This is a genomic window from Actinocrispum wychmicini, assembly GCF_004345645.1.
GTDB lineage: Bacteria > Actinomycetota > Actinomycetes > Mycobacteriales > Pseudonocardiaceae > Kibdelosporangium > Kibdelosporangium wychmicini.
In genome coordinates this window covers 1-420,762 of the sequence record NZ_SLWS01000012.1, presented here as the reverse complement: position 1 = coordinate 420,762, position 420,762 = coordinate 1, and the positions used below count along the sequence as shown (strand labels likewise).

The window sequence follows — 420,762 nt, the reverse complement described above, 5'->3', positions numbered from 1 at the left end:
CCGCAGGAGGCACTCGACTGCGCCTGCGGGCTCTACCTCAACGACACCACCGCGTGGCTGAAACCCCCGACGAACTAACGGTCGTGACCACTAGTCGCGGGTTAGCGTCGAGGCTTCCTTGGCGAGGGCTTCGATCCGGCCGAAGTCCTTGGCCGCCACCGCGTTCTTCGGCGTCAGCCAGGAGCCGCCGACGCAGCCCACGTTCGGCAACGCCAGGTATCGGGGCGCGGTGGCGAGGCTGATCCCGCCGGTGGGACAGAACCGCAGGCCGGGCAACGGGCCGGCGACGGACTTGAGGTAGTCGACGCCGCCCGCGGCCTCCGCGGGGAAGAACTTCAACGCGGTCAGGCCGCGTTCAGCCAGCCGCATCGCCTCGGACACTGTGCCCGCGCCGGGCAGGAACGGCAGGCCGGTGGCGAAACACGCGTCCAGCACGTCTGGGGTCGTCCCAGGTGTCACCAGGAACGACGAGCCCGCTGACACGGCTTGTTCGGCCTGTTCGGGGGACGTGACGGTGCCCGCGCCCAGGACGATGTCCGGCACCGAGGCGTGGATGGCGGCGATGGCGTCCAGGGCGGCGGGCGTACGGAGGGTCACCTCGATCACCCGGATGCCGCCGGCCAGGAGAGCCTCGGCCAGCGGGGCGGCGTCCGCCACGTCCTCGATCACGACGACCGGGATGACCGGGGACAGGTCGAGCAGGTCCGAACCGGTGGTCACGCCATCTCCCAACTGCGGGTCGGCTGTACGCCGAACACGCTAGCGCCTTGCTCAGCCGGGCCGACCGCGTTGCGCAACGCGGTGAACAGTTCGCGGCCCATGCCCTGCCAAGCTGTGGGCACGTATTCGTCCACCACGGACCGGCTGGCGAATTCCTCGGGGTCCACGTGCACGTCCAGGGTGCCGCGTTCGGCGTCCAGCCGGATGACGTCACCGTCCCGCAGCCGCGCGATCGGCCCGCCGGTGACCGACTCAGGTGTGACCTGGATGGCGGCGGGCACCTTGCCGGACGCGCCGGACATCCGGCCGTCGGTGACCAGGGCGACCTTGTGGCCGTGGTCCATCAACGAGCCCAAGGCCGGTGTCAGGCCGTGCAGTTCCGGCATGCCGTTCGCGCGTGGCCCCTGGTTGCGGACCACTACGACGACGTCGTGGTTCAGTTCGCCGGCCTGGAACGCGGCGGTGAGCGCATCCTGGCTGGCGAACACCCGGGCCGGGGCCTCGACGACCCAGTTCTCGTGCTGCACCGCGCACACCTTGATCACGGCCCGGCCGAGGTTTCCGGTCAGCATCCGAAGGCCGCCGTCCGGCTCGAACGGGTCGGCCATCCCCCGCAGGACGTCCGTGTCCAGGCTGGTCACCGGCCCGTCCCGCCAGACGATCTTCCCGTCCTCGAGCACAGGTTCCTGCCGGTAGAGGTCCAGCCCGCCGCCCGCGACCGTGCGCACGTCCCGGTGCAGCAGCCCGGCGTCGAGCAGTTCGCCCACGAGGAACTGGACCCCACCGGCGGCGTGGAAGTGGTTGATGTCCGCCGAGCCGTTCGGGTACACGCGGGCCAGGAGCGGCACCACGGCCGAGATGTCGGCGAAGTCGTCCCAGGTCAGCTGGATGCCCGCGGCCGCGGCGATGGCGGGCAGGTGCATCGTGTGGTTCGTCGACCCGCCGGTGGCCAGCAGCGCGACCACGCCGTTGACGATCGACTTCTCGTCGACCACGTCCGAGATCGGGGTGTACTGGCCCCGGGTGCGGGTGAGTCGGACGACCTGCCTGCCGGCCTCCTCGGTCAGCGCGCGCCGCAGCGGGGTGTGCGGGTGGACGAAGCTGGTGCCTGGCAGGTGCAGGCCCATGACTTCGACGACCAGCTGGTTGGAGTTCGCGGTGCCGTAGAACGTGCATGTCCCGGGCCCGTGGTACGACGCGGACTCGGCCGCGAGGAGCTCCTCCCGGCTCGCCAGGCCCTCGGCGAACAGCTGCCGGATCCGGGCTTTCTCCTTGTTCGGCAGTCCCGAGGTCATCGGCCCGGCGGGAACCAGGATCGCCGGCAGGTGCCCGAACGCGAGAGCGCCCATCAGCAGGCCGGGCACGATCTTGTCGCACACGCCCAGCAGCAACGCGCCGTCGAACATCTCGTGCGTCAGTGCGATGGCCGTGGACATCGCGATGACCTCACGGCTGAACAGCGACAACTCCATGCCCGCACGACCCTGCGTGATGCCGTCGCACATGGCAGGCACGCCGCCCGCGAACTGCGCGACCCCGCCAGCTTCGCGCACGGACTCCTTGAGCCACTTCGGATACTCGTCGAGCGGCTGATGCGCGGACAGCAGGTCGTTGTACGAGGAGATGATCGCGACGCCGGGTTTGACGAGGGCGCGCACCGCGAGCCTGTCCGGCCCGTCGCATGCCGCGAAGCCGTGCGCGAGGTTGCTGCACGCCATCCCGGCTCGCGCTGGACCCTCGGTCGCCATGCCACGCACCCGATCCAGATACGCCTGCCGGCTGTCAGCGCTGCGATCGGCAATACGTTGAGTCACGTCGGCGATGACGCGGTGGAGCTTCGTGTGCACTGTTGCCTCCCGATGTGGTGATGACGGCAACGCTGTCGTCGCACACGGTGGTGACCAGGCTCAACGTACCCACCATGGTGGGTGTTTTCAAAATCGATTCAGGGGTGGTGGGGGCGGAACTGGGGTCATTGCGAGACTGCTGGCTTGACACTGAACGACGGCAGCGGTATCGATTCAGATCCGACTGGCGACGCGGAAGGGTTGGCTGAGCCCGCGTGGGTCGACCAGCAGTGCGCAACCCAGCGGTTCTGGGTCTGGGGAAGGCACCGAGGCCGCCGGCGACAATGTCCAGGACCGCGGGTGATGACGGATTTCGGCTCACGGTCCGCCGACACCAAGCCGATGCTGGGCACGGTCGAGGGCTGGTGTGCACCTGCGAGGCATCGGAAACCCGGACGCTCTGGCCGCCGAGACCCGGGCCGTGGAGTTGGCGGTCTTTCGCTACGGCACCAGGCGTGGGGCGAGTCGAGTTCGGTTACGCCCGTTTCTCTTCGCTTGGTAGAGCGCTTTGTCCGCGGCGTCGAGGAGTTGGTCGAGATCCTGTCCCTGGGTGGGGAAGGCGGCTGCGCCGATCGATACCGACAGCCCGTCGATGGTCTGCTGGTCGTCGCCGATTCTCGGGCGCACCACCAGTTGCTCGATGCCTCGGCGGATCCGTTCGGCGATCAGCATCATCTGGCCGATCGTGGTTTCGGGCAGCAGCACCACGAACTCCTCGCCGCCGAAGCGGCCCACCGCGTCCATTGACCGCACTCCGTGCTGGAACGACTCGGCGGCGTCCCGGAGCACCTCGTCACCGGCGAGGTGGCCGTAGGTGTCGTTGACCTTCTTGAACAGGTCCAGATCCATCAGCAGGACGCCGACGACCTCGCCGCGCCGGGTCGCGGCGGCGAGCCGTTCCCTGGCCAGGTCGGTCCACGCGGTCGCGTTCAGCAGGCCGGTCTTGGTGTCCCTGCGGGCGAGCTCTTCCAGTTGGTGGATCAGTTCGTTGCGGTGCAGCACCAGGATCAGCGGCAGGCCGATGAGCACCAGCAGCGCGTTGTAGTGCATGGCCATCGCCACGAACACCGCCAGGCACAGGGTGACGGCTTCCAGGGCGTTGTCTGCGGGTGTGCCCAGGCCTGTCTTGAATGGACGGTCGGCGAGGCGTGCGGTGGCGAGCCACGCGGTCAGCAGGCCGACGTTGACTGCGGAGTACGCCGCCGCGGCGACCAGAGCGGTGACCGCTCCGGGGATCGTGGCGAGCGCGCCGGGTCCGGCGAGTCCGAAGACTGCCTGGGCGGCGGCTGTGGCGAGGATGTACATGGCGACGTTGAACACGCGCTGAAAGGTCGGGGTGCGTTGGACGCGCAGCCACACGTGCAGGTAGATGACCACGATCATCGCCGCGGCGAGTGGCAGCGGCAGCACCAGGGCCGCCGCGAACGTCCAGGTCGAGTTCAGGTCGACGTGCGCGACAGCTTTCTGACGGCGACGGATCCGTTCGACGTTCCGCGCCGCTTCCGCGTGCAGCATCGCGACAGCTGTCAGGAGGATCGTTTGCCCTAGTTGGTATCCGCTTACCGGGCTGATGGACGTCCAGACAGCGGCCACCGCGGCCGCCAGCGCGCACCCGAAGTACGCGGCGCCGACCGGCCTGACGTCCCGCAAACGTTTTGCCCGCTGTTGGCTGTTCTCCGGCATTCCCCCGCCACCCCCTGGGCCCCCCGACCCACAGCCCCACGCTACGCGCGTCGACGTTCCTGCCTGGTTACGAACAGTCACCTTCACTCGAACAGACGAATCGGACTCCTAGGTGAGAGATCCGCCACAGAAATCGATTCACCGCGGGGTGCTGCGGTGTTGGCCCAGTCACAGCGCCGATCATGTCGTGTGGTACTTGTCACAAGGTCACCGGCGGGGCACAGTCGGCGGCAAGACGCCCGTTCACCAGCGATGGAGCGGCGTCACCACCACAGGCTTGCGACGGTGAAGGAGCCGGGTATGTCCACGACTGAGGTAGCGGCGCTACAGCGCGCGATCGGGCAGGTCAAACAGTGTGTCGGTGACCTGCGCGCCCGGTATGGCGACATCCCCGCGGTGCGCCGCCTGGTGAACGACGTGGAGCGGATGGACATCGACATTTCGGACTTCCGAGGGGAGCCGGAGGCACCCGCGCCCCGGCAGCCGGCCGTGTCGGAGCATGAGGTAGTTGTCGTGCCGGACACACCTTATGACCGTGAGATGTGGCGTGGCGCCGACGACGAGTACGTCAGGCACGACGACTAGACAACGAAGTCAAATACCGAACTGAGGACAGATGACCGCAGGAATCAGCGCGCCTGGCCGGGCCCGGATCCCGGAGCGCACGCTGCGCACCGACCGGTGGTGGATGCAGCCGCTGCTCACCACGCTCGGCCTCGCGACGTTCGTCGGGTACGCCACCATCCGGGCGTTCTCGGGTGTGTCGTACTGGGTGAACGACTACCACTACCTGTCGCCGTTCTTCTCCCCGTGCGTCAGCACGTCCTGCGCACCGGGCTCGACGCATTTCGGCGCGTGGTTCGGCGAACTGCCGGGCTGGATCCCGATGGGGTTCCTGGCCCTGCCGTTCCTGCTGGGGTTCCGGCTCACCTGTTACTACTACCGCAAGGCGTACTACCGGTCGATCTGGCAGTCGCCGACGGCCTGCGCGGTCGCCGAGCCGCACGGCAAGTACTCGGGTGAGACGAAGTTCCCGCTGATCCTGCAGAACGTCCACCGCTACTTCTTCTACGTGGCGGCCCTCGTCTCGGTGGTCAACACGATCGACGCCATCCTCGCGTTCCACGCGCCGTCCGGCGGCTTCGGCTTCGGCCTGGGCAACGTGATCCTGCTCGGCAACGTGATCCTGCTGTGGGCGTACACGCTGTCCTGCCACTCGTGCCGGCACATCGCCGGTGGCCGGCTCAAGCACTTCTCCGCCCACCCGGTCCGGTACCGGGCGTGGACGTTCGTGTCCAAGCTGAACGTCCGCCACCAGCAGCTGGCGTGGACCACGCTCGGCACTTTGGTGCTGACCGACCTGTACGTGATGCTTGTCGCCAGCGGGGCAATTTCCGACCTGCGCTTCGTGTGAGAAAGAGGAATTCATGACCCAGGTCGAGCGGCACACGTACGACGTCGTCGTGATCGGGGCCGGCGGCGCCGGCCTGCGAGCCGCCATCGAGGCCCGGCAGCACGGTCTGCGCACCGCCGTGGTCTGCAAGTCCCTGTTCGGCAAGGCCCACACCGTGATGGCCGAGGGCGGCATCGCCGCCTCGATGGGCAACGTGAACAGCAACGACAACTGGCAGGTGCACTTCCGCGACACCATGCGCGGCGGGAAGTTCCTGAACAACTGGCGGATGGCCGAGCTGCACGCCAAGGAGGCCCCGGACCGGGTCTGGGAGCTGGAGACCTACGGCGCGCTCTTCGACCGCACCAAGGACGGCCGGATCAGCCAGCGCAACTTCGGCGGCCACGAGTACCCGCGGCTGGCGCACGTCGGTGACCGGACCGGCCTCGAGCTGATCCGCACGCTGCAGCAGAAGATCGTGTCGCTGCAGCAGGAGGACAAGGCCGAGACCGGCGACTTCGAGGCGAAGATCAAGGTGTTCGCCGAGTGCACGGTCACCGAGCTGCTCAAGGACGGCGACCGGATCGCCGGCGCGTTCGGCTACTGGCGGGAGTCCGGCCGGTTCATCCAGTTCGACGCACCCGCCGTGGTGCTGGCGACCGGCGGCATCGGCAAGTCGTTCAAGGTCACGTCGAACTCCTGGGAGTACACAGGGGACGGTCACGCGCTCGCGCTGCGCGCCGGGGCGACGCTGATCAACATGGAGTTCATCCAGTTCCACCCGACCGGCATGGTCTGGCCGCCGAGCGTCAAGGGGATCCTGGTCACCGAAGGCGTCCGCGGCGACGGCGGCGTGCTGCGCAACTCCGACGGCAAGCGCTTCATGTTCGAGTACATCCCCGAGGTGTTCAAGGACAAGTACGCCGACAACGAGGACGAGGCCGACCGCTGGTACACCGACCCGGACGGCAACCGCCGCACCCCGGACCTGCTGCCCCGCGACGAGGTCGCCCGCGCGATCAACTCGGAGGTCAAGGCGGGCCGTGGATCCCCGCACGGCGGTGTGTTCCTGGACGTCTCCAGCCGGCTGCCGGCCGAGGAGATCCGCCGCCGGCTGCCGTCCATGCACCACCAGTTCAAGGAACTGGCCGATGTGGACATCACGGCTGAGCCGATGGAGGTCGGCCCCACCTGCCACTACGTGATGGGTGGCGTGGAGGTCGAGCCGGACACCGCGGCGGCGCGGGTGCCCGGCCTGTTCGCGGCCGGTGAGGTCGCCGGCGGCATGCACGGCTCGAACCGGCTAGGCGGCAACTCACTGTCCGACCTGCTGGTGTTCGGCCGGCGCGCCGGCCTGGGCGCGGCGAAGTACGTCGACGGTCTCGACAAGCGGCCGGCGGCGGCGCAGTCCGATGTGGACGCCGCGGCGGAGCGGGCGGTACGGCCGTTCGACCCGCGGGGCGGGGGAGTCGAGGAGAACCCGTACACCCTGCACTCCGAGCTGCAGCAGTCGATGAACGATCTGGTCGGCATCATCCGGAAGGCCGGCGAGATCCGTCAGGCGCTGGCGAAGATCGAGGAGATCAAGGGCCGGATCCCGAGCGTCGCGGTCGAGGGCCACCGGCAGTTCAACCCGGGCTGGCACCTGGCGATCGACCTGTACAACATGATCCTGGTCAGCGAGTGCGTGGCCAGGGCCGCGCTGCTGCGCGAGGAGAGCCGCGGCGGGCACACCCGCGACGACCATCCGGGCATGGCCGCGAACTGGCGCAACCGGCTGCTGGTGTGTTCGACTGACGGCAACGAAGTGTCCGTCGACGAACAGCCGCAGATCGCGATGCGCGAGGACTTGTTCGAGCTCTTCGAGATCGGTGAGCTGGAGAAGTACTACACCGACGACGAGCTCGCCGCGCACCCGGGAAGGAAAGCCTGAGATGGCGTACAAAGCACAGTTCCGGGTGTGGCGCGGGGACGACGAGTCCGGTGAGCTGCGGGACTACACCATCGAGGTGAACGAGGGCGAGGTCGTCCTCGACATCATCCACCGCCTGCAGGCCACCCAGGCGCCGGACCTGGCGGTTCGGTGGAACTGCAAGGCGGGCAAGTGCGGGTCCTGCTCGGCGGAGATCAACGGCCGGCCCCGCCTGCTCTGCATGACCCGGATGTCCACGTTCACCGAGGACGAGGTCATCACGGTGACGCCGATGCGGACCTTCCCGGTGATCCGGGACCTGGTGACGGACGTGTCGTTCAACTACACCAAGGCGCGTGAGGTCCAGTCGTTCACCCCGCCGGAAGGGCTGAAGCCGGGCGAGTACCGGATGCAGCAGGTGGACGTGGAACGGTCGCAGGAGTTCCGCAAGTGCATCGAGTGCTTCCTGTGCCAGAACACGTGTCACGTGATCCGCGACCACGAGGAGAACAAGGAGGCCTTCGCCGGCCCACGGTTCCTCATGCGGGTGGCCGAGCTGGAGATGCACCCGCTCGACACGGCCGACCGGCGTGACGTGGCACAGGAGGAGCACGGCCTGGGCTACTGCAACATCACGAAGTGCTGCACGGAAGTGTGCCCGGAGCACATCAAGATCACGGACAACGCGCTCATCCCGATGAAGGAGCGGGTCGCCGACCGGAAGTACGACCCGGTCGTGTGGCTGGGCAACAAGTTGTTCAAGCGCAACAAGGCATGACCGCGGTGCGGGGGATCGACACAGGTCGGTCCCCCGCGTTCCGCCGATCGAGGGACTCTCCAGACGCGCGGTAACGCGCCGGCCCGGTTCGCGAAATGCCCATCGCGAACGGGCAAGGGAGAGACCGTTGACGAAGATCGGATACGCCGTCGTCGACACCGAGACGACCGGCCTGCTCACCGCCTACCGGCATCGGATCGTGGAGATCGCGATCATCCAGCTCGATTCCGCCGGGCGGGTGACGGACGAGTGGACAACGCTGGTCAACCCGGACCGCGATCTCGGACCGCAGGCCATTCATGGCATCCGCGCCGCCGAGATCCGTCGGGCACCCTCGTTCGCCCAGATCGCGGGGGACGTGGTCGAACGCCTGCGTGGCCGGGTCGTGGTCGCTCACAACTGGTCGTTCGACGCCATGCACCTGCGCGCCGAGTTCGAGCGCATGGGCATGGAGACGCCGCTGTGGGCCGATGCGGGCCTGTGCACGATGCGCGCCGCCAGCAGAGTCATCCCCAGCGCCAGCCGGTCGCTTGTGGACTGTTGCACGGCGATCGGCCTCACCGGATTGGCTTGGCACACGGCGCGTGACGACGCGATGGCGGCCGCGGCTCTGCTGAGCCACATGTTGGCGTTCAGTCCAGCCGCGGTCCGGATCACCGCGGAACACAAGAAAGCGGCCGGTTGGGCGTGGCCTCAGATGGTCCGTGCGGCGGTGCCGCCCGTGCGCCGTCTGCCGGCTGATCACGTGGAGCCGCATTTCCTGGCACGCATGGTGGAACGCCTGCCCCGCGACGAAGAACCTGTCGTGGACGCCTACTTCGCGGTTCTGGACCAGGTCCTGCTCGACCGGCAGATCTCGGTCACCGAAGCCGACAGTCTGATCAAGGTGGCTGAGCAGTTCGGTCTCGGCCGAACCGACGCGATCGGCGTGCACCACACCTATCTGCGCGAGCTGGCGCGGGCCGCGTGGGTGGATGACGTTGTGACCGCGGAAGAACGTGCCGACATCGACGCCGTGGCCGCCCTCCTGGGCATCGAGGCCGACACCGCCCGACACACCATCGACGAGGCGCGGGCCGCGCGGTCACCCGCCCGCGTCACGGTCGGCGGCTTGGTGCTTCGGCCCGGCGACAAGATCGTGCTGACAGGCACGATGCATCGCGACCGTGAGGACATCCAACAACAGGCCGCGGCGGCGGGCCTGCGGGTGACTTCCGCGGTCAGCAGGAGGACGACCGTGGTGGTCGCGGCGGACCCGGACTCGTTGTCCGGCAAGGCGAAGGACGCTCGCACGCTGGGCGTGCCCGTCGTCGGCGAGGATGCGTTCCTGAGGGTACTCAGTGCGATGTGACGGCAGGGTGTTTCGTTGCCGGACGAACGCGACCGCCGGTGGACGTGGCGGGCCCGCAGCCTGGGGCACCCGCGGCGGGGGAGGTACTCGGCTCGGAGGGCCGGAGCGGCCTGTGGCTTGAGGCCGCCTGTGGCTGGGAGTGGCCTGCGGGGCCAGAAGTGCCCGGAGCGCGCCTGGGCGCAGGGATGGGTCCGCCGCGAGTGCGGCGATGGCGGCGGCGAGCTTGCTCACGTCGCCGGGCGGACACAGGAACCGCTGACGCCCTGGCGGTGGGGGCCAGTGCCCAGTGCCCTGCGGCCTGGAGGCGGCGGCTTTGGAGTGCCCGTGGCTGGATGCGACCTGCGGCGCGGAGTGGTCTGCAGGCCCCTCAGCGCCCGCGGCCTGCAATGCTCGTGCCTCGGAGGCCGAGGGTGCCCACGGCGTGAAGCGGCCCGTGCCGAGAGCGCTGGAGGCCCGGGAAGCTGGAGGCCCGGAGGCCCGGAGGCCCGGACGGCCTGCGGGTCGGTGCTTTGTCGGGCCGGTCGGAATGTGCGTGACAGACCACCTTCCGGGAGTTCTCGGGCAGCATGGTGAACACCGGGGCAGCCCAGCGGAGCGCTCCCGGTCCATTCGTTCTTCTGTTTGGTCGAGCGGCTGCATGGCGACGCCCCGCGTGGTCGCCCACAGGTGCATCCGCTGCCAGACCCGGCCTGCCTGGATGCGTTGCAATGGATCCAACGGGTCTCGCACCGCCAGAGTTCCCATCGCCGCCGCTGTGGGCAACTGGATGTCTTTGGTGGCTTGGTGCCAAGTGTCGTTGGTCAGGTTGTGGGATGCCGGCAGGATTTTCGCCACCGAACGAATCACTGGGGGCTGGCCCGAACTGTCCACTGTGATTCCGTCCTTCTTGGACTGGAGGGTGCTCCAGTCGCCGCGGTACCAGGAGAAGTCGTCCGTGGTCCGGGGTTCGCCGTGGCCCAGATGGACGACCGCGCCGTCGAGGGCCGGTTCCACTCGAGGTTCAGGCCGCGGTGCTGGGCGGCCAGGGTCAGGTTCTCCAGAGCGCAGCCGACGGAGATGTGCATCTCCCTGCGCAACGGGTCCATCGCACCGATGTTCCGCGTCGTGTCGGCGATCAATGAGACGCCAACGGCCGTCGAACTCCTGGGCGTACCTGGCGAACAGCGCGCGGATGATCGCCCGCTTGTCCTTGTCGTGGTAATGCAGGTTTCCTGGGCTGATCCCGGCCGCGGCTTAGAGCAGAAGCTCCAAACTTCGGCTACCGGGTCGCGGTCAGCACCGCGAAACTCGGGCTCACCCGCAGTTGGGCCCAGAACTCCTCGCCGTACGAGGCCACGGCGTCCTCGGGCACGACGGTCGGGTGTCTGGTGACGTTCGTCAGGCCGGCCCGCGACAGGGCCAGGTCGACCACGCCGGGCGGCCAGAAGAACGAGTCGAACGAGAACTCCGACTCGCCCAGCACGTGCACCACGACTCCTTGGCGGCCCAGCGAGGGTTCGCCCCTGCTCATGTAGTAGCCGTACTTCTGATAGTCCTCCAGGAGGTCGAAGTCCGCGTCCGGGTTGGGGAACAGCACCGCGAGCGTCCCACCCGGGGCGACGTTGGCGACCAGGTTGCCGACCATGGCGTCGAGCGCGGCCTCGCCTTCCGCGTAGCCCAGCAGCCACACCGCGGTCACCACGTCGAAGCTGCCCAACAGAGGCAACGTGACGGCGTCGTACTGCGCGTAGACGATGCCCTGCTGGTCGCGTTTCTCGACGTACTGGGCGTACGACACCATTTCCTGCGAGGAGTCCACGCCGACCACGCGCTCGGCACCGAGCGACACGAACTGCCGTGGGTAGAACCCCGTGCCGCAGGCGACGTCCAGGACCGACTTGCCGGTGAGGTCAGGCAGGGCGGACAGGAACGTGGCGCGCTCGCACAGGCCTGTGGGGATGTATTTGACGCGTTCGTATTCCTTGCCGAGCGCGTCGTACTGTTCGTCGGACTCCGCCATGATCGGACATTATGGCGGCCAGGACATTGATGGGTGTTTACGCCCACCCGGACGACGAGTCCACGTGCGCTGGTGGCGTGTTCGCGCACTACGCGGACCAAGGTGTGCGCGTCATCGTCGTCACGTGCACCAACGGCGAGTTCGGCGACGGCCCGAACGGCATCAAGCCTGGTCAGGATGGGCACGACATCGACGTGGTCGTCGCGACCCGTGCCGCCGAACTGGACGCCGCGTGCCGTCGGCTCGGGGTGTCCGTTGTCGAGCGGCTCGGGTATCACGACTCGGGCATGCCTGGCTGGGAGCGGCATGCACGCGGTGAGGTGTTCTCGACGGTCCCCGTCCAAGCGGTCGCGGCTCGGATCGTCGACCTGCTGAACCAGCATCGGCCGGATGTGGTCCTGACTCACAACGCGACCGCCGACCATGAGCACCGCGACCACAGGCACGCCGCGCGAGCCACGGCGCTGGCTGTCGCGGGCAGTGGGGCGAAGCTTTACTTCAGCGCGCACGGAGCCGCGCACTGGCAGCGACTGAGGCAGGCGCTGCCGCAGTTGGCTCGACCGAAGTCACAAAAACAGTGTGCGCTTGACCTGATCGACGCCCGGATCACCACTCGAATCGACATCCGGCACGTCGTGGCCAGGAAGCGGGCGGCCCTGTTCGAGCACGTCAGCCAACTCGGCAGCAGCTTGGCCGGGGAGCTCTCCCTCGACCAGTATGAAGCTGTTTTCGGGGTCGAGTCCTTTATTCGAGTCGATGGGGACACGACTGGCAACGATCTGTTTGACGGATGACCGGACACGCGCGGCCGAACTGTTGTATCTTCTTGTCGGTGCCGCGCTCCCGGTGACCCCCAGGCTGGTTGAGCGCGGCGCCGCTATGTTCGGACCACTTCGAGGAGCGGCGTGCCCCAGCCCTGGGCAGTGCGTGCCCGGCGCGTCTTCGACGGGGAGACCTTCTTCGACCAGCCGGGTCTCGTGGTCGTCCAGGACGGGACGGTCACGGCGGTGGACTTCGGCACCGGCCTGCCGTCGGCCGACCTGCCCGTGGTCGACCTTGGCGACGTGACGCTGCTGCCCGGCCTGGTCGACGCGCACACCCACCTGGTGTTCGACCCGCCCGCGAACGTCGCCGAGCAGATGGCGTCGGAGGACGACGACACGCTGCTGGGGCGCGCCCGGGAACACGCCCAGCAGGCCCTCCGGGCGGGGATCACCACTGTCCGGGACCTCGGTGACCGGAACTACCTGAGCCTCGCCGTACGGGCCGAGACGGCCGTTGATCCGCGGTCCGGCCCGGAGCTGCTCGTCGCCGGGCCGCCGATCACGTCCGTCGGCGGCCACTGCTGGTTCCTCGGCGGCGAGGCCGAAGGGGCCGGCGATCTGCGGGCCGCGGTCGCCGAACGGGCGCGTCGCGGGGTGGATGTGATCAAAGTCATGGCGACCGGCGGCAATGTGACGCCCGGCAGCGACATGCGGGACTCCCAGTACGACTTCGACGAGTTGCGCGTCGTCGTAGCGGCCGCGCACGAGGCGGGGCTGCGCGTCACCGCGCACGCACATGGGGGCAAGGGCATCGCGGACGCGGTACGCGCCGGGATCGACGGTATCGAGCACGGCACGTTCTTGACGCCCACAGGAGCCGAGCCGGACTGGGCGACCGTGCGCGCCCTCGGGGAGGCCGGCACGTACCTCGGGGTGACCGTCGGCGGGGCCACCTTGACACCGCGGCTGGCGGCCATCCGCCGGGGATACGCGCGGATGCGTCGCGAAGGCGTGCGCATGGTGTGCGCGTCGGACGCTGGTGTCGTGGCCCAGAAGCCGCACGACTGTCTGCCGCGGGTTCTCCCGGAGTTCGTGAGCTTCAGCGAGGCGACCACGATCGACGGGTTGCGTGCCGTGACGAGCCTCGCGGCACGGTCATGTGGCGTCGCGGACCGGAAAGGCCGGATCGCGCCTGGGTACGACGCGGACCTCCTCGCGGTGGCCGGTAACCCCGTGGACAGCCTTGCCGCCCTCAGCGACGTTCAGGCGGTGTTCCGACGCGGTCAGCGCGTCACGACGTGAGCTCGGGCGCCTTGACGTCGATCATGGCCGCGCACCTGGCCACCACCGGTGATGTCCACGACTTGGCGACCGCGGTCAGCCAGCACAGCTCGGTCTCGGTGTCCACGCCGCCCTGACCAGCGAGGTCGATCGGCTTGGCGACCCGCTCGACTCCGTTCGCGCGGACTCGCAGCGCGACCCGAACCCAGCAGGCCGTCACGGCGGCGTCCCGGTTCGGCAGGCGCTCGGCGGCGAGCGCCGCGACGATCCGGTCGTGGGTCGCTGGCGTGATCCACTCCCGCATGATCAGCAGGCCGTCACGGATCTCCACGAGCCGCCTGTGCAGCTGGTGCCGGTTGTCGCGCAGCGTCAGCGCGTCCCGCCACCGGCTCCGCGGCGGGGTCAGCGCGATGTGCGGCGACGCGTCGCACAGCGCCCGCCAGAGCGGGTAGAGCCGGTTCCGCCGCCACCAGCTGGCCACGCCTTGGCTCAACGGCAGGATGATCGCGAGCGAACACCCGACCGTGACGCTGATCGAGTAGATCGACGACACGTAGACCCCGAACGCCGGCAGCTGTGGCGACGCGGAGAACAGGGACGCCACACGGGTGCCGAGGAACACCAGGAACGTGGTCGTGCCCAGCGCCAGGGCCAGCAGCGCGAACTTCAGCACCTTGGCCGCGACGCGCCGGATCTGGCGCCAGAACAGCGACGTCGTCCACACGCTCACCACGATCATGTACGTCAGGTAGGCGATCCAGTAGACCGTGTGCGCGCTGAACTCGCCGATGACGGGCAGGAACCGGTCCCTGGTGGGGATGTGCCGCACGGTGACCACCGTGAACGTCGTCACCATGACGACCGCGGTGGCGCCGCAGTAGAGCGCCATCCGGCGGCTCCAGCGTGCGGACACCGTGTCGGACGACGAGATCCGCAGCGCGACCATCAACAGCAGCACCGCGACGACCGAGGCGAGCAGGCTCGAAATCAGGCTTTCGATTCGAGGGACCCCGGTCGTCCGCTGAATGCCGAGCATCACCGGGGTCTGCAGCACGGTCAGGCCAAGACCCTGCATCACCAACGTGAACCAGAGGAGACGCTGGTCCGCGACCCGGACCGCGGCGACCCGCAGCAGCACGACCGGCCAGCACAGACACAGCAGGACGACCCTGATCAGGTCGGGGTTCACTCGCCGAATCCCAGCGCCTTGCCGAGCCGGCGTTCGGACTCGCTCAGGCCGTTGATCTGCCTGCCGCGTTCCCGGATCAGCGTGGCTACCAGTTCTGCTTCACGTTCCTGCACGGTGTTGTAGCTGGCCCTGGTCAGCGCCTGCCGGACGATTTCGCCGGTGTCGTCCGACCCGACCGCGGCCGGGTCGAATCCGTCGCCGAGGCTCGCGATCGTATGCCCGCAGATCATGTGCCCGAGTTCGTGCAGAATGATGTGTTCCTGGTGGAAAGTGCTCGTCTGCTGTTCGAAGAAGACGTGGTCGGCCACGTCGGTGGCGACCCACATTCCGCACGGCATGTCGACCACGCCGTCCGGCTTGTCCAGCGGGTGCAGGTACAGCTTTCGGCCGCGTTGCGCGGCGATCGAGTCGCACAGGGCGGAAACGGAGAAGGGATCCGGAAGGCACAGCCGGCGGACCATGGCCGTGCAGCGCTTGCGTAGCCGGCTCGCGGGTCGCGGAACCACGCCACAGTCCTCAGAATCGTTCGGGTCTACCGGGGGGCACGAGGGAAAAACTAGTCGTCTTCCGCGGGGGCGTCCAGACGATCATTAACCGGAGAATCAATCCGTTCTATCTCCCTGGCCCGGTCGATCATGTCCAGAATGGCCTTCTGACTCTTTTCCGACAGGTCAGCGGACCGCAGCGCGATCGCGCGCACTCCCTTGTCGCGCAGAGCGACCGCGAGATTCATGTCGTCGGTGCTCGCCTCATGGTCCAGAAAATAGGCCATTGGCCGGCCGAAGAACGCGGCCAGCGCCTCCAGTCGGGAACCGGTGGGCACCTCGGTCTGGCCGGTGCGGAGTTTGTGCAGGGTTCCGGTGGAGATCCGAAAACCCGTCTGTTCCCGAATTTCCTTCGCGATCGCCGCGGTGCCCGGAACTTTGCGGCCGGCGTAGTGCTCCTGAATCAGCGCGTCGAGTTTCGCCGACAGCGCATCACGGCCGATCATCGGGCCATTACTCACTCCTGCCCCCTCAGGTCGGAGTATCCGTCTTACGTTCACCAATCTGAACGGAAGGGTGTCACCGTGTCCAGTCCTGTTCCCAGTGGGGGGTCATCTTACTTGACATCCGTGGGTCGGGACGAAAGAGTGGAGTCGTTCAAAAAGGTGAACAGTCGGGTCGGGAACCGGTGCGAGCTGGGCCCGCGTTGCAGGGGTGTGGCGTGGGCCGGCTCGCACATCACGACGCGCCGGGCCGGCGGGGTAGGTCAGCCGGTCACTGGGGGTGCCGATGTGCTCCCGCCGCCCGGATCGGCGTCCTTCATGACAGGAACACGCCTTGGGCCCGCCTTGCCGGGACAAGGCGGGCCAAAGCAGTTGTGACGGAGAAGAACGGCCTAACCATCAGCCCGGCCGGTGTCCGCGTCCGTACCGATGTGGACCAGGACGGGTTCGATCTTGTCCGCCTTGACGCCCCGCGCCGGCCGGTTTCGCCGGCGGGACAGGCGCCGTTCCATCGCGGATGCCAGCGTGGAGAGCAGCAGGTTCATCAGGATGTACAGGATGGCCACCACGATCAAGGTCGGGATGGTGTTGGCGAAGTTGCCGGTGATGCCGCCGGACGTCCTGATCAACTCCGTGTAGCCCACGGTGAGCTGGCCGGCGAGGGCAGTGTCTTTCAACGCCACCACGAGCTGGCTGACGATTGCCGGCAGCATCAGCGTGACCGCCTGCGGCAGCAACACACTGACCATGACCTGTGTCTTGCGCATGCCCAGCGCGTGTGCGGCTTCGGTCTGTCCCGTGGGCAGCGCGTTGATGCCTGCCCGGAACACCTCGGCCAGCACGGAGGCGTTGTACAGGACCAGTCCGGTGACAGCGGCGAACAGCGGCCGGACGTCCGCGTCGATGTCGGTGTAGATCGAGTACAGCTCGGCCCCGAACACCATCATCAGCAGGACCGGGATGGCCCGGAAGAACTCCACGACCGCGCCTGCCGGGATCCGCACCCATGGGTGCCGCGACAGCCGTCCGACGCCGAGCAGCGCGCCGACAGGCAGCGCGATCACGATCGAGATCGCGGCCGCCTTGAGCGTGTTCAGCAGGCCGGGAATCAGGAACTGGTCCCATGTGGACCACGTGATGAACGGCTTCCACAGCGCGCCCGCCCACTGCCCCTTCTCGTCGAATCCACTGTAGACGAGATAGACGACGTACAGCAGCAGGACGACGAACAGCGTGGTGATGACCGCGTTGCGCCTCTTCGCCCTTGGCCCTGGCGCGTCGTACAGCAGCGTCGTTGCGGCGCTCATCGCTTGACCTCGAGTTTCTTGGCGACCCGGCCGAGGAACAGGCCGAGGGGCAGGGTCAGGATCACGAACCCGACGGCGAAGACCAGGAACACCAGCAACAGGCTGTCGGACTCGTTCTCCACCATCTTGGACATCAGCAGGGCGGCTTCGGGGACGCCGATGACGGCCGCGACCGTAGTGTTCTTGATCAGGGCGATGAGCACGCTTGTCAGCGGAGCGAGTACCGAACGGAACGCCTGCGGCAGCACGATGATCCGCAGCACCTGGTTGAACGAAAGGCCCAGCGCGCGGGCCGCCTCGGCCTGGCCGGTCGGCACCGCGTTGATGCCCGAACGCATCGACTCGCAGACGAACGTCGACGTGTAGGCGATGAAGCCCATAAGCGCCAGCCGGAAGGAGTTGTCCGCCAACGACGTCGGTGAGTCCGGCGCGGACAGCTGCACGCCCAGCGTGTACGAGAGGCCGACGGATGTGAACAACAGCAGCACGGTCAGCGGGGTGTTGCGGAAGATGTTGACGTAGACCGTGCCGAAGCCGCGCATGATTGGGATGGGGCTGACCCGCATGGCGGCCAAGATCGTTCCCCAGATCAACGAGCCGATGGCCGAGTAGAAGACCAGCTTGATCGTGGTCCAGAACGCTCCGAGCAAGTCGTAGTTGCTGAGAAAGTCCACCCGAGCTCCTTTGCCGGCGAAGACGACCGGGGGCACCCGTGGGTGCCCCCGGGATCGGGTTACGGCACGTCTACGACTTCTCGGTGATCTCCGGCGGCGACGGGATCTTGTACGACGTTCCCATGGCGGCCTCGAGCGCCTTCTTCCACTCGCCGCTGGACTGCATGTCGGTGATCGCCTTGTTGATGGCGGCCTGGCCCTCGGTGTCGCCCTTCTTCAGGCCGATGCCGTACTTTTCGTCGGTGAAACCCTTGCCCACCAGCTTGAGCTGGCCGGAGTGCTGGGCGGCGTAGCCGGCGAGGATGATGTCGTCGGTGGTCATGGCGTCAAGGGCGCCGTTGAGCAGCGGGGTGATGCAGTCGGAGTACTTGCCGAACTCCTGCAGCTGCACCTTGTTGGCGTACTTGGTCTGGACGTTCTGGGCGGGCGTCGAGCCCTTGACCGAGCAGAGCTTCTTGTTGTTGTTCAGCGACTCCGGACCGGTGATGTCGTTGTTGGACGACTTCACCAGCAGGTCCTGGTGTGCCACGTAGTATGGGCCGGCGAAGCTCACGTCGTTCTTGCGCTTGTCGGTGATCGAGTAGGTGGCGACGATGAAGTCGACCTCGCCCTTCTTGATCAGGTTCTCGCGCTCCGCGGACTGCGCCTCTTTCCAGGTGATGTTGGCCGCGTCCACGCCGAGCTGCTTGGCCACATACGTGGCCACGTCGACGTCGAACCCGGTGTACTTGCCGTCCGGCGTCTTCAGGCCGAGGCCGGGCTGGTCGAACTTGATCCCGACGACCAGCTTCTTGTCGTTCTTGGCCTTGGCGACCAGGCCGGAACCACCGCTGGTCGTGCCACTGGTGCCTGAGCCTGTTCCGGTGTCGTTCTTCTTCCCGCCGCAGGCGGTGACGGCGAGAGCCAGCGCCGTCACCACGACGCCGGCACGCACAGTGCGACTGAATCGCATCAAACGTTCCTTCCAATTTCACGTACGGGAGCACACCACAGTGCGGGGAGCTCAGTGGGTGAGGATCTTGCCAAGGAAGTCTTTTGCCCGGTTGGATTTCGGCGCGGTGAAGAAGGCGTCCGGAGTGGAGTCCTCCACGACCTCGCCGTCGGACATGAAAATCACCCGATCGGCTGCCCGGCGCGCGAAACCCATCTCATGGGTCACGACGAGCATGGTCATGCCCTCCTTGGCGAGGTTGGTCATCACGTCCAGTACTTCCTGGACCATTTCGGGGTCCAAAGCGGACGTCGGCTCGTCGAACAGCATCACTTTGGGGCGCATCGCGAGCGCCCGGGCGATCGCGGCGCGCTGCTGCTGCCCGCCGGACAGCTGCGCCGGGTACTTCTCCGCCTGGTTGGCGATGCCGACGCGTTCCAGCAGTTCCATGCCGGTCCGGCGGGCCTCGTCCTTCGCCACCCTGCGCACCTTGACCGGCGCGAGCAGCACGTTCTCCACGATGGTCTTGTGCGCGAAGAGGTTGAACGACTGGAACACCATGCCCACGTCCGCGCGCAGCCGGGCAAGGTCCTTGCCCTCGGCGGGCAGCGGCCGGCCGTCGATCTCGATCACCCCGTTGTCGATCGGTTCGAGTCGGTTGATGGACCGGCACAGGGTCGACTTGCCGGATCCGGACGGGCCGAGCACGACGACGACTTCGCCCCTGGGGACCTCCAGCGTGACGTCCTTCAGGACGTGCAACGGCCCGAAGTGCTTGTTGACCGCGTGCATCCGGATCATCGGCACGACGGTGGCGGCTTCGGTCATGAATCCTCCCAGAAGGGACACGTGCGTTGGCGGAAACCTAGGGGGCTCGCCTGGCGACAGTCCAGCGACCTTGAGCAACACTTAGGGTCTCAACTCTGTCACATGGTCACGACATATGCGGAGGGACACGCGTGCGGGTGCTCCTTGTGGAGGACGACGACCGGGTGGCGCACGCGCTGGTCCCGGCCCTGGTCAAGCGCGGTCTGGCGGTCCGGCGGCTGGCCGCCGGACGCGGGGTGCTCGACCTCGTCGGGGAGGTCGACGTCATCCTGTTGGACCTGGGTCTGCCCGACATCGACGGGATGACGCTGTGTCGTCAGATCCGTGCGGTGAGCGACGTGGCGGTGATCGTCGTGTCCGCCCGCGGCGAGGTGGACGACCGGATCCAGGCCCTGCAGGCCGGCGCGGACGACTACCTGGTCAAGCCGTACGACGTCGGCGAGCTGGTGGCCCGGGTGCACGCGGTCCGCCGGCGCAGCGGCGACAAGGGCACGCAGGGCGAGCCGGTCACGTTCCGGGGCGTGACCCTGGACATCGGCCGGCATGAGGTCAGAGTGGATGGCGAACCGGTGAACCTGTCCCGCAAGGAGTTCCAGGTGCTGTCGATGATCATGGTCGCGCGCGGCGAGGTGGTCCGCCGCGAGCAGGTGCTGTCCGAGGTGTGGGGCCGCAACGGCGCCGCCGAGAACCGTTCGCTGGACGTCCACCTGGCCACCCTGCGGACCAAGCTGGGCCGCCCGGACCTGGTGGAGACCGTGCGCGGGGTCGGGTACCGGCTGTCCGGTCGGCCGGAGTGACGGCATGCGTGTCCGAGTCCTCGGGATCGTCATCTCCCTGGTCGCGCTGCTGGTGGTCGGCCTCGGGGTGCCACTGGCGCTGTCCGTGGCGTCCCGCGAGCAGCAACTGCTGTTCCTGGACCGGCTGACCGACACCAGCCGGTACGCCTCGCTGGCCCAGCGGCCGCTGCTGGAGAACCAGCCGACCGCCCTGTCCGACCAGCTGGCCGGTTACCACGACGTGTACTCGATCGACACGGTCGTGTTCGACCAGAACCGCAAGATCATCGCCAGCTCCGGCCCGGAGGACCGGCCGCCGTTCCGTGCCGCCGACCACGCCGACCAACTGGACAGCGCGCTGGGCGGCAAGCGCCCCGAGTCGGACACCCTGCTGATGCCGTGGGACGGCGGCGACCTGGTGATCGCCGAGCCGGTGCTGGCCGACGGCGAGGTGCGCGGCGCGGTGGTGACGGTGTCGCCGACCTCGCGGGCCCGCGGGCGGGTGCTGCTCTGGTGGGTGATCATCGTCGTCGGCGGGCTGCTCGCGCTGGGCCTTGCCGTCCTGGTGGCGTGGCCGGTCGTGGCGTGGACCCTGCGTCCGGTCCGCCGGCTGGACGAGGCGACCGGCAGCCTGGTGGCGGCGGTGGTGCGCGGCCAGCCGGTGCCCGCGGTCGACGACGGCCACGGCCCGTCCGAGCTGCGGCACCTGAGCCGTTCGTTCGACCAGATGGCGGCCAGCGTGAGCGACACCCTTGCCGCGCAACGCGCCTTCGTCGCCGACGCCTCCCACCAGCTGCGCAACCCGTTGACGGCGCTGCGGTTACGGCTGGGCAACCTGGAAGGGCACGTCGACGCCGAGGAGGCCGAGCACCACGCGGCGGCGATGGCGGAGACCGACCGGCTCAACCAGATCGTCGACGACCTGCTGTCCATGGCCCGCTCGGAGGGCCTGGGCGGCGAGCTCGTCCCGATCGACGCGATCGCCACGGTGTCCCAACGGATGACCGACTGGGAGGCGGTGGCCGACTCCCGGCACGTCTCGCTGGTGCTGACCGCGCCCACCCCGCCCGTGACCGCCCTGGCCCCGCCCCGGAGCGTCGAGACGATGCTGGACGCCTTGCTGGACAATGCGTTGAAGTTCACCGCCGAGGAGACCACCGTCGCGGTCGACGTGTCCACACAGGACAGCCGGGTCCGGATCACGGTCCGCGACCACGGCCCGGGGCTGCGCCCGGAGGAGCTCGAACGGGCGACGGACCGGTTCTGGCGCAGCGGTGTGCACCAGAACGTCACCGGCTCCGGCCTGGGCCTGTCGATCGTGCGCCGGCTCGCCGAACGGGCCGGCGGCTCGGTGCGGCTGGACCTGCCCGACGGCGGCGGCCTCCGGGTGACGGTCGACCTCCCGGCCGCCTAGATCTTGATCTCCCGGTAGTACTGCAGCGCGCCTTCGTGCAGGGGGACCGGGCGGGTCTCGATCGCCGAGCGCTGGTCGATGGAGTTCGCGGCGGTGTTCACCTTCGCCAGCTTCGGCTGGGCCTCGAAGACGCCCTGGGTGAGCACCTTCGCCGCGTCCGCCGACATGTCGTCGGTGACCAGCAGCAGGTTGGGCACGATCAGGGTGTTCACCGGGGTGGGGTCGGCCAGCGCATAGGTCGTGACCGGGATCGTGGCGGCGCTGTAGTAGCTGTACTTCTCGCGGATCCGGGGCATCACGTCGTTCATGTCGACCAGACGCAGCGGCATCGCGGTCGCCAGCTGCCTGATCTCCTTGGTGGGCAGGCCGCCGGACCAGAAGAACGCGTCGATGTTCCCTTTCTGCAGCTGGTCGGCCGAGGCGGCCAGGGTGAGGTGGGTGACCACGGGCGGATTCGGGCCCGCGGCCACGCCGGCCATGTCCAGTACCCGGTTGGCGATCACCTCGACCCCGGAGCTCGGCGCGCCGATCGCCACCCGCTTGCCGCGCAGGTCGCTGACGTGCTGGATCGACGAGTCCGCGCGGACCGCGATGTGCAGGTAGTCGTCGTAGATCCGGGCGAGCGCCCGCGGCTTGTGCACGGTGAAGTCGTTGAGCTGGTCCTTGGCCACGTCGGCGGCGCTGATCGCCACGTTGGCCTCGCCGGTCCGCAGCCGCTTGAGGTTGTCGGCCGAGCCGTTCGTCTTCAGCACGACCGGCTTCTCGATGCCGGTCTGGGCCGACCACTCGTTGGCCAGCGCGGAGCCGAGCGCGTAGTAGACGCCGCTCTCGAACCCGGTCGCGATGGTCAGGCGCAGGCCGGCTGTCGGGTTGGTGCAGGCCGCGAGCAGCAGCACCATGGCCGACAGCGCCGCGAGTTTGCGTGACACGCTGACGATGGTGCCAGACCGGGGGCCTACCCTGGGTACCGCGAAGCCCGTTTTTCGAGGAGCCAGTGTGACCCGCAGCTATCAGATCCGCACGTTCGGTTGCCAGATGAACGTGCACGACTCCGAGCGGCTCGCCGGCATGCTCGAGGAGGCCGGCTACGTCGTCGCGGCCGGTGACGACACCCCTGACCTGATGGTGCTCAACACCTGCGCGGTCCGGGAGAACGCGGACAACAAGCTGTACGGCAACCTCGGGCACCTGCTGCCGGCCAAGAAGGCGCACCCGGGCATGCAGATCGCGGTCGGCGGCTGCCTCGCGCAGAAGGACAAGGGCGAGATCGTCAAGCGGGCGCCGTGGGTGGACGTGGTGTTCGGCACCCACAACCTCGGCTCGCTGCCCACGCTGCTGGACCGGGCCCGGCACAACGCCGAGGCCCAGGTCGAGATCCTGGAGTCGCTCGAGGTCTTCCCGTCGTCGCTGCCCGCCCGGCGCGACTCCGCCTACTCCGGCTGGGTGTCGATCTCGGTCGGCTGCAACAACACGTGCACGTTCTGCATCGTGCCCGCGCTGCGCGGCAAGGAGAAGGACCGCCGGCCGGGGGAGATCCTCGCCGAGGTCCACGCGCTGGTGGCCGAGGGTGTGCTGGAGGTGACGCTGCTCGGCCAGAACGTCAACTCCTACGGCGTGGAGTTCGGTGACCGGCTGGCGTTCGGCAAGCTGCTGCGGTCCTGCGGGGACGTCGACGGGCTGGAGCGGGTCCGGTTCACCTCGCCGCACCCCAAGGACTTCACCGACGACGTGATCGCCGCGATGGCCGAGACCCCGAACGTGTGCCACCAGCTGCACATGCCGCTGCAGTCCGGCTCCGACCAGGTGCTCAGGGCGATGCGCCGGTCGTATCGGTCCGAGCGGTACCTGGGCATCATCGAGAAGGTCCGCGCGGCCATGCCGGACGCGGCCATCACCACCGACATCATCGTCGGCTTCCCCGGCGAGACCGAGGCGGACTTCCAGGGGACCCTGGACGTCGTCCGGGCCGCCCAGTTCTCGCAGGCGTTCACGTTCCAGTACTCCAAGCGCCCCGGCACCCCGGCCGCGGACATGGCCGACCAGGTGCCCAAGCAGGTCGTGCAGGAGCGCTACGACCGGCTTGTCGCGTTGCAGGAGCAGATCTCCTGGGACCTCAACAAGCGCTTGGTCGGCCAGACGGTGGAGGTCCTGGTGTCCAGCGGCGAGGGCCGCAAGGACACGGCCACGGACCGGATGAGCGGCCGCGGCCGCGACGGCCGGCTTGTGCACTTCGCGACCGGCGACAACAAAGTGCGGCCAGGCGACATCGTGCGGGCGACGGTCACGTACGCGGCGCCGCACCACTTGCTCGCCGACGGCCCGCTCGTCGACCATCGGCGGACCACGGCCGGCGACCACACCGAAGCTGGAGTTCGGCCGAAGACGAACGGGATAAGCTTGGGTCTGCCAGGGTTCGGCGCACCCCCGGCGGTCAGCACGAGCGACGAAGGGTGCGCGGTCTGATGGCGGACATCGATCACCTCAAGGACCAGATCGACGAGGTGGAGCGCAAAGCGGTCCGCACGGTCGACCTCGGCGGCCGCGCGATCGTCATCTCGGTCGCGGTCATGGCGCTCCTGGTCGGCCTGGTGTTGCCGTGGCTGCACGGCGACAGCGGCTGGGAGGTGCTGCTCGGCCGGGTCGAGGGTCGGGCGGGCATGGTGCCCCGGCTGTTCGCGGGGACGTCGGCCGGGTTCGGCGTGCTGGCGTCGATGATCGCGTTGATCACCCGCCGGTGGGGGATGACGTGGATCTGCGCGTTGGGCGGCTGGTTCGCCTGTGTGGACGGGGTTCTGGCGATCTGGTCGCGGCAGTCGTCGGAGGGCTCGCCGGGCGTCGGCCTGATCATCAGCGAGGTCGCGATGGTCGTCATCGCGGTGTGCTGGTTCCGGACCGCGTGGTCCCGGCCGGACCCGCGGGTGCTCGCATCCGAAGCGGCGCAACAGTAACGCCGTAATTCACCGGATCAGCCGACTTTCGGCCCTGATCCATATCGTCGTACGCGCATAGCCTCATCGCGCAGGGCTGTTCTTTCCCTGATCCCCGAAGGGAATGTCATGTCACCGTCGATGAGACGTTTGCTTTCGTTAACAACCGCGGTCGGTGTGGTCCTCGCTCTCGCGTCGGCGCCGGCCACCGCCCGCCCAAGACACTGGCCGTGGCCGACCAAGCAGCAGGTCCTCGCCCCGGTGGACCCGCAGAACTGGGAGAACCCCGACCACATGACGTGGGACGACCAGCGCGATGTCCCGGACATCAACTGGGCCGACCCGAACCGCAAGGGCTCGGCCCGCACCATCAGGGCCGCCCTGGTCACCGCCGACTTCCCGAACGAGCAGTTCGGCATCACCCGCCAGCCCGGCAGCGACATCTACGGCAACCCGCGGCTGGCCCTCGGCCTGGACCGCAGCCAGGTTCCCGGGTTCTACCGCGACTTCCTGAACAAGCCGCAGGCGATCAACCACGGCCGGACCATGCACGGCTACTGGATGGAGGACTCGAACGGCCGGATCGGCGTCAACCTGGACGCGTTCGGCGTGTATCGGGTGCCGGGCAAGAAACACGAGTACGGGCTGAACGAGTGGGGCGCCAACGGCAGCTGCCCGGCCGGTGACAACTGCAGCCGCGACCTGCGCACGGACATCAGCGCGTTGTGGCGGGCCGAGCAGGGGCAGGACATCGCGTCGAAGTACGACGTGATCTTCTACCAGACCGCGGGCAACGACGAATCCTCCACGTGGCAGGAGTTCGGCCCGATGAAGTTCACCGACTGCGACCACATCCCGGCCGAGTTCGGTCCGCCGGACCCCACCCAGCCGCGGTGCGCCAAGACCCGTTACGTGCCATGGACGTCGTGGGCGGCGGCGGCCAACCACTGGCCGAACGCCAGCGGCAACACCACCACCCAGGCGGAAAGTTCCGGCCTCGGCACGTTCTCCCATGAGCTGAGCCACGTCTTCGGCATCGGCGACAACTACAACAACCCGTACAGCACACCGGCTCGGCGCGCGGGCGCCGGACCGTGGAGCATGCTTGACCGCGGCACGTTCAACGGACCGGGCGGACCGCACACCCGTTACTACATCCCGGCCACCCAGGGCGGCGCGGTCGGTGTCGAACACACGTTGCGGGACAAGATGAAGCTCGGCATCGTCGACGAGGCGAACGTGTTGCGGCTGTCCCGTGAGGCGTTGACGACCTCGGGTCTGGTCGTGCTGCAGGTGACCTCGCGGGAGACCCCGATGGCCCCGGCCGGTCGGACCGGGCTGGTCGGCGCGAACATCACGATGAACGCGGACCGCGAAGCCAAGTGCAACACGCAGACCGACCCGCTGTGCGACGGCGGCGGCTACAACAACTACACCGTCGAGGTGATCGACCGGCAGGGCGCGGACTCGTTCACCCCGGACTCGGGCGTGATGCTCTCCAAGACGAGGAACCAGGACGCGGCGCCGTTCGTCTGGACGGTCGACGCCCACCCGGAGGACATCCACACCGTCGACTTCGTCCGTCCGGACGGGACACCGCAGTACATGACCATCGGCGACTACCGCCAGCTGGCGGACGCGCTGTTCCACGCCGGAACGGGCTCGGGCAGCCAGTTCGAGTACACCGACACCGCGAACCGGCTGCAGTTCTACATCATCGACGCCAACCGGGACGCCAAGGGCGTGCTGTCGTACAAGCTCGCCGTCCGGTCGCTGGACGGCGCCGGCCCGCACACCCGCGGTGTCTCCCTCGGCCGGGGGACCCCGAGCGGCCGGGTGCCGGCGGAGGTGGCGACCTGCCAGTTCCCGCTGACGAACACCGGCCAGGTCAAGCCGTTCACCAACGGCCACCCGGAGGACGTGTCGGCGTACGTCAACTCGGACGTCTACCGGCTGTCCGCGACGGTGGCCGGCACAGGCTGGTCGGTGCAGCTGCCGTCGCAGCTCGCGACCGCCAAGGACGGCGCCACGGTGACCGTCCCGGTGAACGTGGTGCGCTCGCAGACCGGCTCGTTCGCCGCGACGGTCACGCTCACCGCGAAGTCGGAGAGCAAGGCGTCGGCGACGTCGACGGCGACCTGTCAGCTGTCGATGTTCAACACCGTGCCGTTCCCGTTCTGACCCACTGACCCCACGGCCCCCTCTAACAGTGTTAGAGGGGGCCGTCGAACGTGGTCAGCGGGTGGCGACGGCCTGCTCGGCCGCGGCCAGCCACTCCCGCCACTGGGCCGCCTGGGCCTCGGCCTGCTCCGCGCGGCGGTTGTCGCCGGCGGCGCGGGCCTTGGCGGCCTTCGACTCGAACTCCTCGACCCGCTCGCGGAACTGGGCCGCGCGGGCCTGGGCCTCCGGGTCGGTCCGGCGCCACTGCTGGTCGGCGGCCTGCCGGACGCGGTCCTCGATCGCCCGCAGCTTGCCCTCCAGGTCACGCACCCGCTCGCGCGGGACCTTGCCGATGGCCTCCCAGCGTTCCTGGATCCGGTGCAGCTGCGCCCGCGCCGAGTCCAGGTCCGACGTGTTGATCTTCTCGGCCTCGGCCAGCAGGTCCTCCTTGGCCTTGGCGTTGTCGGTGAACTCCGCGTCCCGTTCGTTGAACGCCGACGACCGGCGCGCGAAGAACTTGTCCTGCGCCGCGCGGAACCGCTGCCACAGCGCGTCGTCCGAGTCCTTCGGGGCCCGGCCCGCCGCCTTCCACTCGGTCATCAGCTGCTTGTAGCGGCCGGCGGTGACGCCCCAGTCGTCCGACTCGGCCAGCTGCTCGGCCTCGTCCACCAGCTCCTGCTTGCGGGCCTTCGCGGTGGATCGCTGCCGGTCCAGGTCGGCGAAGTGCGAGCCGCGCCGCCGGTTGAACGTGTCCCTGGCCTTGGAGAACCGGCGCCAGAGCTGCTCGTCGGTCTTGCGGTCGACACCCCGGATGGTCTTCCACTCGTCCAGGATCGTGCGCAGCCGGTCGCCCGCGTGCTTCCACTGGGTCGACTCGGCCGCGATCTTCTCGGCCTCCTCGGCCAGCTCCTGCTTGCGGGCCACGGAGCCGGCCCGCGCCGCCTCCCTGGCCTGCTTGGCCGCCTCGATCGCCTGCTTGGCGTGCGCCAGCACGTACTCCACGCGGGCGCGCAGCGCGGCCAGGTCACCGACCACGGCCGCGTCCACCAGCGACTCCTTGATGTGCTTCGCGCTGGTCAGCGACTGCTTCGGGTCGCCGGCGCCGGACACGATCCGGGCTTCGAGCAGCTCCACCTCGGTCCGGATGTCGTCGAACCGGCGGGCGTAGTGCGAAAGGCCCTCCTCCGGTTCCCCCGCCTGCCACGAACCGACCGCCCGTTCGCCCGCCGCGGTGGTCACGAAGACCATGCCCTCGGCGTCGACCCGGCCCCACCGGCTCGGGTCGGTGGACGCCACCGGGACCGGCGCGGGGGGCTTGAGCAGGTCGAAGGCCGGCTCCGCCGCGGGTGCTTCGGTCTGCTCGTCGACGGGCTCTGCCGCGGGCGGTTCGGTCTGCTCGTCGACCGGCTGCGCCGCGGCCTCGATGGCTTCGGTCGCTGCGGTGGTCTCGGCGACGGCCCCGTTCGCCGTGGTGTCGCCCTCGGCGGCCACGACCACCTCGGTCACCTGCTCCTCGGTGCTGACGCTCGACTCCGCGTGCGGGTCCTCGGTATCGACGCTCGACCCCGCGAGCAGGTCCTCGGGCGTGCTCGGGGTTGCTTCCCTGTCCGTCATCGCCGGCTCCTCCTCGAACTGCGTGCCCGCGCCTCCCACGGGCGCCCCGTCGCCGGGGCCTGGCAACGTGGAATCAGTCGCGTCGGCGACTTGTTCCGCGCGCATTCAAACAGGTCAACGCCCCGGCCGGAACCACCAGGCTCACGCCGGACCATCCTAGTAACGTTCCACAGCGTGATCGTCCGTGCCGCCGTGGTGCCCCATCCGCCCCTGTTGGTGCCGGAACTGGTGGTCGCGGAGGTGCCCGAGGTGCGTGCGGTACGGGCGGCGTGCGTGGCCGCGGCACAGTCTCTCACGCGAGCTTCCCGCAGGTGGATCGCTGTGGCGCCCGGGTCGGGCGAGGTCGGGCCGCATGCCGCCGGCACCTTCCGGGGATACGGCGTGGACGTCCGCGTCACGCTCTCCGACAATACGCACGGTGACCCCGACCCCGCGATGCCATTGCCGGCATTGATCGCCGGGTGGTTGCGAGAGCAAGCAGGTGCACGGGGAGTGAAAGTCCATCTGGTCGATCCGGACGAGACTCCCGGCCAGTGCGCGGCCCTCGGTGAACGCCTCGCCGCCGAGGCGGACGAGCCAGTTGGACTGCTCGTCCTCGGCGACGGCTCGCACCGGCACGGCGACCGCGCGCCCGGCCGGCCGGACGAGCGCGCGCCCGCGTTCGAGGAGCAGGTCCACAAGGCTCTCGCGAGCGCCGACCCGGCCGCGTTGCTGGCCCTGGACTCGTCGCTGGCGCGCGAACTCGGCGCGGCCGGGCGAGTGGCCTGGCAGGTGCTCGCCGGGGCCGCAGCGGGCCGTACGTGGCGATCCCGCGACAGCGAGTTGATGGTGCCGTTCGGCGTCGGCTACCACGTCGCCGTCTGGGAACCTGTGCCGTGATCACTCCGCTGGCCGTCGTCGGCCCGACCGCGACCGGCAAGTCCGACCTGGCCATCGAGCTGGCCGTCCGGCTGGGCGGCGAGGTGGTGAACGCGGACGCCGCGCAGCTCTACCGCGGCATGGACATCGGCACCGCCAAGGTCACCGCCGAGCAGCGCGCCGCCGTCCCGCACCACCTGCTGGACGTCCTGGACGTGACCGAGACCGCCTCGGTCGCCGCCTACCAGAAACACGCCCGGCGCGTGGTCGAGGAGCTGATCGCGGTCGGACGCACGCCGGTCCTGGTCGGCGGGTCCGGCCTGTACGTCCAGGCCGTGCTCGACGACCTGGAGTTCCCCGGCACCGACCCGGCGATCCGGTCTCGCCTCCAGGACGAACTCGCGGTCGTCGGCGCGCCCCTGCTGCACGAGCGGCTGGCCGCGCTGGACCCGGTCGCGGCCGGCGCGATCCTGCCGACCAACGGCCGGCGCGTGGTCCGGGCGCTGGAGGTGATCGAGCTGACCGGCCGGCCGTTCTCGGCGACCATGCCCCGGCCCGGTCCGGCCCGGTATGCCACCGTGCTGATCGGACTGGACCGCGAGCCGCCCGAACTGGACGCCCGGATCGACGCTCGGGTGGCCGGGATGTTCGCGGGCGGGTTCGTCGACGAGGTCCGCGCGCTTGAGGCCCGCGGGCTGCGCGATGGCCGGACCGCATCCCGTGCCCTGGGGTACCAGCAGGTGCTGGCCGCGTTCGACGGCGAGTACTCCCTGGCCGAGGCCGAGACGGTGACCGCGCAGGGGCACCGGCGGTTCGTCCGGCGGCAGCGGTCGTGGTTCCGCCGGGACAAGCGGATCACCTGGCTGGACGCCGGCCGGCCGGACCTGGTCGACGCGGCCGGTCGGCTAGCCTGGTGACGTGCAGGGCATCGACTTCGTCAAAGGGCATGGCACCGAGAACGACTTCGTGGTGCTGCCCGACCCGGACGGCAAGCTGGACCTGACCCCGGCGCGGGTCCGGGCCCTCTGCGACCGCAACCGCGGCCTGGGCGCCGACGGGGTGCTCCGGGTGGTGCGGGCCGGACTGGTTGAGGACGTGCCGTCCGATGTGGACCCGGACGGCTGGTTCATGGACTACCGCAACGCCGACGGCTCGGTCGCCGAGATGTGCGGCAATGGGGTCCGGGTGTTCGCGGCCTACCTGCGGGAGGCCGGCCTGGCGGAGGCGGAGTTCGTGGTCGGCACCCGGTCCGGGCCGCGGCCGGTGGTCGCGCACGAGGACGGGCACGTGACCGTCCACATGGGACCGGTTCGGATCTTCGGCGAGTCGACGGCGACGGTCGGTGGTCGGGAGTTCGCCGGGGTCGCGGTGGACGTCGGCAACCCGCACCTGGCGTGCCTGATCGAGGACGATCCGTCGGAGTTGGACCTTACAGCGCTGGACCTGACCGTTCCGCCGGGCCACGATTCAGTGTTCTTCCCGCACGGTGTCAACGTGGAGTTCGCCCGGAAGCTGGCGCCGGACGCGATCCAGATGCGGGTGCACGAGCGCGGCGTGGGGGAGACGCGGTCCTGCGGCACCGGGACGGTCGCCGCCGTCGCCGCCATGCTGCACCTGGCCGGCAAGCGAACCGGCGAGTCCACTGTGGACATTCCGGGCGGCCGGGTCCGGGTCGGGATCACCGAGGACGGCAGCACTCTCACTGGGCCGGCGGTGCTGGTTGCGCGAGGTCGGCTGGATCCGGTGTGGTGGTCGGCGTACTGACCATCCGGCGCAGCGGCGAGAAGATCACCCACACCCCGGACAGCGACAGGCCGACCGCGGCGACCCACAGCGTGCCGCGCACCCCGATCACCTCGCCCAAGGCACCGCCCGCGAACGAGCCGAGCGGGAACGAACCCCAGATCATGAAGCGCATGGAGGCGTTCATCCGGCCGAGCAACCGGTCCGGGCAGATCGACTGACGGAAGCTCACCTGGGCGATGTTGTGCACGATCACGCCGTAGCCGACCCCGAGCATCCCCACCGCGGTCACCAGGACGCCCCACCCCGGCTGGCCCAACGGGATCAGTAGTTCGAACGGGACCATGGCCACGATCGCCACCCAGATCGCCCGCGCGTTGCCGATCCTGCGGTACCACCAGTTCGCCGTCGCCGCGGCGAGCGTGCCGCCCACACCGCCGGCCGCGAGCACCAACCCGACCAGGCCGCTGGTCAACCCGATGTCGCCGACCAGGAACAGCACCATGACCGCGGTCTCCATCATCAGGAAGAACCCGGCCGTGGTGCCGCACAACGCGATCGCCCGGATCGACTTGTTCCCGAACACGAACCGCAGCCCCTCGCCGATCTCCGTCCACAGGCGACGGTCCGCCGGCTGTGGTGGCCTCGGCTCGACCTTCTTGATCCGGAACAGGAAGAGGAACGAGGCGACGAAGCCCAGCCCGGTCACCAGGGTCGCGTTGGCCGCGCCGGCCAGCTGCGCCAGGCCGCCGCCGAGGGCGGGCCCGCTGACCTGCGCGACCGACTGGCTCGCCTGCAGTTTCGCGTTGCCGTCCAACAGTTGTTCGCGGCCCACCAAAGTAGGCAGGTACGACTGGTACGACACGTCGAAGAACACCGTGCAGATCCCCACCACGAACGCGACGGCGACCATGTGCGCCAACGTGAGCGCCCCGAACCACCACGCCACCGGGATGCTCAGCAACAACACCGCTCGCGCCGCGTCGGCGCGCAGCATCAACGGCCGCCGGCGCATCCGGTCGACCCACGCGCCCGCGGGCAGCCCGATCAGCAGGAACGCGGCGGTCTCGGCGGCGGTCAGCACGCCCATTTCGAACGGGGTCGCGGCGAGCACGGTGACCGCCAGCAACGGCAGCACGGTCTGCCCGACGAACGTGCCGAACTGGCTGATCGAGTCACTGGCCCAGAGCAGGCGGAAATCACGATGGCGCAGGAGAGACACCGGATGACCATACGTGGGAACGTCCACAGGTTCCCAGGCGTTGATACAGATGGACGCGTTAACCAGTCGGCGGATTCGCGCCGACGTGCGACCATGAGAAACGACAGCGGGACACAGAGTGAAAGGACAGGCCGACTCAATGACGGAAGACTACGCGGAGGACATGGTCTCGACTGGGGAGCTTGAACTCGAGGACCGTTCCGCGCTACGTCGAGTGGCCGGACTGTCCACCGAGCTCACCGACATCACCGAGGTCGAGTACCGACAGCTCCGGCTGGAACGGGTGGTCCTGGTCGGGGTGTGGACCGAGGGCTCGGCGACCGAGGCGGAGGCGTCGCTCACCGAGCTGGCCCGGCTGGCCGAGACCGCCGGGTCGGACGTGCTCGACGGGATGGTCCAGCGCCGGGAGCGGCCGGACCCGGCCACGTACGTGGGCTCCGGCAAGGTCGAGGAGCTGCGCCAGACCGTGATCGCGACCGGCGCGGACACCGTGATCTGCGACGGTGAGCTGTCGCCCGGCCAGCTGCGCCAGCTGGAGGAGCGGCTCAAGGTCAAGGTGATCGACCGGACCGCGCTGATCCTGGACATCTTCGCGCAGCACGCGCGGTCCAAGGAGGGCAAGGCCCAGGTCGAGCTGGCCCAGCTGCAGTACCTGCTGCCCCGGCTGCGGGGCTGGGGTGAGTCGCTGTCCCGGCAGGCCGGTGGCCGGGCGGGCGGCGGCAACGGCGGCGTGGGTCTGCGCGGTCCCGGTGAGACCAAGCTGGAGACCGACCGGCGGCGGATCCGGGCCAAGGTGGCCAAGCTGCGCCGGCAGATCGCGGCCATGTCGGACGTGCGGGACACCAAGCGCGGCCGGCGGCTGGCCAACGAGGTGCCCAGCGTGGCCATCGCCGGCTACACCAACGCCGGCAAGTCCAGCCTGCTCAACGCCGTCACCGGCGCGGGTGTGCTGGTCGAGGACGCGCTGTTCGCCACGTTGGACGCCACCACCCGGCGGTCGCAGACCCCGGACGGTCGCACGTACACCCTGACCGACACGGTCGGGTTCGTCCGGCACCTGCCGCACCAGCTGGTCGAGGCGTTCCGGTCCACGCTGGACGAGGTCGCCGACGCGGATCTGCTGCTGCATGTGGTGGACGGCGCGGACCCGAACCCGGAGTGGCAGGTCAACGCGGTGCACGAGGTGCTCGGCGAGATCTCGGAGCGCAACGGCGCGACCATGCCGCCTGAGGTCCTGGTGGTGAACAAGATCGACGCGGCGGACGAGCTGCAGCTCGCCCGGCTGCGGCACCTGCTGCCCGGTGCGGTGTTCGTCTCGGCGCACAGCGGCGAGGGGCTCGACGAGCTGCGTGACCGGCTCGCGGAGCTGTTGCCACGGCCGTCCACGGAGGTGGATGTCCTGGTGCCGTACGGCCGGGGCGAGCTGGTGGCCCGGGTGCACCGCGAGGGTGAGGTGCTCGCGGAGCGGCACACCGAGCACGGCACCCAGCTGCACGCACGGGTGAACGGTGACCTGGCCGGGGCATTGGGCCAGTTCACGAGCAACGGGGCCCCCGTCTGAGGCGTCTACCTCAGGGTTGGGGAGAGGTGCGCTCGCGGAGCGCGCTCGCCGGGAACCCTTCGGGCGTTTTCTGGGGGCGCAGCCCCCAGACCCCGCCCGGCGGGCTTCGCCCCCGGACCCCCGACACGGTTCTGCCGCCGACACGATAGGTCTGCCGATTGTGATCGACCAAAGGCGAGGCGCGGCCATGCTGGTGAGCGGCATGGCCGCGCTTCTCCTGTGCGCGCCCGCCGCGTCGGCCGCGCCCGATCCGGTGGACCGCTGCAAGGTCACGGACAAGAACATCAACGAGCTGTCCGGGCTGGCGTCGGACGGCACCCGGATGTACGCGATCAACGACGGCGGCACCAAGCTCACCGTGTTCGTGCTCGACAAGAACTGCAAGGTCGAGAAGACGATCACGAACAAGACCGACCCGTACGACGTGGAGGACCTGGCGCTCGCCCCGGACGGCACGCTGTGGCTTGAGGACGCGGGCGACAACAACAAGAACCGGGAAACCATCGCGCTGCACGCGCTGACCAAGGACGGCAAGGCGACCCTGTACCGCCTGACGTATCCGGACGGCGCCCACGACACGGAAGCGTTGCTGCTGGACAAGAAAGGCGTGCCGTACCTGGTGACGAAGACGCCGCTCGGGTCCGCCCAGGTCTTCCGGCCGGACGGCAACCTGACCAGCCCGGGACCCACCAAGCTGGTCCAGGTCGCCTCGGTGGACTTCCAGACCACGGAAACCCCAGGCGGCCCGACCAAGGTGCCGCATGCGATCGACACAGTCCTGGTCACCGGCGGCGCGGTCAGCGCGGACGGCACAGTCATCGCGTTGCGGACATACACCGACGCGTACCTGTACAGCGCGCCCGACGGCGACGTCGTGGCCGCGTTGAAACGACAGCCCGTACGCGTCCCGTTGCCCAACGAGCCGCAGGGCGAAGCCATCGCGTTCGAACCGGACGGCACATTGCTGTCCGCCTCCGAAGGCGTTGGCACCCCGATCCGCGCGATCGCCAACGCGACCGCGCTGGTCAACCCCGCGGCTGACAAGGCAGAGGACCGCGGCGGCACAGCTGCCGCGACGGAGAAGTCAGCTCTTCCGCTCTGGCCGATCGTCGGCGTGGGCGCCGCGGTGATCGTCGGTGGCTTCGTGCTTTACCGGCTGCTCAGCCGCCGTCGCAGCTAGGTCCGTTCACTCTTTTGGGCGACATGTGCCCAGTTGTGACGAAATCCGCGTAGCGGACCAGGCCGTTGGCGCGACCACCCGGCTATGCGGTTGTCTGGTCGGTCGTGGTGGGTCGCTGGTGGCGTGCTGCTCGCGGTGGCCGGCGGGACCTGGCGGCTGTGGGTCGAGGGCACGCGGGGCGCGGAGATCGCGAACGTGCTGGCGTTGCCGGTGTCGCTGCTGGGTCTGGCGATCGCGGCGATCGGCTTGTGGGCGGCGTTGGTCAGTCGACGGGATCAGGTCGGTGCCGCCGTGGCGGACCTGGCTGAGGAGCTGTCCAGGGAAGAAGCCGCGGCACTGGCCCAACTGCTGGGCGAGACGGGAGATCCCCAACCGGCGAACGTCGGGTTCGATCGGCTCGCCCTGGTCCGGTGGCGCAACGACGGCGGCGACAGGCAAGGCAACCTGGCCCAGATCGGCGCCTATTACGGCCGCCTCGACCGGGGTCGCTTGGTGGTTCTGGGCCGACCGGGCTCGGGCAAGACAGTGTTGGCCGTGCACCTGGTCCTGGACCTGCTCCGCACCCGGCCGACCGCACCCGGTCCGAAGGCGCGGGTGCCCGTGCGCCTGAGCCTGCCCGCGTTCGATTCCCTGCTCGGCGACGACGGCGAACAGGTCAGCGACCGGATTCTCAAGCAACGGCTGGACGACTGGCTGGCCGCTCAGTTGGTCCAAAGAGGACTGTCGCGTTCCAACGCTGAGGGCGCCGTGAAGCAGGGATGGATCCTGCCCGTACTGGACGGTCTGGACGAGATGGACCCCGACGACACCCCGCCACTGCGGGCGGCGGCGGTGATTCGTGCCCTCAACGCCACCGCCGATCCGGTCGTGCTGACGTGCCGCCGCGAGCGTTATGACCAACTACTGGGCACCGCGTCAGCGCAGGCGGTACAAGACGCCACCACCGTGATGCTGGAGCCGCTCTCCCCAGCCACGGTCCGCGAATACCTGACGTACCTGTTTCCCGATCCGACCCACCCGACCCGGATCGCCGCACACTGGCGGGCAACTGCCCGCGCCCTCGACCGCGCCACCCCGAGCCCTTTCATCACTGCGCTGTGCTCACCCTGGCAGCTCTACTTGTGCCGAACAGCCTTCGCCGACCCCAGCCAGGGCGACCCACACACTCAGTTGGCCGAACTCGCCCCGGACGAACTCAACACCGAACTACTGCGCCGTCTGATCCCCGCGGCGGTGGCCAACCATACGGGTCCGCGCGGCGAGAGACACGATGCCGACAGCGTCAAACGGTGGCTGATCACTCTCGCCCGCACCAGCCCGCAGTCCGGATCCAGCAGCGACATCCTGTTACATCAGCTCGGGACCGCGGTTGGATCCCGCGCACCCCGCTACATCATTGGCCTTGCGCTGGCAGTTCTTGTCACATTGCCGTTGCTGCTTCTGATAGGCCTGCCGTATCTCGAAGCTGTCGGCTTTCCTCCCGATACGCCGCAAGCTTGGTACGGGCTGTTCTCGTCGGTCCTGCTGGTCGGAGGGGTTGGCCTTCGAGCGTCGGCGTCGGCGCCCAGCTTGAACAGGATTGATCTCAGTACTCGACGCCGACGCCGTGACCTCGTGAGCCAAGTCGCGTTCTGGATCGTGGGCGGGCTGGTGGTCGGGCTGATGATCTGGCTGGCCTTCGGGTTGGCGTTCGGGCCCAGGTTCGGATTCAAGTTCGGGCTAACGGTCGGGATCGGGGCGGGGCTCGCGGTCGGGCTCGCGGTCGGGCTCGCATTGCGGCCGTCGTACATTCGCGCCCCTTCCGACCTGGCCCGGCAAGGGATCACCCATGACACTGTGGTGACAGTCGCCGTCGGGCTCCCGACCGGGCTTGCGGCCGGGCTCGTGATCGACCTCGCGACCGGGTTCGCGGCCGGGCTGGCGTTGGGGCCAGCGATCGGGCTCGCGCTCAGGCCATCGCCCTGGCCACGCTACTTTGTCGCTGTCCTGCTCGGACGAATCAACCGCACCCTCCCGCCCCGTCCCGCACGTTTCCTCGACTGGGCCTACACGGCCGGCCTGGTGCGACTGTCCGGGATCGGGATCCAGTTCCGGCACCGCGAATTCGAAACCTGGCTCGTCAACCAGAGCACAGATGACGCACTGTCGGCGCGTCCCCGTACACCGTGTACGTGACGAACCCGGCGAACAGGAACGCCAGCACGGCGAGCACAAGCAGCGTGATGACCCACCAGGCTCCGGCGCGTCGCCCGAGCACCAACAGCACCACGGCTACGAGCGCCGCAGCCACCGCCGTCCAGCCGAACACGTAGGCGGACGTCGGCATCGGCAGCAGGCCGTTGCACGTGCTGGAGCGTTGTTTGGTCAGGTCGGTGCTGACCTGGGTGGCCAGGACCGCCAGCACGATTCCGGCGACGGTCAGCACACCACCGACCGCGACGGCGGGGAGCCTGAGGGTCTTCACTTGCCTGTCAGGTCGTGCATGGCGAGGGTGAGCCGGTACTTCGCTTCCTGGTCGCTGCCGGCGATTTGACCGGCCGAGTCCTTCAGCGCGTCGGCGGCCGCCACGGTTTGCTGGATCAGCTTGCCGAACTGCTCCTGCCAGGCCGACTTCACGCCGGTCAACGCTCCGGCGGACGCCCAGCCGGGGTTGTCGCCCGCGGCCGTGTCACTGGACGTGAACAGGGATTTGGTGTGGTCATTGGCGGTGTTCGCGGTCTGGTACAGGTCCTCGCCGGCGGTGCTGACGCCGCCCGGTTCGATGTCCATCGAGTCCTCTTAGTAGTTCGGGTGCGGCCGGACGATCACGATGTTCTGGTCGCCTTCCTCGTTCTCGTTGTGCGGCAGGCGGCCGTTCAGGCTGACGTTGAGCCGGGAGTCGGTGTGCTGGGTGTAGTGGATGTCCCCGTCCGGCGTCACCGAGGTCACGATCGCGGCGTGGTGCACCTTGCCCGGGTCGGTCGGGCCACCCGGACCGGCCTGCTCGAGGTAGAGGATGTCGCCGGGGCGGGCCTGGTTCAGCGGGATCGTCTCACCGCCGTGGTTGACCATGAAGTTCCGGTTGTCGTTGGCGCTGGCCCAGCTCGCGGTGTGCGAGTGGTTGTGCCCGTCCACTGAGTCCAGGCCGGTCTGCCACCCGTGGCCCCAGCCGTTCGGGTCGAGCGTGCCGGACCAGAAGCTCATCTTCTGCTCCATGCCCGCGTGCTCCAGCCCGGTGGACACGAACTGGGTGCAGTTGTTGCCGAAGATGTCGATGTCCGAGTTGTTCCAGTTCTTCTCCGCCCAGCGGACCAGTTCGACCCGGTCGTAGCCGTAGTCGCCCTTGAGCTGGTCCTTGACGTTCTGCGGGATGCCGTTCAGGTCGTACAGCTGCACCGGCACGGCGCGGGCGAACTCGTCCTGCTGCAGCGGGGTCAGCCCGTTCCACCACGCCGCGACGGCCGCCGGGTCCTGCCCCTTGGGCAGGGCGTCCGCCATCAGCTTGACCTCGGTCTGCGACGCGGCCGCCCCGTCCTCGTTCATCGCCTTGCCCAGGTCGGTCTGGCCGACCGTGCCGGTCAGCCGGTCCAGCTCGGCGAAGGCGTCCTGGTCGATCCGGTTCGCCTCGGCGACCGCCTCGGCGATCAGCCGCTGCGACTCGCTATGCAGCTGCTGGGCGCCCGGGTCGTTGTGCATCGCCCGCGGATCGGACATGGTCAGTTGCCCGTCGGCGCCGACGACCATCCCGCTGCGCCGGGCGTAGTCGATGGCACTGTATAAGGACTGCTGGGCCAGCTTGGCCGCGTCGGCCAGCCCGTCCAGCGTGGACACCACCGACCGGATCTCCACGGCCGCGATCTCGAACGAGTTGGCCAGGTCCTTCAGCCGCTGGGCCGCGTGCTGGCCCACCTGGTCGGTCCAGTGCTCGTTCAGCGCGGCGGTGCCGTTCGCGTAGATGTCGTGCGCGGACTGCTCAGCCTCCTTGGCCAGTTTCAGCCAGTCGTCCGCGGCATGCTGCCAGCTTTCCGGTTTCGCGTCCCTCAGCTGGGCGAAATCGACCATCTCGGGCCCCTTTCGGTGGATCTTCGCCCGAAAGACGCACGCCAGGCCGCGAAGGTTCCCACCTTGGGCCAAGAAGTTGATGTTCAGAGTCGCCGCAGGACGGCCACCACCTTGCCGAGGATCGTCGCCTCGTCGCCGGGGATCGGTTCGTACGCGTCGTTCTGCGGCAGCAGCCAGACATGGCCCTCGCGCAGCTTGTACGTCTTCACCGTGGCCTCGCCGTCGATCATGGCCGCGACGATCTCGCCGTTGTCCGCCACCGACTGCTGGCGGACCACCACCCAGTCGTCGTCCGCGATCGCCGCGTTGATCATCGAGTCGCCCGCCACCTTCAGCAGGAACAGCGAGCCCTCGCCGACGATCTCCTTCGGCAGCGGGAACACGTCCTCGATCGCCTGCTCGGCCAGGATCGGCCCACCGGCCGCGATCCGGCCGAGGACCGGCACGTACGCCGGGGCCGGCACCCGGGTGTCCTCACCGCCCAGCTGCGAACCGGCCAACTGGGCCGCGTCCGCGTCCGGCGGGAGCACACCGATGGCTCTCGGGCGGTTGTGGTCGCGGCGCAGGTAGCCCTTCCGCTCCAGCGCCTTGAGCTGGTAGGCGACCGACGAGGTGCTGGTCAGGCCGACCGCCTCGCCGATCTCGCGGACACTCGGCGGGTATCCCACGCGCTCCACCCAGGCCCGGATCACCTCGAGCACGGCACGCTGCCGCGGGGGCAGGGTGCCCGAGTCCAAGTCTTCGGCCGTGTCGGGGAAGGGGCGGATGTTGTCGCCCGGTTCGCCCACCTTGCCGTTGTTGCGCTGCGGCACCGCTCCGCCTCCTGAAAATCCTCGCCCACCAGTGGACGAGCTCGATCATCTTCACAGACCGTAGCCCGCCTTGACCCGTAGATCAAACACCTGTTCGAGGGACACGCCGGGCGGGTCTCGATTTTTGTCGGTGGCATCTGATAGACAGTCGCACGAACGTTCGATCGAACCGGTGTTCGATCGGGAACCTCGTAAGGAGGATACGACATGGCGGCTCCGGTGCGCACCAACGTTGATCTTTCCGAACTGGACTCGCGGCCGGTGCTTCGGCTGGTCCCGCCGCTGGCGGCGGAACCCCAGGCCAGGCCCCGGCCGAAGCGCCGCGCGCCGCGGCGGTCGAATCAGCGCAGGCCGAGCGCGCGCCGCCTGCCGGACTGCCCGCCGCGGCGCCGCCGGCTGCGGCTGTCGGCGTCCTTTGTGATCGGCCTGACCGTGTTCCTCGGCGTGGTCCTCGTCGGGTTCGCGGCCGGTTCGATGGCGGGCGACCGGGTGCCCGACCGGGTGGCGGTCGTGTGGGTGCAGCCCGGCGAGACCCTCTGGGACGTCGCCACCAGGGTCGCGCCGGACTACGACACCGAGGCCGTGATGGCCCGCATCCGGGAGCTCAACGACGTGCCAGCCGACGGCGTGCTCGCCGGCCAGGCGCTGGAGGTCCCCGCTAGCCGCTGACGCTCGGGGCGCCGGTCTCGATGTGCCCGACGAACCGCCGCGACCAGGTGGAGTCGGTGGAGACCGCCACCGTGAAGTCGTACCAGCCGTTGAAGTAGGCCACGGCGTTGAAGTAATCGCTCGCAGTCTGGCCGGCCGCCACGGTGTACGTCCACGGGCCGTCGCCCCGGTAGTTGTTGGAGGTCACCGTGAAGGTCACCGGCGCACCGGAGCCGTTGACGAAGTCCAGCCACAGCGCGAGCTTGCCGGTGCTCGACGTGACGGCGATCCGCGAGCGAGTCTCGACGTTCTTGGCGGCGCCGGTGGCGTTGCCCTGGAACCGGCGCAGGAACCGGTTGGGGCCGACGACGGTCACGTCGTAGCGGCCGTCGCCGAAGCCGGGCCCGCAGTTGAAGAAGTCCGTTGTGGACGAATTGACCGTGTACTGCCAGGGGCCGCCCGTGCGGAAAGCGTTGACGTACGCGGAGAAGTGCGCGGCACGAGTGCCCGAATTGGACATCGTGACGTTGAGCTGGATGGAGCCGTCCGAGTTGTAGGTCCATGCGGAGATCGAAGTGTCCGTCTGGTACGGCAGCGGTCGAGCCGGCCGGGTACCGGGCTCCTGCGGCGGCAGGGCGTTGTTCTTCGGCGCCGGGTTGGGCAGGAGCGCGCATGTCGAGCCCGGGATCACGGCGCCGGGCGTGGGCAGCGACGGCAGGCCGTACACCGGGTTGGTGAAGTCGAACGCCGAGGTCAGGTCGCCGCAGACGGCCCGCCGCCAGGCGCTGATCACCTGGCAGCGGGCCGGCTTGCCGACCGCCGCCGACCAGGTCTCGATGAACCGGATCACCGACGTGTGGTCGAAGACCTCCGAGCAGACCCAGCCGCCGCGCGTCCACGGCGACATGATCAGCATCGGCACCCGGAATCCCAGTCCGACCGGGACGCCGTTGACGAACTCGTCCGCCGTGCCCGCGGCGGGCGAAGGCGGTGGCACGTGGTCGAAGAAGCCGTCGTTCTCGTCGTAGTTCAGGAACAGGACCGTGCTGTTGAACGTGTCCTGGTCGGCGGCGAGCGCCTGCAGCAGGCCGCTGACGAACCGTTCGCCGTTCACCGGCGGCCCGATCGGGTGCTCGGAGGTGATCTGGTCGGTCACCACCCAGGACACCTGTGGCAACGTCCCGGCCACCACGTCGGCCCTGACCGCGGCGAGGATGTCGTCCGGGGTCCGGCCGGTCTTCGCCGGGACACTGGCCATGCCGCGGTCGTACAGCGGCGAGCCCGGCTTGGCGGTGGTGAAGTTCTTGAAGTACGCCAACCCGTTGTCGCCGAAGTTGTCCTTCGCGTTCTGGTACACGCGCCAGGTGATGCCCGCGTTCTGCAGCACCTCCGCGTAGGTCTGCCAGGTCAGTCCGGACTCGTCGCCGCCGTCGTTCGCGGGCGAGCCGTACCTGCCGGCGGCGTCGATCATCCCGCTGAACAGGAACGTCCGGTTCGGACCGGTCGCGGTCAGGCCGGCGCAGTGGTAGGCGTCGCAGATCGTGTAGCTGTCGGCCAGCGCGTAGTGCAGCGGCAGGTCCTGGCGGTCCAGGTAACCCAGGCAGCCGATCTTGTTCTTGGCCGACATCCAGCTGTCCATTTTGCCCTTGTTCCAGGCCGCGTGCTGGTCGGACCACGAGTGCGCGATGTCGCCCTGGCACTGCGCGAGCGTCTCGGCGTTGCTCGCCATGCCACGCAGCGGGAAAGGGTACTGGCGCCCGCCGCCGTTCGGCTGGTTGAACACAGGGAGGCCGCCGTTGAGCACGATCGTGCTGCGGTCGGCGAACCCGCGCACGCCCTTGAGCGTGCCGAAGTAGTGGTCGAAACTGCGGTTCTCCTGCATCAGCACCACGATGTGCCTGACGTCGGTGATCGTCCCGCTGGCCTCGGCCGCCGCGGCACCCATCGTGGTCAGCGCCACCGCGCCGGTGCTCGCCAGAAACGTCCGTCGACTCAAGTCCGCCATCAACGCCTCCATATCGTGACCGACCCCAGCCGATCCAGTTGATCGAAGGCGTTACCTGGTGTCCAGAAACGAACGGCGGAACATCGGTGAACAAGGACGGTCAGGCAGACGGTTCCGGCGACCGTGTCATGGCGAGCAGGGTCAGCGCGTCGTGGTCGGGCGTGCCGGGCGTGGCCTGGTAGACGCACAGGCGCTGGCCGTCGTCACTGAGCCGGAGCACCTCGTGGGTGAGAGTCATGGTCCCGACCATCGGATGACCGAACCGCTTGACGTGGCTACGCCTGGGTTCCACGTCGTAGCGGCGCCACAGCCGGACGAATTCGGGGCTCTCGGCGGTGAGTTCGGCGACCAGGTCGGCCAGGCCGGGCGCCTCCGGGTCGTCGCCGAGAACCGCGCGCAGGTTGGCGACGCCCGTACTCGCCGCCTGTTCCCAGTCCAGGAACAGGTCGCGTGCCGCGGGATGCCGGAACACGTACCTGATGGTGTTCCGGCGTTCTGCCGGCCAGTCGCCCAGGCCGGCGAACAACGTGAAGGTTTCCGGGTTCGCGGCCAGCACGTCGCTGACGCGGTTGAGGACGTACGCCGGGAACGGCCGGATCGAGTCCAGGAGCAGGCGGACCGCGGGGCGCACGGACCGGTTCGGACTTCGCCGGGCCGGGCGGGTGCGCCGGGCAGCCTGGTTGGCCACCTTGTACAGATGGTCGTGGCTGTCCTCGTCGAGCCGCAGCGCGGCGGCGAGCGCGTCGAGCACCTCGCTGCTGGGGTTGGTCTCCTTGCCCTGTTCGATCCGGGTGTAGTAGTCGATGCTCACCCCGGACAGCGCGGCCAGCTCCTCCCGCCGCAGGCCTGGCGTGCGGCGCAGTCCGGGCCCGGCCGGCAGGCCGACGTCGCCCGGCCGCACCCGGGCACGCCGGGCCCGGAGGAACGCACCCAGTTCTTCGCCCGTGCTCATCAGTTCAGTGTGGTGGCTCGACGGGCCTAGTGGGTGGCCCTGTCACGGCTAGGAACGGCACGGTCTCGGACACCCGCGTGTCCGGCCTGAGGATCGCCGTATGAACCAGGAAGCGGACGAAATCATCGCCGGGCATGACCTGACGGGCAAGGAGACCATTGTGACCGGTGGCTACGGCGCCGTCGGGTACGAGACGGCGAAAGCGTTCGCGGGCGCGGGTGCGCGCGTGGTGCTCGCCGGCCGCGACCAGGGCAAGGGCGAGGCCGCGGCGGCGCAGCTGCGTGCCGCCACCGGCAACGACAAGGTCGTGTTCCGGCACCTGGACCTGGCGTCGCTGGAGTCGGTGACCACGTGGGCCCGCAAGCACGCCGCGACCGGCAGGCCGCTGCACGTGCTCGTGACCAACGCCGCTGTGATGGCCGGCCCGCTGACGCGGACCGCCGACGGGTTCGAGTCGCAGTTCGGCGTGAACCACCTGGCCCACTTCGCTTTCACGCTCGGCCTGCTGCCGTGCCTGCGGGCCGCGGGCAACGCGCGCGTGGTGTGCCTGACGTCCTCGGCACATCGGCGCGGCGACATCGACTACGACGACCCCAACTACGAGCGGCGGCCGTACGACCCCTGGCAGGCTTATGGCCAGTCGAAGACCGCGAACGCCTTGTTCTCAGTGGGGTTCACGGCGCGCCACGCCGGCGACGGTGTCACTGCGAACGCGGTGATGCCAGGGGCGATCAGCAGCGGCCTGCAACGTCATCTCAGTGCCGACGACATGCGCGCGCGTGGCTGGGACGACCGAAGCGGCTGGAAGACACCGAGCCAGGGAGCCGCCACCTCGGTCTGGGCCGCGGTGACGCCCGAACTGGCCGGTGTGGGCGGCAGGTATCTGGAGGACTGCGCGATCGCCACGCCGTGGACCCAGGACGGCTCGCCGCCGCGCGGCCACTACCTTCCGTACGCCCTTGACCCCGACAACGCCGAGCGTCTGTGGCGGCTGTCGGAGGAGCTCGTCGGCTGAGATTACGGCTCGGTGAACTCCGCTCTCCGTGTGCGCGCTGTTCGGGAATCGCCCGTCCTGGCGTTCCCTCGAATGGCTGATTGCGTACGGTGACCTGGTCGGTGCGAACACCGCGTGTGGCCCTCGACACGTCCGGTCTACGACCCGGGGGAGACACGCCGTGTCGACTTGCATCGCGTGGGCCTCGGGCATACTGTCACCCCTACATCTAGTAGTTACACCGCTGTGTTTAGTCCACAGGTTGGGGCTGGGTTGTCCACGCTCCATCCACAAGTTGATCACCAGTGCGGCTGTTGCGGTGACTGCCGGCTGTCGCGTGGTGACCGTCCGTGAGTTTGGAGGCTGTTCATGAGGTGCCCCTTCTGCCGGCACTCCGACTCCCGGGTGGTCGACTCGCGTGAGGTGGACGAGGGGCAGGTCATCCGCCGCAGGCGGTCGTGCTCGAACTGTGGACGCCGGTTCACCACCGTCGAGGAAGCGGTGTTGGCCGTCGTCAAGCGGTCCGGGGTGACCGAGCCCTTCAGCCGGGACAAGGTGGTCCGCGGGGTGGCGCGGGCGTGCCAGGGGCGTCCGGTCGACGAGGACGCGCTGCAGCAGCTGGCCCACCGGGTGGAGGAGTCGATCCGCTCGACCGGGTGCGCCGAGATCCCGAGCCACGAGGTGGGGCTCGCCATTCTCGGCCCGCTGCGGGAGTTGGACGAGGTGGCCTACCTGCGGTTCGCCAGCGTGTACCGGTCGTTCACCTCGGTGGAGGACTTCGAGAAGGAGATCGCGGACCTGCGCGCGGCGATCAGGGACAAGGAGAGTTCGTGAGCCGCCGCACGCGCCAACGCACCACAAAGCTCGGACCGGATCGGACGGTTTCCCCGGACGTGGCCGTGCCAGGACTAGCGAGTGAAGAGGGAGAGGGACTGGTCATGACGGAGACACCGGTGGCGCCGGGGAAACAGCGGGCGAAGGGCCTGCGGCTCGAGCGCGTGTACACAAAGGACGGTGTGCACCCGTACGACGAGGTCACCTGGGAAAAGCGCGACGTGGTGATGACCAACTGGCGCGACGGCTCGGTGAACTTCGAACAGCGCGGCGTGGAGTTCCCCGACTTCTGGTCGGTCAACGCGGTCAACATCGTGACCAGCAAGTACTTCCGCGGCGCGGTCGGCTCCGAGGTCCGGGAGTCGAGCCTCAGGCAGCTGATCGACCGCGTGGTGAAGACGTACGTCGCGGCCGGCGTGAAGTTCGGCTACTTCGCGTCCGGCAAGGACGCCGAGGTCTTCGAGCACGAGCTCACGTACATGCTGATGCACCAGGTGTTCAGCTTCAACTCGCCGGTGTGGTTCAACGTGGGAACCGCGTCACCGCAACAGGTCTCCGCGTGTTTCATCCTCGCCGTGGACGACACCATGGAGTCGATCCTCAACTGGTACAAGGAAGAGGGCCTGATCTTCAAGGGCGGGTCCGGCGCCGGCCTGAACCTGTCGCGGATCCGGTCGTCGAAGGAGCTGCTGTCCTCCGGCGGCACCGCGTCCGGCCCGGTGTCGTTCATGCGCGGCGCGGACGCGTCGGCGGGGACGATCAAGTCCGGTGGCGCCACCCGGCGCGCGGCCAAGATGGTCGTGCTCGACGTCGACCACCCGGACGTCGAGGAGTTCATCGAGACCAAGGCCCGCGAGGAGGAGAAGATCCGCGTCCTGCGCGACGGCGGCTTCGACATGGACCTCGGGGGCAAGGACATCACCTCGGTCCAGTACCAGAACGCGAACAACTCGATCCGGGTCTCCGACGACTTCATGCACGCGGTGGAGAACAACAGCCCGTTCGCCCTGCGCGCGCGGACGTCCGGCGAGGTGATCGACCAGGTCAACGCCAAGGACCTGTTCCGTAAGCTGGCCAAGGCCGCGTGGGAGTGCGCGGACCCGGGCATCCAGTACGACGGCACGATCAACGACTGGCACACCTGCCCGGAGTCGGGCCGGATCAACGCGTCCAACCCGTGCAGCGAGTACATGCACCTGGACAACTCCAGCTGCAACCTGGCGTCGCTGAACCTGATGAAGTTCCTGCGCGCGGACGGCACGTTCGACGCGGGGAAGTTCGTCAAGGCCGTCGAGTTCGTCATCACCGCGATGGACATCTCGATCTCGTTCGCCGACTTCCCGACCGAGCCGATCGCCGACACCACCCGCAAGTTCCGCCAGTTGGGCATCGGCTACGCCAACCTGGGCGCGCTGCTGATGGCGACCGGGCACGCGTACGACTCCGAAGGCGGCCGTTCGCTGGCTGCGGCGATCACGTCGCTGATGAACGGCGTCGCGTACCGGCGTTCCGCGGAACTGGCCGGTGTGGTCGGCCCGTACGAGGGTTACGCGCGGAACGCGGAGGCGCACACGCGGGTGATCCGCAAGCACTCCGCCGCCAACGACCTGATCCGGACGCTGGCCAAGGACGACGCCGCGATCCAGCGGGTGGCGTCCGAGGAATGGCGCAGCGGCCTGGACATCGGCGCCCGCAACGGCTGGCGCAACGCGCAGGCCTCGGTGTTGGCGCCGACCGGCACGATCGGCCTGATGATGGACTGCGACACCACCGGGGTCGAGCCGGACCTGGCGCTGGTGAAGTTCAAGAAGCTGGTCGGCGGCGGCTCGATGCAGATCGTCAACCAGACCGTGCCGCGCGCCCTGAAGTCCCTGGGGTATCAGGACGAGCAGATCGAGGCGATCGTCGAGTACATCTCCGAGCACGGCCACGTGGTGGACGCGCCCGGCCTGCGCCACGAGCACTACGGGGTGTTCGACTGCGCGATGGGCGAGCGGTCCATCGCCCCGATGGGGCACGTCCGGATGATGGCCGCGATCCAGCCGTTCATCTCCGGCGCGATCTCCAAGACGGTCAACATGCCCGAGTCGGCGACCGTCGAAGAGGTAGAGGAGATCTACTTCCAGGGCTGGAAGCTGGGCCTGAAGGCACTGGCGATCTACCGCGACAACTGCAAGGTCGGCCAGCCGCTGTCGGCCGGCAAGTCCGCGCGTAAGTCCGGTGAGCCGGAGAAGGAGACGGTGGTCGAGTACCGCCCGATCCGCAAGCGCCTGCCCAAGAAGCGCCCGTCCCAGACGGTGTCGTTCACGGTCGGCGGGGCCGAGGGCTACCTGCACGCGGGCTCGTACCCGGACGACGGCCTCGGCGAGATCTTCGTCAAGCTGGGCAAGCAGGGCTCCACCCTGTCCGGGGTGATGGACGCGTTCTCCATGTCCATCTCGGTCGGTCTGCAGTACGGGATCCCGCTGGAGTTCTACGTCTCGAAGTTCCAGAACCTCCGCTTCGAGCCGGCCGGCATGACCGACGACCCGGACGTCCGGATCGCCACCAGCGTCCTGGACTACCTGTTCCGCCGGCTGGCCCTGGACTACCTGCCCTTCGAGAAGCGGGCCCAACTCGGCATCTTCACCGCCGACGAACGCTCCGCCCAGGTCAACAACGACTACGGCGCCGGCGACGTGGACATCGAAGGCCTCCGCTCCACAGTGGACGCAACCGCCCAGACGGCCAGCCCCAAGGCGTTGCCGGACAAGTCCACCGCGCACAGCTCGACCGAACTGCTGGAACTGCACCTGGGCACGGTGGCCGACGCGCCACTGTGCATGACCTGCGGAACCAAGATGCGTCCGGCCGGCTCGTGCTACGTCTGCGAAGGCTGCGGCTCAACCTCCGGCTGCAGCTAGCACTGATCCCACGGGAGGGGAGCCGACCCGGTTCCCCTCCCGTGGTTCACGGTGTCAGCTCCAGCCGGTGCAGGTGGTGCCGGCGCACACCGCCACCTGGAAGTCCTTCACCAGGACATGTTTCGCGTTCGACACGTAGAAGCGGGTCTCGGCGGTGTTGCCTGAGGCCGTGGCGATGTGCTCGGACGACACCGTTTGCCAGTCCTCAATCGGATTTTCCCAGTACTGGTAGCGCAGGTACAGCTTGGCCGACTTGGAGTCGCGCGCGGTGTCGCGGACGGTTCCGATCAGATCCGCCTCGTACTGGCCGTTCCAGCAGACCCAGAATCCGGCCGACGCGCCGGTTACGGAGATCCCTTGCCACCGGCGGTGGGTCATGCCCGAGCTGCAGGTGTCGTCGGAACCGTTGATCGTCTTCACCAGTGGGCTGTCGGCGGCGGTCGCCGGAACAGCGGTCGCCATCATCAGGAAGGCGCTGAGGATGATGATGGCGGCTTTCATGCGGTCACCCATTGCCAACTCCCGCAGGTGTTCTCCAGGATCAGGCCGGAGCCGGATTCACCCGCGCACGTCTTGAACGCGATCCGGGTGCCCTCCGGGAAGTCGGTGTACTCGGTGGTGTAGCTGCCGAAACCGCTGGTGTTCCAGACGGTGCCGAAGTCACCGTTGTACTCGTTGTGCCAGAACGCGACCGTACTGTGTCCGTCCGCCCAGTCGTCCCGGACACGGAAGCTTTCGATCGCTCCGCCGGAGTTGAACTCCGTTCGCCCGCAACTGTGCCGCTGTCCGGAGCTGTTCTTCGTCTGGCCGCAGTACGCCGTGACCGGATCGGCGGCGTTCGCGCCCGGCGCGAAACCGGCGAGCAACCCGGCCGCCAGAGCCACCGCCACAGGGATTCTCATCACTGACAGCCCTTTCATGGCACGATGTAGCACGCGAAGATCGGGTCGTTGGACGTCGGCGCGTTGTAGTCCGACCGCAGGCACAGCTTGGACTTCGACTTGAAGTCACGGTTGACGTAGAACACCTTCAACTCGGTTTCCCCGTTTTCGCCATAGGTGTTCCGCACGTCGCACGCGCCGTAACCGGCTTGGGCGAACCGCTGACCGTTCTTCAGCGTGCCCGACAAGGTGAAGTGGACGAAGACGATGCCTGGCTCGTCCCTGAAACCGCCGCCGCAGTAGTTTGTCGGAAACTTCTTGTACCGGAACGTGGCTCGAGCCTTGGTCACCGACGCACCCGTGTTGTACGTCAGCAGGCACAGTTCGCCGTTGTCGTTGTCCCCGCACCGCAGCGCGTCGGCGTGTGCGGTGCCCGTGCCGACCAGCAAACCCGCCGCGCTCAGCACAGTCAGCGCCGCCGCTTTCAGTTTTCGCATTCCTGTCACCACTTCCACCAGTAGTAGATCGCGTTGTTCGCCACCCGGACCGGCGGTGCCCCCGCGGTCGTCCAGTTCCACTTGTTGTCGTAGTAGTTCCAGTACCACTGTCCATAGGAGCCGGTCGTGGTCTGGTGGACCGAGCCGTGCTCAATGCCCTGACCGGACTGGTAGGCGACCTTGTGCCCGGCTGACATGCCCAGCGCGGACTCGGTGCTGACGATGTCGTCATCGTCCGAGCCGATCAGTGTCCAGTCCGTGCCCTGCGCCGACTGCGGTGCGTCGTACAGGCTGTTGAGGAACGACGACCCCGGAATCATGTCCCTGCATTGCTGGAAACGCCCCAGGGTGTCGCACAGATCCGCCAAGTTGGTGCCGCGATGTGGCGTGTTGATCGTGGTGACGTCCTCGACGTACAGATAAGGCGGCCAGCCCTGGAGCTTTCGCGCCACGCCGGTCAGGGCCGCGCGGATCACCAGGCCACCCATCGAGTGGGCGATCACGTCGACCGAGATCCCGTTCTTCGAGTACGAGCTGTAGATGTTCCACGCCAGCAGCCGGCCGAGATCGTTGATGGGCGTGTTCCGGTCGCCGTTGTAGATCTTCGTGTTGCAGTTCGTGTCGGGGGCGTAGAAGCTCACCGTGTGGTACGACCCGGTCCAGCCGTAGGACCACATCGCCTCACCGGCCGCCTTCCAGTAGCCGAACCAGCAGTCGTGCGAACCTGACGTGCTGAATCCCGGGACGAAGTACACCGGCCGCGCGGAGCTGTTGTCCCGCACCGGCGGCGCGGCACCGGCCGAGCCCGCCGCGGGCACGATGACCGACAGGGCCAGCGCCAGCGCCACACCTAGTCGAATGGCCTTCCGTCTCATCTCGCTTTCCCTCCTCCAGGCCCGATGGCCCGGGTTGCGCCCGAGGCTGCCGGGCCTGGCCTGGGCAACCTTTGCGAGGACACTTGAATGGGCTGGTCAAGGCCGCTATATATGTCCTTGACCCTTGGGGGGCGCGAGTGACGGTCGAGTTCCGCCTGCTGGGCGACTTCGAAGTCATGCTGCACGGGAAGCCGGTGGACGTCGGCCATCGCCGGCAGCAGGGCGTACTGGTGGCGATGGTGGTCGACGCCAACCGGGTGGTGTCGGTGGACCAGCTGCTGTACCGGGTGTGGGGTGACGAGCTGCCGCATCGTGGCCGGGAGACGCTGTACAGCTACGTGTCGCGGCTACGCAAGGCCTTGGCGCCGGCCACCGGCGTCTCGATCGTCTGGCAGGCGGGCGGTTACGTGCTGGCCGTCGACGAGATGGCGGTCGACCTGTTCCGGTTTCGCCGTGGTGTCGCGAAAGCCAGAACCGGCCAGGACCGCGCCAGGGTGGCTCTGCTGGACGAAGCCCTGGCCCTCTGGCGGGACGAGCCGTTGCGTGGGTGGGACACGGCCTGGACGGACTCGTTGCGCCGGACGGTGCAGCGGGAACGGCTGGTCGCCGAGGCTGACCGCACTGATGTCGCGCTCAGGCTGGAGATGCACAACGAGGAACTCGTCGAACTGCCCGCGAGGGCGGCCCAGCGTCCGTTGGACGAACGAGTCGCCGGCCAGTACATGCTTGCCCTGTTCCGGGCCGGACGCCAGGCCGAGGCGCTCCGGCACTACCGCCTGCTGCGCGCGCGGCTCGCCGAAGATGTCGGGACGGAGCCCAGCGAGGAGGTGCGGGCCCTGCATCAGGCGATCCTCGCCAACGACCCGATGCTCACGGGTACCGTCTCGCACTTCGGCCGGGACCAGGTGCCACGCCAGTTGCCCGCGTCGCCGTGGTCGTTCACCGGCCGGGCGAGGGAACTCGCCCAACTGGACCAGGTGCCGGCTGGTCAGGTCGCGACGATCAGCGGCGCCGGCGGGGTCGGCAAGACCTGGCTCGCGCTGCGCTGGGCACACCAGGCGATCGACCGGTTCCCGGACGGCCAGCTGTACGTCGACCTGCACGGCTTCGACCCGGCCGCCGCCCCGGTCGCGGCCTCCGTGGTCGTCCGGGGATTCCTGGAGGCCCTGGGGGTCGGTCCGGCGGCCATGCCCGCCGACCCGGATGCCCAGTTCGGGTTCTACCGCAGCCTCGTGTCCCGGCGCCGGATGCTGATAGTGCTGGACAACGCCAGGGACAGCAGCCAGGTTCTGCCGTTCGTGCCGGGCGCGGGCAGCAGCCGGGTGTTGGCCACCAGTCGGCGTCAGCTGACCACAGTGGCCGCGAACCACAGCACCCACGCGGTCGCCCTGGACATGCTGACCCGGGCCGAAGCCGAGGACATGCTGGTCCGACGGCTCGGGCCGGACCGGTTGGCCGGCGCCCCCGGTGCGGTGGCCGAACTGCTCGACCACTGCGCCGGTCTGCCGCTGGCCCTCGGCGTCGTCGCCACCCGGGCCGGCGCCCGTCCTGACCTGCCGTTGGCCTCGTTCGCCGAAGACCTCAGCGACACCGCGACCCGGCTGGACGCCTTCGACAACGGTGAGTTGAACGGAACCCTTCGCGCTGTGCTGTCGTGTTCGTACGACGCGTTGCCCGCTGTGGAGGCGGAAACGCTCGGGCTGATCGGGGTGGCGCCCGGTCCGGACATCTCGCTGTGCGCGGCGGCCCACCTGATCGACCTGCCGGAATCCCGAACTCGGATCGTGCTGCGGCGGCTGTCCGAAGCGAGCCTCGTCCACCAACACAAGCCCAACCGGTACCGCCTGCACGACCTGGTGCGCTTGTGCGTGGCGGAACGCGTCAAGAACAGCGTCCCGGGGTTACGCAGGTTGGTCGCGTACTACGCGGACGCGGCCGAGCTACAACTGGACCCGCCGCTCGCCGCCGCTCTTGACTGGTTCGACACCGAGCACAGCTGCTTGCTGGCCGCGCGGGAACTGGCGGTGTGTCAGGGCTGGCACGAGTACGTGTGGCGGTTGGCGTGCAGCCTGGCCACCTTTCACCGGCGGCGCGGACACCGGGAGGTGGACGTTGACAGTCCACACAGGATCTGATCGACGCGGCGGGGTCACAGCCAGCGCGCCACTCCGCCGTGTCCGGAGCACGTGCCTGAGTGGTGTTGGCTGAAGCTGTAAGTGCCGTCTTTGCACTGTGCGGTCGCGCCGGCGGGGGCGCCAGGGGCGGCCACCGGGCGGTTGACGCACACGCCGTCCACATTGCGGTACTGGTCGGCGGTGCACTCGGTCTGGTGAGGTGTCGACGGCGCCGGTTTGGCGACGTGCGTGGTCGCGGGCGGCGGTGGCGGCTGAGTTGGCGGAGCCGGCGGTGCGGCGACGACCGTGCTCGAACTCGGTGTGACGACAGGGAGAGATGTCGATGGCGGGGCCTCTGACGACGAGGACGCCGGGATGGACGACGACATTGTCGTTGTCAGGTTTGATGTTTCGACCGGCTGTTGCGCGCCGCAACCGGTCAGCAGGCCTACTCCCAGCCATAACGCGGCTGTCGCACCGAGGACGGATGTGCGTCTCCACATGAGATGTGCCCTCTTTCCCTTGACTCCCTGGATGCCTCCTCGTCGACCGAACCCATAAGGGTGTTACACGGCGGATCCACTGTCGACCAATCGGGTGAACGCGGCCGGTACCCACCTCGTTGAGGCGGCCGAAAATCACTTGCTGTGCGCGGTGGGCTGCGGGACCGTGTGTCCATGACGTTCTGACTGAAAGCACCCGTCCGCCCGTACCGTTCAGGGAAGAGAGCGTCTGTGTCGCACCAGAACTCCCGGCCGGAGGCAGTGCCGCAGTCCACTGTGGCCACTGTCGCCGTGTTCGCCGCACCGACCAGTTGGATCGAGTCCGACGCCGTCGACCAATGCCACCAGGTGGCCGCCCTTGACGGCATGGTTCATGTCGCCGCCATGCCGGACCTGCATCCCGGCAAGGGCGCCCCGATCGGCGCCGCCATGGCGTCGACCGTGTTGTACCCGTTCCTTGTGGGCTCCGACATCGGTTGCGGCATCGCGGTGTTCCCCATCCGGCTCAAGCGCGCCGTGGCGGCCCGGATCGCCGCCCGATTGCCTGACCTCGACCGCGCGCCGGACTCCGACGACCCCGCCTGGGCGGTCGTGGACGGCGACATTCCCGCCGGCCACGTCGAGGGTCTCGGAACGGTCGGCCGGGGTAACCACTTCGTCGAACTGGCCCGCGTCGACACCGTCTTCGAGCCGGACCACGCGGACCGTCTCGGGCTTGTCGCCGGGGACCTCGTCCTCATCGTGCACAGCGGTTCCCGAGGGCTGGGCGAGCGGATCCTACGGGCGCACACCGAGGTCCACGGCGCGGGCCCGGCCGCTGACCCCGCCGCCTACCTGGCAGCGCATGACGAAGCCGTCCGTTGGGGATCGCTCAACCGGCGACTGATGGCCGCCCGGGTCGCCCACGCACTCGGCGCCGAGCCCACCGCGCCGATCGTCGACCAGTGCCACAACCTGGTCGAGATCCGCGACGGGGTCTACCTGCACCGCAAGGGCGCGGCGCCGGGCGACGGCAACGACGTGCTCATCGCCGGCACACGCGGCACCCCTTCGTACCTCGTGGCCGCGCACGCCGGACCGGACGCCAACCACTCCGTGGCGCACGGCGCGGGCCGCAAGATGTCGCGTGCCGACGCCCTACGCCGTGGCAAGGTCAAGCACACCGTCGAACAGTTGCGCCGGACGCCGGTGGGCTCGCTGGTGGTGTGCGGCGACCGCCAGTTGCTGTTCGAGGAGGCGCCATCGGCCTACAAACGCATCGAGCAGGTGATCGCGGACCTCGTCGACCACCAGCTGGCCACGCCGGTGGCCACCACGATCCCACTGGTCACCTACAAGACACCCGACCACAAACGAGGCCGGCCATGAGCCTGGTGGTCAGCGGTCGGCGAGGAGCTTCTCGGTGCCGACCAGGCGGACGCAGGTGGCGAGTCCGGTGATGGCCGCCTCCACTTCCGCCAGTTCGGGGTAGGTCGGCGCGATCCGGATCACGCTGTCGGTCGGGTCGTCGCCGTACGGGTGGGTCGCGCCGGCCGGGGTGAGGGCGATGCCCGCCTCCTTGGCCTTGGCGACCACCGCGCGGGCGCAGCCCTCAGGGACCTGCAGGCTGATGAAGTAGCCGCCGGCCGGGTTGGTCCACGAGGCCAGGCCGGTGCCGCCCAGCTCGGTGCTGAGGATCTTGTGGACCGCCTCGAACTTCGGCCGGATCAGGGCCGCGTGCCGGCGCATGTGCTCCCGCAGGCCGTCCTGGTCACGCAGGAACCGGACGTGCCGGAGCTGGTTGATCTTGTCGGGGCCGATGCTGCGTTTCGCGGTGTGGCCCAGCCACCACTCGACGTTCGCGGGGGAGGAGCCGAAGAAGCCGACCCCACCGCCGGCGAAGGTGATCTTCGAGGTGGAGCCGAAGACGAACGGCCGGTCCGGGTTGCCGTGCTCGGCGCACAACGCGAGCAGGTCGGCGATCTCCGCGGGCTCGTCGGTCAGGTGGTGCACCGCGTACGCGTTGTCCCAGAAGATCCGGAAGTCCGGGGCCGCCGTGGTCATCGCCGCCAGCCGGCGCACGGTCTCGTCGGCGTAGACGGCCCCGTCCGGGTTGCTGTACTTGGGCACGCACCAGATGCCCTTCACCTTCGGGTCCTCCGCGGCGAGCCGCTCGACCACGGCCATGTCCGGGCCGTCCGGAGTCATCGGCACCGGGATCAACGTGATGCCGAACCGCTCGCACAGCGCGAAGTGCCTGTCATACCCCGGGACCGGGCACAGGAACGCGACCTCCGGCTCGTCCACCCAGCGGCGCTCAGCACCCGGCACCGCCCCGAGCAGAGCGAACACCAACGCGTCGTGCATCAACTCCAGGCTGGAGTTCCCGGCCGCCAGCAACTGCGCCACCGGCACCTGCAAAGCACCGCTGAAGATCGCCCGCAACTCCGCCAGACCCTGCAGCCCGCCATAGTTGCGCAGGTCCGTGCCGTCCGCGGACACCACAGGCGCCCGCAGGTCCAACAGTTCGTCCGCGAGATCCAGCTGGCGTTGCGACGGCTTGCCCCGGGTGAGATCCAGTTTCAGCCCACGCGCCACCAGGTCCGCGTGGTCCTGGCGGGCGCGGTCGCGCTGGACGGTCAACTCTTCGATGCTTGCGGCTGGATCGGTCACCGGAGTCCCTTCACGTCAATCGTGCCCCCAGCCTAGTGACCTGCGGACGGGGTCCCAGCCTGGGCGTCGATGTAGTCGTCGAGGGTCCCGGACTGCAGGCCGTCGCCGGTCGTGGTGTGCACCGACAGCAGTTGGCCATATGGCTGCGTGGGGATCAACGTGATGGTGGCGGTGCCGTCCGGGCCGACCGGGATGGTGACCGGTTGGTCGTCCGACCAGGTGTACGTGAAGGTCACCGAGCCGGGCAGCACGGACCCCAGCTTCACCTGGACCGGCTGGCCGATCGTCGGGTTCGCGGTCAGCACCGCCGCGGTCGGTGTGCCCAGGTCGACGTCCAGGTGGTAGAAGCCGGCGGCGGTGAGATTCCCGTTGCCCAGTCTGGCTCGTACCTCAATGGATTGGGACAGCTCAGGCTGGGTGGGAACGATGGTGACGTGCGCGGTGCCGTCCGGCCCGGCCGGGACCTCCGTGCCCGGACCGCGGTTGACGCTGTACACATACCCGGCCACCGGTGACGGCGAGCTGAAGACACAGTCCCGGGGTACCCCGAGATACCCACTGGCCGGTGTGCACGAAGTCGGTGGTTCGTTGTTGACGACCCAGAAGTCGTACCGGGTGCTCTCCGAACGGTTGTCCGCGGCGTCGGCGCTCCGCACCACCAGGTTGTCCGGCCCTGGGCTGCTCGGCGTGTACCGGATGGTCGCCGAACCTCCCCGGTGGTCGGCGGGGACGAACGTGCGGGCCTCGAACTCGCCGTAGTAGAAGCCGACGACGTCCCTGACACCGTTGGCGTTGAAGGTGAACTGGCCGGGCACGCCCGTTCCGCCGGTGCCGGGGAAGGCGGGTGTCGGATAGTCCGCGGAGGACACCGTGGGTGCCTTGTCGGGCGCGGTGAAGTCGGTGCTGAACGTGCAGACCGCGCTCCACGGCCCGGTGTCCAGGGTGTCCTTGGCGTGCACCTGCCAGGCGTAGTCGGTGCCGTCCGTGAGGTCCTGGTACCAGATCGAGGCGACCGTCCGGGAGCCACTGACACCCGATGCGACCAGGGTCGTGCGCTGATCCGGGTGCTGTTTCGGCCAATAGACGAATTCGGCGGTCAACGAAAACGCGTCGTCCGGGTCCGACACGACGGCCGACAGCCGGATGGTGCCTGCGGCGACAGCCTGGTGCTGCCCGCAGTCCGTGGAGTTCACCGTCAGCCCAGTCGGTTTGCCAGGAGGCCGGTTGGCCTGGACGACCAGCGTGGCCTTCGGATTGTACGTTCGGCTGAACCGTTGGTCGGACTGTTGGTCCTCGGGCAGCCGCAGCTCGAAGGTGACGCTGGACCGACCGTCCTGCAACGCCTTGCCCAACGCCTCAGTGGCGTCCCACGCCAGGCTCGGCGCCGGGCAGCGGGGGAAGGTGCCGTTCAGGCTGGGGAGTGGCGACTGCTCCGCCGGCTGGTGTGCCCATGTGGGTTTGCGCGACGTCTCGGTGAGCCACGCCTGCGTGCTGAACTGGGTCGTGCAGTCGTTCACCGTTGTCTCGTTCGTGATCAGGCTCGCGGAGACCAGACGGGCGCCGCGCAGTGACGACAGGTTGAAGTTCACGTAGGACCTGAACACGTGCACGGTCCCGCTCGCGAAGACCTGCGCGCCGACCGGCGCGTCTCCGTCCTGGTTCGCGAAACTCGTCCGTGGCGCGGCCGAGTCGACGTACGCCCACGAGTCGCTGGTGATCGACGAGTAGTCGGTGGCGTTCGCCGGCACGACCGATCCCGTCAACGCGACTCCGACAACCATGACAACACCGGCAGCTTTGCGCGGCAGCCTGGACAGGCCAGAACTCATTGTCCCCCCTTGGTTCGGGCATCTCCATGTAACCGTATGGCCGCCGTCGGGCAAGTCAGCCATCCAGACACATCCGCTGGTCCGAACGACACACCCGTACAGTTGAACTGTGGCCGAGGTGGGTGTGTTCGAGGAGCAACGGCCTCGGCTGTTCGGGGTGGCCTACCGGATGCTGGGGTCGGCGGTCGAGGCCGAGGATGTGGTGCAGGACGCGTTTCTCCGCTGGCACAAGGCGGATCGGGTGGAAGTGCCGGCGGCGTGGCTGACGAAGGTGGTCACCAACCTGTGTCTGAACCGGTTGGCGTCGGCCCGGGTGACGCGGGAACGGTATGTGGGTGCGTGGTTGCCGGAGCCGGTGTTGACCGCCGGGGGTGTGTTGGGGCCACTTGAGACGGTCGAGCAGCGGGACCTGGTGTCGTTGGGTTTTCTCGTGGTGCTGGAGCGGCTCAGTCCGCCCGAGCGGGCGGTTTTCGTGCTGCGGGAGGCGTTCGGGCATCCGCATCGGGAGATCGCCGAGATCCTTGACGTCGACGAGGCGCACTCCCGTCAGCTGCACAGCCGGGCACGCAAGCACATCGCCGAGACGCGCCGGCGGTTCGCGGCCGACCAGGGGCAGCACCGGCGGATCGTGGACCGGTTTCTGGCCGCGACCCTCGACGGGGACATGGCCGGCCTGGAGCGGTTGCTGGCCGACGACGTGGTGTCCTGGGCGGACGGTGGCGGGACGACCACCGCGGCTCGGCGGCCGATCGTGGGGAAGACCAAGGTTCTGCGGTACCTCCTGGGGTTCCATGCCCGGCCGGAAGCCACGTTGGTCGCAGCCGAGGTCGCCGAGGTCAATGGGCAACCAGCCGCGTTGGTGCGGTTCGGCGACGGGTTGGCGGCGGTCTTCGCGCCCGAGATCCAGGACGGTCTCGTTGTCGCGCTACGGCTCGTGGTCAGCCCGGCCAAGCTCGCGTACGCCGACACCCAGGCGAAGTGACCGGCGTCACGTCACGGGCCGAGGCGCTGGCCGGTTCATATCGGCATGACCCACCGCATCGTGATCCTTGGTGCCGGGTACGCGGGCCGGACCGCCGCGAAACGCGCCACCCGGCTGCTGCGCCGTACCGACGTCGAGGTGACTCTGGTCAACCGGACCGACCGGTTCGTCGAACGGGTCCGGCTGCACCAGCTCGCCGCCGGCCAGGACCTGCCGGCCCGCCCGCTGCCGCCGGACGGGCTCGTCGTGGCCACGGTCACCGCCATCGACCTCGCCGCCAAGACCGTTCACCTCGGCCAGACCACACTGGACTACGACACTCTCGTGTACGCGTTGGGCAGCGGCCCTGACCTGGACTCCGTCCCGGGTGTCCGCGCGCACGCGTACGCCGTCGCCGACCTCGATCACGCGCTCAGGCTGCGTGACCGCGTGCCCAGCCTGGACACGGCGATCGTGGTCGGCGGCGGATTGACCGGCATCGAGACCGCGGCCGAACTCGCCGAAACCAACGTGCGCGTCACCTTGGCGTCCCACGGCCCGGTCGGCGGCTGGCTGAGCAAACGCGCGCAACGGCATCTGCACAGCTCGTTCGAGCGCATGGGAATCGACGTGTGCGAAGGCCGTGTCGTCAAAGTGGGCGCACACGACCTGTTGTTGGCGGACGGTAGGAACCTGCAGTGCGACGCCGTCGTCTGGGCGGCGGGATTCCGGGTGCCGCCGCTGGCCGCCGAAGCCGGACTCGCTGTCGACCGGCATGACCGGATCCAGGTGGACGACCGGCTCCGCTCGCTGTCCCACCCGGACGTGTACGCCATCGGGGACGCGGCGGTCGCCGGGGCGCGCATGGCATGCCAGACCGGGATGCCGATGGGGGCGTTCGTCGCGTCGGACATGGCCCGCGCGTTGGCCGGCCGCGAGTCGAAACCCGTTCGCTTCCGGTACGTCTGGCAGAACATCAGCCTCGGCCGCAGGGACGGCGTCACCCAGTTCACCCGGTTCGACGACACCCCGCGCCGGGCGGTGCTCACCGGCCGGGCCTCCGCCCGGTTCAAGGAGTTCGTCACCCGCGGCGCCGCATGGGCGGCCAACTAATCCGGTTGCGGCCCCGGCCGGTCGACCGGATCATCGGTCTGTGCTGGTGGAGACGGAACGGCTGGTGCTGCGCCCGGTCACCGAGTCCGATGTGGACTTCTTGGTCGAGCTGGACAGTGATCCGCGGGTGATGCGGTTCCTCACCGGAGGCGACCCGACCCCACGCGCCGAGGTCGTCCAGAAGATGCTGCGTCCCGGGCGCTGGGCCGCGATCGAACGAGCCACGGGGGAGTTCGTGGGCTGGTTCGCGCTGGTGTCCACCGGCGAAGGGGAAGCCGAGCTCGGGTACCGGCTGCGGGCCGCGAGCTGGGGCCGGGGATACGCCACCGAAGGCTCAAAAGCGTTGGTGGACAAGGGATTCGCTGACGGGTTACGCCGGGTGTGGGCGCAGACCATGGCGGTCAACACCGCGTCCCGTCGGGTGATGGAGAGGTCGGGCCTGGTCTACGTGCGAACGTTCCACCTGGACTGGGACGACCCGATCGACGGCACCGAGCACGGCGAGGTCGAGTACGCACTGACTGTCGATGCCTATTGGTCGGCGCGGGCGCGGTAACTGCGTACCTTGTTGCGGTTGCCGCAACGTTCCATCGAGCACCAGCGGCGGTTCCCCGATCGGGACGTGTCCAGGAACAGCAGGCGGCAGTCGTTCGCGGTGCATTCGTGCACGCGGGCCGCCAAGTCGGTGACCAGGTCCACGGCCTCCCTCGCCAGTGCGCCGCGGATCTGGGTGCCGGTGATCGGCGTGGACCAGCCGAGAACGCGGGTCTCCGGGACGACGCGGGGCCTCGGCGTGTCCGTGACCCACGCGTTCAAGTGTTCGAGATCCTCGGAATGTAGCGGTTCGTCGCGGGCGACCGCGGGGGCCACGCGATGCATCGTGTCCCGAAGATCCTTGACGGCGGCCAGCTCCCTGGTCGTGATCCTGAGATCGTCCTCGGTGAACGCGACAGCCAGCGCCAGTCGCGACTCGACGAGCCACGCCGCCAGATCCGCGGCGGAGTGCAGGATCTCGAAGTGGCCGTACGGGCCGGGGCCGCCGGTGAGCAGCAACTCCAGGCACAGGCTGCCGGGGTCGAACCGGTACGTCTCACCCGTGCGGCCGGTCAGCGTCCTTGTGCCCTTCGCCATGTAACCACTATAGTCGGTGTCGTTAACTGACTAAGGGGGTTACATGGTCGTCGGAGAGACCAAGGACGTCGGCTTCACCATCGGGGTGTCCAGGACGCTCCCGTACCCGGTGGACGTCGTGTGGGAGTTCCTGCTGAGTCCGGCCGGACTGTCGGTGTGGCTGGGCGACGGCGTCGAGCTGGCGCCGAAGCAGCCCTACCGGACCACCGGCGGAACTGTGGGTGAGGTGCGTAGCCTGCACGAACACGACCGCGTCCGGCTCACGTGGCGACCGAAGGACTGGGACCACGACACCACGGTCCAGGTGGCCATGCGGGGCGACGGCGCGAAGACGATGCTGCGGTTCCACCAGGAATGGCTCGCCGACGCCGACGAACGCAGCCGTCAGCGTGACCACTGGAAGGCCGTGATGGACAAGGTGATCGACGCCCTGGAGCGGTGAGCAGGACACGGCCCATCGGTGCCACGACTCTTCGGTCACTGGGCGTGACCGGCCAGGATGATTGCCGTGCGTTTCTTCCTTCTTCCCGCCGCGCCCGGAAGTGGACGATCGCCGGTCTGGTCACCGTGGTGGTGCTCGTCGCTTCGCTGTTCGGACTGCAGGCCATCACCAATGCCCGGTCGTTCCAGTTCTTCGGCGGTCTGACCGACCGGGTGGACACCTCGGCCAAGGTGGTCGCGGTGACGTTCGATGACGGCCCGGATCCCGCCGGGGCCGGGCAGCTGCTGGACGCACTCGCCCGCGCCCAGGTGCCGGCCACGTTCTACCTGATCGGCCGGGACATGGCGAACCATCCCGACCTGGCCAGGGCGATCGCCGCGGCCGGGCACGAGCTGGGCAACCACACGTACTCCCATGAGCGCATGGTGTTCGTGACACCCGGTTTCGTGGCCGAGGAGGTGGAGAAGACCGACGCGCTCATCCGGCAGGCCGGCTACCAGGGCGAGATCACGTTCCGGCCGCCGAACGGAAAGAAGCTGCTGGCGCTGCCGTACTACCTCGACCAGCACCACCGGAAGACGATCATGTGGGACGTCGAGCCGAACACCTATCCGGAAATCGACGCCAGCGCCCAGCGGATCGTGGACTTCACCGTCGAGCACACCCGGCCGGGGTCGATCATCCTGCTGCACGGCATGTACGCCGGACGGGAGCAGACCCGCCTCGCTGTCCCGCCGATCATCGACCGCCTGAAGGCCGCCGGATACCGCTTCGTCACGGTTTCGGACCTGTTGACGTATCAGGGGAAGTGAGCGACCACGCCGGCAACGGCTCACGGGCCGCCAGCCACTCCTCGGGGACCTCGCCGGTGTGCGCGGCGACGATCCCGCCGACGATCGCGGATGTGGTGTCGACGTCCCCGCCGGCCCGCACGCACGTGGTGATCGCCGCCGGGTAGTCGGTCAGGAAGTTCGCCGCGACCCACAACGTGAACGGGACAGTGTCCTGCGCGGTGACGCGGGAGCCGTTGCCGAGTTCGTACGCGGCCTCTTCGGCCGAATTCCGAAGCAGGGTCCGAGCGCGGGTGATCAGTCGTTTGGTCTGGCCGCCGTCGACGCGGTCCAGGACCGAGTCCAGGAGGTCACGTGGCGCGATGCTGGTGGATCGGGCTCGGGCCGCCTCGGCCGCCGCGACCGCGATCGCGACGCCGCCGACGATGCCCTCGGGGTGCTGGTGCGTCACCTCGGCGGAGAGTTTCGCCTGCGTGACGGCCTTGTCCGGATCGTCGGCGAAATACGCGCCCAGCGGGGCGATCCGCATCGCGGCGCCGTTCCCGCACGACCCCTGGCCGCCGAAAGCCGCGCCCGCCGCCGCCCGCCACGGGACGCCGTCGCGGATTTTGTGCAGGATGACCACCGCCCCGGCGCCGTAACCGCGGTATGTGTCGGACCTGTCCGCGAACGTCGCCGCCAGCCGGTCCTGGTCGATCTCGCCGTGATCCCGGAGTTCGGCGACCAGGTTGCACGCCATCTCGGTGTCGTCGGTCCACTCCCACGGTCCCGCCGGCGGTCGCCCGGCGGCCAGCGCCTCGACCGACCTGCCGACCATGAAGAACTGGGCGCCCAGCGCGTCCCCCACGGACAGGCCGGCCAGCGCGTCGTACATCAGATCCTGTCGCATCAGCGGCCAGCATAGTCCGCACATGGTGAAGCCCGGGGAAGTAGCCATTCCCCGGGCCTCGTTGTGCCGCCCATTTCACACGCCAACACGTTTAAGGGTGTGGATCATTCTTCAGTTCCGCTGTGTCTTTCCTTTAGACCACGGCCACCTGAAGCGTGGCCGGCCAGAATTGAACTGGCATCTCAGCGGCGGTCGTCCGTACCCGGTCGACCTGGCGTTCGGCGGCGAATACTGAAACTGGAGCGATAGTTTGACGTTCCTTGCGGGGTCCAGCTGCCTCTACCCGTTGGGCCACCCCGCCACGGAAATGGCGGGAGGAGGATTCGAACCTCCACTGTACTGGACGGGCACGTGGTGTGTGCCACACCCTATCAAACTGACATTCAGACTCAGCTTGCGCTCCTTGCGCCCGGGTAGTTTATCGTACGGATCGGCCGGATGGCAAAGGTTTTACGCGAACAGGTAGTCGAACACCTTCTTGCCGGCCTTCTGCTCGGTCACGTCGGTGTTGTTGGCCTCCTCACGGGCGAACTTCACCGCCAGCTGGAGCTTTTCCACCCGCTCGACCAGCTCGTTGATCCGCTTCGCCGGCATCGCGCCGGAGAACTTCACGGTCTTCCAGTAGCCGACCACCACGTCCTCGTAGTACACCTCGACCTGGGCCGGGTGCTTCTCGGTCGCCTCCGCCTTCACGTGGTTCCGCGGAATCTTCTTGGTGCGCACGGTCTGTACCGGCTCGGTCGCCCAGCAGTCGGCCGACGCGTCATACTCCCAGGTTTCCGCCGCGTCAAGGACAGGGAGTTTACGAACAAACGTCAGGAGGTCGACCAGTTGCTTCTCCAGGAACAGCAAATAGCTCACCGGAACGTCCGAGAGCAGCGGCTGACCGTCCACGACCACGTTCGCCTTGGCCGCGCAGTTCGTCCAGTCCTTCGTGGCGGTGACGTCGAACAGCTTGGTGAGGATCTCGGCGGTCTTCCCGATGACCTCGTCACCCTTCACCTGAACCTTGGTGGACTCCGGCGGTAACTGCTCGCCCTCTTCGTCCTTCGGTCGGTAGGTGCGCGAAATACCGGCCAGCATGCCGGCCTTCTGCAGCACGTGGTGTGCCTCGGTCAGTTCCTGGAACGAACGGCTCTTGATGCCTTTTTCGACCGCGACGATCTGGTTGAGACGTGTCATGACCCCTCTTTGATGTCTTAAGTTGGAGAGAGGTTACAACGCCGAGCGAGGAGCCGAGATGGGTTTTCCGCCAGCCGCCTACCAACCGAGGCCGGGCAGTGTCCTCGACGTCGACCGCGCGTTCTACGGCCGCCTCGCCGGCGGTGGGCGGGACCTGGTCGAGGAGTTCGTGGTCCCGATCCGGTCCGGGCGCGCGTGGCCGGTCCCGGCCGGCCACCTCTGCCGCCTGGTGATCACCCCGGCCGGACCCCAGGTCGGCGACCTGAACATCTGGAACCGCCACAACCCGCGCGAACGCCTGTGGGCCGCGCGGACCCGTCAGTTGCAGAGCGCGCATGTGTCCACCTACGACCGCCTGTGGTCGAACCTGCCGTATCTGCGGCCGTTGGTGACGATCACCAACGACACGTTGGCGTCGTACGGTGTCGACGCGGACGGCGGGCGTGTGCACGACCTGCTGGGTTCGCGGTGCGATCCGTACGTGAACCGGATGCTCAGCGACGAGGACTTCGACTTCCACTGCCACTCGAACCTGGTGCGCGCGGTCCTACCGTTCGGGCTGACCGAGTTCGACGTGCACGACGTGCTGAACGTGTTCCAGTGCACGGGGTTGAACGAGGAGGACAAGTACTTCATGAAGCCGTCACCGGCCCGGCCCGGGGACTTCTTCGAGTTCTTCGCCGAACTGGACCTGCTGTGCGCGCTGTCGACGTGCCCGGGCGGCGACCTGTCGATCCCGTTGTGGGGACCGGACGCCCGGGACCCCCTGGAGGTGTGCCGGCCGATCGCGGTGGAGGTGTACCGGCCGGACGAGGAACTCCTGTCCGGCTGGCAACCACCGAAAAGCCCGCGGTACCAGGGGATGCACGGCCTGCGGTCAGAGTCCTAGCGTTCTGCGGACCGCGCGTTTCGCGCGGGCGGTGGCCCGTTTGTCGCCGTGGAGTTGCACTGCCTGGTTCAGCGCCGGGCCGAACGCGAGCAGTTCGAACAACGCCTGGTCCACATCGACGTCCAGGTCCGCGCGCGTCAACTCGTGGCGCAACAGCCGGCGCCAGTCGTGCCACGACTTCGCCACCAGGTCGTGCACGTCGCCGGGTCGGGTGTCGAACTCGACCGCGGCCGACGTCAGCAGGCAGCCGCCGGGCAGGCCGCTGTCCGCGATGTAGCCGAACCAGTTGTCGCACAACGCGAGCAGCCGGTTCCGGCCTGGCTCCGAACTGAGCGCGGGCTGGACCACCCGGGCGGTGAACTGGGCGATCACCTCGGCCACGGCGGCCAGTTGCAGCGCCTCCTTGGTGCCGAAATGGCCGAGCACCCCGGACTTGCTCATCGCCAGGTCGCCGGCCAGCCGGCCGATGGTGACCCCGATCAGGCCGTTCCACCGACGCCACCTGGGTCGCCCTGGTGACGATCGTCGCCCGGGTGTGCCGCCGCTGTGGTCGTCGACCTGGTGGTCGACGCCGGTCCGTTCCGGTCCGCGTTACCGCCGGAAACCATGGTGGCGCCCCGGAACAAGGCGGCGGCCGCGATGGTCACGCACCTGCACGCGGACCACGCCGACCCGGACGCGATCGCCAAGGTGTTGACGGCCGACGGTGTCGTGCTGCGACCGAAAGCGCTTGCGGGGTCGCATTCCGAGCAGCGGTCGACGGGCTTGGCGACCCCATGTGAACTGGGTGGTGGCCGCCGACGGCAAGCGGATCTTCCACGGCGGGGACACGGTCTTCTACGGCTACTGGTGGCTGATCGCGAACCGGCTCGGCCCGTTCGACGCCGCGTTCCTGCCGATCAACGGCGCCGTGGTGGACTTCCCGCACCTGCGGCCGGCGAGCCCGCTCCCGGCCGACCTCACGCCGGAACAGGCCGTGGTCGCGGGCACGATTCTGCAGGCCCGGCAGGTGATCCCGATTCACTACGGAATCCGCGTGCCGCCGTTCTACGTCGAGGTCGACGACCCGGCCACGGCCTTCCAACAGGCCGCGAAGAAGTACGACATGGCCACGACCATGCTGGCGCCGGGCGAGGCGATCGACATCTGAGCCCTAGAGTTCGGCGATCCTGGGGACGGCCGGCGCGACCACGTCAGTGATCCACTTGGCCGGCGTGCCGGTCGGGGGCATCACGTGGACCTCGTCGAAGCCCAGCTTGGCCAAGGGTTCGCAGTGTTTCACGAAATCGTCCAGATCGCCGCTGGGCTGCCCGCGCATGATCACCGCGGTCTTCGTGATCTCCGCGTAGTCACGGCCGACTTCGTCGCAGTGCTTGCGCAGCACGTCGAGCTTGTGTGCCACGTCACCCGTAGCGAACAGGTTGCACGCGTCCGCGTACTGGGCGACCAGACGCAGGGTCTTCCGTTCGCCGCCACCGCCGATCAGGATCCGGGGCCGCGGTGAACTCACCGGCGGCGGGGACGTGATGGTCTCGGCCAGCCGGTAGTACTTGCCCTCGAACGGCCCGTTGTCGGTCGGGTCCCACATCCGCAGGCAGACGCGCAATGTTTCCTCAAGACGTTCGAACCGTTCCGCGATCGGTGGGAACGGCACGCCGAGACCGACATGTTCGCGCTCGTACCAAGCCGCGCCGATGCCAAGCGTCGCGCGGCCACCGGACAGCACGTCGAGCGTGGTCACGATCTTGGCCAGCAGCGCCGGATACCGGTAGCTCACGCCGGTCACGAGCGCGCCGAGCCGCACCGAGGACGTGTGCGCGGCGAGGAAGCTCAACGTCGTGTACGCCTCCATCATGGCGTCCTCGGCGCCGCCGTTGTGCTCTATCTGGAAATAGTGGTCCATCACCGAGAGCCAGGACACCCCGGCCGTTTCCGCCGCCTCGGCCATCGCCGCCAGTTCCGGCCCGATCGCTTTCGAACCCGCTGGGTTGTCGAACTTCGTCACGTGAACACCCAGTCGCACGTCGGCCTCTCTTTCCTCGCCCGGTCCGAAAAACGCTAGTACCTGGAGCGCGCTCCAGGTCAAGTGCGCGCAACGACGCCCGAAAGTGCACCCGTCCGAGACGGTGAGGTCGGCAGAATGACGGCGTGTTGGAGGCGATCATCGTGCTGTCGACCGTGGTCGGCCTGGTCGGCCGGCCACGGGTCCGGGTGCGCGAGGGCTGGGGACATCCGGGGATCTGGCTGCTCGGGGTGACCGCCGCGGTCTACGTCAACCAGGTGCTGTTCACGGTCTACGTGCTGCGCGTGCACGACGGCGATCCGGGATTCATCGCGAAGTACCTGCCGAGTGGCTGGTTCGCGGTGGCCGGCCACGACCCGGTGCTGCGCTGGCTGGCCGACAACTTCCCGGCCCCGGACGCGCTTTCCCTGAGCGTGCTGCGCGTTCAGGCATTTCTCGAACTGCCGTTCGTGGTGTTCGCCGTTCTCACGGTGTGCCGGTGGTACGGGCCGGAGCTGTACCGGCGGGCGGCCGGACTGGTGTTGCCGACCGTCGTGTTCTACACGGCGACGTTCTGCCTGATCGAGTACTCCTTGAAGAATCCGTACACCTGGGACGACATCGCGATCCGGATCGGGTCCGGAATCGTCGTCGGCCTGGTGGTGCCGAAACTCACCGGACCACCGCCGGAAAAACGCGTGACGAGCACGACGGACCTAGCGCTGTTCCTGCTTTCCGTCGGCGCCGTCGGTGTTCTCGTGTTGTCGGTGTACGACACCGCACTGCTTTACAACCTTGGGCACGTGCACGAAATGCTGCCGCTCGCGGCGCTCGCGGCGGCCGTGCTCATAGGAACCCGGCTCGCGGCACGGCGCACAGGCGCGGCTGCGACATCGGGCACGGCTGTGGGGCCGGGGATCGACATGCTGACGCGGACCGTCGGATGGTTCCTGGCGTACTTCTCAGTGCCCGCGCTCGCGATCCGCTACGGAATGATCTTCGGTGCGCCTCGGCTCGCCGTCGTCGCTGGCGTGGTCGTCACCGCGGCGGCCGTTATTCGGGCCGGACGCGAAACCCGGCGGGCGGTGTTCGCGGACGAGCCGGCCGGCGCGCTGGCCCAGGTCGCGGCCCGGCGGGTGTGGGCCGCGCAACTGGTGGGTTCGGCCGTGGCCGGGGTGGCCGCGGCTTTCCTGGCGTACCGGACCGCTGGCGGCTACCCGGAGTTCCGGCTGCTCGCCGCGGCCGCCGCGTTCGGTGTGGTCGTTGTCACCACATGCGCTGCCGTTGACCGTGCGTACTGGCTGCGCGCCTACTGGAGGTAGCCCTCGACCTGCTGCGCCGGCCGGGCCTGCGCGTCCTCCGGGTTCTCGCCGGCGCCGCGTCGGGCCCGCCGCTGCCGCAGCAGGTCCCAGCACTGGTCCAGGGCCTCTTCCAGGGACCGCAGCTGGGTCTGCTCCTCGGCCGAGTCGATCTCACCGGCCACGTTGTGGGTCCGCAGTTCGTGCTCCCGGTCGACCAGGGTTCGGATCTGGTCCAGGATGTCGCGTTCGGTCATGAGAGTGACCGTAACCCCCGTCGCGCCTCTCAGGACGGTTGGCTTAGCCTCGTGGCGTGGGGAATCTCCGCTCGCGCGTCAGGTCGTGGATCGCTCGGTGGTATTTCGCGCGCGCCCAGAAAAAGGGCTTCGACCTGGCGAAAATGCCGGTCCCGGAGCCCGCGTTGATGCCACTGCGGCGCGACGGCCTTGATCCGATTCCGGAACTGGGCGCCACCCGGGCGCAGGCGCCGGTGAGCAAGCTGTCGATCCCGTTCGGCATCAACCTCTGGCTGGTCAGCGGCTACGAAGAGGCCAAGGCCGTGCTCAGCGACACCAAGTCGTTCAGCAACGACTTCGCCAACCTGACCGGCGCCGGCATGACCGACCAGGAGAACCCCGGCGGGCTCGGCTTCGCCGACCCGCCCGTGCACAGCCGCCTGCGCAAACTGCTGACCCCCGAGTTCACCATGCGCCGGCTGAGCCGCCTCACGCCCGGGATCAAGGAGATCATCGAGCAGCGGCTGGCCGCGATGGCCGCCGCGGCCGGCCCGGTCGACCTGGTCCAGGAGTTCGCGCTGCCGATCCCGTCCCTGGTGATCTGCGAACTGCTCGGCGTGCCCTACGAGGACCGGGAGGCCTTCCAACATCTCGCCGTCTCCCGGTTCGACCTCTTCGGTGGCGCGGGCGCGTCCCTCGGTGCCATCTCGGACTCCCTGGAGTACCTGCTCGACGTCGTTCGGAAGCAACGCGAAAACCCAGGTGACGGGCTCCTTGGCATGATCATCAAGGAGCACGGCGACGAGGTGGGGGACCAGGAGTTGGCCGGTCTCGCCGACGGCGTGCTCACCGGCGGGTTCGAGACCACCGCCAGCATGCTCGCGCTCGGCGCCCTGGTGCTGCTGCGGGACCAGGAGACGTTCAAGCGGATCCACGACGACGACTCGGCCGCGAGCGGCTTCGTCGAGGAGATCCTCCGGTACCTGACCGTGGTCCAGGTCGCCTTCCCCCGGTTCGCCCGGGACGACGTGGAGGTCGCCGGGGTCAAGATGACCAAGGGTGACATGGTCGTGGTGTCGCTGAGCGGCGCCAACCGGGATCCCGCGCTCGGCCCGGACCTGGAGTGGGTGGACGCTACCCGGGCGCCCACCTCCCACCTGGCCTTCGGCTACGGGGTGCACAGGTGCATCGGCGCCGAACTGGCGCGGATGGAGCTGCGGGCCGCCTACCCGGCGCTGGTTCGGCGGTTCCCCGAAATGCGGCTGGCGAAGGCGCCGGAGGAACTGGTGTTCCGGAAGGTGTCCATCGTCTACGGCGTCGAGTCGCTCCCGGTGACCCTCGGCACCTGAGGTTCAGGTCGCAAGGCGGGGGCGGAGGAGACTGTCACGATTCCCAAGGTTGTCTCGTCAAGAGGGCATGACGAAGACGATTCTGGTGACCGGCGGTACCGGCAAGCTCGGCTCGCTCGTGGTGGGCATCCTGCGCGACGCGGGACATGACGTGCGGGTGGCCAGCAGGCGCAGCGGCGCCGGGCTGTCCACGGTGGACTGGAAGACGGGCGAGGGGCTGACGGCGGCGGTCAGCGGCGCGGACGTGATCGTGCACTGCGCGGCCGCGTTCGGGGACGTGGAACTGGACCGCAAGCTCGTCGCGGCGGCCGCCGAGGTGAAGGTGCCGCACCTGCTGTACATCTCGATCGTCGGCGTCGACAAGGTCCCGTTCAAGTACTACCGGACCAAGCTCGACGCCGAGCAGGTCATCGTGCGGTCGGGTGTGCCGTACACGATCCTGCGCACCACCCAGTTCCACGACCTGATCCGGGTGGTGTTCGCGGCCACCGCGAAAATCCACCTCATGCTGGTGCCCGCCTTCGGGTTCCAGCCGCTCGACGTGTCCGAGGTGGCCGAGCGGCTCACCGCGCTCGCCCTTGAGGGGCCGGCCGGGCGGGTGCCGGACATGGGCGGGCCGCAGGTGCTCTCGTCCAAGGAAATGGCGAGGATGTTCCTGAAGGCCACCGGACGGCGTCGGCTGATCGTGCCGTTCCGGCTGCCGGGCAAGGCCTTCCGCGCCTTCCGGGCGGGCCACCACCACACCCCGCGGCACGCCGACGGCCGGATCACGTTCGCCGAATACCTCCTCGAACACCCGGAGCGAACCGTTTCCTACCGGGGAAAGTCATGAGGGCGTGGACGCGCGGCCTCGTCATTCTGCTGGCGGTGACCCAGGGGATCATCGGGTTCTGGGCACAGTTCGGGCCGACGTCGTTCTTCGAGGACGGACCGATCCCGGGCGCGAACAGCGGATGGGTCGCGTTGTTCCCGCCGTACAACGAGCACCTCGTGCGGGACTACGGCGGCATGAACCTCGCGCTGGTCGTCGTGCTCGTCGTCGCCGCGGTCAAGCTGACACCGTTGTGGGTACGGACGAGCATGGTCGCCACGCTGGCGTTCGCCGTGCCGCACACCGTGTTCCACATCATCCACCTGGAGCACTTCTCGCGGTCCGCGGCGATCGGGCAGACCACGAGCCTGGTGCTGACCGTGCTGATCCCCCTGATCGTGATCATGATGGCCGGTCAACTCCGGCGGACCGAGGTCAAGGTGTGATTGCATAGTTTCCGTGGGGGAGGAAGAGAAACCACGCCGCTGGCCCCGGCGCGTCCGCCGGATCGCGGTGGTCGCCGTCGCGGTGCTCGCGGTGGTTATCGGCGGGAGCGTCGCGTGGGCGTACATCGCGTCGGGTGGGCACAGGTATGACGTCGCCGACGCGCCGAACGCGCCCGTGGTGATCGTGTTCGGCGCGAAAATCCAGGCCGACCAGCCGCTGCCGTTCCTCGCCGGGCGCCTCGACGTGACCGCCGACCTGGTCAAGCAGGGCAAGGCGGCGGCGGTCCTGGTGTCCGGGGACGAGAACGGCAGCTCCGGCAACGAGACCAGGGCGATGAGCGCGTACCTGGTCGGCAAGGGTGTCGACCCGGCCAAGATCGTCGTCGACCCGCACGGCGTGGACACGTACGACACATGCGCGCGGGCCATGCGGGTGTACGGGGTCAGCCGGGCCCTGCTCGTGACGCAGTCCTACCACCTGCCACGGGCCGTGACGCTCTGCCGGACCCTCGGATGGACGCCGACGGCGTGGCCGCGACCTGCGGCTGCAGCGACTTCAGCCTGATCAAGAACCGGGCGAGGGAATGGCTGGCCACGGTCGGGGCTGTCCGCAACGCGGTGTTCACCCCCGCGCCGGCCGTGTCGTCCCCACCGGACGAGTCCCTCCATCAACCACCCATGCGATGATGGCGCTGTTGAGCGTGAGGGGGATGAATGGACGACCCGGGGGACGCGTATCGGGCTCAGTCGCGTAATTCGCCACTGGCCCTGCTCGGGGTGATCGGCGCGTTACTGCTCGTCCTGCTGTTGATCTCGCTGCCCAGCCAGGGCACCCGGACCGTGGCCGGCATCCCGCTGGCCGCCCCCGAAACGGCCAAGGACACCAAGCCGAACGCGGCCGTCCCCCCGCAGTCCAGTGCCGCGCCGACGGCCAAGCCCGCGCTGGAGACCAACCAGCTGCTCACCCCCGGCATGTCGTTACCGGCGACCACGTGCCGGCTGCCCGGCTTCGGCAAGTCCGCCGACCAGCTGAAGGCGTACTACCAGGCCATGATCGACTGTCTGGACAGCGCCTGGAAACCCGTGCTCGCACAGGCCCACGCGCCGTTCGAGTCACCGACGCTGGTCGTGGACGACAACCCCACCAGCACGTGCGGCACGCCGTCGTCGGAGATCGCGGTCGCGTTCTACTGCCCCCGCGACGAGACGATCTTCATGCCCCGCGGCCGCGTGATCGACTCGATGGGTTCCAACCAGGGCAGCCACATCATGGTCCTGGCCCACGAGTACGGCCATCACGTGCAGCTGCTCAGCGGCATCAACCAGGGCCTCGGGCAGAAGATGCGCGGCATGGCCGAGGACTCGCCCGAGTACCTGGAGTTGACCCGCCGGATGGAGCTGCAGGCGGACTGCTTCTCCGGCATGTTCATCAGCACGGTCACCGGCCGCGGCTCGATCAGCAAGACCCTCGGCACCGCGGCCGGCACCTCCTTCCGCAGTTCGGTCACGGACAAGACGCACGGCACCGTGAAGCACCAGATCCAGTGGGGCAACGCCGGCGTGAAGAACAACAACACGTCCGCCTGCAACACGTGGCTGGCGCCGGCCGGCGACGTCAGCTGAGCGTCCGCCACAGGAACTCGAACACCAGCGCCCACTTGAACGCGAGCTGCTCGTTGTCCGCGGCGGCGCCGTGACCGCCCTCGATGTTCTCGTAGTACCGCACGTCGTGGCCCTGTTCCAGCATGCGGGCGACCATCTTGCGGGCATGCGCCGGGTGCACCCGGTCGTCCCTTGTGGACGTCACGAACAGCGTCGGCGGCACCTGCTGTCCCGCTTGGACGTTGTGGTACGGCGAGAACGGCTCGATGTACGCCCACTCCTCCGGTTCACGCGGGTCGCCGTACTCGGCCATCCAGGACGCGCCGGCCAGCAACTCGTGGTAGCGCCGCATGTCCAGCAACGGCACCTGGCTCACGATCGCGCCGAACAACTCCGGATAGCGGGTCAACATCACGCCCATCAGCAGGCCGCCGTTGCTGCCGCCCTGGATCCCCAGCCGGGCCGGGGTGGTGATGCCGCCCGCCACCAGGTCAGCCGCGACCGCGGCGAAATCCTCGTAAACCAGGTGCCGGTTCGCCTTGACCGCCTGGGAGTGCCACTCCGGGCCGTACTCGCCGCCGCCCCGTAGGTTCGCCACCACGTACGTGCCGCCGCGCGCCAGCCACCCGCGGCCGACATGCCCCAGGTAGCTCGGCGTCAGGGAGATCTCGAAGCCGCCGTACCCGGACAGCAGCGTCGGGCGGTCCCGTGGCTCCCCGCTGCCGACCACGAAGTACGGGATCCTGGTGCCGTCCTTGGACGTGGCGAACAGTTGACGGACCTCGATCCCGTCGGTGTCGAAGAACCCGGGGGCCTGCTTGAGGATTTCCGGCTCGTCGGTGAACACGCCGCGGCGCAAGGTCGCCGGTTCGGTGTAGCCGCTGGAGTTCAGCAGGTACTCGTTGTCCACGTCCGGGTTGGTGCCGATGATCCCGGACAGCTGGCCGGCCGGCACACCGGGCAGCGGCGCCCGGGTCCAGCCGGTCGCCTGGGTGAGCACCTCCAGGTGAGTCTGGACGTCCCGCAGGATGTCCAGGATCAGGTGGTCCCGGGTCCACGAATGGCTGCCCAGTGAGGAATGCGCGTCCGGCGTGAACAGGACGGTCAGGTCCCGTTCGCCGGCGATGAAGTCGTCGAACCGCGCGGCCAGCAGGGCACCGGCCGGGTACGTCGTGCCGCCGACGGTCCACGGGGTGCGCAGTTCGATCAGCAGCCACTCGCGCTCGACGTCGGTCTCGGCGTCCTCCGGCACGTCGATCCGGACCAGTTCGGCCGGCGTCCGGAAAAACCGTTCGGCCCGGTAGAACTCGATGTTGCGGGTGACGAAACTCCGCTCGAAGCCCGGTGTCCGGTCGTGCACGGCGCTGACCGACACGTCCTCCGGCTTGCCCTCGAACACCGTGGTCGCCTCGTCCAGCGGCGTGCCGCGCCGCCACTCCTTGACGATGCGCGGATACCCCGAAGCGGTCAACGATCCTGGGCCGAAGTCCGTTCCCACGTACACCAGGTCGGCGTCGATCCACCGCAGCCAGCACTTGGCCTCCGGCAGTTCGTACCCGCCCGTCACGAACTCGCGCGTCTCGATGTCGAACTCACGGATCACCGTCGCGTCCGCGCCACCGCGCGAGAGGCTGACCAACGCCTTGCGGTACTCCGGACGCAGCACGGTCGCGCCGTCCCACACCCAGTTCTCGCCCTCGCGCTCGGCCAGCGCGTCCAGGTCGAGAATCACCTGCCACTCCGGATCGGCCTGCCGGTACCGCTCCAGCGTGGTGCGCCGCCACAGCCCGCGCGGGTTCGTCGAGTCCTGCCAGTAGTTGTACAGGTACTCGCCCCGTCGACGGACGTACGGGATGCGGTCATCCGCGTCGAACACCGCGCGGATCTCGTCACGCATCTGCTCAAAACGGACGTTTCCGGTCAATTCGGCGACCGTTGTCGCGTTGCGTTCACGGACCCACGCCATGGCGTCGTCCCCGGTCACCTCCTCCAACCAGAGGTACGGGTCAACAGTCATACCTCCAGTGTCGCCTATCCGCGCCAGTGCTCCAGCACAGTGTCGATCTTGGTCCGGATCCGGTCCCTGGCCGCTTCGCGATCGACGCCGGACATCAGCAGCTCGTCGTACTCGGTGTCCTCGTGCCGGATGGACGCGATCACGGCCCGGGTGAGCGCCTCTTCGTCCAGGGCGCGGCCGGCGGCCGACCGGCCGACCCGGCCGCTGCCGCGCTGCCCGGTGTGCCGGGCGATGGCCGCCGCCCGATCCGGTGGGCAGCGCGGGAACAGCCTGCCGATCAGCTCCGCCATCCGTCCCTGCAGTTCGACGTCCTGGTGCGCCCGGCGTTCCCGGTCGCGCTCCCGCTGGCGCAGCCGGACTTCCTCGTCCGCCAGGCAGGACTCCTCGGCCGCCGCCAGGGCCGGTTCCTCGACCAGCAGGCCTTGGCGTTCGTAGCGTTTGCGGGACTTGTTGAACCGCACCACCACGGCGGACAGGCCGCTGGCCTTCTTCGCCCGCCGGGTGAGCGTGGCGTCGCCGGCCGGGAGGAGCACCAGATGGTCCATGTCCGCGCACGTCAGGCAGTTCGCGCCGGCGCTGTCCATGATCAGGTACGGTCCGGTGCCGCCGCAGCTCACGCACGTCCAGTCCGTGGTCGGCTCCACCACGACCAGGTCCGGCGCGGTGTTCTGCTTCTGGGTCAGCCGCTCGCGTTTCTTGTCCGAGACGTCCGACGCGATCCAGTGGGTGCGGTACGCCCGCTCAGTCTCCTCAGCGCCTTCGGCGGTGAACCGGAGTGGCCGGCGGTCGCGGTTCTGGCTGACGTACGTGCTCTCGCCCTCGGCCAGGCCCCTGTCTTCGGCCCAGGCCCGGAGGATCCCGCGCGCTTCGGCGAGTCTTCCCGGGTCGACCGCGGCGGTGTCCTCCAGGCAGGCGACCTGGGAGCGCTCCCAGTCGATCAGCCGGGGCAGCCACCCCATCCGCGCCAGGACCGCGACCGGCGTGACGACGGCGGTCTCCGCCAGCAACCGCTCCGCGGCGACGCAGACCCGGCGCTCCAGCTTGGTCCGTGGCTCGAACCCCATCAGGCCTCCTTCCGGTAGCGTGCCCGGACATGGTTCCAGTGGTCCGTCCGCCCGCGGTCACCGAGTTACCTCAGCTGGGGGAGATCGAACGGGCCGCGGACACGCTGTTCGAGCCGCTGGGGATCGTGTTCCAGCCCGGATCCGTGATCGACGAGGTGTCCGATCCCGGCAAGGTGCTGGTGGTCGGCGACCCGCCGGTCGCCTTCGCGTACGCCGACCGGCTGGACACCAGGCTGCACCTGCACCAGATCGCCGTTCACCCGGCGCACGTCCGAACGGGCATCGGATCCGCGCTGATGGCGGCGGTGATCGGCCGGGCCGGCAGCGCCGGGGTCACGCTCACGACGTTCCGGGACGTGCCGTGGAACGGACCCTGGTACGCCCGGCTCGGTTTCGTCGAACTGGCGGATCCCGGACCGGACCTCGCGGCGCTGGTCGCGGCCGAGCGTGACCTGGCCGAACTCGGGCCACGCGTGGTCCTGTACCGAACTGGAACATAACGGACAGGACCGCTGATCTTTTGCTGATCACGGCGAAGCGCCTAACCTGCTGTAAGCAAGGTCACACCGGCGGTTATAGATGGAGGCGCCCCATGCGGATCTCGGACGTGCTGCGCACCAAAGGCTCAACGGTGGCGACGGTCGAACCAGGGACGACAGTGACCGAACTGCTCGCCGCGCTGGCCGAGCACAACATCGGCGCCATGGTCGTACTGGCGGCGGACGGCACCGTGGCCGGAATCGTGTCCGAGCGGGACGTGGTCCGCCGGCTCAACGACCAGGGCGCGACGCTGCTCGACCGGTCGGTCGCGGACATCATGACGACCGAGGTCTTCACGTGCGACCGGGACGACTCCGTGGACAGCCTGACGGTCCTGATGACCGAGCGCCGGATCCGGCACGTGCCCGTGGTGGGCGACGGCCGCCTGATCGGCATCGTCAGCATCGGCGACGTGGTGAAGAGCCGGATCAAGAAACTGGAAGAGGACCAGCAGCAGCTCGAGGCCTACATCACCCAGGGCTGACCCCCGTCCGCCTGCCCCACCTCGGTCCGCACAGAGGTGGGGCAGGGCGGAGTCAGGGGAGGGGCAGGCGGGTCGTCTCGTCGTGGTTCAGCTCGATGCCGAAGTCCTTCGTCAGCGTGTCCAGGACTTCACCCCTGGTCAGGGTTCGCTGTTCGCGGACACCTTCCGGGCCGACCACGGTCAGTTCGTCGCCGCGCAGCATCCGGCGCTGCTCAGCTTCGGACCGTTGGGCCACCACGCCGTTCCGGAACGCCGACCTCGGCCAGGTCGACGTGTAATGGTTGGCCATCTCCAGGTCCGCCGGGTACGTCCGTTCGATCGCGAACTGGTACAGGCTCTGCCACCCGTCGGCGGTCTTGTCCTGCAGGATCCAGACGTCTTCGTCGCGGGTCAGGCGGTGCGTCCACACTCCGTGCCGGGTCTCGGTCTCCCGCAGCGGAACGGGTTCGAGGATGTTGCTGCCGCCCCAGCCCACGTCGGTCAGGTACCGCTCACCGTCCACTGTGGCCAGCAGGACCATGTGCGTGCGCGGCCGCATGGCCGTCGAGTTGACCAGGCTGCGCGCCAGCAGCCGGGTCACCGGGACCCCCACCCGCTCCAACGCGGCCGCGTACAGCGAGTTGTGCTCGTAGCAGTAGCCGCCACGCCGGCGGTCGACCATCTTCGCCTGCAGGCTCGGCAGGTCCAGTGCCGGGGTCTCGCCCAGCGTCACGGTGATGTTCTCGAACGGGATCGACCGCAGGTGTCCCGCGTGCATGTCCTTCAGCGTCGGTTCTTCAACACCGATCCTGGCCAGATAGGCGTCCAGGTCGAGCTGTTCGATTCCCCAGTCGGTCACTTGCGTCTACTCCCGCCAGCCGGTCATGTCCACACCACGTGCGACGTCCACCCGAAAGCCTACGTTGATCTCCGCGGTCCGGCCCGCGTCCATGGGCAGCTTCCAGGTGAGCTCGCCCAGGTCGGTGCGTTCGGCCGGATCCGGCTTGCAGGTGACGTCCTTGACCGTGATCCCGTCGTCCCGCGACACCGGGACCTGGTCGAGAACGGTGACCGTGGTGGCGCGCCGGCCGTAGTTGCCGACCTTGATCCGGTACGCCGCCTCCCGCCGGCGGGTGCTGCCGAGCACGGCCTTGGCGGCGGTGCGGCGGACGAGTTCGCGTTCGACCCGGATCCGGTCGTCGACGCCGAGGTTCAGTTCGACCTCCTCGCCCGGCGACCACACCTCCAGGTGCGTCGTGCCGACGAATTCCGACTCGTGGAACACCGACGCCCGGCCCGGCCGCAAGGTGTGTTCGGACGTGTTCACGGCGGTGGCCCGCAGATACGCCTCCGGGCCGAGGACCGGCGCCGCGATGTGGTCCAGGGCGGCACCGAGGTCGATCACGGCGACCGTGGTCCGATGGGCGGTCCCGTCGGACGGCACGGCGACCTGGCGGGCAGGTCGGTACGTGGTGGCCGCGGCGCCGTGTTCCACCTCCGGGACGGCGAACGACACCATGGCGGCGGCGGCCATCGGGGCGGGCGCGGCGGCGCCGTATCCGCCGCCGGCCTCGGCGGCGTCCATCGCGAACCGTGCCCGCACGGCCTGCGGCTGGTGCCGGTCCAGGAACCACGGGCTCAGTTCCGGAATCGTCGCGGTGCCGGCGGGGCGGGCGGTGGACAGCGCCAACTCGCACTCGGGCCAGTCCTCGCCGGTGCTCTGGGTGATCTCGGCGTGCCACGTCAACGACAGCGACTCGCCGGTCAGCCGGATGTCGTACGTCGAGCTCCACAGCGCCTGGTCGACCACATAGGACAGTTCGATCTCGACAGTGGCGGCCTCGCGCACGTCCATGTCCACGACGACCGCCTGCCGGTCGGGGGCCTGCTGGGTGCGGTAGGTGCCGAGGGTGCGCTGGACCAGGTCGCGTTCCTCGGTCGCCCGGATCCGTTGGTCGGCCAGTTCCCGTTTGCGGCCAAGCGCTTCCGCCAGTTGCACGCCCAGCGCGGCGGACACCTCGGCGATCCGGTCCGGCTCCACCGTGCGCTCCGCGAGGCCCTTGGCGAACGTGCCGCCCGCGCGCCGGCTCACCGCGGACAGCAGCTTCACCCGGTCGTCCGCCACGGCGACCGTGTCGGCCAGTTCGAGCAGCGCGTTCTCCAACTCCCGCAACCGGTCCTCCAGCTCACCGACCCGCTGGTCCGGCGTCTGCGCGTGCCGCTCCATGGTGACGTCCACCCCCAGCACGGTCGCCGGGCCACGGCCGTTGACCCGCACCGAATCCCGTTGCAGCCCAACGGGCAGGCCACCCACGGTCACCTGCCGCTGGCCCTTCTCAAGTGCCACCGACGTGCGGCGGGTCACCCGCGCCTGCCCGGGATACACGGTCACCGCGACGATCTGCGCTTCAGTGCTGGTCACGCCGCGAGATTACAGGCATACTGGCCCTCGTCATGACTCGCCGAAGGTCCGACGTGCCGAAAAGACGTCCTACCATGAACAAGGTTTGCGAGGTGCCGCCCGCGAAGCGCGGATGAGCGGCCCGATGTGGGTGCGGACAAGCACCGAGATCCGTCGTCAGCGCCGTCGTCGCGCGCACTCGTGCTGGGATCACCTTGTGGTCGCGCCACTGTGGCCGATGTACGGCGTCAACCTGGGAACGCTGTTGCGCACCTGCGACGCTGTCGGCGCGTGCCTGGCCGTGCCGCGACTGCCATGGGTGCCGCAGGCGTTGCGGACGGGAAACACGTTACGCCAACGGTCGTGTGTGCACTGGGTCGGTGATCCGGTGCGCTGGCTGGCCCAACAGCGTTCGGCGCGAAGCCGAATCGTGGGCGTGGAACTGACCGACGAGTCCGTTCGCCTGGCGGACCTGCCCGTGGCGCGTTGCCGGACGGTCGTGGTGCTCGGCCACGAACGGGAGGGCATCCCGGCCGAGGCCACCTCGCTGCTGGACGTCGCCGTGGAGATCCCGATGGTGGGCACCGGGATGAGCCTGAACGTGGCGGTGGCCGGGTCGCTCGTCGCGTACAAGCTCGCCGGACTGGTGTGACCGGGATACGGTCGGGACATGCGTTTTGGGATCTCGCTACCACAGGCCGGACTCGCTCCGGAAGCTTTCCGAAACTACGTGACCCGCGCCGAGGAACTGGGGTTCGACAGCGCGTGGACCCAAGAACAGGTCCTCGGTTCGAAACCACACCTGAGCCCCTTGGAGGTCATGACGTACGCGGCCGCGTACACCACACGGCTGCGGCTCGGATGCTCGGTGTTCGTCAGCAGCCTGCACAGTCCCGCGCACCTGGCGAAGAGCATCAGCACCGTGGACCAGCTCAGCCAAGGCCGGGTGGAGGTCGGTTTCGGCGTCGGCGGCCGCACCCGGATGCTGTCCGCGTTCGGTGTTTCGCCGGACGGGCTGGTCAGCCGGTTCACCGAGGGCGTCCGGCTGATGAAGGAATGCTGGACCGCGCCGAAGATCGACTTCGACGGCCGGTTCTGGCAGGTGCACGGCACCCAGATGGAACCCAAGCCGGTGCAGAAGCCGTACCCGCCGATCTGGTTCGGCGGCGGCCACCCCAACGCGGTGCGTCGCGCCGTCCAGTACGCGGATGGCTTCTTCGGCGCCGGGTTGTCCACCACCGAGGACTTCGCCGCCCAGGTGAAGGTCCTGCGGGAGGAACTGCGCGGCCGCGAGTTCCCGATCGCCAAGCGGGTCTACGTCACGGTGGACGACGACCCGGACCGGGCCCGCCAGACCATGTCCGACAGTTTGGACGACCAGTACGGGCTGCTCGGCTCGCAGGGCAAGCTGCTGCCGATCGCGGTCACCGGCACGCCCGAGGACTGCGTTCGGGGGGTGCGCGCGGTCGTGGCCGCGGGCGCGGAACTGGTCCTGCTGAGCCCACTCCGGAACGAGCACGAACAGATGGAACGCCTTGCCGCGGAAGTGATTCCGAACATCTGAACGGGCACCTGGCGGTGCCACCTCCACCGTGTCGGGGTGGCACCGCCAGGACTGCCTAGTCCGCCTGGATGGTGATCGTGGTCCAGGCGCCGACGTGGACTCGGTCGCCGTCGGCCAACGGGCGCGGGGTGTTGGGTCGCAGGGGGTCCTTGCGGTAGTTGAGGGTGGTCCCGTTCGCGGAGTTGATGTCCACGATGGCCCAGCCGCCGTCCGCGTGGGACACCAGCAGGGCGTGCAGGCGGGACACCCCCGGGTCCTCCGGCGGGCCGGTCAGGTCGATGTCCGGCAGGATGCCGCGGGTGACGCTGCGGCGGCCGATGCTGACCTGGTCGCCGCGCAGCGGGAAGTGCCTGTCCGGGCAGTAGGGCGGGAAGACGATGGTGTCCGCGTCCGGACCGCCGTCCGACTTCACGCTCTCGTAGTACTTCCGGTCCGCGGACACCACCACCGACCAGGCCTGGGTCCTGACCGCGGGGGTGGCGGGCTGCTCGGCGACGTCCGGGCTGGGCTCGGACACGGCGACGGGCTCCGCGGCGGGCTCGGCGACGACGATGGGCTCGGTGACGGCAACCGGCTTCGGTGGGGGAGGGGCGAGGGAGTCCGCGCCGCAGTCCTCGCAGAAGCGGTCGGCCAAGGGCGCGCCGCACGCTGGGCACGTGCGGGCACCGGTCTGTTCCGGGATGGCCACCGTGGCCGGCGCTGGGGTGGGTTTGTCGAAGGCCAGGCCGCAGACGTCACAGAACTCGTCGTCCGCCGAGTCGTGGCCTTGGGCGCAGGTGGGCATCAGCTCTCACCGGACTTCTTGCCGACCCGTTTGGTCACCTGGGACCGGCTCTCCAGGGTCATCGAGTCGACCACGTCGACGTTGCGCTTGAGCCGGACCGTGCCGTGCACCGGATCCACCACGTCCACCACCTTGGCCAGCAGTTTGGCGGTGTCCTCGTGCCCGGACTCGTGCGCCAGCGCCACCGCGCGGCCGAGCTTGGCGGTCGCGGTCTCGATGTTGCCGGCGCGCTGGGCCTCCAGGCCCTCCTCGATCGCGGACGCCAACTCGGCCTGGCCGGTGTAGTGCGCGACCTCAGGGTTGATCTTGGTGGACAGCGCCGTGTCGTCCGTCCACACCGCGACCACCTGGCCCTTGCCCAGGACGTCACCGCTGCCGGACGCGACCAGGCTGACCCGGGCGGCGAGCATCTTGTCGCCGACCGCGGCCGGCGCGACCTGGATGCACACGTGGTAGTCCCGGCTTTCCGAACCCCACGCCCCGGTCGGGTAGTCGCCGCTGCGCGGTGCCGAGTCCACCCGCCGGTCGGTCAGGTCGCTCAGGTTCGGCTCGACCTGCTTGACGAACTTCAGGGTCGCGCCCTGCGGTGTCCACAGTCGCAACGCGACGTCCGCGACCTCCTTGTCCATCGCGGTGGACATCATCGCCCGGAAGTCCGCCTCAAGGCCGCCCGGGTCCGCCACGATGTCCACGGTGCCGAGCATCGTGTCCGAGATCCGCCGGAGTTCCTTGACCTCCCAGTCGGTTCCGACGCCACGGCAGTCGCACACGAACAGCCCGTTGACGTTCGAGAGGATGCGTTCCAGCTTCTTCGGCCGCTCGTGCACGTTCTGTCCGTCGGTCAACAGGATCGCGTGCCGCAGTTGACCCGCCTGGGTCGCGAACAGCTCCTTGGCCAACAGCAGCCACTCGCCCATCGCGGTGCCGCCGTCCGCGCGCAGCGCGTTCACCGCGCGCTTGGCCTCCTCGCGGGTGATCGAGCTCGCCGCGCGCATGCCCAGCTTCGGCGGGTACACCAGTTCCGCGATGTCCGTCCCGGCGACCACGGCGAACAGCGTGCCGTCGCGCAACGTGTCGATGGCCGCGGCGGTCGCCCGTTTCGCCTCGGCCAGCTTCGTCGGCGGATGGTGCATCGACCCCGAGGTGTCGATGATGATCACCTCGGCGGCGGGCTGGCCGGTGGTCGCGACCGAGGCGCCCGACGAGCCGCTGCCGGTGGACGTCACGGTGACGATCGCGTTGACCTCGGCCGCGCCCTGCGGCAGGTACTCGTTCTGGTAGACCTCGACCTGGAAGTCTGGATACCCGGACATTGTTGCTCCCCACAAACAGATCTACGCGAACGGGAACGGCACGACGACGGTGGTGATGTTGTCGTGGCCGCCGAGTTCGAGTGCGACGCTCGTCAGTTCGGCGGCGAGTTTCAACGGCGGCGCGTCGGACGTCTTGGCCGCTAACTCGTCCGCCTCGGACAGGTAGTTCCACAGCCCGTCACTGCACACGACAAGTCGCCCGGGACCTTCGGGGCGTAACGGGAAGATGTGCGGCGGACCCGGTTCGGCGTCCGCGCCGACCCAGCGCGCGAGCGCGTGCGCGTTGAGGTGTTTGGCCGCGTCCTCGGCCGGCATGCCGGCCGCGATCAGCTGCGCCACCAGGGTGTCGTCGGTGGTGAGCCGGGCCGTCGGGGTCCCCGCACCTGGCTCGGAGTCCGACACCCAGTACGCCCTGCTGTCGCCGATCCAGCCGACGATGACCTCCTCGGCGGTCACCACTCCGCAGACGAACGTGCAGGACGGCGCGGTCGCCACCGAGTTCGGCAGGGCCAGCTCGCCCACGGCGGTGTACGCCGCCGCGGCGCCGCTCTCGATCGCCTCCTGGGCGCTCTTCCCGGCCAGCAGTTCGTCCACAATGGACTCGAAGGAGGCGTCCACGGCGGCCTGCGAGGCCGAGTCGGCGCGTTCGGTCGAACCGACCCCGTCGCACACGATCGCCACCACCGCGGTCGGCGCGTCCGGCGGGCCGACCACGCCGAACGCCATCGAGTCCTCGTTTCGCGCCCGCTGTCTGCCCCGGTCGCTCACCCCGGCGACCAGTTCGAGGTCGTACTCCATCCGGTCGCGTCCCGTCGGCTGCGCGCGCCCGCACTGCTCACAGAACCCGTCCGCGCCCAGCTGCGTGCTGCCGCAGGCGACGCAGGCGTCCGCCTCGACGCGCCCGATCGGGCCGCCGGTGGGTGTTCTGCGCAGCTGCAAGCTGCCGCCGCAGTTCTCGCAGTAGCGGTCGGTCGCCTCGGCTGGCTCACCGCAGTCAGGGCATTTCAACACTGTGCTCGTTTCCGCTAGATCCATGTCCTGGGGCGGACCCGGTTGGCTTGGTCAACCAACGCGATCCGCTCCCGCCGGGTTCCCGCCTGTCGCGCGAGCGCCCGATACCACCCTTCCAGACCACGCCGCAGATCGTCCTCCACCAGCCGACAACCCAACACCGTGCCAGGCGACCCGTTCGGCCCGCCACGCACCCACGCGAACGCCGACTCCAGCAGCTCACGGGACGCGACCGCGCGCCGCGCGTCGTCCAGTTCCAGACCGGCCAGCTGGCTGCCGGCGAGCACCAGATCCTCCGCGGAAAGACCCGCCGACCTGGGGATTCCGGTCCTGGCCCGAACCGCGGCCAGTTGCGCGGCGAGGTGATGGCTGGACGTGTCCGGCACGGAGTTGAGCACGTCCACGGCCTCCATCCGGCCGCCCTTGCCCAACAGAGCCCGCGCGAGCCCGAACGCCGCACTGATGTACGTCCGATCGGTCCGCCAGACCATCCGGTAGTACTTGTCGGCGTCGGCCAAGTCGCCGGACGCCTCCGCGCACACCGCGATCCCCAGCTTCGGCGCGGCCTCGCCCGGCAGCGCGTCGTACACGCTCTCGAACGCCATCCGCGCGTTGCCGGGCTTGTTCTCCGCCAGCGACGCCAGGCCGCGGTGCCACGCCACACGCCAGTCGCCGTGCTCGGTCTTGGTGGAGTTCAACGTCTTCGCGGCGTTCGCGTGGTCGCCCAGTTCGATGTAGGCCCGCGCCAGCCGGAGCTTGATCTCCACGCTGGCCAGCTTGGTCGCCTTGAGCTCGGCCACCAGCTCCTTCGGGTCGGTCGCGTGCACGCCGGCCAGGAACGCGGCACCCGGGTCGGCGGCGTCCACCCGCGGGATCGGCAGCGACTGGGCGACCACCGCGAGGGTGGGCGTGCTCGGCACCGAGGTGGTCGGGATGCCGAAGCTGCGGCGTTCCGGCGTGAACTCGACCGACACACCCGGCCGGGGCTGACCGTCCTCGGCCGCGGCGACCTCGCGGAACACCCCTTCCAGCTGGTCGCGCATCTCCTCGGCGGAGCCGAACCGCTGGGCCGGGTCGCTGTGCGTGGCCCGCGTCAGCAGCCGGTGGTACGACTCGAACTCGGCCAGCAGCGCCTGTTCGGCCGGACCGGGCAGCGAGGTCTTGTACGTGTTGTGGAAGTCGAACGGGAACGACATCACCGCGAGCGCGCGGCCGACGGTGTACACGTCGGACACCGGGCTGGGCAGTTCCTTGCCGATCTCCGGGGCCTGGTAGCCGGTGGTCCCGTAGATCGCACTGTCCTCATCGGACACATGGCGGACCGCGCCGAGGTCGATCAGCTTGAGCTGCTCCTCGACCTGGATCACGTTGTCCGGCTTGAAGTCGCAGTACACCAGGCCGATGCCGTGCAGGTACCCCATGGCCGGCAGGACTTCCAGGGTGTACGCGATCGCCTGGGTCAGCGGCAGGCACGCGGTCTGGTCGCCGGACTTCTGCCGGACCTCCTTGATCATGTCCTTGATGGACGTGCCGCCGACGTACTCCATCACGATGTACCCGGTCGTGATGCCGTCGTGCGCGTGCTCGACGAAGTTGAAGATCTTCACGATGGTCGGGTGCTCGACCTGCGCCAGGAACCGGCGTTCGGCCACGGCCGCGGCCATCGCGTCGGCGTCCCCGGTGTCCAGCAGGCCCTTCAGCACCACCCAGCGGTCGGCGACCGCGTGGTCCAGCGCCAGGTAGATCCAGCCGAGACCGCCGTGCGCGATGCACCCGAGCACCTCGTACTGGCCGACCAGCTGGCCGGGCTGGAGTTTCGGGGTGAAGTCGAAATGGTGCCCGCACTTGGCGCAGAACCCCTCGACCCGGCCCGGCCGGCCCTCCCGGCCGCGGCCGACCTTGGTCCCGCACTTGCTGCAGAACCGCTTGTTCTCCGGCACTTCCGGGTTGGTGAGCACGGCCTCGCGCGGGTCGCGTTTCGGCACCGGCGCGATGTCCACGATGCCGCGCCCCAGCAGGCCGCGGTTGGTCGACCGGGTGGAACCGCGGCGCGACCGGGACGTCACGGCGCTTGTCGTCGGCGTGGTCCACGACGTGACCGCCGTCGGCCGGCTGGACGTGCGCGACGACATGGACGGCGGGGCCGTCGAACTGCTCAGCGGTGCGGGCGGCTCCAGACCGCAGACGTCACAGAAACCGTCCTCGATCTTCCCGCCACACCCGGTACGGGGACATTTGTCCATCTAAGCGCCCCTCTTGTCGTGCAGTGCCTGCTGATAGCGGTTGACCGCCCGCGTCGCCGCGGCCAGGTCACATGGCCTGGTGTAGAGCACGGTGTGGGCCGCGCGGTGCAGTTCGGACAGTTCCCGGTCCTCGGCGTGGCCGAGCCGGTTGGCTTTGGCGCGGTACGCGTCCAGCCGGCCGCGCAGCTCCAGCCTGCGGTCCAGCAGCCCGGTGACCAGCCGCAGCTGGGTGCGGGCCTCGGCCAGCGCGGTGCTGGCGTCCCGCTCCAGGCCGTCCAGGCCAGCGGCCAGTTCCCGCCACTGCCCGGACCGCCACAGCTCCGGCAGCTCGCGCTGGCGGGCGCGCAGCACCGGCAGCGAGTCGGTCAGCCTGGGCAGCGCCGGGGACGCGATCTTCTCCAGCACGGTCGCGTACGCCACCTGCGTCTCCTGCTGTGCCGCGACGATCTCCGCGAACAACGCCACGATCCGGGCCTGGCGTTCGTCGAACGTGTCCTTCGCGGACGCCAGCCGCGCCAGCCGGGCCCGCGCGTCGACCAGTTCGCCCGCCACCCCGTCCGGGGACTGGACGCTGCCCATGGACATCGGGTCGGACAGCGCCAGCCGGCGGATCTCGGACAGCTCGCCGTCGATCCGGGTCAGTTCCGGGTCGGTCACGCCGAGCGAGGTGGCCAGCGCGGTCACCGATCGTAGTTCCGTTTCCAGTGGGTCGAGCCGGTCGACCGTGGCCGACCACGCGGTGTCCGCCGCGGCCAGCACCTCGGTGACCGACGCGTACAGCACCTTCATCCGGTCCACCAGCTGGGCCAGGGTCACCCGCTCGCTGACGATCGCCGGGCCGGTCAGGCTGCGCTGCTCGATCGGCACCTGCTTGGCGTTCAGCTCGACGACCATGCCGGTCAGCAACCCGGTCAGCTCGCGCAGCTCCGTCTGCCCCGGCCGGGACCGGCGGGCCAGGATCTCCTTGGCCTGCTCCAGGAGCCTGTGGTGCACGTTGAACTGCTCCCACAGCACGGCCATGGCCGCGCTCGCCTCCGCCCAGCGCACCTTGGTCACGCCGGTCAGCGTGGCGTGCCGCAGCAGCTGGTGGCCGGCGTGCGAGTCCATCGCCACCAGCGCGTCCGCCATCTGGTCGCTCTCCGCACTGAGCCGTTCCAGGGCACGTTCGGCCCCGTCCTGGCTCAACATGACGGTCAACTTTCGTACTGCGGCACAGGCGGCACCGGTGTCGCACCCGGGATCAACCCACCCAGCCACTTCTGGTAGGAGCTCGTCCAGCGACCGCTGCCGCGGACCTGCTCGATCACGCCGTTGACGAACCGGAGGAAATCCTTGTCCGGGGTCTTGGCGACCGCCATGCCGTACGGTTCCGCGCCCAGCGACGGGCCGACCATCTCGGTGTACCGGTCCTGCGCGGCCATCCCGGCCAGGATCACGTCGTCGGTGGACACCGCGTCCACCTCGTTCTGCTGCAGCATCACCAGGCAGTCGGTCCAGTCCGACACCTGCACCGGGACCGGCTTGGGATCCCACTGGTTCGCGATCTTGCTCAACGACGTCGACCCCTTGTTGGCGCACACCCGCTTGCCGCCCAACTGTTCCGCGCCGGTGATGCCGGAGTTCTTCTTCACCAGCACCCGTTGCGTGGCCTGGTAGTAGACGGCCGAGAAGTCCACGTCGTTCTTGCGGTCACAGGTGATGCTCATGGTCCGCACCACGATGTCCACGTCGCCGCTCTTGAGGAACGGGATGCGCTGATCGGACGTGACCGCGCGGAGCTGGATCGCGTTCGGGTCACCGAAGATGGCCTGCGCGATGGCCTTGGCCATGTCGATGTCGAAACCCTGGATCTCCCCGGTGAACGGGTCCCGGAAACCCACGTTGAACGTGTTCTGGTCGACGCCGACGATCAGCTTCCCGCGCGCCACGATCTTGGCCATGCCGGCCGGCATCGCCCCCGGCTTCGGCAACGGGCTCAGCGGCGACTTGCTGGCGAGCAGGTTGCCGCAGTTCTGCTGGCCCGGCGGCGGCACCGCGGCCGCGTCCTGCGCCGCGCCCGGTTTCGGAACGGCCGCGGACACGGTCGGGATCGTCGTGCCGCCCGAGCTGGTCGAACACCCCGCGACCAACGCCGCGGCCAAGCCCAGCCCGGCTGCCAGTAGCCGCCTGTTCATCGGTACTCCTTCAGGCGCTGCCAGATACCCACGGTCGACGCGACCGCCACGATGACGGCCAACAGGGCCACCCCCACCACTGTCCCACCGAGCGCGCCGCTCGCGGCGCTGATCTCGTCGTTGAACGCCGAGCGGGTGCGGTCGATCGCGGTGTTGAGCGCCTTGTCCACGTCGTCGAACTCGGTGGCGGCGCTGTCCGTCGGGCCGATGGCCAGGTTGACCGCGGTGGTGTAGTCGCCGTTCTGGTCGGCGAGGTGGAGCTTGTCATGGGTGGCGAACCAGGCCGAGGCACTCGTCCGCGCCTTGTCGACCGCGTCCCGCACCGCCTGGTCGGTGGCTCTCGACCGGGCGCTGTCCAGCAGCGCGCTCAGTTGCGGCTTCTGCGTCTTGGCGTAGTCGTCCTCGTACGTCTGGCCGGTGCCGCGGGCCACCAGGGTCAGCGTCTCGTCGGCCCGGCCCTGCAGCGTCGCGATCCGGGCCTGGGCGAGCACGTCGACCTGCGCCGATCCCTGAATCCTGCTGTCGTCCACGTCCCCGATCACACCAAACGTCGCGATGACCACCCATAGCAACGAGATGACAGCCGCGGCGGTTCCGGACAGCAGCCCGATGTTGAACACCCGGTTGGTGCGCCGCCGGACGTACGCCTGGGCGACGATCAGCACGGCCAGCAGCACCAGCCCGACGAAGATCTCCAGGATCGGGAACGAGCCGGCCCGGTCCTGGTCGGCGGCCACCTGCGTGACCTCCTCCTTGTAGAGGTTCTTCGCCGCGGGCAGCAGCTGGGTGCTCATCAGCGACGACGCCTCACGCTGGTACGCGATGCCCAGGGGGAGGCCCTGCCGGTTGTTGGCCCGCGCGGTCTCGACCAGGCCGGTGTACACCGGAAGCTGCTGGGACAGCGTCGCCAGCGAGCTACCCCGCGCGGTCACGTCCCCGGGCTCGCGCGCGGCGACGGCGATCGCCAAGGCGTTGCTCGCCTGGGCGATGTCGTTCTCGTACCGCTTGCGCACCGGGCTGGGTTCCAGCCCGCCGGCCAGGAACGCGCCCGCCGCGGTCGCGTCGGCGTCCGACAGCGAGCGGTAGATCTCCTGCGCGGCCACGCTCAACGGCCCGCTGCGCGCGGCCAGATCGTCCAGCGCCTGCGCCCGGCGCTGGACGCTCACCGCGCTGAAGACGCCGGCCGCGAGGCCCACCACGACCACCAGCAGGGCCAGCACGCCCAACACGCCGGGGGTGGTCCTGGCCAGGGACGTGACCTGGCGTAACGACCCGTTCGTGGTCTCTCGTTGACTGGTGATCGTCATCCCTGGTCACCCGCTGACATGCCGCAGTCCCACCCCTCAGTCCCGCCTTGACTCCCCGTCGCCGGTGATGATCCCCACACTAGCTCGCTGTCGGTAACCGCTGAGCCCGGATCGCAGCAACACCGGTGCTCACGCGTAATCGGAGTTTTGGGCATTCTTGATGTCGTCCATGAGGGACTTTTTCACATCGGCCGGGGCGTACGCCGCGCGCACTCCGTTTTCGGCCAGTTGGACGAGCTTTTCCGCATCGAATCCGAACACTTCGTGAGCGATCAGATACTCCTGGTTGAGCGTGGTGTGGAACATTCCCGGATCGTCGGTCGCGAGTGTGACCGGTACACCCGCCTCGACCAGTCTAGGCAGCGGATGCCGGGCCAATGTGTCAACTGCCCTTGTCCGGATATTCGACGTGGGACATACCTCCACCGGAATGCCGTGTTCCGCCAGATGGGCTACCAGTCTCGGATCTTCGGCCGCGGTGGTGCCATGGCCGACGCGTTCGGCGTGCAGGTCGTTCACCGCGGCCCACACCGATTCGGGACCGGTCGTCTCGCCGGCGTGCGGCAGGCAGCGCAGGCCGGCGTCCCGGGCCCGCGTGAACTGCTCGGCGAACCATTCCCGCGGCACACCGATCTCCGGCCCGCCCAAGCCGAGCCCCACCGTGCCCTCCGGGGCGTGCCGCAGCACCCAGTCCATGGTTCGCGGAGCGTCGTCCCGGCCGAGGTACCCGTTGATGTCGAACACCCAGCCGAACCGCACACCGTGGTCCGCCAAGGCGATCCGCCGCGCGTCGACCAGCGCCTCGGCCAGCTCGTCCGGCTCGATCCCGACGTCCAGGTGCGACGTGGCGGTCACCGTGACCTCGGCGTACTTCACGTTGTTGGCCGCTTGGTCGCGGGCCAGGCCGACCAGCAGCGCGGTCACGTCCTCGCCTGAGGAGACCAGGCTGTTCACCGCGGCGTAGACCTTGATGAAATGGGCGAAGTCGGTGAACTCGTAGAAGTCACGCAACGCCTGTTCGTCGGTGGGCACACCGCGGTCCGGGTGCCGGCGGGCCAGTTCGAGGACCGTCGGGACGGACGCCGAGCCGACCAGGTGCACGTGCAGCTCGACCTTGGGCAGAGCTTCGATGAACTCACGCATGGTGGCCATGTAACCAGACCGGGCGGGTGTCCTCTCAGGACTTGACGGACGCGGCGGGCGTACTGGAATGCCCTGGCGGAATACCCAGGAACTCGCCCTGACCGCGACCGCGTTCGGCGTGTTCTTCGTCGGATATCTGAAATGGGAAGTGCCCAGCAATCCGGCACCGCACAGGTTCGGCGCCCGCCAGAACAGTGATTCCGCGTTTCCTGCTCGGCCGCGCTGCGGGCCCGGCTGGTCGCGTGGTGCATGGTCGCGATGCCGATCTCCACCGCGTTCACGATCGTCCAACGTGGACTGATCGCGGCGGTACCGTACGTCCTCGGCGCGCTCGCGTTGGCACTCAGGGCGGCACCGGGGAAGGATCCGACTTCCGGCGCCTTGACATCGGACTCCGTCGCCCGCGAAGGTTCGGGCTGACCTGGCTTCTCAAGTGCATTGGGGGTTCCCGTGCGGCGCGTTGTGACCGTGCTGGCCGCGGTTGTCCTTGCCCTACCACTTACGTCCGTTATGTCCTTCGCCGCCGTGCAGGGCCCGGTGTTCAAGGACGGCCAAGCCCAGCCGGTGTTCGACCCCACCGACATCGTGCGCGACAACCTGTGGGTGACCGCGCCGGTGGACAGCGACCGGGACGGCAAACCCGACCTCGTGCACGTCGAGGTCGTCCGGCCGCGGGCCACCGAGCAGGGCCTGCGCGTGCCTGTCGTGTACCAGGCGAGCCCCTACTACGCCCCGCTCAACGACGTGCAGAACCACGACGTGGACGTGGAGCTGAACGTCCCCGGCCGCGGCCATCACGGCCACCACACCGACGACCCGCGGGTCGCGGCGGCGGTCGGCCCCAACGACGCCGCCGCGCCGATCACGTGGCGGTACGAGTCGTACTTCGTGGCCCGCGGCTTCGCCGTGGTGTACGGGGAATCGCTCGGCACCGGCGAGTCCACCGGCTGCCCGACGTCCGGCGGCCGCAACGAGACCATCGGCGCGAAGTCCGTTGTGGACTGGCTGAACGGCCGCGCCAAGGGCCAGGACGCGGCCGGCGCGCCCGTGCGGGCCAGGTGGGCCACTGGCAAGGTCGGCATGATGGGCGTGTCCTACAACGGAACGCTGCCCAACGCCGTCGCCTCCACCGGCGTGGAGGGCCTGGACGCGATCGTGCCGATCGCGGCGATCTCCAGCTGGTACGACTACTACCGCGCGGACGGTGCCGTGGTCGCGCCGGGCACGTTCCAGGGCGAGGACCTGGACATCCTGGCGGAGTTCGTCTACACCCGCGCGGACCGGGAGATCTGCAAGCCGGTCATCGCCGACCTGGCGAAGCGCCAGGACCGGGTGACCGGCGACTACAGCGCGTTCTGGAACGAGCGCAACTATCTCAAGGACGTGGGCAACGTCCGCGCCGCGGTGCTCGAGGTGCACGGCCTGAACGACTGGAACGTGAAGGACACTCACTTCGCCCAGTGGTACGAGGGGGTCAAGCGCCAAGGCGTGCCGCACCAGCTGTGGCTGCACCAGTTCGGCCACGCGGACCCGTTCTCGATCCGCCACGACGAGTGGCTGGTCGCGCTGAACCGCTGGTTCACCCGGTTCCTCTACAAGGTCCAGAACGGCGTGGAGAACGAGCCGCACCTGACGATCCAGCGTGAGGACAAGACCTGGCACAACGAGGCCGAGTGGCCGGTGCCCGGCACGTCCGACGGCTCGCTGTTCCTCGGCGCCGGCGGCAACGCGCGGGGCAGCCTCGGCGTCTCACCGTCGCACGGCCGGGTCGTGGAATCGCTGACCGACGACTCGTCGAAGACGGCCGAGTCCCTGGCGGACGCCGCGTCGTCACCGAACCGGCTGTCCTACACGACGGGCGTGACGAAGGCGCCGCTGCGACTGAGCGGCGGGGCAACGGTCGACCTGCGGGTGTCGTTCAGCCGGCCGGCCGCGAACGTGACGGCTCTGCTGGTCGACCGGGCCCCGAACGGCCTCAGCAAGATCGTCACCCGGGGCTGGACCGACCCGACGAACCGGATCAGCCCGTGGTTCACCACACCCATCACCCCCGGCCGTGAGTACTCGATCCAGGTGCCCATGGTGCCCAAGGACTACGTGTTCGCGGCCGGCCACACCATCGAGTTCGTGCTGCTGTCGAGTGACTTCGACTACACCCTGCGACCCAAGCCCGGCGCCGGGATCTCGTTGAACGTCACCCGCACCGACCTGCGGCTGCCGGTGCTCGGTGGCCAGCGCGCGCTGCGGGCCGCGCTGTAACCACAGGTAGTCCCTAAGCGGTCCTCAGCTGATCCACAGCTGAGGACCGCACTCTGGGTTATGGGAGCGGTGGCTGACGACGCCGCGAGGCAGAACCTGGAGGGCGCCATGCTGCGCGACGTGATCACCTGGGACACAGCCAGCCGCCAAGGCGGACGGACCTTCAACGCGGACGCCGTCGGCGCCTCCCGGGACATGGTGTTCGCCCTCGCCGACGGGATCGGGGACACGATGTGGGCCGCCGAAGCTGCCCGCGTCGCCTCCGACGTCGCCGTCCGCACACCAGCCCTGGCCGGCCCGGTCGAAGCCGTACTGGCCGCCCAACGCGCCCTGCGCGCCCTGAACACGGGAGCGGACTGCGTCCTCGTGGTCGCCATGCCCAGCGCGACCGGATACGACGTGGCCTGGGTGGGCGACGTCCGCGCCTACGGCTGGGACGGCACCCAACTCGTCCAACTCACCTCGGACCAGACCATGGCCGAGTACTTCCGCACCCACAACGCGATCCCGTCACCCCGGATGGAACACGTGGTGACCAACTCCCTGCGAACCACCCGCGCGGACCAGATCGGCGTGGCCCACGCCCACAACTGCACCAAGATCCTGCTAACCAGCGACGGCCTCCACAAGACCCTGTCGCCCGAGACCATGGGCGCGATCCTGGCCGAACCCGAGTCCACGGCCCTGACCCAGGTATCGACCCTGGTCGACACGGCCGTGCTGCTCGGCGCGAGGGACAACGCGACAGCCTGCCTCGTCACGCTGCCCGCCAGTACGGCACTCCGCGTCGAACCCGAACTCCGCGTCGACCCTGAAACCGTCGCGATGCCCACCCAACCGGACTGCCGCGCCGCGTAGTGGTGGTCACCAGACCTTCAGCAGCTGGGTGCCGTGGCTGGGGATGGTCGCCTGGTAGCCGTCGGTGAACCGGCCGAGATCGCGGTCCGCCCACACGTCCCGGACCTGTTTGCGCCCGCCGAACCCGAAATCGCTCCAGTTCGCGCGAACCGTCGCCGCGGCCGGCCCCAGGTTGAACAACGCGACCGTGTAGGAACCGTCGCGGTTCCGGGTCCACCACACCTGCTGGTCCCCACCGGCCCGCACCGGTTTCGCCGGGCGGCCCTGCTGGTCGATCGCGATCACTTCGCGGTTCGTCAGGAGTTTCCGGCCGAGGTCGTCGAGCTGGGTCACGTCGTCGCCGGTGTACAGCGGCGCGGAGGTGATCGCCCACAGCGTCATGTAGCTGTAGCGCTCGTCCGGTGTGATGCCGTCCATCTTCGCGTTGCCGACGTCCAGCGAGTCGAGGTCGTGCCAGCCGCCGGGACCGGAGTACCGGAGCCACGCCGGTAGGTCGTTCCACCGGCCCTTCACCGAGTTGTCCCACGTCACCAAACTGTCGCAGTAGCACTCGACATCCGTGTCGATCCGCCAGCCCTGGGAGTGCTTGCGCCAGTCGGCGATGTAGTCGATGTCCAAGGCCCAGGACAGTTCGATGTGCACATCCCGGCCGGTCTTCCGGAACGACTTGTCGTACGCGGCGATCTCGTCCCGGTTGTCGTACTGCGGCCCGCTCTTCCATGAGCCCGGTCCGACGCCGTCGATCTTCAGGAAGTCGTAGCCCCAGCCGGCGAACATCGACGCGATCGAGTCGATGTACTTCTGCGCGCACGGTTTCGAGAAGTCAATCTTGTACGAGCTGTCCCACCCGTTCGTGGTCCGCAGATCCGGGTACACGACGTCGTGCGTGCCGCACCCAGGTGCGCCGGCCACTGGGAAGTCGCCGTTGTCGTACACGGCTTTCGCGAGTCCGACCGGGATGTAGATGCCCGCCTTGAGGCCCTCGCGGTGGATGTGGTCCGCGACGTACTTCATCCCGTGCGGGAACCGTTCCGGGTTCGGTGCCGGCCGGCCGTTCCGGTCGTATCCGAAGTTCCAGCTCCAGTCGGCCCACCAGCCGGCGTCGATGTTGATGTACTGGTACCCGTACCTTTTCAGGTTCGCCGCGACCGCGTCCGCCTGCTTGAGTACGTTCGCCTCGGTCAGGTAGCTGTAGCTGCCTTTGTCGTTCAGGCCCGGATACTTGCTGGACTGCATGCTCCAACTGCTCCAGCCCATGTACGGCGCTTCGCCCCAGCGGTCCGGGGACGCCGAAGCCGGGACCGCGGCGGTCGCCGTGAGCATGGCGCCGAGCAACACCGTGAGCGATCTTTTCAGCATGGCGCTCCTTTGCGCTTTCGGTCAGGAGAGGAACAGCGTCCGCACCGCGATGGCCGCCGCACCGCGCGCCCACTCCTCGAACGGCAGCGGACGCAGGATGAGCTCGCATTCCGCCGCGGCGCCGAACGCGTGCGTGGCAAACGTTTCCCTGATCTCGTCGGCGAACAGGTCGTACGCGTCCAGCCCCTCGCCGGACACGATGATCCGTTCGGGCCCGGTCAGGTTCGCCATCGCGGCCAGGCCGCGGCCGATGGCCACGCCAGCCCTGGCGAACACCCGCCGCAGCGCCACATCGCCGAGCCGGGCGCCGGTGATCACCTCGGCCATGGTCAGGCCGGGTTCACCGGTCGCCGTCCTGGCCTGCGCGACGATCGCGTCCGTTGACGCGATCGCCTCGACGCATCCGGTGGCGCCGCAGTGGCACAGTGGCCCGTCGCCGCTCACCGGGATGTGCCCGATCTCGCCGGCCACGCCGTGGCTCCCGGTGACGACGTCCCCGTTGATCACCAGCCCGCAGCCGATCCCCGTGCCGAGAGTGACCAGCGCGAACGACGGCGCCCCCACACCAGCGCCGAACCACTGCTCGGCGACCGTGATCGCTTTGACGTCGTTGCCGACCGTCGCCTCCAGGCCGGTCACCTCGGCGACCAGCTCGGCCAGCGGCACGTCGCGCCAGTGCAGGAAGGGGGAGTACCTGACGTGACCGGAGGCGGGATCGACGTCCCCGGCGACGGTGACGCCCACGGTCGAGGTGCGTTCGCGGTATCTCGGCGCCTTAAGCAGTTCGGTGACGAGTTCGCCGACGTTCGACACGACCGCGTCGACCTTGCGCGAGGTCAGCGGCAGGTGTCCGGACACCCGGATCCGCGCGCGCAGATCGGTGACGACGCCGATCAGCTCGTCGTGAGTGATCTTGACGCCGACGAAGAACTCCCGGTCGGCCACGACCTCCAGCGGGCTCGCCGGCCGGCCGACACCGGTGGTCGCCGAGTCCAGCTCGGTCAGGTAACCGGCCTCGATCAGCGGCCGCGCCGCCTTGGTTACCGCCGCTGAGGACAACCCGGTGCGTCGGGCGACGTCCACCCGCGACACGGGTCCCTCGGTGAGGACCGTGGTGAACACCGTGGCGGCCGCCGGGCTGGTGACGGGCACCCGGGGCGTCTGGCGGCGGGGTGTCATGGTCGGCTAGCGTAGGGTGAATAAATTAACTTCGTCAAGAAATTAAGGATTCGGCATGGCTGACGTGCTGTTCGACGCCGACTCGCGGCTCTGGCTGCTGACCACGGACACCACGTCGTACACCGTAAGGCTGGACGCCTCGGACAGCCCGCGGCACGTCTACTGGGGTCCGGCGTTGACCCTCGGGCAGGCGCTGACGGTCCGTCGGCCGGTCCTGCCGATGATCACCAGCTTCGACGGCACCACGGACGAGGAACTCGTGGTGGAGGGCGGCGCCCGGTTCGACACGCCGTCACTTCAGGTCCGGTTCGTTGACGGGGTCCGTGCGTTCGAATGGCGATACGTCGACCACACGGTCGACGAAGGCCATCTGGCGATCCGTTTCGTCGACCGGCACTACCCGCTCGAGGTCGTGTTGCACTACCGGGTCCGGTCCGGAACGGACGTGATCGAGCGCTGGACAACCTTGCGCCACACAGCCACTTCGGACCCGATCACGCTGCTCCGGACCGACTCGGCGTCGTGGTCCCTGCCGTTTCGCGTCGGCTACGAAATGACGTACACGGTTGGCAGATGGTCGTCGGAGTTCCGACTGCAGTCGACACCAGTTCCGTACGGTGAAACGGTTTTCGGGTCACGCCGCGGCACGTCCAGCCACCAGGCCAACCCGTGGCTGATGGTGTCCGACGGGGACGAGGTGTGGAGCGGCGCGTTGGCGTGGAGCGGAAGCCACCGGATCACGTTGCGGCACACCCCGGCCGGGCAGACGAGTTTCTCCGGCGGGTTCGGCCACGAAGGCGTCAGCTGGCGGCTCAACCCGGGGGAGGACTGGGAAACCCCGGTGTTCGCGGGCCTGTACGCCGCCGACGGGATCGAAGCGGCGAGCCGGCGGTGGCACACGTATGTGCGTGACCACGTCCTGCCGCGTTCCGAAGAGACCCGGCCGGTCGTGTACAACTCGTGGGAGGCCACCGGGTTCGACGTGACTGCGGACAACCAGAAACGCCTGGCGGCCCGCGCCGCGGCCCTCGGCTGCGAACTGTTCGTGATGGACGACGGCTGGTTCGGCGCCCGCACCCACGACGCCGCCGGCCTGGGCGACTGGACCGTGAACCCCACCAAGTTCCCCGGCGGCCTGGATCCCCTGATCGCCGAGGTGCGCCGGCTGGGGATGCGGTTCGGGCTCTGGGTGGAGCCGGAAATGGTGAACCCGGACAGCGAACTGTACCGCCGGCACCCGGACTGGGTGCTGCACATGCCCAACCGTTCCCGCACGACCCTGCGCAACCAGCTGGTGCTGAACTTCGCCCGCCCGGACGTCGCCGACTGGGCCCACAACTGGCTGGACAACCTGGTGGGGCAGCATGGGATCGACTTCCTGAAATGGGACATGAACCGGTCCTTCAGCGAAGCCGGCTGGCCCGGCGAACCCGACCAGGACCGGCTCTGGATCGACCACGTCCGCAACGTCCACGCGATCATCGACCGCCTCCGCCAGAACCACCCCGACCTGCGGATCGAGGCCTGCTCAGGCGGCGGCGGCCGAATCGACCTGGGCATGCTTGCCCGAACCGACCAGGCCTGGACCTCGGACAACACCGACGCCCTGGACCGACTGGCGATCCACCACGGCTACACCCACATCTACCCGGCCAGAACAATGTCCGCCTGGGTCACCGACAGCCCCAACCCACTCACCGGCCGGAACGTCCCCCTCGCCTTCCGGTTCCACGTGGCGATGGCCGGAATCCTCGGCATCGGCGGAAACCTCCTCACCTGGACCGCCCCGGAACTGGCCGAGGCCCGCGAACACCTGGCCGCCTACAAATCGATCCGCCACATCGTCCAACACGGCGTCCAGTACAACCTGACCGCCGGCCCCATCACCGCGGTCCAGTACGTCCTGGAGAACGAAACCGTCGTCCTCGTCTGGCGCCCAACGGCGAACTTCGGCCTCCCCCCACTGCCCCTGCGCCTCAAAGCCCTCGACCCCACAGCCGAATACCGGACATCCTCCGCCGTCTACGAAGGCGCAGTCCTCCTGCACCACGGCCTCGAACCCACCCTCCCCCCAGGCGACTACGCCAGCACCATGATCCACCTGACCAGGAAGTCCTAAGGCTGAACGAGGCCGGTCCGGTACGCGTAACTCACGGCCTGCGCGCGATCACGCAGACCCAACTTGGCGAACAAGTGGTTCACATGTGTCTTGACGGTCGCCTCGCTCACCACGAGGTGTTTCGCGATCTCCCCATTGGACAGTCCAGCGGCGATCAACTGGAGCACGTCCACCTCACGCGGCGTCAACCCGTCATCCGGCCGCTCAACGGGATGCCGAGTGCCCACCGACGCCACCAACCGCTCCTGCAAGTCACCGTCGACAATGGACAACCCAGCGGCGGCGGACCGCAGCGCGTGCGCAATGGACTCCGCGTCCGCGTCCTTGGTGAGGAAACCCCGCGCGCCGGCCCGCAAAGCGGCGAGCAACGACTCGTCATCGGCGTACGTGGTCAGCACGACCACCTCGGTGTCCGGGAAACCCGCCCGGACCGCGGAAGTGGTCGACACCCCATCCCGGTTGGGCATCTTCAGATCGACGAGCAGCACATTCGGCTGCTGCGCGGCGACGAGCCGTAGCGCCTCATCCCCGTCAGCGGCCGCCCCGACCACCTCGATGCCCGGCAGCAGGCCAAGAAGCGTCACCAGCCCCTCCCGCACAACGGACTGGTCATCGGCGAGCACAACCCGAACCATGCCACTCCCTGCCACCATCACCCCACCCCACCCTCAACACCCACCCGAGTGAACCCCGAACGAAAGGACCGTTCATCCGGACTCACAGCCAACAAACCCATATTGATCATGAACCCCCGATACGATTGTCCCATCGGGGTGCCCCCGGAGAGGGTGGGGGCTGTCACGCGCGCGTGGAGGCGGCGCCCGTGTGGCAACGCAATAGGTCTACGACGTGGCGTGTGGGCGACGGCGTGCATGATCATCGAGGTACCGTCAGGTGCACGCGCCATCCGTCCTCCACCGGTCCGGCTTCGAACGTGCCGCCAAGCAGTTGGGCACGTTCCCGCATCCCGGTCAGACCGTATCCCGGGTCCCTGCTCGGCGCCGCTCGCCTGCCTCCGTGATTGGTCACCGTGAGCGCCACCTCGTGGTCTCCGTGTTCAAGCCGGATTTCGACCTTCGCACCCGGCGCGTGCTTGCGGACGTTGGTCAACGTCTCCTGAGCCGCCCGGTACAGCGTGTCCTCGGCATCTTCCGGCAGGTCGCCCGCGTCCCCGATGACCTGCAGGTTCGCATCTGGTCCGTACTGCGCCGCGAGGTCCTTGACGGACCGTTGCCGATCCGACCGCAGGGCCGCGACCGCTCGACGGGCCTCGGCGAGCCCGTCGGTGGCGAGCCGCTGGGCCCGTTCGACCTGCTGGATGGCCTCCTCGCTGGCGCCGTCGCGCACCAGGACCAGGCGCGCGCCTTGCAGGTTCAAGGCCAGCCCGGCGAGGGAGTGGGCCAGGACGTCGTGCATCTCCCGCGCGATCCGGGCTCGTTCGGCGAGAGCGGCGGCTCTGGCGTGCTCCTCACGCGCCGTCTGGGCACGGGCCAGGGCCAGTTCGGTCTGTTCGATCCGGGCGTTGCGTTGCCGTCTGGCCACGCCGGCGAGCACTACCGCGGCCAACCCGGCGGCGGCAGCGACAAGGTCCAGCCAACTCTGGTCGCGGGCCAGGTTGCTGGCCAGGATCGCCGCGAAACTGACCGGGAGCACGATGACCGCGGTCAGCTTGTTGGTCGTGCGAACGGCGAACCATGCGGCCACGAACGACAGGGCGATCCCGAACCCGTTCGGGAACTCGATCGACATCGCCAGACCGGCCAACGTGAGGAGCACCAGCCCGGTCGTGACGATCCATGTCGGCATCCAGCTCAGCCAGACAAGTGGCAACGTGCCGACGACCGCGGCTAGCGCGAGACCTGCCGACCACAGCGACCTGTGGTCGCCGGCAGCGAACAACGCCACGACCAGGATGGCGGTGGGAGCCAGGCGCAACCATCCTCGTCGCATGGCTTCATCATCCCCCGGAGCGGCTGGCCGCGACAGGGATGCCGAGCCGCCGGGTCCGTGTGAAGATCATCCAGTTCTGCGCGCCGAGGGTGACGCCCAAGGTGGCGGCGAATGTGGAGTTGGCGAGCGCGGGATCCATACCGAGCGCATGGTCGGCGATGATCAAGGCGACCCGTGCCCCGATGGTGGCGATCCAGAGCACGAGTGTCCACTTCGTACCTTTCTGGAACGCGCCACCGTCCTTTTCGGTCACGGTCACGCTCGCGCCGCGCGCGGCACCCAGTGCGGCGAGCAGAACGAGGTCGAGCAGAAGCAGTACGAGGTCACGCGAGCTGACGGCGGTGATGACGTCCTTCGCGCCCAGCAGACCGACAACCAGCAGGATGAGCGGTACCAGGGCAAGCCCGCGCACAGTGACGGTGCTGCCTTTGATCTGCTTGGTGATCACCCGCAGCACCAGTAGGAACGCGCCGATGGCGATCAGCAGGGTGGTGGACAGCGACATCGTGACTCCTTCGGTGTTTCTCCTGAGAACCAGGATGCGGCGCGGGCCAGCGATTCGCCTCAGCGGACGGGTTGAATCTCCCCTCAACCCACGGGTGGAGCGCCCAGTACCAGACCCCACCGACAATCTCGGCGCCCAACCCCCGTCCTGACCCCGAGTTGTCCACATCCCCCCAACTTGTCCACACCCGACACCGAACACCTGGCCCCAACCGAACCCGCCCGACAAAGTCGAACCATGCAAGCGACACAGCACCCCAACATCCGACTCCGCGACCCAGGCGAACTGATCGCGGCGGTCCCACACATCCTCGGCTACCGACCCGCCGAATCCGTCGTCATCTGTGTGCACGCCGGCAAGAACGGCAAGCAGATCACCGTCTGCGCCAGAACCGACCTGCCGCCGCCGAATCACCATTGGGACGTGGCCGAACAACTCAAACACCTCATGACGCGCGCGAAAGCCAAGGCGGTCAGCGTGATCATCGTCGGTGAGGCCGAGGAGACGCCGCCACCATTGCCGCATCTGACCTTCGTACAAGCGATCGCGACTGTCTTCACCTCAGCTGGGCTGACCATCAACCACGCCATGTGGACGTCCACGATCCGCCACGGCGCGGACTGGCACTGCTACGACGACGTGGGCTGCAAAGGCCTGCTCCCCGACCCGAACGGCACCGAACTGGCCGCGGCCGCGGCGGTGGACGGGATGATCACCTATGAGAGCCGGGCCGACCTGCGCCGGTCCCTCGAACCGGCCACCCCTCGGGTGCTCAAACGCCGGGAGCGACGGATACGAGAGGCGTTGGACCAGCGTCCTGACGAAGGCCACGCCGTGAAGCTCGTGGAGGACGTGTTCGCCGACCTCGCGGAAGGCCGGTTCACGCTGGACGACGACAGAGTGGTGGACTTGGCGGTCGCGTTGTCGCACCGGAAGGCCCGGGACGCGTGCCTCAGGCCGGATCGGCTCACCCAGGGGTCGAAAGCGCAGCAGATGTGGACCGACCTGACCAGGGAGATGCCGTCGCCATACCGGGCGGAGCCTGCCTGCCTACTCGCCCTGTGCGCCTTCGTCCGCGGCAACGGTGTGGTGGCAGGGATAGCCCTTGAGATAGCTCAGGAGGCTGTACCTGACCATGTTGTCGCCGGTCTCGTGCGTACCGTCATGGACGTCGGAATGACTCCGAAAGACCTGATCAAGGGGCTCGCCGCCGCAGCGGCCAAGGAGACCCATGACAGCTGACCGGACAGGGGCGCGCCCCAGCGCGCCCTCCACGTCACCATCGCGAACTGGACGACAAGAGGGGCTGTCCCGGCCGGGCCTCCCACGTAGCTCCGTGCCGGCACGAGACTGCCCCGTCCGGTGAACCCAAGGTCTGCCACAACCACACGTGTCCGGCGTGACTCGGCGAGCAATCGTGGATCTGGAACATCCGCTTCTGACCAGGTGCCAGCCGGCGACGCACTGGAACGTTGGGCGCGATCCGTTCGGCACCGTCGCGCCGACTTGATGCCTACGTGCGAGGACTGTTCGTGCTCAGGCTGCCAGTGGGCTGGGCTCAGGTGGCAGCCGGGACCCTTCGCGCGTCGCGCTGCCGCCCGAGGTCGCCCGTCAGCTGCTCGAACTGCCCCGGCCACTGGACGAGACTTGCCTGCGCGTGCGGCTCGCGGCCCCAGAAGCCCGGTGGATCGGGACAGCATCGTCGTGATGCTCTCGGCCATCCCAAACGATCCCGGTGCGTGTACCGGTGGCGGGCGCCTCTTGGCATCCAGTCTCCGGTATGCGCGTTGCCCTTGCTGTCATTCATCGTCGCGTTCGACCTGGCGCACTTCGTTTGCGGGCCAGGCCCCGCCATGGCGGGGAGCAAGGTGCTGCGCTTCGCCGACGAGGCGTAGCACCTTCCAGACCACCGCAGGGCACTTTCGTGCTGTGCCACGGACATACCGGAACCCCTTGATTTGGGTACATCGCTGTCATCACATGCCCACACCGGCGACATGCCCCCGGCGGCGCTGCCATCGCCCGACGCGCGAGAAAGATCGTTGTGTCCCCGAATCGGTAAGCGATCGCCCGCTGACTGACCTACCCGCCATCCGGTCTGATGCGTGTTTTCGTGAACTCTGAGAGCTGGCCACGATCAGCAGCTTCCTCCGATGGAGCAAGCCAGCAACCATCGCCAAAGGCAGTCCGTAGTCAGGACGGAAGGCTGGACGATGTCACCTCCGAGGTGTCCGTACAGCGTTTCTCCGTGTGTGCGACTCAGAAGAATTCCGAACAGCCCATTTCGAACGGCTCCACTCCGCGCTGACGCGTTCCGCGTAGGAAATCCAAGCCGCCATTGGTGCACAGTCAGCGATCACCGTTGTTGTCGGCGAGGACGGCTGGTCCACTCAGATGGATCGTCCCCTCCGTAGCCAGCTCGATCCGGCCTGAGCCAGAAGCTGGTGATCAGCCACCGTGGCCCGCTGATTGGCCGTCGGACTGATGTCAACCGCAGGCGCGCAACGCGATGTGCGCTATACCTGCGCTCGCGACAATTGGCGACGAACCCAGAAGATCATCTTGGTCAGGGTTGCCCGGCGTTGCCATCAAGCCCGAGCCGACAGCGACCAGATTTCGCTGCGACCTCCACCGCCCGCGGCCCGGCTTCACTCAGCCCATGAACAACAGCTGCGACCTCACGGCCCACCCTGTATACGGGCAAGACAGCACGGAGCATCGTTCCGCACTCGACCGCAAGCGGCCACATCCAACCCGCTGGCCAGATCAAACCGGGGCCTCGTTCACGCTGTTAGTCGCAGTTCGCCTGCCCAGGGCCCAATCCGGTGATACGCCGAAATCAGCCACGACTGACTCAACCTCTGCCGACCGACACCCGACCCTGCCGTCCGGCCGAGCATCGACCAGACCGCCGCCCACTGGCCGCTCGTTGACCGATGGGCGGCGGTCTGAGTTACCGAGACTGGGTAAATGTCCAGGCGTCGCGCACGATCGTGGCGATGTCCGGGCGCTCAGGCTTCCAGCCGAGTTCGGTGCGGGCCTGGTCGCTGGACGCCACCAGGACTGCTGGGTCGCCGGCGCGTCGAGGGGCCACCTGCGCCGGGATTTCGTGGCCGGTGGCCTCGCGACACGCCTCGATGACCTGCCGAACGGAGAAACCGGTGCCGTTACCGAGGTTGTAGATCGCGTGCCGCCCCGGGGTGGCGCTCTCGACTGCCAACAAGTGGGCGTCAGCCAGGTCGGTGACGTGGATGTAGTCGCGGATGCAGGTGCCGTCCTCGGTCGGCCAGTCGTCGCCGTAAATTTGGACCTGATCCCGGTGACCGGTCGCGACCTGCAGGACAATCGGGATCAGGTGGGTCTCGGTGGCGTGCCGTTCGCCGAACCGGCCGTAGGCGCCGGCGACGTTGAAGTAGCGCAGGCTGACCGCGGCCAGGTCGTGTGCCGCCGCGTACGACGTGATCATGTGGTCCACCGCGAGCTTGGTGGCACCGTAGGTGTTCGTCGGGTGGGTGGGAGCCGACTCGGGGATGGGGACCTCGTCGGGTTCGCCGTACACCGCCGCCGTCGAGGAGAACACCAGGCGGGGTGTGCCGTGCTCACGCATGGCGTCGAGCAGGCGCAGCGTGGTGAGCACGTTGCCGTACCAGTACTTGGTCGGGTCCTGCATGGACTCACCGACCAGGGACTTGGCCGCGAAGTGGAGCACACCGTCGAAGCCTTCGCCCAGCAGAGCGCTCGCCACGTCCGCGACGTCCGCCTGGACGAGCCGGCAGCCGTCGGGCACTGCGTCGGCGTGCCCGGTGGACAGGTCGTCCACCACGACAACCTCATGGCCGGCCTCGACGAGCCGAGCGGAGCAAGCGCTTCCGACGTACCCCGCACCGCCCGTCACGAGCAGCTTCACGTTGCGTCCCCTTTCACCGATCCTGCCCGGCACCCGCCGAGGGCACCGCCGTGAACATCCGTGGCGCGGTGAACGACCGCGCCACATACGCCGCCTTCACCGCCGCTTCGACCTCCGCGCGCGCGTCGCTGTGCACCAGGGCGATCGCGGAACCGCCGAACCCGCCTCCGATCATCCTCGCACCGAGCGCGCCGGCGCCCTCAGCCGCCTCCGCGGCCACATTCAGCTCATCGCACGACACGCGGTAGTCGTCGCGCAGGCTGGCGTGCGAGTCGCTGAGCAGAGGTCCGATCGCCGTGTACTTGTCCGTACGTAGCAGTTCCACGGTACGCAGGACACGGTCGTTCTCTGTGACCACGTGCTTGACCAGGGGCCGGAGCTCTTCCGGCAGCGACGAGACCGCGGAGTCGAGCCCGGACAATGACACGTCCCGCAGCGCGGGAACACCCAGGATCTCTGCCGCGCGTTCACAGCCGCGACGGCGATCGCCGTACCCGGAGGCGGTGTTCGAATGGCTGGCCCGCGTGTCGATCACGAGGACTTCGAGACCGCGCCGAACGGAGTCGAACGGCACCTGGTCGCTTTCGCCCGACCTGACATCGAGGAACAGCACGTGCGCCGCCGTGCAGCACAACGAAGCGGTCTGGTCGAGCAGCCCTGTCGGCGCTCCGACGAAGTCGTTCTCGGCGTGCTGGATCCACTTGGCGATGTCGCTCGTGGACTGCTGCGAACCGGCCAACCCCAGCAGCGCCAGGGCGGTCGCGCATTCCAGCGAATGCGACGACGACAAACCCGCGCCGGCCGGCACGTCACCGGCGATCACGAGGTCTGCGCCGCGGTCGACGCCTTGTTCGCGAAGTACCCACGCGACACCGGACGGGTACGCGGCCCAACCGGTGACCGTGCCCGGTGCGAGGTCCGCGATGCGCACCGGATCCGCGGTTTCCGGTCGACCACGGTCGTGCAGCGTTGTCACGGTCAGGATGTCGTCGTCGCGGGCTGAGGCGGCGACAGCGGTCCGATGCGGTAACGCGAACGGCAGCACGAAGCCGTCGTTGTAGTCGGTGTGCTCCCCGATGAGGTTCACGCGGCCAGGCGCCGACCACACGCCGGCCGGGGCTCGGCCGTGCAGTCGTTGGAAAGCCTCGGCCGCTCGCGCGGCCTGGCTCACAGGGCCCGCGCCAGAACTGCGTGCAGCACGGCCGGCGCCAGCTGAGCCGACGTGCCCGCGCCACTGACCTCGATGGTGTTGCCGTCGCCTTTGGACGGGCCGACGTGCACGGTCTGGCCGGGCAGCAGGCCGACCTCTTTGAGCTCCGCCATCAGGTCCGGGTCCATCTGGACGTGTTCGGCGATTCGGCGGACCTCGATTTTGCCTCCGCCACGACGGGCGACCTCGTCCACCCGGACCAGGTCAGCCTCGGCCGGCGGGGCGGGCTCGCCGGCACCCAACTTGTCCAGCCCGGGGATCGGGTTGCCGTACGGCGACGTGGTTGGGTGCCCGAGCAGCTTGACGAGTTTGCGCTCGACCGCCTCGCTCATCACGTGCTCCCAGCGGCACGCCTCACTGTGCACGTGCTCCCACTCGAGGCCGATGACGTCCACCAGCAGCCGTTCGGCCAGCCGGTGCTTGCGCATGACCGCGATCGCCAGGTCCCGGCCGTGGGTGGTCAGCTGCAGGTGCCGGTCGTCGGCGACCACGAGCAACCCGTCGCGCTCCATCCTGCCGACGGTCTGGCTCACCGTCGGCCCGCTCTGGCCCAGTCGTTCCGCGATCCGGGCGCGCAGCGGGATCACGCCCTCCTCTTCCAGCTCGTAGATGGTGCGCAGGTACATCTCTGTGGTGTCGATGAGATCGTTCACGCCGCTACCCCTTCGTCGGCGTCCATGGTAGTCGCCCGGTCCGACAGTCCCGGTCGTGATCACATCTGTGGCGGCCCCACGCGGGAGCGCGAGAGGATGTCGGCCGTGCGCACACTCGTCTCCTCTTCGGAACTCGCCGCGGCACTGCTGGATTCCCCGCCACCGGTACTGCTGGACGTCCGGTGGGCGCTCGGCGGCCCACCCGGACGTGAGTCCTACCTGGCCGGTCACCTGCCCGGCGCGGTGTACATCGACCTGGACACCGAGCTCGCGGCCACACCAGGTTCGGGCGGCCGGCACCCGTTGCCCACCCCGGAGGATCTGCAGCGGGTGTTTCGCGCGGCCGGCGTCAACGCGGACTCGTCCGTGGTGGTGTACGACGCGGGCAACGGATCGATCGCGGCCCGCGCCTGGTGGCTTCTGCGATGGGCCGGCCACCGGGACGTCTCGGTGCTCGACGGCGGTTACGCGGGATGGCTGAAGGAAGGTCGCGAGGTCACCACCGAGCTACCAACTCCCGAACCCGGTGACATCGAGGTACGACCAGGTGCCATGCCGACCGTGGACGCCGACGGCGCGGCGCGCCTCGCGCAAGGCGGACTCCTCCTCGACGCCCGCGCTCCTGAGCGCTACCGCGGTGACGTGGAGCCGGTCGACCCCCGCGCCGGCCACATCCCCGGAGCCGTGAACGCCCCCTTCACCGGTCATCTCGACGCCGAAGGCCACTGGCTGCCAGCGGCCGACCTCGCGGACCGATTCCGAAAGCTTGGTGTACACGACGACACTCAGGTCGGCGCCTACTGCGGCTCCGGAGTCACGGCGTCCTCAGTCATCCTGGCGCTCGAAGCCGCCGGCATCACGGACTCGGACCACCCAGCAGTCCTCTACCCGGGCTCCTGGTCGCAATGGTCCTCGGACCCGGACCGTCCAGTGGCCCCGTCCTGACCGACGAGTCCCTGGTCCGGGGCGCTTTCCGCAAACCCAGCGAACCTGCCTCCTGCCCAGCCCCAGGGCCCGTTCAGGATTCCGCCGGATACCGCCCCAGGCCCTCTGCCGACACGGGACGTGCGCCGTCGTCGACCGACCGGACGCGAAATGTTCACCAGGACAAGGGCCGTTTTCAGGTGATTCGCGGAGACGGTCTCAGCCGTTGGGGAGCTTGTCGAAGACGATCTTCGCGAGCTTGTCCACGGTCGGGCAGGTGGATTCGGTGGCGGTGTTCAGCACGAGTGTCACCCACAACGCACGGAACGGCGCGCTTTGATCGTCGGTGAGCGCGATTCTCAGGTCACAGGTGCTCGCCGCGCTCGTCGTGCGGTACGCGGTGTTGCCTTCGAAGCTGGTGACCTCAGGGCTCTGCGCGTCCGCGCGCTGCGTGTCGGCCGACGGCGTCAGCACGACCATCGCGACTCCTGCGGCGTTACCGCCAGTCGCGAGATCGAATCCGCAGTACCCCTGGTCGGCCGGTTCCGCTGCGGCCGTCGTGCCGGTCAGCCGCGCCACTTCGGCGCCGGTGATGAGCGTGGCGCAGGCGGGCGCGGTGGCGACTGTTTTGCGTTTGGCGATGGTCACCGACCATGGCGGCTGCCGCGAACTCGAGGTGGTCAGTGATGTCGGCGGAAACATGCTGGTCGTCGACGATTCCGTGGATGTGGCGGACTCGGTGTCGGCCGGCTCACTCGAGGGCGTTTCCGGGATCGTGGTCTGGGGCGCCGCGGCCGGCGAACCCGCTACGGACCCGATCCGAATTCGGCTTGCGAGCAGGGCGGCGACAGTGGCGACGGCCAAGCCCACCACAGCGAGCGCGAGCAAGCGAAAACGACCGTGCATGGCCGTCAGACTAGTGTTAAGCCATGGGCACGCCAGCCGCCGTCGTGTGGGATCCCGCTCTGCTCGGGTACGACCTGGGCGGGGATCACCCGTTCAACCCAGTGCGCCTCGAGTTGACGATCGCGCTCGCGACTCAACTCGGCGTGCTGGACGAAGTGGAACTGCTTCACCCTGAGCCCGCGAGCGACGCGGACATCAAACGCGTACACGACGTTTCCTACATGGACGCCGTCCGTGAGGCACCCATGGTGGGCTGGGATGTCGGCCATGGCCTCGGCACCCCGGACAATCCCGTGTTCGCCGAGATGCACGAGGCCTCTTCCCTGGTCGTCGGCGCTTCACTGCTGGCGGCCAGCCGGATCGCGTCCGGAGCGACGAACCGGGCGGTGAACATCGCCGGCGGTCTGCACCACGCGATGCGCGATCACGCAGCCGGATTCTGCGTGTACAACGACTGCGCGGTCGCGATCTCCTGGCTGTTGGACAACGGCGCCGACCGCGTCGCGTACATAGATGTCGACGTCCATCACGGCGACGGCGTTCAGGCCGCGTTCTACGACGACCCCAGGGTCCTGACTATCTCGTTGCACCAGAGTCCGATGACGCTCTGGCCGGGCACCGGCCGGGTGACCGAATTGGGTGGTCCGGGCGCCGAGGGCACGTCGGTGAACGTCCCGTTGCCGCCGCACACCCGCGACCCGGCCTGGCTGCGGGCGTTTCACGCGGTCGTGCCGTCACTGTTGCGCGAGTTCCGGCCGGACGTGCTGGTCACGCAGTGCGGGGTGGACACCCATGAGGAGGATCCGCTGGCCAACCTGTGGCTGAGCGTGGACGGCCATCGGGAGATCTACCGGGTACTCCGGAATCTGGCTGAACAGCACGCCGGGGGCAAATGGCTCGCGATGGGCGGCGGCGGATACCAGTTGCTTCGGGTCGTGCCGCGGTCGTGGACTCACCTGATCGCCACCGTTCTTGACCGGGACGTTGACCCTGAGACGCCGTTGCCGCACGAGTGGGTGAACGACGTGCTGCGTCGCGCGCCAGGCGCACAGTTGCCGCGCACCATGGGTGAAGGCAAGGACACCACCTTCGTGCCCTGGGACGGCACCATGCAGGAACCGGTCGACTCGGTGATCCGGGACGTCCGGGGTGCCGTGTTCCCACTGCACGGAATGGATCCGGACGACCCGCGGGACTGAGCGTGAGCGATTTCGACCCGTACGACTATCCGCGTCGCTGGGAGGCGGACGTGGTGTTGGCCGACGGCGGCACCGTCCATCTGAGACCGATCACGCCGGACGACGCCGACCGGCTGGTCGCGTTCCACGGGAGGCTGTCCGACCGGACCCGGTACTTCCGGTACTTCGGCGCGTATCCGCGGATACCCCCGCGGGACCTGGCACGGTTCGTCACGGTCGACCACCACGACCGGGTCGCGTTCGTGGCGATGCTGGGCGACGACATCATCGCCGTCGGCCGCTACGAGCGACTTCGGGAGAACGGCGAACTCACCGACCAGGCCGAGGTCGCGTTCGTCGTCGAGGACGACCACCAAGGCCGGGGGATTGGCTCGATCCTGCTGGAGCACCTGGCCGCGGCGGCCCAGGAGAGTGGCCTGAACCGGTTCGTCGCCGAGGTGCTGGGGGAGAACGGCCAGATGGTCCGGGTGTTCCGGGACGCCGGCTACCAGATCAGCCGGGTTCTGGAGGACGGCGTCCTGCACTTGGAGTTCGCGATCGACCCGACGGACGAATTGGTGGCCGTGGCGAGGGCACGTGAACAGGCCGCCGAGGCCCGGAGCGTCCACAACCTGCTGCATCCCACATCGGTCGCGGTGATCGGTGCCTCGACGGACCCGACGAAGGTCGGCTACGCCGTACTGACCAACCTGCTGTCCGCGAACTTCACCGGCCCGGTGTTCCCGGTGAACGCGGAACGTCGGTCGGTTCGCGGTGTCCGTGCCTATCGGCGCGTGCTGGACATCCCTGATCCGGTGGACCTCGCGGTCGTCGCGGTACCGGCGGCCAGCGTCGACGAGGTGATGGACGACTGCCTGGCCAAGGGCGTGAAAGCGCTTGTCGTGCTGTCGTCCGGATTCGGCGAGACCGGGGACGAAGGGCGAAGTGTCGAGCGGCGGCTTGCGGAGGAAGCGCGGAAGCATGGCATGCGCGTGGTCGGGCCGAACGCGCTCGGCGTCGTGAACATGGATCGGAACGTCAGGCTGAACGCGAGCCTCGCCCCGAAGCTTCCGGGTTTGGGCCGAACCGGCTTCTTCTGCCAGTCCGGCGCGCTCGGCACCGCGATCCTCGCCAGCGCCGCTGCCCGCGGACTCGGCCTGTCCACGTTCGTCTCGGCCGGCAACCGGGCGGACGTCTCCGGCAACGACATGCTCCAGTACTGGATGACCGACCCGGCAACGGACGTCGTGCTGCTGTATCTGGAGTCGTTCGGAAATCCTCGGAAGTTCGCCCGCCTGGCTCGCCGCCTGGGGCGCACCAAGCCGATTGTCGCGGTCAAGTCCGGCCGCAACGCCTTGCTGCCGGCGCTCGCCGCGACCTCCGTCCGGGTCGACGAGCCGAGCGTGCAGGCAGTGTTCGAGCAAGCCGGCGTGATCCGCGTGGAATCGTTGGCGCAACTGTTCGACACGGCGCTGTTGCTGGCGCACCAGCCGTTGCCCGGGGGCAGCCGGATCGCGGTGGTCGGAAACTCGACCGCGATCGGCGTGCTCGCCGCGGATGCCGCGTTGGCCGAGGGGCTTGAGCTCGCCGGGGAACCGGTCGATGTGGGAGTCCAGGCTGGACCTGCCGAGTTCGCCGCCGCGGTCCGCGAGACGCTCCTGAGCGACGACGTGGACGCCTTGATCGTCGTCTTCGTGCCGCCCTTGGCAGTGCCGGACACGGCGTACGCCCGCGAGTTGCGTGAGGCCGTCTCGGGCTTGGCGCCGGGTGAGGGCAAACCGATCGTCTCGACGTTCCTGGCGGCCGAAGGCGTCCCGGACGAGCTCGCCGTTCCTGGTCCGGACGGATCGCCGGGGCGCGGCTCGATTCCGTCGTATTCCAGTCCCGAACGCGCGGCCCTCGCCTTGGCGCGCGTCACCCGTTACGCCCGGTGGCGTTCGGCACCACGCGGCATGCTGGTCCGGCCGGACCGGATCGACCCTGTCGCCGCGCGTGACCTGATCTTCGCCGCCGAGGACACCCGTGAGCATTGGCTGACCGACCAGCAAGCGGTCGAACTGCTGACCTGCTACGGAATCCAGATCGCCCCGTTCCGGATCGTCAACAGCGCTGAAGAGGCCGTACACGCCGCGGAGGACCTCGGGTTCCCGGTCGCGGCGAAGGCGGCGAACTCGTTACTGCGACACAGGTTCGATCTTGTCGGCGTCCGGCTGGACATCAGCGGGCCGGAGGCGATGCGAGCGGCCTATGTGGACCTCTGCTCGGTGTCCGGAGTGGATACCGTATACGTGCAGCGGATGGTCGACAGAGGCACCTCGTGCGTGATCGGCCTCCAAGACGACCCGTCATTCGGCACGTTGGTGTCGTTCGGACTGTCCGGTGTGGTCAACGACCTGCTGGGCGACCGCGCCTACCGGGCCATCCCGATGACCGACGTGGACGCGGCCGGCCTGGTCCGCGCGCCGAAAGCGGCACCGTTGTTGGCGGGATACGGCGGGGCGCCGGTCGCCGACCTGGCCGCCCTTGAGGATCTCGTGCTTCGCGTCGCGGCACTGGCGGAAGACGTTCCCGAGGTGCGGTCACTCGAACTCGACCCGGTCGTGGCGTCCGACAAGGGCGCGAACGTCGTCTACGCCCGGATACTCGTGGGGAAACCACCGTCCCGCCACGACACAGGCCCCCGCCGACTGCGCACCCTGCCCAGCGAGGGATGATTCCATCGTTTCGGCGAACTCAGCGTGGACTCCGTCATGCCTCCGCCGAACCGGCATACCCACCGAATCTGGTCGCACACTGCCGGACCGGCGTTACGTGCCGTCAGACCCCGGTCGTGCCGCGCCGTGCCCCTCACATCATGGCCGCGCGTACGTTCGAGCCGCCCTGATGTCAGCCACATGTGGTCAGCGGGTCGGCAGAAGCCACTGCGTGATTTCGTGTTCTCTGTCGGAAACCCGTGTGGGTGCTTCGTCCAGCAGAAGGACGAAGCACCCACACGGGCAGGGCGCGGTATCTTGTTAGGTGGGGGCTCGCTCCCGCCGCCAGACTGAGCGAGCCCCCGGTCTCGGGGCGGAGGCGCAGTTGGTCGCATCTGCGACATATGCTGGGCCCCGCCGGCGCCGTCATCGTGTTGTCAGCTGAGTAGAATCTCTTCTCATTCGCTGACTGGGCGGAGGCGCCCCCGCCGCCTTCCTCCGATCGCGGATTCGATGTGCCGCAGGCGAACAAGCTGTTCCGGACCGGCCTCGGACAGAACGGGGCGTACGTGCAAGCAGTCGCAACCCGACGGCATCGCGGAGACTCCAGTTACCCGGACTCCATTTGCCCACGTTGTCGTCGACGATGTGGCCGCCGCCCGCCAGACCGTCCAGGTGGTTGGCGGAATGATCGCCACGCATCCTGAACTGGTTGAACTTGTCGCTGATCAGATGGTGCCAGGCAGCGCTCTCCGCCACCTGGCGGGCAGCGTTCGCCCTTGCCTCGGACGTCTCAGCCACCCAATCCGTCCCGACCCTGTCCAAGATCGCCAGACAATGGGTGCCGTGCACCTCGAGCGCGAAGTCGCGCACGCCGACCACGGGCAGGCCCGTCCGTTCGCAGGTGTTCCGAAATCCAAAGGACGTTGAGCCCGGCGCCGGACACGAACCGTGCCGCGGTTCATCGGTTCCGTACGACCCTATCTGCCTGCACGAGGCACGTACGCTCGACGAGAAGATCGAGCGGACCGTGGTCGATCTGGCCGGGTTCGGGCGGACTGACCCCATGCGGCCGATCAAGAACGAGGCGCGACGGCCGTCGATGCTGTCGACATCCGCCCTGGGCTGGTCGCTCATCGCGATCCATGTTGCGGATACGCTGCTGGTCAGAGCGGCAAAAGCGCCGTTCGCGGCGAACGTGAACAGGCACCAGAGGCAGACGGCCGTCAGCGCCGCGGCCAGCGTGACCGACGAGGTTGGAATCCTGATCGCCATCGTCGCGGTCGCCATGGTGCTGATGAGAACACCCGCACTGATCAGACCAGCGACAGTGGCAGTCGCTGGCAAGACACGCTTGCGTGTGCGCATCAGGCTCCTCCTCATCGAGGACCGTGGCGGGCTGAGCAGGGTGAGTGAAAGCTATGACACCCATCCACCTCTGGTCAAGAATGTGATTAGAGTTCATGCATGTGAACCATCTGGCCGCTCCCAGCGTCCTTTGAGCTTCCGCACAGGTCGCTGCTATCTCCACCCGGCATACCTGAGGCATGACTGGCACCCGTGCCCCGGCCGACCCGGCGGCGGTCACCGCCGCGGTGTCGAAAACCGTGACGGTCGACGTGGTTGTCCCTGTACACAACGAAGAACGAGCGCTGCGTGGCTGTATCGACGTGCTGCGATCCTATTTGGACAAGACATTCCCGTTCGAGTGGACCCTCACCATTGTCGACAACGCCAGCAGCGACGGCACCATGTCGGTCGCCAACGAGTTGGCAGAGCGCGACCCCCAGGTCCGCGTCCTGCATCTGGACCAGAAAGGCCGGGGTCGGGCCTTACGCGCGGCATGGCAGCGCAGCGACGCGGACGTCGTCGCCTACATGGACGTCGACCTCTCCACCGGTTTGGACGCCCTGCTGCCCCTGATCGCCCCCCTCGTGAACGGTCACTCGGACATCTCGATCGGCTCGCGCCTGGCACCCGGCGCGAGAACCGTCCGCGGCCCCAAACGCGAGCTGATCTCGCGGTGTTACAACGCACTCATCCGGCTGAGCCACGGAGCCCGGTTCTCCGACGCCCAGTGCGGCTTCAAAGCCGCGCGCACCGACGTGATCCGCCCACTTCTCGAACACGTCAAGGACGACAACTGGTTTTTCGACACCGAACTGTTGCTGCTCGCCGAACACAACGGACTGAGAGTGCACGAAGTTCCCGTCGACTGGGTCGAGGACGTCGACACACGAGTCCAGGTGGCGTCGACCGCCATCGAGGACGTCCGAGGCCTGATCAGAGTCGCCCGTGCGAAAGCGACCGGGTCAGCGACGGTGACCGGACTTCCGAAACGACCGGAACCGAGTCCGGTACATCCAGACGCGGTCGTGGGCCGCCGTGACACCGGCCTGATGTGGCAGCTTACGTCGTTCGCGGTGATCGGCGTCCTGTCCACAGCCGCCACCTTGCTGCTGTACGCACTCTTCCGGTCCGCGATGAATCCGTTGCTGGCGAACCTGCTCGCACTGGTAGTGACCACGCTGATCAACACCGAGGCCAACCGGCGGTTCACGTTCCTCGGCGCACGCGGATCCTCAGGTCGGGTGCATCTGCAAGGCCTGATCGTGTTCGGTCTCTACTACGCCTTCACCTCAGTCGCATTGCTCGCGCTGCACTCGTCCGTCGTCGAACCGTCACGTTGGCTGGAGTTGGTCGTGCTCCTTGGCGCCTCCATGGTCGGCACAGCTGGGCGGTTCGTGCTCCTGCGTACTTGGATCTTCAAGACAGGAAGGGGGAATACATGACCGCCGCCGCCCGGCAAGCGGAAGCGAAGCGACGACAGAGTCCACTGTGGCGGAGAAGCCCCGATCAGTGGAAGGTTCTGGACTATGCCAAAGCCCACTCCAACGGTGCCCAGATCACCCTCGCGATCGAGGGCGGATCTCAGGCGGCTGTCAGCTACATCGCGGCAACAGACGACACGGTCGTCGGAATGGGCGGCTTCGGCGGCGGCGACCCAGCTCCCTCGTTGGACCAACTGAGCACATGGGTGCGCGAGGGCAAGCTCCGGTTTGTCCTCGAAGGTGCCGGACGCGGGAGTCGCGGCGGCATTGGCGGGCGGGGGACAGAGGCAAACGGTTCAGTCGGCTCCGCGCCCCGTAGGCAGCCTTGATGAGACACAACCTGGCTCTGGCACTCCACATGGCATTGGCATACCACCGGGTGACAGCACCGCTACTGGTGGCGCCACTACCGGTACAGGCACGTCGTCCGGCGCACGCACTTCACTCGGCGCATCCAACGCATCCAGGGCACTTGGTGCGGGCGACCCACCCGGTCGCGGAGTGTTGCCGGGGACTGGTCCCAATGGTGGTGATGGCTTGAACCGTCAAGCGGCCGGTGAGCGCACCGGATGGGTCGAACAAAACTGCAAGTCGGTGCTCACTGTCGGCTCCCAGCGCCTGTACGAATGCACTGACGGGTGAATCTGTGCAAATCCCCCGTGATGGTCTCAGCGTGTTCCCAGGAAGTTCCCAGGTTCGTCGTCGACCCTGACCAGGTGGATCAGCGTGGCGCGGAAGCGACTGTTCTCGTAGTGGACGACGAGCCGAACATCCTGGAGTTGCTGTCGGCGGCGCTTCGGCTGAGCGGGTTCGTGGTGCATGCGGCGGACTGCGGGGCCGAGGCGCTGGCCGCCGCGCGGCGCGTCCGGCCGGACATCGTGATCCTCGATGTGATGCTGCCTGACTGCGACGGCTTCAGCCTGGCGCGTAGCCTCCGCGCCACGCATGAACTGCTGCCCGTGCTGTTCCTGACGGCCCGTGACGCGGTTGAAGACCGTATCGCTGGCCTCACGGCGGGCGGGGACGACTACGTGACCAAACCGTTCAGCCTGGAAGAGGTCGTCCTTCGGCTGCGCGCGATCCTCCGCCGAACCAATGGCGCGAGCGAAACGCCGCGTGACGACGGCACCTTCAGGTACGCCGACCTTGTCTTGGACGAGGACGCTCATGAAGTCTACCGCGGCGGACGCCTCGTCCAACTCTCACCGACCGAGTTCAACCTGCTGCGTTACCTGATGGTCAACGCCGAGCGGGTGGTCAGCAAACCGCAGATTCTGGATCGGGTGTGGAACTACGATTTCGGCGGTGACGGCCGGATCGTCGAGTCCTACATCAGCTACCTGCGTCGAAAGATCGACTCAGTGGAACCGGCTTTGATCCACACGATCCGCGGCGTGGGGTACTCGCTTCGATTGCCGCGTGACGAACGGACAGGCTGATGACCACGGTCGGCCGAACCTCTGATGCGGGAACCACTCTGGCGCGCAACGTTGCCGCGACCGGCAGGAATACCCAGATGGCCACGCCCAGACTCCGCAGGCCGTGGACCCTGCGCACCCGGCTGATTGTGGTCGTGCTGCTGCTCGCCACTGTCGGACTCACCGTGTTCGGCGTCGCGAGTGTTCTGCTGATCCAAAGGTCGATGATCAACCGAGTGGACCAGCAGTTGGACGAGTTCAGTCACCGGGGTCAAGGGTTCCCGCGGATCCCCCAGGGCGAAGGTCCAAACCGCCGCAACGGTCAGGACCTGCCCACGGACTTCGCGGTGCGCTCGTTCTTTCCGGACGGAACCGTGAACCTCAGCAGCAACGTCACCTCCACCACCGGGCCCAACCTGCCTGCCGTCAGCGCGGTGACATATCCCCAGCTCCGCGGTCACGCGTTCACGGTCGACGACCAGGAAGGGAAAGCGGCCTGGCGGGTGCTGGTCGTTCAGCGGAGTTTCGGACCGGCCGGTGTTTTCTACGTCGCTGTCGCCCAGTCGTTGGACACGGTTGAGCAGACGGTTTCGCGGCTCGTCTGGATCGAGGTCCTTGTCGGTGTCTCCGCGCTGGTCACGCTCGGCGCTATCGCGTTCTGGGTCGTCCGGCTCGGGCTCCGACCATTGACCAAGATCGAGCACACCGCGGGCTCGATCGCCAGGGGACACCTCTACCTACGGGTGCCGTCCGACTCACGAACCGAGGTCGGCCGGATGGGCGCAGTCCTGAACACGATGGTCGGCCGACTCTCGTCGGCATTGCTGCAACGGGAACGCTCCGAAGCCCGCCTGCGCAGGTTCGTCGCCGACGCTTCGCACGAACTCCGAACGCCGTTGACCTCCATTCGCGGTTTCGCCGAACTGCATCGTCGGGGCGGCGCGCCGGAACGCGCGGACGTCGACAAGCTCATGGGCCGCATCGAAGACGAAGCGATCCGGATGGGCCTGCTCGTCGAAGACTTGCTGTTGCTCGCCCGCTTGGACCAGGAACGCGCCCTGGACCTGACCGAGCTCGACCTTCGCACTCTCGTCGAAGACGCAGTGCACGATGCCCGCGCCCGCGACCCCGACCGCTCAGTGAACCTGACGAGTCCGAGCACGCCAGTACGGGTGACTGCCGACGAACACCGAATGCGCCAGGTGATCACGAACCTGGTCAGCAACGCAGTGATCCACACGCCGCCGGGTACCCCGGTGCACGTGTACGTCGGCACATCGTCCACATCAGACGCCCGCGCGCCCATCGCGGTAGCGGGCGCTGTGGACGCCTCCGCGCGTGTCGTTCTGGACGTCCTCGACGAAGGTCCGGGCGTCCCATTGGAGGCCGCGCCGAACATCTTCGACCGCTTCTACCGTGTCGACTCTGCCCGATCCCGTCGTCGCGGTGGAACCGGCCTGGGCCTGGCCATCACAGCAGCGATCCTGGAAGCTCACGGTGGCCGAGTGGAACTGCGAACCACCCCCGCCCAGGGTGCCCGTTTCACCGTTCTGCTCCCGCTGCTGTGAAACATGCGACATGAGGGTGGCGTGCGCGCCCTCCCGCCTTCAGCGGTCAACGCCGACTGCCGTCCACATTGCACATTCGAGCACGACATCACGCCCCACCAAGGCCTGGTGAAGCTCGAGTCACACCGTTCGTTGGCCAGTCGGCCCGCTTTGCTGACGGACGCTGGCTAGAAGAGACGAGCCGGGTGCATACCAGCACCAGAGCCGTTGCCTTCGCCACACGTTCCACACCAACCAAACAGGTACTCCCTTCGTCGTCGTTCCACGCATTACCAACCTGGCCATAATGTAGCGGCGGGGTCTGACATTTTCGGTCGAGCGCCTTCGGGCTGAGGCAACGGGGAACTAGGCGGGGCTGAACCTCGCCGCGGCCATGGGCCGCTGGTGGTTCGTGTAGGTAGTGGCGGGCGAGGAGTTCACGCTCCAGCGATACCGCGACAGTTCACCGGTCGATGTGGACACATACAGCATCATGTGCCCGAAACCCACGCCTTCGCGGTCGTTCACTCCGTCGATCAGCCGGGTGTCGGGGTACGCGATGTAGTCACCGACACCGAGCAAGCCGTGCGGATCTGACGTACAGTCGATGATCTCGACGGCGTACTGCGTCTCGCCGGGAAAGTTCAACGCGGGGTTCGGCGACACATAGATATCCTTGATCTGCCGGACCAGCACTACATGGCCGGTCTGGTTGCGCAGACCGTTCTGATAGTCGATGGCGAGCACATCGCCATGCCGAAGATTGAGCAGCTTGGTGACGGGCTGCCAGTGAGGTGCGGCCGCGTCGGCAAAAGCCCGTCGATAGTCCCGCGAGTTGGGGTTGACTGCCCCGAAGTGCGTCCGGAAATGCTCCGCGGTGGCGATGTCAGGGTACGTGCGATGCAGCAGGCCGGTGATGAACGACGCGCACCGACTCTGGTTGACCCAGGTCGCCGGCTGCCCCGGTGTGCCCCATGTCAGGATTGTTGGCGCGCGGTCGTCGTCCTTGTACTTGTTGTTGCCACGGGGGCACTCCGGCAAGTTCAGATGATTCGCGAACACCTCCGCCGCGTGCGAATGCGGAGCCGTCGGATGGTGCGGATCGGGGCTGAGCTCGGTCGCGGGATCGCTGGGCCGCACAGCACCGGACGACGGGCCACCGACGATGAGGTCCGGCGAGAGCCCTCGGGATAAGCCACTCATACCCCGATCCAACCAAACATCAGTGCTTGTCGAGGACCCCATCACGCCGACGTGTAATTCCCAAAGGATTGGCGTCTTGCAACTCCGGTGGCAGCAGCGCGTCCGGCCAAGTCTGGTACGTGACCGGCGCGAGCCAGCGGTAGATCCCCGGAACACCGATCGACGTGTGGCTGGTGTTCGTGGTCGCCGGCCACGGTCCACCGTGCTGCATCGCCCAAGCCAGCGCGATGCCTGTCGGCCAGCCGTTGTAGATCAGCCGTCCGGCGATCTTCTGTAGCTCCACCGCGGTTCGGCTGGCGAGTTCGTGTTCTGAGTCGGACGCGTGCACGGTCCCGGTCAGCGTTCCGGGCAACCGAGGGATCAGGGCCAGCACGGCAGCGGGGTCGTCGTAGGTGACCACCAACCCGGCAGGACCGAAGTTCTCCTCGGTCAGCTTTTCCAGATTTGACTCGAAAACGTCCAGTGACGTGCGGAAAAGGTTGGGTGCGCCGACCCATGCCTCGTCTGGGGCGGCGCCCGTGGCGACCAGTTCGACCAAGTCGCTGTTCGACATGGCGTCGACGGTGGAGCGGTACGAATCGCACATGCGCTCGTTCAGCATGGCCCCACCAGTCGCCTGTTTCACCGCGCCCGCCAGGGCGACCACGATCGAAGGCGGGGCGAACACCAGTCCGGGGTTGGTGCAGAACTGACCGACACCCATGGTCACCGATTGCGCGAAACCCTTGGCGATCTCCTCCGGCCGGTCGGCGGCGGCGTCGGGCAGGATAACCGTCGGGTTGACACTGCCCAGTTCACCGTAGAACGGGATTGGGTCGGGGCGTGAGTTCGCCAAGTCGTACAGCGCCCTCCCACCACCTATCGAGCCGGTGAATCCGGCCGCCTTAACGTGCGGATGCTGAACGAGCCGTACACCGGACTGGGTGCCATAGATGACGGCGAACAAGCCGTCGGGCGCACCACCTTCCGCCAACGCGGCGGACACGACCCTGCCTGTTTCGCGCGTGGTGTTCGGATGCGCCGAATGCGCCTTGACCACGACGGCGCAGCCGGCGGCGAGCGCGGACGCGGTGTCCGAGCCGACTGTCGACAACGCGAACGGGAAGTTGCTGGCCGAGTAGACGGCGACCACGCCGAGGGGACGCAGCACACGGCGCAGGTCCGGCCGCGGCGGGATGATGTCCGGACTCGGCGAGTCGAGCATGGCTTCGACGTAGCTGCCCTCACGCAGCACGTCGGCGAACAGGCGAAGCTGGTTGGTGGTGCGCTTGAGCTCAGTGGTCAGCCGTGGGATGCCCAGAGCGGTCTCCGCGTCGGCCGTGTCGATCAGCAGCACGGATTCGTCGTCCAGACGGTCGGCGACGAGATCGAGCACAGTCGCTCGGTCCGCGTCCAGCCATCCGGACCAGACCCGGAACGACCGTGCGGCCGCTTCGCAGAGCTGGTCCACCTCGGTGTCCGAGGTGGCCTCGACCGGCTCACCGTACGGCTTGCCCGTCCTGGGGTTGTAGCCCTGCACACTCACCGTCCGGCCTCCTTGGCTTCCTTCACCGCTGTGTCGAAGTCAGGTCCGCACCACACGCCACCCAGGTTGCGGTGGGCCACCGAGCCAAGGTCGGGCTCGCCGTGCTCGGCGATCACCTCGGCGGCGAAACTCTCCGAGTCGTCCTGCGACTCGTAACCGAGCTTGCGGGCCTCGTCGAGGGAGAACCATCGTCGAGAGTTGTCCGAGATTCCCCATACGACCCGGAATCCGGGAGTGGGTGTGGTCAGGCACGCCTCGAACAGGCGCGCGGCGTCCGCTGGCGACAACCACGTGGACAGCATCCGAGTGTCCTTGGGGCGTTCGAAACATGATCCGATCCGCACGCAGATCACATCCATGTCATACCGGTCGGCGAACATGCTGCCCAGTGCTTCCATCGCGACCTTGCTGACCCCGTAGTTCGTGTCGGGTCGCGGAAACAGGTAGTCGCCCGCTTCACCATCCGCTTTCGGGAAGAATCCGACAGCGTGGTTGGAGCTGGCCAGCACAACCCGTTTGACACCCTGCCGCCGCGCGGCCTCGATCACTGTGTACGTGCCGTTGATGTTGACCTCAAGGATCTGCGACCACACCTGCTCCAGGCTGTGACCGCCAAGGTGGATGACGGCTGACACGCCGTCACAGGCCTGTTCCATCGCGGCCATGTCGGTAACCGACGCCTGCACGATCTCGACGCGTTCCCCGGTGGCGGCGGCCGCCTGGTCAGCGATGTCCAGCAGCCGCAGGATCCGGCCATCGGCGGCCAGCCGGGGCCGCATCAACGTCCCGACTCCACCCGCCGCGCCGGTGATCAGGATGCGTTCGGTCACGTTCGCGTTCCCCTTCGGTTGTTCGTCAAACGCCTGCTTGTCAGCGACCGAACTGCCGCAGCAGTTCGGTGATCGTCTTCGCGCCCTCCAACAGTGCCGTGACGACCTGGTTCTCGTGGTCGGCGTCCAGCCGGCCGAGCGGTACCGAGCAGCTGATGGCGTCGATCACCGGGGTGCGGTAGGGCAGTGCGACCGCGAAACACCCGAGTCCAGGCGTGTTCTCCTCGCGTTCGTGCGCGTAACCGGCGACCCGGAACCGTGCCAGCTGTTCGTGCAGTGCGACCCGGCCGACCACCGTGTTCGGAGTCAACGATTCCAGGTTTTCTGGCAGGATGGAGTCGACCTCCGCCGCCGGTCGTTCCGCGAGCAATGCCTTGCCGAGGGAGGTGGAGTGCGCAGGCAATCTCCTGCCGACGCGGGAGACCACTCGGAGATGGTGTTCGGACTCTCGGCTGGCCAGGTACACGACGTCGGCGCCGTCCAAGCGCGCCAGGTGAACTGTCTCGTTCACCTCGCGGCGGACGTGTTCCATCACCCTTATCGCCACCTGCACCACCGGGTCGTGGTCCAAATAGGACGTGCCGACGAGCAGTGCGCGGACTCCGATGCCGTAGGTGCCGCTGGCCGGCTCGACCTCCACCCAGCCACGTGCCACGAGTGTTTGCAGCAGCATGTAAAGACTGGACTTCGGATAGCTCAGCGTGTGGTGCAGCTCGGTCAGCGTGAGCCTGCGCTCCGAGGACGCCAGCGCCTCCAGCAGCTCCACGGTCCGGTCGGCCGACTTCACCGCGGTGGGTCGGGCTTGGTCAACCGCCACGTGCGTCCTCCTTTGGCAACAACCCCGTCACACGTCCTTGACAGTAGTCCTGACGATTCTTACAGTCCGGCTGCGGGTTCACAAGTACGATCGGACTTCGCATATGTGAAAAATAGCCACCACCAGTAGCTGGAGTGGTCCTATGCCGGACACCGCAGTCTCGCGCTTATCCCGCAGGTCAGTCATGTCTTCGCTGTCGGCCGTCGCCCTCGCGGGCGTGGTGCTGGCTGGATGTGGCACATCGACGTCCTCCTCCACGCCGCAGGGTGACCCGAACGCGCCGCTGGAGGTCTGGACGCGCAGCCAGGACTCTTCTGCAAAGGTTTACACCAGGATCTTCGACACCTTTACCCAGAAGACCGGGATCAAGGTCGACTACAAGGCTGTCTACACCGACTTCGACAAGCAGATCCAGCAGCGGGCGACGGCGAAGAACCTGCCTGACGCGGTGGTGACCGACACCGGCTCACTGGGCGTGTACACACAACAGGGCTTGGTTCCGGAAATCGACCGGACCTCGATCGCGGGCTCGGGTGATGTCACCGACCGCGCCTGGGGCAACGCGCAGACATCCGATGGCAAATACCACGCGATCCCCTGGTCGTCGCAGGCGATGGTGACGCTGATCCGGAAGGACTGGCGCGAGAAACTCGGCAAGCCCGTGCCGACCACGTGGGATCAGTTGGCCGACCTGGCCAAGGCGTTCACCACCCAGGACCCCGACGGCGACGGCAAGGCCGACACATACGGCATGCTCGCGCCGGCGACCACCGACCGCGGCTACACCTACTGGTGGGCCTCCAGCTACATCTGGCAAGGCGGAGGCGATGTGCTTGCCAACGCGGGCACCGGCAAGTTCACAGTCGGCGTGGACTCTCCCGACACTGTCAGCTCCGTGGAGTGGCTTCGCGGGCTGTTCTGCGACAGCAAGGTCATGAACCCGAACGCGCTCACCCTCAGTACGAACGACGCGCACCCGCTGTTTGAGACCGGCAAGGTCGGGATCTACATGACCGGCCCGTACCTGTTCAGCCGGTTCGACAAGAGTCTAGGTAAAGACAAGTACGAGGTCATCCCGGCGCCCAAAGGCCCGAGGGGCGACACCGTGCTCGGCGAGGGCGACGACCTGTACCTCATGGCCGGCTCCAAGAACCCCGCAGGTCAGAAGAAGCTCGCCGAGTTCATGCTCAGCGCGGAAACCCAGAAGATGGGCATGACTGTGCAGTCCGGTGAGACACCGGTTGTCCGTTTGCCGGTCAACAAGACCGTCGACGTCAAGGATGTGCTCAAGGACGACCGCTGGGCGACAACCGCGCAGGTCTACGCCACCAGTGGGCGACCGTTCCCCGGAGTACCGAACTTCCAGCCGTTCCGCCAGCAGACGTCAGAGTCACTGAGCAAGATCTTCGCCTGCGGTACGGACACCCGGACTGAATTGACCAAGCTGGCAGGAAACCTGAAGAAGGAACTCACCAACCAGGGCATCGCGCAGTGACGGTTGCCCGCGAAGCCACCGCCATCCCGGGCACGACCACGTCCACCCGGGATGGCGGCGTGTCAACCTCCCGAACCCGCCGGCGCCGCCGCGGATGGACGCCGGCATTGGTTCCGTGGCTGTTCCTGGCTCCCGCGTTGCTGCTGTTCCTGTACTTCAAGTTCATTCCGATGGCTGAGGGCATTCGGCTGAGCCTGTACAAGGTGCAGCCGTTTCTTGGCGACATCTTCGTCGGGATGAAGAACTACGCGACGGTGCTGAACGACGCCGCCTTCCAGGACTCTGCTGTCCACACCCTGGTCCTGGCGTTCGGTCAGACTCTCGGGTCGATGGTCGTCGGCTTCTTCCTGGCACTGTTGCTGGAAGGCCAAGCGCGTTCGCTGTGGTTCGTGCGATCCGCGGTGTTCCTGCCCGTGGTCGCCGCCACCGCCGTGATCGGCGAGATCTGGCGGGTGCTGTACTTCCCCGACCCCAACGGCTTCGCCAACCACGTGCTGTCCTGGATCGGGCTGGGTCCGTCGCAGTTTCTGGACAGCCCGAACAGCGCGCTGATCTCGGTCATGCTCGTGGGCATCTGGAAGAACGCGCCGTACGACATGGTGCTGATCCTGGCCGGTCTGGCCAGCATCCCTCGTGAGCAGTACGAAGCCGCAGCCATCGACGGCACGAACGTTTTCCAACGTCTCTGGTATGTGACCCTGCCGGCCTTGCGGCCGGTAGTGACCATTCTGCTGACTCTGGCCGCCATCCGGGGCCTGCGAGTCTTCACCGAGGTCTACGTACTGACCGGAGGCGGTCCCGCGGGTGCCACCTCGGTGTGGATGACCACGGTGTTCTCTCGAGGATTCGAGAAGAACGACATCGGAGTGGCGTCCGCGGCTTCCGTCATGCTGTTCTTGGTGACGTTCGCCCTCACCGTCATCGTGCAGGTGTGGCGTCGGGCAAGGGAGGCGAGATGAGCCGCTCCGCCGGTGTGTCGTCCCGACTGGACACTGCCCTGGGCTGGTCGACCGCGCGTAACGCCTGGGCCAGCCGGACCGCTCGGATCGTGCTGTGCGCGATCGTGATCCTGTTGTTCACCGGTCCGCTGATCACGATCTTCTCCGGTGCGTTCGACGTGAATCGTGACCCGACACAGCTGGCCGTCATCCCGCATCACCCGACCGTGCAGAACTTCATCGAAGGCAACCACAAGAACATCTGGGGCTACTTCGCCAACTCTCTGTTCATCGCCGGTGGTGGGCTCCTGCTGCAGTTGCTCGTGAGCGTGTTCGCGGCGTACGCCATGGCTCGCAAACGTTTCCGCGGTCAGGCCATCGTGTTGCTCCTGATCCTGACCACCATGATGCTTCCAGAGGAAGTCATCGCCATACCACTGTCCCTGGTGGTCGGCGACCTGCCAGTGGTCCACCTCAACCTCAGGGGAACCCTCCTGGGGGTGATCCTCCCGCTGGGCGCCTGGGGTTTCTCCATCTTCGTGATGACCGAATTCATGAAGGAGATTCCAGTGGAGCTCGAGGAGGCGGCCAGAGTGGACGGCGCCGGCGAACTACGCACCTTCGCCCGCATCATCCTGCCGCTTTGCCGACCGGCGCTGGCTGTGATCGCGGTGTTCGGTTTCACCATGATCTGGGACCAGTACCTCTTGCCTCGGATCGTCGCCGACGATCCGTCCGACTACACGCTCACCGTCGCGTTGGCGGACCTGCGGTCGGACTTCGAGGTGGGGCCGGGCATCGTGTTGGCGGGGGCGTTGCTCGCGTTGGTACCGAGCCTGGTCGTGTACCTGTCCCTGCAGAAGTCGTTCCTCCGTGGGATAACCACAGGCGCGGTCACGGGTTGATCGCCGGTCGAGATTGAGGTCAGGTATGCAACTGGATGGAGTGCTGTTCTTCCCGGTGACTCCCTTCGACTCCGTCGGCGCGGTCGCCAAGGACGTGCTGGCCGAGCATGTCAAGCATGGCGTCTCCGCCGGACCAGGCGGGGTCTTCGTGGCGTGCGGTACTGGCGAGTTCAACGCGCTCGACGTCGACGAGTTCGAGGGCGTCGTAAAGGTGGCCGTCGAGGCGACCGCGGGCCGGGTACCTGTGTTCGCGGGCGTTGGCGGAGCGCTGCCGATCACCAAACGGTTCGCCATCGCGGCCGAACGAGCAGGAGCGGATGGCCTGCTGCTGATGCCGCCCTATCTGGTGTCCTCGCCAGGAACCGGTCTGGTCCGTTTCGTCGAAGAAGTGGCAGCTGCGACCGACCTGCCGATGATCGTCTATCAGCGCAACAACGCCATCCTGACGCCGGACTCTGCCGTGCAGGTGGCCCACCTGCCGAAGGTGATCGGACTCAAAGACGGCCTCGGCGACATCGACCACATGCAGCGCATAGTACTGGCGATCCGGTCCCGTGTGGACAAGCCGTTCCAGTTCTTCAACGGCCTACCGACAGCGGAACTGACGGTGCCCGCATACCGCGGAATCGGCGTGGAGCTGTACTCATCGGCAGTGTTCTGCTTCGCACCTGACATCTCGCTCGGCTTCTACAACGCAGTCCAATCGGGCGACGCCGAACTGACCACCCGTCTGCTGACCGACTTCTACCTGCCGCTGGTGGAGCTGCGCGACAAGGTTCCCGGCTACGCGGTGTCATTGGTGAAAGCCGCCGTAGTTCGCTCCGGCCTGGACGTCGGCGGGGTGCGCCCGCCACTGGTCGACCCCACGCCCGAGCACTTGGCCGAGCTGGACCGGATCATCGCAGCCGGACGTGCGACGCTGGAGGCATGAAGTGATGTCCGAGGCAAGCAACTCAAGCAACCCGCTCGCGCCGACTGAACCGCTCGCGCCGACTGAACCGACTGAACTGACCGCCAATGTGGCGCCGGCCTCAACATCCGGACGTTCCAGACTGAAGATCACGGATGTCGTCCTCACACCTATTGCCTTCCGTGACCCACCGCTGCTGAACTCGGCCGGCGTGCACGAACCATGGGCGCTACGCACAATCGTCGAAATACACACCGATGAGGGCATCTGCGGTATCGGCGAAACATACGGCGACATCGGGCACCTTGAACGTCTGCGAACCGTTGCGCCCGCACTTGTCGGACTGGACGCCTATGAACTCGGCCCGATGCATCAGCGTGTCGCGGCGGCGCTCCGTGGCCAAACTGGCGACGACAAGCACGGACTGACCGGTAAGATCTCCGCCCCCGGCACAGTCGACCGAGTGTATTCGGCGTTCGAAGTCGCCTGTCTGGACATCCAGGGTCGAGCCGTCGGTCGCCCGGTGGTGGACTTGCTGGGCGGTGCGGTCCGCGATGCCGTCCCCTACAGTGCCTATCTGTTCTACAAGTGGGCCGGGCACCCGGGTACGGAGCCCGACCAGTGGGGCGAGGCCCTCGACCCTGTTGGTGTCGTCAGCCAGGCAAGGCAACTGATTGACCAGTACGGTTTCGGTTCGATCAAACTGAAGGGCGGAGTATTCCCGCCCGAGCAAGAGGTCGACGCAGTCCGCGCGCTTCGGGACGCGTTCCCGAACACGCCTCTGCGTTTGGACCCGAACGCTGCCTGGACACCAGGGACTTCGCTCAAGGTCGCCGAAGACCTCGACGGTGTACTGGAGTACCTGGAAGATCCAACGCCGGAGATCGCGGGGATGGCTGAGGTCGCCGCGAAGGCGCCGATGCCGTTGGCCACCAACATGTGTGTCGTGTCTTTCGAACATGTCGCGCCGTCGGTCGCGGTGAACGCGGTGCAGGTCATCTTGTCCGACCATCATTACTGGGGTGGCCTAAGAAGATCGGCACATCTGGCCTCGATCTGCGAAGCCTTCGACATCGGCCTGTCCATGCATTCCAACTCGCACCTGGGCATCAGCCTGGCCGCGATGACGCACTTGGCCGCAGCGACGCCGAACCTGAACTACGCCTGCGACACTCACTACCCCTGGAACGCGGCCGACGATGTGGTGGTACCCGGTGTTCTGTCCTTCGTCGACGGATCGGTCGCTGTGCCGGCCGGGCCTGGGCTGGGCATCGAGCTTGACCGAGATGTACTGGGCCGGCTGGCTGAGAACTACCGCACGTGCGGCCTCGTTCAGCGAGACGACACGGGGTACATGAGGAAGTTCGAGCCTACGTACGAAAGGAAGCGTCCTCGGTGGTGAACACGGTCGCTCATGTCTACCCATGGGATGTGGTCGGGGATCCGGATGCGCCGGAGCGCATCGCGGGACTGGGTGTCGACGCTGTCGCTTTGGCCGCTTCGTATCACACCGTCAGGGCTGTTACGCCGGCTCATCCCGAACATCGACTGATCGATGCCCGCCATGCTGCGTTCTATCTGCCGATACGGGAGGAAGCATGGCGGGGAAGGCGGTTGAGACCAGCCTCGCCATCGTGGGTAGGCGATTCGTCGTTTGTGGTGGCTCGCGACTCCCTCCGTGCGGCCGGGTTGCCCGTGTATGCGTGGACAGTGCTCACCCATTCCAGTCTGTTGGGCGACAGACATCCTGACCTCACTGTGGTCAACGCCTTTGGTGACAGGTACCCGTATGCGCTGTGCCCGGCCAATGCCGACGTGGCAGAGTACTGCCAGACACTGGTGGAAGAGATCGTGGAAGTGGGCAAGCCTGACGGCATCGTGCTTGAGGCTTGTGGTCCGCTTGGCTTCGTACATGGCGGTCATCATGAGAAGACCGAAGGCGGCGACTGGGGGTTGGTACGGCAACAACTCCTTTCACTCTGCTTCTGCGATGGATGTGTGGATCGGTATTCCGACGCGCCGGCATTGCGTGCCCGGATCAGGGCGGCTGTCGACGCGTCGGAGCCGGAGAGTGTGATTTCTGTGCTGGGGCCGTTGGCTGACTGGGTGATGGAAGCACGCACAAGTGTCGCAAGTGACCTGCGCAAGCTTCTCGTCGGACGGATTCGGTCGCTGGCGCCTGAAACTCGTGTGATCGTGCATGCGACGGCGGATCCATGGGGGACAGGGCCCTTCGCAACCGTCGCTCCCGAGGTTGGTGTGGAGGTTGATGCGTTGGTGGCGATGTGCTGGCCCGGTCCGGCCGCGAGCGCTCCCAACATCCGTGCCCTGCGCAAGCTCGCGCCAGAGACACGGATTGCCGGATACGTGTTGGCACTACCTCCTAAACCCGTTGATGGACAGGCGATACTCGCTGAAATGCGTACTCTTGCCGAAGAAGGCGTGGAGGAGTTCCATCTCTATCACGCCGGTCTGGCGTCCGCCGCTCGGCTCGATGCGATTCGCGATGCGATCGCTGGGCTCCACTCGCGGTGATCAGTGTGACTTGGAATGGAGAGGTTCGCTGGTGTCGCGCGATCTCAGCCCAGGTGTTCCGCGCGTTGGACGACGTGTCGGCCGGGATCTGGTCGATGGAGCGATGGGCCCACATGGCCGGCTGGTCAGGCAGCCGCCCCATGAGCTGGTTCTGGAACGGTAGGTAGGCGTGCAGCGGCATTGGTTCGAACAGAGACGGTGTCGTGCTCCTGAGTCACTACGACGGCATACCTGTCGGGCCGATCGAGCGTTCGAATGTGGTGCACACACACCGGAAGTCGATCGACGGCCCCCGTCTCGTTCGGCTCCGGCACAGGCAGGCCGCAACCGGTTACCCGGCACAACCGGTTGCGGGCCTGGACGAATTCCTGCAAGAACGGTGAGAAGTAGCCGCGCGAGTTGATCTCCACGATTCGCCCGACGGAGTCCGTGATGAACCGCCGCCACACGGCGTTCTGAGCCAGTTCGCGAACATGCTCGGAGGTGATGGGGCCGTAGCCCGCCAGCTCGCCTGGCTGCTCATTTAGGCCCATCAACGTGGTCATCGGGACCGTGACGTTCATCGCCACGTGGACGTCGGGCCCGGTCTCTTTCTCCTTGCCGAGGATCAGATCCATCAGAGCGTCGGCACGGCATTGCGCGAGCGTTCGCTCTGGCGTTTGCAAGGTCCGGGCGAGTGCCGTGATCCGCCGGTGTGCGGCGAGGGTCTCGTCGCTCGTCAAATACGCGGTCAGCTGGGCCATGCCGTCGGGATTCGGTCGGAACGTGACGTTTCGCTGCTGACGAGCCTGCGCGCGACGCCGCTCCGCGGCCTCCGGATCGGCTTTGATGACCTGGTATCGGACCGCGTCTCGGAACTTGGTCGGGTTGGATCGTCGGCCGCCCGCCAACACGCGCTCCTCAACTGCGTGAGTGTCCTCGTCGGACATTCCACTGGTGAGATCGTCGATGGTCAGCGCCCGTCGATAGTCGATCCTTCCGGTCCGCAGGGCTGCCATGGTGGTCGGCAGACGCTTGACAAGGCTCTGCGCCTGCAGGATCTGCGCGGCCGCGGCCTGTGGAGTGACACCGACTTCGATGGCGACTTCCTCTCGTGCTCCATCGGCGAGAGCGACTCCAGGCCTGGAGGATGGGCGAAGTTCGGCGAAGCGGGCGAGTGCAGCTGCCTTCTTACTGTCGTAGTAAGACTTCATACTCTCGGCATGGGTGATGACCTCCAGACATTGCTCGGCGGTCATGTCCGTGACCGGGAGGTCGGCGTGGGGTTCGGGTTTTTGGGGTGGGTTGGTTTCGCACATGCGTTCAAGTTATCTTTGTGGGGGTGGGTTGAGTAGGGGTTTTGTTGGGTTTCACTCGAAGGTGGATCTTGTTGCTGTCTGTGGCCGGGTGCTGATTCGGGTGGTCTGGCGGGATCATGCAACCTGCGGGTGCGCTGGCGCCGTCCCAGTCACATGAGCCGTCTAGCCACTCTCGGAGCCGGGGTTTTGCTCGCATTGAGCGCCGCGTGTGGGGTTACGAACGGGGCCGGCTCGAGCCCGTCGCGATCGGAACTGCCCTCTGAGGCGCCCTCGGCCGCACAGCCGTCGTCCGGCGAACTGCCCAGCGGGGCCAAGTTGGTGACGAAGCTCGATGTCACGAAGCTGCCCGAGGAGTATCCGAGAAAAGTGTGGACAGAGGGAAACGGCACTCGGATTGGCCTGGTCGCGCAGGAAGGCGGCTGTAGTAAGGCCAGTGTGGAGATCGCCGCGCAGACTGATCAGCAGGTCGCGCTCACCATGGTCGAGTCAACCCCGGCCAAGCAGCAAATGTGCACGATGGACATTCGTTACCCGTCGTTCATCGTGACGCTCAACGCTCCGCTCGGCGAGCGGACCGTCGTGCTGGACTACCAGAAGCGGACCTACTAGAAGCCGGCCCGGTCGGTCTGCCCCACCGGCCGGGCTCTCCATTGGGCCGAACGGGTGACGTCCCTAACCAAAGTGCCGCGCGGCCGATACGTCCGAGTACAGGGGAGTATCAGCCGAGGGAGAGTCACCATGGCCATGCTGGTGATCGAAGGCACTTATCGCATAGTCGGGGCCAGTCCGGACGGGGACTCGGTCCGCTTCTACCCGAACGATCCAGCCGAGTGGGACCGCGTTGGTGGTCCGCACAAGGTCCAGCGGAACGCGAGCGGAGGGGCCCAGCTTCGATTGGACGCCATCGACGCGTTGGAGACCCATTTCCTGACCAAAGCCGGCGAACAGCACCAGCCGCGTCGGTTCGGGGAGGCGGCCGCGAGTGAGCTGCTGGAATGGCTCGGCTTCACGAAGGTGGTTCGCAACGACCACGGTACGGTGACAGGAAGTGACCCCGAGCAGGTTACGGGATACATCCTGACTCGCACCGCGGACGTCTACGGCCGTTGTGTTTCCTTTGCGGGCAAGGGCCATGCGCCTGTCAAGAGTGGCACGAACATCTTTGTCGACGCCGCGCTCCTTCAACGGACCGTGAACTACCACCAGCTCGCGCGTGGGTTGGCGTATCCCACCTTCTACCGGAAGCTGTTCCCTGATCTGCGGACCGCGTTGACGGAGGCGGCCAAGACGGCCCGAGCAGAGGATCTCGGCCTGTGGCCGGACGATCGGACGCAGAGCGGAGCCGCTGTCGCGACCGCCCGTTCGTTGTTCGACGACGTGGTGGTGCTACCGAAGCTGTTCCGTCGCCTGGCCGACTATCTGGCGCTGAATGACGGTGACCTGTCGCTCGCGGGGTTCCCTGCCTTCCTGGCCCAACGAGACGACCGACTGTTCATTGTGTCCACCGGGCATTCGACCGGCCTTGACACCGTTGTTCAGGTGATCGATGACAACACGGTGCGGATGACGGTGCCGCCGGAGGACATCGTTTTCGACGAACGGTGAGGTTGAGCTGTTGTGGTCGTGCGCAGGGAAGCCGGAGCGCAGTTGGCCCAGTGGTGACAACAGGGAGACGACTTGTTGCCGCACGACGCGACGTGAACCTTTCTGGCTAGATGATCACGACGATTCGTCTGGAAGGTCGAGATGCCCCGGGAACGTTTTGAGGTCTCCTGGGGCCAGTTCGCGTATTGGGATGCCGACTCAGGTGATCCTGTGGATCTCGGTGCAGTTCTGGACACTCGGGTCATCAGGGCGAATCCCCTCAGCGGCCGCCGGGAGCGCAGGTTGGTGATGTACCTCCAAGGTGGTTCCAGGGGAGGCACCGGGCAGGCTGCTGAGTGGTGGAGGGCCTCGCCGGGCCACGGTCGAGGCCAGTCCACCTGAACGCCGGGCTCAGGGCGGCGATTGAGCCTGCGGTCGCCTTCGCCCATCCGCTTGTTCAGGGAACGTGGATGTAGCCGTTTTGGAGAAGCAGCTGGATCAGTACGTGGGCGTAGACGGCGGCGAGCGGTTACTTGCGGAAGGAGATCTGTAGCGTCGGGGCGGAGGTTTCCGCGAAGAAGTCGTTGCCTTTGTCGTCAACGACGATGAACGCGGGGAAGTCTTCGACCTCGATCGTCCAGACCGCTTCCATCCCCAGTTCCGGATACTCCAGGACGTCGACCTTGCGGATGCAGTCCTTGGCCAATCGAGCCGCCGGCCCACCGATGGAGCCGAGATAGAAGCCGCCGTGAGATTGGCAGGCGTCGGTCACTTGGCGTGACCGGTTTCCTTTGGCGAGCATGACGAGTGAGCCGCCGGCGGCCTGGAACTGGGCCACGTAGGAGTCCATCCGCCCGGCAGTGGTCGGGCCGAAGGAGCCGGAGGCGTATCCCTCGGGGGTTTTGGCTGGGCCGGCGTAGTACACAGGGTGGTCACGCATGTACTGCGGCATGGGTTCGCCCGCGTCGAGGCGTTCTTTGATCTTGGCGTGAGCGATGTCGCGGGCGACGACGAGTGGACCGGTCAAGGACAGGCGTGTTTTCACCGGGAGCGCGGACAGGGTGGAGCGGATCTCGGCCATCGGTCGGGTGAGGTCGATCCGGACGACCTCTTCGGAGAGGTCTTCGCCCTGGATTTCAGGGAGGAAGCGGGCTGGGTCTCGTTCCAGTTGTTCCAAGAACAGCCCGTCCGCGGTGATCTTGCCTTTGGCCTGGCGGTCGGCTGAGCAGGAAACGGCGATGCCGACCGGGCACGAGGCGCCGTGGCGGGGAAGCCGGATGACGCGTACGTCGTGGCAGAAGTACTTGCCGCCGAACTGGGCGCCGATGCCGAACTGCCTGGTCATTTCCAGGACCTGCTGTTCCAGGTCGACGTCACGGAAGCCGTGACCGAGGGCAGAGCCTTCGAGCGGCAGATTGTCGAGATACCGGGCGGAGGCGAGCTTGGCGGTCTTGAGGTTCTGTTCGGCGGACAGACCGCCGACGACGATGGCGAGATGGTACGGCGGGCAGGCGGCGGTGCCGAGGCTGCGCAACTTCTCGTCAAGGAACTTGGCTAGGCGGTTGGGGTTCAGAACCGCTTTGGTCTCCTGATAGAGGAAGGTCTTGTTGGCACTGCCGCCACCCTTCGCCATGAACAGGAGGTCATAGCGGGGGTCTGTGCCTGGAGCGTTGTACAGCTCGATCTGAGCTGGCAGGTTCGTGCCGGTGTTGCGCTCGTCCCAGAAATTCACCGGGGCCATCTGGGAGTACCGCAGGTTCAGTTGCTGGTAGGCATCGAAGATCCCCAGGGACAAAGCCTCTTCGTCGGTGCCGCCGGTGAGGACTCCCTCGGTGCGCTTCCCGATGACGATCGCGGTTCCGGTGTCCTGGCACATCGGCAGCACGCCACCGGCGGAGATGCAGGCGTTGCGCAGCAGGTCCATCGCGACGAAACGGTCGTTGCCGGAAGCCTCGGGGTCGTCGACGATCGCGCGCAGTTGAGCGAGGTGGGAGGGACGCAACAGGTGTTGAATGTCCTTGATCGCTTCGCGGGCGAGCAGGGTCAGGACCGCTGGGTCGACCTCCAGGAAGCGGCGTCCAGCGGCCTCGACGACTCGCATACCGTCCGCGGTCACCAACCGATATTCGGTGTGGTTGTCCGGGGTGAGCGGGAGCACGTCGGTGTACTGGAACGTGGTGGCGGTCACGCGGGCTCCTTTGCGCGCGGGTGGGAACAAGGTTTGACGTTACCGCCCGACGGAGAACCGCCTGATGTGAGCCCCGCACGAGGAACCGCGCGTCACGAGGCGGCGAGAATCGCACCCCTATGATCCCGCCACCTGTGACGTGCGGAGCATGTCGGAAGGCCGCGCCAGCCCCCGACCGCCGCGACCTTCCGGGGAGAGCGACTACGCACTGTTTCTCTTCGTACGCGCCGCGTAGCTATCGATTGTTCCGCCTAAGTATCGTGACCCATGTCACGTCATGACAGTGCCAATTGGGTGACCTGTGTCACGATCAGCTCGCGTAAGCGCGGAGCTTCTCGGCTCGTTCACCCTGGCGCAGCTTCGACATGACCTCACGCTCGATCTGCCGCACCCGTTCCCGGGACAACCCGAACCGCTTGCCGATCTGGTCGAGCGTGCGCGGCTGGCCGTCATCGATCCCGTACCGGAGCCGGATGACATGCTGCTCGCGCTCGTCCAACGTCGAGAGGACACGACGGAGGTCGTCCTGCAGCAGGCCGGAGATCACCGCTCCCTCGGCGTCGGTGGCCTCGGAGTCCTCGATGAAGTCACCCAGCGGGGCGTCCTCCTCGGCGCCCACCGGCATGTCCAGGCTGACTGGGTCCCGGGCGTGGTCGAGCAGGTCGGCCACCTTGTTCGGGCTCAGTCCGGACTCCTTGGCGAGTTCGTCCGTGGTGGCCTCGCGACCGAGCTGCTGGTGCAGGTCGCGCTTGATCCGGGCCAGCTTGTTCACCTGCTCGACCAGGTGGACGGGCAGCCGGATGGTGCGACCCTGGTCGGCCATTCCCCGGGTGATGGCCTGCCGGATCCACCACGTGGCGTACGTGGAGAACTTGAACCCCTTGGTGTAGTCGAACTTCTCCACCGCGCGGATCAGGCCAAGGTTGCCTTCCTGAATCAGGTCGAGCAACGGCATGCCGCGGCCGGTGTAACGCTTGGCCAGCGACACGACCAGGCGCAGGTTCGCTTCCAACAGGTGGTTCTTGGCGACATGCCCGTCGCCGACAAGTGACTTCAGCTCGAGTTTGCGCTGCGCCGGAAGCTGTGGGTTGCTCTCCAGCATGTGCTGCGCGAAGACCCCCGCCTCGATACGCTTGGCCAGCTCCACCTCTTGGGCCGCCGTCAGCAGCGCCGTCTTGCCGATTCCGTTGAGGTAGACGCGGACCAGGTCCGCCGCCGGCCCCTGCGCGTCGAGATCCAGTTCCATGGTGGCGTCAGGAACCTCCTGGTCCACCGTCTGCGGGACGGTCATCGGACTCCCTCCCCCTGTCTCGGGCTGGCTGTAATCGCGTCACACCCACGCGACCTCGGTCCGGGTGGGACCCTGCAGCCCGTTGGTTGGACACTAGGGAAAACGTGGCCGAGTCGAGATTCGTTCCCGCTTTCCCCAACTGGATGACGTCACACCTCAACGGGCGGTTGCGTGCCAGCACCTGAGGTTTTCCTGAGAGACTGGGATGTCCGGTGACACACTGTCCACAGTGTCCGGCTGAGAACGTCCTCAGATTTCAACCAGCACCGTGAACGGCCCGTCGTTGACGCTGGCGACCGACATCATCGCGCCGAATTCGCCGGTTTCCACGTGCGCACCACGACCGCGCAGCTCGACCACCACCGCCTCGACCAGCGGTTCGGCGTGTTCCGGTCGGGCGGCATTGGTCCACGAGGGCCGACGACCCTTACGGGGTTCCCCGTAGAGAGTGAACTGGCTCACGACAAGAAGTGGTGCGCCAGATGACGCACATGACTCCTCGTCCCGAAGAATCCGGAGTTCGTGCAGTTTCCGGGCCATTGTGGCTGCCTTTTCGGGCGTATCACTCACATGTACGCCGAGTAATACCAACAGCCCCGGATCTTTGATGGCGCCGACGACCCGTCCGTCCACAGTTACGCTCGCGCTCGTGACGCGCGCCGCGACCGCCCTCACGCCGGCTCCAGCATCCCGTGCCGGACGAGTTCGTCGACCAATGGCAAGGCGGCGATGATGAGCGCGTCGGTCGGCACACCATGCGCGGCGGCCAAAAGGTCCAACAGGTCGGCCAACGGCAGTACCCCACGGCAGCCGGCGAGCAACGACTTGACCAGTTCGTCCACCTCGTGCTGCCAACCGGGTCCGTTGGTCAGGTGCAGGCGCCGAACGATCGCCTCCCAGCCTTCGTCATCGGGACCGGAAACCTCTTCCAGCACCACGGAGTCCGCGACCTTCAGCCGGGCGCCGAGCAACGCGTCCGGCGACGAGTGGGCCCGCAGCCAGTCGATCCGGTCCAGCCAGCCGGCGGCCTCGAGCCCGAGCGGGTCGTCGAACGCGTGTCGCAGGTCCTCGCACACGATCCGGGGCTCGCCGTCGGTTCGCCGGATGGTGACGAACCCGAAGCCGACCCCTTCGACCTTGTTCTCCGCGAACCAGTCCAGCCACGCCGACGCCCGAGCGGATCCCGCGGCCGAGCGTGGGTCGATTCCGGCGTCTTTCAGCCATGTTCCGACGTACAAGTCCGGCTCTGCCACGTCCCGTTGTACGAACCAGGCGTCCACGCCGCCCGGCAGCCAGGACGACACGCGTTCGGCCCAATCCTGGCCGGGCAGGTGCAGCCAGGAGGCCAGGAGCTGGCCGATTCCTCCCTTGGTGAGGTATTCGGGCAGTGCGCCGACCACGAGCGCGCTCGCGTCATCACCGGCGAGCCCGGAATCGCGGTACGTGTAGTCGATCCTTGACGGCCCGACCACGAACGGCGGATTGCAGATGACCTGGTCGAAGCGTCGCCCGACGACCGGATCGAACCACGAGCCCTGCCGGGTCTCCACATCGAGTTCATTGATGCGGAACGTCGCCGAAGCCAGGGCGAGCGCCCGCGCGGACACATCCGTCGCTGTGATCCTGGTCGCGTGCCTGCTGGCGTGCAGGGCCTGGACTCCCGAACCGGTGCCGAGGTCGAGCACCGTACCCACGGTGCGTCGGATGGTTGCGCGGGCGAGGCTCAGCGACGCGTGTCCGATCCCCAGGACATGGTCGGCGCGCACCTCACCGCCCAACTCGGCGTCCAGGTCGGCGAACACCCACCAGGAACCCTGGTGGTCACCGAAAGGTCGCACGTCGAGACCCGCACGCACCCGGTCGCCGTCGACCCGGACGAGCCCGGCCGCCACCGAGGACGGCCACGGAAGGGCGGCACGCACCTCCCGTTCGGGCAGTTCGTCTGCGGTCAGAAACAACCTGACCAATGTGCCGAGCGGGCCGGCATCCCTGCTCGCACGGCGCGCGGGCTCAGGCTCGCCGCGACCGAGGGCCGCGTGGGCGGACTCGCCGAGCAGCCGAAGAACGCTGTCGGCGTCGTAGCCGGCGCGTTCGAACGCCTCGCGGAGCGCGGCACAGAATTCCGGGGAGAGATCGTCGGCCACGTGGGAATACTTTCACGACCAATGGGTACTGTCCTGTCGGGTACGGCGTGGCAAGATGGTCATGTGGAGGTGGTGTCGTGAAGGGTCCCGAACCACACGAGCGGGACGACACCCCGGTTCTCATCACCGAGGCTGCGCCGTCGTTCGAAGAACAGCACGCCGCACGTAAACGCAAGTACATCACCATGATGGCGCTGCGTCTGCCGTGCATCCTGCTGGCGTTGATTTTCCAACAGACATGGTGGCTGGCACTGGGATTCCTGCTGCTGTCGGTGCCGTTGCCGTGGGTGGCGGTGCTGATCGCGAACGACCGTCCGCCGCGGAAGGCGGAGCGGGTCAGCAGGTATCGCTACCGGCAGGGCGAGCTGTCGCCGCAAGCGATCGAGCGGACCAACCAACAGATCATCGAGGGGTAGCGCCCACTGAACCGACGGCTCGGGTCGCCGCGCCGACCCCTGAGCGCAGAGCGGATTCCGGCTGTTCGCCTGAAAGCCAGGCGAGCAGCAGGCCGGCGTTGAACGCGTCTCCGCCGCCAGTGGAGTCCACACAGGACACCTGCTCTGCCGGTACGGAAACCGTTGTGACGTGGTCGACCCAGCTGGCTCCGTGGGCGCCGGACGTCACCGCGATCGCCCCGACGAAGTCCAGCGGGTCGTGCGCGCCGGACAGCAATGAGAGCTCGTCCTTGTTGGGCAGCAGCAGATCCACTCCTCGGATCCACTCCAGAAATGCCGCCGGGTCCGTGAGCAACACGGCCGACTGAGGATCCACGGACGTCGTCAGACCCGCGTCCCTGGCCATGTCGAGCATGGCCAACCCGGTGTCTCGCGACTGTGGATCCAACAGGACATAGCCGGAAAGGTGAAGATGTCGACTGGTCCGGACCAGTTCCGGAGTCAGGTCTTCCGGCCGCAGCAACGCGCCGGCGCCGTGGTCGGGCAGCATGGTCCGTTGTCCGTCCGGGCCGACGAGGACGACCACGCAACAAGTGGCGGCGTTCGGATCGACGGTGAAGACGCACCGAACGCCGGCCATCGTCAACTCCGTGAGCACCTGTTGGCCTGCTGTGTCGTCGCCAACACGGGTGACGAGCGCCACTTCCGCGCCAAGTGCGGCCAGCCAGGACGCGGTGTTCGCGCCCGCCCCGCCCGTGGTGATCCGGATTTGAGCCCTGGTGTCGTCGCCGTAAGTGATCGCCTTGTCATGCATGGCGATTACGTCCAGTCCGGCATCGCCGACGACCAGGATGGTCATCTCTTGGCCAACTCGACGGCGACCTGAGCGGCAAGCGTCACGTTCGAGACCACGAGTTCCTCGTTCGCGTCCAGACTGACGCCTTCGCTGGCGGTGTGGAAGTGCTCGAGCAGCACGGGGGTCACGTCCCGGCCCTGGACCCCGCGTTCGGCCAGCAACCGGATACCGTCAGCGAGCAGCCGGTCGTGGGTCGCGCGGTCCATTTCGTACTCGATGGGAACGGGTTTGGCCAGTAGCACCCCGGACCGACCCGGCGTTGCTTGGTGTGCGACGACAACATCAGCGGCCTGCTCAGCCGAGTCCACCCGCCATGGCACCGAATAGGGCGATTCGCGAAGGTAGAACGCGGGGAACATGTCCGTTTGATAGCCGAGAACCGGTACCGACCGGGTCTCCAACAGCTCCAACGTCGCCTCGATGTCCAGCACCGACTTCACGCCGGAGCACACCACGAGGACCGGTGTGTCCGCCAATGCGTCCAGGTCGGCCGACACGTCCCAGGACGCGCTCCTGCTGGGGAGCGGAAAGTGCACTCCGCCGAGCCCACCGGTCCCGAAGACCCGGATTCCGGCCGCGTCGGCCAGGGCCACCGTGCTGGCGACGGTGGTCGCGCCGTTCTTGCCCAAAGCGATCGCCGGTCCCAAGTCCCGGCGAGACAGCTTGACCAGACCGGCCGCGGGGTCACATACCCGATCCAACTGGTGCGCGTTCAGGCCGACCAACGGCTGGCCGTCGAGCACCGCGATGGTGGCCGGGACCGCACCCGCCTCCCGAACGACTGCCTCCAGCCGTTCAGCGACCTTCCGGTTGCGGCCGGGTGGCAGTCCATGCGAGAGCAGTGTGCTTTCCAGGGCGACGACGGCCTGTCCCTCGACGAGGGCGGCACGTACTTCCTCAGCTACGGCGATACTGGTCACGAACGGCCATCGTGCCAGGTCCATCTGGTGGGCGAGCCGCTGAAGTCGTCCTCAGTGAGCCCGAACACCCATCGGGGCGTGACCTCGACCGTCGCGTTCGTCGCCGGATCGACCAGTTCAGGGCCGTAGCTCGTGCCGTACTTCGCGTTCATGACCTCGAGAAACCGCAGCAAGGAGGCGTTTTCGGTCTCGATCCGAACGGTGCCTTCGAGCACCACCGGGTTCAGTGCGTCCTCGGTCGCGATCGACACGTCCGATCCAGCCAGGATGTTGCGAACCTTCCGGGACCGCAGCCCGCTGGAGAACCACAGTGTGCTGTCCTGCCACACGGCCCACACCGGCATGACATGCGGTCGGCGGTTCGGCTGCACTGTGGTCAGCCAGTAGTTTCGCGAACTCCGCAACCGCTCCGAAGCCCACGACCACGGCAGCAGTCCACTGCCTTTGTCGGCGGGAAGCGTGCCGTACCCAGGCATGTGCGGGCGGTCTGCGGCCGGCTCGGACATCAGCGAACTCCTCGAACGCGGGCGGCGCTGATCGATGACGCAAGTATGGACTCGCTCACCGACGCGAACTGCGTTCGTTGAGCCGGCGTTGTCGAGTCGGCTGGGTGGCTTTCCGCGGCTGGCGCGATCGCCGGGCCTGACGACTCCCATGGTCCGATCATTCGGCTGACCTTCTCCCACAGCTGTCCGCGAACACGTCGGGGTTCGCGGTGCAAGCCAGCGAGGACCTCGTCACGGTCAGTGATCGCCAGGTGGCCGCCAGTCGAAGCCGGCGCTTGCGAGCACGTGGGGAGGCGTTGATGACCCGAAGGCCACCGCCGGTGGCCAGGTGCAGGCACGTTCGCGATTCAGTCGAAAATCGCCCGTGGCCTGGCGACTTCTCGTAGCCAACCGTCGATCTGCTGCTCCCAGTTGGTGGCACCCAGCCGTGCGTACTCCACGGGGAACGCGCCGATGAAGGAGCGGCTCTGGACGTTCAACCCGCCGGCTTTGCTCACCCGGACATGCTTGTCCACGTCCAGGACGACCTGCATGGACGACGATGTCGCCAGGAACGTGACGGCGAGTTCATTGAACACGGGCGTGTACGCCTGGTTCGGGCCGAACCTGATCTCCTGGAAGAAAGGCAGCTGCTGGTCCAAGCCGGTGATCTTGCTCTTCTCCAGAGCGGCGGTCCGGAAGGTGAAGCCGAGGCGGCTGATGGCGTCGAGAATCCGGTGCTGCGGCGGCAGCGGCTCGACCGCCACCGCGTCGATGTCCTGCGGATCCACGACGGAACCGGACAGGTTCAGATTGGTCTGCAGGCCGATCGCCATCCCGGTCAGGTGCTTGCCGAGCACGGTGGTGATCGGCGCCTCCCACGGCAGGTGGATCTCGAACGGCACGGTCAGCTGCTGGCCGGCTCGCACAACGGCGTTGCTGGCCAGGTTCACGTTCTGGAACGGCAGGTCGACCAGTTCGACTTCGCCACGCTCGTCGGTCTGCTCCACCCGGGCGAGCAGAGTGACCCCCAGTCCTTCGACCTCCTGGTCGACATGGCCGCCGGCCAGCATGACCTGGCCGCGCAGGGGACCACCCGGCCGGACGCTGCGGTCCGTCAACTGGGCGTCGACCTTGGCCCCTCCCTGGCCGAAGCTGGCCAGCACCTTCTGGAACATGGGGCGCATCCTGCCAGGCGGGCGTGGGATTCGGGCGGCTTTGATGCATCATTGGTGCCGTGAGTACAGCCACCCAGACTCTGCCTGACGTAGACACCAGGGACTCGACTGGCGACGACACGCCGAAGATGTTCCACTACGTGCAGAAGAACAAGATCGCCGAGAGCGCCGTGCTGGGCAACATGGTGGTGGCCTTGTGCGGCGAGGTGTTCCCGGTGACCCGGTCGCCCAAGCCCGGCTCGCCCGTCTGTCCGGAGTGCAAGCGCATCTTCGACAACCTGCCGCCCGGCAAGGACTGATCTTTCTCGGCTTGGGGACGCGGAAGCCGCCGCCGGGCGGCTTTCGGGGTCACCGTGAAATCGTGTCCTGACCTGCGGGCGAAGGCTCGTCCTTCACCGACCGGATCGTCTCGGCGACACGTTCCATCTCCAGGCGGCGCCATCTGCGACGCTGCCGGCGGGTCATCCTGGCCGGCCACATCTCCTGGATGGCGGCGTTGAAGTGTGCACCGAGCACGATCGCGAATCCGATGAAGAACGTGAAGAGCAGCAGGGCGATGGGCGTGGCGAGCGCGCCGTACGTGTAACCGGTCGTGGTCACCCACGTGATGTACAGCCGCAGCAAGCCGCTTGACAGCATGAACACGACGACCGCGAGTGCGGCACCTGGGAGTCCGCGGTGCCAGGGAAGTTTCCGAGGCAGCGCCAGTTTGTACAGCGCGGACACGGCGAACAGCGCCAGCAAGCCCAGTGTGGGGTAGTACAACAGGTTCACGTACATCGTGACCTGCCCGCGCCACGAAGTGGGGAAGAAGTTCGGCAGGATGTCCGGGCCGAGCGCGAGCAGCGGCAGCCCGATGATCAGCCCGATCAGGCTCACCACGTACAGCAGCAGCGCGAAAATTCGTTGCCATACTGGATTGCGAACGCTGTACTGGTCATGCGCTGCGGTGATCGCGTCCACGAAGGACGACATCGCCGACGAACCTGCCCACAGTGAGATGAGGAACCCGATCGACACGAGCTCGCCGCGGCCGGTTCGCAGAATGTCGTTGACGGTAGGCGAGATGATGTCGTTGACCACGTTGTCACTGAAGATCGTGTGCGAGAACCGCACGATCCGGTCGTGCACGGTCTCCAGCAGGGTCGTGCCGAACCAGCCGGACACGTAGCCCAAGCTGCCGAGCAGTCCGAGCAACAGCGGTGGCAGTGACAGCGTCTGCCAGAAGGCGGCCTCCGCGGCCTCGGAAAAGATGCTGCCGTCCCACGCCTTCTTGAGCGTGCGGACGATGAGCCGGCGCGGCCCGCGGCGCGCGGCCTGCTCGTCCTGGGTCGGGTGCCGGTCGCTCATGACGGCACCAAGCATGGTCCATGGGACGTGATCTGGCTGACTCGACCCGCCCGAGGGATGCCGTAGGCGCCGCGCGCGGGCGGTCCGGACGGTAAGCTGCAGAGCGCCCTCACCGAGTGGATCCGCGTCCCGCGGGCACACACCATGAGGGCATTCGTGTGCGAAAGGAGCCGAGAGTTTCGTGGTAGCGCCTGACTACGCACCCCCGGCTCAACCAGCGTCGCCCGCCCAACGGCCGCTGCGCGCCTGGCAGCGCCGCGCGATCACGAAGTACCTCGCGTCCGCGCCGAAGGACTTCCTGGCGGTGGCGACCCCGGGTGCCGGCAAGACGGTCTTCGGACTTCGGCTGGCTGCCGAACTGCTCGCCGACCGAACGGTCGAGGCGGTCACGATCGTGACTCCGACCGAACACCTCAAACACCAGTGGGCCGGGGCAGCGAACTCCTTCGGCATCCCGATCGACTCCGAATTCCGCAACACGACCGGCGCGACCTCTCGGGACTACCGCGGTGTCGCGGTGACGTATGCCCAGGTCGCGGCCCATCCGACGCTGCACCGGGTGCGTACCGAGAACCGCAGGACGCTCGTGATCCTGGACGAGATCCACCACGGTGGAGACGCCAAGGCGTGGGGGGACGCGATCCAGGAGGCGTTCACGCCCGCGGTCCGCCGGATCGCGTTGACCGGAACGCCGTTTCGCAGCGATGACTCGCCGATCCCGTTCGTGAACTACGAGCCCGACGGTTCGGGTGCGATGCGAAGCGTCGCCGACCACACGTACGGCTACGCGGACGCATTGCGTGACAGTGTGGTTCGACCGGTCATCTTCATGGCGTATTCCGGTGAGGCTTCGTGGCGGACGAACGCGGGGGAGGAGTTCACAGCGCGACTGGGCGAACCGCTGACGCAGGAGCAGACCGCGCGCGCTTGGCGCACCGCGCTGGACCCGACGGGCGAGTGGATGCCGGCGGTGTTGGGCGCCGCTGACATTCGACTACGGCAGTTGCGCGAAGGTGGCGTGCCCGACGCCGGCGGGTTGGTGATCGCGTCCGACCAGACCAGCGCCCGCGAGTACGCGAAGATCCTGCACAAGGTCAGCGGCGAGGAGCCCACGGTCGTGTTGTCGGACGACCCGAAGGCGTCCGGAAACATCGCGAAGTTCGCCGAGTCGAACGACCGTTGGCTGGTAGCTGTTCGGATGGTGAGTGAAGGCGTCGACGTGCCGCGACTGGCTGTCGGTGTGTATGCCACCAGTGCGTCGACTCCGCTGTACTTCGCTCAGGCGGTCGGCCGATTCGTTCGAGCTCGGCGGCCGGGCGAGACTGCGAGTGTGTTCCTGCCGAGCGTGCCTGTGCTGCTGGAGCTCGCCAGTCAGATGGAGGCCCAGCGGGACCACGTTCTGGGCAAGCCGCACCGGGAGAAGGACGGGTGGGACGACGAACTGCTCGCGGCCGCCAACCGGACCGAGGACGAACCCGGTGAGGACGAGAAGCCGTTCACGTCCCTGGGGGCGTCGGCCGAACTCGACCAGGTCATCTACGAGGGTTCCTCGTTCGGGACCGCGGCCGACGTCGGTTCCGAGGAGGAACAGGAATACCTCGGCTTGCCTGGGCTGCTCGAGCCTGACCAGGTGCGGACCTTGCTCCAGCAGCGGCAGGAACGCCAGTTGGCATCGCGAACCGCGGCGCGTCGTGCGAGGAAGCAACAAGATCACGATCAGGTGGCGGAGACTCGTCCGCAGACCGTGCAGGAACGGCTCAACGGACTGCGCAAGGAGCTGAACACCCTGGTGGCGATGTTTCACCATCGGACCGGGAAGCCACACGGTGTGATCCACGGCGACCTGCGGCGCCAGTGCGGCGGTCCACCCACGGCGATGGCGTCCGCCGAGCAGCTTGAGGAACGGATCGCCACGCTTCGGTCGTGGTGACTCGAGCTCGAGTTCGTTGTCGCATACTGGCCGAGCAGGCCTCTATTCGTCGTAGTTGACCTGTGCGCTTGCCACTCGGGCGGCATATCGGCTGGTCAGTAGGGGTGCTTGGTTTGTTGGAGGTGGCGTGACAAACCTCGTTCTGGCTCGTCTCACCGTGGCGACGCGGCCCGGCGGCCAGTCACTGACCAGGCGTTTTCCCAGGTGCGACCCCTCTCCCTCTGCCTGCAACAAATTCGCCACCCCAGCGGTCCAACGAGACTGCGAATCACCGTTATCGATGACCTGGTTGCTCACCACTCGTGACCAGGGCATCACTACTCGCTGAGTCGAGGCTCGACGGTTACGTCGTCGTTGCCACTTCGTGTCCCACGAACGGCCCTGAATCGATTGAGTGTGCTTCCGGTCACTAGGGTGCCGGGCATATGTTGTGGCGCACAACTTTTTCGAGTCCCACTGGAAGGACGACGAATGCGTAGCAAGACCCTTACCCTCGCCGCCGTGGGTGCGGGTGTCGCCCTCGCCCTCTCGGCTTGCGGGGCCAACTCAGCGGCTCCTCCGGCTGGCGGCGGCGGTACCTCAGCTGGTTCGACGTCGGCGGCCGCCAGTGGCGGTGGCGTCAAGGTGGGCGTGATCCTCCCGGAGACCGCGACTTCCGCCCGTTGGGAGGGCTTCGACAAACCGATGCTCCTCGATGCGATGAAGGCCCAAGGACTCGACGCGGATGTGCAGAACGCCCAGGGTGACACCGGCAAGTTCGCCCAGCTGGCTGACGGGATGATCACCCAAGGTGTGAAGGTCCTGGTCATCGCCTCGATCAACAGCGATCTCGGCAAGACCGTCGCGGCCAAGGCCGCCAACGCGGGCATCCCGGTCATCGACTACGACCGGCTGAACCTCGGCGGCACCTCGAAGTACTACGTGTCGTTCAACAACACGAAGGTCGGCGAGCTGCAGGGTCAGGCTTTCGCCGACGCGCTGAAGTCGAAGCAGGGCGCCCAGGTCATCGAGATCGAGGGCGCGCCGACCGATAACAACGCGACGCTGTTCTACAACGGCCAGCAGAACATCCTCAAGCCGCTGTACGCCTCGGGCGCGCTGAAGCTGGTCAAGTCGCAGCCGATCGACGGCTGGGACAACCAGAAGGGCGGCAACACCTTCGAACAGATCCTGACCCAGAATGGCGGCAAGGTCGACGGTGTCGTCGCCGCCAACGACGGGTTGGCGGGCGCGGTCATCACCATTCTGAAGAAGAACGGACTGAAGGTCCCGGTCACCGGCCAGGACGCCACCGCCGCCGGCCTGCAGGCGATCCTGCGTGGCGACCAGTACATGTCAGTGTTCAAACCGATCAAGCAGGAAGCCGAGGCGGCCGCGAAGCTCGCCGCAGCGCTGGCCAAGGGCGACACCGCCACGGCGGACTCGATCGCCACGCAGAAGGAGCACGACCCGACCGGCAACCGTGATGTGCCGTCGGTGCTGTTGGAGCCGCAGACGATCACCAAGGCCAACGTCAAGCTCGTCGTTGACCAGAAGTACGTCACCGCCGCCGAACTGTGCGTTGGCGACGTACAGTCGCTCTGCCAGGCAGCGGGCATCTCCTAGTTTCCCCATCTCCGGGGTGGGTGCCTGCCCCCGACTGGCACCCACCCCGGTTCCATCACGGAGTACAGACATGAATGATCCGATCCTCGAGATCAAGGGTCTCAACAAGAGCTTCGGCCCGGTCCACGTCCTGCACGACGTGGACCTCACTGTGCGCGCGGGGGAAGTGACCGCGCTCGTCGGTGACAACGGTGCCGGCAAGTCCACTTTGGTCAAATGTGTCGCCGGGATCTACGGCCATGACTCCGGAACTGTCACCTTCCAGGGGCGGGAAGTGCACATCCGGGGACCGAAAGACGCAGCCGCGCTGGGCATCGAGGTCGTCTACCAGGACCTCGCGCTGGCCGACAACCTGGACATCGTGCAGAACATGTTCCTGGGCCGGGAGCGCGGTTCGCAGTGGCTGCTCGACGAAGCGAGCATGGAGAAGGCGGCTCGCGAGACCCTTGCCTCCCTTTCCGTTCGCACGGTCAAGTCGGTACGCACACCGGTCGCCTCGCTGTCCGGTGGCCAGCGGCAGACGGTCGCGATCGCGAAGGCCGTGCTGTGGAACAGCAAGGTCGTGCTTCTCGACGAGCCGACCGCCGCGTTGGGGGTCGCCCAGACCCGCCAGGTGCTCGACCTGGTCCGGCGGTTGGCCGAACAGGGCCTGGGAGTCGTGCTGATCAGCCACAACATGGCCGATGTCTTCGAGGTCGCCGACCGGATCGCCACGCTTTACCTGGGCCGCATGGTGGCGCAGGTGCCGACCAAGGAAGTGACCAACACCCAGGTGGTCGAGCTGATCACCGCCGGACGGTCCGGTGAGCTGGGCCTCGCCCGCCCCGACACCGTGACCATCTGACGACCATTTGACACATGGACTGGACCCTCGCATGACTGAAAAGCCTTCCGCCACAGGGACGCACACCGCGCCGGAGGAAGCCAAACGCCTCAGCGCGATTTCCGACTTCGGCATCGACACCACCTCGAAGACCACCGGCGAGGCGTTGGCTGATTACTTCGCCCGGCTGCGTGGCGGCGAACTCGGCACGTTGCCCGCGCTGGCAGGCCTTGTCGTGTTGGTGATCTACTTCGCGTCGCAGTCGGAATTCTTCCTGTCGCTGCGCAACGTCGCCAACCTGTTCGCGCAGGGCGCCGGCGTCACGATCATCGCGATGGGCCTGGTGTTCGTGTTGCTGCTCGGCGAGATCGACTTGTCGGCCGGTACCGCCTCGGGTGTGTGCGCCTCGATCATGGCTTTGCACCTGGTGCGAAACGGCAACCTGCTCGGCGGCATGGGCTCGACTGTCTTCTACGTGTTCTGCGCTCTGCTCGTGATCGGCGCCGGGCTCGCCGCGCTGCTTCGGATCTGGGTGGGAACCGCGCTCTCGCTGGTGGCGTTGGTCATCGCGCTGTCCGGAGCGAGTCCGAACCCGTGGCTGGAGATGCTGCTCGCGCTGTGCGTCGGCACGGCGATCGGCTGCATCACCGGATTCCTCGTCTCCAAGATCGGCATGCCTTCGTTTGTGGTCACGCTGGCGTTGTTCATCACCTGGCAGGGTGTGATCCTCAAGCTGATCGGGCAGGGCGGCACGTTGCTGATCAGCCCGGACCCGGTGCTCAACGGCGTTGCCAACGGCAACCTCACGGTGTTCGGTAGCTGGGTGTTCTTCGTGATCTTCGCGGGTGGGTACGCGGCGACGGCCCTCGGACAGCACTACCGCCGGCTCAACCGCGGCCTGGTCACGCAGCCGACGGTGTTGGTGTTGGTCAAAGTGGGAGCCATCGCTGTCCTGGGCGCGGTCGGCACGTACCTTATGACGCTGAACAGGTCCGCGACCGCTCTGGAGATCTCTGGTGTTCCGTACGTGGTGCCGATCGCGCTCGGCTTGATGGTGGTCGGGATGTACACACTCAACCGCACCCGCTATGGCCGGCACATCTACGCGGTCGGCGGCAACACCGAGGCCGCCCGCCGCGCCGGGATCAACGTGCCGAAGCTCCGGGCCAGCGTGTTCGTGATCTCTTCGTCGCTCGCCGCGATCGGCGCGATCGTGTACTCGTCCAAGGTCGGTTCGGTCGACCCGCAGGCCGGCGGTCTGAACACACTGCTGTTCGCGGTCGGCTCAGCGGTCATCGGTGGCACTTCGCTGTTCGGAGGCAAAGGCAAGATCACTGACGCCGTCATCGGTGGCACCGTGATCGCGGTCGTGCAGAACGGCCTCGGCCTGCTGAACTACGGTGCGGCCGAGGTCAACATCATCACCGGCATCGTGCTCCTGATCGCGGCCTCGGTGGACGCGTTGTCGCGCCGTCGTGCGGCGGCTGCCAAGTCCTGATCGCCGTGACCATTCCGCCGATCGCCGGGGCTCGGCCCGACGAGGTTCGCAGGCACAATCGCACCGCCTTGCTGCGACGTCTGCACATCGACGGGCCGTGCACCCGCGCGGCGCTCACGTCCGAGTTGGGACTCAACCGCAGCACGATCAAGGCGCTGGTGGACGGCCTGGCCGAATCCGGCGTAGTGGAGGAACGGGTGCCGCTGCAGCGCAGCGGCGCCGGTAGGCCGTCTCTGTTGGTGTTGCCCCAGCCACACGCCGCGGTGGTGCTGGCGATCGACATCCGGGTCGAGGGCGTCGCCATCGCTCTGGTCGGTCTCGGCGGCCAGATTCTGGGCCGCAACAGTTGGAACCTTTACGGTCGCAGCAGCCAGCCCGATGAGGTCGTCAACCACGTCGTCGAGTCCACGAGATGGCTCGTGGGAGAGTTGCAGGTGGAGACTGCGGCTGTGGGGGTGTCCGTGCCCGGCGTCGTTCGGCGTTCGGACGGACTCGTGCATGAAGCCCCCAACCTGCACTGGACCGACATCCCGTTGGGCGAATGGCTCTCCACGGGCTTGGGCATGCCGGTGCGTCTCGGCAACGACGCCGAACTCGGCGCGTTGGCGGAGCACGTCCGGGGCGCGGCCAGGGGAGCGTCGGACGCGGTGTACGTGTCCGCTGACGTCGGTGTTGGTGGCGGCGTGATCTCCGCCAGTTCGCTGATGCGCGGAACGAGCGGGTACTTCGCGGAAATCGGGCACATGGTGGTCAAGCCCGGCGGTCGCCCGTGCTACTGCGGTAGTCACGGCTGTTGGGAGACCGAGATCGGCGAAGCCGCCCTCTGCAGAGCGCTGGATCTGCCCGAAGGCTCGCCACGCGGCGCGATAGTCGCCGCGTTGAAGGAGCTGTCCGCGCATCCGTCCCTGGCGCGCGACCAGTTGGCGGAGTTCATCGACTGGCTGTCCCTGGGACTGGTGAACGTGGTGAACATGCTCGGTCCCGAACTGGTCGTGCTCGGTGACCTCTTCACTTCGTTGCCCGCGGCCATCATCGCCGACATCGGCAGAGAGGTCCGGACTCGCAGCCTGGTCAGCAGGGCGGTCGGCGGAACGCGCATCGTTCCATCCGTGCTGGGCGGCGACGCCAAACTCATTGGTGCCGCTGAACTGGCCTTCGAGCCCGTCCTCGGCACTATGTGACGGTAAGTGCTTGAGTAGGTCGCCCACGGTAGCCGAAATCGCTGACGACTGACCGTTCTGCCTCAACTCGTACTCGTCCGGCTGCGTCAGCGAGCTGCGAAATGCCAGTTGAAAGTCATGGAGGACATCGAGTCGGCGCCTGTTGCCGGTGGGCCAGGCGCGATTTGGGCGAATAGTCCTTTTACTGTACAGGACGGGTAGTCGAGGCCTGGAGGCCGGCCATATCACAAGCGGCGTCGCATACAGCAAGGGCGGGGACCCGTTCAAGGTCCCCGCCCGCTGAAGTATGGCTGGTGATCTCAGCCCTTCTGCAGCTCTGCCTCCAACTCCTTCAGGCGCGCCTCGTGCTCACGCGCGTGGTGACCGCAGAACAGCAGTTCTCCTCCTGAGGGCAGGATCGCTCGAACCTGTGCGGCTGCCCCGCAGCGGTCGCAGCGATCGGCGGCTGTCAGTTCGGGGCGGGTGAGCGTGGTGTTCATGGTAAATCTCCCTCCGTCCCGGCACCGATGATCGGTGCCCTCGTCAGGCTGCGATCACATGGTTCCCGCGTCGACTGCCTCGCGGTCACCCGATGTTCGCTCCCTCTACTCTTGCAGACGTTTCGGCGATCGTCAGTGTTCCCGCGCCCGAGAGAGACTCCCGTAACAGTTGATTAGCCCGGTTGCCGCAGTGGTCGTCTCGCCATGCAGGATCATGTGGTGTTTTCCGTGCGACGCATGGTAAAAGCACGTTCAGTGCCCGTCCCGATGCTGTTCGTGATCGGCGGGCTGTCGATGTATCTGGGGGCGGCGCTGGCCGTCGTACTCTTCGCCCAGCTCAGCCCGGCATCTGTCGCGTGGCTGCGGATCATGGGTGCGGCGGTCGTGTTCGTGGCGTGGCGGCGGCCGTGGCGGACCGCTTGGCGGCGGCGCACGCTTGTGCTCGCTGGCGCCTTTGGTTTGGTGACAGGTGTGATGAACATCGCTTTTTACGAAGCGATCGGCCATCTGCCGCTGGGGACGGCCGTCGCGCTTGAGTTCGTGGGACCCGTCACAGTTGCCGCGTTCGGATCGCAGTCGCGGCGAGACGTGTTCGCCTTGCTGTTCGTTGTGGGTGGGGTCGCGTTGATCGCGGACGTCCGATGGGCAGGAAGCCCGCAGGGTGTCTTGTTCGCGCTCACGGCAGCCGCGTGCTGGGCCGGCTACATCCTGTTGGGCAAGCGAGTCGCGACAGACGCCGGGGGCATAGACGGCCTCGCGATCGGGTTCGCTGTGGCGACCGTTGTCCTGTCGCCGTTCGCGTTGGGGACAGGGCCGGCATGGACATCGCCGAAGCTGCTGGGAATGGGCGTCGGTATCGGCGTTGTGTCCACTGTTGTGCCGTACGTGCTTGACCAGGTCGTGTTGCGACGGATCGGGCAGGCCCGGTTCGCCCTGCTGTTGGCGTTGCTGCCGGTCAGCGCGGCCGTCATGGGCTTCCTGGTGTTGCGGCAGATTCCGGCGATTCCGGAGGCACTCGGGATTCTGGCGGTGGTCGGTGGGCTCGGCCTCCGCAGCCGAGACCCCACCGAGCCGCCTGTCTAGCGCCTTCCGGACACTTGCGAGTGCTCAGCGCACGCCGAGCAGGTCGACCACGAAGACCAGGGTTTCGTTCGGCTTGATCGCGGCACCCGCGCCGCGGCTGCCGTAGCCCAGATGCGGTGGGATGGTCAGCTTGCGTCGGCCGCCCACCTTCATGCCGGCAACGCCCCGATCCCAGCCCTGGATCACGTGCCCGGCGCCGAGCGCGAACTCGAACGTGTCACCACGGTCCCAGGAAGCGTCGAACTGCTTGCCGGTCGAAAACGAGACGCCGACATAATGGACGGTCACATCTTGGCCCGATGCGGCCTCCGGACCGTCACCGACGGTGATGTCCTCGATCTGCAGGTCCGCCGGTGGGTTCCCGTCGATCGGGCCGATCTCGGGTTTCTGCGTCGCCACTGAATGGTCCTCCGATGAGTCAGGCGGTGAGTGAGTACGGAGGACAACGTACCCACGGAGCCCTGAGCGCTGCTGAACGGGATCACAAAGGCGCCGCGTACGGCGACCACAACAGTCACGAAAGTGGGGGATAGGGCGCCGCTGTAAAGATGGGACTTCCACCGGACCCGCCAGGTGAGCCTCGGTGGCTTGTCGCATCGACAGATGCCGGGCGTGCCCGGACTACCCGATGCGGTGTTCGGCTTTGCCATGAAAACGCCCCTGACCTGCCGGCCAGGGGCGTCCTTCAGGTTTGTCGGATCATTCCAAGTAGTCCCGCAGCACCTGCGAGCGCGATGGGTGGCGCAACTTCGACATGGTCTTGGACTCGATCTGCCGGATGCGTTCCCGGGTCACGCCGTAGACCTGGCCGATCTCGTCCAGAGTGCGCGGCTGGCCGTCGGTGAGGCCGAACCGGAGCCGGACCACGCCAGCCTCGCGCTCGGACAGCGTGGCCAACACGGACTGCAACTGGTCCTGCAGCAACGTGAAAGACACCGCGTCCACCGCGACCACGGCCTCGGAGTCCTCGATGAAGTCGCCGAGCTGGCTGTCGCCCTCGTCGCCGATGGTCTGGTCAAGCGAGATCGGCTCCCGGGCGTACTGCTGGATCTCCAGCACCTTCTCCGGGGTGATGTCCATCTCCTTGGCCAGCTCTTCCGGCGTCGGCTCACGGCCGAGGTCCTGGAGCAGCTCGCGCTGGATCCGGCCGAGCTTGTTGATCACCTCGACCATGTGGACCGGGATCCGGATCGTCCGCGCCTGGTCAGCCATGGCGCGGGTGATGGCCTGGCGGATCCACCACGTGGCGTAGGTGGAGAACTTGTAGCCCTTGGTGTAGTCGAACTTCTCGACCGCACGGATCAGGCCGAGGTTGCCTTCCTGGATCAGGTCGAGGAACGCCATGCCGCGGCCGGTGTAGCGCTTGGCCAACGAGACCACCAGACGGAGGTTGGCCTCCAACAGGTGATTCTTGGCGCGCTCCCCGTCGCGCACGATCCAGCGCAGGTCGCGTCGCATCTGCGGGGTGAGCTTCTCGCTCTCCTCCTCAGCCTTGCGCACCCGCTCAGCGGCGTAGAGGCCGGCTTCGATCCGCTTGGCGAGCTCGACCTCCTCCTCCGCGTTGAGCAGGGCGACCTTGCCGATCTGCTTGAGGTAGGCGCGGACCGAGTCGGCCGACGCGGTGAGCTCGGCGTCCTTGCGGGCCTGCCGGAGCGCCTCGGACTCCTCCTCGTCCCAGACGAAGTCGCTGCCCTCGGTCTTGGCCTCCTTGCCGAGGTCCTTCTCCTCCTCGTCCGGCTCGTCGACCACCGGCTCGTCGACCAGTTCGGCGTCGTCCGCCTCAAGGTCCTCGAGATCTTCCAGCTGGACGTCCTCGAGGTCGCCCGGCTCGTCCGGTTCGCCCTCGGCGCCCGGCTTCTTCGCGGTGGCCGGCGCCACCTTGACCGCCGGGTTCGTCGCGGTCTTCTTGGCGGCGCGAGGCTTGGCGGCTGCGGGCTTGCGTCCCGCTGACGACTTCGCCGCCGGTGTGGCTCCCGCGGTCGCGAGTTCGTCCGCGTCGGCCTTCGTGGCCGAGGCGGTCTTGGTCGTCTTCGCCGCGCTCGCGGTGCTCGGGGAGCGTCGGGTTGCGGTCTCTGCGGCTGCCACGTACGCCCTTTCGAAACGGTCGACAACGGCAACATCGGCGGGGGTCGAGTTGCCGGGAGTTCGGGGAGGTCCTCCGGGCTCTCGCCGAAGGCACCGTTCCATTGTAACGACGCCCACCGAGTGCGGTGACCCAACAAGCCGTTTCGGATCGTTCCCACGTCCCGGAATGAACCGCGAACTCAGTGCTGCACCCCGATATCGGCGGCCACCGCGGCCCCGACAATCCCGGCGTCGTTACGCAATTCGGCTGGGACGACCCTGGTCCGCACGTCCAGCAGGGGCAGCCACTTGTCCGCTTTCTTGCTGACGCCGCCGCCCGCGATGATCAGGTCCGGCCAGATGAGGTCCTCGAGTCTGCGCAGGTAGCGGGTCACACGTTTGGCCCACTCCTCCCATGACAGGTCGTGTTCCTCCTTGACCGACGCGGCGGCCTTGGTCTCCGCGTCGTGCCCGTCCACCTCGAGGTGGCCGAACTCGGTGTTGGGGACCAGTTCGCCGTCGAGGAACACGGCGCTGCCGATCCCGGTGCCGAAAGTCAACAGAACGACTACGCCGGAACGGTCGATATCCGATCCATAACGAATCTCGGCCATGCCGGCGGCGTCGGCGTCGTTCAGCACGACGATCTGGTCGGCCTGCCGGCCGAGCCGCTCGGCGAACAACGCGTGCGCGTCGGTGCCGATCCACTTCTTGTCGATGTTCGCCGCCGACAGGGCGACGCCGTGCTTCACCACGGTCGGCAGGGTCACCCCCACCGACCCCTGCCAGCCGAACTGTTCCACTGTCTTGGCGACCACGTCGGCTATGGCGTCTGGATCGGACGGGTGCGGCGTGTTCGTACGAACGCGTTCACCGACGAGTTGACCATTCTGAAGGTCGACCACGCATCCCTTGATCCCGGAGCCGCCGATGTCCACCCCGAAGCCGCGGGTTCCAGCCATCGCCGTGGTCCTTTCCTTCACGATTCAGTTCCTGGTGACCGCGACCATATCCGATGTGGTCGGATGTACCCATGGTCCATCTGCGGGACAGCTTGCGCGAGGTCGCCGTCCGGGTGGCCGCGGAGGCCGCCGAACTGGTGGAGTCCATCCGGCGGTCAGCGGTACGGGATGTGTCCACCAAGTCGAGCACGACCGATCCGGTCACGGCGGGGGACCGCGCCGCCGAGCGTCTCGTCCGCCAACGGCTCGCCGAGTTGCGGCCCGGCGAGGCTGTGCTGGGTGAGGAGGAAGGGGGCGGCGCGGGCGACGGTGACGGTGTGTGCTGGGTGGTGGACCCGATCGATGGGACCGTCAACTATCTGTACGGTCTTCCGTGGTACTCGGTGTCCGTGGCAGCTCAGTTGGACGGTGTGTCGGTGGCCGGGGCGGTGGTCGAGCCGTCGAGCGGTCGGTGCTGGTCAGCCGCCCGAGGCTCGGGGGCGACCTTGGACGGGACGCCGTTGCGGGTGACGTCCACCGATCGGCTGGATCTGGCGCTGCTCGCGACCGGGTTTGCGTACCGTCCGGAAACCCGGACGCGGCAGGCCGCGTTGATCGGCCGGCTGCTCGGCCGCGTCCGGGACATCCGCCGGGCAGGTTCGGCCGCGTTGGATCTGTGCATGGTGGCGGCCGGGTGGGTGGACGCATACGTGGAGCACGGCCTGAATCCTTGGGATTGGGCGGCCGGTTCGCTCATCGCTGAAGAAGCGGGTGCGGTGGTGTCGTTGCCGGACTCAGGCACGTTGGGCGGTGCGACGTTCGCCGCCGCACCAGGGATTTCGGAGGAGCTGCGGACCACGCTCGAGGAGTTGGGTGTGGTCGACGTCCTGTGACCGGTGTGGCGGTGTCGAACCGGTCAACGTGTAGTTCGGCATCGCTCCGAACAAACTCAGTCGTGGGGTTCGGCCGGCATCGACAGATCAGCACCCGGGCTTCGTGAGTCGCGCGGCGACGTGGTTCGGCGGTCGCCTCGGTGGGACGTGGTTCGGCTTGTGGCAGCGCGGCCTGTCGCCGGACAGTCGGTGCCGGTCGTTCGCGTCGGACGCGGACAGTTCGATGCTCCGGTGTTGGTCAGCAGGCGGTCTTGCGGATCGAGTCGACCAGCGCCTGGTCGATCTGTTGCCCGGCGGAACCCTGCACCGACTGCAGTCCGCCGGTCTGCGGCGGATGCTGTGCGCTCCAGTCGACTATCTGCTTGAGGACCTGCTGGGTTTCGGTCCTGACCTGCAGGTCGTCGAATTTCTTGCCGATCACGAAATCCACGGTCGCGTCCTGCCGGCCGTCCTTGATCAGTTCGGCGCACGGCTCGAGCAGGCTCATCGTGCGCGCGGCCGGGGCGCCCTGAGCGCCGAACCGGATCTGGGAACGGCACGTCATGCTGCCCTGGGGGTACACCGGGTCGTCGTCCGGCTTCCCGACCTGGCTGAACCCGAGTTGCTTCAGGTTCTCGGTGACCAGGGCCGCCTCACCGCGCTGCTTGCTGGCGTTGAGGACCCGGATCTGTATCTGGTCCGGAGTGGCCGCCAGGGTCTGGTCGAGGCCGTTCTGATCGACGTGCTGGCCGAGCGGTGGTGCGGGCGGTGGGGCCGGTTGGCCTGGTTCGGCGGTCGCCGGCGTCGGCGGGTCGCAGTGCACGCTGGCCGTGGCGTCCTTCGTGTGGTTGTCGATCACCTTCAGCCAGACGATCGTCGCGCCAAGGCCGAGTAACACCAGCATGACCAGCGCGGGAATCGGACGTCGCCTGCGGTATCTCGGGGCCCGCCCACCCCCGCTCAAGCTCCCCGCCGTCACGTGCCCGCCCTCCGTCGCCGGCCTGCTTTTCCTGTAGTTGGTTGCTGCTGATCAGCCTAGGCGTTTCCGGCCAACCGGGGGCACCGGGGCGAGCGAACGTGTCGCGGTCGCCCGATGCGACCCGATGGTCGCGGACAGTGAGTCACCGCAGGTATCGGACCATGGCGGGCCAGTTCCGGCAAGAGCCCACACCGGGTGACACCTGTTCGGATGTGACTTGGAGCGGTCGGGAACACACCCGGTTGGGTGATGCGTTAACTGAACTGGCGCGCGATGGGCTACCCTCTGCGCGCTCCGGTCGCTGAAGACTCCTGGCCGAATCGATTCGGTTGGCCAGATTCTCAGTGCGACCAGGCGAGACGCCCGTCACTCCATCGGCGGGCACAAAACTCGGCCCTGGAACGTTGACCAGCGGCACGAGCGCTTACCAGAGATTTGACCGCAGGGGTGAAAAGAAGATGGCGACCGACTACGACGCTCCTCGCCGCAGCGAGGCCGACGACCTCGCCGAGGACTCCCTCGAGGAGTTGAAGGCGCGCCGAAACGAGACGCAGTCCGGTGTTGTCGACGTCGACGAGTCGGATACCGCTGAGAATTTCGAACTCCCCGGTGCCGACCTGTCCGGACTCTCCGGCGAGGACCTGACCGTCAAAGTGATCCCGAAGCAGGCGGACGAGTTCACCTGTTCGCACTGCTTCCTGGTACACCACCGAAGCAGGCTCGCGGAGGAGCGGGACGGCCTGTACGTCTGCCGCGACTGCGCCTGACCGACAACCGAACGAAGCCCTGTCCGATTCCCGGGTATCTGGCCGCTGGTCAGGTACCCGGCGCCGTCTGTGACGAACCCTGGGTCGAGCGCGCCCTCAGCAGCTCGGCCAGTTTCTCGGGTGAGCGGGTGCTGAAGATCCAGTACGGTGTCGGATCGTCCGGATCGGTGAGTTCCACGCGCAGCGCCATGGGTATCCACCCCCGGTGCTGCACGTACGCCGCCGGATCCAGGTCTCGGCCGAGTGCCGGTCGCTTCTCGTGCGCGTTCAGCACCTGGATCTCGCCCACGAACCGAAACGGCAGATGTGCGTCGCCGACCCACAGTTCGTCGTCGGTGACACGCACCCGTGCGCGTCCCATCCAGAACATCACGAACGCGGTGAACGGCAGGAGGACGACATAAGGCAGCCAAGCCCGGACACCTGGGTAACCCATGTGGATCTCGGCGGCCAGCAGGCCGGCTGCGACGAGCGGCAGGATCCATCCCCACCAGGTGACGGACAGTCGCTCGGAGTGGGCGTTCGAGATGTCGGGCACCGCTCCAGGGTAGTCTCGCCGCTCGTGCCCAGCGTGCAGGTCCTGATTTCCCGGCTCGACCCCGGTGTACCGCTCCCGTCCTACGCCCGGCCGGGTGACGCCGGCGCCGACCTCGTGACCACGATGGACGCCGACATCGCGCCCGGCGAACGCGTCATAGTGGGAACCGGCGTCGCGATCGCGTTGCCCGACGGTTACGCGGCGTTCGTGCACCCGCGCTCGGGGTTGGCCGCGCGGGCCGGGCTCAGCGTGGTGAACACGCCAGGCACCATCGACTCCGGCTACCGCGGTGAGATCAAGATTTGCCTGATCAACCACGACCTTCGGGAGCCGATCCGGTTGCGACGCGGCGATCGGATCGCCCAACTGGTCGTCCAGCGGGTGGAACATGCGGTATTCCAGGAAGTGGACGAGCTGGACGAGTCACCGCGCGGCGCGGGCGGCTACGGCTCGACCGGCGGGCACGCGGTGCTCGCGGCCACAGCACGTGACACGGAGGAATAGGTGGCACTTTTCGGGCGACGCCGGAACAAGCGCCCGGCCGAGCAGCCGGATGAACAGGACTACTCGGACTACTCGGACGAAGGCGACGAGTTCGAACCCAACCAGGGCGACCTGGAGGAGTTGGCCGGGCCGTTCGACGGCGACGTGCCCGACGACGGCATCGCGCGGCTGGACTTGGGCTCACTGCTGCTGCCTGTGCCCGAAGGCGCTCAACTGCAGGTCAAGATGGCCCAGCAGGGCGTGGTCGAGGCGATCTTCGTGATCACGCCCAGTGGCCAGTTCACCGTGCAGGCGTACGCCGCGCCGCGCTCAGGAGGCCTGTGGGAGGGCGCCTGCGGCCAACTCGCCGAACAGCTGAAGGCCGACGGCGCGAATGTCCGCAGCACCTCCGGCGAATGGGGACAGGAGTTGATGGCGTCGATCGGCGACATGGCCATGCGGGTGATCGGGGTCGACGGGCCGCGCTGGATGCTGCGTGCCCACGTCGCTGGTCCACAGGACCAAGCGGCTCAGGCGGCACACAGCCTGCGCACCATGGTCCGCGGCACGGTTGTGGTTCGCGGATCGCAGCCGTGGCCGGTCAGCGAGCCGTTGCCGATCCAACTGCCGCCGGAGATCGCCCAGCACATCGAGGCCCAGGGCGGCTGACTTCGTTCGTCTAGGTCGAAGCACATTTCGGCCTGGCGGTGAACGGCATGCGCGGCGGACAAGCGACGCCCGCTCGGGCCTTGGGCGAAGCGGTCAAGGTGTTCGGGGTGAATCCGAACCTGGACACCGAGGCGTGTCACATGGGTCTCGGTCGGAAAGCCTGGATCGACACGCCAGAGCGGATCTTCATATACCGGAGCGGTACGGACTCCGGGTCCGGGCCGGACCGGTTTCCGGGCGTGTCGGACGTCGCCGCGGCAGGTATCGGATATCGCCGACCGCTGTGTCGCAGATCCTGCATAGTCAGGTCGGAAGTCGACGAGCACAGTGCGGCGTTGCCGAGTCGTGGCCTGGAGTCAGGCTGATTCCGGGTTCGTGCCGAACCGGGCGGTGAGGAAGCCGGTGGTGGACGTCTGACGACCGTAATGGACGTCGCTGTGGATCTCGACCTGCCAGCCGCGTGCCGCCAGCCAGGCTGAAGCGTCCTCGTTGAGACCGCCTTTCCACAGACTCGTGAACTCGGCCATGGCCGGCATGGTGCGTGCCAAGGCCGCCATCGGGTTGTTCTCTCCGTGCTCGAAGGCCAAGTGGCTGCCTCTCGCGGACAAGTCGGCGACGGCGGTGAGCATGGTCGAGGCTTCGTCCGCGGACAGGTAGATCATGATTCCCTCAGCAAGCCACGCGGTGCGGATGTCCGGGTCGAAGCCCGCCGCGATCAGGTCCTTCGCCCAGTTCGCCCGCAGGTCGTCCGGCAGGGTGACGCGGTGACACGCGGGCGCGTTGCCGGTGAGAACGGTGTCCTTGAAGGTCAGCACGTCGGGCAGGTCCAGTTCGAACAACCGGGTGTCGCTCGGCCAGGTCAGCCGGAACGCTCGAGTGTCCAGCCCGGCCGCCAGCAGCACGACCTGGCGGCAGTCAGAACGCCGCAGGTAGTCGTCGAAGAACCGGGTGCGGATCGAGCCGTGGCTCGCGAACATCCCGCCCAGATCCGAACTCGCAGCAGGCCTGGTGATCGGCATCGCGTCCAGAAAGAGTTGGGCGTACGGGTCGTCGAACAACCTGTCGTCGCGGCGGCTCTCCACCGCCCGTACCGCGGCCATTCCGAGCGCTGTCATTCCCAAGGTATCCATATCTGTGACGATACATCTGTAGCGATGTATCGTCACAGATATGGATGGTGGACAGCTGTATCGGCTCGGTCGACGGCTGGTCGAGTTGTCCCGTGCGGCGGCCGGTCAGTCCGGGGATCTCGTGCTGACCGCGGGCCAGACGGTGGTGCTCGAGGACGTGATCAAGCACCCGGGCGGCTCGGTGGGCGAGATCCAGGAACGAACCGGCTTGGTGCAGAGCCATGTGTCCGTGTCCGTTGCGAAACTCAGGCAACACGGTCTGGTGCGGACGACGGCGGATCCGGACGACGGGCGAAAGGTTCGGGTCTGGGTCACCGAGGACACGATGCGGGCGATCACACGTCGCGCGACCCGGGGCGTCGACGAGTCGATCACCAGTGCGGTGGGCGATCCGGAACGGGCGCGAAGGGTGATCGCCTTGCTTGACGAACTGGCCGATCTCCTGGCGTGACGCCGGTATTGTCGGGTGATGCCCACCAGTGCCGAATGGCTCGTCTTCCTGGGAACGGCCACGCTGTTCGCGATCATGCCCGGTCCAGGCGTGTTCTATGTCCTCGCGCGGAGCCTGAAGGGCGGCCGTTCGGAAGGAATCCGATCGGTGATCGGCAACGGGATCGGTGCGTGCGTGCACGTGGTGGCTGCGGCGTTCGGGCTGTCAGCCGTGCTCGCGACGTCGGCGACCGCGTTCACGGTCGTGAAACTGGCTGGCGCGGCGTACCTGATCTACCTGGGAGTCAAGACGCTGTTCGGTAAGGACAGGCACGACATCGATCAGATTCGACCGACCGCGTCCTCCGGTGGGCGGCGTTCGGTCATTCTTCAAGGTGTGGTGTCGGAGGTCCTGAACCCGAAGACCGCGCTGTACTTTCTCGCGCTGCTGCCGCATTTCGTACACGTGGACCGGGATCCGGCCCCGCTGGTGTTCACGCTCCTCGGGCTCATCGCGGTGGCCATGGCCGTCGTGGTCGACGTGCTCGTCGCGATCTTCGCCGGATACGTGGGCGCCAAGTTGCGTGGCAACCCAAGGTGGCAGGTCCGGCAACGAATCGGCACAGGACTGACCATGATCGGTCTCGGTGGAGTGCTCGCGTTGGCCGAACAGAACTAACCGGTCTCGGCGTTCGGGCGGGCGGCGTTACGCCCCAAAGGGGCAGCTCTTTGATACTCGTCCGATTGTACGACGATCGTCGTGATAGGACTCCGGGCATGACCGCTCGTGAGTTCGCGGAGTCCACCGCGGACACCGACCAGCAGTCCGACACCGTCCGTCGAGGTGGCCCAGTCAGGTCGATCACCGACGTGCTTGCCTTGCAGGGGAGCGCGGGCAACCATGCGGTGGCCCGGATGCTGACTGTCCAACGTGAACCTGCTGGCGACGCCAATTCATCGAGTCCGCCCACATTGGACGGTCGAGCCTTGGGCGTGACCGTGGAACCTCAACTCCGGGCCGAACGCGAAAAGCTCCTCGCCGAGTACCAGCCGACGACACAGCGGTGGCAGGAACTCAAGACGGCCGCGATCGCCAAGGAGATCACCCCGGAAGGCGCGGCCGAACTCGCCGATCTGGAGAAGGAGCAGAAGCGCCTGGGGGCGCTGCTCGACCAGAACGACAAGGACATGCGCTTGCTCAGTGCGCCGGGGGCGTCCGACCAAGCGCTGAACGAGATGCTTGCCCGTCGGAACCAGAACGTCTCCCTGGGCAGAACCACGGACACGACCACCGGCGGCTGGCAGATCGGCACGAACGGCCTTACGTCCACCAACACGGCCGTCACCAGCAGGATCGACGACGGCGCGTCCTGGACTACGACGAACACGTCGACCACCACGGTCGACACGACCGGTGTCGCGAACCGCAAAACCGAGGTCACGACGAACAAGGAGGGCGAGAGCACCTCGGCCTGGACCACCACCTCGGACCGCAAGGTCGACGTGTCCGGCGGAAACGTGAACTACAACTGGGGGACGTCGAACAAGGCGGAGTACAAGGGCGCGGACAACAGCACGTCGGAGATGACAGGTACAAGTCGCTCGCTCGGCACGAGCGGGTATAGCACGACCGCGGAGAACACCACCACGAACGGAGGCACGGTCGACTCGACCAAGTCGACGTCGTCGGTCACGCGCGGCGACGGAAAGCTCGGCTACACCGCGAGTACGACCAAGAAGTCGGGCACCCAGGACGACAGGGGCGGGCTCACGAAGGGCACGGAGAACACGACCTCGGGCAGCGGCGGTGTGATCGCCGGACCGGACGGTGTCGGTGTGTTCGGCTCCGGAAACCGGAGCTTCTCCCAATCCCGTGAGAGTGGTCTGAAGACCGGACAGACAGTGGGGTTGGACGGCAAAGTCGTCACCAATGTCTCCCAGGTTCCCGGCAGTGACCCGGCGCGGTACCAGATCAGCGTCACGGTCAACCTCACTGGCAAGGTCGGCGGAAGCGCCGGCGGTGAACAAGCATCGGAGGACCAGGGCGGGAAGGCCTCTGTCGGTGCGACGGCGTCCGGATCCGCGGCGATGACCGGAACGTTCGTGCACGTGTTCACCGAGGCCGAAGCTCAGCAGTACCTGGCGGCGGTCAACTCGAAGGGCGCCGGCAGCGGTCCCAAGGAGTTGCAGATCGTCGAACTGCTGGCGAAGGGCAAGATCAGCGGTGCCAGGGCGCTGCTGAACGACGTCCGGGCGACCTGGTTGTCCGCCGACGGCGCCGCGGCCATGAAGGACAGCGACAGCGGGGAGGTCACCGCTGACCTCAAGGGCGAACTCGGCGCCACCGCTGGCGGAGACATGTCCGGATTCGGCGGGAAACTCAACGTCAGCGTGACCAAGGGCCGGACACTCAAGCGCTCTGTCTCCCGAAAGGGCGGCAAAGTGGTCGTCACCGTGTCCGTGACTGACACCGACGGCGGTGCCATCGGCGGATCGGCCTCGTTCGAGGCCGCCGGCGGTGGATACCAAAGCAGCTCGTCCGGCACGAAGTCCCAGTCGGTCACGTTCACCCTGGATCCGGAAACCGCCGCGTACCAGCAACAGTTCGATCTGATCGCGAAAGCCGGCTCGGTCGAGGAACTGCACCACATCGCCCTCGTCCACGCCGACCTGGTGAGCGCCGACACCACCAGTGAGGGCTACGCCAAGACCGGCACGACCACCGCCACCGTGGGGCCTGTCGGCCTCGAACTGAGCGACACGAGCAGCTTCGACCACAGCCGTTCATCGGATGCCAATGGCAGCTCCGACACGTACACCGGCAGCAAGGGCGGTGGCGCGGCGATCACCGGGCCTGGCGGGTTCAAGGTGGCGCACACCGAGAAAGACACTGTTTCGGTGACCGTCGGTTCGGACGGCAAAGGTTCCGGCGACGTCAACACGTCCACTTCGAATACTGATCTCGGCGGGTCCTGGGCCGCTCTGAAGAAGGCGGCGTCGGACGACAAGACCGGTCTGCTGACCGGGGGCGCGAAGATCATGCAGGACAAGACCGAGGTCTGCGGCATGACTCTGTCCGACGGGGACTTCGCAACGATCGCCGCGATGGCCGAGGACATCGACCGATGGAAGAAGGTCGAACAGAACCCGAACGTCTACAGCGCTTGGATCCGTACCCGTCTCGTGGTCGTCGGGGCGAACGGGGACCGGCAGAAGATCGCTAGGGCCCTGGCCGAGTATGGCGCGCGCAACGACGGCGCGACCCACGCGATCGAACGGATAGTGCGCGGCGTCGGGTCGGCCGATGGTGGTGCGTTGTACGACTGGCCGGGCGAACTGTCCACAGAGAAGTCCTCGTACTCGTCGCTCATCACCGGTGATCCGTTGGCGACCGTCAAGGTGCAGGAGAAGGCGGGGAACAACGCTGTCGCGCTGGAGTCTGCGAAGGGTGCCCTGGCCAAGATCGACGCGCTGATCACGGCCATGCAGACCAAACAGGACAAGTTCAGCAACGCCGCGGCACTCGGCGAGATGCTGGCCGCCGCAGCCGCCCAACGCGGCCAGGTCGCGAAGGAGATCGCGGTCCTCTCCCATCGGCTGGGCGGTGTCAACGCGGGCAATGTTGAGCTGACGGCATCGAACGTCACCGCGGTACCGACCGCCGAGCAGGCCGCGCAGATGGACATCAACCAGGCCGCCGCCAAGGGTGAGCTCACCGGATACGCCAGCGCGCTCGGGGTGTTCGAGAGAAAGCAGCGTGAGGCGTTCGAGTACGTACAACGGGAACAGGCGAAGGAGACCGCGGTCTTCGCCAGCCCAGACACCGAAGGGATCGTGAAGGCGCTCAACAACCTGCACGACAACGTCTACCCTGACTGGGAGAAAACGCTTGTGCAGGCGCGGGACGCGGCGACCCGTGGCGGACTCGACCCGTGGTCGGTCCAGCCGACACCCGGAAAGGGCTTCTTCAACGTCCTGTTCAAGCACAACTTTGGCAGAGAGGTCTACGAATGGCCGCCGAAGCCCAAGGCTGAGTAGGTCTTGCCGCCAACTTCGGCAGTGATTTGGATCCAGGCCGAACGTGCTCCGGCATCGTCAGCGGGACCCCACGAATGCCCCGTAGCATCAACGTACGGGCGTGTGTGCGGGTTCCGTTGGTCAGTGGTAGTCCGGCAGGAACAGGTTTGGTTGCGTGGACGGGCCACTATCGGTGGCGATTCCGGACGGTCGCGCCGACCGCGGCGCCTCCGCCGAGAACCAGGACCAAGGTGGTCAGCGCCCACCGCCGTTTCTTAGGGGTGTCCGGCTGTACAGGCGCGGCGACCGGTCGGCGAGATGGCGGCGGCGGTTTGTGAGGTGTCGTCGCGGGCGGGGACTGGCTCGGCTGGGTGACCGGTTGGGCGCTCGGGGGTGGAGTCGTGGATGGCGTGGTCGGGAGAGGTTTTCGGACCGGAGCCGGAAGCTTCGGCGGGGCCGGGGCGGGTGGTGGCGGTTGAGTCGGTGTAGGCGGGTTCGAAGTCGGTGGTTCGATCACCGGCGGTGGCGGCAGGCAGCCTGCCGCATCGGTGGCGTCCGCGGCCGGGAAGGACGCCACCTCACTGGCGGCCTGTGGGTCGGCCAGAGGGATTCGGTAGAGCCGGCTGCTAGATCCGACTCGGTTGTTGATCGCGTAGAGGATTCGACCGGGTGCCATGAGAATCGCGCCATAGGTCCCGTTCGGCAGGGCTTTCGGCCTGGCGACCGTGTGGACCGTGCCGTGCAGGGGGTCGATGGTGACCACCGTCGCGCTGCTGGTCACGCCGTACAGCAACCCGTCCGAGCCGAAGTCGAAGTCGTCCACGTCGGCGAACCAGGACAGCCACTTCACGTGGATGATCCTCAGGTAGGTCGGGCTTTTCGGATCGATGTCCAACGACAGCAGCCGACCACCGTCCCGCAGGAACAGCGTCGAACCCGAAATGGCACCCGCGGTGGCGTCGCCGACATCGAACACCTTGCCCCGGTCGACCACGGCCCCGCCCGGGTTGATGGTGACCACGTGCGACTTCGTGGAAATTCCGTACAACAGGTTTTGGCTTGCCGCGTAACCGATTCCATTCAGTTCGTCGGCGAAGGTCCGCACGTCACGTGCCTGGCCGGACGGCAGGTCCAGCCGGACCAGAGTGGACGAGGAGCCGTGTCGTGGGGTGTAAACCTCGAACGCGTCGCATGCCCCATCCGCCGCCGCGGCCGGGGTCGAGCCCACGAGTCCGGATCCCATCAGGAGCACGGCGGCGAGGGTGACGTTGGACCAGCGTCGAACGGTCAACTCAACCGGTCCAGCACCGCGCTGAACGCGTCCGGCCCGACCGCCGCGCCACCGCTGAACGGGTTCTGTAGCTGGTAGATCGCGAACAGCAGCAACGTGATCGCGGCCGCGAGGGTTCCGGAGATGAGCGCGTGCGAGATCATCTTCGGACCGCCGTGCAAGTACACCAGGGCCATGGACATCACGCTGCCGAGGATGAGCGCGAACCATACGACCGTGCTCACGCCGTTGTTCGCCGCGTCGTTCAGTCGTGACTGCCTGGCCTGGTACGCGTCCCACAGTTGATCTGTCGCGGCCTGTTTTCTGCTGGTCTGCCAGTCGTCGCCGTCGGCGGTCTGTGTGTTGGCGATCGTGTTGCGAAGTTCGTCGAGCTGCTGCCAGCCGGCCGCCGAATCCACCTTGCCGGTTTCCCGCATCTGCGGCCATTCCTTGGTGACCACAGTGTCGGAGTAGGCGGACACTAGTTGTTTGACCTTGGTGTGCGCCGGCTCCGGCAACGAGTCCGCCGCCCACGACACCGCCACCAGGTCGTTCGCCTCTGTCGTCGAGTTCGTGCGCGCCGTGCTTACCCCGTCGAACAAGGAGATCAGCACGAATGCCAGGAGCACGGCGTGCAGACCCGCGACGATGGTGAACACCTGGCCGGCCACATCGTTGTTGTCACCACGGCTCCCGCTCGAGGACAGCTTGTGGATCAGTACTGCGATCAGGATCGCCGCCACAGCGGCGCCGCCCACCCACAGCAGGCCGGTCAAATAGATGCTCACGCAGCGAGACGGTCACGGAACGCGCTTGGCCGAACAAGGGAAACCCTCGGATCCCACTCTTCGACCACACCGGTTTCGCCGGTTCGGAGCAACGAGGATTCCCACTATTGCTCCAAATGCGTGACCCCACTGGACCGCAGCCAAGCCAGCACGGTGGCCCGTCCGAGGGACTCACGATCCCTGCCCAACGCGCTCAACGTCGTCGTGCAGATCCGAGCCCCGGGGATTGTGTCCGCCCACAGTTCGGCGACCGCCCGCGGATGTACCGGGTCGTCTGAGCAGGCCGCGATCCCGGTCGGCACCGTGATCCGGCTCAGGTCCGAAATCACCGGTGCCGGTCTGGTCGCGGCGATCTCCAACGCCTCGGCGAGCCCGTCGCCGGTCCGCCTCCATGATCGTTCCAGTTCAGCGGCGAACCACGGTTCGCCGTCAACCGTGGCGAGCGTGGCGTCCAGCCCGTATGTACGGACGGCCGCCGCGCTCATCCGAGCCGAGACGGCCGCGGGTGCGTCACCAGGTGGCCCAGTGAACGCCGGCAGCGCCAGTAGCAGCCCGGCGCACCGGTCGGGGTCCGCCAGCGCCCATTCGACGGCGAGATGGGCGCCGAGTGAGACGCCGCCGGCCAGAACCGGGCCGGCCTCCGACTGTTCCGCCAAAATCGCGAAATGGGCTCTGACCAGGTCAGACGCCGATTCGGGACGAGGTGTGACCGCCTGGACGCCGACGGCGCGAAGCGGACCTTCGAACACCGATCGGATGAAAACCTCATCCGATGCGGTACCGGGCAGCAGCACGGCCCGCCGAACCGCCGCCGAACGGGAACGACCAACCTTCACCGGACGTTCCTGGAGTGACACGGTTCTGCCTGCCTTTCAACGGTTACGCTGATTGTGCACGGATCGGAGTCGGGGCCGGTCTCACCATCGAGGAGCGGGCATGGGTGGCGACAAGGGGGACGGTTATTGGCGCCGTCTCGTTCGCAGGTTGACCAGCGAGGTCGAAGACCTCGACGCGGACGACCTGTCCGAACAGGCCGAGGCCAGCGGGGCGCAGCGTGCCTGTGACTGCCGGTCCGGTCAGGAGGTCACCGTGCTCGGCCGGCTGCGCAGCGTGGAGCTGTCCCCGCGGGACGCGGCCGCCACGCTTGAGGCCGAGCTGTTCGACGGGACCGAGGGCGTCACACTAGTCTGGCTCGGTCGGCGCCGGATTCCCGGCATCGAGCCGGGACGTACGGTGAAGGCGAAAGGCCGGATCGCGGTGCGGGACGGCCGCAAGGTCCTCTACAACCCCTACTACGAGCTGCAGACGACTACATGACTGATGCCACCCAGCCCCAGCCGGAGAACAGCGGCGAGGCCGAGGAGACCGAGAAACCGACACCGACGCTCTGGGAGCAGATGGGCGGAATAGTCGGATTCATTTCGGCCTCCATCCCGGTCGTCGTGTTCGTGATCGTCAACCTGGCCACCGGCCTGGGCCCGGCGATCTGGAGCGCGGTCGGGATGGCCGTGCTGATCGCCGTCTGGCGGATCGTCCGCAAGGAGCAGCTGCTGCCGGCCGTCTCGGGCATCTTCGGCGTGGCCATCGCGGCGTTCATCGCCTACCGGCTGGACACGGCCAAGGGATTCTTCCTGTACGGCATCTGGGTGAGTGCCGCTCTCGGCCTTGTCTGTCTGGTGTCGTTGTTCGTGCGCTGGCCGATCATGGGCGTGCTCTGGGGCACGCTGAACGGCCACGGCATGGGCTGGCGATCAGATCCGAAATCGCGGCGTGACTACGACATCGCGACCCTCGCGTGGCTGCTTGTCTTCGCCGCGCGTGTGATCGTCCAGCAGTGGTTGTACAACGTGGACGCGACCACTCTGCTCGGCATCGCCCGGATCGCCATGGGCTACCCGCTGACCGCGATCGCCCTGCTGGTCACCGTGTGGGCGGTGCGCCGTTCGGATCGACGGGACAAACTCCGCGAGGAAGTCGAACGCGTCGCCGCCGAGCAAGCGAAGGCCGAGGACGCCGCCATCGAGCAGCAACTGCGCACCAAATACGACACCGCCGCACAGGAGCCTTCGTAGAATCCGCGGATCTACGTCGGGCTGTTTCGGATGTCGGCTTCCTAATTGCGGACGCTGACCGTCAAGGAGACAGCCTTGAGTCAGTGGCGCGTGATGTCACGTTGTGTGAATCCGGTCTGGCCGGCGTCGCCCAGGCGGGTGAAATGCGTCGATCTTCGACGTGTGCCGCCTGGGCGACGGTCACATCGCGAAACAGATGTGAAACACAGGCGTCTGATCCGCGCGATCCCGGATCTGTAGGACGTGGCTGACCTGAGCGAATGGGGCTGACCTGTGCGAACGTGAATGGGCTACAGGAACGCGGCGCGGTTCTGTTCGGCCCACGCCTTGAACGTGCCCGGCGGGCGGCCCAGGGCGCGCTCTACATCGCCCGTGAGGACCGCGTTGCCGCCTTGGCGCACGAATTCGTAGCCCTTGAGGACGAAGCCCACGAACTCTTCGTCGGCGCCAAGAGCGAGTAGGTCGGCCCGCAGTTGGTCGTCGGTGCCCGGGATGACCTTCAGTGGCCGGCCGATCACCGCCGCGAGCTGCGCCACCTGCTCAGGCATGCTCAGCAACTCCGGTCCGGTCAACGTGTAGACCTGTCCGTCATGGTTGTCCGTAAGCAGTGCGTCGACGGCCACAGCGGCGATGTCCCGTGGGGCGACGACGCCGTTCGTGCCGGTTCCGAAATGGTTCAGGAGCGGCTCGCCGGCCTGGATCTGTGGCGCCCAGCTCAATGCGTTGGACGCGAACGAGGATGGCCGCAGAATTGTCCATGCCAGGCCACTGGCCCGAATCGCCTCCTCCCCGGGCTGATGCCAGCCGCTGGTCGTCTCGTATCCCTGTTCGCCGGTCCCGATCGCGGACACCTTGACGATCTTGCGGACACCCGTGCCGAGCGCGGCATCCACCAGCGCCAGATCGTGCGTCGCGACATGCCCACCAGGAGACGACAGCAGGAAGACTGCCTCGACGCCCTTTACTGCTGCTCGCAACGACGCGGCGTCCTCGAAGTCACCTCGCACGACCTCGAAGCCGGCCGGAACTCGGCCAGGATCGCGGGCCATCGCCCGTGCTGCGGCGCCCTTTTCGGCAAGGTTCCGAAGGACGATGCTGCCTGTGGTGCCGGTGGCACCGGTAACCAGAATCATGGCCACAACCGTGCCGGCCGGTCGCCGCCGCACATAGGAAGATTCGGCACAGTTCGGGCCGGACCCGTGCTGACGAGGTCTTTCCGCGGTTAACGTGAAATCGTGAACCACTGGGAGACCCGGGTGACCACGGACATGCTGGATGACCGGCGCACGCAGACACGGATGCCTGACGGCGCGACGTCGTTGATCTTCTGCCTGCTGCCCGATGGCGAGAGCCACCTCGTTGTCCTCGGGCCGCGCACACGAGCCTCCTACTATCCAGGTAAGGACGTGCCGCTCACGGTGACCGTTCGGTTCCGGCCCGGAAGCGCCCGGCTGCTGACGGGGGTGCCGGTGAGCGAGATCGTGGGGCGCACACTGCCGCTGAGTGACCTATGGGGACCGCCGGCGACCCGCCTCCATCACGACTTGCTCGCTGACCCCACACACGCGTCGCACCGGATCGAGCAGGCGCTCCGGGAACGCCTCGCGGCCCAGCCGAAGGTCGTCGCGTCCAGCCGTGCGCTCGTGTCCGCGGCTACCCTGATGTTGGCCAGCGAACGCGTTCAGGACACCGCGCGGAAGCTGTCCGTCAGCGAACGGCACCTGCGGAACCTGTTCACCGACATGATCGGCCTGTCGCCGAAACAGTTGGCCCGCGTGAACCGTATCCGTACCGTCCTGTCTCGCGCCGAACGTGAACGCGGCACCCGGTTGGCGACTGACATCGGGTACTACGACCAGTCCCACATGGGAGCCGAATTCCGGTCCGCCATGGGAGTACCTCTCGGCGCGTTCATGGCCGGTCAGCTCCCGCCCGGGGAATGCTGTTAGGCAGTCCACCCCAGGAGTGGTTCCACTCGGGGGTAGTTCCAGCCAGTTCCGCACAGAGAGGGGCCGCCAGCCGGTTCCACCCGGGCGCTACCTTCTGGCGGTTCCGCTTGGGAGCACTTCAGTCAGGACCACGGGGACGCCCTCAGGCGGTCCACTCTCGGATTAGGATCGCGTACTCGATCTCGTCGGTCCATTCGTCCTTGACGAACTCGTTCTCCCGCAAATGCGCTTCCTTGCGCATTCCGAGCTTTTCCAGAACACGGGCTGACGCCGTGTTGCGGGCGTCCAACCGGCCGCGGACCCGATGCGCGTTGAGATCCTCGAACGCTATCCACAGCAGCGGCTGGCATGCCTCGGTGGCGAACCCCTGCCCGTAGTGATCGGGATGCAGCACGTAACCGATCTCGGCCTGACGATGGTCGCCGGGGAGCCAGGCCAGTGACACGTCGCCGATCAGCACGCCGGTGTCCTTGCGGACGATCGCGAGCAGCAGGGAATCGCCGGGCTCGGTCAGTTTCGAGAACTTGGCGATCCGTTCGTCCAGCTTCGCCTGGACCTCAGCCCTCGACATCGCCTCGGAGTACAGGTAGGTGTTCACATCCGGCCGGGACCTGATCTCGTACAGCGAGTCGATGTCTTCCGGGACGTGCACGCGCAGCACAAGCCGTTCGGTCTCGATCGGCGAGGTGGGGTGGAACACCCCACCGACACTAGCCGGTCAAGATCCGAGCGCTGTGCGGATTTCGTGCTCCACGTTCGCGGCGGCCACGAACAACAATTCGTCTCCTGGCTCCAGGGCGTCCTCAGGCTGCGGCACGATCACCCGGCCACCTCGAAGGATAGTCACGAGCGCGGCGTCCCTGGGCAGCGTGATGTCCTGGACCGGGGTTCCGGCCAACGGTGTGTCCTCCGGCAGGGTCATCTCGACCAGGTTGGCCTGGCCCTGCCGCAACGTCAGCAGTTGGACCAGCCCGCCGACACTGACCGCCTCCTCGACCATCGCGGCCAGGATCCGCGGGGTCGACACGGCGACGTCCACCCCCCAGCTCTCGGTGAACAGCCACTCGTTGGCCGGGTCGTTCACCCTGGCCACCACGCGGCGCACCGCGAACTCGGTCTTGGCCAGCAGGGACACCACCAGGTTGACCTTGTCGTCGCCGGTGGCGGCGATAACGCAGTCACACAACTGCAGCCCGGCGTCCTCCAGCGAGGACAGCTCACACGCGTCGGCCAGGACCCATTCGGCCTGCTCGACCGTGTGCGGCTCGAACTGGGCGGCCTGCCGCTCGATCAGCATCACCTGGTGGCCACCGGCCACCAGTTCGGCGGCGATGGACCGGCCGACGGCACCCGCGCCCGCGATCGCGACCCGCATCAGTGGTCCTTCCCCATGTCAGGCGTTCCTGGCATCAGTGGTCCTCCTCGGGTGGCTGGCCGGCCGCGTTGGTCGCGTCGCTGACAGTGCCCGACAGGGCCGCCACATAGATCACATCGTCAGCTTGCACGACAGTTTTGCCGTCCGGTAGCACACCTGTGCCGAAGCGCATGACGAAGGCGACCCGGCAGCCTGTCGCCTCTTCCAGCGCGCTGACCTTCTTGCCGGCCCAGCCGTCGTGCACCGGCAGTTGAACGACCGCGACCTTGCCGGACGGCTCGCGCCACACCGACGCGACACCGTCGGGCAGCAATGTCCGCAGGAACCGGTCGGTGGTCCACGGCACGGTCGCGACCGTCGGGATCCCCAGCCGTTCGTAAACCGCGGCGCGTTTGTGGTCGTAGATCCTGGCGACGACGTGCTCGACGCCGAACGTCTCCCTGGCCACCCTGGCCGAGATGATGTTCGAGTTGTCGCCGCTGGACACCGCCGCGAACGCCCCGGCCCGCTCGATTCCGGCCTTGATCAGGACGGTCCGGTCGAAGCCGACCCCGACCACCTGCGAGCCGTGGAAGTCCTGGCCCAACCGCCGGAACGCCTGCACGTCCTTGTCGATCACGGCGACCGTGTGACCAAGCCGTTCCAGCGCGGCCGCGAGCGACGACCCGACCCGGCCGCACCCCATGATCACCACGTGCACGACCCTGCCTCCTCGCCCGAAGACTCCCGCTGTCCGCCAAGAACCTACCGGTCTTTGCTCCACCTGGGTGACGCAACCGCTCCGATTACGCAGCGACACGTCGACCGGAACGTACTCGGTGCGGGCGCGTTCGGTCAGCGCGCGAAAGTGCGATCGACCTGCTCCCGGACGGCCCGAGCCCAGGCAGGTGCCGATCCAGGGGCAGGACGCGAGCATGGTGCACGACGAGTCGGCCGATGACGCGGTGGCGGGACCGCCCTGCTCGTGACCGGTTTCCGCGGTTCGGGCGAAGCGGTCCGCACCTGGACTTCGCCCGCTGACCGGGTGGTCGGGCGTGTTGTGCTCGACCGAGATCCATGCGACATGACGGAGCGCTTAGGCTGTGATCTCGTGTCGAAGTTCTCAACTGTCGCGAAGCGTCTCCTGGTCGGGCGTCCGTTTCGCAGTGACAGCCTGGGGCACACGTTGCTGCCCAAACGGGTCGCGCTGCCGGTGTTCGCCTCGGACGCCCTGTCGAGCGTGGCGTACGCGCCCGAAGAGATCTTTCTGACGCTCAGCGTCGCCGGGATCGCGGGGTTCGTCTACGCGCCGTGGGTCGGCCTGGTGGTCGTCATCGTCCTGCTCGCGGTTGTCGCGAGTTACCGGCAGAACGTGCACGCCTACCCCAGCGGCGGTGGTGACTACGAGGTCGCCACGACCAACCTCGGTCCCCGGTCCGGACTGACCGTCGCCAGCGCCCTGCTTGTCGACTACGTCCTGACTGTGGCGGTGTCCATTTCGTCCGCCGCCGCGAACCTGGGCGCTTTGGTCCCGTTCATCTCCGACAACAAGGTGACGTTCGCGGTGGTCGCCATCGTCGTGCTCACCGCCATCAACCTGCGGGGGATCCGCGAGTCCGGCACCGCTTTCGCGATTCCCACGTACGCGTTCATTGTCGGCATCTTCCTGATGATTCTGTGGGGATTGATCCGGTCGCTCGTCATCGGCGACGAGGTGCACGCGGCCAGCGCCGGAATCGAACTCCAGGCGGATCCGAACAGCCAACTGGCCGGTATCGGGTTCATCTACATGGTGCTGCGGGCGTTCACGCAGGGTTGCGCCGCGTTGACCGGGGTCGAGGCGATCAGCAACGGGGTACCGGCGTTCCGGAAGCCAAAGTCCAAGAACGCGGCCTCCACGCTGCTGATGCTCGGCGTCATCGCGGTGACCATGTTCATGGGCGTGATCTGGCTCGCCAAGATCACCGGCTTGGTGATGGCGGAGAATCCCGGGACACAGCTGAAGAACGCGCCGCTCGGTTACGAGCAGCACACCGTTATCGCGCAGCTGTCGCAGGCGGTGTTCTCGGACTTCGCGCCTGGCTACTTCTTCGTTATCGTGGTCACCGCGCTCATCCTCGTGCTGGCCGCGAACACCGCGTTCAACGGGTTCCCGGTGCTCGGATCGATCCTGGCGCAGGACCGGTACCTGCCGCGCCAGCTGCACACCCGCGGTGACCGGCTGGCGTTCTCCAACGGCATCCTGTTCCTGGCCGGATTCGCCATATTGCTGGTCGTGGCGTTCGACGCCGATCCGACCAAGCTGATCCCGCTGTACACCGTGGGCGTGTTCGTGTCGTTCACGTGCAGCCAGACCGGCATGATCAGACACTGGAACCGGTTGCTGCGGAACGAGACCAACCCGTCCGAACGGCGCCGAATGCGGCGATCTCAGGGCATCAACGCGTTCGGCCTGGTGATGACCGGGACAGTGCTCGTGATCGTGCTCATCACGAAGTTCGTCGCGGGCGCGTGGATCGCGATCGCCGCGATGGCCGCGATCTTCGCGCTGATGACCGGCATCCGGAAGCACTACGACCGGGTGGCGGACGAACTCCGTTTCGCTGAGGAGGGCGGCAACCCCGGTGTCATGCCGTCCCGCAACCACGCGATCGTCCTGGTGTCCAAACTGCACCTGCCGACTCGTCGCGCCCTCGCGTACGCCAAGGCGACCCGGCCGGACATCCTGGAAGCCGTGACGGTGAACGTCGACGACGCCGACACGCGTGCCCTGGTTGCCGACTGGGAGTCCAACGGCTTCAAAGTCCCGCTCAAGGTCGTCGAGTCGCCGTACCGAGAAATCACGAAACCGGTCCTGGACTACGTGAAACGTGTCCGCACCACCAACCCGCGGGACGTGGTGACCGTGTTCATCCCAGAGTATGTCGTCGGCCGCTGGTGGGAGCACTTCCTGCACAACCAGAGCGCGCTTCGTCTCAAGGGGCGCTTGCTGTTCCAGCCCGGTGTGATGGTCACGAGCGTCCCGTGGCAGCTCGCGTCGTCGGCGAAGGTGCACGACAAGACCGTGATCGCGCCCGGTGCGGTTCGGCGTGGCCTGCACGGCGAGGACGACAAGTGACGACCAGGGCCAAGGTGGATTGGAAAGGCCGCCGGCTCGACGTCGAGGTCGGCCCGGTCGCCCACGGTGGGCATTGCGTAGCCCGTTTCGAAGGGCGTGTCGTGTTCGTACGGCACGCGTTGCCCGGGGAACAGGTCACTGTCGAGGTGACTGAGGACAAGGGCGGCTCGTTCTGCCGGGCGGACGCAGTGGAGATCATCACGCCGTCGCCCGACCGCGTGACCCCGCCATGCGAGCTCGCCGTACCTGGCGGGTGCGGCGGCTGCGACTGGCAGCACGCGTCCGCGGACGCACAGCGCGAACTGAAGGCCTCGGTCGTCGCCGAGCACCTGCTGAAGGCCACCGGGCGGGACATTCCGGTTCTGGTCGAGGAACTTCCCGGCGGCCTCCTGGAATGGCGCACCCGCGTGCGGATGGCCGTCGGCCGCGACGGTGTGGCCGGCTTCCGCGGGCACCGCAGTCACGACGTCGTGCCGGTCGCGCACTGCCCGATCACGGTTCCGGATCTCGTGGAGACGGTGGCGGGCAAGGAATGGACAGCCGACGCCGAACTCGAACTGGTCCGCGACGGAGCCGGACGGTTCAGCTCACGACGGCTCGGCCCGATGCGGATGGTCGGCGGACGCAGACAGTTCCCTCGTCAGTCGATCGACGGCACCGGGGTGGCCGTCGAGTTCGCCGCCGGACGGCACTGGGAGATGGACCCCTTCACCTTCTGGCAGGTCCACCCGGCCGCCGCGGACACGCTCGCGAGCGTCGTCGCGGAATGGGCAGAAGCGTCCCCAGGCGCGTGCGCATGGGACCTGTACAGCGGCGTGGGGCTGTTCGCGTCCGTGCTGGCCACTCAGGTCGGACCAGAGGGACTCGTCCGCGCCGTCGAGCAGAGTTCAGCCGCGTTCGACAGCATCCGGATCTTGGCGGACCTCCCACAGATCGAGGTCATCGCCCGGAAAGTCGAATCGGCCTTCGCGGGCCCCCTCGATGGCCCGACGCCCGAAGTCGTCGTGCTGGATCCGCCCCGCAAAGGCGCTGGACACGACGTGGTGGACCAGATCGCCGCCCGCCGTCCCGCCCGGGTCATCTACGTCGCGTGCGACCCGGCGGCGCTTGGCCGTGACGTGGCCAGGTTCGAGACCCACTCGTACCGCCTTGAACTGGTACGGGCGTTCGACGCGTTCCCGATGACGCACCACGTCGAGGCCGTCGCGTTGCTCACCCCAGGGGAGTGAGCGGGATCAGACTGGCTCGTAGCGTGTCCGCGGGAGCCGTTCCCACGTCTCCTCGTCCGCCGGCGTGTACACCTGCATCCGAGTATCGGGTGTGGCCGAAACGACCAGCTCGTTGGCCACGAACGCCAGCACACCGGCGTCAGGGTGCACGAACCTTCGGGTGCGGACCTCAGGCTGGGCGACCTCATGCCGGGACCACAGCGCTTCGAACTCAGGGCTCAGGGACGCGAGCCTGGTGATGTCCTCCTCCCATTCCGGCTCGCCGATGTGTCTGCCGTACTCGGTGCGTAATCGCGCGACCAGGTGGGGCACCTCCTCGTCGTAGTTGAGGAGCTGCTTGCGGGCGCTGGGCTCGGTGAGACAACACCACAACTGGTTGTGGTGGACACACGGCATCGAGTGCCAATGCCGGAACAGCCCTTGGTACGCCTCGTTCGAGGCGATGACGTCGAACCGGGTGTTCATCAACACGGCCGGCAGTGGTTCGAGCGACTGGACCACGTGCAGCATCGAGTCAGGCACGTCACTCGGCGTCACTGACCACCGCGTCGGCGTCGCCTCGGCGAGCTGGTACAGGTGTTCCCGCTCGGTACGGTCGAGCTGCAGCGTCCGCGCAACCGCGTCGAGCACCTGGACGCTCACATTGATCGGCCGGCCCTGTTCTAACCACGTGTACCACGTGATTCCGACGCCGGCGAGCAGCGCCACCTCCTCCCGGCGCAGCCCAGCGGTACGGCGGCGACTCCCCGGGGGCAGCCCGACATCGCGCGGGGCCAGCCGGGCCCGGCGCGCCTTGAGGAACTCCGCCAGCTCGACGCGTCGGCGGCGCATCCCCGACCCCGACGACTCCGCGAGCTGTGAGTCCACTGATTCGAGTGTCGTCACACAGTCATGCTCTCAGGCTCCACCGACAATTTCCGGTCTCGCTGATCCTGGTGCTGGCAGTAACAGCATCAGCGGGCTCTCGGCGTCGCCTTCCCCACGCCCTGATGGTTACTCTCATGACCACGAACCTCCAGCCCACATCGACCCGGACGGAGCAGCCGACCGGCCGGTGGGCGACCCTGGCCGTGCTGCTGCTCGGCCAGTTCATGGCATTGCTCGACGTAACCATCGTTAACGTGGCAATGCCGACGATCCGGACCGACCTGCACGCGTCCGGCGCCGCGCTGCAGCTCGTCGTCTCCATGTACACGATCAGCTACGCGATGCTGCTGATCACCGGCGCACGTCTCGGCGACCTGTTCGGACGTAGGCGGATATTCGTCGGAGGCGTGGCCGCGTTCACCATCAGCTCGCTCCTGTGCGGTCTCGCGCCGGATCCCACGATGCTGATCGCCGCACGGTTCGTGCAAGGTGCGGGCGCCGCGCTCATGATGCCGCAGATCATCAGCGTCATTCAGCTCGGATTCAGTGGCGCCGCACGGACGAAGGCACTGAGCGCGTACTCGGCGGTGATCTCGGTCGGCGGGGTGGCCGGAATGGTGATCGGCGGAGTCCTGGTGCACGCGGACCTGTTCGGCGCGGGCTGGCGGCCGGTGTTCCTGATCAACGTGCCGATCGGGCTGGTCGTGATCGCGTTGGTACCGCGGTTCGTCCCGGCCGACCAGCCATCCACCGGACGGCGGCTGGATCTGGCCGGATTGGTGGTACTCCTGCCGGCCACGTTCCTCATCGTTCTCCCGCTCGTCCTCGGTCACGAACAGAACTGGCCGGCCTGGATGTTCCCCAGCATCGCGGTGGGACTCGTGCTCGTGGCGGTGTTCGTTCGCGTTGAACGTCGAGTGGCGGCACGCGGCGGAGACCCGCTGTTGAACCTCGACGTCCTAAGGGCCCGAGGTTTCGGGCGTGGCCTGGTAGCCCTTGCCACCGCCATGATCACCTACGGCGGGATGCTGTTCGTCCTCGCCCTGCACCTCCAGTCCGGCCTGGGAGAGAGCACGCTGCAGGCGAGCTTGGTCTTCGCACCGGCCGGCGCCGCGTTCGGGATATTCGGCTACTACTGGCGGAGGCTGCCGGCCCGCACTCAACCCATGCTCATTCCGGTCGGATTCCTGTTGACCGGTGCGGCGTATGTTCTTCTCGCCTTCGCGTTGCGCGACGGATCGCAAGGCAGTGTGGGGATGTACGCGGGACTGGTGCTGTTCGGTGCCGCGATGGGATGCGCGTTCGGATCCTTGACGAACCGCGTACTGGCCGATGTGCCACCTGGAGAGGCCGCGGACGCGAGCGGATTGCTGACCACCACGTTCCAGTTCGGTCAGGTACTCGGTGTGGCCACGTTCGGCAGTGCGTTCCTTTCGTTGGCGGACGGACACTCCTCTGCCGTGGCACTGTCGACCGCGTTCTTCGGGATGGCCGTCGTAGTCCTGGCGGGATTCGTCACGACTGTCGCGCGTCGCCGGTAGACGCCCCGGAAGCGAACCAGTACTGCGGACCCGGTCGCAGGTTGTGGTAGATGTGCTTCGCCTCCTGGTACTCCGCCAGACCGGCCAGGCCCAGTTCGCGGCCGACCCCGGACCGCTTGAAGCCGCCCCACTCCGCCTGCGGCAGGTACGGGTGGTAGTCGTTGATCCAGATCGTGCCGTGCCGCAGGCGGGCCGCGACCCGCTGGGCCCTGTCACCGTCCTTTGTGAACACGCCGCCGGCCAGGCCGTAGTGGGTGTCGTTGGCGATCCGGACCGCGTCGTCCTCGTCGGTGAAGCGTTCCACAGTCAGCACAGGGCCGAATGCCTCTTCTCGTACCGCGTACGTACCCTGTTTCACCTCGTCAAGCACGGTCGGCAGATAGTAGTGACCACCAGCGAGCCGCTCGTCCTGTGGACGCCAGCCGCCCGTACGGAGCACGGCCCCTTCGGTCATCGCCATCGCCACGTAGTGCTCCACTTTTTCCAGATGTGCCGCGGAGATCAACGGGCCGGTCTCCGCGTCCGGATCGAACGGACCGCCCAGACGGATCCGTTCGGCCCGCCGCACGATCTCGTGGACCAGCGCGTCATGCAGTTCGTCCTGCACGATCAGGCGCGCGCCTGCGGAGCACACCTGGCCGGAGTGCAGGAACACCGCGGTCAGTGCGTAGTCCACAGCGGTTTCGAAGTCCGCGTCGGCGAACACGATGTTCGGATTCTTGCCGCCCAGTTCAAGCGCGACTTTCTTGACTGTCGCCGCCGCGGCCGCCGCGATTCGAGTCCCTGTGGCCAGACCGCCCGTGAAGGACACCAGGTCCACGTCCGGATGTTCGGCGAGCGGCGCACCTGCCTCGGCGCCCGCACCGAGGATCAGGTTGGCGACGCCGTCAGGAAGGCCAGCCTCCTGCAAGGTGCGCATGAGCATGATCGCCGTGCTCGGCGTCAGCTCACTTGGTTTGAGGACGAACGTGTTACCGGCAGCCAGTGCGGGCGCGACCTTCCAAACGGCTTGCAGGAGCGGATAGTTCCACGGAGTGATCAGTCCACACACGCCGACGGGTTCGTACACGATCCTGCTGGCCACATCGGGGCGACCTGGATCGACGACGCGACCTGGGTCGTTCGCCGCGAGCTTCCCGAAGTAACGCAGGCAGGCCGCCACGTCGGCCATGTCGTATTCGCTTTCCACCAAACGCTTCCCGGTGTCCAGCGACTCCGCCCGCGCGTACGCGTCGACGTCACGCGTGACCAGTTCCGCCACGCGCAACAACAGATCGCCGCGTTCCACCGCCGGGGTTCCCGGCCAGGGCCCTGAATCGAAGGCGATCCGTGCCGCCTCGATGGCCGCCTCGGTGTCGATACCGTCCGCCTCATCGACCGTCGCCACCGGCTTGCCGTCGGCCGGGCAGCGGATCTCCCTGGTCCCGCCGCCGAGCGCGGACACCCATTCGCCAGCGATGAACAGCTCGGCCATCGGCCCTCCGATCCGGTACGAGGCAAGGCCCCAACCCTACGTGACATGGCCGTTCCCGCGCCGATCCAAAACTGTCGGTGCCCCATGCGACGATCCAGTCATGGAAATCCTCACGAACTTCGACCGGGCCGTCACCGCCGCCAACGCGGTGCTCGACAAGATCGAACCGAACCAGTACTCGATCCCGACACCGTGTGACAAGTGGACAGTGTGGGATGTGATCAACCATGTCACGGCTGGAAACCTGAAAGGCGTGGCCATGCTGACCGGTACCGAACCACCGGACCGCGACGCCGACCTGCTGGGCGACGACGCCCGCGGCGCCTTCGACCGCTCGGTCTCCTCAGTGCGTGCGGCGATGAGCGCGCCAGGCGCGCTGGAGAAGAAGGTGGCCACACCGCTCGGGGAGCAGCCGGGCGCCTTCGTCGTGCACATGCGGGTGAACGAGTTGATCGTGCACTCCTGGGATCTGGCGAAGGCGACCGGCCAGTCGACCGACATCGAACCTGAGTTGGCCGCAGGCGCCCTGTCCCAGTGGAGAGCGCGAATGGGCGACCGGCCGCGACCGGCCGACGGCCCGTTCGGTCCGGAGCAGGAGGCGTTACCCGGGGCGACCGCGGCGGACCGCTTGGCGGCGTTCCTCGGCCGCGCGCAGAACTAAGCAGTGTTCAGCAGTGTTCAGCTGTCCAGTGCGGGCGCTGTTGAACGCACGAATGTGGGTGGGGCCGAACCTGTCTTCCAGGCATCGTTCGGACTTGCTTTGGAGGCGTCGTGGCGATGCAGCGTCTCTTCGCTTCTGTTCGAGGCGGGTCAACCTTGAAGGCGGAAGCCCCGTCGGCGGGTCGGGTGTTGAGGGTCCGCGTCGGACCAGGATGGAGGTAGAACGCAAGGGAGCAACGTCGTCGCGCCTTGTCTGAGGTGTCCGGACACGGCTCATCCCACGGGATAGCGGTCGACGGGATTTTCTTCTGGGTCGGAGGGGAGGTCGCGTCACGGAGAGGTGTTCCTCGAGCACTCGGGATCGCCCATGGATTGGGCGTCATGGCGATCCTGTGATGACTCTTGGCACGCGTCGCTGAACCGGGAACCCGTGGTTGTCGGCGAGATGGGCGAGCTGTTCATCGGAGGTGTCCAGGTCGCGGGTAGCTATCTGCGCCGCCCGAGCTGGCCGCGGACCGGCTCAGGTCCACCCCTCGGCTATCGCGTGACAGGCCGTGGCTGACTCGCGTGGGGGGATCCTGGCCGCCAGTTCTTCGTCGAGCCCGTTCAGGCTGGGTCGGCGTCCGGTCGCTGGCTGTAACCGAATTCGGCTTCGTGGAAGATCTCGCTGTTCGGGCTGGCCTCCTCGGCGACTCCGCACTCCTGGCTGAGCACGGCGTGCGCGAGGTTCGCCAACGTCAGCCAGGCGGTCACCAACCCGCCGATCAACAGAAAGGTGCCGAGAGTTCCGTCTCCAGCCCGGAAAGCCCACGCGACCAGCAGTAGGAGCGCGAATGTGATCGTGGCGGTGAGCACCGCACGGATCAGGTACGTCCGGCGCTCCCTGGCGACATCTGCGTGTGAAGCCGCGTAGATGGCGACGGTCGCTCCACACTGCCAGCACTTCACGGCCACCACTGCCGGCTCGTCGTGATGCCGTTTGAGCGAGTAGACGTCACCGCCGGCAGCCCGGACATGCGTCACCCGTGCAGAGACATGCGTCGCGATCCGGAACAACCGCTCTCCCGACTCTCCCCGAATCCTGGAGGTATCGAACGATCCTGCGTCACATGCATAGCCGAGGCAAGCACCTACCACCGGCCGGTCTAAATCTCTCGACCATCCAGCAGCCAAACTCCTCGAGGAGGACATCGCGGTAACTGACCTGTGCTCATCAACTGAATAGACGCCTGGTGGAGTTTGGCCTGGTGCCCTGGCATCTGGTGCCCAGCGACGTGGGCGAGCCTGTCGGGGACGGTCACAACCGTGCTGTGCGCAACCGCGTTCGCGTCCGGTCCTGGTGAGTTCGCGTCGAACGGCGTAGCCGTTCAGCCTCTGTCTGTGGTCGTCCAGCCACAGGTGGAACGGCCCTTTGCACGTTCCGCATGATCGGGCGGGCACAGGTGCACATGGATTCACGCCGCGGACTGAGGGGCGCTGCCCGGTCGGTGCGAGTCACTGACCTGACTGGCTGAACGTATCCACGGCTCTCCATCCGACTCGATCGACGACGGAGCTGGCGACGGGATAGACAGGCCGCGGCTGTTGAGAGTTGCCGTGGGTTACCGGCCTGGAGGAGCTCAGCTTGGCGGAGTGTCCTCGCTCGGTTGGTCTGCGACGGGCGGGCTGGTGGCGGATTGGCCAGGAGCCGGTTGGCCAGTCGCGGGTTGGCCAGTTGACTGCGGCCCGGTTGGCGATTGACCTGGGACGGGGGGAGCAGAGCCGGCCTGCCCAGCTGGTGGCCGGCCGTACGACGGCTGGCTCTGAGCCGAGGTACCCGGGGTCGACTGGCCCATAGGCTGGCCCTCGGTCGGCTGACCGGCTGCCGAGTGACTGGCTGCCGAGCGACCGGCGACTGCTTGTCCCGCGGAGGAGTTGAACCACGACTGGCTAGTGGGTGGTTCGCCTGGGGGTGGGGTGAACGTTGCCTGGCCGGATGGCGGTGCCGGCTGTCCGGTGGCGAGTTGGTCCAGGGGACGGCTGGCGGGTGGCTGACCCGTCGGCGGTGATGGCGGGGGACCGGGTGCTTCGTGGGCGGTGGGTGGCTGGCCAGGCGGAACGTGCCTCGATGCCGGTTGTCCGCTGTGGGGCTGGTTCAGGATGGGGTGACCGGGCACCTGTGTCTGTGCGGGTTGGCCGGATGCCTGGCTGGGTCCGGTTTGGCTGGGTGGCTGGCTGCTGGCGGTTCGGCTGGGCGGCTGGCTGGGGGTGGTTTGGCTGGGTGGCTGGTTGGGGGCGTTTTCGCTGGGCGCCTGGCGGGGTGCGGGCTGGTCAGGTGCCTGGCTGGGGGTGGGTTGGCTGGGTGCCTGGCTCGGGAGGGGGTGGCCGGGCGTTGGGGCGGAGGTGTGCGGGCGGGGTTCGGGCACGGGCTGGTGTTCGGGTTGGCGTTCGCGTTGCCCGAGTTGTTGGCCGGGTGGCTGGGTGGGTGTCGCTTGGCCTGGTGTTGGGGTGGGGGAGGGGTGGCCGGGCTGTGGTGGGCCCGGCGTTTGGCCTGGTTGAGGAGGCATTCCGGCTCGCGCCCTGAACCAGTCCGGGATGTGGTTGTCGTCGCGGGGGAACTGGCGCAGTTCGTCCTGGAACCCGATGGGTGGCGGCACTCGGCGCCAGCGGGGCTCCACGTCGGGTTCGAACTCCGCGCTGTACTTCGACGGGTAGTCGAGCAGGTACACGCCGGACAGCCAGGTGCCTCGGCCTGGTTGGTACATGTGGGTGCGCAGGTCGCCGAGCATCTCCACGACGTCCATTGGGGGGCGGATCGGGTGGGTTTGGCCGTCGTCGCCGGTGATCGCCACGTCCACCTCGATGTGCCGGCCGGCGGAACGGTATTCGGCGCGGATTTGGCGCCAGTTCGGTGGTGCCGCCCCCAGCAGCGCCCGGCCGATGCGCCGGATCAGCTGCTGCTGATCTTCCCCTGACAGGCTCATGTCCCCCGGTCCCCTCACTGACCCCGTGCTTTCGTCAGGACCCTACAACTTTCGATGTCCTCGGACAGGGAGATCCGGTGGAGGAACGGTGCCTGGCGGGGTTGCCGACCGGGAGCGTCCGTAGACTGGCGGGAAGCCGGTTGGGGCGGGAAGCCGGGGTGGACGAGTACGGAGTGGAGCGAGTCAGACGAGGTGGAAGCAGTGACTCTGCTGGAGAACCTGCACGGACCGACCGACTTGAAGCGCCTCACCGAGGAGGAGGTGACCCGGCTCGCGGCTGAGATCCGCGCGTTCCTGGTGGACAGGGTCGCGAGGACCGGCGGGCACCTAGGGCCCAACCTCGGCGTGGTGGAGTTGACCCTGGCGGTGCACAGGGTGTTCGACTCCCCGGGGGACGCGATCGTGTTCGACACCGGGCACCAGAGCTATGTGCACAAGATCGTGACCGGGCGGGCCGCCGGCTTTGACCGACTGCGGCAGCACGGTGGCATGTCAGGCTACCCTTCGCGGGCCGAGAGCGAACATGACCTGGTGGAGAACAGCCACGCGTCCACGGCACTGTCCTATGCCGACGGGCTGGCGAAGGCGTTCCAGCTGCGCGGGCAGCGTCGTCATGTGGTCGCCGTCGTGGGTGACGGGGCTCTCACCGGGGGTATGTGCTGGGAGGCGTTGAACAACATCGCCGCCGACCGCACGCGTCCGATCGTGATCGTCGTCAACGACAATGGTCGCTCGTACGCGCCGACCATCGGCGGTCTGGCCGACCATCTGGCGTCGCTGCGGCTTCAGCCTGGGTACGAAAAGGCTTTGGAGGGCGGCAAGCGGGTGCTGCAGAGCACCCCGGTTGTGGGTAAGCCGATCTACGCCGCCTTGCATGCGGCCAAGCGTGGGATCAAGGACGCGCTGAGCCCGCAGATGATGTTCGAGGACCTCGGCCTGAAGTACGTCGGCCCGGTCGACGGCCACGATCTGCATGCCATGGAGGCCGCGCTGCGCCGGGCGAAGGAGTACGGCGGCCCGGTCGTGCTGCACGCTGTGACCCGGAAGGGCAACGGCTACGCGCCGGCCGAGAACCATGAAGCCGACCAGATGCACGGCGTCGACGTGATGGATCCGATCACCGGTGAGCCGGTCAAGCCGAAGAAGGCGACCTGGTCTTCAGTGTTCTCCGACGAGCTCGTTCGGCTCGGCGCGGATCGTGAGGACATCGTCGCCATCACCGCGGCCATGCTCGGTCCTACCGGCCTGGACAAGTTCGCGGCCCGGTTCCCGGCCCGTTGTTTCGACGTGGGCATCGCCGAGCAGCACGCGCTGACGTCGGCCGCGGGCCTCGCCATGGCCGGTATGCATCCGGTGGTCGCGATGTACGCGACGTTCCTGAACCGGGCCTTCGACCAGTTGCTCATGGACGTGGCGCTGCACCGCCAGCCGGTGACAGTCGTGCTCGACCGGGCGGGCATCACCGGTCCAGACGGCGCGAGCCATCACGGCATGTGGGACATCTCGATCCTCGGCACCATCCCGGGTATCCGGGTCGCCGCGCCGCGGGACGCGAAGTCGCTGTCCGAGCTGTTGCGTGAAGCGACCGACGTGGACGACGGCCCGACTGTGCTGCGGTTCCCGAAAGCCGCTGTCGGGCCGGACATTCCGACGTTGGAGCGAACCGGCACGGTGGATGTGCTGCGCCGCCCCGCCGACGGCGACGACAACGACATCTTGCTGGTGGCCGTCGGCGTGTTCGGCGAGTTGGGGATCGCGGCCGCGGAACGCCTGTCGGATCAGGGGATCGGTGTGACCGTCGTCGACCCACGGTGGATCACGCCAGTGCCCGCCGAGTTGGTGGAACTCGCTGCGCGGCACAGGCTTGTGGTCACAGTCGAGGATGGTGGCCGGCACGGCGGCTTCGGTTGGGCACTCGCCGCCGCGATGCGTGACGCCGAAGTTGACGTGCCCCTGCGCGATCTCGGTGTGCCGCAGCAGTTCCATGACCATGGCACGCGCAGCGAGGTATTGGCCGACCTGGGACTGACCGCGCAGGACGTGGCAAGGCGAGTCACAGAATGGGCAGCGGGCCGCCTCGGCGAGCCAGCCGATGCTCAGGTGCAGGCGTCCACCAAGGACTGACAAGGGTGCATGCGGTCGCCGTACGAGACAAAGACACCAGTGCCGTGGGCAAGATCAGCCGGCGCGAAGCGCAGGTTGACCTGCCGACGCTGAAGGACCGCAGCCGGCCGCCAAAGATCGGCTGGCGCATCTGGTCGGTCCTGCGTCGGCAGACGAACGACGCGAGACAACCTGAATCTCGCGGTGGCGGAGGCTGCGGTCGGCGGCGGAACGCTTGGCGCCCATTGGCAACGGACGTCCTCGCGCTTCCTGAAGAGGGACGCGCGGGGAGTCCGTTGTGCGTTGAGGGCGTGCGGAAGGCTTCGGTCGGCCTTGACGAGGGGTGCGTAGGCCAGGGCGTATGTGGCCTCGGACGCGCTGGTGGTCAGGTGCGGAGTACGGGCTACGCCGACGATGAGGCGGCCGCGGGTGGTCACGTCGATGGTGATGAGGGCGCGCGCGAGCAGGATGGGTGGGTGGGTGTTACCGAGGTCGCTTGGGATGTGTCGCGCACAGTGTGGAGTATTGGACACCGTGTGGACGGGTCGCTGCGGTCTGGGGTGGATCGGTGGGGTGTGCGTGGGCGGGGGCGGTCTGGCCTGAGGAGGGGCGGCGTCGGGCTGGTTGTGGGACGGAGCTGTCGATGTTTGACATGTGGGGTGTTGTTCGCGGCCGTTGGTGGGCTTTATCTGGTAGAAGTCGAGGACAGAGAGGCGCTCCCCGTGGCGGCTGGCGTCCGGGATCGGGTGTCCACGAAGGACTGATGACGTGCGAGTTCTGGTAGTCGAGGACGAGGCGGCGCTGGCTGAGGCGATCGCCCGCGGCCTCCGTCGGGAAGGCATGGCCGTTGACGTCGCCCTGGATGGGGACGCCGGCCATGAGAAGTCGACGATCACACGTTACGACGTGATCGTTCTGGACCGTGACCTGCCGGGAATGTCCGGTGACGAGCTGTGCCGGGAGATTGTGGCGTCCGGTGCGCTCACCCGGGTGCTGATGCTGACCGCGAGCGGGACGGTTGAGGACCGGGTCGAGGGGCTCTCCCTCGGCGCGGACGACTACCTGGCGAAGCCCTTCGCGTTTCCCGAGTTGGTGGCGCGGGTGCGGGCGCTGGCCCGACGGGCGACACCGGCCACGCCGCCGGTGCTCACTGTCGGTGACCTCGAGCTCGACCCGGCCAGGCGTACGGTGAGCCGGGCCGGTCGGCCGGTGGAACTGACCCGCAAGGAGTTCGGGGTGCTCGAAGTGCTGCTGGCCGCGGGCGGTTCGGTGGTCAGCAGCGAAGAGCTCCTCGAACGCGTCTGGGACGAGAACGCGGACCCGTTCACCACCACGGTCCGGGTGACCGTCATGACGTTGCGTAAGAAGCTGGGGGAGCCAGGGCTGATCGACACCGTGGTCGGATCCGGTTACCGGGTGCCGGTGGCCGGCGCCGAGGAGGGGTGACCACCCGTCGCGGGCCCGGCCTGCGGGTCCGCATCACGCTGCTGGCCACCGGCCTCGCCGCCGCGGTCAGCGCGATGCTGCTGTGGCTGGGCTGGCTGCTGGTCGGCAACGTTGTCGGCGCGGTCCCGACCCTGCCGGGTGACACGACCGTCGTGGTGGGCGGGAAGCAGGTCGACGCGTCCGCGCTGGGCGCGGTGATGCGCGACGACGCCCGGGAGCGCATCCTGGCCTCTGGTGCGATCGCGTTCGGATGCGTGGTCGTCGCGGCAGCTCTCCTCTCATGGACGTTGACCGGCCGTATCCTGCGCCCGTTGCGGGAGATCACGGGGACCGCACGGAGGTTGTCAGCCGAGTCGCTGAGTGAGCGGATCGCGTACGACGGGCCCCGCGACGAACTCGCCGAACTCGCCGACACGTTCGACGGCATGCTGGCCAGGCTGCAGGCCGCGTTCGACTCACAACGCAGATTCGTGGCGAACGCCAGCCACGAACTGCGCACGCCGTTGTCCGTGATCCGCACGGAACTCGACGTCACGCTGACCGACCCGGACGCGGACGCGGCGGAACTGCGTCGAATGGCAGGCGTGGTACGTGCGGCGACCCTCCGGTCAAGTCAACTCGTCGAAGCCCTCCTCCTGCTCGCCCGGACCGACGGGATCGGCCTGGCCACGCGTGAACCGGTCGACCTGGCCAGCACGGTCGCCGCGGCGTGGCACGGTGTCAAGGCCGAAGCCGAGCCGCGGGGTATCACTCCTTCGTTCCACGTGGCCCCGGCTCCGGCGGTCGGTGATCCCTCGCTGCTGGAACGTGTCGCCGGCAACTTGCTCGAGAACGCCGTGCGGCACAACGTCGACGGCGGCTGGATCGACGTACGCACCTCGGCGACCCCGGAATGGGCGACGTTGCGGGTGAGTTCGTCGGGTGCGCACATCGATGCCGGCCGCGTCGGCGAGCTGTTCGAGCCGTTCCGGCGCGGGGGAGTGGACCGGACCGCGCGGACCGGCAGCGGGCTGGGACTCTCGATCGTGCGCGCGGTGGTGCTCGCCCACCACGGCCAGGTCACCGCGACCCCGATTCCCGACGGCGGACTGTCGGTCACGGTCCATCTCCCCGTCAAGCCCTGAGGCTATTGCCAGACCTGGATGGCACGGACCACGAACCGCGCCGACGGGACATAGCTGCCGCCGCCGGGATACGTGGTGAAATCCGCCTCGGTCGAGCACGTTTCCCCTTGGTACACGGTCACTTCCTTGGTAAGCCGGTTCGCGAACGAGTGCGCGACGAGCCCGTTCAACGGCACACACTCACCTGGGTTCGCGGTCTCCAGCGTGAACCGCACGGCTTTGCCGGTATAGCTTTCCTTGGCCCACGCGCAGAACTCGCCCTGGTCGCACTTCGGTCCCGTGTCGGCAGACGCGACGGTGACGGTGCTGAACGCGGCCGTGGTGGTGAGCGCGGCCACCACAAGGCCGCGCCGAATCGACTTTCCCACTGGGATTCCCCTCTGTCCTGAGCGATCGCCCCTTCGATCGCTGACTCCAGGTTCCCTGTTTTGGGACCCGTTGTCCGCTGATTCGGAGTTGATCACTCGATCGTGGCGACGGTTGCCTCTCACGGGTGACCGAGGCGTTCGGCGAGCGCCAACGCGTCACCAGGCGCCTTGACGGCCTACGCGGATGTGAGACCTCGGAGGAGATGACAGCGATGTCCCAACCGGCGTGGCAGGTGGATCCTGGATGAGCTGATCAGATATCTGGCGCATCCGAAGTCGGGTGCGATGGCCTTCGACGACAGGGGGTCATCCTGGGTGACTGTTCGTGACTCGGTTCGTTCCGGGACGTTGCGGGCCACCGACGCTCCGGTCGCGGCAGGAAAGGGCTGATCCGCAGATCCGGTTGCCGGCCCAGGTCGCCCAATCGGCGGACACTGGGACGCTCACCGCCGCGATCCGGATACCGGACACGGTGGGCGCCTTGAATGTCACCGCGGATCTGCGGGCGAACCAGATCATCGGTCACATTGATGTGGAGTCGCCCAGGGAAGGACGTGCGACGACCCGCGTTGAGCCGGCCGAGCCCAGTTTGGTGTCGTCGGCGCTGTCTTCGCAGGACGGCGCCGAGGTCGACGAGCCGGCTTCCGAAGTGACGGTGTCACATGTCGATGAAGATCGGGTTGGTGTAGCACCAGAGGTCCTGGAAGGGATCTGACTGGCCGACGATGTCGGCGATTGGTTCGATGCCGTTGGGGGTGTGGCGGTTTCCGTCGGTTCCGCGCAGGCGCACGTAGAACGGCGCGCGGACGTTGCGGAAGGTGTGTTTGAAGAACACGGTGTTTCCTGGCCACCAGCGTGGTTCGAAGGATTCCGCCACTGTCACACCGTCCACATGGGCCGCGTCGGGTGTGGACGGGCCGGTTACCGGGCCTTGGATGAGGTCCAGGCGGCGCAGCCGGGGGATCGAGCCGCTCGCGTTCGGGCAGGACGCGAGCCGGGCGGCCAGCACGACCGTCACGTTCGCGCCTCGGCGGACGCGGAGCCGGCCGCCGATCGTGGCGGTGCGCCCTTCCGAGGAGTATGCCGAGAACTCCAGGTTGTCGGCGAGGCCGCCGTGGGTGATCCATACGCGGCCTGATCGGAGTCCTTCGGTGACGCCGGTGAATGTCCGGTGGGTGGCGCCGACGACCGTTCGGCTGAACTGGGCGGGGAAGAAGTCCGCGTATGGTGCCAGGATCTGCGGTGTGTCCACATGGATCGGGTCGGGGTACTTGCCGGTCTGGTCGTAGTAGCCGTCGGGCACCGCGGGCCGGACCAGGTGGTCGCCGCGGCTGTAGTGGGCGTCCGAGTTGCTGGTGATCCAGAAGCCTTTGCCGTCCGCCAGCAGGGAATCCCAGACGCCGCCGAGGGTCGCGGTCATCCAGTCGAAGCCGCCGTAGGTCCGGTACGCCTCAACGGGGAAGCCGGGCCACGAGTCGGCGCCGGGGGAGTTGCCGTAGCCGCCGCGGTGGCCGCCGTTCCCGTTGGGCTGGGGGAATCCATCGGCCTGGGCGCCGGGGGCTCCTTCCATGCCGATGACGATTCCGGTGTCCCGCAACGCACGCAGCTCATGTGGGGCGACGCGGCCGTTGCGCGTCGGGTGGTTCACCACGACGATCGGGTCACGCGTGTTCGCCTTCAACCACTGTACCGCGTCCACCGCGCGAGTCTCGTTCGCTGGCGAGTTGGAACCGTCGTTCTGCAGGCGGGAGTCGTGATCGTGCTCGAACGTACGCAGCAATGACGCCTCGTTCGCGCCTGGCGCGAAGAACACCGTGGCGTGCTCGGCGCTGGGGACGTTCCACTCCATGCCGTGCCAGAGCAGGATTCCCGGGTGCCTGCGGCGGGCCGCGCGGATGTCCGCGTTGGTGGCCTCCACTGAGGACTTCTCGTGTGCCGGGTAGCCGTGGTCGGTGATCACCAGCCAGTCGGCGCCGTACCGCAGCGCGTTGCCCACCACTTCGTCCACTGTGTACATCGCGTCGTACGAGTACTGGGTGTGCGTGTGGTGGTCGCCTGCCAGCCACCGGAACCGGTCGCGGCCGAGCAACCGGCCCAGGTCCACGTCGATGTCCAGGTCCAGTGGCGCCGCCACGGCAGGAGTGGTGCCGCCCAGTGCCACGGCCGCGCCAAGCATGCCCGCGCGCTTGAGGAATCGTCTCCGGTCGCTCATGCGGCGGACGCTAAGGGCCCAAAGTGGCCGGCAGGTGGCCGGCTGATGTCCGGTGGCCCGCACGTGGTGTGGACCACCGGACAAAAGATCAGACAGGGACGCTGGCGACACCCGGAGTGAGGAAACGCTTACCCGTCACCCGTTCCGACACGCCCGCCCGGTCGAGGTACGGGGTGACGCCGCCGAGCCAGAACGGCCAGCCGGCGCCCAGGATCAGGCACAGGTCGATGTCCTGCGCCTCGGCCACGACACCTTCGTCGAGCATCCGCCGGATCTCGTCGGCCAACGCGTCCAGCGTGCGGTCCAAGAGCTGCTGGCCGGTCGACGGCGACGAGCCGGCCTGCCACAGTGCGGCTACCTCCGGGTCCAGGGTCTGGTTGCCCTGCGCGTCCCACTGCCACACCGCGGTCTTGCCCGCCTCGACGAACCGCTTCATGTTCTCGCTGACGCCGAACCGGTCCGGGAACGCGTTGTGCATGATCTCCGCGACATGCAGGCCGACCGCCGGGCCGACGAGCTGCAGCAGGACCATCGGCGTCATCGGCAGGCCGAGCGGGTCGAGCGCGTGGTCGGCCACCTCGAACGGGGTGCCCTCGTCGAGCGCCGCGGTGACCTCGCCGAGGAACCGGGTCAGCAGCCGGTTGACGACGAACGCGGGCGCGTCCTTGACCAGCACCGAGGACTTCTTCAGTGCTTTGCCCACCGCGAACGCCGTCGCCAGTGTGGTGTCGTCGGTCTCGGCGGCCCGGACGATCTCCAGCAGCGGCATGACCGCGACCGGGTTGAAGAAGTGGAACCCGACGACCCGCGAAGGGTGCCGCAGCTTGGCGGCCATCTCGGTGACCGACAGCGAGGACGTGTTGGTCGCGAGCACGCACTCGGCCGACACGTACTCCTCGACCTCGGCGAACACCTGCTGCTTGACCGACAGGTCCTCGAACACGGCCTCGATCACGAAGTCGGCGTCCGCGAACGCGGCCTTGTCCAGTGAACCGGACACCAGGGCCTTGAGCCGGTTCGCCTCGTCCGGCGAGATCCGCTTGCGGCCCAGCAGCTTGTCGACCTCGCCGTGCACGTACCCGACGCCTTTGTCCACCCGGGCCTGGTCGATGTCGGTCAGCACGACCGGCACGTGCAGCCGCCGCGCGAACAGCAGGGCCATCTGGGACGCCATCAGGCCGGCGCCGACGATGCCGACCTTGGTGACCGGCCGGGCCAAGGACTTGTCCGGTGCCCCGGCCGGGCGCCGCGCTCGCTTCTGCACCAGGTTGAACGAGTACAGCCCGGCTCGCAGCTCGTCGCCCATCACGACGTCGGCCAGGGCCGTCGTCTCGGCGTCGTAGCCACGGTCGAGATCGTTGTGCCGAGCCAGGTCCAACAACTCGACCGCACGAGTGGCACCGGGCGAGGCGCCGTGGGTCTTGGCGTCCACAAAGGCCTGGGCGCGGGCGATCGCCGCGTCCCACGCCTCGCCACGGTCGATCGACGGGCGCGCGACCGTGGTGTCGCCGTTCACGACGTCGGCCAGCCAGAGCAGCGACTGTTCGAGGTAGTCCGCGGAGTCGAACAGCACGTCCGCGATGCCGAGCTCGAACGCCTGCGCCGGCTTCAGCATCTTGTTCTGGTTCAACGCGTTCTCGATGATCACGGTCACCGCGCGGTCCACGCCGATCAGGTTCGGCAGCAGCTGCGTGCCGCCCCAGCCCGGGAAGAGGCCCAGGAAACACTCGGGGAACGCGATCGCGGCCGCGTTCGACGCCAGCGTCCGGTAGTGGCACGACAGGGCCAGCTCCAGCCCGCCGCCCATGACCGCGCCGTTGACGAACGCGAACGTCGGGATCGGCGAGTCGGTGAACCGGCGGAACACGTCGTGCCCCTGCTTGCCGATCTGCAGCGCGGTCGCCCGGTCGGTGACCTGCTCGACGCCGGTGAGGTCGGCGCCGACGGCGAAGATGAACGGCTTGCCGGTGACCGCGATCGCGGCCGGGGAGGCCTCGACCGCGGCGGTGAACGCGGCGTCCAGGCTGGCCAGCCCGGCCTGGCCGAACGTGTTCGGCCGGGTGTGGTCGTGGCCGTTGTCCAAGGTGATCACCGCGACCGGCTTGACCAGCCCCGGAACGTGGACCAGTCGGGTGACCGCGTGTGTCACGACCTCGTCAGTCATTGCCCCTCCAGTGCGGGTTCTCCCAGATCACAGTGCCGCCCATGCCGATGCCGATACACATCGTGGTGATGCCGTACCGCACGTCGGGCCGTTCCGCGAACTGGTGGGACAGCTGCGTCATCAGCCGTACGCCGGAGGACGCCAGCGGGTGGCCGGTGGCGATCGCGCCGCCCCACTGGTTCACCCGCGGGTCGTCGTCCGCGATGCCGAAGTGGTCCAGGAAGGCCAGGACCTGCACGGCGAACGCCTCGTTGATCTCGAACAGGCCGATGTCGTCGATGCTCAACCCGGTCCGGGCGAGCGCCTTCTCCGTGGCCGGCACCGGCCCGACGCCCATCACCTCGGGCTCGACGCCGGCGAACGCGTACCCGACCAGCCGCATGCCGACCGGCAGCCCCAGTTCGCGGGCGGTCTCCTCGTCGGCGAGCAGTGCTCCGGTGGCTCCGTCGTTCAGGCCGGCAGCGTTGCCTGCGGTGACCCGGCCGTGCGGCCGGAACGGGGTCTTGAGCGCGGCCAGGGCCTCGACTGTGGTGCCTGGCCGGGGTGGCTCGTCCTCGGTCGCCAGGCCCCAGCTCAACTCGGCGGACCGGGTGGCGACGGGCACGAACTCCGGTCCGATCTTGCCGGCCTTCACCGCGTTCGCGTACTTCTCCTGGGACGCGGCGGCGAAGGCGTCCGCGCGTTCCTTGGTCAGGTGTGGGAACCGGTCGTGCAGGTTCTCCGCGGTCTGGCCCATCACCAGGGCGGACGTGTCGACGAGCTGGTCCGCCAGGAACCGTGGGTTCGGGTCCACGCCCTCACCCATGGGGTGGCGGCCCATGTGCTCGACGCCGCCGGCGATGGCCACGTCGTACGCGCCGAAGGCGATGCCACTGGCCGTCGTGGTGACGGCCGTCATCGCGCCCGCGCACATCCGGTCGATGGCGAAGCCGGGCACGGACTTGGGCAGCCCGGCCAGGAGGGCGGCGGTGCGGCCGATGGTCAGGCCCTGGTCGCCGATCTGGGTGGTGGCCGCGATGGCGACCTCGTCCACCCGCTCCGGCGGCAGTTCCGGGTGCCTGCGCAGCAGTTCCCTGATCACCTTGACGATCAGGTCGTCGGCCCGGGTCTCGGCGTAGATGCCCTTCTTGCCGGCCTTGCCGAACGGCGTCCGCACGCCGTCGACGAAGACCACTGTGCGCAGGGCGCGCGCGGCGGCTGGTGGGGCGGCAGAGGCCACAGCCATGTCCTCCTTCTGTTACCGGTTACCCGCCGGTAGGGCGGCCGTGGCTCTACTCTAGTCGAGGTTACCGGCGGGTAACTACCTCAGTCCCCTGGTCGTGTCGTGGTGGTGTGCGCCACTCTGAGTGGTGAGACGCCGGTTCGCCCGAGGGAGGGGCCGTGTCGGGCACGCACTGGGAGCGACAGGTCGCCGAGACCGCGCAGCGCTATCAGGACATGCGGAACCGGGTCGCCCAGCTGTCGGTCACCGAGGTGTCGCGCGACGGCATGGTCCAGGTCACGGTGTCCGCCAGCGGTCACCTGACCGACCTGACCCTCAAGGAACGCTGGCGACCGACACCGGCGACGCGGATCGCAGTAGAGATCATGCAATGCGTACGCCGCGCGCAGGCCAGGATTCCGGATCTGTTGCAGCAGGCCATGATCGAGACCGTCGGTCCGCGTGACCCGGCCGCGCACCTGATCGTGGCGGAGGCACGCGAGCGATTTCCACAGCCACCCGAGCTGGAACCGACTCCACCAGCGCCACGGACCGGCATCGCCGGCGGCGAGGACGACTGGGATGGGCGCCCGGTCATGGAGGACATCCAATGAGCGAGTCCTACGAGGTCGTCACGGACGCGTTGACCAAGCACGCGAGCAAGCTGAGTGGGCTCGCGGGCGAGTTACGGGCGGCGTTGGACACCGCGAGCCAGGTGACGATCACCGGCGACGCGTACGGCGAGACGGGCCAGGAGATCGCGTCAACCCTGGACGGACTGGGCGGTGCCGGTCAGGAGACGTTGCGGGCCGCGGTCGACGCGCTGGAGTCGGCCACCGCGGGACTCCGCGAATCCGTTGGCACGTATGACAGTCGGGAAGCCACGGAGGCGGCCAGACTGGGCGGGCTCGCGTGAGTGCCCCGGCGACGGACGTCGGTGGCCAGGCGCAGGCGGTGCGGGCGGCGATCGTCGGTGGCGGCTGGATTCCGGGTGGATTGTCGGCCGGCGGGAGTATGTTCGCGTTGGACGCCTCGACGCGGCCGATCGACCAGCTGCCCGGCGCCGGGCTGGCGGCGCTGGTGCCGTACGTCCAGCCGTTGCAGGACGCGCTGGACCGGTTGACCGGCAGGGCCGCTGTGGTTCAGTCCTATTCGGACTCGTGGCAGCAGGTGTCGGCGGCGGTCGGCCAGGTGCGCGACGAGCTCGCCCGATCGGCACCCGCCGACACCGCGTCGTGGGTGGGCGACGCGGCGGACTCGTACCGGAGTCACGCCGCTGACCTCGCCGCGTCCCTGGGCGGAGCCGCGACGTTGTTCGCGACCATGGGGACGGCCGCCACGCTGGTCGGCAGTGTGGTCGCCGACGCCAAGACCAAGGTGACCGACCTGCTCACCGGGCTCGTGCGGGAGCTGATCTCGTATACGACACAGGCGAAAGCGGCCGAAGGCGGGCTCACGCCGAACGTGCTGGCCCAGGCGACGAGGATGATCAACGCCTACGCGACGCCCATCGGCGACCTGGAACGCCAGCTGCGACAGGCGATGACGAACCTCAAGCCGCATCTGGGGTCCGACGACGGCGGCGGGGCGACGCTGGTCCGGGTCGCCTCCTTGGACAGGTCGATCGGCCCGACCGAGGCCAATGCCGGCGCTGGGGCGGCGGTGCTCTGGTGGCTCTTGAGGCTGCTGCTCCGGGAGCTCCTCAAGCGTGTTCCGCTGCCCGAGCCACAGCCCATCCCGCCTGTTCCTTTCCCCGCTCCGCCGCGACCTCTGCCCCCACTGCCGCGCCCGCCGCAGAAGCCGCCCGAGCCGGGCACGCCGCCACGGACCGAGCCCGGGACACCGCCCGTGCCGCCGATCGGCACCCCGCCGATCCCGCAGCCAGGGACGCCACCGGACGGCCCGCCACCGGAGAAGCCACCGGACACCGGCACCCCGCCACAAGCCGTGCCTCCGCTGGGCACGCCGCCGCAGCAACAGCCCGGTTCACCTCCGGCGCAGCAGCCGGGCACGGTGCCGCAGGAAACGCCGCCGGGGACCGCGCCCTCGGGCACACCCCCGACCGGGACACCGCCGGAGAAGCCGCCTCAGAACGTCCCGCCGGGCGCGGTTCCTCCCCCGCCGTCGCCGCAGACCCCGCCGGCCACGCCACCGACGCTGGGCGACCCCCCGAAGGACACGCCCAAGTCGTTCGACGACCTCCCACCGGACAAGCAGGAGGAACTCGTCCACGACCTGACCGAGGACTCCAGCAAGGGCCAGCCGTTGAGCCAGGTGAACGCCGAGGCAATGCTCCGCGACGGACCGGCGGGGACCACGCCGACCGTCGCCCGCAAGGGCGGTGAGGGAGCGGACGTCCAGTTCAAGGACGCGGACGGGAACGTGGTCCTCCGCCGGGAGGGCAAGTCCGTCATCGGCGGCCCGAACAGCTTCAACTCGAGGCTGTCCGACGGCGCGGCCCAGGTGCGCTACGACGGCGAGGTGTGGGTGCAGCTGCCCGACGGAACCACCCGCCAGGACGCGGCGGACCTGACCCGCTACTTTCAGGACCGGCGGACCGACCAGCGGCTCGGCGACTACGCCGGGGTCGACGTGGTGATCCGGGACGAGAGCGGACAGCAGCTGGGACGCCACAACCTGGGCACCCGCCTCCCGACGAGGTGAGAGGATCGGCCGTGAGCGACGACGCGTATCTGGTGTGCCCGCCCTGTCAGGTCCTGCTGCCGCTGGGCAAGCCGCTCGTGGGCGACGACGGGTCCGTGGTCCGGTTCCACCGGGGCGCCGAGGACGCCCCGCCGAACTCCGGACAGCCGGACCTGACCAGGGCGCTGTGGAAGTTCCTGGCGGAGCACGCCGGCCATCCGATGCGGGTCAAGTTCAGCTACGAACCGGACTTCGACGTGATCGCCGGGTTCCGCCGGGTCGGCGGCGACACCGTCGACGACGTCCCCTTCGACGAGTACCTCCGGGACTGGCCCGGCTGATCGGCTGGTCAGCCGGTGGGTGGCGGGGTGTGCAACGCCTTGCTGAGCGGCTCGGCCACCAGGCCGATCTGCCAGTTCCTGGCGTGGCCCGCGCGCAGTGCCGCGGTCGTCCCGTCCACCGAGATGTCGGCGGGCGGCTGCCAGCAGATCCGGCGGACCAGATCCGGCTGGATCATGTTCTCCACCGGCATCCGCAGCGACTCGGCGAGCGCGCCCAGGCTGGCCCGGGCGGCCGACAGGCGAGCCGCCGCGGCCGGGTCCTTGTCCGCCCAGCGGTTCGGCGGGGGAGGCCCGTCCTGCTGCGGAGACGGGTCGGGGAGCTCGTTGCGTGGCAACTCGGCGGCGGTGCGCAACGCGCGCGCCCACGTGCCGGCTAGCCGCCGCTGCGCACGTCCTCGGAAAACCGGCAGCTTGACCAGGCCGACCTCGTCGATCGGCGCGGCCACGGCGGCGTCCACGATCGCACTGTCCGGCAGGACCCGGCCGGGGGCGACGTCCCGTTCGCGGGCGATCGAGTCCCGTACCTCCCAGAGGGCACGGACGAACGCCAGCGCACGAGCGCCACGGGCCCGATGGATGCCCGAGGTACGCCGCCAGGGTTCCTTGCGGGGTTCCGGTGTCGGGGCGTCCCGCAACGCGTCGAACTCCTCCAGCGCCCACTCGAGCTTGCCCTGGGACGCCAGCTCGGCTTCCAGGGCGTCCCGCAGCGGCACGAGCAGTTCCACGTCCAGGGCCGCGTAGTTCAACCATTCCCGGGGCAGCGGCCGGCGGGACCAGTCGGCGGCGCCGTGGCCCTTCTCCAGCCGGTAGCCCAGCACGCGTTCGACCAGGGTGCCCAGCGCGACGCGTTCGTACCCGGCCAGCCGCCCGGCCAGCTCGGTGTCGAACAGCTTGCTCGGCCGCATCCCCAGTTCGGCCAGGCATGGCAGGTCCTGGGAGGCGGCGTGCAGCACCCACTCGGTGCCCGCCAACGCTTCGATGAGGACGTCCACCTCATCGTTCAGCGCGACCGGATCCACCAGAACCGTGCCGGCGCCCTCACGGCGCAACTGCACCAGGTACGCCCGCTGTGAGTACCGGTAACCGGACGCGCGCTCGGTGTCGACCGCGACCGGTCCGGAGCCCGCCGCCAGAGCTGCGGCCGCGCGCCGCAGCTCTGCCGGCATGGTCACCACGGGTGGCGTACCACCCGCCGGTTCGACCAGTGGAACCGCTTCGGGCTCCGGCTGATCTGTTGTGGGAGATCCGGGTGTGCTCACGGCGGGAGACCCTACGTCACGGCCACCCGCCGATCGCACGTTTTCGGGCGATGAGCGAGTCAGCGGATCACGCCGGCACGCATTGCCAGCGCGACCATCTGAGCCCGGTCCCCGGTGCCGAGCTTCCTGCCGATGCGCGACAGGTGGCTCTTCACCGTGAGTGCGGACAGGTTGAGCGCTTCGCCGATCTCCTTGTTGGACTGGCCATCGGCGACCAGCTGCAGCACCTCAACCTCGCGGGCGGACAGCTCACGCGGTGTGTTGTCGGTCCCCGGGACCCGGGTGCCCGTCGCGAGCACCGGAGCGACGCTCGGGTCGGCGTACACGCCGCCCTCGAGGACGCGCCGGACTCCGTCGGTCACCACCACCGGCGATGCGGACTTCAGCAGGTAGGCCTGGGCCCCTGCCTGGAAGGCCGAACGCACGGCGTACGGGTCGTCGGACGACGCCAGCACCACGATCCTGGGCCACCCGTGGCTACGGAGTTCCGTAACCAGTTCGATACCCGAGCCGTCGGGCAGACCGAGATCGAGGATCGCCAGGTCGCATGGCCCAGTGGCCAACGCCCGTGCCCTCGCCTCGGCCACCGAAGCGGCCTCGTGCACCGTGCCCGCGCCCATCTGGGTCAACCGGGCAGCTATCGCCTCCCTCAACAACGGATGGTCATCGACCACCAACACCGAGAACAACTCTTCCCGCGGGTGCGGGACCATGTTCGCCGGCAACGCGCCGGCTGGCGTGGTTCGAACGGCCTGACCTAAGCCGACGGCAGCCACGTCACTACCTCCCTGGAGTCGGTCGTGCCCCCCGACCGGCACCGGGACTTTCCGCCAATCAGCCGCGCCGCTGATGGACCGAAAGTGGTGTCGACGAAGGCAGCCTAGCCGCCCAAGCGGGTCAACGGGACGATCAATCGGGTATGTATCCGATCGGGTTGTGACTTTCTGGGCCTCGTGTCACACGATCGGATGACTCCACAAAAGGTGACGTAACGACGCCTCGTGCCGAGACGATTGAATGGGGTCATGGGTATGAACACCGCAGGCTACGACCGGGCTACCGCTCTCCTCGGGGCCGTCCAATTGGCCGACGGCCACAACGATCTCCCGTGGGCGCTGCGCCTCCTGGCGGGGCCTGATCCGGCCGCCGCCGTTGGGTCGGCCGATCTGACAACCACGCAACCCGGGTTGCACACAGACATCCCCAGGCTTCGTCGGGGTGGCGTAGGTCTGCAGTTCTGGTCGGTGTACGTACCGTGCCAGTTCGAAGGGCACGCGGCGGTCACCGCGGTCCTCGAACAGATCGAGGTGGTGTACCAACTAGCGGAACGTTACCCCCAGGATCTCGCTTTGGCGACCACCGCCGACGAGGCCGAGGCGGCCTTCCGAGCAGGCAAGATCGCTTCCATGCTGGGCGCCGAAGGCGGGCACTGCATCGCCGAGTCGCTCGGCGTGTTGCGGGCCCTGCGGCGGCTCGGCGTCCGGTACATGACGCTCACGCACAACCTGAACACCCCGTGGGCGGACTCCGCGACGGATGAGCCGGCGCACGACGGCCTGACCGACTTCGGGCGGGACGTCGTCCGGGAGATGAACCGGATCGGGATGCTCGTGGACCTGTCCCACGTGGCGCCGTCGACCATGCGGGACGCGCTGGCGACCACGTCCGCCCCGGTGGTCTTCACCCACTCGTCGTGCCGCGCGGTGAACGACCACCCACGCAACGTGCCCGACGACGTCCTCGCCCGGCTCGCCGGCAACGGCGGCGTGTGCATGATCACATTCGTCCCACGGTTCGTTTCACCGGCGTTGGCCGAGTGGGATCTGGGCGTCCAAGCCGCGATGGACGAGGCCGGCCTGGACCACCGGGACCTGGCGGTGCGGAGCAAGTTCGTCGAGTCGTGGGACGGCCCCGCGGAGCCCACGACCACCGTGGACGAGGTGGTGGCGCACGTGGAGCACGCTCGCGAGGTCGCCGGGATCGACCACATCGGGATCGGCGGCGACTACGACGGGGTGCCGTCGCTGCCGGCCGGCCTCGAGGACGTGTCGAAGTACCCGAACCTGTTCGGGCTGTTGCTGGACCGCGGGTGGAGCGAGGAGGACTGCGCGAAACTCGCCGGCAGGAACGTGCTGCGGGTGTTGCGGGCCGCTGAGGACGTTTCCGCTACGCCTTGAAGAGTGTGACGCCGACCGGCGGCAGTCCGACGACGCTGGCCAGCAGATCGCAGAACGCCTCCCCGTGCGGCCCGATGTCGGTCGTGCGGGGAGTCCACGAGGCCCGCAGCTCCAGGTCGTCCGTGCGAGCCGGGCCGGCGATGTCCCCGAACCGGGCCGAAGAGGTCTCGGTGACGGTCCCGCCCAACGCCGCGAACTGGGCCCCGGACGCCTCCAACGCGTCCGTCAACCACGACCAGCCCACCGCGGGCAACAGCGGATCGGCCGCCAGCTCGGCATCCAGCTCGGCCCGGACATAAGCGACAACGCGCAGGTCACCGTCCCAGGCGACCTGCCCCTCCGGGTCGTGCAGCAACACCAGCCGCCCGGTCGCCAACACCTCGGCGGGCCCGTTGACCTCCGCGGTGATCGCGAACGCCCACGGCGCCAGCCGCTGCGGCGGCCGAACCTCCTCCAGGAGCACCTCGGGACGGGGCCGTAGCGACCGCAGCGCCACGATGGCCTGACGAAAGACCTCGGGAGCTTCGGGCGTTCTGGTCACGACTGGTAACTGTAGGACCACCCGAGACGGTGAGCCGGGACGGCGCGCCGAGCGACTTCGGATCCGACACCCCCACGACGCACACAGTCAGTGGGCGGAATGATCATCAAGCACCCCGAACGGGCCGGGTCGACGTCCGCTCCGAACAGGGTGCGCGGATAAAGCGGAGCGACGCTCCGGGCGGGGATGGGACGGCGGCGGTTCGTCGGCCGAACGGATGGTGGGCAGCGGGCAGCGGGTGGTGATCGCAGCCGATGGCGCGGCCCGGTGGCGGGGTGGCTGGTGCCGGTGGGGTGTCGGCTGGGCGGCTGCTGGGTGGTGACTGTGGGCTGGGGGTGTTGGGCGGGTGGCCGTCGGTTGGGGCGGTGATGTGACTGGGATGAGTGTTGGGTGGGCTGGAGTGTCTGGGCGGGTGGCTGCCGGGTGGGTTCGGATGGGGAGGTGTCGGGGTGGGTGCTGGGGGTGGGTGGGTGGTGCCGGTGGCCGGGATTTGATCGTGGGGTCGGCGGAAGGCGGTTCCGGCCTGGGGATCGCGGCTTAACATTCAGCAATGGCGCGGTATGTGCAGGAGTCGTCGGCGAAGTTGGGTGGGCGGTTCGGGCCGGGTTCGCGGGTGACGCTGTATGTGATGGCCGTGGTTGTCTGGCTGACTGGGCCGATCGTGTTGGCGTTCGCCGTGGTCGTCGAGGGGAACCGGTGGGTTCCGCTGGTGGTGGGTTGTGTGGTGGCGGTGGGGACGATTCCGTTGGGGTGGGTCATCTGGGGGTCGACTTCGCGGCGGGTCGCGGAGACGCGGCGGCTGGAGCGGGAGGGGGTGTTGGCGACCGCGGAGATCGTGGCGGTCCGCGACACCGACATGAGTGGGATGGTGGGGGTCGAGTTGCGGCTGCGGATCAGTGGGGAGGGGTTCGCGCCGTTCGAGGCGACCGTCGAGTGCACCGACGAGCCCGACCTACGGGTGGGCACCCAGTTGACCGCCAGGGTCGACCCGGCCGACCGGCTGTTCATGATCGTGCGCTGAGGGATTCGACTCAGGCCGAACCGTGGACCGGGCGGTCGGGCGTTGTGGAATCATCGGGGGCATCATGACCATGACTTCGCCGGTCCGTCGGGACCTTGTCGACGCTCCTTTGTTGGTGGCTGCCCGTGGCCAGGCTCCGGCGCGCACTCCGGTGTGGTTCATGCGCCAGGCCGGCCGTTCGTTGCCGGAGTACCGGGCGTTGCGGGAGGGCACGCCCATGCTCCAGGCGTGTTTCACCCCGGAGATGGTGGCCGAGGTCACCCTGCAACCGGTTCGCCGGCACGGGGTGGACGCGGCCATCCTGTTCAGCGACATCGTCGTCCCGTTGGCCGCGGCCGGGATCGACCTGGACATCGTCCCGGGCACCGGGCCCGTGGTGGCCCAGCCCGTGCGGGACCTGGCCGGGGTCGGCGCGTTGCCGGAGCTGGATCCCGCGCGGCTGCGGCCGGTCGCCGACGCCATCGGGATCCTTCTCGGGGAGTTGGGGCCGACACCGCTGATCGGGTTCGCCGGGGCGCCGTTCACGCTCGCGTCGTACCTGATCGAGGGCGGGCCGAGCCGCAACCACGAACGCACCAAGGCCATGATGATGTCCGCGCCCGACGTGTGGCACGCGCTGCTCGGCCGGATCGCGGACTACACCCTCGCCTTCCTGAACGTCCAGATCGCCGCCGGTGTCGACGCCGTCCAGCTGTTCGACTCGTGGGCCGGCGCACTGTCCGAAAAGGACTATCGGGAGTTCGTGTTCCCGCACTCGCGGAAGGTTCTCGACGGGCTCGCCCAGGCCGGCGTCCCCCGGATCCACTTCGGTGTCGGCACGGCCGAGTTGCTGCCGGCCATGCGGGAGGCCGGGGCGGACGTGGTCGGTGTCGACTGGCGGCTGCCGTTGGACGTGGCTGTGCGGCGGCTTGAGCGGGCCGCGCCGGACGCGCCGAAACCCGTCGTGCAGGGCAATCTTGACCCCGCCGTGCTGTTCGCCGGGTGGGGCGTCGTCGAGCGGGAGGTGCGGCGGATCGTGCGGGAAGGCAAAGCCGCCGCGGGTCACGTGTTCAACCTCGGTCACGGCGTGCTGCCGGAGACCGACCCGACCGTGCTGACCAGGGTGGTCGAACTGGTCCACAGCATTCCCTGATGCCCGCCTCGGTCGTCGTCATCGGCGGCGGGATCGCCGGCCTCGCCGCCGCGCACGAGCTGCGGCGGCGGCTCGGCGACCGCGCGGACATCACGGTCGTCGAATCGACGACAAAGCTTGGCGGCAAGCTGCGCACCACGGAAGTCGCCGGGCGCGCGGTCGACGTCGGCGCCGAGGCGTTCGTCACCCGCAACCCGACCGCTCTCACCCTCGTCGACGACCTGGGCTTGAGCGATCTGCTGGTCCACCCTGTGCTGTCCGCGGCCACCGTGCGCGCCGCCGGCCGCACGGTCTCCTTGCCACGTCGGACCTTCCTGGGGCTGCCCGCAGGTCCGGCCGAGGTCGACCAGGTGCTGTCGGCCGACGGCGTCGCGAAGGTCGCCGCGGAACAACACCTGCCGCCACTGGACCTGGCGCGCGACCCCGAGGCGCCGGACGTGTCCGTGGGACAGGTGATCGGCGAACGGTTCGGCCGGGAACTGGTCGACCGGTTGGTCGAACCGCTGCTCGGCGGGGTGTACGCCGGTCGCGCCGACCTTCTGGGCCTCCGGGCGACCATGCCCGCGCTCGCCGGCGTCGCCACATCCCTCACCGACGCGGTGAGCCGCGTCCTCGGCCCGCCGCCCCCGACTGACCAGCCGCGCAAGCCCGTGTTCGGCGCCATCCAGGGCGGGATGGCCGTCCTCACAAGCGCTTTGGCGCGGCAGTCCGGTGCGACGATCCGGCTGGGTCTGCCGGTACGCGGGTTGCGGCGCGTCCAGAACGGCTGGCGGCTGGAGATCGGCAGCGCGGCCGCGCCCGAGTTCATCACCGCCGACGCCGTCGTGGTCGCTGTGCCCGCGCCGGCCGCGCGCCGGCTGCTCGCGGACGAGGTGCCGGCGGCCTCGGCGGCGTACGAGAAGATCGATGTGGCGTCGTCGGCCCTGGTGAGCATGGCCCTGCCGCCGGACGTCGAACTGCCCCAGGCGAGCGGTGTGCTGCTGGCCGTGGGGGAGCGGCACGCGGACGGAACCCCGTTCACCGCCAAGGCGTTCACATTCACCAGCCGCAAGTGGGGACGGGCCGCCGGCGAGCCCGTCCAGTTGCGGGCGTCGGTCGGCCGGTACGGCGAAGCTGAGACGCTGCAACGAGACGACGACGACCTGGTCGCCGCGATCCGGGCAGACCTGCGGGAACTCACCGGAGTCGACGTTGCTCCGGTCGAGCGAATCGTGACCCGTTGGGGTGGCGGCCTGCCGCAGTACGGCACCGAGCACACCGCCGCGGTCGCCGCGATCGAGCGAGCGGTCGGGAAAATGCCTGGTCTCGCCGTTGCCGGCGCCAGTCTGCACGGCGTCGGGATACCTGCGGCCATCGACACCGCATACGCCGCGGCGGCGGCGATCAGCGGTTACCTCGCTTCGCGATCGGACGAAATTGGTGCGCCGAGTGGCCTAGTGGGTGACTAACCGGCTGTGCTACAGTCCGGGCCCGATGTGGTCGTTTCTCCAGTGATTCACAATAGGGTATCGAGGCCGACGGTCTCTTGCGGACGCGCAATTCGGGTCCGGGAGCATTCGACACCGGTGGAGTATCGTGGGAATTCTGGGTGACCGGCGTCGGGGCCGCGGCTCCATCCGGACAAGGCTCACTGCCGTCGTTGTGGTTTCCGCGGTCGCGCTCGTGGCCATGTGGGTCGCGGTGAGCATGCCCCGGTTGTACGACGCGATCTATCTTCGTGGCGTCACTGACGCGATGCAGGACGTGATGCCGCGCGCTGTCAAGGCGCTCACGTCGATCGAACAGGAGCGCGCGCAGAGCCTGCTGCAGGTCGCGTCGGGCACGGCCGGGCCAGGCGACCGGCGGGCGCAGACCGACCAGGCCGTCCGCGGGGTCCGCGAGCTCGTGGAGCCGGTGCTGGCCCAGTCGCCACGGTTCGTGCAGGACAAGTACGCCGAGTTCACCCGGACGCTCGACCAACTCGGTGCGGTCCGCGGCCGGCTGGACGCCAAGTCGATCTCCCGGTCGGAATTGTACGATTTCTACAACCGGCTGGCCGATGCGAGTATCACCGTTTTCGATGCCATGGCGCACGCCGTCCCCGACCAGGAGACCGCGTTCAGCGGGATCGAGGTGAACTCGCTGTTCCGGGCCGCCGAAGAGATGTCCCGGTCCAGCACGATCATCTCGGCGGCGATTACCACCGGTGCGTTGAATTCCGCCGATCACGCCGAATTCGCGCGGCTCTCCGGCGCCTATCGGCAGCAGTTGGAAATGTCCATACAAAACAGTTCGACCGAGGTGAAGGCCCGCTACCAGGACCTTCGCGCGAGTGATCCGTGGAAACGGCTCACCGCGGCCGAGGACAAGCTGATCGCCACCGGCCCGTGGACCGTGGTGACGACCCGCAACCGGGGCGACGGGCAGCTCGCCGCGCCTCCCGTGAGTGACCAGGAATGGCAGGACGTCACCGGGAAGGTGTACGGCGACGTGGAGCAGCTCGGCGTCCACCAGTTCGCCGAGTCCAGCCGGCTGGCCGGGCAGAAAGCCAGCAAGGGACTGACAGTCGCGATCGTGGGCAGCGTGATCGCGTTGCTTGTCGCGATCGCCACGATCATCGCCGCGTTGCGGATCATGCGAACCACCACGCGCCGCCTGACGAGGCTGCGTTACGAGACGCTCGACCTGGCCGTGGAGAAGCTGCCGCCGATCGTGCAACGCCTGCGCGCCGGCGAGGAGGTCGACGTCGCCACCGAGCTGCCCGCGCTGGACTTCGGGCGGGACGAGATCGGGCAGGTCGCCCGCGCGTTCAACGCCGCGCACACCACGGCCGTGGAGGCCGCCGTCCAGGAATCTCAAGCCAGGACCGGTGTCCGCAACGTGTTCCTCGGCATCGCCCACCGCAGCCAGGCCCTGGTGCACCGGCAGCTGAAGATCCTCGACCGGCTGGAACGCGAGGAAGAGGATCCCCAGCAGCTGGACGAGCTGTTCCACCTCGACCACCTCGCCACCCGGGCCCGCCGCAACGCCGAGAACCTGATCATCCTCGGCGGCCAGCAGCCCGGTCGGATCTGGCGCAGACCCGTTCTGCTGGTGGACATCCTGCGTGGCGCGGTCGCGGAGACCACCCAGTACAAGCGCGTCCGGCTGCAAGGCGTGCCGCGCGTGTACATCGTCGGGTCCGCGGTCGCCGACACCATGCACCTGCTGGCCGAACTGCTCGACAACGCGACTTCGTTCTCGCCCCCGCAGGCGCAGGTCCGGCTGTCCGGCGAACCGGCCGCCCGCGGGATCCTGCTGGAGGTCGAGGACAACGGGCTCGGCATGGAGGACACGGACCGCGACCGGCACAACGCCGTGCTCGCCGACCCGCCGGACTTCGACGCCATGGCCCTGAAAGGCGACCCGCGCCTCGGCCTGTTCGTGGTCGCGCGGTTGGCCGCCCGGCACGGCATCCGGGTGGAGCTGCGGTCGTCGTCCTACGGCGGCACCCGTGCGATCGTGCTGATCCCGGCGACGTTGCTGGCGGAGGACGAACAGGAGTCCACGGCGGTGCTGGACCCGGTGACGGTCGGCCCGCCGGGATCCGACTTCGTGGGCGACGTGCTGCCGTTCCGGATCCCGCAGGCCCAGTCGGGCGCGTCGGCCACCGCCATCCAGGTCGAGGAACGGCCCGCATGGCCCCCACAGGACGTACCCGACGAGGTCTCACCGGAAGTGGCCGCACAGCCGACCGAACCCGAGATAGCCAAACCGCGCGCGGCCGAACCGCCCGGCGGTGTCGCCGACGACAAGCGACCCGCCGCCGGGCTCACCGCCGTCGACGACAGGCGGCCCGCCCTTGACGACCAGGGCCGGCCGGCGTTGCCGCGCCGCCGGCGGCAGGCGAGCCTCGCCCCCCAGCTGCGGGAGGCCGCGTTCACGCCGGAGGAGCCTGAGATCGACCCGGCCGACGGCCGGTCGCCCGACGAGATCCGGAACATCATGTCCGCGTTCCATCGCGAGTCGCGGCGGGCCCGCGCGGACGGCACGGGCGAAAACGAGTAGGGGAGATTCGTCATGAAGAAGGCCAACACCAGACCTGACCTGGACTGGCTGCTCGACGACCTGGTCGCCCGGGTGGTCGGGGCCCGGCACGCGGTCGTGCTGTCCGCGGACGGCCTGCTGGTCGGCCGGTCCACCGAACTGTCCAAAGAGGACGCCGAGCACCTGTCCGCGGTGGCGTCGGCGTTCCAGAGCCTGGCCAGGGGCACCGGCCGGCAGTTCGGCGGCGGCCGGGTCCGGCAGACGATCGTGGAGATGGAGCACGCGTTCCTGTTCGTCACCGCGGCCGGCCAGGGCACGTGCCTGGCCGTGCTCGGCGCGGAGGACGCGGACGTGGGCCTGATCGCGTACGAGATGAACATGCTGGTCAAGCAGGTCGGGTCGGTGCTCAGCACGCCGCCGCGGGTGGACGTCGCGACGCCATGACCGCCGGCCGCGAGAACTGGGTGGACGACGAGGCCGGGCCACTGGTCCGCCCGTACGCGATGACGCGCGGGCGCACCAAACCGGCGAACCGTGACCTGGACATGATCACCCTCGTGGTCGCGGCCAAGGACGAGATCGACCCGGTGGCCCTGGACGCGGACTACGTCACGATTCTCGAACTGTGCCACAGGCCGTTGTCGGTCGCGGAGATCTCCGCGCACATGGACGTGCCGATCGTGGTGGTCAAGGTGCTGGTGTCGGACCTGATGGAACGCGGTGAGGTGATCGCGCGCACCCCCGCGCGCAACGTGAAGGCCCCCGACTTGAACCTACTGCAGGCGGTGCTCGATGGTGTCCGACGGCTTTGACGAGATCCCGAACGCCGTCAAGATCCTGATCGCCGGCGGGTTCGGCGCCGGGAAGACCACGATGGTCGGCGCGGTCAGCGAGATCGCGCCGCTGCTCACCGAGGAGCTGCTGACCGAGGCCGGGGTCGGCGTGGACGACCTGGCCGGCATCGAGGAGAAGACCACCACCACGGTCGCGCTCGACTTCGGCCGGATCACGCTGTCGCCGCGGATCATCCTGTACCTGTTCGGCACCCCTGGGCAGGGCCGGTTCTGGTTCATGTGGGACGAGTTGGCGCACGGGGCGCTCGGCGCGGTCGTGCTGGCGGACACCCGCCGGTTGGACACGTGTTTCCCGTCGATCGACTTCTTCGAGCGGCGCGGCATTCCGTTCGTGATCGCGGTGAACTGCTTCGACGACGCCGCGCGCTACACGGCACGCGAAGTCAGGGAGGCGCTGGACGTCGGCGAGGACGTGCCGATCGCGTTATGCGACGCGCGGGTCCGGGACTCGGCCAAAGAGGTTCTGGTCACACTGGTGGAGTACGTGGTAAACACCCAGCCCTCGGTTCGTGCCACCATATGAGGTATGGCTCGCCTGAACTACACCGAACTCAACGACTCGATCCGGTACACGATGTGGTCGGTGTTCCACATCGAGCCAGGGCGGCTGCCCGACGACCGCGGCCCGGCTGCGACCGAGGCCGAGGACTACCTCGACGCGCTCGAGGGCAAAGGCGTCACCGTCCGCGGCGTGTACGACCTCGCCGGCCTGCGTGCCGACGCGGACTACATGGTCTGGTGGCACGCGCAGGAGATCGAACAGCTCCAGGCCGCGTACACCGGGCTGCGGCGCACCGCGCTCGGCCGGGTGTCCACGCCCGTGTGGAGCCAGGTCGCGTTGCACCGGCCGGCGGAGTTCAACAAGAGCCACATCCCGGCGTTCCTCGCCGGTGAGGAGGCTCGCAAGTACGTGTGCGTGTACCCGTTCGTGCGGTCCTACGAGTGGTACCTGCTGCCGGACGAGGAACGTCGCCGGATGCTCGCGCAGCACGGCCACCAGGCGCGGGACTACCCGGACGTGCGCGCCAACACCGTGGCGTCGTTCGCCCTCGGCGACTACGAGTGGATTCTCGCGTTCGAAGCCGACGAACTGCACCGGATCGTCGACCTGATGCGGCACCTGCGGGCCAGTGACGCGCGCCGGCACGTGCGTGAGGAGATCCCGTTCTACACCGGGACCCGCCTGCCCGCCGCCGAACTGGTCACCAACCTGCCGTGACCGAACCGGACCCGGTCCTGCCCGGCCGGTTCCGGATCGGGGCGGCAGCCGCTTCGATCGTGTCGCGAACGACCGAGGCCGCGGGGGAGATGCTGCGTGCGCGCGGCACGGATCCCGGCGCGGTCCGAGTGGATCCGCGGCACGCTGCCGTGGCGTTCCGCAGCGAGCGGTACCTGAAGCTGGACCCCGCTGATCTTGCCGAGCCGGTTTTGTCGGTGCCCAACGGTAACGTTGATTCGGGGGACCTTCGCCCTCCCTCCCTTCAGGGGTGCGCGGAAACGGCGACGGGGCGCGGCAGGGGCGCTTCGCCTGTGGGCGCTTCGCCTGTGGGCGCTGCGGCTGTGGGCGCTGCGGGCTTTGTGGCGGAGATGTTGGCGAAGATCGCGAGTGGGGCTGTTCAGGATCCGCTGACCGGGGACTACCGCGCCAAGGACGGCTGGGTTCGGCTGCACTGCAACTATCCCCACCATGCCGCCGCGGTGGCGACCGCGTTGGGAACGGCGGTCGACCGGGACGAGGTCGTGGCTGCGGTGGCGCGGCGGGGTGCGATCGAGGTGGAGGAGGCGGTGGTCGCCGCGGGTGGTGCGGCGGCCGCGCAGCGCGGGCGCGACGAGTGGTTGGCGCATCCGCAGGGGGTCGCGTTGCGGAAGCTTCCGCTGGTGTTGGTCGAGCGGATCGGGGACGCGCCGCCGGTCCGACCGTCCACTGCGGACAGACCGCTCGCGGGGATGCGGGTGGTGGAGTTGACGCACGTCATCGCCGGTCCGGTCGCCGGTCGGACGCTCGCGGCCCATGGGGCTGACGTGGTGCATGTGGGCGCCAGGCATTTGCCTGTGGTGGCGCCGCTGTTGCTGGACACCCAGTTCGGCAAGCGGTCCACGTACTTGGACCTGCGGGACGACGAGGACGCAGGGAAGCTGCGGGAGTTGGTGCGGGACGCGGATGTGTTCGTCCAGTCGTATCGGCCGGATTCGTTGGCGGCGCGCGGTTTCGGGCCGGCGGACCTGGCCGCGCTCCGGCCGGGCATCGTGGTCGTGGACATCTCCGCTTGGGGCTGGGCAGGGCCGTGGCGGACCAGGCGCGGGTTCGACAGCCTCGCGCAGATGGCCACGGGTATCGCGGCTGGTGACCCGCCGTTGCCGTTGCCGCTGCAGTTCCTGGACCACGGCACGGGATGGCTGGCGGCCGCCGCCGCGATCGAGGCGCTGACCAGGCGGATCACCGAGGGCGGATCGTGGCGGGTGCGGGTGTCGCTGGCCAGGACCGGAATGTGGCTGGACGAGATGGGCCGCACCGAGACCGCGGGCACCGAGCCGGAAGTGGACGACCTGCTGGCCGAAACGGACACTTCGTTCGGCCGGATTACGCATATCCGAATTCCAGGTGAACTGCCCGGTTCGCCGCCTTACTGGGATCGCGGACCGGGTATTCCAGGCGCTGACCCGCCCGAATGGCGGTGACCATTCGGGCGGGACGCCGAAATTGATCTAGTCGTAGCCCATGCTGTCGGTGTGGATCACGTCATACCCCATGCTGGCGGTGTGCGCGCAGTCGTAACCCATGCTGTCCTGGCACAACGAGTCGTAGCCCATGCTGTCGGTACCGACGGTCAACACGACCGCGGCGACGGCGGCCGCGCCGGCGAACAACACTGCGATGCGGCTTTGTGTCCGCATTGAATTCCTCCGTGAGCCCACGTGTGGAGATCGGACGGAAACGCGCCACCACTGTTTCAGTGGATCAGTGAGCGGCGGAGGAGCACACCGTAAATACTTGGCCAACGATGGGTGGCCGCAAAGAATTGCGTCACCGGCGATTGTTTCAGTGATTTTTCTCGTGATTTCTGAGTGTTGTTCAACTTCTGTTCACGTAGTATTCTTCTTCCTGTGGCGCGGTCAGGCTCGGTCTCGCTGATCGGTCGGGACCCGGAGCTGGGCCGGCTGGTCGGCTGGCTGCGTGACCTGCGCACCGGCCGTGGCCACGCGATCCTGGTCGAGGGCGAGCCTGGGATAGGCAAGTCCATCCTCGTCAAAACCGCCTGCGCCGAAACGACTTTCCCGGTCTTCTGGGGCTGCGGCGACGAACTCGGCCAGGACATCCCGCTGGTGCCGCTGCTGGACGGCCTGCGCGTGCACAGTGTCAATGAGCCGAGGGTCAATGAGCCGAGGCCCACCGAGTCGAGCGCCGGCACCGACGCCCGCCGGGACACCATCGCCCGGCTGATGCGCGGCGAGGTCCAGATCGCCCCAGGCATGGACGTGTCCACCGCGGTCGCCGAGCATCTCCTTGCCCTGCTGGAGGAACTGTGCGCGGCCGGACCCGTCGTCCTGGTCGTCGACGACCTGCAGTGGGCGGACCGGCACACGATCGCGCTGTGCGGCCGGCTGGCCCGGCTGGTGCGGCAGCTTCCGTTGCTGTTCATCGGGATCACGCGCCCGGTGCCCAGGCAGGCTGATCTGGTCGCGTTACGCCGGTCGATGCCGTCGCGGATGCGCCTCACCCGGCTCGGCGACGCTGACGTCCTGAAGCTGGTGACCGTGCTGGCGGGCGGCACGCCGAGCGACCGGCTGCTGCGGCTGTCCACGGGCGCGGCGGGCAACCCGTTGTACGTCACCGAACTCGTCGGATCATTGGCCCGCGGCGGTCGGCTGTTCGTCACCGAGTCGGGCATGGTGGAGACGACAACCGGACGCACACCTCGGTCGCTGTCCGCGGCGATCGCGGAGAGACTGGGGTTTCTGCCCGAACCCGTGCTGGACGTGTTGCGCACGGCGGCCTTGTTGGGCGCCGACTTCTCCGTGCAGGACCTGGCGATCGTGTCCGGCCAGGCGACCGCGACGCTGATCCCGTCGATCGAGGAGGCTCGCGCGGCGGGGATCCTGACCGAGTCCGCGGACGGCATGGCGTTCCGGCACCCGTTGATCAGAATGGCGCTGTACGAACAGCTTCCGGTGTCGGTGCGGGCCGCCTGGCACGCGGAGGCGGGCCGTGCGCTGGCGGCGGCCGGAGCGTCGGTGGATCGGGTCGCCCGCCAGCTGTTGCCGGCAGGGGACGCCGGCGCGGAATGGATGGCGCAGTGGCTCGTCGATGCCGCGCCCACGCTCGTCGGACACGCACCGAAGGTCGCGGTCGAGCTGCTGCGGCGCGCGTTGGCCACCGGACCGCATGACGAGTTGTCCTGGCGTCTCGCCGACGCCCTGTACCAGACGGGGGAGCCGGCTGAGGCCGAGCTGGTGGCCAGCCGGGCGCTACTCGGCGCCCCACCGCCGGACCTGTTCGTCGAGCTGCACCGGATCATGGCCCAGTGCCGGTCACTGGCCGGGAAGTCCGTCGAGGCGCTGCCGGCGTTGAAGGACGCGCTGGACACGCCAGGGCTCACCACCGCGCACCGGGCAAGACTGCTCGTGCTGACCGCTCGTACGCATCGGGCGCTCGGCCAGGTCGACGACGCTGAGGCGCTTGCGACCGCCGCGCTGGAACAGACGGACGACCGGTTCGCCACCGGCTGGGCGCTGCACGTCTTGACGCTCGTGGCGATGATGCGCGGCGCCATGGTAGAGGCGCTGCCGTTGTTCGAACGAGCCCTCGCCGTGTCCGCCGGTGACCCTGAGCTGACGGACCTGCGGCTGCTGCTGCGGATCAACCAGGCGGTCACGTTCGGCGATCTCGACCGGTACGCCGAAGCCGTCGCCGCGGTCGGCCAGGTACGGCAGGAGGCGGAACGCACCGGCAGCCTGGTCCGGCTGTCGCAGGCGCAGAGCGCGATGGGGCAGCTGCTGCTGGACACTGGCGGCTGGGACGGCGCACTGGCCGAAGTGGACGTTCTGCCCAACGAGGTCAAGGACCCCAGCGTGGTCTGCTGCGACCGCGGGGTGGCGGCCGTCATCTCGTTCCACCGCGGCGACCCGGAGACCGCGCGCACGAATCTCGACGCGGCGGCGCCCTACGAGTCGCAGATGGGGCAGCGGGTGGTCTGGGCGTTGAGCCTGGCCCGCAGCCTGGACGCCGAGTACACGGGCGACCCGCGGGCGGCGTTCGCGGAACTGGTCACCGGCCTGGACGACAAGGCCGACATCGAGGACCTGCTGCCGGACGCGGTCCGGCTGGCCGTGCAGGTCGGCGACCTCACCATGGCCAGCTCGATCACCGCCCGGGTCGAGTCCAATGTGGACTCTGGGCCGCGCAGGCGGGCGGCGGCGCTGTACTGCCGTGGGCTGCTCGACCAGAACCCCGCCCAGCTGCTGGAGGCCGCCGCTCAGTACTCGACCGCGGGCCGGCCGTTACCGCGCGCGAAAGCCCTTGAGGCCGCGGCGATCGCGTTCGTCGCGGTCGGCGACCGGACCTCCGCGCGGGCCGCGTTCACGTTGGCGGGCAACGTGTACGAGGACCTGGCGGCCACATGGGACATCGCCCGGCTCGCCGCGATCCAGCGGTCGGCCGGGATCCGGCGCGGGCCACGGGTCGCGCACCGCAAGGCCAGCCACGGCTGGGAGTCGTTGACACCCACCGAGTCGACGATCGCCGCGCTGGTCGTGTCCGGAATGACGAACCGGCAGATCGCCGCCCGGCTGTTCCTGTCCCCGCGAACAGTGGGCACGCACGTCTCGCACATTCTCACCAAACTCGGCGTGGGCTCCCGCACGGACATCGCCAGGGAGGCCGCCAGTCGGGCATCGGGCTAACTAACGGCGGTGCTAACTAACGGCGGTGCCGCAGCCGCGTCCACAATGGCAAGACGTACCAGAAGAACACGAACCACGCCAACGCGCAACCGGTGACCCACGTTCCGAGGTTGGTGCCGAGCACCACCGTCAGGATCAGCAACAGCGCGGACGTCAACGCCAGCATCAGCAGGCCCAGTCCACAGAGGGCGAACCGGTTGGACATCCGCACGAGCACGCTTTTGAGCCGCCGCCGGAACACCATCCGGTGGAACGCGGCCGGCGCGATCAGCAGGCAGTTCGCCGCCGCGCCCAAGACCAGGCTGGCGACATAGGTGTTTCGCTGGAAATCCGTGAACGTGGCGAACCTCGGCGTGAAGGCCACCGTCAGCAGGAACGCCAGCAGCAGCTGCACTCCCGTCTGCGCCACCCGGAGTTCCTGCAGGATCTCGTTGTAGTTGCGGTCAAGGCGCTGGATGGGGCTCTCACCGCGGACCGCGTAGTTCCAGCGGTCATGCTGATCAACGCGGTGATCGACTGGGTCGTCACGGACTATGGGCTGCATACACCCACGGTCCCTCGCCGATCACGCGGAGACATCGGTCGGGTGACGTAGGTGCGAAGAGGCGGCTCCCGTCGATCATGAGAGCCGCCTCCGTCATCGGTCAGCGCAGCTTGTACGCGTTGATCAGACTTTCCTCCACAGTGTTCCCGGCGCGGTCAGATGCCTTGGCGCGCAAGGACACCGTGGTCGCGTCGTTCGGATGCTGAACCACCGCCAACACGTTCGCCACCACAGTGGTCGGTGACCAGGTGAGGCCGCCGTCGAAGGACGCCTCCACCGTCAACGTCTTCGCCACCGTGCCCGTGCCGGTCGCCTGTTGCGCGAACGTGATCGGGATGATCAGCGACTCGCCGGCCGGGGCCGAGTTGGCCGGGTCCAGTGCCGGCGTGAACCGGACCGTGGACAGCGGCAGGCGGACCGGGCCCGCGCCGGTGTTGGCGGACTTGAACGTCCACGCCGCCCGGACCGTGGTGGACACGTCCGAAACCCCACTGCGGACCGCTTCCGTGGCCAGCGTGTAGTTCCCGGCGCCGGCGGGGACGTCGAACGAGCCGAAGCCCGGCCGGGCGGTCTGGCCGACCACCAGGCCGTCCTTGGTCAGGACCGTGCTCGCCTTGTCCGTCGCCGACGTTCCGGCGTTCCCGGACGCGTCACCGAACAGCGGGATGTCCGCCAGGATCGTGTCCCCGGACCGGGTCAGGTAGTCGAAGTCGAACTTCGTCTGGGGCAGCGCTGGCGCGAACACCCCGCGGTTGAACGACGCCTCGTAGTTCTTCCCCGACTCGAACGTCCGCACCGGAGCGGTCAGCGTCGCCTCGATGGCGAAGTCGCCCTGGCCCATCTGCCACAGCGAGGGTGCCCACATCGCCTCAGGCGAGTAGTACTCGGTCCGCTCGCCCGGCAGGCCCACCGGCAACAGCACGGCCCAGCCGCCCACCGCCGGACCGAACTTCGGGTACGGGAACGCCGACGCCAGACCCGAGCGACCGGCGACGGGCGCCGCGTACGACGTGTGCACGTGCCCGAGGGTTTCCTTCTTCTCGGTCCGGACGAAACCGGTCGGCATGATGCCGTTGGCGTAGTAGCCGAGGCCGAAGAAGTCGTTGTTCTGGCCGGACCACTGGGTGTTGTACTGGGCGAGCAGGTCGCCCGGCGGCAACTGCGGGCCCAGGCCCGCGGTCCACAGGTCGCCGAGGTCGCCGCCGAGGAACACCCAGCCGAAACCGGTCGGGAACTTCCCGCTGGTCAAGGTGTACGAGATATCCCCGATTCGGAGGGCCGCACCGTCCGGCGGGGTGATCTGGGTCTGTTTGGCGGTGCGGAAGTCCAGATCGACCGTGGTGTCGTCGGTCAGGTTCAGCGCCGGGTACGACAGCCACGAGATCCGGTCGCCGACCAGCGAGCTGTCCAGCACGTACCGGCCCTTGGGCAGCCGGACCGTGACCCGCCCGTCCGGGCTGTACGCGCCGGTGAACTGGCCCGTCTCCAGGTTGATCAGCGCGGTGCCGTAGTCGACCGCGGGCCGGCCGTCCAGGCCGATGTGGTTGATGGTCAGGGTGTAGCTCTCCGGCTCCCGGTTGACCGCCACCGGCGTGAGCACCTGCGTGTCCCGCGATGTCGCCGTGACATTGCCGGAGTACACGCCATCCAGGCCGTCCACCTTGGTGTCCGCGGTGACGTTCACCGACGCCGAGCCGCCAGCCGGCACGGTCACGGTGGCCGGGGAGGCGGTCAGCATGCCCGCCGGGGCCGCCTTGCCGTCCGGGCCGACGCCGTTCACGCTGACGTCCAGCGCCACGTCCTTGGTGCCGGAGTTGTGGTACGTGACGGACTTCGTCACCGGCTGGTCGTCGTCGTGCGGCCAGATCTGGGTGCCGATGGAGACGTTGGTCGGGTCGCTGGTGACGGTCTGGCCGATCGCGCGGGCCACGTCGACCCGGCCGGAGCCCTGGGCGAAGCTGTTCAGCGCCGGGTTCGGCTTGGCGGACGCGGTCAGCGTCGCCTTGATCTGCTGACCGGTCCAGTCCGGGTGTTGCTGCGCGAGCAGCACGGCCGAGCCCGCCACGTGCGGGGTGGCCATGGACGTGCCCGACAGCGCGACGTAACCGTCCGCGGCGGGCGTGCCGATCTTGCCCTGCGCGGCCTTCGCGGCGACGATGCCGACGCCGGGCGCGGTGATGTCCGGCTTGATCGCGGAATCACCGACACGCGGGCCACGGCTGGAGAACGGCGCCAGGGCGTCGTTTCGGTCCACGGCGCCAACGGTCAACGCGGCGTCCGCGCTGCCCGGCGACTGGATGGACTCGTCCGCGCCGCTGTTGCCCGCGGCGATCACGAACAGCGTGCCCGTCTTCGACAGATCGTTCACGGCCTGCTCAAGCGGGTCGACACCGGGCGAGTCCGGGCCGCCGACGCTCAGGTTGACGACCTTCGCGCCCTGGTCGACCGCCCACTGCATGCCGGCGATGATCCACGACTCCAGGCCGCCGCCGTTGTCGTCGAGCACCTTGCCGTCCAGGATCTGCGCGTCGTACGCGACCCCCTTGTACTTGCCGCCGGACTTCGCCCCGTTGCCGGCGATGGTGGACGCGACGTGCGTGCCGTGGCCGAACCGGTCCACGTTGTCCGCGGCGTCGCTGAAGTTCTGTTCCGCGAGCTGGCGGCCGGCCAGGTCGGGGTGGGTCTCGTCGACACCGGTGTCCAGGATGGCGACCTTCACGCCTTTCCCGGTGTAGCCGGCCTTCCACGCCTCCGGGCCGCCGATCTGCGGCACGCTCCGGTCGAGCGACGCCTGCACCTTGCCGTCCAGCCACACCTTCCGGACGCTGCCGTTCCTGACCGACTGCCACACCGCGCCGGTCTTGTCCGCGGCGACCGCGGCCGAGTTGATGGCCGTCAGGTTCGCGGTCTGCTTGACCCCGGCCACCTGCGCCCGCGCCACACCGGGCGCGTAGCTGACGATCAGGGGCAGGGTGGACCGGCTCCTGTCGTCGTAGCCGGACTGCACCAGGGTGGTGACGTCGAACAGGCGCTCGTCGAGTTTCCCTTGTGCGACAAGCGAAACGGCGTCCTTCGGCACCACGTACCGGTGCCCGTTACGCTGATATGTCGAGAAGGCGACCTTGTCCCTGCCCTTGCCGGGGATGATGGACCTGGCGTCGCGGGTCGAATCCACCATGACGACCCGGTCGCCGGTGATCAGGGTGACGGAACGGTCGCCCGTGCCAAGGGAACCGCCTTGCGGAGCCGCGTCGGCGACCACCTGTGTCGCTCCGAACGCGACTCCCACCGCGACCGAGCCGACAGCCACCCGTCTGAACCACTTATTTCTTGCAGAACGCACCGAAAAACCTCCCGATCGGGTTTTCGCGCATGCCCCAGGCATCGACTGTCCGCAGTCGATGAACCACAGTCCGTGGTCATGGCAAGCTATCGAGGGTCACTAGTACGTGACAAGACTTCGAACCAAAGATGCTGACGGTAATTTTCCCCACCAGTGTTACGGAAGGTTCACCGCCGCTCGCTGACGGTTCCGTCCTTGCTGACGATGATCCCCGCTTGCCGCTGGTCACCGGCGCACTGCGGAGCGACGTTCGCGGTCCTGGGCGTGACGGTCAGGTGCTGGTCCTGTGGCGGGGTCATCCGCGGCCCGGCCAGCGACAAAGTGATGTCAATTGGCTTGCCCGGCAGGTTCCGCACCTCCGCGAACGTGTACTTCCCGCCAGTCGGGACAGCTTGCGCGCCGCAGACATCCGTGGGCGAGTTCCCGGTGCAGGGGAGCGCGCTGGCGGCGGTGGACGCCTCCAGCTTGAGGTCGAACGTCCGGCAATCGCCGTCCCAGCAGGCTTTCATCGCGGCCGAGTCGACCCGCGGCGCGAACGCCGGGTCGATGTCCACGCCGATTCCCGGCCGCAGCGCGACGTTCAGGCACTCGACGGCGCCGGGGCTGTTGCCGCATGCGGACAGCAGGGAAACAGCGGCGACAGTGCTGAGAGCAAGCGGAATCCGGCGCATGACACCCGGACGGATCAACGGCCCAGTCTGGTTGCACGCGGGAGGTCGGTGCTTTCGCTGCACGCCCGAAGGAGCCGCTGATCCGTCAGCGTCCGTTTCCGGTCGCCCGCCGGAATGTCCACCACCGCGTCCGGGGCCGTTCCAGACGCCCCTGCCCGCGCGCCCATTCCACGAACCCGGCCGCGTCCTCTCGCGCCCGTGTGCCGACCTGCCGTGGGTTCGTCCGCGCGTATTCGTTGAACAGCTGAACAAAGTCGTCGTCGAGTTCAGCGCGTGCGTCCGGTTCGAGCATCGCGACGACCCGCCGCCGCTTCGCCAGCAACGCGTCAGCCTCCACCCGCAGCCGTTCCGGATCGAATCCGGACGGCGTGGGGCCGCCCGCCAGCAACGCGCGCAACAGTTCCGCCTGCGCTTCGGCGAGTTGCTCGCGCTGCGGTTCGGTCATGTCAATACCGCTCGGATCGCGGCCAACTCCGCGGCGAGTTCGCCGTCGGTGGGGTAGTCGTCGTCGCGTTCCAACAGCACACCCGGTGGTGACGTCCGGGACACCAGCTCCGCCAACAGGTCCAGGACGTCCTGCGGCACGGGATGCGCGTGCGTGTCGTGATAGACGCCGTTGGTCTCGATTCCGCCCGCGACATGCACGTACGCCAGACGTTCCAACGGCAGTCCGTCCAGCAGCCGGACCGGGTCGTGGCCGAGGTTGCGGGCGTTGGCGTACAGGTTGGCGACGTCCACGAGCAGCAGGCACCCGGTCCGGTCGGTCAGTTCGGTGAGGAACTGGGCCTCGGTCAGCTCGGCGTCCGGCCATTCCAGCAGTGCCGCGATGTTCTCCAGCGCGAACGGCACGCCCAGGCCGGACTGGACGGTCCGCACGTTGGCGACGAGCACGTCCAGCGCCGCGCGGGTGCGGGGGACGGGCATCAGGTGCCCGGAGTCCAGTCCACCCGCGCGCACGAAACAGACGTGGTCGCTGGCCAAGGGCGCGTCCAGCGCGTCGGCCAGTTCGGCCAGATGCTGAACTCGCCGCGGGTCAACGGGTTCCGCGCCGCCGACGGACAGCGACACGGCGTGCGGGAGCACCGGGACACCGCGTTCCCGCAGCACCACAATGGACTCGGGCAGGTGCTCGGCGTGCAGGTTCTCGGCGACCACCTCGACCCAGTCGACGCCGGGCAGGCGTTCCACGGTCAGGTCGATCTCCGACCGCCAGCCGATGCCCACCCCCAGTTCGCGAACGGTGTCAGCCCCCACAGCCACTGCTCCCTCCTCCGCATGAGGAGCCACCCCCGCACGACGACCCGCTGCTGCACGACGAACTGCTGCCACACGAGGACCCGCTGCTCGACGTGTTCGCGACCGTTCGGAACGAGCGGGCGATCTCGTTGTCCGGGAACGCCATCAACCCGCCGACGGCCACCAGCGCGGCCGCGCCCGCGATCGGGACCAACGGGATGCCCTCGGACGCGGACGTGGTCTGCCCACCGGTGACGGCGGCCAGTACCCGGTCGCCCGCCCGGGTCCGCTTGGTGGTCATCGGGCGCAGGAGCAGCAGGAGCACGATGCCGGACACCACGAGCATCCCGGTGAGCGTCCCGGTCGGCCGGTGCAGGTTGACGCCGTTGACCAACCGGATCAGCCCGACCAGGCAGACGACGGCGAACGGCACGGCGGCGAGCAGGACCTTACCGAAGCTGCTGCCGACGATCAGCCCGCGGCGGGTCAGTTCCTCCCGCATCCGGTCGTACGACCGACCACGGCCCACCACCCGCCGCACTCGCTGGACCGTGCAGCCGGGCTGGCGTCGGACGGCTCCGAGGACCGCTGACTCGGTGGCCGTCTCCGACTTCCTGTCGTCGATGAGATACAGCTTGCCGCCGCGTGCGGTCCGGATCGCCTGCCGTTCGACCAGAGCCGCGATGGCGACGTCGACCGCGCGGTCCGGGCCGCCGGCCAGAAAGGCGATCTGGTCGACGGTCAGCGGACGTTGCCCGCGGGCCGCCGGAACCGACCGGATGTGACTGCGCAGCCACAGGCCCGCGATGAACGCGACCAGGGCGGCGATCACGTAGATCCAGATGAACGTCGGGCCTGAGATGCCCCAAGGGTCGGCCATTGTCCCCTCCCGCCAACGGGTTGCCTGACCTTCGACGCCGGCCCGCGCGAGGCGGGTTGGCGTCGAAGGCCGGAAACTGGATGAGCTGTCATCTCACCAGCCGGCCGGCCCGGGACTCCCCGCTGGATCCGGTGGGCGAATCCGCGATGTTCCCGGGTCGACCTGCTGGCCGCGACAGCCGCCTCCCATGCGGCTGCCGCCCCCTTCCCCCTGGAGCCTCAGCCCCCAGTGCTGCGGCCCCGGCCCACGGTCCGGTCCGCCGGCGAGACCCCTGGATGTCGACGGTGTGTCCGGTCCGGCAGTTCGTCGGTGAGCTCGCGGGCGACGTGGTCGCCGATGAAGGTTCGTGGGCCGATCTCGTGCCGGCCCATGACGTAGCCGACCACCCCGGCGGCGGCCACCACCATGGTGAGCTGACCGATCGGCCGGTCGTTGACGAGTTCGGCGAACCAGCGGGCCACGCCGACAGCCAGGACGGTCACCATCGGGACCACACCGATCGCCCGGCGCCGCGCGGCCAGTCCGGCGTCGACCAGGAAACCCGTCCTGACCAGCCGCTCGGTCACCTCGGTGACGGCGTCCGACGCGGCCAGCCGGTCGGTGAGGATGGAGGTGGACCGGCGGCCGTACCGCCGGACGTCCGCTATCACGGTCCGTTCCACCGGGTTCGTGCCGTCCGCGTGCGCGGCCGCCTGCACGTATCCGGCGCTGACCGGGCGCAGCTGGCCGGTGTCGACCAGCTGCGCCACCGCGGCCTCAACCACTCGCCGCGGACCCCCGGTCAGGCACGCCACCTCGGATCGGGTGAGTGCCCCCGGCGCGGGTGTGGAGTGGGCCGCGCCGGTACGGGTGTGAATTCGAATGGCGAACAAGAACAGCAGTGAGATCAGAAACGCGATCGCGTAAAGCCCCAAGAACTCAGGTCCCGGTATTCCCCACGTGTCTTTCATTGTTCCCCCTCTCTACCGAGAGCAAGAATCCAAGTGGAGACACCACTTTCTGCCTGCGGGGGACACCGGGCAAGACACCTTGAGCAACATTTAGGGTTGTGTTGGGGACAACTTAGGCTTGGTCGTCCGGCGACAACGTCAGCGAAATACTGTTGATGCAGTACCGCTGGTCGGTCGGCGTGTCGTAGCCTTCGCCCTCGAACACGTGACCCAGATGGCTGTGGCAGGTCGCGCACAGCACCTCGGTGCGGGCCATGCCCATGGTGCTGTCGTCGCGAAGGATAACGGCGTCACCGGCGAGCGGGGAGAAGAACGACGGCCAGCCGCAGTGCGACTCGAATTTCGTCGAGCTGCGGAAAAGCTCGGCGCCACACGCCCGGCAGGCATAGACGCCCACGGTGCTGGTGTCGGTGTACTCCCCGGTGAAGGCGCGCTCGGTACCGGCCTGGCGCAGCACCCGGTACTCGTCCGGGGTGAGCTGCTGACGCCACTCCTGGTCCGACTTCACTACCTTCGGCGCGGCACCCACAACGGGTTTCATGGGCCTACCTTCCAAGTGTCGAGAAGATGAACACGAGTGCGTCCCAGACGGCGACCGCCACCCCGCCGAGAATCAGCGTGATGAGGATCAGCGCGGTCAACCGGCGGTGGCCGCCCAACCGGTTGGCGGAGTCCGCGAAGTCCGAGATGCCCCCGACGTATCCCTCGACGGTGTATCCCGAGCGGATGTGGTGCTCCATCCGGTCGAGATGGGCGGCGAACTCGCGGGCCTCCGGATCCCCGGGATCGAGGCCGATCAGCTCCTCCTCGAACCGCCTTGACGACCGCTCGCCTGGAGACTCGTTCACACCCATGTGAACACCGTAGCGGCTCAGCTTGTTTCCCGGACCGCCAAAGGTCGTACTTCGGTAATATCCCCCGGTTTGACGTGCACGAACGACGTGTAGCCCCACTCCTGAAGCCGGCCGAGCTGGGCGCCGAACTTGCCTCGGCGCCGGATGGTCGTGACCTGCCGGCCGCCGGCCCGAAGCTCCCGCGCGACCGCCAACACCTCGGCCGTGGGGACGTCAGACTCGTGCAGGACGGCGAGCGCGTCGTTTTTCGGTGCGTTGTCCAGCAGGTCGACGATCCGTTCGAACCCGATGGAGAACCCGCAGGCCGGCACGTCCTTGCCGAGCGACCGGCCGATCAACTGGTCGTACCGGCCGCCGCCGGCCACCGACGAGGCCGACCCGGGGTGGCTCAGCTCGAAGATCTGGCCGGTGTAGTAGCCCATGCCACGAACCAGGGTCGGGTCGAACTCCCAGGCCAGGTCGCCAATCGCGGCCAACGCGCCGGTGGTGGCGGCCAGGTCGGCGGCCACGTCCTCGGGCAGCGCGGGGAGCGCGTCGGTCAGTTGGTCGGCCAGCTTGGCCGGGTCCAGGCCCTGGGCGGTCGAGATCGCCTGCTGCACACCGTCCACCTGATCCTCGGTGAATCCCCTGCCCAACAGCTCTTTCCGGACCCCGTCCCAACCGATCTTGTCGAGCTTGTCCAAGGTGATGAAGAACCCGCCCTGCGCCTCAGGCGCGACCCCGGCGCTCTCGGCCAGCGCGGACAGGAACCGCCGGTCGGACAGCCGGACCGTGACCCCGGGCAGGCCGGCCGCGGCCAGCGCCTCGGTGGTCGCCTCGATCAGCTCGATCTCGGCCAGCACGCTCTCCTCGCCGATCAGGTCGATGTCGCACTGCACGAACTGGCGGTAGCGGCCCTTCTGCGGCCGTTCGGCCCGCCACACCGGCCCGAACTGGAACGACCGAAACGGCACCGGCAGTTGGGCGTGGTTGTTGCCGTAGAACCGGGTCAGCGGCACCGTCAGGTCGAACCGGAGGCCGAGATCGACCAGGTCGTCGAGGTTTTCCGGGATTTCGGCGAGCCCGCGGCGGAGGATCTTGAAGATCAGTTTCTCGTTCTCGCCGCCCTGGCCGCCCGTGAGCCGCTCGATGTTCTCCAGCGCGGGCGTCTCGATCCGCTGGTAGCCGTACCGGTGGTAGACCTCGGTGATCCGGGCCAGCACGTGGTCGCGCACGGCCACGGTCGCGGGCAGCAGGTCACGGGTGCCCCTGGCGGGGCTCAAGTCCATCTTCACCGGGATTCCTCGGTCACGTGGGCCAACAGTCCGTACAACGCTACCCGGCGCGCGCCATCCCTTTTACTAAGGTGGCCGCATGGCCTCGAAGGCGATCGAACTGACTGTCGGCGAACGCACTGTGCGCGTGTCCAATCCGGACAAGATGTACTTCCCCGATCGGGGGATCACCAAGCGTCAGGTCGTCGAGTACTACATCGCCGTGGCGGAGCCGCTGCTCGGCGTGCTGCGCGACCGGCCGACCACGTTGAAGCGGTTCGTCGACGGGGTGACAGGGGAGGCGTTCTACCAGAAACGGCTGCCCAAGGGCGCGCCGGACTGGGTGGAGACCGCCCGGATCACGTTCCCGTCCGGACGGCCGGCGGACGAGGTCTGCCCGACCGAGCCCGCGGTGCTCGCCTGGGCCGCGAACCTGGGCACGTTCGACTTCCACCCGTGGCCGGTGCGGCGGCCGGACGTGGACCACCCGGACGAACTGCGGGTGGATCTCGATCCCCAGCCTGGCACGGACTTCACCGACGCGGTGAAGGTCGCGGGCGTCCTGCGCGAGGTCCTGGCGGACGCCGGTCTCACCGGATACCCGAAGACGTCCGGCGGCCGGGGGATCCACGTGCTGGTTCGGATCCGGTCCGAATGGGACTTCATCCAGGTGCGGCACGCGGTGATCGGCCTGGCCCGCGAGGTGGAGAACCGGATCCCGGACCTGGCGACCACCGCGTGGTGGAAGGAGGAACGCGGTGAGCGCGTCTTCCTGGACTTCAACCAGGCGGCCAGGGACCGCACGATCGCCTCGGCCTGGTCGGTGCGCGGCACCCCGCGGGCCACGGTGTCGATGCCGTTGACCTGGGCCCAGCTGTCCGATGTGGACCCTGATGACTTCGACGTGCTGACGGTGCCGGACCTGCTCGCCGCGCACGGGGACGCGCATTCCGGAATCGACCAGGAGGCCTTCGGCCTGGAGACCCTCCTTGAGTGGTACGAGAAGGACGGCCGCGGGGAGATGCCGTACCCACCGGACTACCCGAAGATGCCGGGGGAACCCAAGCGCGTCCAACCCTCCCGCGCCCGCCCGGACACCGAATAGCGCTACGCGCCTTGGCTCTGTGCGTCGTACGCCCTGCGCGCGGCCGCGATCGACGCTTTGTGCCTGTCCGCCCACGCGGTCAGGCCGATGAAGGTGTCGTGCAGCTCATGGGCGATCTCCGTGAGCGTGTACTCCACTTTCGGCGGCACAGTCGGATGGACCGTGCGGATCAGCAGGCCGTCGCGTTCCAACTTGCGCAGGGTCAACGTGAGCATGCGCCGGCTGATGCCCTGGACCTCGCGTTCCAGTTCGGTGAACCGGATCGGGCCGGCCATCGCCGCCATGATGATCCCGATGTTCCACTTGCCCGACACCTGTTCGAGGACCTCGCCCAGCGAGCAGGTCTCCCCAGGCACAGTGTCCTCGGGAACAGTGCGGTCGGGAACAGTGTCGTTGGGAACACCGGTGTGACTCTGTGACAAGAAAGTGCCTCCTTCCGGCCCCCGCCACCTTCCCACATGATGTCGGCATGACCGCATATCCACCTGGTTCCGGCCCGCCACCCCGCGTCTTCACCGAACCGGAAGCCCTCGCCGTGGTCGCGGCGAACCGCCAAGGTGTCCTGGCGACCCTGAAGAGCGACGGCCACCCCCACCTGAGCAACATGCTGTACGTGTGGGACCCGGACCGGCGGGCACTGCTGATGTCCACGAAAGCGCCCCGGATCAAGGTGCGCCACCTGCGTGCCAACCCCAGGACCGCCCTGCAGGTGGCCGGCCCGGACTTCTTCACCTACGCGGTGGCCGAAGGAGAAGCGGACGTCTCCGAGCCCACCACCGTCCCGGGCGACGAGGTGGGCCGAGCCCTGCGCCCGCTGTACCCGGACGTCCCGGACGACGACATCCAGGCGTTGTACGAACAACTGGTGAAGGACGAGCGCGTGCTGATCACGGTGCGGGTGACCAAGGCCTACGGGATGACCATCGAGTTCGACTGACCGGAGTCGCTCAGCCCTTCCGGCCCAGTCCGGCGAGGAACAGCCGTTGCGGCCGAACGAGGGGTTTCATCCTGGGGCCGTCCGGCCACCACTCCGAAGGCGTCACCAGTCCGGGCTCGACGAGCTCGCAGCCGCTGAAGAAGGACGCTATCTCCGCCCGGGTCCGGAAGTAGCCGCTGCCCATGGGGCCACCGGCCATCAGGCGTTCCATCTGGTCGGCCGCCTCACTGTCCTCGCCGGTTCCCGGATTGTGGAAGTGGCTGATCGCGATGTACGAGCCGGGCGCCAGGCTGTCCGCGTACGTGCGCATGAACGCCTGGATCCCGGCGGTGTCCGCGCTGTGGTGCAGCGTCCCGATCTGGAACAGCGCGATCGGCTGGCTGAAGTCCAGGAAACGGCGCACGTCCGGGTGGGCGAGCAGATCCTCCGGTTTGGCCAGGTCGGCCGCGACGAGGTGGGTGCGGTCGTTCTCAGCGAGGATCGCCCGACCGTGCGCGAGCACGATCGGGTCGTTGTCGACGTACACGACGGTCGCCTCGGGGTTGATCCGTTGCGCGACCTGGTGGGTGTTCTCCGCCGTCGGCAGGCCGGACCCGCAGTCCAGGAACTGGCTGATCCGGGCTTCCCTGGCCAGGAACCGGGTGATCCGGATCAGCCATTCCCGGTTGTCCCGTGCGGACACCATCGCGTCCGGCGCGGCGGTCAGGATGGCCCGCAACACCGCGCGGTCGATCTCGTAGTTGTCCTTGCCGCCCAGCGCGGCGTCGTACACACGGGCCACACTCGGCTTGGTGATGTCGACCTGCCGCGGATCCACCGGCACATCCTGCCATCAGCCGGGCAGCGCGCCAACAGTGTCCCGGATCTGGGTGCCGAGCGGCGTCGCGCCCTGCCTGGCACAGTGCGCGCAGCAGAAGAACCTGCCCTCGACCTCGACGCCGTGCCCGAGGATCCGGCATTCGCAGTGTTCGCAACGCGGCGCGAGTTTCTGGACCGCGCACTCGAAGCTGTCGAACGTGTACACGTCTCCGGTGACCGTCCGGACCTCGAAGGCCATCCAGTAGTCGTTGCCGCACACATCGCACGTCTGGTTCATGGGCCGAGCGTGCGGGGTGGCCGCGGGGACGGCAACTCAGGACACGATCGAGGGAACTTGGTATATCCAATTTGATATACCGTGACTGTCCTGGTCGGACACTACGACATTTGGCTGTATCGCACCCCATCCGGTACCGCTAACCTACGGCAATCTTGATCGCTGAGCTCTTTGCGATCGGAGCCACAGGCGAGACCGCCGCTCTAGCCGTTAATGAGAGGACAACTTCACATGCGTCCGAAACGTCGCGTCTACGCTGGCCTGCTTACCGCGGCCATGCTGGCGACGCTGGGTGGATGCGGACTTTTCGGGAAAGCGTCCGGAAATCCGGCTCCGACGGGGGGACTTGAGAAGTCGACCATCAAGGTCGCGGAATTGAAGATCATCGACTGCACGCCTATTCACATGGCCATCGACGCCGGTTATTTCAAGGCGGAAGGCCTGACTGTCGAACTGTCCACGGGCACCAAGGGCTCGGCGAACCTCGACAACGTGATGGGCGGATCGGCCGACATCGTCACGACCAGCTACCCGCCCGCGATCCAGGCGCAGGCGAAGAAGGTGTCCGAGCTGAAAATCGTCTTCGACGCCGTGGCGACCACCGAGAACCTCTTCCTGCTGGTGGTGAAGAAGGACTCGCCGATCAAGGATCTCAGTGCCCTGGTCGGCAAGAAGATCGCCGTGTCGTCGCCGGGTGGCATCGGTGAGTTGGCGCTGCGCGCCCAGTTCAAGCAGCACAACCTGACCGTCGCCAAGGAATCGTTCCTGCCGATGTCCTTCTCCGACATGCCCACCGCGCTGGAGCGGGGCAATGTGGACGCGGCGATCATGAACGAGCCGTTCATCACCCAGGCCCTGCAGCAGAACGGGGTCACCAAGCTGCTGACGCCGTTCACCGGGGCGACCGCGGACTTCCCCACCTCGGGCTGGGTGGCGACGAAGAAGTTCGTCGACGCGAACCCGAAGACGGTGGCCGCGTTCCAACGGGCGATGACCAAGGCCTACGCCGACACGCAGGACCGCAAGAAGGTCGAAGAGGCGACCACCAAGTACTACGGCGTCACCGCGAACGTCGCGTCGCTGATGACGCTGCCGGTGTACCCGACCACCACCGACCCGACCCGCTTCCAGCGCGTCGTCGACCTGATGCACCAGGTGGGCGAGCTGGATCCGAAGTTGAACGTCGACATGCACGACATGGTGATCGAGTCGGCACCGAAGTGACCTGACAACCGCGAAGTAGGGGGCCGCCGGAATCTCCGGCGGCCCCCTACTCGTGAGTAATCCTCAGCCGGTTCGGCTGGCCCGGTAGAGCGTGGCGAAGAACGGCACTTCCAGGGTCTCCGTGCCGTTTTCCACGGCCCTCGCCCGCAGGTGCACCAGGAACCTGCCGATCAGCGACTTCCGTTCCTCGTCGGGCAACGTGATGACGGCGCTGTAGGTCGTGAACAGTCCGCAGATCTCCTCGGGCGTCATCTGCCGCGCGGCGGTCACCACGCGCTTCTCGACCGGCCCGAAAGGCAGGTCTTCCGGCAGGTGGAATTGATGGACCGGCCGGTCGGTCCGATGCGCGGACATAACCATCCGCTGCAGTTCCGGCAGCCACAGGTCGGACTGCCCGCGGTCATACCAGCAAACGCCGAGAACACCGCCTGGTTTGAGGCAGCGCGCCGCCTCCGTGCCCGCCGCGCGCGGATCGAACCAGTGCCAGGCGCTACTCGCGAACACGCCGTCGGCCGTTCCGGTTTCGACCGGCAGCGCCTCGGCTGTGCCTTCCATCACAGTGGCCGTCGGCAACTGTTCGGCCAGCCAGGCGCGCATTCCGGGATCCGGATCAGTGGCCACCACCCGGGCCGCCCGGTCGACCAGAATTCGCGTGAAATGGCCTGTTCCTGAGCCCATTTCGACTGCCAGGCCGCAATTCGGTGGGATCAGCCACTCGGCCAGCTCGGCCGGGATGGCCGGCCGGTGGACGTCATAGTTGGCGGCGTTGACCCCGAAAACCAGACCGGGCTGCGCGGACATGAAGAGAATCCTCCAGTTAGCGTTGGCAACTAATCAGGAGGCTAGCCGGACCGACCCGGCCGTGGATACGGCCGGTCGCAGCAGTCGGTCACCGCCCGTTCGGGTCAGCACGGGTGTTGATGACCCGCTCGGCCGGAACCTCGCAGGCCTCGGCCCGCTCGCAGCCGTGCGGCAACCAGTCCAGCTGACCGGGCGCGTGCGCGTCGCTGTCGATCGAGAACTCGCAACCGACCTGCAGCGCGAGCTTGATCAGCCGCAACGGCGGGTCCAGCCGCTCCGGCCGGGAGTTGATCTCCACCGCGACCCCGTTGTCCCGGCACGCCTCGAACACCGCCTTCGCGTCGAACGTGGACTCGGGCCGGTCCCGGCGAGCGGTCTTCATCCGCCCGGTGCAGTGGCCGAGGATGTCGACGTGCGGGTTGCCGACCGCCCTGATCATCCGCCGGGTCATCTCGGCCGCCGGCATCCGCAGTTTGGAGTGCACGCTGGCGACCACGACGTCCAGTCCCGCCAACAACTCCTCCTCCTGATCCAGGGTGCCGTCCAGCAGGATGTCGACCTCGATCCCGGTCAGGATCCGGAACGGCGCCAGCTCCTCGTTCAGCTCGGCCACCACGTCCAACTGCCGCCGCAGCCGGTCCGGGCTCAGTCCGTTGGCCACGGTCAGGCTGGGCGAGTGGTCGGTCAGCACCATCCACTCGTGCCCCAGATCCCGCGCGGCCTCGGCCATCTCGCGGATCGTGCTGCCACCGTCGGACCATTCGGAATGCGTGTGGCAGTCGCCTTTCAGCGCCGCGCGCATCGCGTCCCCGCCCGCGACGGGCAGCTTCGCCTCCTCGGTCAGCCGGGTGAGGTACTCCGGCTCACGTCCGTTGACCGCGTCGGTGATCACGCCAGCGGTCGTCTTGCCGATCCCGGGAAGCCGCGTCAGCGTGCCGCGTTTCGCCCGCAGCTCAACGTCTTCCGGCGGTAGTTCGTCCATCAGGGCCGCGGCCTTGCGGAACGCCTGCACCTTGAACGTGGGCTCGCCGGCGCGTTCCAGGTAGAAGCCGATCAGCCGGAGTGCCTTCGCGGGATCCATGCGGACATCATCCCCCTTAGTACCATGGACGGCAGTCTGCCTTTCGCGGGAAGGAGGTTCGCCGGTGTCGCCACAGGACTACCTGGTTCGGTACGTCGGCGGGCCGCTCGACGGCCGAGTGGACACCCTGCCGTCGTCCCCGGAGTCGTTGAAGGAGACGGTCACCCACGTCCACCTGCACGGCGGTCCCAAGATCGTGCACCACTACGACCTGCACTACGCGGTCGAGTACGGGTGTGAATACCGGTTGCGTACAGACTGACGGGGATCCGGCGGAACTGTCGTACCCCTGCGGCACCATACGTCCATGCTTTCCGAACAGGACATCCGCACCCTGCGTTCCGCCCTTGACGCCGGCAAGCCGGCCACGGTCTGGTTCACCGCCAAGGCGGTCGGGGTGGATCCGGGGAAGTCCGGGAAGGTGCTGTCCTTCGCCGAACCGGCCCAGGGCGACTTCATCGAGGTCCGGCCGACCGGCTCCCAGGACACCCTGTCCTTCTCCGTCGCGGAGCTCACCATGACCCGTCCCAAACCGCGCCCGACGCCCAAGAAGCCGGCCGCGCCCGCCAAGGAGGCCGAGCCCGCCGTGCCCACCCCGCCGGCGGAGGTCGAGATCTACCAGCCCGCGCCGGTCGAGAAACCGGCCGCCGCCAAGGCGAAACCGGCCTCCCGTCGGGTGAAGGTGCCCGCGGAGGTCACGGTCACCCTGCACGCCACCGCCCGCGGCGAGTGGACCGTGGAGGTCGTCGTCGGCACCAAGCGCACGATCCGGGCCCGCGCCGTGCCGGCGGTCGCCATCGCCAAAGCGGCCAAGGAACTCCCGGACGACGTGGAGAGCGCGATCAGCGCGGTGCTGGACTCGGCCCGGGACCAGCACCGCGAAAGAATCGCGCTCCTGCAAGCGGAACTGGACGCGGCCCGCCGCGCCCTCGACGACCTGAACTAGAGCCGTGTCGCGCGTTCCCGGACGGTGTGTCGCGCGTTCCGGGACCACGAAACGCGCCTTGCCAGGCCGCAACGAGGGTGATGGGGCGGCGGCTTGCCCGGGAACGGCGAACTCACGGTCCCGGAACGCGCGACACGCCCGGGGTCAGGGTGGGCAGGCTGTGCCGGCGGCGGGGACTTTGCCGTCGACCAGGAAGGTTTTGGCCGTGTCGGCCACGCAGCTCGAGTTCTGGATCGAGCCGTGGCCGGCGCCCTGCCAGGAGATCATGACCGCGCTCGGCAGTTGCTGTGCCGCGCGTTGGGTGCCCGCCTCGGGGGTCACCGGGTCCGCGGCCGTGGTGATGACGACCAACGGCGGCAGTCCGCGCCCGCTCAGCGACAGCGGCGGCCGGGCCGCCACGGACCACGCACTGCACAGCACCAGGCCTTCCGCCATCACGCCGCCGAACAACGGGTAGCGGGTCCGCCAGTCCTTGGCGGTGGCGTTGAGCCGTTCCAGCGCCAGTCGGGTCTTGGTGTCGTTGCACTCGGTCACCAGCGCGATGTCGAGACTCGCCGGCTGGTCCCGCGTGTCCAGCAGCATCGGTTTGACCCACGAGAACAGTTGGTCGCCCTGGCCGCTCTTGGCCAACGCGATGTGGTCGGCGAGCATCGGCCAGTTACGGCGGTCCGACAGGCCGATGAGCACCGCGCGGGCCGCGACACCCGCGGTCAGCCGGGACGAGTCCGTCGTGGTCAACGGGGTGGTCCGCAACTGGTTGAGCAGGTCGAGGAACGCCTGTTTGGGGTCTGTGCCGAGGCTGCACTTGCGGGCCACGCAGTCCTTCGCGAACTCGCCGAACGCGGCCTCGGCGCCGGTCGCCTCGCCTTCCATGGTGACGAGGGTGTCGTCGCTGGGGTCCGGCAAGCCGTCGTACACCATGCGGCCGACGCGCTCGGGGTATCGGTCCGCGTACACCCCGAGGACACGGGAGCCCTCGCCGAACCCGATCGCGTTCAGGTGCTGGACGCCGAGCACCTCCCGGATCCGGTCGAGATCCGCGGACGTCCGCCAGGTGTCCATGGCGTACAGCCGGTTCTCCAGCGTGACCACGCACTGCTGGCCGGCTTTCCGGACCGAGTCCAGCAGGTCCTCCATGTCCGGCGCGGCCGGGTCGATGCTGATCATCTCGGTCCGGATGTCGTCCGGAACGCAGCGGACCGCCTCGGAGCCGCCGGACCCGCGGCGGTCCACGCCGACGAGGTAGAACGTCTTCAGAAGGTCCGCCGGCAGGCTGGTGGCCAGTTCCGCGGCCCGGACCGCGCCGGACTGGCCGTCGATGTCGTTCACCACGACCAACGGGACCGTGCCCGTGCCGACCTTCAATACGTTGATCCGCAGCGGCCCGCGACCGGGCAGGCTGGGGGAGTCGAGCACGCTGGGCACCCGGGCGCACTGCGGGCCGAGTGCCTGCGCGGCCGTTGTCAGCCGAGCCTTCATCGAGTCGTCGCAGTCGGTCCAGTTGATCATGGACCGGCCGGGCGGGTCCAACGGCGGCAACGGTGTGGCCGACGGCGTGGGTGACGGGGGTGCCTGCGGCGCCAGGGGGCCGTCGTTGACGACCATGGCCGGGCGGTTGGACGGGCCGGCGGTACAGGCTGAGGTGATCAGGACGGCGGTGACCAGGGCGATGGTCGCGAGCGGCAGTGTTCTCCAACGCGACCCGGTACCCATGCGATGCAGCCTGGCATGTGCCAGGTGTGACCGGTGTTTGATTCCTTCTGGCACGGCTGTCCCAGATTCTGGAAACGGATGTGACCGCCGGGGCCCTCGTCACGCACTATCCGGGACATGGCCACCATGCACGTCGACCGGGCAGGACGCGGTCTGCCGAGGTTCGGCTTCGCCGCGCTCGCCGGACGGACCCTCGGCGCGATCCCCCCGCCCGCCCAGGTCCTCTTCGGCATCCTCAGCGTCCAGGTCGGCGCGGCCGTCGCCAAGCAACTTTTCGGCGCCGTGGGCAGTGTGGGCACCGTCGCGTTGCGAATCTTCTTCGCGGCGGCGGTGTTGCTGCTGATCTGGCGTCCGTCGCTGCGCATGGACCGACGAACGTGGAGCGTGGTGCTCGGTTTCGGCGTCGTGCTCGGCGTCATGAACCTGTGCTTCTACCTGGCGTTGTCCCACATTCCCCTGGGCGTCGCGGTGACCATCGAGTTCATCGGCCCCCTGACGGTCGCGCTGATCGGGTCACGGCGGCTGGTGGACGGCCTGTGGGTGCTGCTCGCCGCCGGCGGTGTGGTGCTGCTCACCGAGGGACGCGGCGACCTGCATCTGGTGGGGATCCTGCTCGCGCTCGCCGCCGGCGCGTGCTGGGGCCTGTACATCCTGCTGGGTGGCGCGTTGGGACGGCACACGTCCGAGGGCACCGGCCTGGCGGTCGGGATGGGTGTCGCCGCTCTGGTCACCGTGCCTTTCGGGGTGATCAACTCGGGGACGGCGTTGTTCTCACCGTCCATCCTGATCCTCGGGGCACTCGTGGCCCTGTTGTCGTCCGTCGTGCCGTACTCGCTCGAACTGGAGGCACTGCGCCGGATCCCGCCGCGCGTGTTCGGCATCCTGATGAGCATGGAGCCCGCGGTGGCCGCGGTCGTCGGGTTGTTCGTGCTGCACGAGAACCTGGGCGTCTGGCAGTGGGTCGCGATCCTGTGCGTGGTCGGCGCGTCAGTCGGCGCCACTCGAACCGCGAAGCCGCGCGACAAGTGAGAACGAGTGCTTCCGCGCCGCCGGGTCGTGCGTCATGGTCACCACCATCAGCTCGTCGGCCTCGGTCTCACCCAGCAGCTTCTCGATGCCCCGCTCGACCGTCTCCGGGCTGCCGATGATCTGGTTGGCCAGCCGGTCGTCGACGAACTTCCGCTCAAGCGGGCTGTAGTCGTACGCCGCCGCCTCCTCCGGCGTGGGCACCAGCCCGGGGCGGCCGGACCGCAGCCGCAGGAACGACAACGCTCCGGATCCGGCCAGGAATCGGGCCTCCTCGTCGGTGTCCGCGGCCAGCACGGAGGCCGCGACCAGTGCGTAAGGCTTGGCCAGTTCGGCTGACGGACGGAAGTTCTGCCGGTAGAGCCGAAGCGCCGGCAGGGTGTTCTCGGCGCTGAAGTGGTGCGCGAACGCGAACGGCAGGCCGAGCATGCCAGCCAGTTGCGCGCTGTACCCGCTCGACCCGAGCAGCCACACCGGCGGCCGGTTGCCCGCGGCCGGCACGGCCGTGATCGGGCGGCGCTGTCCCGGCGTGAAGTAGTCGACCAGTTCGTTGAGCTGCTCGGGGAAGTCGTCGGCGGACAGCGGCGCCGGGGACCGGCGCAGGGCGTGCGCGGTGACCGGGTCGGTGCCGGGTGCCCGGCCGAGCCCCAGGTCGATCCGGCCGGGATGCAGTGCCTCCAGCATGCCGAACTGTTCGGCGACCACCAGCGGCGCGTGGTTGGGCAGCATCACGCCGCCGGAGCCGACCCGGATGTGCTCGGTGGCGGTCGCGACGTGGCCGATCAGGACCGCGGGCGCCGAGCTGGCGACGCCGGGCATGTTGTGGTGCTCGGCCACCCAGAACCGGTGGTAGCCGAGACTTTCCACGTGCCGCGCCAAATCCAGGGTGTTCCGCAGGGCCTCGCGCGACGTGGATCCCTCGGAGACCGTCGCGAGGTCGAGAACGGACAGCGGTACCGGTGCGATCGCCATGCCCCGGTCAAGCGGCGACTCACTCCGCTTTATTCCCGAAGGTCGGCTGTGATCCACAACGCAGGTCCGCGTTGACGGAAACCGTCACCAGATCTGCCCTGCTGACGATTTCCGTCATTCGGTCGCGTCTCGGGCGAGCGCGGTCAGCCGGCTGATCGACCGCAGGTACTTCTTCCGGTACCCGCCCCGCAGCATCTCGTCGGTGAACAGCGCGGACAGCGGTTCGCCGGACACCGCCACAGGCACCGCGCGGTCGTACAGCCGGTCCGCGAACGCCACCACGCGCAGCCCCACGTCCTGGTCCGGGACCGCGTGCAGTCCCTTGATGTGCACCGCCGGGACGCCCGCGACCAACTTCCCGTATCTGGACGGATGCAGCTTCGCCAGGTGCCCGCACAACGCGTCGAAGTCGTCCACAGTGGACCCCGGCAGCGCGGCCGCGTGCCCGTCGATCTCCGCGTCGGTCCACGGGTCCGGGGCGTCCGGCAGGCCGCGGTGGCGGTAGTCGGGGCCGTCCACCCGGACGACCGTGAACCGCGCCGCCAGCGACTGGATCTCCCGGATGAACTCGTCCGCCGCGAACCTGCCCTCGCCGAGCTTGTCGGGCAACGTGTTCGACGTCGTGGCCACGTGCACGCCCGCGTCGGTCAGTTCCCTGAGCAGTCGGGAGACGAGCGTGGTGTCGCCGGGGTCGTCGAGTTCGAACTCGTCGATGGCGAGGAGTTTGTGTTCGGACAGTCGGCGAACCGACTCGGCGAACCCCAAGGCGCCCACCAGGTGCGTGATCTCCACGAACGTCCCGTACGCCTTCGGTCCGGTCACCGCGTGCCAGATCGACGCGAGCAGGTGGGTCTTGCCGACGCCGAACCCGCCGTCGAGATACAGGCCGGGCGCCGGCTCCTGCGGACGGCGTCCGAACATGCCCTTGCGACGTCGAGGCACCGCGACCCGTGCCGCGAACTCACGGCCCGCCGTCACCGCCGCGGCCTGGGTGGGCTCGTCCGGATTCGGAACGTACGTCTCGAAGCGGACGCCCGTGAACCGGGGCGGCGGCGCCAGCTCGGCGACCAGCTCCGCCGGCGCCAGCACCGGATGGCGGTCTACCAGGCGTGGAGCGGACATGGGCCGCATGCTCTCATTGACGCCGTGCACACACTGTGGCCGGACCCCACCGCGGCCGAGGCGACCGACCAGGCCCTCGAGTCGGTCTATGCCTACCCGGAGAACCTGGACCGTCCCTGGGTCCAGGTGAATTTCGTGACCAGCCTGGACGGCGCGGTGTCCGTGGGCGGCCGGTCCTCGGGCCTGTCCGGCCCGGGGGACCAGCGGGTGTTCCACATCCACCGGGACATCTGTGACGTGATCCTGGTCGGCGCCGCGACCGCGCTGATCGAGCGCTATCGGGGGCTGAAGCGCAACGAGGTCCGGGCCGAGCGCCGGGCCCGGCTCGGGCTGGCCGAGCTGCCGCCGGTCGCCGTGGTCACCGCGAAGGCGTCGATCACCCCGGACTCCCTGCTGGTCTCGGACACGATCGTGCCGCCGATCATCCTGACGTGCGAGTCCGCGCCGCCGGACCGGCGGAAGGCGCTGGCCGACGCGGGTGCCGACGTGGTGGTCGTCGGGGACGAGGACGTCGACCTGGTCGCCGCCATGACCGAGCTGAACCGGCGCGGGCTTCGCCGGGTCGACTGCGAGGGCGGGCCACGGCTGTTCGGGCACATGATCGTCGCCGAACTGGTTGACCAGCTGTGCCTGACGCTGTCGCCGCTGCTCACGGCGTGTGACGCCGGTCGGATCGTCGGTGGGCCCACGCTGACCGCGCCACGCGGGATGAAGTTGCACGCGGTCCTGCGGGACGGGGATTTCCTGATGCTGACGTATCGCCGTTGAGGCAGGATGCGGGAGTGCTGACTCCCCCGGTGAAGCCCATGCTGGCCAAAGCGGCCGGCACCATCCCGGACGGCGCCGACCTGATCTTCGAGCCGAAGTGGGACGGGTTCCGCTGCCTGGTGTTCCGCGACGGATCCGAAGTGGTCCTGCAGTCCCGCTCCGCGAAGCCGCTGAACAGGTACTTCCCCGAGATGGTCGCCCGGCTGGCGGCCGGCCTGCCGGACCGGGTCGTGCTGGACGGCGAGCTGGTGGTCGGCAAGGCCGGCCGGCTCGACTTCGACGCCCTGTCCGAACGCATCCACCCCGCGGCCAGCCGCGTGAACCTGCTCGCCGAGCAGACGCCGGCCACGTTCGTGGCGTTCGACGTGCTGCAGCTGCCGTCCGGACCGGTGCTGGAATCGCCCGGGATCGAGCGGCGGGAGATGCTGGTGAAGCTGGTCGCGGACACCGACAGTGTCAGCCTGACCCCGGCGACCCAGGACGTGGAGCTGGCCCGCCAGTGGTTCACCCTGTTCGAGGGCGCCGGTCTGGACGGCGTGATCGGCAAGCCGGCTCAGGGGCCGTACACACCGGACAAGCGGACCATGCTGAAGTTCAAGCACTCCCGCACCGCGGACTGCGTCGTGGCGGGGCTGCGCTGGTACAAGGACACCGAACCCGGCACGTCGGTCGGGTCGCTGCTGCTCGGTCTGTACGACGAGAAGGGCGTGTTGCACAACGTGGGCGTGGTCGGGTCGTTCCCGGCCGAACGGCGCCGAGAACTGGCCGTGGAGCTGGCCGAGCTGATGCCCGGCGGCGAGGACGACCACCCGTGGCTCGGCGAGGTCGCCGAGGGCACGCGCGTTCCTGGGGAGATCAACCGGTGGCGGAGCGCGCAGGCCGCGTGGGTGCCGCTGCGGCGGGAACGTGTGGTCGAAGTCGCCTACGAGCACACCGAGGGCGGGCATCCAGGACGGTTCCGGCACACCGCGCAGTTCATCCGGTGGCGTCCGGACCGGGAGGCCGCGTCGTGCGGCTACGAACAACTTGAGGAACCCGCCCGGTACGACCTGGACGCGGTGCTCAAGGGCGAGGTCCGCGGCCGCTAGATCCCCTGCGTCCGGAACGAATTGGTGTTTCGGTGACTTACGACGCACGGCGGCAGAAGTACCCACCGTTTTTTGCGCGCAATGTGCGTACGGTAACGAACCGGTATTCGTGCGTATTTAGAATTGATCACGAAAATCGTTCCTTTGTGTTCGTCCGGTTACCCAAATGGACAGGCCAGTTGACTGTTCCTGCAGTGCTTCGCGACCTGGAAAATTACTCACCGCCCGGCGCCGACCTGCCTACCTGTGACAACGTGATTCTGTTGCGCCTACTGGGGTTCCTGTGTTAGGACGGACGGGGCAGCATGAGTGAGCCGCATGGCCCCGGCCGAAGGTAGGTTTCGACAAGATAGCCTGTCGTTTAGGGTCCGACCACGCACGCGGGGAGCGTGCATTAGCGGGGGCAGCGGGAAAATGAGGACTGTGTGTTGAATCGTCCCATGGAATCAGTACGGGATTCGGTGTTGCGGCGGCGCACGCTGCTCGCGGGTATGGGCGCGTTCGCGTTGAGCGCGTGCAGCAGCAAGCCCGCGCAACCCACCACTCCGGCTGTGGAGCAGCCGGGGATCCGGTTAGGTGTCCTGCAGGTGACCGACACCGCCCCGCTGTTCGTGGCGCAGCGCGAGGGGATCTTCGAGAAGCACGGCCTGCAGCCGAAGTTCGTCACCATGGAACTCACCGGTGACCAGCGGATCGACCTGGAACACGGGGTCGCGGACGTCACGTTCGACAGCTGGGTGACCATCTTCCTGAACGTCGCCGACGGCGCCGACTGGGTGGTGCTCGGCGAGGCGTACCAGGCCGGCCCACGCTCGACCGGCCTGCTGGTGTCGCCCAGCTCCCGGCTGCGGTCGGTGAACGATCTCGCCGGCAAGCGCATCGGCGTGAACAACCTTCGTGGCCTCGGTGTGCTGCTCACCAACAGCGTGCTGGCCACCAACGGCATGAAACCCAGTGACGTGCAGTACGTCGAGATGCCGTTCGACAAGATCGCGGACTCGGTCCGGAAAGGCGAGGTCAGCGCGGGCTGGCTGGTCGAGCCGTACCTGACGCGGGCCCAGCTGGACGTCGGCTGCGTGTTGCTGGCGGACACCGCGGTGGGCGCGACCGCCGACTTCCCCCAGTCCGGCTACGCGTGCGCGCGCAGCTTCGCCCGTAAGTACCCGGGCACGGTTCGTGCGTTCCAGCGCGTCCTCGCCGAGGCTCAGTCCCGTGCGCTGGACCGGTCGACGGTCGAAGCCGTGCTGCCGGACTACGTGCAGGTGAGCAAGAGCGTCGCGCAGCTGATGAACCTGGGCACGTACCCGACCACGACACTGGCGATCCGACCGCAGCGCGTGGTGGACCTGATGTACACGCAGCAGTTCCTGAAATCCAGGATCAACGTCGAGGAGCGGATGGCCGCCGGCACGACGTAGTCCAAAACACCCGTAGTCCCAGACACCGTAGTCCTAGGACTTGTTCCGGCGGTTGGCGTTCACCAGGGTCCACACCGAGACGGGCTGCCGTGTGTCGGAGGTCTCCGGCGCGCGCTCGGCCGCGCGCGGCTTCTCCGCAGCGCGGGCCCGTGGCCTGGGCGCAGCGTCCTGAGGCTCGCGTTGCGAACTGAGTTCAAGGCGTAGTTGGTCGTAGATCGGTGTATCGGTCACCGCCACCCCTTCCGTCGCCGTATCGCTGCACGGGACAGATTACGCATGGTGTGCGAGCGGGCTCACAGCGCCACCCCGGAAACCACGGTCTTCCGCGACCGTTGTCGCTTCGTGGCACCCCAGTCGATGGCCAACGCGGTGGCGAGCACCGTCGCGACAGCCAGACACGCGCCGCCGATGACGTCCGTCACGTAGTGGTACTTCATGCCGATGAGCCCGGTCGCGGCGACGACGGCGACACCGAACGCGCCGACGATCGTCAGCGCCATCAACGACTTGTGCGTACCGCTCGTGACCACCGTGAGCACGAACACGGTCAATACGGCGACCATGCTCGTGGTGTGGCCGCTGGGGAACGCCAGGTTGTTGGCGTTGTTGATGGTCCGGTCGATCATCGGCTTCAGCACACCGCTCACCCCGACGGCGAGCAACGGCGCGACGACCGCGAGTATCGCCACTCGCGGTCGGCGTCGCGCGATCATGAGCATGACGAACAACGCGACCACGACGACGAGCAGTATGGGGTCGGTCGGCATGAGCATGGTCTCCAGCAGCTCGCGCTCCCCGACGAAGCGCTTGTAGACCTCGCCGTACACGGCCTGGTCGAACGGGGTGCCCACGCGCTGCTGGTGGAACATGAGGCCGAGCGTGACGACCACGAGCGCGCAGACCGCCGAGACCACCGCGACCGGACGGACCTTTCCCGACGGGACGAGTCGTGTTCCGGCTGTCTGCACACCTTCCACTATGCATCAGGAAATCGTTCGCCGATCACTGCACGTGTCCGGCACCATCGCTCAGGTGGGATTCCTGGACGCGAGCGGACTCGCCTACAAGCTGCCCGACGGGCGGGAACTGTTCCGTGACGTGACGTTCCGGGTGGGCGCCGGCGCCGTCGTGGCACTCGTCGGAACGAACGGTGTCGGGAAGACCACACTGCTGCGCATCCTCGGCGGCGAGCTGGCGGCGTCCGACGGCGGCGTGCGGGTCGAGGGCAGGTTCGCGGTGATGCCGCAGTTCGTCGGTTCGGTTCGGGACGACCGCACGGTCCGCGACCTGCTGCTGGCGGCCGCGTCCCCGGCTTTGCGGGCCGCGGCGGCCGACGTGGAAGCGGCGGAACTGCGGATGATGGACGACGACAGCGAGCCCGCACAGATGCAGTACGCGTCCGCGCTGGCCACCTGGGGCGAGGCCGGCGGGTACACCGCTGAGGTCCTATGGGACACCGTCACGGTCGCGGCGCTCGGGATTCCGTACGAACGCGCGCAGTACCGCGGCGCGGCCTCGTTGTCCGGCGGTGAGCAGAAGCGGCTCGTCCTGGAGGCGCTGCTGCGCGGCCCGGAACAGGTGCTGCTGCTCGACGAGCCGGACAACTACCTGGACGTGCCCGGAAAACGGTGGCTGGAGGACCGGCTGCGGGACTCGGCCAAGGCGATCCTGCTGGTCAGCCACGACCGGGAACTCCTCGCCCAGGCGGCCACCCACGTCGTCACGATCGAAGGCGGGACGACGTGGACCCACCACGGCGGCTTCTCGTCGTGGTCGGACGCCCGGGAAGCCCGCTGGGACCGGTTCGCCGAGCTGCGGCGGCGCTGGGACGAGAAGCACGAACAGCTGCGCCAGCTGGTGCTGACGCTCCGCCAGCAGGCCAGCGTCAACGACGGGATGGCCTCCCGTTATCACGCCGCCGTCACCCGGCTGAAGAAGTTCGAGGAGACCGGCGCGCCGCCGTTGCCCCCGAAGACGGAGAAAGTCAAGCCGCGACTGCGCGGCGGCCGGACCGCGCTACGGGCGGTGACGTGCTCGTCGCTCGAACTCACCGGCCTGATGAAACCGTTCGACCTGGAGGTCTTCTTCGGCGACCGGGTCTGCGTGCTCGGCTCGAACGGCTCCGGCAAAAGCCACATCCTCCGGCTCGTCAACAGCGAACCGGTCGCCCACACCGGCACGTGCCGACTGGGTGCCCGAGTCGTGCCCGGCCTGTTCGCCCAAACCCACCACCACCCGGAATGGGTCGGCCGGACCCTCGTGGACATCCTGTGGCACGGCTCGGAAGGCCGCGCAGGCGTCGACCGCGGCACGGCCATGTCCGCGTTGTCCCGCTACGGCCTGGCCGCCGCCGGCGACCAGCGTTTCGAAACCCTCTCCGGCGGCCAGCAGGCCCGCTTCCAGGTCCTCCTCCTGGAGGCCTCCGGAGCGACCCTGCTGTTGCTGGACGAACCCACCGACAACCTGGACCTGGTGTCCAGCCAGGCCCTGCAGGCGGCGCTCGACCAGTTCACCGGCACGGTGATCGCGGTGACCCACGACCGCTGGTTCGCCAGCAGGCGCTCCTTCGACCGCTACCTGGTGTTCCGGTCGGACGGCCAAGTGTCCGAAGTGGACGAGCCGGTCTGGGAAGAGGGCCGGGTCCAACGCGCCCGGTGACCATACCCAGGACTGCGGCTGGCAGACTCCAGAGATGGGCCAACCGGACGCCGCCGGCGTAGTGCGACGGCATGTGGACGCGTTCAACTCGCGTGACCTGGACGGTTTGATGGCCGGGTTCACTGATGACGCGCTGTGGGTCACCGGCACCACGGTGGTCCGCGGGCGCGTCGAACTGGCCGAGTTCTTCGCCGCCGCGATGGCCGGCCTCCTGCCGACGCTCGTGATCGAGAGCCTGCTCGCCGTGGACGACCGCGCCGCCTGCCAGCTGACCGAGACGCTGACCACGGAAGGCCAGCAACGGACCTTCGCCATCGCGGGGTTCTACGAGGTGCGTGACGGTCGCATCGCGTCGGCGAAGATCTACCGCGAAGGCAGCGCCGACGTCGCCTGACCCGCTGCTCGGCCATTGACACGCGATGGCTGCGGCGGTTGAGGTGGAGGCGGCGAAGGAGGGTGTCGGATGGCTTGGGATGTCGTTGTCGTCGGTGGCGGGCACAACGGGTTGGTGGCGGCCGCGTATCTGGCGCGGGCCGGATTGTCCGTGGTGGTGCTGGAACGACGTGCGGAGCCGGGCGGGGCCGCGGTGTCCTTCCGGGCGTTTCCCGGAGTGGATGTGCGGCTTTCGCGTTACTCGTACCTGGTGAGCCTGCTGCCCCGGAAGATCGTCGCGGACCTGGGGTTGGCCGTCGATGTCCGGCGGCGGCGGATCTCGTCGTACACGCCCGTGGGGGCCGACGGGTTGCTTGTGGACACAGGCGATTCCGTGCGTACCGCGGAGTCGTTCGCTCGCATCACCGGTGGATCGGGTGAGTTCGAGGCGTGGCAACGATTCTACGGGATGACCGCGCGGGTTGCCGAGCGGATTTTCCCGATGTTGACGGAACCGTTGCCCAGCAAGGAGTCTGTGCGTGCGGCGGTGGGGGAGGAGGCTTGGCGGACGTTCTTCGTCGAGCCGCTCGGGGTTGCGGTGGAGCGCGAATTCCGGGACGATCACGTCAGAGGGGTCGTCCTGACGGACGGTCTCATTGGAACGTTCGCCGCGGCCGACGACGTTGAGCTGCGGCAGAACCGGTGTTTCCTGTACCACGTGATCGGGAACTCCACCGGCGACTGGGACGTTCCTGTAGGTGGAATGGGTGTGGTGAGCGGGGAACTGGCTCGGGCGGCGCGGGAAGCCGGGGCCTCGATCATCACCGGTGCCGAGGTGACGTCCATCGATCCTGATGGTCAGGTTCGTTATCGGGTCGGCGATGACGATCGGACTGTCTCCTGTGGACGAATCCTGGCGAACGTGTCGCCGGTGACGTTGTCGGAGCTGCTGGGCGAGGCTCCGGGCGCGGCACCGGAAGGCGCGCAGCTCAAAGTGAATATGGTGCTCCGCAGGCTGCCGAGACTGCGGGACGGTGTTGACCCACGGGACGCGTTCGCCGGCACGTTCCACGTCAACGAGTCCTACCAACAGTTGTCGGTTGCCTACGAGGAGGCCGCCGCGGGACGGATTCCGCGGTTGCCGCCGTGCGAGATCTACTGTCACTCGCTCACCGACCCCTCGATCCTGGGGCCGGCCGAGCGAGCGGCCGGCGCGCACACCCTCACCCTGTTCGGATTGCACATGCCAGCACGGCTTTTCCGCTCGGACAACGAAAAAGCCCGTGCCGAGGCGCTTAGGGCGACGATCATGTCGCTCGACAGCGTCCTGGCCGAGTCCATTGAGGACTGTGTGTGGCGAGGCCCGAACGGTGAGCCGTGCGTGGAGGCCAAGACACCGATCGACCTGGAAACCGAACTGGGTATGCCGGCCGGACACATCTTCCACCGCGACCTGTCCTGGCCCTACGCGGAAGACCCAGCCAACGAAGGCACCTGGGGAGTGGAGACCGAGCACCAGCGCGTGCTCCTGTGCGGCGCCGGAGCACAACGAGGCGGCGGCGTAAGCGGAATCCCCGGCCACAACGCAGCCATGGCAGTCCTCAGCCAGCACTGACAACGCCCACTGAGAACGCACCCTGAGAACGGCCGTGAGGGCTGGCCCCGCGCGGCCAGACGCTCGGGCTGGAACGCATGAGGGCTGACCCTGGGTCCACACACTCGGCCGAGGACCTGAAGGCTGACCCACGCGGCACCCCCTCAGCCGGGCGCTGAGGGGCAGGCCCCGGGCGGCTGGGTGTCGGCTGGGGTGCTGACGGGCGGGGGCCGGGTGGCGGTGGGCTCATGGGGGTGCTGAGGGCGAGCTCTGTGCGGTGGAGGGACTCGGCCAGTCGCGCTGAGGGTGGACCCGGCGGCAGTGTGCTGGGCTGGGCGCCGGGTTCAAGGTTGGGCGCTGGCTGTGGTGTCGGGAACGAGGTACTGGGCGCAGGTTGTGGCTCATGCTGATGCCTGGCCGCCCAGTGATGCCTGACGCCCTGTGATGTCCGGCGCCCGGCGATGTTGGCCGCCCGCCACAGGCCACCACCGAAACGACCCAGCGTCGCGGCCCAGATGCAGGGAGGTGGTAAGGAGCGACATCTTGGGGACGAGGTGCGAACTGGGTTGAAGCGGGACGGCAGCCCGAGCGACCTCGGGGTGAGGTGCGAGCGCGGGGAGCGATACCGCGGGCGTGGGGCGGGATCGAGAGGCAATGAGGCCTCGGGTTGAGGAGTGGGGTGCGGCCCCGCGTGGGAGAGCGGGCGACGGGGTGAGGCCTCGTGGGAGAGCGGGTGAAGGGTGGGGGAACGGGAGAGGAGCGAAGAGGAGAGCGGGAGTGGGAGAGCGGGACGAGTGGGAGAGAGGTGCGGCCTCGGGGTGGAGGAGCGGGTGAAGGGGCTCGGGGTGGCGAGCGATATCGCGGCGGTCGAGTGTGAGTGCGAGTGCGAGTGGGTGGGGTGGCGGCCGGTGAGGTGGGCATGGGCTGAGGTGGCGGCCCGGGTGAGGCGTGGGGTGGGGGTGGTGGTTCGGGATGAGGTGGGCGTGGGATTGGGGTGACGGTTCGGGGTGAGATGGGCGTGGGGTGAGGGTGGCGGCCCGGGTGAGGTGAGCGTGGGGTGAGGGTGGCGGTTCGCGGTGAGGGTGGCGGTTCGGGTGGGGTGACGGTTTGGGTGGGGTGGTGGTTGTCGGGTTGGCGTGATACATCGTGTTCGTGCTGACTGTGCCGGGTGTCGACTACATCGACAATTACTGTGAGCGGACGGATGGGTCGTTTTGGAGTGAGCCGCTCAACGCGGTGAGCAATGTGTCGTTCTTGGTCGCGGCGGTGGCTGCTTGGGTGCTGGTTCGGCGGGCTTCGAGGGGGGTTGGGCGGCCTGCGGGGGAGTTGTACGCGTTGCCGGCGATGATCTTTTTGATCTTTGCCGGCAGCAGTGCGTTTCACACCACGGCCACGCGGTGGGGACTGGTGGCGGACAGTGGGTCCATTGGTGTGTACATGGTGTACTTCATCGCCTTGTGGCCCAGGCTTTACTGGGGGCTGCCGTGGCGTCGGGCCTGGTTGGGGGCGCCTGTCTTTCTCGCGTTCACCGCTTTGGTCAGCTTGATACCCGGGTTGCCGGGGATGTACCTGTCCGCGTTGATCGGGTTGTTGGTGCTGGCCGGGTTGCTGTTCTACTCCGACCACGCGGAGAGGCGGCCGCACTGGCGTTGGTACGTGACGGCCGCCTTGATCTTCGCTGTGTCACTCACCGCGCGGACGCTCGATGAGCCGATGTGTGCCCAGATGCCGATCGGGTCGCACTACATCTGGCACCTGCTCAACGGGCTGGTGCTCTATGTGGTGACGTACGCCGCGGTCAGCCGTTGGCGCCAAGTACTTCAGCCAGTGCCGTGACACCCAGGTCGATCTCGTCGCGGGTGATCACCAGCGGCGGGGCGACCCGCAGGGTGGTGTCCTGCGTTTCCTTGCACAGCACACCGCGTTCGGCGAGGGCCTCGGAGGCCTGCCTGCCGGTCAGGCCGCCCGGGGCGATCTCGACACCGGCCCACAGCCCACGGCCACGCACCGAAGTGACGCCGTCGAGCTCGTTGAGCCGGCTGTGCAGGTACTTGCCGAGCTCGCGGGACCTTTCCTGGAACTCGCCGGTCGCCAGGAGTTTGATGACCGCCCGGCCGATCGCGCACGCCAGGGGGTTGCCGCCGAAGGTGGAGCCGTGCTCGCCGGGACGCAGCACGCCGAGCACGTCCCGTCGGCCGACCACCGCCGACACCGGCATGATGCCGCCGCCGAGCGCTTTGCCCAGCGTGTACAGGTCGGCGCGGACACCCTCGTGGTCGCTCGCGAGCAACTCGCCGGTACGGGCCAGGCCGGACTGGATCTCGTCGGCGATGAACAGCACCTGGTTGTCGTCGCAGATCTGGCGGATCGCCCGCAGGTAGCCGTCCGGTGGCACGATCACGCCGGCCTCGCCCTGGATCGGCTCGATCAGCACGGCCGCGGTCCGGTCGGTGACCGCGTTCCGGATCGCGTCCGCGTCGCCGTACTCCACCACCCGGAAACCCGGGGTGAACGGGCCGAAGTCCCGGCGGGCCACCTCGTCGGTGGAGAACGACACGATCGTGGTGGTGCGGCCGTGGAAGTTCGAGCCGGCGACCACGATCTCCGCCGTCCCGGCGGGGACACCTTTCACCTGGTAGGCCCACTTGCGGGCGACCTTCACCGCGGACTCGACGGCTTCGGCGCCGGAGTTCATCGGCAGCACCATCTCGGTGCCGGTCAGCTCGGCCAGCTCACGGCAGAACAGGCCCATCTGGTCGTGGTGGAACGCGCGGCTGGTCAACGTCAGCCGGTCCAGCTGGGCGTGCGCGGCCGCGACCAGGTCCGGGTGGCGGTGGCCGAAGTTCAGCGCCGAGTACCCGGCCAGGAAGTCCAGGTAGCGGCGTCCGCGCACGTCGGTCACCCAGGCGCCCTCGGCCTCGGCGATGACCACCGGCAGCGGATGGTAGTTGTGCGTGCTCCAGCGCTCGTCGAGCGCGATGTACTCGGCCGATGTGGTGGCGGCGTCCGCGGTCAGCGTCATACCCGATAGGTTAAATGCTGAAGGACGTCGATTTCATCCGCTGGGTATTGCGTACTGTGTCGATTCATTGCGTGATCAGGGCATTGGGCATTCGATTGTTGTCCAACCGCGTGTTCGATCATCTACAGTGGACCTCGATCGATAGGCTCAGCTGATGGGCCACGATCGCGTACGGGAGGCGCTGCGGGTGCGCCAGGGTCTCGACCCGGCCACCAAGCCGACCAAGGTGTTCAGCGACAAACCGGACGACCTGCCGGTCGGTCCGCGTTCCAAGTCCAACGCGGCCAAACAGCTGGTCAGCACCGGCCAGAAGCTCGACGCCCTGCAGGAGACCCTGTACGCGGGCGCGTCCCACCGGGTGCTGCTGGTCCTGCAGGGCATGGACACGTCAGGCAAGGGCGGCACCATTCGGCACGCCTGCGGCCTGGTGAACCCGCAGGGACTGCACATCCACTCGTTCAAGAAGCCGACCCGGGCCGAGCTGCGGCACGACTTCCTCTGGCGGGTCCGCCGCGCACTGCCCGGACCGGGCATGATCGGCGTGTTCGACCGGTCGCACTACGAGGACGTGTTGGTCGCCCGGGTCGACGAGCTCGTGCCAGAGGACGTGTGGCGGGAGCGGTACAACCAGATCAACGCCTTCGAGGCGGAACTCACGGCCTCCGGCACCGCGGTCGTCAAGTGCTTCCTGCACATCTCGCCCGAGGAACAGCTCAACCGGCTGGCGGCCCGGCTGCAGCGGCCGGAGAAGACCTGGAAGTACAACCCCGGCGACCTGGACGCGCGGGCCAAATGGGACGACTACCAGAAGGCGTACGCCGAGGCCCTCGTCCGTACGGACAGTGACGCGGCGCCCTGGTACGTGGTGCCGTCCGACCACAAGTGGTACCGCAACTGGGCGGTGTCCGAGATCCTGCTGGAAACCCTGCAGGACCTCGATCTGTCCTACCCGGAACCGGACTTCGACGTCGCCGCCGAACTGGCCCGGCTACGCTCCTGACCGTCCTACCTGGACTGGCCGCTGTCCAGGAAGCCCCGCCAGGCAGCCGGTCCGAAGTGGACGATCGGGCCTGGCCGGTTCTTCGAGTCGCGCACGTGGACACCCGTGCCGGTGAACCGCACCTCGACGCAGTTGGCCCCTGCGGTGCCGCTGTACGAACTCTTCCGCCACCCCATGCCATCCCCCTGTCCGCGCATCAGCCCACCTCTGTCGTGCCACCGGATGTGACGACCCAGTAGCAGAACGTTGCGTACCACCGGCGGATCGTTGCGTGGACGATACCGGACTGCCGCTGACCTGTTCGACGCGCGGTCCACATCCGCGGTGGGTCAGGGCGCCGCCCCGAATTCGTCGGCGGCGTGACCGGGCACAATCGACACGAAGCCCGACCAGGCACCGGCTCCAAATTGGACCTGGGGGCCGCCGCGGTTCTTCGAGTCGCGCACCTGGACATCCGTGCCGGTGAACCGCACCTCGACGCAGTTGGCGCCGCTGGACCCGCTGAACGAACTGGTGAACCACGTGCCGGACGCGGCTGCGCGCATCTCAGACCGCCTCTGCGATGGAACCGATCAGTCGTGCGGACTCTATCGGGTCCAGTGCCAGTTGGTCGCTCAGCCGGGCGAAGGCGCGCCGCAGAGACGCGGTGTCACTTGGCTCGTCGAAGTACAGTTCCGATCCGAACACGACGGAGTAGACGCCGACTGGGGGCGCTGCGCCGGCGAAGTCGAACAAGGTGAAGGCGCCGCCGCGGATCGGGTTGCTCGGCGTGCCCTGTGGCAGGACCTGGACGGTGAGATCCGGGCGTTCGTCACAGAGTTTCTGGATGTGCCGGAGCTGTTCCCGCATCACGTCCGGGCCGGCCACGTTGGCGCGTAACGCCTCCTCGCCGATCACGAACCAGAAGCTCTTGTGGGTGTCGCCGTACAGCGTTTTCTCCTGGCGGTCCATTCGGAACGAGATCCGCTCGTCCGGCTCCGGATCCGATGGCTCCCACCAGATGCCGTCGCCGTCCTCGATGATCGCCCGGACGTACGCGGGGCTCTGCAACAGGCCGGGAACGAGACTCGACTCGTAGCACCGGATCTCGGTGGCGCTCACCTCGAGGTCGGCGAACCGGAGATGGGAGTCCGGCAGCAGGTCGGTGTACGGCCGGCTGCGCTGCCGCCTGCGGGCCTTGGCGCCCAACGCGAGTACGGTCTCGCGGGCGGCCGGGGAGACCCCGTAGAAGTCGAGCAGCCTCGCCAGGTCCTCCTGGTTGAGGGTGCCCTTGCCCTCTTCCAGTTCGACGATCCGGGAGCGGACCCGGCCGATCGCGTCGGCCGCCGCCTGCTGGGTCTCGGTGGCCTGGTCGCGCAGGCGGCGGAGGGTGAGGCCCAGTTGTCGACGCTCGAACGTCTGGCGGGCTCGCCCCATCCCGGGACGCCTCCATTCTCCAGGCTCGACGAGGACAGGTCTCACTCGAAAGGGTCAAGGCTCTAGGGCGACTGTCGCGCTACTCTACCTCTAGCGCGACCGTCGCCCTAGAGGGACCACCATACGTGATCGAGGGGTCGGGACCATGGCCTTGAATTCGAGCGGCGTGTCCGTCGAGTCCTGGGTGGAGCTGGGACAGGACGTGACCATGCGCCAGGAGACGGATCTGCTGAACCAGCAAGCGATGCTGTACTTCGGCAACGCCGACGAGTACGTGCTCATCCTGGGCCGGGAGAACCTCCGCCAGGTCATCTCGCTGGCCACCAAGGCCTTGTCCGAACTGGACGCCAAGCCGGAGTGAACGGGTCGCGGCCGCCCGGGGGAGCCCGGTCGGCCACGACCCCCGGATGGTTCAGATCTTGGCCACGATCTGCCCGTACGCGTTCAGGGTCTCCTCGCGCTGGTCGTGCATCAGATAGAGGGAGAACTGGTCCACCCCGAGTTCTTTCAGCTCCTGCAGGCGGTCGATGTGGGCCGACGCCGGGCCCACCAGGCAGAACCGGTCCACGATCTGGTCGGGCACGAAGTCCGTGGACGGATTCCCCGCCCGGCCGTGGTGCGAGTAGTCGTACGCCTGCCGGCCCTTGATGTAGTCGGTCAGCTCGTGCGGCACCGGACCCGAGTCGCCGTACCGGCCCACCAGGTCCGCGACGTGGTTGCCGACCATTCCGCCGAACCACCGGAGCTGGTCGCGCTGGTGCGCGACGTCGTCGCCGACGTAGGCCGGGGCGGCCACGCAGATCGTGATCGACGCCGGGTCACGGCCCGCCTCCTCGGCCGCCTGCCGGACCGAGCCGATCGTCCACCGGGTGATCGCCGGGTCCGCGGTCTGCAGGATGAAGCCGTCGGCGTGTTCGCCGACCAGCTTCAACGCCTTCGGACCGTACGCGGCCATCCAGACCGGCAGCCGCCCGTCCTGCACCCACGGGATCCGCACCGGGGTGCCGTGGTGCTCCACCTCGCGGCCCTCGGCCAGTTCCCGGATCACGTGCATGGCGTCCCGCAGGTACGCCAGGTTCGCCGGCTGCTGGCCGATCACCCGCCGGGCCGAGTCGCCGCGGCCGATCCCGCACACCGTCCGGTTGCCGAACATGTCGTTCAGCGTGGCGAACAGGGACGCGGTGACCGACCAGTCGCGGGTGCTCGGGTTGGTCACCATCGGCCCCACGGTCAGGCCCGTGGTGTTCGCCAGGATCTGCGAGTAGATGACGAACGGCTCCTGCCACAGCACCACCGAGTCGAACGTCCAGCCGTAGGTGAAGCCCTTGTCCTCGGCCACCTTCATCAGCCGGACGACCTCGCCGGCCGGCGGGTCGGTCTGCAGCACAACGCCGAAATCCATCGATCGCTCCTAGGTCAGGTACTGGCAGAGGTCACGGGTCAGGAACCGCCCGTGTCCGGTCGCGCCGTGGAAGGCGTTGTCCGCCACCACGACCCGGCCCCGGGACAGCACGGTGTCCACCTTGCCGGTGATCGCCAGCCCCTCGTACGCCGAGTAGTCCACGTTCATGTGATGGGTGGCCGCCGACAACGTCTGGGTCGCCGTCGGGTCGTAGACCACGATGTCCGCGTCCGAGCCCGGCGCGATCACCCCCTTGCGAGGGTAGAGGCCGAACATCCGGGCCGGCGTGGTCGAGGTGATCTCCACCCATCTGGCCAGCGAGATCTCCCCGGCGACCACCCCTTGGTGCAGCAGGTCCATCCGGTGCTCCACGCCGGGGATGCCGTTCGGGATCTTCGAGAAGTCGTCCCGGCCCAGCTCCTTCTGCTCGTTGAAGCAGAACGGGCAGTGGTCGGTCGACACCACCGACAGGTCGTTGGTCCGCAGCCCCCGCCACAGCGAGGCCTGGTGTTCGCGAGGACGCAACGGCGGCGAGGCCACGTACTTGGCGCCCTCGAAGTCCGGCCTGGCCAGGTCCTCAATGGACAGGTAGAGGTACTGCGGGCACGTCTCGGCGAACACGTTCTGACCGGTGTCGCGGGCGTTCGCCACCGCGGCGAGCGCCTCGGCGGCCGACAGGTGCACGATGTACAGCGGCGAACCCGTGACCTTCGCCAGGGTGATCGCGCGAGAGGTCGCCTCGCCCTCCAACTCGGCCGGGCGGGTCAGGCCGTGCTGCACCGGGTCGGTCTTCCCGGCCGCCAACGCCTGCGCGACCAGCTCGTCGATCGCGATGCCGTTCTCGGCGTGCATCATGACCAGGCCGCCGGTGTCCGCCGCGCGCTGCATCGCCCGCAGGATCTCGCCGTCGGTCGCGTAGAACACGCCGGGATACGCCATGAACATCTTGAAGCTGTTCACGCCCGCGTCGATGCACGTCCGCATCTCCTTCAACGACGTGTCGTTGACGTCGGACACGATCATGTGGAACGCGTAGTCGATCGCGCAGTTGCCGTCCGCCTTGCTGTGCCACTTGTCCAAAGTAGACTGCAAGGTGGTGCCCTTGACCTGCACGGCGAAGTCGATGATCGTGGTCGTGCCACCCCACGCCGCCGCGGTCGTGCCGGTGGCGAACGTGTCGTGGGACGACGTCCCGCCGAACGGCATTTCCATGTGGGTGTGCGCGTCGATACCGCCGGGCAGCACGTACTTGCCCGCGGCGTCGATGACCTTGTCCGCCTCCCACGCGATCCCGGGGGCGGACAGCGCCGCGATCCGCTCATCGGAGACCAGGACGTCCGCCACGACCGCGCCCGTCGACGACAGCACGGTCCCGCCCTTGATGAGGGTCCGCATCACGGCTTCACCAGGCCCTCGTACGTGTCCGGCCGGCGGTCGCGGTAGAACGCCCACAGATCGCGGACCTCGGCGAGCCGGTCCATGTCCAGGTCACGGACGACGACCTCCTCCTCGGTGTCCGACGCCGCGTCGCCGACCAGCTGCCCACGCGGGTCCACGAAGTACGACTGCCCGTAGAAGTCGTTGTCGCCCAGCGGTTCCACACCGACGCGGTTGATCGTGCCCACGTAGTACTCGTTCGCGACGGCCGCCGCCGGCTGCTCCAGCCGCCACAGGTACTCCGACAGGCCACGGCTCGTCGCCGACGGGTTGAACACGATCTCCGCCCCCGCCAGGCCGAGCGCCCGCCAGCCCTCCGGGAAGTGCCGCTCGTAGCAGATGTACACGCCGATCCGGCCGACCGCGGTGTCGAACACCGGGTACCCGAGGTTGCCCGGCCGGAAGTAGAACTTCTCCCAGAAGCCCTTCACCTGCGGGATGTGGTTCTTGCGGTGCATGCCGAGGTACGTGCCGTCGGCGTCGATCACGGCGGCGGTGTTGAAGTACACCCCGGGCTGCTCCACCTCGTACATCGGCACGACGAGCACGACCCCGTGGCTCTTGGCGACCTCCTGCATCAGCTTGGTGGTCGGCCCGTCCGGGATCTGCTCGGTGTAGGAGTAGTAGTCCGCGTCCTGCACCTGACAGAAGTACGGGCCGTAGAACAACTCCTGCAGGCAGACCACCTGGGCGCCCTGGGACGCGGCCGACGCGATCGCGGTGACCGCGTTCGCGGTCATCGACTCCTTGTCACCCGTCCACCGCTGCTGCACCAAGCCGGCTCGAACTGTCCGCGGCACTTGTCGCCTCCTCTTTGGTACTGATCGAAAGGGCCAGATAGACCAGGAAGGCGGCGATCAGGCCGACCACCCAGCTGAAGTCGTACAGTGGCTTGAGGAACGGGATCAACCCGCCGGTGGGGAACGGTCCGCCGTACGCGCCGCCCACACCGAGCACGGCACCCACGACGGTCGCCACGATCGCCCGCCAGTTCCAGCCACCCTTGAACCAGTACGCCCCACCCCCGTCTTTGTACAGGTCCGCCAGGTTGAGCCGGGTCCGCAGCACCGACCAGTACCCGGCGATCAGCACGCCCGCGATCGCGGCCAGCACACCGCCGTAGAACCCGAGCCACGTGAAGATGTAGACGCCCGGGTCGGAAATGAGCCGCCACGGCTGGATCAGGACCCCGATCACGCCGGTGATCAGGCCGCCGACCGCGAACGTGATCTTCCTGGGGAACGCGTTGGAGAAGTCGTACGACGGGCTCACCACGTTCGCCGCCAGGTTCGCCGACACAGTGGCAAGCACCAGCGCGATCAGCGCCACCACGACCAGGACCGGGCTGGAGAACTTGCTCGCCAGGTACGCCGGGTCCCACAGCTTGTCGTCGTCGCCGTACAGCGCGGTCGCGCCGGACGTGGTCAGGATGGCCACGATCGCGATGAACGACATCGTCGTCGGCAGGCCCAGGATCTGGCCCTTCACCTGCTGGCGCTGGCCGCCGCCGAACCGGGTGAAGTCCGGCATGTTCAACGACAGCGTGGACCAGAACGCGATCATCGCCATCAGCGACGGGAAGAACGTGGTCCAGAACTGCGAGCCCCAGCCGAGCTTGGACGGCTCGGACAGGATCGGCCCGAACCCGCCCGCCTTGACCACCACGTAGATGAGCAGGATCAGGAACCCGATCGAGACCAGCGGCGCGGTCCAGTTCTCGAACCGGCGGATCGCCTCCATGCCGCGCCAGATGATGAGCATCTGCACGACCCAGAACAGCGCGAAGCACAGCCACAGCGTCCACGGCTGGTCGCCGATCTTGCCCGCGCCAGTCCAGCCGTCGCCGGCGAGCTTGCCGATGATGACGAACAGCGCCTCGCCGCCGACCCAGGTCTGGATACCGAACCACGCGCACGCGATGAACGCACGCAGCAACGCGGCCAGGTTCGCGCCGCGTACGCCGTAGAACGCGCGGGCGAACACCGGGAACGGGATGCCGTACTTCGTGCCCGCGTGGCTGTTGAACAGCATCGGGACGAGCACGATCAGGTTGCCCAGGGTGATCGTGAGGAACGCCTGCACCCAGTTCATCCCGAGAATGATGAGCGAGGACGCCAGGGTGTAGCTGGGGATGTTGTGGGCCATCCCCATCCACAGCGCGAAGTAGTTGTACGTGGTCCAGCGCCGGCGTTCGATCGGCACCGGCGCCAGCTCGGGGTTGTAGAACCGGCTACCGGCGATCGCCGAGCTGTCGACCAGCTCGACACGGCCGTCGGGCTGGGTCACCTGCGCTGGTCGGGCCATCGGGTACTCCGCTCGTGCCGGGGTCCATCCGGGCATCCTGGGTGGCCAGTGATCCGCACGGCAGAGTCACAGTGTCAATTCTTCGCGGTCATGGTGAACACTGTGTAAGTTGCGGGCTTCAGAAGTCGAAGACCAGGTCGGTCTGCGAGCCGGCGGCGCAGTCGTTCGGGAACATCGCCGTCCAGTCGACCGGCCGGCCTCGCCAGGTGCCGTGGGCCGAGGCGCGCACCGGGGCGTAGTTCAGGGTGCACATCCGGTGCAGCGGTTCGATCCGGTTGAAGTCGCCGCCCGCCTTGGCCAGCACCGCGCAGGCGTCGTCCCTGGTGGGGTGGGTGCCGCCGGTCGGCTCGCACGCCAAGGTTATGAGCTTGGGCAGCAGGCCGGTGACCGGGTCGACCCCGGGGCCGTCCTTGGTCAGCAACAGGGACGTGTCCGCGGGCGCCGCGTTCGCGGGCACGGCGTTGGCAAGTACGGGGACGAGCAGGAACGCGGCGGCGCTGACCAGGGCGGCGGTGGTACGCAACGGAGAAAGCATGGCTTAGAGATCGGCCTCGACGCCGTCGAGCTGAGCTACTCGGTCGTGTGATGGGCTTGCACGTCCAGGGTCAACAAGGCCACGTAGAGCGACAGCATCGACTCCGGGTCCTCCAGTGACACGCCCAGTACCTGCTCGATCCGGGAAAGCTGTTGGTAGTAGGCGGTTCTGGACATGTGCGCGGCCTCGGCGGCGGCCGACTTGTTGCCGCCCTTGCGGCAGTAGTGGCGCAGGATGTCGACCAGCCGGCTGCCGTTGGTCGCGTCCCTGGCCAGCAGCGCGCCGAGCTCGCGGTCGCTGAACGCGGTCACTCGCTCGTCGTTGGCCAGCAGGTGCAGCAGGCCGCGCAGGCGGACGTCGTCGAGCCGGTGGTACAGGCGGTCCGATGTGGACCGAAGCGCGGCGTCGGCGACGTGCGCGGCTTCGACCAGGCTGCGCCGCACCCCGGTCAGCCGGTCCACGGTCGTGCCGACCGCGAGCACGACGGGCAGCGCCCGTTGCGTGGCGCCAGCCGCTTGGTGCACCTCCTTGGCCAGTTTGCGCAGCGCGTTGTCCACTTCGGCCTGCGGCGGCAACGACAGCAGGGCGCGGACGCTGGTGTCGTCGACCACGCCGACCAGCGCGGCGACCTGGGCCCGGCGGCCGGCCAGCGCGGTGGCCTCGGCGAGGTCGCGCAGGACCTCCTGGGTGGCCATGGCCGGCGCCGGGTTCGCCGATGTTCTGGGCCGGACCGCGATCCCGACCAGCCGCCGGTGCTCCAGCGGCACGCCGAGGGCGGCGGCGCGGGCGTTCAGGTTCCCGGCCGGCCCGCTCGTCGCCAGCATCTCCGTGAGCAGCGTGCGGTGCGCGTGCCGTTCGAGCCCTTCACGGTCACGGGCCACGAGCCGGTGCACGGCCAGCGCGGAGGCGGCTCGTTCGGCGACCACGATGTACCTGTGCGGCGGGGCGTCCGGGCACAGCATCACCAGCCGGCCCCAGTCGTTGCCGCGCGCGCCGACGACCGTGATCAGCCAGCCCGCGTCCGGGTCATAGCTGGTCCGTTCGGTGACGTGCACCGCCCGGGACCGCCTCGCCCAGTCCCGTAGCACCTCGCCGGGGTCGGCCTTGGCCGTGTCGTAGGCGAGCACATCGTGCGACAGCGTCTCCAACACGACAGGGCAGCCCGCGGTCCTCGCCACCTCACGCAGCACCTCGGCCGGTTCGGCGCCCGCGACCGTCAACGCCGTGAACGTCTCGTGCACCTGCTCGGCCGCCCGCAGCTCGGCGACCTGCGCGTCCACGATGAGGCCGACGATCGCCTCGGTCACCGTCACGAACCGGGTCTCCTCTGACAACGTCACCAGCGGCAGGCCACGCCGTTCGGCCGCGCCGACGAACGCGGACGGCAGCTTGTCGCTCCAGTGCCGCCGCAGCTCGACCACGACCCCGGCGGCGCCGACGTCGGCCAGCTCGTCGACGTACCTGGCCAGCCCGGCCGGGTCGTCCGGCAGCGCGATCCCGGTGGTCAGCACCAGTTCGCCGCCGCGCAACAATTGCGCCACGTCCGGGACCTCGGCCGCGTGCACCCAGCGGACCCGTTTCGACAGGCCGCCGTGCCCGGCGACGACCCGCGGCCGGGCCTCCTGCACGACCGGCAGGGCCAACGTTTCCGAGACGGTCGGATACACCGACACACTGTAAATCGAATACCCGGTTTCCGGTACATGTTGCGTGTGGTGGCGCGCGGCGGTTCCCAGCAGACTCACCACCCAGAGACCCCCACGCTGGAGGATGCTGTGGCCGACGACCTGCTGAGCCGACACCGTGCCGTCCTGCCGGACTGGCTGGCACTGTTCTACCAGGAGCCGATCGAGATCGTCAGCGGTGACGGCAGGCGTGTCACCGACTCGCTGGGACGCACCTACCTGGACTTCTTCGCCGGGATCCTGACCAACGCGGTCGGCTACGACATCGCCGAGATCAGCGACGCGGTCCGGGCCCAGCTCGACTCCGGCGTGCTGCACACGTCCACCCTGTACCTGATCCGCAACCAGGTGGAGCTGGCCGAACGGATCGCCAAGCTGTCCGGGATCAAGGACGCCAAGGTCTTCTTCACCAACTCCGGCACCGAGGCCAACGAGACCGCGCTGATGCTGGCCACCCAGTTCCGGCACAGCGACCAGGTGATCGCGCTGCGCAACTCGTACCACGGCCGGGCGTTCGCCACGGTTGGCATCACCGGCAACCGGGGCTGGAAGGCCAGCTCGCTGTCGCCGGTCAAGGTGAGCTACGTGCACGGTGGCTACCGCTCGCGCGGCCCGTTCGCGTCGTTCTCCGACCAGGACTACGTGGCCGCGTGCGTCGACGACCTGCGGGACGTGCTCAACGTGACCACGTCCGGCGATGTCGCGTGCATGATCGCCGAGCCGATCCAGGGCGTCGGCGGGTTCAACGTGCCCCCGGACGGGATGCTCGGCGCTTTCAAGGAGGTCCTGGACGAGTACGGGATCCTGTTCGTCGCCGACGAGGTGCAGACCGGGTGGGGCCGGACCGGCGAACACTTCTGGGGCATCCAGGCGCACGGGTTCGTGCCGGACATGATGACCTTCGCCAAGGGCCTGGGCAACGGCCTGGCGATCGGCGGCGTGGTGGCCCGGCCGGACGTGATGGACTGCCTCGGCGCCAGTTCGATCTCCACGTTCGGCGGCAACCCGATCTCCACCGCCGGCGCGAAGGCCGCCCTTGACTACATCCTGGAGAAGGACCTGCAGGCCAACGCGGCCAAGGTGGGCAGCCAGCTGATCAACGGGCTGCGGGACGTCTCCGAGGAGCACCCGGTCGTGGCGGACGTGCGTGGCAAGGGCCTGATGATCGGGATCGAACTGGTCGGCCCGGATGGGCGGACGCCCAGCCCGGAGGCGGCCGCCCGGTTCATGGAGCACACCAAGGCGCGCGGCCTGCTCGTCGGCAAGGGCGGCCTGTACGGGAACGTGATCCGGCTGGCGCCGCCGATGACGTTGACCGAGGAGGAGGCCGAAGAGGGCCTCGGCATTCTGACCGAGTCGATCGTCGCTGTGGACAAGGAGATCGCTGGATGAGCCGGATCACCCACTGGATCAACGGCAAGCCGTGGGACGGCGTCGTGGACCGCACCGGCGAGGTGTTCGACCCGGCCACCGGTGCCCTCAGCGGGACCGTCGACTTCGCCGGCCAGTCCGAAGTGGACGCCGCGGTCGCGGCGGCGGCCACGGCCTTCCCGGCGTGGCGAGACGCTTCGTTGGCCAAACGGTCCAACGTGCTCTTCAAGTTCCGGGAGCTGCTGGCGGCCCGGCGCGGCGAGCTGGCCGCGATCGTGACCGCCGAGCACGGCAAGGTCCTGGACGACGCGGGCGGCGAGGTACAGCGCGCGCTTGAGGCGGTCGAGTTCGCCTGCGGCATCCCGCACCTGCTCAAGGGCGGGTTCAGCGAGAACGTCTCGACCAGGGTGGACGTGTACTCGATCCAGCAGCCGCTCGGGGTGGTCGGGGTGATCTCGCCGTTCAACTTCCCCGCGATGGTCCCGTTGTGGTTCGTGCCGAACGCGATCGCGTGCGGCAACACCGTGGTGTTGAAGCCGTCCGAAAAGGACCCTTCGGCGTCGGTGTTCATCGCCGAGCTGTGGGCGGAGGCCGGGCTGCCGGACGGCGTGCTGAACGTGCTGCACGGCGACAAGGTCGCGGTGGACGGGCTGCTGGAACACCCCACGGTCAAGGCGATCTCGTTCGTCGGGTCGACGCCCATCGCCCGGTACGTGTACGAGACCGGGACCCGGCACGGCAAACGCGTGCAGGCGTTGGGCGGGGCGAAGAACCACATGGTCGTCCTGCCGGACGCCGACCTGGACCTGGCCGCGGACGCGGCGGTGTCCGCCGGGTTCGGCTCGGCGGGGGAGCGGTGCATGGCCATCTCGGTGGTGGTCGCGGTCGACCCGGTCGGCGACGACCTGGTGGCCAAGATCGCCGACCGGATGGCCGGTCTGCACATCGGCGACGGCAGGCGGACCGGCTGTGAGATGGGACCGCTCGTCACCCGGGCCCACCGGGACCGGGTCGAGTCCTATGTGGACGCAGGTGTCGAGTCAGGAGCGACGCTGGCGGTGGACGGCCGCGGGCACCCGGTGGACGGCGCCGCCGAGGGGTTCTGGCTCGGCCCGACCCTGTTCGACAACGTGACCACCGGCATGTCCGTCTACACCGACGAGATCTTCGGCCCGGTGCTGTCGGTGGTCCGGGTGCCGAGCTACGACGCCGCGATGGACCTGGTGAACGGCAACCCGTACGGCAACGGCACGGCGATCTTCACCAACGACGGCGGCGCGGCCCGGCGGTTCCAGAACGAGGTCGAAGTCGGCATGGTCGGCGTGAACGTGCCGATCCCGGTGCCGGTGGGCTACTACTCGTTCGGCGGCTGGAAGGACTCCCTGTTCGGCGACACGCACGCCTACGGCCCACACGGGATCCACTTCTTCACGCGGTCCAAAGTGGTCACCAACAGGTGGCTCGACCCGTCGCACGGAGGCGTGAACCTGGGCTTCCCCCGCAATGTCTAGGTGATCCGGACCGGGTTCACGATGTCGGCGGTGATCGTCAGCAGCACGAAGGCGCCGCCGATCACGACGAGGACCAGGGTCACGGTCGCGAGGCGGCTGAAGTCCACCGGACCAGCCGCTTCGCGGCCGCGAAGCTTGCGGATCCAGTCGCGGATCCGTTCGTAGAAGATGATCGCGATGTGCCCGCCGTCCATCGGCAGCAGCGGAAGCAGGTTGAACACGCCGAGGAAGAGGTTCAGGCCGGCGACCATGAGGATGAACGTCGACCACAGGCCGGCCTGAACCGCCTCGCCGCCGATCCGGCTCGCGCCGACCACGCTCACCGGGGTGTCCGGGTCGCGTTCGCCGCCCATGATCGCGTTCACCAGGGCCGGCACCCGCTCCGGGAACCTGATCAGCTTCTCCCAGGTCTGGGCGAACAGCTGGCCGGTGTACGAGGTGGTGGCGCCGAACGCCTCGATCGGTCCGTACGCCAGGGCGGCGGCGGGAGTGGCGCCGATGGCCCCGACCCGGCCGGCGCCTTTTCGTTCCACCCGGGGGATGTCCACGGTGAACCGCAGCGTGCTGTCGCCACGCCGCACCTCCACCGGGGTGGGGCCGGCGGACGCGCGGACCGCGGTGACCATGTCCGCCCAGGTCGGCGTCGACTTGCCGGCCACCGACAGGACGGTGTCGCCCGAGCGGATGCCGGCGGCCTCGGCCGGGCCGAGTTGGCCGGGCGCGCAGTTCTGCCCGTCGTCCACGACACACCCGGCGACCGAGTCGATGGTGGGCTTCTCCTGCGTGTTCGGGAGTCCCATGGTGACCGACATGACGTACAGCACGAGAAAACCCAACAGGAAATGCGAAACGGGGCCGGTCGCCATGACGACCGTGCGCTTCCACGCCTTCTGCCGGTACATCGCCCGGCTTTCCTCGTCCGGGGTCAGCTCGTCCAAGGTGGTCATGCCGGCGATGTCGCAGAAACCGCCGAGCGGGACCGCCTTGAGCCCGTACTCGGTGCCGCCGCGGCGGAAGGAGAACAGCTTCGGCCCGTACCCGACGAAGAACCGCCGCACCTTCATCCCGAACGCCTTCGCGGTCAGCAGGTGCCCGGCCTCGTGCAACCCGAGCGACAGCCCGATGCACAGGGCGAAAAGGATGACTCCGAAGGCGTAGGCCATGCGCGGACTCTTGCAGCTATGACGTGAAGACGGCGTTCAGGGCCGCCTGGGTGCTGGCCGCGTCGGGCTCGCCGGCGGCGAGGTACACCGCTGCTTCGCAGGTCCGAGGTCCGGGACTTGACACGGCGAGCGTGAGAGCGCTCTCATAGAGTCCCGTGCGTGTGACAAGGAGGTCGCCCGTGTCCCCACGACGTATCCGATCCACGATGGCCGCCGCAGCCTCGGCGCTCGTCGTCCTGGCCGGAGCGCTGATGTCGACCGACAGCGCGTCCGGCGTGGTGCCACCACCGCCCGCCGGCTGGACCCAGGTGTTCGCCGACGACTTCACCGGTCCCGCCGACACCCTGCCGTCCGGCGCCAACTGGATCATCGACACCGGGCACTCGTATCCCGGCGGGCCGGGCAACTGGGGCACCGGCGAGATCCAGAACTACACCGCGAACCCGTCGAACGTGTCCCTGGACGGCGCCGGGAACCTGCGGATCACCCCGTTGCGGGACGGCGCGGGCACCTGGACGTCGGCCCGGATCGAGACCCAGCGGACCGACTTCAAGCCCCCGGACAACGGGGTGCTGCGGATCGAGGCCCGGATCCAGATGCCGAACGTCACCGGGTCGGCGGCGCTCGGCTACTGGCCGGCGTTCTGGGCGCTGGGCGGCCCGTACCGGGGCAACTGGTGGAACTGGCCGGGCATCGGCGAGTTCGACATCATGGAGAACGTCAACGGGATCAACGCCGTGTGGGGCGTGCTGCACTGCGGCGTCAACCCGGGTGGCCCGTGCAACGAGACCACCGGCATCGCGGCCAACCGCGCGTGTCCCGGCGCCAGCTGCCAGTCCGCGTTCCACACGTACCGGTTCGAATGGGACCGGAGCGTGGCCCCCAACCAGCTCCGCTGGTACGTCGACGGCACCCAGTTCCACCAGGTCGGCCAGAACCAGGTGGACGCCGGCACGTGGACCGCGATGACCGGCCACGGCGGCTACTTCGTGCTGCTGAACCTGGCGATCGGCGGCGCGTTCCCGAACGCGCTCGGCGGCCAGACACCCACCGCGGCGACAGTGCCCGGTCGGCCCCTGCTGGCCGACTATGTGGCGGTGTGGTCCCGGGGCGGAGGGACCACACCGCCGTCGTCGACGACGACCACCCCGCCGACCGGCGGTGGCGGTGACGCCTACTCGACCCTGCAGGCCGAGGCGTTCCAGGCGCAGAACGGCGTCTCAGTCGAAGCCACCACGGACTCCGGCGGCGGCCAGGACATCGGCAGCCTGGCCAACGGCGACTGGGCGCTGTACCGGGGCATCGACTTCGGCACGTCGGCCGCGCACCAGTTCGTGGCGCGGGCCGCGTCAGGCGCCGCGGGCGGGGTGAGCGGCCTGGTGGAGGTCCGTCTCGACAGCGTGTCGAACGCCCCGATCGGCAGTTTCGCGGTCGCCAACACCGGCGGCTGGCAGTCGTGGCGGACGATCCCGGCCAACATCTCGGCGGTGACCGGCACGCACGACGTGTACGTGACGTTCACCAGCGGTCAGCCGGCCGACTTCGTCAACCTCAACTGGTTCACCTTCGGGCACTAGGGATCGCGGCCACCGCGTCGATCTCGACCAGGGCGCCCGGCCGGGCCGGAGCGGCGGAGATGACGGTGATGGCCGTGCGGTGAGCACCCCACACGGAAACTGCCGCCGCGTACCCCTCGGCGATGTCGACACCGGCGGCCAGGTAGATCGTCAGTTTGGCGACGTGCTCGGCGTCGGTGCCGGCTTCGGCGAGGACGGCGAGCACGTTGCGCATGGCTTGCTGTGTCTGTGCTTCCAGTCCGTCGAGCAGATCGCCGGTCTGGTTCGTCCCGTTCTGCCCGCCGACGTAGAGCGTCTGCCCGGCGGGAACGATCATGCCCTGCGCGAAGGCCGGGCTGGTGGGCAGCTGAGGCGGGTCGACCGGGGTGGGTTGCGTGTTCATGGCGCCAGCCTTGCGGCTATCGCGGACAGGATCGTTCCGTGATTCGTGCGACGATCACCAGGTGAAAGTCGAAGCGACGACTGAGCGGGTGCTGCGGCTGCTGGCGCTGCTGCAGCGCAGGCCGTCGTGGACCGCCGTCGAACTGGCCACCGAGCTGGGGGTCACCGACCGCTCGGTGCGTCGTGACGTGGAGCGGCTGCGCACGCTCGGCTATCCCGTGCACGCGACGGCCGGTGTCGGCGGCGGCTACCAGCTCGGCGCAGGCACCCGGCTGCCGCCGCTGCTCCTCGACGACGAGGAGGCGATCGCGACCGCGGTGTCCCTACGGCTGGCGGCTGGCGGCACGGTCGCCGGGGCGAGCGAGGCGGCCCTGCGCGCGCTCGCCAAGCTCGACCAGGTGATGCCGCCCCGGCTGCGCGCCGAGGTGCGGGCGGTGCACGACGCCACCGAAACCCTTGTCGGCCCTGGGATCGAGATCGATGCCGAGCTGCTGGTGACGCTCGCGCGCGCCTGCCGTGACGCCGTGCGCGTGCGGTTCCGGTACGCCGATCGCGAGCGCACGGTCGAGCCGGTACGGATGGTCACCACAGGCCGCCGCTGGTATCTGATGGCCTGGGACGTCGACCGCGACGACTGGCGCACCTTCCGGCTCGACCGGATGCGCGAGGTGGCCGCGACGACCTGGCGTTTTCGGGTGCGGGACCATCCGGACCCGGTCGCCTACGTGCAGCGGTCCGTGACCGAGGCGTCGTACGGGTATCTGGCCCGGGTGCGGGTGCGCGCCGAGCCTGATGAGGTGCGGGAGTTGGTGCCGCCCCAGGTGGGACGCGTCGAGGACGATCGCGACGGGTGGTGCGTGCTCGTCGTCGGTGGGGAGGACCTGGACTGGCTCGCGGTGCAGATCGCCCGGCTGGGCTTTGACACGAAGGTGTTGGAACCGCCCGAGCTACGGGAGGCTGCCGCGCATCTCGCCCGCCGCGCCGCGGCCATGGCGGAGACCTAGGTTCTACCGCCAGGCCACTGGCCTCGTCGTCGGGAACGAAGTCAGGGCCTGGAATGGATGCTCAGCCGTTCGCCACGATCCGGTCGATGACTGTCTTGGCCGTGTTGATCGGGATCGCGAAGCCGATGCCGACACTGCCCGCGCGACCGTCCGATGTGGACACCGGGGAGTACATTGCCGAGTTGATGCCGACCACGTTCCCGTTCTTGTCCACCAACGGGCCGCCGGAGTTGCCCTGGTTGATCGACGCGTCGGTCTGGATCGCCTGGTACGTGGTCTGGTCGCCGCCGCTGCTTCCGTCGCGAGCGTACGGGTTCTGCGGCTGGCCGTCGTCTTCGGACACGGTCACCGGCCGGTTCAGCGCGCTGACGATGCCGGTGGTCACGGTGCCCTGCAGGCCGCCGGGCGAGCCGATCGCGACCACCTCGTCGCCGATCTTCACCGACGAGGAGTCACCGAGCGTGGCCGGGGTCAGGCCGCTCGCGCCCTGCAGCTGGATCACGGCGAGGTCGCTGGCCGGGTCGGTGCCGACTACCTTCGCGGTGAACTTGCGGCCGTCGTTCAGCACGACCTGGATCTGTTGGGCGCCGCCGACGACGTGGTTGTTGGTCAGGACGCGGCCGTCGGCGGTGAGGATCACGCCGGAGCCGATGCCCTGCTGGTTGCCCGCCTGCACGTTCACCTGGACCGTGCTCGGCAGGACCTTGCTGGCCACGTTGCTGACGTCGGTAGCGGAGTTGCTGACGTTCTGGGCGACCGGGGTCGCGCTGTTGTAGTTCGGGGACTGGGCCGGCGAACCGCCGACCAGCGCGCCGGTCACGCCGCCGACCGCACCTGCGGCCAGGACCCCGGCGATGGTCAGTGCCACGGCGCCCTTACGGAACCGAGGCGGCCGACGGCCTGGTCCGGCCAGCGCGGGCGGCACCGGCCCGCCGGTGGGCGGTGGGCCGCCGCCGTACATCGGAGGCGGTGGCGCGGCGGGCGGGTAGTAGGCGGGCCCGTACTGCGGAGGTTCTTGTGTGGCGGTCATGGCACCCACTGTGCGAGCCGACCATGAGAACAGCCTGAGGAACTGCAGTGGGGATCCCAAGAAAGGTTAGGGTTCGGCTGTGACCCGTGAGACATCCTTCCTTCGCATGCAGTCCCGCACCCAGCGCTTCACCCTCGGCACGGCCAAGGAGATCCGGGTGGCGCCGGACGGGACCAGGCTGGTGTTCCTGCGTTCGGCTTCCGGTGAGGACCCCCGGCACCAGCTGTGGCAGCGGGACCTGGCCACCGGCGTCGAGTCGGTGCTGGCCGACCCGGCCGAACTGCTGGCCGACGGCGACGAGGAACTGTCCGACGAGGAACGTGCCCGCCGGGAACGCAGCCGGCTGCAGGCCAGCGGAATTGTCGGTGACGCGTGCGACGATGCCGTCCGGATCGTCGCGTTCGCGTTGTCCGGGAAGCTGTACGTCACGGACGTTCGGACCGGGGAGACGCGCCAGTTGGCCACGGCCACGCCGATCGTGGATCCGCGCCCGGATCCGACCGGCCGGCGCGTCGCGTACGTCGCGGACAACGCGCTGCGAGTGGTGAATGTGGACGGTAGCGACGATCGTGCGCTGGCCGAGCCGGCGAACGACGAGCAGGCGTACGGCCTTGCCGAGTTCATCGCGGCCGAGGAGATGTCGCGGTCCCGTGGTTTCTGGTGGTCACCGGACGGGGAACGGCTGCTGGTCGCGCACACCGACCGCACCGGCGTGCGGGAGTGGCACATCTCCGACCCCGCCAACCCGGCCACGAAACCCGCGGTCGTGCACTACCCGGCCGCCGGCACCGCCAACGTCAAGGTCGAACTCTTCGTAATCGGGCTTGACGGCTCGCGGGTGCCGGTCGAGTTCGAGGAGGAGTACCTCGCGACCGTGCACTGGTCGGCCGGCGGCCGCCCGCTGATCGGCGTCGAGCCACGCGACCAGCGGGCGATGCGGATCTACGCGGTGAACCCGGACAACGGCTCGACCGAGCTGCTGCACGAGGAGACCGACGAGCACTGGGTGGACATCGTCGCGGGCGTTCCGGCGTGGACACCGGACGGCCGGCTGGTGCGGGTCGGCGTGTCCGACGGCGCGTACCGGCTTGTGGTGGACGGCAAGGCGGTGACCGATCCGTCCCTGCAGGTCCGGTCCGTGCTGCAGGTCGGCGACGAGGACGTGTTGTTTACCGCGTCCGCCGAGGACCCGACTCAGGTGCACGTGTACCGCGCGGGCGCCAGCGTCACTCAAGTGTCCACTGTGGACGGCGTGCATTCGGCGACCCGGTCGGGCGATGTGACTGTGTTGACGACGTGGCGGATGAACGTGGCCGGTCCGGCGATGACAGTGTTGCGTGCCGGCCAACAGGTCGGCGAGATCGCGTCGTTCGCCGTCACGCCACCGTTGGAGCCGGTGGTGATTCCGTTGACGCTCGGTGAGCGCGGGCTGCGGGCGGCGCTGCTGCTCCCGACCGGCCACGAACTGGGCAGCGGCAAGCTTCCCGTGCTGCTCGACCCGTACGGCGGCCCGCACGCGCAGCGCGTGTTGGCCAGCCGCAACGCCTACCTGATGTCACAGTGGTTGGCGGACCAGGGTTTCGCGGTGCTCATCGCCGACGGGCGCGGCACGCCCGGCCGCGGTCCCGCGTGGGAACGCCAGGTCGCGTTCGACTTCGCCGACGTCACCCTGATCGACCAGGTGGACGCGCTGCACGCGGCCGCCGAGAGGTACCCGGACCTGGATCTGTCCCGAGTGGCCATCCGCGGTTGGTCATACGGCGGCTACCTGTCCGCGCTGGCCGTGCTGCGCCGTCCGGACGTGTTCCACGCGGCCATCGCGGGCGCGCCCGTCACCGACTGGCGGCTGTACGACACGCACTACACCGAGCGTTATCTCGGCCATCCGGACGTTCACTCAGAGGTGTACGAGCGGAACTCGCTCGCGCCGGACGCGGCCAACCTGGAGCGACCGCTCATGATCATCCACGGGCTCGCGGATGACAACGTCGTCGTGGCGCACTCGCTGCGACTTTCCGCGGCGCTCGTGGCCGCCGGCCGCCCGCACACCCTCCTGCCGTTGCCGGGAGTCACGCACATGACGCCGCAGGACGGCGCGACTGCCGAGAACTTCCAACTGTTGCAGGTCTCCTGGCTGAAGCACGCCCTGGGTATGGTCGGCTGATAACTCCTGTGGGCGCGAAGGAGATACGCATGGGACGCTGGGGCATCACGCTGCCCTTGACCGGAGTTCCCCTCGCCGAGCACCGTGAGCTGGTCAGGGAACTGCCCGATCTGGGATACACCGACGCGTGGTCGGCCGAGACCGCCGGGACGGACGCCTTCACCCCCCTCGCGCTGGCCGCGGAATGGGCGCCTGAGCTGCGGCTGGGCACGGCGATAGCGCCGGTGTACACGCGCGGCCCCGCCCTGCTGGCGATGTCCGCGGCCACGATCGCCGAGCTGGCGCCGGGCCGGTTCGTGCTGGGGATCGGCACGTCTTCGCCGGTCATCGTCGAGGCGTGGAACTCCGTGCCGTTCGCCGAGCCGTACGCGAAAACCCGGGACACGCTGCGGTTCCTGCGGTCCGCGCTGGCCGGCGAGAAGGTCTCGGCGACGTACCCGACGTTCACCGTGTCGAAGTTCCGGCTGGAACGCGCGCCGGAGCCACCGCCCAAGATCATGCTCGCCGCCCTGCGGCCGGGCATGCTCCGGCTGGCCCGGCGCGAGGCCGACGGCGCGATCACCAACTGGCTCGCGCCCACCGACGTGCCGCGGGTCCGAGCCGAGGTCGGCGCGGACTTCGAACTGGTGGCGCGGGTGTTCGTGTGCCCCACCGAGGACGAGAACGCCGCGCGCGGCCTCGGTCGACTGCTGATCAGCAGTTACCTGACCGTGCCGGTGTACAAGGCGTTCCACGACTGGCTGGGCCGCGAGGACATCCTGCGGCCGATGCACGAGGCGTGGGCCGCGGGTGACCGTAAAGCGGCCAACGAGGCCATTCCGGACTCGGTCGTGGACGACCTGATCGTGTACGGCAGCGCGGCCCGATGCCGTGAGCGCGTCGCCCAGTACGTCGAGTCCGGGCTGGACACGCCCGTGATCAGCCTGCTGCCGACCGGCGAGGACCCGGGCAAGCTGGTCCGCGCCCTGGCTGTCAACAATTGAGCCGCGGGAAATGACCGAGCCGTCGATCGAGTCGACCGTCGCGCGACTGTGTTTTCCCCGTGGTGATCCCGGCGGCGTGACCACCGCGGGCGGCACCGAGTCCACGTTGCTGGGCATGCTGCTGGCGAAGAAGGACGCGGCCGGTGCGCCCGTGCAGACGGTCTGCACTCGCGGCAGCCGACCCGAGGTGGCCCGGGTGGTCGGCCAACTCGGCATGCCGGCGCCGGTGATGCTGGACACGTTCGACGCCCTGCCCGCGGTCCTCGGCCGGATCACCGCGGCGACCGTGGTCGTGATGACCGTCGGCACGGCGGACACCGGGGCGATCGACCCGTTACGCGAGGTCGCCCGGGTCTGCCGGCTGCGCGGCACCTGGGTGCACGTGGACGCCGCCGATGGGGGAGTGGCGCTGTTCTCCGACCGGCTCCGGCCGTTGCTCGCGGGGGTGGAGCTCGCGGACTCGGTGGCGTTCGAGTTTCCCTCGCTGGAGGCGGGAATAGTGGTGGTACGCACGGCCGAGTCGCTGCTGACCGTCCGGCCACCCGCGGTGCCGGACATCTCGGCGGTGTTCCGCGCCAAGCGGCACCGGCTGGCGGCCGACCTGGAGGACCGCTGCGACCTGGCCGCCGAGGTCGCCGACGAGATCGCGGCGCGGCCCCGGCTGCGGCTGCTCGCCCGGCCCGAACTGTCCACTGTGGTCTTCCGGCCGGCCGGCGCGGACGACGCCACGGTGGCCGAACTCTGCCGCGGCCTGCCCGGGTTCACCGGCCTCGGCCGGGTGAACGTGGCCGGCCGGACCTGGCTGCGACTCGCCGTGTCGGACCGGGCCGAACACCTGCGGCTGCTGGATCTGTGCTCACTCTCAGCGACCGCGCTCACTCCGAACGACTAGTGCTTCGTCGAGGTCTCTCAAGTAGCCTGACAAGGCATTACGCAGTTCCGTCGGGCCTCTTACCGTCGAATGCGAGGTAGCACATGGAGAACACCGCCCCCGTCAGCGGCCTGCTGATCGAGGTCGAGCCCCTGACCACCGCCGTGGACCGCGGCAAGGCCAACGGCGCCGTCACCGACAACGACGGCAACGACTGAGTGTCCACTCCGCTTGGCCTGGCTGACCTCGTGGCACCGCTCGAGGTCAGCCAGTTTCTTTCCTCGGTGCAGGGCCAGGCCCACCACCGGTTCCCCGGAACCGCCGGCCGGTTCGCCGCCTTGATGCCGTGGTCCACGCTCAACACGGTGCTCCGCCACCACCGGCTGGAGTTCCCGCGGCTGCGCCTGGCCATGGCCGGCGACGTCGTCCCCACCCACACGTACACCGAGATGGCGCCGGCCAAGCGCGGCGGCCCCATCCCCCGTCTGCTGTCCGCGCCCTTCGGCGAACATCTGCGCAACGGCGCCACTCTGGTGCTGGACGCGGTGCAGGAGTTCGTCGACCCGGTCGCCGACCTGGCCGCGCGGCTCGAACACGACCTGCGCGAACGTGTCCAGGTCAACCTGTACGCGGGCTGGGGCAAGACGCACGGCTTCGACGTCCACTGGGACGACCACGACGCGTTCATCCTGCAGATCTCCGGCCGGAAACGCTGGCGGGTCCACGGCACGACCCGCCCGGCACCGCTGTACCGGGACGTCGAGCCGCCGCAGCAGCCACCGGCCGAGCCGGTCGCCGACTTCATGCTGGAGGACGGCGACGCGTTGTACGTGCCGCGCGGCTGCTGGCATGACGTGTCCGCGGTCGGCGAGGAGTCGCTGCACCTGACGTTGGGCTTCAACCCGGCGAACGGGATCGACCTGGTCAACTGGCTTGCCGACCAGCTGCGGGTGAACGAGGCGTTCCGCCGTGACCTGCCTCGGTTCGGCTCTTCTGAGGACCGCTTTCAGCGGGCGGCGGAACTGCGGGCCGGGATCAACGAGCTGCTGACACCCGAGGTGGTCGACCGGTTCCTGGCTGACCGGGACGCGCAGGCGCCCGCGTTGCCCAGGCTCGGGCTGCCGTGGGTGGCGACGTCGGACCTGTTGCCGCCGGACGACACCGCGGAAGTCCGGTTGCTGACGCCTCGGGCACTGTTGGACCGGGCCGACCGGACTGTGACGCTGCTCGCTGCGGGCAGCAGGTTCGTGTTCGCTCTGGCGGCCGAGCCGGTGCTGTCCGCGCTGCTCCCGGGCCGGTCAGTGCCGGTCTCGGCACTGGTCGAGGCGGCCGCCCCGGCGGTCGACAGGGTCACCGTGCGCGCGTTGCTCGGCGAACTGATCACCCAGGGACTGCTGTCGCTGGCCTGATCGGGTAAGATTAGGTATGCCTAAGGTAAGTTCCACTCGCGGCGGGTGCACGGTCCGATGACCGTGGACTCCGCCGCGACCCAGGCGTCCGGCGCTCTGCCGGGCTGTGCCGTGGTGACACGGCTGCTTGGTGGCAGCCCGGCAGGCACGGCCGCGTTCATGACCTCCTGGTTGCTGATCGAGTACCCGGGACCGTGGCCGTCGGACGCCCTGGAAACCGCGCTTGCCGAGGCATTCACCGCACCCCAGCTGCGTCAGTTGGACGAGCTGCGCAACGCCGGACTGCGCACCCTGCTGATCCGCCACCCCGGCCGTCACCTCCGCGAGCCACACCTGGCCCAACGCCGGGTCTTCTTCGGCGGCACCGGCCCGCACGGCCGCTGGCTGGAGTCGATCCGCATCGACGACATGGCCGCCCTGAAGTCCCTGGACCTCACCGCCATCGCCGCAGGTGTCGGCGGCGTCGGCACCCCAGTCCCTGGCCCGCTCTTCCTGGTGTGCACGCACGGCACCAAGGACATGTGCTGCGCGCTGCTCGGCCGCCCGCTCGCGGCGTCCCTGGACGCCGCCTACCCGGACCAGGTGTGGGAAGTCAGCCACGTGGGCGGCGACCGCTGGGCAGGCAACCTCATGGTGGTCCCGGACGGCTACCTGCACGGCCAGCTGGCCCCGGCCGAAGCCGAAGTCGTAGCCCGCGCGGCCATCAACGGCGAAGTCGACCCAGAACACCTCCGCGGCCGAACCGGCGCCCCCACCCAGTGGATGCAGTACGCCGAGATCGCCGTCCGTAAGCACACCGGCCTGCGCGGCTTGGACGATGTGATCGCGCTCCGCGAGGACATCGTGGAGACGGACCTGGAGTCGGAGGCGCGCTCGGTGCTTGTGCAGGCCGGAACGGAGACCTTCGCGGTAGTCGTGAGCCGCCGGACCTCCATCGGCCGCGGCCCAAGCCGCTGCAACGCGATGGTCTCGCCCTCTGGTTACATCACGGAGTCCATTCAGGCTGTTTCTTGATACGGGCCTACTTCTGATCGACTCGCATTCCGAAACTCCGATACGGCTCGATCGCCTGGGCGGACAGGCGCACTTCGGAGTTGCCCGCGCTGTTCACCCCCTTCTTAAGTTCGTAAGTGTCCTCGGCGCGCAGGCCCACCGGGTCGACCGAGACCTTGGTGCCCACGGGCAGGATGATCGTCCACGTCGCCTTCTCGATCCGCTGGGTGAAACGCATCACGAACTCGTCGGGCTCGCCGAGCATCAGCGGCTGGCATTTGCCTGGCCACTCGATCTCGAAGTCGACGTTGAATATGTCGTTCTTTTCCATCGACAGGCTGAAATGGACGAGAATCTCCAGCCGCCCATCGGGGAGCCACGCGAGCGTTGTGTCCAGACGGGTGCCGCCGAGTCCGTCGAGCTCTGGACTGCGGGCTTTCACCGAGACATGTCTCTGGTGCTTTGTTGACTGCTTCCATCGGCTACCCAGCCGGATACGGAAGAAGTCGAGATCATCGCTCGTGACAACGGCCCGCGCGGTGATGCGCTGACGCGAGTTTCCGCGTTCGTCCACCACCACAGTCTCGTCCCATTCCAGAATTTGCCAGTAGTTGAAGTGGTCCTGGACGAGTCTGCGGTAGTGGCCCAGCAGTCGCTGGTTCTGTCTGGCGCGGTGCTGCCACTGTCTTCGGCTGGTGGCGAGGGCGGTGAACGTGCCGAGGACGGTGAGGATCGTCGCGACAAAAGCTGTTGCCCGGATGCCGGTGTCGCCGAAGATTGTGCTGAGTGTGCCGCCGAAGGCGAGAATTCCTGTTACGGCGCCGATGAGGGTGATGGCGCCGACGTCGGCGAGGTAGTCCTCAAACCAGGTCAGAAAGCGCCTAAGCATGGCGCCACCGCGACCGGGGAAAATGGGTGAGATCAACTTGGTTCGGGTACGCGGGCACGGCTCCTCCTCCGTGCCGCAGCCCCTCCCAATATGATCACGATCCGTAAAGATCTGATCCGCTGTGAGTGTAACATCGCGCCCCGCGTTATTGTTGTGGCGTTTCCGGCGGGTGATCACGGAGGACTTATGGGGGCACGGCCGCTGCGCGACGACGATCCGGTCGTGATCGACGATTATCGCCTTCAGGGTCGGTTGGGCGCGGGTGGGATGGGCGTGGTGTACCTCGCGGAGGGGCCGGAGGGGCTGGTGGCCGTCAAGCGGTTACGTCAGGAGTACGCCGACGACTTCGCGTTCCGGGAGCGGTTCCGGCGGGAGGGTGCCGCGTTGACGCTCGTCGGAAGCGAGTTCACGGCACGTGTCCTCGAGGTGCAGGTGGACGTGCCGAACCCGTATCTGGTGATGGAGTACGTGGACGGTCCTTCGCTGTCCGCCCGGGTGGCTGAGGCGGGGCCGTTGCCGCCGGGGCAGGTCCGTGCGCTGGGCGCGGGGCTGGCCGCGGCGTTGATGGCGATCCATCGCGCCGGCATTGTGCACCGCGATCTCAAGCCCGGCAACGTGTTGCTGTCCGAGCGTGGGCCCAAGGTGATCGACTTCGGCATCGCGCAGCTGGCCGACGCGACGTCGCTGACGGAGACCGGGGTCGCGGTCGGCTCTCCGGTGTACATGGCCCCGGAACAGGTCGCCGGCCGGCCGGGGCCACCCGCTGACGTGTTCAGCTGGGCTCTCACGTTGGTCTATGCCGCGACAGGTCGGCTCGCGTTTGGCAGCGGCGTGACGCAGGCGGTCATGTTCCGGATCATGTACGGCGAGCCGGACCTGGCCGGCGTGCCCGACGATCTCAAGCCCATCCTCACGGCGGCCTTGGCGAAGGACCCCGCGCGGCGACCGGCGCCGGATCAGCTTGTCGCCGCGTTGTCGGAGAACGACGAGACGACCGTGGCGCGGCGGCCGGACGAGATAGCGACCACCCTGATGGCCGGCAACTGGCCGGCGCCACCCAGGGCAGCCGGCCGGACCGCGTTGTTGCCGGCACATCGGCCCAACCGCAAGCGCGTGTTGGCCATCGGTGGGATCGCCGCGGGGGTGGTCGCGGCAGGTGCGGCGGTGGCGCTTGTCCTCGCCAACTCCGGTGGGCAGTCCGCTGGCTCGGGCGGACCTGCCACGGGCTCAGGTCAGCCTTCGGCGGCGTCCGGCCGACCAGCCACCGCGGTCACCCCGTCGGTATCCGCCCCGCCAGGGCCGTGCACGGCCGACGACATCAAGGTCGCGGGGGGCGACGGGCAGAAGCCGACGATCACCCTCCCCGACACCTGCACGGTACCCACCCAGCTCGTCGTCAAGGATCTGCGGACGGGAACCGGGCTGGCGGCGAAGCGCGGCGACGACATCACGGTGAACTACACATTGATGACCTGGTCGGACAAGCTGACCCTGGACAACTCCTACGACCGTGGGTGGCCGCTCACAGTGACGGGTCTCGGCAACGGTGGCATCATCGCCGGCTGGGAGCAGGGCCTGGTCGGGATCCGGAAGGGTGACAGGCGGCTGCTGGTCGTGCCGCCCGCCTTGGCGTACGGCACGAACGGGCAGTCACCGGTGAAACCGAACGAGACACTGGTGTTCGTGGTCGACGCGACAGCGGTCGTCAGCAACTGACGGTCCGCCAGAAACAAGCATGCGTGCTTGATTTTGCCGTGGGTTCGTGCGACCGTGTCCGGTGTGACCGACGTCTTCCGGACGGCTGAACGGGTCGCGCTGCGGGAGACTGTGCGGCGCTTCGCCGAGAGTGCGGTCCTGCCTCGGCTGGACGAGTGGGAGCGGGCCGGTGAGCTGCCGCGCGACCTGCACCGGAAGGCCGGGGCGGTCGGGTTGCTCGGGGTCGCGTTCCCGGAGAGCGCCGGCGGTGGCGGCGGGAACTTCCTGGACGCGCTGACCGTCACCGAGGAGATGCTGTACGCCGGCGTCTCCGGCGGGGTGATCGCGTCGCTGTTCACGTGTGGGATCGCGGTGCCGCACATCGTCGGCGCGGGCGATTCCGCGCAGATCGAGCGGTGGGTGCGGCCGACTCTCGCCGGGGACCTGATCGGGGCGCTGGCGGTGACCGAGCCCGATGGAGGATCGGATGTGGCCAACGTCCGGACCACCGCGAAGCGGGACGGCGACGAGTACGTCGTCAACGGCGCCAAGACCTTCATCACGTCCGGGTGCCGGGCGGACTTCGTGACCACGGTCGTTCGGACCGGCGAGGCCGGCGCGCATGGGATCTCGTTGCTGGTCGTCGAGAAGGGCACCCCTGGGTTCACAGTGTCCCGGCGGCTGGACAAGATGGGGTGGCTGTGTTCGGACACCGCCGAGTTATCCTTTGTGGACTGCCGGGTGCCGGTGGGGAACCTGGTCGGCGCCGAGAACTCCGGGTTCATCCAGGTGGCGCAGCAGTTCGTCACCGAGCGGCTTTCGTTGGCCGCGCAGGCGTACGCGGCCGCGCAACGCGCGCTGGACGTCACTGTTGAGTGGTGCCGGATGCGGAACACGTTCGGCCGGCCGTTGATCTCGCGGCAACTTGTGCAGCACACGTTGACCGACATGGCGCGGAAGGTCGACGTCGCCCGTGCGTACACCAGGCACGTCGCCCAACGGTTCGAGGACGGCGAGGACGTCATCGCCGAGGCGTGCTTCGCCAAGAACTCCGCGGTCGAGGCGGGGGAGTGGGTGGCCGACAAGGCCGTCCAGCTGCACGGCGGGCTCGGCTACATGCGCGAGTCCGAGGTGGAACGGCAGTATCGGGACATGCGGATCCTGGGGATCGGTGGCGGCACCTCGGAGATCCTCACCGGCTTGGCCGCGAAGCGATTGGGGTACACGGGATGAACTTCGTCGAGTCCGACGAGCGGCAGGCGCTCCGCAAGGCCGTCCACGACCTCGGCAAACGGTACGGCCACGAGTACTACAGCAAGAAGGCGCGCGAGGGCGGCCACACCACCGAGCTGTGGCAGGAGGCCGGCAAGCTCGGCTATCTCGGCGTGAACGTGCCGGAGGAGTACGGCGGCGGGGGCGGCGGCATCGGCGACCTGGCCGCGGTGTGCGAGGAGCTGGCCGCGACCGGCTCGCCGTTGCTGATGATGGTGGTGTCGCCGGCGATCTGCGCCACGATCATCGCCCGGTTCGGCACCGACGGGCAGAAGCGGGACTGGCTGCCCCGGTTCGCCGACGGCACGGTCACCATGGCGTTCGGCATCACCGAACCGGACGCCGGCTCCAACTCGCACAAGATCATCACCACCGGCCGGCGGGACGGCGGCGACTGGGTGCTCACCGGGCAGAAGGTGTTCATCTCCGGGGTGGACGCGGCGGACGCCGTGCTCATCGTCGGCCGCACCGAGGACGCCAAGACCGGCAAGCTCAAGCCGGCCCTGTACATCGTGCCGACGGACGCGCCCGGGTTCACCTACCAGAAGATCGAGATGGACATGGTGTCCCCGGACCGCCAGTTCACCCTGTTCCTCGACGACGTCCGGCTGCCCGGCAACGCCCTGGTCGGCTCCGAGGACGCGGCGTTGGCGCAGCTGTTCGCGGGCCTGAACCCGGAGCGGATCATGGCCGCGTCGTTCTCCACCGGCATCGGCCGGCTCGCCCTGGACAAGGCGGTCGCCTACGCCAGGACCCGGAACGTCTGGGGTACCCCGATCGGTGCCCACCAGGGTGTGGCGCACCCGCTGGCCGAGGCCCGGATCAACGTCGAACTGGCCCGCCTGATGACCCAGAAGGCCGCCGCGCTGTACGACGCGGGCCAGGACATGGCCGCCGGCGAGGCCGCCAACATGGCCAAGTTCGCCGCCGGCGAGGCCGCCGTGCAAGCCGCTGACCACGCGTTGCAGACCCACGGCGGCAACGGGATGGCCAGCGAGTACGGGCTGGGCGCGATCGCGTTGTCGGCTCGGGTGGGGCGGATCGCGCCGGTCAGCCGTGAGATGATCCTGAACTTCGTGGCCCAGCACACGTTGGGCTTGCCGAAGTCGTACTAGGAGCCCAGGGTGCGCGAGCCGCAGCAGGACAGGAGCCGAGCGACCCGGCAGCGGCTGCTCGAGGCCGCCATCGAATGCCTGGCCGACGTCGGCTGGGCCGGGAGCACGGTCGCCGTGGTCGCCGAGCGGGCGGGCGTGTCCCGCGGTGCCGCGCAGCATCACTTCCCGACCCGCGAGGACCTGTTCGCGGCCGCGGTCGACTACGTCTCGGACGTGCGGACCGAGTGGATCCGTGAGCACAGCGCGGATCTGCCGTCCGGCCGGGAACGGACCAAGGCGGTCGTGGATCTCGTGGTCCGGATGTACACCGGCCAGGTCTTCCGGGCGGCACTGCATCTGTGGGTGGCCGCCAGCTCCGATCCGCAGCTGCGGGAACTGGTGGTCCCGCTGGAGGCGCACGTCGGCCGCGCGGCGCATCAGCTGGCGTTGGACCTGCTTGGTGTGGACGAGAGTACGCCAGGTGTGCGGGAGACCGTACAGGCCACTTTGGACCTCGCGCGCGGCCTCGGCCTGGCGAACCTGTTGACGGACGACGGCAAACGCCGCGCCCGGATCGTGGAACGCTGGGCGGAGATGCTCGACGCCAGCCTCAACACGTTGGCGTAGTGGGGATCGCGGCACGGGCCCTGTTGCCGCGACCCACTGGACTACGCCAGGGCGAGGCTCATCCGAAGCCGGTCCAGATCAGTCTGTACGATCCGAACCCGCACCGCGGAGCCCTCCGCCGGCTGCTCGTCGAAGAGCAGGCCGACAACCCCTTCGGCCACCTCGACGAAGGCACCGAAGGGAACGACCTGGACGACGCGTCCATCCAGGACAGTGTTCGGCCGGTACGACCCAACAAAGCTGGAGAACGCCTGTTCACGGGAATCTGTCATGTATTCACCTCCTCTCCCACCGCGACAACGGCGGGAGGCGGGCCACGGGCCCGCGAGGTGGTCACGACAAAGCCGGGTTACCTGTCTGTGATTGGCTCTTGGCCGACCCGGTAGTCACGGAAGAGACGGTAGCAGAGGACCACCGGCAGGATCCAGCCCGCCACCGATACTCCGCACGAGTGACACGAACCCGTACATCCAATCGTGACGTGCGCGGAGAGTAACGCACCCAAGATCCTCGGGGACACAGTGGACACAACGCGTACCGAGGAGGCCGCCATGACCGAACCGAACCGGCCGGTAACCAACCAGGCGGCGGATCAGACTGAGCTGCGGTGGCCGAACCGGGTGGTGGCGAACGAAGGCGGCTCCGGCGAAGCGGTGTCCAGCCAGGTGGTGCCGGACCAAGCTGAGTCGCCGTGGCCGAACCGGGCCGAGTCGGGCGAAGGCGTGCCGGGCCAAGCGGTGTCCGGCCGGGTGGCGGCGGGTCAAGCCGAGTCGCGGTGGTCGCCGTCCAACGAAGGGGCTGAGTTGCCTTGGCCGAACCGGGCGGCGCCGGGCGAAGACGTGCCGAACCAGGCCGCGCCGCGCCGAGCAGCGTCGAACAGGGCGGCTGCGATCGTGGCCGCGGTCATCTTCGGTACGGCCGCTGTGGCCGCTGGGATCGTGCTCGTCTTCTCGTCCGGTCACGACCCGGTCAAGCAGCCGACCGGAAGTCCGGACGGCCTGGTGAAGCCCACGTCGTTCGCCGCGACGGTCTACATGGAGGTGCACGTCGGCGCCTACGGCAGGTGCGAAGGCGGCGGATACAGCGACATCAGTGCCGGCTCGCAGGTCGAGATCGTCAACCAGAAGAACGAGGTCCTCGCGCACGGCACCCTCGCAAGGTCGTCGGAGACGACCAAATGCGCGTTCAGCGCTTCGGTCACGGACATCCCGGCCGGCGAGAAGATGTACGGCGCCAAGATGGGCAACGCGAACCGAGGCGTCATCTGGAAGAACGAAACCGAGGCCCGCAACGGCTGGGCACTGTCCCTTGGGGACTGATCACAACCGTTCCAGCACAACGGGAAGCCCGTCCGCTGGTGCCGGCAAGGCCGTCGAGTCCCAGCGGACTCGGTAGTCCGTCGGCACCGACCACTGGTAGCGTGTCAGCATCTGGTGCAGCAGGGTTTTCACTTCGAGCATGCCGAAGTGCATGCCGATGCACTTGTGGGCGCCGCCGCCGAAGGGCATCCAGGCGTAGCGGTGGGATTTCTCCTCGTGGCGGATGTCGTTGAAGCGGTCGGGGTCGAACCGGTCCGGTTCGGTCCAGAACTCGGGGATCATCTGGTTCACCCACGGGCTCAGCGCGACCATGGTGTTCGCCGGGATGTAGTGGCCGAGGACTTCGGTGTCCCGCACGGTTTTGCGGGCCATCGACGGGACCGGGGCGACCAGGCGCAGCGACTCCTTGATGACGAGTTCCAGGTCGCGCAGGCCTTCCAGGGCGTCGATGTCCAGTGGGCCGGGGCCGGCGGCCGCGCATTCCCGCCGGACGCGGTCCTGCCATTCGGGATGCTGGCCGAGGTAGTAGGCGGCCGCGGTGGTGGTGATGGTCGACGTGTCGTGCGCGGCCATCATCAGGAAGATCATGTGGTTGACCACGTCGTCGTCGGTGAAGCTGTCCCCGTTGTCGTCGCGGGCGTGGCAGAGGCCGGCGAAGAGGTCGTTGGAGTCGCTGGAGCGCTTGGCCGGCACGTTGCGGCGGAAGAAGTCCTCCAGCACCTGACGCCCGCGCAGGCCGGCGTTCCACCGGCCGCCGGGCATGGCGAAGCGGATCATGGACGTGCCCGCGCGGACCGTGTCGACGAAGGCCTTGTTCAGGGCGGCTTGTTGGCCGTCGAGTTCGGAGGCCATGAACACGCGGCTGGCGATGTCCAACGTGAGTCGTTTCATGGCCGGGTAGACGAGGAACGTTCCCGGCTGCCACGAGCGGACGCCGTCGCCCGCGGCCGAGCCGACGTGCTCAAGGTAGCCGGTCAGCCGCGGGCGCGTGAACGCCTGCTGCATCAGGCGACGGTGGAACATGTGCTCGTCGAAGTCCAGCAACATCAGGCCACGCCGGAAGAACGGGCCGATGAAGTACGTCCAGCCCTGCTGTGCGAACGTCTTGTCCTTGTTGGCCAACACGACCTGGGTCGCGTCGCCGCCCGCGACGCCGACGATCCGCACGCCGAACGCCCGCATCCACGACACCGGCCCGTACGTCTCGTACCGCTTCAGGCCGAAGTCCAGGCCGAGCCGCAACGCTTCCAACGAGTGCCCGATCAGCGGGATGCCGCCGTCGCCGGGGACAGCCGAGAGCCTGGAGCCCGCCGGCGGCGCGGCCAGTGTGGTTCTGCGCCAGTGCTTGTTGAGCAGCCACTCGTCGAACCGGGTGGCGCCCGGCATGTGCGCCGCTGTCGACGTTGACATCGGACCTCCTAAAGGGCAACGGCCTCGTCCAGGACAGCCATGGCGAGTCCGGACAGCTCGGCCACCAGCCCGGGGCGGGCGGTGATCCGCGGTGTCCTGGTCAGGTCGTTGACGATGGTCAGCGCCGCGTGCACGGCGATTCGAGCTTCCGGCTCCGGCAGTCGCGGCGCAACCGTCCTGAGCAACGTCACCCATTCGGCGACGTACGCCCGCTGGACCCGCACGATCTCCTTGCGGTCCCGGTCGGGCAGCTGCTGGTTCTCGTTGGCGAACACCGACAGCAGGTCCTCCGAGCGCCATACGATGTCCACATAGGACCGGACCAGTCCGGTCAGCGCCTGGTGCGGCGACCCCGCCTCGTCGACGGCCTGCCGGGCGGCCATCATCAGCCGGTCCGCCATCCGGTAACCGGCGGCGGCCAGCAGTTCGGCCTTGCCGGCGAAGTGCCGGTACACGCTCGGCCCGGCGATGCCGGCGGCGGCGCCGATGTCCTCCATGCTCACGTCCCGGTACCCGCGTTCCCGGAACAGCCTGGTCGCGGCGGTCAACAGCTCCTCGCGACGGGTCGGTGGCGTCGCTGGAGGCCGTTGCCACGACCGGGCCGCGGCCGGCGGGGACGACAGCAACGTGCTGCCGAGCACCGAGCAGGCCAACCGTCCGAGCAGCTGCTCGAACCGGCGTTTCGGCAGGGTCACGTGGTGGTCGGCGACGCTCCCGAAGACGCTCAACGCCGCCCAGCACAGCAGTTCCGCGTCGTCGTGCATGAGCGTCGGCCGGGCGTCCAGGAGCGCCGACACCCAGTGGTCCATCAGTTCGGCGCCGGCCTTGCGGATCTTGGCGCGGTCCGCCCGGTCCAGGTGACGGCCCTGCCAGCGCCACAGCGCGGTCACCTCACGCCGTTCGACCGCGAGCGCGGACACCGCCTCCACCAGGGCGTGCAGTGGCTTGTCCCGGGCCAGCGCCTGGTCGGTGACCAGGCCGAACCGGTCAAGGCCAGTGAGCAGCACGTGTGCCAGGACATCCTGCTTGCCGCGGAAGTGCCGGTACACGGCTGGGCCGGTCACGCCGGCCGCGGCGGCGATGTCGTTCACGCTCACGCCGTGGTAGCCGTGCCGGCGGAACAACTCGGCAGCAGCGTCGGTGAGCTGCTCCTTGCGATTGCGCGGCCGGCTTGTCACGGGTCCTGTGACCTCCATCTCGTAATTCACTCCTTGCGACGGTAAATGACCGACATGTCCTTGACAAGCAGCGGATTCGTTCCATTATGTGAATGAGAATTAGCACCAGTGCGGGTGAGAGGAACGGCGGCGTGAGCACAGAAGCGTTCATCTACGAGGCGATCCGAACGCCTCGCGGCCGTGGCAAGAAGAACGGCTCGCTGCATGGCGTGAAGCCGATCTCGCTGGTGGTGGGGCTGATCGACGAGTTGCGCGGCCGCCACCCCAACCTGGACACCGACCGGGTGAGCGACCTGGTCCTGGGCATCGTCAGCCCCGTGGGCGACCAGGGCTCGGTCCTCCCGCGCAGCGCCGCCGTCCTCGCCGGCCTGCCGGACACCGTGGCCGGCCTGCAGGTCAACCGGTTCTGCGCGTCCGGCCTTGAGGCGGTCAACCAGGCCGCGCAGAAGGTCCGGGCCGGCTGGGACGAGCTGGTCATCGCCGGCGGCGTCGAGTCGATGTCCCGCGTGGCCATGGGGTCGGACGGCGGCGCGTGGGCGATGGACCCGGAGACCAACTACGACACGTACTTCGTGCCGCAGGGCATCGGCGCGGACCTGATCGCCACCATCGAGGGCTTCTCCCGGGACGACGTGGACGCCTACGCCGTCCGGTCGCAGGAGCTGGCGGCCAAGGCATGGGCGGGCGGCTACTTCGCCAAGTCCGTCGTGCCGGTCAAGGACCGCAACGGCGTGACGGTCCTTGACCACGACGAGCACATGCGGCCGGACACCACGGTCGAAGGTCTGAGCAAGCTCGGCCCGTCCTTCGAGGGCATCGGCGAGATGGGCGGTTTCGACGCGGTGGCGCTGCAGAAGTACCACTGGGTCGAGAAGATCAACCACGTGCACCACGCGGGCAACTCGTCCGGCATCGTCGACGGCGCCGCGCTGGTGCTCGTCGGCAACGAGCAGGTCGGCAAGGACCTCGGGCTGACCCCGCGGGCCAGGATCGCGGCCACCGCGGTCACCGGCTCGGACCCGACGATCATGCTGACCGGCCCCACTCCGGCGACCCGCAAGCTGCTGCACACCGCCGGGCTCACCGTGGACGACATCGACCTGTTCGAGCTGAACGAGGCGTTCGCGTCGGTGGTGTTGAAGTTCCAGAAGGACCTGGGCGTCCCGGACGAGAAGCTGAACGTCAACGGCGGCGCGATCGCCATGGGCCACCCGCTGGGCGCGACCGGCGCGATGATCACCGGCACCATGGTGGACGAGCTGGAACGTCGCGGCGCCCGCCGGGCCGTGGTCACCCTGTGCATCGGTGGCGGCATGGGCCTGGCCACCCTGATCGAGCGGGTCTGAGGAGCGAGATGACCGAGAACATGATCCGCTGGGAGCAGGACGCGGACGGCATCGTCACGTTGACGATGGACGACCCGAACCAGTCCGCGAACACGATGAACGACACGTACCGCGAGTCGATGCACGAGACTGTGGAGCGTTTGGCCGCCGAACAGGAGTCGATCACCGGGGTGATCCTCACGTCCGCCAAGAAGACGTTCTTCGCCGGCGGCGACCTGAAGCTGATGAGCAAGACCCGCAAGACGGACGCGGCCGAGATCACCAAGCGCGTCAACGACATGAAGGCCGACCTGCGCAAGCTGGAGCAGCTGCCGAAGCCGGTGGTGGCGGCGATCAACGGCGCCGCGCTGGGCGGCGGCCTGGAGATCGCGCTGGCGTGCAAGCACCGGATCGCGCTGGACGACCCACGCTCCGAGATCGGCCTGCCCGAGGTCACTCTGGGCCTGCTGCCGGGCGGCGGTGGCGTGGTGCGGACCGTGCGCCTGCTCGGCATCCAGAACGCGTTGCTGAACGTGCTCCTGCAGGGCCAGCGGCACAAGCCGGCCAAGGCCCTGGAGGTCGGCCTGGTGCACGAGGTGGTGGCGACGCCGGCGGAGATGCTGGCGAACGCCCGTGCCTGGATCAAGGCCAACCCGGACGCGGTGCAGCCGTGGGACGTCAAGGGCTACAAGATCCCCGGTGGCACGCCGACGAACCCGTCGTTCGCGGCCAACCTGCCGGCGTTCCCGGCGAACCTGCGCAAGCAGCTCAAGGGCGCGAACATGCCGGCGCCGAAGAACATCATGGCGGCGGCCGTGGAAGGCGCGCAGGTCGACGTGGACACGGCGACCCAGATCGAGTCGCGCTACTTCGTCGAGCTGCTGACCAGTCAGGTCGCGAAGAACATGATCAAGGCGTTCTTCTTCGACCTGCAGCACATCAACTCCGGCGGTAGCCGTCCTGAGGGGTACGAAAAGTTCACCGCGCAGAAGGTGCTGGTGTTGGGCGCGGGGATGATGGGCGCGGGTATCGCGTACTCGTGCGCCCGCGCGGGCATCGACGTCGTGCTGAAGGACGTTTCCCTTGCGGCGGCGGAGAAGGGCAAGGCGTACTCGGTCAAGCTGCTGGAGAAGGCCGTGTCCCGCGGCCGGACGACCCGGGAGAAGGCCGACGCGGTGCTCGCCCGGATCACGCCGACCGAGCGCGCCGAGGACGCCGCCGGCTGTGACCTGGTGATCGAGGCGGTGTTCGAGGACCCGACCCTGAAGCACAAGGTGTTCCAGGAGATCGAGGGCTTCGTCAACCCGGACGCGGTGCTCGGCTCCAACACGTCCACGCTGCCGATCACCGGCCTCGCGGACGGTGTGCAGCGCCAGGAGGACTTCATCGGCCTCCACTTCTTCTCGCCGGTCGACAAGATGCCGCTGCTGGAGATCATCCGCGGCGCGCGGACCAGCGACGCCACCCTGGCCAAGGCGATCGACGTGGCCCAGCAGATCCGCAAGACCCCGATCGTGGTCAACGACAGCCGTGGCTTCTTCACCAGCCGGGTGATCGGCACGTTCCTCAACGAGGCGGTGGCCATGGTCGGCGAGGGCCTGCCGATCCCGTCCATCGAACAGGCCGGCAGCCAGGCCGGCTACCCGGCGCCGCCGCTGCAGCTGATGGACGAGCTGACCCTGACCCTGCCCCGCAAGATCCGTGAGGAGACCAAGGCCGGCGTCGAGGCGGCCGGCGGCACCTGGGTGGCGCACCCGTCCGAGGCCGTGATCGACAAGCTGGTGCTCCAGTTCGACCGGAAGGGGCGGTCCGCGGGAGCCGGTTTCTACTCCTATGTGGACGGAAAGCGCACGCATCTGTGGGAGGGCCTGGCGGAGGCGTTCGGCTCGGGCAGCGCGGAGATCCCGTTCGAGGACATGAAGGAGCGGATGCTCTTCGCCGAAGCCCTGGAAACGGTGAAGTGCTTCGACGAGGGTGTGCTCACGTCGATCCCGGACGCGAACATCGGCTCGATCATGGGTATCGGCTTCCCGCCGTGGACCGGTGGCGTGATCCAGTACATCAACGGCTACTCCGGCGGGCTCGCCGGTTTCGTGGCCAGGGCCCGTGAGCTGGCCGAACGCTACGGCGCCCGGTTCGAGCCGCCCGCCTCCCTGGTCGAGAAGGCCGCGAACGGCGAGATCTACAAGTAACCCCCCGGATGACGGTGTGATGGCCTCCGGCGACGCCGGGGGCCATCACTCGTTGATGCGGCGGCGGGCTTCGGCGATCCAGCCGAGCATCGCCGCCAGCATCCGGGCCCGCAGGTCCAGTCCCAGCGCCTTCGGGTCGGTCGGCGCCTCCACCTCGGCGAGTTCGATCAGGTACGCCCTGAGTTGGCGGAGTTCGGTGCCGAGGACCTCTTCTTCGCGGTCCAGCACGGCCAGCGCGTCTTCTTTGTCCAAAGTGGACACAAGAAAGGCCCTGAGCATGGTCTCGTCCCGGCCGGTCCGATCCGGCTCCGCGTCCACCAGCCAACGGCGCAACTCGGCGCGCCCGGCCGGCGTGACCACGTAGACCCGCCGGCCCCTGGCCCCTTCGGCGACCTCTTCGGCGAAGCCCGCCTCGGTGAGCTTGGCCAGTTCGCCGTACATCTGGTTGCGCCGGGCGTACCAGACCGGGCGCATCACGTCGTCGAACTTCTTGGCCAGGTCGTAGCCACTCTGTGGGCCCGGCAGGAGGGTGGCGAGGACGGCGTGCCGCAGTGACATGACGCCTATCTTTGACAGGTCTGATCTTACCGGTCAAACTTGACCTATGGATGACCGACGGAAGCTCCTGATCCTGCTGGCGACCATGGGCGGTGTGCTGCTCAGCGCGTTGGACGGCACGGCCACCGGCACGTCCATGCCGCGCATCGTCGAACAGCTGCACGGCGAACAGAGCCTGACCTGGGTCGTCACCGCCTACCTGCTGGCGTCGACCATCACCATCCCGGTCTACGGCCGGCTCGCCGACCTGCACGGCCGCAAGATCCCGCTGCTCACCGGGATGACCCTGTTCCTCGTCGGGTCGGCACTCTGCGGCCTGGCCCAGGACATGGCCCAACTCATCGCGTTCCGGGTGGTGCAGGGCGTCGGCGCGGGCGCGTTGATGACCGTCGGCATGACACTCGTCCGTGACCTGTACCCGCCACACGAGTCCACGGGCCTGATCCGGATGCAGACACTGATGGCCGGGCTGATGCTGATCAGCTTCGTCGGCGGGCCGCTGGAAGGCGGCCTGCTCACCGACCACCTCGGCTGGCGGTGGATCTTCCTGGTCAACCTGCCCATCGGCGCCGCCGCGATCGCCGTCTTGGCCGTACTCGTCCCTGGTGGTCGCCCGCCGGGCCGGGACGTCGGCCGCTTCGACGTCGCCGGAGTGCTCCTGCTCAGCGCCGGGATCGCACTGGTCCTGGTGGCGCTGAACAACTCCCAAGGAGTCCTCATGCTGCTGGCCGGGCTGGCGGTACTCGCGTCCTTCATCTTCGTGGAACGACGCGCCGCCGTACCCATCGTCCCTTTGCGACTGTTCAGCAACCGGACCTACAGTGCCGTCAGCCTGGCCGGATTCCTGTTCACGGTGGCCACCATGCCAGCCGGACTGTTCATCGGCCTGTACTTCCAACAGGTACGTGGCCTGAGCGCAACCCAGTCCGCGCTCACGGTGATCCCACTGATGGTGGGCATGCTGATCGGAAACCGCGGCACGGCTATGATCGTCCTGCGAACCGGCCGGGTCAAAGGACTGCTGGCGGCCGGCGCGATCCTGGTGGCAGCCGCATCGGCCACCCTGGCGATGATCGACATACTTCCGTTGTGGCTGACCATTTCCTGCGCGGCACTGGTCGGCATCGGAACCGCCCCAGCAATGGGCGGCATCGCCATCGTCGCGCAGACAGCAGTCAACCGCCGAGACATAGGCTCAGCCACCGCCGGCCTCAACCTCATGAAACAACTCGGCGGCAGCACCGGCCTCGCCATCACCCAAACCCTGTTCACCGCAGGCACCCACAACGGTATCGCAGAAGCGATCGGCACAACAATCGCGGTCGTCGGCGTCACCGGCGGCCTCTTGGCCCTTGGCGCAGTCCTTGCCATGGAAGACTTGGACCTGTTGCCTGCCCGTCAGACGGTTTGATAACGCCTGGTGTCAAAGAGTTCGCTCGCCGCTTGGGCAGGCCGCCAAGAGGGAGCCTGTTGTCATATTTTGCTGCTGTGATTAGGTTGTTTGGTCGCGGCGCCTCCCTCCCGTGTGGCCTGCCCAAGGGAATCGCATCTGCCAGGTGGGGTCCAGCTTGGTCTTCCGGTCCGTATCGCTACCGCTTCTTGTTGGGTCTCGTAGGCGGACCTCCGGTTGGGCTCCGTGGGCTTGGACCCCACCTGCCAGATGCGATTGGCTTCGCCCAGGCCACACGGGAGGGAGTCACCACTCGGGCCAGGTTTGCTGCGCGGGCAAGCGCTTCGCGCTCCGACTGTGCTGTGTGGACACGCGGATTGCAGGGCTTGCCCCCCAGTGCGGCCGGTCATGCCGCACTGGGGATGGGCGCGTGGATGTGATTGCGTCTTGGTGTTCGTGACGCGTCCACATAGGTTGGCGGGATGAACCATGGTCTCTCGTCGATCATCTTCACCGCCCAGTCACTGTTGTGCACCAACCGATGGTGCTGGGGGCACAGTAGCGCCATGTTGTCCATTGTGGTCGGTCCACCTTGTGCCCAATGCGCGACATGGTGGGCGTCGCAGACGCTGCCTGGTCGTTCGCATCCAGGGAAGGCGCATCCTTTGTCTCGTAGGTAGAGTCCGCGTCGGATGTGGGCTGGGGCGGCATAGGCGGGGACGGCCACATCCAACGGTTTCGAATCACCGTCGAGGACGGCGGGCAGGATGTGCGCATCGCAGGCGAGGCGGCGGGCTTCTCGGGCGGTCATCCGTGGGTCGCTGGAGAGCAGCACGTCGTCCAGGGACTGTTGTAGTTGTTCGAAGGAGATGGTGACGGCGACTTCGGTGCGTGCGCCGTTGTGGGTGGGCAGGTCCGGGCAGTTGGCCGCCATCCGCAGCACGTCTGCGAAGGCGTCCCCAGCCCGTTCGGCGTACCCTCGGGTGTCGTTGCCTTCGGGGTGTGGCTTCTCGAAGGGTTTGAGTAGGTTTTCGAAGAGTTGGGCTGATTCGAGGTCGAGGTGGCCTTTGAACTCCATGCTGCCGTCTCGGCGGGTGTGCCGACGCAGCATCCGCTCTGGCCGGATCGGCTCTTCCTCTGGTGGTGGCGGCCCATCCGGGTCGACGATGTCGCGGACTCGGGTGCCGAATCGGAGTAGGGCTTTCGGGTCGTCTTCGGCGGCGCGGGTCAGCATGACTTGCTCGGCGGTGGCGCGTTGTTCGGCGTCCAGGTGGGGCAAGTCAGCGAGGGTTGTGCGGATGGCGTCCACGTGTTCGGAGTCGACTTCGCCGCGCGCCAACGCTTCAGCGGTCTGGGGCAGCGCTGGGTCGATCACCGACCCGGTGGGGGTGGTGGCGGCGTGCAGGTCGTGGGCTTGGGCGAGTTGGTGGCGGGCTTCGGTGCGACTGAGCCGAGCAGTGTGCATGAGCAATGCGGGGGTGTTGCTGTAGCCGAGTTTGGTGGCGATGCCACGGTTTTCCATTTCGGCCACCAGGCGGAGTTCTTCGGCGTATAGTTGACGGCGGCGTTGGACCACAGCGGTGTGGGCGTTGACCAGCTCGGTGTCGCTGGTTCGCCATAGTGGCGCTGTGATGTCCATAAGGCAATTCTATCGAACGCAGAGAATGAATGTAGTGAAAGACGAGACATTCGGCTATCGGCGAACAAAGAAACCGCGTCGCGAGAAGGGTGTTTTCATTCTCGGAAGCCGGGGACCGGGGAAATGCGAAACCGGGAACCGTGAAGCCAAGGACGGGGAACAAGGGCCGCGAAACCGGCCATCGGGGAAACAGGAACCGCGAAGCCTGCCACCGGGAAATGGGATCGGGGGAACGGAGAACCAGAGAAGCGGAGACCAGCGAAACGGGGACCGGGGAAACGGCGAAATGGGTTTGAAAGCGCGTGCCCGTGCAGCACACCAGGCCCGGAGTGGTGTCTCCCTCCCGTGTGGCCTGGGCGAAGCCAATCACATCTGGCATGTGGTGTCCGAACGACGGTAGCCATCCGGTCCGCCCACGCAAACCGGCAGACAGCGGGAGCGATACGGACCGAGACCCAAGCCGGACACCACATGCCAGATGTGATTCCCTTGGGCAGGCCACACGGGAGGGAGGCGCCGCGACCAAACAACCTAACCACACCAGCAATGCCTAGGACAAGGGCTCCCTCTTGGCGGCCTGCCCGAGCGGCGAGCGAACAGTCTTTGACAGCCTGCCCGAACAGCGGCGATCGGTGCTGGGTGCGCAGACTTTTGGAATTGTGGGTACGCGAGGGTCAGAGAGCGGCGCGTTTGGTTAGCTCGATGACTACTCGATAGCCGCCGGGGATTTGTTCTATCCGGGTTTTCGCTGTGTCGGTTAGGGTGGTGAGGACCCGCCAGCCGAACAGGGCTGACGGGTCCGGTAGTAAGTCTACTGTGGACAGTGCGGTGGCCTGCAGGGTGATCGAGTCGGTGCCGACCCGGAACCGGCAGCGCAGTTCGGAGCCGGGCCAGGCGGACGCGGCCAGCATGGCGCCGGCCTCGTCCACCGCGAGGCGGAAGTCCTCCACGAAGTCGGTGGTGAAGTCCGCGCGCGTCGCGATGGTGGCGGCGAGTGACCGGATGAACGGCAGGCACCGGACGTCCGCCGGGACCCGCAGCTCGATGTCGCCCATGCCGACTGCTGTGTCCACATAGGACTCTTCAACCACCGTCATGACCTGCCCCTCCGCGGGTGACCTGTGACCTGTTGGCAACGCGGACCGGGTTTCCCCGAACGGTCACCGCGTAAACACACAACTACTCTGTGTCACTACAACCGGGTGTGGGTGAAATTACCGGGGGCAAATCGTGGCGAACGGGGGAACTGCGGAAACGACGAGGGGTTGTCGGCCGATCACATAGTCGAACCGTAAGCCTGGGGAGGTGGACGAAGTGAGGGACGAGTGTCCGCTGGCGCACGTTCGCGCACGTGCCAGAGCCCTCGTGGCCATGGCACGTGACGGCGACACCGCCGGCCTGGTGGACGCGCTCGACCAGCTGACCAAGGAACGCGTGGACGGCGGTCCGGGTGCCCATCTGATCGTCGGCGAGCTCATCTCGGCGGCCGTCCAGATGGTGTCGCTGCGGGCCGGGCCGATGTCCGCGCGGACCTTGTTCGCCGTTGACATCCGGGACGACGTGGACCGGGCGGTCGCCATCGACCACCTGGACCCGCCGCTGCGTGCCACGGTCCGCGCGTTGCTGGCCGAGCTGAACGGCCACCAGGACGACGCCCGCTTCCAGCTGGAGCTGGCGTTGCGGGACATCGACATGGAGGCCACCCTCGAGGTGGTCGTGCACGCTCTACTGTGGACGATCGGGATGCTGGAGTGGTGCGAGGACGAGGGGGTCGACGCGCCGGACTGGCTCAAGGGTGCCGGGATGGCCGCGTAACGGCGATACTGTGGGCGTGCCGGGTGATCTGACTGCCTACCGCCGGAAACGTGACCCGGCGCGCACACCCGAGCCCATGCCCGACGGCGAGGTCCTGCCGCACGGTGCCGACGACACGTACGTCATCCAGGAGCACCACGCCCGCCAGCTGCACTGGGACGTCCGGTTCGAGCGCGGCGGCGTGCTCGTGTCGTTCGCCGTGCCGAAAGGCCTGCCGCCGGAGCCGAACGTGATCCGGATGGCCGTGCACACCGAGGACCATCCCCTCCAGTACGCCACCTTCGAGGGCGAGATCCCCAAGGGCGAGTACGGCGCCGGCAAGATGACCATCTGGGACCGGGGCACGTACGAGACCCTCAAGTGGATGGACACCGAGGTCGACGTCGTCCTGCACGGCGAGCGGGTCCAGGGCCGGTTCACGTTCTTCCAGCGCGGCGAGGGCTGGATGGTCCGCCGCCGCGGCGGGCCGCAGGACCCGGACTGGCAGTCGCTGCCGGAGCACCTGGAGCCGATGCTGGCGACCATCGGATCCATGCCGGAGCAGCCGGACAAGTGGGCGTACGAGTTCAAATGGGACGGCGTCCGCGCGCTGGTCCGGGTGGAGGGCGGCCGGCTGCAGATCTTCAGTCGCGCCGGTAACGACGTCACCGCGACCTACCCGGACTTCGCCGACCTCGGCCGGCAGCTGGGCAGCGCGCAGGCGTGGCTGGACGGCGAGATCGTGGCGTTCGCCGGCGGCAAGCCGAGCTTCGCCGAGCTGCAGAAACGGATGCACGTCGGCAACGCCGCCCAGGCCCGCCGGCTCGCCGGCCAGGTCCCGGTCAGCCTGCTGCTGTTCGACCTGCTGCACTTCGAGGGCCGGTCGCTGCTGCGGCTGCCCTTCTCGGAACGCCGGGCGCTGTTGGAGCGACTCGAGCTGCGCGGCCGGAACTGGTACACGTCGCCGTCCTATCCAGGCGCCGGCGAGGCGGTCCTGGCCGCCAGCCGGGAGCAGGGCCTGGAGGGGGTGATCGCGAAACGGGTCGACTCGCGTTACCAGCCCGGCCGGTCCACCGCGTGGATCAAGGTCGCCGACGTACGGCCGCAGGAGGTGGTGATCGGCGGGTGGCGGCCGGGTGAGGGGCGCCGCGAAGGGGTGGTGGGCGCGCTGCTGCTGGGTATTCCGGACGAGGGCGGGCTGCGGTTCGTCGGGTCGGTCGGGACCGGTTTCAGCGACACGGACCTGGAGAACCTGACCGAGCTGCTGCGGCCGCTCGCCCGCAGGACGTCACCGTTCAACGGCAAACTGCCGCCGGAACGGGCCAGGGGCGCGCTGTGGGTCGAACCGGAACTCGTCGGCGAGGTCGTGTTCCGGATCTGGACACCGGACGGCCGGATGCGCGCGCCGGTGTGGCGGGGGCTGCGGACCGACAAGACTCCGGACGAGGTGCGACTCGATGGGTGACCAAGTGGTCGAGGTCGAGGGCCGGCGCCTCAAGATCACCAACCTGGACAAGGTGCTCTACCCGGAGACCGGGTTCACCAAGGGCCAGGTGATCGACTACTACGCCCGGATCGCACCCGTGCTGCTGCCGCACCTGAAGGACCGGCCGTGCACGTTGCGCCGCTACCCGAACGGCGTCGACGGGCAGTCGTTCTTCGAGAAGAACGTCGCCCGGCACGCGCCCGACTGGGTCCGGACCGAGCGATTGGCGACCCCGGGCAGCTCACAGGGCAACGAGTACCTGGACTTCGTGATCATCGACGACCTGCCGACCCTCGCCTGGGTGGCCAACCTGGCCGCGCTGGAGCTGCACGTTCCGCAATGGACCGTCGGTAACGACCCTGACCTGCTCGTCTTCGACCTTGATCCGGGCGCGCCGGCCACGGTCGTGGAGTGCTGCCAGGTCGCGCTGTGGCTGCGCGAGGAGCTGGCCGAGGGCGGCTACCCGGCGTGGGCGAAGACCAGTGGCGCCAAGGGCATGCAGCTGTACGTGCCGGTCGAGCCCGAGGAGATGGACACCTGGGAGTACGCCCGCGAGCTCGCCGAACGGCTGGCGAAGCAGCACCCCCGGCATGTTGTCGCGACAATGGCGAAGGCGCAGCGCGGCGGGAAGATCTTCATCGACTGGAGCCAGAACAAGCCCGCCAAGACCACCGTCGCGCCCTACTCGCTGCGTGCGCGGCCACGTCCAACTGTCTCGACGCCGATCACGTGGCAGGAGGTGGAGGACTGCGACGACGTGCAGGACCTCACCTTTACAGCGGACGAAGTACGTGCCCGAGTGGCGGAGTTCGGCGACCTGCTTGATTATCGCGGTTAAGGTTTGTCGCACGGGGAATTCCACCGGGTGTGCGGACTGTTGCGCCGACTCGCCTACGAAACCGTGGGTTAACACTGGCCCACACGTTGGAGCTAAGGGCGCGGTTGGTGGGTACCACATGCGGAAAACAGGGGTAATCTGCCCAACGGGGACCGGCGTGGAGGGAGTGGTTCACCGTGTCACGTCAAGGATCGGCCGCGGCACCAGTGATAAGTAACGTCAAGCCTAGGACGTCGCCCGAGCAGCGCCGCGTCCACACCGAACGACCTCGGAGCGAGCTGCCAAGGCCGACTGTGGCACTGATTCCCGGGGTCCAGCTGCGGCGCGCGGTGGACACCGCCCTGCTCGACCTGCAGAACGTTTCGTCAGCCGATCGGTCCGAAATGCTCGGTGCGATGCGCCGGGTGAACGACAACCTGCACGGCGCGCTGGCGCATACCGCCGCGATCGGCGAGACGTGCATGATCGCCGCTGCGGTCCAGGCCGTGCACACGGCCGAGAGCCATCTGGCGGCGTCCGAGCTGAGCCAGGCCAGGGTCGCCCTGACCACCGCCCGTGACCGGTTGACCCGGCCGAAGGATCTCCACTGAGCGAGCCGGTTGACGAAGACCTGGCAGCGCTCGCTGCCGCGCACGGGGTCGCGACCTGGTACAAGGACGCGGACCAACGCCGGGTCGAGGTGGATCGCACGGTCGTTCTCGAGATTCTCGAACAGCTCGAGGTCGACCCGGGGGCAGGTGCGCAGGGTCATGGCCGGCCGGACACCATCGTGGTACGGCAGGGAAGCCAGTACGAGACGGGCCGGGGTGTGGTGCGGGCAGAGGACGGCACGCGCCATCCGGTGACCGACGTGTTGCCGCCGGATCTCCCGCTCGGCTGGCACGTCCTGGAGGCCGACGGCCGGGAGATCCCGCTCGCCGTGACGCCGGCGCGGCTGCCGGACGTGCCGCGGGCGTGGGGCTGGATGCTGCAGTTGTACGCCATGCATTCCCGTTCCTCTTGGGGGATGGGGGATTTCGGCGACCTGGCGACGTTCGCGCGGGCGGCGACCGGGGCCGGGGTGATCCTGGTGAACCCGGTGCAGGCGATCGTGCCGACCCTGCCGGTGGGGCGGTCACCGTATTCGCCGTCCAGCCGTCGCTTCGCCAATCCGTTGTACATCAACGTTCTCGGCACCCGTGAGTTCCTCGGCGCCGAGCCGGGGACCCGGGACGAGATCCGGGCGATGGCGCCGGCACTGGGCGACTTGATCGATTACGACACCGTGTGGACGGCCAAACGGGCGGCCCTGGAACTGTTGTGGCCGGGGCACGTCACCGAGCTGGAGCCCGGCCTGCGCGACTTCGCCACGTTCTGCGCGTTGGCCGAACGGCACGGCGGCGACTGGCGGACCTGGCCGGCGGGACTGCGTCGCCCGGACGGCCCCGATGTGGCGGCCGCACGCCGGGAACTCGCGCCCCGCATCGCGTTCCACGCATGGTTGCAGGAGTTGTGCGAGCAGCAGCTGACCGAGGCCCGGCAGGCCGCGAGCGGCATGTCCGTGGGGATCGTGCACGACCTCCCGGTCGGCGTGGACCCGGGCGGCGCGGACGCGTGGGCGCTGCAGGACGTCCTGGCGTCCCAGGTGACCGTGGGGGCGCCGCCGGACGCGTTCAGCCAGCAGGGACAGGACTGGCGGCTGCCGCCGTGGCGGCCGGACCGGCTCGCGGCCTCGGGTTACGCACCTTTCATCGAGGTGATACGCAGCGTCCTGCGGCACGCGGACGGCATCCGGGTGGACCACGTCGCCGGCCTGTGGCGGCTGTGGTGGATCCCGCCTGGCGAGCCGCCCAACCGCGGCACGTACGTGCACTACGACGCCGAGGCGATGCTCGGCATTCTCGCGCTCGAAGCACACCGTCACTCGGCCGTGGTCGTCGGCGAGGACCTTGGCACGGTCCAGCCGCACGTCACCACGACGCTGCACGAGCGGGGCATGCTCAGTTCCGCGGTCCTGTACTTCCAGCGTGACTACAAGGCCGATGGTCACCCGTTCGTGCCTATCCGAAAGTGGGAACCCCACTCGATGGCCAGCATCTCCACCCATGACCTGCCCACGGCCGCCGGGTTCCTGCGGGCCGAGAACGTGCGCGTCCGGGCGGATCTCGGCCTGGTCGACGACCCGGCGGCCGAGTTCGCGCGGGCCGCGACCGAGCACCGGGACCTGGTGGAGTTCCTCGTCAAGGAAGGTGTCCTGGAGAGCTTGGACGCCTCAGATGAGGACCTGGTCGTGGCCATGCACGCCTTGTTGACGCGCGCTCACAGTGCGTTGCGGCTGACGTCCCCGCCGGACGCGCTCGGCGAGACCCGGCAACCGAACCTGCCCGGCACCGTGGACGAGTACCCGAACTGGCGCATCCCGCTGCCCGTTCCGCTCGAAGAACTGTTTTCGCAGGCCAGCGTCCAGCGGGTGGTGCACGCGCTGACAGGGGACGCGAACGCTGGGTGACATCGCGCGTGCCCCTGACGGGGAGCGGGGTCCCTTCTCTAGGGTCGTACTGCAAGCAACACGAGGAGCGAGCGTGCGGCCTTGGCCCGGATCCCCCTACCCGCTCGGCGCCACCTATGACGGCGCCGGCACCAACTTCGCCCTGTTCTCGGAGGTGGCCGACCACGTCGAGCTGTGCCTGGTGGACGACGGTGTGGAGACACGGATCAGACTGCCCGAGGTGGACGGGTTCGTACACCACGGCTACCTCGCCAACATCGGTCCAGGCCAGCTGTACGGCTACCGGGTGCACGGCCCGTACGACCCGGCGAACGGCATGCGCTGCAACCCGCGGAAGCTGCTGCTCGACCCGTACGCCAAGGCGGTGGCGGGCAGCAACATCGACTGGCACGAGTCGCTGTTCGGCTACCCCTTCGGCGACCCGGACGGCCGCAGCGACCAGGACTCGGCCGGGCACGTGCCGATGGGGGTCGTGGTCAGCCCGTACTTCGACTGGGGCAACGACCGGCACCCGAAGACGCCGTACAACGAGTCGGTCATCTACGAGGCGCACGTCCGCGGCCTGACGTTGCAGCACCCGTTCGTCCCCGAGGACATCCGGGGCACGTACGCCGGCCTCGCGCACCCGGTGATCATCGAGCATCTCACCAAGCTCGGCGTGACCGCGGTCGAGCTGATGCCCGTACACCAGTTCATCACCGACCACGGCCTGCACGACCGCGGCATGCGCAACTACTGGGGCTACAACACGATCGGGTTCTTCGCGCCGCACTCGGCGTACTCGGCGACCGGCCGCGGCAACCAGGTGCAGGAGTTCAAGGCCATGGTCCGTGACCTGCACGAGGCCAACATCGAGGTGATCCTGGACGTCGTGTACAACCACACGGCCGAGGGCAACCACCTCGGCCCGACGTTGTCCATGCGCGGCATCGACAACGACGCGTACTACCGCGTGGTCGAGGACGACCGGCGGTATTACATGGACTACACCGGCACAGGCAACTCGCTGAACGTGCGCAACCCGCACACCCTGCAGCTGATCATGGACTCGTTGCGGTACTGGGTGTCCGAGATGCACGTGGACGGGTTCCGGTTCGACCTGGCCGCGACCCTGGCCCGCGAGTTCTACGACGTGGACCGGCTGAGCGCGTTCTTCGACATCGTCCAGCAGGACCCGGTGGTGAGCCAGGTGAAGCTGATCGCCGAGCCGTGGGACGTCGGTCCCGGTGGCTACCAGGTCGGCAACTTCCCGCCACTGTGGACGGAGTGGAACGGGCAGTTCCGGGACACCGTCCGGGACTTCTGGCGCGGCGAGCCGGCCACCCTGGGCGAGTTCGCGTCCCGGATCACCGGTTCGTCGGACCTGTACCAGGACGACGGCCGGCGACCGTTCGCGTCGATCAACTTCGTCACCGCGCACGACGGGTTCACGTTGAACGACCTGGTGTCGTACAACGAGAAGCACAACACGGACAACGGCGAGGACAACCGCGACGGCGCCGACGACAACCGCTCGTGGAACTGCGGTGTCGAAGGCCCGGCCGAAGACCACGACGTGCTCGCGTTGCGGGCCCGGCAGGTGCGCAACATGCTCGCGACGACCCTGCTGTCCCAGGGCACACCGATGTTGCTGCACGGCGACGAGATCGGCCGCACCCAGCGGGGCAACAACAACGCCTACTGCCAGGACAACGAACTGTCCTGGGTGGACTGGGAACGCGCCGAGGAGTTCGGCGACCTCAAGGCGTTCACCGCGGCGCTGGCCAGGCTGCGCCGGGACCACCCGGTGTTCCGCCGGCGCCGGTTCTTCGCCGGCCGGCCGATCCGCAAGGACGACGAGCTGCGCGACATCGCGTGGTTCACCCCGGGCGGGCAGGAGATGACCGAGCAGGACTGGGAGTCCGGGTTCGGCCGGTGCATCGTGGTGTTCCTGAACGGCGAGGGCATCGCCGACCGGGACCAGCGCGGCGACCAGGTGGTGGACAACTCGTTCCTGTTGTGCTTCAACGCGCACCACGAGGACATCGAGGTGATCCTGCCGAACGGCGACTACGCCGAGAAATGGACCGTGGTGGTGGACACCACGACGGGTGAGGTCGGTGGTGGGCCGACTGTCCCGGCGAAGTCCACGCTGACCGTGGCCGCACGATCCCTGGTCGTACTCGAACGCGCCGAGGAAGAGGAATGATCCCGAGCTCGACGTACCGTATCCAGCTTGGCCCGACCATGACGTTCGCGGACGTCGCCGAGATCGCCGACTACCTCGCGGCGCTGGGTGTCGGGGCGGTGTACACGTCCCCGATCCTGGCCGCCACCCCTGGTTCGACGCACGGCTACGACGTGGTCGACCCCAGCCGGGCCAGCGACGCCCTTGGCGGCGAGGACGGCCGGATGCGGCTGGCCGGCGAGCTGCAGGAGCTGGAACTGGGCTTGGTGGTGGACATCGTGCCCAACCACATGGGCATCGCCGACCCGAAGGCGAACCCGTGGTGGTGGGACGTGCTCACGCACGGCCGGGAGGCCGAGCACGCCCGGTTCTTCGACGTCGACTGGGCGGGCGGACCGGTCCTGGTGCCCGTCCTCGCATCCGACTCGGTCGACGATCTGTCCATTGAGGACGGTGAGCTGCGGTACTTCGAGCACCGGTTCCCGATCGCGCCCGGAACTGACGGCGGGACGCCGCAGGAGGTGCACGAGCGGCAGCACTACCGGCTGGTGAACTGGCGGCGGGCCAATTCCGAGCTGAACTACCGGCGGTTCTTCGACATCACCACGCTCGCCGCCGTCCGGATGGAGGATCCGGCGGTGTTCGACGCGACTCATGAGGCGCTGCTGCGGTGGATCGGCAACAGGGAGATCACCGGGCTGCGCGTGGACCACCCGGACGGCCTGACCCATCCCGGTGAATACCTGCGGCGGCTGCGGGAAAAGGCGCCGGACACGTGGATCGTGGTGGAGAAGATCCTCGGACCGGACGAGCGGCTGCCCACGTCCTGGCCGGTCGACGGCACCACCGGGTACGACGCGCTGCGCCTGGTGTGCGGGGTGTTCGTCGACCCGGCCGGTGAGCCGGTGCTGAGCGAGCTGGCCGGGAACCAGGACCTGCACGGGATGGAGACCGAGCGGAAGCGCTGGGTCGCGGAGCACCTGCTGCGGGCCGAGATCCGCCGGATCTCCCGGCTCGACGTGCCCGAAGAGGCCCTGCTGGAGTACCTGCCGCGGTACTCGGTGTACCGGTCGTACCTGGCTGACGGCGAGGTGTCCGCGTTGCCGTCCGGCGAGGTGGGGGAGCGGATGCTGGCCCACCCGGACAGCGAGCTGACCGGCCGGGTCGAGCAGACCGCGGCCGCCGTGATGGCCAAAGGCGTTGAGGACACGACGTTCTACCGCTACAACAGGTTCGTCGCGCTGAACGAGGTCGGGTCCGACCCTGGCCGGTTCGGCGTGCCGGTCGACGAGTTCCACACCCGGCTCGCGGCGGCCGTCGAGTCGAGCATGACCACACTGTCCACTCACGACACCAAACGGTCCGAGGACGTCCGGGCGCGGCTCGCGGTGCTGTCCGAGATCGCGGGCGAGTTCGCCGACACCGTCCACCGGTGGACGGCCAAGGCGCCGCTGCCCGAGCCGACGCTGAACCTGTTGGCGTGGCAGACGATCGTGGGCGCGTGGCCGATCAGCGTGGACCGGCTGCGGGCGTACCTGGAGAAGGCGTCCCGCGAGGCGAAGATCTCCACCAGTTGGTCCGACCGGAACGCGGACTTCGACGACGCGGTCGCCGCCTGGCCGGCCACGGTGATCGAGACGCTCGGCGGCGAGATCGCCGACTTCGTGGTCAACCGGCTGGAAGGGCCGGGTTGGTCGAACTCGCTGGGCCAGAAGCTGATCCAGCTGACCATGCCCGGGGTCCCGGACGTCTACCAGGGCACCGAGCTGTGGGACTACTCGCTGGTCGACCCGGACAACCGGCGGCCGGTGGACTTCGAGGCGCGCCGGGAGATCCTGGCGTCGGTGGAGGACGCGGCGCCGCCGATCGACTCGACCGGCGCGGCGAAACTCCGGGTGGTGTCGCAGGTGTTGCGGCTGCGGTGGGAACGTCCGGAGCTGTTCACCGGCTACGCGCCACTGTCCGCCACCGGAGTGGCCGCCGCGAATGTGGTGGCGTTCTCGCGAGGCGAGGGTGACCTGGTCGCGGTGGCCACCCGGTTGCCGGTGGGGCTCGCGCGGGCCGGCGGCTGGCGGGACACCACGCTGCCGTTGACCGGCTCGTTCACTGATGTACTCAGCGGCCAGACTCACGAGTCGTTCGCCTTGGCCGACGTGTTCTCCCGGTATCCGGTGGCGCTGCTTGTGCGGAGTGGACAGTGACGTTCTCGGTGTGGGCACCCGGTCACGAACGGGTCCGGATCCAGGTCGACGGCGTGACGCATGCGATGACCGCCGCTGATGGCGGCTGGTGGCACACTGAGGTATCCGGGGACTCGTACTGCTTCTTCGTGGACGACGACGAAACGCCGCTGCCGGATCCGCGTTCGCTGCGCCAGCCCGCGGGTGTTTTCGGTCCGTCACAACGTTATTCGCATGACTTCGCCTGGACCGACTCGGGTTGGGCTGGCCGGGTCCTGGCCGGAGGCGTGCTCTACGAGCTGCACATCGGCACGTTCACCGCTGAGGGCACGTTCGACGCGGCCATTTCCCGGCTGGACCACCTGGTGTCGCTGGGTGTCGACTTCGTCGAAGTGATGCCGGTCAACTCCTTCGACGGGGTCGCCGGCTGGGGATATGACGGTGTGTTGTGGGGCGCTGTGCATGAGCCGTACGGCGGGCCGGACGGGTTCAAACGGTTCGTCGACGCGGCGCACGCGCGTGGCCTCGGTGTGATCCTTGACGTGGTGTACAACCACATGGGGCCGTCCGGTGCCTTCCTGGACCGGTTCGGGCCGTACTTCGCCGGGCAGAACATCTGGGGTCCGGCGCTGAACGTGTATGGTCCGGGATCGGACGAGGTCCGCCGGTACGTGATCGACAACGCTCTCGGCTGGTTGCGGGACTTCCACGTCGACGCGCTGCGCCTGGACGCCATTCACGCCATTGTGGACCATCGCGCCAAGCACATCCTCGAAGAGCTCGCCGAAGAGGTCGACGCTTTGTCCGCCGGCCTGCGCCGGCCGTTGACCCTGATCGCCGAGTCGGACCTGAACGACCCGCGGCACGTCACCGGCCGCGAGTCCGGCGGCTACGGGCTGGGCGCGCAGTGGTGCGACGACATCCACCACGCGCTGCACGTGTTCCTGACCGGTGAGGAACAGGGCTACTACAAGGACTTCGCTGCCCCGCAGGCATTGAAGACGACGCTGGAGAACGCGTTCTTCCACGCCGGCACCTGGTCGTCGTTCCGCGAACGCACCCACGGCCGGTCGATCGACAAGGCGCACACACCGGGCCACCGGTTCGTTGCGTTTCTCCAGAACCACGACCAGATCGGCAACCGCGCCGCCGGCGACCGGATGTCTGCCACAGTGTCGCCCGGTGTGCTGGCCTGCGGCGCGGCCATCCTCATGTGTACACCGTACACACCGATGATCTTCATGGGCGAGGAGTGGGCGGCGAGCACCCCGTGGCAGTTCTTCGCGTCCTTCCCCGATCCTGACCTGGCCAACGCCGTCCGCACCGGCCGGCGCCGTGAGTTCGCCGAACACGGCTGGGGCGAGTCCGAAGTCCCCGACCCGATGGACCCGGCCACCGTCCAGAACTCCACAGTGGACTGGTCCGAACTGGACGATGCCAAGCACCGCGAGATGTTCACGACCTACCAGGCCCTGATCAGGCTGCGCCGGACGTACCCGGAGTTGGCGGACCCACGGCTGGACCGGTTCAAGGTCGATCAGGACGGCCGTGTGGTGACGTTGCACCGCGGTTCCATCAAGGTCGTGTGCAACCTGGGCTCGACCGAAGTTCAGCGGCCGGCGGGCGAGATTCTCCTTGCCTCGCCCGGAGTCGACGTGGTCATTCCGCCGGAGAGTTTCGCCGTTGTCCGGTGAACGTCAGCGCCATGACGACCGCGAGCATGCCGACGGCGAGCCACAGTGGCAGTTGCGGGCCGCTGTGGAAGAAGACGGCGCCGAGTACGGCCACGCCGACCGTTGAGCCGAACTGCTGGACGGCGTTGAGGAGGCCCGCCGCGGATCCGGTCTCGTGCGGCCGGACCTGGGACAGGGCGTTGGTGAAGAACGGCGGCGTGAACGTGCCGAGCCCAAGCCCGGCGACGAACAGCGGCACCAGCAGTCGCCAGGCCAGACCAGGCCCCGGCGTCGTGATGAGCAAGGCGGTGGCGACCAGGCCCAGCACCAGGACGACGACGCCCAGGCGCATTACCTTCGCGCCGAAGCGCGGCACCAGCACCATTCCCGCGGTCAGCGAACCGACCGCGAGCCCGGCCGACCACGGCGACATCGCGAGGCCCGCGTCGAACGCGCTGGCACCCAGCCCGATCTGGAAGAAGACGACGAGAACGAACATCAGGCCGTTCATTACCGCGAAGAACAGCAACGACATCAGCATCGACGCGGGGAACACGGCGTCACGGAACAGTCCAGGTTCGACGAGCGGGCTGCGGGTCCTGCCGATCTGGTGGCGGACGAACACCCCGAGCGTCCCGAGCCCGAGCAGCAGGCAGATCCACGTCCACAGTGGCCATCCGGCGTCGTTGCCCTGCACCAGCGGGTAGATCAGCAGGCCGGTTCCGGCCGCGACGAGGACGGTCCCGGTCACGTCGAGCCGCGGGTTCGCGGCCGAGCGGTCCTCCCGGATCAGGGACGACACCAGCAGGACCGCCAGCCCGAGCGGCACGTTGATCAGGAACACCGAACGCCATCCCGTCCCCAGCACGTCCGCGTCGGTGAGCACGCCGCCGAGGACCGGCCCGCTCACCGCGGCGAGCGCCATGACCGGCCCGATCGCCCCGAACGCCTTGGCCCGCTCGGGTCCGTCGAACATGGTCCGGATCAGCCCGATGGTCTGCGGAATGATCAACGCGGCACCGGCGCCTTGCAGCGCCCGGGTCACGATGAGCACGAGAATGTTCGGTGCGAGCGCGCAAAGAGCCGAGCACAGCACGAACGTGACCACGCCTATGACGAAGACGCGCCTGCGTCCGAGGATGTCACCGAGCCGTCCGCCGGTGATCAGCAGGACGGCGAACGGCAACGTGTATCCCGCAGTCAGCCACTGGGTCTGTCCGTCGGTGGCGGTGAGGTCGGCGCGGATAGCCGGTGACGCCACCTGAACGATCGTGGTGTCGAGCAGGTTCATCGCCTCGGCGACCAGCAACGCCGCCAACGCGAGCCACCGCCATCGGTGCGGTGTCGTGACGTCGGCAAGGGTGTCTGTCATGTCCACGAAGGTAGGCACACCTGTATCTGAGATCCATTCAGACGGCTGATTGAGTCGAATAGTTCCACCCAGGCCGTCCTACGATACGGAATATGACACTGGACGAGCTCGACCGGGCCCTGCTGCACGCGCTGCACCTGGACGGCCGGGTGCCGTTCAACCACGTGGCCACGGTGGTGGGGGCGTCTCCGCAGACAGTGGCTCGCCGGTATCGCCGGTTGCGCGCCGACGGCGTCCTGCGGGTCGTCGGGATGACCGATCCCCGGCGCCTGGGCCAGGTCCAGTGGTTCGTCCGGTTGCGCTGCACCCCGGACGCGGTGCTCAAAGTGGCCGGGGCGCTCGCCCGCCGGGCCGACACCTCGTGGGTCCAGCTCATGTCCGGCGGCACTGAGATCTTCTGCATCACCCGCGGCGCCGACGCGCCGGACTCGTTGCTGCTCCAGGAACTTCCCAAGACGCCACGCGTGGTCTCAGTGTCGGCGCACTGTCTGCTGCGGAGTTTCGTCGGTGGTCCGGTGGGTTGGCATGGGCGGGCGACCGCGCTGACCGAAGAACAGATCGCGCAGCTGACACTCGAAGACAAGGAACCGTCGGGCGAGCCCGTGGACCTCGCTGGCGACGACCGCCTGCTCGCTCTGTTGCAGCAGGACGGCCGGGCCGCTTTCGCCGATCTCGCCGAGGCGCTCGGTACCGGGGAAGCGTCGGTCCGCCGTCGCGTCGGGCAGCTTCGCCGCGCCGGCGTGCTGTACTTCGACATCGACCTGGACCCGACGATGCTCGGGATGAAGGCCCAGGCGGTGCTGTGGATGTCCGTCCGGCCGGCCCAGTTGCGGACCGTGGCCGAGATCCTGGCCCGGCACCCGGAGGTCGCGCTGGTCGCCGCGACGACCGGGGCCACCAACCTGCTCGCCAAGGTTCTCTGTCGGGACGTCGACAGCCTGTACACCTACCTCGCCGACAGCGTGGGCGGGATCGACGCCGTCGGGCACGTCGAAACAGCGCCGGTGATCCGCACCCTCAAACGCGCCGCGACACAGTCTTGCTCTCGAATGTAGTAGGTGTGCTACATTCTGTCCGACGAGTTAGATGGGGAGGGGAGCGATGGCTGGGGACGAAGCCGTTCTCGACGTCCGCGGTCTACGGATGCGGTACGGCACCAACGACGTGCTGAAAGGCGTCGACTTTCAGGCCCGCCGCGGCGAGGTGCTGGCCCTGCTCGGGCCGAACGGTGCCGGCAAGACCACAACGATCGAGATCCTTGAAGGGTTCCGGATGCGGTCCGCCGGTGACGTGTCCGTGCTCGGCGTGGATCCCGCGCGCGGCGACGAGGCGTGGCGCGCGCGGCTCGGGGTCGTTTTGCAGTCGTGGCGGGACCACGGCAAGTGGAAGGTCCGTGATCTCCTGGAGTACCAGGCGATGCACTACGCGCAGTACCGCGAGCCGTGGGACATCGACGCGCTGGTCGACGTGGTCGGCTTGGCCGAGCACGCGGAGAAGCGGGTGAGCAGGCTGTCCGGTGGGCAGCGGCGGCGGCTGGACGTGGCCATCGGCATCGTGGGCCGGCCGGAACTGCTGATCCTGGACGAGCCGACGGTGGGGTTCGACCCGGCCGTGCGGCGCGAGTTCCACGACCTGGTGCACCAGCTGTCCGATGAGGACGCCACGGTCCTGCTGACCACGCACGACCTGGCCGAGGCGGAGAAGCTGGCCGACCGGATCCTGATCCTGGCCGGCGGCAACGTGATCGCCGACGGCTCGGCCGACCAGCTGTCGCTGCGGATGGCCACCGAGGCGGAGATCAAGTGGACGCTGCACGGCCAACGGTTCGTGCACACCACCACCGAGGCCACGAAGTTCGTGCACGACTTGTTCAAGCAGCACGGCGACGACGTGGCGGACCTCGAAGTGCGCCGGGGCTCGTTGGAGGACACGTACATGGCGATGGTCCGCGAGTTCGAGTCGGGCAACCGGGACACCGCGGCCCGGGACTTCCTGGAGGTGACGCGATGAACGCCGCCCGGATCGGGATGCGTCGCGGGTGGATCGAGTTCAAGCAGACCCTGACCACCCCGCAGGACGTCTTCGCGATGATCTTCCCGTCGGCCATCCTGTTGACCGTCATGGTGTTCATGAAGGGCTCGACGATCGGGAACACCGGGTTCTCCCTCGGTGCCGCGACCCTGCCGAGCAGCCTGGGGATGAGCGTCGCGTTCGCCGGGATGACCACGGTGATGCAGCAGTTGGCGGTGGAGCGCGAGGACGGCACCTTGTTGCGTGCCAAGGCGACCCCGAACGGCATGCTGACGTACCTGATCGGCAAGATCGCGTCGGTCTCGATGGGCGCCGTTCTCGGTGTGCTGCTGCTTCTGATACCAGGGGCGTTCCTGTTCGACGGTCTCGAACTCGGCTCGGTCGGGGCATGGGTGACACTGGCCTGGGTGCTCGCGTTCGGGCTGGTGGCGTCCCTGCCGATCGGCGCGGTCCTCGGTTCGCTGTTCTCCAACCCGCGCAGCGTCGGCGTGATGATGCTGCCGATCATGGGCCTGGTGGCGATCTCCGGGATCTTCTACCCGCTCGCCGAGGCCGACGCCTGGATGCGGGACATCGCGCAGGTGTTCCCGATCTACTGGCTGGGCCTGGGGATGCGGTCGGCGCTGTTGCCGGACAACCTGGCCGCCGTCGAGATCGGCGGCTCCTGGCGGCACCTGGAGACGATAGGTGTGCTCGGTGTGTGGGCGATCGTCGGTATCGTCGTCGCACCGATCGTGCTTCGCCGGATGGCCCGTCGGGAGTCGGGCTCGGCGATGACGGAACGCCGGGAGAAAGCGATGCAGCGGATCACATGACCGGGTCCACATCGGCGCAAGCCCGGTCGTTCAGGGTGGGGATGGCCGATCCTGATTTGTCCGGCCCGCTCCGTGGGCGGTCATGCCGGGCGGTGCTGATTCTCGGCGTGTTGGTGGATGATCGACGGTGGAGCGCCGTGCTCGGTGAGATGGGCTCCGAAGTCCCGCGCAGCAGCCATAGGCCGATACGACATAATGATCTTCGTGCGGGTCAGGTATCGCTATCGGGTCGAGCCCACCGAGGCTCAACGGGTGATGCTGGCGCGCACGTTCGGGTGTGCCCGGGTGGTGTTCAACGACGCCCTCCGATGCCGGACCGACGCCTACCACGCTGGGGAGAAGATCAGCCCGACCGAGGTGCAGCGCCGGGTGATCACCGAGGCGAAGGCGACACCCGAGCGAGCATGGTTGTCCGAGGTCGCCAGTGTGGCGCTGGTCCAGTCTGTGCGGGACGCGCACCGCGCCTACCAGAACTTCTTCGACTCGATCACGGGCAAGCGGCGTGGCGGGCCGGTCGGACGGCCGAGGTTCAAGTCCCGCAAGGACAACCGGCAGTCATTCCGGCTGACTCGCAACGGATTCAGCCTCTGCCCGAACGAGACGCTGTATCTGGCCAAGATCGGGGATGTGAAGGTACGGTGGTCGCGCGAACTGCCGTGCGAGCCCAGCTCGGTCACGATCATCCGCGAGCCGGACGGACACTACTACGCCTCGTTCGTGGTCGATGTCGCCCCGACGCCGTTCTCGCCGGTCGGCCAGGAGGCGGGTGTGGATCTGGGCATCTCGCGCCTGGCGACGATCGTGGCGACCACCGGTCGGCGAGTGGATGTTGCCAACCCGAAACACCTTGCTCGCGGACAGCGCAGGCTGGCCCGGCTGCAGCGGGAACACGCACGCCGCACTCAGGGCGGCGAAAACCGGGCCAAGACCCGCCGCAAACTCGCCGTCCAGCACGGCAAGGTGGCTCGTGCCCGGCGGGACCACCACCACAAACAGGCCCTCACTCTGGTCCGCGACAACCAAGTGGTCCACATCGAGGACCTGAACATTGCGGGAATGGTTCGCAACCGCCGCCTGGCGCGGGCCATCCACGATGCCGGGTGGGCGCAGTTCGTCCGACTGGTGGAGGAGAAAGCCGAACGCTACGGCCGCACGGTGCACAAGGTCGATCGCTGGCTGCCCAGCTCGAAAACCTGTTCGGTTTGCGGGCATGTCATGGATGCCATGCCGTTGCGGGTGCGTGTGTGGACCTGCCCCGGGTGCGGTGTCGGGCACGATCGCGACCACAACGCCGCCAAGAACATCCTCGCCGCCGGGCAGGCGGAGAGGCGAAACGCCGGTGGAGCCCGTGTCAGTCCGTCCGCGAGGGTGGCGATGGGTGATGAAACAGGAACCACCCCAGACACGGCATAGCCGCGTGGGAGTCCCCGGCCTGCAGACCGGGGAGGATGTCAAATGAGTGAGGTCATCTACAACCGCATCGCAATGTTGCGGGCCGAGCGCGGCATCTCCCGCCGCCAGCTGGCCGACGCCCTGGGCGTGCACTACCAGACCGTCGGCTACCTGGAACGTGGCGAGTACAGCCCGAGCCTCTTCCTCGCCCTGAAGATCGCGGAGTACTTCGAGGTGGCCGTGGAGGTGATCTTCTCCACGGCCCCGTTCCCCCGGATCGGCACCGAACGCACAGCGTGACGTCCAGTTCGGGGGGAACCGGCCTCGCTCGTGGTGCATCTGAGGACGTGACGTGCGCCACGAGCGAGGAGACTCTGATGGGTTTCAAGGTCACGCCCGATCAGTTGCGCCAGGCCGGTACCGACATCGTCGGCACCGCGGACGCGCTGAACGCCGACATCGACGCCCATTCCGGCGCTCAGGACGCCGACGCGAGCGCCAACGCCAACCTGGCCACAGCGAAAGCGCTCGCGCAGTGCGAGACCGGCTGGGAACAGGCGCTGACCGTCGTCGGCACGAAGATGGCGGTCGCGGGGGACAAGCTCGTGGTCAACGCCCAGCAGTACGCGGCGAACGAACAGGCCACCACCGCGTCGCTGGCGAGTCGCTGATGCTGACCGTTCCCGAACTACGAGACGCCGAGCCGGGCGTCTTCACCCGTGCCGCCGCGAAATGGCAGACGTTGGCGCAGCAGGTCGCCAGTCGCGGCGACGACCTGGCCAAGCACGTTTCCGTGTTGGACCAGTGGGCGGGGCCGGCCGGTGAGGCCGCCAAACAGGACCTGGGGGACCAGCGCAAACGGTTGGCGGACGCGGCACAGCGGCTCGGCCAGTTCCCGCCTGTGCTGTCCCGGGTCGGCGGTTCGCTGACGAACATCCAGAACCAGTTGCGGACCGCGATGGGGACCGCGCGGGACAACTCGTTGGTGATCGAGCCGGACGGCGCGGTGTTCACCGCCGACAAGGCACCGCCGTCCGCGACGCCGAGGCCGATGCCCGGTCCGTCACCGCAGCTCGACATGCCTGACCCGAAACAGCTCGCGGCCTCGTTGACCACCACGATCCAGTCCTTGTTACGGCAGGCGACCGCCGCTGACGAGGAGGCCGCGGCCGCGTTGCGCGGTCTCACCGCCGAGGCGTCCGGCCTGGCTCCGGCGGCGGACGACAGCACGTTGCTCGCCGGTGCCACGGCGGTCCCGACCAACGCGTCGCCCGCCGACGTGAAGAAATGGTGGGATTCCCTGACCCCGCAACAACAGGAGTCGCTGCTGTTCATGCACGGCGACACCATCGGCTCGTTGGACGGGATCCCGGCGCAGGTCCGGGACCGGGCGAACCGGGCACTGCTCGCCGAGGAGAAGGCCAACCTGGTCGAGCAGCGCGACCGGCACCCGAGTGACGCGCTGAACGGCAAGATCCACGGCCTGGAAGCCATCGAGCACCGGCTGACGGTGACCCCCAGCGCCGAGCACCCCCAGCCGTTCCTGCTCAAGGTCAGCACGGACGGCACCGGCCGGGCGATCGTGGCGATGGGCAATCCGGACACGGCCGCGAACGTCGCCACCTATGTGCCGGGCACGGGCGCCGCGTTGGCCAAGATCAACGGCGACCTGGACCGGTCCGACCGGATGGCGATGTCCGCGCTGAAGGCCGGATCCCCGTCCACCTCGGTGATCACATGGCTCGGTTACGAGGCACCGCACAACATCGTGCCCGACGCCGCCGAGGACAAGTGGGCCGACAACGGGAAAGGCGCTCTGAACCGGTTCCAGGACGGCCTGCGCGCGACGCATTCGGGCTCGCCGTCACACAACACCGTCATCGGGCACAGCTACGGCACCACGCTCGTCGGCCACGCGGCCAGGGACGGCTCCCTCAACGCCAACGAAGTCGTGTTCGTCGCCAGCCCCGGCGTCGGCGTCACGCACGCCAAGGACCTGCACCTCACCGGTGTCACGGACGTCTCGCAGCACGTCCACTCGACGGTCGCCCGGCACGACCCGATCCAGCTGGCCGCCGGCATCCACGGCCCGTCCCCGACCGGCCTGTCCTTCGGCGGCACCACCTTCAAGTCCGATCCGGGCGCCGCCGGCCCGTGGTACGAACTCGGCTGGAACGCGGCGGTGCACAGCCAGTACTGGGATCCTGGCAACGCGGCCCTGGTCAACATGGGCAACGTCATCGCCGGCAAACCCACCTTCTGAGAGGCCCCCGTGATCACCCTGACCGAGGCCACCGGCCATGTGGACGAGCTGGTGGCCGCCGCACTGGCCCAACTGCCCCCCGCGCGCGCCGACAAGATCGCCGGTGATCCCGCGCCCTGCGACGACCCCACCGACGGCGGGCCGCCCGGCCGGGTCACCGCGGTCGCCGAGTACCAGGTCCAAGGCTTGGACGAACAGGACTATCCGCAGTATCTGGACACGCTGTACGAGTGGTGGACCGGCCACGGCTTCCAGGTCCTCGCCGACGCCCGCCCCGGCGGCCAGTACATCTGGGTCGAGCACAAGGCCGACGGCTACCGGATGGCCGTGCAGGCCAACGACCTCGGCGCCCTTTACCTCACCGCCACCTCCCCATGCGTCTGGCCCTAGAAGTGCACAAAGGACAGTGAGCGCGCGGGTTCGGTGTGCTGGCCGTAGCGATAGGGACGGTAGTTGTTCCAGTCGTCCTCGAAGTTGTAGTCCTCGACCGTGACTGTGTTCTGGGTCGAGGACAGCACGATGGCGACGTGGCCGTACCCGCCGGCTCCCGCCACACCCGGCGGGAACACCGCGACGGCACCTTTGGTGGGGGTGCTGTCCACTCGCAGTCCGATCCGGCGGGCGTTCGCCGCCCAGTTGCGTGCGTCGCCGAAGTGGCCGCCCCGGTAGTGGTTGGTGAAGTCGGTGACACCCAGGTCGACGTGGACCCGCCAGGCCACGAACGAGGTGCATTCGCGGGTCAGGAAGCCCCACGCGTCGCCCCGGTCCACCGCGGCCGCCCGGTACGGGTAGTCGTCCGTGCCGAACGTTGCCGCTGCGGTACCGCCCGTGACCAGCCCGAGCAGCACTACCGACACCACTGCCAGCCATCGCATGGTCGGATTATGCGAACTGGGCCGCGTACTCCGCTCGTTCGGCCGCCACGAACGAGGGATGATCGTTGCGCCTGTGCAGCCAGTAACCGCAGAAGTAGATCTGCTTCTTCGGCACGCCCCGGCTGACCAGATGCCGGCGCACGGCCTTGACCAGGCCGGACTCGCCGGCCACCCACACGTACAGCCCTTCGGGTGACAGCGGCAGCGACGCCAGGCACGCCAGCATCCGCTCGCCGGTGCCCGACGGGTCATGGCCGCGGTGCACCCAGGTGACCGGGGCCGCCAGGTCGAGCTCGTCCTCGGGGCCGCCGACCTCGGCGAGCACCCGGACCGGCGAGGGAACCACTTCGGCGATCGCACCGGCCGCGGGCAGGGCCGTCTCGTCGGCCACCAGCAGCCGGGACGTGGTGCCCGCCGGCTCGTCGTAGCCGTGGCCGTCGGTCAGCAGGCCGACGACGTCACCCGGCCGGGCGGTGCCGGCCCAGCGGGAGGCGGGGCCGCTGTCGCCGTGCAGGACGAAGTCGAGATAAACCTCGCGACTTTCTGGAAGGAACCGACGTATCGTGTAGTTACGAACGACAGGGCGGATGTCCTCGGGCATCCGCTGACACTCCGGCCACCAGTCGTCACTCACCGGAACCACCGGTGCCGTCTGGTGGGCGAGCGGGAAGAACGTGCGGACTAGTTGGTCGGGCCCGGTGGGCTCGAAGCCGGCCGACTTGTCCAAGTGCAGGGTGATTCTGCTCATGTTCGGCGTGAGTCGCTGGACCGCGCGGACCTCGGCGAGTACAACCCTGCTGCGGGGCGGCACGAGCATTCCTCCTGTTCAGAGCGACGAACTAAGGTAAGGCTTACCTTAGCGTAACTCGAACGTGTGATGCCGCGTACACCCGCGTCACGGGCCCGTGTGTCCATCGTCGCATGAGTGGAATACGAACCGGCCAGGTAACGTTGAACGCTGCGTAACCGGAAATCCGGTGCCCATCGTTCGAGCCCCACTGCCTCGCTCCTGGCGTGGGGAGAGACCTGCGCGCCCTTGAAAGGGGGAGACCATGTCCGTCGAGACGACCAAAGCCGTGCAGCGCCCTAGGGAAGACGCCGATCTGGTTGGATACTACCTGGCCGAGGTCGGAGCGACACCACTGCTCACCGCTTCGGAAGAGGTCGAAATCTCCAAGCAGATCGAAGCCGGGTTGTACGCGGCCGAACTGCTGCGCCGCGCCGACGAGGGCGAAGAGATCCCGCACGACCCCCGCGAGCTGAAGATCCTCGCGCGCGAGGGCGCCCGCGCCAAGGACCACATGATCCGCGCGAACCTGCGGCTGGTCGTGTCCCAGGCGCGCAAGCGTTCGCAGGCCGGCCTGCCGATGCTCGACATCATCCAGGAAGGCAACCTCGGGCTGATCCGCGCGGTGGAGAAGTTCGACTACGCCAAGGGCTTCAAGTTCTCCACGTACGCCATGGCGTGGATCAAGCAGGCCATCGGCCGTGGCCTGGCCGAGCAGACCCGTACCGTCCGCCTGCCGGTGCACGTGGTCGAGGAGCTGGCCAAGTTCCGGCGAGTGGAGCGCAAGCTGGAGACCAAGCTCAACCGCGACCCGACCCCGGCGGAGATCGCCGAAGAGGTCGGCACCACCGCCGAGCGCATCGTCGAACTGCGCCGGGCCGGCCGCGACGCGGTCAGCCTGGACACCCCGGTCGGCGAGGACGGCGACTCCAAGATCGCCGACCTGGTCCCCGACATGGAAGCCGAGAACGCCGCCGAAACCCTGGAACGCGAGGAGCTCTACGGCGAACTGCGCCGGCAGATCGACATGCTGCCGCAGCGCGAAGCCCTGATCATCTCCCTGCGGTTCGGCCTGCACGACGGCCACGAGTACACCCTGCAGCAGGTGGCCGACCGGATCGGCCTGACCCGCGAGCGGATCCGCCAGCTGGAGAAGCACGCGTTGGCCGAACTGCGACACCCCGGCCGGACCCAGAACCTGCTGGCCCTGGCCGGCTGACCCGGAAACAACGAAGACACAGCGAGATCGGCGGCAGCGCGGCCGCCGATCTTTTGGTGTCCGGGGTCAGCTCACCACCCGGTCGAGCACCGCAGCCAGGGCGTGCTTGTCGACCTTGTTCGGGTCCTTGGCGAGCCAGCCGCCGATGTCCCGGACGAAGTCCGCCGGGGTCAGCGGGGGGATCCGTGCGCCGGTCGGGTCGGTGGTGATCTCGCCCGGCCGGGTCGGGTAGAGCAGGAGGGCGCCGCGGACTTCCAGGTCCGGCCACAGGTCCTCGAACTTCGCCAGGTGGTCCGCCAGACGGATCGAGCCGCCGCGGAACGGGTGGTCGTTGCGCCAGATCTCGCCGTCCTCGTCGATGTCGTAGTGGCCGGGCAGCCACATCTTCGACTCGACGAGCACCAGCCGGCGGCCGCACAGCACGGCGTGGTCCACGTCCGCGAACACCGAACCCGGTTCGGCCAGGCCGTGGAAGATCCGGGCCGCCGGCAGCCTGGTCAGATACTGCGAAAGCAGCTTCGCGGTCAGTCGCTGAGCGCGGTGCTCGCTGCCGGCGCCCGGGTCGCCGAACACCTTGTGGCCGGCGAAGACGCCGGACCTCGGGCCGGCCAGGTGGGCGCGGACGAGGGCCGCGCCGGTGCCCGCCAGCACCAAGGCCCAGACGACGAACAGCGGTGCCGGCGGCGAGACCAGGATCAACGCCAGCAGCAGCACCGCCCACAAGGTGGCGGCGCCGAGGATGACCTCGCGTTCGTGTCCGCCCGACGACAGCACCACGGTGGCGTCCAGCTGATACCACCACGGGATGCTGTCCAGCGGGATGTCTGGTAGTGCCGGTAGGTAGTCGGGGTCGTCCCGGATGATGCGTGGCTGCGCCCGCCGAACCGCGACGGGAGCCGGTGGTTCGTCTTCTTCGTCGTCGCCGTGGTCGTAGTCGGCGCGGCGCTCGGGGTCGGTGAGGGTCTCGTACGCCTCGCGGAGCAGCCGGAACGTGCCCGCGGTGCCACCGGCGTCGGGGTGCATGACCTTGGCGAGCGCCCGGTAGGCCGTCCTGATCTCGCTGGTCGACGCCGTCGGCGGCACGCCGAGCAGCTCGTAGTAGTCGACCCGGTGCACCCCGATACGATATTCGGTGGTGTCGTGCACGTCGGCGAGTGGGCGGCCGTCCGAGGCCGGTGGCCGCCGTTGTATACGCGGCGCTCGCCGTAACGCCGTGCCGCGAGTCCACAGTGGATATTCAGGGGGATGGTCCAGGGAACTGTGGGCCGGTCCGTGTCACGGGCCGGCCCGTTCTCGACTCGCCAGCCGGAATCGAACCGACGTCCTCTCCTGACTCGTGAGCCGGAGTGCTCTCCCACTTGAGCTATGGCGAGAGCCATATTTTCACTCGACACCGAGTCGATTAGCTACGCCCTTTCGAGTGCATCCCTTTACAACGCCTGCCACCATCCGTTGACAATCGGTGGGTCGTCAACGTCGACCCGTTCACCCGGTTTGGGTACGGCCAAGCGCACATCCTGGGCTTTTGCCTCGCGCCACAACCGATCCACCGGTTCCGACCAGCTGTGCAGCGCCAGGGTGAACGTCGCCCAATGCACGGGAATCAGCACGTGCGCATGCACGTCCTGGTGGGTGGCAACACCTTCCTCCGGCGTCATGTGGATGTCCGGCCACATCGGGTCGTACGCGCCGATCTGCACCAGGGCGGCGTCAAATGGCCCATGTTGTTCGCCAATGGCGGCAAATCCGTCAAAATATCCGGTGTCACCGGAGTAGAACACCCGCCGGGTCGGCCCGGTCAGCACCCACGACGCCCAAAGCGTTCCGTTGCGCGAGAACCCCCGGCCGGAAAAGTGTTGTGCCGCAGTGGCGGTGAACCGCAGCGGACCGACTTCCGCGCTCTGGCCCCAGTCCAGCTCGACGACCCGGTCGGCCGGCACGCCCCAGCGCTCCAGGTGTGCGCCGATCCCCAGCGGGACAAGGAAAGGTGCCGTGGTCGTGCGCAGCAGCGTGCGGACCGACGGCAGGTCCAGGTGGTCGTAGTGGTCGTGGGAGATGACGATCGCGTCGACCGGCGCCAGATCCTCGAGCGGCACGGGCACGGGGTGCAGCCGCTTCGGGCCGACGAGCGCCGACGGCGACACCCGCTCGCTCCACACTGGATCGATCAGCACCCGGGCGCCGTCCATCTCGACGAGCACGGACGCGTGCCCGTACCACGTGATGTGCAGGCCGTCCGGGCTGTCGCCGGAAGTCGGCGTCACCACCGGGATCGGCCCACGCGGCCGGGACGGCTCACGGTTGGTGATCATCCGGCGGAACAACTCGGGCACGTCGCCGGCCCGGACCACTTGGCTCGGGGCCGCGTTGCGGAACTGCCCGTCCCGGAACTGCGGGGACTGCCGGACGCGCCTGCGCCGCTCGCCTCTCGGCGCCGCGCCCATCGCCGCCGGAACACCCCACGCCGCCCGCGCGACCAGGCCCGCCAAGGCCAGGCCGACCGCGGCGCCCACCATCCTTTTTGCTCCTGCCACAGACCAAGCCTACGCGCGTCCGCGTGTAGCGTGACCGTGGTGAGCTCGTTACTCCTGTGTGACGTTCGGCTGGGCCTGCGAGGCCCGGCGGTGGACGTGGCGGTGACCGACGGCCGGGTCACGGCGATCGGCCCCAGCTTGGCCCGGGACCGGGACGTGGTGGGGTGCGGTGGCGGCACGCTGCTGCCCGGTCTGGTGGACGCACACGTGCACGCGACCCAGTGGGCGGTCTCCCGGCGGCGAATTCCGTTGGCGCAGGCCAATTCCGCAGCCGACGCGGTCGCCGCCGTGGTCGAGGCGCTCGCGGAACGGCCGGCTGCGGACGGCGAACTCGTGATGGGGCACGGGTTTCGAGACGGCGCTTGGCCCGACGCCCCACACAAGGACATGTTGGAGCGGGCGTTGCCGGGCAAACCGGTCGCTTTGTTCAGCAACGACCTGCACACGTTGTGGCTCAGCGCGGCGGCGTTGCGGATGATCGGACGCTCGCACCCGACCGGGGTGTTGCTGGAGAACGACTGTATGGCGGCCACTGCCGCGCTGCCGGCCGCGTCCCAGGAGATGACGGACGCGTGGGTACTGGCCGCCATGGACGCGGCGGCCGCGCGAGGCGTGACCGGGATCGTCGACTACGAGTACGCGGACACCGTCACGGACTGGTTGCGGCGCTTGGATTTGCGGGATCCGTCGGTGCGCGTGTCGGCGGTGGTCGCACGGCCGTTGCTCGACACCGCGATCGAACGCGGGCACCGGACCGGCGACGTGGTCGCCGAGATGCTGGTTGTCGGACCGTACAAGCTGTTCGTGGACGGTTCGCTCAACACCCGGACCGCGTACTGCCACGACCGGTATCCCGGGCAGGACGCCCATGGGCTGCTGGAGTTGCCGTTCGATGAGCTGGTTCCGTTGATGGCCAAGGCTTCCGGCAACGGGATCAGCCCGGCGGTGCACGCCATCGGCGACCACGCGAACACGATCGCGCTGGACGCTTTCGCCGAAGTCGGCTGTGCCGGCCGGATCGAGCACGCCCAGCTCGTGCGCCCCGAGGACCTGCCGCGCTTCGCCGAACTGGGGGTGGTGGCCGGCGTGCAGCCCGCGCATCAGCCGGACGACCGGGACGTCGCCGACCAGCACTGGTCCGGCCGCACAGCGGACGCGTTCCCGTACGCCGCACTGCTCGCGGCGGGCGCGACCCTGGAGATCGGGTCGGACGCGCCGGTCTCACCGCTCGACCCGTGGGACGGCATCGCCTCGGCAGTCACCCGGACGGATGACACTCGCCCGCCATGGCACCCGGAACAGGCGATCCCGTTGACGGTCGCCCTGGCGGCGGCCAGCAAGGGACGTTCCGAGGTGCGAGTCGGTGACGTGGCGGACCTGATGGTCGTCGCCGTCGACCCGAGCGCGGTGGCGCCCCACGAACTACGCGAGATACCCGTGACAGCGACGATCCTGGCCGGCCGGGTGACGCATCTGACAAGCTAGGAGGTCGCCGCGCGTTCGGCGTTGCTGCGCTCGACACAGAACTCGTTGCCCTCTGGGTCCCGCAGGACCGCCCAGCCTGTGCCGTCCGGCTTGCGGTGGTCGTCGTGCAGGGTCGCGCCGAGCGCCAGGAGGCGTTCGACTTCCTGGTCCCGGGTGCCGTCCGGCTGCAGGCAGACGTGCACCCGGTTCTTGATCGTCTTGGACTCCGGCACGCGCTGGAAGAACAGGCGCATGCCGTGGTCGAGGTCGACCACGGTCTCTTCGTCGCCGGGCCGCACGTCGTCGTGCACCGGCCGGCCGGTGACCTCGCTCCAGAACTGGGCGAGCCGGTACGGGTCGGCGGCGTCGAACGAGACGTTGTGAATCATGGAGGCCATGGCCGAATCCAAGGCAGCCCGGCCACGGTCGTCAAACCGATATTTACTTACCAACCCGGGAGGTCGTCCACGGGTTTGGCGTTGGCCTCGTGCCGGGCGATCGCGCCGTCCACGGCGGACGTCAGGTCGACGCCGGTCTGGTCGGCCAGGTTGACCGTGGTGAACACCACGTCGGCCAGCCGCTGCTCCCAGCTCTCGGTCGGCCGGAACGGGCGCCGGCCGCCGCTGGTCGCGGCGAGCACCTCGTCGGCCAGCCGGCCGACCTCGGCGAGCATGGTCAGGGTCAGCGTGGGGACGTTCGCGTGCAGGCCGAGTTTGTCCGCGGCCTGGGCGACCTTCGTTTGAACTTCGCGCACGGGCCTACCCTATGACGGGTCCGTCCAGTCCCGGTTCATCGCCTCCTCGATCAACGTGGCGACGATCTGGCTCTCCGGCACGGTCCGGACCACCTCGCCGCGAACGAAGATCTGGCCCTTCCCGTTGCCGGACGACACGCCCAGGTCGGCCTCGCGGGCCTCGCCGGGGCCGTTGACCACGCAGCCCATCACCGCCACCCGCAGCGGCACCGGGAAGCCGTCGAACGCGGCCGTGACCTCCTCGGCCAGCTTGTAGACGTCCACCTGGGCCCGGCCGCACGACGGGCACGACACGATCTCCAGCTGCCGGGGCCGCAGCCCGAGCGACTCCAGGATCTGGGCGCCGACCTTGACCTCTTCCACCGGCGGCGCGGACAGCGACACCCGGATCGTGTCGCCGATGCCGCCGGCCAGCAGCACGCCGAACGCCACCGCGGACTTGACCGTGCCCTGGAACCGCGGCCCGGCCTCGGTCACGCCCAGGTGCAGCGGGTAGTCGCAGCGGTCCGCCAGCTGCCGGTAGGCCGCGATCATCACGACCGGGTCGTGGTGCTTCACCGAGATCTTGATGTCCCGGAAGCCGTGCTCCTCGAACAGCGAGCACTCCCACAGTGCCGACTCGACCAGCGCTTCCGGCGTGGCGCGACCGTATTTGACAAGCAAGCGCTTGTCCAAGGAGCCAGCGTTGACCCCGATCCGGATCGGCACGCCCGCGTTCCGCGCGGCGTCCGCGATCTCCTTGACCTTGTCGTCGAACTGGCGGATGTTGCCGGGGTTGACGCGGACCGCCGCGCAGCCCGCGTCGATCGCGGCGAACACGTACCTCGGCTGGAAGTGGATGTCGGCGATGACCGGGATCTTCGAGCTGCGGGCGATCCGGGGGAGCGCGTCGGCGTCGTCCTGCGATGGCACGGCCACCCGCACGATCTGGCAGCCGGCCGCGGTCAGCTCGGCGATCTGCCGCAGTGTCGCGTCCACATCGGACGTCAGCGTGGTGGTCATGGACTGCACGCTGATCGGGGCGTCACCGCCGACCGGCACCGTGCCGACCATCACCTGTCGGCATTTGCGGCGCAGCCGCGGCGGGCCCAGCTGAACCAGGGTCACGACAGTGCCTCCAGGCGTTTGAGAACGGTGGTGGTGATACCGGCCGCGTCCAGGCCGTGCGCGCGCAGGATCTCCGCGCGGGAGGCGTGCGGTACGAACGTCGGTGGCAGTGCGAACGTCGCCGCGCAGGTCTCGGATCCGATCGCCGCGAGCGCTTGCGCGATTCGTCCGCCGAGCGCGCCGGGTGTGGTCGTGTCCTCGACGGCGACGACGAGCCGGTGCGCGCACGCGAGCTTGATCAGCGCCGGATCCACCGGGGCCACCCACCTCGGGTCCACCACCGTGACCGGCACGTCCAGGTCGTCGGCCGCGGTCAGGCACGCCTCAGCCAACGGGCCCACGGCGACCAGCAGCACGTCCGCGTCGGGGTCCTCGCGCAGGACGTCACAGTGGCCGGTCCGGCGCAGCGCCGGGATGTCCGGGCCCGCGCTCGCCTTGGGATACCGAACGACTGTCGGCCCGTCGCTGACCTCGACCGCCTCCCGGAGCAGCTCCCGCAGCCGGATCGGGTCCCGTGGGCACGCTAACCGCAGGCCGGGAACCACGGGCAGGATCGACGCGTCCCACATGCCGTGGTGGCTCGGCCCGTCCGGCCCGGTGATCCCGGCCCGGTCGAGCACGAACGTCACCGGCAGCCGGTGCAGCGCCACGTCCATCAGCAGCTGGTCGACGGCCCGGTTCAGGAACGTCGCGTAGATCGCCACCACCGGGTGCATGCCACCGATGGCCAGGCCGGCCGCGCTCGTCACCGCGTGCTGCTCGGCGATGCCGACGTCGAAGACCCGGCCGGGGAACTCGGCCGCGAACCGGGCCAGCCCGGCCGGCTCGGCCATCGCGGCGGTCACACACACCACGTCCGGCCGGTCCGCGCCGATGGCGGCGATCTCGTCGGCGAACACCGCGGTCCACGTCGGCTGTCTCGACCCATCCCGTGGGCTGACGGCGTGCAGCCGGTCGGCCTCGTCCCGTTCGGCGGCCGGGTAGCCCTTTCCCTTGTGGGTCAAGCAATGCAGTAAGACCGGGCAGCCTCGTCGGGCGGCCTGCCGCAGCGCGTGTTCGAGGGCGGGGATGTCGTGCCCGTCCACCGGGCCCAGGTAGGCGATGCCGATGTCCTCGAACAGGTTGCGGGTCCCGGAGAACCGCAGCTCGGCCAGGTGGCTGGCGATGCCGCCCACGGTCGGCGCGTACGACCGTCCGTTGTCGTTCAGCACGATGATCACCGGCCGGTCCGGCGCGGCGGCGATGTTGTTCAACGCCTCCCAGCACATCCCACCGGTCAACGCGCCGTCGCCGACGACCGCCACCACCCGGCGGTCCTCCCGCCGCAGGGCAAACGCCTTCGCCAGTCCGTCCGCATAGGACAGAGCGGTGGACGCGTGCGAGTTCTCGATGACGTCGTGCTCCGACTCGGACCGCGACGGATACCCGGACAACCCACCGGCCTGCCGTAACGTGTCGAACTCCGTGGCCCGCCCGGTGAGGATCTTGTGGACGTACGCCTGGTGCCCGGTGTCGAACAAGAGGACGTCCCGCGGCGAGGAGAACACCCGGTGCAGCGCGATGGTCAACTCGACCGTGCCCAGATTGGGCCCGAGATGCCCGCCGGTCCTGGACACCTTGTCGACCAGGAAGTCCCGGATCCGCCCGGCCAGTGCGGTGAGCTCGGGGAAGGACAGCCGGGCGAGGTCGGCGGGGCCGGCGACGAAGGGAACACCGCCGGTCATGGCCGCCTCGCGGCTGGGGGAAGGGTGAAGTGGATGGTTTCGCGGGCGGTGATCCGCTCCTCCACCGTGGCCGGGGCGAGTGCCGCGACCACCTCGTCGACCAGGCCGGGTGGGGCTGAGGCGCCCGCGGTCACGCCCACCACGTCCACGTCCGCCAGCCACTCGGGCCGGATCCCGCCGACGTCGTCGATCAGGTACGAGGGGGTGCCGTGCCGGTGGGCGAGTTCGACCAGGCGGACCGAGTTCGACGAGTTGGCCGAGCCGACCACCAGGACCAGGTCGGCCTCGTCGGCGATGGCGCGCAGGGCGTCCTGCCGGTTCGTCGTGGCGTAACAGATGTCATCGGTGGCCGGGCCGCGCAGGGCGGGGAACCGGTCCTGCAGGCCGGCGACCACTTCGGCGGCCTCGTCGACCGCGAGGGTGGTCTGCAGGAGGTACGACACGTTGTCCGGGTCGGGGACCGGGAGGTCTTCGATGTCGGCCGTGGTCTCGACCAGCACGGTCTGGTCCGGGGCCTCGCCCATGGTGCCCTCGACCTCTTCGTGGCCGGCGTGGCCGACCAGGATCACGGTGTCGCCGCGGGCGGCGAACCGGCGGGCCTCGGCGTGCACCTTGGTCACCAAGGGACACGTCGCGTCGATCACGTCCAAGCCCCGGCGATCGGCCTCGGCGCGGACCGCCGGGGACACGCCGTGCGCGGAGAAGACCACGGTGGCCCCGTCCGGGATCTCGGCCAGTTCGTCGACGAACACCACGCCGCGGTCTTCGAGGGCGGCGACCACGTGCTTGTTGTGCACGATCTGCTTGCGGACGTAGATGGGTGGCTGCCGGGTCAGGATGGCCTGCTCGACGATCTCGATGGCGCGTTCCACCCCGGCGCAGAACGACCGGGGCGACGCGAGCAACACCTTCATGACACAAGCCCTTTCAGTGGTCGCGGCGGGTCGCCAGCCGGGCCAGCGCGGACAGTTCCGCCGCGGCCCGCGCGTCCGGGTGCGCCGCCCGCAGCCGCCGCAGTGCCCGGTCCAGCCGGTCGTCGGCCTGCTGCTGGCTCCACGTCCGCCCGCCCGCCTGGTCGACCAACTCGGCGGCGCGCACCGCCTCGGCCGGCGACAACGGCTGATCGCCCTGGTACAGCTCGAAAAGCTCCTTCCCGGCCGCGGTCGCCGAGGTGAGGGCGAGCACCACGGGCAGCGACTTCTTCCGGTTGCGCAGGTCCGAGTGCACCGGTTTGCCGGTGACCGCCGGGTCGCCCCAGATCCCCAGCAGGTCGTCGGCCAACTGGAACGCCAGCCCCATCTCGTGGCCGTACGCACGCAGGTGATCCACCTGCACGGGCCGGCCGCCGCCGAACAACGCGCCCAGCGCGCTCGCGCACCCGATCAACGCCGCCGTCTTGCCGTGCGCCATGCCGAGGCAGTCCGTGAGGTCGACGTTCACCCGGTCCTCGAAGTCCACGTCCAGGCTCTGACCGTCCACAAGCGCCTGCACGGCCGAGCTGAGAATCCGCATGCCCTCCTTGGCTTCCGGATGCGCGGACGTGGCGAGCACCTCGAACGACAGCGTCAACAACGCGTCCCCGGCCAGGATCGCCGGGTTGCGGCCGAAGACGCTCCACGCGGTCGGCCGGTGCCGCCGGGTGGCGTCCCCGTCGATCACGTCGTCGTGCAGCAGCGAGAACTCGTGCACCAGCTCGACGGCGACGGCCGCGGGCAGAGCGGCCGTCGCGTCGCCGCCGACCGCCTCGGCCGCCAGCAGCGCCAGGGTGGGCCGCAACGACTTGCCCCGGTCGGCGTCGGTCGGTTCGCCCTGCTCGTCCCACCAGCCGAAGTGGTAGCCGGCGATCAGCCGCATCGTCCCGGACAGCGAGTCCGCCGCCGCGCGCATCGCCGGTTCGAGCAGGTCACGGCTCCACGCCAGCACCTCCTGCGGCCGGCGGCCGGTCACCTCACGGATCACCATCGCTCAGCGTCCGAGCTCGACGCTCTCCAGGACCCCGAGCGCGTCCGGGACCAGGATCGCCACCGAGTAGTACACACTGACCACATAGGACGCGACGGCCTTGTCGTTGATGCCGACGAACCGGACGTTCAGGCTGGGCTCGCGCTCGTCCGGCAGTCCGGCGTGGTGCAGGCCGATCACGCCCTGGTTCTTCTCGCCGGTGCGCATCGCGATGATGGAGGTCCGGCCGGAGTCGCTGACCGGGATCTTGTCGCACGGCAGGATCGGGATGTTGCGCCACGCCTGCGCCCGTTTGCCCTGGACCGTGGTCGTGTCCGGGTAGAGGCCCTGGCGGGTGCATTCCCGGCCGAACGCGGCGATCGCCCGCGGATGCGCCAGGATGAACTGGGTCTTGCGCCGCCGGCTGATCAGCTCGTCCAGGTCGTACGGGGTGGGCGGGCCGCTGCGGGTGTGGATCCGCTGCTTGAGGTCGGCGTTGGCGAGCAGGCCGTACACCGGGTTGTTGACCATGTCGTGTTCCTGGCGTTCCCGTACCGCCTCGACGGTGAGCCGGAGCTGCTGCTCGGTCTGGTCCATCGGCTCGTTGTACAGGTCCGAGACCCGGGTGTGGATCCGCAGGACCGTCTGCGCGACGTTCAGCTCGTACTCCCGCGGCCGCAGTTCGTAGTCGACGAACGTGTGCGCCAGCGGGATCTCCCCGTCGTGTCCGGAACTGAGTTCGATCTCCGCCTCGCCCTTGGTGTTGCTCGGCGGTTTCGGCCTGGCCAGCACCGCGTCGACGTGGGCGCGCAACCCCTCCGCCTGGTCGGCCACGCGGTCGAACTCCTGACGCGGCAACGTCATCACGATGACCCGGGTGTTCGCCCGGACCGAGAAGGACCAGTCACGGGCGTCGCCGAACAACGCGGCCTCGCCGAAGAACGCGCCGCCGTCCGAGACCTCCAGCACCGTCTCGTCGCCGAACTCACCGACGCCGAGCCGGCTCACCTTCCCGAACGCCACCAGGAACACCGCGTCCGCCGGCTGTCCCCTGTGGACGATGGTGTCGCCGGGCTGGTACTCCCGCTGGACGAACCGGTCGGCCAGCGCGGCCAGCACGTCGTCGTCGGCGAAGTCCCGCAGCAGCGGCAGTTCCCGCAGCTCCGGCGGGACGACCCGGATGGTCGTGCCCACGTTGGTGAAGCTCACCCGGCCGTCGCCGACGGCGTACGTCAGCCGCCTGTTGACCCGGTAGACGGCGCCCTCCGCCTGCACCCACGGCAACACCTGCAGCAGCCAGCGCGGTGTGATCCCCTGCATCTGCGGCACGGACTTGGTCGTGGTCGCGAGATTTCGCGCGGCCGCGGTACCGAGGCTCTGCTGCGGCTGCCTGTTCTCGACCTGTGTCACGTTGTGAACCGCCCATCTGTGCTTGATCTTGCGCGGGTTGTTTTCGACGCTGGCCGATGCACCTTCGTTGGGCCCCACCCCGGCATGGCGGGCGCGGTGGGAGGCCCGGCATCGGCCAGCGCCCACTCGACCGACCTGACCGGTGGGGGCACCACGGGGATGGCCCGGCCCGGTGGGAGCAGCACGGGAGACCGGCCGGGCGACGCCGTGGCATCGGCGAGGTCGAACTGGCCGAGCAGGTCGTCCCTCGTGAGTACTTTTGTGCGTGCGAACAAACAAAAGTACCCACGAGGGTTTCAGGGGTCAGCTGTCGGCGCGGCCCAGTTCGACGTTCTCCAGGACGCCCAACGCGTCGGGCACCAGGATGGCGGCCGAGTAGTAGGCGCTCACCAGGTACGAGATGACCGCCTTCTCGTTGATCCCCATGAACCGCACGGACAGGCCGGGCTGGTACTCGTCCGGCAGGCCGGTCTGGTGCAGGCCGATCACGCCCTGGTTCTGCTCGCCGACCCGCATCAGCATGATCTGCGTGGTGCGCTTGTCGGTCACCGGGATCTTGTTGCACGGCAGGATCGGGATGCCGCGCCACGACACGATCTGGTTGCCGTTGAGGTCCACACTGGCCGGATAGATGCCGCGTTTGCTGCACTCCTGGCCGAACGCGGCGATCGCCCGCGGGTGCGCGAGGATGTAGCCGGGGTCCTTCCACACCGTGGCGATGAGCTCGTCCATGTCGTCCGGGGTGGGCGGGCCGGTCCTGGTCGGGATGCGCTGCTTGAGGTCGGCGTTGGCGAGCAGGCCGAACTGGCGGTTGTTGACCAGCTCGTGCTCCTGGCGTTCGCGCAGGGCCTCGATGGTCAGCCGCAACTGCTGCTCGGTCTGGTTCATCGGCTGGTTGTAGAGGTCGGCGACCCTGGTGTGCACCCGCAGCACGGTCTGGGCGACGCTCAACTCGTATTCCCGCGGTGCCAGCTCATAGTCGACGAACGTGCCGGGCAGATCCGGTTCGCCGTCGTGACCGGACGCCAGCTCGATCTCGGCTTCGCCGTGCGCGTTCTGCGGTTTTGTCGGATTCGCCAGGTACGCCTGCACATGGGCGCGCAATTCGTCGGACTGGTCCACCAATTCCTGGAACGAACGCCTCGGCAACGCGAGAATGGTGGTCGGGGTGACCGCTTTCGCGGTGAACTCCCAGATGCTTTGTTCCTGCACAAGGGATTGGTCACCGATGAAGTCGCCGTCGACAAGGGTGCCGAGCACGGTCTGGTCGCCGTACTCGCCGGTGCCGATCTTGTTCACCTTGCCGTGCGCGATCACGACCACCTGGTCGGCCTCGTGGCCGAACTCGGCGATCACGGCGCCCGGCTCGTACTCGCGTTGCTCGAACCGGCCGGCGAGCGCGCTCAGCACGGTCAGCTCCTCGTCCGCAAAGCCGCGCAGCACAGGCAGTTCCACCAGATCCGGGGCCACCACCTGGCACTGCGCGCCGATGTTCGACACCGAGATCCGGCCGTCCCCGACGAGGTAGCTCAGCCGCCGGTTCACCCGGTACACGCCGCCCTGCGCCTGCACCCACGGCAGGATCCGCAGCAGCCACCTTGACGTGATGCTCTGCATCTGCGGGACGGATTTGGTGGTCGTCGCCAAATTCCGCGCCGCCGCGGTCGCCAGGCTCTGTTGTTGAGGGTTCTCGGCGCCAACATTCGACTCCACCGTGTCGGTCACGACAACCGCCATTCCTTATTCGTATGTGATTGGGTCAGGGTGGTTAAAAAGGCATGGGAGTACTCGAACAAGGTCTTCAGGAACGTCTTCCGAGTCTCGTCATCTGGACGGTGATCTTTTTCTGGACACTGCCTCACGGAGGCTAGCACCGGGTTTCGTGAGGACGCAGTCACCCAAAAGCGTGCCCAGCCTCAGAAAACCAGTCATGGGATGACCCGTGATTTCGCGCCGGTGGGGGCGAATGCTGAACCGAAAGTAGATGCCGTGGTTAGCCGTTCACTCGGGTGCACCAAGGCGTTACGACATAAGTGTGTACAGCGTGGGGCGGTCGCGGCCCGTTACTACTCCATTCAGGTCAGCTTTGTTTGGTGCGGTTCGGGTCGCGATCAGTCGGCCAACAAGGCCAAAACGGTGTTCGCCATCGCGGCCGGGTCGCCGTCGGTCGGCCGCAGTACCAGCTCTGGAGTATGGGGCTGTTCGTACGGATCGTCCACCCCGGTGAACCCCGAGATTTCACCGGCCCGTGCCTTGGCGTACATCCCTTTCGGATCGCGCGCCTCGCACACCTCGATCGGAGTGTCCACGAACACCTCGACGAACGGCAGTCCCGCCTGGTCGTGCTTGGCCCGCACCCCGTCCCGGTCGGCCCGGTACGGGCTGATCAACGACACCACGGCCACCACACCGGCGTCCGCGAACAGCCGGGCGACCTCGCCGACCCGGCGCACGTTCTCGGCCCGGTCGGCCGCGCTGAAGCCAAGATCCGCGTTCAGGCCGTGCCGCAGGTTGTCCCCGTCGAGCAGGTACGCCGGCCGTCCGGCCGCGACCAGCCGGCGCTCGATCTCCACGGCCACCGTCGACTTGCCGGACGCGGACAGGCCGGTCAGCCAGATCGTCATGCCGCGGGTGCCGCGTTCCTCGCGGCGGACCGCGGTGGAATGCCAGACGACAGGCAGGCTCGGCCCGGTGATCATGCCGGCCGCGACGGTGTTGTTGGTCTGCTCGTCGACGAGCACGAAGCTGCCGGAGTTGCGGTTGCGCTGGTACGCGTCGAACAGCAGCGGCTGCTGGGTGCGTAGCTTGACGCGGCCGATCTCGTTGAGCCGCAAGGACTGTGCGTCCTCGACCCGGTGCAGGGTGTTGACGTCGAGGCGGTAGTCCAGTTTCCGCACGTGCGCCTTGGTGGACCGGGTCGTGTGCAGGATCGTGTACCGGCTGTCCGGGGTCAGCTCGGACCGTTCGGTGAGCCAGCAGACCATCGCGTCGACGTCCTGGCCGGCGTGCGGCCGGTTGCCGGGCCGGCAGATCAGGTCGCCACGGCCGACGTCCAGCTCGTCGGTGAGCTGGATGGTCACCGCCTGCGGCGGGAACGCCTCGTCCACCCGGTCGCCGCCGGGTCCCCAGATGGCCCGGATCGACGACGTGAACCCGGACGGCAGCACCAGAACCTCGTCACCGGGCTTGAACACGCCGCCCGCGACCGTCCCCGCGTAACTGCGGTGATCGCCGCCGCGGATCACGTACTGCACGGGAAACCGTGCGTCGATCAGGTTGCGGTCCGAGCTGATGTGCACCTCTTCGAGGTGGTGCAACAGGGAAGTGCCCTCGTACCAAGGCATCGCTGCGCCGCGGTGGACGATGTTGTCGCCGTGCAGCGCGGACATCGGCACGAACGCCAGGTCCGGCACGGTCAGCTTCATCGCGAACCGCCGGAACTCCTCGCGGATCTCGTCGAACCGTTCCCGCGACCAGTCGACCAGGTCCATCTTGTTGACGCACAGGACGATGTGCGGGATGCCGAGCAGGCTGGCGATGAACGCGTGCCGCCGGGACTGCTCCAGCAGGCCCTTGCGCGCGTCCACGAGAATGAGGGCGAGGTCGGCGGTGGACGCGCCGGTGACCATGTTGCGGGTGTACTGGACGTGTCCCGGCGTGTCCGCGATCACGAACTTCCGGCGTGGGGTGGCGAAGTATCGGTACGCCACGTCGATCGTGATGCCCTGCTCGCGTTCCGCCCGCAGGCCGTCGGTGAGCAGCGCCAGGTTCGGGTACTGCTCGCCCGAGTCCAGGCTGGCGCGTTCGATCGCGGCCAGCTGGTCGGCGAAGATCGTCTTGGTGTCGAACAGCAACCGGCCGATCAGCGTGGACTTGCCGTCGTCGACACTGCCCGCGGTGGCCAGGCGAAGCAGGTGCGGCATCAGAAGTACCCTTCCTTCTTGCGGTCCTCCATACCGGTCTCGGAGATCCGGTCGTCCGCGCGGGTGGCGCCGCGTTCGGTGACCCTGGTCGCGGCGACCTCGGCCACCACCTGCTCCGGCGTGGCCGCGGTGGACTCGACGCACCCGGTGCAGGTCGCGTCGCCGACCGTACGGAAGCGTACGGTGGCTTCGAAGGGCTCGTCGTCGGGTGTCACGAACCTGGTGTGCGCCAACAACATCCCGTCCCGATGGAACACCGTGCGGCGGTGCGCGTAGTAGATCGAGGGCAGCTCGACGTCCTCGTCCGCGATGTACTGCCAGATGTCCAGTTCGGTCCAGTTCGACAGCGGGAACACCCGGATGTGCTCGCCTTTGCGGTGCCGGCCGTTGTACAGGTTCCACAGTTCCGGGCGTTGGTTGCGCGGGTCCCACTGGCCGAACTCGTCGCGGAAGCTGAACACGCGCTCCTTGGCGCGGGCCTTCTCCTCGTCCCGCCGGGCGCCGCCGAAGACAGCGTCGAAGCCGCCCTCGGTGATCGCGCGTAACAATGTCGTTGTCTGCAAACGGTTTCGGCTCGGCTCGTCGGCGACGCGGCCGGCGTCGATGTCGTCCTGGACGCGCGCGACCACCAAGCGGACGTGGTAGCGGCGGACCATCCGGTCACGGAACTCGATGACCTCGTCGAAGTTGTGGCCCGTGTCCACGTGCAGCACCGGGAACGGCACCGGCGCCGGCCAGAACGCCCTGGCGGCCAGGTGAAGCATGACCATCGAGTCCTTGCCGCCGGAGAACAGCAGCGCTGGCCGGTCGAACGTGGCCGCGACCTCGCGCAGCACATGGACGGACTCGGCTTCCAGGGCACGCAGGTGCGACAGCTCGTACATGGTGGCCACCTGATGAAATTAGAACATGTTCTTGCCTGTGGTCAACCGGCGCGGGAAGCTGAGGTCCATGGACGTGATCGAAGCCCGCCTCACCGACTTTCTCGCCGTCGAGGACATCCGCCGGACCAAGTACCGCTACCTGCGCGCGGTCGACCAGAAGAACTGGGAGGAACTGGAACGCGTACTCACTCCGGACGTGGTCGCGGACTATGGCACGCCGGCGATGGGCCGGCCGCTGGTGCTGACCGGCCGGGACGCGATCCTGAAGTTCATGCGGGACAACCTGAGCGGCCAGGACATCGTTACGTTTCACTTCGCCGGCCAGCCGGAGATCGAGGTGGACGGCGCGCGGGCGACCGGGACGTGGGCGTTCGAGGACACGGTGATCGTCCAGTCGGCCCGGCTGGTGATCAAGGGCGCCGCGTACTACGAGGAGGAGTACGCGTGCGACCCCTCGGCCGGCTGGCGGATCTCGCGCGTCAAATACGTACGCACGTACGAGATGACCCACTCGCTCGACGACCTGCCGAGCCTGCGATTGACCACAGGTTAGAACACGTTCTAGTGTGTGGTGTGCTCACCGAGTCATTCGCCGCCGCGATCGCCGAGGCCGAGGGGATCGTCGCCGGCGCGCCGCACGTACGGACCGAAGCGGACAGATGCGAAGGCTACGACTACCTCGCCGGCAGCATCCGCGCGTCGCTGCAGATGGCGTGGGCGTACCAACGGGACTTCCCGTACTTCACCCAGTCGACCGGCCCGTACACCAAGATGGGCCTGGACAACCCGGACACGCTGTACTTCCACTCCTATCTCCGCGAGGACGCGGAGTACGTGGTGTCCGGGCGGCGGGGGAGCACCGCCGACCTGAGCTTCCAGGTGCTCAACGGGGACTACTCGCCGGTGGCGGTGCCGGACAGCCTGACCGCGTTCGACGACCGGGCGTTCGACATCGCCGACGACGGCACGTTCGAGATCCGGTTCGGACCCGGCCAGGCCAGGCGGAACTACTTCACCCTCGGCCCCGGCTCGGCCATGCTGATCGTGCGCGAGGTGTACAGCGATTGGACGCGGGAACAGCGCGGCACGATCCGGATCCGCCGCGCGGACACCACAGGCACGGCACCGCCGCCGTTGACCCAGGACACGTTGGCCAAGCGGTACGGCGTCGCCGGCAAGATCCTGGTCAACCGGATCCGGACGTTCCTGGCGTTCCCCGAGTGGTTCTACCTGAAGCTGCCGGTGAACACGATGACCGAGCCACGCTCCACCCCAGGCGGCCTCACCACCCAGTTCTCGTCGGTCGGCCACTACGACCTGGCCGACGACCAGGCGATGATCATCTCGGTGCCGGTGTCCGAGGCGCCGTACCAGGGATTCCAGCTGGGCAGCATGTGGTACGTGTCGCTGGACTACATCAACCACCAGACCAGTCTCACCGCCGCGCAGGCCCGCCCCGACCCGGACGGCCGGATCCGGTACGTGGTCAGCGAACGGGACCCCGGCGTGGCGAACTGGGTCGAACGCACCGGACACGCCCGCGGCTACCTGCAGATCCGGTGGCAGCGGCTGACCCGTGACCTGAAACCGTCGGACGGGCCGCAACTGGAGGTGGTCCCGGTGGACCTGCTGGACCGCAGGCTGCCGTTCTACGACCGCGCCCGGATCACGCGCGAGGAGTACGCCGAGCGGATCGCGGCAAGGCAGGCCGCGGTCGCGACCAGGATGGTGGGCTGATGGTGCTGCGGGACAAGGTTGTCGTGGTTTCCGGGGTCGGGCCGGGGTTGGGGCGGGCCATCGCGGTGCAGTGCGCCAAGGCAGGTGCGGACGTGGTGGTGGCGGCTCGGACCGAGTCGCGGCTGGTCGAGGTCGCCAAGGAGGTCACCGACCTGGGCCGGCGCGCGGTGACCGTGCCGACCGACCTCACGGACGCCGCGGCTGTTGACCGGTTGGCGGAGGCCGCCGTTGCGGCGTTCGGCCGGGTGGACACGTTGGTGCACAACGCTTTCGCCACACCTCCGTTGGCGGACCTGACCGAGGTGGATCCGGAGGGGATCCGCGCCGGGTTCGAGACGAACGTGCTGGCCGCGTTGCGCCTCACCACGTTGCTCAAACCGGCGCTGGTCGCCGCGCGTGGGTCGGTGGTGATGGTGAACTCCATGGTGTTGCGGCACACCCAGCGCACTTTCGGGCCGTACCGGATGGCGAAGGCGGCCCTGCTCGCCATGGCGCAGAGCCTGGCCACCGAGCTGGGGCCGGAGGGGGTGCGGGTGAATTCCATCGCGCCCGGGTACATCTGGGCGGACAACGTCAAGTTCTACTTCGCGTACCTCGCACAGCAGCGCGGGGTGACGCCGGAGCAGGTCTACGACGAGACCGCGGCCAAGATCGACCTGCGCAAGCTGCCCGAACCGGACGAGGTCGCCGACACCGTCGTGTTCCTCGCGTCGGACCTGGCGCGGGCGGTCACCGGGCAGTGTCTTGACGTCAACGGCGGCGAGTACCACCACTGAGGGAGTCTGTTGTGGACGGTGTCGGCACGGTCGAGTCGCTGCGCGCGTCGGCCACGAAGATCACGGGCCTGACCGACTTCGGCGCGGACGACTACGTTGCGGGACTTGAGGTTCTCCTCGACTCCTATCGGCGTGAGGCCGGGTTGACCCCGTTCGGGGTGCGGGTCAAACGAGCCGGGTTGCGCGGAGCTTTGGTGGCGCGTGCGCTCAGTGAGGAGGCGTGGCGGCGGTTGCCGGAGCACACGGACGTGCCGATCGAACGGCCGATCTTCGTCACCGGACTGCCCCGGACCGGGACGACCGCGTTGCACCGGCTGCTCGCGGAAGACCCGACGCACCAAGGGCTTGACCTGTGGCTCACGGACTTCCCGCAGCCGAGGCCGCCCCGGGAGACCTGGGCGGACAATCCGGTTTTCCAACGGATTCAGGCGGGATACGAACAACACCACGTCGAACACCCCGAATTCATGGGCCTGCACTACATCGCGGCCGACCAGGCGGAGGAATGCTGGCGGCTGCTGCGGCAGTCGATGATGTCCATTTCCTTCGAGTGCCTCGCGTACATTCCCACGTACTCGGAGTGGCTCGCCGGTCAGGACTGGACGACGGCGTACCGGCGACACCGCCGCAACCTCCAGCTCATCGGCCTGCCGGACCGCGGAAAACGCTGGGTGCTGAAGAACCCGAGCCACCTTTTCGGCCTGGACGCGTTGATGGCCGCGTATCCGGACGCGCTGGTCATCCAGACCCACCGGGCGCCGCGCACGATCATCGCGTCCATGTGCAGCCTCGCCGAACAGGCCTCGGCCGGCTGGTCGGACGTGTTCCACGGCGACGTGATCGGCCGCACCCAGCTCGATCTCTGGGCCCGTGGCCTGGCGGCGTTCACCGCCGACCGGCGCCACCACGACCCGGCCCAGTTCTACGACGTGGACTACGCGGACTTCGTCGCCGACCCACTCGCCGTGGTTGCCGACATCTACCGGCATTTCGGGCTGACGCTCACCGACGAGACCCGCGCGGCGATGGCGGAGATCCACTCCACCGGCGACCGGCGCCGCGCCCACCGGTACGACCTCGCCGACTTCGGCCTCACCGCCGAACAGGCCGACACGAGGTTCGCCACCTTGTCGTAGTAGGCCAGTTGGCTTGATAGTCACCGTGGGTGACATTTTACCCAGGTGGACCGGTCCTTTGATTACCTTGAGTGACGTACTCCTTGAGGATGATTGTGGCGTACACCTGCGCCCCGTGATGATGCATGCGGGCAGGGTCGAGCAATTCTCTGGGGGTGGATTGCTCGACCCCCGCCTTTCGAACAACGCGGGAACTGGGGAGGACAACCGCGTCCCGGTGGCTATCCTGATCAGCAGGTACGTCTGGGGGCGACACTATGGGACTGGTCATTCACTTCACCGGGGAGGACCTGGCGAAGACGACCTTCGCCACCGCGCCGGACCCGTTCTGGGAGATCCTGCTCAGTCTGCACGCGCTGCAGGACCGGTCCGGTCCACCGGCCATCCGTACCTGGCGGACGGATGTCACGGTGGACCAGACCGTGCGGCGACTGCTGGCGGTCGCCCCGAACAAGGGCTACTCGCCGGACTTCCTGACCCCGGCCGAAGGCGCCGAGGGGTTCGCCGCCGGGCTCGACGCGTTACGGCGCACGCCCGCCGCCCGCCGGCACAGCGAGGTGGCCCGGCTGACCGGCACCCGGCGGATGCCGGCGTGGCTGCGGCGGGTCGTCGCCGACCCGCCGGCCTTCGAGGAGTTCACCACGGCGTGGGCCGGATACCACCGAACCGCAATCTGTCCACAATGGATAAAGATCGAGGCGGGCTTCCGCCGGGACCGCGCCCAGCGCGCCCGGCACATTGTCGACAACGGCATCGAAGGCGCGTTGACCACGATCAGCCCGTGGATGCGGTGGTCCGACATGACCCTGGAGGTGGCGGGCGAACACGTCACCGGGAACCTGCACCTGAGCGGCCGCGGGCTGCGGCTCATCCCGTCCTACTTCTGCACCGGCGCGCCGACCCTGCTGGCCGACCCGACTCTGCCCCCGGTGCTGGTGTACCCGGTGGCGCACAACGACGAGCACCCGCAAGGCGGCCTGTCCGCCCTGCTGGGCGCCACCCGCGCCCGGATCCTGATGGCCGCGGCGCAGGGCTGCACCACGACCGAGCTGGGCACCGTCGCCGAGTGTTCACCGGCGTCGGCCAGCTACCACGCCTCCGTGCTCCGCGCCGCCGGGCTCATCCTGACCTGGCGCAACGGCGGCGCGGTCCAGCACTCACTGACCCCGCTGGGCGAGAACCTGCTGGCCGGCGCCGCCACCTGATCAGGCCTGCTTGTTCGCGATCAGGTCGCGGGCCAGCGAGGCGACCTCGTCGACCACGTCCGGCACGGCCAACACCAGGCGGCACAGCGACTCCAGGATGGTCACCTCGCGCGTCCGGTACGCCTGGGCCGCGTCGAACATCCGGCGAGCCACCAACTCCTGCACGTCCCGTCGAGTGGCCGGGTCGACCCAGGCGGTGACGACCAGCGCGAACGCGGCCGCCTCACACACCCAGTCCTCCGGCCCGTTGAGCAGGTCGATGAGTACCCCGCGGCGGTAGGACGTCGGCCACGGCTCATCCGACCGGTGGTGGGCCAAGCCGAGGCACGCCCACGCCTGCACAGCCCGGATCCACAGGTGCGGCGCGTGCCGGGCGAGGGCACGGCCCAGTTCGTCGTCCGGCGGGACGGGCGGGTGGACCAGGACGGCCAGCAGGTCATGCGGGGCGGCGCTGGACAGGACAACCGCACTGTCGTAGGCGTCCGGAATCGAACGCCAACGGAACTGTGCGACGTGCCGGACGGCCTCGCTGGCCTCCTGGGACGGCGGCGGGCCCGCTGGGCGCGCTTCGGTGCCGTCGAACTGCCAGACGTAGGTCCGCACCGGGTGTGCGGTGACGCGTAGATCAGGCTCCGGGATCGACCCGACGGTGACTTCGATCGACGGGTACACCCGCCGGAGGGTCATCATCGCGCTCGGCGGCTCAAGCGCCGACACGGTCATCGCGAGGGCCGCCTCCGGGCCGGGCTCGGTGTTCTCCAGCACCTGCTGCATGACGTTGATCACCGATTCGGTCGCCTGCGCCACCTGGCCGAGCCACGGCCGTTGATGGCTGTACCGGCCAAGCACCACGGCCGAGTACGTGTTGTCCGGCTGGGCCCGCACGTCGTCGGCGAGCGCGACCAGATGCCGGACGTCCTCCGTGATGGCGTACTGCAGGCCGTGGACGGTCGCGACAGCCTTCTCGTTGCCGGGCTCCCGCGCGACCACGCGCTGCGCCCACGCCAAGGCCTCGGGGAACCGTTCCATGTCGGCCAGCAGATCCGACACGTCGAGATACACACTCAGCTCGTCGGGCGTCCGCTGCGCCTCCTGGATCCACGCGGCGAGGGCCTCTTCCAGCCTGCCGGCCGTGCGCAGCGCGTACCCCTTCATCACCGCGGCATAGTGCGACGGCTCCAGCGCGAACGACCGGTCCGTCCATGCCACGGCCTCGTCGAACGCGCCGAGGCGACGCGCCAGCATCGATCCGGACCACAACAGCGCCGCGTGCCGCGGGTTCCGGGCGACGGTCCCGCGCAGCACCTCCAGAGCGGGCAGCAGCGGTGCGCGTTCGTCCTCGTCGACCGGGTCGTCCAGGTGACTTGCCAGCCGGGCCACCGCGCTGGCCATCAACTCTGGGCTCACAGGCAGGTCCGGGCGCAGCCAGGCCACGTCCAGCCACGTCCGCTGCGGCTCGTACGCGGCCACGTTGAACAACATCTGGACGGCGTCGTCCCACCGCCCGGCCATCGCACAGACGTGCGCGTGCGCCGCGACCGTCCCGGTGAACCCCTGCCCTTCCACCGCCTCGAAGTGTTTCAGCGCGACCTCCGGCCCACCCGCGCGGCTCACGAACTCGGCCAACACCTCGTGCGCGTCAGGCAGCTGCGGGTCCATCGCCAAACTGTCGGCGATGTGCCGCAGCGCGTGCGTCAGGTCGCCGCCGTCGATGATCAACCGAGCGACGGCGACCTCACCCTCCGCGTTCAGCCGTTCGTCCGAACAGTGGTCGTGCGCCATGGGACCCCCTCCAGTTGACCAGCACCCTATCCGGCCAACCGGGGGCGCAGGTCAGGGCAGGGTCCAGCGTTGGGCCGCGGTGCCGTTGCAGTCCCAGATCTGTAGCTGGGTGCTGTTCGCTGTGGACGCACTCGGGTCGTCCAGGCAACGGCCGGAGTTCGGGTTACGCAACGAGCCGTTCGGCTGCGGCTGCCAGACCTGCGCGCCCGTTCCGTTGCAGTCCCACAGTTGCACCTTCGTGCCGTTGGCGGTGCCCGCGCCCGTCACGTCCATACACTTGCCAAGCGCTTGCAGGGTGCCGCCGCCGGCCACGGTCCAGGTCTGCGCGTTCGTGCCGTTGCACTGGTAGATCTGCACAGGCGTGCCGTTCGCGGAGGACGCGCTGCGAACGTCCACACACAGGCCCGCGGAGACACCGGCGACAATGGGTCCGAAGTGGCCACCGCCGCCGGACGTCGCCGTCCACACGAACGTCGTCGAGCCGGACGCACCTGTGCCGTCCGTCGCCGTCACGGTGACCGTGGTCGTGCCGGGCGTCGTCGCGGTCCCGGAGATCACGCCCGCGGAGCCGTTGATGCCGAGGCCAGCGGGCAGGCCGGTCGCGCTCCACGTCAAGGTCTGCCCGGTGGCCTGGAGCGGCAGGCTCACCGCGGTGCCGACCGGGCTGCTCATGCCCTGCGGGTTGGTCACGGTCACCGTGTTGCCGGTGGTCGTCGAGGTCACGGCCAGGGTCCCGGACAGCTGCGGGTTCGCGGACGTGTCGCCGACCATGATCCGGTACGTGCCGGTGGACGTGGTCCAGCCGTTGTCCCAGTGCGCCAGGTCACGCATGGTCAGCGGGAACGAAACCGTTGTGCTGGCACCAGGTTGCAGCGTGACCCGGGTGAATCCCTTGAGCTGCGAAGGAGGTTCGCCCGCCGCGGCCGGCGCACCGACGTACAGCTGGGCCACCTCGGAGCCGGCGCGGGTGCCTGTGTTCGTGACGGTCGCGGTCACCGTGGAGACGCCGTGCGCGTCCGGGCCGGACACCTGCAGGCCGCTGAAGCCGAACGTGGTGTAGGACAGGCCGAACCCGAACGGGAACAGCGGCGTGACGTTCTTGGCCTGGTACCAGCGATAACCGACGTTGAGGCCTTCGGAGTACTGCACGGTCCCGTTCGTGCCCGGCCACTGCGCCGCGGTCGACGCGGGTACGTCCGCGAGGCTGCGCGGGAACGTGACCGGCAGCTTGCCGGACGGGTTGACGTCGCCGAACAGCAACGCGGCGATGGCGTTGCCGTCCTCCTGGCCCGGGTACCAGCTTTCCAGCACGGCCGCGACCGAGTTCACCCACGGCATCGTCACGGCGGAACCGGTGTTCAGCACCACGACAGTGTTCGGGTTGGCCGCGGCGACCGACGTGATCAGCTGGTTTTGGGCGCTGGTCAGGTCGATCCCGGACCGGTCGCCGCCCTCGGACTCGTTGTAGCTCACGAACACCACGGCCGCGGACGAGGTTCGCGCGAGGTTCGCGGCCTGCGTGATGCCGCTGCTGGTGTCGCCGGGCGCGTACTGTACGGACACCCCGGCGCCGGCCCGATTCGTGATGCCCTGCAACGGAGTCACCGTGCCAGAGGACTGTACGGCCGCGCTGCCACCGCCGGCGGTCTGCGGCGCGGTGCTCGCGTCCGTGCCGATCACGGCGATGGACCTCGTGCCGGATGTGTTCCACGGCAAAACATTGTTGTTGCGCAACAGAACCGTGCCCTCTTCGGCGATTGCGCGCGCGGTGGCGACGTGCGCGGCCGACGTGACCGTGGCGCTGGGGGAGCCGTGCGGCGCGTTGTCGAACAGGCCGAACGTGAACATCTCGGTGAGGATCCGGCCCACCATGGTGTTCAACGTGGCCGACGAGACCTGTCCATTCTGGACGGCGGTGGCGAGCGCGTTGCCGAAGAAGTCGCCGCCGGGCATCTCCTGGTCCATCCCGGCGTTGGCGGACGCGGCGGTGGAATGCGTGCCACCCCAGTCGGACGTGACGTACCCGGCGAACCCGAACTGCCCGCGCAGCGCGGAGTTCAGCATCGTCGGGTTCTGACAGGCGTACGCGCCGTTGACCGTGCTGTACGCGCACATCACCGAAGACGCGGCGCCCTCCTGCACGGCGGCCTGGAACTGGGGAAGGTAGATCTCCTGTTCGGTGCGCGCGTCGATGATCGCGTTGTCCGACGGCGTGTTCCGGTTCGTCTCCTGGTTGTAGACGCCCAGGTGCTTCACCTGCGCCAGCACACCCGTGTTCTGCACGCCGACGATCTCGGCGGCGGCGAGCTTGCCGTCCAGGTATGGATCCTCGGACATCGACTCGAACGCCCGGCCCCAGCGGGGATCCCGGATGATGTTCACGGTCGGTCCGAGGTCGACGGCCGCGCCCTTACCGCCCTCCTCACTGCCGACCACCGCGCCGTACTGCCGCTCGGCGGCCGTGTCCCAGGTCGCGGCCGCGGCCACCGGCGCGGGCAGTTGGGTCACCCCACCCAAGCCCTCACCGACCCCGGCGGGACCGTCCTCCAACCCCATGCCCGGCACACACAGCGACGGGATGGCGGGCGTGTTGCCGACGAACGCGCCACCCGTGCCGTGCAGCAGGGAGATCTTCTGATCCTGGGACATCTGGGCGAGCACCTGCGCCACTCGTTGCGGCACGGGCGCGGTCGACCGCACCCACGGGCAAGACGCGGCGGAAGCCGGGGGAGAACCGACAGTGGACAGGGCGGCGAAGGCCAGGGGCATGATGCCGACGATGGCCAGCCAACGGCGACTCAACACGAGTGTCTCCTTGGGCGGGTACACACGGATCAACCGAAGCGGTGGCGACGCTGCTGGCAAGCGTGACATATGTTGCGGTCCGCAACAATCCCCGGTTCAGCCCTTCGGGGATCCGGACAAGGTACGTTCGGGATCCATGACCGCGACTTTCGCCGTGACATGGGACTACCGGTGTCCCTTCGCCCGCAACGCCCATGAGCACCTGCTGACCGGGTTGGCCGCGGGCGCCGACTGGAAGGTCGGGTTCCTCCCGTTCTCCCTCGGCCAGGCCCACGTCGTGGAAGGGCAGCCCAGCGTCTGGGAGAAACCCGAGCAGGACAGGGGAATCCTCGCCCTGCAGGTGGGCGTGGTCGTCCGGGACGAGTTCGCCGACCGGTTCCCCGCCGTGCACCGGGCGTTGTTCGCCGTCCGGCACGACGAAGGCCTGCACCTGGAGGACCGGGCCGTGATCGAACGCGTGCTCGGCGAGCACGCAGTGCCCGCCGGCGCGGTGTTCGAGCGGATCGAGTCCGGTGCGGCGCTGGCGACCGTTCAGGCCGAACACGAGCAGTACGTGGAGTCCCACGACGTGTGGGGTGTCCCGACGTTCATCGCGGGGGAGCGGGCGGTGTTCGTCCGGTTGATGGACCGCTCACCGGCCGGCGCGGACGCGGACGCGTCCATTCGGACTGTTGAGCGGACCATGGACCTGCTGACCGGGTGGACCGAGCTCAACGAGTTCAAGCACACCACGCTCCCGCGCTGAGGCCGCCTTACTCGGCGGCAGGGATCTGGGCGCGGCCGTGGTCGACGAGGGCCGCGCCCAACGCCAGCAGGCCGAGGGTGGTGGCGACGGTGCGGACCGCGTTCATCGAGTTCCAGGCTGGTTCGTTGAACGCCGCCCGAGCGCCGGCCAGGTCGGCGATCTTGGCCGGGTCACCGAACTGGTCCAGCTTGTTGTTCAACGGGATGTTGCCGCCGATCGTGACCGCGAGCGCCACGATGTACAGCAGCAGCGCCGCGAAGATCCAGCGGGCCGCGGCTCTGCGGCCCATCCGTTGGTGAACGATGGCCGCCGCGCCGGTGAAGATGAAGGCGCCGAAGAACCCGAACGCGAAGCCGCCGGACTTCACCCCCCGGTTGATCTCCTGGAAGCCCGCCACGAACGTGCGGTCGTCGGCGTTCTTCAGGGACGGCATGACCAGGACGGAGAACGCCCAGAAGAAACCGGCCATCAGGCCCATGGTCAACGTGCTCAACCACAACAACGGGGTCGCGGCCTTGCTGCGGGGACGGGCGGTGGCGTTCGGCATCAGAGCCTGCTCCTTCACGTCGGCGATGTCTCTAGTGTCCTTTATGCCACTTCTTCGTGTCTCGCGGTTCGCCAACCGCGGGTGATGGCCGAGATGTTCTTGCCTTCGAAGTGGCCTTGCTGGTCGCGGGCGCCGGTGTCGACGTCGATGCCGAGGAACTGGGGGTGGGCGGCGACGGTGGCGTAGTCGGCGCTGTTGTGTGCGGAGATGCCGCCGGCCAGGAGGAAGGGTTTGGTGAAGCTGGGCACCAGTTCGACGACGGCTTTGGGGTGTAGGCGTTGTCCGGTGGAGCCGATCTGGCCGTCTTCGGTGACCACGTCCAGCAGGAACAGGTCGGTGCCGGCTTTCTCGTAGGCTTTGATCAGGGGTTTTTCCAGGCAGGTGCCGGCCCGTAGGTGCAGCACCTTGACGATCGTCACGTCGTGCGGGACCCGGGCCCGCAGGGCCCTGATCATCTGCGGCATCTGGTAGGCGTGCAGTTGGATCCAGCGGATGCCGGTGCGTTCGACGATCTGGCGTAGCAGGTCGACGTCGGACAGGAAGGTGACCAGCATCGGTTCGAGCTGGCCGGTGGCGCGGGCGGCCTCGGCCAGCAGGGCGACCTGGTCGACTGACACCTCGGACGGTCCGTTGGGCACGCCGTGCCAGAGGCCGACCAGGTCGGCCCCGGAGTCGGCGAGCAGTTCCACGTCGTCGCGGGTCTTGGCACCGCAGACCTTGAGAAGTTTCTTGGTCATCATCATGGTCATTAGAGCCCCAGCATGGATGCGATGCGGTTGTACTGGATCTCGTTGGTGCCGGAGTAGATGGTGCCGGCGACGGCGTTGCGGACGTCCTTCTCCAGGCCGTATTCGGCCATGTAGCCGTTGCCGCCGAAGATCTGCACCGCGGCCAGGCTGGAGGCCAGGTTCGCCTCGCTGGTGAGCAGTTTGGCGACGGCCATGTCGGTGGTGACGTTCTGGCCTCTCAGCAGCCGTTCGGCGGTGTCGTAGAGCCATTTCCTGGAGGTTTCCAGGCGGATCTTCATGTCCACGATCTTGTTGGCGATCGACTGGTAGGTGCTGATCGGCTTGCCGAACTGGGTGCGTTTGGTGGCGTAGTCGATGCACCGGTCCAGCCGGTGCTGCATCTCGCCGACGTTCACGATGAACGAGAACAGGATCTCCCGTTTCATCACGTGGTCCAGCACCAGGAACCCGCCGCCGACCCGGCCGACGACCTGGGTGGCCGGGATGCGGCACTCGTCGAAGAACAGCTCCGAGAGCGGGGAGGTGCGCAGGCCCATCTTCTTGATCGGGTTGCCGATCTCGAAGCCGGGGGTGTCGCGTTCGACCAGGAACGCGGTCACCCCGAGCGGGCCACCGTCCGGGTGGGTCCGGGCGTAGACCATGAACAGGTCGGCGATCGGGCCGTTGGACACGAAGGTCTTGCTGCCGTGCAACACGAACTCGTCGCCGTCCCGGTCGGCCCGGGTCTTCATCTGCAACGCCGCGGATCCGCCTGAGGGCTCGGAGATGGCGTGCGCGCCGATCGCGTCGCCGGAGGTGATCCGGGGCAGGTACTTGTCCTTCAGCGCGGCGGATCCGAACTTCTCCAGCGGGATGCCCAGGCTGCAGATGCTGGTGGTGACCGAGAAGCACAGCCCACCGTCGCGGCAGCCCTCACCGAGACCTTCGAGGACGTACATGGTGGTCAGCAGGTCCTGACCGAGGCCGCCCCAGCGCTCGTCGAACGGCAGCGACAGGATGCCGGACTCGGCGACGAGCTTCCACTTCTCCCAGGAGAAGGTGCCGTCGGCATCGTTCTCGACGTGGTCGGCGGACAGGGCCTCGTGCCACGCGCCCAGGCCCTCCCGCAACGCGATCTGGTCTTCGTTCCATTCGATCATGTCGTCCGGCCTCCTTTCCCTCGTGAGTGGTTTCGCGCGTGGGAACGCACGAAACCACTCACGACAGACACGCTGGCCTAGTACTCGGAGAACTCGTCGGTGTCCAGGTTGTGGGACTCGTCGCCGCGCAACGCCGGGGTGAACATGCACACCAGCCGCAGGTCCTCGTCCGGGCTCGCGATCAGATAGTGCGGGTCGTGCTTGTCCAACGCGTAGATCACACCCGGCGTGATCGGGAAGGAGTTGCCGTCCATGTCCACGACCTCACCCGAACCGGAGATGCAATAGCACGCCTCCAGGTGGTTGCGGTACTCCAGATGCGACTTCGTCCCCGCCCGCACCAACGTGTCGGTCACGGTGTAACCCATCCCGTCGGACTCCAACAGGAAACGACGGCTCAGACCGTTGCCCCACTCCACGGTCTTCACATCGTCAATGTGACGGATGATCATGGCCAGCTCCTCTCTCCACTGGTCCATGTCTACCGGCCGACCCGCAAACATCGCGCAACACGGACAATGCGAAGCGGCCCGGGGAGCCGTCCCCGGGCCGCCTGTGAGAAGTCCCTTACAGAGCGCCGTATTCGATCAGCGCCCAGCACAGCGCGCCGAAGCCGGCGATCGCCAGGAGACCGCGGATGTGGTTCCAGCGGTTCCAGGGGGCCTCGAACGCCTTGCGGGCGCCGGCCAGATCCTTGGCCTTGTCCGGGTCGCCCACCCGGTCGATCGCGTTGTTCATCGGGATGGAGATGCGGAACGTGATGAGCAGGCTGAGCACGTACAGCACCAACGCCACGATGATCGGTACGTAGACCGTGCTCTTGCCGATGGCGATGAACAGCACCAGGCTGATGCCGGAGAAGATCACGGTCCCGACGAAGCTGAGCGCGAACAAGCCGTTCTCGATGGCCCGGTTCATCTTCTGGCACACGAGGACGAACGTGCGGTCGTCGACCCTGGCAAGGGCGCGTACCACGGCAACCGAGAAGCCGTAGAACAGGCCGCCGACCAACCCCATCGTGATGGTGGAGATCACCAGCAGCGCGACCCTGACCGTTTCCATTGTCCTTGTCCTCCCTGACCTGTTTGACGTGTCTGATCCACATACAACACTGTCGTGACGAGACGGTCCATATTTGAGGACGTCTCGTCCATAAGCGAGCGTCTAACTGCTGGTCACAGCGATGCCTGGATTGTCCCGGATGACTGGTCCAGGGTACAACTCTCTGTCCATCTGCGGTCGCCCAATGTAGGTGAATCCCCCCTGAAAAGACCAATGGCGCGGTGGAGGTCCACCGCGCCAGGAAATACCCCTCAGTTGGTCATCACGCAGCTACCAGGTTGGTCTGCTTGGCCGCGGTGAGGAACGCCTCGGCCGCGAAGTCGATGTCGGCGGTGGTGTGCCGGGCCGTGATCGCGATGCGCAGCCGGGCGAGACCGGTCGGCACCGCCGGCGAGACCACCGGGAGACCGACGATGCCCGCCTTCTTGCACGCCGTGGCGTAGTCGTAGGCGTTCTCGTCCGAGCCGCAGATGATCGGGATCACCGCGGTCTCACTGTCCCCCACGTTGATGCCGGCGCCCACCAGGATCGACCGCAGCCGGGCCGACTCCCGCTGGATGTGCTCGACGCGCTCGGGCTCCTGCTGCATGATGCGCAGCGCCGCCAAAGCGGCACCGGTCTGAGCCGGCCCGAGCGACGCCGAGAACAGGAACGGCCTTGCGTGGTAACGCAAGTACAGCAGGAGCTTCTTCGAGGCGACCACCCAGCCACCCATCGACGGGATGCCCTTGGACAGGGTGCCGACCTTGAGGTCGACCAGGTCGAACGAGCCGAAGTGCTCCTCGATGCCCCGACCGGTCTTGCCGATCACGCCGAGCGCGTGCGCCTCGTCGGACATGATCAGCGCGCCGTACCGGTCGCAGACCTCACGGATCTCCGGCAGCGGCGCGATGTCACCGTCCATTGAGTACACACTGTCGATGATGACCACGCGCATCCCGTCCGGGCTCGACATCTGCAGCCGGCGTTCGAGGTGCTCGGGGTCGTTGTGCCGCCACCGGGTCACGGTCGCGCCACTGAGCTTGCAACCGTCCACCAGGCTCGCGTGGACGTACTTGTCGATCAGGAGGGTGTCACCCGGGCCGACCATGCCGCCGACCACACCGGTGTTGACGGCGTAGCCCGAGCCGAAGACCAGCGCGGCCTCTCGCTGCATCACCTGCGCGATCTCGGCTTCCAGCTCGTGGTGCAGGGGGATGGTTCCGGCGAGCGCGCGGACACCCTGGTTGCCCGTGCCGTACTTGTCCAGAGCTGCCTTCGCGGCTTCGGTGACCCGCGGATCGCCCAGCAGTCCCAGGTAGCTGTACCCCGACATCATCAGGTAGCGCTCGCCGTCGTCCGCCCGCACGTACGCACTGTCGGTCTCGATCTCGTACGGGACAAAGCTGTTGCGTCGGCTAGGGTCCCACTCGAGCGACCGCACGCGCCGGGCCATCGCCTCCAGCTTCGGCTCGAGACGTTCCCATCCTGTTGATGAATTCACGTGCGTCTCCTCATCCACGTTCCAGGCCCGGCTTCCACTGCTACGAGCCAATACCGGTACCCCTAAGACAAACACCGGTACCCCTACAGGTGGCAACGGCTTCTAGTTGGGGAGGTCTGTTCAAGCGGGCCGGGCCCGCTTGAACTCCTGGGCTGTCCGCAACGCGTCAGTTGGCTGCCGTGGCCAGTGCGACGAGCTTGGCGTGCACCGACCGCAGGGTCGTCTGGTCGTCGATGTCGGCGAACAGGGACTCGTCGGCGGGGATGTGCGGGTACTTGTTCTGGAACCCGTACAGCCACTCCATCAGGTCCAGCGAGTCGACGTCGGAGATCTGCTGGATGGCGTCGTCCGGACCGACCTCGGCGGCACCAGACACGGCCTTGAGCTGCTCAGCCAGGTCCTCGACGGTAGGGATTTCCATCGCGTTGCTCCTCTCGATTGCCCTGGGACAGGGGGATCCGGGCGCCCAGGACTGCCGTTCCGGCATGGACTTAACCTGGCCCGGCGCAACGAAGCCGCAAGCGCGGCCGCCGCGCCGCCGTGGTGGCAGGTGTCGGGGCGAACCCGTCCACCGTGGCTTGTCGGGCCGTCGAGAAGTCACGGTATCGGACTCGTCACTCCTCCGGCGCGCGCCGGCGGCTCGTCCAACCGCGTGTTGCGCATGTGTTGCTGCTCGCGCGATTTTGTCTCCACCGACATCCGCGCGCTTGAAGAGCCGGTGGATTCGAGAAACTGGAATGGGGTCGAGAATGACGACGGTCGAGAACACGCCGGCGCGTCCTGCGGTCGAGGCGATCAGGCACCATTACGAGATCAGCAACGACGTGTACCGCATCATCCTGGGTCCGCCGATGATGTACTCCGGCGGGTACTGGAACGAGGGCGAGGACCTGCGCGAAGGGCACGACGAGGCCCAGTACCGCAAGCTCGACGCCTTCATCGAGCTGGCGAAGGCCAAGGGCGCCAACAAGGTTCTGGACATCGGCAGCGGCTGGGGCACCATGCTCGACCGGGTCACCCGGCTGCACGGCGCCAAGAAGGCCGTGGGTGTCACGCTGAGTCGCACCCAGAAGGAGTTCGTGGACTCCCTGGGCAACCCCGATGTCGAGATCATCGTGGAGAGCTGGGCGGACCACACCGCCGAGGAGAAGTACGACGCGGCGTTCTGCGTCAACGCGCTGGAGCACTTCGTGCTCTCCAGCCTGCCGCCCAAGGAGCGGATCAACAGCTTCCGCCACTTCTTCGGCCACGTGCACTCGCTGCTGAAGGAGGACGGCCGGTTCGTCCTGCACATGATGACGATCGAGCCGCCGCCCCTGCAGCGCAAGCTGCTCGACGACCTGAAGTTCCTGCAGCGCGAGGAGTTCGAGGGCTGCTACATCCCGCACACCCACGAGCTGATCCAGGCCATCGGCAACAAGTTCGAGATCATCGAGATCAAGAACGAGCGCGAGACGTTCTCCGAGGCCTGCCGGGCGTGGCTGCTCAACCTGGCCGACGAGCGCGAGCGCGCCGTCGCGCTGTCCAGCGAGGAGGTCGTCCAGCGGTTCGAGCGCTACCTGGACATCTTCGCGTACACGCTGGAGGACAAGGTCTTCAACAACTTCCGCATCGTGCTGCAGCGCAACCCCTGACGAAGGAGGTACGCCGTGACGAGCACCGAGATCAACAAGAGCGAACGGACCGGCACTGGTGGGCGGCCGACCCCGCACGTCCAGGTGGCCGTCATCGGCACCGGGTTCTCCGGGCTCGGCGTCGCCATCAAGTTGCTGGCCAACAACGTTGATGACTTCGTGGTGCTCGAACGCGCGGACGAGGTCGGCGGCACCTGGCGCGACAACACCTACCCCGGTTGTGCGTGTGACGTGATGGCGTTGCTTTACGTCTACTCGTTCGCGCAGAAGTCCGACTGGGGCAGCACGTTCGGTACGCGCCAGGAGCTGTTCGACTATCTGCGGGATGTGACCGACCGCTTCGGTGTCCGGCCCCACATCCGGTTCAACCACGAGGTACTCGGCGCGCAGTGGGACGAGAAGCTGCGTCGCTGGAACATCCAGACCAGCCAGGGCGACTACACCGCCCAGCTGCTGGTCTCCGGGAGCGGATACCTCTCCGACCCGGTGATCCCGAACATCCCTGGTTTCGAGAACTTCCAGGGCAAGGTCATGCACTCGTCGAAGTGGGACCACGACTACGATCTCAAGGGCCGCAAGGTCGCGGTGATCGGCACCGGCGCGTCGGCGATCCAGTTCGTGCCGGCGATCCAGTCCGAGGTCGGCCACATGGACCTGTACCAACGCAGCGCGCCCTGGGTGATGCCGAAGCCCGACAAGCCCAACACGGGCCTACACGGCTGGGCGTTGAAGAACTTCCCCGGCTACCGCGCGTTCCGCCGTGGTTTCAACAAGCGGGGCAGGGAGATTCTCTCGTTCATCTTCTCCAACCCGGACATCGCCGCGAAGACCGTGCAGGGCAACGCGGCGAAGCACCTCAAGAAGAGCGTGCCGGACCCGGCGCTGCGGGCCCGGCTGACCCCGAACTTCTCGGTGGCCTGCAAGCGGTTGCTGTTCTCCAACAAGTGGTATCCGGCCATCCAGGCGGACAACGTCGAGATCATCGACGGCGAGGTCGGTGGCGTCACGCCGACCGGGATCATCGGTTCGGACGGCAAGGAGCGCCAGGTCGACACGATCATCCTGGGCACCGGATTCCTCGCCACCAAGCGGCCGATCGCCGCGCGGATCACCGGCCGTGGCGGCGTCAAGCTCGAGGAGCAGTGGGACCGGATCGGGATGAAAGCCTACCGTGGCACCACGGTCGCCAACTTCCCGAACCTGTTCCTGATGCTGGGTCCGAACACGACGCTCGGTCACTCGTCGCAGACGCTGATGATCGAGTCGCAGATGAACTACGTGATCGAGGCCGTGAAGACGATCCGCGGCCGCGGTCTGGCGAGTGTGGAGGTCCGGGCGGACGCCCAGGAGCTCTACAACCGGATGGTCGAGCAGGCCATCGAGGGCACGGTCTGGGACCCGGCGACCTGCACCAGCTGGTACGTCGACTCGACCGGCCGCAACCCGTCGCTCTGGCCCATGAAGACCAGCAAGTTCGCCAAGAGCACCAAGAAGTTCGACGTTAGCGCCTACCAGGTCGCCACGCTCGCGGCGGCCGAACATCACACCGACGTGAAGGCGTAACTGAAAGTTCAACTGGAGGGGATCGATGAGCGACAGCGCACACTCCCGGCGGAATCTCCTGAAGGGGATCGGCGTCGGTGCGGTTGTGGTCGGCTGGAGTGCTTTGGACGGTTCCTGGGTCACAGCGGAGGCCGCCCCTGCGGCCTCCGCGGTGGTTTCTGGGGCGGTGCCGCCGTTGGACGGCACCTTGGAGACCTCACCCGAGGTTCTCGCCAACTTCGCCGGAGACTTCGGGGGACTGGTCACCGGCGCGCCATGGGCCGTGCTGCGGCCGGGTTCGACGCAGGACATCGTGAAGATGGTGCGGTTCGCGCGCTGCAACGGCCTGAAGATAGCGGTCAGCGGCCGCGGCGGCTCAGGCACGGACATCGAGTCGCACTCGTCGTACGGACAGGCGGAGGTGCCTGGGGGCATCGCGGTTGACGCCCGCGCACTGGGGAAGATCTACAGCATCGGCAACGGGTACGCGGTGGTCGGCGCGGGCGTGACCCTGTGGCAGCTGTCGGACGCGGCACTGAAGGTGGGCCAGATCCCGCCGTCGATGACCGACTACCTGCCGCTGTCCGTCGGCGGCGTGGCCAGCCTGGGCGGCTTCGGCGGCACCGTGTTCAAATACGGCCTGTTCAACGACAACGTGCTGGAGATGGACGTGGTCACCGGCGAGGGCACCCTGGTGACGGGTGTGTCCGCGACCAACCGGCCCGAGCTGTTCCACGCCGTGCTCGGCGGCGCCGGCCAGGTCGCCATCATCGTGAAAGCCAAGGTGCGCCTCATTCCCGCCCCCAGCCGCGCCAAGGTGTACAACCTGTACTACCAGGACGTGGCCACCTACCAGGCCGACCAGGAGAAGTTGTTGGCGGACGGCCGGTTCCACCACCAGTCCGGCACGATCCAGCGCAAGCCGGACAACTCCGGCTGGTGGTACGCGATCGAGGCCGCCACCTTCTACAACCCGCCGGCCACGCCCAACGACAACGCCCTCCTGAGGGGCCTGCACGACGACCGTGCCTCAATGACAACGGGCGACCAGACGTTCCGCGAGTGGACCTTCCGGGTGGACCCGTTCGAGCAGTTCTGGAAGGACGGCGGCTACTGGGCGATGCCACACCCGTGGCTGAGCCTGTTCATCCCGGCGTCCGCGGTGAAACCGTTGGTGACCGCGGTGGTGGCCGAGCTGACCCCCGAAGACCTCGGCGGCGGCTTCGGGATCGTGCTCCCCGTGAAGACGTCCAAGCTGACCCACCCCCTGGTGGCCCGCCCCAACGAGCCGGTCGCCTATCTGTTCGACCTGCTGCGGATGCCCAACCCAGGCGACCCCAACGTCCAGACATACCTGCAGCGCAACCGGAAGATCTACGACCTGGCGCTGACCTTGGGCGCCAAGCGGTACCTGGTCGGCGCCATCCCCGGCATGACCCAGGACGAGTGGCGCAGGCACTTCGGATCCGCCTGGCCCTTCCTGGTGGCGATGAAGCGCCGTTACGACCCGGACTCCGTCCTGACCCCAGGCCAGGGCTTCTTCGGCTGAGACCCGCTCACGGGGGAGACCGCCGGAGTGCTTTTGTGGCGCTCCGGCGGTTTTCTGCGGCCTCGTTGTTCAGTGGGTGAGTTCGGTCAGGATCCGTTCGGTGTGGTCGAGTGCGGCGAAATGGCCGCCGGGCACGAACTCGGCGGTCGCGCCTGGGATTCGGTCGGCGAGCCGGTGACCCATCGCGACCGGCACCTTGGGGTCGTTGAGGCCGTGCCAGATGTGGACCGGCACAGTGATGTCCGCGATGTCGAAGTCCCACGGCCGCGAGTACGACAGGAGGTCGTCGGCCATGGCGGCGCCGCCCTGCCGGCAGCTTTCGGCTACGTCCGCGACGAAAGCAGTGCGTGCGTCTTCATTCGACAGAGCACGCTGGAACACTTCCAGGTCCGCACTGGGCAGTTGGCGTTCCACCCGGCCGAGTGGCCTGTCCGGAGTGGACTTGGCCATCGCCGACGCCGACATGGCGCACATTCGACGCAACAGCCAGGGAAAGTGACGCGCCAAGCGCCAGTAGAGCGCGTCACCGCGGCTGGCCGGCGCGAACCGTTCACGTTCGTCCAGGGGCGCCATCCCGCCCAGAACCGTCACGTCGGCGACAAGCGAGGGACACTTGGCGGCCAACGCCAAGGCCGGGCCTGTGCCCATCGACAACGCGATCACTGAGACGCGCCCGAGGCTGAGGTGATCGATGAGCGCCACGGCGTCCGAGGCCCACGCGGTGAAGCCGGCGCCGGGGTGAGGTGTCGACAGGCCGTAGCCCGGCCGGTCGACGGCCACCAGGCGGATGCCGTGCCGGCGTAGGTCCGCACCTGGGAAGGCCCAGCCGGCGGTCTGGCGGGACGCCGAGTATCCGGGCACGACCAGGCACGGCTGTCCGGCCGGGGCACCGAAAACCGCGTAACCCATCCGCCGGCCGTCCGGCAGTGCCACGGTGTTGTCCACCAAACCACGGTATGTGCTTGATGATCACGGCCGGCAGTCGTTGAAGGACGGCCCGCGGGTCGTTGGTGACGGCCCGATCGGGCAGTGAAAGACGCGGGCCGACCGGGGAGGAGGTCGGCCCGCGGCAGGTCAGTGGAGGTCAGTAGCGGTAGTGCTCCGGCTTGTACGGGCCGTTGACGTCCACGCCGATGTATTCGGCCTGGGCCTTGGTCAGGACGGTGAGTTCGCCGCCGAGGGCTTCCACGTGGATCTTGGCGACCTTCTCGTCGAGTTCCTTGGGCAGGCGGTAGACCTGGCGCTCGTACTGGCTGTTCTTGGTGAACAGCTCGATCTGGGCGATGGTCTGGTTGGAGAAGGAGTTCGACATCACGAAGCTGGGGTGGCCGGTGGCGTTGCCCAGGTTCAGCAGGCGACCTTCGGACAGCACGATGATGGAGTGGCCGTCCGGGAAGACCCACTCGTCCACCTGCGGCTTGATGTTCACCAGCTTGACACCCGGGTACTTGGCCAGGCCGGCCATGTCGATCTCGTTGTCGAAGTGGCCGACGTTGCCGAGGATGGCCTGGTGCTTCATCTTCGCCATGTGGTCGACCATCACGATGTTGAAGTTGCCGGTCGTGGTGATCACGAGGTCGGCGATCTCCAGCACCGACTCCAGGGTGGCGACCTGGTAGCCGTCCATCTGGGCCTGCAGCGCGCAGATCGGGTCGATCTCGGTCACGATCACCCGGGCGCCCTGGCCGCGCAGTGAGTCCGCCGAGCCCTTGCCGACGTCGCCGTAGCCGCAGACGACCGCGACCTTGCCGCCGATCAGCACGTCCGTGCCGCGGTTGATGCCGTCGACGAGGGAGTGCCGGATGCCGTACTTGTTGTCGAACTTGGACTTGGTGACCGAGTCGTTCACGTTGATGGCCGGGAAGAGCAGTTCGCCCGCGTCCGCCATCTGGTTGAGCCGCAGCACACCGGTCGTGGTCTCCTCGGTGACGCCGAGCACGCCCGCGCCGACCGCGGTCCACTTGCCGAGCGTCTTGCGCAGCAGGCCCAGCACGACCTTCCACTCCTCGGAGTCGTCGTCGGACGCCTCCGGCACCACACCGGTCTTCTCGTACTCAGTGCCCTTGTGGACGAGCAGGGTCGCGTCGCCGCCGTCGTCCAGGATCATGTTCGGCTGCCGCCCCGCGGGCCACGTGAGCATCTGCTCGGTGCACCACCAGTACTCGTCCAGCGTCTCGCCCTTCCAGGCGAACACCGGGACACCGCTGGGGTTCTCGACCGTCCCGTTAGGACCGACGACCACCGCGGCGGCCGCGTGGTCCTGCGTGGAGAACACGTTGCACGACGCCCACCGGACCTCGGCACCCAACGCGACCAGCGTCTCGATCAGCACCGCTGTCTGGATGGTCATGTGCAGCGAACCTGAGATCCGGGCACCGGCGAGCGGCTGGGCCTCGCCGTACTCGTGGCGCAGCGCCATCAGGCCGGGCATCTCGTGCTCGGCCAGCCTGATCTCCTTGCGGCCGAACTCGGCGAGCGAAAGGTCGGCGACCGTGTAGTCCAAAGCGGACGATGTCGATGACGAACGGGTGGACATTGGCTGGTCTCCTATGTGTTGACGTACTTTCGCTCTGCACATGGCCTTGACCACCACCCATGGTATCCAACGACGTCGGTGTCAACGACGTTGTCCATGTGCGGCTTATGCTTGAGGCCGGCACGAAGTGCCGGCCTCGCAAGGGTCCACCAACGGTCACGCGCTAGGGGTCAGGTGGGGTTCGACCTCGTTGGCCGCCTCGGTCCCGTAGGTGTCCCGGATCCGGTCGAGCAGCAGCTCCGGGGTGAGCTTGTACTCCTGCGGCCCGGCGACCTCCAGCACGAACGCGGCGAGCGAGCAACCGACCTGCGCGGCGCGTTCGAACCCGAAGCCCCACTGCCGGGCCGCGATGAACCCGGCCCGGAAGGCGTCGCCGACCCCGGTCGGGTCGACCGGGTTGAGCACGGTCCCGGCGGGCACCACGACCGGCTCGGCACCGGCGGAGTCGATGCGGACGCCGTTCTCGCCGAGGGTGACGACCCACGAACCGACCCGGTCGAGCACCTCCTCGCGGCTCCACCCGGTCTTCTGCAGCAGCAGTGCCGACTCGTACTCGTTGGTGAACAACAGGGTCGCGCCGTCCACCAGTTCGCGGATCTGCTCGCCGCCCATCCACGCCAGCTGCTGGGACGGGTCGGCCGCGAACGGGTAGCCGGCGTCGCGGCACTCCTGGGTGTGCCTGAGCATCGCGCCCGGGTCGTTCGGGCTGACCAGCACCAGCTCGGCGCCGCCGACCCGCTGCACGATCGGCCGCAGCTCGATCCGGGCCGCCTCGCTCATCGCGCCCGGGTAGAACGACGCGATCTGGGCCTGCACCTGGTCGGTGGTGCAGACGAACCGGGCGGTGTGCTGGCTGGCGGACACCAGCACGCTGCTGGTGTCCACGCCGTCGGAGTCCAGCTCGGACCGGTACTCGGCGAAGTCCTTGCCGACCGCGCCGACCAGGGTGCCGGCCACGCCGAGCCGGGCCAGGCCGACGCAGATGTTCGCGGCGACCCCGCCGCGCCGCACTTCCAGCCCGTCCACCAGGAACGACAGGGAGACCCGGTCGAGCTGGTCGGCGAGGAACTGGTCGGCGAACCGGCCGGGGAACACCATCAGGTGGTCGGTCGCGATCGACCCGGTGATCAGGACACCCATCGTGGGACCTACTTTCCTCCGGTCAGGCGGGTCAGACGCCGATGATCTGCTTGAGGGCCTCGGCGCGGTCGGTGCGCTCCCAGGGCAGGTCCACATCGGTGCGGCCGAAGTGGCCGTACGCGGCGGTGGGGGCGTAGATCGGGCGCAGCAGGTCCAGGTCGCGGATGATGGCGGCCGGGCGCAGGTCGAAGACCTCGGCGATGGCCAGCTGGATCTTGGTGGGGTCGACGGTCTCGGTGCCGAACGTCTCGACGAACAGGCCGACCGGGGCGGCCTTGCCGATCGCGTACGCGACCTGAACCTCGACGCGGGACGCGAGACCGGCGGCGACGGCGTTCTTGGCGACCCAGCGCATCGCGTACGCGGCCGAGCGGTCCACCTTCGACGGGTCCTTGCCGGAGAACGCGCCGCCACCGTGGCGGGCCATGCCGCCGTACGTGTCGACGATGATCTTGCGGCCGGTCAGCCCGGCGTCACCCATCGGGCCACCGACCACGAACCGGCCGGTCGGGTTCACCAGCAGCCGCACGTCGGCGGTGTCCAGGGTCAGCTCGGCCAGCTCCGGCAGCACGACGTGGTCACGGACGTCCACACCGAGCAGCTTCTCCAGGTCGACGCCCTCGGCGTGCTGCGACGACAGCACCACGGTGTCCAGGCGGACCGGCTGGTCGCCGGCGTACTCGATGGTGACCTGCGTCTTGCCGTCCGGCCGCAGGTAGGGCAGCGTGCCGTCCTTGCGGACCTGGGTCAGCCGGCGGGACAGGCGGTGCGCCAACGCGATCGGCAGCGGCATCAACTCGGGCGTGTCCGAGCAGGCGTAACCGAACATCAGGCCCTGGTCGCCGGCGCCCTGCTTGTCGATGTCGTCCTCGTGCTGCTCCACGCGGGACTCGTACGCGTCGTCGACGCCCTGCGCGATGTCCGGGGACTGCGAGCCGATGGCGACGTTCACACCGCAGGACTCACCACAGAAGCCCTTGACCGAGGAGTCGTAGCCGATCTCCAGGATCTTCTCCCGGACGACCTTCGGAATGTCCACGTACGCCTCGGTGGTGACCTCACCGGCGACGTGCACCTGACCGGTGGTGATCAGGGTCTCCACCGCGACCCGGCTGCGGGGGTCCTGCGCGAGCAGCGCGTCCAGCACGGTGTCGCTGATGGCGTCGCAGATCTTGTCGGGATGCCCTTCGGTCACCGACTCGGACGTGAACAGGCGACGTGACATGACTATCTCCTTCAGTTGCTGCCGGTGAAGAGGGCGGTGAAATCCGCTCCGGCCCCGGCCGAACCGGGGACCGGTCGGTGCACCTGGCGCAGGACCCCGGCCGGGCTGATGACCTGCCCGTCCGGCCGGACCTGCACCAGCGCCGAGCCGCGGTGCCGGGCGGCTCGGGACAACACCTCGGTGAGGGCGGCCAGGTCGCTGTCGGCGGCCCGGCCGAGGAACGTGATCTCGCAGCCGACCGCCAGCGGGTCCGGCTGGGTGTCGTACAACAGGACCTTGACGTTCACGTTGCTGCGCAGGGAGTCGATCAGGTGGTTGCCGCCCGCGGTCATGGTGTGGCCGTCGCGGATGACGACCCAGACCGACAGGTCCAGCCGGCTCGTGGCCAGCTCACTGACCACCGCCGGGCCCTGGCCGTGCACCACGTGCATCCCGTCGATGATCCGGTGGTGCGTGAACCGGGTGCAGCCGATTCCGGAGAACAGCACGATCTTGTCCCGCTCCAGCCCAAGCGTGGGCAGCACCGCCTGGACGGTGTCAAGCGCCGCGAAGTCCCCGCAGCCAGGACACCAGTGCGTGTCCCCGTCGATGCGGGTTCCGGCCAGGCCGATGTGGGTCGCGGTCACGAATCCTCCTCCGCCGAGGTGAACGTGGTTCTCTGGGATCCGAAGGTAGGTTCGCCGCGCAACACAGCCGCAATCCCGGCCGGCGTCGATCAACGCCGGCCGGGATCGCGATCATGTGTCCTTTATGGATTTTCCGGGCAGAACGTGTCCGCCGCGGGCAGCGGCCCGCCGGTCAGGAACCGGTTGCCGGCGGCGTTGGCGCACGTGTTCTTCGTGTACAGGTAGCTGCCGTGTCCGCCGCCGTCGACGGTCACCAGACGCGCCCGGTCCGCGAAGGCGGCCCGCAGTTCGACCGCGTTCGCCATCGGCGTGGACGGATCACGCGTGTTGTTGAGGATCAGGATGTTGCGTTGCGCACGCGGGTTGACCCTGACCTGCTCGTCCACCGGATACGGCCAGAACGCGCACGGCCAGATGTTCGAGCCCGCGCCCGCCGACAGCGGGTACCTGGCCGCGTCCGCCCGCGTCTCGGGCTCGTAGACCGCCGGTGACCGGGGCCAGGAGGCGTCGTCGCAGGACACACCCAACAACCGCGCGGGCATCTGCCCGGTGGGGTCGACGGCCCACGTGCCGACCTGCCGGGCGGCGTCCGCGGCGGTGCCCGCGTCCCGGGCCAGTACGGCGCGGGCGAGTCGGGCCAGGGTCGGGAACATCGAGTCGTCCTTCATGGCCGCGTAGGTCGCCATCCGGAACTCGTTGCCGCCCAGAACGCCCGCCGGGGTCGGCAGCGGCGTATGGTCCAGGTCCGCCGCGATCGCGATGAACCGGTCCCGTACCTCCGCCGGGCTGTGTCCCAGGTCGGTGGCGAACCGGCCGAAGTCCGGGAACCGGATCTCCAGGCCGTCGCCGAGGCTGCGCTGCCACAGCCCGCGCCACATCCGTGTCGGCGACGCCACGTCCGCGAGCACCACCCGGTCCGTGTGCTCGGGGAACAGTGAGGCGTAGGCCGTGCCGGGGTAGCTGCCGTACGACAGACCGAGGTAGCTGATCTTGTCCTCGCCGATCGCCTTTCGCAGCAACTCCATGTCCCGAGCCACGTACGCGGTGCCCATGTGCGCGAGCACCGGACCGTTCTGTTCCACGCACGTCTTGGCTATGTCCTGGGCCACGCGCACGTCCTCGGCGAACCCGCCCGGTCGAGGCCAGGGGATGAGCACCTGCCGGTCCGCGGGGACCTGGCAAGCCACGGGCGCGCTGTGGCCGAACCCGCGCTGGTCGAAGCTGATCACGTCGTACGACTTCGCCAACTCCGGCGCTGTGTGGTCGAACCCCATGGTGTCGCCCAGGTGCGGCGCCGGACCGCCCTGGTTGACGACCAACACACCCCGCCGCGCCGAAGAGGTGGTCTTCAACCGGGACACCGCGATGCCGATCGTCCCGGCCCGCGGGTCGTGGTAGTCCACCGGCACAGTGAGTGTCGCGCACTCCACCCCGCGGTAACCGTCCGGGCACAGGTCCGCGGACCAGATGAGCCGGTCACATGCTTGTGCCGACGCGGTGCACACCGACACCCCGACGGCCATCGTGACCGCGACCGCGGCCAAATGTCGAAATCCCATGCGCCCGAACGTATGGACGGCGCCGGCGTACGGCGTCGGGCCGCGGACGGACATTCCGGTCGACCCAAGTTGACCCGGCAAATCAACTTCTCCGCCCTGTCAAACTGGAACCATGACGACGAGCGGTCGGACGGCGTCCCCGTGGGCGCCGGAACATCCCGTGCGGCAGGTGATTCAGGCCCGACGTGCCACCGGAAGCACACCGGGCCACCGGGATGACGGGTACAAGGTGGGCCTGGCCGTCGAAGGCGGGGGCATGCGGGGAGTGGTGTCCGGGGCGATGATCACCGCCCTGGAGGACCTCGGTTACGCCGACTGTTTCGACGACGTGTACTCGTGCTCCTCGGGCGCGGTCAACGGCGCCTACTTCGTGACCAGGGGCACGTGGTTCCCGTTGTCCATCTACTTCGACGACCTGACCACGGCCGACTTCCTGGACTACCGCCGGGTGCTGCGGGGGGACGGGCCGATGAGCCTGGACTACCTGTTCGACGTGGTGCTCGGTTCGCGGAAACCGCTGGACTACTCGTCGATCGTGGCGGCGCCACAACGGTTGCACGTGCTGGTCACCGACGTGGACACCCTGGAACCGTTGGACGTCAGCGACTTCGAGTCCACCACCGACCTGCGGTCCGCCCTGCGGGCCAGCGTGTGGCTGCCGATCGCCGGGCGAGGAACGACGACCTTCCGTGGTCATCGCGCGATGGACGGCGGCATGCTGCGGCCCCACCCGTACCGCGCGGCCGTGCTCGACGGGTGCACCCACATCCTGTCGTTGAGCACCAAGCCAATGGGGACCATGCGCACCGAGCCGCGATGGACAACCCGGCTGCTGGCCCGGCATCTCGACCGCCTACGGCCCGGCCTCGGCACCGGGTTCCTCGTGTCGACGCGTGAGTACCTGGGCACCGGCCGGCCGTACCTGACCCGGAGCATTCGCCAGCCGGGCGCACCGGCCGTCCTGGACCTGGCGCCGTTACCCGGGACACCGGAGGTGCATCGGCTCGAACGCGACCGGGGCAAAGTGCTCGACGGCGCCCGTTCGGCCTATCGTGCGGCCCACTTGGCCCTGGAGCATGACGACGTCCTGGTCGTGCCCAGGCTCACCGTAGCCGCCGGACATCGTTGACAGTGTCGGATACCGCGTGTCTCGGGTTCTCGTACGGCGTGTCTCGCGTTCCCGTCGCCGTGGGATGTCGGTAACGGTGTCGGGGGCAGGGTCGACACGTCTGGATGTGAAGCGCATGGGGCTGGCGTTGGCGGTTGTCGTCGCGATGGTCGTCGCGGTTGTGGCCGTCAGCGGCTGTGGCGGAACCACTGTGCGGGGCGTCGCGCTGGCTGCCACCAGTTCGCGTCAGAGCCCCGCGCTGCCGTCCATTTCCAACGTCGGCAGCGCTCCCAACCCCACGACGTCGACACTGTCACCGTCAACGTCGACAGTGTCACCGTCACCATCGAGTGACGCTGACACTGTCACGGTCACCACCCCACCGGGCGTGCCGCCCCCTGATGACCCCCAAGCCGTGGTCCAGGCGTACTTCGACGCCATCAACAACCGGGACTACCAGCGGGCGTGGGACCTGGGCGGCAAGAACGTCGGCCAGTCCTACTCCGCGTTCGCCGCGGGCTTCGCCACCACCGACCATGACACTGTCACCATCGTGGCGGTCGACGGTAACACTGTCACGGCAGACCTCATGGCGCAGCAGACCGACGGGACCAACCGCAGCTACCACGGCACGTACACAGTCAAAGGCGGCACGATCACCCACTTCTCGGTGCGCGCGACGGGCTGACCCACCAGGACCTGCCGGCCACCAGATCTGCCGCGGCTGTCGGATCTGTCGACCCGCTGGGTCTGCCGGCCCTGCCGGCCCTGCCGGCCCTGCCGGCCCTGCCGGCCCTGCCGGGCGTGTCGACCTGCCGGCCGCTGGGTCTGTCGAGCGTGCCGACCTGCGTGCCTACCGACCTGCTGGCCTGCCGGGTCTGGTCCCGCCGCTCGCCCTGGAGTTTCGGGTTTGGCCAGGCCGAGCCCGGTGGCCGTCCCGTCCGCGGTGGTCTTCGGGCTGGCTGAGGCTTGCCCTCGTCCCCGCCTACCTCTATAGTCAACGTATCGGTTGATAAAGAGATGAGTTGACCAACATGACTGTTGATGAGGTGGACGACAGGCTGGATCGGGCGTTCACCGCGTTGGGGGATCCGGTTCGGCGGGCGATGATCGCGCGGCTGTCCCGTGGTGAGGCGACCGTCAACGAACTCGCCGAACCGTTCCCCATCACCAAGCAGGCAGTCTCACGGCACATCCAGGTGCTGGAGGCGGCTGGGCTGATCACCCGGAGCCGGGACGCCCAGCGTCGCCCCTGTCACCTGAACGCGGCCGCCCTGGAGGAGTTGACCAGCTGGATCGACACCTACCGGCTGGCGGTCGAGCAGCGGCACCGCCGCCTTGACGCGGTTCTGGACATCATGAAGGAGCAGGAGACATGAACGAGACCACGATCACCGCCCAGCCGAACACGCCGTTCATCGACGTCGTCCGCGAGTTCGACGCGACCCCGGCGCAGGTGTACCGGGCGTGGACCGACCCGGACCTCATTCCGCAGTGGCTGGGCCCGCACGGGGGCACGATGGAGCTGATCGAGTACGACGTGACGCCCGGCGGTCGTTACCGCTATATCCACCGTGACACCGACGGCGAGCACGGCTTCCGCGGCGTGTTCCACACGGTCGAGACGAACAAGCAGATCGTGCAGACCTTCCAGTACGACGGTTGGCCGAACGACGTCAGCCTGGAGACGTTGACCTTCGAGGACCTCGGCGGACGGACCCGCGTGCACACCCACGCCGTCTACCCGTCGGTGGAGAGCCGGGACGGGATGATCGCCAGCGGCATGGAGACCGGCGTGCGGGACTCGATGGCGCGGCTGGACGAGGTGTTGGCCCGGTGAGCGGCCAGGTGATCGTGGACATCACCATGTCCCTCGACGGATACGTGACGGCGCCCGGCGCGGGCGTGGAGCACGGGCTGGGTGTGGACGGCGAACCGTTGCACGAGTGGGTGTTCAACGGGGCGCCGGCCAACCAGAAGGTCCTGGACGACATGGTTGCCCGGAGCGGTGCCGTGGTCATGGGCCGCCGCCTGTTCGATGTCATCGACGCCCCCGGTGGTTGGAGCGACGACATGGGCTATGGCGCGGAACGTGACCAGACCGTCGCGCCGCCACCGGTGTTCGTGGTGACCCACGAGGCACCGGAGACATGGCGGCTCGGCGACCGGTTCACGTTCGTCACCGACGGCGTGCACAGCGCGGTGGCCAAAGCCCGTGCCGCGGCAGGGGACAGGGACGTCGTGGTCATGGGCGGCGGCGAGACGTGCCACGCGGTCCTGGCGGCGGGCTTGGTGGACCTGCTGCACATCCACCTCGCTCCCTTGGTCCTCGGCGGGGGCACCCGGCTGTTCCCGGCCGAGGAGTCGACGCGGATCCGGCTGGAGCTGGTGGCGTCGGTCTCCGCGCCGGCCGCGGAACACTTGTCCTACAAGGTGATCACTCAGGGTTGACGGTCTCCAGGCAGCATCGCACGAAGTCCCGCACGACCGGGTTGGCGTCGGCCGCCGGTGGCCAGGCGATCCCGACCTGGCTGGGGCTGACCCCGGTGACCGGACGGTAGGTGATGCCGGGACGGGCGTAGAACCGGGCTGCCGACTCGGGGGCGAGGGCGACGCCGTAGCCGTTGGCGATGGCCTCCAGCCAGTCATAGGGCTGGTCGGTGGTCGCGCCGATCCGTACCGGGTGGCCGTCGCGTTCATCGGCTGCCAGCCACTGGTCACGCCACCAGCCGGTTTCCGCCGGGGCGGCGACGAACGGCTCGTCCCACAGTTCCCGGAAAGCGATCTCGTCCCGGGCCGCGAGTGGGTGGGCCGAGGGCAACGCGACCCACCGGGGCTCGGTGAGCAGTACCGCCACCCGGAGGGTGTCCTGGCCGGGGAAGGGCAGGCGGAGCAGGGCGGCGTCGACTTTTCCGTCGGCCAGTCCGGCGGACGGGTCCGACCACGTCGCCTGTCGCATGTCCACCCGCCAGCCCGGCCGGACCTGGCTGAACCGGGCGATGATGTCCTGGGTGGCCTCGTTGGCGGCGCTGGCGAGGAAACCGACGCGCAGGACACGGGCGGCGAGGCTGGCCGCGGCCTTCGTGTCCCGCAGCACCTCGTCGGACAAGGCCAACAGCGCCGGCGCTCGTTCAGCCAGGGCCTGGCCCGCCTCGGTGAGCGCCATCCCGGTGCGTGAGCGGGTGAACAACCGCACGCCGAGCAGGTCTTCCAGGTGCTTGATCTGCTTGGTCAGTGCCGGCTGGGACACGTACAGCCGTTGGGCGGCCCGAGTGAGGCTGCCTTCGGCGGCGACCGCGGCGAAGGACCGCACCAACCGAGTGTCCACATCCATTCCAACAGGTTATAGAAGCAGGTATTGGACGCCAAGCGGGGCTCCACGACAGGGTCTGGGACAGACCCCGGTCCGTTGAAAGGAGTCCCAGGTGTTCACCGCCTACGTCGCCGTGGCGGCCGTGACCGCGGCCGTCAACATCGCGGCAGCCATCGCGAACTTCGTCCGTGCCAAGTCGATTCTCGAGAACATGACCAGCTACGGGGTACCGCGGTCGTGGCTGTTCTGGCTGGGCATGGCGAAAGCGGCCGGCGCGGCAGGGATCCTCGTGGGGTTCGCCGTCCCCGCGATCGGGATCGCGGCCGCCGCCGGCCTCGTGCTGTTCTTCATCGGCGCGGTCATCACCGTGATTCGTGCCCAGTGGTACAAGCACGTGCCTTTCCCAGGCACGTTCCTGCTGCTAGCCGCCGGAACGCTCGCGCTGACGGTTCACGGGTAGTCCGTGACGTCCACCGGGACACCGATCTTCGTGGTGTCAGCGGGACCGCCGACGCCGTTCACGACATGGTCGACCGTGCCCGCGCTGAGGTTGACGGTCATGATGTGGTGCAGCCGCACACCAGGTTGTGACGGGACCTCGAAGCCGTTCTCCGTGTGGATCGTCGGGTTGTTGTGGTTGAACACGTACACACCGGCGCCGTACAGGTGATGCGTTCGCACCCGGTCGCCCACCTTGTAACCCGCCCAGCCGTTGACACCGTTGTGCGTCCAGTCCGCCTGTGTCGGCGGATCGTACGGCAGTTCGTTCTGGTAGAGGACCGTCGTGCCGTCCTGGCCGTTCCACACGGTGTTGTACTGCTGGAAATGCTCCACGAACAGGCCGGTCGCGGTCACGTGGTCGCCGTTGACGACAACGCCGTTGCGGCCGATGTTCGTCCGCCAGCGTTCGGTGTCGGTGAGGCCCTCGACGCCGTGGTCCGCCCGCCACACCCAGGTGTGGTCGACGATCACGTTGTCACTGTTCACCTCCAGCGCGGTGGTGGCGCTGCCGACGTGCGGCCCGCCGACCCGGAAGTACACATCGGACAGTGTGGTCGGGTCGGCCGGCGCACTCCACCGAAGGCCGAACCGTTGGCCGACCCGCAGCAGCACCGGTGACTCCTGCGGGCCCGCGTCCAGCGTCACACCCGCGACCATGACACCGGGCACACCAGCGATGTCCAGCGGGATCGAACCGTGGCTCGCGGTGAGCGTGGCGTGCCCGATACCCAAGACGACTGTGTCCGGCCGCGTGACACGGATGCTGCTTGCGACGGAGTACACGCCTGGTGTGAGCAACAGGTTCTTGCCGGACGCGAGTTCCGCGTTGATGAGCCACACCGGGGTGGACGGCTTCGCCACGAAGAAGTCGGAAAGCGGCAGCGTGCGGCCGGGTGTCATGCCGTTCGCCCAGGACACGCCACGGCTGTCGGCCCGAACGGACGGCACGCGGACGTTGAACCGACCATGCGGGTCGACGAACAGGTACGGCTTCTCCCGGCTCACCGGCGTGGTGTCGAGCGTCGTGTACGGCGGGTTCGGGAACCCCGTCTCGGCCGGCGCGCCGACGACACCGGCGAACACCTGGTTCCACACGCCGTTGGACCAACCGGCGAGCTCGCTGTTACGCGTCAACCACTGCTGCTGCGACCCGTTGACCACCGAAGGCAGCCGGGAGTCGGCGATGAAGCCGCCGCTGGCGAACTGCGGGCCGGCCGTGCAGTAGTCCATCAGCGAGAGCGTGCCGCCGCTGATGTTCATGCGCCGCAACGACACCGCCTGCGACACCGCCCAGAAGTCCGCCGAGGCGCGGCACCCGTCCTGGCCGGCGCTGCTGATGGTGAGCGAGAGGTTGGCCAGGGTACGCCAGAAGTTCACCAGCGCCAGGCAGTTGCCGGTGCCGGCGTCGAGACACCGGTTGTACGTCTCGATCTTGCCGTTGACGACCACGTCGGTGGGGGAGGCGCCCAGGCCGGCGATCTCGGTGTAGTAGCCGACCTTGATCCGTAACGGGTGGTCGGCCGTGCCGTACGTGCCCGGCTTGAAGAAGAACGCGTACCGCTGGCTCCCCATCTCGTTGTCGACCTGCGTGGTGTGCACCGCGTCCAGAGCGGCCTGGATCTGGTCGACCGGGGTGGCGGGATCGAACACGGTGACGTTGCCACCAAGATCGGGTTGCTTGTCGGGGGCGGCGGTCGCGGGTGTCGTGGCGGCGGTCAGCAGGGCAAGGCCGAGCACGAGTACCGTGCCGAATCCGTGTCGGGTGCGCATAGGTCCCTCCAGGGTGAGAGCGCTCTCCCGGCTAGGTTTACCCCGAGGACCGGCCTGACACCATGGGTACGCGCTCAGCGGACCGTTCCGGGATACGTGCGGACCCCGTCAGCGCAGTAACACGGCGAGGTGTCCCCGTACGACGGTTGTTGCGATCCCGGGTCGGACTTCTGGCCAGCGAAGTACAGGGCGACGCCGATCGCGACCACCGCGACCGCGATCAGCACCAGGACCGTCCACACGATGTTCTTGCCGGTGTCGGCCGCGGAGTCGAACGCCGGCCGCGGGGGTGGGGGAGCGGGCGACCGAGCCGGCGGCGCCTGCCGGGTGTGGCCGGTGGCGTAGCGCCTGGACAGTTCCGCCTGCACCGACCGGAAGTCGGTGGCGGACAGTCCCGGACGGTGCAACAGGTCTTCGAGGTCTACAGTGGACAGATGGCCGTACCGGCCGGCGTCAGTGTTCATCGCGGGGCCCTACATTCCGAGTAGCCGGCGGACACGGGACGACGTGCGCGGCGCCAGCTGGAACCCGGCCAGCGCCTCCGCCGCGCCCCGAATGGATCGCTCGTTCTCGGACGATCAGCGAAATCGGATCGAACACCGTGACACTCCCCGGATCAGCGTGGCCGTGCTGATTACCTTTATCGCGACAAACCGCACGGACGCTACCCGGAAATGAATACACATCGCCGGCCGTGAAGAGGTGAAAACCGAACAGAGATCGCTGATGCGGGCCTGTGACCAGGGCTGAGCGGATGGTCGGATGAAATAGTCCGGGCGGACTGAAATGAAAGGGGGTCTCCGTATTCGGGAAAAGAATTCAGATATCGGGGTCGCGCGCTACCCGGGAATGACCTGGGACATGATCGCCGTGGTGTGCCCGTCGGGGTCGGTGAAGAACGCCATCCACTCCTCGATCCCGGACTCGTGCCGGAAGATCAGGTGCGGTGCGCCCAGGAAATCGACACCGCGCTCGCGGAGGTCGTCGTAGGCGGCACCGATGTCCGAAACGCGGAAATACAACACCGATTCCGATCCGGGCTCGCCGCGTTGCAGGTACAGCCGGACGCCGTCGCAGTCGAAGAACGCCAGATCGTCGAACGTGTAGAGGTGCTTGAGCCCCAGCACGTCGCCGTAGAACTCCTTGGCCCGGCCGAGATCCGCCACCGTGCGCGAAACCTGTCCGACTGGTCCCAACATCAGTTCCTCCTCTGGCCGCGTTCTCGCCGCGAGCGCGCTGTCGGCAGGGACGCCGGGCCACTGCCGCAACGCCGCGCGGTTCGCCAGGCCGAGCTTGGCCACCGCGTTGGCGACGTGGAACTTCACGGCGTCCAGGCTGACGCCGCGGCGACGCGCGATCTCGCTGTTGGTGAGTCCGTGCCGGACCGCGTCGGCCACCCGCCATTCGGCGGGGGTCAACTGGTCGGGGTGCCGCGGCCGCCCGCGCCGGCTCACGACGTGAGGCTAGCCCGGGAGGCGTCGATTTACCCTCCCCCGGCCGCTCAGGCCGGGAAGTCGAACTGGTAGCCGCGCGACACCAGCCACGGCAACACGATCCGCAGCGCCGCGACGGTCTGCCCGCGGTCACCGCCCGCGTCGTGCATCAACACGACGTCGTTCCGGCCGGCCTTCTGGACCGCGGCCACGATCGCCTGCGTGCCCGGCTTCGTCCAGTCCCGCGTGTCGATGGACCACGCCAGCGACTCCATCCCCAGGCTCTTGGCGATCCGCTGCACCGAGTCCGGGTCCTGGTCGCCGGCCGGGGAGAAGTTGCCCGCCGGGGCACGGAAGTACGACACCTGCGCACCCGGGGCCGCCGCCAGGATCGCCTGCCGCGCGTCCGCGATCTCGGCCCGCCGCGCGTCCGGCGGCAACTTCCGCAGGCCTTCGTTGTGGTGCATGGTGTGGTTGCACAGCGCGTGCCCGCCGGCGACGATCGCCCGCACCAGGTCGGGATGGGCCTGCGCGTTCACGCCGACCAGACAGAACGTGGCCTTGACGTGGTACTGCGCCAGCAGGTCGAGCACCTGCGGGGTCCAGGTCGGGTCGGGGCCGTCGTCGAACGTCAGCGCGACGTGCAGGCCCGGCTGCGGCTTGGTGTGCCCCACCACGGGATCCTGGCGGGGGATCGGCTGGCTGGTCGAGGTGTCCGGCGGGCCGCTGGACGTCGAACTGGTCTGGCTCGTGGTCGGATTCGTCGTCGTCGGGTCCGTGGTGGTGGCATCGGGAGCGGTCTTGCTGGTGGTCGGGTTGTCGGTGTGCGCGGGCGCGTTCCCCGCCGGTCCCTCGGCGTCCGGTTGGCTGGCGGTGGACGTTCGCGCGCTGCCGTTGGCGAGGGCCATGCCGTTGACCGGCGTCGTCCCGCACGCCGCCAACAGAATGGTGAGCGTCCCGACCAGTCCCGCCGCGACCGTCCGCATCCTCATCGTCCCAACCCCCTCGTGATCCGCTGTCATAGAGGGAGACGCGTCGACAGCCGACTGGTTGATCACACCTGTCGCGACGAGAGTCACGTCGGTTTTCGGACAACCCGCGTCGTGTGCCGCGCGTCTCCTCATCAGGTGCGACGACTCAGAATGTAAGCCCTCTGGGTCTCCACCTCGTGCGCGTAATTCGTCCGCTGCATGCGCATCTCGATTGAGAACCCCGTGCTCTCAAGGAGATCCACGATGTGCTCGGGATCGAGGAAGCGGAAGTCGACGTCCACGTCGTGCCCCCACCACTCGTCCAGATGCCGCACCTCGTCGCCGACGTGGAACGACACCAGGAACAAACCGGACGGCCGCAGGACCCGTCGAACCTCCTCGAACACCCCGGCCAGCTCGTCCGGTCCGACGTGGATGATCGAGTAAAGCGCGACCGCGGCGGCGAACTCGCCGTCGTTCGCGGGCAACGCCACCAGGTCACCGACGCGGAACTCCACCGACGGGAAACCGGCCCGGCCGGCCGCGACCATGCCCGGCGACAGGTCCACGCCGACCGTGGTCGCGCCCTGCTCGGTCAGCCAGGCGGCCACATGCCCGGGTCCGCAGCCGAGGTCCGCGACCACCCCGCCGGGTTCGGTCTGTTCCAGCACGGCCGTGAGCAACGCCCGGTCCAGCGGCTTGCCAGCCAGTTCGTCCCGCAGCCGGGCCAGGTATTCCTCGGCGACGGTGTCGTAGCTGCCGCGCACGGAGTCGTGATCCCCCATGCGCGACAGCATGCCATCACCGTGTCGTCACCGAAACCGAGGCCGGTGCGCCCACACCGGTGCCGGTGATCGCGGCGATGGTGAACGTGTACTTCGTCGCCGGCGCGAACCCGCCCATGGTCCGGGTCATGGTCTTGGTCGTCGGCTGGGTGACCAGGGCGTCCCGGCCGGTGACGGTGATGGTCCGGCCGTCGGACCCGGTGACCTGGTAGCCGATCACCGGGGTGTCGCCGGTGGCCGTCGGCGGGTTCCAGCGCAGGCTCACCGCGGACCCGTCGGCACGTGCCTTCAGGCTCGTCGGCGCCGCCGCGCTGACACCCGCCAACGGGCCGGGCGTAACCGGTGCCGCGGGCAGGGACTGCTCGCTGGTGCCGAACCGGTTGGTCGCCGCGACGGTGACTGTGTACGCGGATCCGTTGGCCAGTCCGGGAACCACCGCGTACCCGGTCTTGGCGAAGTCGTCCGCGCTGATTGTCGTGGTGACGCCGTTGGCGGTGACGACGTACGAAGTCAACGCGGAACCGTTGTCCGCGAACGTGGGGTTCCAGGTGACGTACAGCTTCCCGTCCGCGGCGAACGTGCCGACCCGCGACGGCGCCTCAGGCACCGAAGGCAGCGTGACCGGCTTCTGGAGCAGGTGACGGTACGGCGCTTCGAGACCGGCCGCGGCGATCACATCGGCGGGCGGGTTGCCTGCGAGGATGTGGTTGCCGCTGGTCACCACGCCTTTGTTGGTGCCGTCCGCGTCGCCTTGCTCCCAGTAGTTGCCCTGGATCAACGTCGGGTCGTTGTTGCGCAGGTCGTCCCGGTAGTCGACGTGCGTGGAGCCGACGCTGGCGTACGCGGCGTTGTACAGCACGTTGCCCTGCACGGTTTCGTACGTGCACCCGTTGTCGGTGTAGACGTTCTTGCCGAGTCCCCACTGGTCGTGGATGACGTTGCCGGTGACCTTCTCGCCGTCCGCCAGCGAGGTGCCGGTGATGCCCTGGGTGTAGACGCCGCCGCCGTCGTCGAGCATCAGCATGTAGTCGAAGATCAGGTTGTTCGACACGGCGTTGTCGTGCGACACGTTCGGCGTGGCCGGGCTGCCGATCTTGTCCGGCCACCCGCCCCAGCCCATCGAGATCGCCGAGTACGCGACATGGTCGATCTGGTTGTGCGTGATCGTGTCGTGCTGGCTGTACCCGTTGATGATCGCGACACCGCCGTGGAACTCGCGCGGCAGCGCGTACAGGTGGTTGTCGGCGACCGTGACGTTCCGGGTGATGTCCGCGTCGGTGCCCGGCTGCGGCTGGTCGACCCCGCCGATCGCGACGCCGTTGCCGGAGATGTCGGTGAAGACGTTGCCTTTGACGACGGCGTCCTGGCTGCCGTCGCCGAGGTCGAGCCCGGTCGCGCCGAGGTGCGTGAACACGCTGTCGCTGAACTCCACCCGCTGCCCGTGCTCGACGGAGACGTTGCCGGGTTCCTTGGTCCACGAGGCGTACGGGCACGTGCCGCCGTCGACGAACTGACACAGGCCCTGGGTGGCGTAGCCGGTCGGGCCGGTGATCGTGTAGCCGGCCTGGATCTCCGAGAACCCTTCCGGCGACGACGGCGTCAGCCAGGTCGCGTACTCGAAGTTGATGCCCCGGAAGGCGATGTCATGCACGGGGTTCCGCGCGGTGCCCTGCCCGTCGACGAGCTTCTCCAACGCGGGCATCTCGACGTCCCACAACGGCTCGCCGGGCCGCGGCATGTAGTAGACGGTGTGCTCGGACCGGTCGAGATACCACTCGCCGGGCTGGTCGAGCAGCTCGAAGCCGTTCTCCAGGTACGCGGGCCTGCGGTGGCTGGTCAGGTCGCCCGGCCCGACCATGTTCACGGTCCGGCCCGGGATGTTCGGGAAGACAACGCGTTTCGTGCTGTTGTCCCAACAAGGCTGGGCCATCGTGACCGTGGTGCCGTCGACCTTGCCGACCGGGCAGCGCGGCTCGGTCCACTGGCCGAGGCCGTACCGTTCGATGTTCCAGAGCACCTCGCCCGCGGTGTAGACCATCTCGATGTCACCGGGATTGCGCCAGTGCGCGAGGGTGTCCGCGGACGCGACGTAACCGGTGTCGGTGGCGGTCAACGTGACCGGTGACGTGCCACGGGCGCGTTGGGCCCGGATTCCGTTGACGTACAGCTGACGCGTGTTGTCCAGCCCTTGGGGCGCGGGGGCCGCGAACAATCCGGGCCTGCCGGCCACCGGACGCCAGCCGGTGACCTGCCTGCCGCCGCTGAGCACAGCCGCACCGGCGCCCTGCCAGATCACCTTGTGCCCGTTGACACCGGAGTCCCGCGCGTCCAACACCAGTGGCTCTTTCAGCCGGTACACCCCGGGCGCGAGGTGCACGGTCACGTCGCCGGTCATCCCCCTGCTGCGGGCGCGCACCAGGTCGCGAGCCCGCTGCGGAGTCCGCGCGGGCAGCAACGCCGAACCCGGCCCCTGATCGGTGCCCCACGGCGCGACGTACACGTCCTGGCTGAAGCGACCCTCCGCCGCGCCCGCACTCCCGGAGAAGACGGCGAGAGCGGCCACAGTGACCACCGCCGACCACGTCGCGAACTGCCGGTAACGCATCACGAGCCCTCCCGCAGTGGAGTGAACCGGCCCCAAACATAGGATCTCTTGCCGGTTCAGTCCACCTCCACTCGGGGGAACCTCGTGAATCAAGCCGGATTCATACGATGTCTGACGAGTGGGCGCTCGCAGGCGCTGGCATTTCAGACCGCTGCGGACGGGCCGTGGCGAATGGCACGGATGTCCCGTGTGCTGGCCGCCAGGGATGCCGTGCGGCTGGCCGCTGGTCGCCGTGCGGCCGGGGGCGCTGGGTTGCTGCCGTGTGGCTGGGGCGCTGGGTCGCCGTGCGGCTGGTCGCTGGGGATGTCGTGCGGCTGGTCGCTGGGCTTTGCCGTGCGGCGACGGCCGGGATCACACGTCCGCTACCCGCACCAGCAGTTCCGCGGCCAGTCCGAGCAGTTGCCGCTCGGTCGGGCTGAGTGCGCGTTCGAGCGCGCCGGACAGCCAGCGTTCCCGGCTGCTGGTGTACTGCCGCATCACCGCGCGTCCGGCCGGGGTGATGTCGATCAGGGACCGCCGTCCGTCGGCCGGGTCCGGGGCTCGGGTGATCAACCCCCGCTCGGTCAGGGACGCCAGGATCCGGGTCAGCGACTGCGGCTGGATCCGTTCGGCGTCGGCCAACTCCTTCGGGGTGTGCGTGCCGGCCCGGATCAGCCGGCTCAGCACGGCCAGCACCGTCGGGCCGGGGCTGCCGGCGTCGCATTCGGCCCGCATCCGCCAGTTCAACCGCCCGACACCCTCCCGCACGGCCCGCGAGAGCCGGGCGAGTTCGGCGTCCGCGCTCAGCTCACGGGCCGCCTCGCGTACCTCGTCGGACTGGCCGGCCAGGATGTCGGGTTCGGTCATTCCGTCAGACTATGGGGTGTCCCCGTGGACCAGGCGGGTGTAGCGCCCGTCGAGCGCCAGGAGTTCCTCGTGGGTGCCGCGTTCGGCCACTCGACCCTCGTGCAGCACCACGATCTGGTCCGCGCGCTCCACCGTGGACAGCCGGTGCGCGATGGTCAGCGTGGTCCGCCCGGCGGCCAGCCGGTCCAACTCGGCCTGCACCGACCGTTCGGTGCGGGTGTCGAGCGCGCTGGTCGCCTCGTCGAGGATGAGGACCGGCGGGTTGCGCAGCAGGATCCGGGCGATCGCGATGCGCTGCTTCTCGCCACCGGAGAAGCGGTACCCGCGCTGGCCGACAACGGTGTCGTAGCCCTCCGGCAGCTTCGCGATCGTGTCGTGGATGTGCGCCGCCTTCGCCGCCTCCTCGATGTCCTCGTCCGTGGCGTCCGGCTTCGCGAACCGCAGGTTCTCCCGCACGGTGTCGTGGAAGAGGTACGTCTCCTGCGACACCATCCCGACCCCGTTGGCCAGTGACGCGAGCGTCACGTCACGGACGTCGGTGCCGTCGATGCACACCTGGCCTTCGGTCACCTCGTACAGCCGCGCCACCAGGTACGCCAACGTCGTCTTCCCAGACCCCGTCGAACCCACCAGTGCCGTCGTGGTGCCCGCACGGACGTCCAGATCGATGCCCTGCAACGTCCACGGCCCGTCCTCGTCGTAACGGAACGAGACGTCCCGCATCGACACCGCACCGCCGCGCACAGTCAGTTCGCCAGCGCCCGGCCGGTCCGCGATCTCCACCCGCAGGTCCAACACCTCGAAGATGCGCGCGAACAGCGCCTTCGACGTCGCGACGTTCTGCCCGATCGACTGCATCGCGCTGGCCGGCGCGATCAACCGGTTCATCATGCTGGTGAACGCGACCACAGTGCCCAACGAGATCGCCGACGCGCCGCCGGCCAGCGCCAGCCCGGCGATCCAGTACACCAGGGCCGGGATCACGGTGAGGCTCATCGTCCGTGATGCGATCTGCCACCGTCCGGCCATCGCGGCACTGCGCTCGAGCGCGGCGATCTCCCGCGACTCGGCGCCGAACCGGTCGCGCATCAACTTCTCGTTGCCCATCGTCTTGGCCAACAGCACACCGGTGACCGACAACGACTCCTCGACCATCGTGGTCAGCCGCGCCATCCGCCGCGTGCGGCCGCGGGCCAGCGTCCGCCGTTTCTTGCCCAGCCGCAGCGTGAACAGCAGGAAGAGCGGGACGATCACCAGGCAAAGCAGAGCCAGCTGCCAGTCCAGGATGAGGATCGCGGTCGCGATGGCGACGGTCGTGGTCGCGTTCTGCACGATCGACCCAGCGGTGGTGGTGATCACGTTGTCGACACCGCCGATGTCGTTGAAAACCCGCGACAGCACCTCGCCGCTCTTCGTCCGGGTGAAGAACGCGAGCGACATCCGCTGCAGATGGCCGTACACCGACACACGCAGGTCGTTCATCACGCGCTGGCCGATGGTGTTGGACAACCCGGTGGTCGCGACACCGAGCGCCGCGCTGCCGACCGCGGCCACAATCATCCCGCCGGCCAGCAAACTGACCAGGACGGGATCCCGATGGGGGAGCGCGTCGTCGAGGATCGCGCGTAACAGGAACGGCGACACAACGCCAAGCCCGGCCTGCACCACCAACAGCCCGAACAGCCCAGCCATCGGACCGCGATGCGGCCGGAACAACCCAGCGATCCGGCGCAACGGGACCGGCGAGTCGGTGTCGGTGTCCGGCTCGGCGAGCGTCGGCCGGGCCGCGGTGGCAGAAGTCATACGCATATGTTTACTTGTTTCGCGAACCATGGCGAACGCTTTTCGCCACCAGCGGGAATGCGGCGATGCCCAGCCCGTGATGTAGTACGCATATGCGCACTAATCGCCCATTGAGGGCGAGTGGGTCGACAACTTGCGAGCTGGGAAGCCGCCGTGTACTTTCCTAGTAGGAAAGTACTGTCGAGGAGGGAACATGAACGACCAGATCGATCCGGAAGACGCCGCGCGCGCACTCAGCGAGATCGGCCGGCGGCGCGAGCAGGTGATCCGACGGCGGGCCATCCCCGGCTGGTACTGGTGGGCCAATGCCGTCCTGATGATCGCGCTCACCGCGGCCGTCGAGTCCCGGAGCGGCGTGATCCTCGGGATCGGCATCACCCTGTTCGTGGCCGGCTCGCTCGTCATCCACAGGCCGGTGTCCCGCGCGGCCCGTAGTGCCCCGCTGCGTCGCGGCCTTGTCGGCCCGGGGTCCGTCCGAAGGTCGCTGGTCGGGTTAGCGACCTTGTTGGTGGTCCTGGCCGGCGTGTCGCTGGCGACCCTGCTCAGCCTGAAGGCGGCCGGAGTGCCCTATCCGGCGACAATCGCCGTCGCGGTCACCGCGGTGGTGTACGCGGTCGGCTGGCAGATGCTCATGCGGTACGAGACGGCCATCCTGGTGCGCCGGTCCAGGAGCCAGGGATGATCACGCCCAGGTTCGACGAGCTGATCCACGCGCCCACCCGGCTGTCACTGGTCGCTTTCCTCGCCGCGACCGAATGGGCGGACTTCGCGGTCCTGCGCGACAGCGTGGGCCTGTCCGACTCCGCCCTGTCCAAACAACTCACCACGCTGGCGGACACCGGCTATGTCGAGATCCGTAAGGCGTTCGTCGGGAAGCGACCGCGCACGTCGGCCCGGCTCACCGCCGACGGCCGGACCGCCTTCGACCGGCATGTGTTGGCGCTCCAGGAGATCGTCGCCGGCGCCGGCGGGTCGGTGGTCCCATCCAGCCGGTCGTCCGAGCAGCCGTAGCGCGGCGTCCGACAGTGAACCGGTCGCTGGCGCGTTCACCCGGCAGTGCCTTTTCGGTGTCGCTTGACCGGGTTGAGGTGTAGGCTGGCTACAGGTCGTCTGGGCTGCTCAGCGGCTCGGGAACTCAGGTGGGAATCGCAGGTGGGGGTTATGGCACAGCGATCACCGGTGAAGAAGATGGCGGCGGGGGCGGCGGACTGGGCTGACCAGCGGTACCGGCTCGCCGGGGGTCTGCGTCGACAGTTGAACAAGGTGTTCCCGACGCACTGGTCGTTCCTGCTCGGCGAGATCGCGCTGTACAGCTTCATCGTGCTGTTGCTGTCCGGTGTGTACCTGTCGTTGTTCTTCGACCCCTCCATGCAGGAAGTCACGTACAACGGGTCGTTCCAGAACATGCGCGGGGTGTCCATGTCCCGCGCGTATGAGTCCGCGCTGAACCTCTCGTTCGAGGTGCGCGGCGGGCTGTTCGTGCGTCAGGTGCACCACTGGGCCGCATTGCTGTTCATGGCGGCCATCGTGCTGCACATGCTGCGCGTCTTCTTCACCGGCGCGTTCCGGCGGCCGCGGGAGACCAACTGGGTGCTGGGCATCCTCATCTTCTTGCTCGGCTGCATCGAGGGGTTGTTCGGGTACTCGTTGCCGGACGACCTGTTGTCCGGCGGCGGCCTGCGGGTCACGTCGTCGCTGATCATGTCGATACCCGTGATCGGCACGTGGGCGCACTGGTTGTTCTTCGGCGGCGAGTTTCCCGGGACCGACGTGATCCCACGCATCTACTCCCTGCACGTTCTGCTGATACCTGGGATTCTGCTGGCGTTGATCGGGGTGCACGTCGGGTTGGTGTGGTACCAGAAACACACCCAGTTCCCGGGGGTGCGGCGCAAGGAGGCGAACGTTGTCGGCGTGCGGATCATGCCGTACTTCGCGCTCAAGGCCGGTGGGTTCATGGCGGTGGTCGTCGCTGTGTGCGCGTTGCTCGGCGGGCTGTTCCAGATCAACCCGATCTGGAACTTCGGGCCGTTCAACCCGGCGCACATCTCCGCGGGCACCGTGCCGGACTGGTACATGGCGTGGACCGACGGCCTGCTGCGACTCTGGCCGGCCTGGGAGGTCTACATCGGACCGTACACGATCCCGGCGCCCTTCTTCCCCTTCATGGCGGGACTGCCGCTGCTGACCGGGATCGCCGCGGTCTATCCGTGGATCGAACGCCGGTTCACCCGGGACCGCGCGCACCACAACCTGTTGCAGCGGCCCAGGGACGTGCCGGTACGAACGAGTCTCGGCGCGATGGCCGTCACGTACTTCATGGTGGCGCTGTTGGCCGCGGGCAACGACGTGATCGCGGACAAGTTCGACATCTCACTCAACGCCACCACGTGGATGGGCCGGATCGGCCTGCTCCTGTTGCCGCCTTTGGTGTACGCCGTCACCTATCGGATCTGCCTTGGCCTGCAACGATCCGACCGGGAGGTGCTGGCGCACGGCATCGAGACCGGGATCGTCAAACGGTTGCCGCACGGCGAGTTCATCGAGCTGCACCAGCCGCTCGCCGACGGCCCGCTGCCGTACCAGGGCGCCAGAGTGCCCAAGAAGATGAACAAGCTCGGCGCCGCGGGCGAACCGCGCCAGGGTTCGCTGCTGTCCCCGGACCCGGCCGAGGAGATCCGCGCGTAGTCACGGCCGGTTCTCCACAGTGGCGCGGTAGGCGCTGGTGATCGCCCGGAGCACGGCGGCCTTGTCGCCGGCCGAACGGCCGGCGACGTGCCGCTGGTCGTTGTGCATCTTCCGGTTGGCCAGCACGACCTCGGTGGTGACCGGACGCCGGACAGCCTCGTAACGCGCCAACGCCGCCGCCACGCCGTCACCCTTGTCCAGTTCGGCGGCGAGGGTGACGGCGTCCACGATCGCCTGGGAGGCGCCGTTCGCGCCGATCGGGTACATCAGGTGTGCGGCGTCGCCGAGCAGGGTGACCCGGCCCTTGCCCCACGTGGCCAGCGGGTCGCGGTCGACCATCGGGTAGTACAGGATCTCGCGGCTGCCGGCGAGCATCGCCCGGATGTCGAGCACACCGAGGTCCCAGTGCCCGTAGTACGGCAGCACGTCGTCGATCCGGCCCGGCCGCTCCCAGTCGACGTCCCCGGCCGGCCCGACCTCCGCCGGCACCAGGCACACCCAGTTCACCAAGGCCGTGCCCTGCTCGGCGTGCCGGGCGGAGATCGGGTACGCGACCAGCCGGGTGGTCTGCTCGTCGTTGGCCAGCATCATCGTGCGCCCGTCCAGGAACCCTTGGGGCATCTCGGTCAGCCCACGCCACATGTGCGTCCCCGCCGCGGACAGCCGAGCCTGGTGCGGATGCAGCCGGGCACGGACGGCCGAATGCAGCCCGTCGGCGCCGACGAGCGCGGCGGCCTCGAACTCGCCGACGTCACTGACGACCCGGACGCCGTCGTCGGTCTGCTCGAACGACCGAACGCGAGCACCGGTCCGGACCGCGTCGGGACCGAGGCGCTCGCGAACCGCGTCCAACAGCAGCAGTTGCAGCTCACCACGATGGATCGAGTACTGCGGGTGCTCATGCCCGGCGTCCAACCCGCGCGCTTCCGTCCAGAGGGTGGCGCCGGCCTGGTCCAGGTACAGGTGCTCGCGGGTGCGTATCCCGGTGGCGTTGAGCGCGTCGCCGAGCCCGAGCGCGGTCAGTTCGGCGATCGCGCCCGGTTGGACGTTGATCCCCACCCCGAGCGGCTTGATCTGGCCGACCGCCTCCAGCACGGTCACCCGCATGCCACGGGCATGCAGCGCCAAAGCCGTGGTCAGGCCACCGATCCCGCCCCCAGCGACCACGATGTCCATGTCGGTGCGCCCCCTCGATGTCAGTCAGACCGGCAGCACAAGGGAATCACGTCGACCACCGGAACCCCTTAAGGACTTCGGTGTGACAGTTGGACGTCCTTGACCGTCCTCAATGGAGGACATCAGGGTCAACGCGACGTTGGGGTCCGTTTGCCGGAGGACAGTGGCGTGGGCCGCGCCGCCGACCATGGCGACGGCGAGTACTGCGGCCTCGATCTGGAGCAGTACGCGCAGCCATCGGCCTCGTGGGCGGCATACCGTGAACCAGGACAGGCTCACCAGCGCGAACACCGTTCCGGTGTAGACGATCGCGGCCGCGTCCCGACCGCCGGTCAGCCAGCCGCGGGCGAACTCGGTGAACGCGAACCCGGCCGCGACAGACACCGGCCACGGCGCGAGAGCGCTGGCCCGACGAACAGCGGCCGCGAAACGCTCGTCCCTGGACAGGATCACGAACAGCGGGCCGGCGGACGCGGCGAGCAGAAGCACCACGACCTGCGCGGGGACGTCGACCCCATCGGTCAGCATGAGCGTCAGGACCACGCTGACCGCGGCGGTCGCCGCGATGGCAGCGGTGGCAGTTCGCCCAGTTGGGGGCATGTACGCGCGGAGCATCGCGAACCCGGCGACAACGGGTACAGCCACCAGGAACGCGATCCGCAACACCAGCGGACCGATGTTGATCGGGACGGTCAGGATGTGGCTGTGTTGGGCGGAAAAACCCAGCATGGTCACGCGTGGGCGAGCGCGCACGTACACCGCATCCGCGCTCGTTCCTCGGCCCGGGGCCGCAGATGCAGGACCATCGCGATCACCATCGGGATGAACACAATGGTGTTGTAGAACAGATGTAGTTCGACCCGCGGGAACAGCAGCTGGGCGATGCTGGTGGGCACCGGCTTACCCAGGAGGTAGCTGTGGGTGATCGCCTGCACCAGCAACAAAAGGTGTTCGACGTGATGCCACACCTGAATCCACAGCGCCACGTTCCACCAGGTCCGAGCCCGTCCGACAAAGCCGCCGCGCAGCGTCCACAGGCCGATCAACATCAGGATCGCGTAGCCGTAGTGCAACCACTCGGACGTCACCAGCCACGGGTAGGCGAGCCCCAACAAGCCGCCGGCCTGCGGGCGCGGCCAACCCAGCACCCAGATCTGGATCGCCTGGGCCATGTGCTCCGCCCAATGGGCCAACACAATGAACGAGAAGACGTACAGCGCCGGCCGGTGCCATCGGGTGTTGCCCAGTTCGAGTAAGTGTCCGCGACCTGACGTGAGTTCCGCTGTCATGGCGCCTCCCCAGGCTCGCCGATGAGCACCTCGCACCGAAGGTAGTTGTCCCCTTAGATCGACACAAGCGCCCCAACACCATTGGGCAATCCGGGAGAAGTCCGGCCACAGCGCCTTGGGGTTCAGTCGGGGTTCCCGGCCGTTGCCGGCAGGCGCTTGAGATTGGACCGGGCCGTCTTCCGGTTGTGCGACGGCCGTCACAGGGGCGCGATGTGGGGTTGAAATGTCTTGATCGCGAGGATTTCGCACGGCATCGCATACTTTAGTCGGTGGCGAGATAACGTACTCGGAAATCAATCTGTTATGTGTCCACTGGAGATGGCCGATCGGAACGGCCGGCTCCAGACCCTGCATATCATCGAGGACACGTATGACAGTTCGGAAAAACTATGTGGTAATCACCGCGCTTTCCGCCGCGGCTGTGGTCGCCGGGGTGTGCGCCCCGACGGCGTCGGCGGATCCGTTGATCGCCGCCCGAGCCCAGCGGGCCGCCCTCAGCCAGGCCGTCCAGGTCGCCGGTGGGTTGGGTGCCGCGTTCGGCGGGATCCACCTGGAACACGGAAAAGCCGTGGTCAACGTCCTTGACGACGCGGGCGCGCAACGCGTCCGGGCCGCCGGTCTGACCGCGCGAAAGGTGAAACACAGCTACACCCACCTGACCGGCGTCAAGAAGGCGCTGGACGGCGTCCACAATGTCCCCCAGACCGCCTGGGGCATTGACACAAGGAACAACCAGGTCGTGGTCACCGTCTACTCGGCGGCCACCCAGGCGGTTACCGACACGGTCACCCAGGCCGCCGCGAAATACGGCGACAGTGTGCGGGTCGAACACCGGACCGGCAAGCTGGAATTGCACATCGCCGGTGGTGACGCGATCGAGAACGACCAGGGCCGCTGCTCACTCGGGTTCAACGTCGTGCGCGACGGACAGCCCTACCTGCTCACCGCGGGCCACTGCACCAACCTCGGCGGCACCTGGTTCGGCGGCGACGTCGACGGCGCCGAGGTCGTGGCGAGCGACTGCCCCGGCGCCGACTCCGGCCTGCTGACCCGCCCGAACGGCACCGGTCCCGGCGAGATCAACACCGGCCAGCCGATCACCGACGCCCGCGACCCGTTCGTCGGCGAACAGATCCAGAAGATGGGTTCCACCACCGGTGGTGGCGGCGGCGAGGTCACCTCGGTCGACCAGTCGGTGAACTTCGACGTCGGCGTCCTGGACCACGAGTTCGGCACCACGGCCCACACCGACCACGGTGACTCGGGCGGTCCGGCGTACGACGGCGAGATCGGCCTCGGCACCCTCTCCGGCGGCGACACCGAGACCAGCTTCTTCTACCCGTTGACCCTGGAACTGCAGTCCTACGGCCTCAGCCTCGCCTGAGCCGTTCCCCCAGACCGGGAGCCCGGCGTTGTCCGGGCTCCCGGTCGATCTCACCGGACGGCATGGCACCGCTGTCGGTTCGAGTATCGTGCGGTGTGATCAGGGACTTGGATTCCTCTTTGGACGCAGATGTGACCCGACAGGTGTTCGGTGAGCCGTACGAACGGCCGGACGGGACCGTCGTCATCCCGGTCGCCCGAGCCGCCGGCACCCGGTGGGGCACGGCCAGGGCGATCGGGGTGTTCGTGATCCACGACGGCAAGGCCACATGGGTGCCCGCGGTCGACACGACCCGGGTGACGTCGCTGGCACTGTCGATCGGGCTGGTGGCCGCGTTCTTCTCGACGATCGCCATGGTCCGCCGGCCACCGTGGCCGAACGTGTCGATCCGGATGACCCGGCACGAGTCCTAGCGGTCAGCGTCCGGCGGAAACCGCTCGCCGAGGAAATAGTCGTTTCCGATGATCGGATCCGGATGTTCCCGTAGGATGCCCCGCGAGGTCGGGAGAGGGGCCAGTGCTGTGCGACGTCACGTTGCTTCGGGGCTAAGGCGGATCTTCGGCAGGCGCGGGTCGGCGAGCTTCGGAGCCGCCGCGCTTGGGGTGGTGTTACTCGCGGGTGCTGCGCTCGGCAGCGGTCTGGCGCGTACGGCGGTCGACGTGACCGACGGGCTGACTTGGCTGCCTGACAACCCGCGTGGCGAGGTCGTCCAGGTCAACCCTGGGTCCGGCCGGCCGGAGACCCGATTACAGGTCAGCGGCGGCGACGCGCAGCTCGACATCACCCAGAAGGACGGCCTGCTGGTCGTCCTCGACCGGCGGACCGGTCAGATCACCAGCATCGACCTGGCCACCCTGTTGGCCAGCGGCCGGCGCTCCGGCACACCGGGCGCCACCAGCAAGGTTCTCGTGTCCGACGGCCGTGTGTACATTGTAGACCGGGCCGTTGGGGCCATTCACAACGCCGACCCGACGACCCTGGTCGACGTCGGCCCGCCGTGGCAGGCCGGTGGGCCACTGGCCGACGCGGTGGTCGACGACAAAGGCGTGTTGTGGGCCGTGGACCAGGATGGCACCCTGCACGCGCTCACCTGGTCGGACCCAGATTCGCGGTTCGTCGAACAGTCCAGCCGGCGCATCACCGGCGCCGGACCGCACACAGTGCTTGTGCCGCACCACAATGGCGTGACCCTGCTGGATCTCGGCAGTGGCGTGGTCGTCCAGGAAGGCACCGGACAGGACGTCAACACCACGACCCTGCAGCTGCCAGGTGACGTGCTGGGCGCGCGGACCAGCCCGGCCGCGCTGGTTCCGGCCGCGGTGCCGGACTCCGCCACGGTGGTGATCGTCACCGGGGACCGGGTCATCCAGGTGGACGTCGGCGCGCTCGGCTGCGCCAAGCCGGGGCGCCCGGTTGTCTTCCGTGACAAGGTCTACGTGCCGTGCCTCGGCGAGAACCGGGTGGTCCTGATCGACCGGTCCGGCCAACGCGCCGGGCCCGACGTGCGCACCTCCGGCTCCGGCGACCCCGAGCTGACCGTGGACGGCGGGCAGTTGTTCATCAACACGCCCGGCGGTGACCAGGGTGTGCTCGTCGACGCGGACGGCAACACCAGCCAGATCACCGTGCGCAGCCCCGATCTTCCTGTGGTGAACCCCGACCGTCCGCCTTCGCCCACCGTGCCCGTCCCACCGCCACCGCGGCCGCCACGGCAGCAACCGGACAGCGGCGGCGGCACCACCAGCGTTGCCCAACCGACCACCGGGCCGTCGAGTCCGCCGCCGTCCAGTTCGGGGCCGGGGCTGACGAACCAGTTGCCGTCGGCGCCGCCCGGCGTCACGGTCGCCTTGCAGGGCCGCACCACGGCCGAGTTGACGCTCACCGTCAGTTGGGGCGCCGCCGCGGACAACGGCAACCGGGTCACCGGCTACAGCGTCGTCGCTTCCGGCGGGTTCCCTGGTGGCAGTCGCAGCACTCAGACGACCGGCACCAGCGCCCAACTGACCGTGCCGTGCGGCGGTTCCTTCTGTTCCTCCGGCCGTCTCGATGTTTCGGTGACCGCGGCCAACAACGCCGGAACCGGCCCGCCCGGAACCGGTTCGTGGACCGTGCCGCCGCAGGGGACCACTCCACCGCCTCCGCCGTCCAGCAGTCAGCCACCTCCGCCGCCATCGACGACGCAGCAGCCACCGCCGCCGCCTCCGCCATCGTCGACCACACCGCCGCCGCCACCTCCGGCGACGGTGCCGACCGCCGGCTCGGTGGTGATCACTGGTGTGGCGAACACAGGCGCGTACAGCAGGAAGCTGGCGCTGACACCGCCGTCGGACTGGGCCACCCACAACGGTTCCTGCGAAGTGGTCAACAAGACGTTCGCGTACCAGTACTCGATCGCGTGCTCGGCGACGTCCGTCGATGTCGACGTGGACGTCGGCGTCAACCAGTTCGTCGTCCGGGCGCACGCGCGCGACGGCAGCCGGTCGGTGGACTCCGCGGTCCGCTCGGTCCGGGTGATCGACCGGGACCCGATGTGCGGCAAGGTGCAGTGCTTCCGGTCCGACGTGCCGGCGCCGAGCCCGGTCGGACCGGCGGACGCGGGCCTCGGCCTGCTTGCCGCCGCCGCGCTGTTCGGCATCCGCGACCGTTGGCGTAGCAAGGGAAACTCGACGACATGACGATGACGACCGGCGCGGCGATCGGCGAACACGAGATCGCCGCGTTCCGGCAGCTGCACTCGCAGGTGGCCGACGCGGTGGAGACCGCGTTGATCGGCAAACGGGACATCGTCGACCTGGTGCTGGTGGCGATGTTCGCCGGCGGCCACGTGCTGCTCGAAGACGTGCCGGGCACCGGGAAGACGACGTTGGCGCGGGCGGTCGCGAGCGCGCTCGGCGGCCAGTCCCGGCGCGTGCAGTTCACGCCGGACCTGCTGCCGTCGGACGTCACCGGGACCTCGGTGTACGACCCGCGCAGCGGCGAGGTCCGGTTCCGGCCGGGACCGGTGTTCGCGAACGTCGTGCTGGCCGACGAGATCAACCGCGCGGCGGCGAAGACCCAGTCCGCTTTGCTTGAGGTGATGGAGGAACGGACCGTCACCGTCGACGGGGTGGCGCACCCGGTGGGCGAGCCGTTCCTGGTGGTCGGCACCCAGAACCCGATCGACCTGGACGGCACGTACCGGCTGCCCGAGGCGCAGCTCGACCGGTTCATGCTGCGGACGTCCATCGGATACCCCGCGCAGTCCCATGAGCTGGACGTGCTGCGACCGGGCAGCGGCGCCGGACGCGTCGCGTTCGTGCCGACCGTGACCAGCCCGCAGATCGTTGTCCAGTACGGGAAGTTGCTGTCCACTTTGCACGTGGCCGAGCCGATCCTGCGTTATGTGGCCGAAATCGGCGCCGCCACTCGGGAAGCGGCCAGGCTACGGCTCGGCGCGAGCACCCGTGGGTTGCGCGCGCTCGTTCGCTGCGGCCAGGTTTACGCGGCCGCGCAGGGCAGGCATTTCGTTGTGCCCAGCGACATCCAGCGCCTGGCCGGGCCGGTGCTCGCGCACCGGCTGGTGCTCACCAGGGAGGCGGTGCTCACCGGTGTCTCCGGCACAGAGGTGCTCGAGGACGCCGTCAGCACCGTGCCGGTGCCCCGGCCGGAACCGTGACTTCCCGGCGGACTTCCCGGGGTGGGGGTGGGCTCGCGGCTGTGATGTCGCGGTCGACTTCCCGAGGTACGCGTGGGCTCGCGGCTGTGGCTTCGCGGTCGACTTCCCGGGGCGCGGGTGGGCTCGCGGCCGTCACTTCCCGGCTGACCTTTCGGGGGGTGGGCACGCTCGTTCTCGGCGTGTCGCTGGGCGGGTTGGGGATCTGGTCCGGGTACCCGGGGCTGACAGGTTTCGGAGCGGCGCTGGTTGTGCTAGCAGTGACAGGATTCTGCTCGGTGCTCCGGCCGATACCGGTGACCGCCCGGCGTGATGTGCGGCCGCGGACCGTGCCTCGGCTCGGCATGTGCGTCGGAACCCTGGAGCTGACCTGCACCAGCCGTCGGTTCGCGGTCCAGGTGGACGCGGTCGACTCGGTGGCCGGCCACCCGGTCGCGGTGGCCACCCGGATGCTTGAGCCGGGCGAGCGGGCGGAGGCGGAGTACCGGATTCCCACCGAACGCCGTGGCATCTCCCGGGTCGGCCCCCTTGTGTTGCGGCGCAAGGGTTTCGCTGGCATGGCGACCTCGCGGGCAGTGCTGGCGGACACAGTCGACGTCCGGGTCGTACCCCGGGTGCTGCCGGTCCGCGGCCTGCCCTCAGGTGTCCGACGCGGCCACGTCGGCGCCGACGAACGCGTCGAGCACGGCGGCACAGACCTGGTGGGGCTGCGCGAGTACGTGCCCGGCGACGACCTCCGAAGACTGCACTGGGCAACGAGCGCACGCACCGGAACCCTGATGGTCCGCGAGGACGCCGACCCAGCGCGTCCCCACCTGGCCGTCCTGCTCGACGACCGCCCCGACCCCGTCGCCTTCGAGGACGCGGTGGAGGTCGCCGCCTCCCTGCTGACCGCCGCGATGGCCGCCGGACACCCCGTGCGGCTCATGTCCACCTCCGGGTCCGTGGACCTGGAAGCACCCGCCGGGGCACCGGGGATCGGCGGCTCGACCGCCGACCCGCTCCTGGCCGCGCTCGCCGACCTGCAACCCCTTGGCGGGTCGGCGAGCGCACCCAACCACCTGCCCACCCGGGACCTCGACGTGGTGGCGGCGATCGCCGGCTCGACCGCGGACCTGGCGCCCCTCCTGCTCGACGCGGGCCGGGCAGCGGTGGGAGTGGTGCTGGTGGTGGACCCGACCGCGAAAGTCTCGACCTCGGCGATGGGCTCGGTGCTGGTGCTGCGCGCACCGAAGGCGGAAGACCTGTTGGCGGCCTGGGACACGGCGGTGGCACGGTGAACGAGGGTGGCCAAGCTGAGGTGAGTGAGTGGCGGTGCGGTCGGGTGGGGTTGTCGGTGGTCTTTGTGACTGGTTGGTGTGGTCGGGTGGGCGCGGGTGTTCGGGCGCTTGAGGTCGTGGGGTTGGCGGTGGTTTTGTGAGTGGGTTCCGGATCGGGTGGTCCTTCGTTGTCCTCGCGGTGGGGGCTGTTCAGCTTGCCCGGGCTTGGGTTGGTGTTCTTCCGGTCGTGGTTTTCCTCGGCGCGATCGTGGTCACCTTCGGGTGTGTGCTGTCGGCTCGGGCGTTGAGGATTCCGGCTGGGTACACGGTTCTCGGTGTCCTGACGTTCGCTGTGGGCGGCGCGTACTTCGCGAGTGGGAGCCCTCCTGGGCAGAAGTTGAGCCTTCTGGACACGTTGAGTGGCACGATTCCGCGGCTACTCACCGCGCCTCGCCCCGCGCCGGCCACACCCATGTTGCTTACTCCGGGCGTTCTGCTTGTTGTCGTTGTGTCGCTTGTGGCTGCGTTGTCGGTTCGGGGACGGTCGTTGTTGGCTCCCGCGGTGGGGGCGGCTGCTTTGTATACGGCTGCTGCCTTGCTGACCGCTGGTGAGGCTGATCGGCGTGGGTTGGTCGCGGTCGCGTTGCTCGTTGTCATCGGGGTTGGGTGGGTGGTCGTTGACCGGGCTCGGAATGCCAAGCGGGTCCACCTGGTGCCGTCGGTGGCGTTGGTGGCCGCGATCGCTGGGTTCGCGGTGGCGATCGGGACGCTTCCGGCCACAGATGCCTTTGAGCCGCGGAAACTCGTCAAGCCACCGGTCACCGACTTGTCTTTCGCCAGTCCGCTGCCGCACCTGGCGGTGTGGGGGACGGCAGGCGGCGCCGACCTGTTCCAGGTGCGTGGCCCGCAGGTGCCGTTGCGGCTGGTCGCGCTCGCCGACTACACCGGCTCCACGTGGCGGGCCGCGTCGCTCTACGGGCCGGTCGGCGCGGTCCCACCGCCTGACCTGCCAACCGGTTCGCGCACGTCGAGCACTGACGTCGACATCACCATCGACGGGCTGGCCGGCCCATGGCTGCCCACGGCCGGCCGGACCACCGCGACCGACACCGACGCCGTCGTCGACCCGGACTCCGGGTCGCTGATCCTGCCCACTGGTGTCGCACCCGGCCTGCGTTACCATGTTACGTCCACTGTGGACGCACCGGACGACGACAGCCTGCGCACCGCCACCGTTCCCTCGGATGCCCGCCGCTACCTCGCCTTGCCGGAACTGCCGTACGCCCTCGCTGAATACGCCCGGCGCACAGTGGCAAACGCGCGCTCTCCCTTCGAACAGGCAGTGGCGCTCGAAGAAGTGGTCCGCAACGGACGCAGTCCCAGCGCGGACGCGCCTGTCGGATCCTCGTACGCCAGGCTCCAGACGTTCTTGTTCGGCACCGGCGCGGGCGCAAACGTCGGCACGGCTGAACAATTCGCGTCCGCGTTCGCGGTCCTCGCCCGCGCGGTCGGGCTGCCGACGCGGGTCGTGGTCGGCTTCCGGCCGGTGGCGCCAGGACCGGACGGCGTCGCGACCGTCCACGGCCGCGACGCCACCGCGTGGCCCGAGGTGTACTTCGACAGATGGGGATGGGTGCCGTTCGATCCGGTGTCCGGCAACGAAAGCGGCCCGAGCTCGGCGGCCCGCCGAGACGTGCTCAACCGGCTGGCCGCGATGCCGCCCGCTCCCGTGTCGTCGGCCCCACCCGGCCCACCACCGCCCGGTCGCCGTCCGCCGGTGCAGGCGGCGCCTGCCCAACCAGGCAGCGGATGGATTCTGCTCCTGCTCGGCGCCGTCCCAGCGGCAGCACTGGTCCTGCTCGGCGCGCTAAGAGCCGGGAGACGGTCCCGGCTGCGTCGCGCGGGCGCGACCGGCGCATGGGCGTACGTGTTGGACGCCATGCTGCTGGCGGGCCGTGCCCCGGCCCGGCACATCGCGGCGCCGGACATCGCGCACGCGCTGGACGATCCCGCCGCGACACGCCTCGCCGAACTCGCCGATCGGGCGGCCTTCGCACTCGGGCCGCCGCCGGCCACCCGGGACGCCTGGCGGCTCGCGGTCACGGTCCGCTCCGGCGTGCGTCGGAGAATTCCCTGGTATCGCAGGATGTTCTGGCCCGTGGACCCACGTCCGCTGTGGCGCCGCTGACCTAACGGGTCGTGCAGGACTTCGGGGACGCGCCGCGTTGTGTGCTCGGATCGGCCAACCCGATGGCGAGCACCTGGAAACAGTACTGCTTCGCGCTGTCCAGACCGTCTACAGTATACGAAGTGGTGCCGGCGGCGACCGTGCCCAGCGGCTGTGGCTTCGCGGCCGTCACGTCGATCACCACGAACTGGGCGTGGCCGCCGGTCGGGTCGGACCACGTCAACCGGACGTTGGTTCCCTTGTCCGCCAATGAGGTGATCGTCGGTGCGAACGCCGGATCGTTGCCCGCGGGTGACGATGAAGTGACCGTGGGCGGCGGGGGAGTAGCCGGGCGGTCCGGTCTATTGAGGACGACCAAGCCGACACCGACGGCCACGCCAACCGACAACGCCAACACGGTGAGCAACACCGCGCGGCCGCGGCGACGTTTCGGCGCCAGCGGTTCGACCGGCGGCGGGAACACCGGCATGGTGAGCGGCTCAGGCGAAACTGAAACCACAGGCGCCTCGTGACCCAACGGCCCGAAGGACGGGATCACGGTGTCCTCGTCCGGCAGGCGCTCAGTCACGTCCGACGGCGGCTCGCCGGCCGGCTCGCCGACCTCTTGGGGCAGCGCCGGAGCCCAACCGTGCGTCCCGGACTGGATCGCCGCGAGTGCCGACCGGAGCGACGCGGCGTCCGGATACCGGTCCGCACGCTCCTTCCGTAAACACGTGAAGATCACGTCGGTCAGATCGGCCGGGACGTCCGGGCGGAGCAGGGGCCGCGGCTCGGCGGACCGGAGCCGGCCGAGGTACGACAACATCGTGTCCTCGTCCGGGTTGTCCGACGCGAACGGCGCCGTGCCCGCCAACAGCGTGAACAGGGTCGACCCGAGCGACCAGACGTCGTCGACCACGGACGGCGGCTCGCCGTCGATCATCTGCGGCGCGGCGTGCCGGTAGCTGACCATCCGCAACGACGTGGTCTGTCCGGCGTCGGCCAGCCGCGCCACCCCGAAGTCCGCCAGCACGTAGGACGTCGGCAGGCGCAGGATGTTCTGCGGCTTCACGTCCCGGTGCAGGAAGCCTTGCCCGTGCGCGAAAGCGAGCGCGTCGGCCACGGCGACACCGGATGCGACCACGTCGTCCACCGGCAGCGGCCCGTGTTCCCGCAGCCGGTCATGCAACGAGCCCAGCTCGTAGTACTCCATCACGATGCACGGCCGGCCGTCCGGCGTGACACCGGTGTCCAGGACCGTGACGATATGTGGGTGCTGACGGCCGAGTTCGACCGTGATCTCCAGCTCCCGGCGGAACCGCGCGACCCGCGCCGGGTCGTTCACGTTGATCACCTTGACGGCCACGAACCGGTCCAGCCCGTCCTGCCTGGCCCGGTACACCATGCCCTCGCCGCCCTCGGCGACCAGCTGGAAACCGCTGTACCCGGGCAGCCGGACCTCGGCGGCGCCGGGCGCGGGTTTCGGGGCCCACGCGCGTAACTCGGCGTCCGACAGGCTCGGCTGGTCTGCCCCGGTCACCCCGGCATGGTATTCCGGGCACTTCTCATCCTGTTCATCGGCTGTTCTGGCCGTACTCTCAGGTAACGAAGGGTCTACTGGAGGGTGGTGCGAAGGAGGCCGGACATGCCGGAGTACGACCCGACGTTCGACCCGCGGCAAGAACCCTGGCCGCCTCCGCCGATGCCGCCCCCGTACCCGTATCCGCCGCCGCAGTGGCCGCCGCCGCGCCGCCGCCAGTCGGGGCTGGCCGTGCTGCTCAGCGTGTTCGGCCTGATCGTGCTCGCGGCGATCGGCGTCGCGGGCTGGAGCATCGGCCACCGGTCGACTAGAACGCCGGAGATCTCGTACTTCTCGCCTGACCGAGGGCAGTCGTCGGCGGACATCGACTCGCAGGCGGTCGGCGCCAAGGTCGCGCCCGGCCTGGTGGACGTCAACACCGAACTCGGCTTCCGGGGCGGCCAGGCGGCGGGCACCGGGATCGTGCTCACCGCGGACGGCGAGGTGCTCACCAACAACCACGTGGTCGCGGGCGCGACCCGGATCCAGGTCACCGACATCGGCAACGGACGGACGTACCAGGCCAGCGTGGTCGGCTACGCCCGAGGCGAGGACATCGCCGTGCTGAAGTTGAAGAACGCGGCCGGCCTGGCCACCGCGCCGCTCGGTGACTCGGACAAGGTCGCGGTCGGCGACGCGATCGTCGGCATCGGCAACGCCGGTGGGGTCGGCGGCGCGCCGAGCCTCGCCCCGGGCACGGTGACCGCGTTGAACCAGTCGATCACCGCGTCCGACGAGTCCGGTGGCAGCACCGAGCAGCTCTCCGGGCTGATCCAGGTCAACGCGAACATCCAGGGCGGCGACTCGGGCGGCGCCCTCGCGGACGGCTCCGGCCAGGTGATCGGGGTCGACACCGCGGCGTCGGCCGGCTACCGGCTGGGCCGGCGGGGCGGTGGCCAGGTCACCGCCACCCAGGGGTACGCCATCCCGATCAACCAGGCAGTGGCCATCGCCCGACAGATCCAGTCCGGCGCCGGGTCCGCGACCGTCCACATCGGAGAGACCGCGATCATCGGGGTGTCCGTCGGCGGCTCCACCGGAGCGACGGTGAGCGAGGTCGTCGCGGGCGGCCCCGCCGCGCAGGCCGGGCTGGCCGCCGGCGACGTGATCACGTCGATCGGCGACACAGCCATCGACTCGGCCACCACCCTCACCCACCTACTGGACCAGCACCATCCCGGGGACACCGTCCAGGTGACCTGGGTCGACCGCGTGGAGCAACAGCACACCGCCACGGTCCGATTGGCGACCGGCCCAGTCGGCTGAACATCCATCGGATGGAGTAAGGGGTTGCCCGCTTGACCACGCCAACGCCAGCCCCGGCTTGGCCGCGCCGGTCATTTTGTCCGTGACGTGGGACGGCTCAGTGCGCAAACGTATCCGGGTGGCGCCGTTGGACTGGCGGCTGCGGCTGCCGGCGGACTGACGAAGGGCCTATCGTGGGGGCAGGGGTTCGTCGGACCGCGTGGACGGGGTGGACATGGTCAACCTGAGCCTGGAACACATGCTGATCCTGCTCTTGGCCGCGCTGTTCATCCTCGGCCCGGACCGGCTGCCCGGCGCGGCCCGCACCATCGGCCGCACGATCCGGAAGGTCCGCGAGTACGCCACCACCACACGGGACCAACTGAAGTCGGAGATGGGGCCTGAGTTCGACGAGCTGCGCCGCCCGTTGCAGGACCTGGCCGCCCTCCGCTCGTTCAACCCGCGCTCGGCGGTCACCAACTACTTGTTCGACGACACCACCGCGAAGACCCCCACCGTCCCGCAGCCCACCGCTCCGAGCGAGCGGGCCCCGGTCGATCTTGAGGCCACCTGACCGTTACGGCCCTACCAGGTTGGTTGACCGTCGCCGACGGCTGCGGCCAGGCCGGCGAGCGTGCACAGCAGGTCGGTTCGCCGCAACGGGTTCACGCTCACCCAGCCGTCGACCCGGTCCACCCGGAGCCGGCCACGTGGACCGTCCAACCAGGACAGCTCGGTACGGACCCCGGTGTGGCCGGTCGCGCCCAACTGGCCGCGGCCGGTGACGGTCGGCAGCAGCTCGGCGAGTCGGTCGAGCACGTCGGGATCGCCGCCGCTTTCCCGTACGGCGGCGCGCAGCCGGCGCTCGTCCGGGGTGTCGTCGGCCGACTCCACCACGCTTGGCGGCAGCGCGATCGGCATCGAGACGGCCGCTGGGACGGCAGGCACGATGCCGAGCAACTCGCGGGTGAGCGACGCGTCAGTGACGCGCCGGACCCGTACCGAGCCTGTTCGGCCGTTGCCAAGGCGTTGGGAGCAGATCAAAGCCGACGTGTTGTGCGGCAGCGCTACCGCGCCGACCGTGCCTTGGGGGTCGATCAGCACGAGGTCCACCGCGCTTCGGTGGTTGCGGAGGGCGGTGGCGAGTTCGGCCGCCGCGCCGACCGGGCCGGAGTCGTCCGCCAGGCCGCGCGCCCGCAGCATCGACCCGGCCGCGGCTGGCTCGAACGACGGCGCGCGCAACGGATACGGGACACGCACACCGGCGTGGGTGGCCAGCAGACCCAGCTCAATCAGTCCGAAATGGACTTCGTCGGGCCGGGTGCCGGCCGGATCGGTCGGGTCGAAGCGTTCCACCACGCGAACCGCTTCGGCTTCCGGGTACATGCTGGCGGACGCGGCGACCACGGCACCGATGGCGAACCCCAACACGCCCGGCAACGGCAGCTCCCTCCTGACGTCGACGAGCGTGGCGTCGGGCGGGCGCCGGCAGCCAGGACACCGACCGGCAGTTTGTGTCCGGTGCGGCCGTGACCTGCTAACTCAGGTGCGTCAGGTGGTTCTGCAGCCGGGCGTGCCGGAACTGGTACACGGGGCCGGCTTGGCGCAGGACACCTCGCCGGCAGGCGTCGTCCAGGAACGCGACCACCGCCCATGGCAGCCGTCCGGTCAGCGGCAGCCAGATCCGCGCGAACAGCACCCACTGGCCCCACGCGGTCAAACCGAGCCCGTACGCGAGGCCGCCCATGAGCCCGACGACCATGCCCCACCACAGCGGGATCGCGGTCAGCCCGACCGCGAGCCCCATGGCCAGGCTGTTCGCGAGCGCGGCCACCAGCCCGAACACGAGCCCGAACGCGAGGAGTTGGCCGACGACGGTCCGCCGGTTGCCGCGGAGCAGGCCGGCCGGGCTGGCGGCGGTCGCCACGTCGAGCGGGGCTTCGAGCCCGGCCATCAGCCCGAACACCAGGCCGACCGCGACACCGAACACCAGCCCGGTCGCCAGCCCGGTGACCAGCGCGTACTCCAGCCAGCGCGGTGAGGCGAACACGAACCAGTTGATCAGCCCGACCACTGCCGTGTACGCGAGGCCGAACATGAATCCGCCGACGAACGCGAGTCCGATCTGCGAGACCAACGGCGGCCGCGGCCTGCGCACACGTAGTCGTACCCGGGACGGTTCGAACGCCGGGCCGCGAAGATTGCTCATCACGCGGTGCGCGATCGCGAACGTGCATCCGAGCGCGAGCGCCACGGCGAACCCGTCGACAACGCCGAAGACGAGGCTGTTCGCCAGCCCGGCGACGTGCGCGTCCCGGAACGCGACCGCGAACCAGTCGATCAAACCGACCAGCAGCCCGGTCACGATCCCGACGAGCAGTGTCCGGGACGAGCGCGGCATCGTGCTGCCCAGCTCCCACCAGGCCAGGTCGGGTTTGCCGAGGCCGTGCAGGTGCACGGCGAGATAACGCAGCCAGCGGTGCGCCCGGTGTGGATCCCAGCCGCGGCGGTCCGGTTGGTGCCGGTACATCGTGGGGATGAACGTGCCCAGCAGGTGGTCCTCGATCGCCTCGGGGGTGCTGAACTCCAGTAGCACGGCCGGGTCACGGCCGGGGACGTCGCTGTAGATCGCGCGGGCCAGCGCGACCATCAGGGGAGTGGTCAGGACCGTGGCGAGGTTGACGCTGGCCAGGCTGTCCGGGCGGTCGCGCAGCTCGGCCAGCACGGGGTCCCAGACCGTGCCGTCGGACGTCGACCTGCGGGTCGTCCGGGGCAGGTAGTCGACCAGGTCGGCGCGGGTGATGGCGGCCAGTTCGACGCCGGCCGCGGCGGTCAGCACGTCGGTGGCCGCCACGGCCGCGTACTCGTCCGGGCGACTCGTCAGGATCAGCGGCATTGGGCTCGCGTTCAGCGCGTTCACCGCGGCCCGGTGCAGCCCGGCAGCGATCTCGTCGAACCCGTCCAGCACAGGCAGGATGCGGCCGGTGCCGACCAACGCGGCGGCGAGCGTCGAGCCGCCGGGGCCGGGCGCGGCCAGCCCGGGGTAGTCCCGGGTCAGCTGCCTGGTCAGCCAGTCCCGCAGGGTGACGGTGGCCGGGTTCCACGAGCCGAGGCTGAAGATCACCGGCACGGCGTCCCCGGGACCGCGGGTCTTGAGCGAGTCCAGGACGAACCGCAGGGTCAGTACCGTCTTGCCGGATCCGGCCCGGCCGAGTACGAGCAGCCGCCCGGACGGGATCCGCTGGTAGACGGCGGCGATCTCGTCCAACCGGCCGGTCAGGTCCAGCGACCCGGACACGCCCCCGGCCGGTGCGCGGCAGATGTTCTCCCAGTGGTCGGTCAGGTGCTCGGCGGCCGGCCGCCAACGCACCGGCAGCGGAAACGGGTCCTGGATCTTGCGCAACTCCTCCTCGCGCTGCCAGTGCGCCCGGACCGCCTCCGCGAGCTGCTCGGCGGTGTCATCCAAGGCGTCTCGCGGCACCGGTCTCGGCTGGTCGACGAGGTCCGGCAGGGCCTGCCCGGTGATCGCGGCCAACAGGTCGTCCCGTTCGCCGGGCGCCAGCTCCAACGCGTCGGCCAGCATCCGGACCGTGCTCATCCGTGGGTCGGTGCGCTCGCCTGTCTCGAACCCACGGATGGTCCGGACGGACACACCGGACCGTTCGGACAAACTCTCCTGCGTCATCTCGGCCCTGAGCCGCAGCCGCCGCAGCTGCGTGCTGAACTGGCTGGTCAAGTCGGCGCCTCCGGGCTGGTTGCCGTCCCCCGACACCGACTGTAGCGGGACGGACCGGCCCAGTGACCATGATCCGGTCATGGGGGCACCGGGTTCACCCGATGCCCCCACTTCCTGCCGACCGCGCGCTCTACCGAGCGGTCACGACCACGTTGGCCGGTGCCGTGAACGTGCCGCTCGCCACCTGGTAGAACTGGTTGACGGTGAGCGAACCGCCCGCCGGGATGGCGTTCTGGCCGGTGATCACGACGTGCCCGGTCCGGCCGTTGGCGGTGCCGGGGTTGGTGAGCGCCAGCGACTCGGACGCCGGGATGTCGAACGCCAGCTGCCAGCCGGACACCCCGCTCGACCCGGTGTTGGTGATGGTGAAGTGCGCGAACGCGCCGGTGCTGAACAGGAAGTCGGTGGTGAAGGTCGCGTTCAGGGTGCTCCCCGGCGCGGTCACCGTCCAGCGGAACTGTGCCTGCGAGGTCGCGCCGGTCGCGTCCGTCACCGTGACGGTCACCTGACTGGTGCCTGCCGTCGTCGGCGACCCGGTGATCTTGCCGGTCTTGCTGTCGATGCTCAGCCCGGCCGGCAGGCCCTGCGCCGCGAAGCTGTACGGCGTGGTGCCGCCGGTCGCGGTGATCTGCAGGTTCACCGGCTGGCCGACGGTGGAGGTCTGGTCACCCGGGTTGGTGACGGTCACGGTGCCGCTGTTGCCACCGGGGGTGAGACCGGCGGTGCCGTTCGGGGTGCCGAGCCCGGTCGGGCCGTCCCAGCCCTGGCCGGCGTTGCAGATGACCGTGCCGCAGCTGCCGTTGCTGCCCGAGGTGACGTCGAAGAAGTTGCCCGGGTGCGCGTACGGGTAGGAGGCGGGGTTGTCGCCGGAGTTCGGCGTCCCGGCCAGTGCCCAGATGCCCGCGACGATCGGGGTGGCCAGGCTGGTGCCGCCGAACTGGGACGTGGCGCCGTTGACGAAGATGGTGATGCCGGTGTTCGGGTCGGCGTCCGCCGAGATGTCGGACGTGGCCCGCTTGGCGCAGGTCGTGGTCACGTTCTGGTACGCGGGCTTGGCGAACAGGCTGGAGCAGCCGCTGCCGGTGCCGTTCCAGACGGTCTCGGTGAAGCCGCGCCCGCCGCTGGACGCGGTGAGCGTGGTGCCGCCGACCGCGACCACCTCGGGTGAGCTGGCCGGGAACTCGGCCTGGGCGCCGCTCTCGCTGCCGTTGTCACCGGTCGCGGCCAGCACCGCCACGCCGGGGTGGTTGTAGTGCGTGTCCGCGCCGGACGGGATGGCGTTCTCGTGGTCGGTGTAGCTGTTGGAGACGATCTTCGCGCCCAGCCGGACCGCGCTGTCGACCGCGGCGGCCAGGTCGTTGTCGTCGTTGGTGTTCCCTTCGACGAGCAGGATCTTGCAGTCTGGGCACACCGCGCTGACCGCGTCCACGTCGATCGCCATCTCGGTGGCCCAGCCGGAGTCCGTGCCGGTCGGCAGGGTGCTGGTGCCGTCCTGGCCGACGACCGTCAGGCAGCCGTTGGCCTTCGTGCACGCCGGCAGGCTCCAGTGCGACCGGAAGTCGCCGAGGTCCCGTTCGATGTGCGGGTCGTTGAACGCGTCCACGATCGCGACGGTGGTCCCGCCGCTCTTGCGGCCCGTGACCCCGTACGCCTTCTGCAGGTCGGTCGGGCTCATGGCGGCCGCTGGCCGGGCGCCGGCGGGCAGGACCAGCTGCATCGCCTGGCATTTCGCCTTGCCGGCCGGCGCGGTGGCACACGACGCCGGCACCAGCTGGGGGCCGCTCGCCGCCGCGGCCGGGGCCAGGCTCACGCCCAGCCCAAGGCCGAGCGCGACGAGTCCTAACGCAACACGCATGGTGTTGGTCCTTCCGTGAATGGGCCCCGGCAGCAGGGAGACCGCCGCGACCCTGCGGGGCCCGACCCGCGGCGGTGCCGGCCACCCGTTCGCGTCCCGGGTGGAAGGCAGGCGTCCCACAGTGGATTCGACGAGCTCGCGCGGCCAGGAACAACCGGCACAACCGGTCTTCGTTCCACCCGAACAACCGCTCTGGACCCGACGATCGACGGATGTCGGACAGTCGGGCGCAGGTGACGATGTGGGGGTGCCAGTGTCCGACGCGGGGCCGCAGAGTTTCGGCACGGTCCTGACCAGGCTGCGCCGCGCCGCCGGCCTCACCCAGGAGGAGCTGGCCGAACGGGCCGGCCTGAGCGCGCGCGGCATCGGGAACCTGGAACGGGGGGTGCGGCGGCCCCGCCGGTTCACCGTGCAGCTGCTCGTGGACGGTCTGGCGCTGGCCGAGCCGGACCGTGACGAGCTGGTGGCCGCGTCCCGGCGCGCGCACCAAGACTCAGACGCGGGCGAACCGTCCGTCGTTCCCGGTCCGCACTTGGTCGGCAGGGGCGAGGAACGCGCGCTGATCGAGGCACACCTCGGCGCTTCGGACAGCCCGATGCTGCTGTTGACCGGGCAGACCGGCATCGGCAAGACCCGGCTGCTGGCCGAGGCCGCGCGGCTCGCGCAAGCCCGCCGGATGACCGTCCTTTCCGGGGCGTGCCAACGGTTCGGCGGCGAGCCCTACGCCCCGGTCGTGGACGCGCTCGCTGGTTATGTGCGCGGCGCGTCCCCGCTCGCTCTTCGTCGTCACCTCAACGACTGCGCCGGTCTCGAACGGCTGCTGCCGGAGGTGGGCGGCGAGCTGGCGCCCGGCCCGTCCCGGACTCGACGGCTGATGTTCGGCGCGGCTGCCCGGTTTGTCGGTTCGCTCGCCGCACGGCACGGGGTTCTGCTGGTGCTGGACGACTTGCAGTGGGCCGGCGCGGACGGCCTGACGTTGCTCGCGTCGCTCGTCCGGGCGGTCCGGCCGGACCGGGTCCGGATCCTGGCGGCCTACCGCGACACCGAGGTCCCGCCGTCCGGTCCGGTCGCCGAGACCGTCCTTGACCTGGCCCGCCTGCACTTGGTCACGCACCGCCCGTTGAGCCCACTCGCCGAGCCGGACGCCGCCACCCTGTTGCGCCGTAGCGCCGGTGTGGACGTGCGGGACGACGTGCGGGAGCGGGTGCTGCGGTTGGCCGGCGGGCTGCCGCTGTTCCTGGTCCAACTCGGACACGCGCTGGGCGGCGGCGACACCGTCCTGTCGGTGCCGTGGGGGCTCACCCACGCGGTCCGGCAGCAACTGGGCGCGTTGCCCACCGCGACCGTCGAAGTCCTCACGCTGCTCGCGGTCGGCCAACGCCGCCTGGACGTCGATGCCCTGGCCACCGCCGCCGGGCTGGACCCGGACGACCTGCCGGACGTGCTCGCCCCAGCGCACGCGGCCCGGTTGCTCGACGAGACCTCGGCTGGCGTCCGGCTGACCCACGAACTGGTGGCCGAGGTGATCAACGCCGATCTCAACCCCGGTCACCGCCACCTGCTGCACCGCAGGCTGGCCGACGCGCTCCGCCCGGCCGGCGCGGCGGCCTACCACTACACGCACGCCCAGGATCCCGAGCGGGCCGCGCAAACCCTGCGCCGAGCAGCCGAACAGGCCGCACGGCAAGCCGCGCACGACACGGCCGCGCGTTATCTCGGTGATCTCGTCGACCTACTCGACCGCGCGGGCCCACAGTCGGCCGTCGCCGAAGCAGCCGAGGAATGGGCGGGTGAACTCGCCGCGGCCGGGCGTTACGACGCTGCCCTCGCCGCCGCGGAACGGGCGTTGTTGGTGTACCGCAAGGAAGGCGATGACGAACGGCAACGGCTCGTCATCGCGCGCATCGGGTATCTGCACTACCAGCGCGGAACCCCGCGTGAGGGCCTGGCTCGGATCGCGACCGCTGACCAGCCGGAAAGCGGTGCCGCCGTTCAGCTTCACCTCGCGCGTGCGGCGAACCTGTACCAGAGCACGCGATACCAGGACGCCGTCGAAACGTGCACCGCTGCCATCGCTGCGGCCACGGCGGCGGGCGACGAACGCGGCATCGCGGGCGGGCATCTGCGTCGTGGGCTTGCTGCCCGACTGCTCGGCGACAACCGTGTCGCGTTGGCCGACCTGCACGCCGCCGCGTCCACGGCCGAGCTGTGCGGCGACCGGAACACCGTGCTCCGCGCCCTCACCGGAATCGCTGTCCTGCACCACTATCGGGGCGAGCTGAGCCGCGCGGACCGCCAGTTCACGCGCATCCTGCAGCTCGCCGAGGAACTGGGGGACCGCGAGGTGCTCAGCCGCGCGGTGTGCAACGTCGGCGCGAGCGCTGTCTACTTAGGACATTGGCGGCTCGCGCTGCGCCGGTTCGAACAGGCGCTGGACCTGGCCGGCGCGGACAGTTCACCGATGTGCGCCTCAATGGCGTTGATCGGCCGTGGGTCGTTGCTGAGCGCGTGTGGACGTCACGACGAGGCCCGAGCCGACCTGCTCACCGTGGTCCGGCTCGGCGTCGACAGCGACAACATCGACCTGGTGCGCAACGCCAGCGCGCAACTGGCGGAGACCGATGTGCGCCTGGGGCGTCCGGATGAGGGCGCGGCGCGTCTGCTGCCGTTGCTTGACCGTCCCGGACTGCACGAGTGGCAGGTGACCGACTCGCTGCCGTTCCTGGCCCAGGCCCAGCTCGCCGCCGGTGACCCGGATGCCGCCACTCGCACGGCAGCGGAGGCGGCCGGTCGAGCACAGGACATCGAGCACGCGATAGCGCGGACCGATGCGTTGCGCGTACACGGAATGGCGGCGGCCGAGCTTGGCGAAACGAGCGTGGCGACGGCCAGCGTGCGGGAGGCGCTGTCCCTTGCGAACGCCACGGGCTCGCCGTACCTGGAGGCGCGGGTGCGTTCGGCGTGGGCGACCGTGGCTCGCCGATGCGGCGACCCCGACCGTGCCGCCCATGAACAGGAACTCGCCGACGGTTTGTTCGTGGCACTGCGGCAGGAGGTCATGGCCTAGGGCTACGTTTCATCCATTAATTGTCCACATCCGTACATGGGCACGTGCGGTCCAGTTCCCGCGGGGTGAAGCACGTTCGGAGCAGACGGTCATGTCGCCGCCGCCACATACTTGAGTGGGTATCCAGAACGGCGTCTCGTTACCATTCATCAGACTGTTCGGCGAAACGAGGTACAGGCATGTCCGAAGATCTGCTCGAAATCGGCCGGAACTTCTTCTACAGCATGATCGGCCAGGACTGGCCGACGGTTCGAGCCCTCATCACCGACGACATCGTGTGGACGATGCCCGGCACCAGCCGGATATCAGGGACCGTCCAAGGTAAGGACGCGGTCGTCGAGCGGGTCAAGCGGGTCGCCGCGGCCGGGGTGCGCCTGCCGAGAATCGAATTGCGACATATGCTCGTCGGCGAGACCACGGTGATGGTGTTCCTGTACAACAAGGCGGTGGCCGACGACGGCCGAGAGATCGACGAACACCTGGCCAGTATTTACCACATCCGGAATGACAAGGTCGTGGCCATCGACACGCTTGTCACCGATGTGGACGGCATCAACGCCTTCTTCATCTGACGTCAGCGTTTCCTCTTCTTCTTGACGGGCAGTGAACGCGCGTAGCCGACACCGCGGTCGACCCACGTCCGCAGCTGTTCGTCGGTGCGGACGACCGACGGGTCGACGTAGAGCCAGCCGACCATCTCCCGGCCGCCCATCACCATCGGCTGGACCCGCTCGTCGATCAACGTGCCGGCCTCGGCCGGGTCCACCCGCACCAGCAGGCCGCCCTGCCGGCTCGCCGCCACCGACATGTTCCCGTTGACCATGAACGCCAGTCCGCCGAACATCCGCTGTTCGGTGACCCGCTGCTCGCCGGCGACCAGTTCACGGACGCGTTCGGCCAGTTCCTCGTCGTACGCCACCGGCTGATCATGCCCCGGTCCGCACAGGTGTTCAACTCGGGGTCACCCGGCGATGTCGACCTTCCAGTTGCCGTTCTCGCGGACCATGTGGTCCTGCTCGGTGACGCTCTGGCCGCTGATCGTCGCCGTGATCGAGATCTCGGCGCGGGCGCCGGTCTGGGACAGCACCTTGATCTCGTTGATGGTGATGCCGCCGAAGGATTCCAGTGCCTGGAAGGACTGCTGGCAGTTGCTGAGGCTTTCGGCGCTGTTGAGGCCGAGTTGGGTGATGGCTCGCGCGCTCATCAGGTCGAACAGGCCTTTGCAGTCCTTGTTGCGGACCGCGTCGGTCAGCCGGCGGACGGCTTTGTCCAACGCTTCGGCGTCCGCGGGGGTGGCTTGCGGGCCTGGGCCGCCGCAGTTCGTTGTCACGGCCAGGATTCCGCAGGCGGGGTCGCCGCGGCCGATCGGCGCGTCGCGTCCGTTCGAGCCGACTCCTCGTTGGTACGCCTGGCCGTCGTCCAGATCCACCAGGACGAACCGGTCCACGTGGGTGCCTCCGGTGAACGTGACCACCTGTCCCGGGTCGAACCGGTCCCAGGCGTCCTGCGGGTTCTTGGCGTAGCCGGCCACGCTGCCCTTGTCGGCCGGCCCGTTGGGTTCCATCAACGGGTTGCCGCAGTTGCATTTCATCCGCGGGACGCCCTGGTCGTCGACCAGCACCGCCGTCCCGGCCTGCAACGCCGCCTGGAATCCGTCGGCGTGTCCGTCCTTGTAGTCGTAGTTCGTGACGCGCGTGTCGAAGCGCAGGCGGACAGGGGTGAGCCTGTTGACGTATCCGGGGATGTCGGCGGGTTGGATCCCGATCACTCCCGCCCACGCGGCGGCCGCTGCCGCGTGGGCGGGATCGGTGAGGTACTTCAAGTGCGCGGAGACGTCGCACGAAACGCCGTCGCCGCTGCGGCCGTGCCCGCCGGGTTCGCCGCCCGGGATTCGCTGCCTGTTGTTCGGGTCTCTCGGCGGAACGTCCGGAAGTGGCGGCACCACCCCAGGGCCCGGTACGCTGGGATCATGGTTTCCTGGGACGAAAGGATTCCCTTGGGTTTTGTCCACACCGATCAGGACGACGTCACCGGAACTCTTCACGAGCAGGAAGACGCCACCGATCAATGCGGACACGAGCGCGCCCGCGACGCTGGTGAGCAGCGGATGTCGCCACAACCAGCCACGCCGTCGCGGCGCGTTCGGTAACTCGGCCTGACAGTTCGCACATGTCCCGGCACGATCCAGATTGGCCGAACCGCATCTCGGACAGTCCACCGCGCTCGCCTCCTCGCCGTGATGGCAAGAATGCCGTTGCGACACCGCGGTTTCCAGTCAGGCGAGCCGGTTCACTCAATCAGCCGAAATCTTCGCCGAACTGCGAACCGATCCGCGATTCGCGAGCCACTGCCGGATCCATTGGAGAACGGGTACGCCGACCAGGATCACCACCGCGATCTCGACCGCGACACTGATCGCGGCCTCCGGCGCGGGTTGCCAGCCCTGTTCGATGAACCCGAAAATGCCGACCGTCCTGGACAACAGGAAACCACCGAGCGCACCGACCGCCAACGCGCCCGCGACCACCTGCATCAGCAGTGGTGCGCCCGCGGCGACCAGGATCGCGACCGCGAACGAAGCCGCCGCCAGCCACAGAAACGACGGCCCGACAACAGGAATCACCCGATAGCCGTGCGCGTAGAGATCCGCGTGGATGTAGCCGCTCACGGCCAGACAGATCGCGGCGGCGAACCGTAGCAACAGTTTCATGCGAGCTTCACGTCCTTCACCGCGAGCCCCGGATCGCCCTTTCGGTAACTGACCTCCCGGATCCCCAACGCGTCCCGCAGTTTCCCGGCGGGCAACGTCACCGGGGTGGGCGCCGGGCCCTGACCTGGTTGCGGCAACGGATACGCCGTGGTCGTCGCGCTGTGGAACGTCACGTTCCCCTCGGTCTTGGTGAACAGTTGGTGCACATGGCCGTTGAGGCACGTGACGGACGCGAACCGCTTCAGGTAGCTCAACGCCTGCACGGCGTCGTCGGTACCCCAGCCCCACGCCTCGTACATGGCGAACAGCGGGATGTGGCTGAACACCACGATCGGGGTGTCCGACGGCAGCCCGGCGACGTCCTTGCGGACGAACTCCAGCTGGTCGGTGCCGAGGTGGCCGAGTTTCTCCAGGCTCAACGTGTTGACCAGGTTGATGAAGTGCACGCCGGCGACGTCAAAGCTGTACCAACCGTCACCCTTGGTGCCGGCGCCGAACGCCTGCCGGTACTTCTGGCCGTGGTCGTCCACTGAGTCGTGCTCACCAGGGACGGTGAACACCTGGCCGGTGCGCAGCCCGGACATCATCTGCTTCACCTGGTCGAACTGGGCCGCTGTGGACAGATGGGTCAGGTCGCCGGTGTGCATCACGAACTCCGGCCGGTACGGCAGGGCGTTGACCTGCTGGATGGCGTGCGCGAACGAGTCCTCCACCGCGGTGTTGGCCGTCCCCTTGAAGCCGAGGTGGCTGTCGCTGATCTGCACGAACCGTAACGCCCGCGCGTCCTGCACGGCGCTTGCCTGGCCGGGACGGGCGATCTCGCTGATCACCTCGCCACCGGCCACGGTCAGCACCACCGCCGCGCCGAACCACGCGGTGTGCCGCATCAACTGCCTGCGGGTCATGCCCTCGGGGTCGTGGTCGTCGGTCATGGGGTCACCACCACCGACGCGGTCATGAACGGGTGGATCGTGCACAGGTAGTCGAACTTGCCGGGTGTCGTGAACGTGTACTTGTAGGTGTCGTTGGTCTGCATCGTCGGCGACTTCAGCGGACCGCCCGACCCCATGCTGGTCACGGTGTGCGGGTCCTGGTCGGAGTTCTTCCAGGTGACCGTCGTGCCGACCTTGACCGTCACGGTCCCTGGTGCGAACGCGAAGTCCTTGATGGACACTTCGTCGGTGGCGACCGGAGCGGTGTCGCCGGTACTGGCCGGCGGGGCGCCGGTCATGCCGGGCATGCCGGTCGTCTGGTCCGCCGACGACGCCGATGGGGCGGCGGGAGCGGCCTGGCCGCACGCGGCGAGCGCGACCAGGCAGGCTCCGGCCACTAGGGCCCTTTGCAGGATTCGGGAGTGCCTCATGCCCGTCTATACGGGGCGGGGTTACGCTCCCACCGCAGGTCAGCGGCCAAGCACGTAAAGCTCGCCGTTGTTCTGGGCGTAGACCCGGCCGCGGGTGTCCAACGACACGGGTGAATACGCGGCCGCGACTGTCTTGGACAGGAACACTTTCTCGCGGGCGTGGCCCTGGGGGTCGACGACGTAGAGGTTGCCGTCCTCGGCCAGGCCGTACACGTTTCCGTCGCGGTCGACCGCTGGCGCGCTGACGCACCACTCGAATCCGTTGGGGTGCTGGCCGTCGTCGACACAGGTGACCGTGCCGTCCGGGGCCCGCTGGCAGGTCCTGGTCTCGGTGTTGGTGTACGACCATTCCTTGGTCAGGTTCGGGCTGAGCCTTGTGAGGTCGAACGGCCCTTCGGTGCGGTAGTGGTTGTCCTTGATGACGATCGAGTATGTGCCGTCGTGGCGGTACACGGCCGGCGTGATGTCCCAGCCGAAGTCGAAGTACGTCTGGAACCGCCCCTTGCCGTCGAACTTCATCAGGTGCCCGCGGAAGCCGTTGTAAAAGGTGTGTGCCCCATACAGGACAGTGCCGTCGGGCAGGATCACCGGTGACGCGGAGCTCTGGTCGGACACGCCAGCGGCCGGCGGCATGTTCGTGAGCGGGTCGACGCCGAGCGCGGTGCCGGGCCGGCAGTCGAAGAAACCGTTGCCGTACGGGGTGAGCACGCCGCAACCGTCGTTGAGCAGGCCGCGAAGCGACGAGGCCCACTTGAGGCTCAGGTCGGGGTTCAACGCGACCAGGTAGCCGTAGCCGTCCAGGGCGTTGCCGCTCGCCCTGGTGACGGTGACGATCGTGCCGTCCGGGCCGATCGCCGGAGCCACCCCGACCCCGGCCCGCTGCGACCCGCACGGGCGCTGCGGCGGCAGCGTTGGCGAGCCGTCGGGTTGCGGTGGCGGCGGCAGCGGGCGTTGCGCCGCGACGACCTGGAACGTCTGGTAGCACAGGTCGGTCGGCTGGGGCGCGCTGGGAATGAGCGTGCGGTAGTCGACCATGCTGGTGCGGTTCCGCGTGACGCGGACCAGCCAACTGTGCGTGTCCGTGCCCTCTTTCCTGATCACGTTGTAGAACAGGGTGCCGTGCGCGTCCAAGGTGAGCCCGCCCGCGACGAACGCCTGCGGATCGACGGTGTCGCCGAGCGGGTTGATCCGCCGGATCACCCGGCCGCTGTCCTTGGCGAGTTGGAAGACCGTCCCGCCGGCGCCCGGCACGTACACCGAGTCGTCGGTCATCGCGGACTGGACCATCGCCTCGAAGAACATCTGCGTGGGCTTCCAGTCGGACGTGAACGTCCAGGTGGGGACGAGCTGGTCGTGGCGCCAGTGGTACGCCTGCAACGACCACGTCATCCGGTTCAGGTTCGCCGGATCCATCCCGCACGGCTCGGGCGTCCCGGACCCCGGCGGGTCGCAACTGACGTACGAGCCGCCCTTCTTCAGCGCGAACACGTTCCCGGCAGTGTCGACCAGCGGCACTGGATAGTGCACGGAGATGCCGCCGTTCTCGGTGTTCTCCTGGTCGGCGAACGGATCGACCACGAACCTGGACAGCAGCCGCAGGTCGTGCTGCCCGCGGGCGCAGGTCCGCCCGTTGTGCGCGGCACTCTGCCCCCACTGCGTCCAGTCACAGCCGCCGGACCAGTCGTCGGCGGACGCGGCCGTCGCCGTCCCGCCGACCATCAGCACCGCGGCTGCCAGGGCGAGACCAATGCGTAAGCGCATGGCGAGTTCCTCCCCAGAAATCGTCCCCAGCCGCGACAAGTAGAGCAGCCGTTGGTCGCGACCGGGTCACGGAACCCGCCTACGCCGGCACTTCCTGCCCGGCGTCGCTCAGGAACGCTTCTGACGCCGAAGCGGGGGTGCCTGCCGGCACCCCCGCTTCAGTTGGCCGATATCAGGGGTAGTACACGCCGTTGTACCACTGGCCGCCGGCGTCGTCGGAGTAGACGTCGACGTTGAAGTTGTAGTTGCCGTGCTTTCCTTCCCACAGGTATCCGGGCAGCCCGGAGGACGCGTCGATGTCGCAGATGATGTCGTCCGTGCACAGCGTCAGGGTGGGCAGGTTGCCGAAGAAGTTGTCGGTGTAGGCGAGGGGGAAGCCGATCCACGGCGCCACCGCCGGATGTCCCGCGGCGCCCGCGTTACCCGGGCCGGCGGCCCGCTTCGGGTCCGCGATCAGCACCGCGTTGGTGTTGTCGATGGTCTGCCAGTTCTCGGTGACCCAGGTGTGCACCACGGCGGCGCCGAGGGAGAACCCGATCGCTTTGACATGTTGGCCCGGACACGCGTTGCGCTGATCTCGAATCAACCGGTTCACTTCGTTGACGCCCTGCCGCGCGTTGTAACCAATGGGCTGGGCCGGGTATCCGACGCGTTGGCTGATGTTGCCACCCCAGTACGGCGCGTTGGAATCATTGTCGCCGGTGCCGCCGACAATGATCGTGTACGTGCCGTCGCACGACGCTGCGTGCGCCGCGGGCGACGTCGCCAGAAAGACTCCCGTTGTCACCAGAAGGCCACCCAGCAATGCCGAAATCTTTCTCATTTCCTTCTCCGATTCATTCGGGCGAGTGCCGGGGCCGATCATGGTGTTCCGGCCGTTCGCACTGCTAGGTCAGCCACCCGGCCATCCGTGGCCGGTCCGCTGTGACCGGCGGTAACGCTGAGTAGATCACTCGACCGGGTGATCGACTCGCCTGGTGACACCCAGTCCGAGGTAGGTGAGGACGGCACCGGCGGCCGACAGGACGGCCAGAACGAGACCCAGAACGTGAAAGGCGTGCGTGAATCCGGCCGCCAACGCTTCGCGGTGAACCGCGGCGACATGCCCCTGAATTGCCTGCCCGGCGACGGCGGTGTCGCCGGATATTCCGGCAGCGGTAATCGTCGTGAGTAACGCCGCGGCGCCGGCGACCGCGACAGATTCGCCAGTGATGCGCATTGTGTTGAAGATTCCCGCGGCCGTGCCCGCTTTCTGAATGGGCACTGTGCTGACTGCCGCGTTGTCCATCACACCGAAAGCCAGACCCACACCGGCGCCGAACGGCAGCAGCGGAACTGCGAGGTCGAGCCACGACCCGGCACTGCTCAATGTGGTCAGGAGCAGGGCGCCTACCGCGATGAGTACGGACGCGCTGGTGAGCTGGTGGGCCTCAGCATCGACTACTACGTGCGACTGGAACAAGGCCGTGCCGCGCGGCCGTCGGACGAGGTGCTGGAGGCGTTGAGTCGAGCGTTGCGGCTCGGTCCCGCGGAACGCGCCCACCTCTTTGACCTGGCGCGGCCACCGCGCCGATCCGCTCCGGCGGCCCCGAACCCCGACCTGAGCCGGGCCCCGCGGCGGAGGCGCTGAACTTGTTGGGCAGTCTGATCGCAAGCGGTCAATCAGCTGATCAACCACTACGAGTCCGGTGACAGCTAAGGAATCCGTAGTCAACCGACTGCGCGGAGGGCCGTCCCGGTGGCCAGGTTCGCGGCGGCTTTGCGTAGGTTTCGGGGGTTTCGGCCGCAGTGGCAGAGGAGTTCGGCGACCACGCGGGGTTCGGCTTCGGCTTGCTGGGCGTTGAGCATTCCGATGACCAGGGCACGGGCTTCGGCTGGGTGCAACGGGTTCAGGTGCACTGTGTGGCCGCTGTGGGAGGCGGTCAGTGAGGTCAGGTCGGCGGTGCTGGTGACCAGGACGGCGTTGCCGGCTGTGCCGGGCAGCAGGGGGCGGATCTGGTCGGCGCTGTAGGCGTCGTCGAACAGCAGCAGCACTCGTTTGTCGGCCAGGGCGGCTCGGAGGGCCGCGGCTCGTTGGTCGAGGCCGGTGGGGATCGCCGCGGGTTCGGTGCCGGCGGTGGTGAGCAGGTCGGCCAGGATGTCGGTGGGGTCGCGGTCGGTCAGCCGGGTGTACCACTGTCCATCTGGGAATGACGGGCGCAGGGCGTGGGCGACCCGGATGGCCGTGGCCGTCTTGCCGAGACCAGGTGCGCCGCAGATCGCCACGATCGGGACGGTGTCGGACGAGGTGAGCAGGGCGCGGGTTCGGTCCAGTTCGTCGGTCCGGCCGATGAAGTCGCCGATCGCCGGTGGCAGTTGACACTGTGGACGCCAGATCCGGGTGGCCGTGTTGGCGGTCAGGATCGACTGGTGCAGGTTCCGCAGCCGGGCGCCGGGGTCGATGCCGAGTTCGTCGGCCAGTTTCCGGGACACCGTCCGGTACGCCGCCAGCGCCTCGGCCCGCCGGCCACTGCCGTGCAGCGCGAGAATCAGCTGTTCCCAGAACCGTTCGCGCAACGGGTGTTCGTGGCTGAGGCGGGTGAGGTCGGCGATGGCTTCGGTGTGCCGGCCGAGCCGCAGTCTGGCTTCGTTCACCAGTTCCAACACGTGCAGCCGTTCTTCAATCAGCACAGGCAGTTCCGCGTTGACCAACGACTCGGGGCCGCAGTCGACCAGCGGACGGCCGCGCCACAACGTCATCGCCTCGGTCAGCGACACGACTCGTTCGGCCGGCTGGTCGGTGGCCGTCGCGGCCCGCACCAGCCGCCGGAACCGGGTCAGGTCCAGCTGGTCCGGATCGAGGTCGATCACGTACCCGGTCGACGTGGTCCGCACCAACCGGGCGCCGTCCGGGCCGAGCGCGTGCCGCAGCCGGCTCACGTAGATCGGCACGGCCGACGGCCGCAGCGCCCGCGCCGAACCCTCGCCCAGGTACTCGGCCAGTTCCCGGGCGGTGGTCACTTGGTTGGCCCGCAACAGAAGCACGGCCAACACCGTCTGGACCCGGCCGGCGGGCACCGGCACCTCCCGTGGCCCGTCGAGCACCTGGATCGGCCCCAACAGCCGGAACTCCACCCCGCTCACCCTTCGGGGCTTCCGGTCGGCGGCGGGACGGCCCGGGTCGCGCCGAGCGTGAGCCCGAGCTGGAAACGGTTGTCCACGCCGACGCGGTCCATCAGCGCGCGGAGCGTGTAGGCGATCGTCCGCTGGCTGATGCCGAGGTGTTTGGCCGCGGAGCTGTCCGTGTGCCCGTCGGCGAGCAGGCCGAGGATGACCTTCTCCCGTGGGCTCAGCTCGATCGTTGGCACACCGCTCCTTCGTGGCTCGATCCCGGTGGACCACAGGTGTTCGAACAGGTTCACCAACGCGCCGACCGCGTCCGGGTCGTCGATCTCGTACGTGCCCGCGTCAAGGTCGAGCGGGTCGACCGGGGGCAACGCGACGCGCCGGTCGATCACCATCAGTTTGGCGGGCACCTCAGGGCATTCGCGGTACTCCGTGCCCACGATCGCGTACGACAGCTCCGGGGGCATGCCCTCGCCGTTCCCCGACGGGACCCCGCAGGCCCGTAACTGGACGCCCCGGGCGACGAGCTGGCGGTCCAACGGCAGGGCGGCCGCGACCGCTTCCGGTGTGAACGTCCGTTCGGTACTGACCGTCAGGTGCTCCCAGCGTTCCACCGCGCTGATCTCCGCGATCCGGCGCCGGGTGGTGGCGCGGTCGGCAAGATGGTTCGCCCGCAGGCCACCCGCGGGAGCCAACGTGTCCAGCAGGCGGCGGTGCCGGCGGGCGTACCCGCCCAGGTCGACCACGCCGGCCTTCCGTCTGCGCAGCTCCGGGACCAGCTCGGCCGCGGCGGCCGGACGCCAGGACGGCAGCCGCCGCCTGCGGTCCGGTGCGTTCGGCTCCGGGCTGGCGGCACCGGCGGCGGCCAGCTCCTCGATCGCCGCCTGCGCCCGGCGGCCCGAGATCGCCAGGTCACGGGCCAGCTCACCGGTCGTGCGCGGCCCGAACGCGACCAGGTCGCGGTAGGCCAGGTCGGCGTCCGCCGACAAGCCCCACTTGACCAACGACGGAACCGCCGCGCCGCGCGGCATCCCAGCACTCACAGGTATCCCCCCTTGAGTCCGTAGGCGCCACTCAACCTGTAAGGACTCCGGTGGGCAAGGCCATAGCCGCGATTGCACAAATACGCAAAGGGCGTTTCAGCGGCCGTAGAGCTGTTTGGCGGCCGAGGGGGTCACGGTTTGCGGATATGGCGGGGGAGTGCGACGCAGATGTTGCCTCGCGATTCGGTACGTGGCGGGGGTGGCGTCACGCAGCAACGTCAGGAACGTACGGCCGTCGCGCGCATTGAGAACACGGAAAGCGGCGCGGCCGGCCGGGACGACCATGCCGTCGATCGTAGCGGGCTGGTCGAATCCGCCGACCGTACGCATCCATTTCGGGAGTGTGGCGATGGTCGCGGGCGCCATCAGCCTGCTGATCGCGCTGATCCTGCGGTTGCCTTTCGCACTGGGCGTTCGCAACAGGTAGTGCATGGCCCGGTGGGCCCGGTCCGAGCTGCACAGCCTGGGCCGGACGTCGGCGAAGTACTGGCGGACCTCCTCGCGGGACCGCGGCACGTCAGCGGGCTTGCAGGTCTGCAGTTCGGCGGCGGTGACGCATTCGGCCCAGTACCGCGACTCCTGTGCCGCGGTCAGCGGCCCGGGACCGAACATCTCATAGCACTTGAGTACGGAATGCCAGCCGGTGACGTGGATCCACAGCTGCGAGGCGGGATTGTTGGCGCTGTAGCGGGTGCCGGTGATCGGTTCGATACCGGTGGCCTTGGCGTGCACCCGCATGAGGATCTCGGCGGTCTCCACCGCGGTGCGCGCGTCGGCGACGGCCACGGTGAGGAAGTACGCGAGGGTACGGTCCAACCTGCCGAGCGGGTCGCGGTAGATGCCTTGCATGTCGGCGACCGCGGCGGTCAGGAACGGGTCGAAGTGTTCAAGGACGACGGACCGCTGGAAGCCCAGCAACGCGGTCGGGCTGGCCCACACTTTCCACGTCGGCGAGTCCGGGCCGAAGAACCCGTAGTCCTGCCACTCCCGTGGCCGGCTCGGTGTCGCCTGGCCGGCCCGCGACCGCTGTTCGGGTCGAATGGCCACGTCGTCCTCCGTCCGACAAATGCTACTGCCGAGTAGTAATATCCTACGGTACAGTAGTTTTGTCCAGACCCAGGGAGCAGCGGTGGCGACGGCGGCCGGACCGAAGCGGAAACGTCGTGCGTACGCGGCCCGTGTACCCGCCGAACAGCGCCGTGCCCAACTGCTCGACGCGGCGCTGCACCTGGTCGTGACCCAAGGCCACAACGGGGCGACCATGGACGCCGTGGCCGAGCAGGCCGGCGTCACCAAACCCGTGATCTACAGCCAGTTCCGCCGTCGGGACGAGCTGCTCGCCGAGCTGCTGCGCCGCGAACACGACGCCGCACTGCGGCAACTGCTCGCGATCCTGCCCGACCAGGTGGCCCCCGCACCCGAGTTCCTGGCCGGCCTGCTCGCCGACTTCCTGCGGGTCGTCCAGGACGCGCCGGACCGCTGGTACTGCATCGTGATGCCGATGGCAGACATGCCACCCCAGTTCCACGCCGCCCGCGAGTCCGCCCGCGCCCTGGTGCTCCAGCAGGCCGAGGAGATCACCCGTCGCCTCCCCGACACCCCGCTCGACACCGAGATCGTCGCGCACACCGCGGTGACCCTCTTCGAGATGGCCGCGCGACTCGTGCTGACCGACCCCGAACACTTCCGGCCCGAACGGTTCGTCACCGCCCTCCAGGCGGCCATCAGCTCATGATCGCGGCCGCGTCGGCGCGGAAGACCTCGCGAGGTTCGGGGAAGAGCTTGGTGAGCAACGGGTACGCGACCGCGGCGGTCAGCAGCGTGACCACCAGGCTGAGGTCCACACCGCCGGCTATGTCGTGCAGTGGGCCGGTGATCATCGGGGTGTTCGCGCACAGCAGGCCGAGGACGGTCGCCGGGATCCAGGCCGCCATGGCGCGCCAGTTCACGCCGTGGGTGAACCAGTAACGGCCGCCTTTCCGGCCTTCGTTGAAGACCTGGAGGTCGGCGACGTCGTAGTAGCCGCGGCGTTGCACGAAGCCGATCATCATGATCACCATCCACGGTGACGTGCACAGCACGATCAGGGTGGCGAAGGCGTTGATGCTGGAGACCATGTCGAGCACGAAGTTGCCGACGAAGATGAACACCACGCTGAGGGTGCCGATCAGCAGGGTGGCCTGGACGCGGGACAGCCGGGGGAAGATCGAGCTGAAGTCGAGGCCGGTGCCGTACAGCGACGTCGTCCCGGTGGACAGGCCGCCGATCAGGGCCACCGCGATGAGCGGGATCGCGTACCAGAGCGGGGAGATCGCGGTCAGGCCGGTGATGTAGTCCGCCGGGTCGGCGACCAGGGTGGCGGTCGCGATGCCGAAACCGAACGGCAGCAGAGTGGCCACCTGCGCGAGGAACGGCGCCGCCAGCAGCGAACGGCGGCTGTGCCGGGCGGGGATGTACCGGGCCCAGTCGCCGAGGAACGCGCCGAACGAGATCGGGTTCGCCAACACCGTCAGCGCGGCGAGGATCCACGTCGGCCAGAACGAGCCGAGCGCGTACGTCCCCGTGCCGGCGAACGCCGAGTTGAACGTGCCGCCGTACGCCAAGATCCCGAGCAGCATGATCGCCGTGCCCAGGACCACCGCGACCCGGTTCACCAGCAGCATGAACCGGTAGCCGTAGATGCACACCACGAGCGTGGCGATCGCGATCAGCCCGTACGCGACCGCTCGCAGCGCCGGGCCGCCGTCGAAGCCGAACAGTCGTTGTGCCGCACCGGCCACGGCGTCCCCGCTGACCCAGACCGAGATGGCGAAGAACGTGATCGCGGTCAGCAGCGACAGGAACGAGCCGACACAGCGGCCGACCACACCGAAATGCGCGCCCGACGACACGGCGTTGTTCGTGCGCGTCAGTGGCGCGAACAACGCCATCGGGGCGAGGACGAGCGCGCCGACGACCACGCCGGTGACGGTCGCGGCCACCGCGGCCCAGAAGCTCAGGCCGAACGCGATCGGGAGGGTGCCGAGGATGATGGTGGCGAACGTGTTGGCGCCGCCGAACGCCAGCCGGAACAGGTCACGCGGGCGCGAAGTCTGTTCCTCGGGCGGGATCGGCGCGATTCCGTGCTGTTCGACCTCGGTGACCCTGTCGCTCACTCGGCACCTCCGCGCAAACCCCCGGCTTGGTTCCGGTCACCGTAGGGTGGGCGTTGCGCGGATCGCCATTGGACGAATCGTCCTGGCGGGGCCCGGTCCGGGACGAAACGACCTCAGACCGGCCGGGTGCACGTCCAGACCACTTTGGCCCAGTAGATGTCACCAAACGACCACGTCTCGACGCACTGGTGGTCGGGGTCGCTGAAGCCGTCCGCGACCGCCTGGCTGCGGGCGTCCCACCGCGCGTACATCCACGCGAAGCCGAAGCTGCTGGATCCCTCGCCGGTGAACTGCTTGGTGTACGTGCCCGCGGTGGCGGTTCCGGTGCCCGCCAGCGTCATTCCCACGGTGAGCAGGCCGGCGACCGTGGCGCGGCGTATCGCTGTCGAAGTCACCTGTCCGACCGTAGGTGGGATGTCCGGACATCCGCGACAGCCACCCAGCGGCTCGCGTGCCACGCGGTTGTCACGACGCGGCGGATGACGAGCGTCATGCCGGCCCGGCCGCGTCGATCAGTCGCTGCCCGAGCATCCGCGCGGCCTGTCGCAGTTCGGGGCACCGCACGATCCGGTAGGACGCCGGCAGCCGGACGAGTTGCTCGGCGTACCACTTTGGGTTGCTGGTGGTGCCGGTCAGGCGCGTGGTGTCGGCGTCGAGCGGTTCGAGCCGGCCGACGGTGCGGGGCAGACAGCGGTACGCGGTGTCGACGGGCGCGTCGATCACGACCTCGGCCTCGTACTCCCACCCGGCGGCGAGGTGCTCTTCGAGCATGGCGATCGGGTCGAGGCCGGCCGGCGGGACGAAGGCGTCGTCGAGCATCCGCACGGCCTGGACCCGGTCGATCCGGTAGGCCCGTCGGGTGTCCGCGGGGTGGGTGCGGCACAGCAGGTACCACCGGCCGTGCCGGATGACGACCGCCCACGGGTCGACGTCGCTTTCCCATGCCGACCCGGCCTCGGAGCGGTAGCCGAGCCGCACCCGCCGATGGTCGCCGCACGCCTGGACGAGCGTGGTCGTGGTGTCGGGGTCGGGCCGGGCGGCCGCGCGGTCGGGAATCGGCGCGGCGGTCCGGCGGACGGCTTCGGCCTGGGCGGCCACCGGCTCCGGCAGGGCCTGCACGATCTTGCCCAACGCGCTGCCGACCAGCGTGCTGGGATCGCTCGCGTCGTGGTGGCCGTCGAGTACGGCCATGACTAGGCCGAGCGCCTCGGCGGCGCCGAACGTCAGCGGAGGCAGCCGCAGGCCACGGCCGACCCGGTATCCGCCGTAGGGCCCCCGGGCGGACTCGACCGGAATGCCGGCCTCGCGGAGGATCCCGATGTACCGCCGCGCGGCTCGTTCGGTGACACCGAGCCGGTCGGCCAGCCGGTCCGCGGTGATCCCTGGGCTGGCCTGGAGGAGTTCCAGGGTCAGCAACGCCCGCGCGGTGGGGCTCACGTCGTGCGGCATTGCGAAACTCCATGATCCGGAAGTAGAACGTCCGGATTGAAACCCTAGCTCGGATGACCATGATGGGTCCATGGATCTTGAGGACCTTCGCCTGGCGGTCTACCGCGCGTTCGCCGACACCGGCCGCCCACCCACCACCGAGGACCTGACCGAACGTTTCGGACAATCACCCGAAACCGTCCAGCTTGGCCTTCGGCGGCTGGCCGACACCCGGCATCTGGCGCTCGGCGCGGACGGCCGAATCCTGATGGCGCACCCGTTCTCCGCCATCCCACTGGGATTCGCGGTGATGGGCGCGCGGACCCTGTGGTGGGGAGGCTGCGCGTGGGACGCGTTCGCCCTGCCCAACCTCCTGTCCACCGAGGTCCTCGTCTCGACGCGGTGTCCCGCCTGTTCCCGCGCGCACGCCTGGAACGTCGGCGACCAGGAACCACCTGAGGGCGACCAGGTCGCCCACTTCCTGGTCCCCGCGGCCCGGATGTGGGACGACGTCGTGCGCACCTGCGGGAACCAGAGAATCTTCTGCGGTCCCGAATGTGTGGACAGGTGGCTTGCCACGACAGGCGATCCGCGCGGGTACGTGATGGACCTGGCCACCCTGTGGCGACTGGCCCAGCACTGGTACGACGGCCGCCTGGACCGTGGGTACGTCCGCCGTGAGCCGGCCGAGGCCGCCGAATACCTGTCCGGAGTGGGGCTCTCCGGCCCGTTCTGGGGACACTGAGCCTGACCGGGCTGCAATCGTTTGTTGAGATACTATGCTCCGAGTTCTTGCCTGAACGAGGAGGTTCGGTGGCAATCGATATTCACGCCCACTGTGTGCCGGATGGCCTGGTGTCCGCGCTGGCGGCGGGCGGTCGGCGGCTGGGGGTCGAGGTGCTACGGGCCGGCGAGACCACGCGGGTCCAGTTCGCCGAGACGGTGACCGCGCCGCTGGAGCCGTCGTTGTCGGACCTGCCGGCGCGACTGGCGGCCATGGACCGCACCGGGGTGACGCGCCAGGTCCTTTCGCCGTTCATCGACCTGACCGGGTACTGGCTGGACGAGGCGGCCGGCAGTGCGTACTGCCGGTTGTTCAACGAGCACATGGCCGGCACAGTGGCCCAGGCGCCCGACCGGCTGAGCGCGCTCGCGACCGTGCCACTGCAGTCCGGTCCGGCCGCGGCCAAGGAACTCGCGTACGCGGTCGCCGAACTCGGCATGGTGGGCGCGGAGATCGGCACGGACACCGGCCGCGGACAGCTCGACGACAAGGAGCTGGAGCCGTTCTGGGCGGCCGCGGCCGAGCTCGGCTGCCTGGTGTTCATCCACCCGAACGCGGCCGCCCGCACCCGCTTTCCTTACTTCCTGGGCAACTTCGTCGGCAACCCGTCGGACACCACGGTGGCGGCGGCCCGCCTGATGTTCGGCGGAGTGCTCGACCGGCACCCGGGTCTGCGGATCTGCCTGGCGCACGGCGGCGGGTTCCTGCCGTACCAGATCGGCCGCCTGGACCGTGGCTTCCACGCCTACGGAACCGACTGGGGCGCCGAACTGACGTCCGCGCCGCGCGACCTGGCCACCCGGTTGCACTACGACACGGTTCTCCACTCGATCGAGTCGACCCGGCTGCTGATCGACCTGGTCGGTGCCGAACAGTTGTTGCTCGGCACCGACTATCCGTTCGAGATGGGCGACCTGGACCCACTGTCCACAGTGGCCGCGATCCCGGGCCTGGACGAACGGGAGCGCAGCCTGATCACCCACGGAAATGCTGAATTTCTGCTGGGTCTTTGATTGTCGTACCCGGCTAGTGGAGGTCAGTCTCTTTCTGGCCGTCCGCGCTGTAGAACTGGGAACGCTCCACCGGCACGGTCTCGGGCACCATATGGCCTGTGGTTCGGTCCGCCACCAGTCGGTACCCCGGCGCCACGTTGTCATTCATGCTGCCGGACGCCTTCAATTGAGCTCTCCGGTCACATTGTGGGCGCGACTTCGAACTCCAGTACGGTCCGACCGTCCGCTATCGGACCCCAGTCGAGGAGCTTGAGTCCACTGTCGGCGGCCAGGTCGGCCAGCTCGTCGACTGTGCGTTCCCGGCCGGCGAAGCACATCAGCATGAACAGGTCGATCGCGGTGCTGGCGCCCTGCCCGCGCACCGACTCGATCACGATCACCCGGCCGCTCGGTGCGGCGGCGCGGCGGCACTCGGTGAGGATCTTGCGGGCGTGGTCGTCGTCCCAGTCGTGCAGGATGTCGGACAGGACGTAGGCGTCGGCTCCCGAGGGCAGGGGGTCGAAGAAGCTGCCTGCGACGGCACTTGCCCGATCGGAGAGCCCGGCTGCCGCGAACCGTTCGGTCGCGGCGGTGGCGGTCGGCGCCAGGTCGACGACCTGGCCGCGAACGTTGGGGTGGGCGTGCAGGATCGTGGCGAGCACCAACCCGTCGCCCCCGCCGACGTCGACGATGTGGGCGTAACGGCTCCAGTCGAAGCGTTCCGCGATCTGCGGCGCCTGCACCTGGAATCGCCAGTTCATCTGGGCGTCGAACGAGCGCCGCAGCTCCGGATGGGCGTCCAGGTCCGCCCAGAAGTCGCGGCCGTACCGGTGCGGGTAGGCGGGCGCGCCGGTGGTGATCGTGCCCAGCAGGTCGACGAAGGCGAGTTCGGCACGCCCACCAGCGCGGTTGATGTCAAGCAGGGGTTTGATCCCGGCCGGGGCGTCCTCGCGCATCTGGGCGCCGAGGTCCGTGGGCCGGTAGCGGCTGGACGCCGTGTCCAGGTCGAAGACGCCGACCGCGACCAGGTGGTCAAGCATGCAGCGCAGAGCGGGCGCGGAGGTCTCGGTCTCGGCGGCGAGTTGCTCCGCCGTCGCGCCCGCGTCCCCCGCGCGCTCCACGAGACTCAGTGTCGCTGCCACCCGGATGGACATCGGGGTGACCAGATCGGCCATGGCCATGATCGACGGTGGGAGATCCATTGCCCCAGGCTAGCCAAGGGGCTTGGCCATGACGTGCGCCCGGCTCGCTGTGACCAGCTGGGACACCTGAGCGGAGTCCACCCTCAGGAGTTCACCGGCGCGTTTGCGGACCTCGCCCGCCACCAGCACTGTGTCGACGTCCTGAGTGCCGGACTGGAAGACGATGTGCGCGGCCGGGTCGCACAACGAGGTGCCGAACGGGCCGGAGCGCAGCAGCACGATGTCGGCCTCCTTGCCCGGCGTGAGACTGCCGGTCCGGTCACCCAGACCGAGCGCCGTGGCTCCGCCCAAAGTGGCTCCGTACAGCGCTTTGCGTGGCGTGAGCAGGGGAAGGCCCTGGTCCCGTGATGGTGTCCGGCCGTTCAGGCGTTCCCGTTGGGCGTCCAGGAATCCCTGGACGTGCACGATCAGCCGGAGTTGGGCGAACAGGTCGCCGTTGACCATCGTCGGGATGTCACAGCCCCAGGTGATCGGGATGTCCCGGCGCAGTGCCCGACCCAACACCGTGCACGGCGCGCCGTAGACCTCCACCGACGGTGTGAACGATATCGGCGTGCCGTGCCCGGCGAGGAGGTCCAACTCGTTGTCGTTCATCAGGTTTCCGTGCACCGGCAGGAGATCCGGGCCTAGCAGGCCGGCCTGGTCCATCGCGGTGACCTGATGTTCGAAGTTGGAGTGGATGGTCATCCGGAGGCCCAGGTCACGCGCGAACGACGTTTCCCGCACGCAGGTCTCGATGTCCACGGTCTCCAGGTCGGACAACGCCACCATCAGCGACAGCCGGCCGTCGAGCCCGGCCAGGACCCGTTCGAGGTCACGGAAACGTTCGTCCTGCGAACGGAACACGCCCGGTGGGGTCTCCTTCACGCTGTAGCCGAACACGCCGCGCAGCCCAGAGGCGCGCAGACCGTCCAGTGCCGCGTCCACGTGGTCCGGTGAGCTGATCGCGTGACAGAAGTCCAGCGCGGTCGTGGTTCCGTTGCTCAGCAGCTCAAGGCCGCCGACGTAACCACCGGCGTACATGTCCTCCGGCCGGAAGCGATCGCGGTACGGCAGGACGTGCGTGAAGTACTCGCCCTTCCACAAGTCGGCGGCCAGCCCCCGCAGGACCGTCTGCCACAGGTGGATGTGGGTGTCCACGAGTCCCGGGAGGACGAACATGCCGTCCGCGTCGATCACCTCGTCGGCCGGGTCGTCGATCCGCTCGGCCACTCGAACGATCTTGCCGCCGCTCACCAGGACGTCGCCGGCCGGCAGGTCGCCGAGCCGGTCGTCCATGGTCAGCACGTGGCCATGTCGGATCAGGATGCTGTGGGCTGCCAAGAGAACTCCTCCAGATCGGTCCGGCGCTCCGCGCGCCTCCGCCGCTGCAAGGCCGGATCCGGCAGCGGCACCGAATCCAGCAACATCCGGGTGTAGGGGTGGGTCGGCGCGGAATAGACCTGTTCGCCGGGGCCCGTCTCCACGAGCTCGCCGCGGTACATCACGCCGATCTCGTGGCTCATGTGCCGGACCACGGCCAGGTCGTGCGCCACGAACAGGTAGCTCAGCCCGAGGTCCCGCTGCAACTGGACGAGCAGGTTGATGACCTGGGCCTGGGTGGAGACGTCCAGCGCGCTGACCGGCTCGTCGCAGATGATCAGCCGGGGCCGCACCGCGAGCGCCCGCGCGATGGCCACCCGCTGGCGTTGCCCGCCGGACAGTTCGCGGGGCAGGCTGCGCGCGTGATGCGCGGCCAGCCCGACCTGGTCCAGCAGTTCCCGCAGCGCCGCCGGCCGTTCGGCATGGGGGAGGGCTTCGTTCTGGGCCAGCGCCTGGGTCAGGGTGGTGGCCACGACCTGGTTGGGATTCAAGGAGGACAACGGATCCTGGAACACGACCTGCACCGCCCGGCGATACCAGCGCGGGGTTCGCCGGCCGAACGCGGTCACTTCCTTGCCGTCGAACACGATCGTGCCGCCGGTGGGCCGCAGCAGCCGCAGCACCGCCCGGCCGACTGTGCTCTTGCCCGACCCGGACTCGCCGACCAGGCCGAACGTCCGGCCTGCCGGGATGTCGAACGACACTCCGCGGACCGCGTCGAACCGCTGTGGCCGCAACGATATCCCGGCCCGGCCGCGCTGGAAGCTGACCCGCAGGCCGTCCACTTTCAACAGTGGTTCAGACACGCGCACCTCCCAGCGTCAGTTCGCCGCTACGCTTGCACCGACTGCCTTCGACCAGCGGAATGATCGCCTCCCGGCAACTGTCCACCGCGTACTCACACCGTGGGTTGAACCGACACCCGGTCGGCCATTCCCATGGCGGGGGAACGGTTCCGGGGATCGTCGGGAGCGTCTCGCCGGCGTCCCGCACGGTCGGCATGGCGTCGAGCAGTGCCGCCGTGTACGGATGCCGTGGAGCCTGGAAGAGCGTGTCGACGTCCGCGGTCTCCACGATCTGCCCGGCGTACATCACCGACACCCGGTCGCACACGTCCGCGATCACCCCGAGGTCGTGGGTGATCAGCAGGATCGACATCGAGAACCGGTCACGCAGGTCCAACAGCAGATCGAGCACCTGCCGCTGGACGGACACGTCCAACGCGGTGGTCGGCTCGTCGGCGATCAGCAGCTTCGGCTCGCACGCCAACGCCGCGGCGATGGCGACCCGTTGCGCCATGCCGCCGGAGAACTGGAACGGGTAGTCGCCGAGCCGGCGCCGCGCGTCCGGCACGCCGACCAGGTTCAGCAGTTCACCCGCGCGGTCCAGCGCGTCCCGCCGGGACATGCCGCGGTGGGCCCGCAGTGGCTCGCCGATCTGCCGGCCGATCGTGTGCACCGGGGACAGCGAGGCGATCGGGTCCTGGAAGATCAGCGAGATCTCGTTGCCCCGGATGCCGGACAGCGCCCGCTCGTCCAGCCCGGCCAGTTCCCGGCCGCCCAGCCGCACCGAGCCCGCGGTGAGCCGGGCGGGCGGCGGCACCAGGCCCATCAACGCCAGCGCGGTCATCGACTTCCCGCACCCGGACTCGCCGACCAGGCCGTACACCTCGCCCTTCGCGATCTCCAGCGCCACATCGTCCACAACGGACACATTGCCGCCCGGTCCGGGCACCTGCACGGTCAGTCCGGAAACCGAGAGCACTGCTCTCGTTTCTTTCGTGGGCACGGCGACCTTCGGCTTGCGTGACTTCGCCGTGGTCCAGGTGATCCGCTCGGCCGACTGGCTGCTCACCGAGTCGCGCAGCGCGTCGCCGATCACGTTGAACGCCAACACGGTCAGCGTGATGGCGATGCCGGGGAACACCGGCAGCAGCGGCTGCGTACTGGAATACGTGCGGGACAGGTCCAGCATCTCACCCCAGCTGGTCTGGTCCGCGCCCGCGCCGAGGCCGAGGAAGCTCAGCATCGCCTCGAACAGCTGGCCGACGCCCAGCATGATGGAGAACTGCACCACGATCGGGCCGGCGATGTTCGGCAGGATCTGGCCGAACATGATCCGCGGCGTCGACAAGCCGAGCACCCGCGCGGCGTCCACGTACAGCCGTTCTCGTTCGACCAGCACCAACGCCCTGGTCAGGCGCATGAAGTTGATGGCGAACACGATCGACGCGGCGATCATCGCGTTGGTGAGCCCGCGGCCGAGCACGGCGATCACGCCGAAGGCGAACAGCAGCGCGGGAATCGAGCCCATCACGTCGGCCAGCCGCATGGCCACCCGGTCCCACCAGCCGCCGAGGTACGCCACGGTCAGGCCGAGCGCGACCCCCACGATCAGCGCCGGCACCACCGCCTGGAAGGACGCGATGAGCGCCACCCTGGTGCCGTAGATGATCCGGGACAGCTGGTCGCGGCCGAGTTCGTCGGTGCCGAGCCAGTGCGTCCCGCCCGGCCCGGCCAACTTGTTCGGCACGTCCACGGCATTGGGGTCGTACGGCGCGATCACGTCCGCGCCGACGGCCAGCACCACCAACAGGCCGAGGTAGCCCAACGCGAGCAGGGGAGCGGGCCGGAGCAGCCCCTTGAGCCTGCCAGTCGCGGGTTTCGTCGCCGCGGGTTTGGTCACTGCGGCCTCGCCTTCGGGTCAAGAATCCCGTATCCGATGTCCACCAACAGGTTCACCAGCACCACCGCACCCGCGAAGAACATCACGCCGCCCTGCACCACCGGCATGTCGTTGCGTACCACCGCGTCGATCAGCAGTGTCCCGGTGCCGGGGAAGCCGAACACCCGCTCCACCACGAAGCTGACCGCCATCATCACGGCCAGCTCCCAACCGATCGTGGTGAGCACCGGAACCATCGAGTTACGCAGGCCGTACCGGTAGATGATCCGGTTGCGAGGCGTTCCCCTGGCCCGCAACGCCTGTGTGTACGGCGCCCGCAACGCGCCGGCCAACGCGCCACGCAGCTGTCTGGCGATCGTCGCGGACGCTGGCAGACCGAGAGCCAGACACGGCAGCACCATCCCGCGGAACCACGCGACCGGATCCTCGTCGATCGGGGTGTAGCCCAACGCAGGCAGCAACGGCAACAGCACCGCGAACACCAACGCGAGCAACATGGCCAACCAGAAGCTCGGGATGGCCAGGCCGATCGCGATCAGCAGCGACACCGCCCGGTCCCCGACCGAACCGGGCCGCACCGCGCTGACGATCCCGGCCGGGATCCCGATCACCACGGCCACGAACAAGCCGCCGACCACCAACGACATCGTCATCGGCAGTCGGTCCACAATAGACTGAAGGACGTTGTCCTGGGTGAACAGCGACTGGCCGAAGTCGCCGCGCACCGCGGAACCGAGCCAGGAGCCGAACTGCGCCAGCAACGGCCTGTCATAGCCGAGCTGCGCGGCGAGCGCGGCCCGCTGGTCCTCTGTGGAGCCGGGCCCGAGCAGCTGGCGCACCGGATCGATCGGGGTCAGGTGCACCAACAGGAAGACGAACCCGGCGACCAACGCCAGCAACGGAATCGTGGACAGCACCCGGAGCGCGATCAGTCGCCGCATCGCCGCCACCACCCTGTCGTGGACTGCGCCGGCGCGCACCTAGCCATTGGCCTTGGCTTCGGCGTAGCGGAACACCGAGGGCTGGAACCGGGTCGGCACCACGTTCGTGACCTTCTTGGTGTTCCAGGCGAACACGATGGTGAGGCTCATGTAGCCGCAGTCCAGCGCGTCATCGTGGATGATCTTGGTCATCTTCTGCCAGAGCTCGTTCTGCTTGGCCGGATCCGTCTCGGTCAGGCTCTGCTGCGCCACGCTGTCCAGGTCCGGGTGCGCCACCTTGTACTTGTTGTCCGGCGCGTTCGGGGCGAGGTGGTAGCGGTAGTAGTCCAGCGGTCCGGTGTCCTCTTCGGTGCTGGTGTTGTACGCCGCCGGGTACTTCCCCGAGTCGTAGGTGGTGAAGTACTGCGCCGTGGACATCCGTTCCACCGTCACCTGGATCCCCGCGGCGCCGAGCTGGCTGCGGACCAGTTCGCCGAGGTTCGCCTGGCTGGTGAAGATCGGGAAGTTGATGGCGATGTTCGGGTTCCCGGCCTGGGCGAGCAGCTCCTTGGCCTTGGCCACGTCGTGCTGGTAGCCCTTGACGTCCGGGTTGTAGCCGGGCTGGCCCTCACTGAACCGCTGGGTGTACGTCTCGCCGAGGTTCTCGTACTGGGCCGCGACGATGGCCTTCGGGTCAAGCGCGTAGCACACCGCCTGCCGCACCTTGGTGTCCGCGAACGTCTTCGCCTGGTCGAAGAACAGGAAGTGGTAGCGCAACGCGGGGTACCACAACGTCTTGAAACCGGCGCTCTCCACCCGTTTCTGCGCCGCCGCGGCGACGGTGGCCACGTCCACCTGACCCGTGGTCAGCGCGTTCACCATCGAGTCGTCGTCGCCGATGTACTGCAGCACAAGCGAATGCGGGCCAACTGCGGCGTTGTCCCAGTAGCGCGGGAAGAGGTCGTAGACGACCTTCGCGCCCTTCACCGACTTCTGTTCGTTGAACATGTACGGGCCGGTGCCCGCCGGCCGGGTCTTGTACGTGCCGTCCTTGATGGACTTCGCGCTGAGCATCAGCCCGCCGCGCCGGGCCAGCTGCTGGACCAGCGTCGGCGCCTGGTGCTTGAGCTTGAGCGTCACGTGCGTCGGGTCGACCACGTCCACCGAGGACACCGGTTCCATCAGCGGCTGCAGGCCGCTCGGGGTGTCCCGGACGCGTTCCAGGTTCACCTTCACCGCTTCGGCGTCGAACGGGGTGCCGTCGTGGAAGACCACGCCGGGCCGGAGGGTGAACTTGAGCTCGGTCGGGGTCTGGGTCCACTCGGTGGCCAGCCGCGGCGCGACCTTGATCCCGTCGGCCTCCAGTGCCACCAGGCCCTCGAAGACACCTTCGAGGTACGTGGTGTTGGGCTTGTCCAGGGTCTCCCAGCTGTCCAACGCGAACGCGACGCCGACCTTCAGCGTCCCGTGCCCGTCGCCGCCCGCGGCCGACCCGCCGGATCCGGTCGACCCGCCGCCGCACGCCGTGCTGGCCAGGCCAAGCAAGGCCGCCATCGCTGTCAGCCGTACGAAACGTCGCTGTCTCATTCTGCTTCCGCCTCGGTGAGGAAGGGGTACTGCAAACGTTAGTTGTGGGAGGCTAGAGCCATCCCAGCAGGACATCAAGGGTGTGGTAGCCCCGTAATGACCGCCGATGCCGGATTGCAATCACCATCGTTTGCAATTAACCGGGCAACGCGCCCTGGAAAGCCGGCGATGTCCAGGTGGGACGGCCGCTGACCAGGGTGAGCTCGGATCGCACCGACGGGATTTCCGCCGTCGAAACGGTGAAATAGTCACGGTCCAGCACGGCCAGGTCGGCGAGCATGCCGGGCCGCAACCGGCCCCGGCTGTGCTCCTCGAAACTGAACCAGGCCGCGTCGTGGGTGTACGACCGCAATGCCTCGGTGCGGGTGAGCAGGTTGGTCTCGTCCAGCACCTGCCGACCGGACACGGTCCGTCCGGTGACGTAGTAGTGCAACGCGGCGAACGGGTGGTACGAGGCCACGCGCATCGCGTCCGTGCCGCCGCCGAGCCGCACCCCGGCGTCGAGCAGGCCGCGCAACGGCGGCGTGAACCCGGCGCGCTCGGTGGCCCAGTCCGTGGCGAGATCCTCGCCCTCGCCCTCGAACCGCAGCATGGCCGGGGCGAGCACTCCCGCGCCGAGCCGCGCCAGCCGGGCCACTTGCGCGCTGTCGAGTCCCTCGCCGTGCACCAGGCTCCACCGCAGCCGCCTGATCAGCTCGTGATCGAGGCCCTCCCACAGCCCGAGCACCAGCTCGATGGTGTCCGGCCGAATGGTGTGGATCTGCAGCGGCCATCGTTCCCGCAGGCACGCCTGGAAGATCTCGGTCAGCTCGGCGACCGTGTCCGCGGACGGCTGTGGGTCGCGGACAAAGCCGTCGTGCACGCCGTAGTGCACGACCTCGCCCATGCCGAGCACCCGCAGCAGGTCGTCCCCCAACCCGGCCGGCAGATACCGCAGCAGCCCGGCTAGCTCCTCCCGTTCGGCCCCGGGTTTGGACGAGTGCACCAACAGTCGCGTTCGGACAGTGAGCTGCCCACGCCGCCACGTCTCGTACACGGCCCGGTAGATGTCCGGGCCGGCGTTGGATCCGCCGCCGTCGATCACCCCGGTCAGGCCCAGCCGGCTCAGCTCGGCCGAAGCCGCGGCGGTGGAGTGGACCTGCTGCTCCAGCGTCGGCACCGGAAGCTGCCAGTAAAGCCACCGCAGCGCCGCCATCCCGCGGACAAGGTGGGCCGGCACGTCCACACTCGCCGGGTCCACCCCGTCGGCGACCGCGCGGCGCAGGTCGACGCGTTCGGCCGCGCGCGTGTTGAGCATGCCCCAGTCGTACGTGCACTGCAGGAACACCGGATGGTTCGGCGCGACCTTGTCCAGCTCGGCCACGGTCGGACCGCGCCCCTCGGCAAGCTGGCCAGGATGCCACCCACCGATCACCCGGATCCAGTCACCAGCGGGTACCTGGCGGGCGGCCTCCTCGATCCGGGCCAGGCCGGTACCCAGGTCCGGGATGCCCTCCCAGCGCACCTCGTCGTTCCAGGTCAGCCCGGCCCGAACGAAGTGGATGTGCGAGTCGATCAGACCCGGGATGACCCGCCGCCCGCCCAGGTCGACCACGGTCGTGTTGGCCGTGACGTGGCCATCGGCGTCCCGCTCGTCGCCCGCGAACACCACCCGCCCGCCACGGACAGCCAGCGCGCCCACCTCAGGCGGCGTGCCGCCGTCGGCCAACGTGGTGATCCTGCCGTTGACGAGCAGCACGTCTGCTTCCAAGGCCATGAAGTCGTCTCCTCCCGGGGGCACCGAGCCCAATCGTTTGCGCTGAGCCTCCGCTCAGTCAAGCAGAGTGGCCGGTCTCGTGTTTCGCAAACGATTGCACAACCAGGGCAGGATGGCCAGGCCTTCGCCGCCCGTGATCGTTTCAGCAGCGGGGTCCCAGCCACGTGCCCGGCGAGCGGCGCTGGGTGACCTGGCGCCGTCGGCATCGCCGACACCCGGCTCATTGGCGGCAGGTGTTCTTTTTAAGCCGCGCCTAAAAGATTGTTCGCTCGCCGCGAGGGCAGGCCGCCAAGAGGGAGCCTTTTGCTGGGTGTTGCTGGTTGTTTTAGTTGTTTGGTCGTGGCGCCTCCCTCCCGTATGGCCTGCCCAAGGGAATCATATCTGGCACGTGGTGTCCGGCTTGGGTTTCGGTCCGTATCGCTCCCGCTTGTTGCTGATTCGCGTAGGCGGACCGGACGGCTATCGAGGGTTCGGACACCACGTGCCAAATATGATTGGCTGCGCCCAGGCCATACGGGAGGGAGACCCCACTCCGGGCCAGTTGTGTTGCGCGGGCACGCGCTTCATGCCGAGCTCGGGAGGGGGCCGTGGATGTGGTTGCGTCTGGGTGTGCGTGACGGGTCCACATATGGTGGGGGAATGAATTGGGGTCTGCCGTTGACCATTT

General features: G+C 68.4%; 387 protein-coding genes and 1 tRNA gene. 186 read left to right on the top strand and 202 right to left on the bottom strand.

Annotated elements, in window-relative coordinates:
- Nucleotides 1-90: 90 nt before the first annotated feature.
- From eda to EV192_RS43360, 3 genes are all read right to left on the bottom strand, one after another.
- A complete protein-coding gene (gene eda, locus EV192_RS43370; RefSeq protein ID WP_132124552.1) occupies nucleotides 91-720 on the bottom strand; it encodes a bifunctional 4-hydroxy-2-oxoglutarate aldolase/2-dehydro-3-deoxy-phosphogluconate aldolase in 630 nt (209 codons plus the stop codon).
- Nucleotides 717-2,567, bottom strand: a complete 1,851-nt coding sequence (gene edd, locus EV192_RS43365; RefSeq protein WP_132124551.1) for a phosphogluconate dehydratase — start codon at nucleotides 2,565-2,567, stop codon at nucleotides 717-719. The genes eda and edd overlap by 4 nt, the downstream gene beginning before the upstream one ends.
- A gap of 441 nt (nucleotides 2,568-3,008) precedes the next feature.
- Nucleotides 3,009-4,250 carry a GGDEF domain-containing protein gene (locus EV192_RS43360; RefSeq protein ID WP_132124550.1) on the bottom strand — a complete coding sequence of 414 codons (1,242 nt, stop codon included), beginning with the start codon at nucleotides 4,248-4,250 and terminating at the stop codon, nucleotides 3,009-3,011.
- Nucleotides 4,251-4,550: 300 nt separating this feature from the next.
- Between EV192_RS43360 and EV192_RS43355 the strand changes: the two genes are divergently transcribed.
- The 5 genes from EV192_RS43355 (at nucleotide 4,551) to EV192_RS43335 (ending at nucleotide 9,684) form a co-directional block, all read left to right on the top strand.
- Entirely contained in the window at nucleotides 4,551-4,835 is a 285-nt protein-coding gene (locus tag EV192_RS43355; RefSeq protein WP_132124549.1) for a hypothetical protein, read from the top strand.
- Nucleotides 4,836-4,866: 31 nt separating this feature from the next.
- Nucleotides 4,867-5,664: a hypothetical protein gene (locus EV192_RS43350; RefSeq protein ID WP_132124548.1), complete on the top strand. Its 798-nt coding sequence runs from the start codon at nucleotides 4,867-4,869 to the stop codon at nucleotides 5,662-5,664.
- Between the two features lie 13 nt (nucleotides 5,665-5,677).
- The gene (locus EV192_RS43345) at nucleotides 5,678-7,576 is read left to right on the top strand and encodes a fumarate reductase/succinate dehydrogenase flavoprotein subunit (protein ID WP_132124547.1); all 1,899 of its coding nucleotides are present in this window, start codon (nucleotides 5,678-5,680) and stop codon (nucleotides 7,574-7,576) included.
- Nucleotide 7,577: 1 nt separating this feature from the next.
- On the top strand, nucleotides 7,578-8,333 hold the full coding sequence (locus EV192_RS43340) for a succinate dehydrogenase/fumarate reductase iron-sulfur subunit (RefSeq protein WP_132124546.1): 756 nt from the start codon (nucleotides 7,578-7,580) through the stop codon (nucleotides 8,331-8,333).
- Nucleotides 8,334-8,460: 127 nt separating this feature from the next.
- The gene (locus tag EV192_RS43335) at nucleotides 8,461-9,684 is read left to right on the top strand and encodes an exonuclease domain-containing protein (RefSeq protein WP_132124545.1); all 1,224 of its coding nucleotides are present in this window, start codon (nucleotides 8,461-8,463) and stop codon (nucleotides 9,682-9,684) included.
- A 1,258-nt stretch (nucleotides 9,685-10,942) separates the two neighbouring features.
- On the opposite strand, the gene EV192_RS43330 is transcribed toward EV192_RS43335, so the two are convergent.
- Nucleotides 10,943-11,683, bottom strand: coding sequence for a class I SAM-dependent methyltransferase (locus EV192_RS43330; protein WP_132124544.1), 741 nt, complete (start codon nucleotides 11,681-11,683; stop codon nucleotides 10,943-10,945).
- Between the two features lie 11 nt (nucleotides 11,684-11,694).
- On the opposite strand from EV192_RS43330, the gene EV192_RS43325 reads away from it, so the two are divergent.
- Nucleotides 11,695-12,477 (top strand): PIG-L deacetylase family protein, encoded by a 783-nt coding sequence (locus tag EV192_RS43325; RefSeq protein ID WP_132124543.1) that lies wholly within the window; start codon nucleotides 11,695-11,697, stop codon nucleotides 12,475-12,477.
- A gap of 111 nt (nucleotides 12,478-12,588) precedes the next feature.
- The gene (locus EV192_RS43320) at nucleotides 12,589-13,749 is read left to right on the top strand and encodes a metal-dependent hydrolase family protein (protein ID WP_132124542.1); all 1,161 of its coding nucleotides are present in this window, start codon (nucleotides 12,589-12,591) and stop codon (nucleotides 13,747-13,749) included.
- On the opposite strand, the gene EV192_RS43315 is transcribed toward EV192_RS43320, so the two are convergent.
- The 7 genes from EV192_RS43315 to EV192_RS43285 form a co-directional block, all read right to left on the bottom strand.
- Complete coding sequence (locus tag EV192_RS43315; protein WP_132124541.1) at nucleotides 13,739-14,917, bottom strand: MAB_1171c family putative transporter; 1,179 nt, start codon at nucleotides 14,915-14,917, stop codon at nucleotides 13,739-13,741. The genes EV192_RS43320 and EV192_RS43315 overlap by 11 nt on opposite strands.
- On the bottom strand, nucleotides 14,914-15,423 hold the full coding sequence (locus EV192_RS43310; RefSeq protein WP_207926663.1) for a hypothetical protein: 510 nt from the start codon (nucleotides 15,421-15,423) through the stop codon (nucleotides 14,914-14,916). Before EV192_RS43310 ends, EV192_RS43315 begins: the two co-directional genes overlap by 4 nt.
- 50 nt (nucleotides 15,424-15,473) lie before the next feature.
- Nucleotides 15,474-15,908 (bottom strand): XRE family transcriptional regulator, encoded by a 435-nt coding sequence (locus EV192_RS43305; RefSeq protein ID WP_132124540.1) that lies wholly within the window; start codon nucleotides 15,906-15,908, stop codon nucleotides 15,474-15,476.
- Between the two features lie 389 nt (nucleotides 15,909-16,297).
- Nucleotides 16,298-17,212 (bottom strand): amino acid ABC transporter permease, encoded by a 915-nt coding sequence (locus tag EV192_RS43300; protein WP_132124539.1) that lies wholly within the window; start codon nucleotides 17,210-17,212, stop codon nucleotides 16,298-16,300.
- Complete coding sequence (locus tag EV192_RS43295; RefSeq protein WP_132124538.1) at nucleotides 17,209-17,886, bottom strand: amino acid ABC transporter permease; 678 nt, start codon at nucleotides 17,884-17,886, stop codon at nucleotides 17,209-17,211. Before EV192_RS43295 ends, EV192_RS43300 begins: the two co-directional genes overlap by 4 nt.
- A gap of 70 nt (nucleotides 17,887-17,956) precedes the next feature.
- Nucleotides 17,957-18,838, bottom strand: a complete 882-nt coding sequence (locus EV192_RS43290; protein ID WP_132124537.1) for a glutamate ABC transporter substrate-binding protein — start codon at nucleotides 18,836-18,838, stop codon at nucleotides 17,957-17,959.
- 51 nt (nucleotides 18,839-18,889) lie between these two features.
- On the bottom strand, nucleotides 18,890-19,618 hold the full coding sequence (locus tag EV192_RS43285; RefSeq protein WP_132124595.1) for an amino acid ABC transporter ATP-binding protein: 729 nt from the start codon (nucleotides 19,616-19,618) through the stop codon (nucleotides 18,890-18,892).
- A gap of 158 nt (nucleotides 19,619-19,776) precedes the next feature.
- Here EV192_RS43285 and EV192_RS43280 point away from each other — a divergent pair, with 158 nt between their 5' ends.
- Nucleotides 19,777-20,442, top strand: coding sequence for a response regulator transcription factor (locus EV192_RS43280; RefSeq protein WP_132124536.1), 666 nt, complete (start codon nucleotides 19,777-19,779; stop codon nucleotides 20,440-20,442).
- A 4-nt stretch (nucleotides 20,443-20,446) separates the two neighbouring features.
- Complete coding sequence (locus EV192_RS43275) at nucleotides 20,447-21,835, top strand: sensor histidine kinase (protein WP_132124535.1); 1,389 nt, start codon at nucleotides 20,447-20,449, stop codon at nucleotides 21,833-21,835.
- Here EV192_RS43275 and EV192_RS43270 read toward each other — a convergent pair.
- Nucleotides 21,832-22,764, bottom strand: a complete 933-nt coding sequence (locus tag EV192_RS43270; protein WP_243727434.1) for a TAXI family TRAP transporter solute-binding subunit — start codon at nucleotides 22,762-22,764, stop codon at nucleotides 21,832-21,834. The two genes, EV192_RS43275 and EV192_RS43270, sit on opposite strands and share 4 nt — an antisense overlap.
- Nucleotides 22,765-22,831: 67 nt before the next feature.
- Here EV192_RS43270 and miaB point away from each other — a divergent pair, with 67 nt between their 5' ends.
- From miaB to EV192_RS43255, 3 genes are all read left to right on the top strand, one after another.
- Nucleotides 22,832-24,298, top strand: a complete 1,467-nt coding sequence (miaB, locus tag EV192_RS43265) for a tRNA (N6-isopentenyl adenosine(37)-C2)-methylthiotransferase MiaB (protein WP_207926661.1) — start codon at nucleotides 22,832-22,834, stop codon at nucleotides 24,296-24,298.
- Nucleotides 24,298-24,783, top strand: coding sequence for an Rv2732c family membrane protein (locus tag EV192_RS43260; RefSeq protein WP_132124534.1), 486 nt, complete (start codon nucleotides 24,298-24,300; stop codon nucleotides 24,781-24,783). Before miaB ends, EV192_RS43260 begins: the two co-directional genes overlap by 1 nt.
- Nucleotides 24,784-24,903: 120 nt before the next feature.
- Nucleotides 24,904-26,943: a M6 family metalloprotease domain-containing protein gene (locus EV192_RS43255; RefSeq protein WP_243727433.1), complete on the top strand. Its 2,040-nt coding sequence runs from the start codon at nucleotides 24,904-24,906 to the stop codon at nucleotides 26,941-26,943.
- A 54-nt stretch (nucleotides 26,944-26,997) separates the two neighbouring features.
- On the opposite strand, the gene EV192_RS43250 is transcribed toward EV192_RS43255, so the two are convergent.
- Nucleotides 26,998-28,641, bottom strand: a complete 1,644-nt coding sequence (locus EV192_RS43250; protein WP_341770985.1) for a DUF349 domain-containing protein — start codon at nucleotides 28,639-28,641, stop codon at nucleotides 26,998-27,000.
- Nucleotides 28,642-28,710: 69 nt separating this feature from the next.
- On the opposite strand from EV192_RS43250, the gene EV192_RS43245 reads away from it, so the two are divergent.
- Genes EV192_RS43245 through dapF form a run of 3 tightly spaced genes read left to right on the top strand, consistent with a single transcriptional unit; the run spans nucleotide 28,711 to nucleotide 31,158 of the window.
- The gene (locus EV192_RS43245) at nucleotides 28,711-29,415 is read left to right on the top strand and encodes a class III extradiol dioxygenase subunit B-like domain-containing protein (protein ID WP_132124532.1); all 705 of its coding nucleotides are present in this window, start codon (nucleotides 28,711-28,713) and stop codon (nucleotides 29,413-29,415) included.
- A complete protein-coding gene (gene miaA / locus EV192_RS43240; protein WP_207926659.1) occupies nucleotides 29,412-30,311 on the top strand; it encodes a tRNA (adenosine(37)-N6)-dimethylallyltransferase MiaA in 900 nt (299 codons plus the stop codon). Before EV192_RS43245 ends, miaA begins: the two co-directional genes overlap by 4 nt.
- A gap of 1 nt (nucleotide 30,312) precedes the next feature.
- Complete coding sequence (gene dapF, locus EV192_RS43235) at nucleotides 30,313-31,158, top strand: diaminopimelate epimerase (protein WP_132124531.1); 846 nt, start codon at nucleotides 30,313-30,315, stop codon at nucleotides 31,156-31,158.
- Here dapF and EV192_RS43230 read toward each other — a convergent pair.
- Entirely contained in the window at nucleotides 31,094-32,359 is a 1,266-nt protein-coding gene (locus EV192_RS43230; protein ID WP_132124530.1) for an MFS transporter, read from the bottom strand. The two genes, dapF and EV192_RS43230, sit on opposite strands and share 65 nt — an antisense overlap.
- Before the next feature lie 139 nt (nucleotides 32,360-32,498).
- On the opposite strand from EV192_RS43230, the gene hflX reads away from it, so the two are divergent.
- The 3 genes from hflX to EV192_RS43215 all read left to right on the top strand — a co-directional run bounded on the left by hflX (nucleotide 32,499) and on the right by EV192_RS43215 (nucleotide 37,275).
- Nucleotides 32,499-33,920, top strand: a complete 1,422-nt coding sequence (gene hflX / locus EV192_RS43225) for a GTPase HflX (RefSeq protein WP_132124529.1) — start codon at nucleotides 32,499-32,501, stop codon at nucleotides 33,918-33,920.
- Between the two features lie 202 nt (nucleotides 33,921-34,122).
- The gene (locus EV192_RS43220; protein ID WP_243727432.1) at nucleotides 34,123-35,100 is read left to right on the top strand and encodes a hypothetical protein; all 978 of its coding nucleotides are present in this window, start codon (nucleotides 34,123-34,125) and stop codon (nucleotides 35,098-35,100) included.
- A gap of 84 nt (nucleotides 35,101-35,184) precedes the next feature.
- Nucleotides 35,185-37,275 (top strand): NACHT domain-containing protein, encoded by a 2,091-nt coding sequence (locus tag EV192_RS43215; RefSeq protein WP_132124528.1) that lies wholly within the window; start codon nucleotides 35,185-35,187, stop codon nucleotides 37,273-37,275.
- Here EV192_RS43215 and EV192_RS43210 read toward each other — a convergent pair.
- The 4 genes from EV192_RS43210 to lexA all read right to left on the bottom strand — a co-directional run bounded on the left by EV192_RS43210 (nucleotide 37,220) and on the right by lexA (nucleotide 39,908).
- Nucleotides 37,220-37,564 (bottom strand): hypothetical protein, encoded by a 345-nt coding sequence (locus EV192_RS43210; protein ID WP_132124527.1) that lies wholly within the window; start codon nucleotides 37,562-37,564, stop codon nucleotides 37,220-37,222. The genes EV192_RS43215 and EV192_RS43210 overlap by 56 nt on opposite strands.
- Nucleotides 37,561-37,869 carry a hypothetical protein gene (locus EV192_RS43205; protein ID WP_132124526.1) on the bottom strand — a complete coding sequence of 103 codons (309 nt, stop codon included), beginning with the start codon at nucleotides 37,867-37,869 and terminating at the stop codon, nucleotides 37,561-37,563. The genes EV192_RS43210 and EV192_RS43205 overlap by 4 nt, the downstream gene beginning before the upstream one ends.
- 9 nt (nucleotides 37,870-37,878) lie before the next feature.
- Nucleotides 37,879-39,141 carry an amidase domain-containing protein gene (locus EV192_RS43200; RefSeq protein ID WP_132124525.1) on the bottom strand — a complete coding sequence of 421 codons (1,263 nt, stop codon included), beginning with the start codon at nucleotides 39,139-39,141 and terminating at the stop codon, nucleotides 37,879-37,881.
- Nucleotides 39,142-39,224: 83 nt separating this feature from the next.
- Entirely contained in the window at nucleotides 39,225-39,908 is a 684-nt protein-coding gene (gene lexA / locus EV192_RS43195) for a transcriptional repressor LexA (RefSeq protein WP_243727442.1), read from the bottom strand.
- A 252-nt stretch (nucleotides 39,909-40,160) separates the two neighbouring features.
- Here lexA and EV192_RS43190 point away from each other — a divergent pair, with 252 nt between their 5' ends.
- Nucleotides 40,161-40,622, top strand: coding sequence for a LysM peptidoglycan-binding domain-containing protein (locus EV192_RS43190; RefSeq protein WP_132124524.1), 462 nt, complete (start codon nucleotides 40,161-40,163; stop codon nucleotides 40,620-40,622).
- Here EV192_RS43190 and EV192_RS43185 read toward each other — a convergent pair.
- Together EV192_RS43185 and EV192_RS43180 are read right to left on the bottom strand one after the other, a co-directional pair.
- Entirely contained in the window at nucleotides 40,612-42,606 is a 1,995-nt protein-coding gene (locus tag EV192_RS43185; protein WP_132124523.1) for a phosphocholine-specific phospholipase C, read from the bottom strand. The genes EV192_RS43190 and EV192_RS43185 overlap by 11 nt on opposite strands.
- 100 nt (nucleotides 42,607-42,706) lie before the next feature.
- Nucleotides 42,707-43,558 (bottom strand): helix-turn-helix domain-containing protein, encoded by an 852-nt coding sequence (locus EV192_RS43180; protein WP_132124522.1) that lies wholly within the window; start codon nucleotides 43,556-43,558, stop codon nucleotides 42,707-42,709.
- A gap of 100 nt (nucleotides 43,559-43,658) precedes the next feature.
- Here EV192_RS43180 and EV192_RS43175 point away from each other — a divergent pair, with 100 nt between their 5' ends.
- From EV192_RS43175 to EV192_RS43165, 3 genes are all read left to right on the top strand, one after another.
- Nucleotides 43,659-44,573 carry an SDR family NAD(P)-dependent oxidoreductase gene (locus tag EV192_RS43175; protein ID WP_132124521.1) on the top strand — a complete coding sequence of 305 codons (915 nt, stop codon included), beginning with the start codon at nucleotides 43,659-43,661 and terminating at the stop codon, nucleotides 44,571-44,573.
- Between the two features lie 348 nt (nucleotides 44,574-44,921).
- Nucleotides 44,922-45,386 (top strand): transcriptional regulator NrdR, encoded by a 465-nt coding sequence (gene nrdR, locus EV192_RS43170; RefSeq protein ID WP_132124520.1) that lies wholly within the window; start codon nucleotides 44,922-44,924, stop codon nucleotides 45,384-45,386.
- Nucleotides 45,387-45,490: 104 nt separating this feature from the next.
- Nucleotides 45,491-48,289: a vitamin B12-dependent ribonucleotide reductase gene (locus EV192_RS43165; RefSeq protein WP_132124519.1), complete on the top strand. Its 2,799-nt coding sequence runs from the start codon at nucleotides 45,491-45,493 to the stop codon at nucleotides 48,287-48,289.
- A 54-nt stretch (nucleotides 48,290-48,343) separates the two neighbouring features.
- On the opposite strand, the gene EV192_RS43160 is transcribed toward EV192_RS43165, so the two are convergent.
- From EV192_RS43160 to EV192_RS43145, 4 genes are read right to left on the bottom strand one after another with little or no spacing between them, the layout of a single operon-like run.
- Nucleotides 48,344-48,790, bottom strand: a complete 447-nt coding sequence (locus EV192_RS43160) for a hypothetical protein (protein WP_132124518.1) — start codon at nucleotides 48,788-48,790, stop codon at nucleotides 48,344-48,346.
- Nucleotides 48,787-49,191, bottom strand: a complete 405-nt coding sequence (locus tag EV192_RS43155; RefSeq protein WP_132124517.1) for a hypothetical protein — start codon at nucleotides 49,189-49,191, stop codon at nucleotides 48,787-48,789. Before EV192_RS43155 ends, EV192_RS43160 begins: the two co-directional genes overlap by 4 nt.
- Before the next feature lie 14 nt (nucleotides 49,192-49,205).
- The gene (locus EV192_RS43150) at nucleotides 49,206-49,667 is read right to left on the bottom strand and encodes a hypothetical protein (protein ID WP_132124516.1); all 462 of its coding nucleotides are present in this window, start codon (nucleotides 49,665-49,667) and stop codon (nucleotides 49,206-49,208) included.
- Nucleotides 49,668-49,672: 5 nt separating this feature from the next.
- Nucleotides 49,673-50,542 carry an esterase/lipase family protein gene (locus EV192_RS43145; protein WP_132124515.1) on the bottom strand — a complete coding sequence of 290 codons (870 nt, stop codon included), beginning with the start codon at nucleotides 50,540-50,542 and terminating at the stop codon, nucleotides 49,673-49,675.
- Between the two features lie 137 nt (nucleotides 50,543-50,679).
- On the opposite strand from EV192_RS43145, the gene EV192_RS43140 reads away from it, so the two are divergent.
- On the top strand, nucleotides 50,680-52,677 hold the full coding sequence (locus EV192_RS43140) for an AfsR/SARP family transcriptional regulator (protein WP_132124514.1): 1,998 nt from the start codon (nucleotides 50,680-50,682) through the stop codon (nucleotides 52,675-52,677).
- A gap of 14 nt (nucleotides 52,678-52,691) precedes the next feature.
- On the opposite strand, the gene EV192_RS43135 is transcribed toward EV192_RS43140, so the two are convergent.
- A complete protein-coding gene (locus EV192_RS43135; protein ID WP_243727431.1) occupies nucleotides 52,692-53,045 on the bottom strand; it encodes a DUF3761 domain-containing protein in 354 nt (117 codons plus the stop codon).
- A 345-nt stretch (nucleotides 53,046-53,390) separates the two neighbouring features.
- On the opposite strand from EV192_RS43135, the gene EV192_RS43130 reads away from it, so the two are divergent.
- Nucleotides 53,391-54,527, top strand: coding sequence for an RNA ligase RtcB family protein (locus tag EV192_RS43130; RefSeq protein WP_132124512.1), 1,137 nt, complete (start codon nucleotides 53,391-53,393; stop codon nucleotides 54,525-54,527).
- A gap of 9 nt (nucleotides 54,528-54,536) precedes the next feature.
- Here the strand turns inward: EV192_RS43130 and EV192_RS43125 are convergent, their stop codons facing one another.
- Together EV192_RS43125 and EV192_RS43120 are read right to left on the bottom strand one after the other, a co-directional pair.
- On the bottom strand, nucleotides 54,537-55,811 hold the full coding sequence (locus EV192_RS43125; protein ID WP_132124511.1) for an aspartate aminotransferase type Ic: 1,275 nt from the start codon (nucleotides 55,809-55,811) through the stop codon (nucleotides 54,537-54,539).
- 32 nt (nucleotides 55,812-55,843) lie between these two features.
- Nucleotides 55,844-57,592 (bottom strand): DNRLRE domain-containing protein, encoded by a 1,749-nt coding sequence (locus EV192_RS43120; protein WP_165960910.1) that lies wholly within the window; start codon nucleotides 57,590-57,592, stop codon nucleotides 55,844-55,846.
- 157 nt (nucleotides 57,593-57,749) lie between these two features.
- Here EV192_RS43120 and EV192_RS43115 point away from each other — a divergent pair, with 157 nt between their 5' ends.
- The 3 genes from EV192_RS43115 to EV192_RS43105 are packed head-to-tail and all read left to right on the top strand — an operon-like array spanning nucleotide 57,750 to nucleotide 60,270.
- Nucleotides 57,750-58,622 (top strand): RNA polymerase sigma-70 factor, encoded by an 873-nt coding sequence (locus EV192_RS43115; protein WP_279495552.1) that lies wholly within the window; start codon nucleotides 57,750-57,752, stop codon nucleotides 58,620-58,622.
- 45 nt (nucleotides 58,623-58,667) lie between these two features.
- Entirely contained in the window at nucleotides 58,668-59,714 is a 1,047-nt protein-coding gene (locus tag EV192_RS43110; RefSeq protein ID WP_132124509.1) for an NAD(P)/FAD-dependent oxidoreductase, read from the top strand.
- 40 nt (nucleotides 59,715-59,754) lie between these two features.
- A complete protein-coding gene (locus EV192_RS43105; RefSeq protein ID WP_207926657.1) occupies nucleotides 59,755-60,270 on the top strand; it encodes a GNAT family N-acetyltransferase in 516 nt (171 codons plus the stop codon).
- Here the strand turns inward: EV192_RS43105 and EV192_RS43100 are convergent.
- A complete protein-coding gene (locus EV192_RS43100; RefSeq protein ID WP_132124508.1) occupies nucleotides 60,246-60,845 on the bottom strand; it encodes a CGNR zinc finger domain-containing protein in 600 nt (199 codons plus the stop codon). The genes EV192_RS43105 and EV192_RS43100 overlap by 25 nt on opposite strands.
- 43 nt (nucleotides 60,846-60,888) lie before the next feature.
- Between EV192_RS43100 and EV192_RS43095 the strand changes: the two genes are divergently transcribed.
- Both EV192_RS43095 and EV192_RS43090 read left to right on the top strand, forming a co-directional pair.
- Nucleotides 60,889-61,287, top strand: coding sequence for an SRPBCC family protein (locus EV192_RS43095; protein WP_132124507.1), 399 nt, complete (start codon nucleotides 60,889-60,891; stop codon nucleotides 61,285-61,287).
- Nucleotides 61,288-61,331: 44 nt separating this feature from the next.
- Nucleotides 61,332-62,099, top strand: coding sequence for a polysaccharide deacetylase family protein (locus tag EV192_RS43090; protein WP_207926655.1), 768 nt, complete (start codon nucleotides 61,332-61,334; stop codon nucleotides 62,097-62,099).
- Here EV192_RS43090 and EV192_RS43085 read toward each other — a convergent pair.
- Nucleotides 62,062-62,967, bottom strand: a complete 906-nt coding sequence (locus EV192_RS43085; protein WP_207926653.1) for an ADP-ribosylglycohydrolase family protein — start codon at nucleotides 62,965-62,967, stop codon at nucleotides 62,062-62,064. The two genes, EV192_RS43090 and EV192_RS43085, sit on opposite strands and share 38 nt — an antisense overlap.
- A 450-nt stretch (nucleotides 62,968-63,417) precedes the next feature.
- Nucleotides 63,418-64,149 (bottom strand): DUF7873 family protein, encoded by a 732-nt coding sequence (locus tag EV192_RS43075; protein WP_132124506.1) that lies wholly within the window; start codon nucleotides 64,147-64,149, stop codon nucleotides 63,418-63,420.
- 58 nt (nucleotides 64,150-64,207) lie between these two features.
- Between EV192_RS43075 and EV192_RS43070 the strand changes: the two genes are divergently transcribed.
- Nucleotides 64,208-65,038: an urea carboxylase-associated family protein gene (locus tag EV192_RS43070; RefSeq protein ID WP_132124505.1), complete on the top strand. Its 831-nt coding sequence runs from the start codon at nucleotides 64,208-64,210 to the stop codon at nucleotides 65,036-65,038.
- Here EV192_RS43070 and EV192_RS43065 read toward each other — a convergent pair.
- Complete coding sequence (locus tag EV192_RS43065; RefSeq protein ID WP_243727430.1) at nucleotides 65,027-65,479, bottom strand: TetR/AcrR family transcriptional regulator; 453 nt, start codon at nucleotides 65,477-65,479, stop codon at nucleotides 65,027-65,029. The two genes, EV192_RS43070 and EV192_RS43065, sit on opposite strands and share 12 nt — an antisense overlap.
- Before the next feature lie 337 nt (nucleotides 65,480-65,816).
- On the opposite strand from EV192_RS43065, the gene EV192_RS43060 reads away from it, so the two are divergent.
- On the top strand, nucleotides 65,817-66,188 hold the full coding sequence (locus EV192_RS43060; RefSeq protein WP_243727429.1) for an MBL fold metallo-hydrolase: 372 nt from the start codon (nucleotides 65,817-65,819) through the stop codon (nucleotides 66,186-66,188).
- Nucleotides 66,189-66,191: 3 nt separating this feature from the next.
- Here EV192_RS43060 and EV192_RS43055 read toward each other — a convergent pair whose 3' ends face one another.
- Nucleotides 66,192-67,061, bottom strand: a complete 870-nt coding sequence (locus tag EV192_RS43055) for an LLM class F420-dependent oxidoreductase (protein WP_132124504.1) — start codon at nucleotides 67,059-67,061, stop codon at nucleotides 66,192-66,194.
- A gap of 125 nt (nucleotides 67,062-67,186) precedes the next feature.
- Here EV192_RS43055 and EV192_RS54345 point away from each other — a divergent pair, with 125 nt between their 5' ends.
- Nucleotides 67,187-68,362, top strand: coding sequence for a hypothetical protein (locus tag EV192_RS54345; protein WP_165960909.1), 1,176 nt, complete (start codon nucleotides 67,187-67,189; stop codon nucleotides 68,360-68,362).
- Here the strand turns inward: EV192_RS54345 and EV192_RS43045 are convergent.
- Nucleotides 68,350-68,595, bottom strand: coding sequence for a DUF2630 family protein (locus EV192_RS43045; RefSeq protein ID WP_132124503.1), 246 nt, complete (start codon nucleotides 68,593-68,595; stop codon nucleotides 68,350-68,352). The two genes, EV192_RS54345 and EV192_RS43045, sit on opposite strands and share 13 nt — an antisense overlap.
- Before the next feature lie 56 nt (nucleotides 68,596-68,651).
- Between EV192_RS43045 and EV192_RS43040 the strand changes: the two genes are divergently transcribed.
- The 5 genes from EV192_RS43040 to EV192_RS43020 all read left to right on the top strand — a co-directional run bounded on the left by EV192_RS43040 (nucleotide 68,652) and on the right by EV192_RS43020 (nucleotide 72,803).
- Complete coding sequence (locus tag EV192_RS43040) at nucleotides 68,652-69,923, top strand: cytochrome P450 (RefSeq protein ID WP_243727428.1); 1,272 nt, start codon at nucleotides 68,652-68,654, stop codon at nucleotides 69,921-69,923.
- A 67-nt stretch (nucleotides 69,924-69,990) separates the two neighbouring features.
- Nucleotides 69,991-70,755, top strand: a complete 765-nt coding sequence (locus EV192_RS43035; RefSeq protein WP_132124502.1) for an SDR family oxidoreductase — start codon at nucleotides 69,991-69,993, stop codon at nucleotides 70,753-70,755.
- Nucleotides 70,752-71,180 carry a hypothetical protein gene (locus EV192_RS43030; RefSeq protein WP_132124501.1) on the top strand — a complete coding sequence of 143 codons (429 nt, stop codon included), beginning with the start codon at nucleotides 70,752-70,754 and terminating at the stop codon, nucleotides 71,178-71,180. Before EV192_RS43035 ends, EV192_RS43030 begins: the two co-directional genes overlap by 4 nt.
- 13 nt (nucleotides 71,181-71,193) lie before the next feature.
- Entirely contained in the window at nucleotides 71,194-71,745 is a 552-nt protein-coding gene (locus tag EV192_RS43025) for a SanA/YdcF family protein (RefSeq protein ID WP_207926651.1), read from the top strand.
- 149 nt (nucleotides 71,746-71,894) lie between these two features.
- Complete coding sequence (locus tag EV192_RS43020) at nucleotides 71,895-72,803, top strand: neutral zinc metallopeptidase (protein WP_132124500.1); 909 nt, start codon at nucleotides 71,895-71,897, stop codon at nucleotides 72,801-72,803.
- Here the strand turns inward: EV192_RS43020 and EV192_RS43015 are convergent.
- Nucleotides 72,796-74,799, bottom strand: coding sequence for a prolyl oligopeptidase family serine peptidase (locus EV192_RS43015; protein ID WP_132124499.1), 2,004 nt, complete (start codon nucleotides 74,797-74,799; stop codon nucleotides 72,796-72,798). The genes EV192_RS43020 and EV192_RS43015 overlap by 8 nt on opposite strands.
- Before the next feature lie 14 nt (nucleotides 74,800-74,813).
- Nucleotides 74,814-75,863: a DUF2293 domain-containing protein gene (locus tag EV192_RS43010; protein ID WP_132124498.1), complete on the bottom strand. Its 1,050-nt coding sequence runs from the start codon at nucleotides 75,861-75,863 to the stop codon at nucleotides 74,814-74,816.
- Between the two features lie 29 nt (nucleotides 75,864-75,892).
- Between EV192_RS43010 and EV192_RS43005 the strand changes: the two genes are divergently transcribed.
- The gene (locus tag EV192_RS43005; protein WP_132124497.1) at nucleotides 75,893-76,363 is read left to right on the top strand and encodes a GNAT family N-acetyltransferase; all 471 of its coding nucleotides are present in this window, start codon (nucleotides 75,893-75,895) and stop codon (nucleotides 76,361-76,363) included.
- 92 nt (nucleotides 76,364-76,455) lie between these two features.
- Complete coding sequence (locus EV192_RS43000; protein WP_132124496.1) at nucleotides 76,456-76,887, top strand: CBS domain-containing protein; 432 nt, start codon at nucleotides 76,456-76,458, stop codon at nucleotides 76,885-76,887.
- 52 nt (nucleotides 76,888-76,939) lie between these two features.
- Here the strand turns inward: EV192_RS43000 and EV192_RS42995 are convergent, their stop codons facing one another.
- Nucleotides 76,940-77,725: an arylamine N-acetyltransferase family protein gene (locus EV192_RS42995; protein WP_132124495.1), complete on the bottom strand. Its 786-nt coding sequence runs from the start codon at nucleotides 77,723-77,725 to the stop codon at nucleotides 76,940-76,942.
- A 6-nt stretch (nucleotides 77,726-77,731) separates the two neighbouring features.
- Nucleotides 77,732-79,288 (bottom strand): mucoidy inhibitor MuiA family protein, encoded by a 1,557-nt coding sequence (locus EV192_RS42990; protein WP_132124494.1) that lies wholly within the window; start codon nucleotides 79,286-79,288, stop codon nucleotides 77,732-77,734.
- A 112-nt stretch (nucleotides 79,289-79,400) separates the two neighbouring features.
- On the opposite strand from EV192_RS42990, the gene EV192_RS42985 reads away from it, so the two are divergent.
- Nucleotides 79,401-79,919, top strand: a complete 519-nt coding sequence (locus EV192_RS42985; protein ID WP_132124493.1) for a TrmH family RNA methyltransferase — start codon at nucleotides 79,401-79,403, stop codon at nucleotides 79,917-79,919.
- 18 nt (nucleotides 79,920-79,937) lie between these two features.
- Nucleotides 79,938-80,831: an LLM class flavin-dependent oxidoreductase gene (locus EV192_RS42980; protein ID WP_132124492.1), complete on the top strand. Its 894-nt coding sequence runs from the start codon at nucleotides 79,938-79,940 to the stop codon at nucleotides 80,829-80,831.
- Nucleotides 80,832-80,886: 55 nt separating this feature from the next.
- On the opposite strand, the gene EV192_RS42975 is transcribed toward EV192_RS42980, so the two are convergent.
- From EV192_RS42975 to EV192_RS42960, 4 genes are read right to left on the bottom strand one after another with little or no spacing between them, the layout of a single operon-like run.
- Nucleotides 80,887-81,615, bottom strand: a complete 729-nt coding sequence (locus EV192_RS42975) for an FHA domain-containing protein (RefSeq protein WP_132124491.1) — start codon at nucleotides 81,613-81,615, stop codon at nucleotides 80,887-80,889.
- Nucleotides 81,615-82,928: a vWA domain-containing protein gene (locus tag EV192_RS42970; RefSeq protein WP_132124490.1), complete on the bottom strand. Its 1,314-nt coding sequence runs from the start codon at nucleotides 82,926-82,928 to the stop codon at nucleotides 81,615-81,617. Before EV192_RS42970 ends, EV192_RS42975 begins: the two co-directional genes overlap by 1 nt.
- Nucleotides 82,929-82,949: 21 nt before the next feature.
- Complete coding sequence (locus EV192_RS42965) at nucleotides 82,950-83,936, bottom strand: PP2C family protein-serine/threonine phosphatase (protein ID WP_243727427.1); 987 nt, start codon at nucleotides 83,934-83,936, stop codon at nucleotides 82,950-82,952.
- A 17-nt stretch (nucleotides 83,937-83,953) separates the two neighbouring features.
- Nucleotides 83,954-86,005 (bottom strand): serine/threonine-protein kinase, encoded by a 2,052-nt coding sequence (locus EV192_RS42960; RefSeq protein WP_424923429.1) that lies wholly within the window; start codon nucleotides 86,003-86,005, stop codon nucleotides 83,954-83,956.
- On the opposite strand from EV192_RS42960, the gene EV192_RS57550 reads away from it, so the two are divergent.
- Nucleotides 85,977-86,186, top strand: coding sequence for a hypothetical protein (locus tag EV192_RS57550; protein ID WP_424923428.1), 210 nt, complete (start codon nucleotides 85,977-85,979; stop codon nucleotides 86,184-86,186). The genes EV192_RS42960 and EV192_RS57550 overlap by 29 nt on opposite strands.
- Here the strand turns inward: EV192_RS57550 and EV192_RS42955 are convergent.
- The 4 genes from EV192_RS42955 to add form a co-directional block, all read right to left on the bottom strand.
- Complete coding sequence (locus tag EV192_RS42955; RefSeq protein ID WP_132124487.1) at nucleotides 86,183-87,370, bottom strand: hypothetical protein; 1,188 nt, start codon at nucleotides 87,368-87,370, stop codon at nucleotides 86,183-86,185. The genes EV192_RS57550 and EV192_RS42955 overlap by 4 nt on opposite strands.
- A 5-nt stretch (nucleotides 87,371-87,375) precedes the next feature.
- Nucleotides 87,376-88,356, bottom strand: coding sequence for a glutamate ABC transporter substrate-binding protein (locus tag EV192_RS42950; RefSeq protein ID WP_132124486.1), 981 nt, complete (start codon nucleotides 88,354-88,356; stop codon nucleotides 87,376-87,378).
- Nucleotides 88,353-89,663 carry a hypothetical protein gene (locus EV192_RS42945; RefSeq protein ID WP_132124485.1) on the bottom strand — a complete coding sequence of 437 codons (1,311 nt, stop codon included), beginning with the start codon at nucleotides 89,661-89,663 and terminating at the stop codon, nucleotides 88,353-88,355. The genes EV192_RS42950 and EV192_RS42945 overlap by 4 nt, the downstream gene beginning before the upstream one ends.
- Nucleotides 89,664-89,792: 129 nt before the next feature.
- Nucleotides 89,793-90,806, bottom strand: coding sequence for an adenosine deaminase (add, locus tag EV192_RS42940; RefSeq protein ID WP_132124484.1), 1,014 nt, complete (start codon nucleotides 90,804-90,806; stop codon nucleotides 89,793-89,795).
- A 258-nt stretch (nucleotides 90,807-91,064) separates the two neighbouring features.
- Here add and EV192_RS54335 point away from each other — a divergent pair, with 258 nt between their 5' ends.
- The 3 genes from EV192_RS54335 (at nucleotide 91,065) to EV192_RS42925 (ending at nucleotide 93,923) form a co-directional block, all read left to right on the top strand.
- Nucleotides 91,065-91,226 (top strand): hypothetical protein, encoded by a 162-nt coding sequence (locus EV192_RS54335; protein WP_165960897.1) that lies wholly within the window; start codon nucleotides 91,065-91,067, stop codon nucleotides 91,224-91,226.
- A gap of 30 nt (nucleotides 91,227-91,256) precedes the next feature.
- Nucleotides 91,257-93,065, top strand: a complete 1,809-nt coding sequence (locus EV192_RS42930) for a Xaa-Pro dipeptidyl-peptidase (protein ID WP_279495531.1) — start codon at nucleotides 91,257-91,259, stop codon at nucleotides 93,063-93,065.
- Nucleotides 93,066-93,134: 69 nt separating this feature from the next.
- Nucleotides 93,135-93,923, top strand: a complete 789-nt coding sequence (locus EV192_RS42925; protein WP_243727426.1) for a PP2C family protein-serine/threonine phosphatase — start codon at nucleotides 93,135-93,137, stop codon at nucleotides 93,921-93,923.
- A 6-nt stretch (nucleotides 93,924-93,929) separates the two neighbouring features.
- On the opposite strand, the gene EV192_RS42920 is transcribed toward EV192_RS42925, so the two are convergent.
- Entirely contained in the window at nucleotides 93,930-95,282 is a 1,353-nt protein-coding gene (locus tag EV192_RS42920) for a glycoside hydrolase family 27 protein (protein WP_132124482.1), read from the bottom strand.
- A 21-nt stretch (nucleotides 95,283-95,303) separates the two neighbouring features.
- Nucleotides 95,304-96,461 (bottom strand): ROK family transcriptional regulator, encoded by a 1,158-nt coding sequence (locus EV192_RS42915; RefSeq protein ID WP_243727425.1) that lies wholly within the window; start codon nucleotides 96,459-96,461, stop codon nucleotides 95,304-95,306.
- A 55-nt stretch (nucleotides 96,462-96,516) separates the two neighbouring features.
- Between EV192_RS42915 and EV192_RS42910 the strand changes: the two genes are divergently transcribed.
- The gene (locus EV192_RS42910; protein WP_132124481.1) at nucleotides 96,517-98,580 is read left to right on the top strand and encodes an alpha-galactosidase; all 2,064 of its coding nucleotides are present in this window, start codon (nucleotides 96,517-96,519) and stop codon (nucleotides 98,578-98,580) included.
- Here EV192_RS42910 and EV192_RS42905 read toward each other — a convergent pair.
- The 3 genes from EV192_RS42905 to EV192_RS42895 all read right to left on the bottom strand — a co-directional run bounded on the left by EV192_RS42905 (nucleotide 98,577) and on the right by EV192_RS42895 (nucleotide 101,035).
- On the bottom strand, nucleotides 98,577-99,215 hold the full coding sequence (locus tag EV192_RS42905; protein WP_132124480.1) for a response regulator: 639 nt from the start codon (nucleotides 99,213-99,215) through the stop codon (nucleotides 98,577-98,579). The two genes, EV192_RS42910 and EV192_RS42905, sit on opposite strands and share 4 nt — an antisense overlap.
- Nucleotides 99,216-99,456: 241 nt before the next feature.
- Nucleotides 99,457-100,530 carry a histidine kinase gene (locus EV192_RS42900; protein ID WP_132124479.1) on the bottom strand — a complete coding sequence of 358 codons (1,074 nt, stop codon included), beginning with the start codon at nucleotides 100,528-100,530 and terminating at the stop codon, nucleotides 99,457-99,459.
- Between the two features lie 7 nt (nucleotides 100,531-100,537).
- Entirely contained in the window at nucleotides 100,538-101,035 is a 498-nt protein-coding gene (locus EV192_RS42895; RefSeq protein ID WP_132124478.1) for a hypothetical protein, read from the bottom strand.
- Nucleotides 101,036-101,272: 237 nt separating this feature from the next.
- On the opposite strand from EV192_RS42895, the gene EV192_RS42890 reads away from it, so the two are divergent.
- Nucleotides 101,273-102,277, top strand: coding sequence for a DUF4192 domain-containing protein (locus tag EV192_RS42890; RefSeq protein ID WP_132124477.1), 1,005 nt, complete (start codon nucleotides 101,273-101,275; stop codon nucleotides 102,275-102,277).
- Nucleotides 102,278-103,988: 1,711 nt separating this feature from the next.
- Here EV192_RS42890 and galE read toward each other — a convergent pair.
- The 3 genes from galE to EV192_RS42875 are packed head-to-tail and all read right to left on the bottom strand — an operon-like array spanning nucleotide 103,989 to nucleotide 106,805.
- Nucleotides 103,989-104,942 (bottom strand): UDP-glucose 4-epimerase GalE, encoded by a 954-nt coding sequence (gene galE / locus EV192_RS42885; RefSeq protein ID WP_243727424.1) that lies wholly within the window; start codon nucleotides 104,940-104,942, stop codon nucleotides 103,989-103,991.
- 13 nt (nucleotides 104,943-104,955) lie between these two features.
- Nucleotides 104,956-106,113, bottom strand: coding sequence for a galactokinase (gene galK, locus EV192_RS42880; RefSeq protein ID WP_132124475.1), 1,158 nt, complete (start codon nucleotides 106,111-106,113; stop codon nucleotides 104,956-104,958).
- Complete coding sequence (locus EV192_RS42875; protein ID WP_132124474.1) at nucleotides 106,110-106,805, bottom strand: iron-dependent transcriptional repressor DtxR; 696 nt, start codon at nucleotides 106,803-106,805, stop codon at nucleotides 106,110-106,112. Before EV192_RS42875 ends, galK begins: the two co-directional genes overlap by 4 nt.
- 105 nt (nucleotides 106,806-106,910) lie before the next feature.
- Between EV192_RS42875 and EV192_RS42870 the strand changes: the two genes are divergently transcribed.
- Nucleotides 106,911-107,750 carry a sulfurtransferase gene (locus tag EV192_RS42870; protein WP_207926647.1) on the top strand — a complete coding sequence of 280 codons (840 nt, stop codon included), beginning with the start codon at nucleotides 106,911-106,913 and terminating at the stop codon, nucleotides 107,748-107,750.
- A 198-nt stretch (nucleotides 107,751-107,948) separates the two neighbouring features.
- Here EV192_RS42870 and EV192_RS42865 read toward each other — a convergent pair whose 3' ends face one another.
- A complete protein-coding gene (locus tag EV192_RS42865; protein WP_132124472.1) occupies nucleotides 107,949-108,635 on the bottom strand; it encodes a hypothetical protein in 687 nt (228 codons plus the stop codon).
- Between the two features lie 23 nt (nucleotides 108,636-108,658).
- Here EV192_RS42865 and EV192_RS42860 point away from each other — a divergent pair, with 23 nt between their 5' ends.
- Nucleotides 108,659-109,834, top strand: a complete 1,176-nt coding sequence (locus tag EV192_RS42860) for an acetoin utilization protein AcuC (RefSeq protein ID WP_132124471.1) — start codon at nucleotides 108,659-108,661, stop codon at nucleotides 109,832-109,834.
- Between the two features lie 2 nt (nucleotides 109,835-109,836).
- Nucleotides 109,837-112,527: a bifunctional acetate--CoA ligase family protein/GNAT family N-acetyltransferase gene (locus tag EV192_RS42855; protein WP_243727423.1), complete on the top strand. Its 2,691-nt coding sequence runs from the start codon at nucleotides 109,837-109,839 to the stop codon at nucleotides 112,525-112,527.
- 405 nt (nucleotides 112,528-112,932) lie between these two features.
- Here EV192_RS42855 and EV192_RS42850 read toward each other — a convergent pair whose 3' ends face one another.
- Nucleotides 112,933-113,874 carry a hypothetical protein gene (locus EV192_RS42850; RefSeq protein ID WP_132124469.1) on the bottom strand — a complete coding sequence of 314 codons (942 nt, stop codon included), beginning with the start codon at nucleotides 113,872-113,874 and terminating at the stop codon, nucleotides 112,933-112,935.
- 179 nt (nucleotides 113,875-114,053) lie between these two features.
- Here EV192_RS42850 and EV192_RS42845 point away from each other — a divergent pair, with 179 nt between their 5' ends.
- From EV192_RS42845 to EV192_RS42835, 4 genes are all read left to right on the top strand, one after another.
- The gene (locus EV192_RS42845) at nucleotides 114,054-115,298 is read left to right on the top strand and encodes a bifunctional glycosyltransferase family 2/GtrA family protein (protein WP_132124468.1); all 1,245 of its coding nucleotides are present in this window, start codon (nucleotides 114,054-114,056) and stop codon (nucleotides 115,296-115,298) included.
- Nucleotides 115,295-115,666 carry a mannosyltransferase YkcB-related protein gene (locus EV192_RS57705; RefSeq protein WP_481730455.1) on the top strand — a complete coding sequence of 124 codons (372 nt, stop codon included), beginning with the start codon at nucleotides 115,295-115,297 and terminating at the stop codon, nucleotides 115,664-115,666. The genes EV192_RS42845 and EV192_RS57705 overlap by 4 nt, the downstream gene beginning before the upstream one ends.
- A gap of 387 nt (nucleotides 115,667-116,053) precedes the next feature.
- Nucleotides 116,054-116,776: a response regulator transcription factor gene (locus tag EV192_RS42840; protein ID WP_243727422.1), complete on the top strand. Its 723-nt coding sequence runs from the start codon at nucleotides 116,054-116,056 to the stop codon at nucleotides 116,774-116,776.
- Between the two features lie 77 nt (nucleotides 116,777-116,853).
- Entirely contained in the window at nucleotides 116,854-118,323 is a 1,470-nt protein-coding gene (locus EV192_RS42835) for a sensor histidine kinase (RefSeq protein ID WP_132124466.1), read from the top strand.
- 345 nt (nucleotides 118,324-118,668) lie between these two features.
- Here EV192_RS42835 and EV192_RS42830 read toward each other — a convergent pair whose 3' ends face one another.
- From EV192_RS42830 to EV192_RS42815, 4 genes are read right to left on the bottom strand one after another with little or no spacing between them, the layout of a single operon-like run.
- On the bottom strand, nucleotides 118,669-119,505 hold the full coding sequence (locus tag EV192_RS42830) for a hypothetical protein (protein WP_132124465.1): 837 nt from the start codon (nucleotides 119,503-119,505) through the stop codon (nucleotides 118,669-118,671).
- A 19-nt stretch (nucleotides 119,506-119,524) separates the two neighbouring features.
- Nucleotides 119,525-121,030, bottom strand: coding sequence for an aldehyde dehydrogenase (NADP(+)) (locus tag EV192_RS42825; RefSeq protein WP_132124464.1), 1,506 nt, complete (start codon nucleotides 121,028-121,030; stop codon nucleotides 119,525-119,527).
- On the bottom strand, nucleotides 121,027-121,860 hold the full coding sequence (locus tag EV192_RS42820; protein WP_132124463.1) for an NAD-dependent epimerase/dehydratase family protein: 834 nt from the start codon (nucleotides 121,858-121,860) through the stop codon (nucleotides 121,027-121,029). The genes EV192_RS42825 and EV192_RS42820 overlap by 4 nt, the downstream gene beginning before the upstream one ends.
- Nucleotides 121,861-121,900: 40 nt before the next feature.
- Nucleotides 121,901-122,677, bottom strand: coding sequence for an IclR family transcriptional regulator (locus tag EV192_RS42815; RefSeq protein ID WP_132124462.1), 777 nt, complete (start codon nucleotides 122,675-122,677; stop codon nucleotides 121,901-121,903).
- 184 nt (nucleotides 122,678-122,861) lie between these two features.
- Between EV192_RS42815 and EV192_RS42810 the strand changes: the two genes are divergently transcribed.
- The 6 genes from EV192_RS42810 to EV192_RS42785 all read left to right on the top strand — a co-directional run bounded on the left by EV192_RS42810 (nucleotide 122,862) and on the right by EV192_RS42785 (nucleotide 129,460).
- Nucleotides 122,862-124,172, top strand: a complete 1,311-nt coding sequence (locus EV192_RS42810; RefSeq protein ID WP_207926645.1) for a sugar ABC transporter substrate-binding protein — start codon at nucleotides 122,862-122,864, stop codon at nucleotides 124,170-124,172.
- A 59-nt stretch (nucleotides 124,173-124,231) separates the two neighbouring features.
- Entirely contained in the window at nucleotides 124,232-125,131 is a 900-nt protein-coding gene (locus EV192_RS42805) for a carbohydrate ABC transporter permease (protein WP_207926643.1), read from the top strand.
- A complete protein-coding gene (locus EV192_RS42800; RefSeq protein WP_132124460.1) occupies nucleotides 125,128-126,015 on the top strand; it encodes a carbohydrate ABC transporter permease in 888 nt (295 codons plus the stop codon). The genes EV192_RS42805 and EV192_RS42800 overlap by 4 nt, the downstream gene beginning before the upstream one ends.
- A gap of 25 nt (nucleotides 126,016-126,040) precedes the next feature.
- The gene (locus EV192_RS42795) at nucleotides 126,041-126,946 is read left to right on the top strand and encodes a 5-dehydro-4-deoxyglucarate dehydratase (RefSeq protein ID WP_132124459.1); all 906 of its coding nucleotides are present in this window, start codon (nucleotides 126,041-126,043) and stop codon (nucleotides 126,944-126,946) included.
- Between the two features lie 121 nt (nucleotides 126,947-127,067).
- Entirely contained in the window at nucleotides 127,068-128,327 is a 1,260-nt protein-coding gene (locus EV192_RS42790) for a glucarate dehydratase family protein (RefSeq protein WP_207926680.1), read from the top strand.
- Nucleotides 128,321-129,460, top strand: coding sequence for a hypothetical protein (locus EV192_RS42785; RefSeq protein ID WP_132124457.1), 1,140 nt, complete (start codon nucleotides 128,321-128,323; stop codon nucleotides 129,458-129,460). The genes EV192_RS42790 and EV192_RS42785 overlap by 7 nt, the downstream gene beginning before the upstream one ends.
- A 125-nt stretch (nucleotides 129,461-129,585) precedes the next feature.
- Here EV192_RS42785 and EV192_RS42780 read toward each other — a convergent pair whose 3' ends face one another.
- Nucleotides 129,586-130,758 carry a DUF222 domain-containing protein gene (locus tag EV192_RS42780; protein WP_132124456.1) on the bottom strand — a complete coding sequence of 391 codons (1,173 nt, stop codon included), beginning with the start codon at nucleotides 130,756-130,758 and terminating at the stop codon, nucleotides 129,586-129,588.
- A 318-nt stretch (nucleotides 130,759-131,076) separates the two neighbouring features.
- Here EV192_RS42780 and EV192_RS42775 point away from each other — a divergent pair, with 318 nt between their 5' ends.
- Nucleotides 131,077-131,367, top strand: a complete 291-nt coding sequence (locus EV192_RS42775; RefSeq protein WP_132124455.1) for a hypothetical protein — start codon at nucleotides 131,077-131,079, stop codon at nucleotides 131,365-131,367.
- 129 nt (nucleotides 131,368-131,496) lie between these two features.
- Entirely contained in the window at nucleotides 131,497-132,363 is an 867-nt protein-coding gene (locus EV192_RS42770) for a nuclease (RefSeq protein ID WP_132124454.1), read from the top strand.
- Between the two features lie 508 nt (nucleotides 132,364-132,871).
- Here EV192_RS42770 and EV192_RS42765 read toward each other — a convergent pair.
- The 4 genes from EV192_RS42765 to EV192_RS42750 form a co-directional block, all read right to left on the bottom strand.
- Nucleotides 132,872-134,530 carry a fumarate hydratase gene (locus EV192_RS42765; protein WP_132124453.1) on the bottom strand — a complete coding sequence of 553 codons (1,659 nt, stop codon included), beginning with the start codon at nucleotides 134,528-134,530 and terminating at the stop codon, nucleotides 132,872-132,874.
- 310 nt (nucleotides 134,531-134,840) lie between these two features.
- Entirely contained in the window at nucleotides 134,841-135,821 is a 981-nt protein-coding gene (locus tag EV192_RS42760; RefSeq protein ID WP_132124452.1) for a sigma-70 family RNA polymerase sigma factor, read from the bottom strand.
- Between the two features lie 249 nt (nucleotides 135,822-136,070).
- Nucleotides 136,071-136,496: a D-aminoacyl-tRNA deacylase gene (gene dtd, locus EV192_RS42755; RefSeq protein WP_132124451.1), complete on the bottom strand. Its 426-nt coding sequence runs from the start codon at nucleotides 136,494-136,496 to the stop codon at nucleotides 136,071-136,073.
- Entirely contained in the window at nucleotides 136,493-137,965 is a 1,473-nt protein-coding gene (locus tag EV192_RS42750) for a DUF7782 domain-containing protein (protein WP_132124450.1), read from the bottom strand. The genes dtd and EV192_RS42750 overlap by 4 nt, the downstream gene beginning before the upstream one ends.
- 77 nt (nucleotides 137,966-138,042) lie before the next feature.
- On the opposite strand from EV192_RS42750, the gene EV192_RS42745 reads away from it, so the two are divergent.
- Nucleotides 138,043-138,381, top strand: a complete 339-nt coding sequence (locus tag EV192_RS42745; protein WP_132124449.1) for a DUF3099 domain-containing protein — start codon at nucleotides 138,043-138,045, stop codon at nucleotides 138,379-138,381.
- Here the strand turns inward: EV192_RS42745 and EV192_RS42740 are convergent.
- The 4 genes from EV192_RS42740 to EV192_RS42725 all read right to left on the bottom strand — a co-directional run bounded on the left by EV192_RS42740 (nucleotide 138,368) and on the right by EV192_RS42725 (nucleotide 141,799).
- Nucleotides 138,368-139,219, bottom strand: a complete 852-nt coding sequence (locus EV192_RS42740; protein ID WP_132124448.1) for a carbohydrate kinase family protein — start codon at nucleotides 139,217-139,219, stop codon at nucleotides 138,368-138,370. The two genes, EV192_RS42745 and EV192_RS42740, sit on opposite strands and share 14 nt — an antisense overlap.
- Nucleotides 139,216-140,136: a pseudouridine-5'-phosphate glycosidase gene (locus EV192_RS42735; protein ID WP_424923427.1), complete on the bottom strand. Its 921-nt coding sequence runs from the start codon at nucleotides 140,134-140,136 to the stop codon at nucleotides 139,216-139,218. The genes EV192_RS42740 and EV192_RS42735 overlap by 4 nt, the downstream gene beginning before the upstream one ends.
- The gene (locus tag EV192_RS42730; protein WP_132124446.1) at nucleotides 140,133-140,642 is read right to left on the bottom strand and encodes a pyridoxamine 5'-phosphate oxidase family protein; all 510 of its coding nucleotides are present in this window, start codon (nucleotides 140,640-140,642) and stop codon (nucleotides 140,133-140,135) included. Before EV192_RS42730 ends, EV192_RS42735 begins: the two co-directional genes overlap by 4 nt.
- Nucleotides 140,643-140,989: 347 nt before the next feature.
- Nucleotides 140,990-141,799, bottom strand: a complete 810-nt coding sequence (locus EV192_RS42725; protein ID WP_132124445.1) for a sporulation protein — start codon at nucleotides 141,797-141,799, stop codon at nucleotides 140,990-140,992.
- 59 nt (nucleotides 141,800-141,858) lie between these two features.
- Here EV192_RS42725 and EV192_RS42720 point away from each other — a divergent pair, with 59 nt between their 5' ends.
- Nucleotides 141,859-142,098, top strand: a complete 240-nt coding sequence (locus tag EV192_RS42720) for a DUF3039 domain-containing protein (RefSeq protein ID WP_243727421.1) — start codon at nucleotides 141,859-141,861, stop codon at nucleotides 142,096-142,098.
- A 49-nt stretch (nucleotides 142,099-142,147) separates the two neighbouring features.
- On the opposite strand, the gene EV192_RS42715 is transcribed toward EV192_RS42720, so the two are convergent.
- Nucleotides 142,148-143,149 (bottom strand): YihY/virulence factor BrkB family protein, encoded by a 1,002-nt coding sequence (locus EV192_RS42715; protein WP_243727420.1) that lies wholly within the window; start codon nucleotides 143,147-143,149, stop codon nucleotides 142,148-142,150.
- Between the two features lie 181 nt (nucleotides 143,150-143,330).
- Here EV192_RS42715 and EV192_RS42710 point away from each other — a divergent pair, with 181 nt between their 5' ends.
- The 5 genes from EV192_RS42710 (at nucleotide 143,331) to EV192_RS42690 (ending at nucleotide 150,186) form a co-directional block, all read left to right on the top strand.
- On the top strand, nucleotides 143,331-145,079 hold the full coding sequence (locus tag EV192_RS42710; RefSeq protein WP_132124443.1) for a DEAD/DEAH box helicase: 1,749 nt from the start codon (nucleotides 143,331-143,333) through the stop codon (nucleotides 145,077-145,079).
- A 471-nt stretch (nucleotides 145,080-145,550) separates the two neighbouring features.
- A complete protein-coding gene (locus EV192_RS42705) occupies nucleotides 145,551-146,684 on the top strand; it encodes a sugar ABC transporter substrate-binding protein (RefSeq protein WP_132124442.1) in 1,134 nt (377 codons plus the stop codon).
- Between the two features lie 70 nt (nucleotides 146,685-146,754).
- On the top strand, nucleotides 146,755-147,528 hold the full coding sequence (locus EV192_RS42700) for an ATP-binding cassette domain-containing protein (protein ID WP_132124441.1): 774 nt from the start codon (nucleotides 146,755-146,757) through the stop codon (nucleotides 147,526-147,528).
- 31 nt (nucleotides 147,529-147,559) lie between these two features.
- Nucleotides 147,560-149,005: a sugar ABC transporter permease gene (locus tag EV192_RS42695; RefSeq protein WP_132124440.1), complete on the top strand. Its 1,446-nt coding sequence runs from the start codon at nucleotides 147,560-147,562 to the stop codon at nucleotides 149,003-149,005.
- Between the two features lie 5 nt (nucleotides 149,006-149,010).
- On the top strand, nucleotides 149,011-150,186 hold the full coding sequence (locus EV192_RS42690; protein WP_132124439.1) for an ROK family transcriptional regulator: 1,176 nt from the start codon (nucleotides 149,011-149,013) through the stop codon (nucleotides 150,184-150,186).
- 299 nt (nucleotides 150,187-150,485) lie between these two features.
- On the opposite strand, the gene EV192_RS42685 is transcribed toward EV192_RS42690, so the two are convergent.
- Nucleotides 150,486-150,665: a DUF7455 domain-containing protein gene (locus EV192_RS42685; protein WP_033391384.1), complete on the bottom strand. Its 180-nt coding sequence runs from the start codon at nucleotides 150,663-150,665 to the stop codon at nucleotides 150,486-150,488.
- Between the two features lie 294 nt (nucleotides 150,666-150,959).
- On the opposite strand from EV192_RS42685, the gene EV192_RS42680 reads away from it, so the two are divergent.
- A complete protein-coding gene (locus EV192_RS42680) occupies nucleotides 150,960-151,748 on the top strand; it encodes an EamA family transporter (protein WP_132124579.1) in 789 nt (262 codons plus the stop codon).
- A 24-nt stretch (nucleotides 151,749-151,772) separates the two neighbouring features.
- Here EV192_RS42680 and EV192_RS42675 read toward each other — a convergent pair whose 3' ends face one another.
- The 3 genes from EV192_RS42675 to ppgK form a co-directional block, all read right to left on the bottom strand.
- The gene (locus EV192_RS42675) at nucleotides 151,773-152,147 is read right to left on the bottom strand and encodes an FKBP-type peptidyl-prolyl cis-trans isomerase (protein WP_132124438.1); all 375 of its coding nucleotides are present in this window, start codon (nucleotides 152,145-152,147) and stop codon (nucleotides 151,773-151,775) included.
- Between the two features lie 300 nt (nucleotides 152,148-152,447).
- Nucleotides 152,448-153,833: an RNA polymerase sigma factor gene (locus EV192_RS42670; RefSeq protein WP_279495508.1), complete on the bottom strand. Its 1,386-nt coding sequence runs from the start codon at nucleotides 153,831-153,833 to the stop codon at nucleotides 152,448-152,450.
- Nucleotides 153,834-154,012: 179 nt separating this feature from the next.
- Entirely contained in the window at nucleotides 154,013-154,774 is a 762-nt protein-coding gene (gene ppgK, locus EV192_RS42665) for a polyphosphate--glucose phosphotransferase (protein WP_132124436.1), read from the bottom strand.
- Between the two features lie 71 nt (nucleotides 154,775-154,845).
- Here ppgK and EV192_RS42660 point away from each other — a divergent pair, with 71 nt between their 5' ends.
- Nucleotides 154,846-155,646 carry an inositol monophosphatase family protein gene (locus tag EV192_RS42660; RefSeq protein ID WP_132124435.1) on the top strand — a complete coding sequence of 267 codons (801 nt, stop codon included), beginning with the start codon at nucleotides 154,846-154,848 and terminating at the stop codon, nucleotides 155,644-155,646.
- Nucleotides 155,647-155,884: 238 nt separating this feature from the next.
- Here the strand turns inward: EV192_RS42660 and cei are convergent, their stop codons facing one another.
- Nucleotides 155,885-156,604, bottom strand: coding sequence for an envelope integrity protein Cei (gene cei / locus EV192_RS42655; RefSeq protein ID WP_165960908.1), 720 nt, complete (start codon nucleotides 156,602-156,604; stop codon nucleotides 155,885-155,887).
- A gap of 458 nt (nucleotides 156,605-157,062) precedes the next feature.
- Between cei and EV192_RS42650 the strand changes: the two genes are divergently transcribed.
- Nucleotides 157,063-157,371: a DUF4193 domain-containing protein gene (locus EV192_RS42650; RefSeq protein WP_033391377.1), complete on the top strand. Its 309-nt coding sequence runs from the start codon at nucleotides 157,063-157,065 to the stop codon at nucleotides 157,369-157,371.
- Nucleotides 157,372-157,420: 49 nt separating this feature from the next.
- Here EV192_RS42650 and EV192_RS42645 read toward each other — a convergent pair whose 3' ends face one another.
- Entirely contained in the window at nucleotides 157,421-157,909 is a 489-nt protein-coding gene (locus EV192_RS42645) for a DUF3093 domain-containing protein (protein ID WP_132124433.1), read from the bottom strand.
- 24 nt (nucleotides 157,910-157,933) lie between these two features.
- On the opposite strand from EV192_RS42645, the gene dut reads away from it, so the two are divergent.
- Nucleotides 157,934-158,413: a dUTP diphosphatase gene (gene dut, locus EV192_RS42640; protein ID WP_207926639.1), complete on the top strand. Its 480-nt coding sequence runs from the start codon at nucleotides 157,934-157,936 to the stop codon at nucleotides 158,411-158,413.
- The gene (locus EV192_RS42635; RefSeq protein ID WP_132124432.1) at nucleotides 158,414-159,061 is read left to right on the top strand and encodes a DUF3710 domain-containing protein; all 648 of its coding nucleotides are present in this window, start codon (nucleotides 158,414-158,416) and stop codon (nucleotides 159,059-159,061) included.
- Nucleotides 159,062-159,417: 356 nt separating this feature from the next.
- Here EV192_RS42635 and EV192_RS42630 read toward each other — a convergent pair whose 3' ends face one another.
- Nucleotides 159,418-160,191, bottom strand: coding sequence for an SAM-dependent methyltransferase (locus EV192_RS42630; protein ID WP_132124431.1), 774 nt, complete (start codon nucleotides 160,189-160,191; stop codon nucleotides 159,418-159,420).
- A 40-nt stretch (nucleotides 160,192-160,231) separates the two neighbouring features.
- Between EV192_RS42630 and EV192_RS42625 the strand changes: the two genes are divergently transcribed.
- The 3 genes from EV192_RS42625 (at nucleotide 160,232) to EV192_RS42615 (ending at nucleotide 164,658) form a co-directional block, all read left to right on the top strand.
- Nucleotides 160,232-160,642, top strand: coding sequence for a MarR family winged helix-turn-helix transcriptional regulator (locus EV192_RS42625; RefSeq protein WP_132124430.1), 411 nt, complete (start codon nucleotides 160,232-160,234; stop codon nucleotides 160,640-160,642).
- An 18-nt stretch (nucleotides 160,643-160,660) separates the two neighbouring features.
- Complete coding sequence (locus tag EV192_RS42620) at nucleotides 160,661-161,299, top strand: LysE family translocator (protein WP_132124429.1); 639 nt, start codon at nucleotides 160,661-160,663, stop codon at nucleotides 161,297-161,299.
- A gap of 98 nt (nucleotides 161,300-161,397) precedes the next feature.
- Nucleotides 161,398-164,658: an autotransporter outer membrane beta-barrel domain-containing protein gene (locus EV192_RS42615; protein ID WP_132124428.1), complete on the top strand. Its 3,261-nt coding sequence runs from the start codon at nucleotides 161,398-161,400 to the stop codon at nucleotides 164,656-164,658.
- Between the two features lie 166 nt (nucleotides 164,659-164,824).
- On the opposite strand, the gene EV192_RS42610 is transcribed toward EV192_RS42615, so the two are convergent.
- The 3 genes from EV192_RS42610 to EV192_RS42600 all read right to left on the bottom strand — a co-directional run bounded on the left by EV192_RS42610 (nucleotide 164,825) and on the right by EV192_RS42600 (nucleotide 167,444).
- A complete protein-coding gene (locus EV192_RS42610) occupies nucleotides 164,825-165,928 on the bottom strand; it encodes a DUF6923 family protein (protein ID WP_132124427.1) in 1,104 nt (367 codons plus the stop codon).
- Complete coding sequence (locus EV192_RS42605; protein WP_132124426.1) at nucleotides 165,925-166,695, bottom strand: bestrophin-like domain; 771 nt, start codon at nucleotides 166,693-166,695, stop codon at nucleotides 165,925-165,927. Before EV192_RS42605 ends, EV192_RS42610 begins: the two co-directional genes overlap by 4 nt.
- A gap of 104 nt (nucleotides 166,696-166,799) precedes the next feature.
- Entirely contained in the window at nucleotides 166,800-167,444 is a 645-nt protein-coding gene (locus EV192_RS42600) for an alpha/beta fold hydrolase (protein WP_243727419.1), read from the bottom strand.
- A gap of 187 nt (nucleotides 167,445-167,631) precedes the next feature.
- Between EV192_RS42600 and EV192_RS42595 the strand changes: the two genes are divergently transcribed.
- Nucleotides 167,632-168,012 carry an OB-fold nucleic acid binding domain-containing protein gene (locus EV192_RS42595; RefSeq protein WP_132124425.1) on the top strand — a complete coding sequence of 127 codons (381 nt, stop codon included), beginning with the start codon at nucleotides 167,632-167,634 and terminating at the stop codon, nucleotides 168,010-168,012.
- Nucleotides 168,009-168,767 carry a DUF3159 domain-containing protein gene (locus EV192_RS42590; protein ID WP_132124424.1) on the top strand — a complete coding sequence of 253 codons (759 nt, stop codon included), beginning with the start codon at nucleotides 168,009-168,011 and terminating at the stop codon, nucleotides 168,765-168,767. Before EV192_RS42595 ends, EV192_RS42590 begins: the two co-directional genes overlap by 4 nt.
- Before the next feature lie 290 nt (nucleotides 168,768-169,057).
- On the opposite strand, the gene EV192_RS42585 is transcribed toward EV192_RS42590, so the two are convergent.
- Nucleotides 169,058-169,900, bottom strand: a complete 843-nt coding sequence (locus tag EV192_RS42585; RefSeq protein ID WP_132124423.1) for an SDR family oxidoreductase — start codon at nucleotides 169,898-169,900, stop codon at nucleotides 169,058-169,060.
- 102 nt (nucleotides 169,901-170,002) lie between these two features.
- Between EV192_RS42585 and EV192_RS42580 the strand changes: the two genes are divergently transcribed.
- Entirely contained in the window at nucleotides 170,003-170,716 is a 714-nt protein-coding gene (locus EV192_RS42580) for a helix-turn-helix domain-containing protein (protein ID WP_132124422.1), read from the top strand.
- Between the two features lie 142 nt (nucleotides 170,717-170,858).
- Here the strand turns inward: EV192_RS42580 and EV192_RS42575 are convergent, their stop codons facing one another.
- Genes EV192_RS42575 through EV192_RS42565 form a run of 3 tightly spaced genes read right to left on the bottom strand, consistent with a single transcriptional unit; the run spans nucleotide 170,859 to nucleotide 172,791 of the window.
- Complete coding sequence (locus tag EV192_RS42575) at nucleotides 170,859-171,416, bottom strand: GNAT family N-acetyltransferase (RefSeq protein ID WP_132124421.1); 558 nt, start codon at nucleotides 171,414-171,416, stop codon at nucleotides 170,859-170,861.
- 18 nt (nucleotides 171,417-171,434) lie between these two features.
- Nucleotides 171,435-172,091 carry a potassium channel family protein gene (locus EV192_RS42570; protein WP_132124420.1) on the bottom strand — a complete coding sequence of 219 codons (657 nt, stop codon included), beginning with the start codon at nucleotides 172,089-172,091 and terminating at the stop codon, nucleotides 171,435-171,437.
- 34 nt (nucleotides 172,092-172,125) lie between these two features.
- Entirely contained in the window at nucleotides 172,126-172,791 is a 666-nt protein-coding gene (locus tag EV192_RS42565) for a potassium channel family protein (RefSeq protein ID WP_132124419.1), read from the bottom strand.
- A 390-nt stretch (nucleotides 172,792-173,181) separates the two neighbouring features.
- Here EV192_RS42565 and EV192_RS42560 point away from each other — a divergent pair, with 390 nt between their 5' ends.
- Together EV192_RS42560 and EV192_RS42555 are read left to right on the top strand one after the other, a co-directional pair.
- The gene (locus EV192_RS42560; protein ID WP_132124418.1) at nucleotides 173,182-175,188 is read left to right on the top strand and encodes an APC family permease; all 2,007 of its coding nucleotides are present in this window, start codon (nucleotides 173,182-173,184) and stop codon (nucleotides 175,186-175,188) included.
- Nucleotides 175,185-176,417, top strand: coding sequence for a class I SAM-dependent RNA methyltransferase (locus tag EV192_RS42555; protein ID WP_243727418.1), 1,233 nt, complete (start codon nucleotides 175,185-175,187; stop codon nucleotides 176,415-176,417). Before EV192_RS42560 ends, EV192_RS42555 begins: the two co-directional genes overlap by 4 nt.
- 6 nt (nucleotides 176,418-176,423) lie before the next feature.
- Here the strand turns inward: EV192_RS42555 and EV192_RS42550 are convergent, their stop codons facing one another.
- Entirely contained in the window at nucleotides 176,424-177,302 is an 879-nt protein-coding gene (locus tag EV192_RS42550; protein ID WP_243727417.1) for a helix-turn-helix transcriptional regulator, read from the bottom strand.
- Nucleotides 177,303-177,418: 116 nt separating this feature from the next.
- On the opposite strand from EV192_RS42550, the gene EV192_RS42545 reads away from it, so the two are divergent.
- Nucleotides 177,419-178,825 (top strand): MFS transporter, encoded by a 1,407-nt coding sequence (locus tag EV192_RS42545; RefSeq protein WP_132124417.1) that lies wholly within the window; start codon nucleotides 177,419-177,421, stop codon nucleotides 178,823-178,825.
- Here EV192_RS42545 and EV192_RS42540 read toward each other — a convergent pair.
- A complete protein-coding gene (locus tag EV192_RS42540) occupies nucleotides 178,800-180,299 on the bottom strand; it encodes an aldehyde dehydrogenase family protein (protein WP_132124416.1) in 1,500 nt (499 codons plus the stop codon). The genes EV192_RS42545 and EV192_RS42540 overlap by 26 nt on opposite strands.
- A 100-nt stretch (nucleotides 180,300-180,399) precedes the next feature.
- Between EV192_RS42540 and EV192_RS42535 the strand changes: the two genes are divergently transcribed.
- Nucleotides 180,400-180,960, top strand: a complete 561-nt coding sequence (locus EV192_RS42535) for a TIGR03086 family metal-binding protein (protein ID WP_132124415.1) — start codon at nucleotides 180,400-180,402, stop codon at nucleotides 180,958-180,960.
- 605 nt (nucleotides 180,961-181,565) lie between these two features.
- On the opposite strand, the gene EV192_RS42530 is transcribed toward EV192_RS42535, so the two are convergent.
- Nucleotides 181,566-181,982 (bottom strand): hypothetical protein, encoded by a 417-nt coding sequence (locus EV192_RS42530; protein ID WP_132124414.1) that lies wholly within the window; start codon nucleotides 181,980-181,982, stop codon nucleotides 181,566-181,568.
- A 1,721-nt stretch (nucleotides 181,983-183,703) separates the two neighbouring features.
- On the opposite strand from EV192_RS42530, the gene EV192_RS42525 reads away from it, so the two are divergent.
- The 4 genes from EV192_RS42525 to EV192_RS42510 all read left to right on the top strand — a co-directional run bounded on the left by EV192_RS42525 (nucleotide 183,704) and on the right by EV192_RS42510 (nucleotide 188,595).
- The gene (locus EV192_RS42525; protein WP_132124413.1) at nucleotides 183,704-183,913 is read left to right on the top strand and encodes a hypothetical protein; all 210 of its coding nucleotides are present in this window, start codon (nucleotides 183,704-183,706) and stop codon (nucleotides 183,911-183,913) included.
- A 210-nt stretch (nucleotides 183,914-184,123) separates the two neighbouring features.
- On the top strand, nucleotides 184,124-186,046 hold the full coding sequence (gene dxs / locus EV192_RS42520; RefSeq protein WP_132124412.1) for a 1-deoxy-D-xylulose-5-phosphate synthase: 1,923 nt from the start codon (nucleotides 184,124-184,126) through the stop codon (nucleotides 186,044-186,046).
- Between the two features lie 747 nt (nucleotides 186,047-186,793).
- On the top strand, nucleotides 186,794-187,471 hold the full coding sequence (locus tag EV192_RS42515; protein ID WP_132124411.1) for a response regulator transcription factor: 678 nt from the start codon (nucleotides 186,794-186,796) through the stop codon (nucleotides 187,469-187,471).
- Nucleotides 187,468-188,595 (top strand): sensor histidine kinase, encoded by a 1,128-nt coding sequence (locus tag EV192_RS42510; RefSeq protein ID WP_243727416.1) that lies wholly within the window; start codon nucleotides 187,468-187,470, stop codon nucleotides 188,593-188,595. The genes EV192_RS42515 and EV192_RS42510 overlap by 4 nt, the downstream gene beginning before the upstream one ends.
- A 2-nt stretch (nucleotides 188,596-188,597) precedes the next feature.
- Here EV192_RS42510 and EV192_RS42505 read toward each other — a convergent pair whose 3' ends face one another.
- A complete protein-coding gene (locus tag EV192_RS42505) occupies nucleotides 188,598-188,963 on the bottom strand; it encodes a peptidase inhibitor family I36 protein (protein ID WP_243727415.1) in 366 nt (121 codons plus the stop codon).
- Between the two features lie 403 nt (nucleotides 188,964-189,366).
- Here EV192_RS42505 and EV192_RS42500 point away from each other — a divergent pair, with 403 nt between their 5' ends.
- The gene (locus EV192_RS42500) at nucleotides 189,367-189,678 is read left to right on the top strand and encodes a hypothetical protein (protein WP_132124410.1); all 312 of its coding nucleotides are present in this window, start codon (nucleotides 189,367-189,369) and stop codon (nucleotides 189,676-189,678) included.
- Here EV192_RS42500 and EV192_RS42495 read toward each other — a convergent pair.
- The 3 genes from EV192_RS42495 to EV192_RS42485 form a co-directional block, all read right to left on the bottom strand.
- Entirely contained in the window at nucleotides 189,622-191,175 is a 1,554-nt protein-coding gene (locus tag EV192_RS42495; protein WP_132124409.1) for a PHP domain-containing protein, read from the bottom strand. The genes EV192_RS42500 and EV192_RS42495 overlap by 57 nt on opposite strands.
- A gap of 88 nt (nucleotides 191,176-191,263) precedes the next feature.
- On the bottom strand, nucleotides 191,264-193,339 hold the full coding sequence (locus EV192_RS42490) for a 3-hydroxyacyl-CoA dehydrogenase NAD-binding domain-containing protein (protein ID WP_132124408.1): 2,076 nt from the start codon (nucleotides 193,337-193,339) through the stop codon (nucleotides 191,264-191,266).
- Entirely contained in the window at nucleotides 193,332-194,522 is a 1,191-nt protein-coding gene (locus tag EV192_RS42485; protein WP_132124572.1) for a thiolase family protein, read from the bottom strand. The genes EV192_RS42490 and EV192_RS42485 overlap by 8 nt, the downstream gene beginning before the upstream one ends.
- Nucleotides 194,523-194,719: 197 nt before the next feature.
- Between EV192_RS42485 and EV192_RS42480 the strand changes: the two genes are divergently transcribed.
- Genes EV192_RS42480 through EV192_RS42465 form a run of 4 tightly spaced genes read left to right on the top strand, consistent with a single transcriptional unit; the run spans nucleotide 194,720 to nucleotide 197,524 of the window.
- Complete coding sequence (locus EV192_RS42480; RefSeq protein ID WP_132124407.1) at nucleotides 194,720-195,154, top strand: YbaB/EbfC family nucleoid-associated protein; 435 nt, start codon at nucleotides 194,720-194,722, stop codon at nucleotides 195,152-195,154.
- Nucleotides 195,151-195,456 (top strand): type VII secretion target, encoded by a 306-nt coding sequence (locus EV192_RS42475; RefSeq protein ID WP_132124406.1) that lies wholly within the window; start codon nucleotides 195,151-195,153, stop codon nucleotides 195,454-195,456. Before EV192_RS42480 ends, EV192_RS42475 begins: the two co-directional genes overlap by 4 nt.
- Nucleotides 195,453-197,204, top strand: a complete 1,752-nt coding sequence (locus EV192_RS42470) for a WXG100 family type VII secretion target (protein WP_132124405.1) — start codon at nucleotides 195,453-195,455, stop codon at nucleotides 197,202-197,204. The genes EV192_RS42475 and EV192_RS42470 overlap by 4 nt, the downstream gene beginning before the upstream one ends.
- An 11-nt stretch (nucleotides 197,205-197,215) precedes the next feature.
- Entirely contained in the window at nucleotides 197,216-197,524 is a 309-nt protein-coding gene (locus tag EV192_RS42465; RefSeq protein WP_132124404.1) for a hypothetical protein, read from the top strand.
- An 8-nt stretch (nucleotides 197,525-197,532) separates the two neighbouring features.
- On the opposite strand, the gene EV192_RS42460 is transcribed toward EV192_RS42465, so the two are convergent.
- Nucleotides 197,533-198,690, bottom strand: coding sequence for a ribonuclease D (locus EV192_RS42460; protein WP_132124571.1), 1,158 nt, complete (start codon nucleotides 198,688-198,690; stop codon nucleotides 197,533-197,535).
- 152 nt (nucleotides 198,691-198,842) lie between these two features.
- On the bottom strand, nucleotides 198,843-199,559 hold the full coding sequence (locus EV192_RS42455; RefSeq protein ID WP_037262141.1) for a response regulator: 717 nt from the start codon (nucleotides 199,557-199,559) through the stop codon (nucleotides 198,843-198,845).
- Between the two features lie 255 nt (nucleotides 199,560-199,814).
- On the opposite strand from EV192_RS42455, the gene EV192_RS42450 reads away from it, so the two are divergent.
- Nucleotides 199,815-200,960: a dipeptidase gene (locus EV192_RS42450; RefSeq protein WP_132124403.1), complete on the top strand. Its 1,146-nt coding sequence runs from the start codon at nucleotides 199,815-199,817 to the stop codon at nucleotides 200,958-200,960.
- On the opposite strand, the gene EV192_RS42445 is transcribed toward EV192_RS42450, so the two are convergent.
- Nucleotides 200,950-201,501, bottom strand: coding sequence for a DUF3000 domain-containing protein (locus tag EV192_RS42445; protein ID WP_132124402.1), 552 nt, complete (start codon nucleotides 201,499-201,501; stop codon nucleotides 200,950-200,952). The genes EV192_RS42450 and EV192_RS42445 overlap by 11 nt on opposite strands.
- A gap of 550 nt (nucleotides 201,502-202,051) precedes the next feature.
- Between EV192_RS42445 and EV192_RS42440 the strand changes: the two genes are divergently transcribed.
- From EV192_RS42440 to EV192_RS42400, 9 genes are all read left to right on the top strand, one after another.
- Nucleotides 202,052-202,522: a DUF3592 domain-containing protein gene (locus EV192_RS42440; protein ID WP_132124401.1), complete on the top strand. Its 471-nt coding sequence runs from the start codon at nucleotides 202,052-202,054 to the stop codon at nucleotides 202,520-202,522.
- Between the two features lie 64 nt (nucleotides 202,523-202,586).
- Nucleotides 202,587-203,654: a uroporphyrinogen decarboxylase gene (gene hemE, locus EV192_RS42435; protein WP_132124400.1), complete on the top strand. Its 1,068-nt coding sequence runs from the start codon at nucleotides 202,587-202,589 to the stop codon at nucleotides 203,652-203,654.
- Nucleotides 203,654-205,102 (top strand): protoporphyrinogen oxidase, encoded by a 1,449-nt coding sequence (gene hemG, locus EV192_RS42430; RefSeq protein WP_132124399.1) that lies wholly within the window; start codon nucleotides 203,654-203,656, stop codon nucleotides 205,100-205,102. Before hemE ends, hemG begins: the two co-directional genes overlap by 1 nt.
- Before the next feature lie 127 nt (nucleotides 205,103-205,229).
- The gene (locus EV192_RS42425) at nucleotides 205,230-207,680 is read left to right on the top strand and encodes a sensor histidine kinase (protein WP_132124398.1); all 2,451 of its coding nucleotides are present in this window, start codon (nucleotides 205,230-205,232) and stop codon (nucleotides 207,678-207,680) included.
- Nucleotides 207,681-207,692: 12 nt separating this feature from the next.
- On the top strand, nucleotides 207,693-208,103 hold the full coding sequence (locus EV192_RS42420) for a roadblock/LC7 domain-containing protein (protein WP_132124397.1): 411 nt from the start codon (nucleotides 207,693-207,695) through the stop codon (nucleotides 208,101-208,103).
- Nucleotides 208,100-208,471, top strand: coding sequence for a DUF742 domain-containing protein (locus tag EV192_RS42415; RefSeq protein WP_132124396.1), 372 nt, complete (start codon nucleotides 208,100-208,102; stop codon nucleotides 208,469-208,471). Before EV192_RS42420 ends, EV192_RS42415 begins: the two co-directional genes overlap by 4 nt.
- Entirely contained in the window at nucleotides 208,455-209,036 is a 582-nt protein-coding gene (locus EV192_RS42410; protein WP_279495481.1) for a GTP-binding protein, read from the top strand. The genes EV192_RS42415 and EV192_RS42410 overlap by 17 nt, the downstream gene beginning before the upstream one ends.
- 3 nt (nucleotides 209,037-209,039) lie before the next feature.
- Nucleotides 209,040-209,732 (top strand): hydrogen peroxide-dependent heme synthase, encoded by a 693-nt coding sequence (gene hemQ, locus EV192_RS42405; protein WP_132124394.1) that lies wholly within the window; start codon nucleotides 209,040-209,042, stop codon nucleotides 209,730-209,732.
- A complete protein-coding gene (locus tag EV192_RS42400; protein WP_243727414.1) occupies nucleotides 209,729-211,192 on the top strand; it encodes a CoA transferase in 1,464 nt (487 codons plus the stop codon). Before hemQ ends, EV192_RS42400 begins: the two co-directional genes overlap by 4 nt.
- 27 nt (nucleotides 211,193-211,219) lie before the next feature.
- On the opposite strand, the gene EV192_RS42395 is transcribed toward EV192_RS42400, so the two are convergent.
- Nucleotides 211,220-211,408, bottom strand: coding sequence for a hypothetical protein (locus EV192_RS42395; RefSeq protein ID WP_132124393.1), 189 nt, complete (start codon nucleotides 211,406-211,408; stop codon nucleotides 211,220-211,222).
- Between the two features lie 210 nt (nucleotides 211,409-211,618).
- On the opposite strand from EV192_RS42395, the gene EV192_RS57005 reads away from it, so the two are divergent.
- On the top strand, nucleotides 211,619-214,414 hold the full coding sequence (locus EV192_RS57005; RefSeq protein ID WP_132124392.1) for a helix-turn-helix transcriptional regulator: 2,796 nt from the start codon (nucleotides 211,619-211,621) through the stop codon (nucleotides 214,412-214,414).
- Between the two features lie 16 nt (nucleotides 214,415-214,430).
- Here the strand turns inward: EV192_RS57005 and EV192_RS42385 are convergent, their stop codons facing one another.
- From EV192_RS42385 to hisS, 10 genes are all read right to left on the bottom strand, one after another.
- A complete protein-coding gene (locus tag EV192_RS42385) occupies nucleotides 214,431-214,958 on the bottom strand; it encodes a DUF6328 family protein (RefSeq protein WP_132124391.1) in 528 nt (175 codons plus the stop codon).
- Nucleotides 214,959-215,058: 100 nt separating this feature from the next.
- A complete protein-coding gene (locus EV192_RS42380; RefSeq protein ID WP_165960907.1) occupies nucleotides 215,059-218,268 on the bottom strand; it encodes a S8 family serine peptidase in 3,210 nt (1,069 codons plus the stop codon).
- A gap of 200 nt (nucleotides 218,269-218,468) precedes the next feature.
- A complete protein-coding gene (locus EV192_RS42375) occupies nucleotides 218,469-218,990 on the bottom strand; it encodes a hypothetical protein (protein ID WP_132124389.1) in 522 nt (173 codons plus the stop codon).
- Between the two features lie 67 nt (nucleotides 218,991-219,057).
- A complete protein-coding gene (locus EV192_RS42370) occupies nucleotides 219,058-219,417 on the bottom strand; it encodes an SCO6045 C-terminal-like domain-containing protein (protein ID WP_132124388.1) in 360 nt (119 codons plus the stop codon).
- Nucleotides 219,414-220,226 carry an MbnB/TglH/ChrH family RiPP precursor modification enzyme gene (locus EV192_RS42365; RefSeq protein ID WP_132124569.1) on the bottom strand — a complete coding sequence of 271 codons (813 nt, stop codon included), beginning with the start codon at nucleotides 220,224-220,226 and terminating at the stop codon, nucleotides 219,414-219,416. Before EV192_RS42365 ends, EV192_RS42370 begins: the two co-directional genes overlap by 4 nt.
- Nucleotides 220,216-221,088, bottom strand: coding sequence for a TIGR04222 domain-containing membrane protein (locus tag EV192_RS42360; RefSeq protein ID WP_132124387.1), 873 nt, complete (start codon nucleotides 221,086-221,088; stop codon nucleotides 220,216-220,218). Before EV192_RS42360 ends, EV192_RS42365 begins: the two co-directional genes overlap by 11 nt.
- A gap of 218 nt (nucleotides 221,089-221,306) precedes the next feature.
- Nucleotides 221,307-222,038 (bottom strand): TIGR04222 domain-containing membrane protein, encoded by a 732-nt coding sequence (locus EV192_RS42355; RefSeq protein ID WP_132124386.1) that lies wholly within the window; start codon nucleotides 222,036-222,038, stop codon nucleotides 221,307-221,309.
- 112 nt (nucleotides 222,039-222,150) lie between these two features.
- Nucleotides 222,151-222,579 carry a peptide-methionine (R)-S-oxide reductase MsrB gene (gene msrB / locus EV192_RS42350; RefSeq protein ID WP_132124385.1) on the bottom strand — a complete coding sequence of 143 codons (429 nt, stop codon included), beginning with the start codon at nucleotides 222,577-222,579 and terminating at the stop codon, nucleotides 222,151-222,153.
- A 4-nt stretch (nucleotides 222,580-222,583) separates the two neighbouring features.
- Nucleotides 222,584-222,892, bottom strand: a complete 309-nt coding sequence (locus EV192_RS42345) for a hypothetical protein (protein ID WP_132124384.1) — start codon at nucleotides 222,890-222,892, stop codon at nucleotides 222,584-222,586.
- Between the two features lie 17 nt (nucleotides 222,893-222,909).
- A complete protein-coding gene (hisS, locus tag EV192_RS42340) occupies nucleotides 222,910-224,160 on the bottom strand; it encodes a histidine--tRNA ligase (protein ID WP_243727438.1) in 1,251 nt (416 codons plus the stop codon).
- 85 nt (nucleotides 224,161-224,245) lie between these two features.
- On the opposite strand from hisS, the gene ligD (EV192_RS42335) reads away from it, so the two are divergent.
- Entirely contained in the window at nucleotides 224,246-225,250 is a 1,005-nt protein-coding gene (gene ligD / locus EV192_RS42335; RefSeq protein WP_132124382.1) for a non-homologous end-joining DNA ligase, read from the top strand.
- 2 nt (nucleotides 225,251-225,252) lie between these two features.
- On the opposite strand, the gene EV192_RS42330 is transcribed toward ligD (EV192_RS42335), so the two are convergent.
- The gene (locus EV192_RS42330) at nucleotides 225,253-225,672 is read right to left on the bottom strand and encodes a winged helix-turn-helix transcriptional regulator (protein WP_424923426.1); all 420 of its coding nucleotides are present in this window, start codon (nucleotides 225,670-225,672) and stop codon (nucleotides 225,253-225,255) included.
- Nucleotides 225,673-225,719: 47 nt separating this feature from the next.
- Between EV192_RS42330 and EV192_RS42325 the strand changes: the two genes are divergently transcribed.
- Nucleotides 225,720-226,187: a pyridoxamine 5'-phosphate oxidase family protein gene (locus EV192_RS42325; protein WP_132124380.1), complete on the top strand. Its 468-nt coding sequence runs from the start codon at nucleotides 225,720-225,722 to the stop codon at nucleotides 226,185-226,187.
- A 10-nt stretch (nucleotides 226,188-226,197) separates the two neighbouring features.
- Here the strand turns inward: EV192_RS42325 and EV192_RS42320 are convergent, their stop codons facing one another.
- Nucleotides 226,198-227,004 carry an SAM-dependent methyltransferase gene (locus EV192_RS42320; protein WP_243727413.1) on the bottom strand — a complete coding sequence of 269 codons (807 nt, stop codon included), beginning with the start codon at nucleotides 227,002-227,004 and terminating at the stop codon, nucleotides 226,198-226,200.
- Nucleotides 227,005-227,019: 15 nt separating this feature from the next.
- Entirely contained in the window at nucleotides 227,020-227,283 is a 264-nt protein-coding gene (locus tag EV192_RS42315; RefSeq protein WP_132124378.1) for a Prokaryotic metallothionein, read from the bottom strand.
- A 231-nt stretch (nucleotides 227,284-227,514) separates the two neighbouring features.
- Here EV192_RS42315 and EV192_RS42310 point away from each other — a divergent pair, with 231 nt between their 5' ends.
- On the top strand, nucleotides 227,515-228,507 hold the full coding sequence (locus EV192_RS42310) for an ABC transporter substrate-binding protein (protein ID WP_165960906.1): 993 nt from the start codon (nucleotides 227,515-227,517) through the stop codon (nucleotides 228,505-228,507).
- Nucleotides 228,508-228,570: 63 nt separating this feature from the next.
- On the opposite strand, the gene EV192_RS42305 is transcribed toward EV192_RS42310, so the two are convergent.
- Entirely contained in the window at nucleotides 228,571-229,308 is a 738-nt protein-coding gene (locus tag EV192_RS42305) for a class I SAM-dependent methyltransferase (protein WP_132124376.1), read from the bottom strand.
- Nucleotides 229,309-229,396: 88 nt separating this feature from the next.
- Nucleotides 229,397-230,389, bottom strand: coding sequence for a PHP domain-containing protein (locus EV192_RS42300; RefSeq protein ID WP_132124375.1), 993 nt, complete (start codon nucleotides 230,387-230,389; stop codon nucleotides 229,397-229,399).
- Between the two features lie 64 nt (nucleotides 230,390-230,453).
- Here EV192_RS42300 and EV192_RS42295 point away from each other — a divergent pair, with 64 nt between their 5' ends.
- Both EV192_RS42295 and EV192_RS42290 read left to right on the top strand, forming a co-directional pair.
- A complete protein-coding gene (locus tag EV192_RS42295; protein WP_132124374.1) occupies nucleotides 230,454-230,651 on the top strand; it encodes a hypothetical protein in 198 nt (65 codons plus the stop codon).
- A gap of 45 nt (nucleotides 230,652-230,696) precedes the next feature.
- Nucleotides 230,697-231,335: a DUF6319 family protein gene (locus tag EV192_RS42290; RefSeq protein ID WP_132124373.1), complete on the top strand. Its 639-nt coding sequence runs from the start codon at nucleotides 230,697-230,699 to the stop codon at nucleotides 231,333-231,335.
- A gap of 144 nt (nucleotides 231,336-231,479) precedes the next feature.
- Here the strand turns inward: EV192_RS42290 and EV192_RS42285 are convergent, their stop codons facing one another.
- Nucleotides 231,480-233,048, bottom strand: coding sequence for an alpha/beta hydrolase (locus EV192_RS42285; RefSeq protein ID WP_132124372.1), 1,569 nt, complete (start codon nucleotides 233,046-233,048; stop codon nucleotides 231,480-231,482).
- 117 nt (nucleotides 233,049-233,165) lie between these two features.
- Between EV192_RS42285 and EV192_RS42280 the strand changes: the two genes are divergently transcribed.
- On the top strand, nucleotides 233,166-234,077 hold the full coding sequence (locus EV192_RS42280) for an EamA family transporter (protein ID WP_132124371.1): 912 nt from the start codon (nucleotides 233,166-233,168) through the stop codon (nucleotides 234,075-234,077).
- Here EV192_RS42280 and EV192_RS42275 read toward each other — a convergent pair.
- Complete coding sequence (locus tag EV192_RS42275) at nucleotides 234,036-235,046, bottom strand: LLM class flavin-dependent oxidoreductase (protein WP_132124370.1); 1,011 nt, start codon at nucleotides 235,044-235,046, stop codon at nucleotides 234,036-234,038. The two genes, EV192_RS42280 and EV192_RS42275, sit on opposite strands and share 42 nt — an antisense overlap.
- A 114-nt stretch (nucleotides 235,047-235,160) precedes the next feature.
- A complete protein-coding gene (zapE, locus tag EV192_RS42270) occupies nucleotides 235,161-236,168 on the bottom strand; it encodes a cell division protein ZapE (RefSeq protein ID WP_132124369.1) in 1,008 nt (335 codons plus the stop codon).
- A 24-nt stretch (nucleotides 236,169-236,192) separates the two neighbouring features.
- Here zapE and EV192_RS42265 point away from each other — a divergent pair, with 24 nt between their 5' ends.
- The 3 genes from EV192_RS42265 (at nucleotide 236,193) to EV192_RS42255 (ending at nucleotide 239,442) form a co-directional block, all read left to right on the top strand.
- Nucleotides 236,193-236,936 (top strand): pyrimidine reductase family protein, encoded by a 744-nt coding sequence (locus tag EV192_RS42265; RefSeq protein ID WP_243727412.1) that lies wholly within the window; start codon nucleotides 236,193-236,195, stop codon nucleotides 236,934-236,936.
- Between the two features lie 14 nt (nucleotides 236,937-236,950).
- A complete protein-coding gene (locus EV192_RS42260; protein WP_279495474.1) occupies nucleotides 236,951-238,024 on the top strand; it encodes an ATP-dependent DNA ligase in 1,074 nt (357 codons plus the stop codon).
- 440 nt (nucleotides 238,025-238,464) lie between these two features.
- The gene (locus tag EV192_RS42255; protein WP_132124367.1) at nucleotides 238,465-239,442 is read left to right on the top strand and encodes an ABC transporter substrate-binding protein; all 978 of its coding nucleotides are present in this window, start codon (nucleotides 238,465-238,467) and stop codon (nucleotides 239,440-239,442) included.
- 33 nt (nucleotides 239,443-239,475) lie between these two features.
- On the opposite strand, the gene EV192_RS42250 is transcribed toward EV192_RS42255, so the two are convergent.
- Together EV192_RS42250 and EV192_RS42245 are read right to left on the bottom strand one after the other, a co-directional pair.
- On the bottom strand, nucleotides 239,476-239,673 hold the full coding sequence (locus EV192_RS42250) for a hypothetical protein (protein ID WP_132124366.1): 198 nt from the start codon (nucleotides 239,671-239,673) through the stop codon (nucleotides 239,476-239,478).
- A 62-nt stretch (nucleotides 239,674-239,735) separates the two neighbouring features.
- On the bottom strand, nucleotides 239,736-240,410 hold the full coding sequence (locus EV192_RS42245) for a phosphatase PAP2 family protein (RefSeq protein WP_132124365.1): 675 nt from the start codon (nucleotides 240,408-240,410) through the stop codon (nucleotides 239,736-239,738).
- 10 nt (nucleotides 240,411-240,420) lie between these two features.
- On the opposite strand from EV192_RS42245, the gene EV192_RS42240 reads away from it, so the two are divergent.
- The 4 genes from EV192_RS42240 to EV192_RS42225 all read left to right on the top strand — a co-directional run bounded on the left by EV192_RS42240 (nucleotide 240,421) and on the right by EV192_RS42225 (nucleotide 245,902).
- Complete coding sequence (locus EV192_RS42240) at nucleotides 240,421-242,100, top strand: ATP-binding cassette domain-containing protein (protein ID WP_243727411.1); 1,680 nt, start codon at nucleotides 240,421-240,423, stop codon at nucleotides 242,098-242,100.
- 34 nt (nucleotides 242,101-242,134) lie between these two features.
- Nucleotides 242,135-242,494 carry a nuclear transport factor 2 family protein gene (locus tag EV192_RS42235; RefSeq protein WP_132124364.1) on the top strand — a complete coding sequence of 120 codons (360 nt, stop codon included), beginning with the start codon at nucleotides 242,135-242,137 and terminating at the stop codon, nucleotides 242,492-242,494.
- 69 nt (nucleotides 242,495-242,563) lie between these two features.
- On the top strand, nucleotides 242,564-244,087 hold the full coding sequence (locus EV192_RS42230) for a phytoene desaturase family protein (protein WP_132124363.1): 1,524 nt from the start codon (nucleotides 242,564-242,566) through the stop codon (nucleotides 244,085-244,087).
- A gap of 1,125 nt (nucleotides 244,088-245,212) precedes the next feature.
- Nucleotides 245,213-245,902, top strand: a complete 690-nt coding sequence (locus tag EV192_RS42225; protein ID WP_341770982.1) for a ceramidase domain-containing protein — start codon at nucleotides 245,213-245,215, stop codon at nucleotides 245,900-245,902.
- Here the strand turns inward: EV192_RS42225 and rocD are convergent.
- Complete coding sequence (gene rocD, locus EV192_RS42220; protein WP_132124362.1) at nucleotides 245,865-247,088, bottom strand: ornithine--oxo-acid transaminase; 1,224 nt, start codon at nucleotides 247,086-247,088, stop codon at nucleotides 245,865-245,867. The genes EV192_RS42225 and rocD overlap by 38 nt on opposite strands.
- A gap of 154 nt (nucleotides 247,089-247,242) precedes the next feature.
- Between rocD and EV192_RS42215 the strand changes: the two genes are divergently transcribed.
- Nucleotides 247,243-248,088, top strand: a complete 846-nt coding sequence (locus EV192_RS42215) for a PPK2 family polyphosphate kinase (protein WP_132124361.1) — start codon at nucleotides 247,243-247,245, stop codon at nucleotides 248,086-248,088.
- 5 nt (nucleotides 248,089-248,093) lie between these two features.
- Here EV192_RS42215 and EV192_RS42210 read toward each other — a convergent pair whose 3' ends face one another.
- The 3 genes from EV192_RS42210 to EV192_RS42200 all read right to left on the bottom strand — a co-directional run bounded on the left by EV192_RS42210 (nucleotide 248,094) and on the right by EV192_RS42200 (nucleotide 249,504).
- Complete coding sequence (locus EV192_RS42210; RefSeq protein ID WP_132124360.1) at nucleotides 248,094-248,285, bottom strand: DUF397 domain-containing protein; 192 nt, start codon at nucleotides 248,283-248,285, stop codon at nucleotides 248,094-248,096.
- A 132-nt stretch (nucleotides 248,286-248,417) separates the two neighbouring features.
- On the bottom strand, nucleotides 248,418-248,633 hold the full coding sequence (locus EV192_RS42205; RefSeq protein ID WP_132124359.1) for a DUF397 domain-containing protein: 216 nt from the start codon (nucleotides 248,631-248,633) through the stop codon (nucleotides 248,418-248,420).
- Nucleotide 248,634: 1 nt separating this feature from the next.
- Nucleotides 248,635-249,504 carry a helix-turn-helix domain-containing protein gene (locus EV192_RS42200; protein ID WP_132124358.1) on the bottom strand — a complete coding sequence of 290 codons (870 nt, stop codon included), beginning with the start codon at nucleotides 249,502-249,504 and terminating at the stop codon, nucleotides 248,635-248,637.
- A 145-nt stretch (nucleotides 249,505-249,649) separates the two neighbouring features.
- Between EV192_RS42200 and EV192_RS42195 the strand changes: the two genes are divergently transcribed.
- The gene (locus tag EV192_RS42195; protein ID WP_132124357.1) at nucleotides 249,650-249,865 is read left to right on the top strand and encodes a hypothetical protein; all 216 of its coding nucleotides are present in this window, start codon (nucleotides 249,650-249,652) and stop codon (nucleotides 249,863-249,865) included.
- A gap of 51 nt (nucleotides 249,866-249,916) precedes the next feature.
- Here the strand turns inward: EV192_RS42195 and EV192_RS42190 are convergent, their stop codons facing one another.
- The 6 genes from EV192_RS42190 to EV192_RS42165 form a co-directional block, all read right to left on the bottom strand.
- On the bottom strand, nucleotides 249,917-250,906 hold the full coding sequence (locus EV192_RS42190; RefSeq protein ID WP_132124356.1) for a TIGR03842 family LLM class F420-dependent oxidoreductase: 990 nt from the start codon (nucleotides 250,904-250,906) through the stop codon (nucleotides 249,917-249,919).
- Between the two features lie 9 nt (nucleotides 250,907-250,915).
- Nucleotides 250,916-252,301, bottom strand: a complete 1,386-nt coding sequence (gene hydA, locus EV192_RS42185) for a dihydropyrimidinase (protein ID WP_132124355.1) — start codon at nucleotides 252,299-252,301, stop codon at nucleotides 250,916-250,918.
- The gene (locus EV192_RS42180) at nucleotides 252,301-253,143 is read right to left on the bottom strand and encodes a nitrilase-related carbon-nitrogen hydrolase (protein WP_132124354.1); all 843 of its coding nucleotides are present in this window, start codon (nucleotides 253,141-253,143) and stop codon (nucleotides 252,301-252,303) included. The genes hydA and EV192_RS42180 overlap by 1 nt, the downstream gene beginning before the upstream one ends.
- Complete coding sequence (locus tag EV192_RS42175) at nucleotides 253,094-254,647, bottom strand: NCS1 family nucleobase:cation symporter-1 (protein ID WP_132124353.1); 1,554 nt, start codon at nucleotides 254,645-254,647, stop codon at nucleotides 253,094-253,096. The genes EV192_RS42180 and EV192_RS42175 overlap by 50 nt, the downstream gene beginning before the upstream one ends.
- A gap of 118 nt (nucleotides 254,648-254,765) precedes the next feature.
- Entirely contained in the window at nucleotides 254,766-255,170 is a 405-nt protein-coding gene (locus tag EV192_RS42170) for an SSI family serine proteinase inhibitor (RefSeq protein WP_243727410.1), read from the bottom strand.
- Nucleotides 255,171-255,217: 47 nt separating this feature from the next.
- Nucleotides 255,218-256,849: a PucR family transcriptional regulator gene (locus EV192_RS42165; RefSeq protein ID WP_132124351.1), complete on the bottom strand. Its 1,632-nt coding sequence runs from the start codon at nucleotides 256,847-256,849 to the stop codon at nucleotides 255,218-255,220.
- Nucleotides 256,850-256,957: 108 nt separating this feature from the next.
- Here EV192_RS42165 and EV192_RS42160 point away from each other — a divergent pair, with 108 nt between their 5' ends.
- Entirely contained in the window at nucleotides 256,958-258,259 is a 1,302-nt protein-coding gene (locus tag EV192_RS42160; protein WP_243727409.1) for an aspartate aminotransferase family protein, read from the top strand.
- Nucleotides 258,256-259,749, top strand: a complete 1,494-nt coding sequence (locus tag EV192_RS42155) for a CoA-acylating methylmalonate-semialdehyde dehydrogenase (protein ID WP_132124349.1) — start codon at nucleotides 258,256-258,258, stop codon at nucleotides 259,747-259,749. Before EV192_RS42160 ends, EV192_RS42155 begins: the two co-directional genes overlap by 4 nt.
- Here EV192_RS42155 and EV192_RS42150 read toward each other — a convergent pair.
- Nucleotides 259,746-260,912: a M50 family metallopeptidase gene (locus EV192_RS42150; protein ID WP_132124348.1), complete on the bottom strand. Its 1,167-nt coding sequence runs from the start codon at nucleotides 260,910-260,912 to the stop codon at nucleotides 259,746-259,748. The genes EV192_RS42155 and EV192_RS42150 overlap by 4 nt on opposite strands.
- A 179-nt stretch (nucleotides 260,913-261,091) precedes the next feature.
- Here EV192_RS42150 and EV192_RS42145 point away from each other — a divergent pair, with 179 nt between their 5' ends.
- Nucleotides 261,092-262,489, top strand: coding sequence for a glycoside hydrolase family 16 protein (locus tag EV192_RS42145; protein WP_424923425.1), 1,398 nt, complete (start codon nucleotides 261,092-261,094; stop codon nucleotides 262,487-262,489).
- Here EV192_RS42145 and EV192_RS42140 read toward each other — a convergent pair.
- Nucleotides 262,473-262,871 carry a RidA family protein gene (locus tag EV192_RS42140; RefSeq protein WP_132124347.1) on the bottom strand — a complete coding sequence of 133 codons (399 nt, stop codon included), beginning with the start codon at nucleotides 262,869-262,871 and terminating at the stop codon, nucleotides 262,473-262,475. The two genes, EV192_RS42145 and EV192_RS42140, sit on opposite strands and share 17 nt — an antisense overlap.
- A 61-nt stretch (nucleotides 262,872-262,932) precedes the next feature.
- Between EV192_RS42140 and EV192_RS42135 the strand changes: the two genes are divergently transcribed.
- Nucleotides 262,933-263,874 carry a helix-turn-helix transcriptional regulator gene (locus EV192_RS42135; RefSeq protein ID WP_207926637.1) on the top strand — a complete coding sequence of 314 codons (942 nt, stop codon included), beginning with the start codon at nucleotides 262,933-262,935 and terminating at the stop codon, nucleotides 263,872-263,874.
- A gap of 61 nt (nucleotides 263,875-263,935) precedes the next feature.
- Here the strand turns inward: EV192_RS42135 and EV192_RS42130 are convergent, their stop codons facing one another.
- Complete coding sequence (locus EV192_RS42130; protein ID WP_243727408.1) at nucleotides 263,936-264,904, bottom strand: S1C family serine protease; 969 nt, start codon at nucleotides 264,902-264,904, stop codon at nucleotides 263,936-263,938.
- Between the two features lie 106 nt (nucleotides 264,905-265,010).
- Between EV192_RS42130 and EV192_RS42125 the strand changes: the two genes are divergently transcribed.
- From EV192_RS42125 to EV192_RS42105, 5 genes are all read left to right on the top strand, one after another.
- Nucleotides 265,011-267,068, top strand: a complete 2,058-nt coding sequence (locus tag EV192_RS42125; protein ID WP_132124562.1) for a S9 family peptidase — start codon at nucleotides 265,011-265,013, stop codon at nucleotides 267,066-267,068.
- 29 nt (nucleotides 267,069-267,097) lie between these two features.
- Complete coding sequence (locus EV192_RS42120; protein WP_132124346.1) at nucleotides 267,098-268,051, top strand: LLM class F420-dependent oxidoreductase; 954 nt, start codon at nucleotides 267,098-267,100, stop codon at nucleotides 268,049-268,051.
- 10 nt (nucleotides 268,052-268,061) lie between these two features.
- Nucleotides 268,062-268,943 (top strand): pyridoxal-dependent decarboxylase, encoded by an 882-nt coding sequence (locus EV192_RS42115; RefSeq protein ID WP_132124345.1) that lies wholly within the window; start codon nucleotides 268,062-268,064, stop codon nucleotides 268,941-268,943.
- Nucleotides 268,944-269,170: 227 nt separating this feature from the next.
- Nucleotides 269,171-270,331 carry a JmjC domain-containing protein gene (locus EV192_RS42110; protein WP_132124344.1) on the top strand — a complete coding sequence of 387 codons (1,161 nt, stop codon included), beginning with the start codon at nucleotides 269,171-269,173 and terminating at the stop codon, nucleotides 270,329-270,331.
- A 57-nt stretch (nucleotides 270,332-270,388) separates the two neighbouring features.
- Nucleotides 270,389-271,345 carry a sucrase ferredoxin gene (locus EV192_RS42105; RefSeq protein WP_132124343.1) on the top strand — a complete coding sequence of 319 codons (957 nt, stop codon included), beginning with the start codon at nucleotides 270,389-270,391 and terminating at the stop codon, nucleotides 271,343-271,345.
- A 7-nt stretch (nucleotides 271,346-271,352) separates the two neighbouring features.
- Here EV192_RS42105 and EV192_RS42100 read toward each other — a convergent pair whose 3' ends face one another.
- Nucleotides 271,353-272,249 (bottom strand): hypothetical protein, encoded by an 897-nt coding sequence (locus EV192_RS42100; RefSeq protein WP_132124342.1) that lies wholly within the window; start codon nucleotides 272,247-272,249, stop codon nucleotides 271,353-271,355.
- 150 nt (nucleotides 272,250-272,399) lie between these two features.
- Here EV192_RS42100 and EV192_RS42095 point away from each other — a divergent pair, with 150 nt between their 5' ends.
- The 4 genes from EV192_RS42095 (at nucleotide 272,400) to EV192_RS42080 (ending at nucleotide 276,901) form a co-directional block, all read left to right on the top strand.
- Entirely contained in the window at nucleotides 272,400-273,929 is a 1,530-nt protein-coding gene (locus EV192_RS42095) for a protein kinase domain-containing protein (RefSeq protein WP_165960905.1), read from the top strand.
- Nucleotides 273,930-273,992: 63 nt separating this feature from the next.
- On the top strand, nucleotides 273,993-275,141 hold the full coding sequence (locus EV192_RS42090; RefSeq protein ID WP_132124340.1) for an acyl-CoA dehydrogenase family protein: 1,149 nt from the start codon (nucleotides 273,993-273,995) through the stop codon (nucleotides 275,139-275,141).
- Complete coding sequence (locus EV192_RS42085; RefSeq protein WP_132124339.1) at nucleotides 275,138-276,295, top strand: acyl-CoA dehydrogenase family protein; 1,158 nt, start codon at nucleotides 275,138-275,140, stop codon at nucleotides 276,293-276,295. Before EV192_RS42090 ends, EV192_RS42085 begins: the two co-directional genes overlap by 4 nt.
- A 9-nt stretch (nucleotides 276,296-276,304) precedes the next feature.
- Entirely contained in the window at nucleotides 276,305-276,901 is a 597-nt protein-coding gene (locus EV192_RS42080; protein WP_132124338.1) for a TetR/AcrR family transcriptional regulator, read from the top strand.
- Nucleotides 276,902-276,942: 41 nt separating this feature from the next.
- Here the strand turns inward: EV192_RS42080 and EV192_RS42075 are convergent, their stop codons facing one another.
- Nucleotides 276,943-277,173 (bottom strand): S1 RNA-binding domain-containing protein, encoded by a 231-nt coding sequence (locus EV192_RS42075; protein WP_132124337.1) that lies wholly within the window; start codon nucleotides 277,171-277,173, stop codon nucleotides 276,943-276,945.
- Between the two features lie 279 nt (nucleotides 277,174-277,452).
- Between EV192_RS42075 and EV192_RS42070 the strand changes: the two genes are divergently transcribed.
- Nucleotides 277,453-278,220, top strand: a complete 768-nt coding sequence (locus EV192_RS42070) for a hypothetical protein (RefSeq protein WP_132124336.1) — start codon at nucleotides 277,453-277,455, stop codon at nucleotides 278,218-278,220.
- On the opposite strand, the gene EV192_RS42065 is transcribed toward EV192_RS42070, so the two are convergent.
- Entirely contained in the window at nucleotides 278,221-279,630 is a 1,410-nt protein-coding gene (locus EV192_RS42065) for a cytochrome P450 (RefSeq protein WP_132124335.1), read from the bottom strand.
- Nucleotides 279,631-279,638: 8 nt separating this feature from the next.
- Nucleotides 279,639-280,826, bottom strand: coding sequence for a TetR/AcrR family transcriptional regulator (locus tag EV192_RS42060; RefSeq protein ID WP_132124334.1), 1,188 nt, complete (start codon nucleotides 280,824-280,826; stop codon nucleotides 279,639-279,641).
- A gap of 113 nt (nucleotides 280,827-280,939) precedes the next feature.
- Between EV192_RS42060 and EV192_RS42055 the strand changes: the two genes are divergently transcribed.
- The gene (locus EV192_RS42055; RefSeq protein WP_132124333.1) at nucleotides 280,940-282,154 is read left to right on the top strand and encodes an acetyl-CoA C-acetyltransferase; all 1,215 of its coding nucleotides are present in this window, start codon (nucleotides 280,940-280,942) and stop codon (nucleotides 282,152-282,154) included.
- 8 nt (nucleotides 282,155-282,162) lie between these two features.
- Nucleotides 282,163-284,325, top strand: a complete 2,163-nt coding sequence (locus EV192_RS42050; RefSeq protein WP_132124332.1) for a 3-hydroxyacyl-CoA dehydrogenase NAD-binding domain-containing protein — start codon at nucleotides 282,163-282,165, stop codon at nucleotides 284,323-284,325.
- Between the two features lie 45 nt (nucleotides 284,326-284,370).
- Here the strand turns inward: EV192_RS42050 and EV192_RS42045 are convergent, their stop codons facing one another.
- Nucleotides 284,371-284,883, bottom strand: a complete 513-nt coding sequence (locus EV192_RS42045; RefSeq protein ID WP_132124331.1) for a PadR family transcriptional regulator — start codon at nucleotides 284,881-284,883, stop codon at nucleotides 284,371-284,373.
- Nucleotides 284,884-284,929: 46 nt separating this feature from the next.
- Between EV192_RS42045 and EV192_RS42040 the strand changes: the two genes are divergently transcribed.
- Nucleotides 284,930-286,294 (top strand): MFS transporter, encoded by a 1,365-nt coding sequence (locus tag EV192_RS42040; protein ID WP_132124330.1) that lies wholly within the window; start codon nucleotides 284,930-284,932, stop codon nucleotides 286,292-286,294.
- A gap of 385 nt (nucleotides 286,295-286,679) precedes the next feature.
- On the opposite strand, the gene EV192_RS42035 is transcribed toward EV192_RS42040, so the two are convergent.
- Entirely contained in the window at nucleotides 286,680-287,912 is a 1,233-nt protein-coding gene (locus EV192_RS42035; protein ID WP_132124329.1) for an HNH endonuclease signature motif containing protein, read from the bottom strand.
- A 674-nt stretch (nucleotides 287,913-288,586) separates the two neighbouring features.
- Nucleotides 288,587-289,009 (bottom strand): ATP-binding protein, encoded by a 423-nt coding sequence (locus EV192_RS42030; protein WP_132124328.1) that lies wholly within the window; start codon nucleotides 289,007-289,009, stop codon nucleotides 288,587-288,589.
- Nucleotides 289,010-289,226: 217 nt separating this feature from the next.
- Here EV192_RS42030 and EV192_RS42025 point away from each other — a divergent pair, with 217 nt between their 5' ends.
- From EV192_RS42025 to treZ, 8 genes are all read left to right on the top strand, one after another.
- Nucleotides 289,227-289,727, top strand: a complete 501-nt coding sequence (locus EV192_RS42025) for a hypothetical protein (protein ID WP_132124327.1) — start codon at nucleotides 289,227-289,229, stop codon at nucleotides 289,725-289,727.
- 16 nt (nucleotides 289,728-289,743) lie between these two features.
- Nucleotides 289,744-291,171 carry a non-homologous end-joining DNA ligase gene (gene ligD / locus EV192_RS42020; protein ID WP_132124326.1) on the top strand — a complete coding sequence of 476 codons (1,428 nt, stop codon included), beginning with the start codon at nucleotides 289,744-289,746 and terminating at the stop codon, nucleotides 291,169-291,171.
- The gene (gene ligD / locus EV192_RS42015; protein WP_132124325.1) at nucleotides 291,164-292,030 is read left to right on the top strand and encodes a non-homologous end-joining DNA ligase; all 867 of its coding nucleotides are present in this window, start codon (nucleotides 291,164-291,166) and stop codon (nucleotides 292,028-292,030) included. The genes ligD (EV192_RS42020) and ligD (EV192_RS42015) overlap by 8 nt, the downstream gene beginning before the upstream one ends.
- Before the next feature lie 293 nt (nucleotides 292,031-292,323).
- On the top strand, nucleotides 292,324-292,620 hold the full coding sequence (locus tag EV192_RS42010; RefSeq protein ID WP_132124324.1) for a hypothetical protein: 297 nt from the start codon (nucleotides 292,324-292,326) through the stop codon (nucleotides 292,618-292,620).
- On the top strand, nucleotides 292,617-294,518 hold the full coding sequence (gene malQ, locus EV192_RS42005; RefSeq protein WP_132124323.1) for a 4-alpha-glucanotransferase: 1,902 nt from the start codon (nucleotides 292,617-292,619) through the stop codon (nucleotides 294,516-294,518). The genes EV192_RS42010 and malQ overlap by 4 nt, the downstream gene beginning before the upstream one ends.
- Nucleotides 294,519-294,591: 73 nt before the next feature.
- A complete protein-coding gene (gene glgX, locus EV192_RS42000; protein ID WP_132124322.1) occupies nucleotides 294,592-296,706 on the top strand; it encodes a glycogen debranching protein GlgX in 2,115 nt (704 codons plus the stop codon).
- Nucleotides 296,703-298,886, top strand: a complete 2,184-nt coding sequence (locus EV192_RS41995) for an alpha-amylase family glycosyl hydrolase (RefSeq protein ID WP_132124321.1) — start codon at nucleotides 296,703-296,705, stop codon at nucleotides 298,884-298,886. The genes glgX and EV192_RS41995 overlap by 4 nt, the downstream gene beginning before the upstream one ends.
- A complete protein-coding gene (treZ, locus tag EV192_RS41990; protein WP_132124320.1) occupies nucleotides 298,883-300,559 on the top strand; it encodes a malto-oligosyltrehalose trehalohydrolase in 1,677 nt (558 codons plus the stop codon). The genes EV192_RS41995 and treZ overlap by 4 nt, the downstream gene beginning before the upstream one ends.
- Here treZ and EV192_RS41985 read toward each other — a convergent pair.
- Complete coding sequence (locus tag EV192_RS41985) at nucleotides 300,525-301,910, bottom strand: MFS transporter (RefSeq protein ID WP_132124319.1); 1,386 nt, start codon at nucleotides 301,908-301,910, stop codon at nucleotides 300,525-300,527. The genes treZ and EV192_RS41985 overlap by 35 nt on opposite strands.
- Before the next feature lie 92 nt (nucleotides 301,911-302,002).
- Between EV192_RS41985 and EV192_RS41980 the strand changes: the two genes are divergently transcribed.
- The 8 genes from EV192_RS41980 to EV192_RS41945 all read left to right on the top strand — a co-directional run bounded on the left by EV192_RS41980 (nucleotide 302,003) and on the right by EV192_RS41945 (nucleotide 308,801).
- Complete coding sequence (locus EV192_RS41980) at nucleotides 302,003-302,965, top strand: Lrp/AsnC family transcriptional regulator (protein ID WP_132124318.1); 963 nt, start codon at nucleotides 302,003-302,005, stop codon at nucleotides 302,963-302,965.
- A gap of 46 nt (nucleotides 302,966-303,011) precedes the next feature.
- Nucleotides 303,012-303,920, top strand: a complete 909-nt coding sequence (locus tag EV192_RS41975; RefSeq protein WP_132124317.1) for an ABC transporter ATP-binding protein — start codon at nucleotides 303,012-303,014, stop codon at nucleotides 303,918-303,920.
- Nucleotides 303,917-304,756, top strand: a complete 840-nt coding sequence (locus EV192_RS41970; RefSeq protein WP_132124316.1) for an ABC transporter permease — start codon at nucleotides 303,917-303,919, stop codon at nucleotides 304,754-304,756. Before EV192_RS41975 ends, EV192_RS41970 begins: the two co-directional genes overlap by 4 nt.
- 204 nt (nucleotides 304,757-304,960) lie before the next feature.
- A complete protein-coding gene (locus EV192_RS41965) occupies nucleotides 304,961-306,169 on the top strand; it encodes an RNA-guided endonuclease InsQ/TnpB family protein (protein ID WP_132124315.1) in 1,209 nt (402 codons plus the stop codon).
- A gap of 42 nt (nucleotides 306,170-306,211) precedes the next feature.
- A complete protein-coding gene (locus EV192_RS41960; protein ID WP_132124314.1) occupies nucleotides 306,212-306,448 on the top strand; it encodes a helix-turn-helix transcriptional regulator in 237 nt (78 codons plus the stop codon).
- Between the two features lie 77 nt (nucleotides 306,449-306,525).
- On the top strand, nucleotides 306,526-306,819 hold the full coding sequence (locus EV192_RS41955; RefSeq protein ID WP_132124313.1) for a hypothetical protein: 294 nt from the start codon (nucleotides 306,526-306,528) through the stop codon (nucleotides 306,817-306,819).
- Complete coding sequence (locus tag EV192_RS41950) at nucleotides 306,819-308,411, top strand: alpha/beta hydrolase (RefSeq protein WP_132124312.1); 1,593 nt, start codon at nucleotides 306,819-306,821, stop codon at nucleotides 308,409-308,411. The genes EV192_RS41955 and EV192_RS41950 overlap by 1 nt, the downstream gene beginning before the upstream one ends.
- A 9-nt stretch (nucleotides 308,412-308,420) precedes the next feature.
- Complete coding sequence (locus EV192_RS41945) at nucleotides 308,421-308,801, top strand: SRPBCC family protein (RefSeq protein WP_132124311.1); 381 nt, start codon at nucleotides 308,421-308,423, stop codon at nucleotides 308,799-308,801.
- Here the strand turns inward: EV192_RS41945 and EV192_RS41940 are convergent.
- Both EV192_RS41940 and EV192_RS41935 read right to left on the bottom strand, forming a co-directional pair.
- Complete coding sequence (locus EV192_RS41940; protein ID WP_132124310.1) at nucleotides 308,798-309,286, bottom strand: CHAP domain-containing protein; 489 nt, start codon at nucleotides 309,284-309,286, stop codon at nucleotides 308,798-308,800. The two genes, EV192_RS41945 and EV192_RS41940, sit on opposite strands and share 4 nt — an antisense overlap.
- A gap of 7 nt (nucleotides 309,287-309,293) precedes the next feature.
- Entirely contained in the window at nucleotides 309,294-310,103 is an 810-nt protein-coding gene (locus tag EV192_RS41935) for a siderophore-interacting protein (RefSeq protein ID WP_132124309.1), read from the bottom strand.
- 235 nt (nucleotides 310,104-310,338) lie between these two features.
- Here EV192_RS41935 and EV192_RS41930 point away from each other — a divergent pair, with 235 nt between their 5' ends.
- Nucleotides 310,339-311,292: a sigma-70 family RNA polymerase sigma factor gene (locus EV192_RS41930; protein WP_132124308.1), complete on the top strand. Its 954-nt coding sequence runs from the start codon at nucleotides 310,339-310,341 to the stop codon at nucleotides 311,290-311,292.
- A 66-nt stretch (nucleotides 311,293-311,358) separates the two neighbouring features.
- On the opposite strand, the gene EV192_RS41925 is transcribed toward EV192_RS41930, so the two are convergent.
- From EV192_RS41925 to EV192_RS41915, 3 genes are all read right to left on the bottom strand, one after another.
- The gene (locus EV192_RS41925) at nucleotides 311,359-312,408 is read right to left on the bottom strand and encodes a J domain-containing protein (RefSeq protein ID WP_132124307.1); all 1,050 of its coding nucleotides are present in this window, start codon (nucleotides 312,406-312,408) and stop codon (nucleotides 311,359-311,361) included.
- A gap of 180 nt (nucleotides 312,409-312,588) precedes the next feature.
- Nucleotides 312,589-312,665, bottom strand: a tRNA-OTHER gene (locus EV192_RS41920).
- Nucleotides 312,666-312,722: 57 nt separating this feature from the next.
- The gene (locus EV192_RS41915; protein ID WP_207926675.1) at nucleotides 312,723-313,808 is read right to left on the bottom strand and encodes an MBL fold metallo-hydrolase; all 1,086 of its coding nucleotides are present in this window, start codon (nucleotides 313,806-313,808) and stop codon (nucleotides 312,723-312,725) included.
- Between the two features lie 57 nt (nucleotides 313,809-313,865).
- On the opposite strand from EV192_RS41915, the gene EV192_RS41910 reads away from it, so the two are divergent.
- On the top strand, nucleotides 313,866-315,311 hold the full coding sequence (locus EV192_RS41910; RefSeq protein WP_132124306.1) for an amidohydrolase: 1,446 nt from the start codon (nucleotides 313,866-313,868) through the stop codon (nucleotides 315,309-315,311).
- On the opposite strand, the gene EV192_RS41905 is transcribed toward EV192_RS41910, so the two are convergent.
- From EV192_RS41905 to cysD, 10 genes are all read right to left on the bottom strand, one after another.
- Nucleotides 315,308-315,688 (bottom strand): VOC family protein, encoded by a 381-nt coding sequence (locus EV192_RS41905; RefSeq protein WP_132124305.1) that lies wholly within the window; start codon nucleotides 315,686-315,688, stop codon nucleotides 315,308-315,310. The two genes, EV192_RS41910 and EV192_RS41905, sit on opposite strands and share 4 nt — an antisense overlap.
- 47 nt (nucleotides 315,689-315,735) lie before the next feature.
- Complete coding sequence (locus EV192_RS41900) at nucleotides 315,736-316,044, bottom strand: hypothetical protein (RefSeq protein WP_132124304.1); 309 nt, start codon at nucleotides 316,042-316,044, stop codon at nucleotides 315,736-315,738.
- 9 nt (nucleotides 316,045-316,053) lie between these two features.
- Nucleotides 316,054-317,151, bottom strand: a complete 1,098-nt coding sequence (gene ispG, locus EV192_RS41895) for a flavodoxin-dependent (E)-4-hydroxy-3-methylbut-2-enyl-diphosphate synthase (protein ID WP_132124303.1) — start codon at nucleotides 317,149-317,151, stop codon at nucleotides 316,054-316,056.
- Complete coding sequence (locus tag EV192_RS41890) at nucleotides 317,148-318,875, bottom strand: 1-deoxy-D-xylulose-5-phosphate synthase (protein WP_132124302.1); 1,728 nt, start codon at nucleotides 318,873-318,875, stop codon at nucleotides 317,148-317,150. Before EV192_RS41890 ends, ispG begins: the two co-directional genes overlap by 4 nt.
- On the bottom strand, nucleotides 318,872-319,789 hold the full coding sequence (gene ispH, locus EV192_RS41885) for a 4-hydroxy-3-methylbut-2-enyl diphosphate reductase (protein WP_132124301.1): 918 nt from the start codon (nucleotides 319,787-319,789) through the stop codon (nucleotides 318,872-318,874). The genes EV192_RS41890 and ispH overlap by 4 nt, the downstream gene beginning before the upstream one ends.
- 13 nt (nucleotides 319,790-319,802) lie before the next feature.
- Nucleotides 319,803-320,837: a family 2 encapsulin nanocompartment cargo protein polyprenyl transferase gene (locus EV192_RS41880; RefSeq protein WP_132124300.1), complete on the bottom strand. Its 1,035-nt coding sequence runs from the start codon at nucleotides 320,835-320,837 to the stop codon at nucleotides 319,803-319,805.
- Nucleotides 320,838-320,840: 3 nt separating this feature from the next.
- Nucleotides 320,841-322,226 carry a family 2B encapsulin nanocompartment shell protein gene (locus EV192_RS41875; protein WP_243727407.1) on the bottom strand — a complete coding sequence of 462 codons (1,386 nt, stop codon included), beginning with the start codon at nucleotides 322,224-322,226 and terminating at the stop codon, nucleotides 320,841-320,843.
- A gap of 303 nt (nucleotides 322,227-322,529) precedes the next feature.
- Nucleotides 322,530-323,963, bottom strand: coding sequence for a family 2B encapsulin nanocompartment shell protein (locus EV192_RS41870; RefSeq protein WP_207926634.1), 1,434 nt, complete (start codon nucleotides 323,961-323,963; stop codon nucleotides 322,530-322,532).
- Between the two features lie 374 nt (nucleotides 323,964-324,337).
- Entirely contained in the window at nucleotides 324,338-326,149 is a 1,812-nt protein-coding gene (gene cysC / locus EV192_RS41865) for an adenylyl-sulfate kinase (RefSeq protein ID WP_132124298.1), read from the bottom strand.
- Nucleotides 326,149-327,033, bottom strand: coding sequence for a sulfate adenylyltransferase subunit CysD (cysD, locus tag EV192_RS41860; protein WP_132124297.1), 885 nt, complete (start codon nucleotides 327,031-327,033; stop codon nucleotides 326,149-326,151). Before cysD ends, cysC begins: the two co-directional genes overlap by 1 nt.
- Before the next feature lie 25 nt (nucleotides 327,034-327,058).
- Between cysD and EV192_RS41855 the strand changes: the two genes are divergently transcribed.
- The 5 genes from EV192_RS41855 (at nucleotide 327,059) to EV192_RS41835 (ending at nucleotide 331,887) form a co-directional block, all read left to right on the top strand.
- The gene (locus EV192_RS41855) at nucleotides 327,059-327,586 is read left to right on the top strand and encodes a nuclear transport factor 2 family protein (RefSeq protein ID WP_243727406.1); all 528 of its coding nucleotides are present in this window, start codon (nucleotides 327,059-327,061) and stop codon (nucleotides 327,584-327,586) included.
- Between the two features lie 20 nt (nucleotides 327,587-327,606).
- The gene (locus tag EV192_RS41850) at nucleotides 327,607-328,770 is read left to right on the top strand and encodes a hypothetical protein (protein ID WP_132124296.1); all 1,164 of its coding nucleotides are present in this window, start codon (nucleotides 327,607-327,609) and stop codon (nucleotides 328,768-328,770) included.
- Nucleotides 328,770-329,546 (top strand): SDR family oxidoreductase, encoded by a 777-nt coding sequence (locus EV192_RS41845; protein WP_132124295.1) that lies wholly within the window; start codon nucleotides 328,770-328,772, stop codon nucleotides 329,544-329,546. The genes EV192_RS41850 and EV192_RS41845 overlap by 1 nt, the downstream gene beginning before the upstream one ends.
- Nucleotides 329,547-329,557: 11 nt before the next feature.
- The gene (locus EV192_RS41840) at nucleotides 329,558-330,682 is read left to right on the top strand and encodes a sulfotransferase family protein (RefSeq protein ID WP_132124294.1); all 1,125 of its coding nucleotides are present in this window, start codon (nucleotides 329,558-329,560) and stop codon (nucleotides 330,680-330,682) included.
- A gap of 257 nt (nucleotides 330,683-330,939) precedes the next feature.
- Entirely contained in the window at nucleotides 330,940-331,887 is a 948-nt protein-coding gene (locus EV192_RS41835; RefSeq protein WP_132124293.1) for an ArsR/SmtB family transcription factor, read from the top strand.
- On the opposite strand, the gene EV192_RS41830 is transcribed toward EV192_RS41835, so the two are convergent.
- Together EV192_RS41830 and EV192_RS41825 are read right to left on the bottom strand one after the other, a co-directional pair.
- Complete coding sequence (locus EV192_RS41830; RefSeq protein WP_132124292.1) at nucleotides 331,888-333,669, bottom strand: tetratricopeptide repeat protein; 1,782 nt, start codon at nucleotides 333,667-333,669, stop codon at nucleotides 331,888-331,890.
- 51 nt (nucleotides 333,670-333,720) lie between these two features.
- Entirely contained in the window at nucleotides 333,721-336,474 is a 2,754-nt protein-coding gene (locus EV192_RS41825; protein WP_207926632.1) for a glycoside hydrolase family 3 C-terminal domain-containing protein, read from the bottom strand.
- Nucleotides 336,475-336,610: 136 nt separating this feature from the next.
- Between EV192_RS41825 and EV192_RS41820 the strand changes: the two genes are divergently transcribed.
- Complete coding sequence (locus EV192_RS41820; protein ID WP_132124290.1) at nucleotides 336,611-337,219, top strand: DsbA family protein; 609 nt, start codon at nucleotides 336,611-336,613, stop codon at nucleotides 337,217-337,219.
- A 7-nt stretch (nucleotides 337,220-337,226) separates the two neighbouring features.
- Here the strand turns inward: EV192_RS41820 and EV192_RS41815 are convergent, their stop codons facing one another.
- From EV192_RS41815 to EV192_RS41785, 7 genes are all read right to left on the bottom strand, one after another.
- Complete coding sequence (locus EV192_RS41815; protein ID WP_132124289.1) at nucleotides 337,227-337,766, bottom strand: anthrone oxygenase family protein; 540 nt, start codon at nucleotides 337,764-337,766, stop codon at nucleotides 337,227-337,229.
- 41 nt (nucleotides 337,767-337,807) lie between these two features.
- The gene (locus tag EV192_RS41810) at nucleotides 337,808-338,503 is read right to left on the bottom strand and encodes a phosphoribosylanthranilate isomerase (protein WP_132124288.1); all 696 of its coding nucleotides are present in this window, start codon (nucleotides 338,501-338,503) and stop codon (nucleotides 337,808-337,810) included.
- Nucleotides 338,504-338,514: 11 nt separating this feature from the next.
- Complete coding sequence (locus EV192_RS41805; protein ID WP_132124287.1) at nucleotides 338,515-339,654, bottom strand: acyl-CoA dehydrogenase family protein; 1,140 nt, start codon at nucleotides 339,652-339,654, stop codon at nucleotides 338,515-338,517.
- Between the two features lie 77 nt (nucleotides 339,655-339,731).
- A complete protein-coding gene (locus EV192_RS41800; RefSeq protein ID WP_132123805.1) occupies nucleotides 339,732-340,106 on the bottom strand; it encodes an ectoine synthase in 375 nt (124 codons plus the stop codon).
- A 115-nt stretch (nucleotides 340,107-340,221) separates the two neighbouring features.
- Nucleotides 340,222-340,716, bottom strand: a complete 495-nt coding sequence (locus EV192_RS41795; RefSeq protein WP_132124286.1) for an anthrone oxygenase family protein — start codon at nucleotides 340,714-340,716, stop codon at nucleotides 340,222-340,224.
- 262 nt (nucleotides 340,717-340,978) lie between these two features.
- On the bottom strand, nucleotides 340,979-342,199 hold the full coding sequence (locus EV192_RS41790) for an aminotransferase class I/II-fold pyridoxal phosphate-dependent enzyme (RefSeq protein WP_132124285.1): 1,221 nt from the start codon (nucleotides 342,197-342,199) through the stop codon (nucleotides 340,979-340,981).
- 166 nt (nucleotides 342,200-342,365) lie between these two features.
- Nucleotides 342,366-342,620 (bottom strand): hypothetical protein, encoded by a 255-nt coding sequence (locus EV192_RS41785; protein ID WP_132124284.1) that lies wholly within the window; start codon nucleotides 342,618-342,620, stop codon nucleotides 342,366-342,368.
- A gap of 328 nt (nucleotides 342,621-342,948) precedes the next feature.
- Between EV192_RS41785 and EV192_RS41780 the strand changes: the two genes are divergently transcribed.
- The 3 genes from EV192_RS41780 to EV192_RS41770 are packed head-to-tail and all read left to right on the top strand — an operon-like array spanning nucleotide 342,949 to nucleotide 346,924.
- Nucleotides 342,949-343,833: a class I SAM-dependent methyltransferase gene (locus EV192_RS41780; RefSeq protein ID WP_132124283.1), complete on the top strand. Its 885-nt coding sequence runs from the start codon at nucleotides 342,949-342,951 to the stop codon at nucleotides 343,831-343,833.
- Nucleotides 343,834-343,848: 15 nt separating this feature from the next.
- Nucleotides 343,849-345,396: a flavin-containing monooxygenase gene (locus tag EV192_RS41775; RefSeq protein ID WP_132124282.1), complete on the top strand. Its 1,548-nt coding sequence runs from the start codon at nucleotides 343,849-343,851 to the stop codon at nucleotides 345,394-345,396.
- Nucleotides 345,397-345,421: 25 nt separating this feature from the next.
- On the top strand, nucleotides 345,422-346,924 hold the full coding sequence (locus EV192_RS41770) for an FAD-binding protein (RefSeq protein WP_132124281.1): 1,503 nt from the start codon (nucleotides 345,422-345,424) through the stop codon (nucleotides 346,922-346,924).
- Between the two features lie 69 nt (nucleotides 346,925-346,993).
- Here EV192_RS41770 and EV192_RS41765 read toward each other — a convergent pair whose 3' ends face one another.
- The 6 genes from EV192_RS41765 to EV192_RS41740 form a co-directional block, all read right to left on the bottom strand.
- Complete coding sequence (locus EV192_RS41765; protein WP_132124280.1) at nucleotides 346,994-347,869, bottom strand: alpha/beta fold hydrolase; 876 nt, start codon at nucleotides 347,867-347,869, stop codon at nucleotides 346,994-346,996.
- 139 nt (nucleotides 347,870-348,008) lie between these two features.
- Nucleotides 348,009-349,460, bottom strand: a complete 1,452-nt coding sequence (ahcY, locus tag EV192_RS41760) for an adenosylhomocysteinase (RefSeq protein WP_132124279.1) — start codon at nucleotides 349,458-349,460, stop codon at nucleotides 348,009-348,011.
- Nucleotides 349,461-349,616: 156 nt separating this feature from the next.
- The gene (locus EV192_RS41755) at nucleotides 349,617-350,600 is read right to left on the bottom strand and encodes a carbohydrate kinase family protein (protein WP_132124278.1); all 984 of its coding nucleotides are present in this window, start codon (nucleotides 350,598-350,600) and stop codon (nucleotides 349,617-349,619) included.
- A gap of 31 nt (nucleotides 350,601-350,631) precedes the next feature.
- Nucleotides 350,632-351,825, bottom strand: a complete 1,194-nt coding sequence (gene metK / locus EV192_RS41750) for a methionine adenosyltransferase (RefSeq protein ID WP_132124277.1) — start codon at nucleotides 351,823-351,825, stop codon at nucleotides 350,632-350,634.
- 11 nt (nucleotides 351,826-351,836) lie between these two features.
- Nucleotides 351,837-352,451 (bottom strand): hypothetical protein, encoded by a 615-nt coding sequence (locus EV192_RS41745; RefSeq protein ID WP_132124276.1) that lies wholly within the window; start codon nucleotides 352,449-352,451, stop codon nucleotides 351,837-351,839.
- A 122-nt stretch (nucleotides 352,452-352,573) separates the two neighbouring features.
- Complete coding sequence (locus tag EV192_RS41740) at nucleotides 352,574-354,010, bottom strand: alpha/beta hydrolase (RefSeq protein ID WP_165960904.1); 1,437 nt, start codon at nucleotides 354,008-354,010, stop codon at nucleotides 352,574-352,576.
- 112 nt (nucleotides 354,011-354,122) lie between these two features.
- Between EV192_RS41740 and EV192_RS41735 the strand changes: the two genes are divergently transcribed.
- The 5 genes from EV192_RS41735 (at nucleotide 354,123) to EV192_RS56405 (ending at nucleotide 357,569) form a co-directional block, all read left to right on the top strand.
- Nucleotides 354,123-355,139 (top strand): patatin-like phospholipase family protein, encoded by a 1,017-nt coding sequence (locus tag EV192_RS41735; RefSeq protein WP_132124274.1) that lies wholly within the window; start codon nucleotides 354,123-354,125, stop codon nucleotides 355,137-355,139.
- A 115-nt stretch (nucleotides 355,140-355,254) separates the two neighbouring features.
- Nucleotides 355,255-355,806: a nuclear transport factor 2-like protein gene (locus tag EV192_RS41730; protein WP_132124273.1), complete on the top strand. Its 552-nt coding sequence runs from the start codon at nucleotides 355,255-355,257 to the stop codon at nucleotides 355,804-355,806.
- 346 nt (nucleotides 355,807-356,152) lie between these two features.
- On the top strand, nucleotides 356,153-356,497 hold the full coding sequence (locus EV192_RS41720; RefSeq protein ID WP_132124272.1) for an ArsR/SmtB family transcription factor: 345 nt from the start codon (nucleotides 356,153-356,155) through the stop codon (nucleotides 356,495-356,497).
- The gene (locus tag EV192_RS56410; protein ID WP_132124271.1) at nucleotides 356,494-356,958 is read left to right on the top strand and encodes an SRPBCC family protein; all 465 of its coding nucleotides are present in this window, start codon (nucleotides 356,494-356,496) and stop codon (nucleotides 356,956-356,958) included. The genes EV192_RS41720 and EV192_RS56410 overlap by 4 nt, the downstream gene beginning before the upstream one ends.
- Entirely contained in the window at nucleotides 356,955-357,569 is a 615-nt protein-coding gene (locus EV192_RS56405) for a dihydrofolate reductase family protein (protein WP_243727405.1), read from the top strand. Before EV192_RS56410 ends, EV192_RS56405 begins: the two co-directional genes overlap by 4 nt.
- Here EV192_RS56405 and EV192_RS41705 read toward each other — a convergent pair.
- Entirely contained in the window at nucleotides 357,556-358,452 is an 897-nt protein-coding gene (locus tag EV192_RS41705) for a LysR family transcriptional regulator (protein WP_132124270.1), read from the bottom strand. The two genes, EV192_RS56405 and EV192_RS41705, sit on opposite strands and share 14 nt — an antisense overlap.
- A gap of 91 nt (nucleotides 358,453-358,543) precedes the next feature.
- On the opposite strand from EV192_RS41705, the gene EV192_RS41700 reads away from it, so the two are divergent.
- A complete protein-coding gene (locus EV192_RS41700; RefSeq protein ID WP_132124269.1) occupies nucleotides 358,544-358,891 on the top strand; it encodes a DoxX family protein in 348 nt (115 codons plus the stop codon).
- Here EV192_RS41700 and EV192_RS41695 read toward each other — a convergent pair.
- From EV192_RS41695 to EV192_RS41660, 8 genes are all read right to left on the bottom strand, one after another.
- On the bottom strand, nucleotides 358,882-360,702 hold the full coding sequence (locus EV192_RS41695) for an adenylyl cyclase (RefSeq protein ID WP_132124268.1): 1,821 nt from the start codon (nucleotides 360,700-360,702) through the stop codon (nucleotides 358,882-358,884). The genes EV192_RS41700 and EV192_RS41695 overlap by 10 nt on opposite strands.
- A gap of 74 nt (nucleotides 360,703-360,776) precedes the next feature.
- Nucleotides 360,777-361,166, bottom strand: coding sequence for a hypothetical protein (locus EV192_RS41690; RefSeq protein ID WP_132124267.1), 390 nt, complete (start codon nucleotides 361,164-361,166; stop codon nucleotides 360,777-360,779).
- Between the two features lie 375 nt (nucleotides 361,167-361,541).
- Nucleotides 361,542-362,156, bottom strand: coding sequence for a VOC family protein (locus EV192_RS41685; RefSeq protein WP_132124266.1), 615 nt, complete (start codon nucleotides 362,154-362,156; stop codon nucleotides 361,542-361,544).
- Nucleotides 362,157-362,203: 47 nt separating this feature from the next.
- A complete protein-coding gene (locus EV192_RS57000; RefSeq protein ID WP_207926630.1) occupies nucleotides 362,204-363,127 on the bottom strand; it encodes a polysaccharide deacetylase family protein in 924 nt (307 codons plus the stop codon).
- A gap of 131 nt (nucleotides 363,128-363,258) precedes the next feature.
- Complete coding sequence (locus tag EV192_RS41675) at nucleotides 363,259-363,891, bottom strand: class I SAM-dependent DNA methyltransferase (protein ID WP_207926628.1); 633 nt, start codon at nucleotides 363,889-363,891, stop codon at nucleotides 363,259-363,261.
- Between the two features lie 16 nt (nucleotides 363,892-363,907).
- Nucleotides 363,908-366,496 (bottom strand): fibronectin type III domain-containing protein, encoded by a 2,589-nt coding sequence (locus EV192_RS41670; RefSeq protein ID WP_132124264.1) that lies wholly within the window; start codon nucleotides 366,494-366,496, stop codon nucleotides 363,908-363,910.
- A 351-nt stretch (nucleotides 366,497-366,847) separates the two neighbouring features.
- Nucleotides 366,848-367,342, bottom strand: coding sequence for a MarR family winged helix-turn-helix transcriptional regulator (locus EV192_RS41665; protein WP_132124263.1), 495 nt, complete (start codon nucleotides 367,340-367,342; stop codon nucleotides 366,848-366,850).
- A gap of 9 nt (nucleotides 367,343-367,351) precedes the next feature.
- Entirely contained in the window at nucleotides 367,352-369,145 is a 1,794-nt protein-coding gene (locus EV192_RS41660; protein ID WP_132124262.1) for an ABC transporter ATP-binding protein, read from the bottom strand.
- A gap of 193 nt (nucleotides 369,146-369,338) precedes the next feature.
- On the opposite strand from EV192_RS41660, the gene EV192_RS41655 reads away from it, so the two are divergent.
- The 3 genes from EV192_RS41655 to qcrB all read left to right on the top strand — a co-directional run bounded on the left by EV192_RS41655 (nucleotide 369,339) and on the right by qcrB (nucleotide 371,833).
- On the top strand, nucleotides 369,339-369,827 hold the full coding sequence (locus tag EV192_RS41655) for a hypothetical protein (protein WP_132124261.1): 489 nt from the start codon (nucleotides 369,339-369,341) through the stop codon (nucleotides 369,825-369,827).
- Nucleotides 369,824-370,156, top strand: a complete 333-nt coding sequence (locus EV192_RS41650; protein ID WP_132124260.1) for a winged helix-turn-helix domain-containing protein — start codon at nucleotides 369,824-369,826, stop codon at nucleotides 370,154-370,156. Before EV192_RS41655 ends, EV192_RS41650 begins: the two co-directional genes overlap by 4 nt.
- A 150-nt stretch (nucleotides 370,157-370,306) precedes the next feature.
- On the top strand, nucleotides 370,307-371,833 hold the full coding sequence (gene qcrB / locus EV192_RS41645; RefSeq protein WP_132124259.1) for a cytochrome bc1 complex cytochrome b subunit: 1,527 nt from the start codon (nucleotides 370,307-370,309) through the stop codon (nucleotides 371,831-371,833).
- Here qcrB and EV192_RS41640 read toward each other — a convergent pair whose 3' ends face one another.
- From EV192_RS41640 to EV192_RS41630, 3 genes are read right to left on the bottom strand one after another with little or no spacing between them, the layout of a single operon-like run.
- Nucleotides 371,834-373,009, bottom strand: coding sequence for an FAD-dependent monooxygenase (locus EV192_RS41640; RefSeq protein WP_132124258.1), 1,176 nt, complete (start codon nucleotides 373,007-373,009; stop codon nucleotides 371,834-371,836).
- Nucleotides 373,010-373,033: 24 nt separating this feature from the next.
- Nucleotides 373,034-373,762: a DUF6239 family natural product biosynthesis protein gene (locus EV192_RS41635; RefSeq protein ID WP_165960903.1), complete on the bottom strand. Its 729-nt coding sequence runs from the start codon at nucleotides 373,760-373,762 to the stop codon at nucleotides 373,034-373,036.
- Complete coding sequence (locus EV192_RS41630) at nucleotides 373,741-374,298, bottom strand: hypothetical protein (protein WP_132124256.1); 558 nt, start codon at nucleotides 374,296-374,298, stop codon at nucleotides 373,741-373,743. Before EV192_RS41630 ends, EV192_RS41635 begins: the two co-directional genes overlap by 22 nt.
- 370 nt (nucleotides 374,299-374,668) lie before the next feature.
- Between EV192_RS41630 and EV192_RS41625 the strand changes: the two genes are divergently transcribed.
- The 6 genes from EV192_RS41625 to EV192_RS41585 all read left to right on the top strand — a co-directional run bounded on the left by EV192_RS41625 (nucleotide 374,669) and on the right by EV192_RS41585 (nucleotide 382,781).
- Nucleotides 374,669-375,682, top strand: a complete 1,014-nt coding sequence (locus tag EV192_RS41625) for a S1 family peptidase (protein WP_132124255.1) — start codon at nucleotides 374,669-374,671, stop codon at nucleotides 375,680-375,682.
- Nucleotides 375,683-375,813: 131 nt separating this feature from the next.
- The gene (locus EV192_RS41620; RefSeq protein WP_243727404.1) at nucleotides 375,814-376,095 is read left to right on the top strand and encodes a hypothetical protein; all 282 of its coding nucleotides are present in this window, start codon (nucleotides 375,814-375,816) and stop codon (nucleotides 376,093-376,095) included.
- A gap of 108 nt (nucleotides 376,096-376,203) precedes the next feature.
- Complete coding sequence (locus tag EV192_RS54330; protein WP_165960902.1) at nucleotides 376,204-378,357, top strand: fibronectin type III domain-containing protein; 2,154 nt, start codon at nucleotides 376,204-376,206, stop codon at nucleotides 378,355-378,357.
- Complete coding sequence (locus EV192_RS41595) at nucleotides 378,354-379,337, top strand: AAA family ATPase (protein WP_207926626.1); 984 nt, start codon at nucleotides 378,354-378,356, stop codon at nucleotides 379,335-379,337. The genes EV192_RS54330 and EV192_RS41595 overlap by 4 nt, the downstream gene beginning before the upstream one ends.
- Nucleotides 379,338-379,495: 158 nt before the next feature.
- Nucleotides 379,496-380,614: a DUF58 domain-containing protein gene (locus EV192_RS41590; RefSeq protein ID WP_243727403.1), complete on the top strand. Its 1,119-nt coding sequence runs from the start codon at nucleotides 379,496-379,498 to the stop codon at nucleotides 380,612-380,614.
- A 136-nt stretch (nucleotides 380,615-380,750) separates the two neighbouring features.
- Nucleotides 380,751-382,781 carry a transglutaminase TgpA family protein gene (locus EV192_RS41585; protein ID WP_341770981.1) on the top strand — a complete coding sequence of 677 codons (2,031 nt, stop codon included), beginning with the start codon at nucleotides 380,751-380,753 and terminating at the stop codon, nucleotides 382,779-382,781.
- Nucleotide 382,782: 1 nt separating this feature from the next.
- On the opposite strand, the gene EV192_RS41580 is transcribed toward EV192_RS41585, so the two are convergent.
- Complete coding sequence (locus EV192_RS41580) at nucleotides 382,783-384,300, bottom strand: protein kinase domain-containing protein (protein WP_132124247.1); 1,518 nt, start codon at nucleotides 384,298-384,300, stop codon at nucleotides 382,783-382,785.
- Between the two features lie 105 nt (nucleotides 384,301-384,405).
- On the opposite strand from EV192_RS41580, the gene EV192_RS41575 reads away from it, so the two are divergent.
- Entirely contained in the window at nucleotides 384,406-385,605 is a 1,200-nt protein-coding gene (locus tag EV192_RS41575) for a S1C family serine protease (RefSeq protein WP_132124246.1), read from the top strand.
- 214 nt (nucleotides 385,606-385,819) lie between these two features.
- Complete coding sequence (locus tag EV192_RS41570) at nucleotides 385,820-386,158, top strand: twin-arginine translocase TatA/TatE family subunit (protein ID WP_132124555.1); 339 nt, start codon at nucleotides 385,820-385,822, stop codon at nucleotides 386,156-386,158.
- 11 nt (nucleotides 386,159-386,169) lie between these two features.
- Here the strand turns inward: EV192_RS41570 and EV192_RS41565 are convergent, their stop codons facing one another.
- The 3 genes from EV192_RS41565 to EV192_RS41555 form a co-directional block, all read right to left on the bottom strand.
- The gene (locus EV192_RS41565; protein WP_341770986.1) at nucleotides 386,170-387,015 is read right to left on the bottom strand and encodes an ESX secretion-associated protein EspG; all 846 of its coding nucleotides are present in this window, start codon (nucleotides 387,013-387,015) and stop codon (nucleotides 386,170-386,172) included.
- A gap of 106 nt (nucleotides 387,016-387,121) precedes the next feature.
- Entirely contained in the window at nucleotides 387,122-389,401 is a 2,280-nt protein-coding gene (locus EV192_RS41560) for a helix-turn-helix domain-containing protein (RefSeq protein ID WP_132124245.1), read from the bottom strand.
- A gap of 49 nt (nucleotides 389,402-389,450) precedes the next feature.
- Nucleotides 389,451-391,175, bottom strand: a complete 1,725-nt coding sequence (locus tag EV192_RS41555; protein WP_132124244.1) for a putative Ig domain-containing protein — start codon at nucleotides 391,173-391,175, stop codon at nucleotides 389,451-389,453.
- A gap of 247 nt (nucleotides 391,176-391,422) precedes the next feature.
- On the opposite strand from EV192_RS41555, the gene EV192_RS41550 reads away from it, so the two are divergent.
- Nucleotides 391,423-394,242 (top strand): ATP-binding protein, encoded by a 2,820-nt coding sequence (locus EV192_RS41550; protein WP_165960901.1) that lies wholly within the window; start codon nucleotides 391,423-391,425, stop codon nucleotides 394,240-394,242.
- Between the two features lie 179 nt (nucleotides 394,243-394,421).
- Nucleotides 394,422-394,814, top strand: coding sequence for a nuclear transport factor 2 family protein (locus EV192_RS41545; RefSeq protein WP_132124242.1), 393 nt, complete (start codon nucleotides 394,422-394,424; stop codon nucleotides 394,812-394,814).
- 2 nt (nucleotides 394,815-394,816) lie between these two features.
- Here EV192_RS41545 and EV192_RS41540 read toward each other — a convergent pair whose 3' ends face one another.
- The 8 genes from EV192_RS41540 to EV192_RS57545 form a co-directional block, all read right to left on the bottom strand.
- Nucleotides 394,817-395,161: a TfoX/Sxy family protein gene (locus EV192_RS41540; RefSeq protein WP_132124241.1), complete on the bottom strand. Its 345-nt coding sequence runs from the start codon at nucleotides 395,159-395,161 to the stop codon at nucleotides 394,817-394,819.
- A 42-nt stretch (nucleotides 395,162-395,203) separates the two neighbouring features.
- Entirely contained in the window at nucleotides 395,204-396,361 is a 1,158-nt protein-coding gene (locus EV192_RS41535; RefSeq protein ID WP_132124240.1) for a DUF6777 domain-containing protein, read from the bottom strand.
- Nucleotides 396,362-396,535: 174 nt separating this feature from the next.
- Nucleotides 396,536-396,952 (bottom strand): hypothetical protein, encoded by a 417-nt coding sequence (locus tag EV192_RS41530; RefSeq protein ID WP_132124239.1) that lies wholly within the window; start codon nucleotides 396,950-396,952, stop codon nucleotides 396,536-396,538.
- Entirely contained in the window at nucleotides 396,949-397,884 is a 936-nt protein-coding gene (locus tag EV192_RS41525) for a metallophosphoesterase family protein (protein WP_132124238.1), read from the bottom strand. The genes EV192_RS41530 and EV192_RS41525 overlap by 4 nt, the downstream gene beginning before the upstream one ends.
- Nucleotides 397,881-398,315 carry a plastocyanin/azurin family copper-binding protein gene (locus tag EV192_RS41520; RefSeq protein ID WP_132124237.1) on the bottom strand — a complete coding sequence of 145 codons (435 nt, stop codon included), beginning with the start codon at nucleotides 398,313-398,315 and terminating at the stop codon, nucleotides 397,881-397,883. The genes EV192_RS41525 and EV192_RS41520 overlap by 4 nt, the downstream gene beginning before the upstream one ends.
- A 39-nt stretch (nucleotides 398,316-398,354) precedes the next feature.
- Complete coding sequence (locus EV192_RS41515; protein ID WP_132124236.1) at nucleotides 398,355-400,076, bottom strand: hypothetical protein; 1,722 nt, start codon at nucleotides 400,074-400,076, stop codon at nucleotides 398,355-398,357.
- A 172-nt stretch (nucleotides 400,077-400,248) separates the two neighbouring features.
- Nucleotides 400,249-400,899: a cutinase family protein gene (locus EV192_RS41510; RefSeq protein WP_132124553.1), complete on the bottom strand. Its 651-nt coding sequence runs from the start codon at nucleotides 400,897-400,899 to the stop codon at nucleotides 400,249-400,251.
- A gap of 126 nt (nucleotides 400,900-401,025) precedes the next feature.
- Nucleotides 401,026-401,367, bottom strand: a complete 342-nt coding sequence (locus EV192_RS57545) for an MFS transporter (RefSeq protein WP_424923424.1) — start codon at nucleotides 401,365-401,367, stop codon at nucleotides 401,026-401,028.
- A 132-nt stretch (nucleotides 401,368-401,499) separates the two neighbouring features.
- Here EV192_RS57545 and EV192_RS56395 point away from each other — a divergent pair, with 132 nt between their 5' ends.
- Entirely contained in the window at nucleotides 401,500-401,706 is a 207-nt protein-coding gene (locus EV192_RS56395; RefSeq protein WP_424923423.1) for a helix-turn-helix domain-containing protein, read from the top strand.
- 80 nt (nucleotides 401,707-401,786) lie between these two features.
- Here the strand turns inward: EV192_RS56395 and EV192_RS41500 are convergent, their stop codons facing one another.
- The 3 genes from EV192_RS41500 to EV192_RS41490 form a co-directional block, all read right to left on the bottom strand.
- Complete coding sequence (locus EV192_RS41500) at nucleotides 401,787-403,190, bottom strand: AfsR/SARP family transcriptional regulator (protein WP_165960900.1); 1,404 nt, start codon at nucleotides 403,188-403,190, stop codon at nucleotides 401,787-401,789.
- A 5-nt stretch (nucleotides 403,191-403,195) separates the two neighbouring features.
- The gene (locus tag EV192_RS41495) at nucleotides 403,196-404,224 is read right to left on the bottom strand and encodes a helix-turn-helix transcriptional regulator (protein ID WP_132124234.1); all 1,029 of its coding nucleotides are present in this window, start codon (nucleotides 404,222-404,224) and stop codon (nucleotides 403,196-403,198) included.
- 96 nt (nucleotides 404,225-404,320) lie between these two features.
- Nucleotides 404,321-405,271 (bottom strand): oxygenase MpaB family protein, encoded by a 951-nt coding sequence (locus EV192_RS41490; protein WP_165960896.1) that lies wholly within the window; start codon nucleotides 405,269-405,271, stop codon nucleotides 404,321-404,323.
- A gap of 82 nt (nucleotides 405,272-405,353) precedes the next feature.
- On the opposite strand from EV192_RS41490, the gene EV192_RS41485 reads away from it, so the two are divergent.
- The gene (locus EV192_RS41485) at nucleotides 405,354-405,959 is read left to right on the top strand and encodes a TetR/AcrR family transcriptional regulator (protein WP_243727401.1); all 606 of its coding nucleotides are present in this window, start codon (nucleotides 405,354-405,356) and stop codon (nucleotides 405,957-405,959) included.
- On the opposite strand, the gene EV192_RS41480 is transcribed toward EV192_RS41485, so the two are convergent.
- The 3 genes from EV192_RS41480 to EV192_RS41470 form a co-directional block, all read right to left on the bottom strand.
- A complete protein-coding gene (locus tag EV192_RS41480) occupies nucleotides 405,949-407,379 on the bottom strand; it encodes a purine-cytosine permease family protein (RefSeq protein WP_132124231.1) in 1,431 nt (476 codons plus the stop codon). The genes EV192_RS41485 and EV192_RS41480 overlap by 11 nt on opposite strands.
- Before the next feature lie 113 nt (nucleotides 407,380-407,492).
- The gene (locus tag EV192_RS41475) at nucleotides 407,493-407,774 is read right to left on the bottom strand and encodes a hypothetical protein (RefSeq protein ID WP_132124230.1); all 282 of its coding nucleotides are present in this window, start codon (nucleotides 407,772-407,774) and stop codon (nucleotides 407,493-407,495) included.
- A gap of 94 nt (nucleotides 407,775-407,868) precedes the next feature.
- Nucleotides 407,869-408,828: a helix-turn-helix transcriptional regulator gene (locus EV192_RS41470; RefSeq protein WP_132124229.1), complete on the bottom strand. Its 960-nt coding sequence runs from the start codon at nucleotides 408,826-408,828 to the stop codon at nucleotides 407,869-407,871.
- A 70-nt stretch (nucleotides 408,829-408,898) separates the two neighbouring features.
- On the opposite strand from EV192_RS41470, the gene merB reads away from it, so the two are divergent.
- Both merB and EV192_RS41460 read left to right on the top strand, forming a co-directional pair.
- Nucleotides 408,899-409,552, top strand: coding sequence for an organomercurial lyase (merB, locus tag EV192_RS41465; RefSeq protein WP_132124228.1), 654 nt, complete (start codon nucleotides 408,899-408,901; stop codon nucleotides 409,550-409,552).
- Nucleotides 409,553-409,620: 68 nt separating this feature from the next.
- Nucleotides 409,621-410,604, top strand: coding sequence for an amidohydrolase family protein (locus EV192_RS41460; protein ID WP_165960899.1), 984 nt, complete (start codon nucleotides 409,621-409,623; stop codon nucleotides 410,602-410,604).
- 179 nt (nucleotides 410,605-410,783) lie between these two features.
- Here the strand turns inward: EV192_RS41460 and EV192_RS41455 are convergent, their stop codons facing one another.
- From EV192_RS41455 to EV192_RS41425, 7 genes are all read right to left on the bottom strand, one after another.
- Nucleotides 410,784-411,785 carry a methyltransferase gene (locus tag EV192_RS41455; RefSeq protein WP_132124226.1) on the bottom strand — a complete coding sequence of 334 codons (1,002 nt, stop codon included), beginning with the start codon at nucleotides 411,783-411,785 and terminating at the stop codon, nucleotides 410,784-410,786.
- 9 nt (nucleotides 411,786-411,794) lie between these two features.
- Complete coding sequence (locus EV192_RS41450; RefSeq protein ID WP_132124225.1) at nucleotides 411,795-413,108, bottom strand: amidohydrolase family protein; 1,314 nt, start codon at nucleotides 413,106-413,108, stop codon at nucleotides 411,795-411,797.
- Nucleotides 413,087-413,953: an ATP-binding cassette domain-containing protein gene (locus EV192_RS41445; RefSeq protein ID WP_132124224.1), complete on the bottom strand. Its 867-nt coding sequence runs from the start codon at nucleotides 413,951-413,953 to the stop codon at nucleotides 413,087-413,089. The genes EV192_RS41450 and EV192_RS41445 overlap by 22 nt, the downstream gene beginning before the upstream one ends.
- Nucleotides 413,946-415,832, bottom strand: a complete 1,887-nt coding sequence (locus tag EV192_RS56390) for a dipeptide/oligopeptide/nickel ABC transporter permease/ATP-binding protein (protein WP_132124223.1) — start codon at nucleotides 415,830-415,832, stop codon at nucleotides 413,946-413,948. Before EV192_RS56390 ends, EV192_RS41445 begins: the two co-directional genes overlap by 8 nt.
- Nucleotides 415,829-416,773 (bottom strand): ABC transporter permease, encoded by a 945-nt coding sequence (locus tag EV192_RS41435; protein WP_132124222.1) that lies wholly within the window; start codon nucleotides 416,771-416,773, stop codon nucleotides 415,829-415,831. The genes EV192_RS56390 and EV192_RS41435 overlap by 4 nt, the downstream gene beginning before the upstream one ends.
- A 39-nt stretch (nucleotides 416,774-416,812) precedes the next feature.
- Nucleotides 416,813-418,339, bottom strand: coding sequence for an ABC transporter substrate-binding protein (locus tag EV192_RS41430; protein ID WP_165960898.1), 1,527 nt, complete (start codon nucleotides 418,337-418,339; stop codon nucleotides 416,813-416,815).
- Nucleotides 418,340-418,475: 136 nt separating this feature from the next.
- Nucleotides 418,476-420,095 (bottom strand): amidohydrolase, encoded by a 1,620-nt coding sequence (locus tag EV192_RS41425; RefSeq protein WP_132124220.1) that lies wholly within the window; start codon nucleotides 420,093-420,095, stop codon nucleotides 418,476-418,478.
- Between the last annotated feature and the right edge of the window lie 667 nt (nucleotides 420,096-420,762).

Coding starts and splice junctions, on each gene's coding strand:
- msrB (WP_132124385.1), bottom strand. CDS start 222,579: ATGAAACCCGTTGTGGGTGCCGCGCCGAAGGTAGTGAAGTCGGACCAG.
- EV192_RS43260 (WP_132124534.1), top strand. CDS start 24,298: ATGGCGGACATCGATCACCTCAAGGACCAGATCGACGAGGTGGAGCGC.
- EV192_RS42795 (WP_132124459.1), top strand. CDS start 126,041: ATGCAACTGGATGGAGTGCTGTTCTTCCCGGTGACTCCCTTCGACTCC.
- EV192_RS42975 (WP_132124491.1), bottom strand. CDS start 81,615: ATGCCCACCTGCGCCCAAGGCCACGACTCGGCGGACGACGAGTTCTGT.
- EV192_RS42920 (WP_132124482.1), bottom strand. CDS start 95,282: ATGCTGAAAAGATCGCTCACGGTGTTGCTCGGCGCCATGCTCACGGCG.
- rocD (WP_132124362.1), bottom strand. CDS start 247,088: ATGACGCTGACCGCGGACGCCGCCACCACATCGGCCGAGTACATCGCG.
- EV192_RS41960 (WP_132124314.1), top strand. CDS start 306,212: ATGAGTGAGGTCATCTACAACCGCATCGCAATGTTGCGGGCCGAGCGC.
- EV192_RS41455 (WP_132124226.1), bottom strand. CDS start 411,785: ATGGATCTCCCACCGTCGATCATGGCCATGGCCGATCTGGTCACCCCG.
- EV192_RS43300 (WP_132124539.1), bottom strand. CDS start 17,212: ATGAGCGCCGCAACGACGCTGCTGTACGACGCGCCAGGGCCAAGGGCG.
- EV192_RS41890 (WP_132124302.1), bottom strand. CDS start 318,875: ATGACCGGCGGTGTTCCCTTCGTCGCCGGCCCCGCCGACCTCGCCCGG.
- hisS (WP_243727438.1), bottom strand. CDS start 224,160: ATGGACTTGAGCCCCGCCAGGGGCACCCGTGACCTGCTGCCCGCGACC.
- EV192_RS41640 (WP_132124258.1), bottom strand. CDS start 373,009: ATGGACATCGTGGTCGCTGGGGGCGGGATCGGTGGCCTGACCACGGCT.
- EV192_RS42035 (WP_132124329.1), bottom strand. CDS start 287,912: ATGGACATCACAGCGCCACTATGGCGAACCAGCGACACCGAGCTGGTC.
- EV192_RS43150 (WP_132124516.1), bottom strand. CDS start 49,667: ATGCGAAAACTGAAAGCGGCGGCGCTGACTGTGCTGAGCGCGGCGGGT.
- EV192_RS42830 (WP_132124465.1), bottom strand. CDS start 119,505: ATGAGTGGCTTATCCCGAGGGCTCTCGCCGGACCTCATCGTCGGTGGC.
- qcrB (WP_132124259.1), top strand. CDS start 370,307: ATGGCACAGCGATCACCGGTGAAGAAGATGGCGGCGGGGGCGGCGGAC.
- EV192_RS42450 (WP_132124403.1), top strand. CDS start 199,815: ATGAACACCGCAGGCTACGACCGGGCTACCGCTCTCCTCGGGGCCGTC.
- EV192_RS42865 (WP_132124472.1), bottom strand. CDS start 108,635: ATGCACGGTCGTTTTCGCTTGCTCGCGCTCGCTGTGGTGGGCTTGGCC.
- EV192_RS43200 (WP_132124525.1), bottom strand. CDS start 39,141: ATGGTCGATTTCGCCCAGCTGAGGGACGCGAAACCGGAAAGCTGGCAG.
- EV192_RS42395 (WP_132124393.1), bottom strand. CDS start 211,408: ATGCGGACACAAAGCCGCATCGCAGTGTTGTTCGCCGGCGCGGCCGCC.
- EV192_RS41560 (WP_132124245.1), bottom strand. CDS start 389,401: ATGACCGGATCATGGTCACTGGGCCGGTCCGTCCCGCTACAGTCGGTG.
- hemE (WP_132124400.1), top strand. CDS start 202,587: ATGACCATGACTTCGCCGGTCCGTCGGGACCTTGTCGACGCTCCTTTG.
- EV192_RS43065 (WP_243727430.1), bottom strand. CDS start 65,479: ATGAGCAAGTCCGGGGTGCTCGGCCATTTCGGCACCAAGGAGGCGCTG.
- EV192_RS43330 (WP_132124544.1), bottom strand. CDS start 11,683: ATGGCGGAGTCCGACGAACAGTACGACGCGCTCGGCAAGGAATACGAA.
- ppgK (WP_132124436.1), bottom strand. CDS start 154,774: ATGGCTGGAACCCGCGGCTTCGGGGTGGACATCGGCGGCTCCGGGATC.
- EV192_RS43075 (WP_132124506.1), bottom strand. CDS start 64,149: ATGACACGTCTCAACCAGATCGTCGCGGTCGAAAAAGGCATCAAGAGC.
- EV192_RS41880 (WP_132124300.1), bottom strand. CDS start 320,837: ATGGTGATCCGTGAGGTGACCGGCCGCCGGCCGCAGGAGGTGCTGGCG.
- EV192_RS42290 (WP_132124373.1), top strand. CDS start 230,697: ATGCTTTCCGAACAGGACATCCGCACCCTGCGTTCCGCCCTTGACGCC.
- EV192_RS41870 (WP_207926634.1), bottom strand. CDS start 323,963: ATGGCGGTTGTCGTGACCGACACGGTGGAGTCGAATGTTGGCGCCGAG.
- EV192_RS41800 (WP_132123805.1), bottom strand. CDS start 340,106: ATGATCATCCGTCACATTGACGATGTGAAGACCGTGGAGTGGGGCAAC.
- EV192_RS43070 (WP_132124505.1), top strand. CDS start 64,208: ATGGGTTTTCCGCCAGCCGCCTACCAACCGAGGCCGGGCAGTGTCCTC.
- EV192_RS43095 (WP_132124507.1), top strand. CDS start 60,889: ATGGTCGTCGGAGAGACCAAGGACGTCGGCTTCACCATCGGGGTGTCC.
- EV192_RS42130 (WP_243727408.1), bottom strand. CDS start 264,904: ATGACCGCCACACAAGAACCTCCGCAGTACGGGCCCGCCTACTACCCG.
- EV192_RS42140 (WP_132124347.1), bottom strand. CDS start 262,871: ATGAACACGCAACCCACCCCGGTCGACCCGCCTCAGCTGCCCACCAGC.
- EV192_RS41795 (WP_132124286.1), bottom strand. CDS start 340,716: ATGGAAACGGTCAGGGTCGCGCTGCTGGTGATCTCCACCATCACGATG.
- EV192_RS41595 (WP_207926626.1), top strand. CDS start 378,354: ATGACGATGACGACCGGCGCGGCGATCGGCGAACACGAGATCGCCGCG.
- EV192_RS42065 (WP_132124335.1), bottom strand. CDS start 279,630: ATGTCAACGTCGACAGCGGCGCACATGCCGGGCGCCACCCGGTTCGAC.
- EV192_RS43135 (WP_243727431.1), bottom strand. CDS start 53,045: ATGTCGTCGTCCATCCCGGCGTCCTCGTCGTCAGAGGCCCCGCCATCG.
- EV192_RS42030 (WP_132124328.1), bottom strand. CDS start 289,009: ATGACGGTGGTTGAAGAGTCCTATGTGGACACAGCAGTCGGCATGGGC.
- EV192_RS42355 (WP_132124386.1), bottom strand. CDS start 222,038: ATGAAAGACACGTGGGGAATACCGGGACCTGAGTTCTTGGGGCTTTAC.
- EV192_RS42945 (WP_132124485.1), bottom strand. CDS start 89,663: ATGACGATCACCAGTCAACGAGAGACCACGAACGGGTCGTTACGCCAG.
- EV192_RS57705 (WP_481730455.1), top strand. CDS start 115,295: ATGACCGCCGCCGCCCGGCAAGCGGAAGCGAAGCGACGACAGAGTCCA.
- EV192_RS42950 (WP_132124486.1), bottom strand. CDS start 88,356: ATGAACAGGCGGCTACTGGCAGCCGGGCTGGGCTTGGCCGCGGCGTTG.
- ligD (WP_132124325.1), top strand. CDS start 291,164: ATGGGTGACCAAGTGGTCGAGGTCGAGGGCCGGCGCCTCAAGATCACC.
- EV192_RS56410 (WP_132124271.1), top strand. CDS start 356,494: ATGAACGAGACCACGATCACCGCCCAGCCGAACACGCCGTTCATCGAC.
- EV192_RS42620 (WP_132124429.1), top strand. CDS start 160,661: ATGCCCACCAGTGCCGAATGGCTCGTCTTCCTGGGAACGGCCACGCTG.
- EV192_RS41545 (WP_132124242.1), top strand. CDS start 394,422: ATGTCCGAAGATCTGCTCGAAATCGGCCGGAACTTCTTCTACAGCATG.
- EV192_RS43155 (WP_132124517.1), bottom strand. CDS start 49,191: ATGAGAATCCCTGTGGCGGTGGCTCTGGCGGCCGGGTTGCTCGCCGGT.
- EV192_RS42085 (WP_132124339.1), top strand. CDS start 275,138: ATGAACTTCGTCGAGTCCGACGAGCGGCAGGCGCTCCGCAAGGCCGTC.
- hydA (WP_132124355.1), bottom strand. CDS start 252,301: ATGCGGACCCTCATCAAGGGCGGGACCGTGCTGTCGTCGACGGGCGCG.
- EV192_RS41770 (WP_132124281.1), top strand. CDS start 345,422: ATGAGCGACAGCGCACACTCCCGGCGGAATCTCCTGAAGGGGATCGGC.
- zapE (WP_132124369.1), bottom strand. CDS start 236,168: ATGTCCGCTCCACGCCTGGTAGACCGCCATCCGGTGCTGGCGCCGGCG.
- EV192_RS41690 (WP_132124267.1), bottom strand. CDS start 361,166: ATGAACACTGACGCCGGCCGGTACGGCCATCTGTCCACTGTAGACCTC.
- EV192_RS42255 (WP_132124367.1), top strand. CDS start 238,465: ATGGAATCAGTACGGGATTCGGTGTTGCGGCGGCGCACGCTGCTCGCG.
- EV192_RS42275 (WP_132124370.1), bottom strand. CDS start 235,046: ATGGCGATCGCACCGGTACCGCTGTCCGTTCTCGACCTCGCGACGGTC.
- EV192_RS41555 (WP_132124244.1), bottom strand. CDS start 391,175: ATGCGTGTTGCGTTAGGACTCGTCGCGCTCGGCCTTGGGCTGGGCGTG.
- EV192_RS41905 (WP_132124305.1), bottom strand. CDS start 315,688: ATGGCCTCCATGATTCACAACGTCTCGTTCGACGCCGCCGACCCGTAC.
- EV192_RS42370 (WP_132124388.1), bottom strand. CDS start 219,417: ATGACCGAACCGCAGCGCGAGCAACTCGCCGAAGCGCAGGCGGAACTG.
- EV192_RS42685 (WP_033391384.1), bottom strand. CDS start 150,665: ATGAACACCACGCTCACCCGCCCCGAACTGACAGCCGCCGATCGCTGC.
- EV192_RS42315 (WP_132124378.1), bottom strand. CDS start 227,283: ATGAACCAGACGTGCGATGTGTGCGGCAACGACTACTGGATGGCCTTC.
- EV192_RS43120 (WP_165960910.1), bottom strand. CDS start 57,592: ATGGTTGTCGGAGTCGCGTTGACGGGATCGGTCGTGCCGGCGAACGCC.
- EV192_RS41735 (WP_132124274.1), top strand. CDS start 354,123: ATGACGACGAGCGGTCGGACGGCGTCCCCGTGGGCGCCGGAACATCCC.
- EV192_RS43305 (WP_132124540.1), bottom strand. CDS start 15,908: ATGATCGGCCGTGATGCGCTGTCGGCGAAACTCGACGCGCTGATTCAG.
- EV192_RS42955 (WP_132124487.1), bottom strand. CDS start 87,370: ATGTTGAGCCAGGACGGGGCCGAACGTGCCCTGGAACGGCTCAGTGCG.
- EV192_RS42360 (WP_132124387.1), bottom strand. CDS start 221,088: ATGGCCGACCCTTGGGGCATCTCAGGCCCGACGTTCATCTGGATCTAC.
- EV192_RS41740 (WP_165960904.1), bottom strand. CDS start 354,010: ATGGGATTTCGACATTTGGCCGCGGTCGCGGTCACGATGGCCGTCGGG.
- EV192_RS42835 (WP_132124466.1), top strand. CDS start 116,854: ATGGCCACGCCCAGACTCCGCAGGCCGTGGACCCTGCGCACCCGGCTG.
- EV192_RS42305 (WP_132124376.1), bottom strand. CDS start 229,308: ATGTCCGCGCAGCCCGGTCTGGTTTTCGGGGTCAACGCCGCCAACTAT.
- EV192_RS42730 (WP_132124446.1), bottom strand. CDS start 140,642: ATGTCCGAGCCGGCCGCAGACCGCCCGCACATGCCTGGGTACGGCACG.
- EV192_RS41705 (WP_132124270.1), bottom strand. CDS start 358,452: ATGGATGTGGACACTCGGTTGGTGCGGTCCTTCGCCGCGGTCGCCGCC.
- ligD (WP_132124382.1), top strand. CDS start 224,246: ATGGCCTCGAAGGCGATCGAACTGACTGTCGGCGAACGCACTGTGCGC.
- EV192_RS41940 (WP_132124310.1), bottom strand. CDS start 309,286: ATGCGATGGCTGGCAGTGGTGTCGGTAGTGCTGCTCGGGCTGGTCACG.
- EV192_RS41780 (WP_132124283.1), top strand. CDS start 342,949: ATGACGACGGTCGAGAACACGCCGGCGCGTCCTGCGGTCGAGGCGATC.
- EV192_RS42915 (WP_243727425.1), bottom strand. CDS start 96,461: ATGACACCCCGCCGCCAGACGCCCCGGGTGCCCGTCACCAGCCCGGCG.
- EV192_RS42175 (WP_132124353.1), bottom strand. CDS start 254,647: ATGGCCCGACCAGCGCAGGTGACCCAGCCCGACGGCCGTGTCGAGCTG.
- EV192_RS42155 (WP_132124349.1), top strand. CDS start 258,256: ATGAGCCGGATCACCCACTGGATCAACGGCAAGCCGTGGGACGGCGTC.
- EV192_RS42780 (WP_132124456.1), bottom strand. CDS start 130,758: ATGTGCGAAACCAACCCACCCCAAAAACCCGAACCCCACGCCGACCTC.
- EV192_RS41985 (WP_132124319.1), bottom strand. CDS start 301,910: ATGACAGACACCCTTGCCGACGTCACGACACCGCACCGATGGCGGTGG.
- EV192_RS41650 (WP_132124260.1), top strand. CDS start 369,824: ATGATCACGCCCAGGTTCGACGAGCTGATCCACGCGCCCACCCGGCTG.
- EV192_RS42660 (WP_132124435.1), top strand. CDS start 154,846: ATGGTCCATCTGCGGGACAGCTTGCGCGAGGTCGCCGTCCGGGTGGCC.
- EV192_RS42205 (WP_132124359.1), bottom strand. CDS start 248,633: ATGCGCGCAGCCGCGTCCGGCACGTGGTTCACCAGTTCGTTCAGCGGG.
- EV192_RS41425 (WP_132124220.1), bottom strand. CDS start 420,095: ATGGCCTTGGAAGCAGACGTGCTGCTCGTCAACGGCAGGATCACCACG.
- EV192_RS42240 (WP_243727411.1), top strand. CDS start 240,421: ATGCATCAGGAAATCGTTCGCCGATCACTGCACGTGTCCGGCACCATC.
- EV192_RS43175 (WP_132124521.1), top strand. CDS start 43,659: ATGAACCAGGAAGCGGACGAAATCATCGCCGGGCATGACCTGACGGGC.
- EV192_RS43250 (WP_341770985.1), bottom strand. CDS start 28,641: ATGCGCGCGGAACAAGTCGCCGACGCGACTGATTCCACGTTGCCAGGC.
- EV192_RS42980 (WP_132124492.1), top strand. CDS start 79,938: ATGCGTTTTGGGATCTCGCTACCACAGGCCGGACTCGCTCCGGAAGCT.
- EV192_RS41955 (WP_132124313.1), top strand. CDS start 306,526: ATGGGTTTCAAGGTCACGCCCGATCAGTTGCGCCAGGCCGGTACCGAC.
- EV192_RS41695 (WP_132124268.1), bottom strand. CDS start 360,702: ATGCGCACCCGACACGGATTCGGCACGGTACTCGTGCTCGGCCTTGCC.
- EV192_RS43110 (WP_132124509.1), top strand. CDS start 58,668: ATGACCCACCGCATCGTGATCCTTGGTGCCGGGTACGCGGGCCGGACC.
- EV192_RS42460 (WP_132124571.1), bottom strand. CDS start 198,690: ATGCCGGCAGAGCTGCGGCGCGCGGCCGCAGCTCTGGCGGCGGGCTCC.
- EV192_RS42230 (WP_132124363.1), top strand. CDS start 242,564: ATGGCTTGGGATGTCGTTGTCGTCGGTGGCGGGCACAACGGGTTGGTG.
- EV192_RS42695 (WP_132124440.1), top strand. CDS start 147,560: ATGACTGAAAAGCCTTCCGCCACAGGGACGCACACCGCGCCGGAGGAA.
- EV192_RS41675 (WP_207926628.1), bottom strand. CDS start 363,891: ATGGGGGATCACGACTCCGTGCGCGGCAGCTACGACACCGTCGCCGAG.
- EV192_RS42760 (WP_132124452.1), bottom strand. CDS start 135,821: ATGACCGTCCCGCAGACGGTGGACCAGGAGGTTCCTGACGCCACCATG.
- EV192_RS41820 (WP_132124290.1), top strand. CDS start 336,611: ATGACCGCGACTTTCGCCGTGACATGGGACTACCGGTGTCCCTTCGCC.
- EV192_RS42910 (WP_132124481.1), top strand. CDS start 96,517: ATGGCTGACGTGCTGTTCGACGCCGACTCGCGGCTCTGGCTGCTGACC.
- EV192_RS43035 (WP_132124502.1), top strand. CDS start 69,991: ATGACGAAGACGATTCTGGTGACCGGCGGTACCGGCAAGCTCGGCTCG.
- EV192_RS42970 (WP_132124490.1), bottom strand. CDS start 82,928: ATGTCCGGGTATCCAGACTTCCAGGTCGAGGTCTACCAGAACGAGTAC.
- EV192_RS41630 (WP_132124256.1), bottom strand. CDS start 374,298: ATGACAGCGGAACTCACGTCAGGTCGCGGACACTTACTCGAACTGGGC.
- EV192_RS43020 (WP_132124500.1), top strand. CDS start 71,895: ATGGACGACCCGGGGGACGCGTATCGGGCTCAGTCGCGTAATTCGCCA.
- EV192_RS41810 (WP_132124288.1), bottom strand. CDS start 338,503: ATGACCAAGAAACTTCTCAAGGTCTGCGGTGCCAAGACCCGCGACGAC.
- cysD (WP_132124297.1), bottom strand. CDS start 327,033: ATGTACGAGCTGTCGCACCTGCGTGCCCTGGAAGCCGAGTCCGTCCAT.
- ahcY (WP_132124279.1), bottom strand. CDS start 349,460: ATGTCCACCCGTTCGTCATCGACATCGTCCGCTTTGGACTACACGGTC.
- nrdR (WP_132124520.1), top strand. CDS start 44,922: ATGAGGTGCCCCTTCTGCCGGCACTCCGACTCCCGGGTGGTCGACTCG.
- EV192_RS42385 (WP_132124391.1), bottom strand. CDS start 214,958: ATGCAGCCCATAGTCCGTGACGACCCAGTCGATCACCGCGTTGATCAG.
- EV192_RS42095 (WP_165960905.1), top strand. CDS start 272,400: ATGGGGGCACGGCCGCTGCGCGACGACGATCCGGTCGTGATCGACGAT.
- EV192_RS42075 (WP_132124337.1), bottom strand. CDS start 277,173: ATGACAGATTCCCGTGAACAGGCGTTCTCCAGCTTTGTTGGGTCGTAC.
- EV192_RS42800 (WP_132124460.1), top strand. CDS start 125,128: ATGAGCCGCTCCGCCGGTGTGTCGTCCCGACTGGACACTGCCCTGGGC.
- EV192_RS42105 (WP_132124343.1), top strand. CDS start 270,389: ATGACCGTGGACTCCGCCGCGACCCAGGCGTCCGGCGCTCTGCCGGGC.
- EV192_RS41435 (WP_132124222.1), bottom strand. CDS start 416,773: ATGCGGCGACTGATCGCGCTCCGGGTGCTGTCCACGATTCCGTTGCTG.
- EV192_RS43285 (WP_132124595.1), bottom strand. CDS start 19,618: ATGATCCGGATGCACGCGGTCAACAAGCACTTCGGGCCGTTGCACGTC.
- EV192_RS43185 (WP_132124523.1), bottom strand. CDS start 42,606: ATGGCGGACTTGAGTCGACGGACGTTTCTGGCGAGCACCGGCGCGGTG.
- EV192_RS43165 (WP_132124519.1), top strand. CDS start 45,491: ATGACGGAGACACCGGTGGCGCCGGGGAAACAGCGGGCGAAGGGCCTG.
- EV192_RS42420 (WP_132124397.1), top strand. CDS start 207,693: ATGAAGAAGGCCAACACCAGACCTGACCTGGACTGGCTGCTCGACGAC.
- EV192_RS43160 (WP_132124518.1), bottom strand. CDS start 48,790: ATGAAAGCCGCCATCATCATCCTCAGCGCCTTCCTGATGATGGCGACC.
- EV192_RS41515 (WP_132124236.1), bottom strand. CDS start 400,076: ATGCGCTTACGCATTGGTCTCGCCCTGGCAGCCGCGGTGCTGATGGTC.
- EV192_RS43005 (WP_132124497.1), top strand. CDS start 75,893: ATGGTTCCAGTGGTCCGTCCGCCCGCGGTCACCGAGTTACCTCAGCTG.
- EV192_RS42115 (WP_132124345.1), top strand. CDS start 268,062: ATGACCGAGCCGTCGATCGAGTCGACCGTCGCGCGACTGTGTTTTCCC.
- EV192_RS42725 (WP_132124445.1), bottom strand. CDS start 141,799: ATGTTCCAGAAGGTGCTGGCCAGCTTCGGCCAGGGAGGGGCCAAGGTC.
- EV192_RS43350 (WP_132124548.1), top strand. CDS start 4,867: ATGACCGCAGGAATCAGCGCGCCTGGCCGGGCCCGGATCCCGGAGCGC.
- EV192_RS42705 (WP_132124442.1), top strand. CDS start 145,551: ATGCGTAGCAAGACCCTTACCCTCGCCGCCGTGGGTGCGGGTGTCGCC.
- add (WP_132124484.1), bottom strand. CDS start 90,806: ATGCGTGAGTTCATCGAAGCTCTGCCCAAGGTCGAGCTGCACGTGCAC.
- EV192_RS41670 (WP_132124264.1), bottom strand. CDS start 366,496: ATGCGTTACCGGCAGTTCGCGACGTGGTCGGCGGTGGTCACTGTGGCC.
- EV192_RS42585 (WP_132124423.1), bottom strand. CDS start 169,900: ATGATTCTGGTTACCGGTGCCACCGGCACCACAGGCAGCATCGTCCTT.
- EV192_RS43100 (WP_132124508.1), bottom strand. CDS start 60,845: ATGGCGAAGGGCACAAGGACGCTGACCGGCCGCACGGGTGAGACGTAC.
- EV192_RS43000 (WP_132124496.1), top strand. CDS start 76,456: ATGCGGATCTCGGACGTGCTGCGCACCAAAGGCTCAACGGTGGCGACG.
- merB (WP_132124228.1), top strand. CDS start 408,899: ATGGATCTTGAGGACCTTCGCCTGGCGGTCTACCGCGCGTTCGCCGAC.
- EV192_RS42770 (WP_132124454.1), top strand. CDS start 131,497: ATGGCCATGCTGGTGATCGAAGGCACTTATCGCATAGTCGGGGCCAGT.
- EV192_RS41930 (WP_132124308.1), top strand. CDS start 310,339: ATGTCCGTCGAGACGACCAAAGCCGTGCAGCGCCCTAGGGAAGACGCC.
- EV192_RS42650 (WP_033391377.1), top strand. CDS start 157,063: ATGGCGACCGACTACGACGCTCCTCGCCGCAGCGAGGCCGACGACCTC.
- EV192_RS43205 (WP_132124526.1), bottom strand. CDS start 37,869: ATGGACATCGAACCGGGCGGCGTCAGCACCGCCGGCGAGGACCTGTAC.
- EV192_RS43255 (WP_243727433.1), top strand. CDS start 24,904: ATGAGACGTTTGCTTTCGTTAACAACCGCGGTCGGTGTGGTCCTCGCT.
- hemG (WP_132124399.1), top strand. CDS start 203,654: ATGCCCGCCTCGGTCGTCGTCATCGGCGGCGGGATCGCCGGCCTCGCC.
- EV192_RS41855 (WP_243727406.1), top strand. CDS start 327,059: ATGTTCTTGCCTGTGGTCAACCGGCGCGGGAAGCTGAGGTCCATGGAC.
- EV192_RS42280 (WP_132124371.1), top strand. CDS start 233,166: ATGGCCACCATGCACGTCGACCGGGCAGGACGCGGTCTGCCGAGGTTC.
- EV192_RS42590 (WP_132124424.1), top strand. CDS start 168,009: ATGACTGATGCCACCCAGCCCCAGCCGGAGAACAGCGGCGAGGCCGAG.
- EV192_RS42300 (WP_132124375.1), bottom strand. CDS start 230,389: ATGGATCCCGCGAAGGCACTCCGGCTGATCGGCTTCTACCTGGAACGC.
- EV192_RS42615 (WP_132124428.1), top strand. CDS start 161,398: ATGACCGCTCGTGAGTTCGCGGAGTCCACCGCGGACACCGACCAGCAG.
- EV192_RS41785 (WP_132124284.1), bottom strand. CDS start 342,620: ATGGAAATCCCTACCGTCGAGGACCTGGCTGAGCAGCTCAAGGCCGTG.
- EV192_RS42740 (WP_132124448.1), bottom strand. CDS start 139,219: ATGACCATCCTGGTCGTCGGCGATGCCGGACTGGACGTAATCGCCATG.
- EV192_RS42890 (WP_132124477.1), top strand. CDS start 101,273: ATGCAAGCGACACAGCACCCCAACATCCGACTCCGCGACCCAGGCGAA.
- EV192_RS42545 (WP_132124417.1), top strand. CDS start 177,419: ATGACCACGAACCTCCAGCCCACATCGACCCGGACGGAGCAGCCGACC.
- EV192_RS42570 (WP_132124420.1), bottom strand. CDS start 172,091: ATGCGGGTCGCGATCGCGGGCGCGGGTGCCGTCGGCCGGTCCATCGCC.
- EV192_RS42900 (WP_132124479.1), bottom strand. CDS start 100,530: ATGCGACGAGGATGGTTGCGCCTGGCTCCCACCGCCATCCTGGTCGTG.
- EV192_RS41970 (WP_132124316.1), top strand. CDS start 303,917: ATGAACGCCGCCCGGATCGGGATGCGTCGCGGGTGGATCGAGTTCAAG.
- EV192_RS42905 (WP_132124480.1), bottom strand. CDS start 99,215: ATGGTTCGGGTTGTGCTCGCCGATGACCAGTCCGTTGTGCGGGAGGGG.
- EV192_RS43275 (WP_132124535.1), top strand. CDS start 20,447: ATGCGTGTCCGAGTCCTCGGGATCGTCATCTCCCTGGTCGCGCTGCTG.
- EV192_RS41430 (WP_165960898.1), bottom strand. CDS start 418,339: ATGAGACAGCGACGTTTCGTACGGCTGACAGCGATGGCGGCCTTGCTT.
- EV192_RS41660 (WP_132124262.1), bottom strand. CDS start 369,145: ATGACTTCTGCCACCGCGGCCCGGCCGACGCTCGCCGAGCCGGACACC.
- EV192_RS41935 (WP_132124309.1), bottom strand. CDS start 310,103: ATGCTCGTGCCGCCCCGCAGCAGGGTTGTACTCGCCGAGGTCCGCGCG.
- EV192_RS42285 (WP_132124372.1), bottom strand. CDS start 233,048: ATGGGTACCGGGTCGCGTTGGAGAACACTGCCGCTCGCGACCATCGCC.
- EV192_RS43345 (WP_132124547.1), top strand. CDS start 5,678: ATGACCCAGGTCGAGCGGCACACGTACGACGTCGTCGTGATCGGGGCC.
- EV192_RS42630 (WP_132124431.1), bottom strand. CDS start 160,191: ATGGATACCTTGGGAATGACAGCGCTCGGAATGGCCGCGGTACGGGCG.
- EV192_RS42895 (WP_132124478.1), bottom strand. CDS start 101,035: ATGTCGCTGTCCACCACCCTGCTGATCGCCATCGGCGCGTTCCTACTG.
- EV192_RS42860 (WP_132124471.1), top strand. CDS start 108,659: ATGGGCACGCCAGCCGCCGTCGTGTGGGATCCCGCTCTGCTCGGGTAC.
- EV192_RS43220 (WP_243727432.1), top strand. CDS start 34,123: ATGGCCGCGCTTCTCCTGTGCGCGCCCGCCGCGTCGGCCGCGCCCGAT.
- EV192_RS42195 (WP_132124357.1), top strand. CDS start 249,650: ATGGCCTTGAATTCGAGCGGCGTGTCCGTCGAGTCCTGGGTGGAGCTG.
- EV192_RS43010 (WP_132124498.1), bottom strand. CDS start 75,863: ATGGGGTTCGAGCCACGGACCAAGCTGGAGCGCCGGGTCTGCGTCGCC.
- EV192_RS41845 (WP_132124295.1), top strand. CDS start 328,770: ATGGTGCTGCGGGACAAGGTTGTCGTGGTTTCCGGGGTCGGGCCGGGG.
- EV192_RS41815 (WP_132124289.1), bottom strand. CDS start 337,766: ATGCCGAACGCCACCGCCCGTCCCCGCAGCAAGGCCGCGACCCCGTTG.
- ispH (WP_132124301.1), bottom strand. CDS start 319,789: ATGAAGGTGTTGCTCGCGTCGCCCCGGTCGTTCTGCGCCGGGGTGGAA.
- EV192_RS43360 (WP_132124550.1), bottom strand. CDS start 4,250: ATGCCGGAGAACAGCCAACAGCGGGCAAAACGTTTGCGGGACGTCAGG.
- EV192_RS42475 (WP_132124406.1), top strand. CDS start 195,151: ATGAGCGAGTCCTACGAGGTCGTCACGGACGCGTTGACCAAGCACGCG.
- EV192_RS43015 (WP_132124499.1), bottom strand. CDS start 74,799: ATGACTGTTGACCCGTACCTCTGGTTGGAGGAGGTGACCGGGGACGAC.
- EV192_RS42440 (WP_132124401.1), top strand. CDS start 202,052: ATGGCGCGGTATGTGCAGGAGTCGTCGGCGAAGTTGGGTGGGCGGTTC.
- EV192_RS54335 (WP_165960897.1), top strand. CDS start 91,065: ATGCCGATCTCCACCGCGTTCACGATCGTCCAACGTGGACTGATCGCG.
- EV192_RS42345 (WP_132124384.1), bottom strand. CDS start 222,892: ATGGGTGTGAACGAGTCTCCAGGCGAGCGGTCGTCAAGGCGGTTCGAG.
- EV192_RS42810 (WP_207926645.1), top strand. CDS start 122,862: ATGTCTTCGCTGTCGGCCGTCGCCCTCGCGGGCGTGGTGCTGGCTGGA.
- metK (WP_132124277.1), bottom strand. CDS start 351,825: ATGTCACGTCGCCTGTTCACGTCCGAGTCGGTGACCGAAGGGCATCCC.
- EV192_RS43085 (WP_207926653.1), bottom strand. CDS start 62,967: ATGCGACAGGATCTGATGTACGACGCGCTGGCCGGCCTGTCCGTGGGG.
- EV192_RS42540 (WP_132124416.1), bottom strand. CDS start 180,299: ATGGCCGAGCTGTTCATCGCTGGCGAATGGGTGTCCGCGCTCGGCGGC.
- EV192_RS41730 (WP_132124273.1), top strand. CDS start 355,255: ATGGGGCTGGCGTTGGCGGTTGTCGTCGCGATGGTCGTCGCGGTTGTG.
- EV192_RS42190 (WP_132124356.1), bottom strand. CDS start 250,906: ATGGATTTCGGCGTTGTGCTGCAGACCGACCCGCCGGCCGGCGAGGTC.
- EV192_RS41530 (WP_132124239.1), bottom strand. CDS start 396,952: ATGAAACTGTTGCTACGGTTCGCCGCCGCGATCTGTCTGGCCGTGAGC.
- EV192_RS41570 (WP_132124555.1), top strand. CDS start 385,820: ATGGTCAACCTGAGCCTGGAACACATGCTGATCCTGCTCTTGGCCGCG.
- EV192_RS41950 (WP_132124312.1), top strand. CDS start 306,819: ATGCTGACCGTTCCCGAACTACGAGACGCCGAGCCGGGCGTCTTCACC.
- EV192_RS43045 (WP_132124503.1), bottom strand. CDS start 68,595: ATGACCGAACGCGACATCCTGGACCAGATCCGAACCCTGGTCGACCGG.
- EV192_RS42490 (WP_132124408.1), bottom strand. CDS start 193,339: ATGACTGACGAGGTCGTGACACACGCGGTCACCCGACTGGTCCACGTT.
- EV192_RS42535 (WP_132124415.1), top strand. CDS start 180,400: ATGGAAATCCTCACGAACTTCGACCGGGCCGTCACCGCCGCCAACGCG.
- EV192_RS42700 (WP_132124441.1), top strand. CDS start 146,755: ATGAATGATCCGATCCTCGAGATCAAGGGTCTCAACAAGAGCTTCGGC.
- EV192_RS41720 (WP_132124272.1), top strand. CDS start 356,153: ATGACTGTTGATGAGGTGGACGACAGGCTGGATCGGGCGTTCACCGCG.
- EV192_RS41520 (WP_132124237.1), bottom strand. CDS start 398,315: ATGAGGCACTCCCGAATCCTGCAAAGGGCCCTAGTGGCCGGAGCCTGC.
- EV192_RS43355 (WP_132124549.1), top strand. CDS start 4,551: ATGTCCACGACTGAGGTAGCGGCGCTACAGCGCGCGATCGGGCAGGTC.
- EV192_RS41665 (WP_132124263.1), bottom strand. CDS start 367,342: ATGACCGAACCCGACATCCTGGCCGGCCAGTCCGACGAGGTACGCGAG.
- EV192_RS43030 (WP_132124501.1), top strand. CDS start 70,752: ATGAGGGCGTGGACGCGCGGCCTCGTCATTCTGCTGGCGGTGACCCAG.
- EV192_RS41995 (WP_132124321.1), top strand. CDS start 296,703: ATGATCCCGAGCTCGACGTACCGTATCCAGCTTGGCCCGACCATGACG.
- EV192_RS42595 (WP_132124425.1), top strand. CDS start 167,632: ATGGGTGGCGACAAGGGGGACGGTTATTGGCGCCGTCTCGTTCGCAGG.
- EV192_RS42845 (WP_132124468.1), top strand. CDS start 114,054: ATGACTGGCACCCGTGCCCCGGCCGACCCGGCGGCGGTCACCGCCGCG.
- EV192_RS43145 (WP_132124515.1), bottom strand. CDS start 50,542: ATGAGACGGAAGGCCATTCGACTAGGTGTGGCGCTGGCGCTGGCCCTG.
- EV192_RS43290 (WP_132124537.1), bottom strand. CDS start 18,838: ATGCGATTCAGTCGCACTGTGCGTGCCGGCGTCGTGGTGACGGCGCTG.
- EV192_RS41755 (WP_132124278.1), bottom strand. CDS start 350,600: ATGGGTGTCCTGATCACCGGGTCGATCGCGACCGACCACCTGATGGTG.
- EV192_RS41805 (WP_132124287.1), bottom strand. CDS start 339,654: ATGATCGAATGGAACGAAGACCAGATCGCGTTGCGGGAGGGCCTGGGC.
- EV192_RS42310 (WP_165960906.1), top strand. CDS start 227,515: ATGCGTCCGAAACGTCGCGTCTACGCTGGCCTGCTTACCGCGGCCATG.
- EV192_RS42045 (WP_132124331.1), bottom strand. CDS start 284,883: ATGTCACTGCGGCACGCCGTCCTCGCCACCCTCCTGCCGGGCCCACAG.
- EV192_RS41525 (WP_132124238.1), bottom strand. CDS start 397,884: ATGACCGACGACCACGACCCCGAGGGCATGACCCGCAGGCAGTTGATG.
- hemQ (WP_132124394.1), top strand. CDS start 209,040: ATGGCTCGCCTGAACTACACCGAACTCAACGACTCGATCCGGTACACG.
- EV192_RS41835 (WP_132124293.1), top strand. CDS start 330,940: ATGGGACTGGTCATTCACTTCACCGGGGAGGACCTGGCGAAGACGACC.
- EV192_RS41655 (WP_132124261.1), top strand. CDS start 369,339: ATGAACGACCAGATCGATCCGGAAGACGCCGCGCGCGCACTCAGCGAG.
- hflX (WP_132124529.1), top strand. CDS start 32,499: ATGACGGAAGACTACGCGGAGGACATGGTCTCGACTGGGGAGCTTGAA.
- EV192_RS42495 (WP_132124409.1), bottom strand. CDS start 191,175: ATGAGCGACCGGAGACGATTCCTCAAGCGCGCGGGCATGCTTGGCGCG.
- EV192_RS57000 (WP_207926630.1), bottom strand. CDS start 363,127: ATGAGGATGCGGACGGTCGCGGCGGGACTGGTCGGGACGCTCACCATT.
- EV192_RS41975 (WP_132124317.1), top strand. CDS start 303,012: ATGGCTGGGGACGAAGCCGTTCTCGACGTCCGCGGTCTACGGATGCGG.
- EV192_RS42680 (WP_132124579.1), top strand. CDS start 150,960: ATGTATCTGGGGGCGGCGCTGGCCGTCGTACTCTTCGCCCAGCTCAGC.
- EV192_RS42215 (WP_132124361.1), top strand. CDS start 247,243: ATGGGCCACGATCGCGTACGGGAGGCGCTGCGGGTGCGCCAGGGTCTC.
- EV192_RS42150 (WP_132124348.1), bottom strand. CDS start 260,912: ATGGCCTACGCCTTCGGAGTCATCCTTTTCGCCCTGTGCATCGGGCTG.
- EV192_RS42625 (WP_132124430.1), top strand. CDS start 160,232: ATGGATGGTGGACAGCTGTATCGGCTCGGTCGACGGCTGGTCGAGTTG.
- EV192_RS42415 (WP_132124396.1), top strand. CDS start 208,100: ATGACCGCCGGCCGCGAGAACTGGGTGGACGACGAGGCCGGGCCACTG.
- EV192_RS41830 (WP_132124292.1), bottom strand. CDS start 333,669: ATGGCGCACGACCACTGTTCGGACGAACGGCTGAACGCGGAGGGTGAG.
- EV192_RS43190 (WP_132124524.1), top strand. CDS start 40,161: ATGGCGGCTCCGGTGCGCACCAACGTTGATCTTTCCGAACTGGACTCG.
- EV192_RS41980 (WP_132124318.1), top strand. CDS start 302,003: ATGACACTGGACGAGCTCGACCGGGCCCTGCTGCACGCGCTGCACCTG.
- EV192_RS42120 (WP_132124346.1), top strand. CDS start 267,098: ATGGGACGCTGGGGCATCACGCTGCCCTTGACCGGAGTTCCCCTCGCC.
- EV192_RS43325 (WP_132124543.1), top strand. CDS start 11,695: ATGGCGGCCAGGACATTGATGGGTGTTTACGCCCACCCGGACGACGAG.
- EV192_RS41510 (WP_132124553.1), bottom strand. CDS start 400,899: ATGAGAAAGATTTCGGCATTGCTGGGTGGCCTTCTGGTGACAACGGGA.
- EV192_RS41625 (WP_132124255.1), top strand. CDS start 374,669: ATGACAGTTCGGAAAAACTATGTGGTAATCACCGCGCTTTCCGCCGCG.
- EV192_RS42210 (WP_132124360.1), bottom strand. CDS start 248,285: ATGCGCGGACAGGGGGATGGCATGGGGTGGCGGAAGAGTTCGTACAGC.
- EV192_RS42200 (WP_132124358.1), bottom strand. CDS start 249,504: ATGGGGCGAGCCCGCCAGACGTTCGAGCGTCGACAACTGGGCCTCACC.
- EV192_RS42070 (WP_132124336.1), top strand. CDS start 277,453: ATGACCGAACCGAACCGGCCGGTAACCAACCAGGCGGCGGATCAGACT.
- EV192_RS43340 (WP_132124546.1), top strand. CDS start 7,578: ATGGCGTACAAAGCACAGTTCCGGGTGTGGCGCGGGGACGACGAGTCC.
- EV192_RS41575 (WP_132124246.1), top strand. CDS start 384,406: ATGCCGGAGTACGACCCGACGTTCGACCCGCGGCAAGAACCCTGGCCG.
- EV192_RS42985 (WP_132124493.1), top strand. CDS start 79,401: ATGAGCGGCCCGATGTGGGTGCGGACAAGCACCGAGATCCGTCGTCAG.
- EV192_RS42235 (WP_132124364.1), top strand. CDS start 242,135: ATGGGCCAACCGGACGCCGCCGGCGTAGTGCGACGGCATGTGGACGCG.
- EV192_RS42325 (WP_132124380.1), top strand. CDS start 225,720: ATGACCGCATATCCACCTGGTTCCGGCCCGCCACCCCGCGTCTTCACC.
- EV192_RS41470 (WP_132124229.1), bottom strand. CDS start 408,828: ATGCCGCACGACGTGAGCCCCACCGCGCGGGCGTTGCTGACCCTGGAA.
- EV192_RS42850 (WP_132124469.1), bottom strand. CDS start 113,874: ATGCGCACACGCAAGCGTGTCTTGCCAGCGACTGCCACTGTCGCTGGT.
- EV192_RS43215 (WP_132124528.1), top strand. CDS start 35,185: ATGCGGTTGTCTGGTCGGTCGTGGTGGGTCGCTGGTGGCGTGCTGCTC.
- EV192_RS43180 (WP_132124522.1), bottom strand. CDS start 43,558: ATGAGCACGGGCGAAGAACTGGGTGCGTTCCTCCGGGCCCGGCGTGCC.
- EV192_RS42125 (WP_132124562.1), top strand. CDS start 265,011: ATGCAGTCCCGCACCCAGCGCTTCACCCTCGGCACGGCCAAGGAGATC.
- EV192_RS42060 (WP_132124334.1), bottom strand. CDS start 280,826: ATGGAGGTCACAGGACCCGTGACAAGCCGGCCGCGCAATCGCAAGGAG.
- EV192_RS42715 (WP_243727420.1), bottom strand. CDS start 143,149: ATGAGCGACCGGCACCCGACCCAGGACGAGCAGGCCGCGCGCCGCGGG.
- EV192_RS42040 (WP_132124330.1), top strand. CDS start 284,930: ATGGATGACCGACGGAAGCTCCTGATCCTGCTGGCGACCATGGGCGGT.
- EV192_RS41915 (WP_207926675.1), bottom strand. CDS start 313,808: ATGGTGGGCGCCGCGGTCGGCCTGGCCTTGGCGGGCCTGGTCGCGCGG.
- EV192_RS42050 (WP_132124332.1), top strand. CDS start 282,163: ATGACCGAGAACATGATCCGCTGGGAGCAGGACGCGGACGGCATCGTC.
- cysC (WP_132124298.1), bottom strand. CDS start 326,149: ATGCCGCACCTGCTTCGCCTGGCCACCGCGGGCAGTGTCGACGACGGC.